Raw genomic sequence first — 444,881 nt, 5'->3', positions numbered from 1 at the left:
CGATGCGCAGCTGGCCCAGTACCGCGGCCAGCTGCTCGAAGCCTTCCGCGAAGTCGAGGACCAGCTCGCCGCGCTGCGGCTGCTGGACGAGCAGGCCAAAGCCCAGGGCCGCGCCGTCGGCTCCGCCCTCCGCGCGAGCGCGATCTCGGAAACGCGCTACCGCAATGGCCTGGTGAGCCAGCTGGAACTGCTCGATGCCCGCCGCAGCGAACTGCGCAACCGCCGACAGGCGCTGCAGGTGCGATCGGCGCAGTACCAGGCGACCGTCGGGCTGATCCGCGCCATCGGCGGCGGCTGGGAGGCCACTGCTCCCGCAGGGCAGGAGGGCGCGGAGCGCCGGTTCGCGACGGCTCGTTGAGCGTGCGCGGCCTGGCCGATTCGCGCATGCCCAGGCACGAACATGCGCTGATCGCCGCCTGCCGGCGCCGGCACCCCATGATTCACGGAGCTACGGGGCCGGTGGCACCGAGGTCCGAGAGCAATGCTTTCCGCAGCACGACTCGGACATCCACGAGGCTGCCGGCCGCGTGTAGGAAATCAGGATATGCCGCTAGGCCCTCACCAGAATGCGATCCAGGCGCTGCAGGTCATTGATCACGCGCCATTCGGACGCACCCGCTTCCCGCACGCGCTTCTCCCAGGCATCCAGCCGGCCGAGGTAGCGGCGCGGATCGGCGTTGTCCGTGTCGAGCTTGACCACGTTGACGGCCACGACGCGTATGTTCTTCAGGATGATCGGGAAGTCGCGCTTGGTGCCCTTTCCGAGTTCCTCCTGCATGTCGGAGAAGACGATCATGGTCCTGGTGCCCGCGCCGGTCTCGTTCAGGTACTCGGCACCCTGCAACAGCCCGCCGGTGATGTCGGTGTAGCTGCTGCCGGTGATGCCCCGGAATGCCGTCGCGATGCTGTCCTTGAACGCGCGCTTCTGGTTGTTGGCGTGCGACGGCCGGGTGTCGAACGTCGCCTTGGCCACGATGTCCTTCTCGCTGAAGCTGCGGCTCGTGACGCGCCCCACGGCCAGCGAGTCGCCGGGCTGCAGCGTGCCCAGGAGGTAATTGATGATGAGCTGCGCCTTCCCGGCCTCCTGCGCGTAAGTGCCGGAGGTGTCGACCAGCATGTAGACCGCATGCGCCTGCTCGCGCGGGTCGACGCAGCCGGTGCCAACCAACCCCAGCGCCGGCAGGGCGACGAGGAACTGTCGCTTGTTCATGGCTGTTCTCCTAGGCGTGCGTGTGTTCGAACCGGGGCGTCTTGCCGCCTTCCGTGACCGCCCGAGGGCGCTTCACCACGCGCTCGATGAGCAGCGGCACGGCAATCAGCACGTCGTACAGGTGCACCAGCAGCCGGCTCGCGTTGCGCACCAGGTTCGCGGCCGCCCGCAGCGCCAGGGCCGCCGTGCGGACGAGCGCCATCAGCAGCACGCCGCCGACCGTTCGCCCCGAGTGGATCAGCGACTCCAGCGGGATGGCGATGAAGGCCAGCGCGAACGGCAGGATGAAGCCAAGCAGCATCTGGCCGGCCGTGGGAATGCTGCCGACCCAGCCGTCGCTCGCGCCGTGCGCCTGCATCGCGGCGAGCGACTGGATCAGCGCCTGCTTGTCGGCGATCAGCAGGTCGCGCATCAGGGCCAGCGCCGCCTCCACGCCCGCCAGGATCACCAGCAGCGTCAGCGCGATCCACATCATGCGCTTGCGCGTGCGCTCATTGAGGCTGGCGATACTCGGGAACAGGTGGGTGATGTGCATCGCTTCCAGCAGGAACAGGCCCATCGAGGCTTCGACGCAGACGATCACCAGCGCCGCCACGTCGGAAGTGCGCAGCGAGCCGGTGATGTAGTCGCTGGCGCCCACCATCTCCGACATCGGCAGCGCGATCAGCTTGCAGTTGATGAAGGCACCGCCGGCCGCCACCAGCATCACCAGCAGCGCGATGGCGAATTCCGTGAAGGCCGAGACCGTGAGCGTGTGCTGCGCCTTGTCGGTGCCGGCGACGATCTGCTCGTACTTCGCCATGTGGTCGTCGACGCCCCTGACGCTGTTCTTCACGTCAGCGACGTTCTTCTCCACTTGCTGCAGGTTCTTGTCCACGGACCGCCAAAGGGGCAGGAAGCCGCCAAGGATCTTGTGGCGGGACTCGTAGGCTTTGCGGTACTCGCCCATCGCCTTCTCGTGGGCGGCGCTGACGGAACGATTGAGCTCTTCGAGCACCCCGGTGATCACTTCGCTGCCGATCGACTGGACCTTGGCCATGGCGGCCACTGCTTCGGCCCACTCCGGCGGTGTCGGCGGCACCTCGCCGCACTTCTTGTAGTCGTCCTCGAGCCGGGTGATGTCCTCCAGCAGCTTGCGTTGCATCGCGGGATACCCCTGCAGCTCGCGCGTGACCAACGCGCCCAGGCGCTCGAACTCGCGCTTGACGCGAGCGCCGGCGTCCTGGCGGCCCTTTGCCAGCAGCACCGCCTTGTTGCGCTGCTGCAGCTCCGCCACCGCGGTGGACAGCCACCGCGCGGCCATGCGCAGTGGTCCGCCCACCGCGTGGCCTATCGAACGGATCAATGCATGCATCGGCGCGCGCGCCGCGTACATGAAGGCCATCGCTACCGCGGCCAGCAACAGCATCGAGGCGCCGGCATTTCCGGGCCAGACCATCCAAGCTTGAGCACTCATTTCTGACTCCCCTTTTCGTCCTCCAACGTAGTGCAGACAGGCGCGAAAGGCTCGACCGAACTGATGAGTGGTGAACTACGCCGTACCCGCGGCGCGGAACCGCACGCTTTGTGGACAACTAGACAGGCGCGCCACGTTCGTTACGAGATGTTCGACGCAGAAGATGCCGAACTTCAACGTGCAGGTATGGCGCGGCCTTTATGCGCCCCGTGGCACTCCGCCTGCCGTTCTGGCGAAGCTGAACGCCGCATTGCGCGCAGCGCTCAAGGATCCCGAACTGGTCAAGCGCCAGGAAGCCTTGGGGCCGACCGGCAGCGACAACCCGGCTCGACCGTGCAGGCCACCGCAAGTGCGTGGAGGCGGAAACGGCGCGCTGGAGCAAGGTGATCAAGAAGCCGGCGAGTTCGCCGACTGAACTTGCTTGGCGACCCTGCACCTGCTTGAACAAGGCGCGGCATCCCGGCGCAGTGACGTCGCCGCCTGGATCAGCCGCTCAAGCTGCGCCTGCGTTGGAGCCTGCGCGTCGCCACTTCGCGCTCAGCGGAGACTACTGCCTGTTCGGCTGCCAGCCATGCCTTTGCGCGCGGTCGGGATTCCGTCGCGCGCTTCCGAACGCGGACGTAGAGGGAGGCCGTGCAGCGTGGCCGTGTCCAGCAGGGCGCCCGCCCGCTTATGCCGGCCGCAGGGCATCGCGGCCGGCATTGGCTAGAACCCCGGATCCCGCTTCACAGCCGGACCATGCCAGCCAGGCAGCGAGAACGTTGATCAGTCGCGGCAGTCGGAGTCCGGCGCGCACCGGGGCACGATCTTCATGATGATGCCGGTCTCCTCGAACGGGATGCCTGCCTTGCTCGAGAGCACGTACAGCTCACCGGCGGCGTCTTCGCCGAAGCCGTGGACGAACACGTTGATGCGGCCGTTGACCAGGTTGAGCACGCGCGGCGTTGCGTCTTTCGGATTCGGGTTGAAGTTCGGGTCGTGGTAGAGCACGGAGCCGTTGCCCGAGTTGGGCCGGTGCGAGTAGTCGCCGAACACGTAGCGGCCGCGCAGCGCCGGGATGGCCAACCCGCGGTACACGAAGCCGCCGACCACCGCCACGCCCTCGTCATGGTCGTACTCCGCCACCGGGTCGATCAGGCCGGCAGGTTGGCCGGGTGAGAGCGCGAACGGAAAACCGTCGGACGCGAATCCGAAGAGTTCGAAGCCCGCCGGATCGAACAAGTACCGGCCTTCCTTGACGCGCCAGCCATAGTTGCCGCCCTGGAGCACGGGACCATCCACCTCCTCGACGTGGTTCTGTCCGACGTCGGCCGTCCAGATGTCGCCGGTACCGCCCAGGTCGGCGCGGTCCGAGGAGCCGCGGAACGGGTTGCGGAAACCCAGCGCGTAGATGTCGCCCGGCGCGAACGAGGGCGAGGTCCGGGCTGGGTTGATGCGCAGGATCTTGCCCAGCGGGTTGCCCGGGTTCTGGGCGTTGCCCTGGGGGCCGTGGCCGATGCAAGGGCCCTCCCCGATCAGGCCGAGCTGCTTGTCCTGGTCGTCGGCACAGCCCCCGTCGCCGCTGGTGACGTAGAGCAGGTTGCGGTCGTCAGGTCGTGTGCCGAAGAAGATCGCGCCGCCGTTGTGGTTGAACTGCGGCTGGATGAAGGTATAGACCTCGCGGACCATCTGGGGCACGCAGGCGGCCGTGGCAGGCTCCTCCGAGACCGGGCCGCGCGTGAGATTGGCGGGGATGGCATTGAGGCGCCATTCGCGGATCACGCTGCGGTGGTTGGGCTGGCCGAGCGGGTTGCATCCGGCGCAGGGTTCCGACGTGTAGGTGTAGAGCAGGCCGTTCGCCTGGAACTGCGGATGGAAGGCCGCGCCCAGAAAGCCGCGCTCGTCACCCGGGATGAGCGGCACTAGCAGGTCGCGCGTGTTCAGGCACAGCGCCTTCGCGCCCGTGCGCACGTCCACCGCCCACAGGGGTCCATCCTGGTCGACCACGTACAGCGTTTGGGGCTGGCCGGGCGCAAAGGTCCCCCAGTTGGGAGCGGTCAGGCCGTTGCCCTCGGAGATCGTCTGCAGCTCGACCTGGATGGCGCCGTTGCGGATGCCGCCCGGAATGGGATCGTCGATCGGTTCGCGCCGGGTCGAGCGGTCATCACCACCGCGTCCGCTCGCCAGCACGCTCTGTTCCGCGCCCGGCGCGGAAGAACCGTTGCCACCTCCGCAAGCCACCAGCATCGCGACACCGATGCCCAGCGCCGCACGTTTGAGCAAGGACGTCCAGCCGCGCCGCTTGCCCAAAACATCCAGTGGCGTTGGGTGGAAGCCGTCGAGGGCCGCGGAAATTCCTGGAAGCTTGCTTCTCTGTGTCATGACGGTCTCCTGGGTTTGTTGATCTGCCCGGCAATGCCGCTCGGGCGAGCGGGCGCGCACCCTTGCATGTCGCGTGCCCGTCATGCAGTAAGAGACCTCATCCAGGGCCGGACGGGGCAATGAATGAGTACCTGATCGATGCGCAGGCGCCCCGGTCGGATCGGGTCCTTTTCTCCTGGGGGACCTCGCCCACCCACTGGGCCAAACCCCCCACTCGGGCGCGACCTGTCTCGGCTCCTCATTCGGAGGCGAGAGTCTTTGCCGCAGACGTACTGCTTGCACCGGTCGAGCCCGATGCGGCTCCCGAACGACGATCAATTTGAGGGATTGGGCGGGAAGGAGAGACCAGCGCTCCCCGAAAGGGGACGGATATCTGCATGACCTTTCCTCTCTCCATGAGCCGCTTCGGATCAGGGCCGCAGTTACAGAGCAGCGCGGGAACTAGACCAGTGTTCGCCCCGACATTCGCGACATGTAGCCCGCTCTAGCCGCTGGATCCGAATCAACCACTGTTCAGCAATCCGCCGGTCATGGCACTTGTGATCGAAACCGGGCCTATAGCAGGCAACCGTGCAACGTCCGACACCTCGCGCGGCCGGAGGTCAGCAGGCTGAGCTATACATCGCGAGTCATGAGGGCGGGCGGACGCCCGTACACGCGCGCCGCGAAGGGGCGCTCGTCCGGCTAGCGTTTCTGATACCGCTGTATCTCGCGGCTCTGGTCTGCGGGATGCTTCGGACTTCAGCTGCCGCGCGAATACAGGCAGGGACAGTGCGGCGCAGATACGATTCGTTCCTTGGATCCCTCTGTCCATTAGAGGGCCGAGCGCTGCAAAGGTGACAACCTGCATGCCCTCAAGGTGCATCCACGACGCTCTGCGGGAAGCGAACTGCAACGTGCTGGTCATGCCGTCGAAGTCACCGGGCACCGCGTAGCGCACCGCCAGCGGCGGTCAGATCACTGCTTGCGCGGCCTCGTCCACCCGCGCACCGGTCTCGCATGCGAAGCGATCCAAGGTCCAGCCGCGGCCAAGCAGGATCATCCGCGCGTGGAAGTCAGCCAGCAGCGCCGGTGCGATGTGCCGCCCCAGATAGGACAGCTTCCTGTCCCTCAGGTCGACGTAGCCAAGCTCGTAACGCGCAGACAGCGAATGCCACAAGGAGTGGGCTGCGACCGACTGCCTGGCACCCGTGATCAGGCACATCCCGCGCTCCAGGGCCCACCTGTACACCGCGGACCCGATGCCACGGCGCTGGTAGTGCCGGGAATACTTCGAGTGCGGCGCCCGCAGGTGCAGGTCGGCCTGGCGGCCGAGCTCGACGAGCCGGTTGAACACCGTGTATCCGGCAAGCTGCCGGCGCGCCAGGTCCTCCACGTACACGTACTGCTCGCCGTCCGCTTCCCGGTAGCGGAACGCGAATCCCGAAAGGGGCGTGCCAATGGTCGGCAGCCCGCAAAGCGGATCGCCGGCGCGGCGCATCCGCGCCTGCAGTCGCCTCAGTTCGGACTCGACGCCCCAGGGCGGAAGCAGGACGTCGATGCGAAGCTCGGCGAACGGGCGTGCCGGCGGAAAGCCGGAGGGTGCAAGACAAGCGTGCATGCTGCCCTCCTCAGGCCGGGCGAGAAGCGCCGGCGCCGCACCAGGAACCGCTGACCAGGTTGCATGGGCGCGCGCTCGCGCTGACGATCCCACCTCCGACGACGATCCAGCGTGCTCGCAGCCCGCCTTTCGCCGCCAGGTCGCGCGATGCCCGGACAGCGCCGCGCGAGCGCACTTCGTCGCCCGCGACGATGTCCGATCCGGCGACGATCCCGCCGTCGCTGAAAATCGAGCGCCCCGCGCGAAGCAGGCCACTTGCTTCGATGCCACCTCGTGCCCTGATCGTTCCCGCGAAGACCACTGCGTCGGCCTGCAGGAAGTCGACCTCCAGCAGCGTGTTGGTCGGGCCAAGCTGATCGAGCAGCCAGCAGGCATCGTCGATCCGGCCGGCTTCCACCAGCGCGTCGAGGATCTGCTGGTAGCCGCCCAGCTGGTCATGGTGGCGCAAGTACCAACGCAGGCCGTCGGCACACGGGCTCTTGGCCCGGATGAAGTTCCTCGTGAAGTCCATGAAGCAATCGCCAGCGGCGCATGCACGCACGCCCTCGACGGCCGGTCGGCCCGCATCGTCGACGGTCTGCCATGCAGCGCCCACGCCGCTCGCCTTGACGAGCGGCACGTTCGCGCGGGGTTCTTGCCCGGCGGTCGAAAGTCAGCGCTTGAGGGGTGAAGGGCCGACCGTCGGGCTCAGGGATGTGCGGCGGTTCGGTGCTGAATCCGCGCCGCCGGCGCAATGGCCGGACGCAGGCCGTCCCACGCGCGCAGCATGAAGAGTGCGCGCGCGGATGCTGCTCGATCGACGGCGATGGCGAAATTCATCACGACGTGAGTATCGGCCACTGCAAACCGGAACAGCCAAATCTGGCAAGGAACGACAGGTCTTTCCCGGCGCGTGGAACAAATCTGCCGGGCCAGCCTACACTGACCCCGTGAACACGACGCCCTCCCTCTCCTTCGCCATCCGCCCGCGTGCTTGCGCGTCGCGTCAGGCAGGCGGGCGCCATGCGGTGCTCGTGGACATGGAATCCCAGCGGACCCCGCAGCCGACAGCACTTTCCTGAGCCCGGCGATTCACTCCCAGCAACGCGCAACCTGAATCGCCGGGCCCACCCCGCGCCGGTGCGCCTGCCCGCGGCAGGCGAGACCCTCTCACCAGGAGTGCGTCGTGGGTGCCATTCCTCTTTCCGGGCAGACGCTCGAGCTCTTCCATCCCATCCGCCATGATCCCGTGGCCCCGCCTGCGCCCGACGACGCGCAGTCGCCGTTCCTCGCAGGCCGCTGCGTGGTCGTGCTGTCGGACACGACACTGGACGGCATCAACGCGGTCTGGCGCGCCGCGCTGATCGCCCGTGACCTGGGCATGCCGATGCACTTGCTGCAAGTGAATGCCGGGGAGGACCTGCCATCAGCACGGGCGCGCGCCGGCCGCCTCGCCCGCCAGGCACAGCACCGGCTGGGCGTCGCCGCTGCCGGCAATGCGGCGCAGGGGGACGTACGCGAGCTGCTGGCGGGTCTCGCCCCGCCGCCCGGTCTCGTGGTGCTGCCCTACGAGCGCGGCAACGCGTTCACCGAATGCCTGTTCGGCACGGCGGCCGAGAGGCTCTTCCGCTCGGTGTTCATGCCCACGCTCGTCGTGCGGCGCCCCGCGTCCGCCCGCTACCGGCGGGTGCTGGTTCCGGTGACGCTCGACGACGCCGCCGCCGCCCTGATCGGAGCAGCCCAACGGATCTCGCGCGACCCGCGCATCCGCGTCATGCATGTCCTGGGCACGTCCCAGGAACAGACGCTGCGGATCGCCGATGCGCCGGAACATTCGCTGCGGATGCAGCGCCAGCGCAGGTCCAGCGACGCTTATCGAGAACTCAATCGCCTGATCGCGGGGGCAGGAGCGTTGGAGCGCGCCGCGGCGCTGGTTTCCTTCGGCCACCCCGCCATGCGGGTGCTGGAGGTCGCGCGCGCCAGCCGCTCGCAACTCGTGGTCGTGGGCAAGCAAAAGGGGTCGATCCTGGGCCAGCTGCTCGCGGATGGCGTCTGCCACCGGGTGATCAGCGAGGGCAGCGCCGACGTGTTGATGCTGCCGCTGCCGGACCGTGAAGGCCCATTGCGCAAAGGATGCCTCTGATGGAAGGACTGCACCTGACAGCGGACCTGCACGGCTGCCGCTGCGATCCCGCCCTGCTCACCGACCGCGCCCGGCTGGCCGACCTGTGCGCGTCGCTCACCATCGGCGCCGGTCTGACGATCGTCGCGCAGCGCTGGCACAAGTTCCCCGACCATGCGGGTTCTCCCGGCGGAGTGACCGGCATGCTGCTGCTGGCCGAGTCGCATCTCGCCGTGCACACCTGGCCGGAAGTCGGCGGCGTCACCCTCGACGTGTACGTCTGCAACTTCACCGGGGACAACTCCGGCAAGGCACGAGAACTGATGTCGGCGCTCGAGCATGCATTCCAGCCCGGGCGCTCGCGACGGCAGCAACTGCGCCGCGGCAGGCCCGATGCGGCGGCGGGCGATCCGGATGAGGTTGTCCTTGAAGCGCTGAATGGCGAAAGCGTGTATGGCTTTCGTTTCCAGCGCCGGCTGCTCTTCACGCGCACCCCCTACCAGCGGCTCGAACTGCTGGAGTCCTCCCAGCTCGGGCGCACTCTGCGCCTCGACGGCCGCTTCATGACCTCCGAGGCCGACGAGTTCTTCTATCACGAGGCACTGGTCCACCCGGTCGCGCTGGTCCATCCGTTTCCCGAACGCGCCCTGATCCTGGGCGGAGGCGACGGTGGCGCCGCCGAGGAGCTGCTCAAACACGGCTCGGTGCGGCACGTCACACTGGTCGAGCTGGACGCCGAGGTGATCGGGGTGGCGCGACGCGAGCTCGCCAGCATCCATCGTGGCGCGCTCGACGACCCGCGCGTGCAGATCCTGTGCGAGGACGGCGATCGCTTCGTCAACGAGACCGAGGAAACGTTTGACCTGGTGTTTCTGGACCTCACCGATCCCGAGACGCCAGCCGGCCCCATGTACACGCAGAACTTCATGGGCCGGCTCAAGCACATCCTGGCCCCTGGAGGCGCGGTGGTGCTCCACCTCGGCGCGCCGTTCTTCGAGGGTGAGCAGGTTCGTTCGCTGCTTCGCTCGCTGCGTCGCACGTTCCGGATCGTGTCGCCCTACGGACTGCACATCCCGCTGTACGGGGCCTACTGGGGCATGGCCGTCGCGTCCGACGACCTGGACACGCTCTCGCTGTCGCCGTTCGAGCTGGCCGAGCGCTTGCGGCGCAGGGCGATCACCGACCTGCGCTACTACAACCCGCAGGTGCACGACGGGCTGTTCGCGCTGCCCAACTTCTACCGCGCGCTGTTCGCTGACGAACCGGCTGTCACCCGGATGAACCACTCGGAGGATTAACCTGGATACGCAACCCACGATGAACGCACCTTGACCGAGCTCGACTGCACGCGAGTGAGTGAAGTGCTGGTGATCAGCACGCGCTCGACCGGCAGCAACAAGGCCGCGCGAAGGGCGGCCCTCGTCGCGCGGGAGCAAGGTTGGGGCTTGGTGTACTGCGCCGCGTGAAGCGTCACGCCATGCACTCAGATAAGCTCTGAACGCATGGTGCCCTGCCTTGCCCGCGCAACATGCCTGATGAAGCATTCCTGATCGCCCTCCTGCTGCTGCCTTTCGTGGGCAGCGCCGCCGCGCTGGTGCTTCCGGCCCGAAGGCGCGGGGCCGCCGTGTGGATCGCGGTGGCGGCTTCGTTGGCCGCGCTCGTCGTCACTTCCGTACTGCACGAGGGCGTGAACGCCGGTGCGGTGCTGCGCCTGCAGGCACCGTGGGTGCCCGCCGCGGGACTGGACTTCACGTTGCGCATGGACGGGCTGTCCTGGATGTTCTGCATGCTGGTCACGGGCATCGGCCTGCTCGTCGTGCTGTACGCGCGCTACTACATGTCGCCGCAGGACCCCGTCGCTCGGTTCTACGCTTTCTTCCTCGCCTTCATGGGCGCCATGCTCGGCGTGGTGCTGTCGGGGAACCTGTTCCAGCTGGTGTTCTTCTGGGAGCTGACCAGCATCCTCTCGTTCCTGCTCATCGGCTACTGGCACCACAACGCGCCGGCGCGCGACGGCGCGCGCATGTCGCTCATCATCACCTCGGCCGGCGGGCTGTGCCTGTTCGCAGGCGTCCTGATCCTGGGCCGCATCGCCAGCAGCTACGACCTCGACGCGGTGCTGGCCGCGGCCGATCGGATCAGGGCCCACTCGCTGTACCTGCCTGCACTGCTGCTCGTGGCGGCGGGCGCCCTCACGAAGTCCGCGCAGTTCCCGTTCCACTTCTGGCTCCCCCAGGCGATGGCTGCGCCGACCCCGGTGTCTGCGTACCTGCATTCGGCGGCGATGGTCAAGCTTGGGATCTTCCTCCTGGTGCGGCTCTGGCCGGCATTGGCGGGCACCGACGCGTGGATGTGGGTCATCGGCACGGCGGGCCTGGCCACGCTCGTCCTCGGCGCGTATGCCGCCATCTTCCAGCACGACCTCAAGGGACTGCTCGCCTATTCCACCGTGAGCCATCTCGGCCTGATGACGGCTCTGCTCGGGCTGAACAGTCCGCTGGCGCTGGTGGCAGCCGTGTTCCACGTCATGAACCATGCGACGTTCAAGGCTTCGCTCTTCATGGCCGCCGGCATCATCGACCACGAAGCGGGAACGCGCGACATCCGGCGGCTCTCCGGCCTTTACCGCCACATGCCCATCACCGCGACGCTGGCCATGGTGGCAGCCGCTGCGATGGCCGGTGTCCCGCTCCTCAATGGCTTCCTGTCCAAGGAGATGTTCTTCGCGGAGTCGCTGCGCGCCGAAGGGCCCGTCCCGGCGCTCGACCGCGCCCTGCCCTACATCGCGACGGCGTGGGGCATCTTCAGCGTCGCCTATTCGTTGAGGTTCATCAACGGCGTGTTCTTCGGGCCACCGGCAGCCGGGCTGCCGCGGGTCCCGCACGAACCGCCTCGCTGGATGCGCCTGCCGATCGAGTTCCTGGTGCTGGCCTGCCTTGTCGTGGGAATCTTTCCGGCGTTCACCATCGGCCCGGTACTGGACCTCGCGGTGAGGTCGGTCCTCGGCCCCGAGGTGCCGCCCTACAGCCTCGCGGTGTGGCACGGCCTGACGGTGCCGCTGATGATGAGCCTGGCCGCGCTTGGCGGCGGCGCCGTCCTCTTCCTGCTGCTCCAGCGCCACCTGGCGGCCGGTCACGACCGCACGCCGCTGATGCCGCCCATCCGGGGACGCCGCGTGTTCGATGCCCTGCTCGCGGCCATCTCCTGGCGGTGGGCGCGCGCAGCCGAACGGCTGATGGGCACTCGCAGGCTGCAGCCGCAACTGGGCCTGCTGCTCCTGTTCACGCTGGTGGCGGGATTGTGGCTGGCCTGGCCGGGCGCCACCTTCGGTTCGCTGCCCGGCACCGAAGCGGACCTGGCGTTCGTGCTCGTCTGGATCGTGGGCATGGCATGCGCCGTCGGCGCGGCCTGGCAGGCCAAGTTCCACCGGTTCGTCGCGCTGGTGCTCTCCGGCGGGGCGGGCCTGGTGGTCTGCCTCACCTTCGTCTGGCTGTCGGCTCCCGACCTTGCCCTGACGCAGCTGCTCGTGGAGATCGTGACGACGATCCTGCTGCTGCTCGGGTTGCGCTGGCTCCCCATCCGCCTGCCGTACACCAGGACTCCTGCCGCGGCCCGCAAGGCGCTGCCGCGCCGCGCCCGCGATCTCGCCTTGGCGATCTGCTCCGGCACCGGCCTCGGCCTGATCGCCTACGCCGTCATGACGCGTCCGCTTCCCGAGGGCACCGTCTCGCGGTTCTTCCTCGAGAAGGCGTGGCCGCTGGGCGGCGGCACGAACGTCGTCAACGTGATCATCGTGGACTTCCGGGGCTTCGACACGCTGGGCGAGATCTCCGTGCTCGGCGTGGTGGCCATCACGGTGTATGCCTTGCTGCGGCGTTTCCGCCCGGCGCCGGAGAGCATCGAGCCGCCCCTCCAGCGCTTGGCGCAGACGCCGGCCGCCAAGCGCGAGGACCTCGCGATCCCCGCTGTCATCATGCGGTGGATGTTCCCTGCCGCCGGCGTGGTGGCGGTGTACCTGCTCTTTCGCGGGCACAACCTTCCGGGCGGCGGCTTCGCGGCGGGCGTCACCATGGCCATCGGCCTAATCCTGCAGTACATGGCGGGCGGCACCCGCCGCACGGAAGACCGACTGCCCATCCGGCCCCTGAGCTGGATGACGTTCGGGCTCGTCCTGGCCGTGGGCACGGGGGCCGCCTCGTGGCTGTTCGGCCACCCGTTCCTCACGTCCCACCTCGCCCACTTCACGCTGCCCCTGCTGGGCGAAGTGCACCTGCCCAGCGCCTTCTTCTTCGACCTCGGTGTCTTCCTCCTGGTGGTCGGAGCCTCCGCGCTGCTGCTGACTTCGCTCGGTCACCAATCGACCCGAGCGCACCGCTCCGCGGAAAGGCGCTGATGGAGATCGTGGTCGCGCTCGGCATCGCGGTCCTGACGGCGTCGGGCGTCTGGCTGGTCCTGCGGCCGCGCACGTTCCAGGTCATCGTCGGCCTGTCGCTGCTCTCCTACGCGGTGAACCTGTTCATCTTCGTGATGGGCTGGGTGCGGGGCGGCGTGGCGCCGATCGTCGCGACGATGGGCGCCACGGACCCGTCCCGGTTCGCCGATCCACTGCCCCAGGCGCTCGTCCTGACCGCGATCGTGATCGCATTCGCCACCACGGCATTGCTGCTGGTGGTGCTGCTGGCCGCTCGCGGCCTGACGGGCACCGACCACGTCGACGGACAGGAGCCCGAACGGTGAGCGGGCTGGTGCAGCACCTCGTCGTGATCCCGGTGGTGCTGCCGCTGCTCGCGGGAGCGTTCCTGCTGGTGATCGACGAGCCGCGTCATGTCCTGAAGGCCTCGATCAGCTTGGCCAGCACGCTCCTGCTGCTGCTGGCGGCGCTCGCACTGGCGGTCCGCGCCGACGCGGCCGTCACGCACGTGTACTCGCTCGGTGGCTGGCTGGCGCCGGCGGGCATCGTCCTGGTCGCGGACCGTCTGGCCGCGGTGATGGTGCTGCTGACGGCGGTGCTCGGGCTGACGGCCCTGCTGTTCTCGCTGGCCCGCTGGCACCGGGTCGGGCCGCATTTCCATGCGCTGGTGCAGTTCCTCTTTTCGGGGCTGGGCGGCGCCTTCCTCACCGGCGACCTCTTCAACCTGTTCGTGTTCTTCGAGCTGCTGCTGGCGGCCTCGTATGGCCTGGCGCTGCACGGAGGCGGGATCCTGCGCGTGCGCGCCGGGCTGCACTACATCGTCGTCAACCTGGCCGCATCGCTGCTGTTCCTGGTCGGGGCGAGCCTGCTGTACGGCATGGCGGGCACGCTGAACATGGCCGACCTCGCGGTGCGGCTGCCGCAGATCCCGGTGCACGATCGCCCGCTGCTGGAGGTCGGCGCCGCCGTGCTGGGCGTCGCCTTCCTCGTCAAGGCGGGCATGTGGCCCCTGGGCTTCTGGCTGCCGGCCACGTATTCAGCCAGCAGCGCGCCGGCGGCCGCGCTCTTCTGCATCCTCAGCAAGGTCGGCATCTATGCCGTCCTGCGTGTGTCGTACGTCGTCTTCGGCGGCCTGCCCGTCGCCGACCTGATCGCCTACGGGGGCATGATCACGCTCGCCTTCGGGATGGTGGGGATGCTCGGCTCGCAGGACCTCGGCCGTATCGCCAGCTTCAGCCTGCTGTCTTCCGCCGGAACGCTGCTGGCTGCCGTCGGGGTCGGCGGCGTGGCGACCATCGCGCCGGCGCTGCTGTACCTGCTGACGTCCACGCTGGGGACCGCCGCCCTGTTCCTCCTGGTCGAACTGATCGATCGCTCGCGCACCCCGGGCGCGAACGTGCTGGCCGTGACGGCCGACGCATTCGGGCTGCAGGATGAAGAGGAGGAGCCGGAGGAGCCAGTGGGCGTGCTGATCCCCGCCAGCATGGCGATGCTGGGGCTGGCGTTCTCGTTCACCTCGCTGCTGATCGCCGGGCTGCCGCCGCTGGCCGGGTTCGTGGCCAAGTTCTCGCTGATGGCCGCGATCCTCCACACCGATGCGATCGCTGCGCGGGCCTGGGTCCTCCTGGGCCTCGTCCTGCTCTCGGGCCTGGCCTCGGTGATCGCGCTGGCACGCGCCGGCGTCCGGGCGTTCTGGGGCGGTTCCGGCGTGGTCCCGCGGGTGCGCCTCATCGAGATCGTCCCCGTGGGAGCGCTGATCGCCGCCTGCCTGGCGCTGACGGTCTTCGCCGGGCCGGCGATGGCCTACCTCCACAACGCCGCCGATGCACTGCACCCTGCGGACGCCTACATCAGGGAGGTCCTGCGGGCGCCATGAAGCTGCCCAACCCCCTCCTCGCGCTGCTCCTTCTGCTGCTCTGGCTGGTCCTGAACGACAGCACGGACCCGGCCCATGTCGTGCTCGGCGCCGTCGTCGGCCTGGCCGCAAGCGCGGCGTACAGGCTGCTGCAGCCGGCGAAGTGGAGATCCCGCAGGCTCGTCGCGCCGGCGGCCGGCCTGCTCTGGCTCGTGCTCCTGGACATCATCCGCTCGAACATCGCCGTTGCGCGCATCGCACTGGGCCTGCCTGGGCGAGAGCGGGTGGCGGGCTTCCTGTCGATCCCGCTGGAGCTGCGGGACCCTGCCGGGCTGGCGCTGCTCGCCTGCATCGTCACCGCGACTCCGGGAACGTCGTGGGCGCGCCATGACGAAGCCGGCAGCGTGCTGACGCTCCACGTGCTGGACCTCGCCGACGAGGAAACCTGGGTACGGCAGTTCAAGGACCGCTACGAGCGGCGCCTGATGGAGATATTCGGATGAACCTCCCCTTCTTCGAAACCGCGGTGTTCGCGGCGCAGGTCCTGATCGGCCTGGCGATCGTGTGCGCCTTCGTGCGGCTGGCGCTCGGGCCGCGCGCGCAGGACCGGGTTCTCGCCCTGGATACGCTGTACGTGGAGGCGATGCTGCTGGTCCTGACGCAAGGGATGCGCACCGGCAACCCTTACGTGTTCGAGTCCGCATTCGTGATTGCCGTCCTCGGCTTCGCCTCGACGGCGGCCGCGGCCAAGTTCCTGCTGCGTGGAGAGGTGATCGAATGAGCACCCTGGCAGGCATCCTCGTCCTCGCCGGCGCCCTGCTCGCGCTGGCCGGCTCCATCGGCCTTCTCACCCTGCCCACTTTCTACGAGCGGGTGCATCCGCCGACGATGGCCGCAACGCTCGGAACCGGGTTGGTGCTGGCCGCCTGCGCCATCCACTTCAGCGGCATGGAAGGAAGGCTCATCCTTCACCACCTTCTGATCGGCGTGTTCATGGCGGTCACCACCCCCGTGACGTACCTGATGCTGGTTCGCGCAGCCCTGTACCGGGATGCGGCCGAGGGCCGCGATCTCCTGGCTTCAGGTAGGCAGGGCCCCGCCAGTGGCGCATCGCCGCAAGCGCGGGACTGAGAGGCGAGTTCCGTCAGCGATGTCGCCGCTCACAGCAGCAGCACATCTGCCCCGGCCAGGCTGGAGTCGGTGATCGCGAGGACGCGGGACCGTGACACCGCGTGGACGGGGACGCGTGAGGCGCGAGGTGCGCGGCGATCCGGAAGCGAGCTCTTCGAGGTGCATCGCCAGGCGATCCAAGCCGGATCAAAGACCCGCGATCCGTTGCCAGAATTCCTTCGCCAAGGTCCGCGGACCGCGCGGTGCGGCGACACTTCTCCTGCAATCCGCTGTTCGAGTTGTGGAGGTCAAAGATGGACTTGAAGCTGCAGTTCCTCGAGTCGTTCAAGGTGGTCGGAACCGACCGGCAGGAACACAAGGTTTGCGCGTACGACCGAATGGCGCGCAACCAAGCCCTGCCTGGCGGCGAGCACTGGGAGTCCACCGGCGTCGTCGAGTACCGGCTCGAGGATGGGCGCCTGGTCGAGGCGCTTGCCGATGGTTCGCTGCGCATCCACGGTTCCAACGTGGAGTTGCGGCACGCTTCAAATCAGACCGCCTGAAGCCGTCCTGCGTGCGGCTTTGGGTGAGCGCGGCTGCCGTCGCTGGGGATCCAGGACGGCAGCGTTGCCCAATGGACGGGGCGTCTAGCTCGCCAGTTTGCTGGCGATCGTCGCGACGTGGCGACCCTGAAACTGCGCCATGCCCAATTCCTGTTCGCTGGGCATGCGCTCGCCTTGCGCACCGGTGATGGTAGAGGCGCCGTAGGGGCTGCCGCCCTTGATCTCGTCGAGGCCGGTCTGCCTCGTCTCCGAGTACGGCAGGCCGACGACGATCATGCCGTGGTGCAGCAGCGTCGGATGAAACGTCAGGAGGGTGCTCTCCTGCCCGCCGTGCTGCGTGCCGCTGGCGGTGAACACCGAGCCGACCTTGCCGACCAGGGCTCCGCTGGCCCAGAGGCCACCGGTCTGGTCCAGGAAGTTGCGCATTTGCGCGGTCATATTGCCGAAGCGCGTGGGCGTGCCGAACACGATCGCGTCGTAGTCGGCCAGCTCCGCGGGCTGCGCCACGGCAGCGGCCTGGTTCTCCTTGCCGCCCGCCTTGCGGAACACGTCCTGAGGCATCGTCTCCGGCACGCGCTTGACCTGAACCGTGGTGCCTTCCACCTGGCGCGCACCTTCGGCGACGGCGTTGGCCATCGCTTCGATGTGGCCGTAGAAGCTGTGGTAGAGGACGAGTACTTTCGCCATTGCTGGATCTCCTTGAGTGATTGGGCATGCGCCCAGGGGCAAGCGGGCCATCGCGGCCTCGCTTGCCGAGGTCGGCGCTCAGCTGGGGTTGCGCGCGTCGCCGGCCACCGTAGTGGCCGAGACGGCGTCCGGCTGGCCGGCCAGGTAGGCGGAGCCGCTGTCCTCGCCGGTGAACGCAGCGACGCGGTCGCGTGCCTGCACGTACTCGGCCTTCACCTCCTCGCGGCTGCGTTGGCTCTCGAAGTCGGCCAGCGGGTTGTACTGGCGGGCCCAGGGGTCGCGGCCGGACGCTTCGAAGGCGGCGAGCTCGGCCTGGATCTCGGCCCGGCTCGCGGTGGAGACGAACGTGTGCGGATCGATGGTGATGTCGTCGGCGAACGCAGCCGTGGCGGAAGCGGCGAAGGCAAGGGCGATGAGGGATTTGCGGTTCATGATGGATTTCCTTTGGGATGAATCGAGTGGTTCTGGATCGACATCTCGTTGTCGATGGGAGAACTTTAAATGTTCCACCTGCGCAGATAAACCAGCTGAAACGGAACTGACTATCCCGAAAACCAAGACAATCGATTCCAAGAGATGCGTGTCTTCGCCGCCGTGTGGCTCGCAACCGCGCTGGGTCTCTGCCGGGCGGTCGATGGATAGCGCTTAGGGAAGGTGACGGTCGCCGGGCGTAGGAATCTGCGCGCGTCCGTGAGACGCCCCACCCCCGGTGTCGCTGTTCACGCGCACGAGTCTACGAACTGCGCGCAAGCATCAAGCAGCGCATGAATGCCCCGCAAACCCTTGCCAGTTCAGCGCCCGGCCGCTTCGCAAGGACTACACTGCCGACGTGAACACGCTCCTCCTCCACGTCCCGGCCCTGCACACCGCGTCTCGGTGGCTTGCGACGCCGTGGCACTCGTGGACCCGTACGGGTGGTGCCACGCAGCACCGCCGGCCGACAGCACATCTTGCTGCCCGGCGATCCAGCAGCTTGCTCTGATCGCCGGGCTCTCCCCCGCAGCATCGTGCCGTAGCCAGCCGCTTTGAAATCGCGCACGCGCGACCACTAAGCCAGCGCACGGCAGCGACTGGCACAGCCACTCAACTTTCGGCGCGCGCCGTGCTGCTCGCCGAACGGCACGAGCGCGCTTTCCCCCTCTTAGACGAACCGGAGCTGCCAGCTTGGCGCGAGATGTGAAGAGCCCGACTGCGTCGATCAAGCAGTCCGCCGAAATCTCTTGTGGTCCGGATTCTTCTTCGCCGTTCGCGTACTCAAGAAAGGAGGCGTCATGAGCCAAGTCGACCTCGCCCTGCTTCTGAGCGCATTGGGCGCGTCCTGTATCTGGGCTGCGTGCTTTGGCCATCTCAGCGGCGATCGTCGCGAGGACGTCGCGGTAGTCGCCGCGACGGGAGCCATCCTGGCCGCCGCTGCTGCGGTGACGGCATGGGTATAGGTGCCACCGTGCCCCAAGCGCTTCCACCGAAACGCCCCGCGGCGGCCCCTAATCTGGCAGAGATTGAGCGGTCATTTCTCGAATGTCTGAAGCGAATCCGCTACGTCATTAAACTTACCTCGTGAACAAGATCTTGCCCCGCTCAGCACCGATCCGCGCCACGCAGTCGCGGACGGAAGCACTTTCCTGAGCCCGGCGATTCAACCCCTCCCCCAGAGAGCGCATACCTGAATCGCCGGGCCGCCACCCGCGCGATATGTGCTGCGCGCACGCCGTGCGCAGCCTGTTCTCAGGAGTGCTCCCTTGATTCCCATCACCTCTGCGGGGCGCATGGTCGCCCGCAATTCCGTCGAAGTGCCGGTCGCCCGCCGCGCGCCGGCGCAGCAGCGCGCCACCGCCGGCACGAGGCACATCGCCGTCTTCGTCGACGGCTCGCCTGAAGCCGCAAACGCCGCCTGGCGTGGCGCACTGGTCGCGCGCGACCGCGGCCTGCCGTTGCACCTCATCGTCCTGCACCCCCTGCACGCCGACCTCGCCGAGGCCGCCTCGACTGCGGATTCACTTGCTTCGGAAGTGCGCGGCAAGCTGGATCTGCAGGTCTCCTCGCAAGCCATTGCCGGAACGCGCGAGCACGAAGGCGTGGAGGCGACGCGCGACGCATCGCTCCTCGTGCTGCCATCTGCCGCCCGCCGCGGACCCTGGCCGCCCGGTTCGCCGGTGCTGCGCATGCTGCGTCGGGCACGGCGGCCCGTGCTGCTTGCACGCACGCCCGCGCAGATGAGTTACCGGCGCGTGCTCGCGGCGGTGGAACTGGACCTCGACGCGTGTTCGTTGATCGCAGCGGCGCGCGCCCTGTCGCGCGACCCCTGCATGAAGGTGCTGCACGTGCTCGACACCTCGCACGAGGAAACCATGCGGCTGGCCGACGTGCCCGAGCGCGTCATCCACTCACAACGCGAGCGCGACGCCCTCCGCGCGCGCGGCGTGCTGGCCGACCTGATCGCCTCTGCCGGAGGCCGCGACGACGCGGAGCCGGCCATCGCGTTCGGCAACGCCGAGCAGGCGGTGGTCGAGCAGCAGCTCGCGACCGGCGCCGACCTGCTGGTCGTCGGCAAGCGGCCTCGTCATGCGCTGGTGGACGCGCTGCGCGGGGGTGTCGCGCAGCGCGTCCTGCGCTCGGCGGCCGCGGACGTGCTGGTCCTGCCCATGCAGCCGCGCGCGCCGACCGCGTCCTGGCTCTTGCCCGATTTCGCACGCCTCCCGGCGCAGTGAGCGTCGTTTGCGCCTTGTTTTCTCAAGGAGTTGATGATGGAGATCCAGACCTCCGAGCGCATGCTCACGAAACTTGACCATGTGCGGCTCACGCGCATGGCCGCTCGGCTGGAACCTGGCGCAAGCCAATCGGTCCAGTCACTGCTGGACGACAGCTATCTCGTGCCGTCGCCTGCCATACCGGCTTCAGTGATCACGATGTACACACAAGTGCTTCTGCAGGGCGAGCCGCCGAGCGCACCCTTCAAGGTCACGTTGTGCTACCCAGCTGACGCGGAGCCGGCCCGGGGCTTCATCTCGGTGCTCTCGCCATTGGGTGCGAGCCTGCTCGGCCTCGAAGTGGGTGACATTGCCCGGTGGCGAACACCAGTGGGTGAAGATCGGACCGCACGTGTCCTGCAGGTGCTGTTCCAGCCCGAGGCGAGCGGCGACTACACGACATGACGGCGGCTTCCCAATGTCGCGGTCGCTCATGAACCGCAGGCGGACACGCATGTTCGACAAATCTGCAGATCTCGCCGATGTCCGCTGACGAATCCCAAGCAGACGTCGCTGGCCTGTTGTGGGCCTGCGGATAGTGGCGACGCGGGTAGCTCAGCCGATGGACGCGGCGTATCGTTTCCCTGCCCGGAGCACCCCATGACCCGCTCATCATCGTCGGGAACGCTCCGGAAGGAACCTCCATGACCACGATCCTCGGACTCTCCGGCAGCCTGCGCTCCGGCTCGTACAACACCGCGCTGCTGCGCGCCGCGGCAGGCCTGATGCCGGCGGGCTCGACGCTGGAGATCGCCACGCTGCACGGCATCCCGCTCTACGACGGCGACGCCGAAGCGCGCGACGGCATCCCAGCGGCCGTGCAGAGGCTGAAGGAGCGGATCGTCGACTGCGATGCCTTGTTGCTGGCGACGCCCGAATACAACAACGGCGTCCCGGGCGTGCTGAAGAACGGGATCGATTGGCTGAGTCGACCCAACACGGACATTGCGCGGGTGTTCGGCAACCGGTCCGTTGCGGTCATCGGCGCGTCGCCGGGCGGCTTCGGCACCGTCCTCGCGCAGAACGCGTGGCTGCCCGTACTTCGCACACTGGGCACGCGGCCCTGGTTCGGTGGGCGCCTGCAGGTCTCGCGCGCTGGGCAGGTGTTCAATGAATCCGGCGAGATGGTGGATGAAAAGATGAAGGCGCAGCTGCAGCAGTTCCTGCAGGGTTTCGTCGCTTCGCTGCAGCCGGGCTCCTGAGCGGCCGCCCCGACTTTTGCATGCTCAATGGCAGCACGGATCGTCTTCTGACAGAGCGACTCCCACGTGCTCTGATCTGGCAGGTATCGCCGCCCAGAGGACGCATGGCGGCATAGCCAAGATGCAGCAGTTCAGGCGCTTCTTCGATACAGATGTGGAGGCTCGAGGGCCGGCCGTTGCTGGAAGCAAACTGAGGCGGACAAATAGTTCTGCATCGGGAGTCCTGGATTGCGAGCAGGGCGCATGATGCGGCAGGAATAATTCGGGACGGCGCGTCGGAAGCCTTGGAGGATCCCCGGCGCGATTTGGGCTGAGGGGGGAGTGGACAAGAGCCTCTGGCCTGCGGGTCAGGGGCTTTTTTCCATCTCACCCCAGCCAGATGCAAGCCGCAGCGACGGATGGCTTGCAAGTCAACTCGCGCCGCGTGCCCGATCTGCAGTGTGCGCGCGGCATAACGGAGTGCCGGCTCGGCACAAAGAGTTGCCAAACATCTTCCAGCATGCGCGGACCGAAGGCGCACCATGGGCCGGTGGTCTTCGTCATGGAAGTCGAGACCCGATCCGCACGACGTCGGCAACGCGGCGCACGACGTGTCACCCCGGCGAAAGCATTTGGACCGAGCAGCAGCCCCATCCCGGGCTGACCCGGACCGAGGACCACCCGCAAGGAATCCAAACATGTCCCGGCACTGCCAACGGCGGTCCCACCAACTGAGCGCCTGAAAAAGGAAGACTCACAGCCGCCTGCGGGCGGCTTTTTCATAGGTGAAGCTGCTCATTGCCCGGGCGAACCGGGAGCAAGCGGGCTAACGCGCCTGACACGGCGCCGGCGCTCTATTCGAGCTTGATCCCCGCGGCCTTTATGACCGAGCCGTAGGTTGCGAGTTCGGTGCGGATCACGTTTGCGAAGCTTTCTGCCGTGCCTGGCGCCGCACCAATGCCCGAGCCCGCCAGCTTCTCTCGAACGGCAGGATCGTTGAGGGCTGCATTCAGCTCACTGTTCAGGCGGTCCAGGATGGGCTTGGGAGTCTTCGCAGGGGCCACGATGCCCACCCAGGAATTGAGGTCGAACCGGGGAACGCCGCCTTCGACGAAGGTCGGGATGTCGGGATACTGGGGCGAGCGCTTCCCGCTCGGTACGCCGATGGGCACCAGCTTTCCCGCCTTGAGATGGCCGTGGATCGACGCCGCCGAGGCGAAAGCAAGCGGAATGTGGCCTGCCAGCACGTCCGCCACGGCCGGACCGCCGCCCTTGTACGGAACGTGGGTGAGGTTGGCGCCGGTGCGCTGCTTCAGAAGTTCGCCTGCGATGTGGGTGATGCTGCCGTTTCCCGAGGTGCCGTAGGCCAGGCCGCCCGCCTGCGACTTCGAAACAGCGATCACCTCCTGCAGTGAGCGCGCCTTCAAGCCCGGATTCGCGACGAGGATGATGGTGGAGTCGCCGATCTTGCCCACCGGTGCGAAGTCGCGCATCGGATCGAAGCCCACCTTCTCGTAGACATGCGGATTGATAACGAAGGTCCCGTCCAGCACCACCAGGAGCGTATGGCCGTCGGGCTCGGCCGTGGCTACCTGCTGGCTGCCGATGTTGCCGGACGCGCCGGGGCGGTTGTCTGGTACCACCTGCTGGCCCAACCGCTTGCTTAGGGCTTCGGCGATTGCACGGCCGCTGGTATCGGTGACGCCGCCGGGGGCAAAGGGAATCACCAGCCGAATCGGCTTGCTGGGGTAGCCGCCTTGGCCGAAAGCCGCGGGCGCGGCGATACCAGCGAGGGCCAAGGCGGGGGCCGCGGCCAGCAGCTTGCGACGGCGCAGGGATGGCTTGTCGTGGGTCACAGCGATCTCCAGTTCGGCAGTGGAAGGCGGTTCAGGTGTATGCCTGCGCGTAAGCGGCAATCAGGCGCGCCAGCGGAGCGTGGGCGTGTTCGAGCGCGTTCATGATCGAGTAGTGGTGCGCTCCAGGCATTTCGACGTAGATGGCGCTGCCGCCGCCGGCCGTGCAGATCTTCGCGAAGTCGTGCGACTGCTTCACCCAGGAACTCGGCTCGGCGCCGCCTGCTACCAGCACGAGCGGCACAGCCGGCGTAGGCGGATGGCGCATCGGGCTCAACTCGTCGACCTGCTCCGCTCGCAGCCGGATCTCCTGGTTCACGCTGACGGAGAGCACGGGCTCCAGTTCGTAGATGCCGCTCACCAGGACGGCCGCGCGTGGCGCCCAGGCGGCGGGTGCATCGCCGGCGCTGGGCAAGGCCGCGGCGATCAGGTGAGCGCCGGCCGAATGGCCCGAAGCGGTGATCGCCGCCGGGTCGCCGCCCCAGTCCCGCGCATGGGCGTGGATCCACTGCAAGCCATCGCGCACCTGGCGCACGATCGCCGGCAGTTCCACCGCCGGGCACAGGTCGTAGTTCATGACGACGGTCGTCAAGCCCAGCGGCACCAGTGCGTCCGCAACGTAGCTGTAGTCGCTCTTGTCGCGGCCGCGCCAGTAGCCGCCGTGCAGGAACACATGGACCGGCGCACCGGCCGCAGGTGCTGGAAAGACATCCAAGGTGGCGAGCTTGCCTGCCCCGTAGCGCAGATCGAGGCGGGCCTCCGGGCGACGCTGGCGAGTGCCGGCGCTTAGCGCGGCTGTGCGACGTGCGAATTCTTCAACGTCGGGAACCGCCTTGCGGGGGTTGTATTGCCACTCAAGGTCATCGGGATGCGAAATGCCAAGCATGCGCCGCCGGGGAAACTGCTCGAAGAAGTAGCATCGTAGCCAATCTGCGCAGCGATGACGCACCGTCGTCCAAGCTTGAGAAGAAGGAGCTGCCTTGCCCCATCCGGACATCACGATTCCTGCGGTCCCGGCCGATCTTGCCGCCCCACGCGGCCACTACAGCCATGCCGTACGGGCGGCCGGCCTGGTGTTCGTCGCCGGCGAGCTGCCTGTGACCGCGGATGGCCAGCTCCTGAACGATGCTTCGTTCGAGGAGCAGGCCCGCCAGGTGCTAGCCAACGTCAGGGCGGCGCTGCACGCCGCGGGCAGCTCCGTGGACAAGCTGCTGCAGGTGCGCGTGTACGTCACCGACATCGACCAATGGCCGGCATTCAACGCCCTCTACGCCGACTGGTGTGGCGACGCGCGCCCGGCGCGCATCGTAGTGCCCGTGCCCAAGCTGCACTACGGCTTTCAGCTGGAGATCGAGGCGACCGCGCTTGCCTGAGAGGAAGACTGCGCGGAGGCGGCTTTCATCGCGCGCCATCCTCAGCTGGGCTGCTCCTGGACTGAAGCATCACAATGCCGGATGCTCGTTCCTCGCCGAGTGCGACTTGACGTCGAGGTGTTGCTTCACGTGCCCGCGGTCCTGACCGGCGGACGAGATCTGCTGACACTGCTCGGCTCCGGCTCCCGTCCGCAACGCGAGCGCGCCTTTGCCGTGGAGCTGCATCCGGATGGTGAGGTGGCCGCCGCCGCAATGGAAGTCTCTGCGGCAGGTTTCTACGCACCCCTAAGCGACTATTTCGACGAACCCAATCTCGAAGCGGGCTACGTCGACGGAGTGCATGTCCACGTGTTTCAGCGCGCGAATCGCGGTCGGAGCCTCAACAGCCGGTTGACGTACGACGCCGGCAAACGCGCGCGTGGTTGCGCGGGTGCACCGCACAACTTCGACCGATTGCTGTTCAGCAGTTTTCGCTTGGCAGTCACGACCGCGTCCCGTTCGGAATAACCGACGCAGCCGGCTGGTCACGCTCTGGATGCGTGTTCACGGCGGTCGCGGAGGATACGGCGGACGCCTACCGCGATGGCGCATGCCTGGCGTCGGTCGTGGGGTGGATGGACGCGGCGGGGCAAGTCCGCGCGTGCGAACAGCTGGCGGGAGCGCCCAAGGTCGAGGGCGTCGCGCTGGCCGGTGACGGGCGCCTCTGGATGGTCACGGACGCGGATGACCCGGATCAGCCGTCCGAGCTGCTCGAAGTGAAATGGAGCCCTTGAGCCGGCGGAGTGTCAATCCGCCGGTCACATCCGCTTTCGACCAAAACGGACGTACGCGCCGCCTCCTTCGAGTCCACACCGGCCCTACGGAAGGGCTCACGCCGTCGACGAGCGGCATGCGCGATTGTCAAGAGGGCAATCTCGATGTTGCTACTGCAACGTTGGCGTATCAACATTGAGGCAGGTCCACATCGGAGGTCGCCCGTGAGCACCATCGATTCGCTGGGGCGGCTGCCCGCGGTCCCTGCAGGGGTATCGCCAACGCGTCACTTGCAGCAACCTCATCGGCCGCAACAGGCCCGCTCGCGCAGGCCCGACCGTTTGCGTGACGCGCCATCGAAGGACGTGCCGATCACGCAGAGCTACCGGAGCGTCATGCCCTTCCCCACCGGCGACGTCATCAGGACGACGTTGCTGTTCGTGCTCCCGGCGATCTCGCTGCGGCTTGACGCCCGCCTGTCCTGATCCCGATCCGTCCGACGCCCGTCCATTCAAAGGAGACTCCATGTACCAACGACGCAGCTTCCTCAAGACCGGCGCAGCCGTCGCGCTCGGCGCCCCCGTGCTGGGCAGCTTTGCCCAGCAGCCGGTGATCCTCAAGTTCCATACCTTCATGGCACCCACGTCCAACATCTGGACGATCATGCTCAAGCCCTGGATGGAGAAGGTCGAGAAGGATTCGGGCGGACTGATCAAGTTCCAGGGCTACCCGGCCATGCAGCTCGGCGGCACGCCGCCGCAGCTGTACGACCAGGTGCGGGACGGCGTCGTCGACCTGGTGTGGACGCTCCCCGGCTACACCGCCGGCCGCTTCGTCCGCTCGGAAGCATTCGAGCTGCCCTTCATGATGACGGAGGCGGTAGCCACCTCGCGCGCGTTCTGGGAGTTCATCCATACCCATGCGCCTGACGAGTTCAAGGACACGAAGGTGCTGGCGCTTCACGTGCACGGACCTGGCGTGTTCCATTCGACCAAGCAGATCAAGACCCACGCCGACCTGAGGGGCATGAAGATGCGCGCGCCGACGCGCCAGGTCACCAAGCTGCTGAGCGCTTACGGCGCCGTCCCGGTGGGCATGCCGCTCCCGGCCATCCCCGACGCACTGTCCAAGGGCACGATCGACGGTCTGGCGACGCCCTGGGACGTGGTGCCCTCGATCAGGGTGCACGAATTGACCAAGTTCTCGACGGAGTTCCCGCGCAATGCGCCCGCCCTGTACACCGGCACGTTCGTCATGGCGATGAACCAGGCCAAGTACGACTCCATGCCGCCCGACCTGAAGAAGGTGATCGATGCCAATTCAGGCATTGCCACATCGGCGTTGTTCGGCAAGACCACGCAGGACAGCGATGTCATCGGCCGCAAGGCGGCCGTGGATCGCGGCAACACCATCTACACGGTGACGGCTGCCGACGCGGCCGAATTCACGAAGCTGTCCGCGAGCGTCGAAGAAGAGTGGGTGGCCGACATGAACAAGCGCGGGCACGACGGCAAGAAGTTGCTCGACGCCGCGAAGGCCCTGATCGCCAAGCACAGCAAGGGCTCCTGATCCCACCCAGCAGTCGAAAGGAACGAATCATGTTTATTCTGAACACGTGGTACATCGCCGCCTGGGGCAGCGAAATTCGCGAAAAGCCGATGGGGCGCCGCATCTGCAACCAACCCATCGTGTTCTTCCGCGACCACGCCACGGGGAAGGTCGCCGCCCTCGAGGACAGGTGCTGCCACCGTGCAGCGCCCCTGTCGATGGGCGTTGTCGTGGAGAGCGGGCTGCAATGCGGCTACCACGGGGTGGTGCACGACTGCAGTGGCCGGTGTGTCCACATCCCCGGGCAGGAAAAGATCCCGACGCGAGCGAAGGTCCGCGCCTATCCGGTGGTCGAGAAGAACGAGTTCGTCTGGATCTGGATGGGAGCGCCCGAACTGGCCGACGAGTCGAAGATCGTCGACTACCCCTTCAACGACGACCACGCCAACTGGCCGCACGAGCAGGGCTTCTATCACATCAAGGCGAACTACCTGCTGATGGTGGACAACCTGATGGACCTGACTCACCTGGGTTACGTGCATGGTTCGACCATCGGCGGGAATCCGCGCACGCACGTGGAGGCGCTGATGGACGTCAACAAGACGGAAGACAGCCTGAGCTACGTGCGCTGGATGCTCAACTCGGTTCCTCCCCCCACGTACCTGGCGGCCGTGCCGTTCAAGGGACGCGTTGATCGCTGGCAGGAATTCGAGTTCGTCGCGCCCAGCAACGTGCTGCAGTGGAGCGGAGCCGTCGACGCCGGGACCGGTGCGCGCGAGCACGGCAACCGCTCCGGCGGCTTCTCGCTGCGCATCTTCCACGGGCTCACGCCCGAGACGGAATCGAGCTGCTTCTACTTTTACGCGCCCGCGAACGGCTATCGCCAGGACGATCCGGTCGCGACCAAGGAACTGATGGAACACATCTCCAAGGCGTTCCTGGAGGACAAGCTGATCTGCGAAGGGCAGCAGGAGCGCATCGCCGAGCTCGGCGAGAAGGGCCTCATCGACATCGTGTCGGACGTCTCGCGCATCCACCTGCGCAGGATCGTCCAGCGCATGGCCGACCGGGAGCGCGCGCAGCACGAGAGTGCCCCTTCCGAGAAGGCCGCAGGCGCCCAGGAGAAGGCTGCCATCCCCGAGGCCACGGCCGCCGCGAGCTGAGCCGGCCCGTTGCCGGCGCCGCAGGCAATCGGCGCCGGCCAACCTCTTTCCCACTATTAGCCGAAGACCGAAATGACCACCAAGCATCAAGCCAACCACCGTGTCATGCACACGATGATCCGTGTCCGGGACATGGAAGCATCCCTTGACTTCTACACCCGCTTGCTAGGCATGAAGGTGCTGCGTCGCAAGGACTATCCCGAAGGGCGCTTCTCGCTCGCCTTCGTGGGCTACGGCCCGGAGATCAACAACGCCGTCATCGAACTGACCCACAACTGGGACCAGGACAAGCCGTATGAGGTCGGCACGGGCTACGGCCACATCGCCATCGCGGTCGACGACATCTACGCCACCTGCGCGGACCTGAAGGAAAAGGGCGCGAAGATCATCCGTGATCCGGGCCCGATGAAGAACGACACGCTGCATCTGGCGTTCCTGCAGGACCCGGACGGCTACAAGATCGAGCTGATCGACTCCAAGACCGTCGCCGCCTGAGGGAGAGAGCCGGATGATCACGTTCTACACGTACCCGGGGCCGAACCACCGCAAGGCGCGGATCATGCTGGAAGAGTCGGGTGAAGCCTATGAGACTCGCACGGTGGACATCACCAAGGGCGAGCAGTTCGATCCCGCCTACCTGCGCATCTCGCCGAACAACAAGGTGCCTGCCATCGTCGACCACACGGCTTCCGGGGACGTCCCGGTGTTCGAAACGGCGGCGATCCTGATCTACCTGGCCGAGAAGAGCGGGCGGCTCCTGCCCGCTTCTGGCGCCGGCCGCATCGACGCGATCGCGTGGCTGGTCTGGGGCACGGGCGGCATCGGCGGCACGTTGCCCCAGCTGCATCACTATGCCGACCTGGCGCAACAGGTGCCGGGAACCGTGGAGCGATTCACGACCGAAGCCGTCCGGCTGTTCAACGTGCTCGAGCGCCGTCTGAAGGAGCGGGAGTACATCTGCGGCGACTACTCGATCGCGGACATCCCGTCCTTCTGCTCCACGGCCGGCTGGCTGGGGCGCGTGCGGGACCTCTCCGGAGGCAAGCTGGGCGAGACCCCCGCCATCGACCGGTGGCTCAAGGCGGTGGCCGCGCGCCCCGCGGTCAAGCGCGCGGGGTGATGACCATGAGCCCGCCCAACCAGGCTACCGGGGCCACGCCCTTCACGCCGCGCGCCGATCAGAAGGTCCTTGCGCGCATCGAACGGCGCGTCGCCGAATTCGAATGGCCCAAGGTTCCTGCCGGCGCCAGCTGGGAGTCGGGTGCCGATCCGGCGACGCTCCAGGCGATCGTCGCGCACTGGACCAGCCGCTTCGACTGGCGCGCCGAGGAGCAGAAGCTGAATGCGCATCCGAACTTCCTCGCGCGGCTCGCTGGCATCGACCTGCACTTCATCCACCACCGTGCGAGTGCTCGCAATGACTTGCCGCCTGTCGTTCTCCTGCATGGCTGGCCTGGCAGCATCTTCGAATACCTCGACGTGGCCACTCGCCTGTCCGAAGGCCCCGGCGGGCGCGACGCCGTCGTCGTCTCGCTGCCCGGCGTCGGCTGGTCCGGCGCTCCGGAGAAGCTGATGGGTCCGCGGGCCATGGCAGCCCTCGTCCACGACCTGCTGACGAAGGTGCTCGGCTATCCGCGGTACTACGCCCATGGAGCAGACTGGGGCTCGATCATTTCGGCATGGCTTGGATTCGACCATCCTGAAGCCTGCGCCGGCGTTCACATGACCATGGCGAGTCCTCGGTTCATCGCGGGCGCGGCCAGTGCCCCGGACGAACAGAAATGGCTGGCCGGTTTCCGCGAGCGGTTCGAGGACGACGGCGCGTACTTCCGTCTGCAGACCTCGCGTCCCCTGACCGCCGGCTACGCACTGTCCGACAACCCGGTGGGGCTGCTGGCGTGGATGCTCGAGAAGTTCGCTGCCTGGGGCGATCCGGCTGCGGGGGACAAGAGCAGGCTTTACCAGACACCGGAACGTGCGGATCTCCTGATCCGCAATGCGATGCTGTACCTGGTCACCGGCAGCGTGGCGACCTCGATGTGGATCTATCGCGGCCTGGCGACGGAAGGAGCCCCGGGCTATCCCGGGGGCAAGCGCGTCGAGGTGCCCGTGGCGTTCGCGGCGACTCGCGATCCGGTCTTCGTGCCGCCACCGCGCAGCCTGCTGGAAAAAGCCTACAACGTCGTGCGATGGACCGATGTTCCCGGCGCCGGGCATTTCCCGGGGTACGACGTTCCGGCGCTGCTGGCGGATGACATCGCGCAGTTCGCGGCCACGACATGAGCGATCTCGACGATCGACTGCCTGTAAAGTTACTCACTGTCCACGCGATCGACAGGGAATCAGACATGCCCAGGCCGGCGATAAGGCGCCCGGAGACCACCCCGAAGAAGAAGAAGGCGAAGAGAGAGGTACTCAATCTTTCCTACTATGTCACCTACTTCTTCACGGTGCTCGCGAACAAGCTCGCGACGGGCGCCTCGCGGCTGTACCTGAAGCGGTTCGGCATCGGGATCATCGAGTGGCGGATCATGGCCATGCTCGCGATCGAGCCGGGCATACCGCCCGCGCGGATCACGCAGGTGATCGGGCTCGACAAGGGCGCGGTCAGCCGCGAATCGCGCCGGCTCGAGGAGAAGGGCTATCTCGCCGTCGAGGATGACGAGCACAACGCACGTCGCAAGAAGCTGTCCTTGACTCCTCTGGGCTACGAACTGCACGACCAGGTCATCCAGGTGGCGCTGGAGCGGGAGCGTCGGCTGCTTTCGGACCTGTCGGAGGACGAAGTGGACGTGCTGGTGGACCTCCTCGCGAGGACGACAGCGAAGATCCCCTACGTCAACGAATACGACCCGGGCTCGACCGCCGCCGTGAAGACCTCGATCCGGCAGCGCAGGAACACGATCGTCCGCTAGCTGCGTGCGCCGAGCCGATCGGCGCCTCGAAGGAAACCCATGAAGATCATCGTGGCAGGCGCAGGCATCGGCGGCCTCAGTGCGGCGCTGGCCCTGCTTCGAAGGGGCATGGACGTCGTCGTCCTCGAGCAGGCTGCGCAGTTGCGCGAGGTCGGCGCGGGGCTGCAGCTGAGCGCCAATGCGACGCGCGCCCTGTTCCGCCTGGGCCTCGAGGACGAGCTGATGGCGATGGCCTCCGAGCCGAAGGGCAAGCGCATCCGCCTCTGGAACACCGGCCAGAGCTGGCGCCTTTTCGACTTCAGCGCGGTTTCGCGTGAACGGTGGGGGGCACCGTACATCACGATCCATCGCGCCGACCTTCACGACGTGCTCGCGAAGGCGGTCCAGGCCGCCGCCCCGCAGGCGCTGCAGCTCGGGCGGCGGGTGCAGGAATCGCACCAGACTGAAAGCGCCGTGCGGGTGCTCACGGCGTCAGGCGAAGTGTTCGAGGGCGACGTACTGATCGCGAGCGACGGCGTGCACTCCTCCATTCGTCGGCAGCATTTCGGCGCGGACGACCCGGATTACTCCGGCATCGTGGCGTGGCGCGGCGTGATCGACGCACAGCGGCTGCCCGGGCACCTTCGAGAACCGTACGGCTGCAACTGGGTCGGCCCCGGCGCGCACGTCGTGCACTACCCTCTGCGGGGCGACACCCTGATCAACTTCGTCGGATGCGTGGAGAGCAAAGGCTGGGAGGTGGAATCCTGGTCCGCGCGCGGCGACCGCGCCGAGTGCCTGCGGGATTTCGCGGGGTGGCACGGTGACGTCCAGACCCTCATCCATGCGATCGACGTACCGTACAAATGGGCGCTGATGGTGCGCGAGCCCATGAGCTCCTGGGTCCGCGGCCGCATCGCGCTGCTCGGGGATGCGTGCCACCCGACGCTCCCCTTTCTTGCGCAAGGCGCCGCGATGGCCATCGAAGATGGCTACGTGCTCGCGCGCTGCCTGGCCCAGCCGGATGCGGACATCCATAGCCGTCTCGCCCTCTACGAATCCCTGCGCATCGAGCGAACCACGCGGGTGGTGCGGGGCTCCAACGAAAACGCGCGGCGGTTCCACAATCCCGAGCTGGCCCATGCCGAGGGTGCGCAAGCGTATGTGGATCGTGAATGGAGCGAGTCCAGGGTGGCGGACCGCTACGAGTGGCTGTTCCAGTACGACGTCGATGCGCTCCCCCTGCAAAGCCGCGATGGAATCTCAGCCCTGAGTCGCCCAGCACCGTAGTCGACCATGGCGCCGGGCCCGGAGACAGCCCAACACTCCCCCCGAAGATTGCGCAGCGCCCTGTCAGCGCACCAGGCGCGTGAAGAGGTCCGGCGGCCCCATTTGCCCGCCCTTGAGCATCAGCTCCAGCCCATCGAGACGCGCGTCCTGCGCATGCGCGCGCACGAGCGGCACGCCCGGCGCGAGCTGGCCCAGGTGGCTCATGCCCCACAGGCCGAGTGCGCGCACCGCATGGCTGGAACTGTCGCCGCCGGCGATGCCGACACGCCGCACGGCCGGTGCGAGTGCCAGCACGCGCGCGAGCAGGCGTCCGCACAACTGTGCCACCTCGCGCGCCGCGGGCTGGCCCGCGCTGGTGCGCAGCGTGGCCGCGAGCACCGGGCGGCCGGCATTCAGCTGGCCAGCGCACTGCTGCGCCCAGCGCTCCAGCAGCTCGGGATCGGCGAGCAGCGCCGCGGGATCGATGCTCTCCCGGTGGTAGTGCGAAGCGCCTGCCTCGATTTGCCCTACCGTGACCGGCGACAGGCTGCCGACCAGCAACAGCACCGGCCCGCGTGCCGGCGGCGGCATTGCAGCAGCACGCGGCCGCAACAGGCCTTCCTCGTGCCAATGCGCGCAGACCGCCTGCGCGACGCTGCTCGCGCCGATCGCGAGCAAGCGGCCGGTGCCGGCACGTCGCCACAACAAGGCGCCGATGCGGCGCAGGTGATCGCCGGTAAGCACGTCGAACAGCACGCCGCCGTCTCCTGTGCCGGTGGCCGCATCAACGCGCGTCGCGAGCACGTCATCGCCTTCATCCAGCGCGCGCCAGTCCACGAGGCCGAGCCTCTCCCAGCCTTGCGCGGCCAGGTGCAAGCGCAGGTCGGCTTCGTGCATCGGTGTGACCGGATGCGCGCTCATCGTCGGGTGGCGATCGATGCGCAGCACCTCCCCGCCCTCGCCGGCCGCCGCGAACAACTGCCCGAACGCGCAGTAGCGGCCCAGCGAAGGCTGGCCGCCGACGATGGGCAACAACGGCTGGCCGGGCGTCAGCCGGCGCAGCATGGAAGCCGCCGTGTACAGGTTGCCGACGCCGGGCGCGCTGTCGAACGTGGAGCAGCACTTGTAGTGCAGCAGCGGCGCCGGCAAGGAAGCAAAGAAGTCCGCCACCGGCTGCAGTTCCGCGCGCATGTCCGCGGGGGCGAGCGAGCGGGCCACCCCGGCAATGCCGAGCGCATCGAGCGGCCCGGCTGCGGCCAGTTCGCGCTCGCCGGGCACGCCGAGGAACAGCACGCTGCGCAGCCCCGCCTGCGCGAGTGTCGCCAGCGTGTCGGTGGCGCCCGTGAAGTCGTCGCCGTAGTACGCGTAACGCAGCGGCGCGTCAGCCATGGCGGCCGCCGAAGAACTGCAGGGCGTCCCGCAGTTCCGGGTGGCGCTGCGCGGCCCGCTCGAGGCTCTCGCCGGCGCGGCAGGCGGCCCAGGCGTGCCGGATGCTCCGCACGCCCGCGGCGGGCCCGCCGGGATGCGCCAGGATCCCGCCGCCCGCCATGAACAGCAGGTCGCCACTGGGCACCGCCCGCAGCGTCGCCGGCACGGTGCCGGCCCATTGGCCGGAGGAGAACGCCGGCACCACGCGGTCGCCGGCGTCCGCGGGATCGGCCAGCGGGGTGAGGCAGTCGCGTGCGCTCGCGACCACCTCGGCGTGCGCCTGCGAGAACTTGCCCTCCAGCCCGTGGACGTGCATGTGGTCCACGCCCGCCAGCCGCCACATCAGCTGGTAGGGCTGGAAATCCATGCCGAGCGCCGGATGGCGCGAGAACATGCCGAAGCCGTTGCGATGGCCATGGATGATGAGGTCGCTGCGCCGGCGCAGCGCCTGCACCGAGGAAAAGCCGCACCAGTTGAGGCTGACCATCGCGCAGTGGCCGCCCTCGCGCGCAATCAGCTCGGCATGGCGCAGCATGGCGTCGTGTTCGTCGCTGATGTTGAAGGCCACCACCACCGCCTTGCCGCTGCCGTCCTGAAAGCGGCGCACGCGCTGCATCACCGCGCGAATGCGGTCGGCGACGGGCGCATGCTCCGGGTTGGCGCAGACCTCGTCGTCCTTGATGAAGTCGATGCCGGCCTCGCACAGCTGGCCGACCAGCTCGCCGGTCTCCTGCGCACTCAGCCCCACGTTGGGCTTGATGATGGTGCCGACCAGCGGCCCTTCAGCCACGCCGGCCGCTCGCCGCGTGCCGTCCACGCCATGGCGCGGGCGCTCGAAGCGGCCGCGGAATTCGCTGGGCACCACCAGCCGCTCCAGCCGCACGCCGGTGCTTTCGCCCAGATCGTACAGGTTGCCCGCGACGGTCGCCGCGAGTGTGGGCAGGTTGTCGCCGATGTTGGCGAGCGGGAACGAGACCGTCACGCGCGCACGCCGGTACGGTCCGCCGCCTCCTTGGCGCTGCAGCCACTCGCTCGCGAGGCTCGGGGCGGCCAGCGCTTCCAGCTCCTCGATGCGCTCCACGCGGGCGCGGCTGCGCGCGCGCAAAGCGTCGCTCTCGCCGGCCACGCGCACGAAGGTGCCGCTGCTCTGCTCGCCCGCCAGCACCTCGGCGACCTGCTCCGGCGCCAGCGGGGTCTCGATCAGGTAGGTGGCCTGCAGCGTCGTCACAGCTTGCTCAGGTCCGGGAAGGGCCGCACCGGGTCGCGGCCATCCCAGTTCTCGCTGGCCTCGCGGATCATCCTGAACATGCGGCCCTTGGGCCCGGCGACTTCGGACAGCTCGATCGTCGTGCCCGGCAGCGCGGACCCGCCCGCGGTGCGGTCCTCGAAGTAGACGAAGCGGCCCCGCTCGCCCACCTCGCCGCCCATGCAGACGGTGAAGCCCGCCGCCTGCGCGCGCGCGAGATCGGCGTCGAAGTCCTCGGTCCAGTAGGCCACGTGCTGCACGCCCTGGTGTCCGGCGCGCTGGAAGTCGCGGTACATCGAGGGCACGTCATTGCGGGTCTGCAGCAGCTCGATCTGCAGGGCCCCGGCATTGGCGAGCGCGACCGAGTTGTGCGGCTCGTAGCGCTCGCCGCGGTAGTGGTAGTTGCGGATCGGCACCTTGGGGTTGTAGAACCACGGGCCCACGCCGAGCACGCGCGACCAGTGGCCCATCGCGGCCTCGATGTCGGGGACCAGGTAGGCCACCTGGCGGATCTCTCCGAAGAATCGGCTCATGGGACAGCTCTCACTTCAACATCAGGTTGGGCAGCCAGGTCGAGGCTGCGGGCAGGAAGGTGACGGCCGCGAGCGACAGCAGCAGGCAGCCGATCCACGGCAGGGCAGCGCGGATGACTCGCTCGACCGGCATGCCGGACACGGTACTCACCATGTAGAGGCTCATGCCGACCGGCGGCGTCAGCAGCCCGATCATCAGGTTCAGCACGACGACCACGCCCAGGTGGACCGGGTCCACGCCGGCGGCGACCAGCGCCGGCACGATGATGGGCGTGAGGATCAGGATCGCGGCGATGGTCTCCAGGATCATCCCGATCACCAGCAGCAGCAGGTTGACGATCACCAGCAGCACCCACGGATCCTTGGACAGGCCGAGCAGGAGGTCGGCCGCCTTGGTGGGCACCTGGTCGATGGTCAGCACCCAGGCGAACAGCGCCGCCGCGCCCACGATCAGCATCACGCCCGCCGTGGAGCGCACCGTCTCGCGCAGCGCCTCGACGAAGCCGCGCCATGTGAGCGCACGGTAGAAGAACAGTCCTGCCGCCAAGGCGTAGACCACCGTTACAGCCGCCGCCTCCGTCTCGCCGAACCAGCCGAGCAGGATGCCGCCGATCAGCACCACCGGCGCCATCAGCGCGGGCATGGCGAACCACAGGCGGCTCGTGAACTCGCCGCGCGTGACGCTGATGTCGTCGCGCGGAAGGCCGGCGCGGCGGCCGACCCACCACACCATCCCCATCAGGAACAGGGCGATGATCAGCGCGGGGAAGATGCCCGCGATCAGCACCTTGACCGGCGAGACCTCGGCGGCCATGGCAAAGATCACCAGCGGGATCGACGGCGGGAAGATCGGCCCCAGCGTCGCCGCGGCCATGCAGATGCCGGCGGAGAAATTGTCCTTGTAGCCCTGCTCCCGCATCATGTCGATCTGGATGCGGCCCAGCGCGCCGATGTCGGCCAGTGCGGCGCCCGACACGCCCGAGAACACCAGGTGCGTCAGCACCGTCACGTAGCCCAGGCCGCCCCGGATGCGGCCGATCACCATGCGGATGAAGTCGAACAGCTGCGTGGTGAGGCCCGTCACGTTGAACAGCGCCGCCGCGAAGATGAACATGGGCACGGCCAGCAGGGTGGTCGAATCCAGCGAGTTCACGATGCGCTGCGCCATCACGGCCAGCGGCATGTCGAACCACCACAGCGCGAGCGCCGAGCCCAGGCCGAGCGCGATGGCGACCGGCGCGCCGGTGAGCAGCAGCAGGAAGAAGAGCGTGATCGCCGTGAGGCTCAGCATGGGCGGCTTTCATCCGGGCGCGCCTGGCGGCCCATGAAGATGCCGAGGACGCGGTCCAGCGCCACCAGCGTCGTCAGCGCCATGCCGGCGATCGCGGGCATGTAGTACCAGAGGTTGGGCATGGCGAGCGCCGGCGTGGAAAAGCGCGACGCGCGCTGCATGAACCACCAGCAAGACACCAGGAACAGGACGCAGAACGCCAGCGTCATCAGTTCGTTGAACACTTCCAGGAAGCGGCGCGGCCGGCCGCGTGCGAGCTGCAGGAACATGTCGACCTTGACGTGCGCGTCCTGCGCGAGCAGCAGCGGCACGGTGAGGAAGATGAGGCCCAGGCCGGCATAGCGCGCCAGTTCGCCCGCGCCGGGCAGTCCCAGATTGAAGACGCCGCGCGCGAACACCTCGAGCATGATCGCCGCGGTGCAGCCCACGAGCAGCGCCATCGCGACCCACTCGAACCATCGGCACAACGGCACGAGCAGCGCACGCAGCGGCCCGGCCGGCACCCGCGGGCCGGCCGGCGACGGGATCGCCTCCATCACTTGACCGCTTCGATGGCCTTGTACAGCTCGCCGTACTTGGCGCCGAACTTCTGGTCGACCGCCTTGCGCACGTTGGTCCGGAAGGCCGTGAGGTTGAGACCATCGCTGGGGCCGATGACCGTCATCTTGTTCTTCTTCAGCTCCTCGGTTTCGGTCGCTTCCTGCCTGGCCACCATCTCGGTGGCGCGGCGCCGCACTTCGTTGGCGGCCGCGGTGAGCTGCTCGCGCTGCGCCGCCGACAGGCCCTGCCAGGCCTTCTCGTTGATCACGATGACCTGCGCGTTCATGATGTGCCCGGTCTGCATCAGGTGCGACTGCGTCTCGTACAGCTTGGACGACAGCACCACGTTGACCGGGTTCTCCTGGCCATTCACCTTGCCCGTGGCCAGCGCAGTGGGCACCTCGGACCAGTCCACCGGAACCGGCACCGCGCCCATGGCCTCCACCGTCGCCATGTAGATCGGGAACGGGATCGCGCGGATCTTCATGCCGGCCAGGTCGGACGGCTGCTTCACCGGCTTGTTGGTGGTGAGGTGGCGGGTGCCGAAGTAGTAGGCGTAGAGCACGCGCACGCCCGCGTCCTTCACCAGACCCTCGTTGAGCTTCTTCATCACCGGCGAGTTCACGTCCATCACCTTCATCAGGTGGTCGACGTCGCGGTACAGGTACGGCGTGTCGAGCGCCGCGAAGGGCTCGTGCAGCGAGCCGATGCCCGCGGCGGTGTTGTGCGACAGCGCGATGGTGCCGGTGGACACGGCCTCGGCCAGCTCCTGCAGCTTGCCCAGCTGCGACGAGGGATAGACCGTCACCTTGACCGAGTTGCTGGTGCGCTTGGCGATCTCCTCGGCCAGCCACTGCGCCTGCATGCCCGCGGCGCTGTTGGGCGGGTTCATGTGGCCGTAGCGGAACTCGAAAGTCTTCTGCGCGTGGGCGGGCACCAGCGCGCCGAGCGCGAGGCCTGCGGCGGCCAGCATGCCGACGGCGCGGCGGGAGAGGCGGAAGTGGGTTGGCAACATGGTGTCTCCTGGGGTTTAATTGATGTGATTCGATGGATGCGTAGGCTCGCGCTTCGAATGACAATACGTGGGATGCGAGCTTGCCGCAAATCAAACCGATGATGTTTTTTGATGTGAGTTGGGGTTGTCCCCATGACTGAGCTCGCGCGCAGCCGGATCCCGGACATCGCACGCGCGGCGGGCGTGTCCACCGCGACCGTGGACCGGGTGCTGCACGGCCGCCCCAACGTGCGGCCGCAGACCGCGCAACGCGTGCTGCGCGCCGCCGCCGCGCTGGACTACCTGCCGGCCGAAGGCGCGGTGACGGCACGCGCCCCCTTGAAGCTCACGTTCCTGTTCCCCACCGGCACCAACCGCTACCTGCACATCCTGGGCGAAACCGTGGCCTCCAGCGCGGAACATCTCGCGCCCGCGCCGGTGAAATGCAAGTCGCTGCAGGTCGAAGGGTTCGATCCGCAGGTGCTGGCGGAGCAGCTGCTGCGGCACGGGCGCCGGAGCGACGGCATCGCCTTCATGGCGCTGGACCACCCGCTGGTCCGCGAGGCGGTGCAGCAGCTCGCGGAGGAAGGCGTGCCGGTGGTCACGGTGGTCTCCGACCTGTCGAACTCCCGCCGCTGTGCCTACGTGGGGCTGGACAACCGGGCCGCGGGCCGCACGGCGGCGCTGCTGCTCGGGCGCTTCCTGGCGGGCAAGCGCAATGCGCAGGTGGCGCTGATCGCCGGCAGCCGCAGCTACCGCGCGCACGAGGAGCGCGAGGCGGGGTTCCTGAGCCTGATCGAGGAGATGTTCCCGCAGCTGCACGTGGTGGGCCTGCGCGAAGGACACGACGACGCGGCCATGAACCAGCGCCAGATGCGCGCGTTGCTGGAGCAGTATCCGCAGCTCGCGGGCGTCTACAACATCGGCGGCGCGTCGGACGGCGTGGGCCGCGCGCTGCAGGAGGCGGGCCGCAGCGACAAGGTGGTCTTCATCGGCCACGGCCTCACCCCCGACACCCGCGCCATGCTGATCGACGGCACCATGGACGCGGTGATCACCCAAAGCCCGCAAACGGTGATCGGCAACGCGCTCAAGGTGTTCTGCAACGCCGCCGCCGGCCGCGATGCCCTGGCGGGCGTGGAGGCTCTGCGCCTGAACCTCGTGCTGCGCGAGAACCTGCCCTGACCCTGGAGGACCCATGCTCCCCGAATACGAAGTCTTCGCCCTGCGGTACGCGAAGCACGACCGCTTCCGCCGCGACAACTTCATGGCGGGCGGCGACCTGCATGACGCGCCCATGCCGCTGGACTACTTCGTCTGGCTGATCCGGGGCGGCGGCGGCGCCTGGCTGGTCGATGCCGGCTTCAGCGCGCAGATGGCGCGCCAGCGTGAGCGGCATTTCCTGCGCTGCCCCATCCGCTCGCTGGCCGCGCTGCAGGTGGCGCCGGAGCAGGTGCGGGACGTGATCATCACGCACCTGCACTACGACCACGCCGGCAACCTGGACCTGCTGCCGAACGCGCGCATCCACCTCCAGGAGCGCGAGCTCCAGTACGCGACGGGCTGCCACATGTGCAAGCAGGTGTTCCGCTTCGCCTTCGCCGTCGAGGACGTGGTGCAGGTGGTGCGCGCCGTCTACGCCGACCGGGTCGCGTTCTGCCACGGCGAGACCACGATCGCGCCCGGCATCGAGACGCACCTGATCGGCGGTCACACCGATGGTTTGCAGGTGGTGCGCGTCCATACACGGCGTGGCTGGGTGGTGCTCGCTTCGGACGCCAGCCACTACTACGAGAACATGGAGCGGCAGGCGCCCTACCCCATCGTCTTCCACGTCGGCGACATGGTGGCCGGCTGGGATCGCATCGCGCGGCTGGCCGATTCGCCGCGGCACATCGTGCCGGGGCACGACCCCGACGTCCTGCGCCGTTATCCGCCGCTGGTGGGGGTTCCGCGCGAATTGCAGGGCGAGATCGTCTGCCTGCACGAGGAGCCTTCGCGATAGGCTTGCAATGACAGATAGCTCATCTGCGTGCGCGTGTGCGAGTCTGTTTCTGATCCGATTCACGGCGCGCCTGAGGCTTCCTGTCGTCGCGACCGCGCGGCCGCGCGCCTTTACGTGCGTCAGCCCCAGGCGTGCGGCTGGCGCTTGCGTGTGGCTCGGCATCGACCCGGCGGCTCTCTGTCGGGGGCGGTCGGCTCCGCTGGCGGTGGCGCCTGACTCGCGAACGCCGCTGCGGGCGTACTCGCGGCGGCAAACAGCGCAGCTTGCATTCCTTCGATGATCGGTTCCGTGATGGCGCCAACGACCGGGGCGACGGCTTCACCTGGGCTGCGCGGCTGGTGCCCGTCCACGCCGCTGCGTTCCAACGGCAGTCCGCTGACCGCACGCAGGCAGTCCGTCGCGAAAGCCGTGCAATCCAGTACGAGCGCCTTCTGCAGGTTCATCTGGATCGAGAAGAGTTCCAGCGGCGAGCGTGCAGACTGAGTCTCTCCGGCCGCATGGCGAGAGAGGAGCGTCAGACGGTTCAAGAGTCGGAACTGGGCCTGGAAGACCGCCGACCATCGCTGCCAGCCAACCGTCCGGATCGTGCCTTCCCGGGCTGGGGTCGGAACGTTCGATGGCGGCGGAATGCGGGTGTTCATGTGATCTGATCCAGGCGGCCCGCGTCTTGCTGGCAGCGAATTGCCATGATGGGCGCGGGCGGGTACTCACCGGGCTAGCCGGACCAACTCCTGAGGAGGAGCGTGCCGTCCTGCGCCCATGTCATGCCGCAGCCCTCGGCGGTCAGGTGCAGCAGCGCCCCGGCATCGCCGTACCGGACCTCAGCCATCCCGCCGGCCACGAACTCCAATTGGTGCGTCGTGCACCCGGGCTCCCGGACCACCGTGTGCGACGCCAGCTCGCGGAGGTCGGCAACGCCGACCGCTCGGACGTTCTCGATCTCGACTTCGCGCGCACCCAAGCCCGCGTCCATGTGCATTGCTGTCACCTCCTTGGGCGACAAGGCTGCGCCAAGTCGTCGCTGCTGTGGGTAGGCAGATTCGCACTCACGCACTCGGAAGTTTCCGACTTCTGCCCGACCAGGCGATCTCGTCTCGTCGAGAACCGGGCAATCCGACCGCGCTGATACAAGCGGAGAGCGTCGAAACACTGCGCTGAGGCTCGCATGAAGTGCAGGCTCGGTAAAGTGAAGGCTCGTTTTGGACGACAAGGAGGCTGATATCGAGAAGCGAAAAGGCATTCATTCGTTGATACCTTGATTTCTCTGTGTCTCTCAATCGAGCCGGCCGCGCTGCGCAGTGTCAGTGCGCGCCGGCTCTCTGTCGTCAGCGGCTTTACCGCATTGAGGCGTGACGTTCCGCTGTTGGGCCGCCGGCGCAGGCGCTGATCACGATTGTTTCCCGCCGCGGCTCGCACCAGACCTTCTGTCCTTCCAGGGCGGCGGTGTACGGGGAAGCCGGGCAGTGAAGGTGGTCCGGTCTGCGTTGGAAGCGACTTCGATGCTTCCGCCGTGCGCCACCGCGATCTCGCGTGTGATGTAGAGCCCGAGCCCAAGGCCCGAAGATCCGGCCCGCCTCTCCCCTTCAGCGGTGGGCGCTTGACGCAGCGGGAGGAACAAGGTCTTCTGCGCGTGCTGGGGGATTGGCGCTCCCTTGTTGCGGACCTCCACGCTCACGTGGTTGCCGTCGCCGGTCACCCGCACGCTGACAGGCTCGGTCTTCTCTCCGTGCTGCACGGCGTTCGCGAGCAGGTTGGACAGCATCTGGCCGATTCGTGCACCATCCCAGCGGCCCGCAAGCTCTCCTTGCGTGAACAGCTCGACCTGGCACTCCGGGACAAGCGTCTTCGTCTCGACGACGATCGTCTTCGCGAGCTCTCCCATGTCGGCGGGTGCCGGCGACAGCGGCAGGGTGACGCCGAACGCCGTCTGGGTGAAATCCAGGATGTCCTTGACCATGGCCGACATCCGATCGGCGGAGGTGAGGATGCGCGCTGCGGCCTTGGTTTGCGCCCCGTCCAGGGTGTCACTGCGCAGCAGGTAGCTGGCGCTCATGTGAACGACGCCCAGCGGTGTCCGCAGGTCGTGCCCGAGGACGCCCAGCAGGAGGTTGCGCGAATCGTCGACTTTCCTGGTGTACAGGGAGGCCGACTCGGACAGAGCCTGGTCCATCGCCTCCCCGAACCGCGTCAGGTCGTCGAGGTGGTCCGGGCGCGCCTGATCGATCTGCTTCGTCCATCTGCGAATGACCGACGCGCGCAGCGCGCGGAACTCCGAGACCAGGTGATCGAAGGAGAAGCCCTGTACGAAGCGCTGCGCCGCGTGGTCGCGTGCCATGCGCGTGACCTCAGGCGCGTTTTCGGGGTCGTTCCCCTGTGCTTTGTCGTGCTTTTCCTGGGCCCCTTGCGCCTGCTCGATGTCAGCCGCAATGGCGAGCAGGAGAACCCTCGCGTGGTCCGCGAGCTCCTCGCGCGTGAAGTCGTGCTGCAGAGGCACCCTGGTGCGTGCGAACTCCACCCACTCGTCCACGATCGGTCCCAGCTGCTCCTTGATGAAGCCAGAAATGGTCATCACGCGCGCTTCCCTTCTGTGTTGCCCGGGGACGGAAATCGCTCTGTGACCGGGACGAGCATTCTGCGCCTACGCAAATTCCGCGGGTCACGACGTCTGCTTGCGACCGATAGCAGCGTCGCGTCTCCAGGCGCTTGCACGGTCATGAGCGGGAGGCCTGATCCAGCAGCGCCATGTTTTCCGCGTCCAGCTTCAGTCGCGTGGCGGCCGCGAGTTCGGACAACTGGGCAAGCGACGTTGCACTCGCGATGGGTGAGGTGATGCCAGGCTGCGCCATGTTCCAGGCAATCGCGACCCGCGCGGGCGTGGCGCCGAGCCGATCCGCGACCTGGTCCACTGCCGCCAGGATCCTGAGGCCGCGCTGGTTCACGTACTTGGCCACCGTGTTCTTCCCCCGAACGCTCTTCGACGCGTCATCGGGCACGCGGTACTTGCCGGTGAGGAATCCCGCCGCCAGCGCATAGAAGTTGATGACGCCCACGTCGCTGCGCAGGCACACGTCGCGCAGCTCACCTTCGAACTCGGCCCGGTCGTAAAGGTTGTAGAGCGGCTGCAAGCTCTCGTAGCGCGGAAAGCCCAGGCGTTTGCTTGTGTCGAGCGCCTGCGCCAGCCGCGTGGCGCTGAAATTGGACGCGCCGATGGCCTTCACCTTCCCCGCAGCGATCAAACCGGCGTAAGTTTCCAGCGTGGCCTCCAGCGGCGTGTCCGGATCGTCGCGGTGCGACTGGTACAGGTCGATCCGTTCCACTTGCAGTCGCCGCAGCGAATCCTCCACGGCCCTGCGGATGTAGTCGGGCTTGAGGGTGGCGCCCTGCCCCATGTCCAATCCGACCTTGGTGGCGATCACGACTTTGTCCCGCCGGCCGCCTTGCTTCAACCAGCGGCCGATCACCGTCTCCGATTCGCCCCCGGCATGGCCGGGGGCCCACCGCGAATACACGTCGGCCGTGTCGATGAAGTTGAAGCCCGCGTCGAGCCAAGCATCGAGCAGGGAGAACGAGGTCTTCTCGTCGGCCGTCCAGCCCAACACGTTGCCGCCGAAGCAGAGGGGCGAAACCAGGAGGCCCGAACGGCCGAGGGGGCGGTACTGCATGGACGTTTCTCCGTTTCCTGTCGACTCAGCCGGGGCACCCGGTCAAGTCTCATTTGCTCCGATCCAGCCATCCGCTCCATTGCGCTACACCAGCAGTGCGGTATCCGACGGCTTGCTGCGACTGCTTCGGATCCGATGCGGCCGCCTGCAGGTTGCGACTCGTGGAGTAACGAATGATCAAGTTCAACGTGATGTACCCATTCAAGCCCGGCATGCGCTTCGATCACGACTACTACCGGGACAAGCATATGCCGATGCTGGCGCGACGGTTGGGAGCGGCCTGCCGCTACTACACCATCGACAAGGGCTTGGCCGCAGGAGCGCCGGGAGCGCCCATGCCGTTCGCGGCCGCATGCAGCGTCTACTCCGATTCGCTCGAGACGTTGCAGGCTGCCATGAACCCGCACGCACAGGAGATCCTGGCCGACATCCCGAACTACACCGACGCACAACCGGTCATCTGGGTCAGCGATGTAGTGGTGGAGCGAAGCCAGTGAGTGGTAGCGCATGCAGAAGCTGTGCGGGGGCTGGAAGCGTACAGTGAAAGGACGGACCACATCGAAGGTCGACTACCTCTAGTGCCTCGTAGCCGACAGGAACGGGTACTTGCTTGCTCGCTCCATGGTCGCAATGCCTGCGCACCATCGACCGCCCCACCGAGCGCGGCGGCGTCGGCGGCGTGAAAGCCAGCCGGAATTTGCCCTGGGAGTCACGTCCATGAAGTTGCGCCGCACGTTCCTGCTTTCCCTCCTCGCCTCCGCGTGGGCAGGCCCGTTGTTCGCTTCGCCCGAAAGCTACCCGGCCAAACCGATCCGCATCATCGTGCCGTTCCCGCCGGGCGGTGGCACGGACACGGTGGCACGCACTGTCGCAGCCAAGCTGAACGAACGCTGGAACGTGCCGGTCACGGTGGACAACCGCCCCGGCGGCAACACGGTCATCGGCGCGGAGCTGGCCGCGCGAGCAGCGCCGGACGGCTACACGCTGTTCCTGCCGATCGACTCCACGCTCGCAATGAACCAGAGTCTCTACGCGAAGCTGCCATACGACCCGATCAACGGCTTCGCGCCGGTGTCGCTGGCGATCACCATGCCGATGGTGCTGGCAGTGCATCCCTCCGTGGAAGCGCGCAACGTGAAGGAGCTGATCGGCCTGGCGAAGGCGCGCGGCGGCAAGTTGGCTTACGCCCACGGCGCGCTGCCCGCCCAGGTGGCAGGCGAAGCTTTCAAGTCAGCGGCCAAGGTCGATATGGTCGCCGTCCCCTACAAGGGCAGCGGCCCGGCCATGACCGACGTGGTGGGAGGCCAGGTGCCGGTGATCTTCGATGCGCTCGGCCCGGCCATGGCGTTCGTGAGATCCGGGAAGGTGCGGGCGCTGGCGGTCACCAGCGCCAGGCGCTCGCCGTCGCTTCCGGACGTACCCACCTTGGCGGAATCCGGTCTGGCGGGCATGGACCTGGTCACCTGGATCGGCCTTGTGGCGCCTGCGGGCACTGACCGCGCCATCGTGGCCAAGCTCAACGCCGAGATCACGCGCATTCTCAAGCTGCCCGAGGTCACGGAGAAGCTGGGCGCGATGGGGATGGACGTGGTCGCGAGCAGCCCGGAGCAGTTCTCGCGGACGATCAAGGACGACGCGGTGAAGCTGGGCGCCGTCATCAAAGCCGCAGGCATCAAGCTCGATTGAAGCTGTGCTGCAGGGCGCGCGCGCCAATCCAGCAGGGCTCCAAGGCGAGAAGCAGTCGGGCACGGCCGCTTCTGGACGCAAGCAGCCGTCCGCACAGCTCCCGGATCCCGCGGGTACTTCCTACCGTACGTCGACCGCATTGAACTGGCAGAATCCGTTCGGCAATTGGCACGTGCCCCAGCGGCCTCAGCTTCATGACTCTCGCGTCACACGCGCCGCGAACGGCCGCTCGTCCCCTTAGAGTTCCTGATACTGCTGTATCTCGTGGCTGCGGTCCGCGGGATGCTTCGGACTTTGCAGGCGTTGCGCCTTGCGGCTCTCGGCGACCGCGGCGGCCCGGGCGTTGAACGATCGCTCCGCTTCGGGCTGGATGACTCGATTGAGGGGAACCTTCGCTCTAGCGTCCACCCTGGCCTGGGCTTCGGCTTCCGCGTGCGGGTCTCCGTGTTTCATGGCTTCCACCTGCTGCGCGAGTACAGGCAGTGACAGTGCGGCGCAGATGACAAAGGGGAACACGGATTTCATGGCAACTCCTTTGGCGAGGTACCGGGCAACGACGATTCGTTCCTTTGATCCCTCTGTCCATTAGAGGGGCCGAGCCCTCCAAGGGTGACAACCCTGCGTCCCATGAGGTGCAACTCGGGACGCGGTCCGAATGCATGATGAGCGCGCGCACGACGAGAAGGCCGCCAAGAGGCCAGCGACGCCCGGCGAGCAGTTTGCAGGCCGGGCCACAGTCGCCTTGCCAGGGGGACACCCTGCGCCAGGCGAAAGCGGACACCCAGGCACACGCCAATGTGCAGCCTAGGTTTGCCGGCGCAACACCACCCGCATCAAGCTCACGCGGGGCCGCGCCGCAGGACGGCCACGCCAAGGGCCCGCAAGGCCCGACCTGCCTGAGGCAGAGCTGGCGCTTGCCGGAGCTGTTGCCTCCCCAGCAAGCCCCGCGTGATCTACTTCAAGTGCTTTAGGAAGTTCGCGGTCGCATAGCTGCCAATCTCGCCGCCCATGCGCGCGCCAACTTCGGCCGAATTGCGGTAGTGCACTCCACTCCAGATGCGCGCATTCGATACCTCCTGGGAGTAGTCAGAGAACCTCGACCAACGGCGCGTCACCCCAGGCAGGAATGGGCTGGTCATGCTTATTGAGCTTTCGTCACCCAGTTCGGTCTGGAGAACCTTCGCTACCGCCGCGGAGCTAATGCAATGCGCGCACGGGTATTCCGGGTGCAGCGGCGCATCAACCAGCGGCAGCCACCCGGCGTCGCGCTGCACCGCGGAGTTTCCATGCTGGTCGCCGTTGCGCACGGCGGTGATGGGCCGCCAGAAGTTATAGGTGTACTTGGCGTCGAATACGGCCACCAGTGAATCGGTGGCTGCCATGTACGCCAGCGCCATCACCCGCGCGGCGTCGACAGGGTCGAGGTTCTTGTTGGATACGGCCTGCCGGATGATCGCGTTGTATGAGGGCGCGCCTGTCACGATCCAGAAGGTGGCGACCTCAGTCTGCTCCGGGCTGCGCAGCTTGCTCGCCTTGGCCCCGATCTGCCGGGTCTCATTGACGTCGCGCGCCCACACATCGCTGCTCAGCGCCGGCGGGGGGCCAGGCCGGAACTGGTCTGCTTTCGTCATCAGCCAAGGGCGCGACACTGCGAAGTCGTGTCCCGCCGGCAGCGTAGTGCCAACGTAGACGCCTGGTGCCGTGACGAATCGGTACTCCGTGGGGAGTCCCACGCGGTCCTCGGCGCACCACGCCAGGAGCGAGGCCGCGGCCGCCGCGCCGACCGCGATGCCGCTGCCACGATCTGTCCCTTCGTCCGTCTTGGCCAGGGATGCGGCCAAAGCTTCGTCGAGCGCGGCCTTCTGCTCCGGGAACTGCTTGGAAAGGACCGCGTGCGCCGCTGCGGCACTCGCGGCGTCCACTGATGCAGTCGATGGCGCGCCGGCCGTGAACTTGAACGGCTCGTAGCGAGGTTGGATCGCGTTGACCGCGTCGAACATCGCAGCATGGACCATGGCCATGGTGCGCGTGCTCATGGGAGGCGACTGCCGGGCCGTACCGGCCGCCTTGAAGGCGACCTCATTCCATTCCATCAGATTGCTCGCGGCCGCGAGGGCGGGCGCAGACAAGACGGCGATGCCCACGACCAGCGGGCGGAGGGAGAGCGGAAGGCGCATTTCGTGCTCCTTGTCGGATCGGCAAACACACCGCTGCCCACCTGCTCGCCTTCGGCGGTCCGGGCCCGCCCCTTCGACTGCAGGCTTGGTCCGGCGGTGGCCGGATGTTCAACAAGGGCCACGTAGCTGAATCGTCAATGTAGGCCTCGCCAAGCTACGCGTAAAGCGGAAGCTGCTGTCGGGCTGGGTACGAGCCATGCCTTCTGGATCGCCGCGCGCGGACCACGTCTGCGCGCCGCCCTTTTCTGTAAGCACCTGCGCAGCAGCGCCTGAGGAGCACGCACGATACGTGGTCAGTACGGCGCCGCTTCGCTCTCGGCAGCAGCAGGTGCGGGCGCGCCCGGAGCGGTGCATTGCTCACGTCTTTTTTCCGATCACGCACCAGACTCGCCCCCGGCCTTCGTCATCGACCCGACCAGCCTCATGTCCGTGGTTGACGCGGACCGCAGGATCACTTGTCGGGAGGAGTCCCTGATGACCCATGTCCAAAGCAGAATGCCGGCCTTCGCAGATGGCCGGACGCGGACATCAGGCTACGAACAAGAACGGTTTCAGTCCCACATCCAACTTGCTGTAAAGGATCTTCGCGTTGCCGGGATGCGGCGGGAAGTCGGTTGCGAGGTCGAACTGCAAGAGGTTCTTGCCAATGAAGAGCGGCTGTAGCTGCCGCAGCCGCTCGGGAAACCTGTACTTTCCTTCGTTCTTCAGTTGGCCGAAAACGAAAAGGAAATCCTGGTGCCTGCGGATCGCGCAGCGCAGGATGCGGTCCGCCTGCGGGTGCTCCACATCGCCGAACTCCTTGCGCTTGTCCACCCGCGTATAGAGGTTCAGCATCAGCATGGCGCCGTACTGCGGAAGACGCTCGTGAACGTAGCGCTCGAGATATCGGACCGTCTTGTCTGCATGCTCCTCGCCAGCATCGCTGGGGTTCTGCCCCACGAGACACAGCGTGCTGGCTGGTGGCCGATGGCGGAAGGGGATCTTCAAGAGCGCGCGATGCGTGCGGCCGCGCACGAAGACCGCTCGCACGCGCTCCAGGTCGACTTGCTCGAAGTGCGGAACAGGCTTGCCTTGCATCCGAGCGCCCATGGTATCGGACACGGCTGCTTCCGACCCAAAGCAGGCTTGCGGCTCCTGCTACCCATCAAACCCGACCAGCCGCGCAAAGTCCTGCACCGGCCGCCGTGGCATTTGCATCCGGTTCACTGCGGCGGCCATGTCGCCGTAGCCCATCGACATGCCGCAAGCCGTGACCTCCCCCTCGGGAATGCGCAGCTGCGATGCGATCACCGGATGGAAGCGCGCGAACGACACCTGCGGACAGGTGTCGAGGCCGCGCGCCTTGGCGGCGATCATCACGTTCTGCACGAACAGGCCGAGGTCCAGCCAGCTGTGGCGCGTCAAGCGGGAGTCGATGGTGAAGATCAGGCCCACCGGTGCGCCGAAGAAGCCGAAATTGCGCAATGTCTGCCGCGCGCGCGCCGCACCGTCGCTACGGTCGATGCCCAGGCAGCCGTAGTAGCGCTGTGCGAAATCGGCATGGTGACGGCCGAAGTCCTCCGGCAGCGGATCCGGGAAGTGCCGCGAGGGGGGCAGCTTGTCCTCGCGGAAGGCGGCGACCAGCGCTTCGCCCAGCGCCTGCATGGGCGGGCCGGTCACCACGTAGACCCGCCAGGGCTGGGTGTTCGAGTTGCTCGGAGCGCGGGCGGCCACCTGCAGGATGTCCAGCACGTCGCTCCGGCGGACCGGATCCGCGCGGTACGCGCGAACCGATCGGCGCGAGCGCAGCACCGCGTTCACGCACTCGCCGATCTCCTCCTGCGACCACTCACGGCTGGGCATCGGCTGCTCCTTCCTCCGGCGGCGCAGGGTGGTAGGCGATCCGCCCCGCGGGAAGGAAGAACAGTGCGATGACCGCCCCGCCCTTGGCCTCCGGGTAGTGGTGGCTGCCGGGCGCCGGGGCGGTCCAGCCCGCCCCGCACCAGCCGTTGGGCCCGTTCAGCGCGGCGCCCGGATCGAGCGGCACCACCATGTTGAACTCGCCGTAAGGATGGGCGTGGTACTGGCCGCGGTAGGCGTTGCCGGCATGCCCCTGGCGATTGCCGGTGCTGTCCATGTAGACGGCGGTGATGCTGAAGTGCCGCGTCCGCTCGGAGGGCTCCGCGATGCGGCTGCGCCGGTACACGGGGCCGTCCAGTTCGACGTTGGCGGCCCAGCCGTCGCGCACGCCGTTCTTCACCAGCCGTGCAAGGGTCTGGTAGAGCTCGCTGTCCGGCCCGTAATGCCGGTTCAACCAGCGCTCGGTCTCGCTTCCAGCGGTCATGTCCTTCACTTCGTCGAGGAAGGTGATGCTGCGCTCGATGAGCGCCTCGCGATCGGGGATCGTCGGTTCCAGGGCCATGGCTCACTCCTCCGAACGGAAGCCCGACGCGCGAACCACGGGCCCCCAGAACTCGCGCTCGCGCTGGATCTGCCGGGCATAGTCCTGCGGCTCCAGAGTGTGCACCTCCAGCCCGACCTGATCGAAGGCAGCGCGCAAGGCGGGGTCCTTGCTCGCGGCCACGATGGATTCGTACAGGGCGCGGATGGTGGCCTCGGGCGTGCCGGGGGGCGCGAAGACGCCGTACGTTTCGCCGCCGCGGATCTTTGCGAAGCCTTGCTCGGCGAAAGTAGGCACGCCGGCCATGAACTTCGAGCGCTTTTCCGCGGCGACACCGAGGATCCTGATGCGTCCCTGCTGCAGGTATGGCAGGAAGTCCGCCACGAAGCCGAAATAGGCGGGAATCTGCCCCCCGACGAGGTCCTGCATGGCTGGCGCGGAGCCGCGATAACCCACGTGCTGCAGCTTCATCGCGCCGGCCTCGGACAGCTGGTAGCCGAGGAAGTGGGCGACCGACCCGGCCGCGGGCGATGCGTAGGTCGCGCCCGAGGGCGTGCGACGCGCCCACGCGACGTAATCGTCCATGGTGCGTACCGCGGCGGGCACGGCGCTGCTGACGGCAAAGGCGCACGTGGCGGCCACAACGGGCGAGACCGGGGCGAAATCGGCGGCCGCGTCGTACTGGAGCCGCGGGTAGACGTGCGGGTAGATGGTGAGCGCGGAAGCGTGCGTGCAGAGCAGGACGCTGCCGTCGGCGCGCTCGCGCTTCAGCTGGCTGTTGGCGATGCGCCCCGCGGCGCCAGCCCGGTTGTCGACGATGCACTGCCGGCCTTGCTTGCGCCAAGCCTCCGCCAAGTGCCTCGCGGTGGTGTCCAGCGTGCCGCCGGCCGGATAGCCGACGATGAGTTTTGCGGTGCCGCCGCCGGATTGCGCCAGCACCGGCAGGAGCCAGCCGGCGGCCGGTGCGGCAAGTGCCATCCGCGCGAATGCGCGGCGGGAGAGAGCTTGCATGGTGGACCTCGTGTCGTCAGGGGAAGTGCGGCGAATGATGGTCGGCCGGCGAGTTGAATGGAACTGGCGTCTTTGCAAGAGCAAAATGCACGCAGTTCAACTCACGGGGACCCGACAGTGAGCATCGGCCGCATGGACCTGAACCTGCTGAAGGTGTTCGATGCCGTGTACGAGGATCGCAACCTGGTGCTTGCGGGGCGACGGCTGAACCTGAGCCAATCCGCGGTGAGTCATGCGCTCACGCGGCTGCGCGAACTGGTGGGGGACGACCTGTTCCTGCGCACCGGGAAGGGCCTGGCGCCGACGGCTCGCGCGACGGACATGGCACCCGCCTTGCGCGACTCGTTGCGCCGCATCGAGGCCACTCTCGGTGTCGAGCCCTTCTCACCGGAGCAGTCGGCCCGCCGCTTCGTGCTCGCGGCGAACGACCACGTGACGGCGGTAATCGTGGCGCCCCTGTCGCGCGAACTGCGCAGGACGGCTCCGCGCGTGGACCTCGTGATCCGGCCGTCCACCCGCCTGGACCTTGCCGAGCAGATCGACCTCGGCCGCATCGACCTCGCGATCGGCATCTTCTCCCAGGTGCCGCCGCGGCTGAATGCCCGCACGCTCCTGACGCAGGGAGAGGTCATCCTCATGCCCCGGGGACATCCGGCAGCGCGACGCAAGCTCATGCTCGCCGACCTGGCCCGCTACCCGCTGGTCACCATCTCCGTCGGCGGCCAGGAGGAAGGTGCCGTGGACGGCTTCATCCTGGAGCGCGGGCTCGCGCGCCAGTCGGAGATGTTCGACCGCCACGCGTTGGAGGCGGCGCTGGCGGACGTCGGGAAGGTGCCTCGGCTGCGCGTGACGGTTCCGCATTCGCTGGCCATCCCGGCGCTCCTGCGCGAGAGCGACATGCTGTCCATCGTCCCGGCTTCACTGGCCACGGCGCTCACGCGCAGCGGTGAGTTGCTCCTGCGCCAGCCGCCCTACCCGGCCGGTACCGCCATCACGCGTGCCGTCTGGCATCGCAGGAACGATCACGATCCGGCGCACGTCTGGCTGCGGGACACGATCGTCGAAGTCGCGAAGGCGGCGGGTGAAAGCGCAGGGGCGTAGGCTGTCCGCATGTGGCGGCTACCGGCCCGGCACGCTTCCTGGTAACGCGCGAGCTGCCGCCTCGGGGCGCCTCGCTCATATGTGCAGCCAGTCCCGCGCCTGATCCACATCTGTGAATGTCCGGAAGTTGAGACCTTGCTTCTGGGCTGTCTTCTCGCTCGTTCCTTTTCGCTCGCGCTCCGACACGACCGACGCCACCCGCTCGAGTTGTTTGAGGGCAGAGGCGAAATGAACGCCGAAATTCAGGTGCTCCGAGAACGTGATGTCGGGCTCGACCGCAAGCAAGTCGAACAAAGCGCGTCGATGCCCATTCATGCTTGCGACTCTGGCAACAAGGTCGGCCATGCCGCAGAGGTCGGCGAGGTTCGCTCGACCACTCGCGACCGCCTTGATGTGCGAGGAATCTTCCTGGATGGCGACACAGAACATCGTGGAAGTTCTAGGCCGGCGCCGGCCAGATCAGCCCGAAGAAGTCATCGGCGGCCCTGCGCTTCTCGGCTGCGTTTCGAGCCAGCTTCGCGAATTCGAGGGAGTTGGCCGCCTGCATCCCTTTGACGACGTCTTCGGCCCGAAGCGCATCCAACTCCAGCCCACGCCACTGGCGCAGCTGTACTGCGAATTCTTCCATCATGGCCGCACGTCGCCTCCCTCGACGAAGTGTCGGCGACTAATGTTCGCCAGCGAACATTGGCTCGAGTCCTTGGACTCTTGTCGCAAAACCTGCGGAAAAGTGCCGGCGTCTGTGCTCGACGAAGAACTGCAGCGCGCTTGACTTCCAGGTCCGCCACACCCGCGGGCGCGTGAGTCAGCACCGGGCCTTGTCACCCTCCGGGTGGGCCATTTGCCCCACTCTCGACGTGAAGGGAGGCCGCCAGTTCGAGCCCTTCTGCTGGCCCCCACAGTCGTTCCTGACCCCACGCTGCTGAGTTCGCTTGGCACGGGGCATGCGAGTGCACACGACACCTTCGTGCATTCGCACGGCGGCAAGGACGCGCTCATTCCGTCACCGACATGGAGCGAATCGATCAGGATCACATCGAAGCGCTGCGGCATTCGCGCCGCAGTGTCGCGATTTCCATCCCCGCTCCGATGCTCCCGCTGAAGGGCCTGCGCCGACCGTTCACCGACCCGGATTGGATCTACGAGAAGCAGTACGACGGGTTTCGATGCATGGCTGCCATCGACGACGGGCAGGTGCGGCTGCGCTCGAAAGGTGGCCGCACCTGTACTGCGTGGTTCCCCGAGATCACCAAGGCTCTGCAGATGCTGTCCGGCGGCCCTCACATCATCGATGGTGAAGTCTGTGTCCTTGACGAGAACGGCGTCTCGCACCTGGATCGGCTTCAGGAGCGCGCACGCAAGCGCCGACTCCATCCGGTTTCACCTGCGGTCACCTTCGCGGTCTTCGACATCCTCATGCACGACGGCCGCTCCGTGATGGATGTGCCGCTCACTGAGCGCAAGAGGATGCTGCGGAAGTTGTTGTCCAGCCTGGACGAAACGAGCCTCCTTTGCGTCAGCGACATGCCTGCCAGCACCGACTTGGATGTGCAGGTCGAAGGCGTGATCGCCAAGCACCTCGACAGCCCCTACCTCGCTGGAGTGCGCAGCGATGCGTGGCTGAAGATCGGCCGACGCAGTTGACCCGGGGCCGCTGCGACAGGCTTTGCCCATCAGCCATTTCCGGGATCGAGCCTGCTGTGACGCGGCCTGGCACCCAGCGTTCGACGTGTGCGCATCGTGCGAGCCGCAGGGCAGCGCTCACCCTTCCAGGACCCGCGCATGCAGCCGCCGAAGGCTCCACCAGACCGCGAAGGCAATCACAGGGATCGCGACGGCGGCCGAAGCCTCGCCGCTGTAGGGCCAGCCCAACCCCGCCGCACCCTTGGCGAGGTACGCCACCAGGCCCGCGATGTAGTAGGTGATGGCGGCGACCGAGAGCCCCTCCACGGTGGCCTGGAGCTTCAGCTGAAGCCCTTGCCGCCGGTTCATCGCTCCGAGCAGCCCCTGGCTGCTTTGCTGTTGCTCGATCTCCACCCGCGTGCGCAGCAGGTTGCTGATGCGCGACACGCGTTCTGACAGCGCCGACTGCCTGCGCACGGCCCAGGCGCAGGTGGCGGCCGCGGGCGACAGCCGGCGGTTCATGAACTCGCGGATGGTCTGCAGGCCCGGCAGGGGCGACTCGCCGACGTCCGCGATGCGGCGGTCGACCAGCTCGAAGTAGGCCGCGCTGGCGCTGAACCTCGCGTGCGTGGCCGCGTAATGGCTCTCCACCTTGGCCGCCAGCCGCGTCAGCCTGTCGAGGAGCTGCGGCTCCTGGTCGCGGCCGGCCGCGCGGATGGCAGCGGCGAGTTCCGCCAGCTCGCACTCGGCATCGCCCAGCACGGCCGCGGCCCCTCGCGCGGCCGGCAGGCCCAGCAACGCCGCCATCCGGTACGTTTCGATCTCGAGCAACTGCTGCACCAGCCGCCCCAGCTGCCTCGGCCGCGCGCTGCCCGCGAACAGCAGCATCCGGGAGAAGCCGTCGGCGTGGAGAGCGAAATCCGTGAACGCCTCGCAAGCGCCGTCGCCGACGCGGGCGCCGACCAGCGTCTCCTCGTTCAGCAGGGCTTTCGGATGCGGGCCGCCGTCCGCGGGCCCGCCCGGCAGCACCCACACGTGCATCGCGCAAAGCACGCGGCCCGGCAGGACCCGCAGCCACTCGCGGGGGACAGGCTCGATGGCTTCCCGGGGCTCGCGTAGCAGCGCATCGGCCATCGGTCGCGAGAACGTCCAGGTGACGAACTCGGTGTGCAGCTCCCAGCGCAGGCGGAAGCCGGGGAGCTCGGTCCGGACATGCGTGCCGTGCTCGTCCGGGGGCGGAAGGTGGTGATCGCGCAGCAGCGCGGCCAGGTGCTCGCGGCTGTGCGCACGCTCCTCGCCGTCGCAAAGCATGACGACGTGCGAGATCGCGAGCGGCGCCGCCATGGCCTCCGGCGGCCGCGCATGCACCTCGTTGTGAAGCGCTGCGCGCTGCTCGTGCGTGCGCGGCAGCGTCAGGCGCTCAGCCCGGGTGCCGTCGAAGGGCTGGTCCATCGGCCTGGCTGCCGGGGCGCGTAGCGCGCCACGGACAGATCGTCGCTGCGGATGTCTGGAGCGCGGCCGGACATCACGTCGGCGAGCACTCGCGCCGATCCGCACGCCATCGTCCAGCCCAGCGTGCCGTGGCCGGTGTTCAGGTACAGGTTGGCCACCGGCGTGCGGCCGACCAGCGGTGTGCCGTCCGGGGTCATCGGCCTCAGCCCCGTCCAGAAATTGCACGAGCCCGCATAGCCGCCTCCTGGGAACAATTCGTGCAGGCACAGCTGCAGCGTTTCGCGCCGGCGGGGATTCAGGCGCAGGTCGAAGCCCCGCAGCTCTGCCATGCCCCCCACGCGGATGCGGCGGTCGAAGCGGGTGATCGCGACCTTGTAGCTTTCGTCGAGCACGGTGGAGACCGGCGCACGGTCCTCATTCGCGATCGGCAGCGTGATCGAGTACCCCTTGACCGGATACACCGGGATGTCCAGCACGCCCGACAGCATCGGCGTGGAATAGGCCCCGAGCGCCATGACGTAGGCGTCGGCCTTGAGGAGGCGCCGGCCCTGGATCACGCCCGCCACACGGCCCGAGCTCACCTCCACGCGTTCGACCGCATCACCGAACATGAAACGCACACCGATCGACCGCGCAAGGTGACCGAGCCCCGTCGTGAACAGGTGGCAGTCGCCGGTCTCGTCGCCGGGCAGGCGCAGGCCACCCACGAGCGGCGCGGTTGCGATCGCCGGCTCGGCACGCGCCAGTTCCGCAGCCTGCAGCAGTTCGAACGGCACGCCCGCCGCGCGCAGCACCTCCACATCCTTGGACACGGCCTCGAGCTGCGCACCGGTGCGAAACACCTGCAGGGTGCCGCCTTGCCGGCCCTCGTAGCGCAGGCCCGTGTCGGCGCGCAGTTGCGCGAGGCAATCGCGGCTGTACTGCGCCAGGCGCACCATGCGCTCCTTGTTGGCGGCGTAGCGTTGCGGGCTGCAGTTGCGCAGCATGTGCCACATCCAGCGCAGCTGGTCGGTCGTGCCGTCCAGGCCGATGGCCAGCGGCGCGTGCCGCTGGAACATCCAGCGCAGCGCCTTCAGGGGCACGCCGGGCGCCGCCCACGGCGCCGCATAGCCGGGCGACACCTGGCCCGCATTCGCGTAGCTGGTTTCCTGCGCCGGCCCCGCCTGGCGATCCACCACCGTCACTTCGTGGCCCGCGCGTGCCAGGTAGTACGCGGTGGTGGTGCCGATCACGCCGGCACCGAGCACGAGGACTTTCATGCCAGGTTCCCCTGGCACAGGTACTTCGTGTGCAGGTACTCGTCCAGGCCCCAGTGCGAGCCCTCGCGACCGTAGCCGGACTCCTTCACCCCGCCGAAAGGCGCGGCCGGCGCGGCTATGGCGCCTTCGTTGATGCCCACCAGCCCCGTCTCGAGCGCGGAGGCGACGCGCCAGATGCGCCTGACGTCGTTCGAGAAGAAGTAACCCGCCAGGCCGTACGGCGTGTCGTTGGCCTCGCCGACCACTTCCTCCTCCGTGGCGAAGCGGAACACGGGCACCACCGGCCCGAATGTCTCCTCGCCGGACAGCGCCATCTCGCGCGTGGCGCCGGTGAGCACGGTGGGCGCGTAGTAGTTGGGTCCGTTCGCGACGTCGCTGCGTACGCGCTGGCCGCCAACGACCACCTTCGCGCCCCTGGCCACGGCGTCGGCCACGTGCCGTTCGATCTTCTCCACGGCACGCGCGTTGATCATCGGCCCGATCTCGGCCTGCGGCCAGGTGGCGGGACCGACACGCAGGGCGCCGACCCGGGCCGCGAGCTTGTCGACGAAGCGGTCGTGCACCGAGTCGTGGACGTACACGCGGTTGGGGCTGACGCAGGTCTGGCCGCCGTTGCGGAACTTGGCGGCCATCAGGCCTTCGACCGCCGCCGGGATGTCCGCGTCCTCGAACACGATGAAGGCGGCGTTGCCGCCGAGCTCCAGCGACAGCTTCTTGAGCGTGGCGGCCGATTCGCGCGCCAGCAGCTTGCCCACCGGCGTGCTGCCCGTGAAACTGATCTTGCGCACGCGCCCGTCGGCCAGCCACTCGCCGACGACTTCGGGCGTGCGCTCGCGCGATGCGGGGATGATGTTCAGCACGCCGGGCGGCACGCCCGCCTCCTCGGCCAGCTTCACGAGCGCGAGGGCGGTGAGCGGCGTGTCCTCGGCCGGCTTCGCGACCACCGTGCAGCCGGCGGCCAATGCGGGCGCGATCTTGCGCGCGATCATCGCCGCCGGGAAGTTCCACGGCGTGACCACCGCGACCACGCCGACGGCTTCCCGCACGACCATCAGGCGCTTGGACGCGGCCGGCGTGGGGATCACCTCGCCGTAGGCGCGAACGCCCTCTTCCGCGAACCACTCGATGTAGGCGTTGCTGTACGCGATTTCGCCGCGGGACTCGGCCAGCGGCTTGCCCTGCTCCCGCGAAATGAGCGCGGCCAGGCGCTCCACGTCGCGTTCGACCAGCGCCTGCCACTTCTTGAGGACGAGGCAGCGCTCGCGCGCCGTGCGTGCCTTCCAGGCGGGCAGGGCCTGCGCGGCAGCGTCCGCGGCAAGCCGCGCGTCGGCCGCGCCGCCGTCGGCGACTCGCGCGACGAGGCTGTCGTCGGCCGGGTTGCGGACGTCGAATTCGCGGCCGTCCCGGGCGGCCTGCCAGCGGCCGCCGATGCAGTTCTGTGTTTCCATAAGGGTCATGTGGTTGGGGGCGGGGCGCCCGGTGCCTTCATCCGTGCTCACACGGGTCTCCTCGCGCGTTCGCCGGCCCGCTGCGCCACCGCCTCGAGCACCGCGCGCGCCACGCCCTGGATCGCTTCGAAGCCCTCGGTCTTCCCGAAGGACTTCACGTCCATGAACGTGCGCTTGTTGATCTCCACCATGATGCTTTCCTGCCGGCCGTCGGCCTTGCCGTAGCGGCGGTTCAGCTCGCCGCCGGTGTAAGGCGTGTTCACCGAGCACGTGTACCCCTGCTTGCGGATCGTTTCGGCGACGAACTCGATGAATTCGGCCGTGCTCGAGGTGCCGCGCAGGTTGCCCAGGCAGAAATCCATTCGTTCCTGGCCGGCGTCCGCGTGGGTCGGCGCTCCAACGGCGGACATGCAGTGGCAGCTCAGGTTGTAGTAGAAGCCATGCGCCGTGAGCATGCGGTCGGCGATCGATGCGAGCTCGCGGTGGTAGGGGCGGTAGTAGCGGTCCAGCCGGTGCTGCACTTCGGCCACCGTGAACTTGCGCTCGTGGAAGGTTTCCCCGTAGCGCGACTTCGTCTTGAGCAGCCCCAGGCCGCTTTTCGAGACGAACTCCAGCGGCACCGGCCACTGGCCGTCGATCAGGCCGGGGTCGATGTCCAGCTCGTGCCGGTTGGCGTCGATGTAGGTGTTGGGGAACAGCGCGTACAGCATCGTCGCGCCGTACTTCGGCGAGTCCCTCCAGATCTCGTCCACGTACATCGACACGTTGTCGTGCACGGTGTTGAACGAAAGCGGCGAGCGGTAGTCCGCCGGATAGAGCCGGCCGCTGCGCGAGACGTCCACGATGACGGGCACCGGCGCAGCGGCGGGGTCGTAGCGGTAGAAGACTTCGGGTTCGACGTACATGCGGAAGTCCTTGTCGTCAGGCCGCAACTTCCTGCTGCGGCTCGGCGGATCTCTGCAGCGCCAGCAGGTCCGCGGCGCTGCGGTGGCAGAACACCTCCACGCCCCCTTCGAGCTCGCGCCGCGGCGGGGTCCGGCTGTCGCACTGGCCGGCGACCCGCAAGGGGCAGCGGTCCAGGAAACTGCACAGCCCCGCGCGATCAGCCGGCGCGGCCACCAGCGGCAGCGCGGCACGCCGCGCGGACCCCACCTGGTCCAGCCACCCCGGGCGCAACTCGGGCACCGACGTCGCCAGCAGGTGGAAATAGGGATGGCGCGCAGCGCGGCCGAACGCCGAACGGCTCATGGCCTCGACCTTCTGCCCAGCATAGAGCACCACGATGTCGTCGCACACCGCGCGAACCGTGTTCAGGTCGTGGCTGATGAACATGTAGGCCACGCCGAGTTCCTTGCGCAACTGCGCGAGCAGGTCGAGGATGGCCGCGCCCACCACCGTGTCCAGCGCCGACGTCACCTCGTCGCAGAGGATGAGGTCGGGGTCCGCGGCGAGTGCCCGCGCCAGGTTCACGCGCTGCTTCTGGCCGCCGGACAGCCCCGCCGGCTGGCGGCCCGCGCAGGTTTGCGGCAGCTGCACCAGGTCCAGGAGCTGGGCAATCCGCTTGTCGAGCGCGTCGCGTTTCAGGCCTCGATACAGCTGCAGCGGCCGCGCCAGGATGTCCGAAATGGTGTGCGAAGGGTTCAGCGCGGTGTCCGCCATCTGGAACACGATCTGGATGCGCCGCAGCTCCTCCCGCGAGCGCTGTTCGACCAGCCGCGGCAGCGGCTTGCCGTCGAACAGCACCTGCCCGCCGGCCGGCCCGATCAGGCCGGCGACCACGCGCGCGAGCGTCGTCTTGCCCGAACCCGATTCGCCGATCACGCCGATCGCCTGGCCGCGATGCAGCTTCAGGCTCACGTCGTCCAGCACCGGCGCCGCCGGCTTCCCATGCTTGTCGAGGGGCCCGTAGCCCGCGACGAGCTGGCGCACTTCGAGCAGCGGGCCCGCGCCTTCGACAATGGCCTCGCCGCTGCGCGCCTTCGGGTTCGCGGCGGCGATGAGGCTGCGCGTGTAGTCGTCCTGCGGCTGGCTGATGATCTGCGGCGTGGCGCCGATCTCGCGCTGCGCACCGTCGCGCAGCACCAGGATGCGGTCGGCCATCTGCGCGACGACCGCCAGATCGTGCGTCACGTAAACGGCGGTGGTGCGACGCTCGCGCACCACGCGCCGGAACGCGTGCAGCACTTCGATCTGCGTCGTGACGTCCAGCGCGGTGGTGGGCTCGTCGAAGACCACGAGGTCGGGGTCGCTCATGAGCGCCATCGCGGCCATCAGCCGCTGCAGCTGGCCGCCCGACACCTGGTGCGGGTAGCGCTGGCCGATGGTCTCCGGATGCGGCAGTGCCAACTCGCGGAACAGCTGCACGGCCTTCTTCTCGGCTTGCGCACGCGGCATCAGCGAGTGGATGTGCGCGGTTTCCACCACCTGGTCCATGATGCTGCGCGAGGGGTTGAACGACGCCGCGGCGCTCTGGGCGATGTACGACACGCGCCGCCCGCGCAACTGCCGCCGCTCGGCCTCGGACAGGCCCAGCACGTCGGTGTCGCCGATGCGCACGGTGCCGCCGGCGATGCGGCAGCCACGGCGGGCGTAGCCCATCAGGGCCAGGCCGATCGTGGTCTTGCCCGAGCCGGACTCGCCGATCAGGGCCAGCACTTCGCCAGGCTCGATGCGGAACGAAACGTCCTTGACGATCTGCGTTTCCGTTCCGCCGGCCGCCTGCGCGACGATGCGCAGCTCATTCACGAGGACAGTGGCACCCATCAGTGAGTCTCCCGGTCGGCGTCGGTGTGACCCGGCAAGTTGTCGATGACCAGCGTTACGGCGATCGTCAGGGTGGCGATGGCCAGCGCGGGCGCGAGGACGGCGATGCCGCCCATGGGCAAGGCCCCGAGGTTCTCGCGCACCAGCGAGCCCCAGTCCGCCATCGGCGGCTGCACGCCCAGGCCGAGGAAGCTCAGGCTCGCCAGCAGCCGCAGCGCGTAGACGAAGCGCAGGCCCATGTCGGCCAGCAGCGGGCCCAGGATGTTGGGCAGGATCTCGCGCCGCATGATGTACGGGCGCCGCTCGCCCCGGGCCCGCGCCACGACGACGTAGTCCATCGCGTTGATGTTCACCGCGAGCGATCGGATGATGCGGTAGCAGCCCGGCGTGTACACGATGGCCGCGACCGCGATCAGCAAGGGAACGGAGGAGCCGAAGCCCGCGATGATCACCAGCGACAGCATCTTGCTCGGGATCGAGATCAACGTGTCCAGCACGCGGCTGAGCGCCTGGTCGAGCCAGCCGCCGGCGACCGCCGCCAGCAGGCCCAGGACCGCGCCGAACGTGCACGCAAGCAGCGTCGCCACCAGCGCCACGCCGATCGTGTACGGCGTGCCGGCGACGATGCGCACCAGCATGTCGCGTCCCAGGTAGTCGGTGCCCAGCCAGTGCTGCGCGCTGATGCCCTGGAACACGCCTGCGTCGGACATCTCGCCCAGTGCGCCGGTGGGCAGGAAGAGTGCGACCAGCCCGACGGCGGCCCAGAAGGCGATCACGGCCAGGCCCAGCTTGCCGGCGCGCGACCAGTTCGCGATCCACCTGCGCTTGCGCAGCGCGGCGGCGGGAGGAAGGAGTGCGGCGGTGTTCATTGGTGCCTCAGCCTGGGGTTGGCGACGATGCCGCACACGTCCGCGAGCAGCACCAGGATCAGGTAGGCCGCGCAGAAGATCATGGTGCAGGCCTGCACCAGCGGCATGTCGCGCTGGGCCACGGCATCGACCATCAGCTTGGCGATGCCGGGGTAGTTGAAGATCACCTCGATGATGATCACGCCGCCCAGCAGGTACGACAGGCTGAGGGCCACGGCGTTGGCGATCGGGCCGATCGCATTCGGCAGCGCGTGGAAGAGCACCGTGCGCGCGGCGGTCGCGCCCTTGAGCCGGACCATCTCGACGTAGGCCGCCGAGAGCTGGTCGATCACGGCGGCGCGCGTCATGCGCAGCATCTGCGCCGTGATCACGCTGCCCAGCGCCAGCACCGGCAGCGCGAACGAGCGCAGCATCTCGCCGGGCGACGACAGGCTGGCCGCGGACGACAGCGCCGGCAACCACTCCAGGTGCACCGCGAACACCAGCACCGCCAGCGTCGCCACCAGGAACTCCGGCACGCACACCACGGCCACCGTCGTCATGCTCGTCACCCGGTCGAAGGTGGAGCCGCGCCACAACGCGCAAAGGATGCCCAGGCCGAGCGCCAGCGGCACGGCACAGGCGGCCGTCACCGCCGCGAGCAGGAGCGAGTTGGGCAGCCGGCTCGCGACCGCCTCGGACACCGGCATGCCGTTCACGACCGACTTGCCCGGATCCCCCGTGGCGATCCCGCCCAGCCAGCTGACGTAGCGTTCCACCGCGCTGCGGTCGAGACCCATCTCCTTGCGCAGCGCAGACACCGCCTCCGGTGTTGCGTCCTGGCCGAGCTTCTCTTCGGCCGCGTCGCCCGGCAGCACCGCCGTGATCGCGAAGACCACGACGGAAACCGCCAGCAGGGAGCCGAAGCCCGACAGGACCCGGCCCGCCACCATTCGAAGGATGGTGGAGTTCATGCTTCCAGCCAGGCGTGTTCGGAGAACATGTAGCCCATCATTCCGCCGAGCGGGATCGGCGTCATGCCCTTGAGCTTCCTGCTGTGCCCGTCGAGGTTGGACATGAAGAACGGGATGCCGATGTTGCCTTCGTTGTGGATCATCGCCTGCAGGTCGGCATACGTCTGGGCGCGCTTGGCTTCGTCGGTTTCGGCGCGCGCCGCCAGCAGCAGCTGGTCGAACTTCTCGTTCTTCCAGCCGGACTCGTTCTGCGGCGAATCGGACTTGAAGAAGAGCGAGAGCATCACGTCCACGGAGGGCCGCGGATTGATCGTGCCGAAGCCCACCGGATGCTTCATCCAGTGCTGCGCCCAGTAGCCGTCGGCCGGCATGCGGCGCACGTCCAGGTTCACCCCCGACTGCCGGGCGGCGTGCTGCAGCACGAGGGCCATCTCGACGGAATTGATCGCCGCCGGAGACACCACCACGGGGATGGCCGCGCTGCCGATGTTGGCACGCTGGAAGTGCCACTTGGCCTTCTCCGGATCGTAAGGCCGCTGCTTGAGGCCCTTGGCGTAGAAGCGCATGCTCGGATGGATCGGCTGGTCGTTGCCCACCACGCCGTGGCCGATGACGATCGACTTGACCATCTGCTCGCGGTTGAACAGGTGCTTCATGCCGAGCACGAAATCCGGGTTGGTGCCCGGCCCGTTGTCGCGCCGCATGATCAGGTTGCTGTACAAACCCGCCTTGGTCTCGAAGACGGCGTGCTTGGGGCTTGCCTTCACCCGCTCGACCGAGCGCGGGTTGACGGCCGTGATCAGGTCGAGCTCGCCGGTCAGCAGCGCATTCACGCGCGCGGGTTCGTCGCCGATCCCGACATGCTCGATCTCGTCGAGGTACGGGCGGTTCGGCTTCCAGTAGTTCTCGTTGCGCACGCCGACCGCGCGCACGCCCGGCCGGAACTCCTTGAGCTTGTAGGGGCCGGTGCCGATGCCCGCATTGAAGTCGGTGGTGCCGTCCTTGACGATGTGGAAGTGGTACGTGCCCAGCACGACCGGCAGGTCGGCGTTCGGCGCGGCGAGCCGGATGGTGACTTCGTTCGGCCCGCTGGCCACCACTTCCTCGATCTGGTCGGCCAGCGCCTTGGCGCGCGAGCCGGTCGCGGGATTCTTGTGGCGCATGAGCGAGAAGATCACGTCCTGCGGCGTCAGCGGCTTGCCGTCGTGGAAGGTCACGCCCTTGCGCAGCTTGAGCACCCAGGTCTTGGCGTCCTTCGTCGTGAACTCCTCGGCCAGCTGGGGCTGCGGCGTCAGGCTGCCGTCCAGGTAGGTGAGCGAGTTGTAGAACATGAAGCCGCGGATGTAGTCCGTGTGGTTGGACTGCCGGGCCGGGTCGAGCGTGTCGCTCACCGCCGCGGTCGCGCCGGCCACCTTGATGCGGCCGCCCTTGCGCGGGGTCTGCGCGTGCGCCGCCGTCGCGACGCCGGCGATGCTGCCGGCCAGCGCCGCCTGCATCCCGGCCCCGGTCAGCAGCGCGAGCACGTCGCGCCGGCTCGCGCCGCGCTGCAGCGCGCCAAGGATCCGCGTGCTCTCTTCCGGGCCGACCAGGCCATCGAGCTGCTTGCTGTGTTCCATGGTGTGTCTCCTATGTGGCTTTCACCTGTGGGCATTGGAGCACCGCGGGTCAAGGGATATGTCTCGATCGGACGGGGGCGGTTGGCTCAAACTGCGGTTTTGGGGAGGGGCGGCGGCATGGTCTGCGGTGATCCCTGCGGGTCGACGCCGCCAAGTTCGTCCTAGAACGAGCACCCTGCATGCCGCGACGATCGTGGCCCGATGTCCAAGTCCAACCTCTCCCTCGATATGGACGACCTCCTGCCCGGCCTGATCGCATTCCGGCGCGACCTGCACGCGCACCCGGAACTCGCCTTCGAGGAGCGGCGCACGTCCCGCCTCGTGGCGGATGCACTGCGCGAGGTCGGGATCGAGGTGCACGAAGGCATCGCCGGCACGGGCGTCGTCGGCGTTCTGCGCGCCGGGATGTCGCAGCGCATCGTCGGCCTGCGCGCCGACATGGACGCGCTGCCGATCCTCGAGCAGGGCGAGCGTCCCTACATCAGCCGGCACGCAGGCGTCCACCATGGCTGCGGGCACGACGGACACACGGCCATGCTGCTGGGCGCCGCGCGGTACCTGGCGCGCACGCGCGACTTCGACGGACAGGTGGCCTTCATCTTCCAGCCGGCCGAGGAGGGCCGCGGCGGCGCGCGCGAGATGGTGAAACAGGGCCTCTTCGAACGCTTTGCCTGCGAGTCGGTGTTCGCGCTGCACAACTGGCCCGACCTGCCCGTTGGCGTGGCCGCCACCCGCACCGGCCCGATGATGGCGGCAGCCGACCGCTTCGACATCGTCGTGCGCGGCCGCGGCGCGCACGCGGCGCAGCCGCACCAGACGCCCGACGCCGTGCTCGCGGCCGCCGACCTCGTCACGCAACTGCACACCATCGTCTCGCGGCGCGTGCCGCCCACGCAGAACGCGGTGCTCTCCGTCACGCGCATCAGCGGCGGCCAGTCGCACAACGTGCTGCCGTCGGCGGTCGAACTGACCGGCACGGTGCGGACCTTCGACGCGGCCGTTCAGGACACGATCGAGGAAGCCATCCGCGCCGTCGCGGCGGGCGTCGCGCGCGGCAGCGGCACCCGCATCGATGTGGAGTACGTGCGCTACTACCCCGCGACCGTCAACACACACGCGCAAGCACAGCTCGCCCTGGAAGCCGCACGCCAGGCGGGCCTGGAAGCGGTGACCGCGCCTGCACCTGCCTTCACGTCGGAGGATTTCGCCTTCATGCTGCAGCAGCGCCCGGGTGCCTACCTCTGGCTCGGCCAGGGGCGCAAGGCCGGCGACGTGCCGCTGCACCACCCCTCCTACGACTTCAACGACGATGCGCTCGCTGGCGGCGTGCGCTGGCTCGTCGCGGTGGCGCGGCTCGCACTCGGGAGAAAAAGCCATGCGAAGTGACGCCCCCTTGCTGCTGCTCGACAAGGGCGAACCGATCCGCGCAGCGACCTCTTCAGTGCCTGGCAAGACCTAGCGCCAGCCTGGTGCCGGCACCGACCATCAAGCCCGCGGCCCAGAAGACCCCTGCTGCCCCGACCACGGCGCCGGCCAGGCCGGAGAGGATGGGGATGCCCACGCTGGACACGTTGATCACGACCACGCGCATCGCCACCGCCTGGCCGTAGCGGTGTTCAGGGGCCAGTTGGTGCAACAGGCTCATGACCATGGGCTGCGTGCTGCCCATCGTGAGCCCCAGCAGCACGGAGCACAACCCCATGGCCAGCGGATCGTGCATCAGCGGATAGATGCCGAACAGGAAGGCGGTGGCGGCCATCGCCCCGACCAGGATCGCCCATTCGCGCAGTTGTGCGGCCACCAGCGGCGTCAGCAGCCGCACGGCAGCGGCGGCGATGCCGAAGGCGCCCAGGATGCTGCCGATCTGCGAAGCCGTGAAGCCGCGCTCGTGCCCGAGCACCGGCACCAGGAAGGCATGGACGTCCCAGCACGCCGACAGCAGGCAGGTGACGATGAGGAGCCGGCGCAAGCCCGGCTCGCGCCACAGGTTCCAGGCGTCCCGGCCGTTGGCGGCCTCCGGCGGCGTGGACCCGCGATCGTGCGCGCCTCGAACCGACAGCCAGCCCAGCAGCGGCAGCGCGGCAATCGCCAGGAACGCCGCGCGAAACCCGGCGCCGTCGATCATGACGCCGGCTGCGACCGGGCCCAGGACGTTGGACAACGCCAGGCCGATCGCGAGCCACGAAAACGCCTGGCGGAGTGCGGCGGGATCGCTCACAAGGCGCGCGACGTGGCGCTGGACCGCGATGCCCGCGACACCGGCTGCACCGCCCGTGAGCAGGGCGCCGGCGCACAGCACGGGGAACACCGGCCATGCGGCCGCGATGGCGCAACCGGCCACGGCCGTCAGGACCGACCACCCAACCGGCCTCTTCAGCCCATGGTGCTCGCAGTAGCGGCCGGCGGGCAGCGCCAGGAACACCTGGGCCAGCGCGAACAGCGCGATCAGCAGTCCCACCGCCGCCTCGCGATGGCCCAGGCGCAGCGCCTGCAGCGGCGCGGCCATCCGCATGCCGGTGAGGCACGCGTTGAGGAACAGCACGGCCAGCATCAGCCGGGCCAGCTCCCCACCTGCGCCTCGGAGCGGGATCGGCTTCAGGAGAACTTGTCCTTGAGACGGTAGTAGGCGCCGACGAGCGGCAGGAACCACGGAGGCCCGAAATGCCCCGGGATCGCGGGCCACGCGAAGTCCTTCCACGGATTGAGCTCGGTGCGCCCGTCCATCACCTCCGCCATGATCGTTCCCATCAGCGTCGCCATCTGGGTGCCGTGGCCGCTGTACCCCATGGAGTAGTAGATGCCGTTGCGCTCGCCGGCGCGCGGCAGGCGGTCCTGCGTCATGTCGACCATGCCGCCCCAGCAATAGTCGATGCGCGGGGCAGGCAGGTCGGGGAACACGTCGTGCATGGCCGCGCGCAGGATCTCGCCGCTCTTCTCGTCGGAGTGGGGGTTGGAAACGGCGAAGCGGGCGCGGCCGCCGAACAACAGCCGGTTGTCCGGCGTTGTGCGGAAGTAGTTGACCAGGTTCTTCGTGTCCGTGGCCATCCTGCGCCGCGGCAGGAGCCGGTCGAGCGTCGACGTCGGCAGGGGCTCGGTCACGATGAGGAAGGCGCCGACGGGCACGACCCTGCGCCGGATCCATCCGAGCGGGCCCGTGTGCGAGATGCCGCTCGCCAGCAGTACCTGCGAGGCGTGGAGGCGGCCCTTCGGCGTATCGACCAGGTGGCCGCCGCGGGGGGCGGGACTCAGCCCCGTCATCGGCGTGTGCTCGTGGACGGTCACGCCGCGCCGGGCTGCCGCTTCGGCCAGGCCGCGCACGAAGCGGCCCACGTGCATGCCGGCGCTCTTGCGGAAGAGGAGCCCGCCGTGATACCGGTCGGAGCCGACCTCGCCGCGCAGCTGCGCGCGGCTGACCATCTCCGTGTCGGGATCCACATCGGCGGCGAGCAGCTGCTGGCTGCGCGCCAGCTTGTCGTAGTGCTCGGGTTTGGCCGCGAGCTTGATCTTGCCCACCCGCGCGAAGCTGCAATCGATGTTCTCTTCGCGCACCAGGCGTTCGACCGTGTCGACCCCCGCGTCGAAGGCCCGGTAGAGCCGGTTGGCGGCTTCCTTGCCGAGCTTCGCGGACATCATGCCGTAGTCCTGCGCGAAGCCGTTGTTGCACATGCCGCCATTGCGGCCCGAGGCCGCATTGCCGATGGTCTCCGCTTCGAGCAGCACGACGCGCGCGCCCTTCTTCGCCAGGGCCAGCGCCGCGGAGGAGCCCGTGAGGCCGCCACCGATCACCGCCACGTCGCATCGGCCCTCCACGGGGCCTGCATCGGCGCTCCTGAAGGGTTCCGACGTGTCCAGCCAATACGATGCGAGCTTCATTGCCAGCCCCCGAATCGCGGCCACTCGGCCTCCACAGCAGATGAAGTGCCGCGCACCACGTGATAGGCCGCGTGCTGGGCGCCCGTCGCGCACGCGTGGTTCGGCAGGATGCGCACGCGGTCCCCGATGGCCAGGTCCGGAAGCACGCCAGCGGAGCCCGGCCGCACGGTGATGATCCCGTGTTCCTGGTTCGCGTCGGCCATGATGAGGTCCGCATAGGGCTTGCCGCGGACGTCGCACACCAGCCCATAGCCCTGGTCGACTTGCTGCTTGCGCGTGCCGCGGTCCTGCGACATGGCCATCCAGCCCGCATCGACCAGGATCCAGCCTTTCTCGCGCTGGTGGCCGATGACCGTCGCCAGCACCGAGAGCGCGATGTCGTCGACCCTGCACACGCCGATGCCGGCCATGACAAGGTCGAAGAACACGAACACGCCGGCGCGCACTTCGGTCACGCCGGCGAGGTCGGTCGCGTGATGCGCGGTCGGGGTGGAGCCGACGCTGACCACCGGGCACGCGAGGCCCGCTTCCCGCAGGATCGTGGCCGCGTCGACCACGCTGCGCCGCTCGGCCTCCGCGCATTGCCGCAGGGCGTCGCTGCCGCGCGCCGCATAGCTGGCGCCCGCGTGCGTCATCACGCCGCGCAGCTGCGCCCCGTCTTCGAGGGCACGGCCGATGTCGAGCAGGCGCTGCCGGTCGGAAGGCAGCACGCCGGAGCGGTGGCCGTCGCAGTCGATCTCGATGAGGGCCGGGATGCGGGTGCCCGCCCTGCGCGAGGCGCTCGCCACCGCGCGCGCCTGCTCCACGCTGTCGAGCACGACGGCAACATCGGCGCCCTTGGCACGCAACGCGAGCACCTGCGGCAGCTTGGCCGGCGCGATGCCCACGGCGTAGATGATGTCGCGCACGCCGGCCGCCACGAACTGCTCGGCTTCCCTGAGGGTGGAAACCGTGGCCGGCCCCGCCGGCGAGGTCATCACGCGCCGCGCGACATCCACCGACTTGGCCGTCTTCAGGTGGGGACGCAGTGCGACGCCCAGGCCGTCCAGCCTGGTCCTCAGGCGCGCGATGTTCCGGTCCATCCGGTCGGCGTCGAGGACGAGGCAGGGCGTCGCCAGATCCTCCAGCGTGGCGGCGATGCCTTCGACCGCGGTGTGTTCCATGGATGGGTGCCCTAGAGTCCGACCAGCGCCGGAAGCCCGTTGATGTCCCGGATCTCCGCGAAGCCGTACGCATCGTTCGGGCGCGGCTCGTGGCCGCGGTTCACGAACACCTTGTTGACGATGCCCAGGTCCTGCGCCGGGAAGATGTCGTAGCGCGGGTTGGCGGAGACGTGCAGGATGTCCTCGGGCGCGCAGCCCAGCTGGTCCAGCATGTACTCGAACGCCTGCAGGCGCGGCTTGTACGCGCCTGCGTCCTGCGCCGTGCAGATCTTGTGGAACGGCGCCTTCAGCTTCTCCACGTTGGAGTGGATCTGCTCGTTCATGGCGTTGGACAGGATCACCAGCGGGATCTTCTTGCCCACGCGCGTGAGCGCGTGCGGCACGTCGGCATGCGGCCCCCACGTGGGAACCGCGTCGTACACGCGCTTGGCGTGCTCGGCCCGGTAGGCCAGCCCGTGGCGCCTGCAGGCACGCTGCAGCGCCGAATGAAGGATCTCCTGGTAGGGCTTCCAGTCGCCCATCACCTCGTCGAATCGGTAGTCCGCGAAGTTCTTGAGGAACACGTGCATCTGCTCGGGCGGCAACTGGCCCTCGTAGATGTCGTAGGCCACCTGGTGCATCGGGAAGTACGTGAGCGTCCCGTAGCAGTCGAACGTGATGTACTTGGGGCGGAAGGTCATGCAGGCGTCTCCTTGCGGCAAACCGGTGAAGTGATTCAGGGAATGCTAGGCCGGAGCCGCCGCAGATGCTGCGGTTGCGTGGGCGGCAGCCGCAGCAAAAGATGGAAGTGCGCGCCCGGGCACTTCGTTTCTGCTGTTCGCGCCCGACGCCAGATTCGTCCTAGCGTGCTCGCATGCAGCCCGCCACGATGCGCCGCATATCGCACCCACGCAGGTCCATCGATGAACGACAACCAGGAGAAGCTGCCCGAGGGCCTTTTCGACGGCTGGGTGGGAGGCTGGTGAGCATGGCCATCCTCTACCGCTCCGATGCGGCGCGTGCGCCCGCCTGGTCGCGCTTCTTCGCCGAACACGCGCCGGACCTCGACTTCCGCGTCTGGCCCCACGCAGGCAATCCCGAGGAGATCGAATACCTGATCGCCTGGCAGGCGCCGCGCGAGTTCATCGCCGCACTGCCCCGGCTGAAAGTGCTGTTCTCCTCCGGCGCCGGCATCGACCACGTGGACTTCTCCGCCGTCCCGGGGCACGTGCCGCTGGTGCGCATGGTCGAGCCCGGCATCATCAACGGCATGGTCGAGTACGTGAGCCTCGCCGTGCTGGCGCTGCATCGCGACTTCTTCGACTAGGTGGCGCAGAAGGCGGCCCGCAGCTGGAACCCGATCGAAGTGCCGCCCGCGTCGGCGCGCACCATCGGCGTGATGGGGCTGGGCAGCCTGGGCTGCGCCGTGCTGGAGCGGCTCGCGAGCCATGGCTTCCGGCTGCGCGGCTGGAACCGCTCGCCGCGCACCATCGAAGGAGCGGAGACGTTCGCCGGGGCCGACCAGCTGCGGCCATTCCTCGGGAGCTGCAACGTGCTGGTGTGCCTGCTGCCGCTCACGCCTGCCACAAGGGGCATCCTGGACCGCGAACTCTTCTCGGCCCTCCCGGCGGGCGCATCGCTGGTCAACGTAGGCCGCGGCCAGCACGTGGTGGATGCGGACCTTCTGGCCGCGCTCGACTCGGGCCGGCTCTCGCGCGCGATCCTCGACGTGACCGAGCCTGAGCCACTGCCCCGGGAGCATCCTTTCTGGACGCATCCGCGCGTGTTCCTCACGCCTCACGTGGCCAGCATGACGCAGCCGGAAACGGCGGCACCCATCCTGCTCGAGAACATCCGGCGGCACCGGCGTGGCGAACCGCTCCTGGGTGTCGTCGATCGCGGCCGCGGCTACTAGCGGTGGCGCCACAAGCAGATTCTCCTTTCCAGGCGCGTACAACGGCATGGTCGTTCGCCTGCGACCCGTGATGCCGCATCACCGTCTGCGCCCCGGCGCCTACGATTGACCGCATGATCTCCACCGCAGAACTCTCACTGAACGAATCGATGCTGGCCCTGGACCGGGCGCACCTGGTGCACCCGGTAGCCAACTGGCGCGGCCATGAACAGCGTGGCGCGACGGTGCTGCAATCCGGCCGCGGCGCCTGGCTGCGCGACGCCGAAGGCCGCGAGCTGCTCGATGCATTCGCCGGTCTCTGGTGCGTCAACATCGGCTACGGCCACGACAGCGTGGTCGAAGCGGCTGCGCGCCAGATGCGCAAGCTCCCCTACGCGACCGGCTACTTCGGCTTCTCCAGCGAACCGGCGATCGAGCTGGCCGCCAAGCTCGTCGAGATCGCGCCCGCGGGCCTCGACCACGTGTACCTGACGCTCGGCGGCTCCGAAGCGGTCGATGCGGCGGTGCGCCTCATCGTGCAGTACTACAACAGCACGGGGCGGCCCCGAAAGAAGCAGTTCATCTCGATCGAACGCGGCTACCACGGCTCGTCCTCCACGGGCGCCGGGCTGACCGCGCTGCCCGCCTTCCACCGCGGCTTCGACCTGCCGCGGCCCGAGCAGCACTACATCGCCTCGCCCTACCCCTACCGCAACCCGGCGGGCCGCGATGCGAAGGCGGTGATCGCGTCGTCGGTGGCGGCGCTGCGCGCGAAGGTGAACGAGCTGGGTGCGGAGAACGTCGCGGCCTACTTCTGCGAGCCGATCCAGGGATCGGGCGGCGTCATCGTCCCGCCCGTCGGCTGGCTCAAGGCCATGCGCGAAGCGTGCCGCGAGCTGGACATCCTGTTCGTGGCGGACGAGGTGATCACGGGCTTCGGCCGCACCGGCCCGATGTTCGCGTGCGACGCTGAAGGCGTGTCGCCCGACCTGATGACGGTGGCGAAGGGCCTGACATCGGGCTACGCACCGATGGGCGCATTGCTGATGTCGGAGCGCGTGTACGCCGGCATCGCCGACGGCACGCCGTCCGGCGCCGTCGTCGGCCACGGGGCGACCTACTCGGCGCACCCGGTCAGCGCCGCCGTCGCGCTGGAAGTGATCCGGCTGTACGAAGAAGGCGGCATCCTGGCGAACGGCCAGCGCGTGGCGCGCCACTTCGAGTCCGGCCTGCAGGCGATGCTGCGCCATCCGCTGGTGGGCGACGCGCGCTCGCGCGGCCTGCTCGGTGCGCTGGAGCTCGTGAGCGACAAGGTCACGAAGGAGCGCTTCGACCCGGCGCTCGACCTGCCGGATCGCCTGGCTGCCGCCGGCTACCGCAACGGCCTGATCTTCCGCGCCTTCGGCGATGGCATCCTCGGCTTCGCGCCGGCGCTGTGCTACACGCCATCGGAGTTCGAGGCGATGTTCGAGCGCCTCCAGCGCACGCTCGACGAGGTGCTGGACCAGCCGGAAGTCCGGCGCGCAGTGGCTTGAGCGGCGCTTCCATGGACACTCCCATCGCTACCCGCACGACCGTCGCGCTGGTGCTGCATCGCGCCGACGGCAATCCCGTCGCAACCGAATTCCAGCGGGCCGCGTTCGGCCGGAAAGACCCGTTCGCGCGGCAGCGCGAGATCGCATGGGAAGGACCGAAAGGCATCGCTGCCGGCTGCACCAGCTTCATTGGCGAGCTCGAGGTCGCAAGTTTCCCGCACACGGAAACGCTCGTCGTCGTCGAAGGCGAGCTGATCCTGGCAGCGGAAGGCGCGAACCCGCTGGTGCTGGGCCACGATGCAGGCGCCGTGATCGCGTGCGGCACGAGCCTGCGCATCCAGGCCGCCTCCCGCGTGCGCTTCGTGTGGTGCGCCCTCGAATGCGAGCGGCCGGTCCGGGCAGGCATCACGCCGCTGCGCGCGGAGGCCGACTTCGAGCCTTCGGCCCCGCCGCCCGCTCACACGCTGCTCGGCCCCGCGCCGCAATGCCGCAGTGACAACGTCTTCACCGACGAGCAGGCGCAGTACCGCGCCGGCACCTGGGATTCGACGGGGTACCACCGCATCGTCCGCCCCCATCCGCTCAACGAGTTCATGCACCTGCTGGCCGGCAGCGTGCGATTCGCGTGCGCCGACGGCAGCGTGGTCACGGCACGCGCCGGCGATGCGCTCTTCGTGCCGCAGGGCGAGCCCGTGGGGTGGGAGAGCAGCGAGCGCGTCGCGAAGTTCTACGCCGTGCAGACCGTGCAAGACTGAAGAGGGATTCACTTCATGGCACAGCCCCTTCGCCACGTCGAGACCTCGCCCACCCTGCCCGCGCGCGCCGACGTCGTCGTGATCGGCGGCGGGATCATCGGGGTCTTCGCCGCCTACTACATGGCCCGGCGCGGCCTGTCCGTGGCCGTGGTGGAGAAGGGCCGCATCGGCGCGGAGCAATCGAGCCGCAACTGGGGCTGGTGCCGGCAGCAGAACCGCGACGCGCGCGAGCTGCCGATGGCGACCAAGAGCCTGGAACTCTGGGAGAAGTTCGCCGCCGACACGGGCGAAGACACCGGGTTCACCCGCCATGGGCTGCTCTACCTGAGCGACGACGAGGATGAAATCGCGCGCTGGGCGCGATGGCGCGACTTTGCGAAGACCGCGGGCGTGACGACGCACCTGCTGAGCGGCCGCGAGGCTGCAGAGCGCGGGCGCGCAACCGGCCGCCCCTGGAAAGGCGGCGTCTTCTCGCCTACCGACGGCACGGCCGACCCTTCCAAGGCGGCGCCCGCCGTGGCGGCTGCACTGATGAAACTCGGTGGCAGCGTCCACCAGAAGTGCGCCGCCCGCGGCCTGGAGCTGGAGGGCGGCCGCGTCAGTGGCGTGGTGACGGAAGCGGGCACGATCAAGACGCGAACCGTGGTGCTGGCCGGCGGCGCGTGGGCGTCCTCGTTCTGCCGCCAGTTGGGCATACGCTTCCCACAGGCGACGGTGCGCCAGACCATCGTGCAAGTGTCCGCCGTCGAACAGCGCCTTCCGGACGCGCTGGCCACCGCGCGTGTAGCAGTCACCCGGCGCGGCGACGGCAGCTACAACCTGGCCATCAGCGGCCGTGGGCGGGTGGATCCCACGCCGCAGTTGATGCGCTTCGCGCCGCAGTTCGTGCCGATGTTCGCCAAGCGCTGGCGCAATGTGTTCCCCGGCGGCATGGACGGCATCCGCTGGGGTCACGAAACCCTTGCCCGATGGAAGCTCGACGCGCCGACACCCATGGAGCGGGCGCGCATCCTCGACCCCAGGCCCGACCCCGCCGGCGTGCGCGAAACACACCGCCGCGCCGTCGCCATGCTCCCTGCGCTGCGTGAGGCCCGCATCGAGAACACCTGGGCAGGCTACATCGACAGCACGCCTGACGGTGTGCCCGGGATCGGTGAAGTGCCGGAAGTGCCCGGGTTCATCCTGGCCGCGGGCTTCTCGGGGCACGGCTTCGGCATCGGTCCGGGCGCAGGCCACCTCATCGCTGACCTCGTGACGGGCGACAAGCCGATCTTCGATCCCGTCCCTTTCAACCCCGCGCGATTTCGCAAATCGGCGTGGGGCAAGGTCGCTGATTTCTAGGGCACGGCGTGCCGGAAGAACTCAGGCGAATCGGTTCTTGATCCGGAAGTACACGCCCACCGCGGGCAGGAACCACGGCGGTCCGAAGTGCCCCGGGATCGCCGGCCACGGGTTGTCGCGCCACGGGTTCGCCGTCACGTCGCCTGCCATCACGCGCGCCATGCACTCGCCCATGTGCACCGACATCTGCGTGCCGTGGCCGCTGTAGCCCATGGAATAGAACAGACCGTCCTCCTCGCCCGCGTGCGGCAAGCGATCCTGCGTCATGTCGACGATCCCGCCCCAGCAGTAGTCGATTCGCGTGTCCCTCAGCGCCGGGAACAGCGCGACCAGCTGCTCGCGCAGCACGTGGCCGCTTCTGGCGTCGGAACGCGGGCTCGAGAGCGCGAAGCGCGCGCGGCCGCCGAACACCAGGCGGTTGTCCGGCGTCACGCGGAAGTAGTTGTGCAGCGTGTCCGTGGTGGTGTAGGTGCGCCGCTGCGGCAGCAGGGCGCGCACCGCCGCCGCGTCCAGCGGCTCGGTGACGATGATGAAGCTGCCGATCGGCACGATGCGCCGGCGCCAGAAGGAGAAGCTGGAGAAGGCGCCCACGCGCGTCGCGCCGGTGGCCAGCAGCACCTGGTCGGCCTCGATGGCGCCGCGCCGCGTGTGCACGCGATACGCGCTGCCGCGCAGGCGCTGCAGGCGCTCCACGGGCGTGTGGTCGTAGATCAGCGCGCCACGCCGCGCCGCCGCCTCGGCCAGGGCGCGGCCGAAGCGGCCCATGTGCATCTGCGCGCTCTTCCTGTACAGCACCGCACCGGCGAAGCGGTCGCTGCCGATCTCGTCGCGCACCGCCGCGGCGGACAGCAACTCCACGTCGGGGTCGGCCTCGCGCCGCAGCTGCTCGAAGCTCCTGGACAACTGGTCGAAGTGGGGCGCGCGTGAAGCGAGCTTGAGCTTGCCTCGTCGTTCGAACCCGCAGTCGATGTTCTCTTCGCGTACCAGCCGCTCCACCGTGTCGACCGCGGCGTCATAGGCGCGATACCAGGCCGATGCCCGCTCGCGCCCGACACGTGCGGCAACCGTGGCGTAGTCCAGCGCCAGGCCGTTGTTCACATGCCCGCCGTTGCGCCCGGACGCTTCGGCGGCCACGGCCCCGGCTTCGAGCACCACGACCTTCGCCCCGCGCATCGCAAGCCGCCGCGCGGCGGACAGGCCGGTGAAGCCCCCGCCGACCACGACGGCATCGGCATTGGCGGGCAGTTCGTCGCTGCGCCCGTCGAAGGCGGCGGCGGTGTCGGTCCAGAAGGATTCGAGCCTCATCGTGCGCTCACTGGGCGCCGTACATGATCCAGATCTTGCGCGTGGTCTCGATGCAGCGCCATTTGCCGATGTAGTCGGGGTTCATCACGAACGCATCGCCCGCCTTGACGCGGATGGGCTGCTTGCCGTCCTCGATGAGCTCGGAAACGCCCGACAGGATGTAGCAGAACTCCCAGACGCCGCCCTTGATCGAGCGGATGGTGCCCGGCGTGGTCTGCCACACGCCGGTGCGCACCTTGCCGTCGGGCGACTGCTCCACGTCCCAATTGGTGAAGCGCGGGTCGCCGGCGAGCAGGCGCTCCGGCAGAGGCGCGCTTTCGCGGCCGGGGCCCAGGTCGTCGAACTTGAAGAAGGTCAGGTTGCTCACGAGTTCATGTCCTTTGGTGGTTGAAACGCAGCCCGAAGTTAGCTTCGCCCGCCCCCTCTCGATTGGACGCATTTGTCGTTCGGCAGGAGATGCTGCGCCGCGCCCATCTTCGACATCGAATGCGCAATTGCACGGGCTCGACGCGGCCACGTTCACGCGGCAACTTTCTAAGCTGTCGCCATGACCTCCACGACCCGCACCTCCACGACTCGCAACCACCCCGCCCCGCTTCGCAGCCACACCATCGCCGTGATCCCCGGCGACGGCATCGGCAAGGAGGTGATGCCCGAGGGCCTGCGGGTGCTCGAAGCCGCGGCGGCGCGCTTGGGCATCCAGCTCGAGTGGCGCCACATCGAATGGGCCAGCTGCGACTGGTACCAGGCGCACGGCAGCATGATGCCGGCCGACTGGAAGGCGCAGCTCGCCGGCTGCGACGCGATCTACTTCGGCGCCGCCGGATGGCCGCAGGTGGTGCCGGACCACGTCTCGCTGTGGGGCTCGCTGCTGAAGTTCCGCCGCGAGTTCGACCAGTACGTGAACCTGCGGCCGGTGCGCCTGTTCGAAGGCGTGCCCTGCCCGCTCGCCGGCCGCAAGCCGGGCGACATCGACTTCTTCGTGGTGCGCGAGAACACCGAGGGCGAGTACACCAACCTCGGCGGACGCCTCTTCGAGGGCACCGACCGCGAGGTGGTGATCCAGGAATCCGTGTTCACGCGCCACGGCGCCGACCGCGTGCTGCGCTACGCCTACGGGCTGGCCCGCTCCCGTGAACGCAAGCACCTGACGGTCGCGACCAAGAGCAACGGCATCGCCATCAGCATGCCGTGGTGGAACGAGCGCGCCGATGCCGTCGGCGCCGACTTCCCGGACGTGCGCGTCGACAAGCAGCACATCGACATCCTGACGGCCCGCTTCGTGCTGCAGCCGCAGCGCTTCGACGTCGTCGTCGCGAGCAACCTGTTCGGCGACATCCTGTCCGACCTGGGCCCGGCCTGCACCGGCACCATCGGGATCGCGCCTTCCGCCAACCTCAATCCCGGTCGCCGGTTCCCGTCGCTGTTCGAGCCCGTGCACGGCTCGGCCCCGGACATCTACGGACAGGGCATCGCCAACCCGATCGCGATGATCTGGTCGGGTGCGCTGATGCTGGAATTCCTCGGCCATCGCGACGCGCACGACGCCATCCTCGGTGCGATCGAACATGTGCTGCGCGACGGCCCGCGCACGCGTGACCTGGGCGGCACGGCTTCGACAGTGGAAGTCGGCAAGGCGATCGCGCAGCTGGTGGCCTGAGCGACCGCATGCCCTCACCCCAACCCTCTCCCCGAGGGAGAGGGAGGAAGGCCGTCAGGAATTCGCGTACCCCAGGATCGCCTTGGTCTCGAGGTACTCCTCCATGCCTTCGATGCCGTACTCGCGGCCGTTGCCCGACTGCTTGTAGCCGCCGAATGGCGCGTTCGGGTCCCAGGCGGGATGGTTCAGGTGCACCTGGCCGGAACGGATCTGCCGCGCGACGGCGCGCACCGTGTCCATGTCCGTTCCTTGCACGTGCGCGCCGAGCCCATACACGGTGTCGTTGGCGATCGCGACCGCTTCGTCGATGGTGTCATAGGGAAGGATCGCGAGCACCGGGCCGAAGATTTCCTCCTGCGCGATCGCCATGCCGGTTTTCACGTTGGAGAAGATGGTGGGCCGCGCATAGAAACCGGTGTGCAGGCCCTGGGGCCGACCCGGCCCGCCGCAGACGAGCCGCGCGTCTTCGCCCAGCCCGACACGGATCATGGATTGCACGCGCTCGAACTGCGGCCGGTTGGCGATCGGCCCGTGCGTCGTGCGTTCGTCGAGCGGATCGCCGACCACGAGTTGGGCAGCAGCCGCTGCGGCCAGCCGCTCGACGTCGCGCAGCCGCGCGCGCGGCACCAGCATGCGCGTCGGCGCGCTGCAGGATTGCCCGACGTTGCGAAAGGCCGCGGCCACGCCCAGCGGCACGACGCGGTCGAAGGCGGCATCCGGCAGCAGGATGTTGGGCGACTTGCCGCCCAGTTCCTGTGCGACCCGCTTGACCGTGACCGCCGCGGCCTGCGCGACGAGCACACCGGCGCGCGTCGACCCTGTGATGGAGATCATGTCGACCTCGGCGGACGACGCGAGTGCGGCACCGACAACGGGACCGCTGCCGTTGACGAGGTTGAACACGCCGGGCGGGCAGCCCGCATCGTGCATCACCTGCGCGAACAGCCGGGCCGAGAGGGGAGACAGTTCGCTCGGCTTGAGCACCACCGTGCAGCCGGCCGCAAGCGCCGGCGCCACCTTCGCCGTGATCTGGTAGAGGGGCCAGTTCCAGGGCGTGATGAGCGCGCAGACGCCGATCGGCTCGCGCACGATGACCGTGCTGCCGCGCCTCGTGGTGAACGGATAGGCGGCCAGGTTGTCGCGGGCGACGCGGATGTGCTCGGCAGCCACCGGCACGTGGGCGCTTCGCGCGTACGCGATCGCGGCGCCCATCTCCTTCGTGATCGCCTGCGCGAACAGCTCCAGGCGCTCGAGCACCAGCCGGTGGACCCGGCCCAGCAACTCGGCGCGTTCGGCGGGCTGAGTGCGCGACCAGCCGGCGAAAGCACGCCGAGCGGCGGCGACGGCGGCCTCCACATCCTCTTCACGGCCGAGTGCGACGTCGGCGATGGCCTGCTCGGTCGCGGGGTTGATGACCTGCGCCGTGTCATGGCCGGCCGCGTCGCGCCAGGCGCCGTCGATGTAGAACCCCGTGTCGGACCTCATCGCAAGCCGCCGCTCAGAGGCCGACCAGCGCCGGCAGGCCGGTGATGTCGCGGATTTCCGCGTGCGTGTAAGCGGCGTTGGGCTTCGGCTCATGGCCGCGGTTCACGAAGACCTTGTTCTCGATGCCCAGGTCGTGCGCCGACATCAAGTCGTAACGCGGGCTGGAGGACACGTGCAGGATGTCCCCGGGCGCGCAGCCGAGCTGGTCCAGCATGTATTCGAAAGCCTGCAGGCGCGGCTTGTACGCGCCGGCTTGCTGCGCCGTGAACACCTTGTGGAAGGGCGGTTCGAGCTTGCGCACGTTCGACATGATCTGCTCGTTCATCGCGTTGGAGAGGATCACCAGCGGGATCCTGGCGCCCACGCGCGTCAGCGCCTCCGGCACGTCGGGATGCGGGCCCCAGGTCGGCACGGCCTCGTAGCACTTCTGCCCGTCTTCGTCGCGGAAGGCGATGCCGTGGCGCTTGCAGGTGCGGCGCAGCGCGGACTTGAGCACCTGGTCGTAGGGCTTCCAGTCACCCATGGCCTCGTCCAGGCGGTAGGCGGTGAAGTCCTTGACGAACCGCTGGAGGCGCTCGCCCGAAAGCCGGTCGCCGTAGAGCGCCTGCGGCAGGTCGTTGATGCGGAAATTGGTGAGCGTGCCGTAGCAGTCGAACGTGATGTACTTGGGACGGAAGGTCATGGTCGCCTCGGGTGTGGGAGATGGAGGCAATGCTAGGCAGGCGCCGCCGCAGATGGTGCGGTTCTGCCCCCGGCGGGCGCAGCATTCGCCGGATGTGCGCGGCGGCGAAGGCGCTTTGTGCCGTACTTCCCCCGCGCGCCTTCCGCGGCAAGTTCGTACAAGCCGCCTGCCTTGCGGGCACGCATGATCGCGGGCAACCGCCACGCCATTGAGGAGAGCCCATGACCGACCCGGTCCTCGTTCCACCGGCCGCGTCCGCCGCGGTGGGGCGCGCGCTGCCCGACGGCGTGACGCTGCGCCGCCTGACCGCCGACGACATCGAGGGCGCGCAGGCCCTCTCGCACGGATTCCAATGGCCGTTCCGTGTCGAGGACTGGCGCTTCGCCTTCGCGCTCGGCGAAGGGGTGGCCGCGATCCGCGACGGCGAGCTGGTCGGCACCGCGCTGCGCTGGCTGTGGGGGCCGGATCATGCGACGGTGGGCCACGTGATGGTGGCGCCACGCATGCAGGGCCGGCGCCTCGGGCAGCACCTGATGCACGCGCTGATGGCCGGCCTGCAGGATCGCACCGTGCTGCTGCACGCGACGGCCGAAGGCCGCGGCGTGTACGAGCGGATGGGCTTCGCGATCACGGGCGAGATCCGCCAGCACCAGGGGCAGGCCCCGCCGGCGCAGGTGGTGGCGCTGCCCGAAGGCGAGCGGCTGCGTCCGCTCAACCGCAACGACGCGGACTTCCTCATCTCGCTGGACACCCGCTCGGCCGGCATGCCGCGCGAGCCGATGTTGCGACAGCTCCTGGCCGATGGCGAGACCGTCGTGCTCGCTCGCGACAGCGAGGCTGTCGGCTTCGCCACCGTGCGGCGCTTCGGCCGTGGCCATGCGATCGGGCCCGTCGTCGCACCCGACCTCCTGGGCGCCAGGGCACTCATCGCCCACTGGTGCAGCCGCCATGCAGGCAAGTTCCTGCGCATCGATGTCGATGCGGCCAGCGGCCTGCCGGAGTGGCTGGAAGAGCAAGGGCTGCCGCGCGTGGGCAGCGCCACGACGATGGTGCGCGGCGGCCCGCTGGAACGCGGGCCCGCGCACGGCGGCTGGGCCCTGGTAACGCAGGCATTGGGCTGAGCATGGCGTTCGTCTACAAGGGTGAGCCCCGCCGGGGCGCCATCTGGGCGGCGCAGTTCGCGCAGAAGATGCCGCAGCTGGCGTTCCGGACGTGGCCGGACATCGGCGACGCGAGCCAGGTGCGTTTCCTCGCCGCATGGCAGCCGCCGGAGCGCATCGCGGAGGCGCTCCCGAACCTGGAGATCCTGTTCTCGGTGGGTGCCGGGGTCGATCAGTTCGACCTGTCCGGGCTGCCGGGACAGCTGCGCGTGGTGCGCATGGTCGAGCCGGGGCTCGTCACGTGCATGACCGAATACGTCGCCTGGGCTGCGCTCTCCTTGCATCGCGAAGCGCCGCTCTATCTTCGACAGCAACGCGGCAGCGAGTGGAAGGAGCACCCGGTGCGGCCGGCGTCGACGCGGCGCGTCGGCGTGATGGGCATGGGGACGCTGGGGCGCGCCGCATTGGCGCAACTGCGCCAGCTGGGCTTCGATTGCGCCGGCTGGAACCGGTCGCGGCGCAACGAACCCGGCGTGCGCTGCTACGCGGGCAAAGCCGAGCTGAAGGAGTTCCTCGCGCGAACCGACATCCTGGTCTGCCTGCTGCCGCTGACAGCCGAGACCCGGGGCATCCTCGAGCGCCGCGTGTTCGACGCGCTGCCGGAAGGGGCGGCGCTCATCAACGCGGGGCGCGGCGGCCACCTCGTGGAAGCCGACCTGCTGGCGGCGCTCGATGGCGGGCGGCTTTCCGCGGCGATCCTCGACGTGTGCGAGCCCGAGCCGCTGCCCCGCGGGCACGCCTTCTGGGACCATCCTCGCATCTGGCTCACGCCGCACGTCGCGAGCGCCACGCAAGCCGAGAGCGCGGCCGATGCTCTGCTGGACAACCTGCGCCGCCACGAGGCCGGCTTGCCGCTGGAAGGCCTCGTGGACCGGTCGCGCGGCTACTGAAAACGTCGAGTCAACGTTCAATGCTTGACTTGGGCGCGCAAGTTACATAGAACGGGTTACCGATGAACACCAGCCCCGGCACACCGAAACTCGATCGGCTCGACCTGCGCATCCTCTGCCACATGCAGAAGAACGGCCGCGCGACGAACGTCGAGATCGCCGACGCGGTGGGCCTGTCGCCCAGCCCTTGCCTCGTGCGCATCAAGCGCCTGGAGCAAGCCGGCTACATCGCCGGGTACGGCGCGCAGATCCGGCTGGAGAAGCTGGGTGCCACGCTGCTGGTCTTCACCGAAGTCACGCTGCAGGATCACAAGCGCGAGGATTTCGTGCTGTTCGAAACCAGCATCCGGCCCGTGGACGAAATCGTCGAGTGCCATCTGGTCTCAGGCGGCTACGACTACCTGCTCAAGTTCGTGACCCGCGGCGTGAACCACTACCAGGAGATCATCGAGGGGCTCCTCGAGCGCAACATCGGCATCGAGAAGTACTTCAGCTACATCGTGATCAAGACACCGTTCGTGAAGAACTTCTACCCGATCGAACGGCTGATGCAGGACCCCCACTAGCCACGGGACCACGGCAGCTTTTGCTGCACGGCGGCGCGATTCCACATTTGCTGCTGGCGCGGCCCCGTACTGCGGGCCCATCTCCGGCGGCGCGAGCCCTAAGCTCACCGCATGTCCCAGACCACCCCGTGGGTCGCGCGTTCCGCCGCCGTGCAGCGTGTGCTGCAACATATCGACCAGAACCTTGGCCAGCCCCTCAGGCTATCGGAGCTGGCCCAGCTCGCCGGCCTGAGCATCTGGCGCTTCGCGACAGTGTTCCGCCAGCAGGTCGGCCTCTCCCCGCATCGGTACATCTGCCGGCTGCGCGTTCAGCGTGCGCAGGAATTGATGCGCCGTGGCCTGTCGCCCGCATCCGCGGCAAGCGAGGCGGGCTTCTACGACCAGAGCCACCTTTCGCGCCACTTCAAGACGATCTGCGGGGTGACGCCAGGGCAGTTCCTGTCCTCGTTCCGGGAGGCCGGGGCTGCGTGACAGGCGCGCTGATGGCGTGCACGAGTCGTACGCCATCGAGCGCGCCTTCTTCGGCGGATCGGTAGCCCGCTGCCCTACCTCCTCGCAGGCCTGGAGTACCTCACGAGCGCCGTCTCGGAATTCCCGGCGTAGCTGGTGCCACCAGTCGAATTGATCACGGACGCGGCTGCGTCGGCCGCAAGGCCTTGTGCATCAGCGAGGCTGCCGCCGGCCACCGCAACAGAGCCGCGCACGGCGGAGACTCTCCTCGAAGCGTCGAGCAGTGCGAACGGCGGCCCCGGCGGGTTCGTGGTCGCGGCGAGTACGACCGTGCCGTCGCCGGCCACGCCCACGCCGTGGCCGCTGTCGAACCCGGCGCCGCCCCAGGTCACCGCATCCAGGCCTCTGCCCTCGGCGTCCACGTGGAAGACGAACGCCTCATCGGCGCCACTTTCAAGACTCGCCGCTCCGGCGACATGGATGGACCCATCCGGCGCTAGTGCCACTGCGTGGCCGGACGTGCCGTCGCGGCCTCCCCATTGGCGATCGAACAGCAGCGCGCCGTCGGTAGTGAGCTTGACGAGCAAGGCGGAGATGCCCACGACCCGTCTTCCAGCCTGGATCGCGCCGGCAAATATGGGGCCTCCGTCGGCGCCGACCGTCATTCCGCCGCGCGCGTCCGTGGTCCCTTCGACGGCATACGTCACGTCCCAGACGAGTCCGCCGCCGTTCGTGATCTTCATTGCCAGGACATCGAACTCAAACGATCCATCCGTACGCATCTTGCTTCCTGCTGCGTAGACATGGCCGTCTGGTCCGACCGCGACTGCTGAACCGGATGCGTTGTTCCAGATCTTTTGCCAGGCCACTGTCCCGTCCGCATTGAACTTCACGACGAACAGGCCCGCCGTCTGCGCCTGGTTGTCTCGTTGGGTGCCCGAAATGTAGGCGGCCCCTTGCGCATCCGTGGCCACGGCCTCGCTCTCCTCGCGGATGATGCTGCCGCCCCAGGTTCTCTGCCACAGGAGGTTGCCGTCGGAATCGAACTTCAGCAGCACCGCATCGCCGCCGTTCGCATTCGAAAGACCGGTCACATAGACCGAACTCTGGTCGGACGTCAGCGCCACGGTTGGCGCACGTCCGCCGCCGCGCTGCGTCTCGCCGGTCCAGACTTTCTGCCAGACGACGGACCCGTTGGACGAGAACTTCACCAACGAGATGGCCGGGCGCGGCTGGCCGAACTGATCGGTCGTGAAGCTGTCGGAGAGGCCCACCATGTACGAACTGCCGTCCGTGGCGACTGCGACTCCGTGGGCAACGTCGGCGCCCTGGCCGCCCCACGTTGTCTCGGACAGGAGCGTCTGCCCCTGGGCGGCTCCTCCAAGAAGCGCTGCCGCGAGGGTTCCGCAGCGGATTGCACATGCAACGTTCATGATGTCTCCTGAGAATTACCGACAAGCCCAAGCCGCTGGGCGGCGGTGGTCCCAGGTTGACTTTCCATGCGCTCCGTCGGATGTCTGCCGCCGCAGCTACTCTGCATAGACCGTGCCGGGATGCAAACGAGGCAGCCCATCCGCCGGCAACCCTTGCGTGACCTTGCGGCAGCGTCGCTCATCACGGTGTCGTCAACGGGGGGTGGGGGATTCCGCCCTCATACACCGGGTCATTTGCCCCACGTCAGCCGCGCCGAGGAGGCAGCTCACGAGCATCACGGCATGCTGCGCGCCGAAGCGCCCTGCCTGGAGGATGGCCGACACGGTCTTCTGGTTGCGCCGCTCTTCTTTGCGCGACCCGTGCAGGCACCAGATGCCTATGTGCCCGAGGCCTGGTAGATGCTGGCGATGGATGCGTCCAGCGCACGGTTGAACTCGTGCTCGCTCTGCTGCGCGGTGAGGCCTTCGGTCAACGCCCGTGAAAAGCTCGCGATCACGCCGTGGTTGCGCGCCAGCAACCTGCACGCCTCCTCGCGCGAATAGCCTCCGGAGAGGGCGACCACGCGCAACACGTTCGGGTGCTCCACGAGATCCGCATAGAAGTCGTCGGCAGAGGGGATGGTGAGCTTCAGCATGACCTGCTGCCCCGGCCCGAGCGTCTCGAGCTGCTTGAGGATGGCCGCCTTCAGCAGCCGCTCGGCGCCCGGCTTGTCCGGAGCATGGATGTCGACTTCCGGTTCGAGGATGGGCATGAGGCCGGCTGCCAGGATCTGCTTTCCGATCGTGAACTGCTGGCTGACGACGTCATCGATGCCCCTGGCGTCGGCCTGCTTCACGACGGAGCGCATCTTGGTCCCGAAGACGCCCTTGCCTTTGGCCCGCGCAAGCAGGGAGTCGAGGTTCGGAATCGCCTTCATCACCTGCACGCCGTTCGCCTCGTCGGCCAGGCCTTTGTCGATCTTCAGGAATGGGACGACCTGCTTGACGGACCAGAGGTAGTCGGCGCTTGCGCGTGCCTCGATCTCCCGGTCCATCGTCTGTTCGAACAGGATCACGCCCAGGATGCGATCGCCGTTGAACACAGGGCTCGTCATGATCCGCGTGCGCATCGCGTGCATCAGGTCGAACATCTGCTGGTCGCCCGAATAGGTCTCGGGTCCGATGCCGTACAGGCGCAGCGCCTTCGGCGTGCTGCCCCCGCTCTGGTCGAGCGCGGCAATGAAGCCCGTGGCGGACTTGACCTTCTCGTACTGCTGCGGATTCATGGCAGTTCCCGGAGTGAGTCACGGGTCCATTTTGCGCACGAGAAGATCAATCCCGCCAATCCTGGGTCAGCCGGCGGCTCGCACACCGATCGCCTGGCGCCGGTAGGAGCACCAGGTCATCAGGAGCGTCATGCCCATGAATCCGCAGGCGATGAACGCCGGGTAGGCCATGACGATTTCGGTCAGCGAGTATTTCCAGTTCAGCGGACGGCCCACGCCCAGCGCGGCGGCATAGAGCCACGACACGCCGGAGACCGCGCCGGCGAGCACCGCGAACTGGCGCATCGAGGGAGCCAGGTGCAGCATGCAAGTGACACGCTGGAGCGCCGGCAGGACGATCCGGTGCAGGGCGAAGCCGTTGAGGGTCAGCAGCACGACGATCGCGATCTTGGCCTGCAGCTTCGGATTGAGCAGCACCGGGGCGCCTTTCGCCCAGACATCCATCCCGACGAGCATGGCGCCGGTGATCCACAGCGCCAGCAAGGCCCGGCTGACCACCGTCTGCAGCCCTTCGAGGTGGTCCTGCTCGACGGTGACCTCATCCGCGCGCAGCAGGCTTCGAACCATTCGAAGGTCGCTCATGAAGACCGTGCCGATCGCAATGCAGCAGGCCAGCAGGTGGAAATAGACGACGCCCATTCGCGCCAGATCGAAATCGAACATCATGCTTTCGCTCCTTTCACCGACGCTCGGCCGGGACATCGAGAGACGGGAACAACAGATACCAATGCGATCCCGGACCGTGGTCGGAACGGCCGATGCTCACATCGCGGAAAAAACGCTTCCACTGGCGATGCGGCCGCTCGTGCGGCCGCGCCAGCTTGGCGGCTCATAGCAGTTGCTTTATTTGGACTTCGCCGGCGCGGCCGTGTCGGCCGGGGCGATCGGCAGCGGCACCGCACGGATGCCTTCCGAACTGTGCGGTGGCCTTGAGCCAACCCAACCAGGTCCCTGTTTGTGGCCGCGACTTTAGATGAAAAAGAGCATCTAAATAGGATCGGATATGTGTCCGACCACGACCTGCGGGTATAGCGAGCCTACTCGGCCGTCAGCCTAGTTGCCCGTTCCCCCGACGACGGCACCGCTCAGCAACGACTCGAGCCGCCGTTCCAGCTCGCCGAGCACACGCTGGACGTTGTTGTCGTCGTCTTCGTCTTCGTCGTCGTCATCGTCATCGTCGTCGGGGTCCTGTGGCGGCGGGGCGGGTGGGGGCGCGGGTGCGGCTGGGGCGGGAGGTGTCAGCGCAGGGGGTGCTGCCGGCAGCGGCACCGGTGCCGGCGCGGGTGTGGGTGCAGGTGCCCCAGCACCTTGCGCCACCGGATCAGCTTGCCGTACGCCGATGGCGAAGAAGCCGATCACCCGGTCCGGCCGCAGGGCCAGGGCCACGAGTCGCGCCGGGGCGGACGCCGTGTCGAGGTAGGCCACGCCCGAGATGCTGGTCCCGTTGGCGTGGGGGCATGCGGCTCCCGAGTAGGTGAGCGACGCATCGAACACGTTCCGGCCCGATGGCCGGGGCGACAGGCGGCCGCCCAGCGTGCATTGCGCGGAAGCGGCCCAGGTGAACTGGCCGGAACTGTCGACCGTGACCTGCCCGGCGGCGCCGATGGCGTAGGTGCCCGCGAGTTCCGCGTTCGATGCCGCCCTCTCGTAGTTGACGTCATAGGAGAGCAGCAGCCGCGTTCCCGTCGAGGCCGTTGCGTCGATGGTGGATTTCTCCTGCACCGTGCCGTTGAAGACAGCGTCGGCCGCAGTGTCGTCGAGCAGCGAGTATTCCGTCAGCGTGGCGCTCAGGTTGCCGCCCGCCGTCGCCGTGCTCCCTTGCACGGCCCCGACAGGGCTGTCGCCGTCGGAATACAGGCCCCAGGTCTGGCCGTCTTCGAGGATGACCGCATCGACCCTGAAGCCGGACGAGGTCTGACCGGTCCAGCGCCCCTCCGCGGTGTTCCTGGCGGCCAGGCCCTGCGCTTCGGGCGCGCCGCCTTCGCCGCTGCCTCCTTCGCCCCCGCCTCCTCCCCCGCCGCATCCAGCCACCAGCAAGGTGACCACGGCCGGCATGAGACTGCGCGGATTCCTGAACTGCATGGCGCGCTCCGAAGGGAGCATCACGTTACGGCGGCGCGCCCACTGCGGTCGACAGGGTTTACCGGCGATTGCACCCGTAACGGCACGCCACACCTGCCCGGCGCGCGCCGCTCGAAGGTTGATGCACGGCTGAGCACCTGCCCGGGGTAATCCCGCCGGGCCGCCCGGACCCCGCGTGCTAGCCTGCCCTTCGCCCGCTCCGCAAGGACCGCATGACTGCCTTCCCCGCCAACCTTGCCGACGCGCCGGCGCATCGCCTGGCGCGCCTCTTCGCATCGGGCGAGGCCTCGCCCGTCGAAGCCTGCAGCGCGGTCCTGGCTCGCATCGAACGCTTCAATCCCGAGTACAGGGCCTTCGTGTGCGTCGACGCGGAAGGCGCGCAGGCGGCGGCGCGTGCCAGCGAGGCGCGGTGGCAGGGCAAGCGCCCGCTCGGGCCGCTGGACGGCGTGCCTGTGTCCATCAAGGACCTGATCCTCACCAAGGGCCTGCCCACGTTGCGGGGCAGCTTCACCATCGACGAGAGCCAGCCGTGGGACATCGATGCGCCCGTCGCGGCCCGCTTGCGGGAGGCCGGCGCCGTCCTGCTGGGCAAGACCGCGACGCCCGAGTTCGGGTGCAAGGGCGAGACCAATTCGCCGCGCACGGGGTTCACGCGCAATCCGTGGAATCCGGCGCGCACGCCGGGCGGCTCATCGGGCGGCGCCGCCGTCGCGGTGGCGCTCGGCATGGGGCCCATCGCGGTGGGCACGGATGGCGCCGGCTCGGTGCGCATCCCGGCGGCCTTCTGCGGCAACTTCGGCCTGAAGCCGAGCTTCGGCCGCGTTCCCGCGTATCCGCTGTCGCCTTTCGGCACGGTGGCGCACCTGGGGCCGCACACCATGGACGTGCGCGACGCGGCGCTGGCCATGAACGTGCTCAAGCGTCCCGATGCGCGCGACTGGACCTCGCTGCCGCCCGATGACGACGACTACACGGCCGCCCTCGAACAAGGCTTCGCCGGGCTGCGCATCGCCTGGTCGCCGCGCCTGGGCTACGCCCAGCAGGTGCACCCCGAGGTCGCGGCCGGCGTGCTGGCCGCGGTGCGCTCGCTCGAGGCCGCGGGTGCGCGCGTCGAAGAAGTGGACCCGGGCGTCGAGGACCCGCTGGAGATCACGACCGGGCTGTGGTTCGTCGGCGCGTGGACGGTGTGGAACACGCTCACGCCGCAGCAGCAGGCGCGCACCGACCCGGACTTTCGGGCGCAGGCGGAGCTGGGCAGCCGGTTGTCGGCGCTGCACGTGCAGCAGCTGCACATGCGCCGCGGGGCACTGGGATCGCATATGCGGCAGTTCATGGAGCGCTACGACCTCCTGGTCACGCCCTCCGTCGCGGTGCCCGCCTTCGAGATCCGCCCGCCCGGTTCCGTGCCCATGTCGTCGCAGGCGATGCTCGCCTGGACGCCGTTCAGCTATCCGTTCAACCTCACGCAGCAACCCGCCTGCACGGTCCCCTGCGGCCTGACGGCCGACGGCCTGCCGATCGGGATCCAGTTCGTCGGCCCGATGTTCCGCGACGACCTCGTGCTGCGGGCCGCGGCAGCGCAGGAGGCGATCCGGCCGATCCCGCGACCACCCGTCGCCGTGGACTCGGCACGGCCAGCTTGACCCTCGCGGCACTTACCAGTGGAGACAGCCCATGAAGATCCTGCTTGCCTGCGACGGCAGCGAATACACCCGCAAGATGATCGGATACGTGCTGAACCAGCGGGGGCTGTTCGACCAGAGCCATGAGTACACCGCGTTCAACGCCCAGATCCCACTGCCGAACCACGCAGCTTCCGTGGTCGGCAGCCATGCCACCCACGCCTACTACGAGGAAGAGGCGCGCAAGGTGATCGACCCCGTCGTGGAGCGGCTGCAGGGCCAGGGGCTGCGTGCCACCAGTGCCTGGAAGGCCGGCCCGCTGGGGGAGACCATCGCCGACTTCGCGCAGAAGCACGGCTTCGACCTGATCATCATGGGTTCGCACGGCCATGGCGCGCTCGGCCGGCTGGTCATGGGGTCGGTGGCGAACCGGGTGCTGGCGCACTGCACGGTGCCGGTGCTGCTGGTCCGCTGAGCAGATGCAGGCCGTAAGCGGACATCCGTCTCCTCAGTCCTTGCACGACCAGCGCGCTGCCGCGGCCCCGGCTTGCGCGGCGGCGCCGGCTTCTCCGCAGCCGCGCACGACGGGAACCGCGGCGAATCCGGTGGTCCAGTACCACGTCGGATCCGCGCAGCGCAGCGACCAGTCGCGGCCCACCATCGGTTCCCCATCGGCGCGCAACTCGACCGTGAGCTGGAGCTGCTCGCCGACCACTTCGAGCTGAGGCTCGCCGGCGCGAAGCGGCTGCGGGCGTCCGTCCGCGTCGGCGGAGAAAAGCCAGTTCCAGCGGGCCATCTGCATCTTCAGCGCGAAGGCGAGCCGGCCGCTGCGCTCCGGGTCGAGACTGCCGGTGTCCGGATCGCGCACCAGCGCGATTGCCTGCGCCGAATGCGCGGGGTCCATCACCAGAGTCCCGCGCAAGGACTGCAGGGCCCCGCCATCCATCTGCACCTCCGCGTGGCAGGCGAGCTGGCCATGCGGATGCGCGCGGGCGGCGGCTGCCGCCAGCAGCAGCGCCGCCGCGAGCGGGCGTTTCACCGGATCGCCACCGGATTGATGATGGCCTGCACGCCGCCCGTGATGCGGGAGTGGCCCAGCACGAACATGAACTCCCACGCGCGGTCCTTGACCAGCTGTTCGGTTTGGATGTTCTCCAGGATGTAGATGCCGTTGCGCGGGATCAGGATCTGGTGGACCTCGAAGACGCCGGCACCTTGCTCGAACGGGATGACCTCCAGGGCCCAGGTGTCCGCGCCGACCGCGATCACCTGCTTGCTCGCGAGCCACTGCGCCCCGTCTCGGCCCAGTCCGGGTTCGGCCTTCACGAACCGCGCCGGGTCGCTCGCGGCGATCTTCTGCCAACCGGTGTGGAACAGCACGACGTCGCCGCGGCGGATCTCGATGCCTTGCCGCTTGGCCTGCTCCTCGATCTCCGCGCGGTTGAACGCCTGCCCCTCGCGCATCATCTCGACGCCGAAGAACGCCGCCATGTCCAGCACGACGCCGCGCGTGACGAAGGGCGGCACCTTCTCGATCCCGAGCTTGGTGAGGCCGCTGGCCTGCACGAAGTCGCTGTTGCGCAGGCAGTTGTAGTAGACGTTGTCCACCCCGATGTGGCCGAGCCCGTCGATCTGCGTGCCGGTGCCGACCCAGCCGGTGTAGATGTCGTCGTTGTAGTTGGTCTTGGTCGACCCGAGCGAGCCACCTCCGGCCTGGCCGGGCTGAAGCACCGTGAGCGACCACGTGCGCGGTGCGAAGGCCGGCGTCTTCGCGTTCGTCTCGCCGCCGAGCGCATACGTCTTGCCCGTGCGCACCAGGCGGGTGGCCGCCAGCGCGAGCTCCGGCGTCAACAGGTTCGCCGCGCCGATCTCGTCGTTGGGTCCGAACTTGGAGCGGCACCAATCGGGCGCCGCAGGGGCCTGCTGCGGGAAGGCGCTGCCCGCGAACGCAAGTGCGAGGCCCGCGGCGGCGAGGCGGATGGTTTTCGGCATGCGCATGTTCCTCTCCTTCGACTGGTTAAGGCCGGACGGCCGCCGCCATGGTGGAACGCTGCGGCGCGCGGTGGAAGCTGAACGAACCCATGGATAGGGATACTCCTAGTGCGGCTGCGGTGGGCAGGTCCGAGAGTCCGCTTGTCCGACCCAGCGCGAAAGGATTCGCCCCCGTGTCGACGGCCGCTGCCCCCTGCCATGGACGAGCACCCGCAGCTCGACCTTTGCCTTCCACCCCCACGTGCATCACGAAGGAGACAAGCTCATGAGGATCCCGTCATCGCGTTCCCGTCGTGCCTGGCGCGGCGCCGTCGCCGCCGCCGGCCTGGCGCTCGCCGCCCTGCCCGCGCTCGCGCAGGAAACGTTCCGCCTCGGCATCGTCAGCTTCCTCTCGGGTCAGGCCGCCGAGAGCTTCGGCGTGCCGGCGGTGAACGGCGCCAAGGTGGTGCTCGATGCCTTCAACAACGGCAAGGCGCCCGCGCCCTACAACAAGGTCGGCTTCGGCGGCATGAAGATCGAGCCGGTGTACCTCGACGAGAACGGCGGCGCGACCAAGCAGGTGCAGGAACTGCGCAACCTCTACGAGCGCGAGAAGGTCGACGCCGTGGTCGGCTACGTCGGGTCGGGCGACTGCCTGGCGGTCGCGCCCGTCGCCGAGGAGATGAAGAAGTTCCTGATCCTCTACGACTGCGGCACGCCGCGCATCTTCGAGGACGGCAAGTACAACTACGTGTTCCGCACGGCCTCGCACGCCGCCATGGACAACGTGGCGCTGGCGCGCTACCTGAAGTCGCGCAACGTGAAGGTCGAGAAGTTCAACATGATCCACCAGGACTACGCCTGGGGCCAGGACAGCCGCAAGGATTTCATGCTGGCCATGGAGCACCTGTACAAGGGCGCGAAGGTCGACGCCGACCTGCTGCCCAAGTTCGGCGCCGGCCAGTACGGCACCGAGGTGTCCGCGCTGCTCGGCAAGCCCGCCGACATCCTGCACTCGAGCCTCTGGGGCGGCGACCTGCAGGCGTTCGTGCTGCAGGCCGGCGCGCGCGGCGTGTTCCAGAAGCAGACGCCGGTGCTCTCGGCCGCCGACCACGTCCTGCCGGGGCTGGGCGAGAAATTCCCCAACGGCGCGATCATCGGCGCGCGCGGCGCGTACGGCCTGATGTCGCCCAAGTCGGCGCTGAACGACTGGTGGTGGGACATCTACTCCAAGGCCTACAACGTGTACCCGGTGCAGGCTCCGTACCGCATGGTCCAGGCCCTGCTCGGCCTGAAGCTCGCGGCCGAGAAGGCGATGGCGGCCAACGGCGGCAAGAAGCCGACCCCGGAGCAGCTCGCGGCGGCGCTCAAGGGCAGCAGCTGGGAGTCGCCCGCCGGCACGATCCGCATGGCGCTGGGCGACGGCCACCAGGCGATCCAGGACACCGCCATCGGCCGCACCAGGTGGGACCCGGCGAAGAAGATGGTCGCCATCGAGGACATCCAGCGCTTCCCGGCGGAATGCGTCAACCCGCCGGCCAACATGAAGACCGAGGACTGGCTCAAGGCCGGCATGCCCGGCGCGAAGTGCTGAGCGCGGCCCGGTGAACCTGGCCCTCACGATCTTCTTCGACGGCATCACCTACGCGTCCTGGCTGTTCATCGTCGCGCTGGGGCTGACGCTGGTGTTCGGGGTGCTCAAGATCCTGAACATCGCGCACGGCAGCTTCTACGCGGTGGGCGCCTACGCGGGCGCCAGCCTCGTCGCGTGGCTGGTGTCGATGAAGGTGGCGCCGGCGCTCAGCGTGGTGGCGCTGGTGCTCGCGGCGGCGGGCGTCGCCGCGCTGCTGGCGCCGCTCACCGAACGGGGCCTGCTGCGCATGTTCTATGCGCGCGACGAGGTGCTGCTGGTGCTGGTCACCTACGCGCTGTTCCTCATCCTCGAGGACGTGACCAAGCTGCTGTGGGGCGTGCATCCGTACTACGCGGCCGACACCTACCAGGCCTTCGGCAACGTCACGCTGGGACCGCTCACCTACGTGGGCTATGACCTGATGCTGGTGTTCGTCGCCGTCGCCTGCGGCGCGCTCAGCTGGTGGGTGTTGAATCGCACGCGCCACGGCAAGATCGTCAGCGCGGTGATCCACAACGCGGAGGTCGCGGGCAGCATGGGCGTGAACGTCTCGCGCGTCTACACCTGGGCCTTCGTGGCGGGCGTGTTCCTGGCCGCTCTCGGCGGCGCGCTCACCGCACCGATGATCTCGGTGCAGCCCGGGCTGAGCGTGGGCGTGATCGTCGTCAGCTTCGCCGTGGTGATCATCGGCGGGCTGGGCAGCATCGAGGGTGCCGCGCTCGGCGCGCTGGTCGTCGGTCTCGCGCGCGCGGCGTCCGTCCACCTGTTCCCGGCCGCGGAGCTGTTCAGCATCTACGTGGTGATGGCGATCATCCTCGTCTTCCGTCCGGAAGGCGTGTTCCAGCGGGTGCAGGCCCGCAAGATCTAGGACGCGCATGGCTCCTTCCTCTTCCTCCGGCCGCACCGCCGCCGCGGCCGCCGCCGCGCTGGCATTGCTGCTCGCGCTCGGCTGGGTGCTGCCGCGCTGGCTGGTGTCGCTCGCCACCCTGGCCTTCTCCCACGGGCTCGTGTCGCTGGGCATCGCGCTGATGATGCGCAGCGGCGTGGTCCCCTTCGGCCAGGGCCTGGTGTTCGCCGCGGGCGGATACGCCGCGGCGCTGCTGTTCAACAAGGCAGGCGTCACCGACATCCTGCTGCTGTGCGCGGCAGGGGGCGTTGCGGCCTTCCTGCTCGCCGCACCGTTCGCGCCGCTGCTGGCGCGCTACCGCGGCATCTTCTTCGCCATGCTCTCGCTGGCGCTCTCGATGGTGCTCTACGGCTTCCTGATGAAGACGACGGCGCTCGGCGGCTCGGACGGCTTCAACGTCACGCGAGCGACCCTGTTCGGCTGGAGGGCGCCCGACGCGACGGTGCACTATTTCCTGTGGGCCGTGACGGCGGCGGTGACCTGCCTGCTGGCCGCCCTGGTGCGCATCTACTGGGACTCGCAGCGCGGCCTGCTGTCGCTGGGCGTGCGCGAGAACGAGCTGCGGGTCGAGTACCTCGGCACCTCGGTGTCCAACGTGGTCGCCTGGAACTACCTGCTGGCCGCCGCGCTGGGCGGCGTCGGCGGGGCGCTGACGGTCGTCACGCTCGGCCACATCGACCCGAACTTCAGCTACTGGACGACGTCGGGCGAGTTCGTGTTCGTCGCCATCCTGGCCGGTTACCACAGCGTGATCGCGGTGATGGCTGCCTCCTTCCTGCTGGAACTGGTGCGCTCCTTCTCCAGCACCTACTTCCCCAACACCTGGCAGCTCGCGCTGGGCCTTTTCCTGCTGCTGGTGATCCGCTTCCTTCCGGACGGCCTGGGCTCGCTGCTTCAGCGCCTGCCGGTGTGGCGCAGGAGCGCCGCATGAGGATGGCCCATCCCCACGTCCCCGACCCGGGCTCGCCGGTGCTCTCGGCCCGCGGCCTGACGCGAAGCTTCGGCGCCGTGCAGGCCGCCGCCGACGTCAGCATCGACGTGCAGCAGGGCGAGCGCCTGTGCCTGATCGGCAGCAACGGCGCGGGCAAGACGACGTTCGTCAACATGGTCACGGGCTACCTGAAGCCGACCTCCGGCAGGATCCACCTCGCGGGCGAGGACGTGACGCACCGCTCGCCGCGCGAGATCACGCGCCGCGGCGTGGCGCGCTCCTTCCAGATCCCGCAGCTGTGCCTGCACATGACGGTGCTGGAGAACATCCTCACGGCCCTGCACTGCAGTGGCGCCCACGCGCATTTCCTGCGGGCGGCGCGCGACGCCGGCTCGCTGGCGCGCTGCCACGAACTGCTCTCCAGTTTCGGGCTTGCCGCGCACGCGCAACGGCCGGCGCGCGAACTGCCGGGCGGCGTGCGCAAGCTGTTGGACATCGCGATCGCGCTCACCGGACACCCCCGGCTGCTGCTGCTGGACGAACCCACGAGCGGCGTGAGCGCCCAGGAGAAGTTCGGCACGATGGACACCGTGGTGCGGGCGATCGAGACGCACCAGGACCGCTCGCCCGTGACGGTGGTGTTCGTGGAGCACGACATGGACATCGTCCGGCGCTACGCCACGCGGGTGGCGGCCTTCTACAACGGCCGCGTCATCGCCGACGGCGCCTGCGACAAGGTGCTGGGCGACGCCGACGTGCGCAAGTACGTGACGGGCTCGGCCCGCTCGCGCGAGGGAGCGCAGGCATGATCGCGCTCCAGGACGTCCGCGTCGCGATCCAGAACGTCGAGGTGTTGCGCGGCTTCACGCTGCACGTTCCCTCCGGCAAGCTGGTGGGCCTGGTCGGACGCAACGGCGCCGGCAAGACCAGCGTGATGCGGACCATCATGGGTCACCTGCCGCTCCTGGGCGGCTCGGTCGCCGTGGATGGAACCAACCTCTCCGGCGCCCCGCCCCACCGGCGCGTGGCGCTGGGCATCGGCTACATGCCGGAAGACCGCGGGCTGGTGCCGGAACTCACCGTCGAGGAGAACATCTGCCTGCCGCTGTGGGTGGCGCCGCAGCTGCAGCTGCATCAACGCCTGTCGTTCGTCTACGGCATCCTGCCCGAGCTGCTCGACATGCGCGAGCGCAAGGCGCTGCTGCTGTCCGGCGGGCAGCAGAAGCTGGTCGCACTGGCGCGCGCCCTCGGCGTCGGCACGCGCGTGCTGCTGCTCGACGAGCCCTTCGAGGGCGTCGCGCCGGCCTTGTCGCAGCGCCTGTCCGAGGTGGTGGGCCAGCTGCGCGGCTCGGGGCTCACGGTGCTGATCAGCCAGTCGGACCTGAACCACTCTCGCTCGCTGCTCGACCAGGAAGTGGTGATCGAACGCGGCGCGAACGTCAGCGCGGCGGTTGCATGAACCTTCGCCATGAACTGCATTTCGGGGAGCGGATGGTGCGCTGCTTCGCCGAGCGGTGGCCGCACCTGCCCGCGATGCTGGCCGATGCGGCACGGTCGCGTGAAGTGGAAGCCCTCGTCGATGGCGAGCGGCGCTGGAGCTGGGGCCGCCTGCACGAGGACAGCGGGCGCATCGCCGCCGGGCTCGCGAAGCTCGGCCTGCGACCCGGCGACCGCGTGGTGCTGCTCGCGCCCAATCGCGCCGAGTTCGTGCTGGCGGCGTTCGGCATCCTGCGCCTCGGCGCCGTCGTCGTGCCGGTCAGCATGCGGGAGGCCGGGCCGGGCATCGCCTACATCGTGAACCAATGCGCCGCCTCGCTGGTGATCGCCGACCCTGCCGTCGCCGGCCTGGTGCCCGAAGGCGTGCGGCGCGTGCTGCTGCCGGGCGGTGCGCCACGGGACGGCTGGCTCCCGTTCGAGGACCTGCTCGAAGGACCGGCAGACTGGATCGACGCCGCACCCGGCGAAGAGGAACCGGCGGCGCTGCTCTACACCTCGGGCACCACCGGCGCGCCGAAAGGGGCCGTCCTCACACACTTCAACCTGGTCCATTCGGTGCTGCACTACAAGCACATGCTCGGGCTGCATGCGGGCGACCGGGGCCTGCTCGCGGTGCCCGCCTCGCACGTCACGGGCCTGGTCGCGCTGATCCTGGCCATGGCGGGCTGCGGCGGCGCGCTGGTGCTGCTGGCCGAGTTCAAGGCGGCCGCCAGCCTGGCGCTGCTGGCGCGGGAGCGGGTCACCTGCACCCTGATGGTTCCGGCCATGTACGCGCTGTGGCTGCGCGAACCGTCACTGGCGGACACGGACCTCTCCTCGCTGCGCGTCGCCGGTTTCGGCGGCGCGCCGATGGCGCCGGCCACCATCGAAGGCCTGCAGCGCAGCTGCCCCGGCCTGCGCCTGTTCAACGCCTACGGCGCCACCGAGACCAGCTCGCCCGCCACGATGACGCCGCGGGACGGCACACGCCTGGACGCTGTCGGGAAACCGCTGCCCTGCGCCGACATCCGCGTGATGGACGACGAGGGGCGCGAGGTGCCACGCGGCACCGCCGGCGAGGTCTGGATCGCCGGCCCGATGGTCGTGCCGCGCTACTGGGACAACCCGCAGGCAACCGCCGCCGGCTTCATGGCGGGCTACTGGAAATCCGGCGACATCGGGACGATGGACGCGGACGGCTACCTGCGCGTGCACGACCGCAAGAAGGACATGATCAACCGCGGCGGCTACAAGGTGTTCTCCGTCGAAGTGGAGAACTGCCTGCTGGCGCATCCGGCCGTCGCGGAGGCGGCCACCGTCGGCGTGCCCTGCCCGGTGCTCGGCGAGCGCATCCACGCCTTCATCTACGCGCCGGATGCAGGCGACCGTGAGGCGCTGCGTCGCGAACTGGCGGCCCGGTGCAAGGACGAACTCGCCGACTACAAGACGCCCGACTTCTGGACCTGGCTCACCGAGCCGCTGCCGCGCAATGCGAACGGCAAGGTGATGAAGAGGACGCTCCGGGAACGCACCTGACGCCGGTCGCGCTTCACGGCCCGGCGCCGCTGTAGTCCGTCGGATTGCCGTACAGCCTCTTCCAGGTTTCGAAGTCCAGATGCGGGCCAGGGCCGGTCCTGTATTGCTGGTACCTGGCCTGCAACTCTGCCTGCGGTCCACTGGGTGGCGAAGGGGTGCCGGGAGCAGGCGCCCCAGGCGAGGCACACGCCGCCAGGGCGCCTGCTGCGATCGTGAGGATCGATCTCATGAGTGCTCCTTCAAAAACGTCCCTGGCACGGTCAGCATCGGCACGAGCGCGCGGACATCCGGCAGCTTCGCAATGCCGTCGAGCGCTTGCAGGAACCGTTCGGTCTGCGCAGCCGAAGGCGCGTGCGGCGCGTAGGCCAGACAGTCGTTGAAGCGGGCCAGGTGCTGCGAATCGTCCAGTTCCGCACCAGGGAAACCCGGCGGGATGTCGAGTAGACGCAAGTGCGTGCGGCCGTCGTTGGTGGTCACGCTAAGGTCGACGGCGGCGTGACCGCGCGCGTCCAGTTTTTCGTCGGCCACGACGCGTATGCGGCCGATCATTTCGTGCACGGCGGAATCATGCACCTGCGACGGCGCGAAGTGCTGAAGACGCGAGGACTGCCGCACGAGCGCATTCGCCACGCAATAGCCGGCGTTGAACTGTGCATCGACGCGCGGGTTGGCGCCGACCTGGAACGGGTGCCCCACCAGCCGGTGCGCGTACGGCGGAAGGCGCACCTCGGCACTGCGCACATCCGACGGGCGCAGGCACAGCTCGGAAACCAGGCCCAGCGCCAGCTCGGTGACGCCTTGCGTCACGCCACAGCTGGGGTACTTCTTGAAGACGACGTTGTGGACCTTCCAGCTTTCGCCCAGGCCGGCCGTCACGGATTCCGGCTCCAGCGTTCCGCGTCCGTACAGGTGGGCGAAACCGTAGTGGCCGCCGAGGAAATTGACCGGCCCGGTGATGCCGCGCCGCGCCATCTGCGCGGACTGGACTCCTGCTTCCGCCACCCAGCCTTGCACGATCCGCACGCCCAACGAGCCATCCACGTGGCTCTGGAAGCTGCCGCCACACCGGTTGAACGCCAGCGCCAGCGCATGCAGCGTCTGCTCCTGCGTGAGCCGCAGGATGCGCGCGGCGGCCGCAGCCGCGGAGAAGACCACCACGATGCCGGTCGGGTCGAAGCCGTCGTACTGCGCCTCGTTCAGGTTCAAGCGTGAGCTGAGTTCCGCGCCGGCCACCAGGGCGGCCATGAACTCCTCGCCAGGACAGCCGCCGGCAAGTTCCGCCGCCGCCAGGGCTGCGGGGAACAGCGCGGCGCCGATGTGGGGCCCGGGAGCCATCGCATCGCAGAAGTCCAGCGCACGGCACATCGTGGCGTTGAACTGCGCCGCCGCGTGCGCCGGCAGCTTGTCGCCATAGACCAGTGTCGTCGCCTGCCCGCTGCCCCCAGCCTCCTTCAGGAGTTCGCGCAGCGCCAGCACGCCATCTTCCGCCGCTCCGGCGAATCCGGTTCCGGTCACTGCCATCACCATCCGGCGCACCACCCGCTGGGCTTCCGGCGGGACGTCTTCGATGCGCAAGCCGCAGACGAAGGCGGCCAGCTTCTGTTCCAGTTTCGCCATCACTTACCCCTGCCTGGCCGCAGCCGCGTTGCGGCGGTTGATCTCCGTTCCGTTCGAACCGGCCACCATCTCCTGCCACACCCCATCGAAGACCTCCGTGAACGCCTGCTCGACCACGGACATCGGCCGGTAGCGGTTTCGCAGGATCTTCACCGGCAGCTTCTCGCCGGACTGGAACGGCCGCACCTCCAGGCCCGCGAGCAGCCCACCGGCGATCGCCACCTGGTCCACCACGGCCACGCCGACCCCGGCCTGCGCGAACCAGCACGCCGTGGTGGAGCTCGTGCATTCGAAGTCGCGGTGCATCTTCGCCCCCGCGGCGCCGAATGCGCGTCGAAGAGTCTGACCGAAAGGCACGGACTCCGGCGACGAGATCACCCGCTGCCCGACCAGGTCGGCCGGGCGGATCAGCTTCTTCCTGGCCAGTGGCTGGTCGCTGCGCATGACGCAGGCCAGCCCGCACTGGTAGCTCTTCACCACCGACAGGTTCGGGTGATCGTGCGGGGCCAACGCGATGCCCAGGTGCGTCGACCGCTCCAGCAGGCTCTGGTTGATGATGTCGGGCGCCACCACCTGCACGCGGCATTGCAGCCGCGGCACTTGGACGTACAGCCGGGCGACGGCGCGCGAGACCAGATAGGGCGCGAGGCTGGCCGAACACACCAGCCGCAGGCTGGCGCTGGTCGGCTGGGCCAGCTCGCGGCTGGTGTCGCGCACCTTCTCCACGCCGTGCCATAGCTGGTCGATCTCCGCATAGAGCCGGTGCGCCTCGGGCGTCGGGATCAGCCGTCCCTTCACCCTCTCGAACAGGGTCAGTCCGCTTGCCCGCGCCGCCTGCGCCAGCACCTTGCTGATGGCGGGTGGCGAGACATGGAGCAGCTCGGCCGCGCTGCTGACGCCGCCGGCGAACATCACGGCACGGAAGACCTCCATCTGGCGCAGGTTCATGACGGTGGCAAGTCGTTAACCGCAGTCTAACGACCGGGTCATTCTTTTCAATTGCCCGCCCCCTCTCGCCTAAGCAGAATCGAGGCGACAAGAAGCGTTAACCCCGAAGCCCTCGGGCGAGGCGCACCATCCCCCAGGAGACAAGACATGTTGCAGCAGACCCGCAGGCGCTTCGTCGCCTCGCTCGGCGCGGCGTCCGCCGTCCTCGCCGCTCCTTCGCTGGTGCGAGCGCAGGCGAAGCCGCTCACCATCATCCTCACCGTGCCGCCGGGCACCTCTTCGGACACGCTCGCACGGATGCTGGGAGACCGGATGCGGGCCAGGCTCAACCGCACCGTCGTGGTCGAGTCCAAGTCGGGCGCCGGCGGCCTGGTGGCGATCCAGCACCTGCGCAACTTCGATGCGGACGGCTCGATGCTGATGATGGCGCCGAACTCGGCCGTGTCGCTGCTGCCGCTGTTTGCGACCAAGCCGACCTTCGACTACGAGAAGGAACTGATGGCCGTGGTCGAGTGCGCCTCCGCCCCAATGGCGTTCACCGTGCATCCGGATTCGGGCGTCAGGACGCTGGCGGAGTACTTCGAATCCGTGCGGAAGGACCCCAAGCGCGGCTCCATCGGTGTGCCCAGCCCCGTCAGCATGGGCGCGCTGGTGATCCACCAGCTGGGCAAGCAGCTCAACCTGCCGCTGCAGGCGGTTCCGTACCGCGGCGGTTCGCCGCTGCTGGCGGACCTCCTGGGCAACCAGATCCCCGCCAGCGGCTCCATCCTGCCCGACTACCTGGAGAACCACAGGGCGGGCAAGCTGCGCGTGCTGGCCCATGCCAGCGAGAAGCGCTCACCGCTCGCGCCCGACATCCCCACGATCACCGAGGCCGGTTATCCGGGCTACGTTGCGGTCACGTCCTTCGGCCTGTACGCGAAGGCAGGCACGCCGGCCAACATCGCCAGCGACTACGCCGCGATGGTTACCGAGGCGCTCGGCACCGCTCCCGTGGTCGAGGCACTGCACAAGATGGGGCTGGTTCCGGTGGGCGGAACGCCGGCCGAGTTCCACCGCAAGGTGCTGGCCGACCGGGCCCGCTGGGCGCCGGTGATCAAGGACTCCGGCATCAAGATGGACGCATGAGCCCTGCCCGGCCGCCCGAAAGGGCTCGCACCGCAGTTCGCAGGACGGAGGTTTCCCAATGAGCGAAAACCTGCAGCAGCGCGTCACGGCCATCGGCCTGACGCCCAGGACGGAAGGCAACGGCATGCAGTACCGGCACGTCGGCCGATCCGGCCTGGTCGCCTCCGCGATCGGCGTGGGCTGTTTCCCGTTCGGCGGCTACGTCCCGCAGGACGGCGTCCAGCGGGTGGTGGACCAGGCGCTCGACCTGGGCATCAACTACTTCGACACAGCCAACAGCTACGGCATCGGAAAGTCCGAGGAGGCGCTGGGGCTGGCGCTGCGCGGCAAGCGCGCGCAGGCGCTCACCGCGACCAAGTTTGGCAACCGCATGGGCGACGGGCCGAACGACACCGGCGCCTCGCGCATGGCGGTCGTGCGTGCGTGCGAGGACAGCCTGCGGCGGCTGCAGACCGACTACATCGACCTGTACCAGCTGCACTGGCCCGACCACGGCACGCCCATCGACGAGACGCTGCGCGCACTGGACGACCTGGTGCGTGCGGGCAAGGTCCGGTACATCGGCGCTTCCAACATGTTCGCCTGGGAACTCTGCGAGGCGCACCACATCGCCGAGCGGCAGGGATGGGCCCGGTTCATCTCCGCGCAGGACCACTACAACCTGCTGTACCGGGACATCGAGAAACGCTTCGAACCCTTTTGCGTGAAGTACGGCATCGGCATGACGCACTACTTCCCCCTGGCGGCCGGCATGCTCACGGGCGTCCACAAGCGCGGCGCCATCGCGCCGGGATCGCGCCAGGACAAGAACCCGAACACCGCCGCCTGGCAGTCGGAGCGGAACTGGGACGTCACCGAGAAGCTGCAGGCGTTCGCACAGGAGCGGGGCTGGACGCTGGCCCAGATGTCGCTGGCCTGGCTGCTTCAGCGCCCCGCCACTTTCACGGTCATCGCCGGCGCCGACCGGCCGGAGCACCTGGTGGACAACGTCAAGGCGCTGCAGGTCCGCTTCACGCCCGAGGACCTCGTGGAGATCGATCGCATCACGCTGGTCGACGAGGACCGCTCGGTCGCTCCGCCCTACCGCCTGCTGCGGCCCGAGAAGGTGCACGAATTCGAACCCATGCAACGCGCGCGCGCCGGCGCTCCCAGCCGGGCGGCGCACTGACACGGCCGCGGTTCGAACCGAGCCGATGATCACCCACATTTGCGAACCTGCAGAGGACACCCTGCCATGCTGACCACCGTCAAGACCGCACCGATGCTCACGGTGCACAACCCCGTGGGCTATCCGCCGAAGATCAGCCGCAAGCAGCCGGCGCCGCGCTTGTCCAGCCTGGACGGCAAGACGATCTACCTGATCGACAGCAAGTTCGACGATTCGGTGGAACTGCTCAAGCAGGTGCAGGCGTGGTTCGCAGCCAGGATGCCGGGCGTGCGCACCGAGCTGCGCCAGATGGCGAGCTACTACGGCAAGGACGACCCCGACCTCTGGAACGAGATCAGGAGCCGCGGCCATGCCGCGATCATCGGCGTCGGCCATTGCAGCACGTGCTCGCCCGCGGTTTCCACGCACGCGATCACGCTGGAGTCACAGTACGGAGTGCCCACGGTGGCCCTGCATACGGACAAGTTCGTGAAGGTCGCCCAGTCGGTCACCCGCATGGGCGGGCTGCCCCAGGCGCCCACCGTGTTCGTGCCGCAGCCGGTCATGGGCAAGAGCCCGGAGGAACTGCGCGCCTACGTTGAGGGGCTCGATCCACACAGCGGCAAGCCGGTGATGCAGGCCATCGTCGAGGGGCTGACCCAGGGGCTCGCCGCCAATGCAGCCGGCGACGAACCCTACGCGCGCAGCACGCCGCGGCTGGAGGAGCCCGACACCGAGGACAACCTGCGCGCGCTGTTCGAGCGCAACCGCTGGACCGACTTCCTTCCGATCGTGCTGCCCACCGAAGAGCGCGTGGCCGCCATGCTGAAGGGCACCAGCCGCAGGCCGGACGAGGTGGTCGGCCGCATGCAGCCGACCCCGAACCGCGGGCTCTGGGAGTACACGGTGGAGAAGGTCGCCGTCAACGCGGTGATGGCGGGAGCGAAACCCGAATACTTCCCGATCATCCTCGCGCTGGCGTCCACCGGCATCAGCGCCCGCGGCAGCACGTCGAGCTCGGCCTCCACGATGACGGTGGTGAACGGCCCGATCCGGCATGAGACCGGCATGAACTTCGGCATCGGTGCGATGGGGCCCTACAACCACGCCAATGCCACGATCGGGCGGGCGTACTCGCTGCTGTCGCAGAACCTCCAGGGGGGCTCGGTTCCGGGCGAAACCTTCATGGGTTCGATCGGCAGCAACTACACGTACAACGGCATCACCTTCGCCGAGAACGAGGAGCGTTCGCCGTGGGAGCCGCTGCACGTGCAGAAGGGCTTCTCTCGCGACGCCAGCACCGTCACCGTGTTCCATGGATGCCGCTCGACCACGTTCAACCTGGGGCTGCGCAAGGACCACTGGCGCGAGCACGTGAAGGACATGCTGCTGGGCACCGATGCGATCACCGCGCCCGTGCTGGTGCTCGATCCGATCACGGCGCGCCAGTTCGTGGAGCGCGGCGGCTTCGACACCAAGCAGAAGCTGATCCGGTGGCTGCACGAGACGGCGGAGATGCCGGCCGGCCGCTACTGGGACCTGCAGCTGGTGCAGAACTACATCTACTCGCGCGCGACTTTCGGGCCTTCCGAGTCGCCGAAGGCGAAGTACGTCGGCGTTTCGGCGGATACGCCGGTGCGCATGTTCGAGGAAAAGGACATCAACGTGGTCGTGACCGGCGGCGAAGCCAACGGCTACTGGCAGATCATGGGCGCGCACCACAAGGCGACAGTCTCGGTCGACGAGTGGCGCTGAGGCCGGGCGATGCCTGAGACCGATCTGGCCATCATCGGCGCCGGCGTGGCCGGCCTGACGGCCGCCGCCGAGGCGGCGCGCCTGGGTCTGCGGGTGCTCGTGATCGAACGCATGGGCGCCGGCGGCCAGGTGATGAACGTCGAGCGCATCGACAACATGCCGGGCTTTCCTGCGGGCATCTCGGGTTTCGAGCTCGGCCCGGACCTGCAGGAGCGCGCCGAGGCGGCCGGTGCGCAGTTCATGCTCGACACGGTGCAAGGCTATTCGAGCGGCGCTTCCGGCCACGTCCTGCACTGCGAGGGCCAGGACATCGCCGCGCGTGCCGTGCTGGTGGCGGCGGGCTCGCGGCGCCGAGCGCTGGGAGTGCCGGGCGAGGACCGGCTTGCCGGCCGCGGCGTCTCGCATTGCGCTTCCTGCGATGGGCCGCTGTTCCGCGGCCAGCCGGTGTGCGTGGTCGGCGGTGGGGATTCCGCCTTCGGCGAGGCCCTGGTGCTGGCCCAGCACGTTCGCGACGTGCTGGTGGTGTTCCGCGAGAAGCAACCGCATGCCCAGACGGCCCTGCGAGAGGCGGTGGCCGCGCAGCCGCGCATCGCGCTCCAGGCCGAGACCGAGGTCGTCGGGATCGTGGGCGAGGACACCGTCGCCGGGGTCATGCTGCGCGACCGCTCGGGCAGCGTACGCGAGGTCGAGGCCGGCGGCGTGTTCGTCTATGCAGGACTGCAAGCGGAAACGGAATTCCTCGGTGGCGCGCTCCGGCTCGACGCGGACGGCCGGATCGTCACCGACACAAGCTTCGGCACCTCGGTGGCGGGCATCTTCGCCGCCGGGGACATCCGCTCCGGCGTGCCCTACCTGCTGGCGGCCGCGGTGGAAGAAGGCCGCTCGGCGGCACAGGCGGCCTTCCGCTATCTGAGCGAAACCACACTCGACAAGGAGACAAGGCAATGATCAAGCGACAGGCACTCGCGGCGCTGCTCGGACTGGCGCTGCTTCCCTTCACGTTCGGCGCGGCGGCGGCCGATTTCCCCGTCGCCAACAAGCCGGTGAAGCTGGTGGTCGGCTTCCCGGCCGGCGGCGGCACCGACCTGCAGGCACGTCTCGTGGCGCAGTACCTTTCGCCGCTGCTGGGCGTGCCGGTGATCGTCGAGAACCGGCCCGGCGCGGGCACCATGCTGGCCGCCACCGAGGTCGCCAGGGCGCTCCCCGACGGGCACACGCTGCTGTACACGCCCGCCTCCACCCTGTCGCAACTGCCGCACACGCTGGCGAGCGTCAAGTACGACACCTTCAAGGACTTCACGCCGGTGGCGCAAGGCGCACTCGGCCCGCTGGTGCTGGTCGTGCACAAGTCGGTGCCGGCGAACAACGTGCGTGAACTGGTGGCGTACGCGAAAGCCAATCCGGGCAAGCTGAACTACGTCTCGCAAGGCGTCGGCACCCCGGCCCACATCTTCGGCCAGGTGTTCTCGAAGCACGCCGGCATCGAGATGGTCCACGTGCCCTACAAGGGCGCCAACGACGTGGCCAAGGACTTCATCGCCGGACGCGTGCACCTGCAGTTCGCCTCCTCCTCCGCCGCGGTCGCGCTGGTCAAGTCCGGCGAGATCAGGATGCTTGGCGCGGTCGCACCGAGGCGCAGCTCACTGTTTCCGGACCTGCCCACCATGGGCGAGCAGGGCATCGCGGGCATCGACATCGAAAGCTGGATCGGCTTCGTCGGCCCCGCCGGGATGGACCCGAAGGTGACCACCCGCCTCAGCGAGGCGATCGGCCAGGCGCTCGCAACACCCAAGGTTCGCGACGACTTTCGCACCGGCGGTGTGGAGGCCAAGTGGCTGGGCCCGCAGGAGTTCGCCGGGGCCATCCGCGAGTCGTACCAGCTGTGGGAGAAGGCGCTGGCCGCGATCAACTTTCAGAAGGAGTAGGCGGGGGAGGAGCTCGTCGGCCTCTTGGCAGCTGCGGAGGCCCACGTTCGTTGCACGCTCCCTTACAGCTTCGCGCGCTTGTTACGGGCATGGACGAGCAGCTTGCGAGGAGACTTCCTACATCCGGGTCGGCACAGACCTACACAGGTAGGACATGGTTGAAGACCGAGACGAGGGGCCAGCCGGTGCCTCGGCTGCGGCGGAGTACGAGGGATGAGTCAAGCCTCTGGCCTGCGGGTCAGGGGCTTTTCTCTTTGCGGAGCTCCCGCGGGGTTGGTCCGAGCGATCGAGGCACGGCAGGCCCGTGCGCACAGCTTACAAATGCGCACTGATCGAAACGTGGTTCACCGGCGGGTCTGCCAGTGTTCCGGGATGTGGCATCAACTCTCTTTCTCGAGGGGCGAGCTTCTCAAGATGGTCGCGAGACATCCCCGCGCTGCCTGGGGAGTTGCAGTCCTCGCATGTATCGCCTTCTGGGCCGTGGTGGCGACCGTCGTCGTGACCTGAGCGCGTTTCCGGACGCGCCCTGAATGGCGCAGCAACGCAGGAGGCTTAGCCGGCTATTTGGCGCCTGCCGGCCCGCCGGGAAACCGGGCCGCGTAGTACGCCAGCGTGTCCAGGTCCTCCACGGAGACCTGGCTGACTGCCGACACCATCGCCTGTGTGTAGGCGGCGCGGGTGCCCGACTTGAACCCCCGCAAGCTCTCCTGCAGGTACTCCTCCTTTTGCCCCGCGATGCGGGGCACCTGCTGGCCGCCGTCCAGGTTGGGCCCGTGGCAGAACAGGCACTTGTGCTGTTCCGCGAGCGAGCGCCCCCTGGCCATGCGCGCGGCATCGGGCGGCGTGGCCGCGGCCGGCGCGGGCACCGGCGGCAAGGTCCCGATGTAATCGGCGAAGCCGCGCATGTCGTCATCCGACAGGGTCTTGGCCACGGCTGTCATGGGCTGGTTGCTGCGGCGGCCTTCGCGGAACAGGAACAGCTGGGTGATCGAATAGAGCGAAGGCTGCCCGGCCAGGACCGGCGTTCCCGCCATGTCACTGCGGCCGTTCGCGCCATGGCAGGAGGCGCACAGGGCGGCGAAGCGCTGCCCGTAATCGACCGCCTCCGGTTTCTTTGCGGCAGGGGCGCTGCTGGCGGGCGCAGCGTCCTTCTTGCGCGGCTTGTCCTGCGCGCCGGCGTGTTGCGGCACCGCCGCCGCCAGCGCCGAGACGCAGGCCACCGCGCCGGCAGCCCAGCGCCGCATGGTCATTTGCCGCCGGTGTAGCTGATGCGGTAGATGGCGCCGGCGTGGTCGTCGCTGACCAGCAGCGAGCCGTCCTTGAGCACCAGGAAGTCCACCGGGCGGCCCAGGTAGTTGTTGTTCTCGACGAAGCCGGTCATGAACGTCTCGAGCTTCGCGCCGCCCTTCCCGTCGGGCCGCGCGACCAGGATGTCGGCGTACTTCTGGGTGCGGTTCCAGGGACCATGGCGCGCGATGAAGATCGCTCCCTGGTACTTGGCCGGGAACATCTTGCCGCGATAGAACGTCATTCCCAGCGAGCCGGCATGCGGGCCCAGCAGCGCAGCGGGCTTCACGAAGTCGTTGCACGACTTGCCCCACCCGAACTCGGGATCCGGGATGTTGCCCTGGTGGCAGAACGGATAGCCGAAGTGCTGGCCCATCTTGGTGACTCGATTGAGCTCGTCGTGGGGCAGTTCCTCGCTGAACCAGTCGCGGCCGTTGTCGGTGAACCAGAGCTCGCCCGTCTTGGGATCGAAGTCGAAGCCCACGGTGTTGCGCACGCCCGCGGCCACCGTCTCGATGTTGCTGCCGTCCAGGTTCATGCGATAGATCTTGGCGTACTCGCCGGGGTCGCAGATGTTGCAGGGCGCGCCGATGTTGTAGTACAGCTTGTCGTCCTTGATGCGGAAGTACTTCCAGCTGTGGTCGGTGCCGCCTGGCAGCTTGTCGTTGAGGACCTTGGGCTCGCCGGGCTTGTCGAGGTTGTCCTCGATGTTGTCGTATCGCAGGATCTTCGTGTTCGTTCCCACGTACAGGCTGCCCTTGTGGAAGGCGATGCCGGTGGCAAGGGGCAGGTTGTCGATCAGGACCTTGGCCTTGCGCTCGCCCTTCTCGGGGACGACGTAGACCTTGTTCGCCACGAACAGCGAACTCACGAAGATGTTGCCCTTGTCGCCCTGGCGCAGCGCGCGCGCATCGAGAATGCCCGATGCCCAGGTCTCGGCCTTGAAGCCGGGCGGAAGCTTGAACCTGGCTGTAGGCAGCTTGTCCGGAGCGGTGGGGATCGGGAATGCGGGGACGGGCGCCATCTTCATCGCGGCGTCGCTCTTCGGCCGGCCCTTCGCCCATCCCGGTTCTTCCGCCGGCGGGGGCACCGGCGACGGTGCGCCGGGCGTCGGCTGGGACAGGGCCGGAAAGCCCGCGGAGCAAAGCATCGCAAGCGCGATGCAAGTACGGAATTTCTTCATCGCCATGTTCGTCTCCTTGTCGCCCGATCAGGCGAGGTCATTTTGATAACGCGTTGGGGATCACGCAACTGCGCCATTTGCCGCTGCGTTCGTCTGAAGCGGAAGCGGCGCGGACACGGTTGAGATGCGGCGCGAAGTCCGTCCTCTCAACCGAACGTGAAGGCGTAGACCTCGACTCCCTCGTCTTCGAATTCGATTTCGAACAAGCGGTCGCCGACCGGTTGAGGCTGCCGGACCAGTTGGTGAAGCCTGTGCTCGGCGAGCACGCCGCGGCCCTGAGCATCGATGTCCGCGCCGTGCGCCGACCCGGGCGGCTTGCCGTCGAGCCTGACCCGGAACGCCACGGGCCTGCCTTGTGTGGCCGGTCCCATGACGAGGTGGAGGTCCCGGGCCCGGAAGCGATGCACGATGCGCCCCTGCTTTCCTTCGAGAAGCGCCACTTCGCGTCCGACGGTCCAGTCTCCTGCGAGCGCCCACGCCTTGGGCCTCAGCCGCTCCGGAGCCGCGTAGCGCACGGTGCGGCCCACCGTCATGCCCGATGGGGAGGCGAAGTTCTCCGCGCGGTCATGGCCGACGTACGTCTCCGGCGTCCGCAGGTTCGCCCAGTCGGCTTGCGCCTGGCTGCCGGTGCCGGTCACGCGGACCGTGTCCGCCGGAACGTCCTTCGCCCCGGCGGCCTTCAGCAGTTGCTGCAGCACCCTTTCCGAACGTTCGAAGTCCCCCTCGCCGAAGTGGTGGTGGCGGATCGTCCCCTGCGCATCGACGAAGTAGAGCGCCGGCCAGAAGTTGTTCCCGAACGCACTCCAGACCGCGCGGTGGCTGTCGACCGCGACGGGGTAGTCGACCTTGAAATGCGCCAATGCGCGACGGATCCTGTCGAGGTCCTTCTCGAAGCTGAACTCCGGCGTGTGGACCCCGATGACGACCAGGCCATGGTCCTTGTACTTCTCGGCCCAGGCCCGCACGTGCGGCAGCGTTCGCTGCCAGTTGATGCATGAGTAGGTCCAGAACTGGACAAGGACCACCTTGCCGCGCAGCGCGGCGGCGGTGAGCGGGGGCGAGTTCAGCCACTGGACCGCTCCGTCGAGCGACGGCATGGAGCCTTGCGCGCGCAGCGGCAACGTCACCGGCGCGCGCTGCGGGTCGCCCGGCTTCTCGCCGACAGCGCTCGCGTCGCCGAGGAAGGCGAACACGGCAGCAGTCACCACCACCAGCGCACGCGGCGCGCGAAGAAGCAGTGTCGATCGGCGCGGGACGACCTGCGCCAACACGGCAGGAGGGGCCAGGTCTTCGATGTCGGCGTCCACGAGCCCATTACAGCGCAGAAAGCCGCCGCCGACCCGTCGACATGCGCTGGGCCACCATCGCATCGTCTATCCTGCGAAGCCCGGAGGAACGCATGGCGGCACCTACTTCCCTCTTCGACCTGGCCGGCCGAACCGCGCTGGTGACCGGCGCGTTCAGCGGCTTCGGCCTGCACTTCGCGAAACTGCTCGCCGCGCAGGGTGCTCGCGTGGCGATGGCGGGCCGGCGCATCGAATTGGGCCGCCGGCTTGCCGCGGAAGTCGGCGCCGAAGCCGGGCGAGCCTCGGATGTCGCCGCGTTCCCGCTGGACGTCACGCAACCGGACAGCGTCGCAGCGTGCCTGCAGCAGGTGGGCGCGCGGCTGGGCACTCCGCACGTCCTGGTGAACAACGCGGGCATCGTCGCGCGTGCACCGAGCCTGGAACTCGACGACGAGGCCTGGTCAGGGGTGGTGGACGTCAACCTGTCCGGCGTATTCCGCGTGGCGCAGGCCACGGCTCGCGAGATGGTGCGCGCCGGCCACGGCGGCAGCATCGTCAACATCGCATCGATCCTCGGCCTGCGCGTGCGCACGCAGGTGGCGGCCTACGCGGCCACGAAGGCGGCCGTCGTGCAACTGACGAAGGCGCTCGCGCTGGAGTGGGCGGAACACGGCATCCGCGTGAACGCGCTTGCGCCCGGGTACTTCGAAACCGAGATCAATCGCGACCTGCTTCGCTCGGAAGCGGGCCGCGCGATCATCTCGCGCGTGCCGCAGAAGCGCACCGGTCATCCGCACGAGCTGGATGGAGCCCTGCTGCTGCTGGCCAGCGATGCGTCGTCGTACATGACCGGTGTCGTGATCCCTGTCGATGGCGGGCACCTGGTGAGCACGCTCTAGCGGCCACCCCACAACCACGTGTCCGGTTCCGGCCAGTCCGCGAAGACATGCGGCCCTATCGTGAGGCCATGGCCGCTTCCCCTCCACAGCCGGTTCGTGTCGCCGCAGGGCACGAAGATGAGCCGGCGCGCCGCCTCGCTTCGCAGGACTGGTTCCGCGTCGATGCGGAGCTCGATCGTGACGGCGTTTCCGTCCTGCCCGCGCTGCTGTCGGCGGCGGAATGCTCCGGCCTCGCCGGGCTCTACGACACAGGTGGCCCGCGCACCTTCCGCAGCAAGGTCGTGATGGCGCGCCACGGTTTCGGCCTGGGCGAGTACAAGTACTTCGACTATCCGCTGCCGGAAATGCTGTCGCGCCTGCGCACTGCGCTCTACGGCCATCTCGTCGCGACGGCGAACCGGTGGGATGCGATGCTCGGGCTCGAGCCTTCCTTTCCGCCGTCGCACGCCGAGTACCTGCAGCGCTGCCATGCGGCCGGCCAGACACGGGCCACGCCGCTGATGCTTCGCTATGCAGCGGGTGATTTCAACTGCCTCCACCAGGACCTGTACGGCGCCGTTGCCTTTCCCTTGCAAGCCGTCATCCTGCTCTCCGCGCCGGAGGACGAATTCGAAGGCGGCGAACTCGTCCTCACCGAACAGCGGCCCCGGATGCAATCGCGTCCGCAGGTCGTGCCGCTAGGACAGGGCGATGCAGCGGTGTTCGCCGTGAGCCATCGCCCCGTGAAGGGAAGTCGCGGCTTTCATCGCGTCAACATGCGGCACGGCGTCAGCCGCATCCGCAGCGGCACGCGCACCACGGTCGGCCTGATCTTTCACGACGCTGCGTGAGGGACTGACTGCGGTTCAGTGGCAGCCGATGGCTGCGGCCGCGCGGGGGCAAGGCGCCTGGCTCAGTCGATCTGGATCTTCAGGTCGCGGATCAGTCCGCCCCAGATGCGCGCCTCGTTCTCCGCGCGCTTCTGGATGTCGGCGGGCGTGCCTGGGATGGGGAAGAGGAACTGGTCGACCAGCTTCTGCTTCATCGCGGGGTCGGCCAGGAAGCGGTTGACCGAAGCGGCGAGCTTCTGCGTCGCGTTGGCATCCATCTTCGCCGGCCCCACCAGCGCGTACCAGCCCGGCAGCGCCGGCACGTTGGGCGTCAATTCCTTCAGCAGCGGCAGGTCGGACAGTTGCGGCGAGCGCGCTTCCCCCGACTGCGCGAGGCCGACCACCTTGCCGGCCTTGATCTGCGCCAGGGCCGTGGCCGTGGTCGCGGTCATCACGTCGGCCTCGCCCGCCACCACGGCCATCAGCGCCGGCCCCGAGCTCTTGTAGGGGATGTGGCGAAGCTTGAAGCCCGAACGCAGGCCGATCATCTCCGTGTACAGGTGCGTGGAGTTGCCCAGGCCCGCGCTCGCGAACGTCAGGCCTTCGGGCTGCGCCTTGGCGCGCTTGACCAGGTCGTCCCACGACTTGATGCCGCTGTTGTTGCTCGCCACCAGGACGAAGCCCGCGTCCGCCACCGGCGCGACGAAGGTGAAGTCCCTGAGCGGGTCGTACGGCACGTTCTTGTAGAGGAACTGGTTGAAGCTCACCAGCGACACGCTGGTGAGCAGCACCGTGTGGCCATCCGGCGCTTCGCGCTGCACGAGTTGCGAGGCGATGATGCCGTTCGCGCCGGGCTTGTTGTCCACCACGACCGACTGCTTCAGGTCCTTGGCCATGAAGTCGGCCAGCATGCGGCCCACCACGTCGGCGCCCGAGCCGGGCGCCTGCGGAATCACCAGCTTGATCGGGCGCGAGGGAAAATCCTGGGCCGCTGCAACCCCGCAGGTCGAAGCAAGGACGAGTGATGCAACGGAGCCGAGAAGGAGGCGACGCGTCGGGCGCATGATGGCGATTCCTGAAGGTGTGGGACGTGCGGGAGCACAATGGCCGCGGCCAGTTTAAGCGGCCCTCAACTCAAGCGAACCCATGTCCGACAGAGACGATTCCGGCCAGGCCTGGCTCATCCCTCCCTCCGAATACCTCAAGCGTCGGCCCGCGACCCATGCGGTCCGCAAGCCGAGCTCCTGCTACGTCACCATGCCGGACGGTGTGCGGCTGGCCGTCGATGTGTACCTGCCGGAAGGCGACCGCCCGGCGCGCATACCGGCCGTCGCGGTGCTCACGCCGTACTACCGGCGCTTCAAGGTCGACGGCCAGGGCGCCGAGCCTTCGCCCAACATCGCGATCTACCGCGACTTCTTCGTGCCGCGCGGCTATGCGCTGGTGACGGTCGACGTGCGCGGCTGCGGCGCCAGCTTCGGCACGCGCGACTGCTTCCGTTCGCCGCGCGAGCGCGACGACCACCGCCGCATCGCGGACTGGATCGTGGCCCAGCCCTGGTCGAGCGGCGTGATCGGCTCGACGGGCATCTCCTACCTCGGCGCGGCGGCCTGCTTCCTCGCAAGCACGGGCCATCCGGCGGTGAAGGCCGTCGCGCCACTGTTCGCGGTGCACGACACCTACAGTGACCACGTGTTCCCCGGCGGCATCAAGTGCACCACCGTCACGGAGAACTACGACGCGCTGGTGCAGGCCCTGGACCTCGACCTGCGCGAGAAGCTCGCGCCCTATCCCTACTTCAACGACCCGCGCTACGCCGGCCCGGCGCCGGTGGACGAGGACGCGGACGGGAAGCTGGTCGCCGCGGCGATCGACGAGCACCACGACAGCTTCAAGATGCGCGACCTCGCGCCGGAGTTCGCGTTCCGCGAGGAAGCGGCCTCGCACGATCCGCAGCTGCACAGCGGAGCCTTCAGCCCGTACTGGTACCTGGAACAGATCCCGGGCAAGGTCAACATCTACTCGGTCTCGGGCTGGTACGACGGCAGCGCGTTCGCCACCGGTTCCATCGCGCGCTTCCTGAGCAATCCGGGCGCGGACAACCGCCTGCTGCTGGGCCCGTGGGACCACGGCGCGCGAACCAACGGCTCGCCGTTCCGAGACAGCGCGCCGCTGCCGCAGTTCCCGGTGCTGGCCGAGGTGCTGCGCTTCTTCGACGAGCACCTGGCCGGGATGGATACGGGCCTGCGCAAGGAAGCCCCGGTGCACTTCCACACCGTGCGCGAGGAGACGTGGCAGGCGGCCGCCACCTGGCCGCCCCACGCGTCCAGCACCCGCCTCTACCTGGCCGAGGATGCACGGCTGTCAGCGCGTCCGCGCGAGCAGTCGTCGGTCGCGCGATACAAGGTGAGGTTCACGACCGGCACCGGATCCTTCAGCCGCTTCGAGCGCCTGGGCGCGCTGGCAGTGCTGGACTACTACAAGGACTGGCACGGCCGTGAAGACCGGATGCTGACATTCGCCAGCGAACCTTTCGGCAGGCGGACCGAGCTGTCCGGCCACGCCACCGTGCAGCTGCACGTGTCGACCTCCGAGCACGACGCCGGCCTCTTCGTGTACCTGTCGGAAGTGGATGCGGACGGCCGTTCCTGGTACATCACCGAAGGCCTCCTGCGGCTGCTGCACCGCGCGCAGGCCGAGCCGCCGCCAAGCTATCGCGCCACGTGGCCGTTCCGCAGCTTCCGGCGCGAACACGCCAGGCACATGACGCCCGGCGTGGCCGAGACGGTCCGCTTCGCGCTGCTGCCGGTCTCGTGGACGCTGCAGGCGGGCAGCCGCCTGCGCCTGGCGATCGCGGGAGGGGACACCGATCACTTCGCGCAGGTGCCCGCCGGCCGGCCGCCGGTGCTGGGATTCACGCTCGGGGGCGAGCACGCGTCGTTCGTCGACCTGCCGTTGCGGACATAGCGAGCCGATCAGGCCCGCGCCATGCGCGTCGGCGCGAACATGCTGCGTCCGAGCCAGCGCCAAAGCTGCCGCCCCTGGTGGCCCGCGCCCTGCACCGTGAGGGCGCCATCGCGAATCACCTGCTGCGGATCGCTGTCGCCCGTCCACACCTCGGTGAGCGCGCGGACCGTCGCGTCGACGATCACCGTCACCTCGTGCCCGGGATCGTCGCGGCACAGGTCGGCCGTGCGGTCCTGCACCACCAGCCACCAGCGCCGCTCGGCTGCCGGCGCGTCGCGGAAGCGGAAATGCACGACCGTACGCTCCCGGGCGGGGAATTCCTCCAGCCGGGCGAAGCGGCGGATGTCCCACATCAGGAATCCCGCATCGAGCTGCTCTCGTCGCAGCCGGCTGCCGATCCAGCGCGCGCCCCAGTGGCCGATGCCCACCACGATGGGCCGCAGTTCCTCGCCCGCGGCCGTAAGGTGGTACTCCCAGGCCTTGTCGACGCGGCGACGCTCGACCACACCGATCGCCTCGAGCTTGCGCAGCCGCTGGGTCAGCAGCGTGGCCGACATCCGCGGCACGCCGCGGTGGATGTCGTTGAAGCGGCGGCTGCCGCACAGCAGTTCGCGCACGACCAGCGGCGTCCAGAGCTCGCCGAGCACTTCGGCGCCGCGTGCGACCGTGCAGAACTGCATGTAGTCGATCATGGTCCCAGTCTAGGCGACGGCGCGCGTCGCCACAGCTCCAGATTCTGGACTTGAGGCCACGGCGGGCGCCGCCTACCTTGCGCTTGACCGGCGCATGTCGCGCCGCCTGCCGTCAAGGAGTGACACCATGGTTGAAGTCCTGAGCCCTTCCGCACCCGCCGTGTTCGATGCCGACAAGTTCCGGCAGACCACCCGCGCCCAATGGGAGGCGGCCGCCGACGCGTGGGACCGCTGGTCGCCGCTGCTGAACCAGTGGCTGGGCGCGGCGACCGATGCCATGCTGGACCTGGCCGGCGTGTCGCCGGGCGCGCGCGTGCTCGACATCGCGGCCGGGGCCGGCGACCAGACGCTGGCCGCGGCGCGCCGGGCCGGCCCGAACGGCTACGTGCTCGCCACCGACATCTCGCCCGCGATCCTGCAGCATGCGCGCACGGCCGCGCGCAAGGCCGGGCTGTCCAATGTAGAGACGCGCGAACTCGATGGCGAGCGCCACGACCTGCTGCCGGCGGCCTCGTTCGATGCGGCGATCTCGCGCGTCGGCCTCATCTACTTCCCCGACCAGCAGCGCGCGCTGGCCGGCATCCGCCATGCGCTGCGGCCCGGCGGGCGCTTCGCCGCGGTGGTCTATTCCACGCCGGAGCGCAATCCCTTCTTCGCATTGCCGGTGGCCATCATCCGGCGCCGTGCGCAACTGCCTGCGCCGCTGCCCGGCCAGCCCGGCCCGTTCTCGCTGGGCGGCGAGGGCGTGCTGGCCAGGACGCTGGAGACAGCGGGTTTCCGGGACATCGAAGTGCGCCGAGTCGACTCGCCCGTGCGGCTGCCGACGGCGGCCGAGTGCGTCCGCTTCGAGCGCGAGTCGTTCGGCGCGTTGCACCAGATGATGGCCGGCATGAGCGACGCGGAACGCGCGGACACCTGGCGGGAGATCGAGGAGACGCTTGCGCGCTTCGAAACCCCGCAGGGATTCACAGGCCCCTGCGAAATGCTCGTCGGCGCAGGCGCGCGCTAGCGGCGATCCGTGCCTGAGCTGCCCAAGCCGTGGGCAGGATTTTCCTGCGAACATCCGCCATGGCCGCCGCGCTCGCAGCTTCGATCATCGACAGCCTCCTTCGTTCGACCCTCGGACCCGCCGGCCAGGACGCGGGCAATCGTGTCTCGCTCGACGGCCTCTCGCTGGGAACACGGGAAGACGGGGCGCTCGAGATCGGGATACGAAGGCTCGAGGCGGCATCGCTTCGCGTCGCATCGGGACCGTTCGTGCTGGAGGTCGGCAAGCTTGCCGTGGACAGGCTTGTCGCACCGGTACGCATCGAAGGTGGCAGGCCGCGCTTTTCCACACTGGAGGCGGCCGGCGCCGAACTCTCAGGAGTGAAGGTGCATGGCCCTCTGGTTCTCCCGACGCGACCTGCGGGCGACAGCACGACGGGCCAGGGGGCCGCCACTTCCTGGTCCCTGGGCCCCCTCGCTGCCGCCGACGGCACGATCCGCGCGGAGATCGTCGACGCGCACCTGCTGTTCGATGCCGACGTGACGGTTCCGATCCGTCACGGGCGCATCGACTTCAAGGATGCCACCGTCGAGCATGTCGGACCGGATTCGCGCATGGGCGTCAGCCGCCTCGGGCTCTATGTCGATGCGCCCAACGGGCGCAGCTACCTCTATCAGTTCTCGTCCGCGCCGGTCGCCGGTGTGGAGTACGAGCAGCGCGGCGCGTTGCTGGGACCGTGGGTCACGGACCGCGGCAGTCTGCTGCTGCAGCCGTTCGGTGAGTGGCTGCTGCGCCAGCCTCTGGGTGGTGGCCAGGCCCACGGCATCACCGAGCAGGCGCGCCTGCTGTTCGACCGCACCGCGGTGTCGGGCGATGTGCAACTCGGCGACGGGAGGTTCGCGGCGCCCGCCGTGCAAGCCGAGCTCGTCGGGCGTGCCGATCGCCGCAACGTGATCCTCCTTCAGTCGCAGGCCGTCGGCCGCGGGCTCACGGCCGAAATGACATCAGTGTCCGTGCGGAACGCGGTGTTGGGCTCGGGGGGGACGCGAATCGAGTGCGACCAGGTCGAGGGCGCGCTTACGCTGCGGCTTTCCGTCGAGGAAGCGCAGCTACGCTTTTCTTTCGATCTCGCAAAAGCGAAGGTCTCGGGCGTGCGTTTCCATCTACGGCACACCTGATCCTGTGAATCCTTTGAACGGCCCTTGCCGAGGTGGCCGTCAGGCCTGCCTCACTTCTTGGGTGCCATGATCCCGAGCATCAGGTCCGTGTTGAGCTTGGCGATCTGCTGAACCAGCGCCCATTGGCTGGACATGATGCGGGCGAATTCCGGATTCGCCGGATTCGCCTGCCCCGACATCGCCAGCTGTGCGGTGGATTGGGCGATCTTCTGCTGCTCAGCGAGGATCCCTTTGACGGCCTCGTTGTATTGATCCAGGGTCATAAGTCGCTCCAGTGCGGGGACGGTCCCGGTCGCATCTTATTCCCGCCCGTACAGGGACGCTGGGCCGCTCAGATCGGATGAGCGCGCAGTTAAGCCAGCTATAACGGGAAAGACTGTCCCGAGAACCAAGACAATGGACCGATTCCAGGAGATGCGTGTCTTCACCGCCGTGGTCGACGCCGGCAGCTTCGTCGCCGCCGCCGACGCGCTGGAGATGTCGAAGGCCGCGGTGTCGCGCTACGTCAGCGAGCTGGAGCAGCGCCTGGGCGTGCGGCTCCTGCACCGGACCACTCGCCGCCTGTCGCTGACCGAGGAAGGCGAGGTGTTCCTCGCCCGCTGCAGGGAGTTGCTGGCGGCTCTCGATGAAGCGGAAGCGGAAGTCAACGAGCGCGGCGGCAGCGCCGTCGGCCTGCTGAAGGTGAGCGCGCCGGTCTCGTTCGGCGTGCTGAACCTCGCGCCGTTATGGGCCGACTTCATGGCCGCGCACCCGCAGCTCACGCTCGACCTCACGCTCACCGACCGCATGATCGACCTGGTCGACGAGGGGTTCGACATGGCGGTGCGCATCGCACGCCTCCCGAGTTCTTCGCTCGTGAGCCGGCGGCTCGCGTCCACCCGCATGGTGCTGTGCGCGTCGCCGCGCTACCTGCGCAAGCACGGCACGCCCAAGCATCCGCAGGAGCTCGCCGCGCACACCGTGCTCGCCTACAACCTCCTGTCGACCGGCGACACCTGGGAATTCGAAGGTCCGCAGGGTCCGGCCACCGTGAAGGTGCGGCCTCGCCTGCACACGAACAGCGGCGACACCTGCCGGGCCGTGGCGCTGGGTCACGGCGGGATCGTGCTGCAGCCCTCGTTCCTGGTGGACCGCGACCTGCAACGCGGCGACCTCGTGGAGGTGATGCCGAAATACCGGTCCGCCGAGCTCGGCATCCATGCCGTCTACCCCACCCGCAAGCACGTGCCGCCCAAGGTGCGGCTGCTCATCGACTTCCTCGCCACGCGCCCGCGGCAGCGTTGAGAGCCGATCCCCAGGCGATCAATTCGCCATGGCAATCTGCTCCATGTGCCTCACCGTCACGTCGCGTCCGACGGCGAAGACTCCGAGCAATGCGCCGCCTTCGTCCTTGAGGAGTCCGAACGAGAAGTCCACGTAGAGCCGGCAACCGTACTTGTGGTTGGCTCGCGTCGTCATGACTTCGCCATGGGTTTTCAGGTGACCGCTTCGTACCGCGTTGCGAAAGCCGATCGAGTGCGCCAGCTTCAGCCGCTGCGGAACGATCATGTCCAGGGGCGCACCGATCGCTTCGGCAGACGAATATCCGAAGATCACCTCGGCGCCGCGGTTCCACAGGCGTATGACGCCGTCGGGGTCGGCCAGGATGACGGCATCGAGCATCTCATCCAGGATCATCGCGCCAAGGTTCGCCGTGTCCAGATCCGCACATCCGGTGGAGTTCATGCGTTGTGCTCCTGGCCCCGCGGGCGGGAAAGCTTTCCAGCAACGTGCTTCTGCGACTTCGGCATCATGGAACAGCGCTCCAGCGTTCAGACCATCGCATAGGCATCCACGCCCAGCACGCGGTCGTCCTGGACGCCTCTCACGCCCGGCATGTTCTCGGCCGCGACGCGGCTCGCGAGGCGGTACGCATCGCTCTCGACGACGCCCTTGAAGATCACCCAGCCGCCGCAGACATAGACGTTCTGCCAGCTTCCGTTCCACCACTTTTGCGCGGACAGCTCCTGGACGAGGCGCCGACGGATCGTGTCGTCGTCCAGCTCCTGGAGGGAGCCGGGCGCCGGCTGGCGAGCGAGCGCCTTCACGAGATCGGCGCGGGTGACGATTCCGATGACTTCGTCACCCGCGAGGATGGGCACTCTGCCGATGCGGTGCGCATCCAGCAGGCTGGCGACGTCGCCCAGGGATGCATCCTGTTCTGCACATCGCACCGGCGACGTCATCACGTGCCGGACGGCTCGCCCATGGGACTTGACGTACCTGCGGGCGACTGTGTCTCTCCCCTGGAAGCGGCGCCACCAGGGGCGGAGCTCGCGCTCCCGGTCGGTGCCGATCTCGTACCTGTGGACCAGGTCGGCTTCAGTGACCATCCCCACGAGTTTCTTCCGGCAGTCGAGGACCGGCACGCCGCCGATGCGGTGGTCACGCAGGGTCGCGGCCACCTCCGCTACCGATGAGGCGAGGCCGACCGTGATCGCCGGGGAACTCATGATGTCTCTTGCGAGCATTGCGGATCCTTTTCGTTGGGATCGGCGGTTCCAGAGCGTCGTCGCTGCGGCCGGACCACCGGCCGTCTGCAGCCGCCTCGTGTTCGTCGCCCGCCGCATGTATATCACGGCATGACATAAATACAAGCTCAGCTTCGCCCCGCCGGGCTTGCGGTCCCGCGGTCAGCGCAGCGAAGCGAAGTGCGCGGCGAGCGACTCGATCTCCTCGTTGCCGAGGTCGGCCAGGAGCGGATCCTTCGAGGCGGTTCCGTGCGGCCGCGTGCCGCTGCGCATCATCTGCAACGCCCAGGCGGTGTAGCGCGCCTTCTGACCGGCGAGCCGTGCCGCGCCGGCGTTCGTCCCCTGCAACGCCGGACCGTGGCAGCCGGCACATCGCAAGCGATCGGCCAATGCGCGTCCGGCCTCGTTGCCGGACGACTGCGCGGCGGGAGGGGGCACCAGCGCCGCATAGTGTTCGGCGAGGTCGTTGACATCCTTCTCGCTCAACTCCGCGGCGAGGTTCACCATCAGCGGGGCCGTGCGTTTGCGCTCGCGGAATGCCCGCCACTGCGAAATGAAGTACGCCTTCGGCTGCCCTTCGAGCAGCGGCACCGTGGAGTGGATCGTTTCGGTGGACGAGTGGCAGGATGCGCAGCGCGCCGCGGCGAGCCGTGCCCCGGCTGCCGCGGCGGCGGCCGCCGTGCCGTGCGCGACCAGCAGGCAGCCCGACAGCGCAGCGGCTGCAGCCGCGTGCCGGGCACGACCGGCGATCACGTCGGGACCTCCCAGTCGAGAAGCTCCGCCAGGCGTTTCACGACCCACTCGGCCTCGAAGGGACGCACCTGGGCGCCGGCCTCGGACAGTCCCAGCTGCATCGTCCGCAGCAGCTCGCCCTCGGGTCTGCCGGTCCTGGACCGCATGTCGCAGGCGTGTTCGGTCAGAAGCTGCGCCAAATCTTCGCAGAGCTCGTAGCGCTCGCGCACGATCGAGACAGGCTCCGTCAGACGGCCGGAGGGGGATGTGAACAGCGCCGTGAACGAAGGCGGCACGTAGATCTGGTTGGCATCGTCCATTGCTTCGAGGATAGCGCGCGCTCTCGAATCAGCCCCCTGCCCCGACCGGGGGCGGCGGGCACCGCGAAAAGTTCTTACACATCGAGTCCGATCCTTTGCTGCGCCGCAGCATAATGTGCAAAGGGGATCACTATGGTTGATGAGGTTGGACCTCCCGGGAGGCTGTACTTCACTGTCGTCGACGAGTCGGGCAAGGAGTTGCCCGCGGTCGAGTACTGGGCGGGCAGCCCCGACGAAGACGAACCAGCCTTCCAGGTCATCCCGTTGCGCAGGTTCGTCAAGCTGCTGGGCATCGGCGAATCCCTGGAGGAGATCGGAAACGGAGTCTTCAGCGGCATCCGGTCCGGACGCCGCTTCGTCCGTGTTCAGCTGCCGAGCTCGCTGCTGCGCCGCGCGGAGGAAAGGGCGGCGTTCTCGCGTCGCGCCTAGTCCTTGGCCGGTGTCCGGCGCCGCGCCTTCTGGACCTCGCGAGAGATCGACGAAGCCACGGAGGACCATTCATCCGATGTGAGCAGTTGCGCCGTGTACGAGCGCAAGGCCGTGTCTTCCCGGTCCAGCTGCCCCAGCATCAGTTCGCGGTGTTGGTTCAAGAGCGATGCGACCTCGCCCGCTTCGCCACCACCGCCCTGCTCGATCTTGTCGAGCAGCTCGAGCACCTGGGCCAGGAGTTGCTCGCACAGCTGGCTCTCATGGTCGAGCACATCGAGAAGCTGATCGGCCTCCGCCGACCGGCCACGCACGGAGCCCAGAAGGACCACGCCTTTGGGCCGGTGCGTCCCGACCTCGAAGTCCTGGAAGGCCCGGATCCTGTGCCGGAGCAGGTTCAACTGCGGACCGCCGTGCTTCCACGCGTCGCCGCCGCTGAGCACCCGGTCGATCGCAGCCAGCAACTGGCGCAATTGAACGTGCTCAGCTTCGAGAATCCGCCAGGCTGATCCGGCCGCCAGCACATCGACTCCTTGGACAAAACGGCTTGGACCATTGTGCTCCTGCGCGGCATTCACGTGGGGCGGGAAGAACCGCAAGGTAGCGCTGGGGCTCCGCGATCCGGCCCCCGCTGTGTCTGCATCGGATGACGCCGCCGTCGGCATGCCTCACTGCCCGTTTTGCGTCGGCTCCTAGCCAGCTTGCACGCCGCATTGCCTACCGTGGCGGTTTCCGCAATTCAATGGAGATCGACATGGACAAGGACAATCCCGACACCAAGAAGAAGGCCGCCGGCACGGGTGCAGGCGCAGTGGCAGGCGCAGCCGTCGGTGGCGTGGCCGCCGGCGCCACGACCGGCGCTCTCGCGGGCGGTGTGACCGGTCCGGTAGGTGCTGCGATAGGCGCCGCGGTCGGTGCCGCCGCGGGCGCGCTCATGGGCAAGAAGGCGGCGGACCCCGTCGCCGAGGACAAGTACTGGCGCGAGAACCATGCGAACCGTCCGTACGCCCGCAAGGACGTGGGCTTCGACCACTACCAACCCGCGTACCGCGCCGGCGTGGAGTCGTACAACCGCAACCCGGACCGTTCGTTCGACGACGTCGAACCCGAGCTCGGGCGCGACTGGGGCCGTGCCCGCGGCAATTCTTCGCTGGAATGGGAGCATGCCCGCCCGGCGGCGCGCGATGCATGGGAGCGGGTGAGCAACGCCACCGAGCGCGCCATTCCCGGCGACTCGGACAAGGACGGGCGTTGATCCCGACTTCATGACATAGGCGGCGGGATCCGCGCGCAGAGCGATGTGCTCTGCGCGCGGACCTCAGTGATTCAGGCGTAGCTCAAGCGGCCATCTCCGCCTGCAGCGCTTCCTGCCTCTGCCGCAGCTGACGCGCGACTTCCTCCAGGTTCAGTCCTTGCGCGGACCTGGCCTTCGGGAAGAGTTCGTCGCGCTCTTCCTTGACGTGGTGCTCGATCGCCCAATTGAGCTCGGCCACCAGCGCATCCATCGCGGCGTCCGCTTCCTCCATGCCGCGCAGCCGCGCGATCATGTCCTTGGCTTGCCGGTGTTCATCGCGCGCTTCCTCCAGGATGTCGGAGGCGTCGGGCACGGCCCGCTGCAGCGCCGGGTAGAAGATCTCTTCCTCGATCTGCGCGTGCACGGTGAGTTCGTCGCAGATCTTGCTGGCGATCGCATGGCGGGCATCGGCTCCCGGCGCGCTGGGCAGCATGGCAAGGCGGGCGTACTCCACGAACAGGTGCTTCACGGCAAGGTGGTCGGCATCGAGGAGCTCGCAGGCGTCCTGGTCGGCGGGGCTGGGCATTCTGGGTCCTCTGTAAAAAGGCAGGTTCTTCACAGCAGCGGCGGGTCCATCTCGCGACCGAAGTGACGGTGACGGGACATCGCAGCCATGAAGTGCTGCAAGGCCGAGTCGACGCCGGACGAGTCGGCGAACACCAGCCCCGTGGTGCCCAGCGAATGGCTCTTGGCCATGCTGACCGGCAAGCCCGCCCTCATCATCAGCGCGCTCGACGCGCCGATCGTCAGGATGGTCTTGCAGTGCCGGAACTGGTCCTTGATGAATTCCAGCGTGTGGCCGTCCTGCGCCAGGGCCGCCACGCCCTCGGCGCCGTCGGGCAGCACCAGCGCGTCGAACAGGAAGCCGGGCTCGTTCTCGAGCGAACAGTCGGCGTCCAGGACGTCGCCGTCGGCGGTGGGCATGCGGCCGATGCGGGTGCCCACCAGCCGCGCCACGGCGCCCTGGCGAACCAGCGCCCCCTGCGCGGCGGCGATGGAACTGCCCTCCACGCCGGGCGCCACCAGGATGGCCACCTTGCGGCCCTTGAGCGATCCGTCACCGGGACGGGCCAGCAGCGACAGCGCGGGCGACTTCAACACCTCGGGCTGCACCGGGTTGGGCAATGCGGGCGGCAGCGGACCGGGCAGCGGGTCGATGCCCAGCCCCGTGCCTACTTTCCTGGCAAGCTTTTCCGATGCGTTGCGCAGCGAGGCCACCATGCGCTCGCGGATGGCGGGCACCGTCACCTTCGACAGCTCGAAGCGGAAGGCGTTGGCGATGTGGTCCTGCTCGACCGGACTCTGGCTCTCGAAGAACAGCCGCGCCTGGGTGTAGTGGTCGGCGAATTTCTCGGGCTTGGCGCGCACCTTTCCCTGCTCCTCGTCGGCGAGGATGCGCGCCGGCACCGAGACGAAGCCCTGCGCGGCGCCGGCCTGGAAGGGGCAACCTCCGGCCAGCGAGTTGGGCTCGTAGTTCACCCGCCCGCGGTGGATGGCCTGGCGGTGCAGGCCGTCGCGCTGGTTGTTGTGCACCGGGGCGATCGGCGCGTTGATCGGGATCTCGTGGAAGTTGGGACCGCCCAGCCGCGAGATCTGCGTGTCCACGTACGAGTGGATGCGCCCGGCCAGCAAGGGGTCGTTGGAGAAATCGATGCCGGGAACCACGTGCGCGGCGCAGAAGGCCACCTGCTCCGTCTCGGCGAAGAAGTTGTCCGGGTTGCGATTGAGCACCATCCGGCCCACGGGGCGCAGCGGCACCAGCTCTTCCGGGATGATCTTGGTGGCGTCCAGGATGTCAAAGCTGAACTGCTCGGCCTGCTCCTCGGTGAAGACCTGCAGGCCCAGTTCGTACTCCGGGTAGGCGCCGGCTTCGATGCGCTCCCAGAGGTCGCGGCGGTGGTAGTCGGGGTCGGCGCCCGAGATCTTCACCGCCTCGTCCCACACCAGCGAATGGGTGCCCGCGATGGGCGTCCAGTGGAACTTCACGAAGACCGACTCGCCTTGCGCATTGACCATCCGGAAGGTGTGCACGCCGAAGCCCTGCATCGTGGCGAAGCTGCGCGGGATGGCGCGGTCGCTCATCACCCACATCAGCATGTGGGTGGACTCGGGCATCAGGGAGACCAAATCCCAGAAGGTGTCGTGCGCGCTGGCCGCCTGCGGCATCTGGTGGTGGGCTTCGGGCTTGACCGCGTGCACCAGGTCCGGGAACTTCATCGCGTCCTGGATGAAGAACACCGGGATGTTGTTGCCCACCAGGTCCCAGTTGCCTTCGTCGGTGTAGAACTTCACCGCGAAGCCGCGCACGTCGCGCGCCGTGTCCTTCGAGCCGCGCTCGCCTTGCACGGTGGAGAAACGCACGAAGACGGGCGTCACCTTGCCCTTCTCCTGGAACGGGGCGGCGCGGGTGATGTCGGTCAGCGCGTCGTAGCACTCGAAGAAGCCGTGCGCGCCGGAGCCCCGCGCGTGCACGATGCGCTCGGGAATGCGCTCGTGGTCGAAGTGCGTGATCTTCTCGCGCAGGATGAAGTCTTCCAGCAGCGCGGGACCGCGCACGCCGTACTTCAGCGAGTTCTGGTTGTCGCCGACCGCCACGCCCTGGTTGGTGGTGAGCATCTGGCCCGACGAATCGACCCGCACCCGGTCCAGCGGCGCGATGGTGGCGTTCACGCCTTCGGGCGCCTGGGTGCCGGCCTTGTCGTTGCTGTTCGCCTCCGAGAGCGTGCTGCCGGTGGGCAGTCGCGATGCCGGTTCGGCGGTGGCGCCGGCCTGCGGAGCCACGCCGTTGGCAAACCCGTGCTCGGCGGGTTTCGTGGGGTTGTGCGGCATGGCCGCCGCCAGTGCCTCCACCTCGGCCATCTTGCGCGAGGGCGCGTCGCCGGCGGCGCCGCTCACGCGGCTGGGTCCGCTGTCGGTGTTGCGGGCGGAGGATTTGGCGGCGGGCCGCTTGGGTGGCTTGGGAGGTGTCTGGGTGGACTTGGGCATGGGAGGCGGGTGTTCCTGCGGCGCGGAAGTGGCCGGGCGACACGGTAAGTGCCGGGCTGGCACAGCCGCTGTAGGAAAACAGGCCGAGCCCGATGTGACGCGGCTGTTCTAACTTTCGGGACAAAGCTCACTGGCGCGCGAGTCAAAATACGCCGGCCCGTCCAGGCAGCGCTCGTTCACAGGCCGCGGCAGGACCTCGACAGCCTCCCATGCTCACGATCCGCCAGTTCCGCCGGCTGCATGTCGTGGGCATGGTGCTGAACGGCGCCCAGCTGTTCGCGATCTGCGCCGGCCTTCCGATCGTCCTCTGAGCGGCCCCAGGCACGCTGGCCCCGCGATTCGATTCAGTCAGTCATGGCTGCGGCGTGAACCTCACGAGCGCCGTATCGAAACCACCGGCGAACGTGGTGCTGCCATTTGGGGTGATCACGGTCGCATTTGGATCGGCCACAGCGCCCGCCGGGTCGGCGAGGGCGCCGCCGGCAGCGGCGACATCGCCCCTGACGGCCGAGACCCTTCTCGACGCTTCGAGAAGTGAATAAGGCGGTCCAGCGCTCGTCGTGGCCGCAAGCACCACCGTTCCGTCCGCCTGGAGGCCCACGCCGTGGCCGCTTTCGAATTCCGTTCCTCCCCACGTCGCGGCGCTGATGCCCCGCCCACGGGTGTCGACGCTGAACACGAACGCGCCCTCGGTGCGGTCTCCCTGGCTCACCTGACCGGCGACGTAGACGGATCCATTCGCCCCAACCGCGACGCCGAGGGCCTCGCTGCCCTCCCGGCCGCCCCACTCGCCATCGAACACCAGCGCGCCGTTGTTCGCCGCGAGCTTGACCACCAGTGCAGCGATCCCCACGATGCCGCCTTTTTCAGCCTGCACGGCGCCCGCGATGATGGGGCTTCCGTCGGAGGCGACCGTCATTCCGCCGCGCGGATCCGCCTGCACGCCGGCTGAATACGTGACGTCCCAGAGGAGTGCGCCGGCGCTCGTCATCTTCAGCACCAGCATGTCGAAGTTGCCGCCGAACGGGTCACGCGACTTGCTTCCTGCCGCGTACACGTTGCCGTCCGGTGCGACGCCCACGGCGAAACCGGAAGCTCCGTCATAGATCTTCTGCCAGACGAGCGTTCCGGCCGCGCTGAACTTCAGGACGAAGACGCCGGCGGAACTTGGGCCGAAGCTGGTCGTCGTCCCTGCGACGTAAACCGAACCCTCCGAATCCGTCGCGACGCCGTTGGCCTCCTCGGCCGAGCTGCCTCCCCACGTCCTCTGCCACAGGAGCGTGCCGTCCGTGGCGAACTTCAACAGGACGGCATCGTTGCCGTTGGTGGACGTCAGGCCGGACACATACACCGCATCCTGCCCGGGACTGAGCGCCACCGCAGGTCCGCCCAGTCCGGTCAGCCCGCCATGGAACGTGGTCCCGGTCCAGAGCCGCTGCCACGCGAGCGATCCGTCGGCAGCAAACTTGACGAGCGAGATGGCCGCGCGGTTCTGGTTGAACTCATCGACCGTGAAGCTGTCGGACAGGCCGACGACGTACGAGCTGCCGTCGCCGGCAACGGCCACGCCGTGGGCGATGTCGGACCCCGTGCCGCCCCACGTTGTCGTCGAGCGGAGCACCTGGCCGATGGCGGCTCCGGAGAGCAGCGCGAGCACCAGGATTGCAGAACTTGCTAGCCGCAGCATCGGGATGAGGGACCGACTTGCGTCACGAGCCACACATGCAAGAGTCATGGGATTGCCTCCTTGGCAGATACCCGGCGAGAAAGGCTGCCTTGCCAGGCAGGTTCGCCGGATTCGATCGCCCGCCGGGGCGTCGCATGTCGCGTGCCCGGCTGCGGACCCACTTCACGCGCAAGGAGCCAGGCCGTTTCCCGGCCCATGGGCTGCCGCTCGCCCCGTCCTGCGTGGGTGGGCTCGGGTGATCTCCCCCACTCGACTGGGTCGTGTGCCCAACGGATAGGGGCCGTGCGACGTTCTTGCGGCACAGCCACGTCCTACAACGGCCGGCCTGCAGCGGCCCCACCATCCGGCGCATGGCCGCGAACCGTCCTCGCTCCCACGTTGCACCCCTGCGCACCCGCGCGAAAGGCTCGCATCAGTGATGGCCGCCGCGCGGCGACGCTGGGAGATCGACCTGCTGCGCGGGCTGATGCTCGTGCTGATGACGGTCACGCACCTGCCGACGCGCCTGACGGATCCGCTGGGGCAGCCCTTCGGCTACGTGTCGGCGGCCGAAGGCTTCGTGCTGCTGTCCGGGTACATGGCGGGGCTGGTCTACGGGCGGCTCGCATTCGACAAAGGCATCGCGGCCACGCGCCGCGCGTTCCGGCGCCGCGCCCTGGTCGTCTACGCCTGTCATGCAGCGATGCTGGTCTTCCTGTTCACGGTCATCGCCGTCATCGGCATCCGCGTGGACGAGCCCGCGGTCAAGAACCTGATGAGCTTCTACCTGCAGCATCCGGTGCAGGCGCTCGCCGGCGGGCTGCTGCTGATCTACCAGCCGCCGCTGCTGGACATCCTGCCGATGTACGTGCTGTTCATGCTGGCGAGCCCGTCGGCGTTCTGGCTCGGGCTGCGATATGGCTGGCACTGGGTGCTGGCCGGCAGCGCGACGCTGTGGCTGCTGGCGCAGTTCGGCCTGGCCGAATGGTTGTACGACCTGGCCACGATCGTTACGAAACTGCCCGTGCCTTATGAGGAAACGGGCGCCTTCAACGGCTTCGCGTGGCAGTTGCTGTGGGTGGTGGGGCTGTGGCTGGGCGCGTCTCGCCACATGGACGACCCGCCTTCGCTGCGCTTTCCGCCCGCGGTCGTCGCCATCGCGGTCATCCTCGCGGTGATCGGCTTCGCGTGGCGCCATTCGGTGGGCCAGGCGCCGTTCGAGGCGGACGCGCAAATGAACCTCTGGTTCGACAAGTGGCGCCTGGGGCCGCTGCGCCTTCTCAATCTCGCCGCCCTGCTGGTGGTCACGCTTCGCTTCGGCCCGCGCCTCGCGCGCGCCCTGCCCCGCTTGCGGCCGCTGGAGCAGATGGGTTCAGCGTCCCTCGCGGTGTTCTGCGCACACCTGGTCGTCGTGCTGCTCGTGTTGAGCCTCTTCGGCTCCGTGATGACGCGGCCCTGGCATGTGGACCTGCCGCTGCTGGCCGTCGCGCTGACGACGCTCTGGGCCGCCGGGCGGCTGACGCTGTGGTGGGAGCAGCGGCCCGCGACCGTCACCGCGCCGGCGGGGTGACGCCCGTCGAAGGCGCGTCGGAGGGCGACTGGGCCGCGAGGATGTGGGTGGTGATGAGCCGCTTCCACAGCGCGTAGCCCGAGGCGTTCATGTGCAGGCGGTCGGGGCCGTACAGGTCCGTGCGGGGCCGGCCGGAGCCGTCGAGCATGGCCGTGAACACGTCGATGAAGCTGGCGTTGGGCAAGGCCTGGATGTAGTCGGCGACGAGCGTGTTCACCTCGCGCGCCTTGTCCAGCAGAGGCTCGCGCAGCGGACTGGGCTTGACCGAGATGTAGCTGATGCGTGCATCCGGCAGTTCCGAGCGGACGATGCGCACGAACTCCTGGAAGCTCTCCAGCACCTGCCGCGGCGTGCGGCCCTCGGCCAGGTCGTTGTCGCCTGCGTACACGATCACGTGGCGCGGCCGGTACTGCACCACCAGCTGCCGCGCCAGCTGGCTGCAATCGGCCATCGTGGAGCCGCCGAAGCCGCGGTTGATCACCGTCACCTGCCGGAAGTCGTCGGGCATGCGTGGCCACAGGCGGATGGACGAGCTGCCGACGAACAGCACGCCGCCGGCCTCCGGCCGCTGTGCGCGGTCGGCACGCTCGAAAGCCGCGAGGCTGTCGCCCCAGCGGGCGACGACGGCGGGCTGCGCGCCGCCCGCGAATGTGGGAACGGCCAGGGCGGCGAGCCAGAGGAGCGGGAGAAGGCGGAGCTTGTGCGGCATACGACGCTTGAATGATGCGGGAAGCGGCGCCCGAGTTCCACGGCTGGTGGAGACCGGAGCGCTGGGTACGATCCGGGACAGGAGCCGTCACCATGTTCAAGATCGACGCGGCAGACAGCCGCACCGTCGCCCTCTACTGGGATTTCGAAAACATCCACGCAGGGCTCTGCGAGGAGAGGGAACCAGGTTCATACGCCCGGGGCGACTTCCGCTTCAAGCCGCAGGAGCCGCTGGTGAACGTGCAGGCGGTCGTCGACCTTGCTGCATCCTTCGGCCCGATCGCGATCAACCGGGCGTACTGCAACTGGCAGTTCTTCGGGCGGTATCGCGATGCGCTCCTGCAGAACGCGGTCGAGCTGGTGCAGCTGTTCCCTCCGGGCGGCGCAGCCAAGAACGGCGCCGACATCAAGCTGTGCCTGGACGCCACCGAGGACATCGGAAGATTCGGCCACATCGGCACCGTCATCATCGTCGGCGGCGACAGCGACTTCATGCCCGTGTCGCAAAAGATCAAGGCCGCCGGCCGGACGCTGATCGGAGTGGGCACCCGCAGGGCCACGAACCGCCACTGGGCCAAGAGCTGCCACGAATTCCGCTACTACGAGAACCTGCTGGAAGTGAGGGAAGAGGCGACGTCCCTCGCAAGCGCAGTTCTGCCGGCATCGCCGAGCGCACCGGCCGCGAGCGAGGCGCCGGCCCTCCCCGTCGCACCCACTGACTTGCTTCGGCGAGCCCTACGGCTGCTCGCCGAGAAGCGCGGCGACGTCTGGGTCAACACCGCGGACATCTGGCCGATGGTGAAACGGCTGGACCCCACGTTCGAGCTTGCCGAGCACGGGTTCACGACCTTCTCCGGCATGTTGAAGGCGCTCGACACCATGATCGAGGTCCGCAAGGGCGAAAACGACCAGCAGGTGCGACTGCGCTGAAAGGCGAGAGGCGGGCCAGTCGCTGCGAAGCGCTAGCCCACGAGCCACCGGTCTGCGGCGCGCTCGGCGACGAACAGCAGCACGCCGATCACGAAGCCCATCGCGGTGCCGTTGAAGCGGATCTTCTGCAGGCGCGCTCCGAGCACCAGCTCCACCTGCCGTGACATCTCGCGCGCGTCCCATGCATGCACCGTGTCGCGGATGTGGCGGGTGAGGAACTGCGCGAACTCCGGCGCCGACGTGCGGGCGGCCGCTTCGAGCTGCGCGTTGAGCGTGCGACGCAGCTCCGGGTCCGACGCGAGCCGCCGGCCGAGCCAGCCTGCCGAGGCGACCAGGTTGCGGTGGAGCACCGAATCGCGGCTCTCGATGTCGTTGCGGATCCACTCCGACAGCCTCGCCCAGAGTCCGCCGGCGTAGCGCGCCAGGTGCTCGTCGTTCAGGAGGTACTGCTTGATCTCCTCGCCCTTGAGCCGCATCACGGGATCCGTCTGCAGCCGGGAGACCAGGTGCCCGACCTGCCGATCGAAACCGGCCCGCAAGGGGTGCCCACGGTCGGCCTGCACCTCCTGCAGGAAGGAGCCCAGGTTGCCGGCGATGATCTCGCTGCCCTTGGCGCCGATCCACTCGGTCGGCAGGACCAGCTGCTTGAACCTGTGCTCGGTGCGAAGCCAATGGACGATCTTTCCGGCGATGGCATCTCGCGTCTCGCGCTGGTTGCACGCATCGAGGATCTTCACGATCAGCTGGTCCAGCAGCTCCTGGTGGCGTCCGTCCGCCGTGAGCGACTCCAGCACCTGGCCGGCCGAGCGCGACAGGTCCACCTGGCCCATCAGGCTGCGCGTGGCGTCCTTGAGGAGATCCTGGACCCGATCCTCCTCGATCACGTGCAGGAAGCCCGTGACCGACTTGAGCAGGAAGCCGGCCAGGCGACGAGTGTTCGCCTCCTGGGTGAGCCAACCCGCGACCGCCGCACCGAGGTCGTGCCTGCGGATCAATTCCGCCAGCGAGCCCGCGTCCAGGAACTTGTCGTGCACGAAGCGCGCCAGCTCGTCGCCGATGGAGTCCTTCTGCCGCGCGATCACGTCGCTCTCGCTGACCAGCCAGATGCGGCGAAACAGGGCCGAGACGGCGATCCAGTCGGCAATGGCGCCCACCATCGCCGCCCCGAAGCCGGAGCGCAGCAGGATCGCCCCCGTGGCCTGAGGCGCTGCGAAGGTTGCGAGGAAGCACGCCGCCACGGCAACCAGCCACAGGACCGCCCGCCGCTTGGCATCCGCGAGCTGCTCTTCGTGCCCCTTCAGTCCGTGTGCGGGGTAGAAATGGAACGCGCAGCCTGCCCCCAGAACTGCGACCAAGCCTCCGGCGACGATCGGCAACACCGACATGGAGCCCCTCTCCTCATCTTGGGGAGATTCTGGCTCACTCGCGCATCGCCAAGCGGGCCTGCGCACGCGCGCAACCTCTGCGGACAGCACTTGCTGCGCGCAGCGCCTGGCGCCGGCGAACCCGTCACGCTCACGGCGCCACGAGCTCCTGTGCAGCCACAGGCCGCGGCGCGGGCGCGGCAGCGCGCTGGATGCGGTGCCGCATGAATGGACAGCGCAGTTTCGGGTTCCGCGCGGATGCGCGCAGCGCCGCACACCCTCCGGCATCTCGCCGCTCGCGATCACTCGCATTCCAGGTCTTCCATCCCCAGCCGACGCCGACGACGATGCATGCCGGCAGGAAGGCGCCGCCCGAGAGGACAGACACCGCGGCGCACGCGTTTCCGGCCGCACTACCGTGCCAGCCCGCTGCGGCCAACGCATAGGCGCGAGGACGCTCTGTCTCCGGCAGGCTCTCGGCATGCTGGAAGGTCGCTGCCTTGAACGCAGCGCCGAGGACGGGCAGCATCGGGTTCAGCGGAGCGCCGGCGGCGATGCCCACGACCGACGACACGCCGTCGGCGACGGCCCCTGCACGGGCTTGCGCCTTCGCCTCTTGCGCCTGGGCCGCACCGAGCGCGGCAGACAGGACCGCGGCCACGATCACTTTGCGGTACTCCGCAAACATGGTCATCCAGCTCCCTTCGAGGTGAAGTAGAGCAGCCCGAACGCGGCGCAGCGCGGACGCTGGTCAGCGCGGAGAGACCGGCCGTCGCGCTCCTGTGTTCGGATGTCAAGGGTAAGCGCCCGCTCCTCGCAAGCCCGCCAATCCACAGTCGACCTTCCTTGTAGTCTTCCGTACGCATTCGGTCGATGCGCCCCCGGAAAAGCGAGCACCCCGAACGCCGCGAGCCTCTGACATTCTTCAGCGTCGCAAGAGGAGAAGAGTGCAATGGCCAAGTCCTACGAGGAGATGGAGGACAGCAATCCGTCCTCGCAGCCCCACATCCGCGAGCTGCGCGACCCTGCGCGGCGCATCGTGCTCAAGGCATCCGCGGGCGTGGCGGCCGCGACCCTGTTCGCCCCCTGGCTCGCCGGCTGCGCCAGCACCCCGGCGGCGCGCCTGAAACCCGCCTTCGCTGCGATCCCCGTTGGCACCGGCGACCGCCTGGCGGTTCCCAACGGGTACATCGCGTCGGCGCTGGCGCCCTGGGGCGAGCCGGTGGGCCTGCCCGGCAACCTGCCGGCCTGGCGTCCCGACGCCGGCAACACTGCGGATGAGCAGGCTGCGCAGATGGGCATGCACCACGACGGCATCCACTACTTTCCGCTGGACGGCTCGCGCCGCGGCCTCCTCGTGATGAACCACGAGTACGTGGATGACGGCCTGCTGCACACGGATGGACTGAAGACCTGGACGGCGGAGAAGGTTCGCAAGTCGCAGGCCGCGCACGGGATCGCGGTCATCGAGGTCGAGCAAACGGCAGGCGGCGAGTGGCGCATGGTGCGGCCGTCGCGATTCGCGCGCCGGATCACCGCGAACACGCCCTTCAGCATCGGCGGCCCGGCAGCCGGGCATCCGCTGATGCGCACGGCGGCGGACCCGCAGGGCCGCACCGTGCTGGGCACGTTCAACAACTGCGCTGCCGGCATGACACCGTGGGGCACGTACCTGAGCGGCGAGGAGAACTTTCGCAATTACTTCGCCGCCGGCGAGAAGCTCGACGCCCACCAGCGGCGCTGGGGCCTGACGCGCACGGCGTCCTTCCGCTGGCCCGAGCACGACGCCCGCTTCGACGCCGTGCAGAACCCGAACGAGCCCAACCGGTTCGGCTGGGTGGTCGAGGTCGATCCCATGGACCCGGCTTCCACGCCGGTGAAGCGCACCGCGCTCGGCCGCGCAGCGCACGAGGGCGCGTGGGTGGCGGTGACGCGCGACGGCCGCGCGGTGGTGTACAGCGGAGAGGACGCGCGCAATGAATACATCTACAAGTTCGTCAGCCGCGATCGCATCCGTCCGGCCGGCAACGGACTGACCGCCGCGCAGGCCAACCGCGAGCTGCTGGACCACGGCACTCTCTACGTCGCACGCTTCGATGCGGAGGGCGTCGGCCAGTGGATTGCGCTGGTGCACGGCCAGGGTCCGCTGACCGCCGGCAGCGGTTTCGCCGACCAGGGCGAGGTCGTCATCAAGTCCCGGCAGGCGAGCGACGCGCTGGGCGCGACGAAGATGGACCGGCCCGAGTGGCTGGCCATCGATCCCATGAGCGGCACGGTCTACTGCACGCTCACCAACAATGCCGATCGCGGCGCGGCCGGCTTGCCGGGGCCGGACCCCGCCAATCCCCGGGCCAACAACACGCATGGCCACATCATCCGCTGGCGCGAGGGCGGCGACGGTGGCGGCGACTTCGACGCGACCCGGTTCCGCTGGGACCACCTCGTGCTCGCGGGCGACCCGGCCCAGGCCCGGTCGGAGGCCAAGGGCAACATCCGCGGCGACCTGTTCGCCTGCCCCGACGGCATCACTTTCGACGCGCGCGGCGTGCTGTGGGTGCAGACGGACGCGCATGCGACCCAGATGTACAAGGGCGAGTTCGCCAACATCGGCAACAACCAGATGCTGGCCTGCGACCTGGCCACCGGCGAGATGCGGCGCTTCCTCACCGGACCGACCAACTGCGAGGTGACCGGCATGACCATGACACCGGACGGCCGCACGATGTTCATCAACATCCAGCATCCCGGCGAGACGCCCAGCGACCGCAGCGACCCGGCCGACCCGGCCCGCTTCTCGAACTGGCCGGACTACCGGCCAGGGGGAAGGCCGCGGTCGGCCACCGTGGTGATCCGAAGGGCGGACGGCGGCGTCATCGGGACCTGAAGCGCGTCGCCGGCGGACGTTTCGCGAATCCCCTGTGCGCCCCCTCGCCGCGCGCGCCCGAGAGAAGAGTTCCACCGTGATGACAGACCCATTCGTTCCCGCGGCCGACGCCGCCGCCCAGGGCCCCGCCCTGCACGCCTTCTGCCGGGCGCTGCCCAAGGTGGAACTGCACTGCCACTTGCTGGGCGCGATCCGCCAGGCGACCTTCCATGAACTCGCGCAGCGCGAGGGCGGCATCGCGCCCGAGCAGATCGATGGGCTGTTCGCCCACGGCGAGAAGCGCCAGGGGGCGATCCCGGGCCTGCGGGCGCTGGAGAGGCATGTCCTGCGCCGCCCCGACGACCTCTACCGGCTCACCCGTGAATACCTGGAGGACGCGCGCGCGCACAACGTCCTCTACAGCGAGTTCTTCTGGAACCCCACGGGCGTCGTCAGGCACTCGGGCTTGTCGTACCGAGTGTTGCAGGACGCGATCGTGCAGGCCGCGAACGACGCCGAGCGCGACCTCGGCATCGTCGGTCGCCTCGTGCCCGCCATCGACCGCGAGGCGCCGCCGGCCGAGGCCGATGAGATGGTCGCGTGGATGGTGGCCGCGCGCCGCGACGAGGTGCCCGGCATCGGCATCGACTATCGCGAGGCGCTGGGCGCACCCGAACTCTTCGCGTCGGCCTATGCGGCCGCGCGCCGCGCCGGACTTCGCACGACGGCACATGCCGGCGAATACGGGATGCCATGGACGAATGTGCAGACGGCCCTCGACACGCTGGGCGTGGACCGAATCGACCACGGCTACACGGTGGTCGACCGGCCCGAGCTCGTGCAGCGGTGCCTGGAGCGCGGGATCGTGTTCACCATCGTGCCGGCCAATTCCTACTACCTGCGCACGCTGGCACCCGAGCGCTGGGCGCTGGACCACCCGATCCGCCGCATGCTTTCGCTGGGCCTGAAGGTCCACCCCAACAGCGACGACCCGACCTTGCACAACATCTCGCCCACGCAGGCCTGGAGCATGATGGTCGAACAGTTCGGCTGCAGCATCGAAGACCTGCGCGGCCTCATGCACAACGGCCTGGACGGCGCCTGGATCGACGCCGCACGGCGCGAGCGCTGGCGTGCCGACTGGAGCGCGCGCTTCGATGCGCTGGTGCAGCAGCATTTCCCGACCGCCTGAGAGAGTCCCCTCCACTCGCCGCTTCCCTGGAGTCCCCATGTCCCGGATCCTTCGTCGCTCCATCGTCCTGGGGGCGCTCGGGCTGATCGCCGCAGCGTCCGCCCTCGCGCAACCCGCCTGGCCCGCGGCCAGGCCCATCACGCTGATCGTGCCCTTCACGGCCGGTGGCGGCACCGACGGCATCGCGCGCCTCTTCGCGCAGAAGCTGGGCCAGCAGATCGGCCAGTCCGTCGTCGTCGACAACGTGGGCGGCGGTGGCGGCACCATCGGCACGCAGAAGGCCGCACAGGCCGCGCCCGACGGCTACACCATCCTGATGGCGGTGGACAGCCCCGCGGCCATCGCGCAGTACGTCAATCCGCAGGCCGTGAAGTACGACACCCAGCGCGACTTCGCGCCGGTGGGCATGCTCTCGACGCTGCCGCTGGTCATCATGGGCCGCCCGGGCCTGGCCGCCTCCTCGTTCCAGGACGTCATCGCGCTCGCGAAAGCCAATCCCGGGAAGCTCACCTATGCCACCTCGGGCATCGGCACCGTCCTGCACCTCGCGATGGAGCGCTTCCAGCAGCAGGCCGGCTTCCGCCTGGTGCATGTGCCTTACCGCGGCGGCGCACAGGCGATCACGGACCTGATCGGCAACCAGGTGGACCTGGCCATCCTGCCCACGGGTTCCGCGGTCCCGCTGGTCGGCAGCAAGAAGGTCAAGGGCCTCGCCGTCACGGACGCGCGCCGTCTGCCGGCGCTGCCGGAGGTGCCGTCGATCACGGAGTTGCCGGGCTTCAAGGACCTCGCGATGACCGCGTGGATCGGCATCTTCGCGCCCGCGGGCACGCCGGCGCCGGTGATCGAGCGGCTCAACACCGAGATGAACAGAGTGCTGCAGATGCCCGACGTGCGCGCCAGGTTCGCCGAACAGGCCATCATCCCGGGGGGAGGCAGTGCCGCGGACTTCGGCTCCTTCGTGAAGAGCGAGCAGAGCCGCTACGAGCGCATCGTGCGCACGGCCAATATCCGTGAGTAAGCTGCAGCTGCTTCAATCGAGAGGATTGCCGGGCGTTGCGCGTTCCGACCCAGGCTATTTCCTGGCCGCCATCTTCTGCGGGTCGTCCTCGGGGTTGACGTACGTTAAGCCGAACGGACCCGTCCCCTGGACCTGCAGCTCCGCCCCCTCCTTGACGATCCAGTAGTGGGAGGTCTTGGCGGGCAGGTAGTGGAAGGCACCGGCCTTCAGTGCGTGCGTCTTCTTGGCATCAGCCTTGTCGCCCATGCCCACCGACGGCGTCCCGGAGATCACCGTGACCGTGTAGCTCGACGGATGCGTATGCGGCGGGACCTTGAAGTTCGCCGGCATCTTCAGCCGGAAGATGAACGGGCCCTCCTTGCCGGGATCGCCGTGGAGGACGGCGATCTTGGCGCCTTTGGGAATCGCCGGCGGGGCATCGCCCCATTTGAACTGGTTGGGTGTCATCACCTTGGCCTCGCCGTCCGGGGCCGGAGCCGCCGCGAATGCGCCCGCTGAAACGGCGCACAAGGCCGCCGCGAGCATGATCGGTGGACTCGGGATGAGGTGCTTCATCTTGCACTCCTTGTTCAACGCGGCTCGGTTCAGGCCGGTGGACGCCGCGCAAACCCGCTGGCCGCCGGCTGCCGCCGGCGCGATCTCGTCGCTCAATCGGCGGCGAGCATACGCCCCGACCACAGCGTTGTCATGCCGGCGGTGCGAAAGCAGCACCGGCGCGGAACAGGACAGGATGGCCCGTCCATGGCGTCATCCGGCAGGCCTCGGCCACCAGTGTTTCTGCGGCTGAGTCTCTCCGGTGCACTTCATGCGGGAAACTCAAGGCGCGGTTCAAAATCCGGTTTGCCTTTCACCGGGGCTGTCCGAAGGATGGTTCGACAGGAGCTGCAAGCGATGCTGAGATTCGACCCCAACCTGCGCTGGCTGTTCACCGAACTGCCGATGCTCGACCGCTACCAGGCAGCGGCCGAGGCGGGGTTCCAGGGCGTGGAAGTGGCCTTTCCGTACGAGTACCCCGCCAGGGAAGTCGCCGCCCGTCTCGAGGCGAATGGCCTGCAACTGGTGCAGATCCTCTCTCCTTTCGACTGGGACGGCGGTGAGCGGGGCATGGCGGCGCTGCCGGGTCGCGAGGAAGCTTTCAAGGACAGCATCCGGACGGCCGTCGATTACGCGGTGCAGGTCGGCAAGCCCATGATCCACGTGATGCCGGGCAACATGCGGCCGGGGCTCGACCGGGTCGAGTGCATGCAGCGGTTCATGGAGAACATCGCCTGGGCCGCCGACCACGCAGGACCGGCGGGGCTCACGCTCATCCTCGAGCCGTGCTGCCGCGCCCGCTTCCCCGATTTCCTGTACCACCGCCTGGACGAAGGCGTGAAGGTGCTCGAGACGATCCGGCGCGAGAACGTGAAGCTGTGCTTCGACACTTTCCACATCCAGATGGAAGAGGGCGCGATCACCGACCGCCTCCGCGCAGCCTGGCCGCACATCGGCCACATCCAGATCGGCAACGTCCCGGGGCGGCATGAACCCGGGACGGGCGAGATCCACTTCCCGTTCCTGTTCGCGCAGATCGAGTCCCTCGGCTGGGACCGTTGGGTGGGCTGCGAATACACGCCTTCGGGGCCGACGCTCGACACACTGGGCTGGGGCGCCCCCTATGGCATTCGCGATCCGCGCAAGGGCGCGTCCAGAACGTCGAAGCGAGCCGCATGCTGAGCGCAAGGTCGGCGACTCGGCCTGAACATCACCACGACACCATGGAGACAAGCATCGTGAAGTCCATCCTTTCCCCTGGACGCCGGCGCGCGGCGCTGGCAATGCTGCTGGCTTGCGGCACCGCGCTGGGCACGTTCGGCAGTGCCGCGCACGCGCAGTCGTACCCCACGCGCGCGATCAAGCTCGTGATTCCGTACGCGGTCGGCGGATCCACCGACCAGACGGGCCGGCTCATCGCACTGCACCTGTCCCAGAAGCTGGGGCAGCCGGTCGTGGTGGAGAACCGCGCCGGCGCGGGAGGCTCCATCGGCCATGAGCTGGTCGCGAAGTCGCCCGCCGATGGCCACACGCTGCTCTTCAGCGCGGCAGGACCCTTGACGGTGACGCCGCACACCTATGCGAAGCTGGCATACGACCCGCTCAAGGCGTTCGAAACGATCACGCTGGTCGCCACGCAGCCGCTGCTGCTGGTCGTCAACCCGTCGCTGAAGGTGAGCTCGGTCGCGGAGCTGGTCCGCGAAGCGAACGCCCGGTCGAAGAAGCTCAGTTACGGCTCCTTCGGCAATGGAAGCGCCGCGCACCTGGCCGGCGAGCTGTTCAAGACGCTCACGAAGGTGGACATGATCCACGTGCCCTACAAGGGCAGCGGGCCCGCGCTCGTCGACCTGGTGAGCGGCCAGATCGACCTCATGTTCGACGTGTTCAGCACCGCCGCACCGCTCGCAAAGGATGGAAAGCTGCGCCCGATCGCCATCACGTCCGCCGAGCGTTCGCCGCAGTTCCCTAACGTGCCCACGATGGAGCAGGCGGGTGTCGCCGGCTTCGATGCCGGCACCTGGTTCGGTGTGCTCGCGCCCGCGGGCACGCCCCGGGCGATCGTCGAGCAGCTGTCGAAGGCGATGAATTCGGTGCTCGAGGAGAAGTCCGTTCGGGAGACGCTCTCCACACAGGGCGCGATCGTGCGCGGCGGAACGCCGGAGCAGTTCCAGACGTTTTTCCTGTCCGAGTACGACCGCTGGGGAAGGCTCGTGAAGGCTGCCGGCGTGACGGCGGACTGAGGGCTGCCGCCGGCGGCGCGCAAGGTCCCTGTCGCGTCTCCCATGCCCGCTGCGACAGCCCGGCCAAGCGGCGAGCCGCTCAGGCCGGTGTCGGCGAAGCCATCAGCATGAAACCCTTGCGCGGCAACTGCAGCGAAATCAGGCCCGCGGCGACCAGCAGCAAGCCCGCCGCGCCGAACGCGACCCAGTGCGTGCCGTAGTGCTCGTAGCCCCAGCCGCCCAGCCAGGAGCTGAGCATTCCGCCGATCTGGTGGCCAAGGTAGGCCGTTCCATACAGCACGCCCACCAGCCGCACGCCGTAGACGTCGGCGAGGATGGCCGATGACAGGGCGATGCTGCCGGCCCACACCAGCCCGCCGATGGTGGAGGTGAGGTACAGCTCCCAGTGCGTTCCCACCACGACCAGGGCGAAGAACCCGAGTCCCCGCACGAAGTAGATGGTGGCCAGGATGTGCCGTCGGGGCAGGCGGTCGGCCAGGCGGCCCAGGACCAGCGTGCCGCCGATCGCCACGAAGCCGATCAGGCCGATGCCCATCGAGCTGGTGAACGCGTCGAAGCCATGGTCCATCAGCATGGGCATGCCGTGGGTGCCCAGCAGGTTCATGCTGAAGCCGCAGGCGAACAGGCCGAAGAAGATCTTCCAGAAGGGCGCCGTGCGCATGGCGTCGCGCAGCTTCAAGCTTTGCGGCGGCACGCCGCGGGCTGCTCGCTGCGCGGCGAACTCCTCCGGGCCCAGGTCCGTGTGCTCCGGGGCGCCGTCGCGGATCACGAACATGGCCGTGGGCAGCGTGAACAGCGTGAAGGCCGCCGAAAAGCCTGCCAGCGTCGCACGCCAGCCGAAATGCGCGATGCAGAAGCTGAGGACCGGCGTCATCACCGCCATGCCCGCCATCGAGCCCGTCGAGAGGAAGAACAGCGCCATCCCCCGGCGCCGCGTGAACCAGTTGCTGATCACCGGCGTCACCGCGACCGGACTGGTGAAGGCCAGTCCGACCGAGAGCAGGAGGCCGAAGGCAAGCAGGAAGGACAAAGCATTCGCCGTCACCACGGTCCAGAACGTGGCAGCGATGACGAGCGCGTTGCCCACGAGCAGTACCGGGGGCGTGCCGAAGCGCGCGATCAGCATGCCGGCCAGCGGCATCGCCAGACCGTAGGCCAGCATCCCGGCCGCCACGATGGACGACAAAAGGCTGCGGCTGAAGCCCAGGTCTTGCGCCATGGGCAGGAAGAAGGGGCCGAAGCTCAGGCGCATGCCGGACGACAGCAGGGTCAGGAAAGCCGCCGCGGCGACGATGTTCCAGCCGAAGTACCAGCGTGCCGTCATGGGTCGATCATATGCAAGCCGGGGCGGCAGCTCATTGGCGAAAAGCATTCGCCCTGCGCTTCCCCCGCCCCTTCGACTTGGGTCGACGAGGGATGTCCACTCAGCACCAGCACCGCTTTTTTTTTCCCAGCGCGTTGCAGTTTGGTACGGCCGGAGCGATACACGCTCGATACACACCAGGCGTTCGCTGAAAGACGCCCGTTACGGCGTTCGCCCACATTCGAGCCCCTCCGATCCGACCCTAGCCGTACGAGAGCAGAGGAACCCATGGCCTACTTCAATGAGGATCGCGCCTCTTCGGTCCGCAGCACCATGCGACAGGATCCGCGCGGCTGCCCGACAAGTACGGTGTCGGCCGCCGCGATCGAGCAGATGGAGCAGGCGCTGGAAAGCATGTTGTCCTATTTCGGGGACGCCCTCGCCGCGCTCGATCGCGCGCAGGCGGCGGACCCTGGATGGGCGCATGCACCAATGGTGAAGGCGGGGCTGCTGCTGACCGTCGGCGAGTACGAGACCACCCGGCAAGCCCGCGTGGCGCTGGCGACTGCGGCGCGGCTCGCCGCGAACGCCCACGAACGCGAGAAGGCGCACATCATTGCAGCCCAGGCCGCGGCGGATGGCAACTGGGACCGCGCATGCGAGCTCTGGGACGCCATCCTGGTGCAGTGGCCGCGCGACGTCGCCGCCCTGCTGTTCGCGCACCTTTTCGACTTTTACCGGGGCGACGCCTTGAACCTGAAGCGACGGCCCCAGCGCGTGCTGCCGCGGTGGAGCCCGGACTCGCCCTTCTACGGTTACGTGCTGGGAATGGCCGCCTTCGGCCTCGAGGAATCCGGCCACTATTGCGAAGCCGAGGACGCGGGCCGCGCCGCCGTCGCGATGAATCCGCGCGATCCGTGGGCCATCCACGCGGTGACGCACGTCTTCGAGATGCAAGGTCGCCACCGGGCCGGCGCCGAGTGGCTCGACAGCCACGTGGAGGACTGGGCCGTGGACAACGGATTCTCGTTCCACAACTGGTTCCACGCGGCTCTGTTCCAGCTCGAGAAGATGGACACCCAGGCGGCACTGGAGGTCTACGACGCGCAGCTCGCGCCTGTGGCAGACATGGCCTTGCAGCGCGTGGACAGGACCGCAATCCTGTGGCGGCTCAAACTCCTGGGTGTGGACGTTGCGTCGCGCTTCGCGGCGCTGCGCGGAACCTGGAGCACCGATGCGCCGACGGCGGGCTTCTATGCCTTCAACGACCTGCACGCGCTGATCGCGTGCATTGGGGCGGACGGAAGCGGTGCGGATGCCCTGCTCGCGGCAATGGCGAATGCTGCCTCCGGCGGCAGCAGCAACGAACGCATGACGCGAAAAGTCGGGCTGCCGCTCGCCCGCGCCTTCAGGGCCTACGGTGCCGGCAGGTGGTCCGAGGCGACCGAAGGCCTCCTGCGCGTGCGCGACAGCGCCCACCTGTTTGGGGGCAGCCACGCGCAACGTGACATCGTGACGCTGACGCTGCTGGACGCGGCGGTGCGCGCCGGTGAGCGGCGGCTTGCCGCCCACATCCTGGCAGAGCGCCATCCGGCGAAGCAGCACACCCCATTGACAGCGTTCTGGCATCGCCGCATATCAGGCGCGAAAACGCAACGCCTCGACTACCAGTGAAAAGGCGGGTGAAGGCTGTCGCCGGCTCGGGTAGTAGAGGTGGTACCCCGCGAACTCCGGGCACCAGTCTTCCAGCACGCGAAGCAGGCGTCCGGCGACGACGTGCGGCATCAACTCGTCCTCCGGCAGCAAGGCCACCCCCAGCCCCGCGAGCGCGGCGTCCACCTGCGGCGGCGACGTGTTGAAGATGAGGGGACCGTCGACGCGCACGTTCACCTTGCGGCCGCGCCTCTCGAAGTCCCAGACGTACAGCCCGCCCGATGTCAGCATGCGCTGGTTGATGCAGCGATGCGCCGTGAGGTCCTTGGGCACTTTAGGGGGCGGATGCTCGGCGAAGTACTCCGGAGAAGCGGCCACCGCCATGCGCAGCGGCGGCCCGATCGGGACCGCGATCATGTCCTTGTGGATCGTGTTGCCCATGCGCACGCCGGCGTCGAAGCGGTCCGCCACGATGTCGCGAAAGCCGTAGTTCATGTCGAACTCCAGCGTGATCTCCGGGTACTCGCGCAACAGTGGCGACAACCTGGGCAGCAGGATGTTTTGCAGCGCGTGATCGCCGCACGTGATGCGCACCGTGCCTGCGGGCTTGTCCCGTAGCGCCGTCAACGCATCGAGCTCGGTTTCGATCTCGTCGAAGCGGTGTCCGATGGCGCGCATGAGGCGCTCGCCGGCGGCCGTCGTGGACACGCTGCGAGTGGTGCGCGTCAGCAGCCGGATCTGCAGCCGCTCCTCCAGTCCGCGGACGGACTGGCTCAGCGCGGATTGCGTCACGCCCAGGCTCGCCGCGGCGCGCGTGAAACTGCCTTCGCGCGCGACGGTCACGAAGCCCAACAGGTCGTTGAGGTTCTTGCGGGCCATTCGGCCTCTCCCTGGATTGATTAGCAGGTCTACTAAGTGCGTTCAGCATTCATTATCTAGTCGCGCACGCGTGCGGCGGGCAAACTTCCAGCCATCACTGAAGACGGCGCTCCCGGATTCGCCTCGGTGGAAAGGAAACACATGGCCCTCTCGAATGTCTCGCGTCGCACGACGCTGCAAGCCGGCTTGACCCTGGCAACGGCTCCTTTGGCGGCGGCGCACGCTGCCGCCGGAACGTCCCAGAACCGCTCCAACGCCAAAATGGCCTTGACCACCCGATGGGACAAGACCTTCCCGCAGAGCAGCCAGGTGGCGCACCGCAAGGTCACGTTCAGGAACCGCTTCGGCATCACCGTTGCCGCCGACCTTTATCAACCGAAGGCCCGCGGCGCGGACAAGCTGCCCGGCCTGGTTCTCAGCGGCCCGTTCGGGGCGGTCAAGGAACAGGTGTCCGGCCTTTACGCCCAGACGCTGGCCGAGCGGGGCTTCGTCACCTTGGCCTTCGACCCGTCGTTCACGGGCGAGAGCGGCGGCACGGTACGCAACGTGGCATCGCCGGAGTTCTTCACCGAGGACTTCAGCGCCTCCGTCGACTACCTGGGCCTGCTTCCGAACGCCGCGCGCGCCCGCATCGGTGCCATCGGGATCTGCGGCCTGAGCGGCATGGCGCTGACGGCAGCCACGGGCGACTCGCGCATCAAGGCCGTGGTCACGGCGTCGATGTACGACATGTCGCGCAGCATGAGCCGCAGCTACAAGGACAGCTACACCCGCGATCAGCGCCACAAGGTCATCGACTATCTGAGCCAGCAACGCTGGGCTGATGCGGAGAAAGGAACGTACGCGCTGGGCTACCACGAGGTCCCATTCGATGCGAACGGCCAGATCGTGAAGGGCACCCGCGTTCTGCCGGAGCGGCTGCCGGCGGAAGCGGACCCGGTGCTGACCGAGTTTTTCAACTACTACCGCACGCCCCGCGGGTACCACGCCCGGTCCGTCAACTCCGCCTCCGCGTGGACGGCCACGACGCCGATGTCGTTCTTCGAATTCCCGATGGCCGCCAACCTCGACATGATCGCGCCCCGGCCGATCATGCTCGTGCACGGTGCGAACGCCCACTCGCGCTACTACTCGGAGGACGTGTACAAGGCGGCGCCCGGCCCGAAGGAGCTGGTGATCGTTCCGGATGCCAATCACGTGGACCTGTACGACAACCTGCGGAAGATCCCGTTCGACCGGCTGGAGGCGTTCTTCAAGAAGAACCTGGCCTAGCCTCGCGCCGATGCATCGGCACGGCCGAGCCCCGCCGGTACCCCATTCACCCCGTCCCAACCGCGGAGAATCACGTACATGAAAGTCCGACCCCTTTCCGTGTGGTCCCTGTGTTTCGGCGTCCTGCAGGCGTTCGCCGTCCCGCAGATGTCTGCCATTGCAGCGAACGCGAACACGCCGGCCGAGCGACAGATCTGGATGTCGGTGGGTGAACGCCGCTTTGCGGTCACCCTGGCCGACAACGAAGCCGCGCGGGCCTTCGCCGCCCAGCTGCCTCTGACCCTCGACATGCCGGACCTGAACGGAAACGAGAAGCATGTGAAGCTGCCGAAGGCCCTGCCCGCCAACGCCAGCCGGCCGGGAACGATCCGCAACGGCGACTTGATGCTGTGGGGCACCGACACCCTGGTCGTCTTCTATCTCACGTTCGAGTCGCCGTATTCGTACACCCGGCTGGGTCGCATTGAGGATCCGGCGGCGCTGCCGCAGGTGCTGGGGCGGGGGCAGGTGCGGGTGACGTTTGCGAAGGAGTAGATGGCAGGTGACCACCACGCGCTGCGGCGGTGTGACGAACCCCAGGGTGATCCCCCTTCAATATGAAGGTCATCATATTGCCCGCATACTCCTGCCCACGAGAACGAGGCAAAGCCCATGGACATGGCCCCGAGCAACCGCAAGCAGCTGACCCACGACCGCATCCTCGACACCGCCGCCGGCGTGCTTCGAGAATCCGGTTTCGGGGGCGTGGGCGTGGCCGACATCATGAAACGGGCGGGCCTCACCCATGGAGGCTTCTACGCGCACTTTCCCTCGCGCGACGCGCTGCTGGTGGAGGCGCTTGACCGCGCCGGCCAGGACAGCCACGCGCGCCTGCAGCGCTCGGTCGCCAGCCTCGAGTCCAAGTCCGCAAGCCGCTTCCGCGCCCTGGTCGACAGCTATCTTTCCGAGCGCCACCTCAAGTCGGCCGAGAGCGGCTGTCCCGTGGCGGCGCTGGCTTCCGAACTGCCCCGCCAGTCGGAGGCGGTCCGCACGGCCGGGGCCGCGCGCGTGACGTCGCTCATCTCGGCCGTCCAGGCCGCGCTGTCGCCCGATCATCCGGCCGAGGCCGCGGGCATCGCCGCGTCCCAGCTCGTCGGCGCGCTGCAGATCGCCCGCGCCCTGGGCGACAACGCCCGCGGGCGCCGCCACCTCGCCGCGTCGAGGCGCTTCCTGCTGGAGCAATTCGAGAATGCTCCGCGGCGCGACAAGAGCCGCTGAACGCCCGCGCGACCGGTCGCGCTTCGCTTTTCGGCCGCTTATATGACGGCCATCATATCGACAGGAGTCCCCATGCAACTCGCCAATGCCGTCGTCCTGGTCACCGGTGCCAACCGCGGGATCGGGCTGGCCTTCGCCCGCGAGGCCCTCGCCCGCGGCGCCCGCCGCGTCTATGCCGCGGCGCGGGCGACGGCATGAGCGCCAGCCTCGCCGCCCCATCCGCCGCGACGCAGAGGATGCTGCGCGGCGCCGTGCTGCCCACGCTCCTGCGCCTGGCCACGCCCAACGTGCTGGGCCTGCTCGCCAACACCATCGTGATCGGCTTCGACGGCTACATCGTCGGGCGCCTGGGCGCCGACGCGCTCGCCGGCGTGGCGGTGGTGCTGCCGCCGGCCATGCTGATGCTGCAGATGTCCGCCGGCGGCCTCGGGGGCAGCACCACGGCGATCGTGGCACGCGCGCTCGGCGCGGGCGACGCGCCCCTGGCCAGCCGGCTTGCGCAGCACGCGCTGCTGGTCGGGCTCGCGGCGTCGCTGCTGTTCACGTTGCTGGCAACGAGCCCCGCGCTGTACGCCGCCATGGGTGCGCGCGACCAGGCGCTGGCGCAGGCGTCCAGCTATGCCGCCGTCCTGTTCTCCGGCGCCGCGGCGATCTGGTCGGTCAACGTGCTCGCCGGCGTGGCGCGCGGCGCCGGCCAGATGGCCACGGCCGCGCTCGCGCTGGTCGGCACCACGGCCATGCACCTGCTCCTGTGCCCGCTGCTGGTGTTCGGGGCCGGGCCCTTGCCTCCGCTCGGTGTCGCGGGCGCGGCCGCGAGCACGGTCGCGTGCAACGCACTGTCGGCCCTGGGCTTGCTGGCCTGGCTGTCGCGCCCGGACCAGCCCGTCCGGCTCCTCGGGGCGAAGTGGCAACTGCAGCGCAGCGCCTTCCGCCGCATCCTCGGGCTGGCGCTGCCGTCCTCGGGCAGCGCGATCCTGAGCAATGCGTCCATCGGCATGGCGACCCTCTACGTCGGCAGCTTCGGCGGCGTGGCACTGGCGGCGTATGGCATCGCGGCGCGGCTGGAATACATCCTGGTGCCCATCGCGTTCGGCATCGGCAGCGCGCTCACGGCCATGGTGGCGACCAACCTGGGCGCGCGCGAAGCCGCCCGCGCCAAGCGCGTGGCCTGGACCGGCGCGGGCCTCGTATGGGCGCTCACCGGCTTGATCGGCCTCGCAGCGGCGGTCTGGCCGCAGGCGTGGATGACCCTGTTCACCGTCGACCCGGCAGTGCAGGCCGCGGGCAGCGCGTACCTGCGCATCGTCGGCGGCTGCTACGGCTTCTTCGGGCTGGGGCTCGCCCTCTTCTTCGCGTCGCAGGGCGCAGGGCGGCTGGCGTGGCCCCTGCTGGCGAGCACGGCGCGACTGCTCGTCATCGCGGTCGGCGGCGGGATCGCGGTGCACGTCGCGGGCGGCTCACCACAGAGCTTGTACGGCGTCGTCGCACTCAGCCTGGCGGTCATGGGCATCGGCTTGGCACTCGCCACCTATCTGTCGGATTGGGCAGCTCCCGACGGTGCCAGAGCGAAGGCGTGAGCGTGGCAGCGTCATGAAGGCTTTCATCGTGGACCGCTACGGCAAGGACAGCGGGCGGCTCGGCGACATGCCGGAGCCCCAACTGCGAGACGACGACGTGCTGGTCCAGGTCCACGCTGCCGGCGTCAACCCGCTGGATTCAAAGATCAGGGACGGCGAGTTCAAGCTCCTGCTGCCCTATCGATTGCCTCTCATCCTGGGCAATGAAGTGGCCGGCGTGGTGCTTCGCGTCGGTTCCAGGGTGCAGCGATTGAAGCCGGGCGACCAGGTCTATGCACGGCCGCGCAAGGACCGGATCGGCACCTTTGCCGAACTCGTGGCCATCGACGAAGCCGATGTTGCCCTGAAGCCGAAAACGCTCGGCATGGAAGAAGCGGCCGCTGTCCCCCTGGTTGCGCTGACCGCCTGGCAGGCGCTGGTCGACAAGGCCGGCCTGAAGAGCGGGCAGAAGGTCCTGATCCACGCCGGCTCAGGAGGCGTGGGAACGATTGCCATCCAACTCGCAAAGCACATGGGCGCGCTCGTCGCGACGACCACGAGCACGGAGAACATGGCGCTGGTGAAAGGCCTCGGCGCGGATGTCGTGATCGACTACAGGAAAGACGACTTCGAGAAGATCCTGCGGGACTATGACGTCGTCCTGAACAGTCTCGACGCGCGGACGCTGCACAAGTCAGTGACCGTGCTGAAGCGCGGCGGCAGGCTCGTCTCGATTTCGGGCCCGCCGGATCCCGGCTTCGCGCAGGAGATCGGATCGAACTGGGGCATGAAGCAGGTCATGCGTCTCTTGAGCCATCGGATCAGGAAGAAAGCAGATCGTCATGGTGTCAGCTACTCGTTCCTTTTCATGAAGGCCAGCGCAGACCAGTTGCGCGAGATCGGGGCCCTCATCGATGCCGGGGCCCTACGGCCCGTGATCGATCGCGTCTATCCATTCGAATCGATCCGGGAGGCTCTGGCCCATGTCGAAACCGGGCGAGCCAAGGGGAAGGTGGTCGTCAAGCTGATATGAGTATTGGCGTCGGGGGCGACATCCAGCCGAGCCCACTCACGGCGTCCACTCCAGCAAAGCTCAGAGGAGCCGGCCGACGCGCGGCCATGCTGCCACGTGCCAGAGGCGCTCCACGGCCGAACGCATCTCCTCGTCGCTCGCGCCGCCGCTGAAGGAGGCCAGCTGCAGCGCCTTGGCGGTGAGCTCGTCGCGGTTGAGCGTGTTGCCCGGGTCGCCCTTGGGTTCATCCACGCGGCCCTGCAGCGTGCCGCCGTCGACGGTGTGCACGGTCACCTTGCCGATCCAGCGGCGCGGGTAGGCGGCGTCTACCTCGCGGTCCAGCGCCATCTGCACCTTGTCGCGCAAAGTGACGGTGTCCGGGTCGCGGAAGTGGCGCTCGAACTCGGGCAGGCCGGCGTGGCCGAAGCGGGCGACCAGCGCCAGCACCGTTCCCATGGAGAACTTGCTCTGGTGCACCGTGACCGGATCCGTCACCGGCCCGAGCACGTCGATCGCGCCCTGGTGCACGTGCGTCACCACCCGCGCGATGTCCTGCGGCTGCAGCCTGTACTCGCGCAGCACGTGGGCCAGCGCGTCGGCGGCCGGATGGGTGTGGCGGCAGGAGGCGTGGTACTTGAACGAGGTTTCGGCCGTGGCCCAGCGCGCACCGAGACCGTCGGTGAGCCTGGCCGGGTCGGCATCGCTGGACATCCCGGCCGCCATGCCCTGCGGCCCGTCCAGGATGCGGTCGGCCCCGGTGAAGCCGTCCTTCGCCAGCCACGCCGACATCAGCCCGGCCGCCGCCGCGTGCGCGGTGTGCAGCTGCTTGGAATCGGCCGCCGTGCGCAGGAATTCCCACAGGCCGGCCGACTGCGTGCCGGCCGAACCGAAGGCATGGCGCATCTGCTGCGCATCCAGTCCCAGCAGGTTGCCGACCGCGGCCGCGGCGGCCAGCGTGCCGGCGGTGCCGGTGGTGTGGAACACCTTGTAGTGCGAGCGCCCCAGGAACTCGCCGACCCGGATGCCCACCTCGTAGCCGGCGACGCCGGCGGCCAGCAGCTGCGCGCCGCTCGCGCCCAGCGCCTGGGCCGCGGCCACCGCGGCGGGGAACACCACGGTCGCGGGGTGGAACACCGAGCCGTTGTGCACGTCGTCCTGCTCGGCGAAATGGGAGGCGGCGGCATTGGCCATGGCCGCGAGGTAGGGACTGCTGCGCCCGCGGGTGACGATCACCTCGCTGGCACCCTCGCCCGCGCCCATGGCGGCGGCGAAGCGGACGATGCTTTCCACGGGCCGGGCGCCCTTGCCGGCCACGGCCGAGGCGAACCAGTCGACCAGCAGGTCCTCGGTCTTGCGCACCACCGCGGCGGGGATGTGCTCGAAGCGCAGGCCGGCGGCGAAGGCGGCGAGTTCGGCGGACGGGTTCATCCGGCTTCCTTCACGGGCGCGAGGCCCAGTTCGCGCAGGATGGCTTCGGTGTGCTCGCCGACGGCAGGCACCGGGCCCATGCGGTAGTCGAAGCTGCTGTTGCGCCCGGGCGGCAGCAGCGCGGGGATCGGGCCGGCGGGGGTGGCCACGCTGCGCCAGCGGTCGCGCGCCTTCAGCTGCGGGTGCGCCCACAGCCCCGCCATGTCGTTCATGCGGCCGTTGGCGATCTGCGCGTCGTCCAGCCGCTGCTCCACCTCGCCGGTCGAAAGCGTGCCGAACACGGCGTGGATCGCCGCGTCGAGCGCTGCGCGGTTGGCGGTGCGCCGGGCGTTGGCATCGAAGCGCGGGTCGCCGGCGAGCTGCGGCTGGCGCAGCACCTTGTCGCAGAAGGCGGCCCACTCGCGCTCGTTCTGCAGCCCCAGGATCACCGTGCCGTCGGCCGTGCGGAAGGGCCCGTAGGGATAGATGCTGGCGTGCGATGCGCCGGTGCGCGGCGGCGGCGCCGCGCCCTCGTAGGCGTAGTACATCGGGTAGCTCATCCACTCGGCCAGCGACTCCAGCATCGAGACGTCGATGTGGCCGCCCTCCCCCGTGCGCTGCCGCTGCAGCAGCGCCGCCAGGATGCCGGAGTAGGCATACATGCCGGCGGCGATGTCGGCCATCGAGTTGCCGGCCTTGCTCGGGGCCTCGGGAGTGCCGGTCACGGACAGGAGCCCGGCCTCGGCCTGGATCAGCAGGTCATAGGCCTTCCTGTCGCGGTAGGGCCCGTCCTCGCCATAGCCGGAGATGTCGCACACGATCAGGCGCGGGTGCCTGGCGTGCAACTCGCCCCACGACAACCCCATGCGGGCCGCCGCGCCCGGCGCCAGGTTCTGCACCAGCACGTCGGCCTTGGCGACCAGGGCCTGCAGCGCCTGCAGGGCCGCGGGGTCCTTGAGGTCCAGCGCCAGGCTTTCCTTGGAGCGGTTGGTCCACACGAAATGCGAGGACTGGCCGCGCACGCGCGTGTCGTAGGCGCGCGCGAAGTCGCCGGCGCCGGGCCGCTCCACCTTGATCACGCGCGCGCCCAGGTCGGCCAGCTGGCGCGTGCAGAACGGCGCGGCGATCGCGTGTTCCAGCGACACCACGGTGATGCCGTCGAGCGGGCGGCATGGCCCCCAGGGCGCTGCGCGCCGGCCCCCCGAGGGGGCGCGGCCGTCTTGAGGCGGCTCGGCGACGTCCATCAGAAGGACCTCGGCAGCCCGAGCACGTGCTCGGCCACGTAGGACAGGATCAGGTTGGTGGAGATCGGCGCCACCTGGTAGAGGCGGGTCTCGCGGAACTTGCGCTCGACGTCGTATTCGCACGCGAAGCCGAAGCCGCCGTGGAACTGCAGGCAGGCGTTGGCCGCCTCCCAGCTCGCCTTGGCCGCGAGGTACTTGGCCATGTTGGCCTCGCTGCCGCAGGGCAGCCGGGCGTCGAAGCGGCGGCAGGCCTCCCAGCGCATCAGGTTGGCCGCCTCCAGCTCGATGTACGTTTCGGCGATCGGGAACTGCACGCCCTGGTTCTGGCCGATGGGGCGGCCGAACACGACGCGGTCCTTCACGTAGCGGGTGACGCGGTCGATGAACCAGTAGCCGTCACCGATGCACTCCGCGGCGATCAGCGTGCGCTCGGCGTTGAGGCCGTCCAGGATGTACCTGAAGCCCTGCCCTTCTTCGCCGATCAGGTTCTCCGCCGGGATCTCCAGGTTCTCGAAGAACAGCTCGTTGGTCTCGTGGTTGACCATGTTGGGGATGGGCCGCACCGTCAGGCCGGCGCCGGCCGCCTCGCGCAGGTCCACCATGAAGATGGACATGCCCTCGGACTTCTTCTTCACCTCGGCCAGCGGCGTGGTGCGCGCCAGCAGGATCATGAAGTCGGAGTGCTGCACGCGCGAGATCCAGACCTTCTGGCCGTTGACGACGTAGCGGTCGCCCTTGCGCACCGCGGTGGTCTTGATCCTGGTGGTGTCGGTGCCGGTGGTGGGCTCGGTCACGCCCATGGACTGCAGGCGCCACTCGCCGCTGGCGATCCGGGGCAGGTACTTGCGCTTCTGCTCCTGCGATCCGTGGCGCAGCAGGGTGCCCATGTTGTACATCTGGCCGTGGCAGGCGCCGGAGTTGCCGCCCGCGCGGTTGATCTCCTCCATGATGACCGAGGCCTCGGCCAGCCCGAGGCCCGAGCCACCGTACTCCTGCGGGATCAGGGCGGCCAGCCAGCCGGCCTTGGTGAGCGCGTTGACGAAGGCCTCGGGATAGGCGCGCTGCTCGTCCACCTTGCGGTGGTACTCGTCGGGGAACTCGGCGCACAGCGCGCGCACCGCGTCGCGGATGTCCTGGTATTGGTCGGGTTCGTGTTTCATGGTTCGATGTCGGCGCCGGCCTTCATGCACAGCCACCAGTACAGGATAGCCTTCGACGTCGACAGCATAGGGCCGGTCGTATGGATGCGGTGGCCGTTGGAACGTCCCGGAATCGCGCCGCACGGCATCACCGATGCGGGCGAAGCAGCCCGCCCCAGATCCGCGCGTCAGTCCACAATGCATTCGTGCATGGAAAGTCGAGCAACCGCCGGAGCGCGCCCTACTGGCTCTATCTCCTTGAATGCGAGGGTGGCGTGTACTACGCCGGGATCGCGCTCGACGTGGAGCAGCGGTTCCTGCAGCATGCCTGCGGACTGGGCGCAAGGTTCACGCGCGCGCGGCCGCCGATGCGTGTCCTGGCCGCCCGCGAATTCCCGAGCAAGGGGGACGCACTCAGGGCCGAACTGCAGCTCAAGGCGCTGCCTCGCTCGCGAAAGCTCGCCTTCTTCGAGGGTGCGGAGCGTGCCTGACGAACCGAAACGCCTGTCGAAGGTCGTTGCAGCCCTGGTGCCCTGCTCGCGGCGCGAGGCGGAGCAGTACATCGCCGAAGGCTGGGTGCGCGTGGACGGCAACGTCGTGGAAGAGCCGCAGTTCCGGGTTGCGGGAGAGAGGGTCGAAATCGATCCTCGCGCGAACCTGCAGCCGGCGGCGCCGGCGACGTTCCTGATGCACAAGCCGGCGGGCATGAGCACCGCCGCGGCGCTGGCGTCGCTCGGCGCGGCGACGCATTGGCCGCAAGACGCTTCGGGCATCCGCCCGGTCAAGAGCCACCGCGCGGGGCTGGTCCCCCTGCTCGCGCTGCCCGTGCAGGCCGAGGGGCTCTCCGTCTTCAGCCAGGACGGAAGGATCGTGCGCAAGCTGCGCGAGGACGCCCACCTGATCGAGCAGGAACTGCTCGCGGAGGTGGCCGGCGCCATCGTCGCGGGCGGCTTGCCGCGCCTGCGTGAAGGCCTGGTGTTCGAGGGGCGCGCCCTGCCGCCGGCGCACGTGAGCTGGCAGAGCGAGGCCCGCTTGCGCTTCGCGGTCAAGGCCATCCCACCGGAGATGCTGCCCTGGATGTGCGCGCAGGTCGGCCTGACGCTCACGGCCCTCAAGCGGATCCGCATCGGCCGCGTCCCCATGGCGGGCCTGCCGCCCGGCCAGTGGCGGTATCTCGCGCACGGCGAGCGCTTCTAGCGCAGCACGACATGGGAGCACCTCGGCAGCACAACTCAGCTGTCCTGGCTCCAACGGGCCATGCCGTGCAGCCATGCCGGAGCTGAACAGCGCCTACGCTCGACCAGGACGCGCTTCGCCGTGCCTGGGCTGGAGCCGCCGAAGCTGATCGAGGAGCGTTTACCCGCAGTTCGCCTCTCAGGCGCGAGGCTGATGGATACGATGACTTCGTGGGCTCCGCTAGCGACGACATCACCAGGCGCAAAGGCGCGACAGATTTGCGCCGTCGCTATCGACCGCGTGGCAGCGCCGAGGCGGTCCGGCCGGACGGCCTTGTCGTTTCCTCCGGACCGGACACCGCCACGCCCCTCCGCCCGCGGACACCTTCGAGCGCCTCCACCATGCAAGACCGCCGGCAGTTCCAGTTCGCCGAGCTGGACAATTGGCTCAACGAGCACCGCGTCACGGAGATCGAATGCCTCGTGCCGGACCTCACCGGCGTGGCGCGGGGGAAGATCCTTCCGCGCGAGAAGTTCACCGAGGACCGCGGCATGCGGCTTCCCGAAGTCGTGGTCGCCATGAGCGTCACGGGTGAATATCCGAATGACGGGCCCTATTTCGACGTCGTGAGCCGCAACGATGCCGACATGCACCTGGTCGCCGACCCGACGACCGTCCGGATCGTGCCCTGGGCGGTGGACCCGACGGCGCAGGTGATCCACGACTGCTACGACCGCCACGGCCGGCTGGTGCCGTTCGCGCCGCGGGCGGTGCTGCGCCGCGTCTGCGAGCTGTTCGACCGCAGGGGGTGGACTCCCGTGGTCGCGCCGGAACTGGAGTTCTACCTCGTGGCGCGCAACACCGACCCCGACCTGCCACTGAGGGCGCCCGTCGGCCGCAGCGGCCGCGCCGAGACTTCGCGCCAGGCGTACTCGATCGACGCCGTCAACGAGTTCGACCCGCTGTTCGAGGACGTCTACGACTACTGCGAGAAGATGGAACTGAACGTGGACACGCTGATCCACGAGGTGGGTGCCGGCCAGATGGAGATCAACTTCTTCCATTCGGCGCCGATGGCACTGGCCGACGAGGTCTTCCTGTTCAAGCGCACCGTCCGCGAAGCGGCGCTGCGGCACGACATGTACGCCACCTTCATGGCCAAGCCGATCGCCGGGGAGCCGGGCAGCGCCATGCACGTGCACCAGAGCCTGGTCAGCCAGGACGGGGAACGCAACCTGTTCAGCAACGAGGACGGCACGCCCAGCCGGGAGTTCTACTGGTACATCGGCGGCCTGCAGAAATACATCCCGGCCGCCATGGCGCTCTTCGCGCCGTACGTCAACAGCTACCGGCGCCTCGAGCGGTTCACCGCCGCGCCGATCAACATCCAGTGGGGCGTCGACAACCGGACGGTCGGGATCCGCTCCCCGGTTTCCACGCCGCGGGCCCGCCGCGTCGAGAACAGGGTCATCGGCGCGGACGCGAACCCCTACGTCGCCCTGGCCGCCACGCTGGCCTGCGGCTTGCTGGGCATCGAGCAGCGCATCAACCCCACCGAGGAGTGCAAGGGGAGCGCCTACCAGAGCGCGTTCGAGCTCCCCCGCAGCCTCAGCGAGGCGGTGTCGCTGCTGCGCGCCGAACACGACCTGGCCGAGGTTCTCGGCAAGGAGTTCCTGACCGTGTACGCGGAGATCAAGGACCTCGAGCACGAGGAATTCATGAGGGTGATCTCGCCCTGGGAGCGCGAGCACTTGCTGCTCCATGTCTGACAGGGGGACCCCATGACCGCCAACACGCCTGCCTTCAACATGGACCTGCCGCCGTTCGCAAGGCGCAGCACCCGGGAGTGGCAAGCCGCGGACGCAGCCCATTTCCTGCACCCGTTCACGGACCACCAGGCGCTCGCCACCAAGGGAGTGCGCGTGATCACGCACGGGGACGGCGTGTACGTGTGGGACAGCGATGGCCGGCGGATCTTCGACGCCATGTCGGGCCTGTGGTGCGTGAACGTCGGCTATGGCCAGGGCGCCCTCATCGAGGCTGCCGCGCAGCAGATGCGGACCCTGCCCTACTACAACGCCTTCTTCCAGACCACGACGCCGCCGGCCACCGCCCTCGCCGAGCGGCTGGCCGCGGTGACGCCGGCGCAGTTCCGGCACGTGTTCTTCAGCAGCTCCGGCTCGGAAGCCAACGACACGGTCATCCGGTTGGTGCGCCGCTACTGGGACCTGATGGGGCAGCCCGAGCGCAAGGTGATCGTCTCGCGGCTCAACGCCTACCACGGCTCCACGATGGCGGCGGCGTCGCTCGGCGGCATGGCGGCCATGCACACGCAGGGAGGACTGCCCATCCCGGGCATCGCCCACATCGACCAGCCGCATTTCTGGGCACACCGCCACGGCGCGGCGAAGGGCCTCTCGCGCGAGGAGTTCGGTGTCGTCGCCGCCCGCTGGCTGGAGGAGAAGATCGCGGAGATCGGCCCCGACAAGGTCGCGGCCTTCATCGGTGAGCCGGTGCAGGGCGCCGGCGGCGTGGTCGTGCCGCCGTCCACCTACTGGCCCGAGATCCAGCGCATCTGCGACCGCCACGGCATCCTGCTGGTGAGCGACGAGGTCGTGTGCGGCTTCGGACGCACGGGCCGGTGGTGGGGCTGCGAGACCTTCGGGACCCGGCCGGACCTGATGACATTCGCGAAAGGCGTGACCAGCGGGTATGTCCCGCTGGGCGGCGTGATGGTCGGGGAGCGTGTCGCGCGGGTGCTGATCGAGCGCGGCGGAGAGTTCGAACACGGCTACACGTACTCGGGCCACCCGGTGGCCTGCGCAGTGGCCCTGGCGAACCTGGACGTGATCGAGCAGCAGCAGCTGGTGCAGCGGGTGCGCGAAGACACCGGCCCCTACCTGGCGCAGCAGCTCGCGAACCTGCTGGATCACCCGATGGTCGGGGAGGTCCAGAGCTGCGGGCTGATGGCCGCGATCCAGTTGTGCCGCGATATCCCCCTGCGCGAATCGTTCGCTCCGGAGATCGCCATCGGGATGGCGTGCCGCGGGCACTGTTTCGACAACGGCCTGGTGATGCGCGCGGTGGGCGACCGGATGATCGTCGCGCCTCCGCTGATCATGACGCGCGCGCAGGTGGACGAGATGTGCGGGCTGATCCGGCAAGCCCTGGATCGCACTTACGCGCAGGCCCGAACGGCGGGGTGGGTGGCGCAGGCCGCCGGTTGACGGCACATCGCGAGGGGCGGACGTAGCCCCTGGGTCAGGCTGCACCGAGGCGCCAGAGGGAGGTGATTTCGCGGCTCCGGGCCGTGGCCAGCGGATCACTGGTGTCGCCGGCCTTCGGATGCCGGGGCCGGACGTCCAGCCGCTCGCGAACGGCGAGCCCGCCGGCGTCGAAGAGCGCGAGCAATTCGTCCCGGGTACGCAGACCCAGGTGCTCGGCCAGGTCGGACAGCACCAGCCAGCCCTCGCCTCCTGGCGCGAGCCGCTCGCGCAGCCTGCCCAGGAACCCGCGCAGCATGCGGCTGTCGGGGTCGTAGACGGCGTGCTCCAGCATGGAGCTGGGCTTGCCCGGCAGCCACGGTGGGTTGCAGACGATGAGCGGTGCCTCTCCGGCCGGAAACAGGTCGGCTTCGACGAGCTCGATCCGGTCCTGCAGATGCAGCCGCTGGATGTTGTCGCGAGCGCAGGCGACTGCACGGGGACTCAGGTCTGTTGCCACGACGCGCGCGATCCCGCGGCGCGCCAGCACCGCTGCGATCACGCCGGTGCCGGTGCCGATGTCCCAGGCCAGCGAGACGCCGGCAGGCAGGGCCGCCCGCGCGATCAGGTCGAGGTACTCCCCGCGTACCGGCGAGAACACGCCGTAGTGCGGGTGGATGCGGTTGCGCGGCGGCGGTCCTAGCGCCGGCACCTCCACGCCCTCCTTGCGCCATTCATGCGCCCCCACCAGACCGATCAGTTCGCGCAGCGCCACGACGCAAGCCTGTCCGTCCGGCGGCCCCCAGGCCTCGCCGCACGCCGCGCGCAGGTCGGGCGCGCGGCGAAGACCGATGCCATGGTCGCCGCCGACTTCGATGACCAGCATGCCGAGCACCCGTGCCCGGCGCCCCTGCGCCTGCCGGTACCGGTAGAAAACCTCGGAAGGTTTCGCGGGTGCGGCTACGGGCTTGCGGGCCGCGCGGTCGAGCCTGCGGGCGAGCGCCTGGAGGAGCTGTCGCGCGTTCTGGAAGTCGCCCCGCCAGAGCAGCGCCGTCCCTTCGCAGGCGAGGCGATAGGCCAGGTCGGCAGGCATCTGGTCGTCGGCAAGCTGCACGCGCTTGGGTACCGGCCAGCCCGATTCCGAACGCCACCGCGCCTGACGCTGCTCGCCACCTTCCTGCCACTGGAGGACCGCTACGTCCGAAGGGTTCATCGTGACCGATTGTGCGCGGGTGGATTGGCGTGAGACGGGTGTGCACGCTGCCGAGTCGGCGGGGGGCAAGACAATCTCGCGGTGACTTCTTTTCCCTTGCGCGCCGCCGTGATCGGCGGCGGACCGGCCGGCCTGATGGCGGCCGAGGTGCTGGCCGAGCATGGCGTGCCGGTCGATTTGTTCGATGCCATGCCGTCCGTGGGCCGCAAATTCCTGCTCGCCGGGCGCGGCGGCCTGAATCTCACCCACTCGGAACGTCCCGAATCCTTTCTTGCCCGCTACGGGGAGCGCAGCAGTGCGCTGCGGGAGGCGATCTCGGCCTTCGGAGCCGAGGAGGTCCGGCGCTGGGCTGCCGGCCTGGGCGTCGAGACCTTCGTGGGGACTTCCGGGCGCGTCTTCCCGACCGACATGAAGGCCGCGCCGTTGTTGCGCGCGTGGCTGCACCGGCTGCGCGCCGCCGGCGTGCGGCTGCACACGCGGCACCGCTGGAAGGGATGGGATCCCTCGACGGGTGACCTCCTCTTCGATGCACCTGCGGGACGCATCGCCCACGCGGCGCAGGCAGTTGTTCTCGCGTTGGGAGGCGCAAGCTGGCCGCGCCTGGGCTCCGATGGGACGTGGGTGCCGCTCCTGGCCGCGCGCGGCGTTCCCATCGAGCCGCTGCAGCCCGCCAACTGTGGATTCGACGTGGCGCCCACGCGCGCGGGTGGCGCGGGGTGGAGCGACCACGTGCGCCAGCGGTATGCGGGCCAGCCGGTCAAGCCAGTGGCCGCCCGCATGGACACCCAGCCGCCGGAGGACAGCCGGCAAGGCGAGTTCGTGTTGACGGAGACCGGCATCGAAGGCAGCCTGGTGTACGCCTTTTCGGCGCGGCTGCGCAATGAGATCGCCAGGCATGGCCGTGCCACCTGGATCATCGACCTGCTGCCGCAACACAGCCCGGCCCAGGTGCTGGCGGAAACCCGCCGCCCGCGCGGCTCGCGCAGCCTGTCCACCCACCTCAAGAGCCGGCTGGGCATTGCCGCTCTCAAGATGGCCTTGCTGCACGAGGTGCTCTCGCCGCAGCAGCTCGATGATCCCGAGCGCCTGGCCACCGCCCTGAAGGCGCTGCCGCTGACACTGGCCCGGCCCCGCCCGGTCGAAGAGGCGATCAGCACGGCGGGTGGCGTCCGCCTGGAAGCGCTGGATGCCGATGGCATGCTGCGCGACCTGCCCGGCGTGTTCTGCGCCGGCGAGATGCTCGACTGGGACGCGCCGACCGGCGGCTACCTGCTCACCGCCTGTTTCGCCACGGGCCGGCTCGCGGGGCAAGGTGCGGCGCGGTGGTTACGCCAGCGGCCGCCCGCGATCGCTGGCTGATGTCCGCTCAGGCTTCGTAGGCGCCGTCGCGTTCCTGGTGCCCCTATGGGAACGCCTCTAACCTCATCAAAACGGTAACTGTTCGGTTCATCAGCGGTTGGCAGCCGCTGATCTACCGCCGAGCTTGCCGCCCCCATCGGCTGGGCTTACTGCGTACTTCCGCGTCGGCTCCGTGCGCGCGTGCCGGGCGAACGCGCCGCCGTCGTGATGTCCTCCACGAAATCCTCAAGCTCATGTTTGCTCACGTTTGTAGTCGGGCGCCTACAGCTTGTCAGACGGGACCTACTAGATTCGCGTCCATCGCTGAGCCGCAGCTTTCAAGCGCCGCTGTCCGTAGCCACCCGGACAGGACCTGAAACGCAAAGCTCATCCTCCGACCGGGCAACAGGCGCGCTCGAGCGCCGCACGCAATGCCCCCGACCTGGACGTGTAACTCATGACGAGACAGATTTTGTTCCGCGCCGGCCCCGTTGCCGCCTTGGCGATCCTCGCCGCCTGTGGCGGCGGCGGAGGTGGCGCCCTGGACAGCGGCAGCACCACGACGGGCGTGCAGGTCGCGCAATCGGAAACCGTCCTCGCCGGCTCCACCAGGACTGAGCCCCCCGAGATCCCTGTGGCGGCCAGCTCCAACGCCTGGCTGCAGGTCGGCAATCCGGATGATGCGTACTGGATGGAAGACAACCGCTGGGGGCAGAGCGGCATCACGGAAGGCCCGAACGCCCACCAGTTCGAACAGCAGATCGGCGTGAGCCCCAACGTCGGCCCGAACGGCGAGGTCGCTTTCCGCATGAAGTGGCGCTGGCCGAATCCCCCCGGCTCGGCCGAAGTGAAGGGCTTTCCCTCGGTCCTGAACGGCCGCCGCCCCGGGTACTACAGCACCGGCACCACCGTGGACGGCGACCCCGTGCGCCTGCCGAACGGCTCGACCCTGCAGCAGGCGCCCACCGGCCACACACCGGGGACGCTGTTCCCGATGCAGCTGCCGGTGAAGTCGCTGAAGGCCAAGTTCAACTTCGCGCACCTGTCGGCGCCGACGGGCCAGGGGCAGCTCACGTTCGATATCTGGCTGCAGTCCGGCGCGAAGCAGGACACGGGCTTCCTGAACTCGTCGATCACGCACGAGATCATGGTTCCGCTGTCCCACTGGGGCAACTATGGCGCGCACAACGTGCCCGACGGACGCAAACCCCACTGGTTCGACCACACCGCGACCATCGGCGGCAAGGAGTACCACGTTTACGCCACCAAGAGCGCCGCTGACGGCTGCCTGCGCTACGACTTCATGAACCTCAACGGCAGTTACGGAAGGACCGGGTGGAAGATGATTGCCTTCGTGCCTGCTGTCCTGCCGGCCGACCCCGGCGAGATCGACCTGGCTGCCATCATCAACTACGTCGCCACCCGCGCCGACTCTTGCGGCGAGAAGTGGGCTGTGGGCAACGAGCACGTGGCCAGCGTCGAGTTGGGCGTCGAGCCAGTTGCGGGCGCCGGTGACATCACCGTGTACGACTACAAAGTTTGGGGCGCCAAGTAGTTGTTTCGGGGGCATGCAGTCAGCCCCGCGACAGCGCCAGCCCCGGCTAAAGTCCACCGGTGCCGACCCCACCCCTCCTGGCCATCGCCGTGCAAGCCATGCAGACGCATGGCCTGGAGCCCGACTTCCCTGCAGCAGCGCTGCTCGAGGCCAATGCCGCCCGCCCGCCTGCGCCGCACGCCGACATCCGCGACCTGCGCGCCCTCGCCTGGTTCTCCATCGACAACGACGACACGCAGGACCTGGACCAGCTGAGCGTTGCGGAGTCCCTTCCCGGCGGCGCGACGCGCCTGCTCGTGGCCATCGCCGACGTCGACGCCCTGGCGCGCCGCGGCAGTGCCGTGGATGCGCACGCGGCCCTCAACACCACTTCGGTCTACACGGCGGCCGGCACGTTCCCCATGCTCCCGCCCGTGTTGTCGACGGACCGCACCTCCCTGCACGAGGGGCAGGAGCGGCTGGCCGTGGTGGTCGAGATGCAGGTCGAGGACGACGGCGCCGTCACGCAGCACCAGCTCTACCGCGCGGCGGTGACGAACCAGGCGAAGCTCACCTACGACGGCGTCTCGCGCTGGCTCGATGGCGACGGGCCGCTCCCCGCGTCGGCCTCCTCGGCTCGCATCCAGGAGCAGGTGCGCCTGCACGACCACCTCGCAACGCGCTTGCGTCGATGGCGCCAGCGCCGCGGCGCGCTGGACGTGCGGACCCCGGCCGCCCGGCCCGTGCTGGAGCAAGGCCGGCTCATCGACCTGCGTGCGGACGACCGCAACCGCGCGAAGGACCTCATCGCCGACGTCATGATCGCGACCAATGCGGCGACGGCTCGCTTCCTGGCGCAGGCTGGCTTTCCGTCGTTGCGGCGCTTCCTGCAGTCGCCGCGCCGGTGGGACCGCATCGAGGCCCTCGCGGCGGCGCTCGGCACGGTGCTGCCGCCGGAGCCGGACGCGGTGGCGCTCGAGCGTTTCCTGACCGACCAGCGCACGCGCGACCCCGAGGGGTTCGGCGACCTGTCGCTGCGCGTGGTCAAGATGCTGGGTTCGGGCTCGTACGTGGCCGCGGCGCCGGGCGCCCCCGAGCTGAGGCACTTCGGCCTGGCCGTGAGCGACTATGCGCACTCCACCGCGCCGAATCGCCGCTACCCCGATCTGGTGACGCAGCGCCTGGTGAAAGCGTGCCTCGCCGGCGAAGCGCCGCCTTATTCGCACGCCGCCCTGGCCGAACTTGCCCGCCACTGCACCTTGCAGGAAGACAACGCGAACAAGGTGGAGCGGACGGTTCTCAAGGCGGCGGGCGCCGCGCTTCTCCAGGGTCGGATCGGCGATGCGTTCGACGCGATCGTCACCGGCGCGGCGCCCAAGGGCACCTACGTGCGCATCGCGCAGCCCCTGCTGGAAGGCCGCTTGGTGCGCGGCGTCGAAGGCCTGGATGTGGGCGATGCACTGCGGGTGCGGCTGGTCGGGGTGGACGCGGCCCGAGGGTATATCGATCTCGAACGCGCCTGAGGCTTGCCGGCGTTACGCGCCGTCGATCACCTCGGCCGCGCTGCGGAAGGCGTCCACCGCCGCCGGGAAGCCGCAGTACACGCTGGCGTGCAGGAAGATCTCCTGCAACTCCTCTTTCGTCACGCCGTTGTTCAGCGCGCCGCGCACGTGGACCTTCAGCTCGTGCATGCGGCCGAGCGCCACCAGCATCGAGACCGTGACGATGCTGCGCGTGCGCAGGTCGATGCCCTTGCGCTGCCACGTATTGCCCCAGGCGTGGCGCGTGACCAGCTCCTGCAGCGGCGCCGTGAACTGCGTCGCCTTGCCGAGGGCGGTGTCGACATAGGCGTCGCCGAGCACTGCGCGGCGGGTCGCGAGACCATTCTTGTCGAGATCCATGAACGCTCCTTGAATGAGGCCCCGCAGCTTAGCGGTCCGCGCGACCGCGCCACAATGATTTCATGAATCCCACCACCCTCGAACCCTGTTCCATGCTGTTCGTGCCGGCCGACACGGACCGCTTTCTCGCCAAGGCCGGGCAGCGCGGCGCCGACGCGCTGATCCTGGACCTCGAGGACGCCGTGGCCCGTCCGGCCAAGCCGGCGGCTCGCGCGAATCTCGCGGCGTTCGTGCCTCGCCTACAGGAAAGCGCGGGCGTGCCGATCTACGTCCGCGTGAACAACGAGCCCGACTTGCTTGCGGCCGACCTGGAGGCGTCCATCGCCGCGGGCGCCGACGGGCTGCTCGTGCCCAAGGTCGAGTCGCCCCGGCAGGTGGTCCAGCTCGACGCGGAGATGCGGGCGCTCGAGGAACGCTTCGGACGGCCCAGCGGCGGCATCCGCGTGGTCGCGCTGCTCGAATCTCCGCTGGCCATCTGCAATGCGCCAGCGATCGCGCAATCCTCGCCCCGGCTGGCCGCCCTGCTCTTCGGCACCGAGGACTTCGGCGCCGCGACGGGCATCGCCTCGGCACCGGAAGGCATGGCCATGCCTGCGCAAATGCTCGCGCTGGCGGCGGCAGCCGCAGGACTGCAACCCATGGGCTTGCCCGGCACGGTCGCCGAGTTCACCGACATGCAGGCCTACCGCGCGGTGGCGCTGAAGGCGAAGGCGATCGGCATGCGCGGCGCCATCTGCATCCATCCGGCGCAGGTGCCGGTCATCAACGAGGTCTTCGGGGGCACCTCCGAGGAAGCCGACAACGCGCGGCGCCTGCTCGAGGTGTTCGACGCGTCGGTGGCAGCGGGCCGTGGCGCGGTCGCGCACGAGGGCCGCATGATCGACGAACCGATCGCCATCAAGGCGCGCAAGTTCCTCGCGCGCTACGATGCGCTGCAGGCGCGCCGCTCGCGCGCCCGCAAGGAGGCAGCATGAAAGACAGCGCCGCCAGCCGGCTGCCCCTGGCGGGGATCCGCGTGCTGGATCTCTCGCGCCTCATGGCGGGCAACATGCTCACGCTGCAGCTGGCCGATTTCGGCGCCGAGGTCGTCAAGGTCGAAAGCGCGCAGGGCGACACGCTGCGCGACTGGAAGAACGACGGCAAGGCCCTGTGGTGGAAGGTCTACGGCCGCAACAAGAAGAGCATCCGCCTCGACCTGAAGGACGAAGGCGATCGCAACGCGCTGCTCGGCCTGGTGCCGCAGGCGCACGTCGTGATCGAGAGCTTCCGCCACCACGGAATGGAGGATTTCGGGCTGGGCCCCGACGACCTGCACGCGGCCAACCCGAAGCTCGTGATCGTCCGCATCTCCGGCTGGGGACAGACGGGCCCTTATGCGGAGCGGCCGGGGTTCGGGACGCTGGTGGAGGCGTTCAGCGGCTTCGCCGAACGCAACGGCTTTCCGGACAAGCCGCCGGCCCTGCCGAACCTGGGCCTGGCCGACATGATCGCCGGCCTCTCGGGCGCGTTCGCCACGCTCGCCGCGGTGCGTGAAGTGGAAGTGAATGGAGGACTGGGCCAGGTGGTGGACCTGTCGCTGCTGGAGCCGATGATCGGCGTGCTCGGCCCCGACGCGGCGATCTACCAGCACACCGGCAAGCGCCCGCGCAGGCTCGGCAACCGCGCGGAAAACGCCGCGCCGCGCAATGCTTACCTGTGCAGCGACGGGCACTGGATGGTGATGTCCGGCTCCACGCAGCGCATGGCCGAACGCGTGCTGGCCGCCATCGGCAGGCCCGAGCTCGCGCGCGATCCGCGCTTCATCGACAACGCCGCGCGCATCGCCCACGTGGATGCGCTGGACGAGCTGATCGGCGGCTTCGTCGCGCAACGCACGCTGCAGGAGAACCTCGCGCATTTCGGCAGGCACGAGGTGACGGTCGGGCCGGTGCTCAACGTCGACGAACTGATGGAGCATCCGCACGTGAAGGAGCGCGAAGTCCTGGTCGAGGTGCCCGACCCCGAGCTCGGAAGCGTCGTGATGCACAACGTCTTTCCGCGCCTGTCGCGCACGCCGGGACGCATCCGCACCCCCGCGCCCCGCATCGGGCAGGACCAGGACCTGATCGAGCCGCGAACCCGCAAACAGGAGACAGGATCATGACCCCCATCGACTCCCTGCGCCGGCGCATCGCCGGCGGCCTCGCGCTGGCGCCGCTCGCTTCCAGCGTGCCCGCGCTGGCGCAGGCGCAGCTTCCCAAGTCCATCGTCCTGCTGGTGCCGCAGGCGGCCGGCGGCTCCAACGACGTCATGGCGCGCAACGTCGCGGCGCGCCTGCCGCAGTTCCTGCCGGGATCGAACGTCGTCGTGGAGAACAGGCCGGGCGCCGGCGGCAACGTCGGGTCGGCGTGGGTGGCGAAGTCCGCGCCGAAGGACGGCAGCGTGTGGCTCGTCACGGTCAACAGCGCCCAGGCGGTGAACCCCAGCCTGTACAAGTCCACCGGGTTCGACCCGATCAACGACTTCGAACCGGTGGCGGGCATCGCCGTCGTGCAGCACGCCATCGTCGTCAAGCCGAATTTCCCCGCCAACACGCTGGCGGAACTGATCGCGCTGGCCCGCAAGGAGCCGGGCAAGCTGAGCTACGGCTCCTCCGGCAACGGCACCTTTTCGCACCTGCTGATGGAGATGGCGAAGAAGTCGCAGGGCGTGCAGATCACGCACGTGCCCTACAAGGGCGTCGCGCCGGCGCTCACCGACGTGATCGGCGGCAACCTCGACATCATGGTCAGCACCATCCCGGCCTGCCTGCAGTTCGTGAAATCGGGTCAGCTCAAGGCGCTGGCGGTGCCCTCACTGCAGCGTGCGCCCGCGCTGCCGAACGTTCCGCTCGCGAACGAAGCCGTGCCGGGCCTCGTGGGCGAGCTCTGGGTGGCGATGTATGCACCCAAGGGCGTGCCGAAGGAACACATCGACCAGATGCGCAAGGCCGTCGCGTCCGTGCAGGCCATGCCCGAGATGGAAGCCTTCTTCGCTGCGCAGGGTGCGACCGCCATGAAGGCCGGGCCCGCGGAGCTGGCCGCGATCACCCGCGACGAGATCACCCGCTGGGCGCCGGTCATCCGCGACGCGGGGATGAAGGTGGATTGAAGGCGCGCGTCACGCCTGCCCGGCAAGCGGCCCGGCGTGCGGGGACCGCTCCTCCGTGAGCGTCATCAGGATGTCCGCGTACCAGGCGCAGTTGAGCCCCAGGAAATCGTCCTGCTCCGAGTCGCGCCCGCCCATGTCCATGCGCGACGAATGCACGCCCAGCAGCTTCCAGGGCATATCGGAAGGGTCATCCGCGATCTTCATCAGCACGGGGCTGCCGCTGGAACCCCGGTGGGCACGCGCGTCCGTGAGGAAATAGCCCTGGCGCTGGAACCGCACGCCGAATGCCGAAGCGATGATCGCGTGCCTGGCGACCGGGAGATGGTGGACGGTGTCGTGGAAACCGAGCGGATAGCCCAGGAGCACCAGCGGCGCGCCGATCTGGGCTGAATGAAACGTTTGCAGCAGGTGCTCCGGGGTGAACCAGCGCAGGTGCGGCGATGGCGGCAATGCCGACTCGTCGATCTCCAGCGCGGCAACGTCGATCGCCCCCGCTGCATCGCGGCCCTGGTGCCAGACCGCCTGGCGGTCCCTGAACAGGTCGCAGGACAACACCGCCCATTTCGACAGGTCGCGGGCGTCCGTGTGCACCGCGACTTCGACGCGATCGGGTGAGTGGCCCGTGGGTTCGTCGGAGAGCACGTGCCGGCTCGTCACGACGTAAAGGCGCCCGTCACGCTTGAAGAAGAAGCCGCTCGCGCGGGTGAGCAGCACCTGCCCGGCAAAGGTGGAGACCTGGGTGGCGGTGAGAAGCACCGGCTCGATCAGCGTGGGATCCAGCCCGTGCGGCGGCTGCTGCGGCGATGCAGGAGGCGGGGCGTTCATTGCAGGGGAGGCTTCCCCGCCGATGGTGCCCTGTCCAGGCGCCGGCCGTGCAGCATGTTTCGAAACTTTTTGTCGACCCACACCGATTGTTTCTTCCGCCGCCCTTGCGCGCTCCGCCGCCGGGCCCCACCTGCAGTGATCGCCGCCTGCTCCGGGCGTCCTTGTTCCTGCCGAAAGCCCATGCACCAAGATTTCCAGCACCTCCTCCAGGAAGCGACCCTCCTCACCCGGCGCGGTGACCTGATGGCCGCCACCCGCGCGATCCAGCAAGCCCTGCACCAGGGCGGCCTCGATACCGGCGGGGACGTGATCGACGTGCAGGCACGCGAAGTGCCGGATGCCGAACTCCCTGCCCTGCCCGCCCCCCACCTGTCCGAGTGGTCCCGCGTGCGTGATCGGCAAGCCCGGCCCGACCCCGTCGTCCCGCCCCCGGCACCCCAGGCGCCGCCCGAGCCGGGGAAAGGAGCCTTCATCCACGGCCGGCACGGCGGCGCCAACCTCGCAGGCCGCGACTACAAGCTGTTCATCCCGCCCGGCGCCGGCAGCCGGCCGATGCCGCTGGTGCTGATGCTGCACGGCTGCACGCAGGACCCGGACGACTTCGCCGCGGGCACGCGCATGAACGAGCTGGCCCAGGCCCAGGGGTTCTTCGTGCTCTACCCCGCGCAGTCGCAGCGCGCGAATCCGCAGCGCTGCTGGAACTGGTTCAAGTCCAACCACCAGGGGCGTGGGCGCGGGGAGCCGGAGCTGCTCGCGGGCATGGTGCGAGACGTCATGGCACGCCATCCGATCGACCCGGCCCGCGTGTACGTGGCGGGCCTGTCGGCCGGCGGCGCGATGGCCGCGATCGTGGCGGCCGCCTATCCGGAGCTCTTTGCCGCCGTGGGCGTCCATTCGGGCCTGGCGCCCGGGGCTGCGCAGGATGTCCCCTCCGCTTTCGAGGCGATGAAAAGCGGCGCGGCGCGCAAGCCTCGCCCGCTTCCCGTGCCGACGATCGTCTTCCACGGGGATGCCGACACCACGGTGCATCCCACCAATGGCCGGCAGGTCATCGCGGCGGCGGCCGGCGCAGGAGGCACCAGCACGGCCTCGGAGGAACTGCGCGCGAACGGCCGGCGAACGGCCACGCGGCAGGTCCACCGGGATGCAGCGGGAGCGGTGGCGATGGAGCACTGGACCGTCCACGGGTCGCCGCATGCGTGGTCGGGTGGCAGCGCGCGCGGCAGCTACACGGATCCGCAGGGGCCGGATGCGAGTGCCGAGATGCTCCGCTTCTTCTTCGAACACCCGCGCGGGACGCGACCCGCCGCGAATTGAAGCGCGCGGCGGCACTCACGAGCTGCGGCGGCACTCACGAGTTGCGCCGGCTCTCCTCCCTGGCCGCGTTCGCCTCGACCAGCGACAGCGCCTGGTCGAGTGACTGCTGTGTCAACGGCTTGACGAGGTGGAGGTCGAACCCCGCCTCGCGGGTGCGCTCCCGGTCCGCCGGCTGGCCCCATCCGGTCAGCGCGACCAGCCGGATTCGCGCACCGGCCGCGCGGATCCTCCGCGCCGCATCGAGCCCGTCCATCACGGGCATTCCAAGGTCCAGCAGCGCGAGCTGCGGGCCCTTCGCGATCGCATGCTCGACCGCTTCCAGGCCGTTGGCGGCGGTGACCACCTCGTGGCCGTCCGCTTGCAGCAGGAAGGCCAGCGACTCGGCCGCGTCGAGGTTGTCGTCCGCGACCAGGATGCGCAACGGCCCGCGCCGCGGGCGCTCGGCATCGTGCCGACCCGACCCGGCGCGCGCGCCATCCACCCGGGGCAGCCGCACGCAGAAGCGGCTGCCCTGTCCCGAGCCCGGGCTCTCCACCCACACCGCGCCGCCGTGCATGTGCACCAGGCTCTCGACCAGCGACAGCCCGATGCCGAGCCCGCCCTCGAAGTGGCTCTGGTGATCGCGCACCTGGGTGAACAGGCGGAACACGCGTTCCTGCTGCCCGGCCGGGATGCCGATGCCGTTGTCGGTGACGCTGACCACCACTTCCGCCGGCTGCGGGGCTAGGTGCAGCCGGATCTGCCCGCCGGCGGGCGTGTACTTCGCCGCATTCGACAGCAGGTTGGAGAACACCTGCGCGAGCCGGTCGAGGTCGCCCTCGACGTGCACTTCCTCGCCCGGAACATCGACCTGCAGCCGGTGCTGCTTGGCTTCCATCGCGGCATGCGTGGCTTCGATGCTGCGGGCCAGCACCTCGCGCAGCGCGATCACCTGCCGCTCGACCCGCACCTTGCCCGACGTGATGCGCGCCACGTCCAGCAGGTCGTCGACGAGGCGGACCAGGTGGCCGAGCTGCCGCTCCATCATCTGCACCGTCCTTTGCACCGGTGCCTCCGCCGGGGAGGACAGCCGCATGATCTGCAGGCCGTTGCGCAGCGGCGCCAGCGGATTGCGCAGCTCGTGCGCGAGCGTCGCCAGGAACTCGTCCTTGCGGCGGTCGGCGTCGCGCAGCGCGGCTTCGGCCTTGCGGCGCTGGGTGACGTCGAGCACGAACTCCACCACCTCGTCGCCCACCTTGCGCGCGGCGAACAGGCCCCAGAAGCGCGACCCGTCCTTGCGGATGTATTCCTTCTCGTAAGGCGTGGCCTCGCCCAGGTTCGAGACCTCCCAGACCGCGACCTGCGAGGCCGCGTGGAATTCCGGCGGCGTGAATTCCTGCCAGGTCTTTCCGATCGCCTCCTCGCGCGTGTAGCCGGACATCTTCAGGAACCCGTCGTTCGTCTCCAGCAACGCGAACCCGGAGCCCCAGAACAGGACCCCGACCGTGTCGAGCCCGTACAGGCTGGCCAGCCGCTCCTGCACCTGCCGCTGCTCCGTGATGTCGCGCAGGCGGACCGCGACCACCGCCTGCGCGGGATCACCCACGCGGAAAGCGTGCAGGTCGAACCAGCGGCCGAGCGCCGCCGAGAAGTCGCTCACCTGCACCGACTCGCCGCTGGTGGCGACGTTGCCCAGGGCACGCATCCAGCGGTCCGACTGCCCCGGGGGCAGCTCGCTCCTGCGTTTGCCGCAGACGTCCTTCAGCCCGGTGTGTTGCTCGAAGCTCGCGTTGGTCTGCAGGAAGAGGAAGTCGACCGCGCGGCCGTCCTCGTCGAAGATCATCCGGACGATGCAGGCGCCTTCGTCGGTGGACTCGAAGAAAGCCCTGTAGGTCTCTTCGGCCAGCGCGCCCGGAAGCCCGTCTTCGTTGCGGTTCAAGGGCGAAGGGGAACTGGCTTGCATGGACTGCGGACACGGCCGGGACGCCATGCATCAGCAGGGCCCGGCGTCGTACGTTACCCAGCCTGCGCCCGCCGTCTGTAGTCCCGGTTCGATGGACGCCCGCCGTCGATTCCGGGTTTCTCGCGATCGCGCTGCTGGGCAGTTGCCGCCCGCCGATCGATCGCTGTCACTTTTTCATGCGAGATGCATCCAACGCTGTATCGACATGGAGGTGCGACATGCGAAGCTCAAGCAAGACCCTGCCGCTGCTGGCTGCGGCAGCGCTGACGGCGCTTTTCGTTCCCGCCTGCGGAGGTGGCTCCGGCGGCGACCCGGCCGCGGGGCCGTCGCCGTCACCCGCACCCTCGGCCTCGGCCGGGCCCCAGGACACCTCCGCCGCGCAGGCGGAGCTGGTGGCCCAGGGCCGCCAGATCTTCCGCTTCGACACCTTCGGCGACGAGACCCGATGGACCGATACGCTGCGCATGCATGAGGTGATCGAGCAGGCCGTGTCGCCGAAGACCGCGCTCGCGGTCGGGCTCAAGGTCGACGCCGAAGCGATTCCTGCCGACGTCGCGGCTGCCATCCAGGCGGGCCAGGTCGACCTCGACAGCCCGGCCACCACGGTGGCGCTGATCAAGCTGAATGCAGTGGTCGGCATCAAGGGCGAAGTGGAAACCGTCAACGGCGTCGACCGGCTCAAGCGCGTCGGCATCACCTGCGCCTTGTGCCACTCGACGGTGGACGACTCGTTCGCCAAGGGCATCGGCAAGCGCCTGGACGGCTGGGCGAACCGTGACCTCGACCCGGGCGCGATCATCGCGCTGTCGCCGTCGCTCGATGCGGCCAGGAAGGCCGTCTACAACTCCTGGGGCAAGGGGAAGTACGACCCGCGCTTCAACGTCGACGGCGTTAGCAATCCTGTCGTGATCCCGCCGGCCTACGGCCTGCAGGGCATCAACAAGGTGACGTTCACGGGCGACGGCGACGAGCCCGCCTACTGGAACCGCTACGTCGGCGTGGTGCAGATGGGGGGCCACGGAAGCTTCAGCGAGCCGCGCCTGGGCGTGAACATCACGAACGGAACCGACGACCTGATCTCGAGCAAGCTCCCGGCGCTGCAGGCCTACCAGCTGTCGCTGGCCCCGCCCGCGGCCCCGGTCGGATCGTTCGACGTGTCGGCCGCCGCCCGAGGGCAGACGCTGTTCGCGGGCGCGGCGCAATGCGCCACCTGCCACAGCGGCGCGCTGTTCACCGACGCGAATTCGCGCCTGCATCCGCCTTCCGCTTCGATGGCCGAACCCGAGACCCCGAGCTACGCCAGCCGCTCGGCAACCAAGCAGTACCGCACCACGCCCCTGCGCGGCCTGTGGCAGCACGCGCCCTACTTCCACGACGGTTCCGCGGCCACGCCGGAGGATGTCGTCGACCGCTACAACCAGCGGCTGAACCTGGGCCTGACGCCCCAGGACATCCAGGACGTGGCCCAGTACCTCAAGTCGCTGTAAGGCGGAACCCACCCATGAACGAGCAGATTCGACACCTGCCGGCGCCCGAGGCTGCGCCCCCGCATGTCCGCGATGAGCAACTGCTGTCGGACCTGCGATCGGGCCGGGCGGACGCCTTCGCGCAGCTCATGCGCCGCTACAACCGCATGCTGTTCCGCGCCGCGCGAGGCATCGTCGCCGACGACGCCGAGGCCCAGGACGCGGTACAGGAAGGCTACCTGCGCGCCTTCCTTGCGCTGGACAGCTACCGCGGCGAGTCGAGCCTGCGCACCTGGCTGACCCGCATCGTCATCAACCAGGCGCTGGGCCAGCAACGCAGACTGGGGAGAGTCGTTTTCCTGGACGAGACCTTCCCCGAGGACGAGGAGGGCGCGATGTCCGAACAGACTCCCGGCCGCCTGGGCGGCATCGATCCTTCGACGCCCGAGGATGCGGCCTCCAACAGCGAACTGCGGCGACAGCTCGAAGCCGCCATCGACCTGCTGCCGCCGATCTACCGCTGCGTGTTCATCCTGCGCGCGGTCGAGGGCCTCAGCGTCGAGGACACGGCATCGAGCCTGCGCGTGTCGGCCGACGTGGTGAAGACGCGCTACCTGCGCGCCCGCGGGATGCTGCGCCTGCAGCTGGACACCGGCGCGGCCGAGCCGCTGTCGAACCTGCATGACTTCCGCGGCGCGCGCTGCGACGAGATGGTCCGGCAGGTGCTCGCGAAGCTGCGTGCCTGCGGCGTCGTCCGCGATCAATAGACCCCCCGATTTCCAACGTCCCACTTCCACAGCCCCCACAGGAGCGACCATGAACCACGGCAAGGAACCTTCTTTCTTCAACTCGTCGCGCAGGGAGTCCCTGTTCGGCGCCGCGGCGGTCCTGTCCGCGGGCGCGGTCGCCATCCTGGCCGGACGCGATGTGCTGGCCCAGGGCATGAAGGCCGGCGCACCGGCCGAGGCCGACGTGCGCATCCTCAACACCGCGCGGGCCGCCGAGCTCGAAGCGATCGCCGCCTACCAGCTGGGCGCCGAAAGCGGCCTGCTGGGCGCGCAGGCCAAGGCCCTCGCGCTCGAGTTCCAGGGCCACCACAAGGAGCATGCCGACGTGCTGGCGAGCACGGTGCGCAAACTCGGTGGCCAGCCGGCCGAGCCGAAGGCGCGCTACGCGTTCGCGACCGACAAGCTGAAGGCCGAGGTCGACGTGCTGCGCTTCGCGGCGGGCCTGGAGCGCGGCGCCGTCTCCGCCTACCTCAATGCCGTGCCGCTGTTCCAGGACCGCGCGCTGTCGCAGGCCGCCGCCAGCATCCTGGGCGACGAAGCCATGCACTGGGCGATCTTCCGGCAGGTGCTGGGCGAGAAACCCGTCGTGCCCGGCGCTTTCATGTCCTGAGGCCGGCAGGAGGTGCGCACGCTCGCCCGCCCGATCTGCCTGGCCGGCGCACTCGCCCTCTGCGGGCCGCTGTTCGCCGCCGACCCGGGCCTGCTGGCCCGCGGCGAACAGGTCTATGGCCGCTGCGCCGCCTGCCATTCGATCGAGCAGCACAGGACCGGCCCGGCGCACTGCGGCCTCTTCGGCCGCAAGGCGGGCACGGCGCCGGGATTCGGCGACTACTCCGCCGCGATGAAGAAGTCGGGCATCGTGTGGGATCCGTCGTCGCTGGCGCGCTTCCTCGCCGACCCGATGGCGACGGTGCCGGGCACCACGATGACCTACCTCGGCGTGCCCGATCCCAAGGACCGCGAGGCGCTGCTCGCGTGGCTGCGCCAGGCCGCGCAGCCGAACAAGACCTGCTCGCTGCCGCGCTGAGGAGAGCGTCAGGGCGAAAGGTCAGGCGGCCGGGAGGACTACTCCAGCCTCGGCCCGACGTAGCGGCCCGGGTACTTCTGGTCGAGCTGCTGGATCAGCGCGTCGGCGCCTTGCGGATCCAGGCGCTTGAGGATCGCATCGAGCTTGTCCTCGAAGCGGTCGTCCTCTTCCTTGGACTGCGGGGAGCCGAGGTAGAGGAAGTACGTCAGTCCCATCACCTGCCACAACAGCTGCAGGAACTCGGACTGCCAGTTCTCCAGCGTGTCGCGCGACATTTGCACGAAGTACTGCATGAACTCCGGCGGCTGGTTGTGGGCCTGCTGCTCCTGGACGAACTCGACCCAGCCGAACAGCCAATGGCCGACCAGGCTGAACAGGAACAGCGCGACGGTGATCCAGCCGAAGCCGTATTTCTTCCACACGCTCATCTTCATGGCATCTCCTTCGGACGCGACTTCGAGGGTTACCCGTCCCTCGTTGGCGACGACGCTATCCGAAAGGATGAACGGCTGACGTAGGCGTTGCTCAGTAACGCGCGCAGGAATACGCCTGAGATTCGAGCGCGGCCGTGGCGGCCGCTGCCGCGCTCACACGCCCGAAGGGAAGGTCTCGGGGGCTTCGATGCCGGTCCAGGCCCCTTCCGGGTCGAGCGGCTCCAGCGCATGGGTCTCGTCGATGTGGATCATCGCGTCGAACTGGTCCGCGAGGCGCGTGTCGAAGTAGTGGCTCTGGCGCTCCGTCTCCGGACGGTAGATCACGCCGATGGCGCGCTGCAGCCGCCGCTTGTTGGCGACCGGCCTCAACGCCTCGTTGCCCCGCAGCGGCAGCATGAATCCATCCATGCCGACGCAGTGGAACGCGTCTTCCCAGCTGCCGGGCAGACCGTCGCGAACGCGCTTGCGCTGCGCCGGCTCGTCCCAGTCGTTTGCCGCCGTGACCCAGCCCCTGTGCGTGCTGAAGCCCACCAGCACGGCGTCGGCCGCATAGCGGTCGCGCATCAGCTGGCCGACGTTCCACTCGCCCAGCTCGCCCATCTGCGTCGCACTGGCGTCGCCCAGGTGCGAGTTGTGCGCCCACAGGGCCATGCGCGAGGGCGCACCGGTCGCGCCCAGGTGCCGGTCGAGGGCCTGCACCGTCTCCAGCATGTGGCTGTCCCGCAGATTCCAGGACGACACGCGGCCGCGGAACATGGTCCGGTAGTACTCCTCCGCGTTGCGCACCAGCCGGGCGTTCTGCTGGGCGAAGAACAGCTCGTCGTTGTCGGCGCCGCCTGCGCCGGGCGGCGTGGTCGCCACCAGCCGGTTCATGTCGCGCAGCTGCTGGACGGCCTCGTCCTCGCAGCTGGGGCTCAGGCCATGGCTGGCGCCGTAGCCGTAGGACTGGCTGTCCTGGTCCGCATGGTCGAAGCATGCATAGCGCGCCCGTGCCTTGCGCGCCTGGTCGGGGTCGACGCGGTCGAGGTACTGCAGCACCACCTGGATCGACCCGTACAGGCTGTAGAGGTCCATGCCGTAGAAGCCCACCTGCCGCGCGAGAGGGCGGCCGCGGTTGAACTCGCGCAGCCACTCGATGAAGTCACGCACTTCGGTGTTGCGCCACATCCAGGCGGGGAATCGCTGGAAGCCCGAGAGCGCCGACACGGCATCGGGATCGTCGGAGCGCCCCCGCACATAGCGGTTGACTCGCCACGCGTCCGGCCAGTCGGCCTCCACCACCACGGCGGTGAAGCCCCGTTCGGTGATCAGCCGCCGCGTGATTCGGATCCGCTCGCGATAGAACTCGGCCGTGCCGTGCGACGCCTCGCCCAGGAGAGCGAAGCGTGCGTTGCCGATCATCCCGAGCAGCGCGTCATGGTCGCTCGCGCCGCCGGACAGCGGCAGCAGGTGCGGGCGCAGCGCGTCGATCAGCGTGCCCTCGGACCGCAGGCCTTGCATCACCGTGGGTTCCTCCATGGGACGGTCGCCGTCGGCGCCGAACGAGCGCTCGCGGCCCGATCCACCATAGCCCGCGCGCATGCCGCGTCTGTCTTCCGAGGGGCTGCGGGCTTGTAGGAGATCGCCACCCGGCGCCGCTTTGATGAGGCGAAGGTGCGTCGCCTAGCGCCAGCCGGCCTGAACGAGCGCGCGGCTCACCGTTGCGGCGAGCAGCTCATGGCCGCGCGGCGAAGGATGGAACTCGTCGGAGTAGTACCAGGTCTTCCACCAGCCCGGCGCGAGCCCGGCGACGCGCGGCGAGCCGTCGAGGGCGGCATCCGTGCAGGCGGGGAAGTCGCCGGGCGGGCAGGATTCGTCGCTGGCGTTGGTGAGTCCGAACGCGGCGGGATTGGCCGCATGCGCAGTGAAGTCCTCGAAGTACGGCACCACCACGACGCGCGGCTCGCCGGCCGCGAGCCTCGCGAGCTCGGCGTTGAAGCCGGCGATCCATTGCCGCAGCGCCGTCTGGAAGGCCGTGGCCGCCGGCGCGCCTTCGACGGCCGCGAGCTCGGCCACGATGCTCCTGAAGCGAGGGGTGAGCGTGATGTCGGGCACGTTGACCACAGCGACGCGAGCAGCGCCCTTGTCCAGCGTGTTGGCCTTCACGGTGGTCCAGTAGGTCTGCGCCAGCCGCTGCATGTACAGGCCCGCGGCGACCGCCTCGCCGTCCGATTGCGCGAGCGCCTGCGCAATGGTGGAGGCGTCGAGTTGTTGCGACAGCAGGGCCAGGTACGTCGTCCGCCCCGCGCCGCCGGCGCGAGCGCCGAGGTAGGCATCCGCCAGGCCGGCTGCGTCATTGCCGCCGGCGTCCACCACGAACAGGTCGCCCGCTCCCCAACCGCCGCCATTGGATTCCACCGCCTTTTCGAGCTGGTGCTCCAGCGACAGCGGCACTGCGCCGCCGCCCCTCGTGACCGGGTTGACGATGCTCGCGCCGCCCACCGCGAAATTGGTGCAGCCTTCGTTGGTCCTGAACGCCAGGCCATTGCTGCTGGAAAAGAAGTTGCACTGGGGGCCGGCGCCCAGTTCGCCGGCAAGGATCTCCGGGTAGACCGGATAACCCTGGCCCGGGTTGGCCGCGTTCTGCACCGTCGCCTTCAGGCCGAAAGTGCCGACATCGGCGAGGCTGTCGCCCGCCACGAACAGGCGCGAGACAGGGGCGCCCGATGCCGCCAGCGGCGCCGGCGAGGGCGCCGGACTGCCGCCATCGCCACCGCCGCCTCCGCAGCCCACACCGGCCGTCACCGCGATCGCCGCCAGCGCCGCGGCGAACGTCCGTCGCATGAAGCCCGGCGCCGTGGCGTTCATCGACTCAGTAGCTCGCCAGCGGAACCTGCCGCATGCCGGGCGCCGCGTTCGGGAAGTCACGCAGCGCCGCTTCCAGCAGCGACGCCGCGCTCGCGCCGCCGCTGGCCTGCGACTGGAAAACCACCTGGCCGGTCGCCACGTCGCGCATCTGCACGTCGACGCGTTGCGATGACTGCGCGCCGAATCCGCCGATCGGGAAACCGAGCCCGATGCCGACGCCGCTGTGGCGGCCGCTGCTGCCGAGGCCGATGCCCACGGACGACCCGCCCCAGCCGGAGCCGGCTGCGTAGGTTTCCTGGCTGACCGCGAGCTGAACGGCCAGGCGCGGCGAGGCGTCGTCGCGCCGCAGCCCCGCGCGTGCGAGCAGCGCGTCCGCGGCCGCCTCCAGTTCGCCTTGCCGGGCCGCCTGCGACGGCAGGCGCTCGTAGCGGTACGTCGAGCCGGGCGCCACTTGCGGCTGGCTGGTGAAGACCTGCACGGTGGCCGGGGGTGGCGTGCTGGCGCAGCCGGCCAGCACGCCGGCCAGCGGCAGTGCAAGCAGATGGCGGCGTCGCAACGCGTTCATGTCGGCAATACTCGCGCCGCGCCGACGAGCGCCTTGTAGGACCGCAGCCGCTTCGTCGAGCAGGACGCTCGCGAAATCGCGGAGGGTATTGAAGAGAGAACAGAACACAGAGTGCCTCTGTGTTCTGTCCGCTGCCGCCTCAGCGCTTCGGGATCCCGGCCGCGAACCAGACCGGCGCGGCCGCGGTCGTGGGCACGTTCACGATCAGCAGCACGGGGGTGTTGCAGGGGTTCGGCGGACGCGGCGTGAGGAAACCGCCAAGGCGGAAATCGCCTTCCGCATCCAGCGCATCGGTTTCGTCCGAATCGTGCGGCACGCCCGCGCAGAACAGGCGGGCGCGCACCGTCTGTCCGCCCGGCGTGCCGATGCCGTTGCCGCCGGCCAGCAGCAGGCCACGGCCGTCCACGCGGATGCGGCCGTCCACCTGCACGTCCGCGCTGAGCCGCTCGATCACCCACGGACGGCCTCCGGGGTTCACGTCGAACACATTGTTCGGCGCGCCTGCGGCCGCGAGCGGCTGCGAGCCGATGCCGCCCCGGAACCGCGCGAGCGGATCGTCGGCCAGCGCGACGCTCGCATGGAAGAGGGAAATGCCGACGACGGCCGCCAGCCGGGCCAGGGGAGCGAAGCGAGCCATACAGTCTCCTTGACGTCGTGCGAAACGCACTCACCGGATGAACGCCGGGGCAGGCCCGGGCATTTCATGCGGATACAAGTCGCCGACGTCGTTACGAGACCGCGCTGGACCGTCCGCTTACTGCTGCACGTACTTCAGGTCGTCCCGCGGCACGCAGGTGAAGCTCGACGCCTGCTGCGGATCGCCGCTGCCGTTGTAGCGCGGCCAGGCCGGGAAGCGGCAGGCGGGCATGGAACGGATGAAGCGCATGTCCGCGATCGCCAGGTCGTAGCCCACCGGCGCGTCCGGCGGCGTGACGCCGCGCAGCACCCAGTCCTCCATCATGGCCAGCGCATTCACCTGGCTGGTGTTGCCCGCGTTGTGGCTGCCACCCGGCGGCACGTACAGACGCATGAAGGAGTCGGTGCGAGCCTGCCCGAGCCTGGCGACGACGCTGCCGTAGTACTCGGCGGCCATGGTGAGCGGCGCCGCGTTGTCGGCCGAGGGATGCACCACGATCATCTTCCCGCCGCGCGACGCGAAGCGAGAAAGGTCGGGATCGGTCGCATCGAACATCTGCGACAGCTGCATGATTCGCGCGGCATGCGGACGCGGGTCGAAGTTGTAGGGATCGAAGTCGTCGCGCTGCACGATGGTGTGCCGGATGAGGAAGGCGCCGAAGTTGAGGATGGCGCCGCGCCGCGGCTCGAAGCCCATGCCCGGCGGCAGCGGGCGCGTCGGCGCCTCGGTGCCGATCGCATAGAACGACCACTGCCAGGGCGCGCCGTCCTCGTCGCCCGTCACGCCGAAGCCGGGAACGCGCGTGATGCCGTTGGCGAACGGCACGCCGATCGCGCGGGGTTCGCGCAGCGCGTTCACGGCGCCCACTTGCGCCGGTGTGAGGCAGCTGCCGGCGGCCTGGCCGGCTGCGCATTGCAGCTGCGCCGCGTCGTTGGGGCATTCCAGGTACTTCGCGACGATACCGTCGCGCAACCCGTCCGCCGCATCGCAGCTCGCGCGCGTGCGGTCGGCCACCAGCTTGATCGCGCGCGCATCGAGCATGCCGCCGTCGATCAGCTTGTCGCGCACGTTGTTGTCGAACAGGTGGATCGCGTACCAGCTCAGCACGGGCGAAGTGGCGATGACGCCGTCGTAGTCGTCCGGGAACTTCTGGGCCGCGCGCATCGCCTCGCGACCACCGGCGGACTCGCCGCTGAAGAACACGTGCGTCGGCGCGCGGCCGTACGCGGCCTGGATCACGGCCATGGCGGCGTCGCGTGTCTTCTTGATCTCCTCGTAGGCCCAGTTGCGCATCGCCTCTTCGTTGCGCGTGAAGCGGAAGTCGCCGCGCACGTGGCCCTGGTCGCTGCCAAAGGTGGCGTAGCCCTGGGTGATCGGGTACGGCACGTTGAGCGGGTTGGGGTCGAAGCGGCCCGAAGCCTTGTTGCCCGGCGCCGTGATGACCACGCCGCCCAGGCCGCCGCCGCCCGACTGCAGCGCGCGGCCGTTCCAGTTGGTCAACGGCAGGTTGACGGCGAACTGCACCGGCGGTGCGGCGGGATCGACCGGCAGCACGCGGCCCTGCACCACGCAGCGCGGCGGGGTGGGCAGCAGGTGCTCGCCCTCCGCATCCTTGTACGGCGCGACTTCGGGGGCGCGCTGGGCCGTGGCGATCACCGCGCCGCCGGTGGGCAGCCCGATGCGCGAGGCGGGGATCGTCATGCCGGCGAGGGCTTCGCATTGCTGCAAGGGCACGGGCGTGGCGAGAGGCGCCTTGCTGGTGGGAAGCTGCGCACAGCCGGCGAGCGCGGTCAGCGCAGCGACGGTCAGGCCGTGTCGCGGATTCAAGTTCTTCATGCGCTTTTCCTGCGGTCGGCTTTGTTGGGCCGATCAGGATAGCGCCCCGTCGAAGAAGAAGGCCTCCTGCTCTCGAGAGCGGAGACCTGCTTTCTCACTGTTGTGCCAGCGTCGAGGTCGTCGAAGTGCCTGAAGGCGTCGAGCTCGTCGGAGTGATCAACGTCGTCGTGGTCGTTGTGGGCGTCGAGCTCGTCGGGGTCGTCGTAGTCGGCGGAGGAGGCGCAGTACCCGTCGAGAGGTAGATCTGCCCCGTGCCATTCGTCAGGAAGCGCCCGGCCGCCACCGCCATGCGAGTTGCGTCCGCATTCATCGTGATCGCGCGCCAGTCAGTGTCCGCAGCGGGCGTGCCGCCCACGTTGACCGGCAGAGGCGCGAAGCTCGTGCCGCCGTTGGTCGACAGCAGCACTTGGCCCGTCCCGGTGCCGCTCGGGTTGGAAAGGGTGGCACCAATCACGCCGCCGTCGGCGGACATGGCGATGGCCGTGTAGTCGCCCACCAGGTCGATCGCGCGCTCGAAGGTGATCCCGCTGTCCTTCGAAACGTAGATGCCGTTCCCTTCATTGCCGCCGAACAGGTTGCCCGCCATGGCAATGGTCAGCCCGTCGGCGGACACCTTCACGCGGTACCAGTTCTGGTCGAGGATGGGGTCGGCGCCGACGATCACGGCCAACGGGTTCCAGTTCAGGCCACCGTCGCGCGAGACGAAGACCACCGGGTCCTCTGCCACCGCCACGATCACATCGCCGCTGGCCGAGCTGTCGACCGAGCGCCAGCCCGCGCTGGTCGGCAGACCCGTGGGCGTGAGCCAGGTGACGGCGCCGGTCGCGCCCACGTCACCCACGATGACGGGACCATTGCGGATGGCAGCGACAACGCGGCTGCCGTCCTGCGTCAGCGTCACCGATTCGAATGACGGTCCCGGCGGCGCGGTCGAAACGGTCGCGGGCAACGCCACCGGAGTGAACGTCGTGCCGTTGTCCACGGACATGAACAGGCCGCCGCCCTGGAACTGCACTGCCGCAATGCGAGTGCCATCACCCGATACATCGGCGCCGATCCAGATGCCCGCGGTTGCCCCTGGGTTCTCGACCCAGGACTGCCCGCCGTCACGGGAGATGCTGAGGAAGCTCTGGGCGGCGAGTGGAGAGAGGTTCGCTTGGCCAGCCACCATGACCTGGCCGTCGTCACTCGAAGACAACCAATGCCAGACGTCCGACGGACCCGTGGCCGTGAAGCTTGTCCCGAGCGCCGCTGTGGGCGCCGGCGCCGGCACGGGTGCCGGTCCGGGTGCCGGTGCCGGACCAGGCGCGCCTGCAACAGGCCCAGGCGCGGCGACGGGCCCTTGCCCGGCCGCAGGCGCAGGCGCCGGCGGCGTGACGATCGTGGTATCCGAGTCGCCTCCGCCCCCGCAAGCACTCAGCCACAAAGCCGTGAACGCAAGCGACAGGCGCAGCCTGCTCTTCGTTGTCTCCTTCATTGATTGCTCCAGATGGTGGGTGCTGCCTTCTCATCGCCGGAATGGCCTGCTGCGCGAACGCAGCAACGCGCAGCCGGGCCACCATCCACCGCGAAGTCCGCGGAGCGAGCACCAATTTGCAAGCGCTGTGAACTGGCCGTGGCAGTCCCTGCGCTGCGTCAGTTCGAATGCGATGTGCCGAAGACGAGAACGACTCGAGCCTGCACCATCGATCGCGGCACATGAGCAGGCGCGGTAAACGCCGTCGGACGAGAAGCGACAAGGCCACATTTCGTGACCTCTTCAAGCTGCGGCCCGCGTGCGGCGTGGCCTGAGAGCACCACGCGCCGGAGCGCCCTACTCTTCCCTCGGCTTGTACTGCGCAGCCAGCTGCGCCTGCACGTTCGGCGGCACCGGCTCGTAGTGGCTGAACGCGAGCGTGAAGCTGCCCTGCCCGGCCGTGAGCGAGTTCAGCCGCGTCTGGTAGCTCGACAGCTCGGACAGCGGCGCCTGCGCGAGCACAGTCACCTGCCCGTCGGCGCCGGACTGCGTGCCGCTCACCTGCGCGCGGCGCGAGGCCAGGTCGCCGGTGATGTCGCCCAGGTCCTTGGAGGGAGCGCTGATCTCCACGTCGACGATGGGCTCCAGCACGCAGGGCTTCGCGGCCTGCACCGCGGCGATCAAGGCCTTGCGGCCGGCGGTGACGAACGCGATCTCCTTGCTGTCCACCGTGTGGTGCTTGCCGTCGTACACCGTCACCTTCAGGTCGACCACCTGGTGGCCCGTCAGCACGCCCTGCTCCATGGCCTGCCGCACGCCCTTCTCCACCGCGGGCATGAAGTTGCCCGGGATGGCGCCGCCCTTGACCTCGTCGTGGAATTCGAAGCCCGCGCCGCGCGGCAGCGGCTCGACACGCAGGAACACTTCGCCGAACTGGCCCGCGCCGCCGGTCTGCTTCTTGTGGCGGTGGTGCCCTTCGGCGTGCGCCCGGATGGTCTCGCGGTACGCGATGCGCGGCGGCCGGGTGTCGACCTGGCAGCCGTGCACTTCGGTCAGCCTCGCCAGCAGCGCGCGCAGGTGCAGCTCGCCCAGTCCGTACACCACCGTTTCCTTCGAACCGGGTGTCTGCTCGATCCGCAGGCACGGGTCCTCGCTCACGACTTTCTGCAGGATTTCATAGAGGCGCTGCTCGTCGCCGCGCCGCTTCGGCTCGATCGCCAGACCGTGCACCGGCACCGGGAACGGCAGCGGCTTCAGGTGCATGCGCGCGTCTTCGGCGGCGTCATGCAGCACCGCGTCGAAGTGCAGTTCCTCCACCTTCGCGATGGCGCAGATGTCGCCCGGCACCGCCTCCTGCACCCCCACCAGCTTGCCGCCCTGCAGCCGGAAGAGGTGCCCCACCTTGAAAGGGCGCCGGCCGTCTCCCACATAGAGCTGGCTGTCGCGCGTGATGGTGCCCTGGTGCACGCGCACCACGCCCAGCTTGCCGGCATAAGGGTCCTGCGTGATCTTGAAGACGTGCGCGAGCACGTGCTTGTCGGCGTCCGCCACCGAATGGACCGGCCGCGCCGCATCGCCCTCGCCTTCCAGGAACTCCGGCGGGTTGCTCTCCGTCGGGTCGGGCAGCAGCCGTTCGATGATGTCCAGCAGCTCGGGCACGCCCGCGCCGGTGCGCGACGAGACGAAGCAGATCGGCACCAGGTGGCCTTCTCGCAGCGCCTGCTCCAGCGTCGCGTGCAGCTCGGCAGGATCGACGTCGCCTTCCTCGAGGTAGCGCTCCACGAACGCCGGGTCGACTTCCACCACCTGCTCCATCAGGGCGCGGTGCGCATCCTCGATCGAGGAGAACACCGGCGGCGGCCCCTCGTGCCTGCCGGTCCAGAAGCAATCGAGAACGGTCTCGCCCGACTTCGAAGGCAGGTTGACGGGCAGGCACTCCTTGCCGAAGGCGGCCTGGATCTGCTCCACCAGCGCCTGGAAGTTGACGCCCGCGGAATCGATCTTGTTCACCACCACGATGCGGTCGCGCTCGCGCTGCCGCGCCCATTCCATCATGCGCGTCGCGGCGGGTTCGATGCCCGTCGACGCGTTGATGACGACGGCCGCGGTCTCCACCGCCTCCAGCGCCGGCAGCGACTGCCCCAGGAAGTCCGGCGCCCCGGGTGTGTCGACCAGGTGGGTGGTGATGCCGTTGTGCTCGAAGTGCACCAGGCTGCTGTTGAGCGAGCGCAGCCATCGCTTCTCCAGCGCGTCCCAGTCGCAGACGGTGCTGCCTTTTTCAATGCTGCCGGGCGCGCCGATGGCGCCGGCCTTCCACATCAAGGCTTCGACCAGGCTGGTCTTGCCTGAGCCGCTGGGACCGACGAGGGCCACGGTCCGCCGGGCGGCGATGTCACGATGAGCGGCCACGAGACACTCCTTTCGCAACGCAGGAGTCCATCGTACGGCAGGGGCTGGCTCAGGCGCAGCGCATCAGCGGCGCCCGCGAAAACTGTTTCTTGTCGAGCAGCCCATCAGGAGGCCTCGAAGCTCGCCGTGGCCTGCTTCAGCCACTCACCCAGCGTCCGGATCGATTCGGCCTGCGCCGAAACGCGCGGCGAGAGCAGCGCATAGGCCGTGGAGACCTGTCCTTCGGGATCGGCCAGCGCCTTCAGGCGCCCCGCGCGGATCTCCGTCTCGACCAACGCGATCGGGACCAGTGCGACGCCCAGCGAATCGAGTGCCGCCTGCAGCGCGAAGTACAGCTGCTCGAACTCGATCGTGGCCGCACCTTCCCGGCGCGGCACGCGGCGATTGCGCAGCCACTGCGGCCACGCCTCCGGCTCCGAGCGGGTGACGATCAAGGTGGCCCGCTCCAGGTCGGCGGGCGAACGCATCCGGTGCTGCTGCTGGTAGGCCGGGCTGCACACCGGCACCGAGCGTCCGTCGAGGAAGCGTTCGGCGATCACGCCCTTCGGGGTGCGCGCGATGCGCCGGATCGCGGCGTCGACCGGGTCGCGATCGAAATCGACCGGCTCGGTCGACGTGCTCAGCTCGATCCGAAGCCTGGGGTGCGCGTGGTGCAGCGCCGTCATGCGCGGGATCAGCCAGCGCATCGCCAGCGTGGGCGGCACGCTCACCCGCAGCGCGGACGTCGGCCCGGCCTGCCGCACCTGCGCGACCGCCGAACGCATCATCGCGAATGCGCTGCCCACGGCGCCCGCGAGCTGGGCACCTTCCTGCGTGAGTTTCAGGCCCCGCGATCCCCGGATGAAAAGGGCCGCGTGAAGCTCCTCCTCCAGGGCCGCGATCTGTCGGCTGACGGCGCCGTGCGTCACGTGCAGTTCCGCCGCGGCCGCGGTGAAACTCAGGTGGCGCGCCGCGGCGTCGAAGGCCTTCAGGCTGTTGAGCGGCGGCAGTCTCTGCATTGACATCGAGCGTGGGTGCAGCTGTGAGTTTTCCTCACATTGTCCGCCGAAAAGTCGATTGCCCGACTGCGGGCGCCGGCCGCAGCATTCGGCGATTACCAGGAGACAAGCCCCATGGAAGAGAGACGAGCCCCGGCCGTTTGCGGGCTGCGCAGGCGGGACCTGATGGCCGCCGCGCTCGGCGCCGCCGCGACCTCGGCCTTCGCGCAAGCGGACCGCATCGAAGGACCGCTGAAGATCGTGCTGCCCTTCGGCCCCGGCAGCGGCACCGACGTGTACGCGCGCATGGTGGCGCAGCATCTCTCCACGGCGCTCGGTGTGTCGGCGGTGATCGAGAACAGGCCCGGCGCCAACGGCATCCTCGCGGCGGAGTCGGTCGCTCGCGCCAAGCCGGACGGCAACACCCTGCTCTTCACGACCAACACCACGCACGCGGCCAACCCGCACCTGGTGAAGGACCTGCGCTACGACCCGGTGAAGGACTTCGCTCCCATCAGCCGGATGGGCAACCTTACGTTCTTCCTGCTGGTGCCGGCCAACAGCCCGTTCAGGACGCTGAAAGAGCTGGTGGAGGCTGCGCGCAAGGCGCCGAACACCATCAGCTACGGCGCGGCCAACAGCTTCGGCATCGTCTCGGGCAGCAAGCTGGGCAAGAACGCCGGCGTGCAGTTCCTGCGCGTGCCGTACAAGAGCTCGCCCAACATCACGACCGACATGCTCGGTGGGCAGATCCACTTCGCGTTCGTCGACCTCGCCGCGGCCTCGCCGCTGGTCAAGGGCGGCAAGATGCGGGCGCTGGCCGTGCTCTCGGACAAGCGCTTCCCCGCGCTCCCGGACGTGCCGACCATGTCCGAAGCCGGCTACCCCGGCTTCGACGTGGTCGCCTGGTTCGGCATGTTCGCGCCCGCCGGCACGCCGCAGCCCATCGTCGCCCGCCTCAATCGCGAACTGGTCGCGGTTCTCAACCGCCCGGACCTGCGCCAGAAGGGTGCCGAGCTCGGCATCGACATCTTCGGCAGCTCCCCGCGCGAACTGGAGGACTACGTCAAGTCGCAGATCGCGTTGTGGGGGCAGTTCACCGCTGACGCCGGCCTGAAGCCCGAGTGACGGCCCGCATGAAATCCTCTTCCAAGGTCATCATCACCTGCGCGGTCACCGGGTCCATCCACACCCCGAGCATGTCGCCGCACCTGCCGGTGACGCCGCAGGAAATCGCGGACGGGGCGCTCGGCGCCGCCGAGGCCGGCGCGGCCATCGTCCACCTGCATGCCCGCAACCCGCAGGACGGGCGGCCCGAGCAGACGACGGAAGCCTTCATGCGCTTCCTGCCGCAGATCAAGCGCGCCAGCGATGTCGTGGTGAACCTCACCACCGGCGGCGCGCCCACGATGAGCGTGGAAGAGCGGATGAAGCCCGCGGTGGAACTGCGGCCGGAAGTGGCTTCGCTGAACCTCGGCTCGATGAACTTCGGCCTTTACGAGATGCTGGACCGCTACAAGGAGTTCAGGCACGACTGGGAGCGCCCTTATCTCGAAGGCAGCGAGGACCGCATCTTCCGCAACACCTTCCGCGACATCGCCAATGTGCTGCAGGCGTGCAGCCAGAACGACACCCGCTTCGAGCTGGAGTGCTACGACATCGGGCACCTCTACACCGCGCAGCACTTCCTGCAGCGCGGGCTGCTGAAGCCGCCGCTGTTCGTGCAATCGGTGTTCGGGCTGCGCGGTGGGATCGGTTCGCATCCGGAGGACGTGATGCACATGAGCCGCACGGCCGACCGGCTGTTCGGCGACCAGTACTACTGGTCGGTGCTAGGCGCGGGCAGCGCGCAGATGCGCGTGGCCGTGCAATCGGCCGTGTTCGGCGGCCACGTTCGAGTGGGGCTGGAGGACAGCCTCTGGATCGGCCGCGGCAAGCTGGCCCGCAGCAACGCGGAACAGGTGATGAAGGTGCGGCGCATCCTGGAGGAGCTCGGGCTCGAAGTGGCGACACCGGCAGAGGCGCGCGCGCTGCTGCAGCTCAAGGGCCGCGACCAGGTGGGTTTCTAGACGCCGCTGAAGGGAAGCAAAGATGTTGAGCCGTGAAGACAACGAGGCGCTGACGCGCACCAACGCCGGCACGCCGATGGGCGAGCTGTTTCGCAGCTACTGGATCCCGGTGCTGCTGTCCGAGCAACTGCCCGAGCCCGACGGCGCGCCGGTGCGCATCAAGGTGCTCGGCGAGGAACTGATCGCCTTCCGCGACAGCGAAGGCCAGGTCGCCCTGGTCGAACCGCGCTGCCCGCACCGCGGCGCCAACCTGTTCTTCGGCCGCAACGAGGACGGCGGCATCCGCTGCGCCTTCCACGGCTGGAAGTTCAACGCGCGCGGCGAATGCCTGGACATGCCCACCATCCCGCCGGAGGTGGCGCCGCGCATGTGCGAGAAGGCGCGCATCAAGGCCTATCCGACGCGCGAGTGGGGCGACTTCGTCTGGGCCTACATGGGCAGCCGCCAGCCGGCGCCCGAGCTGCCGCAGATGGAGTTCGCGCTGGTGCCGCCTTCGCATCGCCACGTGTCCAAGAAGTTCCAGGAATGCAACTGGGCGCAGGCCGCGGAGGGCGGCGTGGACACCGCGCACTTCTCGTTCCTGCACCAGCCCGTGCTCACGTCCGACGAACAGCTGGCGGAGAAGGCGGCGCGCGCGACGCGCGGCTACTCGCAGAAGACCATGAGCCAGGACCACGTGAAGTGGATGCGCGACGACGCGCGCCCGCGCTACGAGGTGAAGAAGCATGGCAGCGGCCTGGTGCTGGGTGCTTCACGCCGCGCGTCGCCCGGCCAGCTCTACTGGCGCATCGCGCAGTACCTGATGCCCTGCCACGGCTACACGCCCAGCGCCACCGAAGGCCAGACCTACCACGGCCAGACCTGGGTGCCGATCGACGACGAGAACTGCTGGGTGTACGTGTACTCGTGGAACCCGACGCGGCCGCTCACCGACGAGGAGCGCCAGAGCTATCGCACCGGCGGCGCGGTGTATCCGGAGATGGACGGCAACTGGATGCCGACGCGCAACCGTTCCAACGACTACCTGATCGATCGCCGCATGCAGAAGTCCGAGAACTTCACCGGCATCGTCGGCGTGTCCGAACAGGACGCGGCCATCCAGGACAGCCAAGGGCGCATCGCGGACCGCACGCGCGAGCTGCTGGGCCCCACCGACATCGGCGTGGTGCAGTTCCGGCGCCTGATGCTGGATGCCGCCAAGACGCTCGCGGTCGGGGGCGTTCCCCTAGGCCTCGATGATGCCGCGGCCTACCGCGTGCGCGCCGGCGGCATCGTCGCGCCGGAGGAAGCGGATTTCGACCAGGTGATGGCCTTGCGGTTCGGCGACGAGCTTGGGCGGATCGACGCCGCTGTGCAGTCCTGAACTCCCGTACGCAGAGATCGCAGAAAGAACGCAGAAAGCGCAGAGAAGAATTTCGAAGGACATTTTTTCTGCGTTCTTTCTGCGTTTTCTGCGTACTGAGTTCTGTCTCGGACAAAGCGCTGCTGCACACCGTTAGAGTGCGGCCCATTCGGTCGCAAAGGAGTTCGGATGGATCTGCAACTGAAAGGCCTCCACGTCCTCGTGACCGGCGGCAGCCGGGGCATCGGTCTCGCCTGCGCGGAGTTGTTCCTGCAGGAAGGCGCGCGCGTCTCGCTCGTCGGCCGCTCGCAAGCCAACTTGGACAAGGCGCGCGCGGCGCTGGAGGCCAATGCGCCGGGCCGCGTCGCCTGCTTCGCAGCCGACTTGCAGAACGCGCAATCCGCACGCGAGGCGGTCGACGCGGCCGAGGCGCAGGTCGGGCCGGTCGACGTGCTGGTCAACTCCGCGGGCGCCGCACGCCGCACGCCTTTCAACGAGCTGACGCCCGAGGCCTGGCACGGCGCGATGGATGCGAAGTTCTTCAGCTACATCCATGTGATCGATCCCCTGGTCAAGCGCATGGGCGAGCGCGGCAAAGGCGTGATCGTCAACGTGATCGGCATGGGCGGCAAGGTGGCCACGCCGACGCACCTGGCCGGTGGTGCGGCGAATGCTGCGTTGATGCTGGCGACGGCGGGACTCGCAGCGGCGTGGGGACCCAACGGCGTGCGCGTGAACGCGGTGAATCCGGCCCTGACGCTGACCGAACGCATGGCCGAGGGCATCGCCGCCGATGCGCGATTGCGCGGCATGACGCCGGAAGAAGTCCTGAAGCAGGCGACCGCGCGGGCGCCGCTCGGCCGCCTGGCGACGCCGCAGGACATCGCGAACATGGTGGTGTTCCTCGCCTCGCCGAAGTCCGGCTATGTCTCGGGCGCGATCGTGTCGATGGACGGCGCGGCGACGCCGCTGGTCGTGTAGGAGCCAGCTCCTAGCCGCGCGGCGAAGGGCGGCGGCCCTCGAACGCATCCTGAAGCAGCTGCCGGATCGCGTCCCGCTCGAGCGGCCGCGGATTCGGGTACTGGTTCTGCAACGCGATCTCGCACGCACGGTCCACGTCGCCTGCGGCCATGCCGATGTCGCGCAGCGCCGTCGGGGCCCCGTTCCTTTGCGCAAGGTCGAACGCACCCTGCGCCGCATCGGCGACCCCCAGCGCCCGCGCGATCCGCTGCATCGCCTCGGGCGCGGCGGGGGCGTTGTAGGCGAGCGCATGCGGAAGCACCACGGTGTGCGTTTCCGCGTGCGGCAGGTTGAAGCTGCCGCCCAGCGTGTGGCACAGCTTGTGGTGCAGCGCCATGCCGACGTTGCCCAGCACGGTACCGCACAGCCACGCGCCGTACAGAGCGTTCGAACGCGCCTCGATGTCGGCTGGATCGGCCTCGATGGCCGGCAGGCTGCGCGCGAACGCCGCGATCCCCTCCTGCGCCATCAGGTCCATGATGGGATTGCCATCGACCGAATAGAGCCCCTCGGCCGCGTGCGCGATCGCGTTGATGCCGCTGGTGACGCTCAGGGTGTTGGGCAGGCCCAGCGTGAGTTGCGGGTCGTAGATCACCGTGCGGGGCAGCACCTTGGCATCGCGGCCGGTCTTCTTCAGGCCGCCTTCCGTGATGCCGTAGATCGGCGTCATCTCGCTGCCGGCATAGGTGGTCGGGATGGCGACGATCGGCAGCCCTGAGTCCAGGGCGATCGCCTTGCCGAGGCCCGTCGTCGACCCGCCGCCGATGGCCACGGCGCAATCCGCGTTGAGCGAGCGTGCGACCTCGCGCGCTTCCCTCGCGGTCTCGACCGGCACGTGCATCACGGCGCGCGCGAAGATGCCCGCAGCCGCAGGACCCAGCATGTCGGCCACCCGCTCCGCCGACGCGCGCTGCCCGGCCGTGGAGAGCACGAGGGCGCGGCGCGCGCCCACCCGCTCGATCTCCTCGCGCAGCCGGGCCAGCGATCCCGCACCGAAGACCACGCGCGCGGCCTGCGCGGTGTAGACGAACGGCTTCATGCCGCGGGCCGCTCCAGCGGCAGGCCGACCATGCGCTGCAGCTCGGCGAGGTCCAGGCCCTCGACAGTGTCGATGACGCGCAGCCCTCGCGGCGTGCACTCGAACGTGGCGAGATCGGTGTAGACGCGCTTGACGCAGCCGATGCCGGTGAGCGGATACGTGCAGCGCTCGACCAGCTTGCTCTCGCCCGACTTCGTCAGCAGGTCCATCATCACCCAGGTCTGCCTGGCGCCGATGGCCAAGTCCATCGCGCCGCCCACGGCGGGGATGGCGTCCTTCTCGCCCGTGTGCCAGTTCGCCAGGTCGCCGGTGGCGGACACCTGGAAGGCGCCGAGCACGCAGATGTCCAGGTGGCCGCCGCGCATCATCCCGAAGCTGTCGGCGTGGTGGAAGTACGCGCCGCCGGGCAGCAGCGTCACCGGCTGCTTGCCGGCGTTGATCAGGTCGTAGTCCTCCTGGCCCCCGGGCGGCGCGGGGCCCATACCGAGGATGCCGTTCTCGCTGTGGAGGATGACCTCGGTGCCGGGCCGAAGATGATTGGCCACCAGCGTCGGCATGCCGATGCCGAGGTTGACGTACGCGCCATCGTGGATGTCCTGCGCCACGCGGCGTGCGAGCTGGTCCTTGGTCCTGCGTTGGTAGGCCATCTCACGCCGCCTTCCGGAAGCCGCCGGCTTCCGTGGTGGTGCGCGGCACCTGCACGAGCTGGGTGACGAAGATGCCGGGCGTGACGACCGACTCGGGATCGAGCGCCCCGAGCGGCACCACTTCGTGGACGCTGGCCACCGTCTTGCGCGCGGCGGTCGCCATCACCGGACCGAAGTTGCGGGCAGCCTTGCGGTACACGAGGTTGCCCCAGCGGTCGCCGCGCTCGGCCTTGATGAGGGCCAGGTCGCCGTGGATCGGGTACTCCAGCACGTAGGGGCGGCCGCCGATCTCGCGCGTCTCCTTGCCCTTGGCCAATTCGGTGCCGTAGCCCGTGGGCGTGAAGAACGCGCCGATGCCGGCACCGGCGGCGCGCAGGCGTTCGGCCAGGTTGCCCTGCGGCACCAGCTCCAGCTCGATCCGGCCGGAGCGGTAGAGCGCGTCGAACACATGGCTGTCCGCCTGGCGCGGAAAGCTGCAGATGATCTTGCGCACGCGGCCGGCCTTCAGCAGCGCGGCCAGGCCCGTGTCGCCGTTGCCCGCGTTGTTGTTGACCACGGTGAGTTCGCGCGCGCCCTGCGCGATCAGCCCGTCGATCAATTCGTTCGGGATGCCGGCCGTGCCGAAGCCGCCGATGAGGACCGTGCTGCCGTCCGCGAGGCCTTCCAGCGCGGCGGCGACGGAGGATGCGACCTTGTCGATCATTCTTTCCTTGCCAATTAGGTGACGGGTGACGCCGCCGCCGGTGCGGGCAGCAGGCGCCGCCGGGTCGGGAACAGCGTCCAGCCCCAGCGCTCCTGAGCGTAACCCCAAAGGCCCTGCTTGAAGTACAGCGTGACCAGCACGGCCAGCAGGCCCAGCCCCAGGAGGTACCAGGTGCCCCATTCGCTGAAGAACCTGTTGAGCGCCCAGAAGATCAGCGCGCCGACGATCGGCCCTTCGATCCGCCCGATGCCGCCGATCACGACCATGAAGATCGCGAAGGCCGTCCAGTTCACGCTGAAGGCGGCATCGGGACTGATGCGCAGGTTGCCGACGAAGTACAGCGCCCCGGCCAGTCCGGCCCCGAAGGCGGCCACCACATACACCGCCAGCTTCATGCGGCCCACCGCGATGCCCTGCGATTGCGCCGCCATCTCGTTGTCGCGGATCGCCAGCAGCGCCAGGCCATGGCGGCTGCGCAGGAAGAGGTACACGCCCGCGATGCAGGCGACCACGCTGGCCAGCGCGATCCAGTAGGTCAGGCCTTCGCGCGTCGCCTTGTCGATCCCGCGCAGCGCCGTCAGCGACGTTCCCGAGCCGCCGCCGATCGCCGGGATGTTGGCGATGGAGAGCCGGAACACCTCCGCGATCACCCAGGTGCCGATCGCGAAATAGCCGCCCTGCAGCCGGAAGGCCACGAGCGAAACCGGAACCGCGATCAAGGCCGCGGCGAGCGCGCCGATGGGAACGGCCAGGAACGGATTGACGCCGGCGAAGTTGCCCAGCACCAGCATCGCGTAGCCGCCCAGGCCGAAGAAGGCCTGCTGCCCGATGCTGACGAGCCCGCCGTAGCCGGCCAGCAGGTTCCACATCATCGCGAAGACGAAGTAGCAGGCGATCTCAACGAATTCGCGCATCCAGCTCGACTCTCCCCACCACGGCAGCGTGGCGGCGAACACGACGATCCCGCAGCCGGTCCAGGCGGCGATGCGCCCAGCGCGCGTGGCGATCTCCACCTGCGGCGCGACAGCGGGCACGCTTGCCATTTCGGGATTGAGCACGGCCGACATGGCGATTCGATCCCCCTTCAGCGCGTCTTCGGGAACAGCCCCTGCGGCCGCAGCACCAGCACGGCGAGGAACACGAGGTGGCCGAACCAGATGCCCCAGCCCGGATCGAAGCGGAAGCCGACCTGCTGGGCCACGCCGAGCAGCATCGCGCCGGCCAGCGTGCCCCAGAACGAGCCCATGCCGCCGATGATCACGGCCTCGAACGAGAAGAGCAGCAGCAGCGGACCGTCGGACGGCGCGACCGTGGTGCGCATGGCCTGCAGCACTCCGGCGATCGCCACCACGAGGAAAGCGATGCCGGTTGCCAGCGCATACACCCGGCCCGCGTGCAGCCCCATCAGCTCGGCGACTTCGGGGTCGTCCGACACGGCGCGGAACGAACGGCCGATGCTGGTGCCCGAGAACAGCCATTGCAGCGCCGCCGTCGCCGCGACGGCGATGAGGAGGATGAGCAGCGGGAGCGCACCGACGGTCATCGCGCCGAAGAACTCGACGCTGCGCGTGTTGAAGCCCGCCGTTTCGATGGAGCGCGGGTCCGCCGAGAACAGCTCGAGCAGCAGGTTCTGGATGACGATGGCCAGGCCGAAGGTGACGACCAGCGAAGGCATCGGGTCGCGCCCTACCGTTCCGTTGAGCACGAAGCGCTGCAACGCCCAGCCGACGGCGAACGAGACGGGAAGCAGCACAAGCGCGATGCCGGCAGTCGCACTTGGCGACGCGCCCACCAGCATCAGGCCCGCAATCGCACCGAAGGCTGCGAGCATGATGAAGTCACCATGCGCCGTATTCGTCAGGCGCATGACGCCGAACATCAGCGACTGCCCGAGCGCGAACAGGCCGTAGAGCCCGCCGAGCAGCACGCCTTGCACGAGGACGTCGGCCACCATGCTCAGGTCCCGAAATACGCCCGCGCGATCTGCTCGCGCGTGAGGCCGCCGGATGCGCCCGTGAGCGCGACGCGTCCTTCCTGGAAGCAGTACAGGCGGCGCGACACCTGCCGCGCCATGTCCACGTCCTGCTCCACGATCACCACCGTCATCCCTTCGCCGGTGATCTCGGGCATCGCCCGGTAGATCTCGCGGATGACGACGGGCGCGAGGCCGAGCGACAACTCGTCGCACAGCAGCAGGTCGGGGTTGCTCATGAGCGCGCGGCCGATCGCCACCATCTGCTGCTGGCCGCCGGACAGCGAAGTGGCGGGTTGGCGTCGCTTCTCCAGAAGGATGGGGAACAGCTTGTAGAGCCGCGCCAGGTGCCAGGGCCCGCGGCGCCCGGCGGCGGCGCCCATCAGGAGGTTCTCCTCGACGGAGAGGCTCGGAAAGAGACGCCGGCCTTCGGGCACGAGCGCGACACCGCGCCGCACGATCTCGCCGGGCGCCCGGCCGCCGATCGGCTCGCCCTGGTAGCGCACCATCTCCGCGGGCACCTTCACCAGCCCGGTCAGCGCCTTCAGGAAGGTCGACTTCCCCGCCCCGTTGGCGCCGATGATGGCCACCAGCTCGCCGCGGTCGATGTGGAAGTCGATGCCGAACAGCGCCTGCGCATCGCCGTAGAAGGCTTTCAGCCCGTGGGTGGACAGCACGGTGCTCATGCGGCCTCCAGGCCCATGTAGACACGGCGCACCTGCGGATCGGCCATCACCGCCTGCGGAGGGCCCTCGGCCAGCTTGCGGCCGAAGTCGATGACGAACAGGCGATCGGCGATCGAGAGCAGCGCATGCACCACGTGCTCGATCCACACCATCGTCAGCCCGCGCGCCTTGATGCGCCGCAGTTCCGCCACGAGTTCCTGCGCTTCGGGTTCGGTCAGGCCGCCGGCGATCTCGTCCAGCAGCAGCAGCTTCGGCCGCGTGGCCAGCGCCCGCGCGAGTTCGAGCCGCTTGCGGTTGAGCAGCGTCAGGCCGCCGGCCGGCTTGTTGGCGTGCGGCAGCAGCCCCGTCTCCTGCAGCACCTCGTGCGCGGTGAGCCAGGCCTGCCGCTCCGGCAACTGGCCGCCGAAGCAGGCGGCGGTGACCAGGTTCTCGAATACCGTCATCGCGCCGAAAGGCTGCGGCACCTGGTAGCTGCGGCCGATGCCGGCGCGGCAGCGGTGGTGGGGCTTGAGACGTGTGATGTCGCGGCCCTGGTACTCGATGCGGCCGGCATCGACCGGCACGTCGCCCGAGACCAGGTTGAACAGCGTGGTCTTGCCCGCCCCGTTCGGCCCCAGGATGCCCAGCGTCTCGCCTTCGGCGACCGACAGCGTGATGCCGTCGGTCACCTTCAGCGCGCCGTAGGACTTGCCGACGTCGTGGAGCGCGAGCAGGGGCATGGCCGTGGCGTCAGCTCGCCGCCGCGATCGGCTTGAGCGAGCCGCCGGTGGGGATCTGCTTGTAGGCCTCGTTGTTGACGATCACCAGGTCGTACTTGTACTTGCCACCTTTCACCCACTGGCCGAGCACGAGCGGCGTCTTGCTCACGTTCTTGAACGGCCCCTGGCCGCCCCACTTCACCGGGCCGACCACCGTCTGCAGGTCGGTGGCGGCGAGGGCATCGCGCACGTCGCCGGCCTTGAGCGACTTGCTGCGCGACAGCGTATTGGCCGCGACCTCGAACAGCGCGTGCGCGAAGCCGACCGGCTGCGTCCACTGCTTCTTCGCGCCGGCCTCGTACGCCTCGGCCAGTTGCTTCGCGGATTGCTTCGTCAGCGACGACGCGAACGGGTGCGAGGGGCTCCACCACACTTCCGTGGACAGGCCCTCGCCGAGGTCGCCCAGCGCCTCGATCGCTCCGGGGAAGAGCAGCGCCTTGCCCAGCGTGATCACCTTGGGCCGGAAGCCCTGCTGGCGCGCCTGCGTCAGGAAGGTCTTGGCATCCGGCGGGATGACGACGCCGGTGACGATCTCCACGCCATCGGACTTGAACCGCGCGATCTGCGCGCTGAAGTCCTGCGTGCCGTTCTGGAAGCGGCCGGGGTCGGTGAGCGTGAACCCCATCTCCGACAGCGGCTTCGGGAAGCCGCGCTCCTTGTCGCCCCAGGCGTTGCCGTCGCCGTCGTTGGGGAACAGCCCGCCGACCTTCTTGTTGGTCTGCACGGTCTTCCAGCCGTTGGTGAAGTTGGCGATGACGTCTTCCAGGCCCCAGAAGAAGTGGTAGGTCCAGTTGAAGCCCTTGGCCGGATCGCCCTTGCGGCCGAAGAACCAGGGCTGCCAGGGCACCACGCTGGAGATGCAGGGCACCTCGTTGAGCTCGCACGCGTCGCTTACCGGGTTGGACGTCTCCGGGGTTCCGGCCGTCAGCACCAGCGCCACCTTGTCCTTCAGGATCAGGTCGTTGGCGACTTCGCCCGCGCGGTTGGGATTGGACTGGCTGTCCTTGAGCACCACCTGCACGCCACCGAATTTCCTGCCGCCGACCGTGAGGCCGCCCTTCATCGCGTTCTTCATCTGCTCGATGACCCACTTGTCCGCTTCGCCGAAGGGCGCGAGCGGGCCGGTCTGCGGCGAGACGTAGCCGATCTTGAGCGTGTCGGCCTGGGCGAACGCCCGCGGCACGGCGCCCGCGGCGACGAGCGCGGCGGCGCCCTGGGTGAACTGTCTGCGATTCAGTTGCATGGCTGTCTCCTTTGGGGGTGGCGGTTGGGAAAGAGGCGGTCCTTGTCGCGGGCACGTCCTCAGCGGCGGTAATGCGGCGGTATCTGCGCGTCCACGTTGACCCAGACGCTCTTGACCTGCGTGTACTCGCGCATGGCGTCGAAGCCCATCTCGCGGCCATAGCCGCTCTGGCCGACGCCGCCGAACGGCGAGCCCGGGTTCACGCGCTTGTAGCTGTTGATCCAGACCATGCCCGCGTGCAGGTCGCGGGCGAAGCGGTGGGCTCGCTGCAGGTTCGACGTCCACAGCCCGCTGCCCAGCCCGTACTGCGTGCCGTTGGCGATCTCCAGCGCCTGGGCATCGTCCTTGAACGTCAGCACCGTGACGAACGGGCCGAACACTTCCTCCTGCGCGACGCGGTCGCGCCAGCTCGCCGCGCGCACGATGGTGGGCTCGACGTAGCAGCCGCGCGAGAGGTCGGCCACGTCGGGCGTCCTGCCGCCGGCCAGCACTTCGCCGCCCTCCTCGCGCGCGACGTCCACATAGGACAGCACACGTTGCTGGTGCTGCGAGCTGGTGAGCGGCCCCATCTCGGTCGCCTCGTCGAGCGGATTGCCCAGCCGGATCGAGCGAGCCAGCGGGACGAACTTCTCGAGGAAGGCGTCGGCGATCTTTTCGTGCAGCAGCAGCCGCGACCCGGCGATGCAGGCCTGGCCCTGGTTGTGGAAGATCGCCCAGGCGCTGCCGTTCACGGCGGCGACCAGGTTGGCATCCTCGAACACGATGTTCGGACCCTTGCCGCCCAGCTCCAGCTGCACCTTCTTCAGGTTGCCGGCGGACGCTTGCACGATGCGGCGGCCGGTGGCCGTGCTGCCGGTGAACGCGATCTTGGCGATGCCCACGTGCTCGGCGATGTACTGGCCGGCCACGTTGCCCAGGCCCGGGAGGATGTTCACGACGCCGTTCGGCAGGCCCGCCTGCGCCATCAGCTCGCCGATTTTGAGCGAGGTCAGCGGCGTGATCTCCGCGGGCTTGAGCACGATGCAGTTGCCCGCCGCCAGCGCCGGCGCCATCTTCCAGCTGGTGAACATCAGAGGGAAGTTCCAAGGCACCACCTGCCCGACCACGCCGACCGGCTCGCGCAGCGTGTAGTTGAGGAAGCCGGCTTCGACGGGGATCGTCTCGCCCTGGAACTTGTCGGCCATGCCGCCGAAGTAGCGGAAGCAGGCCGCCGTGCGCGGCACGTCCAGCATGCGCGAGTCGCGCAGCGGATGGCCCGTGTCCATCGATTCGAGGCGCGCCAGGTCGTCCGTGTTGGCTTCGATCAGGTCCGCCAGCTTGAGCAGGATGCGCCCGCGCTCGGCTGCGGGCATTCTGCTCCACGCCGGAAAGGCCCGCTGCGCGGCGGCCACCGCACGATCGACGTCGGCCTGCGCGGCCAGCGCCACGTTGGCGATGACGCTGTTGTCGTGCGGGTTGAGCGTCGGAAGCGTCTCGCCGGACAGCGCGTCGGTGAACTCGCCGTCGATGAAGAGCTGGTGGCGGATGGGCGTCTTCAGGGCCTGGGGGGCCGCCGTGGTTTCCATGAATAGTCTCTTCAGGTCTTTGATGCACGAATCCGTCATCCCCGCGGAGGCGGGGATCCAGGGAGCGCGCGCAGCGCGCAAAAAATCGGAAGCCTGGGTCCCCGCCTCCGCGGGGACGACGAGTACTAGAACTTCACGGGTACCTCGGGCGCCTCGCCCTTCTGGATCTCGTACACGAGCGTCGGCGAGCCGTTCTCCCACACCAGCAGCATCGAGCGCTTGGGGCTGTAGCCCTGGTGGCGGCAGTAGGCCGGCATGGCGGCCATGTCGCCGGCCTTCATGATCACGCGCGCGAGCGGCTTGCCGGTGTTCTTGTCGGCGCAGTCCCAGTGGATCTCGTCGCACATCTGGAAGAACCACTCCACGCGGTCGTTGCCGTGGATGATGGGCAGGATGTGCTCCTCGGTCGTCGGGCACATGTAGCTGTGCTTCACGACGCTGGTGAACGAGGGGTTCCAGGTCACCTGGCTGCGCGAGAGGAAGGCGAACAGGTTGAACGCGTGCACCTCGTTCTCGAAGCCCGGCTCGGGATGCAGCTCCGGATGGTCCTGCGGCACGTCGGCGAAGGCGCGGTTGACGGGTGCGCCGCGTTCGTCGGTGCGCAGCGGCAGGTCGCCCTTCAGGCCCACGCAGCGCGTGGCCAGCTCGCGGGCACGCGTGATGGCCGGCCGGTTGTGGCCGCGCTTGCGGCCGTAGGGCGTGCCGGTTTCCTGCGGCGCGGCGAAGGGGTCGAAGCCTTCGTTGGTCCAGTCGTCGAGCATCTGCTCGAAGGTGGCGCGGATCTGGTCGGTCGGGAAGTTCTCCAGCAGGTCCACCCCCGCTTCCTTCATCGTGCCGTTGAAGCTGCCGGCATACAGGTCGACCGACTTGTAGTGGTTGACGGTGCCGATCACGTGGTCGAAGTTGACCCAGCCGTAGAAGAAGCCCCAGGCCACGTCGCGCATCAGGGCGCGCATGAAGTTGCCGATGTCCATCGTGTGCGACAGCGGTCGGCCGTCGCGCGTGGTCCAGCGGATGTGCGCGAAGTACTCGTCGCGCGCGAACTTGAAGCTGCCCAGCGAGAAGCTCTTGTAGCCCATGGTCGCGTCGGGCTGCGAGGCGATGACCTTGGCGAGTTCGGTCGGTGCGTTCATGGCGTGTTCTCCTTCCCGCTACTTCGTCTGGCAGATCTCGGTCCACTTCTCGACGGAGAGGCGGCCCTTGCAGGTCTGCACGATGAGGACGGCCGGCCTGGCCGAGCGGAACTGGTACGCGCAGTTCTTCGGCAGCATCCCCTGGTGGCCGCGGCGAAGCTTCATCCAGCCCATGCGTGCGCCCTTCGGCTCGCCCTCGACCAGGACGGCGCCGTTGTGCTCGGCGTCGGGCACCTGCTGCTGCGCATCGAGCTTGACCAGGTGCACCTCGACTTCGCCGTCCATGCACAGCGCGAACTCGTCGTGCGCGCAGGTGAACCAGGGGGACGTGCCTTCGGCGCGCACGACCTCCATCACGTAGACCTGGTTCTGCCCGAACACCACGCGCTCGTACGGGCGGCTCTTCGATGCGATCTCGAAGCAGTTGGAGAACGCGTAGTTGCGCACGTCATCCGTGATCGGTTCGACGCGTCCCTTGTCGTAGCTCGCAAGCGAGCCGAATTTCGTCTGGTAGGCCACGGCCATCGTCGTCTCCTCGTTGCAGGCGCAGCGTGCTGCTGCGAGGCCCGAACTGTAGGAAGCGGGTTGGCGCAGCGGTAGGCGTCGGATGAAGACTGTGTCGTTCGCGGTTCGCGAACAATGCTGCGGGTAATCCCTAGCCAGCCGGTCGGCAGGACCTTGAGCCTTCCTCCCTCGCCACCCTGAAGTCAAGCATTCCCTGCTGACCTTCAGGAGGGGTGGGACATGGACCAGTGGAGAGCGTTCGCGCGGCGATGCATGGAAATGGCCGCGTTCTTCGTGCTGTTGGGTAGCACTGCAGGCAGTGCCGTTGCGGCCGAGAAGTACCGCGTCACCGTGCCGGCGTATGGCAATAACGAGACGACCAATCCGGCCATGTGCAACGACGAGGCCCAGCCGTGGTACTCCACACCGCAGGAAGCCTGCCAGGGCGCCGCGGCCGTCCATCCGAATTGCGACCGCTACTCGGCCGTCTATGCCGGGCACGTGGCCACGCTCGTCACCCCGACCACATGTTTCGTCAGCTGGAACTATCGCAACGCCGGCAGCCCGATCTGGAGCAGCTTCAGCGCCACCTGGGGCCTGAGCCTGTGCTCGCAGAACGGCCTGTGCGCATCCGGCAACACGCCCGAACCGGAGGCGGGCGGCCCTTCACAGGCCGGCATGTGCGCAGGCAACCCGATCGTGCCCGCCACCGGCGAGAAGCTGCAGCACGAGCACGACTACAGCGACTCGGGCGCCGATCCGCTGCATCTGGTGCGGACCTTCAAGAGCAGCCGCGGCCTGGGACCGGCCGCCGCACAGGATGCGGGGCTGGGGCGGACCTGGTCGCACAACCACGCGGTGTTCGTCCGACAGAGCCCGCCCGCCGTGGACTGCGCCACACGCTATTTCGTGCCGCCGCAGGCGCGCGGATTCAAGGCCGCCGCGCGCCTGCAGGCGTGCCAGCTGTATGCCGGTTCGCTCGATCCCGCGTGGGTGGCCCAGATGCACGACGGAAGCGAGCCGAACGCAGGCGCTTATCTCCCGACGGGCGACTACTGCAAGATCCACAAGTACCTGAACGGCGCCCACGTGGGGACGATCTTCGGCGTTCGCACCATCGATGCGGGCGCATGCGGGCCGGTGGGCTATTCAGGCATCACGGCTGAAGTCGTGTTCGGGGACGGAACCGCGCGCAGCTTCCAGAAGGACCCCGTCACGGGCAACTGGCTCTCGCTCGACGCGGCCGACACGCTGACGCTCACCGACTCGGGCCTGCTGTACCGCCGGCATGACGACGACAGCACCTTCCAATTCGACGCAAAGGGGCGCCTGCTATCGGTAACGCAGCGCAATGGCTGGGTGAGGACCTACACGTACAGCACGAGCAGCACGCCGCCCAACGTTGCACCTGCGCCGGGCTTGCTGATCGCCGTCACCAACCAGTTCGGACGATCGCTCCTCTTCGCGTACAACGCGGCCGGCCAGCTCTCCGGCATCACCGCCCCCGATGAACAGGCCATCCTGTACCACTACGAAAGCACGTCGCCGGGCGCTCGCCTGACGGCCGTGATCGGCGGCGCTGCGGGTGCCGATGCCCGAACCTATCGCTACGACAACGCGGCCTATCCACAGTTGCTCACGGGCATCGACGAATCGGGCGTGCGGCTGGCGAGCTTTGCCTACGACGGCCTGGGTCGCGCGATCAGCACCCAGCATGCACAGGGAGCGGACCTGCACTCCGTCGCTTATGGCAATGGCTTCGCGACTGTCACGGATCCGCTGGGGACCCAGCGGACCTTCAGCTACGGCACGGCGCACGGCAAGCTCGTGGTCACGGGCGCTACGCAGCCCACCGGGCGCAGTGACGATGCCGCGAGCCGCGTGCAGGACGCGAATGGCTTCCTTGCCTCCGAAACGGACTACCTGGGGATTCAAACCTTCTACACCTGGGAAGCCAGCCGGCGCCTGCCGGTCTCGGTGACTCGCGCATCGGGCCGGCCCGAGGCCCGGACCACCGAGACCCAGTGGCATCCGAACTACCGGTTGCCTCTGCAAATCCGGGGGCCGGGCCGCAGCACCACCTTCACGTACGACCAGGCCGGCAACAAGCTCACCGAAACCGTGGCCGACACCGGCACGGGCGCGGCGCGAACCTGGTCCTGGACGTGGAATGCCCAGGGGCTCGTCACGAGCGCGACCGACCCCAACAACAGGACATGGCAATACGCGTACGACGGCGTTGGCAACCTCGAGGTCGAGACCAATCCGCTGGGGCAACTGACACGCTACACGCACGACGCGGGCGGCCGAGTTCTCAGCCGCACGGCGCCGAATGGTCTGTTCACGAGCTACGCCTATGACTCGCGCGGGCGATTGCTGAGCGCCGATCGCGCCGGCGAGCGCACCACCTACGCCTATGCGTCGACCGGGCTGCTCGAGTCCGTGCGTTTGCCGAACGGTCACCAGATCGCATTTCGCCATGACACCGCGCGCCGTCTGGTGGGCTGGTCGGACAACCGGGGGGCGAACGGTGTCTACGTGCTCGACGCGATGGGCAACCGCACGAGCGAGCAGCTTCGCGACGCCGCCGGCAACCTCGTGTGGCAGCTGGCCCGCACCATCAATGCGGTCAACCGCGTCGCCAACGAAACGCTCGGCGGCAACCAGAGCCTTGGGTTCGGCTACGACGCCAATGCGGACCTGAGCCGCCAGACGAACGGACTGGGTCAGAGCACCAGCTATTCGATCGACGGCCTGCGCAGAGTCATCGCCGTCACCGATGCAGCGAATGCTCGCGCGACCCTGGCGTACGACGCCCTGGACGGCATCACGGCTGCCGCCGATTTCAAGGGCGCGACCACGACCTACGCGCGCAACGCATTCGGCGAGGCCACGGGCGAGAGCAGCGCCGACATCGGATCGCGCGCGACCCGCCACGACGCCGCGGGCCTGCCGACGGAAATCACGGACGCGCTGGGCCAGGTCACCACCATTCAGCGAGATGGGCTGGGACGGCCGACCCAACTGACCTTTGCAGATGGCGCCGCCACCCTGCTGCGGTACGACCTGACCGGTCCCGACTTCGACGCCCCCGGCACGGTGAACGCGAGCCGCGGCCATCTGAGCGAGGTGCAGGATCGCAGCGGCACCACGAAGTGGCAGCGCGACATCTTCGGGCGCGTCACCCGGAAGGTGCAAACCATGCCGAACGTCGGCACCTTTACCGCTGGCTATTCGTACAACGCCCAAGGCCTGCCGGACTCGCTCACGTATCCGACGGGCGGGCAACTGAAGTACCGTTACTCGCCAGCGGGGCAGCTCATCGGCCTGGACTGGAACGGCTCGCCACTGGTGAACGGGATCACCTGGAACGCCCTGGGCCTGCCCACCGGCTGGACCTGGGCCTTTGCCGCTCCCCTGGCTGCCAGCCGCAGCTACGACACGGCCGGACGCGTGACCGCGACCGAGATCTCCAGCTATGGCTACGACGCGGCCGGCCGCATCACCAGCCTTGCTCAGCAACTCGGCCAGCCCGCCGGCAGCGACCCGCTCGGCACCGGCATCAGCTTCGTGACTATTCCCTTCTCCGTGGCTTACGACGCGGTGGGTCGCATCACGAGTTTCGGAAATGCCTCCGCGAACACGACCTTCAGCTACGACGCCAACGGTAACCGCCTGCGCTCCGTCATGACCGAAGGCGCCGACATCCAGAAGCGCGAGTACACCGTCGATGGCGACGGCAACCGCCTTCTGGGGTTCGCTCATACGGCGAGCGGAACTGCGGGCACCGTGTCCGCGGTGGTCACGTATGGCTACAACGCCAACGGTGACCTCACCAGCGACGGGCTGCGCCACTACGCCTACGACGCCGAGGGGCGGCTGTCCTCGATGGCCGCCGGCAGCGGCGATACAGCGCCGGTGACGCGCTATGCCCACAACGCGCTGGGGCAGCGCGTCTTCAAGACCGACCCGGCCTATGTCATCCCGGTAGAACAGGACGAGGGGCTGCTGAAATCGATCGTGACGTTCTTCTCGCGCATGTTCAGCCCGAAGACCCAGGAGGCCGACCAGCTCGGTTTCGCCTACGTCTACGACGAGGACGGCTCATTGCTGTCCGAGATCGGCACCGGCGGGGCGCACAGCACCGGCTCCACCAACTACGTCTGGCTGCCCACTCCACGCGGCCCCATGCCGGTGGCGGCCATCATCAACGGCTCGATCTTCGCGGTGCATGCCGACCACCTGAACACGCCCAGGCGCCTGACCGACAGCAGCGGCCGGCCGGTCTGGCAATGGAAGTTCAGCGCGTTCGGCGACGAGGAGCCGAGGAGGGCGGCGCACAGGTTCGCGCATCCGTCGGAGGGGTTCACGACCAACGTGCCGGATGTCGTCTTCAATCTCAGGTACCCGGGCCAGTATGCGGATCGGGAGTCGGGGCTGCACTACAACTACTTCCGGTCCTACAGCCCGAGAGATGGCGCGCGATACACGCAGCCGGATCCGATTGGCTTGCGAGGGGGATGGAACAGATTCAGCTATGTCCGGAACTCGCCTCTGATGGCAACTGACCCCACTGGATTGCTTGAGTTTAATAAGCCACCTCCCGCAACGGTGCCACCAGAGGGAGAAACGTTTGCGGCGCTGGTTTGCCTCGAAACCTGCCTCAAGGGAACTACAGGCAATTTGAATCTGAATCTGCTCGCGACTGGAGGCGCGGAAAAAGGAGGTCACTCCTCCAAATCGCACCACTACAAGGGCGAGGCCTGCGATATCGCTGGTCCAAAATCAAACAAAGGGGTCACCGACGCAGATGCGAAAATGTGTGCCAAGGCGTGCGGATTCGGAGCGGGCCATTTTGAAACGTTCCCGAACAATCCAAACCGAGATCATTGGCACTTCCAACTCACACCAGGAAATGGCGTCCCTGCGTTGTGACATCGAGGCCCACGATGATTAGGATTCTTCGGACTCTCATCCTGGTATGGTTGTCCTGGACGCAGATTGGCGTATTCGCGTCGGGTGAGTCGGCATATGAGGACGAGTTACGTGCCATACCTGAGGGTCCTGCCAAGCTAGGTCACGCTAAAGGGCTGAACTGGGCTGAGTACTGCCTAGATGAGACATGCGACGTGATCCGTACGAGGCATCGCATTGATCGCAATAAATTGTCTGGGCTAGCGCTTGCATACTTCTTCTACGTCTCAGATTACAGCTATTTGCGCTCTTGGAAAGAAAGCGAAGCAGTGAGGAGAAAGGTCGACTTCTTTCTTGAGCTTCAAGGTGCGGATGAATGCCGGGACAAAGTCGGGCGGGACCGCGCGATCTGTGTTGTGCGCGCTCTTGCAGAAAGATATCAACTAGAAATCCTCTTCATCCGACACGATGAGGGTAGAGCATCAGTGCAGCGACTGCGGCGCGATCAGGCTATCAAATGAGTTCTCCTATGTCGGTGGGAACCCCCTGAGTCGCATTGATCCCACGGGCCTTGACTTCGTTGTGGTCACCGGAGGTTCGCGTGAGAGGTCGAATCCGTTTGGCCACACGGGCGTAGGCGTCACAGGCTCGGGAATGTTTAGCTACGGCAACAACGCTGGGCTAGGAAGCGGACCGCTGTCGTACATCACAGACCAAGCGCAGTACCGCGATCAGACGATCCACTTTCATTCCGCGCACGCCCGCGCAGGACCAGGCTGCGCTCGACAACCTGTCTGGCAACGGCTGCAAAAAACTGTGTTGGCATCCCCGACAACTGCGCTGTGCGCACCGACTCGGCGCTGCGTGCTGGTGGCGTGAACACTGGTATGTGGCCCTTCCCCGGAGGGGCGGCGCGTGATGCGATGCGCGCGCCAGGTGCGACGACGTACTACGTTCCGCAAGGGGGTTCGCTGCCTCAAGGCCTGGTGGATGCTCTGAGGCCATTCAACCCGCCGAACGTGCCATGAAAGAGGACAACATGAAGCGGCCGCAGCGCATTTACTGGTGGACGCTCATCGCTTGGCTGGTGGGCGTACTCATTCACTTGGTTTGGTACGTGCTCCAGATGCGTGATCAGCCGCCGACCGACGAGGTCTACACGCGGCTGCTGTCCTGCCAAGTGGCGGCCTTTGCTTTAACCGAATTGCCGTATTGGCTGGGCGGTGCTGGTCGAAACAATCCGGCAGCACAGCACCTACCGAACCTTGGTCCGATCCCAACCGGAAAGTGGGAGTGGGGGACTACCTACAACAGCCGCAACACTGGTATGAACACAATCAACCTCGTCCCGTTACCTGGAAATTCATGCCATGGCACGGGTCGTGATTGCGACTCTTTCCGCGCCCACGGGAACAATCGCGCAAATGATGCATCGAGAGGCTGCATCATCTTGCCGCCGAATCGCACGCAAATACCGCAAGGAGAGATCGTGGAGGTCATGCCGTGAAATCCAACGAGTTGCTTCCGCCTTTTATTGGAGCCTGCCTGTGGTGGACTACGATTGCAGCGACGGGTCAATCCGCGGTGTCAATCAAAGTATTGGAGGCTTCGTTACCTGAGAGCAATGTGACCGCGCGCGTCACTGTGCTGAAGGACCCGCCGTGTCTGTTCGACCGCACTGCCTATGGATGGGGCGTAGAAAATACCTGTTCGAAGGAGAGCATTGGCGGCATCATGGTGGAGCAAGGGGGTAAGCGGCAGATCGTCCCGCTCTCGGCATTTGCGGACCTGGCGGAGCCGAGAACCATTCGACTTATTGGGAAGACGCCCCGCTCATTCATATTGCAAATCAGCGGGGGGGATGCAGCTACTTCGTACAGAGCGAACTTACGTTTTGAGAATGGTGCTCTGAAAACCCGGCGTGTGGAGAGCGGCGAGTTTCCAGCTGACGCGAACGAAACGACCAAGTACCGGTTCAATATCGATCAGAGGTGAGTTGGTCTCCAGGTCGTTCACGGGCCGATGTCAAAGTGCCATGTCGCACAGGCGAGTTCGTGCAGACTGCCTCACCCGGACGACCCGCCAGGTGATGAACGTCGATGCGGCCAGCAACGGTCTGCTCGGCCTTGAGGCAGACGACCGAAATCACCAACACCGGCCACGATGTCGACGGCTGGCGTCACGGTCACGTACACGCTGGACGCCAACGGCTCGCTCACCAGTGCCGGCCTGCACGAGTTCGAGTACGACGTGGCCAATCGGCTTTCCAAGGTGCGCAGCGCGCAGAACAACGAACCGGTGACGGCGCGGTACTTGCACAACGCGCGGGGCAGCGTGTTTTCAGGAGCGAGCCGAGCGCCGACTTCATCCGCCTACGGCATTAAGTGCACCACCATGGGCAAGGTGAAGCGAACGATGCTGGCAGTGCCGGCTGTGGTCATTGCTCTGATTGGCGCCTACCTCGTGATTCGAATAGTGGCCAGCTTGCTGCAGGGCTATCCGTGGAAGGACATGGACTGGGCCCAACATGGTGGCACCTCCATCGGGGATTTCCTCGCAGCCAGCGACATTGGCAAGCGACAAATCAATCGGGATGGCAAGGATTGCGTTGAGTACTTCTCTTACAAGGACGGACTGCCGGTCAAGGTGGTCTGCTCAAAGTAAAACACAGCGGGACAACTCCGTACATCGGACGCACGACGCGACGAAACGCGGCAGCAGGACGCCGTCAGGCGCCACTGCCCCTCTCTTTCCGGGCGATGGACGCTGCGACAGGCCCCGTGTCCGGTCGAACGCAAGCAATGCAGGATGTGCCGCCACCTACGCCTCAATGAGCTTCTCCGGCAGCAACCCCGCATCGATCAACCCCGCGTCCCAAGGCGGCACGCGCGTGAACGCCGAGCGGATGTGCTCGATGAACAGCTCGAGCTTGAAGGCATTGCGCAGCGTGCCCGCATACACCGCGCTCAACCGGAAGGACGACAGCTGGTACTCCGGCAGAACGATCTGCAGGCGCCCTTCGCGGATCGCCTCGCCCGCCACCAGCGTCGGCAGGCAGACAATGCCCGCGTGTTCCAGCGCGTACTCGCGCAGCAGGTGGACGCTGTTCGTGAGCAGTGCGGCCTGCAGGTAGGTGGTGAGTTCGGCGCCGTTGCCGTCGTAGAACGTCCAGCGGTCGCGCGTCGGATACCCCGAGTACAGGCCCAGCCGGTGCTCGTGCAGGTCGCGCGGGTTGTCGGGCATGCCGCTCTGCGCCAGGTATTCGGGCGTCGCGCAGAACACGCGCCGCACCGCGAACAGCGGGCGCGAGACGAGCTCGGTGGACGCGGCGGGAAAGATCTGCAGCGCGCAATCGACGCCGGCCTTCACCGGGTCGACCACCGCATCGCTCACCACCAGCTCGAGCCGGATGTCCGGGTACGCGGTCTGGAATTCGCGCAGCAGCGCGCCGAAGTGGCCCACCACGAAGCCGGTGAGCGCATGCACGCGCAGCGTGCCCGCGGGCTTGCCGCGCGCATCGCGCATGTGGTCGACGACGTCGTTGGCGCGGCCGACCAGCTCCATGCAATCGCCCAGGAACGCCTGTCCCAGTTCGGACAACCGCACGACGCGCGTGCTGCGGTGGAACAGCGGCGCGCCGAGGTATTCCTCCAGTTGCTTGATGCGCGTCGTGACGACCGACTTGGCCACGCGCAGCTGCCGCGCGGCCTCCGCGAAGCTTTGCGTCTGCGCGACCCGCACGAAGGTCTCGATGTTCTGGAGTCGGTCCATGGCAGCGGCCGCCTGCAACGGGCGAAGGGCCCGGGAAAATTATGCAGCGGCAAATCGACGCCCTGGCTCAGGCGGCCGGACGCAGCGATCGCACCCGTCGCCGCGTCGGCTCGGTCAACCCCTGGCTCTCGGCCCAATACGAGTCGAACTCGGACGGGGTGATCCCCAGGTCCCGGTAGGTTTGTGCATCGAGGCGGGTGAATTCGCGCCTGGCTCGCGCGAACCGCAAGGCGTCACGGGCCTTGGTGAAGATCTGGCTCAGCATGATTTCCCCTTTGTGGAATCAGGATCCGAGCAGGCAGTTTCGAAGGCGTCCGTATCCCCGCGACGTCGATCGCGGCGCCGTTCGCCGCGTCCTTGTAGCGCGCGGGGGCCGTTTGTAATTGCTCCGTATCGGGCGTCGTGATGTACTGGCGGCGCCGCACGCCACCATGACCGTCGACCCGCCCATCCGCCTTGCCGACCCCGCCGACGCCGATGAGATCGCGGCGATGTCGCGCGAGTTCATCGAGCATGGGCTGCCCTGGACGTGGCGTCCGGGCCGCGTGCTGAAAGCGATCCTCAACCCGGAGACCAACGTCGCCGTCATCAGGGCGGAGCGCGGACTCGTCGCGTTCGGGATCATGGAGTACCTGGAGTCGGACGCGTACCTGGTGCTCCTGGCGGTCCGCGCGGAAAGCCGTCGCAGGGGATTTGGCAGCGCGCTGCTCGAATGGCTGGAGGCTTCAGCCTCCGTCGCCGGGGCGCAGCGGATCCGGCTGGATGCACGACGCGACAACGCAGCCGCACGCACGTTCTACAACGAGCATGGCTACCACGAGGTCGCGATCAACCGGGGACGGTACAGCGATGGCGTCGACGGGATCCGGCTGGAGAAGTGGCTTCGGCCGGCCAACGCGCGCTGAGGCGCGGCTTCACGGCACAGCTTAGCTACTGGCGGGCTCGCGACCAGGGGAGGCGACTGGGTCCTGGCGCCTGCATCAGCGCCCGAGCCTTGCCCACTGCCCATCCGAAGTTCCATATCCAGTCCGCGAGCGATCGCTTGGCCTCGACGCGGCCCGTGGTGGCGGCCAGCGCGACGCCCAGCCCGAGGGGCATCATGCGCAGCATGTAGGCGCCGTGGCGCAGCAGCGCGAAACGCGGCGGCTCTACTCCGTAGTGCCTCTCCAGCCGAGTGTCGTCGATGGCCCAGTTGCAGCCTTGCAGGAAGCGGGCCTTCAGCCGCGTCTTCTCGCGGTAGTGCACGACCGCGCGCGGCTCCAGGTACAGGGAATAACCGGCGGCCTGGGCCCGCCAGCAGTACTCCATGTCGTGCGACATCGGGAACTCGACGCTCAATGGCCCGAGCGCCATGTACAGCGACCGCTGCAGACCGAACGCAGCGCCGCTGCCCCACTCCAGGTAGGGCGGCGTGCTCGCGCGTGAAAGGCCGGAGTAGCGCTCGCCCTCGGTGGAGGGCGGAAGCACCCACGGCGGATTGAGCTTGCGGTGCTCCAGGCGGGCCACGACGAAGGGATGGTCGGCCAGCGCTTCGCCCATGGCCTGGAGCCAGCCTGGGGCCACTTCATCGTCCGCCTCGCAGAACACGAAGGCGTCGCCCGTGGCCGCCTTGATTCCGGTGTTGTACGAGTGGGCCACCCCCAGCCGCTTGGTGCCGGGCGTGTAGGCCTGGACGATCTTCAGGCCGGGGAGCCGGTCCTGGTACCGCCTGACGATCTCCAGGGAGTTGTCCGTGGATCCGTTGTCGACCGCGATGACTTCCCAGCCACCGGGCCAGTCCTGGCGGGTCAGCGCCTCCAGCTGGACCGCGAGCGTGGCGGAGCCATTGAAACAGGGCAGGATGACACTCAGCTTCACCGGCAGCCTCCCTCTTGCTGCGCCCGCCGCGATGCAGGCCGATCCATCATGCCAGCAAGCCCTGCCGCGCGGGCCCGCTGGTGATCGGGACTACCCCTGATGCCGCTGCCTGGCAACGCGGCGGTGCATCACCGCCGTGCTGCGCCGGGCGTCAGAGCCGCGCCTTCATCGTGCGGCCCCAGGTGTTGCCGCCGCTGAGGTTGAGCTGCGCGTTCCAGCAGAACATGCCGCGCACATTGGGATGGCGCGCCTTGACCGCATCCCACTCGCGGATGCACTCCTGCAGCGAAGGACCGTTCGAGTAGTTCGCCGCCAGGCCCAGCATCACCTTGTGGGCGCCCAGGTCGTTCACCCAGTCGTTGGTGCGGTTGCTGATGAAGCCGGGCGCGTTGAAGCCGGACCAGTCGTAGTACTGCGGCGCGGCCCAGTCCAGCATGCCGGCGTCGCTCATCGCCTTGATCATCGCCCGGTCCTCGAAGGAGTTCGGTTGCGGCGGCGCGGTGATCGCGAAGTTGGCGCCGTACAGCGACTTGAGCTGCTGGGAGATCCAGATCATCTCGGCCGGCGACGAGCCGATGTTGGCCTCGAAGTTGTTGAAGTCGCAGCCGTCCAGGCCACCGAAGGTGTCGTACATGTCCCGGAAGGACGCGACGAAGTTGCTGCTCTTGGTGCGCGTGTTGAAGTTAAAGCCGGCGCTCGCGCCGCCCACGGTGAGGATCACCTTCTGTCCACGGCCGCGGCACTGCTGCACCTGCGAGGGCGGAACGCCCCCCCAATGCTCGAACATGAACGAGCCGTTGCCCACGTTGTTCCAGCTGCCGCCGACCGTCGCCCCATTGGGCTTCGAGTGGAACAGGTAGATCACATTGAATTCCGCCGGGACGGCCGTGATCCTGTAGACGCCGGTGTCCCACGACGTGTAGTAGCAGGCCAGCACCTTGGCCGGCAGGCCCGAGCCCGATCCGGGCTGCGGTTCGGGCGCCGGGGCAGGGGCAGGCGCCGGTGCGGGTGCTGCTCCCGGTGCGGGAGCCGGCGCGGCGCCAGGCGCCGGAGCCGTGGGCGCGAGCGCGTCGGCCGACACGCCGGTCACGACCCCGGGTTCCGCGCCCGCCGTGGAGGCTTCGGCTCCACCACCACCGCCGCCGCAGCCTGTGAGTGCAGTCAGCGTCGCCGCACCGGAACCAGAGAGAAAGAGCCGTCGTTTCATTTCAGCGCCTTGCAAAGGGGGCCTGCGAAGGCGCGTGAACGCCGCTGCAAGCTCGACCAAAGGGAGCTGGGTACCGCTCGGAAGAGCTGGCGAACCTCAGCAGGAGGCGCGAATGTAGTAGGACGGTTCCGACATCCCGGTAGGAAAGCGGCTACAGCCGTAACCAAAGATGAGCTTGGCTGGCGTGACCCAGTTCACGAAAGAAACGCCGGAGACTGGATCGGAAGGCCTCGCTGCACCGAGGCGGCAATGGCTCAGCCACGGTGAGTCGGACGGCGACGGTTGCCGCTGGCTCAGCCGTTGTATCGAGCAGACGAGACGGGCCGCGCGGCGCGGCGGACCGAGTTCAGAAAGTTACGGTGTGGACCGCGGCGGAGACCCCGGCGCGCGCTCCGGCGGTTACGGAGCGGATTTCTTTTTCAGGACGCGCGTGCGGGGCCGCTCGCCGATCGCGCCGATGCTTGCCGGCGCCTGCAGCCCGCCGACGACGAATGCGGTGATCTGGTCGAGGATCGCCTCGGTGTCGTCCAGGTCCACGAGCCCCGGAGCGGTCACCTCCATGCGGTGCGTGTCCGAGAACGCGTACATGTAGGCGCCGACCATGAGCGTCATGCGCCAGAAGACATCCTGCTCGGGCAGATCCGGCAGCGCCAGCCTCAGGGCCTGGACGTACTTGCGCGTCGAGAAGTCGTAGACGCGCGTGCGCAGGTCGTACGAGATGCTCGGCGGCTCGGTGTGCAGGCGGGCCTGCAAGCGAAGGAACGCCCGGCCTTCGGGCGTGGCGCGCAGGGCGAGCACGGGCGCCAGGAATGCCTGCACCAGGTCGCGCAGCCGGATGCGCTTGCCGCTGGCCTGCAACTCCTCCAGGTTGACAAGCCGCTGGTCCGAGATGGGCATGCCGCGCCGCAGGAACGCCGCCTCGAACAGTCCGTGCTTGGATCCGAAGTAGTAGCTGATCAGCGCCTGCGTCACGTCGGCCGCGTCGGCCACCACGCGCAGCGTGGTTCCGGCGTAGCCCAGCTCCGCGAAAGCGACTTCCGCGGCATCCAGGATCTTCTCGCGCAGGTTCGATTCGCCTTCGGGGCGCCCCGGCCCGGTGCGCACGGGCTTGCGCTTGCGCCCGGGCGCGGCGACCCCGCTGCGGCCGACGGGCGGCGGGACGACGGGAGCGGGAGCGGACTTCAGGCGCGCGGTGGTCATGGCTGATGCGTTGTTCTGCGCCCCAGTCTAGCGAACCGGTGCACCTGTCGGGGGGTCCATCAACCCTTTTATTTGGTCGGTCATTTAATTTTATTTGGCCGGTTGATTAATTTCCGCTTCAATGGCGTCCGCGCGGCGCCTTCGGCGCGCCGCATCGGCAACACAGGAGAACTGGATGAGCAAAGTCTTGCGCGTCGCCATCGTGGGCGGCGGCATCGGTGGTGTGACGCTCGCGCGGGCCCTGCACGCGCGCGGCATCGAGTTCCGGATGTTCGAGCGCGCCCCCGCCTTCGGCGAGATCGGGGCCGGCGTGCAGATCACGCCCAACGCCGTGAAGGTGCTGAAGGCCATGGGCCTGGGCAGCGAACTGGCGCGCGTGGGCTTCCTGCCCGAGGCGATGGTGGGACGCAACTGGGAGTCCGCGGCCGAGCTGTTCCGCACGCCGCTGAAGGCGACCGCCCCGACCTTGTACGGCGCGGAGTTCTACCACGTGCACCGCGCGGACCTGCACGCCATCCTGAGCGCGGGGCTGCCTTCGGAGTCGGTGCGCTTCGGCGTGCGCTGCGTCGGCGTCGAAACCGGCGCGGGCGGCGCGACCGTGGTGCTGGACGACGGCACGCGCTACACGGCGGACGTGGTGGTCGGCGCCGACGGCATCCACTCGGTGGTTCGCGACGCGCTGTGGGGCGCCGACAAGCCGCAGTACACCGGCCACATGTGCTGGCGCGCCCTGGTGCCCGTCGACAAGTACCCCCTGCCCTACGTCAGCCCGGATGCTTCGTTCTGGATGGGGCCGAAGGCGCACGTCGTGACCTACTACGTCAAGGGCGGCGCCGCCGTGAACATCGTCGCGGTGGGCGAGTCGCCGGCCTGGGTCAAGGAGGGCTGGATGGAGCCGAGCTCGACCGACGACCTGCTGGCGTTCTACGCGGGCTGGCACGAGAACCTCATCCGCCTGTTCGAGAACACCGACCGCACGCAGACCTTCAAGTGGGGCCTGTTCGACCGCGATCCGATGGACCGCTGGTCGGTCGGCCATGCCACGCTGCTGGGCGACGCGGCGCATCCGATGCTGCCCTTCCTGTCGCAGGGCGCGGCGATGGCCGTCGAGGACGGCTACGTGCTCGCCTGCGCGCTCGACCACTTCCGCGGCGACGTGCCGGCCGCGCTGGCCGCCTACGAAGCCGAGCGCCGCCCGCGCACCAGCCGCGTGCAGCTGCAGGCGCGCGAACGCGGCCGCACCTACCACCTGTCCTCGCCCGAGGAGCAGCGCGAGCGCGATCTGGCGTTTCAGCGCGAGCAGGCCCGCAATCCCAACGCCGTGGGCATCCGCGCCGAGTGGATCTACGAGTACGACGCGGTGTCCTGCACCGCCCGCTTCGACACCCCGCTGGCCGCCTGAGGAGCACCGCGATGAAGACCTTCCGCATCGGGCAGATCGTGCCCAGCTCCAACACCACCATGGAGACGGAGATCCCGACCATGCTGCGCGCCCGCGAGGCGGTGGAAGCCGAGCGCTTCACCTTCCATTCCTCGCGCATGCGCATGAAGCACGTGACGAAGGAGGAGCTGGCCAGGATGGACGGCGACTCCGGCCGCTGCGCGCTCGAGCTGTCCGACGCGCGCGTGGACGTCCTGGGCTACGCCTGCCTGGTGGCGATCATGAGCATGGGCCGGGGCTACCACCGCCAGTCCGAGCAGCGCCTGCACGCCCTCACGCTGGAGAACGGCGCCCCGGCTCCGGTGGTCACCAGCGCCGGCGCGCTGATCGACGGCCTGAAGACGCTGGGCGCGCGCAAGATCGCCGTCCTCACGCCGTACATGAAGCCGCTGACCGCGCTGGTCGTCGACTACATCGAGCATGAGGGGTTCGAGGTGCAGGACGCGGTGTCGCTGGAGATCCAGGACAACCTGGCGGTCGGCGCCCGCGACCCGCGCGCGCCGATCGAGCTGTCGAAGAAGCTGAACACCGCCAACTGCGACGCCGTGGTGCTGTCGGCCTGCGTGCAGATGCCTTCGCTGGCCTCGATCCAGCCGGTGCAGGACCGCATCGGCCTGCCGGTCGTCTCGGCCGCGGTGTGCACGGTGCACAGCATGCTCACTTCGCTCGGCCTGAAGCCCCTGGTGCCGAACGCCGGTGCGCTGCTCTCCGGCGCCTACGCCCGCACGGAGGCGCTCGCGTCATGAGCCGCTACTGCCACGGCTACAACGTGCGCGCCAACGGCGTGCGCCTGCACCTGCTGCGCTACGGCGGCGAGGGCAAGCGGCTGCTGGTACTGCCCGGCATCACCAGCCCGGCGATCACCTGGGGCTTCGTGGCGGAGCGCCTGGCGCAGCACTACGACGTGCACGTGCTCGACTTCCGCGGCCGCGGCCTTTCCGAAAGCCGCGCCGGCCTCGATGCCGGCCTGGACAGCATGGCCGCCGACGTGACCGCCCTGCTCGAAGTGCTGCAGTGGCGCGAAGCCATCGTGCTGGGTCATTCCATGGGCGCCCGCGTCGCGATCCGCGCGGCGGCTCGCAACCCCGAGCGGTTCGGCCACCTGCTGCTGGTGGACCCGCCCGTGACCGGACCGGGACGCCGCGCCTATCCGGCGCCGCTGTCCTGGTACGTCGATTCCATCCGCCTGGCCTGCCAGGGCACCGATGCCGAAGGGCTGCGCCGCTTCTCGCCCACCTGGAGCGAGGAGCAACTGCGCCTGCGCGCCGAGTGGCTGCACACCTGCGACGAGGCCGCGGTGGTGCAGGCGTACCACGGCTTCCACGAGGACGACATCCACGCCGACCTGCCCCGGCTGCGGGTGCCGGGCCTGCTGATGGCCGCCGGCCGCGGCGGAGTGATCCTGCCGGACGACCTGGCGGAGATCGCCAGGCTCGCGCCGGGGCTGGAGCAATCCACCGCCGCGAACGCGGGCCACATGATCCCCTGGGACGACGAGGAAGGTTTCTTCCGCCTGCTCGGCGAGCACCTGGGCTGCATCTTCGAAGGAGCCGGCCATGGCCGTCAGTGATTCCGACCTGATCCGCGCCTGGGAGCAGGTGCTGTCGCTGTCCGGCCTCAAGGAAGGCCAGATGGTGACGGTGCTCACCAGCGACGCCACGCACCCGCAGACGCTGCGTTGTGCCGTTGCGGCCGCGAGCGCGCGCGGCGCCTGCGTGAGCCGCCTGGACCTGTCCGCGGTCAACGCGGAGAAATCCCTCAGCCGCGACCCGCTCGCCTACCTGGGCACGACGCCCCTGACCGGCAACCGCCCTGCGATCGCGGCGTTGAAGGCGAGCGACTACGTGCTGGACCTGATGACGCTGCTGTTCTCGCCCGAGCAGCACGACATCCTGTCGTCCGGCACCCGCATCCTGCTGGCCGTCGAACCTCCCGAGGTGCTGGTGCGCATGGTGCCCACGCGCGCCGACAAGGAGCGCGTCGCGGCCGCGGCGCGGCTGTTCGAGGGCAAGCGGACGATGCGCATCCGGTCGGCCGCCGGAACCGACCTCACCTGCGCGGTGGGCCAGTACCCGGTCGTCCAGGAGTACGGCCTGGTCGACCAGCCGGGCCGCTGGGACCACTGGCCGAGCGGGTTCATCCTGACCTGGCCGGACGAGGGCGGCAGCCACGGGACGGTGGTGCTCGATCGCGGCGACATCCTGCTGCCGCAGAAGTGCTACGTCCAGGAGCCGGTGAAGCTGCGCGTCGAAGCCGGCTACGTGCGCTCGATCGAGGGCGGGCTGGATGCCGAACTGCTGCGCGACTACGTCGAGTCCTTCGGCGACCCGGAGGCCTATGCGCTCTCGCATATCGGATGGGGCCTGCAGAAGCGCGCCCGCTGGAGCACGCTGGGCCTTTACGACCGCGAGGCGAGCATCGGCATGGATGCGCGCGCTTTCGACGGCAATTTCCTCTGGTCCATGGGGCCGAACAACGAGGTGGGCGGCAGCCGCACGACGGCCTGCCACATCGACATTCCGATGCGCAAGTGCACGGTGATGCTGGACGACCTGGTCGTGGTCCGCGAAGGCCGGGTCTGCGACGAACTGCTGGTGCAGGGAGCAGCCGCATGAGCGCGCGCGACAAGGACGTGGAGGTCTACGCGCGCCAGGGCCTCGGCGGCTCGATCGGACGGCAGCCGCCCTACGGGCTGCTCCTGGTCGATTTCGTCCAGGGCTTCGCGGATCCGGCGCAACTGGGCGGCGGCAACATCCCGCAGGCGATCGAAGCCAGCGTTGCGCTGCTGGCCGCCGCGCGATCGCAGGGCTGGCCGGTGGCTCACAGCCGCATCGTGTACGCGGACGACGCGAGCGACCACAACGTGTTCAGCGAAAAGATCCCCGGCATGCGCGTGCTGCACGAGGATGCCGCGGCCAGCCAGTTCGTGCCGCAGCTCGCGCCGCGCGCCGGCGAACTCGTCGTGCGCAAGACCGCGCCGTCGGCGTTCTTCGGCACGCAGCTGGCGCCCTGGCTCACCGCACGCGGCGTTCGCACCCTCCTCGTGGCCGGGTGCACCACCAGCGGGTGCGTGCGCGCCAGCGTGGTGGACGCGATGTCGTGGGGGTTCCGCCCCGTGGTCGTCGAAGACTGCGTCGGCGACCGCGCCATCGGTCCGCACGAAGCCAACCTGTTCGACATGCGCAGCAAGTACGCCGACGTCGCGCCATGGAAATCCGTGGCGGCGAGCATCGGCATCGCTTCGTAGGCGAACGGGGTCTTGCGGCATTCCGCCAAATGTTCTTGCGCCGCTCTCACCGGCGGCTTCTCTTCGTCCAACCATTCCATGAGGAGCAGTTCCATGTCTTTCGAAACCACTCCGCGGCAGGCTGGGTCCCGCCGCCGCTTCACGCTGCAGGCGGCCGCGCTGGCCTGCGCCGCTTCGTTCGCAGCCCTCGCGCCCGCGACCGCGATGGCGCAAGCGTGGCCAGCCAAGCCGATCCGCCTGATCGTCAACTTCCCGCCGGGCAGCTCGCCCGACGTGGTGGCGCGCGCGATCGGCACGCCGCTGTCGCAGGCCCTCGGCCAGCCCGTGGTGATCGACAACCGCGCGGGCGCCAGCGGCCTGATCGGCGCCGAGGCGGTGGCCAAGTCGGCGCCGGACGGCTACACGCTGCTGGTCTCGGCGGGCAGCTCGTTCACGATGGTGCCGCACATGATGCCGAAGATGAACTTCGATCCCTTCAAGGACTTCGTGCCGGTCGCGGGCATCGGGCGCATCGACATCTTCCTCGTGACGCGCAATGACCAGCCGTACGCCAGCTTCCCCGAGTTCGTGAAGTACGCGAAGGCCAACCCCGGCAAGCTGAGCTATTCGAGCGCGGGCAACGGCACCTCGCCCCACATCGCGGGCGAGATGATGAAGGCGATGGCGGGCCTGCACACCGTGCACATCCCCTACCGCGGCACCACGCCGGCGCTGCAGGACCTGCTGGCCGGCAACGTGAACTACTCGTTCGATTCCGGAGCCTCGGTCACGCACATCAAGAGCGGCAAGCTGCGCCTGCTGGCGACGGCGGGGAAGAAGCGCTCCAGCCAGTTCCCCGAGACGCCCACGATGGACGAACTGGGCCTGAAGGGCTTCGACGCCGGCACCACGCATGGCCTCTTCGCCCCCGCCGGCACGCCGCCGGAGATCGTCGACCGGCTCAATGCCGAGGTCAACAAGATCCTGGCCACCCCGCAGGTCGCGCAGCAGATCCGCGCCATCGGCGCCGAACCCGCGTCCGGCACGCCGGCGGAGTTCCGCGCTTCGATGACCGCCGACAGCGACCGCTACGGCGCCGTGATCAAGGCGCGCGCGATCCGGCCGGACTGATCTCCGCCGGGAATGGACACGGCCATCACGGCCTGGCTCCTGCTGGCGCAGGAGCCAGTCTCCGGGCCGCCGGCCATCCTGGCCGCGCCACCGGAGAAAGGACCTGGCGCCGGCGACGACGGGCCTGCCGCGCCGGCAAGCGGCGAGCAGGTCATCCATTCGCGCCCCGGCTACAGTAGTCGGCCGCGGCCCATCGCCGAAGGAGGGATGCCTTGAACATCGAAACGCGACCCCTGTTCGACCTGCGCCTTTCGGTCCCCGAGATCGTGGACCTGGGCGACACGCCCGCCGGGCGCCGCCGGGTCTCCACGGTCGCAGGCGGCGTGTTCGAGGGCGAGCGCCTCAAGGGCGAAGTGCTCGGCTCGGCAGGGGGCGACTGGATCCTGCTGCGCTCCGACGGCGTGCTCGCGCTCGACGCGCGCCTGCAGCTGCGCACCGACCAGGGCGAACTGGTCCACATGGCCTATCGCGGCCTGCGACACGGTCCCGCGGAAGTGATGGCCCGGCTCGCCGCGGGCGAATCGGTGGATCCGCGCAGCTACTACTTCCGCATCGTGCCGAGCTTCGAGACGAGTGCGCCGCGGCTGCAGTGGCTCAATCGAGTGATCGCGGTGGGCACGGGCCGGCGCGAGGCGGCCGGCCCGATCTACTCGGTCCACGAGGTCCTCTAGGCCGGGACCACGCCCTCGCGAACTTCGCTCGGCGCCGGCGCGGGCACCGCCGCACCGCCGATGCGGAAATCGAAGCTGTTCACCGCATCGAAGGGCGTGCCCTCCGCGCGGTCGAAGCGCACGTTCACCGCCCACCCGGCCCCCTCGGTCGCCACGGTCAGCACCGCGAACCCGTCCCCGACGGACGGGAACGAGGTCTCGACACTGCAGCGGTAGGCCGCTCCCTCGTGCGAGAACTCGAACACCTCGTTGCCGGCGAAGTGCTCTTCGATCCCGTTCGCGAACGGATACGGCGCATACAGCGCCGAGCTGTGGATCGAATGCGCGACCACCACGCCCGGCGCGCCCACCTTGCTGATCTCGATGCGGGCGACGTTCGAGACATGCGCATCCCCCGACAGGAACACGACGTCGCCGGTGCCGCGCTCGTACACCCTGGCCAGCAGCCGGTGCAGCGAGGCCGGGAAACCATCCCACGCGTCCGAACGGATGGCCGACGCAGTGGCGGCCCCGCGGGTCTGCAGATGGCGCGGAAGCACCATCGGCGCGGAGACGAAGAAGCGCGGGCCCTCGACGCTCCTGTCGGCCAGCCACTTGTCGAGCGCGGCGGTCTGCTCCTCGCCCAGCATGCTCGCGCTGCCCACCGTCGCCGCGGTGCGCGGAGTGCGCGCCGTCCTCGCATCCGACCAGAAGAATTCGAATCCGCCGGCGGGCGCCTGGCGCCACAGCTTGACGGTCGCACCGCCGTCGCAATCCTCGTCCCACTGGTTGCGAAGGAACTCGCGGATGCCCTTCTGTCTCAGGCGCTCCGTTTCCTGCCGTTCGAACGCGCCGTCCGGGTCGGGCTCCCAGTTGTCGCCGATCTCGTGGTCATCGGGCTGCATCACCGCCGGAAGGCGCGACAGCACCGCCCTCGGACCGCGCGCCCCGAAGAACGCCTCGTAGGAGATGCGGTAGCGATCGTCGAGGCGCCGTGCGTCGAAGAGACCCGCCGTCGCATCGGCGTAGATCTGGTCACCGGTCAGCACGAGGAATTCGGGGATCGGCAGCGGCGCCTTTCCTGCCCGCCTGCCTTCGAGCAAGGCCAGCAGCCGCAGATACGAAGCGTCGCTGGGGCCTGCCGGTGCATCCTCCGGCGTACGGGGAGGTGTTCGATCCAGGATGTCGCCGGGATACTGGCAGCTGGCCAGCGCGAAGCATCTCGTGGAGGACGGCGCCTGCAGCGCTTCGCGCCGTTGCAGGTTCAGGATGCCCAGCCCGAGCTCGACGCTCGCGGCGCCCTCGAGCGTGCGCCGCACGGACTTCGCCATCTCCCGCGCGATCCTGCCGGCCAGGTCCGCCGAGGCCTCGATGCCGGGCAGGGTCACGCCCTTGGGATCGGCGGCCATCGCCGCGAGGCTCGCGAGTCCGTGGCCGCCCTTGCCCTTCGCCTTCTCGGCGACCCGGCCGGCCAGGTCGGAGTTGAAGCGATCGACGCCGGGCTGCAGCGCCGCCGACATGTTGTAGAGCACGAGCACGAGGACCCCGCATGCGCCCTGCGGCAGCGCGTAGCCATCGAGCTCGAAGGTGTAGCGCGTCGCCAGTTCCTCCGGCGACACCGGCTTGAGCGCCCTCCAAGCCACGAGCCGGACCAGTTCATCTTCCGCCGCCTTCACCGGCCGCCCGTTGTCGTCGAGCGGCAGATAGCCGCCCTCATGCTGCGCGACGGGGATCAGCAGAGCGGCCACCGGAGCGCCACTCGCCCCCTCGTCACCGAGCGAGCAACGATCGCTGCCTGCAAGCGGTTGCGGCGCACGCACCCCGAAGGCCGGGATGCAGGCCGAAAAGGTGATCCTGATGCCCGTCTGCTCCGGGACGACGGGAGCGAAGGGCGCCTCGAGGTACGCGTTCATGTCCCTGAACATCGCCTCGGCGGGCGCGCCGATCAGCAGGTCCTGGTGCCCTGCGTCGTAGAGCTTCGGCAGGAAGGCGCGGTCGCTCTCGAAACGCGCGTCGCTGTCCGTCAGCACCTTGCGGAAATGCGCCGGCGTGCGGTTCGACGCCAGGCCGTTCTGGCGGCCGTGCACATGCATGATGGGGAAGCGCAGCTTCTCGCGCAGGCGGTCCGGCCGGACGAAGTCGTTGAAGCCCTTCCTCGTGGTGATCGCACGCAGGCGCGCGAAGTGCACCGCCTGCGACACGGTTTCGATGCTCAGCGGGCCGAAGTGATCGTCGATGTACTCCAGCATCCGCGACGACAGGTTGTTGACGTTGAAATCGCGGCCGTAGAGCGCGTCCATGCGGTGTCGCGTGCCGACCCACGGCGTGCGGCGCCAGGGCGGCCAGAACGGGTTCTCGCGGTCGAACTCCTCTTCCGGGTAGGGCAAGGTGGCCAGGAAGCGATCGATCAGCCGGTCCTTGTGCGAATGCCTGCCGGCGGGCCGGAACTCGTAGTCGTGCAGCGGCAGGAAATGCCGCAGGTACTGCATGGCATACGCCCGGAACGTATTGGCCGGCGTGAACACCACCGCGGGCGCCACCTGCGACATCACCAGGCGCCGGATCCGGTTCGGCAGGTCGCGCCGCAGCGGCAGGAAGCGCTCTCGATCGGACTCGGTCCCCAGGAGCGCCATGCCCAGCATCGCCGAGCCCATGCAGTGCGCGAACACGTCGATCTTCGGGACGCCGGTCATCGCGCAGACCTTGTGCACCGCGACCGGAATGTCCGCGTACCCGACCTGCTCGAAAGCCCACGGCTCCCTCGCATGCGGCATGCCCGCGCTGGTGCGCAGGTCGGCGATCCAGACGTCGCGGCCGCGGTCCCAGAGCGACGAGGCCACGTTGGGCCGCACCGAGTGGTGCGCGAATGTCGTGCCGCTCGCGCTGTAGCCGTGGATGAGCAGGATCGGCGTCAGGATCGCCTCCTGCGCGGCGGGGTTGGCCCGCATCGCGCGTGCCCGCCTCGATTGCGAGTACGGGTAGTGCGTCAGCCGCACCATCACGGGCTTGCCGTTGCGCGGTCGGCTGACCGGGAACTCGTGGACCTGCGGCGGCGGAAGACCCGGCACGTAGCCCGGGAGCCGCTGGATGTCGCGCGGCTGCGGTTCGTCCGGCAACCTGAAGCTCCACGCGTGGATCTGGATCAGCATCCGGGTGAGATAAAGGCCGAGCGCCGCGACATCGACCAGCGCCTTCACGTGGTCCTGCTGCTGCACGATCCTGAACAGAGGGGTTTTCTGGCGCGCCAGGTAGCCGGTGTCCAGCTCGAGGACGGCGCCCGCCTTGCGAGCACGCGGGAACGCCGTCAGCGACACCTGCGACAACTGCCGCCAGGGATTCGCGCGCCGCGAGTAGGTCAGTTCCTTGCGTCCCTGGATGGCCGCGCCCTCGATCGATCGCTGGATATAGGCCGGCAGCTTCGAAGCCAGGACGCTCTCGACCACGAGGTCGTATTCGAGCAGGCGGGTGCCACCGGCGCGCGAGCTCAGCGCCCACAGGCTCCTGCCGCGCTCCATCGCCTCCTGCAGGAACCCCTTGTCGTTCTCCGGGGCCTTGCCCTTCCATCGATCGATGACCCACAGCACGGAGTCGCGAAGACCGCGGTTGCGGAACCAGGCCCACAGCCCTTGCCAGCGCCTCGCCGCGGGCGAGGTCTGCTTGTGGCTGAACGCCCGCAGGGAGCCCTTCACCGTCGCGACCAGGAGCGCGGCCTCGTCCGCCGGCTCCGTGTCCTCCGGCGGCGGCTCCGCGAAGATGCGCAGGCGGCCGTGGGCCGGCTGCAGTCGCAGCGTGGCGGCCGCAGTTCCTGACGCCAGGTCCCGGGTGGCGATCGGGTCGAAGCGCATTGTCAGTTCGACGTGCGCGGCCGCGCTGCCGGGGCCATCGATCCCCCGGATCGGCACGGGGCCCGACAGGCGTTCGAGCACTTCGATCAGGGTGTCCTTCGACGGCTCCACCATTCCAGGCGTCTTGAACCACGGCCGGCTGCCGATCTCGAGTCGGGGGGCGCCCTCCGTGTAACCCCACTGCGTTCGCAGTTGCCCGACCGCTCGCAGCGCCACGCCGGCGATGGTCAATGCCGGGTTGATGCCCAGCGACGCGGGAATGATGGAGCCGTCGAGGACCACCAGCCCCTCGTGCAGGGCGGCCTCCTCCATTTGCTCCTTCTGCTCCTTCAGATCCTTCCGCGGCGCCGCGTCGAAGACGCGGCCCCATTCGTCGACGACGCCGGAAGCAGCGTCGTCCCCCATCGGACAACCACCGAGCGGATGCACCGTCAGCAGCGGGCCGGTCTCGCCGCCCAGCAGTTCGGTCAGCTTCTCGGGCATCAGCTGCCACATCGGGTTGGGCAGCGCGCGGGCGCCGGATGCGCGCAACAGCTCTTCGAAACGGCGATGCCGCGCCTGCAGCGGCGGGTAGTCCCTGAGCGTCGGCCACTGGATCGTCGCGGCGCCGTCGCCGTCGTCCCACGCACCGCTGGCATTGAGCTTCATCACGCCGTCCGCGCTGTCGTGGCCGATGATGGCCACCATCAGCGTGTTGCGGATCGCCGCATCGTCGACCGCGCAGACATCCTGCGTTTCGGCACCGTGCGGCCGCTCGTCCGCTTCGCCCAGCATGTGGATCGCGGAAGCCGTGGTCACGCTCTGCTCGAGCAAGGAGCGCAGCGGGCCGGGCACCGCGAGGTCCTGGATCAGCATGCCGTCGGTGGCGCGCAGGTCGAGCATGCCGGTGATGGTCGGGCCGACGCGCTTCGCGTCCGCGACCCCCCTCGGGTCCACGTCTTCGTCGGCGGCGCAGTTGGCTTCCTCTTTGCCGGCGTAGGCGGCCGCGATCAGGTCGCCGTTGGCCGACACCTGGTGCCCGAGCTTGTGCGAGAGCCGCAGCCCCGCGCCTTGCGAGCGAAGCAGGATCTCGGTCGAGCCGAAGGTGCCGGCCGCGAGCACGACGCGGCGCGCCCGAATGACCGTCGGTGTGCCATGCCTGCGCCGCAGCGGCTCGTCGGTGTGGACCACATGCAGGTGCCACACGGTTTTGCCTCCCGCGTCGAGGGCCTTCTCGATCTTGAGGACCGTCGCGCCGGTGAACAGCTCGGCGCCGTGCTGCCTGGCTTCCGCCAGCAGCGTCACGTCCAGCGAGACCTTGGCGTTGTAGTTGCAGCCGGTCGCACAGTTGCCGCAGCGCACGCACGCATCGACCCGCACCCCCGCGCGGGTCTTGAAATCCTTTTCGTTCGCCCCGGTCAGCGCCACCGTGATCGGCAGCGGCTCCACCTTCACGCCGCCGTGGAAGCTGCCCAGCGCCTGGAACTTGCGCGGCTCGGGGAAGTCGACCGACTGCACCGTGCGCGTCGCGCCGAGGCGATCCTTGAGTGCGCCTGCGAGCTCGAACAGCGCCTCGACGGTCTGCTCCCGGTGGAACGCCGCGGGCCAGTGCGCGGAGCCGAAGACACCCTTGTCCGGCAGCGCCATCACACCGGCATTGATCAAGGAACCGCCGCCCAGGCCGTTGCCGACCACGGCGCAGAGGTCCTCGCCGATGCGCACGTCGAAGAGGCCGTCGCGCCGGCCGCGCGCGTGCCGCGTGTCCTTCTTCGAGAAGCGCACGTGTCCCGGCAGATCGGCCATGCGGGAAGGGAACGAGCCGGGCAGGTGCTCGTTGCCGCGCTCCAGCACGCAGATGCGCCTGCTCCCGCGCGTCTTCGCAAGCTCCGCGGCGGCCACCGCGCCGCCATAACCGGTGCCCACGACCACGACATCGAAGTCGATGCCCTGCGCCGTGCGCTGCGGATCGCCCTCCAGCGAAGCGACCAGCGTCTCGAAACCTTGCGCCAGCCAGCGCGTCGCCCGCTCTTCAGGCGTGCCCTTCCTGGCGGGCGATGATGGGTCGCTCATCGGGTCTGCTCCTTGGTTTGACTTCGCGCGTGATCGCCTGGTGCAGCGCCTGCGGCGACACGGGTTTGTGCAGCAGCGCGATGCCCTCCTCGTGCGCATCCTTGATGCGGTCGGGAGCGGTATCCCCGCTGATCAGGATGGCCGGCACCCCGGGGTGCAACGAGCGCAGCTGCTCGATGGCCGTGATCCCGCTCTCCTCCCCCCTGAGCCTCAGGTCGACCAGCAGGATGTCGGGCCGCATGGACCGGCACTGGGTGACGGCTTCCTCGATGCATCCGGCCAGCCGCACGTCGCAGCCATAGGCCTGCAGCAAGGTTTCCATGCCCTGCCGCACGGCCTCTTCGTCGTCCAGCACCAGCACCTGCGTGCCGGCCAGCGACGAGTCGGGATGCGATGCGTCCGCCGGGCCCGGATCCGGTGAGACTGCGACCGCGGGCCGTCCCCTGGGGACCTCGATGTCGAACCGCGTCCCGATCCCGGGAGACGAGCGCAGGTCGATGGTGAGGTCCAGCAGCTCCGCCAGGCGGCGGACGATCGAAAGCCCCAGCCCGAGCCCGCGGGAGCGATCCCGCTCCGGGTTGTGCAGCTGGTAGAACTCCTCGAACACGCGTTGATGCTCGGCCTCGGGGATGCCGATGCCCGTGTCCTCCACGGTGATCACCAGGTGCTCGGCGTCCCCGCCCGAGACGCGAACCCCCACTTCGCCTGCCGGCGTGTACTTGATCGCGTTCTCCACGAGGTTGCGCACGATGCGGGCGAACAGGACTTCGTCGGTGCAGCACGTGGCATCGGGCGGACAGTGCATCTTGAGGGCCAGCCGTTTCGCGCCGGCCATCTCCACGTATTCGGTGTGCAGGTGCGCCAGGAACGTGGAGAGCGAGAAGGTCGTGCGGTTGACCGGCACCACGCCCGCATCCAGCTTGGACACGTCGAGCAGCGCGTCGATCTGCGCGCTGAGCGCCTGCAGCGCGGTGTCCATGTGGATCGCGATCTGCCGCGTCGCTTCGTCCAGCGGCCGCATCGTCAATGCCGCGCCGAACAGCGACAGCGTATGCATCGGCTGCCGCAGGTCATGGCTGGCGGAGGCGAGGAAGCGCGTCTTCGCGCGATTGGCCGCTTCGGCGTCGTCGAGCGCCGCGCGAAGCTGGCGGTTGAGCACCACCTGCTCCTGGCGGATGTGGAACGATTCCTTCAGCAGGCGGAACGTGTCGTTGGCCAGCTGGAGCATCAGCATGCCGTACACGAGCACCAGCGAGGCGATGAAGTATTCGACCCACGGGTGCGAGGCGCCCGGCGCGCCGACGGCCCACATGACGCTCAGCAGCAGGAGGGTCGGCGCGACGAACGCCACGAACACCGGCCGGTATCCGCCCGTGGTCGCGACCGAACCGGCGCACAGGGTCAGCAGGAGAATCGACTGCACCGCACGCTCGGGCGTGTCGAGCGCCACGCCGAAACCGATCGATGTGCCCTGCACCACTCCGTTGAGCGCGCTCATCAGGACCGCGATGCGCAGCTTGTCGTGCAGTCCCAGCGAAGACGAGGGCAGGCCGCCCAGTACCTTCCAGCGCAGGGCCAGCACGATCGCCACCGCCGCGAGCCAGACCCACGGAAGCGAGCCGCCGAGCTGGTTCCAGGCGATGGAAGCGAGCAGCAGGGAGGACAGGAACACCGGTACGGGAACGCGCCGCGCCTCGCGCGCGAACAGCTCGATCAGCTCCTGGGCGAGCTCGGGACCGATGCGTTCGGTGGCGGGGCGGGGTTCCATGGCAGGCTCAGGCCGGCACGCCGTCGAAGATGTGCAGCTCATGCACGCGGTACATGGCCTGTGCCCGCGAGTTGACGCCCAGCGCCTGGTAGATCGACCACAGGTGGGCCTTCACCGTGCCCTCCGCGATGCTGAGCTCGCGCGCGATCACCTTGTTCGCCTTGCCCTGCAAGAGGCACTTCAGCACGGCGAGCTGGCGGCCGCTGAACTCGGGGGCGCCTCCAGTCTTCGACGGCTGCGCGGGAGCAGCGGCGGGACCTGCCGCCGTCAATGCGGCACGCGGGAGATAGATGCCGTTCGCGAGCACCAGTCGCAGCGCCTGGATGGTCAGCGAAGCATCGGTGGTCTTCGGGATGTAGCCGGCCGCACCCGCATCGACGGCGCTGCGAATCAGCAGCGGATCCTCGTCGCCGGAGACCACCACCACCGATGCGCCCTCGTGCGCGGCCTTGACCTGCCGCAATGCTTCCAGCCGGCTCGTCCCCGGGAGGTTCATGTCGAGCAGGATCAGCTCGGGCGAATCCTCGGGCGGCACCGCGACCGCTTCGGCCACGCTGCCCGCGTCCGAGATGCGGACACCCGGCTCCAGTGCCGTGAGGAGCGTCTTCAGCCCTTCACGAAAGAGCGGATGGTCGTCGACGATCAGGATGTGCATCGCGAGCCTCGGGCCCGTCAGGGGCCACGACCACTATAGGCATCGCGCACCGGATGACAACTAAACGTTCGGCCCGATCAGCTGAACCGGTTTAGTCGCCGCACTAAACCGCCGGCCGATCGCGGGCGCAGCTTGCAAGATTTCCCGCCCGCTAAACCTTCGACGATGCAGGCCTGCCATCTGGTTGGACATCGGTGGCATTGCGGATCGGAAGGGGACTTCCATACTTCGCCGCCCTCGGTGATGCACACCAAGGCAGGACAGGCGGGCATTGAGCGGCCCGCCACCGTCCGGGATACAGCCCGCCGCTCGAAGGAGAACTTCATGAACCGCAATGTCCAATCCAGCCTGATCTTCACCGGCACCGCCGCCGCCGCACTCGCGCTCGCCGCAATGAGCAGCGTCGCGTATGCCGACGACATCACGATCGACCCGACGCCCTTCGTCAGCACCAAGAGCCGCGCGGAAGTGCGGGCCGAGGTCCTGGGCAAGGCCGAGCAGATCCGGATGGCCCATGGCGAAGGGGGCCCGATGGAGATGAACCGCGCACCGTTCAAGAGCAGCCTCACCCGCGCGCAGGTCCGGGACGAGTACCTCGCCTCCCGCGGCGAAGTGAAGGCGTTCACCGGTGAAGACAGCGGGTCGTCCTACATCGCGGCCATGCAGCCGCGCAGGAGCGGCATGATCCTTGCCGAATCGGATCGCTGAACGCCCCGCCGGCGTCGGCCGCACCGTTGCACCGCGGCCTGGCCATGCACGCGCAGTCGTGCATGGCCATCTCGCGCAGCGGTGCAGGCTCGGCCGCACGAAGCAGGAAAACGAGTTAGCCCGAAACGACTACCCATTTCAGGGGAGCCTTCCCAGGAATCCGGATGTGACAGATCACAAATGCCCTTTCCACACCCACGCCCGCCCGCAAACTGGTGAAGACTTGAGCGCTTGGAAGCGTCATTGACATGGTTCATCGAAAGCCAGTGGGGCACCCGTCGTTCGTGATGGGCTTGGGTGGCTTCCTCGGAGGCGTGGCCGCCGGCGTCATCCACGCCGATTTCCTGGGCTTCCTCTTCCTCACGCTGGGCGCCACCTACGGCCTCCTCGCCGCACTGGGCCACATCCACAATGCGTATGCCGGTTCGCAGCTGGGGCAGGTGATCGGCCTGTCGACCGTGCTGTCGATGCCGGCGGGATTCGCCGGCATGCTGCTGGCCAGGTCGCTCTGGGGGTAAGGTGACGGTGCCGGCCGGATGCATTCTTCCGCGCCCGGGTGCCCCCGATAAATGACCTCTCCCCTCGCCGAATCCTGGTTGGTCCGCAGCGCGCCTGTCGCTGCCGCACAGGCCGAGGGCCGGCCGCTCGTGGCGCTGGAATCGACCATCATCGCGCACGGCATGCCGTACCCGGAGAACGTACGCACCGCGCGCGAGGTGGAGGCGCTGATCCGCGGGATGGGCGCGGAGCCGGCCACCATCGCCGTCATCGGCGGGCGCATCCGCATCGGCCTGTCCGACGAGGAGCTGGAGCTGCTGGGCCGCTCGGGCCGGGCAGCGAAGGTCAGCCGGCGCGACCTGCCGGCCGTGCTCGCCAGCGGCGCACTTGGCGCCACCACAGTCGCCGGCACGATGATCTGCGCAGCGCTTGCCGGCATCGAGGTCTTCGTCACCGGCGGGATCGGCGGAGTGCACCGCGGCGCGCAGCAGACCTTCGACATCTCGGCGGACCTGCAGGAGCTGGCCAGGACGTCGGTGGCGGTCGTCTGCGCGGGCGCCAAGTCGATCCTGGACATCGGCCTGACGCTCGAATATCTCGAAACGCACGGCGTGCCGGTCCTCGGTTGCGGGCAGGACAACTTCGCGGCGTTCTACACGCGCGACAGCGGCCACCCTGCGGACTACCGGATCGATGACGCAGCGGAGCAGGCGCGCTTCATCCGCAGCAAATGGGACCTGGGCCTGGCGGGCGGCGTGGTGATCAGCGTGCCGGTTCCCGAAGAAGCGGCCATGCCCGCGCAAGAGATCGATGCGTTGACGCAGCAAGCGCTGGATGAAGCCAGCGCGCAGGGCATCACGGGAAAGGCTGTGACGCCGTTCGTGCTGTCGCGCATCAAGTCGCTGACGGGAGGGCGCAGCCTCGCCACGAACATCGCGCTGGTGAAGCACAACGCCGAGGTGGGGGCGAGGCTGGCCTTCGCGTTGTCGGCCCTCAGCGTGCCGCGGGTGCCACGGCCGCGCCCGTGATCCCGTGCCGTTGCAAGGCGGCTGCGACTTCGCCGCCGGCCTTGGCCTCTTCCACATAGGCGGCGAGCACCGCGGCGGCGGCCTCGCCGCGGCTGCGGGGGCAGCCCATCGCCTGCTGGATCACCATGAAGCGGCCGGGCAGCAGGCGCATGCCGCCCAGACGGAGCGCGTCCGCCTCGAGCTGCTGCTTCACGCCCGCTGCGACATCCGCGCCCTGCTGCAGGAACTGCTCGACCACCGCAGGCGAACTGGGTGCGTGCAGGATCGTCGCCTGCTTCAACTCGCGCGAGAGGAACAGGTCGTACGCACTGCCCTTGCCGACAACCACGGTGGTGCCGGGCCGGTCCACCTCCTCGTTCGATGTCAGTGGCGAGTCCTCGCGCACCGCATAGCAGCCCTCGATCAGCACATAGGGCGCAGTGAAGCGGATGCCTTCGCCGCGCTTCGGGTCGATGGCGAAGAAGCCGATGTCCGCCTGCTCCTGCGTCACGGCATCCACCGACTTGCCGGCTGTCTCGAACACGACCAGTTCCAGCTCGACACCGAGCATCGTGGCGAAGCCGCGGGCCAGGTCCACCGACACACCCCTGGCTCCATTTGCGGCATCTGCCGCGGCGAGGATGGGGTTGCCGGTATTGATGGAAGCGCGCAGGCGGCCGGTGGGCGCGAACGCGCGAACGATGTCGGGGGAAAGGCTCATGTGGTGAGCATACGTAGCCCGGGCCGGGGGGCCTGGAAACAGTTGATTGCCCAGCTAGCCCGCGCAGGCGCGCGGCCTAGCATCGATCGCTTTCCAACCGACAAGGATCCCTCGCATGAGCAAACGCACGCGCTACGGCGACAACAGCAAACGGCAGCAGCCGGTCCAGCAGCAACGCGCCGAGGCAGCGCGCCAGGCCATCAACCAGAGCAAGCAGGCCAAGAGCGGCGAGCAGCAGCCGCAGGAGCGCTCCGCAGCGAAGAAGAGCGGCTGATCTCAGCCGATCGTGCTGGACCTCACGCCAGCATGAACCGCACCCGCTGCGCCCGCGCGCATTCCCCGAGCGTGCGCAGCGCGCGGTCGACGGCCTCGGGCCCGCGCACATAGGGATTGCGGCCGCTCGGGTCCTTCCGGATCGCGGCGAGGTTCTCGACCGTTCCATCCCAGCCCGGGTGGTTGCTCAGGAAGGTGTCGACCGGCTCGCGCTTCACGACACCGCGCATGCGTTCGGTCTGGGCGATGTACGAGTCGAGCCGGCCGAAGTCCTTGCCGAAGTTGAACGACGTGCCGCCCCACATCAAGGCCTTGTGGGTGCGGCCTCCCGCCTTCGCCTCGATCATGGGAGACAGCGTTCCGAGCGTATGCCCCGGCGTGACGTAGAACGTGATGGTGGTGTCTCCCAGCGTGAGCTTGTCGCCGTCGTTGACCGCCATGTCGCGCTTGGGGGGTCGTCCCCACTGCGGCGAATCGAATTCCAGCTGGGTTTCCATCATCTGCCAGTCGAGCGCGCTGGCGACGACGCGCATCTTGTATTTCTCCACCAGCATGTTCGCGCCGCCGTAGTGGTCGCCGTGTCCGTGGGTGACCACCAGGTACTTGATCTGCGCCGGGTCCAGCCCGAGCTTGCGCATCCCGTTCTCGATCAGGCCGCCGGCTTCGAGCGCGTTGTTCAAGGCGTCGATCAGGATCAGCCCCTGGCTGGTCTTGATCACCCACGCACTGACCCAGGCCGATCCCACGTAGTAGAGGTTGTCGAACACCTGGGCCGGCTCCGGCGCGGGCCGGGCGATCTGGCGCTGCAGCATCTGCTCGATGGCCGGGTCGCCCGGTGCGGCGCGCTGCGCGGGCTGCGGCTGGCACACGGGCATCAGGAACTGCAGGTCGGTGCCCGCCAGCTCGCGGGCTCGTGCGACATGCGCGTCGACGGTCGCCTGCGTCGGCGGCGCAGGCGGGGTGCCGCAGGCGGCGAGCACCACGGCGCTGGAGATCAGGGCGCGACGGAACATGGTTCCACTCCTTTCTGGGGCGGTCCAGCGCCCGCAGGCAGCTGGACAAGTCCATCGCCGGAGCGCGCAGCGATTCTGCTACCGGCGACGCCGGCGCGGGGTCGCGCCCGGCGGCCGATGACCGACGGTCAAGGCTGCGCCGTCGCGCCGCCGATCCTGGCCCGCCAGCTCGTCAATCGACGCTTCCAGGCGGCCATGCGATCGCCCGCTTCCGTGCCGGCCGCCCCGGTGTTGCCGGCCACCAGGCGGTCGATGGCGGCCTCCTGCTGCGGACTGAACTCCTGCGGGAACAGCGGGACGACGGTGACGATGCAATCCCCACATTCCGCCGCGTCCTGCCAGGGCAGCCCGGCCCCTTTGATGCGGTAGTTCAGGGTTCCCCGCCGCAGCCGCATCTGCTGCAGCCCTCGCGGCGTCGGCACGTCGATCCAGCGGCCGGCGATCCAGGCGAAGCCATCGACGGGCAGCTCGCACGTCAGCGTCCCGTCGGGCTGGACGTGGAAGAACTCGTGCGCCTTCAACTGCACGTGCACGCGCAGCGGCAGAGGCCGCCCCTGCTGTCCCCTGCCCTGCACCCGGGCCGACACGTTGAGCACGCTGCCGCCCCGCAGGCCCGGCGGCAGCTCGACGCGGCAGCGGTACTTCCTCGCGGGCGCCTTGCCGCTCGCGTCGCAGGCCCTGCAGCCCTGGCGCGTGCTCCCGAGCCCGCGGCAGGCGCCGCATTCGGTGGTCGGCGACATCCAGGCGAACCAGAGAGCCTGCCGCACGCGCCCCGTTCCATCGCATTCGGGGCAGGCCGTGGGATGGGGTTGCAGGCCCGTGCCTGCGCAGTCGGCGCACTCGTCGACCACCTCGCCCCGCAGCTCACGCACGCAGCCGCCGGCCACCTCCTCCAGCGACAGGTCGACCGTGTGCTCCACGGGCGCCTCGTGCTGCGGGGCGGGCTGCTCGTCTTCTTCCTCCGTGGCCGCCTGCTTGGACCGGCGGATCTCCTCCAGCGCCCGGTTGATGCGCTGGATCTTGCGGAGCGCATCGGGGCTGTCGTTGCGGTCAGGGTGCCAGCGCGCGGCCAGGCGGCGCCAGGCGGCCTTCACCTCGGCGTCGCTCGACCCCGGCGCGACGCCGAGTTCCCGGTAGCAGTCGTCCACGTCCAATGCGCGCTCCGTCCCCTGATGTGCCTGAGCGCGGGATCGTACGGTGCGGAAGGCTCAGTTACGCGCGACGCGCTGGAGCAAGCGCCGTTCTCCCGCAATCCGTGCAGTGATCACGGTCGGAGTTGTTCCGGTGCATGGGGGCCGCAGGCGAAGCAGCTCGCCGCGGTCCCGGTCAGCGCCCGTCAGGCACGAAGACGTAGCCCGCGTTGCGCACCGTGCGGATGAAACGCGGCTCGCCGGCCGGATCCGGCTCGATCTTGCGGCGCAGCCGCGCGATGCGGATGTCGATCGAGCGGTCGAACGGCTCCCATTCGCGGTTGCGCGTGTTCAGCAGCAGCTGGTCGCGCGAGAGCACCCGGTTGGCATTGGCCAGGAACACCTTGAGCAGGTCGAACTCCATCCCCGTCAGCGGCAGCTCGCCCCCGTCCTGGTCGAACAGGCGGCGCGCGTCCAGGTCGAGCATGCAGCGGCCGACGGCCTGCCGCGCGGGCTCGGCCGCCGGCGCATTCGGCGCAGGCGCCGCCGCCGTGTCGGGCTTGGCCTGGATCCGCCGCAGCACGCTCTTGACGCGCGCGAGCAGTTCGCGCGGATCGAAGGGCTTGGGGACGTAGTCGTCGGCGCCGACTTCCAGCCCGACCACGCGGTCAACGACGTCGCTGGACGCCGTCACCATGATGATGCCGACGTCGTAGCGCTCGCGCAGGAAGCGCGCGAGCGACAGGCCGTCCTCGCCCGGCATCTTCACGTCCAGCAGCACGATGTCCGGCAGCTCGCGGTCGAGTGCCTCGCGCATCTCGGTTCCCGACGCGGCCTCGCTCACCGCGAAGCCGTGCCGGTCCATGTACTCGCGCAGCATCCCGCGCACCGAGACATCGTCGTCCACGACCAGCAAACGGGTGAGCTGCGTCATGCGGACGATTTTAGGGAGGCGCCCCTCGCCGCCGCTTCCTGTTACACGGCGGGAACACGCCGCGTGCACCAGCACAAAGCAGCAACACGAAGGCGGGCGAGCGCAGCGTTGGCGTTACCGGGGTTTCCGAGACTGGCTCCAACGCCGCACAGCGCGGCTTCGAAGGAGCCCTCATGGACCACGCCCGCGCCTCCGTCCGCTACCAGCAACTGATCGAAGCCTCGCCGCGCGTGCGCCGTGAGATGGAACCACGCTTGCGCCAGGTGCTGTTCGGCCTGCCCACGCCGGAACAGGCCGCTCGAACCGGGGCCGCGCTCGCGCCGCTGACGTATGCGAAAGCCGCGTCGTCCGGCTCCGATGCGCGGTGGGCGCCATGAGCGCCGCCGCCTGGCGTGTCGCGCTCGTGGCGGCCGCGCTGACCGCACTCGCGCAGGGCGGCCGGCAGGTGTTCGGGCTGTTCCTGTCGCCGCTCAACACCGCATCCGGGCTCGGCCTCGCATGGATCAGCCTCGCGATGGCGGTGGGACAACTGGGGCTCGGCCTCTCCCAGGCGATGATCGGCGCGTGGGCCGACCGCAGCGGACCGATGCGGGTCATCCTGCTGGGCAGCCTCGTGCTGGCCGCCAGCACCGCGATGCCCACCGCGTCGCTGGCCGGTCCCGTGCTGTTCGCTTCGCTGGTCACTTCGGTGATCGCCGGCAGCGCAGTGGGCAGCAACGGATTGCTACTGGGGCCGGTCAGCCGCGCCGCGACGCCGGCGCATGCAGGGCTCGCGATCGGCATCGTCGGCGCCGGGGCGTCGCTCGGCCAGCTGCTGCTCGGGCCGCTGCTGCAGTGGCTGATCGACGGCGCGGGCTGGCGCACGGCGCTGCTGGCGCTCGCCGCCCTGAGCCTGCTCGGCCTGCCCCTTGCGACTGGCCTGCGCGAGCGTGGGGACCGGGCAGTCCCCGCGCAAGCACGCGGTTCCATCTCCGACGCGCTGCGCGACCGCGACTTCTGGAAGGCCGCGTTGAGCTTCGCCGTCTGCGGGCTGCACGTCGCCTTCCTCGGGGCGCACATGCCCGGCGCCATCGAACGCTGCGGATTCCCCGCGGCCCTCGCCGGTCCCTGGATGGCGCTGGCGGGCGCGGGCAACATCGCGGGCAGCGTCGGCGTCGGGCTGCTGATGCGCCGGGCCGATCCCGGGCACCTGCTGGCCGGCATCTATGCGATTCGCGCGCTCGGCATCGTCGGCTTCGTGCTGTCGCCATCGTCGGTCGCAGGGCTGATGCTGTTCGGCCTCGTGATGGGCGCAAGCCACATGGCCACTCTGCCGCCCACCACTGCGCTCATCTCGCGCCGCTTCGGGACGGATCGCCTGGGCGCCCTGTTCGGCGGCGTGATGCTGGTGCACCAGGCCGGAGCCTTCATGGGGGTGTGGCTCGGAGGGTGGCTGGCCGGACGCAGCGGCGGCGACGGCCTCTTTTGGATGATCGACATCGGCTTCGCCTTCGCGGCCGCGGCGCTGGTCTGGCCGCGCGGCCGCCTCACTGCGGATGCAGCAGCGAGATCAGCGAATCCCTGAGGACGCCGGGATCGACGGGCTTGCGCAGCGCGCAGGAGATGCCGCTTGCCGCCAGCTCGTCTTCCGCCACCAGGCCGGCATTCCCCGTCACCAGCAGCACGGGAAGGTCCGGCCGCAGGCGGTGCGCTTCCCGCGCCAGCTGCAGGCCGGTCATGCCCGGCATGGTGAGGTCGGTCAGCAGGAGCTGCGGATCGACCGGCGGCGAGGCCAGCCAGCGCAACGCGGCGACCGGATCCCGCACCAGCGTGACATTCAGGCCCCAGCTGCTCAGGTGTTCGTTGAGGTAGTCGCCGACCACCGGATCGTCCTCGACGAGGAGCACCTGCGCGCCCGGCAGGTCGCCGCGCACGAGCGACGGCGCGCGACGCTCCCTTGGCGGAGCATCGCCGGGAGGGTCGGCGGCCGGCAGCAGGACGCTGAAGGTCGATCCCTTGCCGGCGGCGGTGTCCACCAGGATGTGCCCGCCGTGGTCGTGCACGATGCCGTGCACCATCGCGAGCCCCATGCCGGAGCCCTGGCCCGGCGCCTTGGTCGAGAAGAACGGGTCGAAGATGCGGTCGAGCAGCTCGGGCTCGATGCCCGTCCCGGTATCGGAGACGCTCAGCTCGACCCAGCGCGCGCCATCGACCGGAGCGTGGCAGGACGCGCATTTCAGGTCGGGCGCGTCGCGGCGCCCGAGGCGCACCGCGATGCCCCCGACGCCCTGCATCGCGTCGCGAGCGTTGATGCAGAGGTTGAAGAGGATCTGTTCCAGCTGGACCGGATCGGCCACCACCCAGGGCTCGTCGGCCGGGAGCTCCGCTTCGACGTAGCGCGTGTCCAGCGTGATCGTGGTGGGCAAGGTGCTGCGCAGCAGGCGCAGCGTCTGGCGGGTGAGCGGCGTCAGCGCCAGGGGCCGCGGATCGCCCTTCTGGCGCCGGGCGAACGCCAGCATCTGCGAGATCAGGTCGCGCGCACGCTGCGCGGCCAGGTGCGCCTGCCCGAGCTGGCGCATCAGGGTCGCATCCTCCAGCTGTTCGGCGCGCTCCTGCCCGAGCACCACGTAGCCGATCACGCTGGTGAGGATGTTGTTGAAATCGTGCGCGATGCCGCCGGTGAGCTGCCCCACGGCCTCCATCTTCTGGGCCTGGCGCAGCTGCGCCTCGAGGGCGCGGCGCTCCGCTTCGGCGGCGCGCCGCGCGGTGATGTCGCGCACCGCCAGCAAGGCATGCGGCCGGCCGCGGTGGCTGAAGGGCATGGCGCGCAATTCCGCTTCGAAGCGGGTGCCGTCATGGCGGATGGAGAACGTCTCGACCGCGACGCTTTCGCCCGCGAGCGCGCGCCGGACGATGGCGCGCCGCTCGCGAACGTAGTCCTCGGGCAGTTGCGGCGCATATCCCTGGCCGACGATGTCGTCGCGCGAAAAGCGGTACATCGCCAGGCCCGCCGGGTTCACGTCGACCACGTGCATGGTGTCGTCCCACAGGAAGAGCGCATCCGAGGAGGCCTCGAAGATCTGGCGGTACTGTTCCTCGCGCAGCTGGAGCTGCTCGACGGCGTTCTTGCGATCGGTGATGTCGCGCGCGAAGGTCAGCAGGACCCGCCGGTCGCCCAGCACCGCCGGCCGCACGTTCACCTCGTCCCAGTACAGGCGGCCGTCCTTGCTGCGGCGCCGCCACTCGAACGTGGGACAGCGGCCCTCGCGCGCGAGCTCGACATAGCGCCGCGCCTGCTCGCGGGTGAAGGGCTCGCCACCGCTGAGGTCGCCCGCGCGGAAGCCGCGCATCTCTTGCGCCGTGTAGCCGTAGGACTCGCACGCCTGGCGGTTCACGTCGAGGATGGCGGCGGTGTCCCAGTCCAGGATGAGGATGGCGTTGTCGGACGCATCGAAGATCGCGCGGTAACTGGAGCGCGACTGGTCGATGGCCTCTTCGATGCGCAGGCGGTCCACCTCGGCGGCAGCGCGGCCGGCGAACACCGACAGCGTCGCTTCGAGTTGCACCGGATCCCGCAGCGGCCGCCGCGACATCACCGCCACGACGCCCAGCGGGCTGCCGTCGCGGCTCATCATGCGCAGGCCGGAATAGCTTTCGACGCACAACGCGCGGGCGCCGTCGTCCTCGGGATAGCGCTCCTGCAGGCGCTCGGCCACCGTCCGCTGGCCTTCGTGGAGCACCCACTCGCAGGGGCCGCCGCGCAGCGGGTACCTGCGGCCCCGCACGTGCCCGCCGTCCCGGTGCATCGACAGCACCTGCAGCATGCCCGGCTCCTGGGGGTCCACCTTGGCGACGAGCGCGATCTCGACGCCCAGCAACGCGGTGAGCAGGCCAGTCAACTCGTCGAACAGGGTGTCGCCGGCGGCAACGGGGGCGGGCGTCATCGGGCCAGTCTACGGCGCGCTGCCTGCGCCGCAAGGGCGCGCACCCTCGCGGTAACCAGGCGGAAACAAATCAGCAACGGGGCGCCGCGTGCACGGGGCGCCGCCGTTACCTGCCCCGGGGATGCTGCGGATCCCGACCACGAGAGGAACCCCATGTACACCGCCTCCCCGATCCGCCCGTTCTTCCGCCCCACGCCCATCGTCGCGATCCACAGCAGCGCCAGCAGTCCGCGCCAGTGGAACGGCTACGCGGAGTGGCTAGATCCTGCCGCGCCCCTGCACACGCCCTGCCTACTCGGCTACGAGTCGGACCAGCAGTGGACCAACGGCTCGCCCGTGACGCTCGAAGCCGAGGCCGAACACGTGCTGCCCGAAGTTCGCGCGCAGCACGGCGTGCACCTGGTGGCGCATTCCTACGGGGGCGCCGTGGCGATCCAGGCCGCGCTGCTGCGGCCGGGCCTGGTGCGCTCGCTGACGCTCTACGAGCCGAGCGCCTTCCACCTGCTGGAGCAGGACGAAGGCAGCGCCGCGCACGCCGGGGAGATCCGCGCCGTCGCCGGCCGCGTGGCGTTGTTCACCCTCTCGGGCCGGCACTTCGAAGCCGCGCAGCTGTTCGTCGACTACTGGTCCGCGCCGGGCGCCTGGGCCGGCATGGCGCCGACGCGCCGCGCCGATGTGGCGCGCCGCATGACCAAGGTGCGCGCCGAATTCGGTGCGCTCTTCCATTCGCGCATGGACGTGTCGCAGCTGCACCAGGCGGGCATTCCGGTGCGGATCGTGCGTGGAGAAGATTCACCGGCGCCCGCCCGGCGAGTGGCCGAACTGCTGCACCGGAAGCTGCCGCAATCGGAGTTGCTGTCGATGCCGGGCCTGCGCCACATGGCGCCCCTGGTGAACCGGGCGGAGCTGGCGCCGCTGCTCTTTCCGCATTCGCTGCGCGTGGAGGAGCGTCTGGCCGCCTGACCGCAGCGACGACAGGCTCGCTCCGCAGCGCGCCTGTCAGGCGGTCAGCCAATCGATCGCGGGGGCCAGGCTTTCGAAATTGCACAACTTCAACCCGGACTCGCGCGCGAAGCGTTCCCCCACTCCCGTGTTCTGGGCAGCGGACAGCACCACGGCGACGCGATCGACCCGGCCCAAGAGGCTGGCGGCCACCAGGCCGATCTCTTCTCGATCCCCGTCGGTCCCTTCGAAGTCGACGGCCAGCAGGTCGAAGAGGAACTGGGGGCGCTTGGCGCGACGGGCGATCTCGCCACCGAACCAGAGTGCGCTACAGATCTCCGTGGCCGTCGCGGGACCGGAGCAGGCGATGAGCACCATCGACGGCCCGTATTCGACCGAGACGGTGAACATGCCCCTGGAATTCGGCTTGACCATGTGTCCTCCGTTGACGACGGTTCTTCAGGACGCGGGGGTGTGCCCGATGCTGTCCAGGATGCGTCCGGTGCGCTCGTGCTCCCGCCGCATCGCGCGCCGGAGATCGTCGGTGGTCTGCTGCTGCGCCGCCACCTCCAGGCCTGCCGTGGTGAAGGCGGCCAGCAGCTCGGGTGAGCGGAGCGCGTCGAGCACCTGGCGGCGCAGTTGCGCCGCGGCGGCTGCGGGGACCTCGGGCGTTGCGAACAGTGTCATCGCGACGGTCTGCGTCAGGTCGCCGTAGCCGAGCTCCGCAAAGGTCGGGACGTCCGGCAGCAGAGGCGAGCGCCGGGGCGACGTCACGGCGAGTGCCCTCAGGCGTTGGGCCCTGACATGCGGCGCGGAGGTGGTGATGCCGTCGAACATGAACGGCACCCGGCCGCCGACGACGTCTAGCAGCGCCGGTGGCGATCCCTTGTACCCCACGTGCTGCATGTCGAGACCCGCTGCCCGGCAGAACTGCAGCCCTTTCACGTGCGAGATCGTGCCGGGCCCGAAGGATGCGTAGGTGACCTGCCCGGGCCGGGCCTTCACGTAGTCCAGCATCTCCTGCAGGGTCCGCACGGACAGGTCCGCATCGGCCACCAGCACGATCCCGATCGATGCCAGTTCCACCAGCGGCACCAGGTCCTTGAACGGGTCGTACCGCGGCTTGATGGTGTACGGCACCTCCGTCACCAGTGAATTGGGGGACAGCAGGAGGGTGGAACCGTCGCGCGGCGCGGACAGCAGGACTTCCGTGGCCACCGCGCCGGCGACACCGGGCCGGTTGTCGATCACCGCGGTGAGACCGGCGGTCGTGTGCAACGCTTGCGTCAGGGCGCGGGCCACGAAGTCCGCGGTCCCGCCCGCAGGAGCCGGCACGATCAGCCGAAGCGGCCGGCGCAGGCCGGGCTGCGCCGGCGCCGGCGACGCTGCGCAGGCAGCCAGCAAGGCCAATACACAGCGGCGCGAAGGATGAATGTTCATGGGGGCCTGGCGATCCGGGCATTATGGCGTTCAGCCTGTTTTGGTGAGCGCGGGCATGATGGGGCGGCAACGGAGGCTGCCCCTGAAGATCGCCACCTTCAACGTCAACGGCATCAACGGCCGCCTTCCGCGGCTGCTCGAGTGGCTTGAGGAGTCGCGGCCCGACGTCGCGTGCCTGCAGGAGATCAAGACGAGCGGCAGCCGCTTCCCCATCGCGGCGCTCGAGGCCGCGGGTTACCACGTGCTCTGGCATGGGCAGCCCTCGCACCATGGCGTGGCCATCCTCGCGCGCGGCGACATCCCCCGTGAACGCCGCCGCCAGCTGCCAGGGGATGACCTGGACCTTCAGGCCCGCTACCTGGAGGCCGACGTGCACGGCATCACGGTGGCATCCGTCTACCTGCCCAACGGCAACCCGCAGCCCGGCCCGAAGTTCGACTACAAGCTCGCCTGGTTCGAACGGCTGATCGCCCACGCCGCGCAGCTGCTGGAGACCGGCATGCCTGCCGTGCTGGCGGGCGACTTCAATGTCGTGCCGACCAATGCCGACATCTACAACTGGTGGCCCTGGCAGTTCGATGCCGTGCTGCAGCCTGAAACGCGAGCGGCCTACGCGAGGCTTCTTGCCCAAGGCTGGGTCGATGCCACGCGGCATCTCCATCCGGATGACCGGATCTACACCTTCTGGGTCAACGAGCAGGCGTTCCTGCGCGACAAGGGCTTCCGCATGGACTTCCTGCTGCTCAGCGCCTCGCTCGCGCCGCGGCTGATGGCCACCGGCGTCGATCGCGAGCATCGCGGGCGCGACAAGCCAAGCGATCACGCTCCGGTGTGGATCGAATGTGCGTGATGGGCCTTTGAGCGCGGTTCGCTCGAAAATCGAAGGCATGGCCGATACCAAGCTGCTGACCGAAATCCACGGCGGCGTCATGACGCTGTCGCTCAACCGCCCGGCAAAGCTCAACGCGATCGACAACGATCTCGCGCGCGAGCTCCTGGCCGCGATCGCGGCGGCTGAAGGTCGCGAGGATGTCCGCGTGCTGCTCCTTCGCGGCGAGGGTCGGGCATTCTGCGCGGGCAGGGACATCACGAACGCACCGACGCAAGAGGATCTCGTGCTGGTGCAAGCCGTGGCGCGGTCGCTGGTGGAACTGCCCAAGCCGGTGGTGGCTGCCGTGCACGGATGGACCGTCGGTGCTGGATTGGAATGGATGCTCGACGCCGACATCGTCATCGCCGCGCAGAACACCCGCTTCAGGCTGCCGGAAGCTTCGCTCGGCGTTTTCGTCACGGGCGGGCTGGCGGCAACGCTGCAGGCCCATGCCGGGCTCGGGCGCGCCAAGGCACTCATGCTCCTCGGCCGCGAGTTCTCGGCCGCGCAGGCCCAGGCATGGGGCCTCGTCTGGGACGTCGTGCCGGATGACGAACTTCCAAGCGCCTCCAACCGTTTGTGCTCGCAACTGGCGTCACTGCAGCCGGAGGTCGCCGCGCGGTTCAAGCGCGTGCTCAATGAGCTCGGCCTCCCGCAGTTCGATCGCGCGATCGAACTTGAGAACGAGGCACAGAGGGCATTGGGTCGCAGCGCAAACCAAGGACGAGCGGTGTAGCGCGGAGTGAACGGGTAGGCAACAACCTACCCGCACCGGCAGGAGGAGCCGACAGACCTCGCACGCCCCTTCGCAAGAATGGGCCCCTTGTCAACGCAGCCCCCCAGAACCAGCGCGGCTCCATCGCCGACGCCCGGCACGACCATTCCCGTGACGGAGGAACAGGTGGAGATCGGACGGCGCACCGTCGATTCCGGCCGGCCCGTGCGCGTGCGCAAGCACGTGGACGAAGAGCAGGTCCGGGCCGAGGTGGCCGTGGCCCGCGAGGCGGTCGACGTCGAACGCGTTCCCATCGGGCGCGTGGTCGATGCGCCGCCGTCCGTTCGCCGGGAGGGCGACGTGACAGTCGTGCCCGTGATCGAGGAGCGCCTGGTCACGCGCAAGGAGCTCGTGCTCGTCGAGGAGATCCGGCTGACCCGCCGCCGCGAGGTGGCGCAGGCGCAGGAGGACCTCACGCTGCGGCGCGAGCGGGTCGTGGTCGAACGGTTCGATCCGGACACCGGCCAGTGGCTTCCCGAAGGAAGTTGAACAGCCTTATTCACCGGAAACATTCAAGGAGAACTTCCATGGAACAGAGCAACGACAAGAAAAAAGGTACCGGGGCCGGTGCGGTCGCCGGTGCTGCGGCAGGCGGCGTCGCAGGTGGTGCGGCGGCAGGCGCCGCGGTGGGTGGCATGACCGGCCCGGCAGGGGCAGCGGTGGGAGCCGCCGTGGGCGCAGGGCTCGGCGCGGTGTCCGGCCGGAAGGCTGCGGATGATGGCACCGCCGGCGGGCCGTACACGGTGATCGGCGCGTTCGATGATTCCATGACCGCGCAGCGCGCCGTCGAACGGCTGACCCAGGCCGGCTTCGACCGCGACGACGTCCATCTCCAGTACGAGCAGGGCAGCGAGGCAGTCCGCCAGCAGCCCGAGCGGACGGAGAAAAAGAGCGGCGGCTTCTTCGCCAGCCTGTTCGGCATGGACGATGCGGAGGAGCGGCGCGAGCAGCAGAGCCCGTACGCCCAGCACGCCTACACCTATGACGAAGCGGTCCGCCGCGGCAGCGCCGTGGTGGTGGTCGACGCGAACGATGAGCGCCAGGCCGACCAGGCTTGCTCGCTGCTGCACGAGCTGGGAGCGGTGGACGTGGACGAGCGCTCCAGGCAGTGGCGCGCCGAGGGCTGGCAGCCGCCGGTGACCGATACGCAGCAGAACCTGACCGGTCGCCAGGGTGACGTCCGCACGGACCAGGGCAAGGTGCTGGACGTCGTGGAAGAAGAGCTCCAGGTCGGCAAGCGGACCCTGGACCGCGGCGGCGTCCGCGTCGTGCAGCGCGTCTCGTCCAAGCCCGTGCGCGAGCTCGTCCGGCTGCGCGAAGAGCACGCCGTGGTGGAACGCCGCGCCGTCAACCGCCCTGCGACCGGTGAGGACCTTTCCAACTTCAAGGAAGGCACGCTGGAAGTGCGCGAGTCGGTGGAAGAGCCCGTGGTCGCCAAGACCGCCCGCGTGGTGGAAGAAGTCCGCGTCGGCAAGGAAGTGCGCGAGCGCGAGGAGACCATCGAAGACAACGTGCGCCGCAAGGACGTCGACGTCGAGCGACTGGCGGGCCAGGCCGGCCGCACCGAGCGTGAGCGCGCCGTCGCGAAGGACGAATCGCTGGCCGGCACGCGCAAGGTCGGCGACAAGGACAAGCCGCTCTAAGCGCGGGGAGCACACCGGCCGGCCATCAGCGACGATGGCCGGCCGGCGTCGTTCTGGAGCTCAGGTCTTGCGGGCGCCGCTGATCATGAACTGCTCCGCGGCGCCGTCGTTCACCGAGGCCCACAGCACCTGGTCGCCCAGGAACTTGCTCCAGTGGTCGTGCACCTTGCGGAAGGTCTCGTTCGCGGCCGACTGCTCCTTCAGCACCTCGTCGCTGGCCTTCTTCATCGCGTCCATGATGGGGCGCGACCAGTAGCCCAGCTTGGCGCCGCTGCCGATCAGGCGGCGCAGCGCCGGCACGTTGGTGGCGTCGTACTTGGCCAGCATGTCGGCGCTCGCCTGGGCGCAAGCCGCTTCCAGCGCCGCCTTGTACAAGGCGGGCAGGCCGTCCCAGGCCTGCTTGCCGGCGATGAAGCACAGGGAGGCGCCGCGCTCCAGCACACCCGGGGCGTAGTAGAACTTCGCCACCTTGGACAGGCCCAGCTTCTCGTCGTCCGCGGGGCCCACCCATTCCACCGCATCGATGGTGCCCTTCTCCAGCGCCTGATAGATGTCGGAGGCCGGGATCTGCTGCGGCGTGGCGCCGAGCTTGGTGTACACGTGGCCGAGGAACCCGGCGGCGCGGATGCGCAGCCCCTTGAAGTCCGCGGGCGCCTTGATCTCCTTGCGGAACCAGCCACCCATCTGCGCGCCGGTGTTGCCGCAGGGGATCTGCACGACGTTGAACTTGGCGTAGACCTCGCGCATCAGGTCGAGGCCGCCGCCGTGCATCATCCAGGCGGCATGCTGGCGCGGGCTCATTCCGAACGGCACGCCGGTGTCGAACACCAGCGCCGGTTCCTTGCCGATGTAGTAGAAGCCCGCGGTGTGTCCGCACTCGACCGTGCCGGTCTGCACGGCGTCCAGGATGCCCAGCGGCGGCACCAGTTCGCCGGCCGCGTGGGCCGAGATCGTGAACTTGCCATCGGTGAGCTTGCTGACAATGGCGGAGATCGCCTCCGCGCCGCCGAAGACGGTAGGCAGCGCCTTCGGGAAGCTGGAAGGCATGCGCCAGCGGATCGTGGGAAGGGTCTGCGCATGCGCGGTGCTCGCGACGGCGGCAGCGGCGCCGGCCACGCCGGTGGTGAGGAGGTTGCGTCTTTTCATTCGGGGTCCCGGAAAATGGATCAGGCTCGTGCAGCGGACTGCGCGGGCGACAGGCAGCCGGGGGACTCGCGCAGCACCTTGCGGGCGAAGTACTGGAACGTCAGGCCGGTGATCTGCGGCTTGAGCAGGAAGTCGCGCGCTTCGAGGGCAAGCTCCGGCCGCACCTCGCGGATCGTGCCGACGGCGGCGGCCTGCACTTGCGCCTGCGCGGCCTGCTCCAGCCAGATCGCCAGCACGGCGGCTTCCTCGATGGTGGAGCCGGCGGTCAGCAGGCCATGGTGCGCGAGCAGCAGCGCCTTGCGCTTGCCCAGTCCGCCCGCGATGACCTCGCCTTCGTTGTCGCCGATCGGCAGCCCGGGCCAGTCGCCCACGTATCCGCAGTTGTCGTAGAAGGGCGTCGAGTCCATGTGCGCGACCGCCAGCCGCTGACCCGTCATGGAGAGCGCGGTCACGCCCGGCGGGTGGGTGTGGACGATGCTCTGCACATCGGGACGCACGCGGTATACCCAGAGGTGGAAACGCACCGCCGGGTTGGCCAGGGACACGCCGTCCAGCGGCCGCAGGTCTTCGTCCACGAGGATGAGGTCGGCGGGTGTCGCCTCGTCCGCGCCGATGCCGAACTTCAGCGTCCAGTAGGTGCCCTTCTCCTGGCCGCGCGCGGTGATCTGCCCGGCCAGCCCGCCGTGCCAGTGGCCGCGGGCGCCGAGCATGCGGCAGGCGAGCACCAGTTTTTCGGCGGGCGTGCGAGTGTCCAGCTGGATCTTGCTGGCGAGTTCCTGGTCGACGCGGTCACGCGTCTGCGATTTGGCTTCCATGGGGGGTTCTCCGGTCAACAGGTTGACCTTATCTTGACCTCGCTCATAAGTCAACATGTTGACCTATGGCAGCATGGCACGGTCGAACTCTTCCGCCCACGATGGCCCGCGACGCATCCGAACAGCAGACCCCCGCCTCGCCCACGCTCATGGGAGCGCGCGTGCGCCAGTTGCGCCGCCGCCGCGGCCTGACGCTGGAGGAGCTCGCCCGCGCGGTCGACGTCGACAAGGCGCACATCTCGCGCATCGAGAACAACCACAAGTCGCCCTCGGTGGCCATGCTGGCCCAGCTGGCCAAGACCCTGAACACCTCGATCGGGCACCTGCTCGGCGAGACGCTGGACAAGGCGGAGATCAAGGTCACGCGCGCGGCCGAGCTGCAGTCGAGCCCGCGCCTGCAGCAGTCACGCGAGCCGGGGGAGCACCAGTTCAGGCCCCTGCTCCACGGCAAGGCGGTCGGCTCCTTCGAGGCCTTCCTGGTGCATCCGGGCCCGGACCCCGGGACCACCGAGGCGCGCCACTCCGGGCAGGAGATGCTCTACGTCGTCGCCGGCACGGTCGAAGTCATGTTCCACGACCATGTCGTGACGCTCAAGCAGGGCGACTGCATCCATTTCCCGGGCTACCTCCACCATCGGCTTCGACGAGTGGGGCGGGCGAAAGCGGCTGCGTTGCTGGTGCTGTCGAACGCGTAAGCGCAGCGGCAGCGCGCCTGGCGCCCTACCCGCCCGTGCACGCCGTCAGCACTGCGCCGGCGCTGCGGTCATCCTGGCCGCGCCACGCGACGATGTGGTCGGGGCGGATCAGCACCAGCGCAGCTTCATAGAGCGCCAGCAGTCCGGGATTCGCATGGTGCACCACCTGCAGGTCCAGCGCCGCTGCCTTCGCGGCCGACTGGAAGCCACCTGCATCGGGCGCGTCCGGCCCCAGCGCCAGCAGCGTCCAGCCCACGTGGAAGGTGTCGTACAGCGATCGTCCGTCTTCCAGCCACGCGTGGGGCGGGCGGCCTCCCGGGCATGCGGTCGGAACGTACTCGTTCGGTGTGTCCGGCGGCGGTGACGTGCCGTCGGGCACCACGATGGGCGAGCCGTCGTAGCGCCCGCCGAAGGTGACGCCCGGGATGTTGAACTCCAGCCGGACGTGCGCGTTCAGGTGTGCCGATGCGGCCTGCCGCGCTTGCGCGCCTGCCGGCGTGTCGGCCTCGAGCTCCGGCGTGGCGGGAAACAGGCCGACCGAATCGGCGAAGTGCTTCGCATACGCGGTGTTGCGCTGGGCGAGCGGCTTGCGCTCGAGCTCGTACGTGCGCAGCAGGCTCTCGGGCGCGCGGCCCTGCACGACGTGCGCGAGCTTCCATCCGAGGTTCACCGCATCCTCGACCGCGGTGTTGTAGCCCAGGCCTCCCGTCGGCGTGAACAGGTGGACCGCATCGCCGCCCAGGAACACACGCCCCTGCTGGAACCGCTCGGCCACCAGCGCATGGCCCGCCGTCCAGGTGAGCATCGACAGCACCTCGATCGGGATCTCGCAGCCCATCGCCTCCGAGAAGATGCGCCTTGCGTCGGCCTCGGTCCACGCGTCGGCGTCTTCGCCCTCGTGGATGGCGGCGTGGAAGGCGAACTCGCTCCTGCCGTCCACCGACGCCATGAACGCGCGCCGCTGCGCATTGACCGAGACATACATCCATGCGCGGTCGTGCGGGAACAGGTCGTAGAAGCCCGGCGCGCGGCAGTAGACCGCTAACATCCTGCCGCCCATGAAGTGGCGACGGAAACCCGTGGCGCCCGCGTAGTCGATGCGCAGTTGCTGCCGCACCAGGCTGCGTGCGCCGTCGGCGCCGACCAGGTAGCGTGCCCTGACGTGCTGCAGGTTCGCGCCATCGCTCGAAGCCACGCGGGCCCGCACCTCCTGCCCCGTGTCCTCGAAATCCACCAGCCGCCAGCCGTGGCGTATCTCGTTGGTGGCGTACTTGCGCGCGTGGCGCAGCAGGACGGCTTCCACGAACTTCTGCGAGACCCGGTGCGGCAGTTCGGCAGCGCTCCACGATCCGCCCATGCCCTTGATCGCGGCTTCAGCCTGCCGCGCCGTCGGCAGCCTCAAGCGTGCGAGTTCATGGCGGCAGAAGCGGGTGAAGTAGGCGATGTCGGTCAGGTGGTCCGGCGGAAGTCCCGCCTCGCGGATCTCCTGCGCGAACCCGTGCCGCCGGAAGTGCTCCATCGTCCGCGCCTGCGTCGCATTGGCCTGCGGGTTGAACGCCGTTCCCGCCTTGGGTTCGACCAGCAATGCGCGCACGCCGAAGCGGCCGAGCTCATTGGCCAGCATGAGCCCGCAAGGCCCTCCGCCCGCGATCAGGACGTCGGTGTGGATCTGGAGCGGCTGCGACATCCATGAGATTGTCGCCCCGTGCCCGGCGGGGCGGCGACCTTCATGGCGGCCATCAGGATTGCATCGGACGTGCCCAGCTGGCGCCCGCTGCGCGGCTGACGGGGTCCACGCCCATGAACGCTTCCAGGATCAGGTGCGGCTCGCTCAAGATGAACGTCATGCACCAGCGGTCCAGCGCGTCGTTGCCGATGCGCACCATGCCCGTGTGCTGGCCCAGGTCCGCGTCGATCTCGGGATCCGGGTCGTAGAAGCCCAGCGCGTACCGCACCTGCTCCACGTCCTTCTTCGCCCCGGTGAGGAACGTCCAGCCCGGCCCGACGCGGTGCAGCTCGCGGTAGGCCTGGAGGTCCGCCGGGCGGTCGTACTCGGGCAGCAGCGAGATCGAGTACATGAACACGTCGCGGCCGACGCGGTCGCCCAGCGCCTCCTGCACGCCCCTGAGGGCTTGCGTCATCGGCGGGCAGCGCTCGCTGCACTGCGTGTACATCATGCTGATGAACACGAGGCGGCCGCGGACGAGGTCGGAATAGAACCGCACCTGCCTGCCGTCGTGGGTGAGCAGTGGCACGTCGGGCAGGCGCGAGCCCGTGCGGCGGGCCGGCTGCGCGCGGCGTTGCGCGTGGACGCGCGGTGATATCCAGGGCAGGTAGGCGGCGCCGGCGCCGGCGGCTGCCACCAGTCCGCCCGCGCAGGCCGTGAGCCAGTCGCGGCGGCGTTCGGAGGAGAACAGGGGCCTGCGGGGTGCGCCGGCTTCGTCCCGGGTTTGAGCAGAGGCTGTCATGGCGGTCCTCGTCAGGGTCAGGCGACGATGTCCCAGCGGCCCATCATCGCGTGGTCTTCATGGATGGTGTTGTGGCAGTGGATGACGTACTTGCCCACGAAGTCCCGGAAGCGGAGGAAGACCTGCACGCGCTCGTTCGGGCCGATCAGGTACACGTCCTTGCGTCCGCGCTCGTGCGCCGGCGGATCGCCGCCGTTGCGCTTGAGGATGCGTCCTTCCTCGAAGTGGATGTGGACCGGATGCGCCCAGCCGCCGCTCGGGTTGACCAGGTTCCAGATCTCCGCGGTGCCCTTCTTCGGCGAGGCGAGCGGCCGGTTGGCGAACTGCCGGTCGTTGATCGTCCAGCCGCCGCCGCTGCGGGCGAAGACGAAATTTCGCGTGTTCACCACCTCCGACATCGTGATCGGCGGCTGGTCGCGCAGGTGGCTCAGGACCCGGCTGTTGTCGGGCCCCGGAAGCGGCCGGTCGACGATGAACTTGAGCACCTGGTCGGGCGTGGCCAGGAAGTCGTTCTCGGGCTTGCGGCCGTCCAGGTGCTTCAGGCGGTTGGTCAGGAACAGCTCGGAGCCGACCGGGAACCTGGAGAAGTCCACCACGATGTCCGCGCGTTCGGCGTTCCCGAGCATCACGTTGCTGCGCAGCAGCGGGGCCTCGAACAGGTTGCCGTCGTTGGCGATCTGCGCGAAGCTCTGCGCGCGGTTCTGGAAGCGCAGTTGCAGGTCCCACACCCGCGCGGTGGCGGCGGCCAGCAGCCGGAAGCGGTACTTGCGCGGCGCGACATGGAAGTACGGCTGGATCTTGCCGTTGACCAGCCACTTGTCGCCGATGAAGCCGTCCTGGTTGAACTGGTCGAACGACAGGTGGCCGCCGCTGTCGAAGTACTTGTCCGACAGCATCAGCGGCACGTCGAACTCGCCGCTGGGCAGGCGCAGGGCGTTGGGGTTGGGGTCGTTCTCATTGCCCGAGTCGATCTCGTCGAAGGCCAGGAAGAAGCCGGCCATGCCGCGGTAGACATTCGCCGCCGTGAAGTCGACCCGGTGGTCGTGGTACCACAGCGTGCCCAGCGCCTCGCGCGGGTCGCCGATCCCGCCGAACGCATCGACCCCGGCGTACACCATCGGGTAGTGGTGGTCCTTGTACTCGCCTGGGCGCGTGAGCGTCGCCCCGCAGGTGCCGGCGCTGAACCAGTCGATCGGGAAGCCGTCGCTCTCCGAGGGCGTGTGCAGGTTGTGCAGGTGCACCGAGATGTCGGGCGAACCGAAGCCCTGGACGGAATTGGGCAGCTGGTTGCGGAAGCGCACGAGGATCGGCTGCCCGTAGCGCGCGTGGAAGAGCGGTCCGGGCACCTTCCCCTCGTAGCCCCAGACTTCCGCCGTCGGCAGCTCCGGATGGAAGCTGTGCGAGCCGATCTTGACGTCGACCTTGTAGAACAGCTGCGGCGCGAAGCGGCTCCAGGCCTGGTGGTCGGCACGGCCGCATTCCTTCTCGCCCGCGATGCCCGTGCCCGCGGGGCTGAGGTTGGATTCCGGCTCGATCGGCCTTTGCACCGGCAGCTCTTGCGCCCACGGCGTCGTGGGCGGACTCGGCGGACGCGCGGCCGTCGTCAGGGCCGTCTGCCCGGTCGCCAGCTGGGGCGCAAAAATGCCCGCGGCCGATGCGCCGGCGGTCTTGAACAGCAGCCGTCGCGAGCTGCTCTTCGGTGAATCCAGGACGGCCACGGACGTGGTGCCGGGATCATGTGGATCGGTCATGGCGGATCCCCTGCGGGTTTCTGTGCCTGATTGCGCCGGCTCGCGCTTGCGGGCTGCGCGGAGCGGCGCGGTCGATCCAATTTAGGTGCCGGGTCGGCTCACGGCCCTGGGCCAGAACTGCATGTTTTGAGGAGGGTCCTCACGCGGGAAGCACCATGCCGGGTGCGTGTGCCGGGCGCGCGAATGGCGCAGAACCATGGCCGGGGCGCGTCCGGCGGGGCTTTGTTCTTTTCTCCCAGACGCGGCAGGGCCGGCGTGCGAACCGCGGTCAGGTGACAGTCAGTTGCACGGCGTCACGTCTGACCGGATTCGGTGCAAAAAATAGGTCACGCCTCGTGCGCGCACGCACGCACCGCTCCCTATCCTGACGTGATGAAGAGCGTGAGGTCTTCCGCGCTGCTGAACACCGGGGACCGCTACGGCTCGGTCGCGATCGTCCTGCACTGGGCCATGGCCGTCGTGCTGGTCCTGCTGCTGGTGATGGGCACCCTGATGGTCGGGATGCCCGACGTGGGTTATGACCGCGCGAAGATCACCTGGATCCTGGTGCACAAGGCCGTGGGCGTCGCGGCGCTGCTGGCGGTCGCGCTGCGCCTCGCCTGGCGCGCGGCCAATCCGCTGCCGCAACTCGCCGGCGGCCTGCCCGAGTGGCAACGGTTCCTCGCGCGGTTCGTCCACCTCTGCTTCTACGGGCTGATGGTCGCGATCCCGGTCAGCGGCTGGCTGATGTCGTCCGCCGGCGGCTATCCCGTGACGTTCCTCGGCCTGTTCGACCTGCCGGACCTGGTGCCGGTGAACCCGAAGCATTTCCGCACCTGGATCGACGTGCACCGCTGGCTGGCCTACGCGCTTGCGCTGCTGGCGCTGGTGCACGCCGCGGCCGCGCTGCGGCACCACCTCCTCCTTCGCGACGACTCGCTGCGGCGGATGCTGCCGGGTTACGGAGCGGCGGCGGCCTCCAGCACCAGCCCCGCCACTTCCGCCAGCGCGGCCGAGACCGCCTGATTGGCGGCGGCCACGCCCGCGGCGGGCGTGCCCTGCTCCATCGCCTGGGTCCGGCGGATCTCGCGCGCGGCCAGCACCTTCGAGCTGCTCTCGTCCATCAGCCGAACGCCAAGCGCGAAGCGCAGCACCGGCGGGGTGACGGTGAAGTCCTGGACCAGCTCCACGATCTCGGTCCGCAGCGAGAAGCGTGGCCTGCCGCCCGGCGGCGGGACGAGAACCGCGGCGAATCGGCCGGTGCGCTCGAGCGTGCGCACCAGCAGCGGGTGAAGCATGTCCGCAGGCGGCTCGGCCCAGCGGTTCAGCGCGAAATGGCCGACCTCATGCGGACGCGGTCGGTAGAGCATCTGCGTCGTGTCGAGCAGCGGCCGCGCGCGCGGGCGGTGCACCAGCAGCGCATCCGGCGTGGCAGCCCCCCTGGGCAGCTGCGCGGGCTCGGCGTCGAGTACCGCCAGGTGGACCTGCGGCGGCGCGTTCGGCGGCTGCAGGCAGCCCGCCAGGGCCAGCACGCCGGATGCGATCGCCCACCGGACCGCGAAGCCGCGACGCGCAGGCAGGCTCACCGGGCCTCGCCCGGTCCGGGGGTGGGAGGCGGCGCGCCCCGCAACAACATCGAAGGATCGCGCCGCAGGTGGGTGGCGGTGTCGTCCAGCGTGGCGGCCAGCCGCTCCAGCCGCTGCAACGTGCGCTCCGCCTGCGGCAGCAAGTCGCTTTGCAGGGAGCCCGCCACCTCGCTGCCGGCAAGCAGGAGCGGCTCCATGCGGCTGCCGGCCTGCTGCATGCTGCCCAGCAGATGCTCCATGCGGCCGCTGATGGAACCGGAGGCGCGGTCCACCGCCTCCAGCGTCACCAGCGTCCGCGGCAACGCTTGCGTCTCGAGCCGCGATGCCAGCGAGGTGGCGCGATCGAGCAGCGGCGGCAAACGGCGCGTGGTGGCTTCCGCGCCGGCCAGGACTGCTTCGAGCCGGGCGCGATCGGCGGCCAAGGTGTCCGTCAGCTGGCGGACGGAGCGCGCCGTCTGCTGGAGGCTGGCCACCGTTTCGGGATCGAAGCTCGCGCGCAGCAGCGCATACGTCGATTGCACGGCCCGGTTCATGTCCATGACGATGGTGTCCAGGCTGGCCGACTGCGAGGGCGCGGCAGCGATGACCGGGGGACCTTCCGCCGTCCGCGCCAGCGGTGCGCCCGGCGGCCCCTTGTCGTCGAGGCTCACGTACACGTAGCCGGTGAAGCCCCTCGCGGAGAGCCCGCGCGTGTCCACCGTGGCGACGGTGGACGAACTGACCGGTGTCTTCGGATCGACCTCGATGCGGATGCGCACCGACGCCGGGCCGAGAAGATCGATCCGCGAGACGTGGCCCACTTCGACGCCGTGGAACTCGACCGGCGCGCCACGGATGAGGCCCGAGACCGCATCGCCGGTGCGGATCTCATACGTGGAGGCGCGCGCCGACGACCACACGAACCAGGCCCAAGCGCCCGCGCCGAGGAGGAGAAGGAGACAGGCAAAGGCGAGCGCGGCGCGCCGCTCCGTGGTGAAGACCATGGCGTTCTCCCGACACTGCGGTGACAGGGAGGATACGCCGCGGCGCGCTGCCGCCGAAGCCGCAGCGCGCCGTCGCCTCGAGTCCGTCAGGGAATCGCGATGGACGCGTTTCCGCTCGCCGGGCAGCCGCCCATGCCCGGGCCGCCCACCTCACCGAACTCGGAGATCGTCAGGCCGAAGCGGTCGCCGTCGGCGTTGGTGGACAGCCAGGCCATCGCGCGGTTCTGTCCTGCCAGCACGAGCTGCTGCTCCGTCGCGTTCAACCCGGTGTAGACGGCTCGCCATTCGCTGCTTCCACTGCCGCCCGTGCGCAGCAGGTTGCCGGTGGCGCCGGGGATGTTCTCCACGCGCCCGCCGGCCGTATCCGCACGGACGTCGCGGCGGCCGATGCGCGTGTTGACCAGGTCCGGATTGATGATGCGCTGCTCGACGAACCTCAGTGGCAACGGCTGCCCCGTCCTCGGATCCAGGGCGATGCCGTTGACCCGGACGTTGCCGTCGGCGTTGATGAACGCGCTCCTGGTGACCCGCGTGTCGATCACCTGCTGCTTCTGTCCCACGGAGAAGGACAGGTCGACGACCCGGAACACGTCGATCCAGTCACCCGCCTGGATGTCGGGCGTCTGGCCGCTCCAGCACACACCGCCGGGATGGTTGACCTCGAACACGCCGCCCCGGGGAACGATCCCGCGGGCCGTGCCGATCACAGGCGCGCTGGACGTGCCCCGCCGCACCACGATCTGCAGGTCGGCGCCTTCCGGGAAGCCTTCGACCGAGAGGAAGTCGCGCTCCGGGAACACGGTCACGAAGGCCGGCTGCGGCTGCTCGGCGCCGAGCAGTTGCGCCGGGTCGTAGTGGACGGGCGGATCCGGTGGCGCGGGAGGGATCGCACCGCCGGGTCCCGGCGGGCAGCCGCCGATGCCGGGACCGCCGACCTCGCCCACCTCGTGGATGGTGATGCCCAGCCGGTCGCCCGCCGCCGTGGTCTGCTGCCACGCCAGGACGCGCGTCTGGCCGGCGACGGCAAGCGCGCGCTCGGCGTCGTTCAGTCCGGTGAACACGGCCGTGAAGCTGGTCGACGTGGCGGTGTCATAGGCGAGCGTTCCCGTCGCTCCGGCGATGCCCTCCACCCGTCCGCCGGCGTTGTCGGCGCGGATGTCGCGCCGGTTGATCCGGCTCGTCGGCGGGTCGATGAAGTCGGGATTGATGATCCGGACTTCGAGCCGGTTGAGCGGGATGCGGCTGCCGTTGGCCTGCTGGGCCGTGCCCTTGATCACGACGGTGGTGCCGGTGTCGCTGGCCTGGGTGGCGGTGACGTTCTGCGTGTTGGTGGCCGCGCCGGAGCCGGCGACCGGAGGCGGCACGAGTGCCCGGTTGTTGCTGGTGTCGCGGTACGTCACGCGCACCACGTCGCCCGCGGCGATGTCGGGCGTGACGTCCCTCCAGCACACCCCGCCCGGATGGTTCACTTCGAGGAAGCCGGTCGCGTCGGTGCGCCCCCGGGCATCGCTGACCACGTCGCCGCCGCGCCGGACCTGCACGACCACGTCCGCATTCGGCGCGAAGCCTTCGACCGACGTGAAGTCGCGCTGCGGGAACACGGTGATCCCCTGCGGCAGCAGGGGCGGGTTGTTGATCTGCGCCGAAGCCGGGGCGGACGCCAGCATCAGCGCTGCGGCCACCGCCGCCAACCCAGGGAACGCTCCCCATCGACCGGGTTGGAACAGACTTCTCGGTTGCATGCTTCACCTCCTGTGGATTGGGCGGACCAATCTAGGAGCGGCGGGCCAAACGGCAAAACACCGGGCAATCCTGCGTGTGGGGGAGGAGGTCAGGCAGCGATCAGCAATGTTGCGTGCGCCCGCGAACGCTGATTTCCTCGCCGGAGCGCTGGTGATCCGTTGCCGGGCCCGGCGCGGCGCGGTGAAGCGATTCGATCCGGGTGTGCGCGGCCGAGATGAATTTCGAGTGACGATTCAACGCGCCTGTTCGCGTTTGTCACCACGCCGCGGGAACCCGATCTCGCAACGCCAGCCGCGGCCATCGTCACCGGCCCCCAGATTCATGCGCGCATCCATCAGCCGCGCGTACTGCGCCACCAGCGCGAGGCCCAGGCCTGCTCCTTCGCCGAGCAGCTGGCCGGTCTCGCCCTGCGCTCCGCGCTGCACGAGCTGGGCCTGCATCTCGCCGGGCAGTCCGTGTCCGTTGTCCTGCACCGAGAGAACGACCTCGCTGGGCGTGTCCTGCAAGGCCACCGTGACGGCCGGCAGCTCGGCGTCGCTGCGCCCGCCGTAGCGAAGCGCGTTGTCCAGCAGGTTGTTGAGGATGCCCTCGACCAGCGAAGCGTTGGCGCGGACGACGGCGGCCGCTTCGATGCCGCGTGCGCCAAGGTCCACGCCGGCCGCATCGGCGCGCGGCAGGAAGCGCAGCACGGCATCGCGCACCAGCTCGTCCAGCGCGACGTCGTCGGTCTGCAGCCCGGCCTCGGCTTCGAGCGCCAGCGCAAGGTCCAGCAGCTGGTCGACCATGCGGCTGGCGCGCGCTTCGCTCGCGGCGATCTTGCGCAACTGCTCGCGCCAGGCGGCGGGATCGTCCTGCGCCAGGCCGTAGTCGGCCAGCGCGCGGATCGCGGCGAGCGGCGTGCGAAGCTCGTGGGCCACATTGCCCGCGAATTCCCGCTGTGCACGCAGGCTGCGATCGAGCCGGGCCAGCAGGTCGTTCAGCGCGGCCGAGAGCGCCTCCACTTCCCGGCTGGAATGCTCGACCTGCACCGGCGCCATGTCGGCGGCGCCGCGGCGTCCCAGCGCCGCCTCCAGGTGCGCCAGCGGGCGCACCTCGCCGCGGATCGCGCGCCGCAACCACGCCGCCAGCACCATGAGCAGCAGAGCCTGCGGCAGGAGCGACCACCACACGAGGCGCTGCAAGGCCTTGCTGCGCCCGCGCGTCGTCTCCGCGACCACGACGTCGAAGGGCCGCGGAGACTCGCGGTGCAGGCTGATGGTGCGCAGCGCGAGCCCGTCGCGCTCGAGGTCGCCGAACTCGAAGGCACCCGGATTGACACGGAGCGCCGGAAGGTCGCGCACGCCCGCGACCAGGCTGCCGTCCGCCGCCCGCACGCTGAACAGCATGCGCTCGGTCTGGTCGAACAGGACGCGATTCACTTCGTCCAGGGTCAGCGTCAGTTCCAGCCTGTCGCCGCGCAGGTGCACGTTGGAGGCGATCAGCACCGCATCGTCCAGCAGCGAGCGATCGAAGGCGCGCTGCGTGAAGTGGTAGGCGATGCCGGCCGCCACCAGGCTGCCCGCCAGCCAGGTCAGCGCCAGCGGCAGCAGCACCTGCCGCAGCAGCCGCGCGGACAGCGGCAGGCCGTCGCGCATCAAGCCTGCGCCTCCAGCAGATAACCCAGGCCTCGCAGCGTGCGGATGCCCACGCCGTGGCCCCCGAGCTTCTTGCGCAGCCGCGACACGAAAGCCTCCAGCGCGTTGTCGCCCAGGTACTCCTGGGAGTCCGACAGCCTGGAAGACAGCTCGCGCTTGCTGACCACGCGGCCCGGCGGCGTCATCAGCTCCCAGAGCACCTCGAACTCGCGCGCCGGCAGCTCCAGCGCATGGCCGTCGAGCGTGAAGCGGCGGGTGAGGCGATCGAGCGCGAGTGCGCCGACCTGCACCTGCTCCTGCGCGCCTTGCGTGCGCCGCACGACCGCGCGCAGCCGGGCCTCCACTTCGCCCAGGTCGAAGGGTTTGCCGAGGTAATCGTCCGCACCGGCGTTCAGGCCCGCGATGCGCTCATCGGTCCGGTTGCGCGCGGTCAGTACCAGCACCGGCGTGCGATCCCCGCGGGCGCGCGCGGCCTTCAGCACGGTGAGGCCGCTGCCGATGCCGCCAAGCGGCTGCGGGCCGTTGGGAAGGGTCAGGTCCAGCAACACCGCGTCGAAGGCCTGCATCTGCCAGAGGTGGTCGGCCTCCGCCACGCTCGCGGCCACGTCGACGCGATGGCCGGCATCGTGCAGGCTGCGCAGCATCACGTCGCGCAGCACCAGGTCGTCCTCGATGAGCAGGATGCGCATGGTGGATGTGTACAGGCTGGGCGCCCGTCCATGCTACGCAGTTTCCGCAATCTGGCTCGTCGGCAGCGCGGCGGCCGGAAGAAGCCCGCCTGCAGAGCAGGAAGCGGCCTGCCCCGGTGAAGGACTTTGCATCCGCTGCACGCGCGCTTCGCCCGGGGTTTGCAATGCGCCGCGAGCATGGAGGCTCCCAACCACGGAGCAACAGGACATGACCTCCAAGACCATCGTCTGCAGCATCGCGCTCGCGTCCCTGGGCTTTACCAGCCTGGCCTTCGCGCAGCCTTCGCGCCATGAGGTACGCCAGGACGCGCGCGAAGCCCGCGAGGACATCCGGGACGCGCGGCGCGACCTGCGCCACGCGGACACCCGCCGTGAAGAGCGCGAGGCGCGGCGGGATCTCCGGGAAGCACAGCGCGACCTGCGCGCGGCGCGCGAGGAACGGCGCTACGGGCGCCGCTACTACAACGCGCGCGGCCCGGAGTTCCAACGCGGCGGCCGGCTTCCGGCGGAGCTGCGCCAGCGTCACCACGTCGTGTCGGACTGGCATCAGCATCACCTGGCGGCGCCGCCTCGCGGCCACCAGTGGGTGCAGGTGGGGTCGGACTATGTCCTCGCCGCGATCGCGACGGGCCTCATCGCGCACCTGATCTTCGGCCAGTAAGCCGGAGCCGGCGGGATGGTGCGGCCTGCGGCGACAACCTCGCCGCAGTGCCTCACCCGCAGTAATGCTCGAGGAAATCCAGCTGCGCCGCGCGCCAGGCGCGGCCCGGCGCGATGGTGTCGCCAAACGCCAGGTGGTTGTCGGCGGCCGGGTCGTACGGCTCCCATCGCGGCGCGCCGCCGCCGTTCGGGTCGCCGGTCGCGGCGAAGCGAACCCAGGTGCGGCGCAGCACCGAGGAGAGCTGCTCGTCCAGCGCATCGACGGGATTGGTCCCGAAGTTGCCGAACACGTGAGCCACCTCCTCGCCGTGCTGCGGCCCGTCGGCCCTGCCCGGCCGGCGCCGCAGGAACAGGTAGCGGAACGTGGGTTGGCCACGCCCCGCCATCGATTGCGCGATCAGCCGCGTGCCGTAGTTGAACTGCGTGTCCGCGAAGAGCTCGGCCACCCGGCCGCGAACGTCGGCATCGGTGCGGGCCGGGTAGAGCGCCATCACCTGCGAGGCCGCTTCACCGAAGTTCCTTCGCACGAGATCGCCGTACGAAGCCAGGTCTCGAACGGGCCAGTCCCGCGTCAGCATCGAGCCCTCGTCCAGGTTGCTCCCGACGATGATCGGCAGCCTCGTGAAGGCGCCGATCCTGAACGCCTCGCGATCCTGCAGCGGCAGCAGCCAGCCGTCGACGATCGGGCGCAGCACGCGCGGCGTGGTCAGGCCGCGCACCTTCGGCGTCAGCATGCCCGTCTTCTCCAGCAGCGCCGCCGCATCCAGCGCACGCAGCGCCTCGATGTCGTCGCCCAGCTCGCGGCCGGCACGCTCGGCATCTTCCAGCGTCGCCAGGGGCCGGCCGGCGCCGGGGCTGTGCAGGATGGCCCGATCGAACAGTCCGCGCGCCTGCGGGCTGGTGAGGAACAGCGAGATCGATGCGGAGCCGGCCGACACGCCGGCCAGCGTCACCCGCGCCGCGTCGCCGCCGAAGGCCGCGATGTTGTCCCGCACCCAGCGCAGCGCCGCGAGCTGGTCCAGCAGGCCGTAGTTGCCCGAGGTGCGCTGCGGCGATTCGCCCGACAGCGCGGGGTGCGCGAGGAAGCCGAACAGGCCGGTGCGATAGCTCACGTTCACCACCACCGCGCCTTCGGCGCAGAGGCGAGCGCCGTCCGCGCGCGGGTCGGTGCCGCTGCCGGAAACGAAGCCGCCGCCATGAAGCCACACGATGACCGGCAGCGGCTGCCGAGGCTGCAGGTCCGGCGTCCACACGTTCAGGTGCAGCGCGTCCTCGCTCTGCCCGTTGCCGCGGATCAACGGCCCCGGAACCTGCGGCAGGTCGGGGCCGAACTGCGTCGCGTCCCGCACCCCGATCCACGCGGGCGCCGGCTGGGGCGGCCGCCAGCGCAGCGGACCGGCGGGCGCGGCCGCGTAGGGAATCGCAGTGAAGCGCAGCACCTGTGCGCCGCCGGGAACCGGGACGCGCGCGCCGCGCAGGAGGCCGCAGGGAAGCTGGACGGTGGAGTCTTCTCGCATCGGCTCCATTGTTCACCGGAGGGCGCGCCCCTTCGTCGGCCCGAGACCCTAGAACGTGTCGTCGGCGGCGATCCTTCGAAGCTCCAGCTGGAGCTGCAGCCTCGCCACCTGGGCGTGCCGGGCATGGAATTCCGTGATGGCGCCTTCCACTTCGCGTTTCGGCCGGCCAGTCTTGCGCAGCTGGTGCGCCTGGAGCAGCGCGCGCGCCTCGTCGGCCAGTGCGAGCGCCAGCTGTTCGGACAACGTCAGGAGCGGGGAATCGAGCTGCATGCGAGTCACCGGGGATGCCCCGCACCGGGGCGCGGCACGATCAGCAGCCGTTCGTAGCCCGCCCTGACCAGCATCACGCCGGTGACGCCATCGAAGGACCTGAGGGTCACCTCGCAGCGCGCATCGGGCTCGTCGGACGTGCGCTCCACCCCCACCACGTTGAAGAATTGGGGATCGTTGCCCAGCTGGACGATGTCCGCGTTCGTCAGCGTGTGCACTGCACGCAGCTCGGCGGCCCTCATCTTCTTCTTTCGCTGCGGGGGTGCGCCGCCGGCCCGCGCTCATCGGGCGGCCAAATGGTGTCGGGATCCGGCTTCATGTTCGAAGGCCTCCTCGACCCATGGTGCGCCGCGGATCGAACGCGTGCCGGACTACTTTGGCAACACTTTGTGCGCACTGCTCAATCAGCCGCCCATGCCATGTCGTTGTGGATGCGAGGAACCGAGAACAGCAGCTTGGTGAGATCCGCCTGCCGCCGGACACCGGCTTTCCCGAAGATGCCCCTGACCTGCGTGCGGATGGTGTGGAGCGAGACATCACGCTCGTAGGCGATCTCCTTCGGGCTCAGTCCATCGGCGAGCATGCAGGCGACATCCGCTTCCGCCTGCGTGAATCTGAGGAGACTCGTGAGCATCCGTGAAGGCACGGGCCCCGCATCCGGGGTGTTCGCGTAGACCAGCGCCGCCGCGGAATGCTCCTGCAGCGGCACGACCCGCAGCAGCCAGATGGTCCCGCGCACATTCGCCGAGAAAGCGCTGCCGCGGCGCGAAGCGGCGGCCCGCAATGCGCCGGCCAGGCGCCCGGCGATGTCGCCCTCGGGCGAGTGCAGGCGGCCCTGGCGCATCGCCAGCGGCGAACCCTCGCGCAGCGAACGGTCCCCCGCGGTATTGGCCATCAGGAGCTTGCCGGCGGCGTCGATGGCGAACACCGGGAACTGCAGGGCGTCCAGGGCCGCGCCGGCCAGTCCGCGCGACAACTCGGCGCGGCGCAGGTCCGCCGAGAGGGCGACGGCCCTTCCCACGTGCTTGTGCAATCTCCGGAAAACGATGGCGTCCGATTCGTCGAAGGGCACGTGGTCCCTCGGGCGCTGCAGTCCCAGGAACGTGGCCGTGTCGGCGCCTTCGTGCACCTTGCCGCCCGCCACGAAGCGGATGCCGCCGCGAACGGCGAAGTCCATGTACTCGGGCTGCGGGGTCGTGACCGGATCGAAAAGCTGCGGGGCATTCAACCACTCGCCCAGCCGCGCGGTCCTGGTCAGCAGCTGGGCGGGGTCGTAGGCCCAGTAGTACTGCTCGTACAGGCGCTTGACGCCGGGGTCGTGGTTCACCTCCCGGATGTCCAGCACGGCATCCATGGCGGCGGAGGTGCGCATGATGGACGCCCGCGGTGAATCGAATGCCCTGCCGACGGCGAGAAGCGCTTCGCCCCACTCCTCGTCGTTGGATACAGCCCGGTATAGACATTCGATGGCGGAATCGATGGCCGCCTCCCTCGTTTCGATCATGGGGCACCTCATCTGCTTCCCAGGGAGCTGACTGGCAACTGACTTGCAATCTAGAGGCCAGTCGCCGGTCAGCGAAGAGCAACCCATCTATAACTTTTGAGGAGGAGCGCTCGCACACACCGAGCGGCGCTCTGCCCTCGCCCACAGGAGAACGGACGGTCATCCATGTGAGCGCCGCTCGCGGCGCGGACCGGCTTCGGCTCAACGGGAGCCGGACCGAAGGCAGGCGCGTCACGTTTGATCGCGCATTTGGCCGCTTGTCACTTGATGGGCCAGCCGTGCTCCGCGGCTTCACCAATTCTGGTGATTGCGAACGCCAGGGCGTCCGGGGAAATTGCCCGTGCGATCCCCGCAAGAACAAAAGTGGAGACACCTATGCAAGATCGACCCGGGTCGAGCCTGGCCTTGCCTGCCAGCCGCCGCACTGCGCTGAAGACCGGCGGCGCCGCGGCCGCCGCCCTCCTGACGCCGCAACTGGCCAGGAGCCAGCTGGTGATCGCACCTGGACGCGTGCCGAGCCCGGTGACCCGGGAATGGGCCATGCCGCTGGAGATCCCACCCGTGCTTCAGGCTTCGCCGGTCGACCCTTCGCTCACGGGCAACGTCGCCGCGGGCGAGGCCCGGAAGGTCGCCCACCAGGCCTGGGCGGACGCGCCTCCGGTCGCCTTGTACGAGCTCACGGCCGGGCCCGTGACGCACAGTTTCCATCCCGACCTTCCCGACCAGGAGGTGTGGGGCTTCAACGGCAGCACGCCCGGCCCGACCATCCATGCGCGCTATGGCGAGGCCGTCCTGGTGCGCTACCGCAACGCCCTGCCGCGCGGCGCCCGCGGCCCCGGTTCGCCGGAGATCTCCATCCACCTGCACAACTTCCACTCGCCTTCGGAGAGCGACGGCCATCCCGACGATTTCTATCCGTCCATGCACCTGCCCGGCACGTTCAGGGTCTGCCACTACCCGATGCGGTATGCCGGGTACAGGACCAACCCCGGTCCGGACGGCATCGGCGACGACCGCGAGGCGCTGGGCACCATGTGGTACCACGACCACCGGCACCACTACACCGCCTCCAACGTCTACAAGGGCCTGGCCGGCTTCTTCCTCGCCTTCGACAAGTACGACTCCGGCGACAGGAGGACCGAGGCGTCGCTGAACCTGCCGAGCGGCCCCTTCGACGTCCCGCTGATGGTGCAGGACAAGCAGTTCGACAGCAGCGGCTACGTGGTCTTCGACGCGATGGACCCGGACGGGTTCGTGGGCGACAAGTTCATGGTCAACGGCAAGATCCAGCCGTACTTCCATGTGCAGCCCCGCAAGTACCGCTTCCGCATCCTGGACGGTTCGACGGCACGGGTGTACGACCTGCAGATCCGCCACAACAACCAGGCGCAGAAGTTCTGGTACATCGCCAACGACGGCAACCTGCTGCCGTCGCGGCTGGAGATGAGCAGCGTGCTGCTCGCGCCCGCCGAGCGCGCGGACATCGTCGTGGACTTCTCCGCGTACCCGCCGGGAACGGAGTTGTTCCTCACCAATCGCCTGCAGATGCTGGACGGCCGCAAGCCCGAGAAGGACTTCCTTCGCACGCCGATCCAGCTGCTCAAGTTCATCGTCGGCGCCGGGCCCGTTGCGGACGACAGCCAAGTGCCGGCCAACCTGCGTGCGCTGCCGCTGTCGGATGCCGAGATCGAGCAAGCCAGGCGCGATGCCGTGCGCCGCGAAGCCCGCCTGGGCCGCAGCAACGGCGGCTGGACGATCAACGACCGCATCTACACCTCCAAGCCCAGATTCAGCTCGAAGCAAGGCCAGTGGGAGGTCTGGAGCGTGCGAAACGACAGCGGCGGCTGGGTGCACCCGGTGCACATCCACCTGGAGGAAGGCCGCCTCCTGAGCCGCAACGGAAGGCCTCCACCGCCGCACGAGCGCGGCCGCAAGAACGTGTTCTACGCCAACCCGAACGAGCGGCTCGAGATCCTGATCCGTTTCCGCGACTTCACGGGCCACTACGTGACCCACTGCCACAACACCCTGCACGAAGACCACGGGATGATGGAGAACTTCGAGGTCAAGCCCTGACCCGATGCGAAGGAGAGCCACCATGGACTCGCAATCGTCAATCCTGGGCCGGCGCGCCTGCACTGCGGCGGGTGTGGCAGCGGTGGCCGGGCTCGCCGGCCTGCTGGCACGGCCTGCATCCAACGCGCCGCCGAAGCAGCGCGCGGCGCAGGGATCGCGCTTCCCCGACGTGCCGCTGCTCACGCACGAGGGACGCAGCGTGCGCTTCTACAGCGACCTGGTGCGCGGCCGCACGGTCCTGGTCAACATGATGTACGCGCAGTGCAACGAGCGTTGCCCGCCGATGACGCAGAACCTGAAGCTCGTGCAGCAGGCGCTGGCGCCGCGCCTCGGGCGCGACGTGTCCATGTATTCGATCAGCCTGCTGCCCGAGCACGACCGGCCGGCCGACCTGGCCGCGTACATGCAGCTGCACGGAGTGGGGCCCGGCTGGACGTTCCTCACCGGCGCCCGCGCCGATGTGGAGGCCGTCCGCTACGCGCTGGGCTTCTACAGCCGCGACCCGCAGCTCGATGGCGATGTCGGCCAGCACACGGGCATGGTGCGGATCGGCAACGAGCCACTCGACCGCTGGTGCATGGTGCACGCGCTGCAGGAAACCGAAACCATCCTGCAGGCGATGGAGGGCCTGGTGCCGCTGGCGCGCGTCGACGGGCGCACCCGCGTGGCGTGAACGCCGGTCAGCGCGGGACGATCCAGGTCGGATCGAACGAATCCAGGCCGGGCAGCAGGATGATCTGATCGACCGCGGACGGCGTGGTCGCGAAGGCCGCCGGATTGCGGGTGAAGATCAAGCGCTGGTTCGCCGCGTCGAACTGCAGGTTCCCGCTGGCGAACAGTGCGGCGGGGTCGGAGCCGCTTCCGAGGAATCCTCCATCGATCCGGTCGCCGTCTTGGGGGTTGAAATCGAGCACGGTCATGGGCACGTCGGGGGCCGTGTGGGCCAGGCGCCCGGCGGCCACGAACAGGTCCGCACCCGGGCCGCCGCGCGACTCGCCGATGGTGTTGATCAAGGTGTCGTTGCCGTTGCCGCCATCGAGGTTTCCCCCGAAGCGACCGGTCCCTTCGAGAACGTCGTCGCCGTCCAGGCCGAGGATGTCGGCCTTCGTGAAAGCCGCCCCGGTGATCCTGTTGTCCAGCGAATTGCCGATCAGCGCATTGCCTTGGCCCGGCTGAAGGTCGGCGGTATGGACGCTCAGGTTCTCCACGTTCTCGGGCAAGGTGTAGCCCACGTTCGTGCGGACCTCGTCGATCCCTCCGCTGGCTTGCTCGATCACCCGGTCGGCGGGATTGGAAATGATGTAGATGTCGTCGCCTCCGCCGCCGGCCATCACGGCCGGCTCGCCCGAACCTTGCAGCGTTTCAGCCTGGTCGGTGCCCTGGATCGTGGGCGTGGCGGGAGCCGGTGAGGCCGGCGCGGGCGGGGGCGCGGGAGTTGCAGGCGCAGGTGCCGCTGCCGGAGCACCTGCCGTCGCCGTTGCCGGTGCCGAGGCTGGAGCGGTAGAAGAAGACGAGGCAGAGGGGGGCGCAGCCGCCGTCACCACCTGCTCTGCGCCGCCGCCACCTCCTCCACATGCCGTCAAGGTGACCAGGGACGACAACACGCAGACGCTCGACAGGCTTCGCTTCATTTTCCAGCACGGCTTTTCACGACCGGACTGATTTGGCCGGACCGGCCAGCGTTAGTGCGCTACCACACGTAAGACCGGAAGCGTCGAGCAAGCCGCAGCGAGCACCACGTCATATCCCTCACTGGCTGAGGGTGATTCCGGTGACGCAGCCTCATCCACTGCGTTGAAGGCGGGCCTGCGCGCCGGCTGCTGTTGAACAAAAAGACTGCTCTGCTAGAGCTTGCGCCGTCCTATTCTGGCCGCGAGGCTCAGCATTTCGCGGTGGGCCTTCGCGCCCTGGCTCTCCAGGAGAACGGCCCAGGTGCGTGCCTCGTGTTCTCCGGGACTTCGAATCAGGGAGACAAGCGATGGCGACCATCAACGGCACCACCGGCAACGACCACCTCATCGGCACCGAAGTTGCCGACACCATCAACGGACTGGAAGGCGACGACATCATCGAGGGGCTGGGAGGCCCCGACGTTCTCAACGGCGGTGATGGGGACGACCACATCCGCGGCGGCAACGGCGCCCTGGCGTCCTCGATCGACGACGTCATCAACGGCGGCGCCGGGAACGACACGCTGCTCGGCGAAGGGAGCCGCGACCGCATCTTCGGCGGAACCGGTGACGACTTCATCGACGGCGGCGCCGGCAACGACATCTTCCTGAACGGGGATGCGGGCAACGACACCATCCTCGGTGGCGACGGCAATGACGGCAACATGAACGGCGGCGACGGCGACGACCTGATGTTCGGCGGCGCCGGCAACGACACGCTGTGGGGCGACGACGGCAACGACACGCAGCATGGCGACGCCGGCAACGACTTCCTCAACGGCCTGGACGGCGACGACAACCTGTTCGGCGGCGACGGCAACGACGAACTCGAAGGCGGCGGCACCGGCAAGGACTATCTCTCCGGCGGAGCGGGCGATGACGAGCTGAGCGGTTACAACGATGCCGACATCCTGGAAGGCGGCAGCGGCAACGACGAGTTCAGGTTCAACATCAGCTCCTTCAACACATGGTCCACGATGGCGACCACGGATGTCGTGGTCGATTTCGAAGGCGGCGGCGCCGAAGGGGGCGACCTGCTGGAGCTCAGCGGCGGCGGCTTCCTCTCCTTCCGCGGCCAGGTCAGCGTGAACCCGGTCGTCGGCGCCTCGCTGGGCGCCGATGCGGACCAGTCCGGCGCGGCGAACGGCCTCACGGATGTCTTCTACACCCACAGCGGCGGCAACACCTGGCTGCTGGCGGACACCAACGACAACGGCGTCCTGGACGAGACCGACACCGCCGTGCGGCTCAATGGCCTGCACACCCTGACCGAAGACGACTTCACCTCCCGCACCGACTTCGTCATCGCCGGAACGTCCAAGAGCGACGAGATCACCGGCACCGAGGACGGCGACGTCATCTTCGGTCTTGGCAAGAACGACAGGATCAACGGGGCCGGCGGCGACGACGAGATCTACGGTGGCGAGGGCAATGACGAACTGGATGGCGGCACCGGGTTCGACACGCTGCATGGCGAGGCGGGCAACGACCAGCTGAGCCTCCGGACGAGCGAGTTCGGCGGCAACGCTCTCGGAGGCGCCGGCAACGATTTCCTGGTCGGCAGCGACGTGGAGTTCTCCTTCAGCATGCTCGACGGCGGCGCAGGCGATGACACCCTGCAGGCAGGCGCCGGCAACACGTTCCTGCTCGGCGACAGCGGCAACGACCGCCTGATCGGCGGGCGGGGCGACGACTTCTTCGTCGGCGGCAGCGGTGCCGACCAGTTCGCCCTCGGTCCGGTGTGGACGTCCGGGTTCGGCTTCACGGACGTGATCGCCGACTTCGAGGACGGCGTGGACAAGATCGACCTGCGCGGGAGCGGCCTGACCTTCGATGACCTGGCGATCGACGATTCCGGGTTTTCCGCGGTGATCACGTCCAGCGCGGGCCGGGTGGAAGTGAGCCTCGGGCAACCGGCGACCGGTCTGTTGACCGAGTCCGACTTCCTGTTCGGCTGAAAGCCTAGAGCTGCGTATCGGGCGCCACCCGGTGGTACTCGATCTCGTTGCCGTGGATGTGGTCGACGCCGCGGAACTGCCGCGGCGAGTCGAACGTGATCTGGAAGGTGGCGAACGGCAGGTTCAGCCGGGACGGGGGCCGCCCGTTCATCGAGGTGTACTTGCGTTTGAGATTCGTGCCGTCGTAGAGCCAGGTGCCCTCGTGCACGTACTCCGCGGAGCGGCCGGCGGCGTCGATCACGCGCACCGCCTCGCGGAAGCGGTGGTCCGCACCCAGCGTCAGGATGCGCCGGGTGGTCACGCCTTCGGCCTTGGCCTCGCGCAGCCAGGTGCCCGGCAGCAGCTTCACGGGATCGCCGACGAAGCCCGACGCGCTCACCACCTCCTCGACGCCGCTTGCGGGACCCTCGCAGGTCGAGAGAATCGCGCCGGCGGCCAGCACGGCCGCAAGCCAGACCGACAAGCCCGGGCGGCCCCGGAAGGTAGATCGTTCGCTCGTCACGGCTTGCGCTCCAGTGCGTCCCGGTCCCAATGGCCGCGGGTCGCCGCCGCCTCATAGGTGCTCTGGAGGAACTGCAGCAGGGCACCGTCCGGATCCGGCGAGGTGCGCACGGCTTCATAAGGCAGGATGAACTCGCGTGCCTGCGAGTCGTAGCGGGCGGCTGCCGGCCTCACCTCGCACGCGCCGTAACCCTCCGGCTCGGGATAGGCATAGGCGTAGAAGGCGGCTTCGTCCACGGGTCCGCCGCCGGGCCAGAAGCCGGCGCTGCTGCACTCGTGCGAGTACGCCTCCACCATGACGTAATCCGGGCAGTTGGGTGCGCCCCCCGGATGGCGCGGAGCGGCTCGGCCGGAAAAGCGCGTCACGGCCAGGTCGAAGCTGCCCCAGAAGAAGTGGACCGGGCTCTGCTTGCCTCGGAAGCCGCCGCGGAAGCGCTTGAAGACGCGGTCGGACTGGACCAGGGCTCGCCACCAGCGATGGACCGCATCGCGGTCGTAGGCCGCGTGCTTCTCGTCTTGCGCAAAAGGAATCGCCTCCTGCACCTCCACGGGCCGCGCGAGCATCTGCGGCGCGAAGCCAAGCTCGCGCAGCGCCTCGAGATATTGGGCGTGGAAGCGGGCCACGGTCTGGGGGACGAGCGGCAAGCGGCGCGTGTCGCCTGCATCGGTGCGCAGCACCAGCAGGTGATCGATGAAATCGAAGTCGACGGTGAGCAGGCGCGCGCCGGCGGGCATCGGCGTCGTCGTCAGCCCGCGCTCCGAGACGTACATCGTGCACTGCCACCAATGGTTTTCCATCGGCGCCAGCGCGAGCCGGGTCTTGCCCACCACCTGCGTCCACATGTGCAGGGTGGCATAGGTGTCGCGCCAGCCCGCCAGCGGGAGCGGCGGCCAGGCAGCTTCATGCGGCGGGGATTCGGCGGCCGGCATCGGGGCTCCTGCGGGCTCTTTCGTGTTCAACGGAAGAGGTACACCCGGTCCGCTGCGGGATCGGGTTCGGGGACGATAGCACCGACAACTGCGTCCGGCGCGCGCCTAGACTCGCGGGCATGAAAGCTGCCTTCTACGAAAGTCTGGGCGCCGCGCGCGACGTCTTGCAGGTTGCCGAGTTGCCGGACCCGCAACCGGCTGCCGGCGAGGTCCGCGTGCGGCTCGCCTGGTCCGGCGTCAATCCCTCGGACGTGAAATCGCGGATGGGATTGCGCAGCAAGCAGATGCCGTTTCCGCGCGTGATCCCGCACAGCGATGGTTCCGGCGTGATCGATGCCGTCGGCGCCGGTGTTCCGAAGGAGCGGCTGGGCCAGAGGGTGTGGCTGTGGAATGCCGCCTGGGGACGGCCGCATGGCACGGCATGCGAGCTCGTCTGCTTGCCGCACGAGCAGGCCGTTGAGCTGCCCGAACAGGTCGAAGGCGAAGCGGGGGCCTGCCTGGGCATCCCGGCGCTCACGGCATTGCACGCCGTCCTGATGGACGGCGGGGTGGCCGGCAAGACGGTGCTGGTCGCCGGTGGCGCCGGGGCCGTGGGCCACTACGCTGTCCAGATGGCCGGCCAGCTGGGCGCCGCGCGCGTGCTGGCCAGCATCAGCACGCCCGAGAAGGCGGCCCTGGCACGCGAAGCCGGCGCGGACGAGGTCGTGTTCTACAAGTCGGAGCCCCTCGCCGAGCGTGTCCTGGACCTTACGAAGGGCATGGGCGTGGACCGCGTCATCGAGCTGGATTTCGCGGCCAATTCGGCGGCGGACCTGCAGATGGTCCGCACCGGTGGCGAGTGCGTGGTCTATGGCAGCGGGAGCAGCACGCTTGAACTGCCGTTCTTCCCGCTCATCTCGCGCAACATCCAGCTCAAGTTCTTCATCGTCTACAACCTGGCCCGGCACGACCGGGAAAGAGCTGTCGCAACGCTCACGCGGATGCTCCAGCGAGGCGTGCTGAAGCACAACGTTGCGGCCAGGCTGCCCCTGGCAGACATTGCCACCGCGCATGAAATGGTCGAGGGCGGGCGCGCCGTCGGCAATGTCGTCCTGAAGGTCGGCTGAGAGCCGGCTAGCCGAATGACTCGTGGAACCGGCTGATGCCGCACGACGCGGACAGCGCCGGCAGCGGGAACGCGCGCCACGGCGCATGCATGGTCGTGGCATCCAGGTTGCCGAGCACGCGGTCCCGCAGGCGCCCCTTCACCTCCTGGCGATGGTTCAGCACCTGGCCCCACGTGGAACTCCCGTTCAAGTGGACGGCAAACGCCGGGAGCGCGATGGAAGCGACGTACTCCGGTGGAAACAGCCGCTTGTAGCCAGCCAGGTTGTAGAGCCATGAGAGGCCTCGTACCCGGCGCGCGTGCGGGTGCCGGCGGCGCACATCGGCGAACAGCGCGCGCAACTCGGACAGCCGCTGCGGCAAGCGCGCATCACCGAGAGGGCTGTCGGCCCAGTGCCGCTCGCCGGGCATGAAATGGATGCGCAATGTCCCCTGTGCATCGGGTGCGTCATAGCTGAAGCAACCGAACGGCGATTCCGCAGGACGGGCATGAAGCTCGTGAAAGGACATCGTCCGCTCCAGCACTTCCTCGTGCGCCGCCCCGTCCGGCAGGGTGTCGAGAAATCGGCTCCACGTCTGCGCGCCGGAGGCATCCGCCAGGCCGAACCTCCTGCGCAGGTTCGTGCAGCGCGAGATGGCCTCGCGCCGGGGAATCGCGGCCAGGCCTGCGTATCTCGCGGCGAAACGCAGCTGCAGGTCGAAGTAGTCTTCGTACAACCGGCCGGGCATCCCGGCATTCTCCGTCGGACGCCGACGAGCTCACACGCGCAGCGCGCCGCGAAAGCCCCTCGCCGCGTAGTACGACTGCGCGCCGTTGTGGTAGACGAAGACCTTGCCATAGCGGCGGTCGCAGAAGAGGGCTCCGCCGAGTGAACGGACATCGGACGGTGTGCTGATCCAGCTGGAAGTCCTGGCGTCGAACTCGCCCAGCGTCTGCAGCGCCCGGTACTGTTCTTCCGTCAACAGCTCGATGCCCATTTCGGCCGCCATCTCGACAGCACTGCCCTGCGGCTTGTTCTCCTTGCGGGAGTCCAGCGCTTCCCGGTCGTAGCAGAGGCTCCTGCGGCCTGCCGGGCTCTCCGCGGAGCAATCGCAGAACGTCAGCTGCCCGGCTTCGTTGCGACCGATCACGTCCGGCTCGCCGCCGGTTTCCTCCATCGCAAGAACCGGCCTCAGGCCATCGGGATTGCTTTCGAGCCTGGCCTGCACCTCGGACCATGCGACGCCGGGGTGGCGATGCATGTTCTTCTCGAAGCGGGCCTTCAATGCGCGAAGCAGTTGGTCGCGTTCTGTTGCCTTCATGCTTGCTGGTGTTTGCTCGAGGGCATTCTCGGCGAAGCTGCGCCGGCCGTTGTCGCCACCGGGCATTCCCCAAACGGGGTATGGAACACGCCAGGCCCCGCCGCTAGCCTTGGCCGATGGAGCGCATCGAGGGACCCGTTCATGGCCACTACCTGGCCGCGTACACAGTGGCCAGCAATGAAGGGCACTACGGGTACGCCAAGATCTGCGTCCGCAAACCCGAATGCGTCTGGGAAACGGCTTCGGCCGTCTTCAAGGTGGCCGCAGGCCCGTTCAACAACGAAGCATCGGCCCTGACCAGGGTGATCGACAAGGCGGCGCAGGAGCTCAGGGAAGCATCGGAGTGGCAGGTGCTCTGGGACTTCGCATGTCCCTAGAGCCCGGACGCGGAACCGCGCGAGGGGATTGACGGGGGCGCCCTCGCGCGGCGCGGGCGTCCGAAGGCGCCGCAATCCCGTGTACGACAGGTCCTGCACGAGCTCAGCATCTCCGCTGATGTTGAGACGGACCGGCACGTCCCAATGTTCCGGACATGCCCGCAACTCCCGCCCAACAGGACCCGCTCCAGGATTCCTGGCGCCTGGAGGAGCTCACCCCGGACACTCGCCGGCGCCTTTTCGAGACCGCGCGGAGATTGCCGCCGGCCAGGCGATTCATGCGAGAAGGCCCCGGACGTCCCCCGCCCCCGCACTCGGAGCGTCCGCTGAGCCGGGCCGAGCGAAGAACGCATTGATCTCCCCCGGCCACGTCCAGTGTCTGGACCATGGCCACATCCCTCAATCCGGCGCCTTGGCCACGTAGATCTCGCTGTGCTTCGGGAAGATGGTTCCGTGGTAGCGGAATTCCTGGACCTGCAACCCGTGCTGCTGGAGTGTCGAGAAGAGCCATTGCCTGCTGAACCGGACGCAGACAAGAGGTTCATCGCATGTGTAGGGCACGTAGTTCGTCGGATTGAGCGTGACGTCCGGGACATCGTCTTCGACAAAAGCAGTCAGGAAGCAGCGGCCCTGGGGACGGAGGATCCTTCCGATCTCCCCGATATAGGCCTCGACGTCCTCGGGCACCATGTTCGTGAAGACGCCCCAGAGGTAGACGATGTCAGCCGAGGCGTCGTCCACCGGCAGCCGCAACTCTTTTCCAACCACCGTGCCCCCCGGGTTGTAGAGCGCGTTGGCCATGTCGAGATGGACGAACCGGAAGGTCGGGTGATACTTCTCGATGTTTTCCTTGCACCAACGCACGAAACCCTCATTGGCGTCGATCCCGAGGTAGTGCACGTCCCCGAACTCCTTGAGCAGCCCGGTGGCGAGGCGGCCCAGTCCGCACCCGATGTCGACGACACGAGCGCCCTTCGCGTAGCCGAGCCTCGCCGAGAACTTCGTCGCCTCCAGGACGGCTGACAGGAAGAAGAAGCTGTCGATCGGGAACGCGTCTCCGCACATCCTGCGCCGCAGGCTCTTGGGCGGCAGTCGGTACCCGCGGTGAAGCACGAAGCCCCTGCTGTCAGCCGTCCTGTCCTCACGCGGCCGGCGCAGCCTCTGCACGCGCAGGCCCGCCTTTCTCAGGACCCTGACGACGATCTCCAGCCGTCGCATCCGCCACGTCGCAGGCTTCTTCGCACCGTTCTTCATGGCTGACCAGTCTATGCCTGTGCAGCGCGTTTGCGTCGGCTCCCACAGGGGCGATCGCATCAGGATGACTTGAAAAAGCGGACGAGCTGCTGCTCAACGTTCGAAATCACCGAGCTCTTCGAACTCTCCGGCGTTACCGGCCGGCCACAGGACGGAAACACGCCCAAACAACACCGCAACGCGGGCGCGACGCGTTGCGCAACGGGCGATACCGGGGTCGCCAACACTTGCTTGCAACGAGGAGTTGCGCTCATGGACCCGAAAGCCGAAACCCGCTCAAGCATCACAGCCGATCTCTCGGTGGACGCAATCCGCCGGGCCGTCAACATCGCCCAGTCCGAGTGCGTCTGCCAGCTTCACCTGAGCGTCTGCCTCCTGACAGCCGCGGGCGAGCGTGCCGGCATCCAGCCTTTCCTGTACGAATCCGGCAGCCCGGGGTGGAACTGAAGCCGATCAGGCGTCGTGGTTTCGCAGAAGCACCCGGCCCGCTTCGGTGATCTCCACCATCCGATCCGGCGTGCACCGGATCAGGCCGCGGCCGAGGGCTTCCTCCCACACGGGCAGCCTGGGGCAGTGGGTCCCCCAGGCTTCGATGACATCTTCGTAGGGACGCGGCGCGTGGGCGATGGACTCCACCAGATCGGTGACGAGGGATTCGACTGGGTCGGCCATCAGGGTCCTCCTTGGAGCGGCAAAGCGGTTCGATGGTATGCGCGCCGGCGACGGCCGGGTGCTCACGCGATGTGCAGCTTGCTCGTGTTCTTGACCTCTTCCATCACCGCATAGGTTCTGGTCTCGCGCACGCCGGGCAATTGCCAGAGCACCTTGCCGGCGAACTCGCGGTAGGCGTTCATGTCCGCGACCCGCGTCTTGATCAGGTAATCGAAGCCGCCCGCCACCATGAAGCACTCCAGGATCTCGGGCTGCACCTGCACCGCGGCCCGGAACTGCTCGAACACGCCCGGCGTGGTGCGGTCCAGCAGCACCTCGACGAACACGAGCATGCCGACGCCGAGCAGGCGGGGATTGAGGCGCGCCTCGTAGCCTTCGATGTAGCCGTCGCGGGTCAATCGCTGCACCCGCGCGAGCACCGCGGTGGGCGACAGCGACACGGCCTCTGCCAGCTTCAGGTTGGAGATTCGGCCGTCGTCCTGCAGCTGCTGCAGGATGCGGCGGTCGATGCGGTCGAGGTCCTCGATGCCCGGCATGCGTAGTGGATCCTTCGGCTGGAAACGTTGAAATCGAAGCAAGATGCTAGCGATAAACCGGATCATCGAGGATGTCACGTTGAAGCCCGAATGCAATGAACCCGCCTTCCGCCCGCGTCTTCCAGCAGTTCTTCGAGCCCGCTGAGCTCGCCTCACCGCGGCTGCGCCAGGCCATCACGGCCGCCTCCCGAATCCCCGAACAGCAGGCCGTCCGCAACGTCATCGAAGGCGCCCGGCTGCCCGTCGAAACCGCCACCCGGGCGCAAGCCTTGGCGATGCGCGTCGCCGGCACGCTGCGAAGCCGCAGGAACGGATCGGGCCGGGCCGGCATCGTCCAGAACCTGCTGCAGGAGTACGCGCTGTCCTCGCAGGAAGGCATCGCCCTGATGTGCCTGGCCGAAGCATTGCTGCGCATCCCCGATGCCGACACCCGCGACGCCCTGATCCGCGACAAGATTTCGCAAGGCCAATGGCAGACCCACCTCGGCAAGAGCCCGTCCCTCTTCGTGAACGCGGCCACGTGGGGGCTGCTGATCACGGGCAAGCTCGTGTCCACGCACAGCGAGTCGGGGCTGTCCGCGGCGATCGGCCGCCTGGTCAACCTTGGCGGCGAGCCGCTCATCCGCAAGGGCGTGGACATGGCCATGCGCATGATGGGCGAGCAGTTCGTCACCGGCGAGACCATCGAGGAGGCCTTGCGCAACGCGGCGGAACGCGAGAAGCAGGGCTTCCGCTACTCATTCGACATGCTCGGCGAAGCGGCCCTGACGGCGCACGACGCGCAGCGCTACCTGCGCGACTACGAGACGGCCATCCACGCGATCGGCAAGGCTTCGGCAGGCCGGGGCATCTACGAAGGACCGGGCATCTCGATCAAGCTCTCCGCGCTCCATCCGCGTTACTCGCGCGCGCAGTACGACCGCGTCATGGGCGAGCTGTACCCCGTGCTCGTGCGACTCTGTGCGCTCGCGAAGCGCCATGACATCGGCCTGAACATCGACGCCGAAGAGGCCGATCGCCTGGAGCTTTCGCTGGACCTGCTGGAACGCCTGTCCTTCGAGCCTCAGTTGCAAGGCTGGCACGGGCTGGGCTTCGTGGTGCAGGCCTACCAGAAGCGATGCCCGTTTGTGGTCGACTGGCTCGTCGACCTCGCCAGGCGCAGCAAGCGCCGCCTGATGGTGCGCCTGGTCAAGGGCGCGTACTGGGATTCGGAGATCAAGCGCGCGCAGCTGGATGGACAGGACGGCTACCCGATCTACACGCGCAAGCCCTACACCGATGCGTCGTACCTGGCCTGCGCCCGCAAGCTGCTGGCCGCGCCCGAAGCGGTGTACCCGCAGTTCGCTACGCACAACGCCCACACCCTGGCCGCCATCTACGAGATGGCGGACCCGCGCAGCTACACGCCGGGCCAGTACGAGTTCCAGTGCCTTCACGGCATGGGCGAGCCCCTGTACGAGCAGGTGGTGGGCGCGCCGTCGGAAGGCAAGCTGGGGCGGCCGTGCCGCATCTATGCGCCGGTCGGAACGCACGAAACCCTGCTGGCCTACCTGGTGCGCAGGCTGCTGGAAAACGGCGCGAACACGAGCTTCGTGAACCAGATCGCGGACCAGACGCTGTCGATCGAGAAGCTCGTGCGTGACCCGGTGAGCGTCATCCACGAGTTCGCGGACAAGGAAGGCGCGCTCGGACTGCCGCATCCGGCGATCCCGCTGCCGCGCGATCTCTATGGCGATTTGCGCCGCAACTCGCGCGGCGTCGACCTGGCCAGCGAGGCGCAGCTGCGCGAGCTGGCAGCGACCTTCAACGCCGCGGCCTCGGAGCGCTGGATCGCGCAGCCGATGCTGGCCGAGGACACGCCGCAGATGGCGCTCGACCCGGTGCTGAATCCCGCCGAACGCGCGGACGAGGTGGGCTACGTCCGGGAAGCGACGCCGGACCAGGTCGACCGCGCCCTGGCGCGAGCGGTGGAAGGCGCAGCGTCATGGGCGGCGACACCTCCGGCGCAGCGCGCGCGGCTGCTCGAAACGGCGGCGGACCGCCTCGAAGGCGACATGCAGCGCCTGATGAGCCTGCTCATCCGCGAGGCCGGCAAGACCGCGTCCAATGCAGTGGCCGAGGTCCGCGAAGCCGTGGACTTCCTGCGCTACTACGCACGTGAGGTACGAGAGCACTTCCAGAACGAGACGCACGTTCCCTTGGGTCCGGTCGTCTGCATCTCCCCGTGGAACTTCCCGCTGGCCATCTTCGTGGGACAGATCTCCGCCGCACTCGCAGCCGGCAACGTGGTGCTCGCCAAGCCGGCGGAACAGACACCGCTGGTCGCGGCGCAAGCGGTTCGAGCGCTGTGGGACGCGGGTGTCCCCTGCCATGCGATCCAGCTCCTTCCCGGACAGGGCTCGGTGGTGGGCGCCCAGCTGGTGTCGGATCCGCGCGTCCAGGGTGTCCTGTTCACCGGCTCCACGGAGGTCGCACGCATCCTGCAGCGCAGCGTCGCGGGCCGGCTGAACTCGAGTGGACGGGCGATCCCGCTGATTGCGGAGACCGGGGGCCAGAACGCGATGATCGTGGACTCGTCGGCGCTGGCCGAGCAGGTCGTCGCGGACGTGCTCACATCGGCCTTCGACAGCGCCGGCCAGCGCTGCTCGGCGCTGCGCGTGCTCTGCGTGCAGGAGGATGCGGCGGACCGGATCCAGGACATGCTGCTGGGTGCGATGGCGCAACTGCGTGTCGGGAACCCCGCCCGCCTTGCCACCGACGTCGGGCCGGTCATCGACGAAGAAGCGCGGACCAACATCGAGCGGCACATCGAGGAGATGCGCGCCAGGGGCCGCCGCGTGCACCAGGTGGCCGGCCACAGCGAGCACCCGCTGTACACGGGAACGTACGTGCTTCCCACGCTGGTCGAGATCGACAGCATCTCCGAGCTGAAGCGGGAAGTCTTCGGGCCGGTCCTGCACTTCGTGCGCTACCCGCGCGAGGAACTCGACGGGCTGCTCGCGCAGATCAATGGAACCGGCTACGGGCTCACCATGGGCCTCCACACCCGCATTGACGAAACCATCGGGAGAGTGGTGGACGCGGCCCACGCGGGCAACGTGTACGTCAACCGGAACATGGTGGGCGCGGTCGTGGGCGTGCAGCCGTTCGGGGGCGAAGGCCTGTCGGGCACCGGGCCCAAGCCGGGCGGTCCGCTTTACCTGTACCGCCTGCTTGCGAAGCGTCCCGATGACGTGCTCGCGCGAGCTCTCGACCCCTGCCTTGCCGCAAAGGACAGGAACGCACGGACTGCGTCCCCTGCCCTGCGTTCACTGACGGAATGGGCCGGCCCACGCCACCCCGACCTTGCCGCGGCCTGCCGGCGCTTTGCCGCACTCGCGCGCACGAATGAATCCATCGAGCTTCCCGGACCCACCGGCGAGCGGAACGTCTACACCGTCGCACCGCGCTCGAGCGTGCTCTGCCTCGCCGGCATGGATGCCGACCGGCTGGTCCAATTGGCCGCGGTGCTCGCCGTCGGCGCCCGCGCCATCTGGCCATCGACGTCGCAGGAACTCCTGCAGCGACTGCCGGCAGAAGTCCAGGGCCAGGTCGTCCTCGCACGCGACTGGACGGCGCCGGGCATCGCGTTCGACAGCGTGCTGCTGCACGGAACGCCAGAAGAACTGGCGTCGGTGCAGCAGCAGCTTGCGAAACGCGAGGGCCCGGTCGTCAGCGTCGAGCGCCTGGAGCCGGGCGAGGTTTCCGTTCCGCTGGAGCGGCTCGTGATCGAGCGCGCGCTCAGCATCAACACGGCAGCAGCGGGCGGGAACGCGTCGCTGATGACGATCGGTTGAGCGCGCGGGCGCTTCAGCGCGCAGCTCAGGCTGCGATCGACGCCTTCGCCTCGTTGGCGGCCTGGCCCAGCTGCGCGCGGATCTCCACGTCAGCGGCGGCGAGCGCGTTCGACTTGGCCTGGTCGCCCATGGCCACGCCCTCGGCTCGCACGAAGCGGATGTCGGTGATGCCCAGGAAGCCGAACACGGTCTTGAGGTAGCTCTCCTGGTGGTCCATGACCTCGCCGGGCAGGCCGGCGTACAGGCCGCCGCGCGTGGACACGACGATCACCGTCTTCCCCTTGGCCAGCCCTTCTGGTCCGCTGGCCGTGTAGCGGAACGTGCGGCCGGCCTGGGCGATGCGGTCGATCCAGGCCTTGAGCTGGCTCGGGACACTGAAGTTGTACATGGGCGCGCCGATCACCACGACGTCGGCCGCCAGGAACTGGCTCACCAGCTTCTCGGAAACGGCGTTCTCCTGCTTCTGGGCGGTCGTGAGCTGGGGCGCCTCGATGCCGAGGCGGAAGCCCAGCGAGTCCATGTCCAGGTGCGACGGCGCGTCCACGGCCAGGTCCAGGTACTCCACCCTGGTGGCCGGTTGGGTGGCGGTCCACTGCGCGACCACCTTGCGGCTGAGTTCGCGCGAAATAGAGGCGGAGCCCAGCGGGCTCGAGTCGATGTGCAGCAGCTTCATGGTTTTCTCCTGTTGGGCGGGACACGTTCGCCGCCCGTGAGATAGATTGTGCGGACGATCCAATCCGGCGATAAGACGCCAAATCAGGATCGGACTGTTCTACGGGTGGAACGATGCAGGACCTGAACGACATGCTTTTCTTTGCCGAGGTGGTCGACAGCGGCGGCTTCGCGGCGGCGGGCCGCGGGCTGGGCGTCCCCAAGTCCAAGCTGTCGCGGCGCATCAGCGAACTCGAGGCACGGCTGGGTGTGCGCCTCTTGCAGCGGACGACACGGAAGCTGTCGCTCACCGAAGCGGGCGAGATCTACCACCGGCACTGCGTGGCCATGCGCGAGCAGGCCGAAGCTGCCGATGAGGCAGTCGCGCGGGTCCAGAGCGAACCGCGCGGAACGGTGCGGGTCACCTGCCCCGTCACGCTCGCGCAGACGACTCTCGGTCCGATCCTGCCGCGCTTCCTCGCGGCGCATCCGCAGGTGCGGATCGAGATGCAGGTCACGAATCGCGTGGTCGACCTGGTGCAGGAGGGCGTGGACGTGGCCCTGCGCGTTCGCTCCAACCCCGACGACAGCGGCAGCCTCGTGGTGAAGAACCTGGGCCCGACACTGGGTGTGCTGGTGGCGAGCCCGCAGCTGCTGCAACGCTTCGGCGCGCCTGCGTCGCCGGAGGACCTGCGCGACCTGCCCACCGTCGCGATGTCGGCGGCGGATGGGCGAGCCAGCTGGCGGCTGGTCGGGCCTCGTGGCGAGGAGTTCGAACTGCAGCACCGGCCGGCCTACACCGCCGACGACCTGCACGTGCTGAAGCTCGCCGCCGTGCAAGGCGCCGGCATGAGCGTGCTGCCCGACTACCTGTGCATCGACGAAGTGCGCCGCGGCCTGCTCGTGCCCGTGCTCCCCGGCTGGGCGCCGCCCGCGGCCAAGGTGCTGGCGGTGTTTCCCTCGCGCCGCGGCATGGTGCCGGCGGTGCGGCGGTTCCTGGACTTCCTGGCCGAGAGCGTGAAGGGCGAGCGCATCGTGCCGCAGGCGGCGTGAGTAGCATCGCGCCCGAGGATTCGCAATTGGCTGCCCCCGGCTACAACCTCGCCCGCTTCGATTTCGTCTCGATCCGGCTCGCCGTCGCGTGCGCGCAGACGGGCAGCCTCACTTCGGCCGCGCGGGACTGCAACCTGGTCCTGCCGGCCGCGAGCCGCCGCATCCGCGAACTGGAAAACGCGCTCGGCGACACGCTGTTCGAGCGGCATTCGCGCGGCCTGGTGCCCACCGAAGCGGGCCGCGCTTTCGTGCGCCATGGGCTGGCCCTGCTGCAGGAGATGGACAACCTGGTGGCGGAGCTGGCCGACATCCGGCAGGGCATCGTGCGCCACATCCAGCTCTGCGCCAGCACGGCGTCGATCAACCAGTTCCTGCCTCCGCTGCTGGCGGAATACGCCGAAGCCCACCCGGATGTGCGGGTGGAGGTCGAGGAGCAGGTGTCGGAGGTGGTCGTCACCTCGCTGCGCGAAGGACGCGCGGACATCGGAGCGTTCGTCGAAGGCCCGCACACCGAGGGGCTGGAGATCCGCGATTTCCGCAAGGACCAGCTCGTGCTGATCCTCCCGGCGCGCCACCGCCTCGCCGGACGCACGCCGATCCCGTTCGTGGACACGCTCGACGAGCAGTGGATCAGCCTGAACGCCGGCGCGGCCATGCTCCAGAAGCAGCAGCAGGCCGCACTCGCCGCCGGGCGCAACTTCAAGCTGCGCATGCAGGTTCGCAGCTTCGACGCGGTCGGCCACATGGTCGCGTCGGGGCTCGGCATCGCCGCGCTTCCCAAGGCGGCGGGACTGCCGATCGTGAAGGCGATGAAGCTCACCTGGCGTCCCCTGGCAGACCCGTGGTCCCACCGGCAGCTGAAGATCGGCATCCGGCCGGATTCCGACCCCGCGATCGTCGGGCTTCGGGATTTCCTGTGCAGGCCTTCGCAGAAAGCGAAGGCAGCCTGAATGAAGCAGGAATAGACCTCGCGCCGCGTCCGCCGGAGACTTCCCGGATGGACAGCAAAACACCCAACGCGGCGGCCTCGCCGAAGGCGGCCCTGGCCGGCCTCAAGGTGCTGGAACTCGGCCAGCTCATCGCGGGGCCCTTCGCCGCGAAGACCCTGGCCGACTTCGGCGCCGACGTCATCAAGATCGAGCCGCCCGCCGCCGGCGATCCCTTGCGCAAATGGCGGATGCTCAAGGACGGCACCTCGGTGTGGTGGCAGGTCCAGTCCCGCAACAAGCGATCGCTCGCGCTGGACCTGAAGGACCCGGAAGGTCAGGCGATCGTGCGCAAGCTCGCGGCCGAGGTGGACGTCCTCATCGAGAACTTCCGGCCCGGCGCGATGGAAGGCTGGGGGCTCGCTCCCGAGGACCTCCTGAAGCTGAATCCGCGCCTCATCGTTCTGCGCATCAGCGGCTACGGCCAGACCGGCCCGTACCGGAACCGGCCGGGGTTCGGCGTCATCGGCGAAGCGATGGGCGGCCTGCGCCATCTCACCGCCGAGCCAGGACGCGTGCCGGTCCGGGTCGGCGTCAGCCTGGGCGACACGCTGGCGGCGCTGCACGGTGTGATCGGCATCCTGCTGGCCCTGCAGCACCGCCATGCCACCGGCGAGGGCCAGGTCATCGACATCGCCCTGTACGAAGCGGTCTTCAACTGCATGGAAAGCCTGCTGCCGGAATACAGCGCCTTCGGTGCGGTCCGCGGCCCCGCCGGCAGCGCGCTGCCCGGCATCGCGCCGACCAACGCCTATCGCTGCAAGGACGGCGGCTATGCGCTGATCGCCGGCAATGGCGACAGCATCTTCCGCCGCCTGATGGCCCTCATCCGGCGCGACGACCTCGCGAACGACCCGGCCCTTGCCGACAACGCCGGCCGAGTCGCCCGCGTGCACGAACTCGACGAGGTGATCGGCGCATGGACGGCCCAGCGCACCGTCGACGAAGTGCTGGCCGCGCTGGACGAAGCTTCCGTTCCGGGCGGACGCATCTACACCATCGCCGACATCGCCGCCGACCCCCACTACCGGGCGCGCGACATGCTGCAGGAAGTCCGCATGGACGACGGCAGCACGCTGGCCGTTCCCGGCGTCGTGCCCAAGCTCTCGCGCACGCCCGGCGGCCACCGCCGCAACGCGCCCGTGCTCGGCCAGGACTCCGAAGCAGTCCTGCGCGAGGTGGGGCTCACCGCACAGCAGATCCAGGCCCTGCGCGACCGGGGCGTGATCCAGGGAGCACCCGCGTGAACCGCATCCTTTTCAACGAAGTCGTCACGCGCGACGGGTTCCAGAACGAGCCGGACTTCATCCCCACCGATGCGAAGGTGGCGCTGATCGACGAACTGAGCCGGTGCGGCTACGCGAAGGTGGAGGTCACCTCCTTCACCTCGCCCAAGGCGATTCCCATGCTGCGCGATGCCGAGGAGGTGATGGGCCGCATCCGGCGCGTTCCCGGTGTCGAGTACACGGTGCTCGTGCCCAACGTGCGGGGTGCGGAACGGGCAATGGAGTCTCACGCGGACGAGCTCAACCTCGTGATGTCCACGTCGGAGACCCACAACCTGGCGAACCTGCGCATGCCGCGCGAGAAGAGCTTCGAGGGCTTGAAGGCGGTGATCGACCTCGTCGCGGGCAAGGCGCCGGTCAATGTCTCGCTGTCCACCTGCTTCGGCTGCCCGATGGAAGGCGAAGTGCCGCAGGAGGAAGTGTTGCGCTGGGCCGCGCGCTTCGCGGACCTCGGCGTTCGCGGGCTGACGATCTGCGACACCACGGGCATGGCGCATCCCGCGCAGGTCGCGCGCATGTGCGAAGCACTGCAACGCCGGTTCGGGCACCTGCAGCTCACCCTGCACTTCCACAACACGCGGGGCATGGGCCTGGCCAACGTGCTCGCGGCCGTGCAGCAGGGCATCACACGCCTCGACGGCTCGCTGGGCGGGCTCGGCGGCTGCCCCTATGCGCCGGGCGCCACCGGCAACATCTGCAGCGAGGACGCCCTCCACATGCTGCAGGCGATGGGCTACGAGACCGGCGTCGACCTGGACCGGCTGCTCGCGGTCGCACGGCGCCTTCCCGAAATCGTCGGCCACGAGGTCCCCGGGCAAGTCGCCAAGGCCGGCCCCATTTCCGACCTGCACCCTGCCCCCGCTTCGGTGGCCGAGCTCCGCAGGGCGTTCGCATGATCAGCCACCTGGATCACCTGGTCCTCACCACGGCGCGAGAAGCCGCGTGCGTGGACTTCTACACGCGTGTGCTCGGGATGGAGCTGGAGACCTTCATCGGCGGCACCCCGCCGGTCCAACGCCGGGCGTTCAGGTTCGGCCACCAGAAGATCAACCTGCATGTGCAGGGCGCCGAGTTCGAGCCGAAGGCGCACCTGCCCGTGCCGGGCGCGCTCGACTTGTGCTTCATCGTCACCGTTCCACTGGAGACCGTCATCGAACGGCTGCGCGCGCAGGAGTGGCCGATCGAACAGGGGCCGGTGCTGCGAACCGGCGCCCGGGGCCAGATCCGTTCCGTCTACGTGCGCGACCCGGACTTCAACCTGATCGAACTCTCGCAGCCCGTCTGAATTTCAAGGAGACAAAGATGCAACGACGTCAATTGATCAAAGGCGGCAGCGCCGCGGTGCTCGCCGGCGCAGCCGGCCGCCTGTTCGCGCAAGCCAAGTATCCCGAGCGTCCGATCACCATCGTCGTGCCGACGGCTCCCGGCGGCACCACGGACTTCACCGCACGCCTGATCTCGGAACCGCTGTCGCGCGCCCTGGGCCAGCCCGTGGTCGTGGACAACAAGCCCGGCGCCTCCGGCAACATCGGCAACCAGATCGTCGCGCGCGCCAAGCCGGACGGCTACACGCTGCTGCTGGCCTACAGCGGGTACCAGGTGGGCAACCCGCACCTGTTCAAGAAGGCCGGATGGGACCCGATCAAGGACTTCGCGCCCGTGGCGATGCTCACGCGCGCGCCGCAGGTGCTGGCGGCCAAGGCCAGCCTGCCCGCCAACAACCTGCGCGAGCTGATCGCGTACGCCAAGGCGAATCCGGGCAAGCTGAACTACGCCTCGTCCGGCAACGGCTCGATCCAGCACATCGCGGGCGAACTGTTCAAGCAGCTCACGGGCACGTCCCTCACGCATGTTCCGTACAAGGGATCGGGCCCGGCCGTGCAGGACCTGCTGGGCGGGCAAGTCGATCTTTTCATCACGACGCCGGCCGCGGTGGTCAGCCAGGTCAAGGCGGACAAGCTGAAGGCCCTGGCGGTCACCAGCCAGACCCGGCTCATCTCGCTGCCGCAGGTTCCCACCGCGGCGGAGTCGGGCCTGCAGAACTTCAACCTCGACTCGTGGTTCGCGCTGTACGCGCCGGCCGGCACGCCGGCCGACATCGTGCAGCGCCTGAATGCCGAGATCGGAAAGATCCTCTCCGCGCCGGAGGTCCGCAAGAAGGCCGAGGAGTCCGGCACGCGCGTGGAGCAGATGAGTCCTGCGCAACTCGGGGAGTTCACGCGCAAGGAGCTCGACTACTGGGGGCGGGTGATCCAGTCGGCCAGCATCAGCGCGGACTGATTGACCGTGCAACGCGGAGATCACCCGCGGACACAGCGCGAGGTCAGCCGCCCGCAGCCTTGCTGTTCACCGCGCCTTTCAGCGCGGCACCGGGGACGAACTTCACTGAGGTGGACGCAGCGATCGTCAGGGCCTCACCCGTCTGCGGATTGCGGCCCGAACGTTCCGCGCGCTCCGCCCTCTTGAAGCTGCCGAACCCCGGGATCACCACCTCACCGCCTTTCGCGAGTTCGTCGGTGACGATCCTGATCAACGCTTCGAGGGACCTCGACGCGGCGGCTTGCGGTTGCTCGGTAGCGGAAGCGAGGGATTGCACCAGCTCGGTCTTGTTCATGAGAGTCCTGTGGGGGAAAAAGGCGCCAGTGTAGGCAACTCGTATGGTGGCGGTTGGCCGCGACACAGCCCGTGGCGGCTGGCTCCGCCATTCGACCTAGTGCTTGTGCGTGCTGTGGTCGTGGTTCGCGGATTTCCTGGCCTTCGCGGTCGGCGGCGCGGCCGCAGGCTGCGGGTCGGCAAGCTGCGCCACGACTTCGAACTCACCTCGCATGCCGGCCTCGAAATGACCAGGCACCAGGCAGGCGATCTGCAGCTGCTCGGGCCGGCGGTAGGTCACCACCAGTTCTCCAACCTTGCCAGGTGCAACGGTGACGGCGGCGCCCGCGTGGTGTGCGTGACCACTGCCCTGCCGCATCTGGTTCGCGTGTTCGCGCAACTCGCTTTCCGTCCCGATGACGAGTTCATGCGGCAGCTGGCCATCGTTGCGCGCCACGATCCGCACGGTCTCACCCGCCTGCACCTTGATGGCCCCCGGCAGGAACCGCATGGCGTCGACCATGTTCACCTCGATCGTCCGGTTCACGACCTGGGCCACCGGCGTGTTGGCCGCCGGCTCTTCGCCATGGTGATGGGCCAGGGACCCGGCCGGGTCCTGGACAAGCCACTGCCACGCGCCTGCGCTGCCGATGCAGACGAGCAGGCCGGCAACGGCCACATACGACGCGACGGGGCGCGTGATGCGGGTGCGCTGCTGGATCAACATGGCCAGCACCGAGACGGCGAAGCCGAGAGGCACGACCCAGGCGCTGCGCTCGGGCGAGTCCGGGAAGTGCTGGAGTCCGCCGGTGAAGAACCCCAATCCGACCGAGAGCAGCGTGCCCCACAGGACGGTGGTCCACACGCTCTCCCGTCCTCCGCCGACGTCCGCGTTCCGATGCTCCGCCCAGAGGCCAAGCACGAAGAGCAGCACCCCGGTTGCGGCCGTCCAGAGCGAACGCTCGCCCGAAAAGAATCCGTGGTTCACAGCCCCCGAGATGAAGCTGATGCCGGAATACTTGAGCAGCATGACGACGTGCTGCCGGCGGAAGTTGTAGTGCATGGCTGAAGGATTCGAATGCATCGCAGGCCGGATTGTCGTGCTGCTTGCGCAAGCCTCAGTGACCATGGTGCGAGTGAACCAGCGCATGACCGCGCCCGCGTGAAATCAGCCACCGGTTTGCCGGGTATGCGGCGACAGCGGCGATGGCGAGCGAAGACGCGAGGGCGATCCAGAAGACCGGTGACGCAAGGTCCGCATCCATCGCTCCGGGCCACGCCAGCATGATGCCGTTGTCGACCACCTCCATGATGGCGATGGAAAGCGTGTCCGACGCCAACGCGAGGCCCGCCGCCGTTCGCAGGGGCATCCCGGAGCGGACGAGCGGGAACATGGTGAACGCATATCCGAACGCGAAGGCGAGCGTGACGGCCAGAGCTATGGTTCCGGCGTTCGACAGGTGAAGCGAGGTGCCGATCACCATGCCAAGCACCTCGCCGACGGCGCACCCCGTCAGGCAGTGCAGCGTGGCCCAGGCGGCCACCGTGTTGAGGTTGGGCACGGTCGTGTGCCGGTTCAGCGGTTGAGCGTGGCTGTGGCCGTGGTGCGAGCTGTGCAGGTTCATCGAAGGCTCCTTTTGGGGTGGAGCCTTGATCGTCAACCTTCACATCGTGGCAAGGTCAAGCCCCTCGCGTGCGGTGGACGCGAGGCCGCCCGGCTGAACGCCCGTGGCGTCCTCACTTCGACGGCGAGCCCATCTTTCCCTGAAGCACTGCCACCAGATGCTGCTTGGCTTCGGCAAGCTGGGCCTTGTCGGCGTCGTGCACCTTGCGGAAGAAGGCGGCGCACTCCGGCGACTTCGCTGCTTCCGCGTCCTTGATGTACTGGTCGTAGGCGATCAGCGCCTGCGCCTTGTTCTGGATGAGCGTGATCCAGTCGTAGGCCAAGTCGCTGAGCGGGTGCGGATCGGATGACTTTTCCTGCATGGCTTTCCTTTCCGGATACATGGAGGGCGAAAAGCAGGATACGGCAAAGCGAATGCTCGCTGTGACCCAGCCACGCGACCCGCCGCAGGCCGTCGCACCTAAACTGAGCGCGAGAACCTCTCCCGTGCTCGGCATGACACTGAAAGCCGTCCTCTTCGACATCGAGGGCACGTTGGCCATCGGCGGCCGGCCGCTGCCGGGCGCCGTCGAGGCGGTCGCCTTGGGCAGGAAGGCCGGGCTGGACGTTCGCTTCCTGACGAACATCAGCGGGCGCACCCCGGCCATGCTCTGCGCCGAACTCCGGGGCATGGGCTTCGCGCTCTCGGAACACGAGATCCACACGGCCACGAGCGCGTGCGTGGAGTACCTGCGCGAGCGCACCGGAACCCGCTGCCGCCTGGTGGTGCCGGACGCGGTCCTGCCGATGTTCGACGGCATCGCGCGTGACGATGAACATCCGGACGTCGTCGTGGTCGGCGACGTCGGCAGCGAGTTCAACTACGCACTGCTCAACGGCGTGTTCCGGCAGCTGCGTGACGGCGCCGAGCTGATCGCCCTGCACAAGGGCGTGTTCTGGATCGCCGCCGACGGCCCGCGGCTCGATGCGGGTGCCTTCATCGTCGGGCTGGAGGCAGCCACTCGCAAGCAGGCGCTGGTGATGGGCAAGCCTTCGCCCGTCTTCTTCACCAAGGCCTTCGATGCGCTGGGCGTGGCGCCCGGCCAGGCGCTGGTCGTCGGCGACGACGTCATGACGGACGTGCAAGGCGCGCACGGCGTGCAGGCCCCCTGCGCCCTGGTGGGGACCGGCAAGTACCGGCCCGGCGATGAAGAGCGGGAGCCGCGGCCGGACCACTTCCTCGCCACCCTGGACGGGTTTGCGGCGCTGCTCGACGGTTCGCGCTGAGCGCGGCGTACGGCTCGGCGCGCGCTTCTGCAAACCGCCGGCGAGGTCTACGATGGCCCGATGGAAGCAGGGTACGTCACCCGGACGATGAGCCGTGACGAGGTCGCGCTCGCGATCGACTGGGCGGCGCGCGAAGGATGGAATCCGGGCCTGCACGATGCGGAGACCTTTCCCGCCGCGGATCCGCAAGGCTTCTTCGTCGCCACGCTGGATGGCGAGCCGGTGGCCTCGATCTCCGTCGTCAAATACGGACCCGGTTTCGCCTTCCTGGGCCTGTACATCGTGCGACCGGAATGCCGCGGCCGCGGCCTGGGCCGGCGGGTGTGGCAGCACGGGATGGCCTCCGCCCATGGGCGGCAGGTCGGACTGGACGGCGTGGTCGCGCAGCAGCCCAACTACCGCAAGTCGGGCTTCGAACTGGCCTGGCGCAACGTGCGCCACGAGGGCCACGGCGGGACGCAGGCGCCCGAGGATGCGCGGCTGGTCGACCTCGCCGGCATTCCCTTCGACGTCGTATGCGCGTACGACAAGTCGTACTTCCCCGCCGCGCGCACCGCCTTCCTGCGCGCCTGGTTCACCCAGCCGGACGCCGCGGCGCGCGGCTGGATCGAGGACGGCCGGCTGCAAGGCTACGGCGTCGTCCGCCGCTGCCGCAGCGGCTGGAAGATCGGCCCCTTGTTCGCAGAACGCGAGCGCATCGCCGAGTGCCTGTTCCTCGCGCTGTGCTCCCAGGCGGGCGCGGACGAACCCGTCTACCTCGACCTGCCCGAGGCGAATGCGGCCGCGGTGGCGCTGGCGCAGCGCCACCACATGCGGATCGTGTTCGAGACCGCGCGCATGTACACGGGCCGGCCTCCCGCGGTGAACATGCACGGGCTGTATGGGGTCACCACATTCGAGTTGGGTTGAAGCGGACGTCGGCCCGGGCCGGATCACGTTGGCGCATCGACCAGGGCGCGCAAGGGCTGCCAATGCTCTCCCTCCCAGAACACACGCCCGCAAGCCTCGCACGCGCTGAAACGGTCGAACTGCTCGCGCACGCGCGGCGGCAGCCGCTGCTCCACCCGTGACTTCTCGACGGCGTGCAGCGCCCCATTGCAGGCCGGGCACACCGTCACGGGCCGCGCGCTGCGGGCGAGCTGAAGCCGCTCGAAGACCTCGCGCAACTGCTGCTGCGGCCGCAGCGCATGCACGTAGCAGCCATGCGTGATGCTTCGCCGTTTGAGCAGGTCACGGTCTCGCGTCAGCACGATGCGGGCCTGCTCCGCGGCGATGCGCTCGATCTCGTCGTCGGCGAAGCCGCTGTCGTACAGCGTGTCGAACCCCATCATCCGCAGCAGGCGCGCGAGCGAGCCGAGGTGGGTGTCGGCCACGAAGCGCGTGTCGCGCAGCGGCTGTTCGCGCACGCGCAGCAGCGGCGTGATGTCGAACGCCTCGAACTTCGGGTACACGGCCACGCGGTCGCCTTCGCGCAGGAGCGTGTCGAAGCCGACCGACGCACCATTGAGCAGGATCAGCTCGACCTCGGTGTGCGGAACGCCCAGCGCCTCGATCATGTGCTTGGTGGTGGCGGCGCGGGCGCAGGGCACGGTGAACTCTCTCCGCCGCCGCCCGGGCGCGAGGAAGTCGTTCAGCTCCTCGTAGAAGCGGAAAGTCGCCGTCACCATGCGCGGCATCAGGGTTCGCCGCCCGCGGCCAGCCGCACGGGGATGCGCCGCCGCCCGAACGCGTGCGTCATCGCGCCGAAGTGACCGCCGACGCGCGTGCCGCAATACGGGCAGCTCGCGCGCGCATCGAGCGCGCACTCCAGCACCTCGTACCAGTCGCGCCGGATCAGCGGCTCGCCGCAGCCGGGGCAATAGGTCGTGCCGCCCTCCACGTCATGCACGTTGCCGGTGTAGACGTGGTGCAGGCCGTTGGCGAGCGCGATCGCCCGTGCGCGCTTGAGCGTCGCGGGCGGCGTGGCAGGCCTGTCCAGCATCTTGTAGTCCGGATGGAAGGCCGTGAAATGCAGGGGCACGTCCGGCCCCAGCTCGCTCGCGACCCAGCGCGACAGCGCCTCGATCTCGCCGGCGTCATCGTTCAGGCCGGGGATCAGCAGCGTCGTGATCTCCAGCCAGCACGCCGTCTCGCGCCTGACGTACTGCAGCGTGTCGAGCACCGGCGCGAGATGGGCGCCGGTCTGCTGGAAGTAGAAGCTTTCGGTGAAGCCCTTGAGGTCGACGTTGGCCGCGTCCATCTTCGCGTAGAACTCGCGGCGCGGCTGAGCGTGCATGTAGCCGGCCGTCACCGCCACGCTGTGGAGGCCGAGCGCATGGCAGGCATCGGCGGTGTCCATCGCGTACTCGGCGAAGATCACCGGGTCGTTGTAGGTGAAGGCCACGCTGGCGGCGCCGCCGGCTCGCGCGGCTTGCGCGATGCGCTGCGGCGAGGCGGCGTCCATCAGCCGGTCCATCTCGCGGCTCTTGGAGATGTCCCAGTTCTGGCAGAACTTGCAGGCGAGGTTGCAGCCCGCGGTCCCGAACGACAGCACGCTGGAGCCGGGGCAGAAATGGTTGAGCGGCTTCTTCTCGATCGGGTCGAGGCAGAAACCGGAACTGCGGCCGTAGGTGGTGAGCACCATTTCGTCGCCCGCGCGCTGGCGAACGAAGCACATGCCGCGCTGGCCTTCGTGCAGCCGGCAGTCGCGCGGGCACAGATCGCACTGGATGCGGCCGTCGTCCAGGTGGTGCCACCAGCGGGCAGGATGCATGGCAGGACTCCTGCGCCGAATGTGTATCGGCGGCCGTCGAAGATCAACCGCGTGATCTCAGCAGGCCCGTGTCTGCCTACCCCGGCTGCCTGCGTGGTCCGACAAGGCCGCACTTTCCGCGAGTCCAGCATGGCTGGAACCCTGAAAGGCAGCCCCCCATGAGCATCCTGTCCAACCTGTTCGATCGCTTGCGCAACCGCGGAAAGCCTTCCGCGAGCGCGGGTGCCGCCTCATCCAGCGCCTCTGCCGGGCAGACGGCGCCAACCCAAGGCGGAGCGACGCAGACCACGCCTGCTCCTTCCGCGCAAGCCATGCCGCAGGGGCAGCAACCCGCAACCGCCGCACAGGCCGCGACGGCCCAGCAGCCGGGGCAACCCCAGCCGGCGGCGCAGCCGCGCCCGGCCGTGGTCGCACTCAACGAGGTCGACATGGAGGAAGTGCTCGAGGACCTGGCAGCGAAGAATTCGCAGAAGCTGAACTGGCGCACCTCCATCGTCGACCTGATGAAGCTGCTGGGCATGGACAGCAGCCTGCAGGAACGCAAGGCGCTGGCGGACGAACTCGGCTACACCGGCGACAAGAGCGACTCGGCCGCCATGAACATCTGGCTGCACAAGCAGGTCATGAAGAAGGTCGCCGAGAACGGCGGCAAGGTGCCTGCGAGCCTCATGGACTGAACTCCGGCGGCGCGTTACAGCGGCGAGCCGGCCTGGAACGTCTCTCGCGTCCAGGCGCGGGCTTGATCGCTGAGCGTCAGGCCCAGGCCGGGGCGCGTGGGCACCCGCATGCGGCCGGCATCGATCTCGATGCGTTCGTCGAAGAGCGGCTCCAGCCACTCGAAGTGCTCGACCCAGGGCTCGCGCGCGTACGCGGCGGCCAGGTGCACGTGCAGTTCCATCGCGAAATGCGGCGCCAGCATCAGGCCGGCATGCTCGGCGAGCGCCGCGACCTTCAGGAACGGCGTGACGCCGCCCACGCGCGGGGCATCGGGCATCAGGTAGTCGGCGGCGCGATGGCGGATCAGGTCCCAGTGCTCGCCGACGCTGGTGAGCATCTCGCCCGTGGCGATCGGCGTGTCGAACTGCGCCGCCAGCGCCGCGTGCCCTTCATGGTCGTAGGCGTCCAGCGGTTCCTCGATCCACACCAGGTTGAACTGCTCGAAGGTGCGGCACATGCGCTGCGCCGTGGGCCGGTCCCACTGCTGGTTGGCATCCACCATGATCGAAGCGGCATCGCCGAGGTGCTCGCGCACGGCTTGCAGGCGGCGGATGTCGAGCGCGCCGTCGGGCTGGCCGACCTTGAGCTTGATGCCGCCGATGCCGCGTTCGAGCGACCTGCTTGCGTTGACCAGCAGCTGGTCGGTCGGCGTGTGGAGGAAGCCGCCCGAGGTGTTGTAGCAGCGGACCGAGTCGCGGTGAGCGCCGAGCAGCTTGGCCAGCGAGAGTCCGGCGCGTTTGGCCTTGAGGTCCCAGAGGGCCACGTCGAAGGCGCCGATCGCCTGCACGGCCATGCCGCTGCGGCCTACCGAAGCGCCGGCCCAGCAGAGCTTGTCCCAGAGCCGCGCGATGTCGCTCGGGTCTTCGCCGATCAGCGCCGGCGCGACCTCGCGCGCGTGGGCGAACTGCCCGGGGCCGCCGGCACGTTTCGAATAGCTGAACCCCAGGCCGGTGTGGCCGCTCTCGGTCCGGATCTCGGCGAACAGCATCGCGATCTCGGTCATCGGCTTCTGACGGCCGGTGAGCACCTTGGCATCGCTGATGGGCGTGGCGAGCGGCAGGTAGCAGGACGAGACCCGCAGGCCCTCGATCCGGTCGCTGGGCTTGGAAGACAACGTTGTCATTGGAGCGAAAGTAAATGGCCGATTTGGGCCCGCTTGCTCTGCTGCACGGCGGCTGGTCGATCACCGCACGCTGGTCTGGATTTCGAAGCCATGGTAACGTTGCCATTCTGAACCCGTCAACACATTCCACCGCGATGACACGCGCTGCCGCGCTGAAGCGCCCGACCTTGCACGACGTTGCGCGCGAGGCCGGTGTGTCGCTCATCACCGCATCGCGGGCCCTGAGCAATCCGGGCGTCCTGTCGGAGAAGACGCTCGAGCGGGTCCTGCAGGCCGTGCAGGACACGGGCTACATCCCCAACCTGCTCGCCGGCGGGCTGAAGTCCCAGCGCAGCATGACCATCGCGGGCCTGGTGCCGATCATCTCGGTGCCGCAGTTCCTGCCGACCATCCGCACGCTGACCGAAACGCTGGACGCCGCGGGCTACCAGCTCTTCCTCGGGCAGAGCGGCTACGACTACTCGCGCGAGGAACGGCTGATCGACACGATGCTCGCGCGGCGGCCGGACGGCATCGTCGTCGCGGGGCTGGTGCGATCCGAGCAGGCCCGCGATCGCCTGCGGCGGCTGGGCGTGCCCGTGGTGGAGACCTGGGACCTCAGCGACCGGCCCATCGACGTGGTCGTCGGCTTCTCGCACCTGAAGGTGGGCAGCGCCGTCGCCGGCTACTTCCTCTCGAAGGGCTGGGACCGCGTGGGCATCGCCACCGGCGACGACCAGCGCGCCATGCAACGCCTGGAAGGCTTCCTGGCCGCCTTCGGCCGCGACGTGCCCACCGTGAAAGTGCCCGCGCCGAGCAACCTGGCCGTCGGCCGCCGCGCCTTGGCCGAACTGCTGCAGAAGGACCCGGACATCCAGGCGATCTACTGCAGCTCGGACGGCTTCGCGCAAGGCGTGCTCGTCGAGGCCGCCCACCGCGGCCTGCGCGTGCCCGAAGACCTGGCCGTCTGCGGCTTCGGCGACGCCGATTTCGCCGCGCACCTGCTGCCCTCGCTGACCACCGTCCACGTCGATGGCGCGGAGATCGGCCGACGGGCGGCGCAGCTGATGCTGGACCGCTGCAAGGGCATCGCCATCGAACACCCCATCGTCGACCTCGGCTTTCGCATCGTCGAGCGCGAATCCACCGGCAAGCGGACCTTGCCCACGAACTGATCCACCATGCAAACCGATCACAGACCTCCCCTGCACATCGTCATGCACCCCGCCGACAACGTCGCCATCGTGGCCAACGACGGCGGGCTGCCGGAAGGCGCGACTCTCAGCAACGGCTTGACGCTCAAGGAGCGCGTGCCCCAGGGCCACAAGGTGGCGCTGGTGGACATCCCGGCCGGCGGCGCGGTGAGGCGCTACGACGTCACCATCGGAACCGCGGTGCACGACATCGCCGCGGGCCGCTGGGTGCACGAGCGGCTGCTGAAGATGCCCGATGCGCGCGAACTCGATGGCCTGCCGATGGCCACGGTGAAGCGGGAGTTGCCGCCGCTGGAGGGCTACTCGTTCGAGGGCTACCGCAACCCGGACGGCTCGGTGGGCACGCGCAACATCCTCGCGATCACGCAGACCGTGCAGTGCGTCGCCGGCGTCACGGACTTCGCGGTGCAGCGGATCAAGTCCGAGCTGCTGCCCCGGTTCCCGAACGTGGACGACGTGGTGGCGCTGGAGCACGGCTACGGCTGCGGCGTGGCCATCGACGCGCCGGATGCGGTGATCCCGATCCGCACGCTGCGCAACATCAGCCTCAACCCGAACTTCGGCGGCGAAGTGATGGTGGTCAGCCTGGGCTGCGAAAAGCTGCAGCCCGAGCGGCTGCTGCCGCCGGGCACCATCCCGCTGGTCGACGAGCGCGTGGCGGACGTGGGCGCGATCGCCGGCAACGGGCTGGATGTGGTCTGCCTTCAGGACGAAGCCCACGTGGGCTTCATGTCCATGGTCGAGTCGATCATGCGGCAGGCCGAGGAGCACCTGGAGCGGCTCAACGCGCGGCGCCGCGAGACGGTGCCGGCCAGCGAACTGGTCGTGGGCGTGCAATGCGGCGGCAGCGATGCGTTCTCCGGCGTCACCGCCAATCCGGCCGTGGGCTTCTGCGCCGACCTGCTGGTGCGGGCGGGCGCGAGCGTGATGTTCTCGGAGACGACCGAGGTGCGCGATGCCGTGGCCCAGCTCACCTCGCGCGCCGCGACGCCGGAGATCGCGGAAAGCGTCGTGCGCGAGATGGCCTGGTACGACGCTTACCTGCAGCGCGGCTCGGTCGACCGCGGCGCGAACACCACGCCCGGCAACAAGAAGGGCGGGCTGGCCAACATCGTCGAGAAGGCGATGGGCTCGGTGATCAAGTCGGGCACGGCCCCGATCGCCGGCGTGCTGTCGCCGGGCGAGAAGCTGCGCAACCGCGGCCTCACCTACGCCGCGACGCCGGCCAGCGATTTCATCTGCGGCACCCTGCAATTGGCCGCGGGCATGAACCTGCACGTGTTCACCACCGGCCGTGGAACGCCGTACGGACTGGCGCAAGTGCCGGTGATCAAGGTGGCGACCCGCAGCGACCTCGCCCGCCGCTGGCACGACCTGATGGACATCAATGCCGGCAAGATCGCCGACGGCGAGGCCACGATCGAGGACGTGGGCTGGGAGCTGTTCCGCTGCATGCTCGACGTCGCGAGCGGGCGCAGGAAGACCTGGGCGGAGCAGTGGAAGCTGGCCAACCAGCTGGTGCTGTTCAACCCGGCGCCGGTCACCTGAAGGACACGGGAAGCCCGCCCTGTCTGGTCGCTACCCTGCCGCGGCCTGATGCGGCAGCCGCGGTGCGGAAATCGAGGCCGCGGCGGTACGCAACAGCTGCGCATAGCGGACCTCCGAAACTTCGGGATCCCACCGCGCCCGCGACACCGCGATGTTCAGGGCGCCGATCGCCCGCCCCTGCGCATCGAGCACCGGCGCCGCCGTGGAGATGTCATCCGGATAGAGCTCTTCTTCCGTCAGGGCATATCCCGCCGCGCGGATCCGCGCCAGCCGTGCCTTGATGCGGCGAGGATCGGTGATCGTCCTGGACGTGTGCTTGAGCAGCTGGCTCCGTGCGAGCGTGTCCTCCACCATTTCGGGGCTCCATGTGGAAAGGATCGCCAGCCCCGGCGCGGTGCAGTACGCGGGCAGGCGCGTGCCGACGATCACGTTCGGGTTGAGAGCGTGCCGGCTGATGATGCGCAGGACGAACACGATGTCCGCGCCGTCGGCCACCGTCAGGTTGCAGGCTTCCTCGGTCTCGCGCGCAAGGGCCTGCAGGACCGGAGTGGCGCGCTGCACCAACTCGCTGGAGGCCAGGTAGTGGTAGGTGAAGTCGAGCAGCCGCACCGAGAGCTCGTACTTGCGTCCATCCTTCACCAGGTAGCCCAGCGCGGTGAGCGTGTGGGTGAAGCGCTGCGCAGCGCTGGTGTCGAGGTCGGTGAGCGCCGCGATCTCGGTCAGCGTGAGCTGCCGCTTGCTGCCGTCGAACGCCATCAGCACCTTCATGGCCTTGTCGACCGATTGGACGAACAACGGCGACTCCTCCTCGGAGCCGCCGCGCGTCGCTGCTTTCGTGCTGATCCGGCGCCTTTCGACCATGGGCTGCAGGCGCCGATTATGCGTGTCAGCGTCCCTGGAACCGGGGCGGGCGCTTCTCCCGGAAGGCCCGCATCGCCTCCCGGAAATCGTCGCTCTCGTCGGCGCGCCGCACCATCGCGTCCAGTTCGGCCCGGCGCTGCTCCACCTGACCCGCCAGCACGGCATTGAGCTGCGCCTTGGCGCCGGCAATCGACAGCGGAGCGGCCAGCGCCATCTCGCGCCCGAACTCCAGCGCCGCGGCCACGACGTTGCCGTCGGTGCGCCGGTCGATGAAGCCGACGCGCTCGCATTCGTCGCTGTCGTAGATGCCCGCCTCGTACAGCCAGCGCCGCGCGTTGGAGGCGCCGATGAGCCACGCGAGCCGCTGCAGCTGGATGGTGGGATAGACCAAGCCCAGTTTGGCCACGGGCACACCGACGCGCGCGCTGCCGTCCGCCACCCGGAAGTCGCAGCACATCGCGAGGCTGCAGCCGCCGCCCACGCAGACGCCCTGCAGCGCAGCGATCACGGGCTTGGGCATGGATTGCACTGCGGCGTAGCACTCCTGGATGCGGGCGCGCCAGACGTCCGCTTGCGCCGTGTTGTCGCGCACCGGTGCGAACGCGACGATGTCGTCACCGGCGCAGAAGTGCCCGCCGGCGCCGGTCAGCACCACCAGCTTCACCGCCGGGTCGGCGCCGAGTTGCTCGAACGCGGTCTTGAGGTCCGTCCATGCCGCGAAGTCGCAGGCGTTGCGCCGATGGGGGCGGTTGATCGTGACGACGGCGGTGGCGCCGTCGCCGCGTTCCACCAGGATCTCGGAGGCCATCAGTCCGCCTTGATGTTGGCCGCCTTGATGACCTGGCCCCATTTGGACAGTTCGGCGGTAACGCGCGCGCCCGCCTCTTCCGGCGTCGAGGTCATGGTCTCGATGCCCAGCGTCTGGAACCGCTGGCGCACTTCCTGCACCTGCATGATCTTCGAGATCTCCTGGTTCAGGCGGCGCACGACCGCAGGCGGCGTACCGGCCGGGGCCAGCACGGCATACGTGGACGCCACCTCGAAACCGGCGAAGCCGGCCTCACGCGCCGTGGGCACGTCCGGCAGTGCGGAGATGCGCTGCGGCGTCGCCACCATCAGCGGCTTGATGCGACCGGTCTTCATGTTCGCCATCGCGGTGGCCGAGGTCGCGAACATGACCTGCACCTGCCCGGCGAGCAGGTCGGTCATGGCGGGCGCGGCGCCGCGGTACGGGATGTGCAGCAGGCTCACGCTGGCCTGCCGCTTGAACATCTCCCCCGCGACGTGCTCGATGGAGCCGTTGCCGGACGACGCGTAGTTCAGCGAGGCCGGCTTGGCCTTGGCGATGGCGACGAGTTGCGCGGGCGTGCTGGCGGGCACTGCTTCGTTCGCCATCAGCACCAGCGGCAGGTAGCCGACCAGCGAAACGGGCGCAAAGTCCTTGTCGAGCTGGTAGCCCGTCGTCGCCGGCAGCAGCAGCGAATTCATCGCGTAGCTGGTGAGCGGCGCGACCAGCAGCGTGTGGCCGTCCGGCGGCGCCTTGGCGACGAACTGCGCGCCGATGTTCCCGGACGCGCCCGACTTGTTGTCCACCACCACCGGTTTGCCGAGGCTTTCGCCCAGGCGTTGTGCGATCAATCGCCCCACGGCATCGACGGCCCCGCCGGGTGGGTAGCCCACCACCATGGTGACCTGGCGGCTGGGGTAGTCCTGCGCGAACGCAGCACCGGTACAGGCGAGCGCCGCGAAGGCGGCAACAACGAACTTTCCGAATTTCATGATGCACTCCTCTTGATGGTTTCGGACCGGGCGCCCTCCGCATCCCACACACCCTGCACGCTGCGGGAGAGCTCGTTCTTGCGGATGCGCTGGGTGGGCGTCTTGGGGAACTCGGAAATGAACTCGATGAAGCGCGGCACCTGGAACGCCGGCATGCGCGGCCGGCACCATTCCACGAGCTGCTCTGGCTCGAGCTGCCGGCCATCGGCGACGCGCACGAACAGCTTCAGCTCGTCGTCGCCGAGTTCGCTGGGCACGCCGACCAGCGCGCATTCCGCGATGGCCGGGTGCTCGCCGATGACGCGTTCCACTTCCCAGGCGGAGATGTTGATGCCGCGCCGGCGGACCGTGTCCTTCTTGCGCCCGGCGAAGTAGAGGAAGCCCTGGTCGTCGCGGCGCGCCAGGTCGCCGGTGCAGAACCATTCGCCGCGCATCGCGGTGCGGCTGGCTTCCTCGTTGCGGAAGTAGCCCAGGAACTGCAGGCCAGGCTCGTGCGACCGCACCAGGATCTCGCCGGGCTGGCCCGCCGGCACTTCGCGTCCTTCATCGTCCGCCAGCTTCACGTCGAAGTACGACAGCGGGCGGCCGATCGAGAACTTCGGCCCGCTGGGATTCACCGTGACGAAGGTGATCATCTCGGAGAGGCCGTAGCCCTCGCGCATCTCGACGCCGAAGCGATCGGCGAAGGCGTCCCACACCTCGGGCGGGCAGCCGCCGCCCCATGCGATGCGCACCTTGTGCTCGCGATCGTTCGCGCGCGGAGGCTGCTTCAGCAGCATGGGCAGCACGCCGCCGAGATAGTGGATGTGCGTCACGCCGGCCTCGCGGCACTGGTCCCAGAACTGCGAGGCGCTGAATTTCTCCACCATCGCCAGCGTGATCTTCTGCAGGATGGCGGCGATCACCACCGCGACGCCGGCGCCGTGGTGCAGCGATTCCCACAGCAGGAACACGTCGCCGGGCTGGGCGCCAGTGAGGCGCTGCGTGCCCATGGGGCCGGCCCGCAGGGTGCGGTCGGACTTGTTCACGCCCTTGGGCGCGCCGGTGGTGCCGGAGCTGGGCGTGAGCGCGATGATGTCGTCGGCGGCGGGCGCCACGCGCGGCGGGGACGCATCGGGATGCTGCAGCATCGCCGCGAAGGCATCGTCGTCGGCGCCGCGCCAGAACAGCTTCTCCACGCCCGCAGTTGCAAGGACGGGCTCGAGCACGTCGGCGAACGAGCGATCGGCGATCAGCGCGCGGGGCTCGAAGGCCTGGAAGGGATGCTGCAGCGAAGGTCCCTTGAAGGCCGTGTTGATCGGCACGCGCACGAGCCCGACCTTGGCCAGCGCGAGGATCGCGACGATGTGCTCCGGATGGCTGGGCAGCATCAGCGCGACGCGATCGCCGGGACGAAGGCCCTCGCTCAGCAGCGCGTTCGCAAGCCGGTTCACCTGGGCATCGATCTCGCCGAAGCTGTAATCGCGGCCCTTGAACTTCAGGAAGACGAAGCCCGGGTCCTCGGCGGCGCGCCTGTCCATCCGGTCGCGCAGCGTCTCGTCGCCCACCGGCGGCATCTGAATCTGGTCCGCGTTCATGTCACGACCCCAGCGTGTGGCCGCGGTCGGCCATGAACGCTTCCATCTTGCGCGCCGGCTCGCCCGAGCCGTAGGAGACGCGGTGCGATCGGATCGCGGCGTCGATGGTGTGGCGGAAGCCTGCTTCGGTCATGTCGGCGAACCAGGCGCGGTCCAGCCGCATGGCGAGCGGCGCCTTCGCCGCGAGTTCGGCCGCGATCTCGAGCGCCTTGTTCATCACTTCGCCCCGCGGGACGAGGTGATGCACGATGCCGATGCGATGGCACTCCTCGGCCGGCATCATGCGGCCGGTGAGCGTCAGCTCCACGGTGCGCGACATGCCCAGGATCTCCTTCATGATCCACGGCCCGGTGATGCTGGCGATGCCCGAATTGATCTCCGGCTGGCCCATGGTGATCTCCGGGTGGCCGACACGGATGTCGCCCAGCAAGGCGACCTGGAAGGCCGAGCCCGCGGCAGTGCCGTTGAGGGCCATCACGACCGGCTTCGTGAGGCGGCGCAGGAGCCCGTAGAAGGTTTCCCATTCACGGATCCAGGCCTCGGCGCGGTCCTCGTCGAAAGCATGGGCTTCGGCGAAGTCCTGTCCCGCGGAGAAGGCCCGGTCGCCCGCGCCTGTCATGACGACTGCGCCGATCGCCTCGTCTGCATCGAAGTCGCGCAGCGCCTGCACGATGGTGTCGCGCATCGGGCGGTCCCACGCATTCAGCTTGTGCGGCTTGTTCAGCGTGATCACGCCGACCCGGCCGCGCCGTTCCAGGAGGATGTCTGTCATTATTGCAATGCGATAGTAGTTGTCGGATAGCGCTAATCTAGCCGAGGCCCCCGGGAGGTTCAAGCGTTGTGGGCCGCCTTGCCGAAATTCCGAGCCTTCTGCGGAAATCAGCCTCCCAAACCGACGAAGATCCGGCGCGGAGTCCAGCCGCACTCTGTTACGGACGGCTGGCCTTGGCGAACCGCACCCGGGATCTACATTCCAGCCCGCATCGGAACGCAGGGCCTGCACGGCCCTGTTGTCGAGAAGGAGGCAGTCCATGGGCACAGCTTCTTCCCCACTTGAGGTGGTCCAGGCCGTGTACGCCGCATTCGGGAGCGGCAACATCCCGGGGATCCTGGACCTCCTGGCCGAAGACGTCGACTGGACGTTCCGCGGCGCCAGGGGCCTGGCCTACACCGGCACTTTCCGCGGCAGGAGCGCCGTGGAGAAATGGTTCGGAAGCGTCGTCCAGGCCGACGACATCCAGGCGTTCGAACCCCGCGAGTTCCTCGCGGGCGGTGAGCACGTCACCGTCCTCGGATGGGAACGGACACGAGCCCTTCCCGATGGCAAGGTCTTCGAGACCGACTGGGTCCACGTCTTCACCGTTCGCGGCGGACGAGTGGCGCGCTTCTGGGGCATGTACGACACGCAGGCCGCGGCCGCCGCGCGATCCTGAGCAACCCGTTCGCTTGTCGCCAGGCTGAACAGGCGCCCCCTTTTTTCCGGCGCGCGCCTCCCCTCGCCGACGCCGGGACGTAAACTGGGATCAGCCTTGAGGAGCCGCGCGATGCAGGACATTGATCGTGATCAGGTCGTCGGCGTGCTGAACCGCTTGCTGGAAGCCGAGCTGGCAGGCGTCGTGCGCTACACCCACTACTCGTTCCTGGTGTTCGGCTTCGGCCGCATCCCGATCGTGTCCTGGCTGCGGGAGCAGGCCGACGAATCCCTGCTGCACGCCCAGCAGGTCGGCGAGTGGATCACCACCCTGGGCGCCTACCCGTCGCTCGCCATCGGTCCCCTCCTCGACTCGCACAAGCACGACATCGCCGCCATCCTGCGGGAATCGCTCGAAACGGAAAGCGCCGCGCTGAAGCTGTACCGCGAGCTCCTGGGGCAGGTGGAAGGGCGTTCCGTGGCGCTGGAGGAATTCGCCCGGCAGATGATCCATGCCGAGGAACTGCATGCGGCCGACGTCGACAAGATGTTGCGCAAGCCCGGCGACGTCGCCGCCTTCGCGAAGGGGCCGGGCTGATCCGCCTCGCGGCAGCGCTCCCGTAGCGGGAGCACCGAGGACGCTACTTCTTCTTCTCGGCCGGACGGCCGTACTTGGCCGTGAACGTCGCCGACGCGATCTTGTTCGCGTTGGTCATGAAGCCGGCGACGGCGGCCGTGGCGTCCGGCGGCAGTTCGAGCTTGTCGGTCTTCAGCGCATACACCGTGAACACGTAGCGATGCGGCTTGTCGCCCCGCGGCGGGCAGGCGCCGCCCCACGCAGCGACGCCGTAGTCGATACGGTTCATCGCAGCGCCCTTGGGCAGGTTGGCGCCGCCCTGCGCGCCGGCGTTGGCGGGCAACTCGGTGACGTTCGCCGGGATGTTGTAGACGAACCAGTGCCAGAAGCCAGAGCCCGTCGGCGCATCGGGGTCGTACACCGTCACGACGAAGCTCTTGGTCTCCTTGGGCGCGCCGCTCCACCTGAGCGCCGGCGACTTGTTCTCGCCGCTGCAGCCGAAGACGTTGGCCTCGAACTTCTTGTCCATCGTCGAATTGGCCTTCACGTCGGGGCTTTCGAGCTTGAACTCGGCGGCGTGCGCGCCCGCGACGCCCAACGCCGCGAGGATCATGAGCATGGTTCGCATGTGCATCTCCTGGTCAGGGACGGCGGATGATGCGACCGCGGCACGGGGCGGTCAAGAACGTCGCCTGGCCAGCAGCGTTTTCGGGGATGTGGGCCTTCAGCCGGCTCACGAGTCCTTGTCGCCGGGCCGGGGCAGTTCGATCCCGGGGAAGACCTTGATCACCGCGCTGTCGTCCTCGCGGCCGTGACCCGCGCTGGAGGCCTGCATGAACATCTGGTGCGCGGTGGACGACAGCGGAAGCGGAAACTTCGTCGCGCGCGCCACATCGAGCACCAGCCCGAGGTCTTTGACGAAGATGTCGACCGCCGACAAGGGCGTGTAGTCGCCCTTCAGGACGTGCGGCATGCGGTTCTCGAACATCCAGCTGTTGCCCGCGCTGTGCGTGATCACCTCGTACAACGCCTGCGCATCCACGCCCTCGCGCAGGCCGAGCGCCATCGCTTCGGCCGCCGCCGCGATGTGCACGCCTGCGAGCAGCTGGTTGATGATCTTCACCTTGCTGCCTGCGCCCGCGCGGTCTCCGAGCCGGTACACCTTGGCGGCCATGGCATCCAGCACGCCGCCCGCGGCCGCGTAGGCTTCAGGGCGGCCCGCCGTCATCATCGTGATCTGCCCGGCAGCCGCCTTCGCCGCGCCCCCGGAGATCGGCGCATCGAGATACAGGAGTCCCAGGGCGTCCAGGCGCTGCTCGAGCGAGGCCGACCAGTTCGGGTCGACCGTCGAGCACATCAGGAAGACGCTGCCCTTCTTCATCGCCGCGGCGCAACCGTTCGCGCCGAACAGCACGTCCTCGGTCTGGGCGGCATTGACGACCACGGAGACGATGACGTCGCAGTTCGCCGCGAGCTCCGCAGGGGAGCCGCAGCCGGTCGCACCGTCGTTCGCGAGTGCCTGGACCGCCTCCCGCCTGAGGTCGTGAACCCTGAGAGGATGACCCGCCCGCAAAAGGGAGCGCGCCATGCCCTGTCCCATGGCTCCAAGGCCAATCAGTCCGACCTTCATCCATCAGCCTCCGTCGACTCGACTTCCCACTGTACCCCTGCGGTGAAGCCTGCTCGCGGACTCACGTCACCGCAGCGGTTCTGCTGTCCAGCGGGGCGATGAAGGAGTTGGGCTGCTGCCAAGAGCCCGAATTGCCGCTTTCAGCAAACTGGTCGGCCGTGCCTGGGGAGGGGAGCTCGCCTGGAGAGAGTTGCCGGTGGCCCTCGCGCCGCCGGCGCTCGCGACTGACGACCGCCCTCAAGGTCTGCCGCGCGTGGACTGCCGACGCTGGAGTGAAGTCGCCGGGTGCGAAGATCAGATCGCGCGACCCCAGGAATTCCTTGAGCAGGTCTGCGACTTGCGGCAGTTCGTTCGGGTTGATCACCCGGTAGGTGATGCCGCACTGGAACAGCAGGCCGAGCTTGAGCAGCCGATTGCCCTTGGGGATGCCCTGGGGGCCGTTCACGTCGATGCAGCCGATCACGCGACCATCAGGGCCGCACACCGTGAAAGTGCAGTACACATCGGCGAGCAGTCCGTACAAGCGGGCGGGATCCTGGCCTGCCCTGGGCACCGTGAAGCGGGTGATCGGCAGCTTGATCATCACGTGGTGGCCGCGGAAAGCCTGGAGCAGGTGGCGCCAGACTTTCTGCTCCCCTGAGTTCATGATCGGGCGCTCGTCCAGAGGCCAGATTTTCGGGATGCGGCGCCGTTTCTTTGCCTGGTGACGCGTCCACCAGATCGTTCCAAGTGAGCCGGCCGCAACGCCGAGCACAGATACGAGAGTAGTGATCAACAACACGACAGGCCTCTGCTCAGGCCTTCAATATCGTGCAGAAGCTTGAACCGACGTGGAGCCGAGCTGCTGGACGATTCGGAACCCGCGAGTAGTTGGCAGTTGGTGGCGCCGGGTGTTGCTTGAGGGCATCGACTCACAACTGCCGCTGTTGTCGGCTTCCAGCCGATAGCGGACTCTCGCTCCCCCTACACTGCTCACCCGATTGGACGGAGGGGACATGGACTGGAATGGCCCTTGGCTCGCGCCTGCATTGGACTACGTGCAGGACTGGCTCGCGTTTCAGGTGGAGCGCTTCCAGCAGCCCGGTTGCGTCGTGGCCATTGCCCGCGGCAATTCCTTGATCGGGGAATACGCCTTCGGCCACGCGGATCTGCGTACGGGAAAGCGCATGAGCCGGCGGCACCGCTTCCGGATCGCCTCGCACAGCAAGACCTTCACCGCCGCCGCGGTGCTGCTGCTGCGCGAGGAGGGCAGGCTCGGCCTGGACGACCCCATCGGCCGGTATGTGGATAGCCTGCACCCCGACGTGGCCCGGGCGCGCGTGGCTGAACTGCTGTCGCACGGAGCCGGCATCACGCGGGACGGCGACGATGCGGGCCAGTTCGCGGATCGCAGGCCCTATCTCACCCGCGATGAGGTGCTGGAGGACCTGAGGCGTCCCCAGCCACTCGAGCCGGGTGTGCAGCTCAAGTACTCCAACCACGGCTACGCGCTGCTCGGAATGATGATCGAGCAGGTGACCGGCACGCCCTACGCGGACTGGATGACGCACAACGTGATCCGCCCTGCGGGTCTGCGTGAGACGGTGCCGGACATGCCCTTGTTGCCGAGGGGCGCGCAGCTCGCCAGCGGCCACACGGCGGAGTTTCCCTTCGGCCAGCGGCGAATCGTGCCCGGCGACAATGCCACCCACGCGATCGCGCCCGCCGGCGGGTTCGTCTCCACCGCAGCGGACACGGCGCGTTTCTTCGCGCAGCTCGATCCGGAATGCGAAGAGAGCATCCTCTCGCCCGCCAGCCGCCGCGCGATGGTGCAGCGACGCTGGCGCGACGAGGTCTCGACCCTCGAGCAGTGGTACGGCCTCGGCACCATGATGACTGCGCCGGGTCCCAAGGAGTGGTTCGGCCACACCGGCGGCCTGCAGGGGTTTACCTCGCGGACTTCGCGTTTCACGGCCAATGGGCTGACGGTCACCGTCCTCACCAATGCGCAGGACGGCCTTGCATGGGTCTGGGCTGATGGCATCCAGAGCATCCTGGCCGCCTTCCAGCAACATGGCGCACCCGCCAGGCGCGTCGCTTCCTGGCGCGGCGACTGGTGGAGCGTGTACGGGTGCTCGCACCTGGTTCCGGTCGGCGACAAGGTTTTCCAGGTGGCGCCCGCGATGCACCCTCCGTTCGACGCACTCACCGTTGAGATTGAAGTCACGGGCAAGGATCGCGGCATCATCCGCCGGGCCTCCGCTTACAACAGCCCGGGCCAGGCGGTGCGGCTCGTGCGGGACGGCCGCGGCAAGGCCAGGGAATTCTGGGCGGGTGGAACGAAGTTGCTGACCCGGGGCGCGATCGTCAAGGAGGTGACCGGGCGCTATCGCGCCACAGTGCCAGGCCGGGCACGTTCCACGTCCTAGTACATCGCCGCCAAACGCAGCGCTGCCTATCCGGGTGCGGCCAGGAGCCGCGCGATGGCGGTGAGATGCGCCTCTTTCAGGACCTGCGGCTTGACCTCGTCTTCCGCGGCCGTCTCGTTCTCGTGGTCCTGCAGCGCAGCGCGCATCTCCTCCTCGTTGGCCCAGACGATGGTTTCCGTCCGCGGGCACAGGTGCCGCATCGTGTGGTACCAGTAGTAGCCGTCCGCTCCTCCGAACAGCCTGTCGATGCCCGCCAGATCATTGGGTTTGACCCGGTGTTTCTGCAGGACCTCGTCGAGCACTTTGTGGGACAGGGTGAACGGCATGGCGGCTGGAGCGGAGCGGATGCGTGCAAGGCAGTCGTGGTGGCTTGCGATTCTAGGAGCTCATGAGGATTCGACGCGCGGTGCGCGGCGGCAGCTTTCGACCGCAAGCAGGCATCAGCCCGGCCGATCACTTGTGGCAACCTGCCGGCCATGAACTCCCTGCAGCCCTTGCGGACCCTCGAAGCCGGCGTGCTCGCCGTCGCGTACCACGAGTCGGGTCCGGCCGGCGGCCCGCCGGTGTTCCTCATGCACGGCTTCCCGTACGACATCCATGCGTACGCCGGGGTTGTTCCTGCTCTCGTTGAGGCCGGCTGCCGCGTCATCGTTCCGTACCTGCGCGGCCATGGGGCGACACGGTTCCTGCATGAGGCGACGCAGCGCTCCGGCGAGCAGGCCGCACTGGGGGCGGACCTGCTGGCGCTGATGGACGCGCTGGCGATCCCGCGCGCCGTGCTGGCCGGATACGACTGGGGCGGGCGCGCCTGCTGCGTCGTGGCGGCCGTGTGGCCGCAGCGTTGCGCCGGCCTGGTTTCGTACAACAGCTACAACATCTTCGACCACGCGCGGGCACTGGAACCCGACACGCCCGAGAACGAACGCAGACTCTGGTACCAGTACTACTTCCATTCCGAGCGCGGCCGCGAGGGCCTGCGGCGAAACCGGCGAGGCCTCGCGCGCCTGCTGTGGCAGACCTGGTCCCCCTCGTGGCGATTCGACGACGCGACCTTCGAGCGCACGGCGGCCGCCTTCGACAACCCGGACTTCGTCGACGTGGTGGTCCATTCGTACCGGCACCGCTACAACCTGGTGCCCGGCGACCCGGCCTACGCCGCCATCGAGCGGCAACTCGCGAAGCAGCCACCGATCACCGTGCCGGCGATCACCTTCGACGGCGCCGACGACGGCGTGCGGCCGCCGTCGCCCGCGTCCGCGCATGCGCGACTCTTCACGGCAGCGCGCGAGCACCATCTGGTGCCCGGCGCGGGCCACAACCTGCCGCAGGAGAAGCCGGCCGTGTTCGCGCAGGCGGTGCTGCAGCTCGTGCGTGCCTGAGGACTGCCGGGCTGCCGGCCGCATCAGTCGTCCCGGTTGCGGCGCCACCACGCCAGCATCGCATCGAAGTCGCCGCCGAAGCTGCGCCTCATCAGGATGTCGGCCGCTGTTGAACAGTGGAAAGCCTCGTCGAAAGACAGCAGCCGCCGGTTCGACTCGCGCGCACAGCGCAGGTACAAGGTCTTCAGGGTCGCCTCCGGCAGGTTCTCCAGCTGCACCCGTTCGCGTGAGGCCGCCGGCGCCAGGGCGGGTTGCGAAGCTTCCGCTGCCGCCAGCAGAACGCCGATGCCGATGCAACAGCACGCGCGAAGGTTCGAGGCCATGCATTCCTCCTTCAGTCGATGCGGAGTAATCTAGTTCGCGGGATACGACTTCGCGGCGAAGCATCCCGGCAGCTTGGTCGATGCTTCGTCGAAGCATTTGCGCAAGGCGCCTTCTCCCGCCAGGGGAACCCCATGGGAACGGCTACGCTTGAAGAGGAGGGATCGCGCCCGGTCTCGCGCTTCGGGCCATTCACGCTCGACGCGCGCCGTGCCGAACTGCACCGTAACGGCGCAACCGTCGCGTTGCGCCCCAAGACCTTTGCCCTGCTTTGCTACCTTGCCGAGCATCCCGGCCGCGTGATCCCGAAGAAGGAACTGCTCGCTGCCGTATGGCCGGGCGTGGTCGTCAACGACGAATCGCTGTCGCAGTGCGTGCGCGAGCTGCGCGGCGCACTCGGCGACGACGAGCAGGTCCTGATCAGGACGGTGGCAAGGCGCGGCTACCTGTTCGACGCGTCGATGGAATCCGGGGCGACGGCCGCGACGGACCGCTTGCGCTCCCCACGCCCGCAAAGGCACTGGAAGGTCACCGCCGGCACGCTCCTCCTGGCCGCAGTCGCCGCATTGGCTGGGCTGGCCGTCGTCACGCGGGATGATCCGGTTCCTGTCAACGTGGACGACAGGCTCAAGGAGCGGCGCTCTGTTGCGGTGATGCCGTTTACCGATGCGCCGGCGGCTGGGCAGGGGCGTGTGGCCGACGCGATCACGGCCGGGCTCGTCAGCGCGCTCGCGAAGATGCCCGACACGCTCGTGATCGGACACGTGCCCGGTGTCGATGCCGCGCCGAATGGAGACATGCGCCGCACCGCCCGCCAGCTCAGGGTTCGCCACCTGCTCACCGGCAGTACGCAGCAGGACGGCGACAAGGTCCGGGTCCACGCGCAGCTCGAGTCGAGCGAGGACGGCGCGGTCTTCTGGTCGGAGTTCTTCGAGTACGCGGCCACGGCGGATGCGCAGTGGCAGCGCGACGTTGCTTCGCGCATCGCCCGTGTCGTGGACTGGCGCATGAGCACGGCCGCGGTGAAGCGGCCGATCCCGGGCCAAGGCGAACGGCTCGACCCGGTCGAGGAGCTCATGCGAGGCCAGCACCTGCTGGCCCATGCGGCGAGCTATGACGACCTGCTGCGCGCCCGTGCGCATTTCGAAGCCGTGGCGGCGGCCGACCCGGGCTCGGCGGCGGCCTGGACGGGCGTTGCGCAGTCGTACGTCAGCGAACTCGAGGCGGCATGGAACCTGGGCCACGGAGCCGTCACCCTCGCCGGGCGGGCGCTCGCCCGGGCGCGAGCCGCGAATCCGCAGTACCTGCCCGCCCAGTACGTCGCCGGCAGGCTGCTGGCAATGCGCGGTGACCTCGAAGGCGCGTTGCGCATCTACCAGGCCGTCGCCGTCGCGAACCCGAGCGACGCCTGGGCGCATGCGCGCATCGGCGCGATGAAGCTTCGGCTGGGGCAGCTTGCGGATGCCGAGACCCACACGAGGGCCGCGCTGCGGCTGGGTTCGTCGGAGGCGCCGCTGGTCGCCTTCAGCCATCTGCAGGCAGGCCTGGCCGAGTACTACCTGGGCCATGACGCCATCGCGTCCGAGCACCTGCGCCAGTCCGTCGCTGCCGGACCGTGCCTCACCCAGCTCGAAGCGCTACTGCTGCTCACCTCGATCGACGCGTCGAACGGGCGCGGGCAGGAGGCACGCGAACGTGCCGCCGAAGTGCTCCGGCTGCGCCCGCGCTTCACGGTGGGTGCCTGGCGGGTCTGGACCGCCCCCGTGCATCCGCAGCTCCAGCCGCTGCGGGATCGCTTTCTCGACGGACTGGCGAAGGCCGGATTGCCCGAATGATTCCACCCGGCCGCGGGTCCGTCAGCCGGCCTGCGTCCGCTTCAGTTCGTCGATGAAGCGCACCGCTTCGCGGCGCACGTGCGATGCCAGCGGCGGCGAGATGATGGACTTGATCTTGCCCTCGTAGATGCCCTTCTCGCCCACGGTCTTGAAGTCGAGCACCTCGTTGGCCGCCTTCATCACGTCGTCGCCGCGCACGTCCCGCAGTCCGGTCTGCAGGAAAGCGCGCTCCAGGCGGGTGGCCTGTTCGATGAGGAGCCTCTCGTCCGGATCGAGCAGGTGCGCGATGAACGCGGAATGCTCGCCCATGGTGGTGCCCCAGAACTGCACGACTTCGCTGCGGTCGAATTCGACCTGGCGGCGGTTGTACTGGTCCAGGCGGGTCGCGAAGCGATCGGCCTCCCGCGCCGTGTGGGTGAAGAACAGCGGCCACACCAGGCTGCGCATGCGTCCGGACGCCTGCTGCTCCCGCATGGTTTTCTTGTACTCGGAGAACCGCTTGGCCAGGTCGATGGACGTGCGGTTGAAGGCCATGAAGTTGTCCGGCCGGATGCCGCGCGACGCCTCCAGCTGCCGGGTGAAGAGGCGCTGGAACTCCTCGGCCTGGCGCCGCGCCGCGTCCAGCTCGGCCCCGGGCATGAGCTGCACGAAGAACATCGCGTGCTCCATCATGATGTCGTTCCAGAACAGGTTGTCGGCGACGGAATGGCCGAACGGATCGTGGGTCTGGGCGACGTAGGTGGGCTTTTCGCGGGCGCTGAACTGCGTGCCGGGCGCAGCGCCCATCACGGCGGCAGTGGTGGCCACCTGTTTGGAGTCCTGCAGGACCTTGGCCGCCGGCGGGATGATGGGGTTGAGTCCGGTGGCGGTCGCGCACCCCGCCAATCCCGTGACGGCCCCGAGGCCACCTGCCTTCAGAACTGCGCGGCGAGTCGTCGGCATCTGCGTCTCCAACCAGCCGCTGCGGGCGGCTGCCGGGATCAGCGTGGGATGCCTGCGACGAGCTGCGTTGTAAGTGCGCCGCGCATTGAACTGTCTGCTGCGGCCGAACTGCGTGACGGCGATTTCTGCTGCCGAGCAAGCGCCGCCGAAGCCGCCACGGGTCGGCCATGATGGCGACTTACCAGGAGACAGCCATGGATGAGGAAGAGCTGAACATCAGTGTTCGCAAGTTCCTGAAGATGGTGGGGGTGAGCTCCCAACGCGAGATCGAGCATGCCGTCGCGCGGGCGGTGCAGGAAGGCGCGATCGCGGGCACGGAGACTTTTCCTGCCCGGATGAAGCTGGAGATCCCGGGGCTGCGGCTGGAGGCCGCCTTCGACGGAGAGATCCGGCTGGAGGCGACCGGCGGCGCGCCCTGAATCAGCCGGCCGGATCGCGGCCGGTGCCCCTCACTCGAGGGTGAACCCGACTTTCAGCGTCACCTGCCAGTGGGCGACCTTGCCGTCCTGGATGTGGCCACGCGTTTCCACGACCTCGAACCAATGGATGTTGCGGATCGTCTCGCTGGCCTTCGCGATAGCCGTGCTGACGGCATCTTCGATGCCCGAGGGCGAGGACCCGGTGAGTTCCAGCATCTTGTACACGTGGTTGGACATGGCACCTCCTGACAGTCGGCTGATCGACGCAGCCCGGCCTTGAGACAGTCCGCGAACGAGGGGCCAGTATGTCCGCTTCCGCCCCAGGGCGGACATCCTTGCGCGCGAGCGTGTCGCGGCGATCAAGACTGATCCTTGTCTTCCTCTCGTGCAGGAGGCACCGGCACCCAGGCCCGCCCCGTGATGGGATTGGCGTAGTGGAACGGCGGGATGTACACGCCGGGCCAGGGATCGTAGTTCTCGGTGGGCGGCCGGTCGGGCGGGTAGTTCTGCAGCATGCCGCCCTTCGGCGACACGGCCGTGGCCCAGCTTTCCTCGTAGGGTGTGTGGAAGGTGCGGTAGAAGTGCATCCGCGAGATCCGCCACTGGCCGGCCTCGTTCTTCCCGTACTCGAAGGTCTCGACGCCCTCGCCCCAGCGGCCGTACTTGCGGAACTCGGCCAGTTGCATGAACGACCGCCAGCGGCCGCGTGCGTGCCGGCCGTCGTCGTCGACGTGCACGATCCCCTGCACCATCATGTGGTTGTACATCTGCCCCCAAAGCAGCCCGTCCGGTCCGCTGCGCGCGGGCCCCTGGCCCAGGAACTTCCTGAACAGCGTTTCGAGCTGCGCACGCCCCACGTAGACGCCGAGCGCGGAGATTTCCACCTCGCAGTCTTCCGTGAAGAGCGGCAGCAACTCGTCCCAGAGCGCCTTGTCGAGGTAGTAGCCGTACATGCGGGTGAGCTTGTTGATCTGCTCGGTGTCTTCCAGCGTCGTCACCCGGCGCTGCAGCTTCGCCATTCCCGCCTCGAGTTCCGCGATGCGCTGCAGCAGGCCGTCTTGCGTGTCAGTGGTCATGTCGTGGTCAATCGAGTCGAAGGCCGATGCGCCGGATCACCTGCCCCCAGGCATGGTGGTCCGCGCGAATGAGTTCGGCGAAGGCATCGGGCGTTGCAGCTTCGAGTTCCACCCCCATCGCCGCGAATTGCTCGCGCAGCTGCGATCCCTTCAGCGCCTGCGCGATCTCGCGGTTCAGGCGCGCCACGATGGCGCCCGGAAGGCGGGCGGGCCCGAACACGCCGAGCCAGGTCCCGCGTTCCAGCCCGGCGTAGCCCTGTTCGCGCGCAGTGGGCACGTCGGGAATCGCCGCCAGGCGTGCGGGCCCGGTGGTCGCCAGCGCCTTCAGCCGGCCGGCGCGCACGTGCGGCAGCGCGGTGGCCGGCGAGTCGAACAGCAATCCGATATGCCCGGCCAGCAGGTCCTGCTGCGCGGGGCTCGACCCCTTGTAGGGCACGTGCACGAAGCGCGCGCCATGGTCGGCGTTCAGGATTTCGATGTAGAGATGCCCCGTCGTGCCCGGGCTCGGCGAGCCGAACGCCACGGACTGCGAGCGGCTGCGGGCGATCGCCTCGGCAAGGTTCGCAGCCGGGAACGAAGGATGCGCGACCAGGACGGAGTGGCCGCGATACACCGGAGCGATCGGCGTGAAGTCGTTGAAAGGATCGAAAGGCACTCGCGCGTACAGGTGCGGCACCTGCGTGTGCGTGGTGTTGAGCGTCAGGAGCAGCGTGTGTCCGTCGGCGGCCGCGCGCGAGACTTCGAGGGCGCCGGGGATGCTCGCCCCGCCTGGCTTGTTTTCGACCACCACCGTGCTCGCGAGACTCTCGCCCAGTTCCCGCGCGAGGGCGCGCGCCACGACGTCGCCCGGCCCGCCGGGCGGCGCAGGAACGACCATCCGGATCGGCCGCCCCGGCACGGGCCACGTCCCCTGGGCGCGCAACGGCAGCAGGCCCAGGCCAAGACCGGTGCAGAGCAATCCTCGTCGCAACGTGTTCATGCGGGCGAGTCTAAGAGGGGCACTCGACCGGCGGAACGAATTTCCGGCAGACCGCGTCAGCCCGCTTCGCGCTTGAGCTTCGCGCGCCTGTCGATCTCCTTCGCGCTCGGCTCCGTCTGCACAAACGATCCGAGCGGGACGTCACCGGCCGGCGCGTAGGTGCTCATCACGACGCCGGTGGCCGAGGTTCGCGACGCGACGAGCCGCAGCGCGCCCGCCTTGGTCCCGGCTTCAAACAGCCGCTTGCCGCGCCCGAGCACGACAGGGAAGGTCCACACGTTGTACTCGTCGATCAGCGATGCGGCCCACAGCGTCTGGATCAGGTTGCCGCTGCCGATGATCTGCAGGTCCTGCCCCGACTTCGACTTGAGCCCGCCCACCGCTGCCACGACGTCGCGGTCCAACAGCGTCGAGTTGTTCCAGGCCACCTTCTTCAGCGTGCGCGAGGCCACGTGCTTCCTGGCGGCGTTGAGCGTCTGCGCGATCGGGCTGTCGGCCGGCTGGTACGGCCAGTACGCCTCGAAGATCTCGTAGGTCCTGCGGCCGAGCAGGAGTTCGCGGCCCTTGCCGTCGAAGCCGTCCATGGAGCGGCCCATCGCCTCGTCCCAGTGGTTGAACGTCCAGCCGCCGAAGGCGAACCCGCCGGTGGGATCTTCCTCGGGGCCGCCCGGCGCCTGCATGACGCCGTCGAGCGAGACGAAGGTGGATGCGATGAGCTTTCTCATGGGAGGACTCCGAGGGTTGAGGTTCGCGTGGGCGATGGTGTCATCTCCACGACGGCCAACGGCGGCCGATTTCGACACAAGTACCCGGGGCGGACGCGCCTGTACCATCACGCGATGGACCGCTCGCTGCCACCTTCGAGTCCGTGTCCCTGCGGCCGCACCGACGACAGCGGCCGGTCGGTGTCCCTCGCCGATTGCTGCGGCCGCTGGCTCGGCGGTGGACCGGCGCCGGATGCCGAATCGCTGATGCGCTCGCGCTATACGGCGCACGTGCTGCTCGACGATGCCTACCTGCTGGCCACCTGGCATCCGAGCACCCGGCCGCCCGACGCCCGGCCCGACCCCGCAACCAAATGGCTGGGGCTGGAAGTGCATGACCACCAGATGGTCGATGGCTCGCACGCGGAAGTCGAGTTCGTCGCGCGCTACCGCATGCAGGGGCGCGGTGGACGCCTGCGGGAGCGCAGCCGCTTCGTGCGCGAGGACGATGGACGCTGGTACTACGTGGATGGCGAGATACGCTGAGCACAAGCGGCCGCCCTCCTTCAACCCAGGCTCCTCCATTCCGGCAGGCAGTGCCGCGCCAGCGCCGTCACCCAGAACGGCTCCGAAGGATCGAAGGCCAGACCGAACTGGGGACTGATCAGGAAGCCTGCGCGCTCGAATGCCTCCGGGTCATGGGCGCGGATGAATGCAGCGAGGTTCGCGAAGGGCACGGCGACGTTGCCGATGTTCACGACCTCCGCCTCCTGCGTCACCTCCTCGAGGCGGCCGCTGTCCTGAAAGCGGTACACCACGTCGCCGTAGTCCATCTCGTTGAGGCCGAGGCCGTTGCGCACAGCGCGCCACGGTTCGCCGCGCGCGCACAGCAGGTCGTCTCTCGACACCGTGAACGGCGTGTCGCCGATCTGCACGTAAGGATCGAGCTTCATCGGCGCCGATGCTAACCAGCTGCAGCCGCAGTCTCCGGCTGCGTACCATGGAGGCTGCTGCAGATCGGGGAGCAGAGCCATGTGCCGGAACATCAAGACCCTCTTCAACTTCGAGCCGCCGGCGACGGAGCTCGAGATCCGGGATGCATCGCTGCAGTTCGTGCGCAAGCTCAGTGGCTTCAATGTCCCGTCGAAGGCCAATGAAGAGGCGTTCGAGCGCGCGGTGGAAGAAGTCGCGGCTTCGGCGAGGAAGTTGATCCGCTCGCTGGTCACCAGCGCCGAGCCGCGTACTCGTGAGGCGGAGGCAGCCAAGGCCCGGGAGCGCGCAGTCGCGCGATTCGGCGAGCGGCGTTGACGCTTCACATGGGATCGAGCACCGCCCTGCAGCGTGTCGAAGCGCTCAACACGCCGCCCGCGCCGGACACGCGCGAGTTGTGGCAGCACCTCTCGGGAACGTACTTCTCGCTGCGGCTGGCGCTCGCGGTCACCGCCTTCCTGCTGCCGATCCTGCTGTACGGGTGGGGCCGCTTCTATCACGGCCTCGACCTGCAGCCCTCGATGAGCGCGTATTTCTGGGCGGCCGGCAAGGCGCACTGCGCGAGCTTTCCGACGCGCACGCTTTTCATCGGCGGCCTGGTCGCCATCGCGCTCGCCCTGTATGCCTACAAGGGCCTCACGCCATTGGAGAACCTGCTCCTGAACGCCGCGGCGGCGTTCGGCGCTGTCGTCGCGTCGGTTCCCGAGCGACTGCCGGTTCCCGTGAAAGCTGAGGACCTCTCCGCGCACTACCGGCGGCTGTACGACACCTGCCCGGCCATTCGCGAATGGGCCTACACGCAGCAGTGGCCGATTCCCGTCCACTACATCGCCGCGGTGCTGCTGTTCGCCTGCCTGTTCTTCGTCGCGCTCAAGTGCGCCTGCAAGTCGCTGCAATACCTCCCGCCGGATTCGCCCATCGGCGCGGTGACGTTCCGCCGGCTCTATCAGGGCATCGCGTGGGCGATGCCCGCAGTGGGCGGTCTCTTCTTCGTGCTCATCAAGTTCGCAGGCGAGGAGCCCCACACTTATGCGTTCTGGCTGGAAGCCACCGAGATCTGGCTGTTCAGCGCCTACTGGTGGCTCAAGACTTACGAGCTGAGGCTGTCGCAAGTCGAGAAGGACCCGGAAGCGGCGGTGCTTCAGCATCACGGTGCCGAGCCGTAACCAGCGGGTGCAGCACACTGCATACGTGGGTAAGCTGCTGAAAAGAGGTCCGAAAAGAGGTCCGAATGAAGATCACACAGGCCGAGAGCGTGCACGCCGACGGCGGCTACCGCACCTGTTCCTTCCTCAAGCTCAGCACCGACGAGGGCCTGGCCGGCTGGTCCGAGTACTACGACAGCTTCTCCGGCGCGCGCATCGACCCGCTGATCCAGGACTTCGCGCGCCACGCGATCGGCATGGACCCGCGCCAGTTCGGCCGAGTGAGCGAGACCCTGCTGGCCACCACGCGGCTCGCGGCGGGCGGGCTCGCGCAGCAGGCGGTCGCCGCCATCGAGAACGCCTGCCTGGACATCGCCGGCAAGGCCGCGGGGCTGCCCGTGCACACGCTGCTCGGCGGGCCGCTGCGCGATCGCGTGCCGGTGTACTGGACGCACTGCGGCAGCTACCGAGTGGGCCCGCGCGAGCCCTTCTACACCGGCGAGCTCGGCTATCCGCCGATCCGGAAGATGGACGACCTGACCGCGGTGGCGCGGGAGGCGGTCACGCGGGGCTTTCGCGCCGTCAAGACCAATCCCGTGTTCTTCGATCGCGACAAGCCCTACTTCTTCAGCGGCGGCTTCCGCATCGCGCCCGGCTTCCTGGACCGCTCCATCACGGAGCGGCAGCTGGCCCAGATCGAGGAGCAGATGGCCGCGTACCGCGAAGCCGTCGGGCCTGACATCGGCCTCATGCTGGACGTGAGCTTCAGCCAGCGCACCGAGGGCTACCTGCGCATGGCCCACCGGCTCGAGCACCTGGATCTGGCCTGGCTCGAGGTGGACATCAATGACCCCGACGCGCTGGGCTTCATCCGGCGCAACTGCCGCACGCCGATCGCCTCGCTCGAGTCGCTGCACGGCATCGCCGAATACCGGCCGTTCCTGCAGGGGCAGACGGTGGACACCTGCATCGTCGACCCGATGTGGAACGGCGTGTGGCAATCGGCCCGCATCGCCGCGTTCGCCGACGCGCACGAGACCACGTTCGCGCCGCACAACCCGGTGGGCGAGCTGGGCACGCTGATGAGCCTGCACCTGAGCGCGGCCGTGCCCAACCTGCGCATCATGGAACTGCGCGTGGACGAGGCGCCCTGGACCCGCGATTACCTGACGCACCCACCGGAGATCGAGGACGGCCACATGCGCGTGCCCGAGCGGCCCGGCTGGGGCACCGAGATGAACGAAGAAGAGCTGCGCGCGCGGCCGCCGCGCACGCGTTGAAAGGAACTCCCTTGCGCATCGTCTACTGGGCCAAGCTGCAGCTGGCAAAGAAGGAAATCATCGCCGCGCTGGACGCCGTGCCCGGCGTCGAACTGCAGGTGACCACCACGCTGGAAGAGACGCTGGCCGCGCTGCCCGGCGCCCACGCCCTGGCCCTGGTCCACGGACCGCAGCACGAGGCCCGGCAGGTCTTCGCGGCGCTCACCGCGCCCGGCAGCACGGTGAAGTGGATGCACTTCATCTCCGCCGGCCGGGAGGGCTATGAGGAACTGGGCTGGCCGCCCGGAATCATCGTCAGCTACGCCGGCGGCGGAGTCTCGCCCGCCGTGGCGGAGCACGCGATGGCGTTGATGCTGGCGCTGGTGCGGCGCGTGCCTGACATGGTCCAGGTCGTGATGGCGCGACGCGCCTGGGACCGCACGCTCATCGCGCCGAAGGCGCGCGCGCTCGAAGGCGGCACGCTGGCCATCGTGGGCTTCGGCCACATCGGCCGCGAACTCGCCAAACGAGCCCGAGCCTTCGACATGCGGGTGGTGACGGTCGCGCGCACGCCGCAGTCCGACCCGAACGTGGATGAAGCGCTGCCGCTGTCGTCGCTGCACGCGGCGCTGGGACAGGCCGACGTGGTGGCGGTGGCCATCGCGCTCACGCCGGAAACCACGCACCTGCTGGACGACGCGGCCTTCGCGGCGTGCAAGCCGGGCGCGCTGGTCATCAACGTCGCGCGCGGCCCGGTGCTCGACCAGAAGGCGCTGGTGCGGGCGCTGCAAAGCGGGCAGCTGGGCGGCGCCGGCATCGACGTGAGCGACCCGGAACCGCTGCCGCCCGACGACCCGCTATGGACCTGCCCCAACCTGATCGTGTCGCCGCACTTCGCCGGCTCCGGCAGCGCGCGCAGCATCGAGCGGCTGGCACAAGGCGTGGCCGACAACCTGCGGCGCCTCATGGCCGGCCAGCCGCTGCAGCACGTGGTGTCGAACGGCTGAATCGAAAAGGAGACGAGATGACCACGCGACGTTCCACCCTGAAGCTGCTCGCGGCCGGCTCGCTGCCCGCAATGCTGGCGATGCCGGCCGCGCGCGCGCAGCAGCCGCTGCTGCGCCAGCTCGCGATCGTGGTGGCCTTTCCCGCCGGCGGCGCCACCGACGCCGTCGCCCGCCTCGTGGCCGACGGCCTGCGCGGCAAGTACGCCGAGACCGTGATCGTGGAGAACCGCGTGGGCGGTGGCGGCCGCATCGGCGCCGTGCACGTGAAGAACGCGCCGGCCGACGGCAGCGTGATGCTGTTCGGCCCCGCGTTCCCGATGGCGATCTTCCCGCACATCTACAAGACGCTGCCCTACGACCCGCTCACCGACTTCGTTCCGGTGGCCACCACGTCCAAGGGCGCCTTCGCGCTGTCGGTCGGTCCGGCGGTGCCGGCCAGCGTGCGCAGCATGGCCGACTTCGTGGCCTGGACCAAGGCGAATCCCGACAAGGCCACATTCGGCGCGCCGCCCGGCGGCGGCCAGCACTTCGCCGGCGCGCTGTTCGCGAAGCAGGCCGGCATCCCGCTGCAGATGGTGCCGTACAAGGGCGGCGCGCCATCGGTGGTGGATGTTCTGGGCGGGCATATCGCTTCCGTGGTGACGCCGTTGCCCGAGGTGCTGCAGCACGTGAAGGACGGCAAGCTGCGCATGCTGGCCACCACCACCGAGCGGCGCTCGCCCTTCACGCCGGAGGTGCCGACCATGAAGGAGCTCGGCTGGGACGTCGTGTTCCAGGACTGGTCGGGCTTCCTGGCGCCGGCGCGCACGCCGGCCGACGTGGTGGCGCGCGCCAATGCCGCCATCAAGGAAGCGGTGGCTTCACCCAAGGTGGCGGCGGCGCTGCAGGCGCAGGGCACGGACGTGGACATCAACTCGCCGGCCGATTTCGCGAGGCTCCATCGGCAGACCTGGGAGCGCTACCGGGACGTGGTGAGGTCCACGGGGTTCAAGGCCGAGGACTGACGGCCCGCGCCATCTGCGGGCTCAGACGCGCGCCGCGGACGAGTTGCGTCGTGGGCGCTGCGCGCTTGGCATGGACATGCGAATCCGCAGCCGTCCTACAACGGCAGAGCATGGGAAAACAGACCATGCACAACGGATGAAGGACGCCATGACACCAGGCCGGCTCGGGCCTTACCGACTGCTCAGGTTCGTTGGCCGCGACGACGGTGGCACCGTCTACGAGGCGGACGAGCCGGGCCTCCCGGGCCGCTGGGCGCTCACGGTCCTGCATGCGAGCGCCGCGCCATCGACCGAAACCGCGCAATCGCGCGTGCGTAGCGCCGTGCTCGCAGCCGCGAAAGTGCGGCACCCGAACATCGTCCCGGCACACGACTTCGGATGCGAGGGCCACAGCGCGTTCGTCACCACGGCCTTCGTGGAAGGCGAGACGCTGGAGCACTACCTGGCGCGCGTCGGCAGGCTGCCCGCGCTGCAGGCGCTCGCGCTTGTCGCGCAGTTGCTCTCCGCGCTGGAGTACGCGCATCGCAACGGCCTGGTGCACTCGGCGATCCATCCGAAGCACCTGCTGATCGCCCGCAACGGACAACTCAAGGTGACGGGCTACGGCTGGGTGGCGGCGGTGGCGCAGGCCGCCGCCCGACCCGGCGTTCTCGATTCGGCGCCTCACATGGCCCCGGAACTGGCGCTCGGCGGACCCGCGGACCATCGCAGCGACCTGTACTCGGCCGCGGTGGTCGGCTACCAGTTGCTGACCGGCGCATTGCCGTTCCAGCGGGGGGAAGTACCGCAAGGGACGCCGGCTTCCGCCCGGAACGCGCGGCCGGCGTTGCCGTTCGAACTCGACGCCGTGTTCGAACGCGCCCTGGCCCGCAGTCCGGAGGCCCGGTACCGGAGCGCCGCCGAGCTTGGCGAGGCGTTGCGGTCCGCGTTGGGCACGCCGGTGTGGGTGCGCCAGAAAGACCCGGCCCTTCCCGCGGCGACGGCGAGCGTGCAGCGCCACGAGTTTCCCAAGTGGGCGCCGGACGTGGCCGCGATTGCAACACCGGACAGCACCTCCCCGAACTGGCTCGTCCGTCGGGCGGGCCTCACGCTGGCGATCGGATGCGCGGCCTTCGTCGTCTGGATCGGCGGCCTCTCGGGGAATGAGCGTTCACTCAGCGACGCCGCGACAGCGATTGCCAGCCAGGCCGACCGCGAGCGTGTCTCGGATCCTCCGAAGCCGGTGATCGAATCCCAGGCGACGACCCTTGCGCCCACGACGCTGCCCATCCCACCCCTTGCGAGCACCGCGGTCGCAACGCCGGCCCGGATCAACAGGCAGGAGCTGGAGACGACGGAAAGAACGAACCGGACTCCCGCGCGCGAAGAGGTGATCGATGAAACACCCGAACCCGCACGCGCGCACCCGGCGGCCCGCAAGCGCACATCAGCCGCGGGCGTGCATGCCGCGCACCGGCCGGCGCAGCGCGCGGCACGGCAGCCTCGATCCGCGCGCCTGGATCACAAGTGCCGCCACGACAGCGATCTCGTACGCGAGATGTGCACCGTGATCAGCTGCGCGACGGCCGAGTTCCGCCACCACCCGGTGTGCATCAAGTTGCACGCGGACGCGCAGGCTCGCCACCAGCTCGCGGAGTCACGCGGCGCGCCCTGAACGGGGCGCCGATGCCTGCGCCAGCTTCGCCTGCAGCTCCAGGCTGCGCTGGAGCAGCTTGGGAGCGCCGATCCGCTCGGTCCACGCCGCAAACGCGGGCGTCGGCCCGCGCCATCGCAGCGCCTCGACATCGCTGAACAGGTTCGCTTCGGTGTGGAGCGTCGCGAGCCGCTTGAACAACAAGGCCATGTCGGCCTGGTCGCCCAGGACCCTTGCCGGGAACGACTCGATGGGCCCGTAGCTGTTCAGCAGCCGTGCAGCCCCGACCGCGCCGATGCCAGCGATGCCCGGATAACCATCGGCGGCATCGCCCACCAGCGCAAGGAAGTCCGGGATCAGCGCCGGCTCGACGCCGAACTTCTCGCGGATGGCGCTGGCGTCGCGGATCGCCTTGGCCTTGCGATCCGCCTGCACCACGCGGTCGCCCCGCACGCATTGCGCGAGGTCCTTGTCGGGGGTCCAGATCAGCACCTTGTCGACGCGATCGTCCTCGGCGGCGATCCGGGCGGCGGACGCGAGCGCGTCATCGGCTTCGAGGTCGGTCATCGGCCAGACCACGACGCCCATCGCGGCCAGTCCCTCTTCGAGCGGATGGAACTGCGAGAGCAGCGCGCGCTCGATGCCCGCGCCGGTCTTGTAGCCCGGCCACAGGCGATTGCGGAACGATTCGATGACGTGATCGGTCGCGACGCCCACATGCGTCGCCCGGTTCTCGATGAGCTGCAGCACGCCATTGAGCACGCCGGCCACCGCGCCGAACGGGCGGTCCTCGCCCTTCGTGAAGCGGCGCAGGCCGTGGAAGTGGCGGAACAGCTCGTAGGTGCCGTCGATGAGGTCGATGACCATGCGGGTGCGGGTTAAGCTTTCCCACGATTGTCGCCACCAAGCCCGAGATGCCGAGCCTCCTGAAGATCACCGACCTCGCGCCGGCCGCGGCGCCCGGCTTCGACCAGCCGTTCGAGATGCTGGAGGCCTGCCACGGGAAGATCCGCGCCATGCTGGACCTGGTCGACCGCCTGTGCGATCACATCGCCCGGCACGGCAACGATGGGCAGGCGCGCACGGCGGCGCAGGACGTCATCCGCTATTTCGATGTCGCCGGGCCGCAGCACCACCTGGACGAGGAGCGCCACGTCGTGCCGCGGCTGGAGGCGAGCGATGACGAAAAGCTCGTGCAGCTGGCGCAACGGCTGCGCCGGGAGCACCGGCAGATGGAACTCGAATGGGCCGCTGCCCGGCCCATCCTGTCGGCGATCGCGCAAGGCCAGCTCGCGTCGCTGCGCAAGGAGCAACTGCAGACGCTGTCATCGTTCGCCGCGCTGTACGCGGACCACATCGCGGCGGAAGAAGGACAGGCCTTCCCCGCCGCGGTGGCTCGCCTGGGCGCCGGCGACCTGTCCGCGATGTCGCAGGACATGATGTCCCGCCGCGCAGTGAGGTAGCAGGCGCGCCGGCTCGCTTCAGCCCTGGCCCTTGCGCCAGGGGCCTTCGATGACGAGCGTCAGGCCCGGGGTCTGGATGTTGACGAACATGAATCGGCCGTCGTGCGAGAAGCAGCCGCCGCAGAACTCGCTGTCGTTGATCGCGTTCTCCGCCACGCGGAACAATTCGCCGGAGCGGTTGACGCCCACGATGTTGTTTCCGCCACCGCCGTCTTCGAACATGTACAGGCGGCCGTCCGGGCCGAGCGTGATGTTGTCGGGCGCTTCGAGCACCGCGCGATCGGTCGACTCGACCACCAGGGTGAGCGTCTCGCGCATCGGGTCGTAGGCCCACACCTGGCCGGCGTCGATGTCGCCGCCGCTGGTGCAGCAGAAGTAGACCAACCCGTCGCCGTACCACGCGCCTTCGCCGCGGACGAACCGCGCCGCGCCCTGCGCCTGGCCCTGGCCGCGCGTGCTGTTCGCGAGCGCGTTGTCGCGCGGATCGGGATTGGGGATGTCGACCCATTCGACCTCCAGCGGCTGGTTCAGCTTGCCCAGGAAGCCCTTGCCCGTGTTGACGCCGCCGGCGAAGTCCCGCAGCTTGAGCGCCTGCAGCCTGCCGCCTTGCAGCAGCGCGCCACGGGTGTGCGGGATGTAGCGGTAGAACAGGCTGTCGCCGGTGTCCTCGGTCTGGTAGACGATGCCCGTGCGCGGATCCGTCGCGGTGGCCTCGTGGCTGAAGCGGCCCATGTCGAGGATGGGCATCGCCTGCGTCGGCCCTTCGGCCAGCGCGGGCACTTCGAACACGTAGCCGTGGCGCTGCTGGTAGGTGGAGAACGTGGCATTGGGCAGCGAAGTGTTTTCCTCGCACGTCAGCCAGCTGCCCCACGGCGTGGGTCCGCCGGCGCAGTTGTTGTTGGTGCCGCCCAGCGAAGCGAAATCGCGCAGCAGCCGGCCTTGCGAATCCAGCACCAGCGTCGTGGTGCCGCCGTTGGCATAGGTGTCGAACTTCAGGCCCGCGGGCACGTTGACGCCCTTGTCGTTGCCGAACTTCACCTCGCGGTTGCTCAACTCGTGGTTGCGCACCAGGATGGTCGTGGCGCGCGGCCCCTGGAAGCACGCCATGCCGTCATGGTCGCCCGGCACCAGCGTGCCGTCGCTCATGGCCTGGCCGGTGCAGGAGATCGCCCAGTAGCGGAAGCCGGGCGGCAGCGTCACGAGCGGCTGGTTGCGGTAGTCGAACACGCCCGGCACGACGAGGTCGGCGGTGTTCAGCGGCAAGACGGGCGCCAGTTCGCCGAAGCCCGGCCCGAAGGACGGCGCGGCATGCGCGGTGCGCGAATACAGGGTGGCCAGCGGCGCGATCATCGCGCTGGTGCCCACGAACTTCATGAAGTTGCGGCGGGAAGAGGTCATCTGCTCTCCAGGAGGGGTTTGTTGGATCGATGCCTGGCCGCCGGCGCTCGCCATTCGCGTCAAGAGTTTTTTTGCAGCGCCGGGACAGGCGACGCGAAGTTAGGGGGCTTGTGTGTCATCGCCGTGACGCCACGCGGGAAAGTTGCGCGCGCGGACCCGGCGACGGTGCGATGCGGATCGCAGTGAATTGAAACGGCGTGCAGCAGCGGGCCGCAATGGCTTGCTTCGAAGGCAGAATGCGTCCCCTCGAGCCAACCTCATCCGCCCGCCCCCGCATGCCGCTTTTCAAGAACATCGTCGTCTACCGCATCGGTCCCGACTGGACGCCCCCGGCGTTCGAGCGGCTCGAGGCGGAACTCCAGCGCCTTGCGTTCCAGCCCTGCGAACCCACGCAGGAACGGGCGGCCGGCTGGGTGCCGCCGCGCGGCAAGGACAACGGCGCGATGGTGGAAAGCGTGGCGGCCCAGTGGATCCTGAAGCTCGCCGTCGAACGCAAGAGCGTGCCGGGCGGCGCGGTGCGCGCGGAGCTCGAGGCGCGCTGCAAGGCGATCGAGGCCGAACAGGGACGCAAGCCGGGTCGCAAGGAGAAGTCGGAGCTGAAGGACGAGATCATCCTGACGTTCCTGCCCCGCGCTTTCAGCAAGCGTTCCTCGCACGTGATCTGGCTCGACGCGGAACAACGCTCGCTCGTGATCGCCGCCGGCAGCATGAAGGCCGCCGAGCCGGTGGTGAAGCAGCTGGTGGACGTGATGGCCGACCTGGGCCATGTGCTGCCGCTGTCGCCGATCTCGACGTCGCTGGCGCCTGCGACCGCGATGGCGGAGTGGCTCACCACCAAGCAGCCGCCGGAAGGCTTCTCGATCGACCGCGACCTGGAGTTGAAGAACACCGGCGAGGAAAAATCCGTGGTGCGTTATGCGCGCCACAACCTGGAGCTGGACGAGATCGGCCAGCACATCCAGGAAGGCAAGCTGCCGGCGCAGCTCGCTCTCACCTGGAACGACAAGGTGTCGTTCGTTCTCACCGAGCAACTCGCGATCCGCAAGATCGACATCCGCGGCATCGAGGACGCTCCCAAGGGCGAGGACGGATTCGATGCCGATGCCTCGATCGCGACGTCTGAGCTCTCTGCGCTGCTGCCGCAGCTGCTCACGTCGCTCGGCGGCGAGCTACACAATGTTTAGGTTTTGCTGCTGAGGCACTGCTAATATCCGCCCGCCCTTGCAGTACCCCCCATGACAGTTGCGCTCGCAGGCCGCGCCCCTGCCACCTTCGAGATCAAGAGCGCGAACCTCCCGCTGGTCTCGCTGCTCCTCAAGTCCGCGGACCTGCGCGCGCTCGCCGGTGAGTTGCAGGCCCGCTTCGGCGATTTCCCCGACTTCTTCGAGCAGGACCCGATGGTGATCGACCTCGGTTTGCTGCCGGAGGATGCGGAGGTGAACTTCGCCGTGCTGGTGCAACTGCTGCGCCGCTACCACATCGTGCCGGTGGCGGCCCGCGGCGGCAGCATCCCGCAGCAGCGGGCCGCGCGTGCCGCGGGACTGGCCAAGGCGGATCCGGAGGTGGTGCCGCCGCCGCGACTGGTGCAGGCCAGGCAGCCCGAAGAACCCGCGCAGGCGAGCGCCGCGCCGGCCCGCCCCGAGCCTGTCGAAAACCACGCGCCGGCCGCTGCAGGCGCGCTCGTCCTGGACAAGCCGCTGCGCTCCGGCCAGCAGGTCTATGCCCGCGGCCGCGACCTGGTGGTGATGTCGATGGTGAACCCGGGCGCCGAGGTCATCGCCGACGGCAGCATCCATGTGTACGCGCCGTTGCGCGGCAAGGCCATCGCCGGCGCGCGCGGCAACTCGGATGCGCGCATCGTCACGCTCTGCCTCGAGCCCGAGCTGATCTCCATCGCCGGCGTCTACCGCACCAGCGACACCGCCCTGCCCCCCGAAGTGCTCGGCAAGCCGACGCAGGTGCGGCTGGACGGCGGCATGGAAGGCCGGCTCGTGATGGAAGCACTTGAATTCGCGCCCTCCCCCGCCGGCGGAGGGTCGGGGCGGCAGCGCTCGCCCGACGCCGCCCGCCCCCAACCCACCTTCTCCCGCAAGGGAAAGGCTTAAGTCCACGGAGCCCCAATGGCAAAGATCATCGTCGTCACTTCCGGCAAGGGTGGGGTCGGCAAGACCACCACCAGCGCCAGCTTCGCTTCCGGCCTGGCCCTGGCCGGCCACCGCACCGCGGTCATCGACTTCGACGTCGGCCTGCGCAACCTCGACCTGATCATGGGCTGCGAGCGGCGCGTGGTGTACGACTTCGTCAACGTGATCCAGGGCGAGGCCACGCTGAACCAGGCCCTGATCAAGGACAAGAACTGCGACAACCTCTCGGTGCTGGCCGCCTCCCAGACGCGCGACAAGGAAGCCCTGAACAAGGAAGGAGTCGAGCGCGTGCTCAACGACCTGGCCGGCATGGGCTTCGAGTACATCGTGTGCGACTCGCCCGCGGGCATCGAGACCGGCGCGCTGATGGCCATGCACTTCGCCGACGAGGCGCTGGTGGTCACCAATCCCGAGGTGTCCTCGGTGCGCGACTCCGACCGCATCCTGGGCATGCTGTCGTCCAAGACGAAGCGCGCCATCGAGGGCAAGGAGCCGGTCAAGGAGCACCTGCTCATCACCCGCTACAACCCCAACCGGGTCGACCAGGGCCAGATGCTGTCGCTGGAGGACATCCAGGACATCCTGCGCATCCCGCTGATCGGCGTGATCCCCGAGAGCGAGACGGTGCTGCAGGCCAGCAACCAGGGGATGCCGGCGGTGCACCTCAAGGGCACCGACGTGAGCGAGGCCTACAAGGACGTGGTGGACCGCTTCCGCGGCCACGACAAGCCGATGCGCTTCGTCGACGCACAGAAGCAGGGCCTGCTCAAGCGCCTGTTCGGAGGTCGCTGAAGATGGCGTCGCTACTCTCCTTCCTGCTGGGTGAAAAGAAGAAGACGGCCACGGTCGCCAAGGAGCGGCTGCAGATCATCCTGGCCCACGAGCGCTCCGGCCGCAACGCCAGCGAGCCCGATTACCTCCCGGCGCTGCAGCGCGACCTGGTGGCGGTGATCGGCAAGTACGTCCGGATCAACCCGGCCGACATCAAGGTCCACCTCGAGCGCCAGGACAACCTGGAGGTGCTGGAGGTGAAGATTGAGCTGCCCGAGCTGGCGAGCAAGTAGGCGTTTCGACGGCGGCCTGCCGCCGTCATGGCGGCTGCCTCGACGCGCAGGACGGGCGCTGGTACAGTGCGTCTGCTTGTCAGTCGTCATACAAGGACCGTCGATGAACGCTGGCGCCCTTCGGCGGCCGCGCAGCCTCACGCATGACGTCGTGGAGGCGCTCAGCCGTCGCATCCGCGAGGGCTCGCTGGTGCCCGGCGAGAAGCTGCCCACCGAGGCGGAAATCATGGAGGAGTTCGGCGTCAGCCGGACCGTGGTGCGGGAGGCCAACTCCCGCCTGCAGGCCGCCGGCCTGGTGGCCACGCGCCACGGCGTGGGCACCTTCGTCGTCGGCACGGGCGACTCGGCGGCCTTCCGCGTCTCGCCCGACCAGCTGGCCACCCTGCAGGACGTGGTCGCGGTGCTGGAGCTGCGCATCGGCGTGGAGACGGAGAGCGCGGCCCTGGCCGCGGCCCGCCGCTCGCCCGAGCAGCTCCAGTCGATGCGGCAGGCTTTGCAGGCGTTCACTTCCGCGGTCCAGGAAGGCCGCGATGCCGTCGGGCCGGACTTCCAGTTCCACCTGGAGATCGCCCGCGCCACCCAGAACCAGCGGTTCGTCGACCTCATGACCACGCTCGGCGGGATGATGATTCCGCGCGCGCGGCTGGAGCCGCCCGGGCCACTGACGCCCGAGCGCGAGGCCTACCTGCGCCGCGTCAATGCGGAACACGAGAGCATCGTGGAGGCCATCGCCCGCCAGGATCCGGAAGCGGCGCGCGCCGCCATGCGCACGCACCTGGTGAACAGCCGCGAACGGCGACGCGTGGCTGCCGGAGGCGAATAGCCCCGCGGTTCAGGCAGGAATGACGCCGTCCGTCGCCGCAAGATGTACGATGTCGTATCTCTTAGCTGCGGAACACGATGTCTCCCAACGAACTCAAGCAGGCGCTCTCCAGCGGCCTCCTCTCCTTCCCCCTGACCGACTTCGACGCTGAGCTGCGCTTCGACGCCCGCGGCTACACCGGCCGCCTGGAGTGGCTGATGCCCTACGGCGCCACGGTGCTGTTCGCCGCCGGCGGCACGGGCGAGTTCTTCTCGCTCGAGCCGCAGGAGTACTCGCAGGTGATCAGGACGGCGGCCGACACCTGCCGCGGCCGCGTGCCCATCGTGGGCGGCGCCGGCGGCGGCACCACGCTGGCGATCAGGTACGCGCAGGAAGCCGAGCGCAATGGCGCCCAGGGCGTGCTGCTGCTGCCGCACTACCTCACCGAAGCGACGCAGGGAGGCCTGGTGGCGCACGTCGAGGCGGTGTGCAGGAGCGTGAAGGTCGGCGTCATCGTCTACAACCGCGGCGCGTGCAAGCTCAGCCCCGAGTCGCTCGCGCGGCTGGCCGAGCGCTGCCCGAACCTGATCGGCTTCAAGGACGGCCTGGGCGACATCGAGCGCATCGTCGCCATCCGCCAGAAGCTGGGCGACCGCTTCGTCTACATCGGCGGCATGCCGACGCACGAGGTCTACGCCAACGCTTACAAGGCGCTGGGCGTGCCCACCTATTCTTCGGCGATCTTCAACTTCATCCCGCGCACCGCGATGGAGTTCTACAACGCCTACTGGGCCGGCGACACCGTCACCACCGGCCGCCTGATCGACCAGTTCTTCCTGCCCTACCTCGCCATCCGCAACAAGGGCGAGGGCTATGCCGTGTCCATCGTCAAGGCCGGCGCCACCATCGTCGGCAAGAGCGCCGGCCCGGTGCGCCCGCCGCTGTCGGACCTGAAGCCGCAGGAGACGGAAGAACTGGCCGCGCTGATCCGCAAGCTCGGCCCGCAATAGACCTCACCCAAGGAGACCCCTGATGCTGAAGAAGACTCTGATGGGCCTGGCGCTGGCCGTGGCCGCGACCACGACCGCGTTCGCCGCCTACCCCGAAAAGCCCGTCACCCTGGTCGTGCCGTTCCCGCCCGGCGGATCCACCGACAACATCGCCCGCGTGCTGGCGCAGAAGCTCCAGGAATCGCTGGGCGGCACCTTCGTCGTGGACAACAAGGCCGGCGCCACGGGCACCATCGGCGCCGCGTTCGTCAAGCGCGCGCCGGCGGACGGCTACACGCTGTTCGTGTCGTCGCTGGGGCCGTTCGTGATCGCGCCGCACCTGATCAAGGGCGTGCAGTACGACGCGCTGAAGGACTTCGACCCGATCACGGTGGCCGTGCAGGCACCCAACGTGCTGGTGGTGCCCGCCAACTCGCCCTACAGGAACGTGGCCGACCTGCTGGCCGGCATGAAGAAGACGCCCGGCAAGCTGAGCTTCGCCTCTTCCGGCAACGGCTCGTCGGACCACCTGTCGGCCGAGCTGCTGTGGCAGCAGTCCGGCACGCAGGGCCTGCACATCCCGTACAAGGGCGGCGGCCCGGCCATCAACGACCTGCTCGGCGCCCAGGTGGACGCGGCGTTCGTCAACATCAACAGCATCATCCAGCACATCAAGACCGGCAAGGTCCGCGCGCTGGCCATCTCCTCCGAGAAGCGCTCGCCGCTGCTGCCGGAACTGGCGACGCTGCAGGAGCAAGGCGTCAAGGGCGCGGAAGTGCAGTCCTGGCAGGCCGTCGCGGCGCCCAGGGGCCTGCCCGCGGACGTGAAGGCCAGGCTGCACGGCGCGATCGTCGCGGCGCTCAACGACCCGGGCGTCAAGGACAAGCTGCTGGCCCAGGGCTTCGAGATCGTGGCCAACACGCCCGAGCAGTTCGGCCGCTTCCAGGCCACCGAGTTCGCGCGCTGGAAGCAGCTGATCGAAACCCGCAAGATCACGGCCGACTGATGCCTTCCCCCGTCGTCAGCAGCATGCGCGTCGTGCCGGTCGCCGGCCGCGACGGCATGCTGCTCAACCTGTCGGGCGCGCATGCGCCCTTCTTCACCCGAAACATCGTCATCGTCACCGACAACGCCGGCCACACCGGGCTGGGCGAGGTGCCAGGCGGCGAGAAGATCCGGCAGACGCTGGAAGACGCGCGGCCGCTGGTCGAAGGCCAGCCGGTCGGCAACCTGCAGGCGATCCTGAACGCGATGCGCACGAAGTTCGCGGACCGCGACTCCGGCGGCCGCGGGCAGCAGACGTTCGACCTGCGCACGACGATCCATGCGGTCACCGCCGTCGAATCCGCGCTGCTCGATCTGCAGGGCCAGCACCTCGGCGTGCCCGTGGCGGCCCTGCTCGGCGAAGGCCAGCAGCGTGACGCCGTGCAGATGCTCGGCTACCTGTTCTTCGTGGGCGACCGCAGGAAGACCAACCTGCCCTACGCGAGCGAACCGCAGGCGGCCGACGACTGGCTGCGGCTGCGCCACGAAGAGGCGATGACGCCCGAAGCCGTAGTGCGGCTGGCGGAAGCGGCGCAGAAGCGCTATGGCTTCCAGGACTTCAAGCTCAAGGGCGGCGTGCTGCGCGGCGACGAGGAGGTGGAGGCGGTGCGTGCGCTGCACGAGCGTTTCCCCGAGGCGCGCGTGACGCTCGACCCGAACGGCGGCTGGCTGCTGAAGGACGCGATCCGTCTCGGCGAGAAGATGCGCGGCATCGTCGCCTATGCCGAAGACCCGTGCGGCGCCGAGGAAGGCTTCTCCGGCCGCGAAGTGATGGCGGAGTTCCGCCGCGCCACGGGCCTGCCCACCGCGACCAACATGATCGCGACGGACTGGCGGCAGATGGCCCATGCCCTGTCGCTGCAGGCCGTCGACATCCCGCTGGCCGACCCGCACTTCTGGACCATGGCCGGGTCCGTGCGCGTGGCCCAGACCTGCCGCGACTGGGGGCTGACCTGGGGCTCGCATTCGAACAACCACTTCGACATCTCGCTGGCGATGTTCACCCACGTCGGCGCCGCCGCGCCGGGCAAGGTGACGGCCATCGACACGCACTGGATCTGGCAGGACGGCCAGCGCCTGACGAAGGAGCCGCTGCAGATCCGCGAAGGCTACGTGCAGGTGCCGAAGAAGCCGGGCCTGGGCATCGAGCTGGACATGGCGGAAGTCGAGAAGGCCCACGCGCTGTACCAGCAGCACGGGCTGGGAGCGCGGGACGATGCGATCGCGATGCAGTTCCTGGTGCCGAACTGGAAGTTCGACCCGAAGCGGCCCTGCCTGGTGAGATAGCAAACGAAACTCCCTCTCCCGCTTGCGGGAGAGGGAGCAACTCAAAGGACTCCCCATGAACATCGGTTTCATCGGCCTCGGCATCATGGGCGCGCCCATGGCCCGCCACCTCATCGACGCCGGGCACAGCCTCTTCGTGCACACACGCAGCAAGCTGGCGCCCGTCATCGCGGAAACCAAGGCCGTGCGTTGCGCGACCGCCGCCGACGTGGCGCGGCAGTCGGAGGTGGTCTTCACCATGGTGCCGGACACGCCCGACGTGGAAGCGGTGCTGTTCGGCCCGGACGGCATCGCGTCGGGGCTGCAAGCCGGCGCGAGCGGCGCGCGCAAGGTGGTGGTGGACATGAGCTCCATCTCGCCGATGGCCACCAAGGAGTTCGCGCGCAAGATCAACGCGCTGGGCGCCGACTACATCGACGCGCCCGTCTCCGGGGGCGAGGTCGGCGCGAAAGCGGGATCGCTCACCATCATGTGCGGCGGCGAACCTGCCGTGTTCGAGCGTGTGCGGCCGCTGCTCGAGAAGATGGGCAAGAACATCACGCTGGTCGGCGGCAACGGCGACGGGCAGACGACCAAGGTGGCCAACCAGATCATCGTGGCGCTGAACATTGCGGCCGTCGGCGAGGCGCTGGTGTTCGCGAGCAAGGCCGGTGCGGATCCGGCGAAAGTGCGGCAGGCGCTGATGGGCGGCTTCGCGGCGAGCCGGGTGCTCGAGGTGCACGGCGAACGCATGGTCAAGCGCACGTTCCAGCCGGGATTCCGCATCGCCCTGCACCAGAAGGACCTGGGTCTCGCCTTGCAGGGTGCGCGCGAACTCGGCATGTCGCTGCCGCAGACCGCCAGCGCCGCGCAGCTGATGCAGGCCTGTGCCGCCAACGGCATGGATGGCCTGGACCATTCGGCGCTGGTGCGGGCGCTGGAACTGATGGCCGCGCATTCGATCGGCCAGGACTGACGCTTGCGGCGACCCGCCGAGGGTCGTCTTCGAATCAGATGTTCGTCTGCTCCGGCGGCACCTCGCCGGGCGGCGGCATCGACGCGCTGCCCTCCCCTCGCGCGGGCGGCACGGCGCAGCCGAGCGCATAGCTCGTCATCGTGAGGCTGCCCATCGTTCCGCCTTCGGCGAACGGCGCCGCGGGCTGCCCCGCCGCGGCACACAGGCCGCACAAGTACGCGAGCGGCAGGAAGTGCTCGGCTGTCGGCACCGCCAGCGGGAAGTCGGGGTGCCGCTCGACGGAGGCGATGTCGCCGGGCCGTGTCGTCATGATCCCTCGCACTTCCGCGTCGAAGCGCTCGCCCCAGTCGTACGCCGAATCCTGCCGGTTCCAGTCGATGCGCCGCAGGTTGTGCACGACGTTGCCGCTGCGCACGACGAGCACGCCGCGCTCTCGCAGCGGCGCCAGCTTCGCACCTAGGTCCACGTGGTACTGGATGGATTCATCCGCATGGATGGACAGCTGCACCACCGGCACGTCCGCATCCGGGAAGACATGGGCCAGCACGGACCAGGTGCCGTGGTCCAGGCCCCAGCTGTCCTCGTCCAGCCCCACATAGGCCGGCTTGACGACCTCGGCCACCTCCTGCGCCACATCGGGCGCGCCCGGCGCGGGGTAGTCGAACTCGAAGAGCTCGCGCGGGAAACCGAAGAAGTCGTGGATGACGCGCGGCTGGCGCATGGCCGTGACGGCGCTGCCATGGATGAACCAGTGCGCCGACACCGCCAGGATGGCGCGCGGGCGCGGCAGGCTGCGTCCGAAGTCGCGCCAGGCCTGCGTGAACCGGTTGACCTGCAGCGTGTTCATCGGACTGCCGTGGCCGATGAAGGCGGCGGGCATCAACGTGCTGTCGGGCATGGCATCTCCGGGTCTAGATGCAGTCTAGACGCGCAGACGCATCCCGTGCTGCGCGCGCCAGGGAGAGATCAGCAGCGCGGCGTCACGCGGGCACGCCTTGCGGCGCAGCGGCGGCCGCCTCGACCGTTGTCGGCGCCGTCCGGCCCAGGGTGGACAGGCTGTCGCGCAGCCCCGCGGGAAGGCGCGCGTGCTCCGCGCCCGCGGGGTCGTCCGCCGCGCCGGCCTCCACCTCGCCCAGCCAGCGCTGCAGGCGCTCGACTTCGAACAGGATGTCTTCGTTGGCATCCCGCGAGGCCGGCGAGGCGGACTCCAGGCCCAGCTCGGCCCGCGAGCGGATCGCGGCCAGCGGACCCTGCGCGATGGCCGAAGCCATCGCGGCCAGCGCCGCCGACGTGGTGCATTCGAGCTGCCGCGAATGGAGCGCCGTGCTGATGCGCTGCGCCCTGCGCACCAGCCCGTACAGCATCGCGAACAGGACGGCGCCGCCGGCCAGGCTGCACAACCAGACCCACCGCAGCCGCTCGTTGATGGACTCCAGCAGCGCGCGCTGGTCCTTGTAGACCTCCACCACCCCCACGACCTTGCCCTTGATCCAGACGGGCAGGTAGTGCTCCACGAAGCCCTCCTCCTGCACGCCCAGCAGCATGTGTTCGGGCTTCCAGCGGACCTCGTGCGACGTTTCGAGTTTTCCGCGCAGGGCGGCCTCGAGTTCCGGGTTGTGCGCGAACGTCATTCCGATCAGCTTGGCATCGCTGGACCAGATGACGCGACCCTGGGCCGAGAAGACATTGGCGCGAAGCACGTGCGGCATCGTGGCGATGTGGTTGAAGAAGCCGGCCAGCCTCGTGTCCACGGCGTTCTCGCTGGTGAAGTAGCCCTCGGGGTGTTCGACCGCGGTGATGCTCTGGACGAACTCCATGCTGACCACGGCATCCCGCTGCACCATGTCGGCGACGAGAAGGCGCGAAAGCAGCAGCGCAGTGGCGACGCTCACGACAGCGGTCGCACCGAGGGCGAATGGCAGGAACCATCGCATCAGGTCGAAGGCTTTTCGCATATGCGCCCTTTCAGCGCCGCGGCACCGCCATCGCGGACCGGTCGGTCGCGCGCCACGCAGGCTCTAATGCCTCAGCTGTCGGCAGTTTGGCAGCACCGCGCCGCTTCGTGTTACCACGGAAACAAAGCGATACGTCTGCCCGGATGAGCAACCGCAGCAACGAGCTCTGCAGGGTCAGTTCGAAGAGCGCAGGATGGGCCGCTCGGGGACCCGCCGCAGCAGCGAGACCCGCACGTCGGATGCGGGCGAACCCTTCAGCACGGCGGCGACGTCGGCGCGCTCGTTCACCACCTCGACACGCGTGATCACGTTGAAGTCGTTGCGGTGGTAGCGCAGCGTTCCCACGTAGACGGCGGGCGCGCCTTCGGGGACTTCGAAATAGAAGCCGCCGGGAAACCAGATCCTCTCCTGCTGCATCACGTCGAGGTGCAGCACGCCGCCGTTGAGGTAGGTGCGCTGGCGCGGCACCTTCACCATGAAGGGGACGCCCCACTTCGCCTCCAGGCTGCGGCCGAATTGGGAAGCGTCCAGCTTCGTCGTGTCGATGGGCCGATGCTCCGCGCCCGTCGCGAGCCACACGCGCTCGAGGAAGCGCTTCTCGCCGATGGCGTTCCAGTGCGACCGCTGCTCGCGCGCATCGAGCGGCGGGACCAGTTCGACCTTGCCGATGACCACCACTTCGCCGGCGCCTGCCTGCAGGTCGGTGGCTTCGGGCAGCGCTTGCGGGATCGCGCAGGCTTGCAGCGTCAGCGCGGCGAAGGCGATCGCGAGGCGGCGGTTCATCGCAGCGTCGCCAGCTCGCGCCGGATGCGTTCGGCGATCACCGGCTCGTCCTGCGCGTCCTTGAGGATCTCCTCGAGCAGTTCGCGGCGCGACGGCGCCTTCACCGCGGGCACCGCCTCGAACTTGCCGGCCTCGAAGAAGCCGGTCTTGACATCCTTCAGGTCGTAGGAGCCCAGGTGGTAGACACCCGGCGCGCGGATGGTGACCGCGCCGACGTCGTCGCCCTGCTTGCCGAACGAATAGCGGTAGGTCGTGTTGCTGCACAGGATGCCCAGGCATCGCTGGCCCGATGCGGAGATCGTCTTGTGCGCGCCCTGCGGCAGTGCCATCGTCCAGTACAGGTAGCCGCCCTTGAACTCCTTGAGCGCGGCCGGGTAGTACGGCTCCGGCGTGTGCGGGCGGAACTGGTAGATGGAGACGTCATGCAGCCGGTTGGCTTCCACGTCCTTGATGTTCAACCAGCCGTAGCCCACGGACCGGTCCGTGAAGTCCTTGACCTGGGTGGTGGTGCCGCAGCCGGCCAGCACGCCGGCGGCCAGCAGCAACAGCAAACGTCTGCGCATCGTCTTCTCCTCCATTGTTCAGTTTCGGTTGAGGATAGCGCGGCGGTCCGAGGACGATCGTCACGTCCGGCGGGCGGGAAGCGCCGTTCGGCGGCCTTCGCTGGATATGGTCGGGCTGCAAGGAGCCCTGCCATCGCAAGCGCGCCCCAAACGAACCTCGATGCGCATAGTCCTAACGGGCCAGTGAACGTCCGCCGCAGGGTTGGCGCCGCTATCCTCATTGCTCGCCTTGCCGAGGTTTCGGAGCTTGAATCGCAGGGCGCTCCGCATGCAAGCTCGGGGAGGCCGCCGGTGAAGCTGAGTGTGATCCTGCCTTGTTTCAACGGGTCCGCGACGCTGACCGTCCAGCTGGAGGCGCTCACCCGCCAGGAATGGGCGGGTGGCTGGGAAGTCATCGCCGTCGACAACGGCTCCACCGACAACTCCGTCGAGATCGTCAAACGCTACGAGCACCGGCTGCCGGACCTGAAGATCGTGCAGGCCTACACGCCCGGAACGAAGCGTCTGGGCGTGCCCCACTCCTACAACACCGGCATCAAGGCGGCGAGCGGCGACGCGTTCGTGTTCTGCGAAGCGGACGACGAAGTGGCGGCGGGCTGGCTGCAGGCCATGGGCGAGGCGCTGGCCGAGCACCCGTTCGTCGTGGGCCGGCTCGAGCACCGCAAGCTGAATCCGGAATGGCTGCACCCGCCCTACGGTGACGGGTACCAGTACGCGGGTCTGTCCCGCGCCCGCACGCCGCCTTACCTCGAGTCGGCCAGCGCCGCTTCCTTCGGCCTGCGGCGTTCGCTCTACACGCAGCTCGGCCCGCTCAGCCTGGACTTTCCGATGGGCCACGACCAGGAGTACAGCTGGCGGGCGCAGGTCGCGGGCCATGCGCTGCACTTCGAACCCCGGGCGGTGGTGCACTACCGCGAGAAGACCCGGTGGCGGGACCGCTTCCGCCAGGGCCGCAACTGGGGCTGGGACTCGCACCGCATCGAGCAGCACTACGGCGCACCCACGCCCCGGTTCGCGTTGCCGCGCCAGGGGTTGCACATGGTGCGCCTGCTGCCGGCCGGGATCGCCGTCGCGCTCTGGGCGGCCACCGGCCGCACGGGCGGGCGCCGGCAACTGGCGGAATGGATCTTCAACTTCGGCTGGGCGGTGGGGAAGGCGCGCGCGCTGCTCGCCAGGCCCGCCCAGGCCAATCCGATCACCGCCCCTCGCGCGGCGGACGAACTGAACGGGCCGGCGACGGCCTCACATCCTGGAGGGAGATGACGATGAACCAGGCGCCCATGCGGTCCGCCTGCCGGCTCTGCGGAGCGGCACTCAAGCACACTTTCACCGATCTGGGCATGTCGCCGCCGTGCGAAGCCTATGTGCCGGCGGAGCGGCTCGCCTCGGCGGAGGCCTTCTATCCGCTGCACGTGTTCGTGTGCGAGGAGTGCCTGCTGGTCCAGCTGCCGGAGCACGTCAGCCCGCAGGAGATCTTCACCGAATACGCCTACTTCTCCTCGTACTCGGACAGCTGGCTCGCGCACGCCAAGGCCTACGCCGCGCGCATGGTCGACCGCTTCGAGCTCGGCCCTGACAAGCTCGTCGTCGAGCTGGCCAGCAACGACGGCTACCTGCTGCAGTACTTCCAGGGCATGGGCGTGCCGGTGCTGGGCGTCGAGCCGGCGGCCAACGTCGCGAAGGTGGCCGTGGGCAAGGGCATCCCGACGCGGGTGGAGTTCTTCGGCCAGGAATGCGCGGCGCGGATGGTGGACGAGGGCATCCGCGCCGACCTCATCGCGGCCAACAACGTGTTCGCGCACATCCCGGACGTGCGCAGCTTCACTGCGGGCATGAAGACGCTGCTCAAGCCAGGCGGCGTGATCACCATCGAGATCCCGCACCTGATGCGGCTGATGGAAGGCAACCAGTTCGACACCATCTACCACGAGCACTTCCAGTACTGGTCGTTCATCGCGGCGACCCGGATGCTTTCGGATTTCGGCCTCACGGTGTTCGACGTCGAGGAGCTTTCCACCCACGGCGGCTCCATGCGCATCTATGCCCGTCATGCCGAGGACACGGCCCGCCTCGTGGGCGAGCGCGTGCGCGAGCTCACCCGGCGCGAAGAGGAAGCGGGCTTCACCCGCCTGGAGACCTACTTCTCCTTCGACGAGAAGGTCAAGCGGACCAAGCAGAACATCCTGTCGTTCCTCATCGACGCAAAACGCGCCGGCAAGTCCATCGCGGGCTACGGCGCGCCGGGCAAGGGCAACACGCTGCTGAACTACTGCGGCATCCGCACCGACTTCCTCGACTACACGGTGGACCGCAACCCGTACAAGCACGGCAGGTTCCTGCCCGGCACGCGCATCCCGATCCACCCGCCGGAGAAGCTGCGCGAGACGCGGCCCGACTACGTCTTCATCCTGCCGTGGAACCTGAAGGAAGAGATCCGGCAGCAGCTGGCCTACGTGCGCGAATGGGGCGGGCAGCTGGTGGTGCCCATTCCCGACATCGAGGTGCTGAAGTGACCGATGCGCCGGCGCCCGGCGCCGCGATGCATGCGCTGGTGCGGGAGCTGTACCCGATCTGCCGCAGCATCACGGGCGACGGGCTCCGGCAGACGCTGGCCCGGCTGGGCGGCGACATCCCGCTGGTGCGGCACGAGGTGCCCACCGGCACGCGCGTGTTCGACTGGACAGTGCCGCGCGAGTGGAACATCCGCGACGCGTACGTGAAGAACCCGGCCGGCGAGCGCGTCATCGATTTCCGCCGCCACAACCTGCACGTGGTGAACTACAGCGTGCCGGTGCACCGCACGATGACGCTGGCCGAGCTGCGGCCGCACCTGCATTCGCTGCCCGACCGCCCCGAGCTGATCCCCTACCGCACCTCCTACTACAAGGAGAGCTGGGGCTTTTGCCTGCCGCACCGCCAGCTGGAGCAGCTGCCCGACACCGGGTACGAGGTCTGCATCGATTCCACGCTGGAAGACGGCCACCTCACCTACGGCGAATGCCTGGTCGAGGGCCGCACGCAGGAAGAGGTGCTGATCTCCTGCCACGCCTGCCATCCCTCGCTGGCCGACGACAACCTGTCGGGCCTGGCGGTCGCCACCTTCCTCGCGCAGCACCTGGCGAAGCAGCCGCGGCGCTATTCCTATCGCTTCGTCTTCGTTCCGGGCACGATCGGCGCGATCACCTGGTTGAGCCGCAACGAGGAGCTCACGCGCAACATCCGGCACGGGCTGGTGCTCACCTGCATCGGCGACCGCGCGAGCTTCACCTACAAGCGCAGCCGCCGGGGCAACGCGGCGATCGACCGCGCGGTGGAGCATGTCCTCTCGCACGCGGATCCCGGCCACAAGGTGGTTCCGTTCTCGCCCTACGGCTATGACGAGCGCCAGTACTGCTCGCCCGGATTCAACCTGCCGGTCGGCTGCCTGATGCGCAGCCATCATGGGCAGTTCCCGCAGTACCACACCTCGGCGGACAACCTGGACTTCGTCACGCCGCAAGCGCTGGCCGGAGCGTTCGACACGCTGCTGTCGGTCTTCGACGTGCTGGAACACGACGGGCACTACCTCAACCTGAAGCCGCGCTGTGAGCCGCAGCTCGGTCAGCGAGGGCTGTACGGCGCAACCGGCGGCAGCGGTCCGAAGCAGGTCGAGATGGCGATGCTGTGGGTGCTGAACTTCTCCGACGGCGAGGCCAGCCTGCTGGACATCGCCCAGCGTTCGGGCATGCCCTTCGCCGTCGTGCGCGAAGCCGCCGCGCTGCTGGAGCGCCACGACCTGCTGGCGCGCGCTACATGAATGCACTTGAAGGACAGATCGCGGTCGTGACCGGAGCGAGCCGCGGCATCGGCGAGGCCATCGCCCTGGCGCTGGCCGAACGCGGCGCAACCCTGTGCCTGGTCGGGCGCAACCGCGACAGCCTGCAGGCCGTCTTAGCGGCGACGCGAACGCCGCAGCGGCAACACCGCTGCTACGCGAGCGACCTGGCCATCGACGACCAGGTCGACGAGCTGGCCGCCGTCCTAGAGCGCGACCTTCCCGCGGTCCACATCCTGGTCCACGCCGCGGGCGCTCTCGAATGGGGACCGTTCGAGAACTCGCCGGCCCATGAGTTCGACAGCCAGTACCGGACCAACGTGCGCGCGCCTTACGTGCTCACGCAGCGGCTGCTGCCGCGGCTGAAGGCCGCGCAGGGCCAGGTCGTGTTCGTGAACTCGAGCGCCGGCCTCTCGGCCCGCGCGAACGTCGCCCAGTACGCCGCGACCAAGCACGCACTCAAGGCGGTGGCCGACAGCTTGCGCGAAGAGGTCAATGCCGACGGCGTCCGGGTGATGAGCCTGTTCGTCGGCCGCACCGCCACCCGCATGCAGGCGCAGCTGCATGCGGTCGAGGGCAAGGCCTACGACCCGGCGTCCTTGATCCAGCCCGAGGACGTGGCGGCCCTGGCCGTCCACGCGCTCTCGCTGCCGCGCACGGTGGAAGTCACCGAGATCGCCTTGCGGCCGCTGCGCAAGCCGGCGTGATCCTGCTGCCGCTGGGCGGAAACCGGCCACGGCTCCACCTGCACCAGCTCACGCAGCACCTGCAGCCGCACGGGCGCCGCGGGGTCATCGGGAAACTTGCGGGCGAAGAACGCCGGCGTGCTGCGCAGCCGCTCGACATCCTCCGGCGTGAAGTCATTGACGTGCGCCTCGTCGTAGCGCTGCACGAGGTGGTTCATCGGCCCCTTGCGCTCGACCAGCTGCATCAGCAGCGTGGCCATCAGGAACTCGTCGGCGATGCGCAGCCGGCTGAAGTACTCCTGGATGCCCGGGTCGTCGAACCGCGCCAGCAGGGCCCGCACGATGTCGCGCTTCGCGCCGAACCAGGACGAGCCGTAATAGGGGCGCAACGACGGGCCGAACGGATGGCCGCCGATCCAGGAATGCGAGAACGCGCCCACCGCCGCACGCGCGATCCACGGCATGACACCGGGGCCCGCACCGCTGCGCAGCCAGATGCCCGCCTCGTCGCGGCGGCCCGGCGTCTCGCCGAAATAGTGGCGCGACAGCCGCCTGAGCGCCCGGTGCCGCAACGTGCCTTCCGGCGTGAACGCCCGGTAGCCGACGGACATCAGCGCATCGCGGTCGGCCAGCAGGTCGATGCAGTCGAAGTGCGCCTGCGCCTCACCGGCCACATGCCGCTCGAACTCGCACATCGGCTTGACCGGCAGGCAGGTGGGGCTGAGCGTCTGCAGGTAGTCGAATTCGAAGTGCTCCAGCGCATGCCGCACCGAGTGGAAGACGGCCTCGGTGAAACCCCACACCGCCCAGCCGGTGCGCCGAGGCTCAGGAACGAACTGCGCGTTGGGAGCCGCCAGCGGGAAGTGCGGCGTCTGCGAGAAGTCGTGGTGGACCAGCACCTGGTGCGGCGCGAGCGACCGCGCGAGCTGCGTCACGGTCTCCGGCCGGCTGACCGCCGACATGACGATGAAGAGGATCTTCGGTCCGTCGCTACCCATGGCTCACGCACCCGTGCCCAGCACGAGCTTGCGGCAGTGGAAAGCCTCGGCACGTTTTTCCGGGGCGGCGCATTCCACCCCGCGCAGGCGCAGCAGCGCCTCGAACGTATCCTCGGTCAGCCACGCCTTGTGCGACTCGCTGCGGAACACCTCGCAGATCAGGCCGGCCTTGCGCGAGCAGATCGCGCGCGGCAGCGGCACGAAACAGTTGGGCGCGCCCAGGTCGCCGTCGTACTTGGGAATCTCGTATTCGAGGATCATGTGCCGCCGCCAGGTGTTCCACGTCAGGTCGCTGACGGTGCGATGGTCCTGGTGCCGGTCTTCGCGATAGTGGGTGAAGATGAGGTCGGGGTCGACCTCGGCCTTGAGCCCTTCGAGGAACTCCTTGATCTCGGCGCCCTGCCAGGGGAAGTAGCCGTCGCGGAACTTGCGCACCACCACGCGGCGCCCGGCGGCCTTCTCGAGGAAGTGCGACGCGCCGGCCTCAGCCTCGCGCTCCCGCTCTCCCGCGCCGCTGAACACCACCCACGTCACGTGGACGTTGGGCCGCGTCGAGAGAAGCTGGAGGATGGTGCCGCCGCAGCCGATCTCGATGTCGTCGGCATGCGCCCCAAGGCACAGCACGTTGAGCGGGGCGTCCGGGTCCTTCGGCAGGATCAACGGGAGCACGTAGCCTCCGGCGAGCGTTTCCACATCTCCCAGGGCGCGGCGCCGCCGGCCTGCAGCCGCTCGAGCTGCTGCTTGTCCTTGAACGTGTCCATGCACGCCCAGAAGCCGTCGTAGCGGTAGCCGATCAGCTGCTGCTCCTTCGCCAGGCGATGGAACGGCTGCTCGACGAGTTCCTCGCCGTCGCCGATGTACTCGAAGATCTCCTTGCGGAAGACGAAGTAGCCGCCGTTGACGCGAATGTCGCCGTCATTGATCGGATGGATGTCCGACACGAGGCTGCTGCCCGGTTGCGTGGAGACGACGTGGTAACTCAGGTTGGGCTTCACGCACAGGAAGCTGGCGACCCTGCCCTGGCGCCGGAAGTCGTCGATCTGCTGCGGCAGCGGCAGGTCCGACAGGCCGTCGCTGTAATTGGCGAGGAATTCCTCCTCACCCTCGACGTACTTGCGCACGGCGCGCAGGCGCTGCCCGATGTTCGAATTGATGCCGGTGTCGGCGAAGGTGATGCGCCAATCCTGGATGTCGCTGTGCAGGAGCTCCAGGTTCTTGCCGCCGTTGGACAGGACGAAGTCGTTCGACAGCGACTCCTGATACTGCAGGAAATAGTTCTTGATGACGTCGGCGCGGTGCCCGAGGCACAGGATGAAGTCCTTGTGCCCGAAGTGTGCGTAGTACTTCATCACGTGCCAGAGCAACGGCCGCGACCCGATGTGCACCATCGGTTTGGGCAAATTTTCCGCGTCGCGCATCCGCAGGCCCTGGCCCCCGCAAAACAGAACGACCTTCATTACTGCATGCCTCCCCGCATTCGTGAACTGCTGCCACCTGGCACGCGATCAACGAGTTCATTTTGCGTCGGAGTGCGCCGCTTTGGGGCTCAGGTCCGGATTTGCGATGTGGGGAGCGCGCGGGCCCGGAAGGCAGCCTCAACAGTCGGCGAGCCCGCGCGAGTCAAGGCGGGGCGCGGGCTTGCCGCCGTTGAGGAGCCTCATCGCCGTGCGCGGCCCTTCGAGCCGGTAGCCCGAAAGAGCCGGTTGCTCAGCGGTTGGCGGCCTGCGGCACTGCCGAGTCGGACGGCGGTCGAGCCACCCGCGTCGCGGCCAGTGCGCCGATGCTGCGCCCCATCGACAGGCCCACCTCGGTGGACGTGCGGTAGTGGATGCCTTCCCACACGCGGGCGTTCGCTACTTCCTGCATGAACGCATCCACCGTGGACCAGCGCCGCGTCGCAAAGTTGGCGGTCGGACTGTTCGTCGCGAGTTCCGGCATGCGCCCCGTGCCGACCTCCGCTTTCAGCAGCTCACCCAACGCGCCCGCCAGGATGCTGTGCGCACTGGGGTATTCCGGGTGCCCCGGGTTATCGATCAGCGGCGCCCAGCCCGCGTCGATCTCGGTCGCGGGGTTGTCGTCGCGGTCGCCGTTGCGGATGGCCGTGACCGGACGCCAGAAGCCGTAGTGGTACTTGGCATCCATCACCGAGATCAATGCATCGTCCATCGCCTGGCTCGCGGCAGCGAAGAGCCGCGCGTTCTGCTCGATGCTCCGGCCCGGTGACAGCGCGACGGAGCGCACGACGGCGTGATAGATCGGCGGCAGCGAAAACTCCCAGAAGCGTGCCGCTTCGGTCTGCTCGGCGGTGCGCTGCTGGCTCGCCTTCGCGCCGACCGCCTTGACCTCGTTGTAGTCGCGAGCCCATTGCGAGCTGTTCAGGGCGGGCGGCGGGCCGGGGCGAAACTGCGCCGCATCGGCCAGCACCCAGGGCTTGCGCTGCGGCCAGTGCGGCGCAGCCACGGCCGTCGTCGGCACGAACGCACCCGGCGCGGCATGCGGCCGGTAGCGATCAGCCGCTGCCGCGCCATCGTTCGCGCGCCAGGCCAGCACGCGTGCCGCGGCTTGTTCCCCGGCCGCGATGCCGGCGGTGGTGGCGGGGCTGTCGCCCAGCTTCGCGATCGCAGCCTGGTAGGCCGTGGTGATCGCCGCCTCCTGCTGCGGCAGCAGCTTGGCCAGGGTCGCGCGGTTGGCCGCGGCGACGGCGGCCGCGCCTGCGACGGCCGCGCTCTCGCCGCGCTGCTGCTGTGCGTCCGCGACCGCTTCGTGCACGGCGGTCTGCACGATCGCCATCAGCCGGTTCGCGGGCGGCGTGCCCATCTTCGCCTGCACGACCAGGTCGCCGGCCACGGTGTTCCAGTCGGTGACCGCGTCGGCGCGCACCTGGGCTGCCATGGCCGCCAGGCAGGCCGCCGCGATCCACGGAAGTTGAGTCGGGTTCTTCATGGCTCCTCCTTGCTTACCGGCGGGTGATGACGATCTCGAGGTAGTCGCTCGGGATCACGAGCGTGCCGTTGCGCGCGCGGTTGAACTGGTTCATGAGCGCCGCCAGGTCCTCGGCCAGCGCGTGCTGGCGGTCGGCGTCGAGCGCGGCGAAAGCCTTCAGGACCGGACCGTAGTAGCCGCGGAAGACCTCGAGCTTGTGCTCGGGCGAGCGATAGCGGAACATGAACTGGCGCTTCTCGATCGCGATGTGCGATGCCTGCGTCTCGAACAGCTCGGCGATGAGGCCGCGCGTTCCCCACAACGCCGGCGAGCTGACGCCGGCCGGCGGCGGCACATGCCTGCCGACCGTCTTGAACAGCTGGCCGATGTAGCCGTCCGGCGTCCAGTTCGCCATCGCGATGCGGCCGCCGGGCTTGCACACGCGCATCATCTCTGCGGCGACACGCGCCGGGTTGGGCGCGAACATGCACCCGAACGTCGACACCACGGCATCGAAGCTCGCGTCGTCGAACGGCAGCGCTTCCACGTCGGCCTCCTGGAAGTCGATGCCGTGCAGGCGCTCGGCCGCGGCGCGCTCGCGGCCGCGCTCGAGCAGCGCGGGCACGTAATCGGTCGAGGTCACCTCGCACCAGCGGCGCGCGGCGGCCAGCGTCGCGTTGCCGTTGCCGGCGGCGACGTCCAGCACGCGCTCGCCGGCGCACAGGTCGGCCGCCTCGCAGAGCGTCTCGCCGACGATTTGCAAGGTAGTGCCGACCACGGCATAGTCCCCCGAGGCCCAGGCAGCCTTCTGCCGGCCCTTGATGGCGGCGAAGTCGGGCCCGGCGGCGGCTTGCGGACGGACGGCGGTGGCGGACAGTGCGTTCATGAGCGTTGCTCCAGTGAGTGGTTGAGGAGGCCCCGCGCCGCGGGGGACGGCTCCTGCGGCCGTCGACGAAGACTGTCTGCCGGTGAAGTGGAAACCAGCGTGGTGGGCGGCGTGGAAATTCGCGTGGAAGCACGAACGCAGATGCCAACGGACCAGCCTGCCGATGCCGGGCTGGTGCTGCGCCTGCTCGGCCCATTGACGTTGAGCCGCGCGGGCGCCCCGGTGCCGCTGCCGCCTTCGCGCAAGGTGCGCGCGCTGCTGGCTTACCTCGCACTGGCCGGTCACTCCACGACGCGCAGCCACCTGTGCGAACTGCTGTGGGATTTGCCGAGCGATCCTCGCGGCGAACTGAGGTGGTGCCTGAGCAAGCTGCGCACGGTGTTGGACGGGCCGGGCCGGCCGCGCGTGCTCGCCGATGGGGACGGCGTCGCACTCGACCTATCCGGTTGCCGTGTGGACGCGCTGGAAGTCCGCGCCGCTTTGCAGCAGGGTGTCGGGGCGCTGCCGGCAAGCCGGCTGGAGGGGCTGGCCGCGTTGTTCGGGGACAGCGAATTCCTGGAAGGCCTGGACCTGCCGCGCAGCCCCGCGTTCGAGGGCTGGCTGCTCGCCGAACGCCGGCGCTTTCGCGCCGCGCACGCGGCGGTGCTGGAGCACTGGCTGAGCGCGCTGCCGCCCGACAGTGAAGAGACCTTGCCGGCGCTGGAGCGCTGGCTGGCGATCGCGCCGTTCGATCGCCGTGCGCACGAGAAGCTGCTGGAGGCGCTGGCCTCGCGAGGCCGTCTGCGCGAAGGCGAGGAACACCTGGCCGCGACCGCGCGGCAGTACGAGGCCGAGGGCCAGGACTGGGCGCCGATCGGCCGCGCCTGGCGGGCCGCCAAGTCGCGCCATGCGGGTGGATCGGGCTCGACGGTCATCGTCACCAGCGGCGCCGCACTGCAGCCGGTGATGCCGCAGCCCAACCCTGCCGTGGCCCGGCGCGCGTCGCTCGCCGTCATGCCGTTCACGGACCGCACACCGGGCGTGGCCCTGCGCGGCGGTCTGGGCGACGGAATGGCGCACGACGTGATCACGCGGCTTGCCAAGCTGCGCAGCATGTTCGTGATCGCCGAGGGCACGATGTTCGCGCTGGCCGAGCGGCGGGTCGACTCGCACGACGCGGCGCGCCGCCTCGACGTCGACTACGTGGCCAGCGGCTCGCTGCGGCGCGAGCCCGGCGGCCGGCTGTCCGTGTCGGTGCAGCTGGTCGGGACGCGCAGCGCGCAGGTGGTCTGGGCCGAGGAGTTCTCGGCGCCGCTGGACGACACCTTCGGCGTGCTCGACGAGATCGGCAACCGGATCGTCACGTCCATCGCCCACCACATCGAAGTCGCCGAACGCAACCGCGCCGTGCTCAAGAACCCGAATTCGCTCGACGCCTGGGAAGCGCACCACCGCGGCCTGTGGCACATGTTCCGCTTCGACCGCGAGGACAACGAACAGGCGCGGCACTTCTTCCAGACCGCCGTGCGCCTGGACCCCACCTTCGCGCGGCCGCATGCCGGGCTGTCGTTCACGCATTTCCAGGACGCCTTCCTGGGCTGGCGCGAACGCGGCCCCGCCATCGAACAGGCATATCGCGCCGCGGCGGACGGGCTGATGGCGGACGAGCACGATCCCGCGTCGCACTGGGCGCTGGGCCGTGCGATGTGGTTGAAGGACCGGCAGGACGACGCGCTGCGCGAGCTGCGCGAAGCCATCGAGCTGAGCCCGAATTTCGCGCTGGGCCATTACACGCTCGCGTTCGTGCACATGCAGTCGGGCGACGCGCAGGCCGCGATCGACGAGGCGGATCACGCGCGCGCACTGAGTCCGCTGGACCCCCTGCTCTTCGGCATGCTGGCCTCGCGCGCGATCGCGCTGCTGCGGCTGGGCCGGTATGACGAGGCGGCGGAGTGGGGCGCGAGGTCCGCCGCGCGGCCCAATGCGCACGTGCACATCCGCGCGATCGCGATGTTCTGCCTGGCCCTGGCGGGACGAACGCGCGAGGCGGGCGAATACGCGGCGGCGATCCAGCGGGCGCAGCCCGGTTACGGCGTCGAGGACTTCCTGACGGCGTTCAAGATGAGCGCCGACGGCGAAGGCCTGGTGCGCAAGGCGGCGAAGATCGTCCAGGCGTGAGGTGATCCAACGCAGGAGGAGAAGAAGTGCAGATCAACATCCGGATTGGCGCCGGCGCGGTGCTGGCCGCGGCGGTCCTGTGGTGGGCCTGGCCGGCCATGAAGACGCATTTCGCGCCCGGCAGGCAGGTCACCACGGAGGCGGCTTCCAGCCGCGAGCCCGTGGTCATTCCCACGCACGGCGGCATCCTGGTGATCGCGCGCATCAAGGGCTACGAGACCTTCACCCGCAGCGACGCCGAGCCGGTGAAGCTTTTCAGCCTGATCCCGATCCCGCTGGGAACCACGGTTTCCGAAGTGCGAACCGCGGCGCTGTACCAGTACCAGATCAAGCTGGCCGAGAAGTGGCCGATCGACTGCACGCCGGCAAGGTGCATCGTGCGAACCGGCCCGGTGGAGCTGGCGACGCCGGTCGCGATCTATCCGGAAGAGACGAGCCGCAAGACGCAGAGCGGCTGGGGCCGCTTCGACAAGGCGGACAACCTCAAGGCCCTGGAGAAGGAACTCGGAACGCTGCTGGAGCGGCGCGGCAACGATCCCCGCAACCGCGACGTGGGCCTGCGCGACGGGCGCGAGACGGTGCGCGAGTTCGTCGCCACCTGGCTGAAGAAGGAAACCGGCCGCTCGCGGGACATCCTGGTGCTCTTTCCCGGCGAAGCGCAGTCGGCGGGCGCTGCTGCCGCGGGGACGTGAGAGGCGGAACGCGATGGAGATCGAACCGTGCGGGAGCAGGCCCTGACGTCAGCTGTTGGCTGCCTTGATCATCAGCCGCGAGAGGCGGGCGAAATGCGCCATCGCCCGCTGCGTGAGTTCGACCTGCTTTCGCCTTGCATCGTCGGTGTCGGCGAGATCGATCCAGCCCTTGGAACGCATCGACTTCAAACGGGCGTGGATGGTGGCGGGCGCGCCGAATTCGGACTTGGCCAGCATGTCGCGCACCGACAGGCGCTCGCCCTCGCTTCCGGCCCGCGCGATCCACACCAGGATGCGCTCCTCCAGCGGATCCAGGGGCGGCAGCGAGGGCAGGCCGCGGATCGCTTCCGAGAGCTGCAGGAATCTCAGGTAGACGTCCGCGCCGCGAGAAGACTTGGTCAATCAGGTTCTCCGGTGCTCAGCGCAATATCCTAGCGCGGACACCATGGCGTCGCTGAACCTTCGTGCCCGGTTTTTGCAGGTGCTTGCCACGATGGCGCTGTTCCTGGCGATGCTCTGGATCAATGAATGGCTGTTCCGCTGGCTCGAGTTCGCGCCGGGCATCAACTGGGTGTACCTGCCGGCCGGCGTGCGGCTGCTGTGCACGCTGCTGTTCGCGGAGGCCGGCGCCATCGGGCTGCTGCTGGTGTCGTGGTACGCCAGCTTCGCCTACTTCTTCCCGGACGACCCCGAGCGCGCCTTCATGGGCGGCATCCTCGCGGCCGTGGCGCCGTACGCCGTCTACCGCGGCGCGCACCGGTTCTACGGCTTCGAGGGCTCGCTGCGGAACCTGACGCCGCGCAGGTTGCTGGTGCTCGCCGTGGCCTGTTCGATCGCCAGCCCCCTGCTCCACCACGTCTGGTTCGCCTGGCGCGGCCAGACCGACCTGGTGCGCGGCTTCGTCGCCATGTTCATCGGCGACCTGGCCGGGACGCTGATCGTCCTCTACGGCGTGAAAGGCCTGCTGGCCCTGGCGCCGCGCTCGGCCCGCTAGGCGCGGCAAGCTCAGCGTTGACAGCGCCGCGGCGCCCGCGCTACGCTCATACCGTTATGCTTTTCAGAACGAACGAGCGTTCGGCGATCCCGGTGCGGCGCTACGGCCGCGTGCCGCCGCGGCCCGGCGAGGCGCCGAAGGAGGAGCGCAACCTCCCGGCCATGATCTTCCTGCTGACCTGCACGGCGTCGGTGGCCGGGTTCCTGTACGCCGTGTGGTGACGCGCCGCGCGCACGCGCCCGCCAACTACTTCTGGTCCGCCAGTCCGCCCAGCGCGAACACCGAGTTCGGGATGCGGCTGGCCAGGCCCGCCGCGGAGTCGCGCATCCAGGCGAGCTTGGAAGGGTCGGGCTGGAGAAGGTCCTCGCCCGGTTCGGCGGAATGATCCTTGGAGTGGGCCGAGCCCGCCTGCGGCGGGTTCATCAGCCATTGGCGAAGGGACGCTTGCGAACTGCTATTGCTCATCGGCGCAAGTGTCCCTTGCCGCGGGCCCGATCGCTGTAATGACCCGTAGAGCAGTCGAGCACTGTTGACGGCAGCCCCGGCACCTGCGTAAGGCCGGCCGGCGCGCCGCCGCCGTTCAACCGGCCACGTACGGTGTCTCGGGCACCGGCGTGTGGAAGCTGGCGTTGAGGATGTTCCATGCGCGGATCGCCCCGGCCGAGAAGGTCAGCTCGGCGATGTCGGCGTCGCTGAAGTGGCGCCGCACGGCTTCGAAGTCGGCGTCGCTCGGCGTCCGGTGCGGTATCGCATTCACGGCTTCCGCCCAGTTGAGGGCGGCGCGTTCGCTCTCGCTGAAGAAGCGCGGCGCCTCGCGCCAGCCGGCGAGCGCATTGACGTGCCGCGGGTCCATGCCGCGCTTGACCAGGTCGGCCCAGTGCATGTCGATGCAGAACGCGCAGCCGTTGATCTGGCTGATGCGCAGGTTGACCATTTCCTTCAGGCGCTTGTCCAGCGCGCCGGCGGCGACGAACGAGAGCTGGGCCAGCGCCCGGGCGGACTTGGGCGCGAGGGCGTGGTAATCGAGACGGGGTTCGGACATCGAAGGCTCCTTGTGTGATGACGTGGGAATTCGCGCTTCCCACCTGCAAGACGGAGTCCCTCGTCTGCCTGTGACAGGCCGCCGCCTAGACGCGGATGTTCGCGAGCTTGTCCGGGTTGCGCACCACGAAGATCGACACGATGCGCGAGCCGTCGGTCACCAGCGCCTGCGCCGACTCGAGCCGCCCATCCATGTAGCGCAGCAGGCCCGGTTCGCCGTTGATGGTGGCGATGCGGTAGTGCAGGCGGTCACCGTACTTCAGCGCGTGCGCCCAATACAGATTCGTGACGCGCTCGGCGCCCTGGAAGCCGTGCAGGACCGAGGGGACCTTGCCGCCGCCGTCGCCGATGGCCTGCGCGTTCTCGTCCAGCAGGGCCCGGATCGCGGCGCGGTCGCCGGTCTGCGCCGCGCGCACGAACTTTTCCAGCAGGCGCAGGTGCGCCTCGGCCGGGACGCGAAACCTCGGACGCTCGGCGCGCACGCGCTCCGTCGCGCGATGCACGGACTGCCTCACGGCGGCTTCGCTCTTGTCCAGGATGCGGGCGATCTCGACGTAGTCGTAGTCGAAGACCTGCCGCAGCAGGAAGGCGGCGCGCTCCTCGGGCGCGAGGCGCTCGAGCATGTGCAGGAAAGCGACGGACAGGTCGCTGGCGAGCTCGGCGGCCGTCTCCGGCGTGCGCTCCTCCACCTCGACCAGCGGCTCGGGCAACCACCAGCCGACGTACGCCTCGCGCTCGGCCTTGGCCGCCCGCAGGCGGTCGATCGCCAGGCGGGTCGCCACCGTGACTAGCCAGGCTTCGGCGGATTGCAGGCCGTCGTGGTCGGCGCCCCGCCAGCGCAGCCACGCCTCCTGCACCACGTCTTCCGCGTCCGCGCGCACGCCCAGCATCCGGTAGGCGATGCCGAAGAGGCGCGGGCGGAGCGTTTCGAAAGTGGTGAGCGGGGCGGTGTCGGCTTGCATTTGTGGGTTCCTGCGCGGGAGTTCCCTGCTAGACGCCGCGCGCATGAGGCCTGTGACAGCTTGGCCGAATTCTGCTTCGCGCCTCCTCGCCAACTGCTACATTGCTCATCAGGAGGCAAATGGGATGTTCGAAGCTCGGAAGAGTGCGGCGTGCGCGCTCGCCGCAGGCGTGGCACTGGCGGGCTTCGCAACGGCCGCGGGAGCCCAGGATTCGGGGACGCTGGCGCCCGAGCAGTTGTTCGAGCGCCTCGCGCCCAGCGTCTGGACCGTCGAGACGTTCGACGCGCGCAACAACAGGGTGGCCGGCGGAAGCGCCGTGGTGATCGGCGCCGGCAGCCTGGTCACCAACTGCCATGTGCTGGTGAAGGCCTCCCGCTTCTCGGTGACGCGCGAGAACATCAGCTATGGCGCCACGCTGGAGCATCGCGATCCGGAACGCGACCTGTGCCTGCTCAACGTGAAGAACTTCAGCGCGCCCGCGGTGACGATCGCGGGAGTCGACGGGATGAAGGTCGGCGCCCGTGTCTACGCCATCGGCAGCCCGCGAGGCCTGGAACAGACGATCAGCGACGGGCTGCTGTCCGGCATCCGGCGCAGCGACAGCGGCGACTTCACCGCCCTGCAGATCACGGTGCCGATTTCCCCCGGCTCCAGCGGCGGCGGGCTCTTCGATGGCCAGGGCCGGCTGATCGGCATCACGACATTCGGGCTGCGCGAGTCGCAGAACCTCAACTTCGCGCTGCCGGCGACCTGGATCGCCGAGGTCGCCAGGCGCGCACAGGCGGCATCGGCTGCGTCGTTGCCCGGAGCGCCGTCGCCAACCGCCGCTGCCCCGGCACGCGGCGGACTCTCCGTCGGCCGCACCTTCGAATACCGCCTCACGGATCGCCTCACGAAGACCAGCCGGACCGTCAGCTACCGCATCGACCGCGTCGACGGCGAGCGGGTGATCTTCAACCAGGGCGCCCTGGTGCACAACATCCGGGGCGAGGTGATGGAGATCCAGTCGGCGGTCGGCGGCGAGGCCGACGCGTCCATGCCGCCCGGCGGCTGGGTGCCCCCCGCAACCGAGGTCGGCGCCACCTGGAAGGTCAGGTACCGCAACCAGCTGACCACTCCTGCCATCGGCATGGAATTGAGCGCGAATGCTGCAGGCAATGACGAGCTTGAGGTGGCCGGACGACGCCTGCGGACGCTTCGGGTGGACTTCAAGGGATACACCACCCGGCACTTCGACAACCCCTGTGGCGGGCCGTATCAGGCCACCGCCTGGTACGCCCCGGAACTGGGCCGCGTGGTGCGATTCCACGCCCGGACGCAGGGATGCACGATGGCCTCGAGGTTCGTGGTCGACGAAATCCTGGAGCTGGTGTCGATCTACTGAAGCCCGGCGCGCACCTTCTTGGGGCTGATGGGCTAAGGGCAGGCCCCTAGTACTCTTGGCTTGAATTCCTAGCACGGCTGTTTATATTGGACAGCCGAGCCAGCGTTGGAGGAGGGCCACGCGATGTTCACCCGCTTCAGGACCTATGCGGTCTTCAAGACCAAGCTTGAGCCCCAGCCTGCGCGGCCCCATGGCGGACATGGCGCCGCCAGCGTCATTCCGTACATGCGCGCCGACGAAGATTCCCGCATCTCGGGCGCGGACGACACCGAACCCTGGTCGGTGTTCGGCCCGGTGGAAGAACTGAAGGCGCCGGATATCCCGACCTGAACAGCGGGCGCGCCAGGCGCCCGCATCCGGCCGCCGCGAGCGGCCTTCTTCATTGCACGAACACTGTCGGGTTCAGTCAGAGACCCGTCAGGGAACTCCCTCGTGCCACCCGCGTTTTCGATGCTGCGTAATGGTTGGTCCCACCACCTAAAGAAGGGTCTTCCCATGCGCAAAGCCTCCACCCTCACCGCTCTCGGCAGCCTGGCGCTGCTGGCCGCCTGCACGACGCCGTCGTCTTCTGGACCGTCAGCCTCCGCAGGCTCCGGCACGGGCCCCATGAGTTTCTTCATCACCAGTGTGGGGACAGGCAGGGGCGGCGACCTCGGCGGCTTGGCCGGCGCGGATGCGCACTGCCAGAAGCTGGCTGCCGCGGCGGGTGCCGGCAGTCGCACGTGGCGGGCCTACCTGAGCACGCCGCCGACGATGCCTTCCGGCACGACCCCGGGGGTCGCGACCGTGAACGCGCGCGACCGGATCGGCAAAGGCCCCTGGCACAACGCAAAGGGCGTGCTGATCGCCCGCGACGTGAACCACCTGCACAGCGGCGCCAACCTCACCAAGGAAACGGCATTGGACGAACGCGGTGGTCCCGTGCCCGGCCGCACCGAGAAGCCGAACGAGCACGACATCCTCACCGGCTCGCGCGACGACGGCACCGCGTTCGCACCGCAGACCGACACCACCTGCAAGGCCTGGACGCACAGCGGCGCGGACGGCTCCGCGATCGTCGGCCACCACGACCGGGCCGGTCCGACGCAGGACGTCTGGGCGCGGTCCTGGAACTTCTCGCACCAGTCGGCCGGCTGCAGCCAGGAAGCGCTGGTGCGCACCGGCGGGGCCGGGCGCTTCTACTGCTTCGCGGCCAATTGACGCGGCGCTAACGGCCGTACACCGCGGTCGTCTTCGCTTCGCCGATCTTGGCGAAGTGGATCAGGAAGCCGATGTAGGCGGCCGATGCGTCCGCGGGCGCATCGAGCTTGTCCACGTTCAGGGCGTACAGCGTGAACACATAGCGGTGGTTGCCGTGTCCCGGCGGCGGCGCGGCGCCGCCGTACTCGCGGCTGCCGAAGTCGGTGCGGCCCTGCTTCGCGCCGGGAGGCAGCTGGTCGCCCGCGGCGCTGCCCGCACCGCGCTTCAGTTCGGTCGCGGACGCCGGGATGTCGTAGACGACCCAGTGCCACCAGCCCGAGCCGGTCGGCGCGTCCGGGTCATAGCACGTCAGCGCAAAGCTCTTCGTGCCGGCGGGCGCGCCTTCCCACGTGAGCGCGGGCGAGACGTTGTCCCCGCCTGCGCCCATGACGCTGTGCACGTGCGCGCGCGGCAGCGTGGCGTTGTCGGCGAAGTCGGGACTGCGAAGCTTCAAGTTCGAGGTCATGGGGCATCTCCTGCCAGAGGTGCGGGACGCCGGCGTCGCGCTCAGCGCCCCTGGAAACGCGGCCGCCTTTTTTCCTGCTGCGCCGCCATGCCTTCAGCATAGTCCCGCGTCGACTCGAGCGGGCGGCGTTGAGCTTTGATCCGCCTCGACGGTTTGCGCGAGTGCTGCGGGTGCCATCCGGCGCCTAGCCTGGACCCGGACGAGCCCGTCATCAGGGATTCCACTCCCCCACGGCAGCCTCCCGGCTGGGGTACTATTTCGAAACGGTGTTCTGTCGCACAGAACACCGTCACCCCACCCGGCCGTTGTTTCTCCCAACCCGCAACCACAAGGAGTCATGCATGAAATGGTGCAAGCCTGAATTCGAGGATTTCCGCTTCGGCTTCGAGATCACGATGTACATCTCGGCTCGCTGAACGCGGGCTCCCGCGGCACCGGTTCGCCGGTGCCGCTTTTCTTTTTTTCTTCTCCCGCATGAAAGTACTGGTGCTCGGCTCCGGAGCCGGCGGCGGGTTCCCGCAGTGGAACTGCAATTGCCGCATGTGCGCGGGCCAGCGCTCGGGGCGCATTCGGGCGCAGGCCCGCACCCAGAGCTCCATCGCCGTCTCGCGCGATGGCGAGGACTGGATCCTCCTGAACGCCTCCCCCGACCTCGGTGCGCAGCTGCGTGCCGCCCCGGCGCTGCATCCGCGCAGCGGCCTGCGCCACACGCCGATCCGCGCGGTCGTGCTGATGGATTCCCAGGTCGACCACGCCGTCGGCCTGCTCAGCCTGCGCGAGGGTCCGCGCCTGCAATTGCATTGCGCGCCCGCGGTGTACGAAGACCTCAGCAGCGGTCTGCCGCTGCTGAAGGTGCTGGAAAGCTATTGCGGCGTGAGCTGGCATCCGATGCCGCTGACGCCGGAAGGCGGCGGATGGCGGGAGGTCGCCGGCCTGCGCCTGCAGCCGGTGTCCGTGCCCGGCAAGGCGCCGCCCTATTCCCCGCGCCGGAAGTCGGAGACCCTCGGCAACAACGCGGCCCTGGTGATCGAGGACCCCACCACCGGCGGCCGTCTGTTCTACGCGCCGGGACTGGCACAGGTGGGCGCGGCCGAGCGGCGCTGGCTGGATGAAAGCGACTGCGTGATGGTCGATGGCACCTTCTGGACCGAGGACGAGATGGTCGCCGCGGGCCTGGGCAGCAAGTACGCCGCCGACATGGGCCACCTGCCCCAGTGCGACGGCCCGCGCGGGCCCGGCATGCTGCGCGTACTGCAGGCCAGCCGCGCGCGCCGCAGGATCCTCATCCACATCAACAACAGCAACCCGATCCTGGACGATGACGGCCCCGAGCGCGCGCAGCTCGCTCGCCTGGGCATCGAAGTCGCCTTCGACGGGATGCAACTGGACCTCTGAAGTGACGCAAGACTTGAGCCCGTGGTCGCCGCAGGAGTTCGAGGCGCGCCTGCGCAGCCTGGAATCGCGCTACCACATCCACCATCCATTCAACCGCAGGCTCAATGCCGGCGCGCTGCAGCCGTTCCAGGTGCGCGGCTGGGTGGCCAACCGCTTCTACTACCAGTGCCGCATCCCGGTGAAGGACGCGGCCATCATGTCCAACTGCGACGATCGCGCCACGCGCCGCCGCTGGATCGACCGCATGCTGGACCACGACGGCCGCGCGCCCTACCAGGGCGCGGACGCCGGCGGCATCGAGATCTGGGCGCGCCTGGGCATCGCCACCGGCCTGCGCCGCGAAGACCTGGAGATGCACCGGCACGTGCTGCCCGGCGTGCGCTTCGCCGTGGATGCCTACGTCAACTTCGCGCGGCATGCGCCGTGGCAGGAGGCGGTGATCTCATCGCTGACCGAGATGTTCGCGCCGCGCATCCACAAGGACCGGCTCGCGGGCTGGCCGAGCCACTATCCCTGGATCGAGGCGGGCGGGCTCGACTACTTCCGCAGCCGCATCCCGCTGGCCAGCCGCGACGTGGAACACGGCCTGGAGGTGGCGATGCAGTGGTGCACCACGCGCGAACGCCAGGAGCGGGCCGTGCAGATCCTCGGCTTCAAGCTGGACATCCTGTGGGCGATGCTCGATGCGATCGAGAAGGCCTATCCCGACAACCTGCCGCAGGCGCAGCAGCCATGAACGCGTGGACCGACGACGCCCATCCGGCGCTGAACCCGATGTACCGCATGCAGTTCGAGGAGGCGCAGCAGTCCTGGGTGCTGCTCTATCCCGAAGGCATGGTCCGGCTCAACGGGCCGGCCGCCGAGATCCTGAAGCGCTGCGACGGCAGGACCCCGGTGCAGGCGCTGGTCGCCGATCTCCAATCGACGTTCGGCGAATCCGACCTCCGGGCCGACGTGCTCGCCTTCCTGGAGCAGGCCGGTGGCCGCGGCTGGATCCGTTAAGCCGCCGCTGTGGCTGCTGGCGGAGCTGACCTACCGCTGCCCGCTGCACTGCGCGTTCTGCTCCAACCCGGTGGACTACGCGAGCCACCGCGATGAACTCGGAACCGACGAGTGGATGCGGGTGTTCCGCGAAGCGCGCGCCATGGGCGCCGTGCAGCTCGGATTCTCGGGCGGCGAACCGCTGCTGCGGGACGACCTGGAGGACCTCGTGGGCGAGGCTCGCAGGCTGGGCTTCTACACCAACCTGATCACCTCCGGCGTCGGCCTCACGCCGCAGCGCGCGAAGGCGCTCAAGGACGCCGGGCTGGACCACATCCAGCTCTCGTTCCAGGACTCCACCCGCGAGCTGAACGACTTCCTCAGCTCCACCCGCACCTTCGAGCTCAAGTCGCGCGTCGCACGCACGATCAAGGACCTGAGCTATCCCATGGTGCTGAACTGCGTGATGCACCGCTACAACCTGCCGCACGTGGGCCGCATCGTCGAGATGGCCGAAGAGATGGGCGCGGAGTTCCTGGAGCTGGCCAACGTGCAGTACTACGGCTGGGCGTGGGTGAACCGGCAAGCGCTCATGCCTTCGCGCGAAGCGCTTGCGCAGGCGGAAGCCCTGGTCGACGAACACCGCGCGCGACTGCAGGGCCGCATGAAGATCCTCTGGGTCGCGCCCGACTACGCGGAGGCCAGGCCGAAGCCCTGCATGGCGGGCTGGGGCAGCGTGTTCCTGGTCGTCGCTCCCGACGGGCTCGCGCTCCCTTGCCACAGCGCGCGCATGCTTCCGATGGAGTTTCCGAACGTGCGCGCGCAATCGGTTGCGCAGATCTGGCGCGACAGCCCCGGCTTCAACGCGTACCGCGGCGAGCACTGGATGAACGACACCTGCCGCAGCTGCCCCGAGCATGGGAAGGACCACGGCGGCTGCCGCTGCCAGTCGTTCCTGCTCACCGGTGATGCCGCGGCCACCGATCCCGTCTGCGGCAAGAGCCCGGCGCATGGGAAGGTGCAGTCCCTCGTCGACGCGGCAGCGCTCCCCGGTGGAGACGCTGTCCCGATCCGTTTCGTGCCGGGCGCACGGCGCGCGGGCCAGCTCGTGTTCCGCACCGACGAAAACTCCCGGGTGCTGGCGGCCGAGTCGTGATCGTGCACCGGCTGCCTGTCGGCGGCGGCCACGTGATGCATGTGGAGGAGCACGGAAATCCGGCCGGCCGGCCCGCCCTCGTGCTGCACGGCGGACCGGGCTCGGGCAGCTCGCCGCTGCTGCACAGCCTGCTCGACCCGGCGCACTACCGCATCCTCTGCCCCGACCAGCGCGGCGCCGGCCGCAGCACGCCGGCCGGCGAGATCGCGTCCAACACGCTCGAACACCTGCTGGCCGACCTGCGCCTGCTGCGCGAACCGCTGCGGGTGGATCGCTGGCTGGTCGTCGGCGGATCGTGGGGCGCCACGCTCGCGCTGGTGCATGCGATCGACCAGCCCGGCGCCGTCGCCGGACTGCTTCTGCGCAATGTGTTCCTGGCCCGGCCGGAGGACATCACCAGCTTTTTCGACGCGGCAGTGCGCACGAACGCGGAAGCCTGGCGCGGCTTGCAGCAGCAGGCCGAGGTGGCCGGCCGTCCGCTGGTGGACCACCTCGCGGAGGTGTTCGCGTCAGGGACATGGGAAGCGCAGTGCGCAGCCGCGCTGTGCTGGTCGATCTCGGAGCAGCAGCTGGCGGGCGCTCGCGCCGCGCAGCCTCCCGATGCCGCCACGTACCAGCGGCTCGTGCAGCGCTACCGCGTGCAGAGCCACTACCTGCGACACGGATGCTGGCTCACCGATCCGCCGCTGCTGGAGCGGTGCGCGCGACTGCCGGCGGCCCCGACGCTGCTGCTTCACGGCACGCAGGACGCGATCTGCCCGCCGGAAGGCGCGGCCGCCTTGCACCAGGTCCTCGGCGGACGCGCGACGCTGCGCTGGGTGCCGGGTGCCGGGCACGACCCGACGCATCCCGCGATGGCCGCGGCCATGAAGCAGGCCCTGCACGAGTTCGCGGAGACCGGAATGTTCCAGCGCGTCTGAGTGCGCCCTTCAGCGCAGACGCGCAGCCAGCCGGTCGCCGACCAGCGTGGGCTCGCCCTTCGCGGGCAGCCGCCACAGCCGCTCGTTGCCCGCCGCATCCTCGGCGACGAAGAAGGTGCCCGCGCCATGGCGCATGAAACGCAGCGGGTTCGAGTCGCGGCTGCCGGCCACGATGTCGGCGGCCATGCGCGTGCCGGCACGGCTGCCGTCCGTGCGCCAGGGTTCCACGCCATGGCTCCCGTCGTTCGCCGAGAACCACAGCTGCTTGTCCAGCACCGCGAACCGCGCGGGCGAGGAACTCGCGGCGCCGGGCGCGAGGTCGGCGACCAGGGTCGTGCCCGCGGCGGTGCCGTCGCTCTTCCAGAGCTCCACCCCAGCCACGCCATCGGTGGCCGCGAAGTACAGCTGCCCGCCGAGTTCCGTCAGGTAGCTGGGAAACGAGCCAGTACGCCCGCCACGGATGTCGCGGACCATCGACGTGCCCTTGGCGGTCCCGTCCGTCTTCCACAGCTCGACGCCGTGGCGGCCATCCTCCGCCGCAAAGAAGACGTGGCGGCCAAGGCGCGCCAGATACGCAGGACGCGATGCGGCTTCGCCCGGCGCCAGGTCCGCCACCAGCCGCGTGCCCTGCGGCGTGCCGTCGCTCTTCCACAGCTCGATGCCGTGCACGCCATCGCTCGCCGTGAAGTACACGTCCGGGCCGACGGCGAGCAGGTTCTGGATGCCCGAATCTTCCGGGCCCGGCCGGATGTCGCGCACGAGGCGCGTGCTCGCGGGGGTGCCTTCGGTAACCCAGAGTTCGTGGCCGTGCTCCGGCGTCGTGGCCGTGAAGAACATGCGCCCGCCGGCGACGGTGAGTTGACGGACCACGGCGCCGGGGCCGGCGTTGATCGAGCTCACGCGGCTGGTGCTCTCCGCGTCGCCGCCGGTGCGCCACAGCTGGAAGCCGGACGCTCCGTCGTGGGCGACGAACCAGAGTGAATCCTTGAACACCGTGAATGCATTCGGCGTGGAACCCTCTTCTCCGGCACGGATGTCGATGACCTTCGAGGTGCCGTCAGGCGTCCCGTCTGTCCTCCATAGCTCGAGCCCCGCCAGGCCGTCATTGGCCGTGAAGTAGACCTGGCCGCGCCAGCGGAGCTGGCCGACCGGGAACGAGCCCTGGAACCCGGGGCGCAGGTCCTTGAGCAGGGTCGCGCCCTCGCCCGGGCCGCCCGTCACCCAGAGCTCCTGCCCGTGGCGCACGTGGAAGGCGGTGAACAGCAGTCGCGAGTCCAGCGTCGTCAGGTTCGAAGGCGCGATGAATGCGCCGGCCTGCAGCTGCTCGGGGACGACCTCGCGCGATGGATCCTGCGCGGTGGCCTGCGGGACGAACGCAGCGGCGGCCAGGGCGAGCGAAAAAAACGAGAACGCGCGGCGAAGGCGGGAGAAATCTTTCATGGGGGCGAGGCTGGATTCGCGGAAGAAGAAACGAAAAAGCAGGCCGTGCTTTCGCGCGGCCTGCTTGGGTGGCGGGAACTTACTGCTCGGTGCAGAAGGGCGTCAGGCCCATGGCCGATTTGATGCCCTGCACGATGAACTTCTTGAACTCGGCGGCGCCCACACCGGTGCCGTCGAACGAATGGGCGTTATGGCCCAGCGTGGTGGCGAGCACGCGTCCGCCGTCGAAGTACTGGCACCAGGCCACCGGGTGGAAGTCGCGCACCGTGGCGGCTCCGGTTCCGCCCGGATTGACCGTGGCCGACAGCAGGAACTTCACGTTCGTGGGGAACGGCGTGAGGTTGTACCACTCGTCCTGGAATGCCCAAGTAGCCGGCAGGCCGGCGGTCGAAGGATCGGCGGCCAACGTGTTCACCGTGCCGGCGCGGTTCGGGCCATGGTCGAAGAAGTTGGCGTTGCCCAGCAGCCCTTCGTAGTACGGCCAGTTGTAGTTGGCGCCGAAGGCGTTGTGGATCGCCACCACTCCGCCGCCGCGCCGCATGTACTGGCGCAGGTTGGTCATGGGGGTGGTCGGCGACGTCTGGGCGATGTCGAACAGGTTGTCGCGGTTGCCGCTGGCCAGGATCACGGCGGCGTAGTTGTTCGGGCTGAAGCGGGCGGGGTCCTCGGTCCAGTCGGCGGTGATGCCTTCCTCGGCCAGCCACTCCCTCAGCTTGGCCTGCATCACGTTGTTGGGCGCCATCGGCGGGTTCAGCCCGGCGCCGGGGGCAGCCGCGGTGCCGAGGTTGGCGTGGCGCGGACCGGCGGTGCGCGAGTAGATCAGCACGCGGGTCTTGGCGGTTGCGGAAACCTCGGGCCAGCCGTTGTTCTGCGCCAGGCAGGCGGGATCGGTGCCGCGGCAGACGTTGTAGTACACGTCGTGGCTGCTCTTCTTGACGCTTCCGGGTGCGTCGGCCCGGGCGGGCTGCGCGTGCGCGAAGCCGACCGACATGCAGGCGGCCAGTGCCGCGAAGCCGAGACGAAGGCTGGCTTGGATCATGTGATTCCTTTCGGTGAAGTTCTTTCGTGGCGGAGACGACTGCTTTCCTGGAGCCGCAAGCTGCCGTTCTGCTGTACGAAACGGCGTTTTGTTTTTAGCTCGAGGGGCAGTATAGGAAGGCGCTCCGCGCCAAAACGTAGGGACAAACCCCCAACGAAGCTGCGGATGAGTTATTCGGTCACGGTGCGCGGGAAGCGCCCGCCAAGCTTCGCGGTCAGGTCGGCGGCGGAACGCACCACATGGGGGCCATGCGAGGGCGACAGGCGCTCCTTCGGCATGGTCAGCGTCACCGCGCCGACCAGCATTCCCGCGGCATCGAACACCGGCGAGGACACGCCCGCCAGTTCCGGCACGCGATCGCCGCACAGCACTGCGAGATGGTCGCGGCGGATCCGCTCGTACATCGCGCCCGGGGTGCCCGCGAATGCCATGAGTACCCGGCCGCCGGCGCCCTGCGTGAGCGGCATCAGGTCGCCCACCTTGATGTGGTCCCGCACCGGCTGCGTCGAATCGACGCGGTACAGGCAGAGGCGGTGCTCGCCCTGCCTCACGTGGAAGGCCGCGCTCTCGGTCGTCCGCTCCACCAGTTGCCGCAGTACCGGCATCACCACCGATTCCAGCGAGAACGAGGCCGCATACGAGGCATACAGCCGGGCGATCATCGGCCCCAACGCGTAGCGCCCGTCGGCCTGCCGCAGCACCAGCCCGGAATGCTCCAGCGAGGCCAGCAGGCGCAGCACCGTGCTCTTGTAGAGCTTGGTCTGCTCCGCCAGCGCGCTGAGCGTGTACGGGCCGCTGCCGCCCGCGAACAGGGACAGCAGCGTCACGGCGCGATCGACCGCGGCAGCGCCGCCGGGCGCGGCATGTTCGTCGGCGATGGAGGGAAACGCGGCGCGTCGGGGCATGGCTCTATCCGATCGTCGGCAGCAGGCTCATTTCGGGCGGTACGGCTCGATCGCCGCGAGCTCCAGCGCGTAGCCGCTGACGCCCATGCCGGTGTCCTTGCGCACCACCTGCATGGTTCCGGACACCCACACAGCACTCATGCTCTGGAAGCCCTTCACCGGCTGCCTGGACACGACGTGGACGATCTGGTTGGCCGGAGGCGGGGGCGTGTGGATGCAGGCGCCGTGGTAGGGCACGAGCAGGAACTCGCTGAACCCGTCGCGCGACGTGTCGAGCGGCACGACGAAGCCGGGCATGCGCACGCGCGTGCCGTTCAGCGATGGGACGGTCGGCGCGGAGTCGAGCACCTCGCGCAGCTCCTTCATCATTTCCTGCGCCAGCGCGTCGCCGTCCTTGAGCGACTCGGCCTTCTTGCGATCCAGCTTCTCCTGCGGCTTCCAGTCCCTGGGCACCAGCGCGAGCCACCCGATTTCCTGGAAGGCGGGCGCCGCCGCGAACAGCGGCGTCGCGAACCACGCGAACGCGAACAGCAACCCTGCGATGACCCGTGATCTCATGTTCAAACCCGCGGTGAAAGACCGTCGACCAGCGAGATCCTGTAGGCGCGCAAGCCGGGAAGCAGGCTGGCGAGGACCCCGCACGCCAGGATGGAACCGATCAGGGTGAGTTCGTGCGCGCCCGGTGCGGTGAGCGCGACCTGCACGCCCCAGCTGACCCGAAGCCAGTCGTCGAGCAGGCCGATGGCGAGCCAGTGCGCGGCAAGGCCGAGGAACGCCCCGGCGGCCGTGATCAGCACGCCCTCGACGCAAAGCAGCAGCATCACGTGGCCCGGCCCTGCGCCCACGGCCCGCAGGATGGCGAGTTCGCGTCGGCGCTGTTCGAGCCCCGTGAGCACCACCGCCACCAGGCCTGCGAGGCTCACTGCGGCCACGAAGGCGGTCATCCAGCGCAGGACCTGCTCGGTGCTTCCCACCGCCTGCCAGAGTTCGTCGAGCACCACGCCGGGCAGCACGGCCATCAAGGGTTCGCCGCGGAAATCCTGGATGTCCCGCTGGACCGAGAACACCGCGGCGCGGTTCTTCAGGCCCACGAGCACGGCCGTGATGGTGCGGTCCTCGTCGTCGGCATGCGCGGCGTTGTGCGAGGCCGGAAGCGCCACCCCTCCCGCGAAGTGCTCGTGGACGGCGTCCATGCCGTCCAGCCCGATGTGGATGGTGCGGTCCACCGGCGTTCCGGTCCGGCGCAGGACGCCCACGACGGTGAACGGCTTGTCAGCGTGGTCGTTGAAATCGGCCTCTCCCGTGCCGTGGCTGAGCACGATGCGCTCACCGGGTTCATAGCCCAGGGCCTGCGCCACGTCGGCGCCGAGCACCGCGTCGAAGTCCGACCCGAACCCGCCGCCCTGCTCGAACTGCAGCCGCTCGCGCCGGCCGAAGCGGAAATGCTCGAAGTACGAAGGCGTGGTGGCCAGCACGGGAAAGCCGCGGTGCGAGTCGCCCAGGGACAGCGGCACCCACCACGCCACGCTGCGATGAGCGCCGATCTTCGTGGCGCTGCTCCACTGCATCGTGCCGGGGGCGGAGCCCCAGCGGAACACGGAGTACAGCAGCAGTTCGAGCCGGCCGCCGCGCGGCCCGACGATCAGGTCCGTCCCGGACACCGATTGCGAGAAGGACTCCCGCACATCCGCCCGCACGCGCTCCAGCGTCATCACGAGGAAGGTGGAGAACGCGATCGACAGCACGACGAGCAGCAGCACGAAGCGCCGGTTCCAGGCACTGCGCCACGCAATGGAGAGGATGCCCCTCACGCCACGTGCTCCTGCGCCGCATCCTCTCGCGCCAGCGACACGGATCGGGCGAAGTGCGTCGCCAGTCGCTCGTCATGGCTGACGAACACCAGCGCGCTGCCCGCGCGGCCGCAGGCGGCCAGCAGCAGGTGCATGAACCCCTCGCGCCGCTGCGCGTCCAGCGCGGACGTGGGCTCGTCGGCGATGACGAGTTCGGGTTGCCCGATCAGGGCGCGCGCCGCCGCCACGCGCTGCTGCTGGCCGACCGAGAGTTGCGCGGCGGGCCGATCCCAGAGCTCCGGCCCGATGCCCAGCGAGCGCAGCAGCAGCTGCCCGGTGACCAGCACGCCGCCGGCGGCCTCGGCCCGCGCAGCGCGCCGGCGCGACAGCTTGCAAGGCAGCGTCACATTGCCCACCACCGGCAGGTACGGCAGCAGGTTGAACTGCTGGAAGATGTAGCCGATGTGGTCGGCGCGGAAACGGTCGCGCGCGGGGCGGCGCAATCCGGTCCAGGATTGGCCGAGCACCGAAACACTGCCGGCCTGCGGCGTGAGCACGCCGGCCAGGAGGGACAGCAGCGTGCTCTTGCCGCTGCCGCTCGGGCCGTGCACGAAGAGATGGCTCCCGGCGTCGAGGTCCAGGGCCGGAAGGCTCAAGCACTCCGGCTGCCCCGGCCAGGAGAAGCGGAGGTCCCGCGCTTCGATCGCTTTCACCGGTTGCATCCTGCGGATCGCCGTGGGTCCGGAAGCCCGTTGCGTACTGCAGAACGGCATTCCAAAAGTATAGGCTCGCGCACTCCGCTCCTCATCAGGGTGATCCCCATGGCCGTCTCAGTTCTTCTCCTGCGCCGGGCCGCCGGGGCTCGAGTAGACGAAGCGCCATTGCTGGTAACCCGGCGCATCGTCGAAGCCCTCGTAGTCCTCCGGAAAGCGGGCGCGCTTGACCGGCGCCGCTTCGGAACGGCTGTAGACGCCCACGATGCCGCCGCCGGGCGCGGTGACCAGGCCCCAGTCGCGCGAGCCCGTCATCGGGTCGACGTAGACCTGCCGCAGGTGCCGCCGCGTCGTGGGCCAGCGGCGATCGTCGACGAGCTCCTCCAGCCGCTGCGGAAAGCGCGGCGCCTGCCCCGCGGGCGTGCGCTCGCGGAACGACGCGATCGCCTGCCTGAACTCGGCGCCGATGAAGAGCAGGTCGGCTTCCTTCTCGCGCCGGCTTTCCAGGCTCCAGAGCGAGGCCGCGACGGCCAGCGCACTCGTGGTCATCGCCACCAGCAGCAGCAGCCCGATGTAGGTGAAGCCCTTCTGCCGCATCCCTCAGAACTCCGAGAAGGCGCGGCCTTCGGTGGACTGGCCGGGTGCACCGCTGCGCAGGTCGTACAGGGAACCGCCGCCGATCGTCCCCGCCGGCGGAGGCACGACCACCCACGCATCGGCGTTGCCCGTGACGGGGTCCACCGGAAGCGCGCGCAGGTACCGGGCCTGCACGAGATCGGACAGGCTGTCGGGGTAGCGCCCGCGGTCCGAGTAGTACTTGTCGATGGCATCGCGCACCACCATCAGCGATTGCGCGAGGGCGACCTCGCGCGAACGGTCGACCGACTGGAAGTAGCGCGGCAGCGCGATGGTCAACAGCACGGCCATGATCGACAGGACGATCAGCAGTTCGATCAACGTGAAACCGCGGCGGCGCACGTCACCACTCCCGGTAGGGCACGCCGCCGATGCCGACGGCGGCGGAGCGCGAATGGACGTCGAACACGTCCTTGCCCGGGCGCGGGTTGTCCGGCGGAGAGTCGTAGCTGCGCAATCCCCACGTCTCGGAGGCGCGCGACGCCTCGCCTTCGTGGAAGGGGTCGCGCGGCAGGCGGCGCAGGAAGTAGATCGGGCGCTTGGCGGGATCCTTCGCGTTCGGCACGCCATCCACCAGCACGTCCAGGGAAGGCGGATAGCCGGAGGCATCCGCCGCGCGGGCCACGCGCCCCTGGTCGGCGGCGCGCTTGTACTCGTCGATCGCCGTGCGGATCTCGCGCAGTGCGCGCCGCAGCTCGTGTTCCCTGGCGCGCTGAACCGTGAGCTGACCGAGCGGCAGCGCGATCGAGGCCAGCACGCCGATGATGGCCACGGTGATGACCATCTCGATCAGCGAGAAACCCCCGAGGCCGGTGCGCGAACGCCGCATGCCTACCGCCCCACGATGCTCACGGGCTGCGACGACGGCGGCGCCTGCACCGGCCGGCTCGCCGAGACCACCTCGATCCCGATCTCGGTGTTGGTCGGCTCCTTCCCGACCACGCGGAACCGCAGCTGCGTCGGCGTGGTCGGCGTGCCCGGGATGCCGGCGGATGCCACCTCCACCGCCACGGTGCCGCGGTCCGGCGCGGGCGGGCTGCCCGGAGAAGCGGGGCTGATGCCCACCAGGTTCAGCACGGCCGGGTCGAACGTGAGTTGCACGCTGGCCGTGACCGGCGCATTGCCCGTGGGCAGCGACAGCGTGACGCTGAACTCCGACCCGACGGGCGCCTGCGCAGGCGCCACGAGGTTGAGGGGCACGGCGGGCTGCGCCGGCGCCTGCGCTGCGGCGGCTGGGGCGGGACCCGCCGTGCCGGCCGCAGAGGCGTCGGGCGTGAGTCCCACGCGACCGCCGCTGGCCAGACGCAGCGGCGCGGCGCCCGGAGCAGCCTCCGTCCCAGAGGAGAACATCGGCGCGACCGTGTCGGGCCGGGCCAGGTTTCGCACCACGCGCGGCGTGAGCAGCAGGACGATCTCGGTCTTGCTGCCGCGCTCGTCGTCGTTGCGGAACAGCCGGCCCAGGACCGGCAGGTCGCCCGCGTAAGGAACCTTGGTGAAAGACTTGCGGTCCTCGCTGTTGATCAGGCCCGCCAGCACCTGCGTCTCGCCATCGCGCAGGCGCAAGGTGGTCGCGGCGTTGCGCGTGCCGAGCCGGTACGCGACGGTGCCGGACACGTTCAGCTGTTCGAGGATGTTGGACACCTCCAGCTGCACCTTGATGGCGACCTCGTCCTCCAGGAAGATGTTCGGCTCCACGTCCAGCTTGAGGCCGGTCTCGAGGTAGTTCACCGACGACGAGACGCCGACGTTGGCGGTCGACGTGGTCGTGATGACGGGCACGCGTTCGCCGATGTGAACCTTGGCCTTCTCGCGGTTCTTCACGCGGATGCGCGGGTTGGCCAGCAGGTTGGTCGTCCCGTCCTGCTGCCGCAGCGTGAGCAGCAGCACCGGGTTCGGCACCAGCGCCCGCAGCCCGCTGGAGCGCCGCAGCTCCACGAGCGCCGGGAACGCACCGCTCGCATCCGGCGAGAAGAAGCTCACCTGCTCCGGATAACGCACGCCGAGTTCCTGGACCAGGCTGGACGCCACCTCGAGCACCTCCAGCTCCAGCATCACCTCGGGCTCGCCCAGGTCCTGCGTCGCGACCAGCTGCTCTGCCAGCCGCACCGCGTCCGGCGTGTCGCGCATGATGATCAGGTTGAGCTTCTCGTCGACGAACAGGTCGCGCGTCTTCACCAGCGCGCGGATCATCGCGGCGGTCTGCTTCGGGTCGGAATTCGCCAGATAGAAGCTGCGGGTGACCAGCTCCTGGTATTCGCGCTGCTTGGCCTGCGTCGCGGGGTAGACCAGGATCGAGTTCTCGTTGAGCACCTTGCGTTCGAGCTGGTTGGTCAGCAGCAGGATGCGCAGGATGTCGTCCAGGCTCATGTCGCGCACGAAGATGCTGGCGCGCTGGTCGGTCTTGACGTCGCGGTCGAAGACGAAATTGAGCTCGCCGTTGCTGGCGATGATGTTCAGGATCGAACGCAGGGGAGCATCGCGCAGGTCCAGCGAGATCTGCCGTTGCAGTGCCGATCGCAGCCTGGGCGGCACTGTCTCCGCGGCCGCCCGCCGTTCCGCCACGGCCTTCATCATGGCGCGGGCGCGAGGATGGTTGGACTCCGCGGAAAGCACCGAGCGCGTGAGCCGCTCCGCCTTGGCCACGTCGCCTGCGCGCAGCGCCTGCTCCGCCTCGATCATGCTCGCGTCGCTTCGCGCAGCCCGGGCGGTCGCTTCCAGGCCGGCTTGCGCCAGGGCCGACGTCGGGTCCAGCTGCAGCGCCGCCCGGTACTGCGCCTCGGCCCCGCGCAGGTCGCCTGCGACCCTGAGCGCGTCGCCGTCCCGCACCTGCGCGTTCACGATCGCGGCACGCTGCGTGATGTAGGTGGTGTACGCCTGCGGATCGCGCGGCTGCGCCTTGGCGGCCGCTTCGAGCCGGGCCAGTCCTTCCTGGAAGCGGCCGGCAGCGATCAGCTGCTGGCCTTCGCGCAGGTCAGGCTGCTGGGTGGCGCAGGCGGCCAGCAGCAGCCAGGGCGCCAGCAGGGCCAGGCGGCCTCGGCGCCGTGCTTCCGGGGTCGGTTGTTGCGCGGTCAATTGGTCTCCTCGGATGGCTCGGATTCGTTGGGGCGCGGTGCGGCGGCGGAGGGCGCGGGCGCGGCGCCCGCTGCCAGCGGCAGCACCTGCCGCACGCCCAGCGGCTGGTAGGTCAAGACGATCTGCCGTTCGTCCACGGACTCCACCGAATAGCTGTCGTCCAGCCGCCCCGGTCCCTTGACGGCGACATGGCTCTCGCCGCGCGCCAGGTACACGATGGTCTTGCCGTTCTCGGTCCACTTGCCGAGGTACGTGAAGGGCAGCGCCGGCGCCTGCGGCTTCGGGGGCGGCGGCGCGGCTTGAATGGTGGGCTGGACAGGTGCCGGGGGCGCGGGCAACGCGAATGGATCGGCGCGCGGCAACTCCGAGCCGGGCGCCCTGCGCAGCAGGTCGAGGCGCACGCGCACTTCGCCCTCGGCCTGCGCTATCGGCGTGGCGGTCCGAGTCTCGCGCCGCACGGGTTCGACGACTGCCACGGTTTGCTCCTGCGACGACGGCTCACTGAGCACGATTGCTGCCAGCGTCCCGGCGGCCGCGAGGCTGTAGGCGATCCAGCGCATGCGGGGCGTGTTCAGTCCCATCTCACTGCCCCGCGAAATGGATGGAGAACCGCAGGCGCGCCTCGAGGCGATCCGCCGCGCCGGCCTCGCGCCGCAGCTGCACGTCGTCGAGCGACGCGGCCGGCACGTCTTGGAGCACGGCGTTCACGAACTGCCGCAGCTGCGTGTAGTTGCCGGTTACCGGCAGCGTCACGTGATAGCGCAGGAGGCCGCCTTCCTGCCGCTCCAGGCGGTACTCGCCCGAACGGATCGCGACACCCGTGCCCCGCGCCGAGGCATGCAGCGCATCGAGCCAGCGCGGAAGCGACTCGCTGCGCGGAAGGAACTCGCGGAACGCCCTTAGCTGCTCGGGCACGCTCTTGGCAATCGGCTCGCCGAAGCGGTGGCCTCCGGCACCGAGTTGCTCGCGCAACGTGGCGAGCTTCAGGCGCGAAGCCTCGACCTCCGAAAGCACGGGTCGCGCGCCGCCGAAATGCAGGAGGACCGCGGCGAGCAGCATGGCGAGGCCGGCCGCGGCAAACCAGCCGAGGCGGCGCACGAGGCGGCGCAACTCACGGGCGTGCTGCTTCATCGCTCCGGATCCAATCGGCGGTCAAGGTGAAGGTCAGGCCGCGGTCGCGCGCCTCGTGACCGGTGAGAAAGACGTTCTGCAGGGATGGCGCGTTCTCCAGCCGACCCAGGTAGCGCGTGAGGTCCTCGAAGCGCCGCGCCTCGCCCTGGATGCGCAGGCGCCGCAGCCCGGCTTCGGGCTCGAAGCCGGTGAGCGCGATGCCCTCCCCTGCCGCGGACTCGATGTCCATGAACAGCGAATCCCAAGGCACGGAAAGCCGCGCCACGACGGCGTTGGCGCGCTGCACCTCCGCAGTGGAAGCCTTGTCCAGCCCGCGCGTTTCCAGTGCCGGCCCCTGGCGTTTCGTAAACCGATCCGCTTCGGCCAATGAGCGTTGCAGCGAGGCGCGTTCGTTCACCGCATTTCCGTACTGCACGAAGGCGAACGACAGGGCGGCGACACCTGCCGCGAGGATGACGAGTTCGGCCGGCCGCAGTTCGCGCCTGTGCGTGCCGAAATCGATGCGGACGCTATTCGCGCGCCAGGACGGTGCCTTGGACGTGGCCGTGAAATCCAGCGGAACCATGCGCCAGCCGCTCTCTTCGCGCATTTCAGGAAGGCCCGCCGGCTCCGCGCACACGATCACGTCGCCTGCGTCTTCCATTCCGTCGAGCAGGCGGCTCTGGTTCAGCAGGACCTGGAGTTCCGCCATCGCATCGGAACGGATGCGATGGGAGCGCATCGCCACCAGCGATCCGCGCACGACTGACGCGACGAGGATGCGCCCGGGCTCGAGCACAGCGAGCCAGCCATGGAACGCGCGGGGCAGCGAAGCAGCATTGATGGCGAGCTCGAGCGCAGGCCGGACCTTCACCGAGCGGGCGCCTGCTTCCTTCAGCACGGACTCGAGCCCTGCGAGCAGCGCGGCATCGACGCCGGCCGCCACCATGGACAGGAACCCGTCCGCCATGTCGTGGGCCACGCGCCAGCCCGCGGCGGCCTCGCCGTACAGGTGGGCCAGGGAATGCATCGCGGCCGCCTGTCGCTCGGCGGCATCGCGCAGCAGGTCGGCGTCGGGGACCAGCGCGTAGCGCACCAGCTGGTTGGACAGCACCACCTCGACTCGCGCGCGGCCCACGTCGTTGCGCGCGAGCAGCGAGCGCAATGCGGTGACGCAGCCCTCCGCCGCGGGAACGCCCAGCGCACAAGGCTGCGCATCCGCCGCGCTGCTGCGGCCGCCAAGCCTGATGCGAACTTCGTCCCCGGAGACGAAGACGCGGACCGGATCACGCCACGAAAGTGACACGGTTGATCTCCTCCAAGCTCGTCCTGCCGGTGCGCACCAGTTCCAGCGCCGCCTCGCGCAGGAAGCGGGTGCCGCCGCGGCGCGCCACTTCCTTGAGCGCGCGGATCGGTTCGCGCGCCACGATCATTTCGCGCAGTTCGTCGTTCATCACCATGATCTCGGCGATCGCGGTCCGTCCGAGGTGGCCGGTGCTGCGGCACTGGCCGCAGCCGCTGCCCGCCATGAAGCGGAAGCCGGACGTATCGCCCGTCAGCAGCGATGACTGCAGCTGCTCCTCGGTCGGGGTGACCGGCTCGCTGCAGTGCGGGCAGTTCAGACGCACCAGCCGCTGCGCCACGATGCCGGTCAGCGCCGCCGCGAAGCTGTACGGGTCCACCTCCATGTGCGTGAAACGGCCGAGCACGTCGAAGACGTTGTTGGCGTGCACGGTGGTGAACACGAGGTGACCCGTCAGCGCGGCCTGCACCGCGATCTGCGCAGTCTCCGGGTCGCGGATCTCGCCGACCATCACGCGGTCGGGGTCGTGGCGCAGGATGGACCGCAACCCGCGCGCGAAGGTGAGCCCCTTGCGCTCGTTCACGGGGATCTGCAGCACGCCCGGCAGCTGGTACTCCACCGGGTCCTCGATGGTGATGACCTTGTCGTGCCCCGTGCTGGTCTCGGACAACGCGGCATACAGCGTGGTCGTCTTGCCGCTGCCGGTGGGTCCCGTCACCAGCAGCATGCCGTAGGGCTCACTCGCGAAGCGCCGGATGAGGACGCGATCGCGCTCCTCGAAGCCCAGCGAGTCCAGCGTGAGCCCTCGAACGGCGTCCGCCAGCCGCTGCTTGTCCAGGATGCGCAGCACCGCGTCCTCGCCGAAGATGGAGGGCATGATGGACACGCGGAAGTCGATCTCGCGGCCCTGCACGGACACCGTGAAGCGGCCGTCCTGCGGCACGCGCCGCTCGGAGATGTCCAGCTCGGCCATCACCTTCAGCCGCGAGATGGCCTGCTCCGCCACCTCCTGCCCGTGGGCCTGGCCGATCGACACCAGCACGCCGTCGAGCCGATAGCGGATCGAGAGCCCCGCCGGCGTTGTCTCCAGGTGGATGTCCGACGCATGCGCCTTGAGCGCGTCGTAGAGCGTGGAGCGCACCAGCCGCACCACCTGGCTCGTGTCCTGCGTAATGCTCTGGAACGAGAGGTCCTCGACATCGATGTCCTGCGAGCCGCGCGAAGGAGCGTCGGGGACGAGGCTCGCCATCGCGGACAGGCCCTCCTCGTGGCGGGCCAGGTACGCGGCCACGTCGCCGTGGTGGGCGAGCGTCCAGGTGAACGGCGCGCCGATCCGCTCCTCGGCCCATGCGATGCGCCCGAAGGAGAACGGATCGCCCAGCACCAGCCGCAGCGACCCCGCGTCCCACATGGGCAGCACCTGCGCCTTGAGCGCCTCGGTGAAGGGCAGCACGTCGAACGCGGGGTGCCAGCGGTGCAGGTCATGGATGCCCGCCACCGGGTACTGCAGCGAGGCCCCGAGCCGCGCGACGAACGCGGCTGGCGCGCCCTGCGCTATCTCTTCGAGCGTGGCCACCACGCTCAGCCCGCGGCTGGGCGCCATGCGGCGCGCCTGCGCGATGTCGTCGGCGCTGAACGGCACGACGTCGCCGATCGGCTCGCGGTTCACTGCAGGCTCCCGGCCAGCTCGAAGATCGGCAGGTACATCAGGATCACGATGCCGCCGATGACCACGCCGATGAAGGCCATCAGCAGCGGCTCGAACAGCTTGGTGAACCAGTCCACCCAGCGCGAGAGCTCCTCCTCGTGGAAGACGGCAGCGCGTTCCATCATGGCCGCCATGTCGCCCGTGTTCTCGCCGACGCGCAGCATCCGCGCGGCCACGGCCGTGGTGAGGCCCGCCGAGGTCATCGCTTCCGACAGGCTCACGCCTTCACGCACGCGGGCGGTGGCCAGCAGGAGCTTCTCGCGCAGGTCTGGCGAGAGCAGCCCGCTCACCATCCCGAGCGCCGGCACGAGCGGCACGCCGCCGCGCAGCAGCATGCCCAGCGACCGGTAGAAGCGCGCCAGGTGGAAGACCAGCAGCTTGCCGCGCAGGACGTTCGAACGCTGCGCGAGCGCCAGCAGGCCGGCGGCCGCACGGCGGCGCAGTGCCAACGCGAGCGCGAACACCGCGACGAACAGGCCGAGCACGATTTCGCCATGGCCGCTGACGAACTGGCCCCAGTCGAGCAGCAGCCGCGACAGCAGCGGCAGGTCGCGTCCGGACTCCGCGTAGATGGAGGAAAAGCGCGGGACCACGTAGCCGAGCAGGAACAGCGTGACCAGCAAGCCGACGCCCAGCAGCACGGCCGGATAGATGGAGGCCGAGACGATCTTCTTGCGCAGCGTGTCGAGCTTTTCCTGGTATTCGATGAACCGGGCGAGCGCCTCGGGAAGGTCGCCGGTCCGCTCCGACGCTCGCACCGTGGCCACGTACAGCGGCGAGAAGATGGCCGGACTGGCTTCCAGCGCCTGCGAGAACGAGCGCCCCTCGAACAACCGGTCGAGAACGAGCTGCAGCGTGGCGCGCACATCCATGCGGCTCTCCTTCTCGACCATCGTCTCCAGCGTCTCGGGCAGCGAGAGCCCGGCGCGCAGCAGCGCCACCAGTTCCTGCGTGAACTGCAGCAGCGGGAACGGTTTCTGGCGCGCGGCCAGCCGCTCGCCGAAGTTGCGCAGCGGCCGGGCCGACAAAGCGGAGAGTCCCTGGGCGCGGGCCTGCTCGAGGGCAGCCGCGCCATCGGCGGCCTCCACCATCAGCGTCACCACGCCTTCGGCGGGCTTGAGTGCACGAACCTGGAAGCGCACGCTACTGCCAGCTGGTGATGTCGGCGGCCTCCGCCGAGCCCCCGGGCTGGCCGTCCTTGCCCAGCGAGAGCAGGTCGAAGTCGCCGTGCTCGCCGGGCGAGCGGTACTGGTAGGGACGGCCCCACGGGTCCGGCGGCGCCGACCGCTGCAGGTAAGGCCCGTTCCAGCGCGCCGAGTTCGACGGCCGCGTGGTCAGTGCCGCGAGGCCCTGCTCCGTGGTCGGATAGCTGCCGACGTCGAGCCGGTAGGCGTCGAGCGCGCTGCGCAGCGCGGCGATCTGCGCCTGCGCGCTGCGCACCTCGGACCGGCCCACCTGAGAGAAGTAGCGCGGCGCCACGTACGCGGCCAGCAGGCCGATGATCACCATCACGACCAGCAGCTCCAGCAGCGTGAAGCCCCGGCGGCGCATGCCGTTACGCGACGGCCACGTGCGAGACCTTGCGGCCGGGCGAATAGATGTCATTGATGTTCCAGTGGCCGGCGGTGGGCACCGGCTCGTTCATCATGGCCACGTCGATCACGCAGGCCTTGCGCGACGCGATGGCTTTTTCCAGAGCGGGCTTGAAGTCCGCGGCCGAGCCGATCTTCACGCCGTCGACGCCGTAGGCGCGGGCGATCGCGGCGAAGTCGACGTGATAGGGCTCGCCGCCGCGGCGGAAGACCGTGCCGAACGCCGTGCCGTAGTGCGCCATCTCCAGGCCGGCGATGGTTCCGTAGGCGTTGTTGTTCATCACGATCCAGATCACCGCGACGTCCTGCTCGGCGGCGGTGGCGAGCACCGCGGGGTTCTGGCCGAAGCCGCCGTCGCCCACCAAAGCCACGACGACGCGGTCGGGGCAGGCCAGCTTGGCGCCGATGGCGGCCGGCGCGCCGAAGCCCATGGTGGCGAAGCCGCCGGGCGTGAGGATGCTGCCGGGCGTGTAGATCGGGAACTGCTGGCCCACCCCGTTCTTGTTCCAGCCCACGTCGGTGGTGATGATCGCGTCGCGCGGCAGCACCTCGCGCACGGTCGACAGGATGCGCTCGGGGCGCATCGGATACGCCTCGTTCGCGATGTGCGCGGCGTTGCCCTTCTGGAAATCGCGGCGGTACGCGCCGATCTGATCACGCAGGGCATCGTTCGTGCGGCCGTTCGGGAACAGGCGGCGCGCGACGCGATTCAGGACGATCAGCGCCTGCTTCAGGTCGCTGACCACGCCGATCTCCACCGGGAAGTTGCGTCCGATCTCGGCCGGGTCGATGTCGATGTGGATCAGCTTGCTCGGCGGCATGCTGAACGTGTACTCGGCCTCCCAGGAGCTGCAGTCGGCCTCGGCGAAGCGCGTGCCCACGCCGAAGATCCAGTCGGCGGTGCGGCACTTCTCGTTCACGAACTTCGTGCCCCAGAAGCCGGTCATGCCCAGGGTCAGCTGGTGGTCGTCGGGCAGCACGCCCTTGCCCATCAGGCTGTGCGCCACCGGCAGTGAGAGGTGGTCGACCAGCTGGCGCAGTTCGTCGGCGGCATCGGCCAGGATCACGCCGCCGCCGGCGTACACGACGGGGTTGCGCGCTTCCACCAGCTTGCGCACGATCTTCTCGGCCGTCTCGTCGTCGATCGAGGGCTTCTGCAGCTGCGTGGTGTGGTGCGAGAGGCGGTCGAACAGCGCGGTGTCGATCTCCATCGAGAAGATGTCCATGGGCACCGAGACCAGCACCGGGCCGGGCCGGCCGCTCTCGGCCAGCTGGAAGGCCTTCTGCAGGATCTCGGGGAACAGGTCCGGCCGCTCGACGCGCCACACGCGCTTGACGAACGGGCGGTAGATCTCCGACTGCGCCGCGTCGGAATGCAGGTTCACCTCCTGGTGAGGGTGCTTGCCGTAGTAGTGGCTGGGCACGTCGCCGGCGATCACGACCACGGGAATGGAATCCAGCGCCGCGTTGGCCACACCGGTGGAAGCATTGGTCAGCCCGGGGCCCAGGTGCGACAGGATCACCGCGGTCTTCTTCTTCGCGCGCGCGTAGCCGTCGGCGATGTGCGCCGCGATCTGCTCGTGCCGCGTGTTGACGAAGTTGAGCTTGCTCTGCGACATGGCCGCTAGCACGGCGATGTTGGTGTGGCCGCACAGGCCGAACACGTGCTCGACGCCGCGACGCTCCAGGTACCTGACGAGCTGCTTGGAGATCAGTTCTTTCATGAGAGATCCTGTCTGGAAGGTTGGGGATGCGGGCCTTCGCGCTAGCGCAGGTCGCGCGCTTGCGGCCCCGTGTAGGTGTAGGGGACGCTGGGCGGCATCGGCCCCTTGATGCGCCCGCCCTGCTGCTTCTGCTCCCAGGCGTGGGCCAGGATGCCGACGGAGCGGGAGAGGATGAAGAGGCCCCGGCCCAGGCCGGCCGGGAAACCGAGTTCGAGGTAGATGACGGCCGTGGCGCCGTCGATGTTCATCGGGATGCGCGTGCCCTTGCGGCGGCCGAGCGCTTCCTCGACCAGGGTGCCGATCGTCGCGAATCGGCCGTCCACGACGCCACGCGCCTGGGCGTCGCGCACCAGCTGCAGCAGCCGCACGGCGCGCGGGTCGGTGCCGTGCCAGCGATGGCCGAAGCCGGGAACGATCTTGCCGTGGGCCGCGGTGTACTCGTCCAGCACGCGCTCGACGAGTTCGAGCGTCGGTTCGCGGCCCTCGACGGCCGCAGCCACCTGCTGCATCAGCTCCATGCACTGCTCGCCCGCGCCGCCATGAATGTCGTCCAGCGCGTTGATGGCGGACGCCATCGCGCCGTTGATCGGCAGCCCGCAGGTGACGGCCATGCGCGAGATCGCGATCGAGGGCGCATGCGGCCCATGGTCCACGGCGGCGACCAGCGCTGCTTCGAGCAGGTCGGCCTGCTCCCGCTGCGGGGTCTCGCCGCGCAGCATGAGCCAGATCATTTCCGGAAAGCGGAGGCGGCCGATCAGCTGCTCGATCGGGTAGCCGCGGATGCCGATGCGGCCCGGCTGGATGTCCACGATCTCCGTGGTCCACCAGGCCGAGGCCTCGCGGGCGATCTGCTCGGGCGTCTTGCTCATAGCGCGCCCTGCTCCTTGAGCGAGCGGATATCCGCCGCGGTGTAGCCCAGGCCCGCCAGCACTTCGTCGGTGTGCTCGCCCAGGCGCGGTGGCGGAACATGCGCATCCGGATCGCCGTTGGACAGCTTGAACCCGGTGCGCGCGACCTTGATGGAGCGCTCCGCGCCGGGCACCTGTTCGAACTCCTGCAGCAGTCCGCGCAGCGCCACCTGCTCCAGGCCGAGCGCCTGCGGCAGGCTGAGCACGGCGCCGGCGGGAACGCCGTGGAACACCAGCAGCTTTTCCCAGTGCGAAGCCGGGTGGTCCGCGAGCGCCGATTCCAGTTCCGCGTTCAGCGCGGCGCGGTTCTGCTTGCGGCTCTCGCGCTTGGCGAAACGCGGGTCCTCGATCAGCTCCGGGCGCCCGACCAGCCGCGCGAGCTTCTCGAACTGCTCCTGCTTGTTGGCGGCGATGTTCAGCAGGCCTTCGCCGGTGCGGAACGTCCCGGAAGGCGCGGCGGTGAAGTTGTCGTTGCCGTGCGGCTTCGGCGTCGTGCCCGCGATCAGGTAGTTGGAGATCACCCAGCCCATCGAAACCAGTGCCGAGTCGAGCATGGAGACGTCGATGAAGGCGCCCTCCTCCGTGCGCTGGCGGCGCACCAGCGCGGCCGTGATCGCGAAGGCGCCCATGATCCCGCTGATCGTGTCCGCGACCGGATAGCCGGCGCGCAGTGGTGCGCATTTCTCGTCGCCGGTGACGCTCATCATTCCGGACAGGCCCTGGATGATCTGGTCGTAGGCCGGGGCGTCGCGCAGCGGGCCTTCCTGGCCGAAGCCGGTGATCGCGCAGTAGACGAGCGAAGGGTTCTCCTTGCGCAGCTCCTCGTATGACAGGCCCAGGCGTTCCATGACGCCCGGCCGGAAGTTCTCGACCAGCACGTCGGCCGAAGCGACCAGCCGCCGCAGCACGGTCTGCCCCGCTTCGAGCTTCAGGTTCAGCGTGATGGACCGCTTGCCGCCGTTCTGCGCCAGGAACGACGCGCCCATCCGTGCTGCGTTCAGAGCCGGGTCGCTGCCCAGCTGGCGGGCGAGGTCGCCGGAGTCCGGAACCTCCACCTTGATCACGTCCGCACCGAGCAGCGCCAGCTGGTACGCGCAGAGCGGACCTGCCAGCACGTTGGTGAGATCGAGGACGCGGATCCCCTCGAGCGCCTTGTTGTTCATTGTTGGCGACCCTTCCCTTGTTTATCGATCAGCGGCGGATGAACGGATTGGGCACGTCCAGGTCCGACGACATCCACACGCACTTGGTGTCCAGGTATTCCTTGATCGTCTCGGTGCCGGACTCGCGGCCGATGCCCGATTGCTTGTAGCCGCCGAATGGCGACGTGAAGCTGGTGGCGCGGTAGTTGTTGACCCAGACCGTGCCGGCCTTGAGCTTGTCCGTCATCAGCATCGCGCGGCGCAGGTCGCGCGTCCACACCGCGGCAGCCAGGCCGAACAGCGTGTCGTTGCCGATGCGGATGGCGTCGGCCTCGTCCTTGAACGGAATGACGGCCAGCACCGGCCCGAACACCTCCTCCTGGGCTATGCGCATGTCGTTGCGCACGCCGGTGAGGATGGTCGGCTCGACGAACTGGCCGGCGCCGAGATCAGGGCGGCTGCGGCCACCGAGCACGCACCGTGCGCCTTCGCGCTGCGCGATCTCGATGTAGCCCATGATCTTCTCGAACTGCGGCCGCGTGGCGATGGGGCCGACCTGCGTGTCGGCCTGCCTGGGATCGCCCAGCTTCACGCCGCGCATGAACTCCAGCAGCCTGGCGATGAACTTGTCGTGGATGCTCTCCTGCACCAGCAGGCGCGAGCCGGCCTGGCAGCTCTGGCCCGACGCCGCGAAGATGCCGGAGACCACGCCCTTGACGGCCTGGTCGAGGTCGGCGTCGTCGAAGACGATGTTGGGCGACTTGCCGCCCAGCTCCAGCGTGACGGTCTTGAGGTTGCGCGCCGCCATCTCGTAGATCTTCTTGCCCGCGGCGGTGCCCCCGGTGAAGCCGATGTGGGGCACCTTGGGATGCAGCACGAGCGCCTCGCCGACTTCCGGGCCGAGGCCGGTCACCACGTTGACCACGCCTTTCGGAAAGCCCGCCTGCTCGAACAGCCTGGCGAACTCCACCATCGAGCCCGAGGTGAACTCGGACGGCTTGACGACGGCGGTGCAGCCGGCCGCAAGGGCAGGTGCGAGCTTCCAGCTGGTGAGCGTGAGCGGCGAGTTCCAGGGCGTGATGATGGCCACCACGCCCTTGGCCTCGTACCTGGTGTACGCGAACACGCCCTTCTTGTCGGTCGGGATCACCGAGCTCTGCACCTTGTCGGCCAGGCCGGCGTAGTAGCGGAAGTAGTCCGCCATGTAGCGAACCTGCGCGACGACTTCGGCCGCCAGCTTGCCGTTGTCACGCTGTTCGACAGCGGCCAGCCGGTCGGCGTTCGCGGTGATCACATCGCCCAGCTTCCACAGCAGGCGGCCCCGCTCGGAGGGCGTGAGGGCGGGCCACGGCCCCGACTCGAAGGCGCGGGACGCCGCTTCGACGGCGCGCTCCGCGTCGGCGGCGTTTCCGCGCGCCACTTCGGCCCAGACCTCGCCGGTGAACGGGTCCTCGCTCGGGAGGTACTCGCCCGAGGCGGGCGGCACGCCGGCGCCGTCGATGAAATGGTCGAAACGTGTGAGGCTGGCCATGGCTGGAGCGAGAGGAATGGGGCTGGGCGGGACCGCGGAACCGCGGCGTACCTGCGGCCCTTTCGTTCCGTACAGCATAACAGTGTTCTAAAAAACGTAGATTCGGGTTAGCCCGGATCGGGGCCTGCGGATGGCGCCTGCGTAAGGTCCTTTCCGCCGCGGAAAAGCGCCCGGAAGAGCGCTGATAAACTCGCTGATGGAGGTGAACTTATGAGCGATGAAGGCGGTGTCGCCGCGGTGGATCGGGCCCTGTCGATCCTGGACGCGCTGACCGACGAGAAGATCACGCTCGCGGAGCTCTCCAAGCGCACCGGGCTGTACAAGAGCACGGTGTTGCGCCTTGCGAAATCGCTGGAACGCTTCGGCTACGTCCTGCGCACCGAGGACGGCAGCTACCGGCTCGGCTCCAAGGTCCTGTACCTCGGCTCGCTGTACCAGCGGCACTTCCGCACCTCCGAGATCGTGCCGCCCGTGCTGCGCAGCATCGTCGAGGAACTGCAGGAAGGCGCTTCCTTCTACATCGTCGACGGCGAGCACCGGATCGTGCTGCACCGGGTGGACGCCGCGCGCACCGTTCGCGACTCCGTCCACGAAGGCGACCGACTGCCGCTGACGCACGGGGCCGCCGGCCACCTGCTGCGCGCCTTCAGCGGCGTGCGCGGCGAGCGCTATGAGCGGATCCGCGATGCGATGTTCGCGTCGTCCTTCGGCGAGCGCGATCCGGAGATCGCGGCTTTCGCCGCGCCTGTGTTCGGCCACGACAACCGCCTGGTCGGCGCGTTGAACGTTTCGGGCCCGCTGTACCGGATCGAGGCGCTGGGGGAAAAAAGGATCGTGCCGGCGCTGTTCAAGCATGCGCAGGCGCTCACCCGCACCTTCGGCGGCAATCCCGACGCGCCCGAATTCGCCGGCTGGAACAAGCCTGCCGGCAAGGGCAAGGCCCCGCCAAGGGGCGCTTCGACGGGAAATCATTCCAGGTCGAGGTTGAACGCCGGCTGAGCGCCGCGGCGCGCATGCGCCGCGGGCTGCCCGGTCATCAGAGCTTTTGCACGCGCTCCAGCTCGGAGCGGAAGGTCTTCACGAGCGCGGGGTCGTACTCGTTCGCGAACTTGTCGTGGATGGGCTTGACCATCTGACGCATCTTCGCGACTTCCGCCGGCGCCAGCTCGTTGATCTCCATGCCCTTGGCCTTCAGTTCCGACAGCGCCTTGCCGGCCATCTCGCGGCTGACCTTGCGCTGGTAGTCGCGCGCTTCGATCGCGGAGTCCTGCAGGATCTTCTGTTCGGCGGGCGAGAGGCGGTCCCAGAACTTCTTGCTCACCAGGATGATGTTGGCGGCGTAGACGTGATTCGTCGCGCTCAGGTACTTCTGCACTTCGAAGAACTTGTTCGACAGGATCACGGAGAAGGGGTTCTCCTGGCCGTCGACGGCCTTGCTCTCCAGCGCGCCATAGAGCTCGGCGAAGGGCATCGGGACCGGGTTCGCGCCGAACGTCCTGAACGTGTCCAGGAACACCGGGTTCGGGATCACGCGCAGCTTCACGCCCTGCAGGTCCTCGGCCTTGGTGATCGGGCGGCGGCTGTTGGTGACGTTGCGGAAACCCAGGTCGAAGAAGGTCAGGCCGACCAGGCCCTTCTCGGGCAGCTTGGCCAGCAGGGCCTTGCCCAGCGGGCCATCCAGCAGTTCATCGGCCTGCTTGAAGCTGGTCACCGTGAACGGGAAGTCGAGCAGGCCGAATTCCTTGACGATGCCGGCCAGCGAGGTGGGCGCGGGAGCGGTCATCTCCTGCACGCCGCCCTGCAGCGCGGACTGCTGCTGCATCTCGTTGCCCAGCTGGTTGGACGGGAACTCCTGGACCTTCAGCTTGCCGCCGCTCTTGGCCCCCACCAGCTCGGCGAACTTGCGCGCCCCCATGCTCATCGGGTGGTCGGTGTTGTTGAGGTGGCCGAAGCGGATGGTGCGCTCCTGGATTTCCTGCGCGGCCGCCGGCAGCGCGAACACGGTAGCGGCCAGCGTCACGGCCAGCGCAGTTTTCAAGATCTTCAAGTCAAGACTCCTTCGTTTCGAGCCGCGCGCGGCTCCTGGTCCCAGAAAAAACCGACGGCCGCGGGCGCGGCGTCCTCCACCCCCTGCGCGTGCACCGGGAAGAACCCCGGAGGGGCGTTTCGCACTACAGAACGGCGTTCTAAGTCTCGCACCATCGGACCGATCCCGTCATCAGGGATTCCACCCACCCTCGCGCCACTCCGGGCTGAGGTACGATTTTGAAACGCCGTTCTGTGTCATAGAACGATGCGTCGTCCACCATCAACAGGAGCCGAGACACCCATGAAACTCAGATCCATCGCAGCGCTGCTGCTCTCCGCCGGCGTGCTGACGTCGCCCGGCCTTTTCGCGCAGACGGCCAAGCCGCCGGCCGCGGTCGACCTCCAGAGCTGCTGCACCGCGGGCGACCAGGACTTCCCCAAGGTGGGCGGCAACCTCGGCAACCAGAACTACTCGTCGCTGCGCCAGATCAACAAGGGCCTGGTGAAGCAGCTGGGCGGCGCCTGGGTGAACCGGATCGAAGGCGGCCTGAACAGCGGCACCAACCAGAGCACCACCGTCGTCGTCGACGGCGTGCTGTACATCGAGTCGGCGCTGGGCAACCTGGTCGCGGTGGACGGCCGGACCGGCCTGACCAAGTGGAAGTGGACCACCCCGTTCGGCGGCATCACCCGCCGCGGCGCCGCGGTGGCGAAGGACCTGGGCCTGGTCTACACGCTTGCCAACGACAACCGGCTGGTGGCGCTGGACATCCACACCGGTGCGGTGCAGTGGATCAAGCAGTACCCGACGTCGAGCACCGATCCCAGCTACGTCGGCAACGTGGAGAAGGTCGCGCTGGTCTATCACGACAAGCGCCTCTATGTCGGCACGAACGACGGCAGCCGCGGCGCCGCCCTTTCGATCGACGCCACCACCGGCGAGGTGCTGACAAAGTTCTGGGGCGTTCCGCGCCCGGGCGAGTACGGCTACGACACCTGGGGCGGCGCCGCGGAAGCCAACCGCACCGGCGCCACGCCCTGGATCCACCCCGCGGTCGATCCCGAGCTGGGCATGGTGTACTGGACGTTCGGCAACGCGCGCGGCGGCTCGTCGCAGAACGGCTCCACCCGGCCGGGCCTGAACCTGTTCGCCAACTCCATCGTCGCCCTCGACCTGAAGACCGGCGAGTACAAGTGGCACTTCCAGTCCATCCACCACGACATCTGGGACATGGACAACGTGATGGCGCCGGTGCTGGCGGACGTGAAGATCCACGGCCGCGACCGCAAGGTGGTGGTCTACGGTTCGAAGTCCGGCATGTACTACATCCTGGACCGCAAGGACGGCAGCGCGCCGCTGGGCATCGACGAAGTGCCGGTCAAGCAGGACGCCCGCCAGGCCAGCTGGCCGACGCAGCCCCTCCCGCGCCAGGGCGCGTGGACGGAGACCTGCGTGGTGGACCAGCCGCTGGGCACCGAAGTGCCCGGCGACCCGAACCGCGCGGTGCCCAACTACGTCAAGGGCTGCCTCTATGACGCGCACTGGGACGTGCCGATCCTCTCGATCCCGGGCCACGGCGGCGGCGCCGACTGGAATCACCAGTCGTTCAGCCAGCGCACCGGCCTGATGTACACCGGCATGGGCTACGTCGCCGCGGCGCACTCGCTCACCGAGTCCAGCAACGGCCTGCGTCCGCCGGGCGAGTACCAGACGGGCGCCGTCGTGGCGGTCGACCCCAGCACCAACCTGGTCAAGTGGAAGAAGCGCATGCCGTATTCGCTGGCGCACGGCAACGGCATCCTGACCACCGCGTCCGACCTGCTGTTCATCGGCCAGCCCGACGGCAACCTGCTCGCGATGGACGCGCACAACGGCGAAGAGCTGTGGCGCTTCCAGACGGGGGCGGCGATCAGCGCCAGCCCGGTGAGCTACGAGATCGACGGCGAGCAGTACGTTGCGGTGTACGCCGGCGGCACGGGCATCCCGTACGGCAACTCGGCGCCGCGCGGCGACTACCTGTGGGCGTTCAAGGTCGGCGGCACCGTCGCGCCGGCTCCCACGCCCACGCCTCCCGAGGTGCGCCGGCCCGTGTCCGGCAACCCCGTGGAAGGCGCCGCCCTGCCGACGCCGAACACCGTGTTCCTGGCGCGTGTCCAGACCGCCGCAGGTGCGCCGGGCGCGACGGAGTCCACCGCGGTGAACGGGATGACGCCCACCTGGATGCGGGTGCCGGCGGGTACGACCGTGACCTTCACGAACCCGGCGAACAACGTGAACACGCACTGCGCCACGCAATTCTTCGAAGGCCTGTTCAACTTCAAGCTGGCCCCCGGACAGTCGGGTCAGTACACGTTCGACAAGCCGGGCGAGTACTTCTACAACGACTGCCACAGCCCGCGTCCCACCGGGAAGATCGTCGTCTACTAAGAGCACCCCGAGGGCAAGGGACGCCGCGCAAAGCGGCGTCCTTTTTTTCTGCACATGAAGTTCCATCGCGCGCGGGCGACGCTGCGCCGCCACTCCCCTCGCCCAGTTCCAGCGGCGGCATCTTGCCACCTATACTGCGGCAATGAACCAGCTGGTACAAAAAAGAACGCAACGCCGTGTGGTGGGGAAGGAGCCTGCCCGCACGAACGATCCGGACCGCACCAAGGCCAACATCCTGGAGGTGGCGGCCGCCGAGTTCGGCGAGAAGGGGCTGGCTGGTGCGCGGATCGACGAGATCGCCGCCGCGACGCAGACCAGCAAGCGGATGATCTACTACTACTTCGGCAGCAAGGAGGGCCTGTACCTCGCGGTGCTGGAGGAGTCGTACCGGCGCGTGCGCGAGATCGAGGCAGAACTGCACCTGCAGGACCTCGAGCCCGAGCAGGCGCTGCGCCGGCTGGTGGCGTTCACCTTCGACCACCACCTGAACCACGAGAACTACATCCGGCTCGTCATGTCGGAGAACATGAACCGCGGCCAGTACATCGCGCAGAGCCGGCGCATCCAGGAACTGAACGTGCCCGCGATCTCCGCCATCCGCCAGCTGTACCAGCGCGGCGTGAAGGCGGGCGTGTTCCGGCCGGGGCTCGACCCGGTCGACATCCATGCCTCCATCTCGGCGCTCAGCTTCTTCAACGTGTCCAACCGGCACACGTTCGGCCTGATCTTCAAGCTCGACACACGCTCGGCCGCATACATCGCGCACCGCCGCGACAGCGTGATCGAGATGGTGGTGCGCTACATGCGCGCGCCCTAGACGACCCGGGCGGCCCGCTACGGGTTTTCCCTCAGTTTCGGACTAACCAGTTCGTACAAAATCGCGCCAAGGAGACAAATCCGTGCAAAAGCTGATCGACCTCGCGTGTCGACTGTTCTCGTTCGTCATGGTCGTGTGCCTGGCGCTCATGGTGGTCATGGTTTTCGGGAACGTCGTGCTGCGGTACGGCTTCAACACGGGCATCACGATCTCCGAGGAACTCTCGCGCTGGCTGTTCGTGTGGATGACGTTCCTCGGCGCCGTGGTCGCGCTGCGCGGCCACGCCCACCTGGGCACCGACATGCTCGTGTCGCGGCTGCCGGTCGCGGGCAAGAAGCTGTGCCTGGGCGCCACCCACCTGCTGATGCTCTACCTGTGCTGGATGATGGCCAAGGGCGGCTGGCAGCAGACGGTGATCAACCTCGGGAGCACCAGCGCCGTGATGCAGGCCTCGATGGCCTGGTTCTACGTCAGCGGCGTCGTGTTCGCGGCCGCCGCCGCGCTGGTCATCGCGCACGATTTCTTCAAGCTGGTCACCGGGAAACTCGGCGATCGTGAACTGGTGGCGGTGATCGAGTCCGAGGAGGACGTGGCCGCCGCGCAAGCCGGTACCGTGGGAGGGGCCGCACGATGACCATCGCCGTCTTCCTGGGCGCCCTGCTCGGCACGATGGCGCTGGGCCTGCCGATCGCGTTCGCGCTGCTCGCGAGCGGCGCCGCGCTGATGTGGCACATGAACATGTTCGACGCCCAGATCCTGGCGCAGAACACGCTCGAAGGCGCCAACAGCTTTCCGCTGCTCGCCGTGCCCTTCTTCATGCTGGCCGGCGAGATCATGAACACCGGCAGCCTGTCGCGCCGCATCGTCCACCTGGCGATGACGCTGGTGGGCCACGTGCGCGGCGGGCTGGGGTACGTCGCCATCATTGCCGCCGCGCTGATGTCGGCGCTGTCCGGTTCGGCCGTGGCCGATGCGGCGGCCCTCGCCGCGCTGCTGCTGCCGATGATGAACAAGGCGGGCTACGACAAGGCCCGTTCGGCCGGACTGCTGTCGGCCGCCGCGGTCATGGGGCCGATCATCCCGCCGAGCATCGGCTTCGTCGTGTTCGGCGTCGCCGCCAACGTGTCCATCTCCAAGCTGTTCCTGGCGGGCATCTTCCCCGGCATCCTGCTGGGCGCCGCCTTGTGGGTGACGTGGTTCTTCATGGTGCGCCGGCAGAAGATCGAACCGCCGCCGCGCGCCACCAGGCAGGACCTGCTGGTCGCACTGAAGGACGCCACCCTGGCGCTCGGCCTGCCCGTCATCGTCATCGTCGGCCTGAAGTTCGGCGTGTTCACGCCAACGGAAGCGGCAGTGGTCGCGGCCGTCTACGCGCTGTTCGTCTCCATGGTGGTCTACCGCGAGCTGCACGTGAAGCAGCTGTACGGCATCTTCGTGGCCGCGGCGCAGACCACGGCGGTCATCATGTTCCTGGTGGCGGCCTCCTTGGTCTCGGCCTGGATGATCACGGTGGCCAACGTGCCCGCCGAAGTCGTCAAGCTGCTCAAGCCGCTGCTGGACCAGCCGACGATGCTGCTGATCGCGATCATGGTCCTGACCATCCTGGTCGGCACGGCGATGGACATGACGCCCACCATCCTGATCCTGACGCCGGTGCTGATGCCGCTGATCAAGGCGGCCGGCATCGACCCGGTCTATTTCGGCGTGCTGTTCATGATCAACAACTCCATCGGCCTGATCACCCCGCCGGTCGGCACCATCCTCAGCACGACGGCCGGCGTCGGAAAGATGAGCATGGACGAGGTCACGCGCGGCGTGTGGCCCTTCATGCTGGCCCAGTTCGCGGTGATGTTCCTGATGGTGCTGTTCCCCAGCCTCGTGATGGTTCCGGCGCGCTGGCTCTACAACTGATCCTTCAACAGGAGACCTCCATGAGAAGACAACTGCTCAAGACCGTCCTCGCGGTCGCGGCCCTCGCGGCCACCGGCGCCGCCGTGGCGCAGACCAAGACCATCAAGTTCGCCAACCAGAACGCCAAGGGCCATCCCATCGTGATGGGCATGGAGAAGTTCGCCGAGCTGGTCGAGTCCAAGTCGGGAGGCAAGCTCAAGGTGAACGTGTTCCCCGGCGGCGCGCTCGGAAGCGACCAGGCCAACGTGTCGGCGCTGCAGGGCGGCACGCTGGAGATGGCTTCGATGAACTCCGGCATCTTCGCCAGCGTGGTCAAGGAGTTCGCGATCTACGACTTCCCGTTCCTGTTCGGCAACGCGAAGGAGGCCGATGCGGTGGTGGACGGGCCATTCGGCCGCTCGCTGCACGCCAAGCTGGAAGAGAAGGGCCTGGTCGGCCTGGGCTACTACGAGCTGGGCTTTCGCAACATCACCAACAGCCGCCGTCCGATCCAGAAGGTGGAAGACATCGCCGGCCTGAAGCTGCGCGTGATCCCCAACCCGATCAACGTCGACTGGGTCAGCGCGCTCGGCGCCAATCCCACGCCCCTGCCCTTCCCCGAGCTGTACGCCGCGCTGGAGCAGAAGGCGGTCGACGGCCAGGAGAACCCGGTGGCCACGATCCAGGGCGCCAAGCTGTACGAAGTGCAGAAGCATCTTGCGCTCACCAACCACCAGTACAACCCGCAGTCGGTCGTCGTCAGCAAGAAGTTCTGGGACGGCCTCTCGGGGGACGAGAAGAAGGTCCTGCAGGACGCCGCCACCGAGTCGGCCCGTTACCAGCGCGAGCAGTCGCGTTCGCAGGCCGCGGGCATCCTGGAGAACCTGAAGAAGAACGGCATGCAGGTCACCGAGCTGGCGCCGGCGGAGATCGCCAAGCTGCGCGAGAAGATGAAGCCGGTGATCGCCAAGCACTCGGGGTCGGTGGGCGAGAACACCGTCAGCGCCGTGATGGCCGAGCTGGACAAGATCCGCAAGTGAAGGGCCGCATGAAGAAGATCCTGGTCCTCAACGGGCCCAACCTGAACCTCCTGGGCACGCGGGAGCCGTCGCAGTACGGCACCCGCACGCTCGCCGACGTGGAGGCCCTGTGCCGCGACACGGCTCAGCGGCTCGGCTACGCCGTCGACTTCTTCCAGAGCAACTGGGAAGGCGCGCTGATCGACAAGATCCACGAGTACGGCCGGCTCCACCAGGAGGGCGAGGTTGTCGGCTGCGTGTTCAACCCAGGCGCGCTGACGCACACCTCGGTCGCGCTGCACGACGCGATCAAGGGTGTCGCGGGCCTGCCGGTGATCGAGTGCCACATCTCGAACATCCACGCGCGCGAGCCGTTCCGGCACCAGTCGTGGGTCTCGCCCGTGGCGGCGGGGATCGTCATGGGCTTCGGCGTGGATGGTTATGCCGTCGCCATCGAGGCCCTGGCGCGCCGCGCGGGCCATCCCGACAAGGCGTTCCCCGGATGACCGCGCGGCTTCCGGCCCCCATGCTCATCGACGGCCGAACCGAGGTCATCGCCCACCTGGGCTGGCCCACGCACGCCTTCAAGGCGCCGATGATCTACAACCCGTACTTCGAGAGCGCCGGGATCAATGCCGTGGTCGTTCCGATGGGTTGCAAGCCGGAGAACTTCGCCGCGCTGCTCAAAAGCCTGTTCACGGCGGAGAACGTGCGCGGCGCGCTCGTCACCATGCCGCACAAGGTCAGCGTCGTCGGACTGATGGACAAGGTCTCGCCCGCGGTGAAGGTCGCCGGATCGTGCAATGCGGTGCGCCGCGATGGCGATGGCCGCCTGGTCGGCGACATGTTCGACGGCGAAGGCTTCGTGCGCGGCCTGAGCCGCAAGGGTTTCCGCGTTCAAGGTGCGCGCGCGCTGGTGATCGGCTGCGGCGGCGTGGGCTCGGCCATCGCGGCCTCGCTGGCGCAGGCCGGCGTGGGCGAGCTGGCGCTGCACGACACGCAGGAGCGCTCCGCCGAATCGCTGGCGCAGCGATTGAAGATGACCTACCCCGCCACGTCGGTCGTGCCCGGCAGCACGGACCCGGCGGGCTTCAGCCTGGTGGTGAACGCCACGCCGCTTGGCATGAACCCGGGCGATCCGCTCCCGCTGGACGTGAACCGGCTCGACCCCGACGCCTTCGTCGGCGAGGTCGTGATGAAGTCGGAACTGACGCCGCTGCTGGCCGCGGCGCGGCAGCGCGGATGCGCGGTGCAGGTCGGCGCGGACATGCTGTTCGAGATGATCCCGGCCTACCTGGAGTTCTTCGGCCTGCCCGGCACCACGGCCGAGCACCTGCGTTCGGTGGCGCGTCTGCAGTACTGAGGAGAAGGCGCATGAGCGACCTCCTGGTCCATCCCGAGCACGCGCGCGAGCCGATGCTCGATGCGTTCAGCGACGAGGCCAATCCGATCGGCCTGGATGGCATCGAGTTCATCGAATACGCGACTTCGCGGCCGCAGGCGCTCGGACAGGTGCTGGAGTGCATGGGCTTCCGCCCGGTCGCGCGGCACCGCTCGCGCGAGGTGCTGCTCTACCGGCAGGGGCCGATGAACATCGTCGTCAACGCGCATCCGCCTTCGCCCGAGAGCGATCTCGCCCTGGCCGAGACGCCCACCATCGCCGCAGTGTCGGTGCGAGTTCGCGATGCGCGCGCGGCCTACCGGCTGGTGCTCGATCGCGGCGGATGGGAAGTGCCCACGCACCCGGAAGCCATGGAGCTGAACATCCCGGCGATCCACGGCGTGGGCGGAACCCGCATCTACTTCGTGGACCGCTACAAGGAGTTCTCGATCTACGACGTGGACTTCCTGCCGGTGCCCGCGGCCGACCCGCGCCCGCCTTCGATCCACGGCATGCATTTCTTCGGCATCGTGCAGTACATCGGCGCCGGACGAACCTACGACTGGATCGAGTTCTACACGACGCTGTTCGGCGCCGAGCTGATCCCCGACGAGCAGCGCTTCGGCATCATGCCGGCGGGCAAGCTGCTGCGCCTTCCCGCGCTGGACCCGGCCAACCGCTTCATGCTGCAGCTGGTCGAACCGCCCGAGGACTCGTTCGACACGTCGGAGCGCCTGCAGCGCATCGGCGTGGGCGTGACCGACGTGCTCGAAGCCGTGCGCAGCCTGCGCGAGCGAGGCGTGGAGTTCGTAGAGAGTTCGGCCGCCCACACCGAGAGGCGCGGCGCCATCAGCAAGACCTACCTGGGCAGCGTGGCCTTCGAGCTCGTGCACACGCAGCCATGAACCACCTGCGCAGCATCCACGAGGTCCTGCGCGCGTTCGGCATGGACACGATCAGCCTGGCCGGGCCGCTCGAAGCCAAGCTGGAGGCGATGGCGGAGGCCGGCTTCAGCCAGGTCATGCTCAAGGCCAACGACCTGGTGGGACATCCCGGCGGCTGGAAAGCAGCAGTGAACGCGGTGCGGTCCAGTGGCCTGCGCGGCACCGGCTTCCAGGTGCTGCGCGACTTCGAGGGGCTCTCGGGGCACCTGCACCAGTACAAGGTCGACATCGCCAAGGCGATGCTCGAGATGTGCGCGGCCCTGGGCTGCAAGGTGCTGCTGGCCTGCTCCTCGACCTCGGCGCATGCCAGCCAGGACCTGGACGAGATCGCGCGCGACCTGCGCAAGCTGGCGATGCTGGCGCTGCCGCACGGCATCCGAATCGCTTACGAAGGGCTGTCCTGGGGCCGCACGGTCAACGAGTTCACCACCGCCTGGGACGTCGTGTGCCGCGCGGACTGCCCGAACCTCGGCGTCGGGCTGGACTCCTTCCATATCCTGGCCGCCAAGACGGACCTGCAGGCCCTGAAGGAGCTGGATCCGGCGAAGATCTTCCTGGTGCAGCTGTCCGACTTCATGTGGCAGGAAACGCGCACGTTCGAAGAGCGCATGGCGACGGCGCGGACGTACCGGGTCTTCCCCGGCGAAGGCGTGCACAACGCACAGATCGTCGAGATGGTCCTGCAGCTCGATGCGCTCGGCTACCGCGGCGATTACAGCTTCGAGGTCTTCAACGACGACTACGTGCAGATGCCCCTGCCGTTCGTCGCCGGCCGCGCACGCAAGTCGGCCTTGTGGCTGGCCGAGGACGTGCTGCGGCGTTCCTTGCCGTTGCCCAACCAGCTGCGCCTGCGGGCGTAGCCCCGTTGAAAAGTGTTGCGCCCGCAGAGGGTCAGCTCATCCGTTCGCGCCTCGGCAACCCCGTCCGCTTCTCCTCCCATCTGCCTGCTTCCCGGCGTATCACTTAAGCAGCACAAACCGGCAAGAGACTAGGATCGGCTGATTTGCGGAAGAGACAGGCAGGAGCGAAGAACATGCCCCCCGTGATCACCAACATCGAAGACCTGCGCGTGCTGGCGCGCCGGCGCGTGCCCCGCATGTTCTACGACTACGCGGACTCCGGCTCCTGGACCGAGAGCACCTACCGCGCCAACGAGGACGACTTCAACCGCATCCTGTTGCGCCAGCGCGTGGCGGTGAACATTGAAGGCCGAAGCACGCGCACCACCATGATCGGCCAGCCGGTTGCCATGCCGGTCGCGATCGCTCCAACAGGCCTCACCGGCATGCAGCATGCCGATGGCGAGATCCTGGCGGCGCGCGCGGCCAAGAAGTTCGGCATCCCGTTCACGCTGTCGACCATGAGCATCTGCTCCATCGAGGACGTCGCCCGCGGCACCGACAACCATCCGTTCTGGTTCCAGCTGTACGTGATGCGCGACCGCGACTTCATCGAGCGGCTGATCGACCGCGCCAAGGCCGCCAACTGCTCCGCGCTGGTCCTCACGCTGGACCTGCAGATCATCGGACAGCGCCACAAGGACCTGAAGAACGGCCTGTCGGCGCCGCCGAAACTCACCCTGCCCAACCTGATCAACATGGCGACCAAGCCGCGCTGGTGCATGGGCATGCTGGGCACGCAGCGGCGGCAGTTCGGCAACATCGTCGGCCACGTCAAGGGCGTGGAGAACATGGGCTCGCTGTCGGAATGGACGGCCAAGCAGTTCGACCCGCGCCTGTCCTGGGCCGACGTCGAATGGATCAGGAAGCGCTGGGGCGGCAAGCTGATCCTCAAGGGCATCCAGGACATCGAGGACGCGCGGCTGGGGGTCGACTCGGGCGCGGATGCGCTGATCGTGTCCAATCACGGCGGCCGCCAGCTCGATGGCGCGCCTTCCTCCATCTCCGCGCTGCCCGAGATCGCACAGGCAGTGGGCAATCGCATCGAGGTGCACATGGACGGCGGCATCCGCTCCGGCCAGCACGTGCTCAAGGCGGTGGCGCTCGGCGCCAAAGGCACCTACATCGGCCGGGCCATGCTGTACGGGCTGGGCGCGATGGGCGAAGCGGGCGTCACCCGTGCGCTGGAGATCATCCACAAGGAGCTGGACCTCTCGATGGCGTTCTGCGGCCGCACGGACATCAACACGGTCGACAAGAGCATCCTGCTGCCCGGGAGCTATCCCACCGGCACGCCGGCCGGGCACTGAGCATGGACGACTCGCACCGGCTCGATGCCCTCGCGGACGAGATCCGCGCGGCCCACGACCAGGCGCGCCAGCTCGCGCCGATCACGTCGCGGCAAGCGGGTTTCGGCATCGAGGACGGTTACGCGGTGGCCGCGCGTCTGCACCAGGCGCGATTGGCGGCAGGGGCGGTACCGCGCGGCCGCAAGATCGGCTTCACCAACGCCAACATCTGGCCCGAGTACGACGTGCACCAGCCGATCTGGGGCTGGGTCTACGAACACACGCTGCTGTCGAGTGGCGGCGCGCCGGCCCGCGTCAGCCCTGCGGGACTGGCGGAGCCGAAGATCGAGCCGGAGATCGCGTTTCGCCTGCACTCGTCGCCGCCCGCCGGCGCGGATGTGCAGCAGCTGCTCGCGTGCATCGAGTGGGTCGCGCCGGCGTTCGAGGTCGTGCAGTCGCACTTCCCCGGCTGGAAGTTCCAGGCGGCCGACACCATCGCCGACGGTGGCCTGCACGGGCGGCTGGTGCTCGGCGAGCCGCAGCCCTTGTCTGCACTCGGCGACGATCCTGCGGCGTCGCTGGCCGGCCTGACGGTGGTGCTGCGCCGGGACGGCGTGCAGCTGGAAGTGGGGCGCGGCAGCAACGTTCTGGGCAGCCCGCTCGCCGCGCTGTCGCACCTGGTCGCGTTGCTGGCGCAGCAAGGCCCGGACGTCGCGTTGCAGCCCGGCGAGGTGGTCACGACGGGCACCGTGACGGCGGCGTATCCCGTGCAGGCGGGCCAGCGCTGGCGGGCCGAGCCGGGCGGTGTACCGCTGGCGCCACTCGAACTCGAATTCGACACCTGAACGTCGCACCGCCGCCGGAAGGCGGCGCCGCGCCTGAAGGAAAATCGGGGCGTGCCCCTGCTGCGCCGCATCGCCCACCTGGACATGGACGCCTTCTTCGCGTCCGTGGAGCTGCTTCGGTATCCGCAGCTCAAGGGACTGCCGGTCGTGATCGGTGGCGGCCGCCGCAAGGTCGACGAGATGCTGCGCGACCGCTTCGCCGACCGGCCGCTGTCGGAGATCCCGCCGGAGGCCTTTCCGCTGCTGAAGGACTACGTCGGCCGCGGGGTGATCACCACGGCGACCTATCCCGCGCGCCAGTTCGGCGTGGGTTCGGCGATGGGGATGATGAAGGCGGCGCGCCTGTGCCCGCAGGCCATCGTGCTGCCGGTGGACTTCGACGAGGTGCGCCGCTACTCGCGCACCTTCAAGTCCGTCATCCGCGAGATCGCGCCGCTGGTGGAGGACCGGGGCGTCGACGAGGTCTACATCGACTTCACCGAGGTGCCGGGCGGCCAGCGTGAAGGAGGCCGCGTGCTGGCGCGCCTGATCCAGAAGTCGATCTTCGAGGCCACCGGCCTGACCTGCTCGATCGGCGTGGCGCCCAACAAGCTGATCGCCAAGATGGCGAGCGAATTCAACAAGCCCAACGGCATCTCGGTGATCTTCGAGGACGACGTCCAGACGCGCATCTGGCCGCTGCCCGTGCGCAAGATCAACGGCATCGGTCCCAAGGCGGAAGCCAAGCTGCACCGCCTGCACCTGCGCACCATCGGCGACATCGCCGCCCAGGACGTGGACTGGCTCATTGGCAATTTCGGCCGCGCCACCGGCGCCTGGATGCACGACGCCGCGTGGGGTCGCGACGATCGGCCCGTGGTCACCGAGAGCGAGCCCGTGTCCATGAGCCGCGAGACGACGTTCGAGCGCGACCTGCATGCGGTGCGCGACCGAGCCGAGCTGGGCGCCATCTTCACCGACCTCTGCGAGCGTGTCGCGGACGACCTGCAGCGCAAGGGCTACGTGGGCAAGACCATCGGCATCAAGCTGCGCTACGACGACTTCCGCATCGCCACGCGCGACCAGACCATCGAGCAGTTCACGGCCGATCCGAGGACGATCCGCAAGGTGGCCGGCCAGTGCCTCAAGCGCGTGCCGCTGAAGCAGCCGCTGCGACTGCTGGGCGTGCGCGTGGGCAAGCTCGCCCGTGAAGATGAAGCCAATGCGGCTCCGGCGCCGGCGCCCACCGTGGCGCTCGCGGCAGAGCCGATCCCGGACCTCTTCGGGCAGCCCTGAAGACCTGGGCGCAGTCGCGCCTCAAAGCTCTCCTACCGCAATCGCCGAGCAGGGCCTACAGGCCGGCCTCCGGCCGCGCCCTAGCTTGAAGCTCCCATGCTCAAGAGCGCGATGCCATGAAGTACGCAACGCCCCCCAGCCGCCTGCCGGCCACCCTGCTCCTCGCCTTCTCCGCCACGCTCGTGCCGATCGGCGCTGCGTTTGTCCCGCCCGCCCAGGCGCAGACACGCCAGGCCGCAGCACCGGTGATCGAAGGCCTGGAAGTCAATGCCGATGCCGGCCTTTCGCCCGGTTCGACGCTGGAATTCACCGTGCGCGGGACGCCCAAGTCGACGGCGCGCGTGCAGGTGACCGGCAGCACGGTCTCGCTGCCGCTCACGGAACGCGAGCCCGGCCTCTATACCGGCAGCCACGTGGTGCGCAAGAGCGACCGCGGCCTTCAGCCCAAGGCGCTGATCCGCGCGAACCTCACGCGCAATGGCCACACCGCGAGCTCCAACTTCAGCTTTCCGTCCTCGTTCGCGCTGCTGCATGCGAACACGCCGCAGGCCTCGGCGCAGGCTGCGGGTCCGGGTGGGGCTCCCGCGGGGGCCGCGGGGCCGAAGATCGAGCGGTTCGTGCTCGCGCCTCTGGATCGGATCGAGCCGGGCGCCGAACTGAAGTTCGCGCTCGACGGAACGCCGCGCGCGAACGTTTCGGTCGAAGTGCCGGGATTGCCCAAGCCGCTGGTCATGCAGGAGGAGCAGCCGGGACGCTACGTCGCGAACTACACCGTTCGCAGGACCGACACCGTGCGGCCCGGCCCCATCGTCGCCACGCTGCGCGCTGGGGACAAGTCGGTGAGGGCTTCCATGGGGCAGCCATCGGCGATGTCCGCCCAGGCGCCCGCTCGGGGAGTGGGGCCCGCGGCCGCCCCGATGGGAATGCCCGCTAGCGGTCCGTTGACGCTGCAGGTCACCAACCCGGGACCCAACAGCGCCATCGATTCGAACCAGTTCGTCCTGCAGGGCCGCACGGCGCCGGGGGCGAACGTGCGGGTCAAGGTCAATGCCGTGCCGCCAACAGCCCCGGGGCGCGCGGCCGTCGCGCAGCAGGTCACCGAGCAGACCGTGCAGGCCGACGCGAACGGCAACTTCAGCCTGAACTTCGGGCCGCAGCGCTATGCGCCCGGCACGCGCTTCGAAGTGCAGCTGAGCGCGAAGCACGGTGCGCAGACCACGGCCGAACAGCGCCTGACGCTGTTCCAGCGCCAGGGCTGACGGAGCGCTTTCCTTGACCGGGGCCCTCGTGGGGCCTAGATTGACTTGGCCGATCAACGCGAGAGGCCGCCATGCAACTCGCCGAAATGCAGCGCATCAAGCGCTGGCAAGTCGATCACCGCCGCACGCAGCCGCTGGAGTACCACCTGTGGGACGCCGTGCTCACGGCGTGGCTGATGGGCTGGATCGGCTGGCTGCCGGCTTTTCTCCTGGACGCGCTGTGGGCCCTGCCGCTGTGCCTGGCGGGGATGGCCGCGCCTCAGCTTTATGTGACCTGGCGATCGCGCCTGCACCGAAAACGCAGGCTGCGCTGCGACTGGCTGCAGCAGCGCTAGCGCTCACTGGCGCGCCGTGCGGATGTTGGCGGGCAGCGCCAGCGGATGGCTGGTGCGGAAGGGATTGATGTCCAGCCCGCCGCGGCGCGTGTAGCGCGCATAGACGGCCAGCTTGGCCGGCCGGCAGCGCCGGCGGATGTCCATGAAGATGCGCTCCACGCACTGCTCGTGGAATTCGTTGTGGTTGCGAAAGCTCACCAGGTAGCGCAGCAAGCCGCCCTGGTCGATCTGCGGCCCCGAGTAGCGGATCTGCACCGCGCCCCAGTCGGGCTGGCCCGTCACCAGGCAGTTGCTCTTGAGGAGGTTGCTGACCAGCACTTCCTCGACCGGCTGCTCGTCGAATGCGGCGGTCAGCAGCGAGGGCTCGGGTTCGTAGTGGGTGCACTCGATGTCGAGGCGGTCCAGGTTGAAGCCGTCGAGCTCATGCACCTGTTCCTGGTCGAACACGTCGGGCGCGAGCAGGCGCACGCCCACCGAGCCGGACGAGCCGCTGTTGCGCCACACCGCCTCCGAGAGATCGCCGCGCAGCCGCGCGAGCACTTCGCCGGCCGAACCGAAGCGCGTGTTGGAGAAGCTGTTGAGGTAGAGCTTGAACGACTTGCTCTCGACGATGTTGGGCGTCTCGCAGGGTACGGTGACGTGCGCGATGGCGACGACCGGCTTGCCGCGCGGCGTGAGCCAGCTCAATTCGTAGGCCGTCCACAGGTCGGCGCCGAAGAACGGAGGCTGGCCGTCGATGCCCAGTTCCTGGCGCTTGTCCAGGCGCGGAATCGGGTAGAGCAACTCGGGCGCGTACTGGTCGCGGTAGGCGGCGGGCTTGCCCAGCAGCGACCCGCCCGGGGTGTTGTCTTGCATCAGGCGGCAGTCTGCCGCAGGTGCGGCACGATGGAATGCAGCAGGCGATCGACCACGCCGGGCGGCAGGTCATGCCCCATGCCGGGGATGCCCACCAGCCGCGCGCCGCGGATGCGCCGGGCCGTGTCGTGGCCGCAGGCGAAAGGCACGAGCGGGTCGTCCTGGCCGTGCACCACCAGCGTCGGCGCCTTGATGCGCGGCAGTTCGTCGGCCCGGCGGTTGTCGGCCGCGACGGCCGTCATCTGGCGCATCGTGCCGGTGGGATTGAAGGCGCGGCGGGTCGCCAGGCGCACGCGTTCGCGCGTGGCCTCCTCGTCGCTCGGGAACGCCGGGCTGGCGATCACCCGCAGGAATTTCATCGAGTGCTCCACGATCGCTTCCTCGCCGCGGCCGGGAACGCGGCTCATGAGGATGCGCAGGACGTGCGGCTTGGGACCGGGCAGGTAGCGCGCGCCGCTGGAACTCATGATGCTGGTGAGCGACAGCACGCGCTGCGGCGCGGCCAGCGCAACGCGCTGCGCGATCATGCCGCCCATGCTGACGCCGACCAGGTGCGCGGCCTCGATGCCGAGCGCGTCGAGCACGCCCAGCGTGTCGTGCGCCATGTCCTCGAGCGTGTACGGCGCCTGCACGCTCAAGCCCATGCGGTGCCGCATCGAAGCCAGCATGAGGTTGGGCACGCCCAGGTGGTGGAAGTGGCGCGAGAGCCCCGAGTCACGGTTGTCGAAGCGCACGACGCGATAACCCGCTTCCTGCAGCCCCGCCACGAAGGCGGCGGGCCAGGCCACGAGCTGCATGCCCAGGCCCATGACGAGCACCACGGCGGGCCGGCCGGCCTCGCCCGTGTCCTCGACCTCGATCGGGATGCCGTTGGCCTGCACCCTCATGCGGGCGATCCCTGCACTTGCGCGAGCCTCACTCGAAGCGCCGTTCCCGCAGCCACTTGGTGGCGATCCATTTCTCGCCCGCCAGCACCGGCGCGCCGCCGTGCAGCGTGCGGGTGGACGGGTGCGGCCGCTCGTAGCTGAAGAACACGCCGTGACCGCGCTTGGGGAAGACTTCCAGGTGCACGTCGGGGAAGGTGGTGCCGCCACCCTTTTCCGGTTCGCCGAGGTACATCACGAGCGTGGCCACGCGCTGCCCGCCGCGCTTGAGGATGGTGGGCGTGCCCGGTTCCTTGGGATCGAAGTAGTCGTAGTGCGGCTTGTATTCGGCGCCGGGGCGGTAGTGCAGCACCTGCAGGCCCTCGCCGTTCTCCTCGGGCCAGTTCACCAGCCTGGCGATGCGCGCCTCGATGCGGCGGACGATGTCGTTCTCGCCTCGCTGGAAGAACATGCCGCTGCTGGTGCGGTCGTCGTTGATCTCCTCGCCGCCGGTCTTGGTGGCCACGGTGAGCGAGCGGGCCAGGCGCGGCTTGGCCAGCGCGATCAGCTCGTCGCACTCCTGGTCGGAGAGCAGGTTGCCGAACACCACGACGCGCGGGTTGTACATGTTCTGCAGGATGTGCACGCGCCGGTCGCCGCCATCGACGTACAGCGGCGAGTCGTCCAGCCTCGGGTCGGGCACCGGCACCGACGGCGGCAGGCCTTCGGCCACCGCCTTGGCCTCCAGGTGGCTTCGCAGCGAGGTTTCCATCGCCTCGATGGCGACTTCCTCCTGCCAGCCGGACGCGAGCATCGACTGCAGCACGGATTCGGCGCTGTGGCCCGCCTGCGCCTGCTCCACGATCCAGCGGCGCAGCTCGGGCGTGATCTGCTGTTGCGTCTTGGTCGTCATGGCTGCATTTTCCTCCGGAACACCAGCCGGTCGGGCTGCGACGCCTGCGCGTCGAAGCGGTAACCCTCGAAGTCGAAACCCTCCAGCCGCCGCGGGGTGCGCACGCGCTGCTGGATGGCGTAGCGCGCCATGAGGCCGCGGGCCTTCTTGGCGAAGAAGCTGATGACCTTGTAGCCGCCGCCCTTCCAGTCCTCGAACACGCATTCGATGACGCGGGCCTTGAGCCGGTCGAGGTCGACGGAGCGAAAGTACTCCTGCGAGGCCAGGTTCACGATGACCGGGGTCGCGTCGGCCGCCAGTTCACGGTTGAGGTGCTCGGCGATGTCCTCGCCCCAGAACTGGTACAGGTTGCGTGCCGCGCCCACGGGCAGCGCGGTGCCCATTTCCAGGCGGTACGGCTGCATCAGGTCCAGCGGGCGCAGAACGCCGTAGAGCCCGCTGAGGATGCGCAGGTGGCGCTGGGCCCAGTCGAGGTCGGCTCGCGAGAGCGTGCGGGCCGCGAGCCCGTCGTAGACGTCGCCGTTGAAGGCCAGCACGGCCTGGCGCGAGTTGCGCTCGTCGAAGCGATCCGACCAGGCGCGATAGCGGGCCACGTTCAGCTCGGCAAGAGCCGGGCTGATGTCCATCATTTCGCCGATCTGCCGCGGCGACTGGCGGCGCAGCACGTCGATGAGGCGGGACGACTGGCGCAGGAACTGCGGCAGCGTGTGCGGCAGGTCGCCGACCGGGGTCTCGTAATCGAGCGTCTTGGCCGGCGAGAGCAGGAAGAGCATGACGGTGCCGTCTACTTCCAGGCCCGCGCGGCCAGCCACTGCGCCGTGGCCGCGGCCAGCGCCAGGGCCGCGTACGTGGCCATCTTGCCGTCGCGTCCGAACCACCACAGCCCGCCCGCCAGCACGGCGGCGGCCGCGATGAACACCAGCGCGGCCTGCAGCCAATAGCCGCCTGCTCCGCGGCGCAGCAGGAGGCGCGAGGCGGCGGGCAGGACGAGGGCGAGGAAGGCGGCCGGCGCCAGGAAACCCGCCAGGTGCGTGAGGGAGTCGAGCGGGCCCATCCGGTGAAAGTCCTTGGGTTGCAGCTAAGTGCTTGTGAACTCGACGGATTTTATAATTTCACCCATGGCAGTCTGGGCCTTGGGCATCAACCACACGACAGCCCCGCTCGACTTGCGGGGCAAGTTCGCGTTCGCCCTCGACCAGATCCAGCCCACGCTGCAGCAATTGCGGCAGAGCCTGCACGGCCGGCTCGAACGGCAGCCCGAAGCGGCCATCCTGTCCACCTGCAACCGCACCGAGATCTACTGCGCCGGGCCCGACCACGGGCTGGAGCCCACGATCGAATGGCTGGCGCAGCAAGGCGGCGTCTCGCCCGCCCTGCTGCGCTCGCACGCGTACACGCTGCGCGACGGCATGGCCGCCCGCCATGCCTTCCGCGTGGCCAGCGGGCTGGACTCGATGGTGCTCGGCGAGGCGCAGATCCTCGGCCAGCTCAAGGACGCGGTGCGCCTGGCCGACGAGGCGGGCGCGCTGGGCACCACGCTGAACCAGCTGTTCCAGCGCTCCTTCGCGGTGGCGAAGGAAGTGCGCAGCGCCACCGAGATCGGCGTGCATTCCATCAGCATGGCCGCGGCCGCGGTGCGGCTCGCGGGCCAGCTGTTCGAGGACCTGGGCAAGATCTGCGTGCTGTTCGTCGGCGCGGGCGAAATGATCGAGCTGGCGGCGACCCATTTCGCCGCGAAGAATCCGCGCCACATCGCCGTCGCCAACCGCACCCTCGAGCGCGGCGAGAAGCTGGCCACGCGCTTCGGCGGCGAAGTGATGCGGCTGGCCGACCTGCCCGAGCGGCTGCATGAATTCGACGCGGTCGTCAGTTCCACCGCGAGCCAGCTGCCGATCATTGGCCTGGGCGCCGTGGAGCGGGCGGTCAAGCGGCGCAAGCACCGGCCGATGTTCATGGTCGACCTCGCCGTTCCGCGCGACATCGAACCGGAGGTGAAGGCGCTGGAAGACGTGTACCTCTACACCGTCGACGACCTGGCGCACGTGGTGCAGACGGGACAGGCGCAGCGGCAGGCCGCCGTCGCGCAGGCCGAAGCGATCATCGATGCCGGCGTCCAGAGCTTCCTGCACTGGATGGACCAGCGCGGCGCGGTGCCCCTGATCCGGCAGCTGAACGCGCAGGCCGACGAGTGGCGCGCAGTGGAGATCGCCCGCGCGCGCAAGCTGCTGGCCAAGGGCGAGGACGTCGATGCCGTGCTGGAGGCGCTCTCGCGCGGGCTGACGCAGAAGATGCTGCACGGCGCGATGGCCGAGCTGCATTCCGGCGACGCCGAAGCGCGCCACCGCGCCGGCAGCGCGATCGAACACTTCTTCCTGCGCAAGGAGCGTTAGCGCCGTTCGCGCTCCCCCGCCCTTGTGAAGCTCGGGGCGGACGGAGTCGCCGCTGCCGGCCCGCTTCTCCGTTCGGGCTGAGCCTGTCGAAGCCCCTTTCCCCGCACATGAAACCCTTCCTCCGCCAGCAACTCGAGCGCTACCCGGTCCGCCTGCAGGAACTCGACTTCTTCCTGCAGCAGCCGGACGTCGCCAACGACATGGAGCGCTTTCGCGCGCTCACGCGCGAGCACGCCGAGGTCAGCGACGTCGCCGGCCGCTACGAGCTGTTCCGCCGGCGCGAGAGCGACCTGGCGCAGGCGCGCGAGATGCTGGACGACGCCGACATGGCCGACATGGCGCGCGAGGAGGTCGCGGCCATCGAAGCCGAGTTGCCGGCGATGGAGGACGAGCTGCAGAAGCTGCTGCTGCCCAAGGACCCGGACGACGTGCGCAACACCTTCCTCGAGATCCGCGCCGGCACGGGCGGCGACGAGTCTGCGCTCTTCGCTGGAGACCTGCTGCGCATGTACACGCGGTATGCGGAGCGCCAGGGCTGGCGCTGCGAGGTGGTGAGCGAAAGCGCGGGCGAAGTCGGCGGCTTCAAGGAAGTGGTGGTGCGCGTGGTCGGCGACGGCGTCTACGGCAAGCTGAAGTTCGAATCGGGCGGCCATCGCGTGCAGCGCGTGCCCGCCACCGAGACACAGGGACGCATCCACACCAGCGCGTGCACCGTCGCCGCGCTGCCCGAGCCGGACGAGGCACAGGCGGTCCAGCTCAATCCGGCCGACCTGCGCATCGATACCTTCCGCGCCAGCGGTGCGGGCGGACAGCACATCAACAAGACGGATTCGGCGGTGCGCATCACGCACATCCCCACCGGCATCGTGGCCGAGTGCCAGGACGACCGCTCGCAGCACCGCAACAAGGCCAAGGCGCTGCAGGTGCTGGCCGCGCGCATCCGCGAGAAGGAGCGCAGCGAGCGCGCCGCGAAAGAGGCGGCCACTCGCAAGGGCCTGATCGGCAGCGGCGACCGCAGCGACCGCATCCGCACCTACAACTTCCCCCAGGGCCGGGTGACGGACCACCGCATCAACCTCACGCTGTACAAGCTGCCCTTCGTCATGGAAGGCGAGCTGGACGAGCTGATCGAAGGCCTGCTCCTGGCCCGCAAGGCCGAACAGCTGGAGGAACTGGAGATCGGCCTGGGCGTGGGCGCGGCATGAACATCGCGCAGGCGCTGCGGCAGGCGGCCGCGGGCGGCATCGAGCGGCTCGATGCGCAGTTGCTGATGCTGCATGCATTGCGGCGGCCCGCGGGTGGTCGGGCTTGGCTGCTGGCGCACGACGACGAATCGCTGGCGCCTCACGTCGCGCGAGCTTTCGAGGCGCTGTGCGCTCGGCGCGCCGCGGGCGAACCGGTCGCGTACCTGGTGGGCCGCAAGGAGTTTTTCGGGCTCGACCTCCTGGTGGACGAGCGCGTGCTGGTGCCGCGGCCCGAAACCGAGACGCTGGTCGAATGGTCGCTGGAGGTGCTGGCCGGTCGCAGCGCGCCGCTCGTGATCGACCTCGGCACGGGCAGCGGCGCGATCGCGCTGGCGATCGCCGATCGAAGGCGCGATGCGATCATGGAAGCAGTCGACGCGAGCGCCGATGCTTTGTCCGTCGCCTCGCAGAATGCGGCGCGACTGAACCTTCCCCTGCGCTTCAAGCATGGCCGCTGGCTCGCCGGCTGCGATGGTCCCTACGACCTGATCGTGTCCAATCCGCCCTACGTCGCTGAAGGCGACGAGCACCTCCGCGCCTTGCAACACGAGCCGCGGCAGGCGCTGGTGGCCGGGGCCGACGGCCTCGATGACCTGCGGGCCATCGTGCAGCAGGCGCTCCGCTGCCTGGCGCCGGGCGGCTGGCTGCTGCTGGAGCACGGGTGGGATCAAGCGGCCGCGGTGCGTGGGCTGCTGGAGGCGGCGGGCTTTGCCGACGTCAGCTCCCGCCGCGACCTGGCCGGCATCGAGCGCTGCTCCGGCGGCCGGCTTGAACGGGGATAATCCGACCCAAAGTGCCGCACTGCGGCCCCACCCCATTCCAGGAGATTGCCCATGAGCGACGCCCAGCAACGCATCGACCAGCTGGTCAAGACCAACGACGTGCTGCTGTTCATGAAGGGAAGCGCGAGCTTCCCGATGTGCGGCTTCTCCGGCCGCGCGATCCAGATCCTGAAGGCCTGCGGCGTCGACCCGAAGGCGCTGACCACCGTGAACGTGCTGGAGGACGACGAGATCCGCCAGGGCATCAAGGAATACAGCAACTGGCCGACGATTCCTCAGCTGTACGTGCGCGGCGAATTCATCGGCGGCTCGGACATCATGATGGAGATGTACCAGAGCGGCGAGTTGCAGCAGGTGCTGGGCGCCACCACGCCGCGCGCCTGAGGGCGCACCTCAGCAGCCCGCCTCTTTCGGCTGCCAAACACATCGGCAAAAACCTGACAGTGGTCGCGGCAGCGGCCCGACTCGATTGCGCTCTGGCACGGCTTATGCTGGAATGAACACAGCAGTCGTGAAGGAGCAGCGAGCATGGACAGCCGCAGTCTGGTGCCCCACCAATCGTCTTCGTTCAAGCTTCCCATCGCCAACCTGCGGAACGTCTTCCGTCCGCATGACGTCGAGCGCAAGCTCGCCAAGCTGCCCAACAAGGAACATGAGAACCTGCGCACGACGTACGAGCGCATGCTCGAGCGCGGGCCGGAGCGCTTCCAGGTCAAGCCCAGCGGCGTCCCCGACATGGCGGCGCTTTACGAGCAGCTGCCCAACTTCACCGATGCGCTCGACGACGTGAAGCGCCACGTGGCGCTGTCGCAGGACAGCCGGGACGGCCTGGAAGTCACGCCGATGCTGCTGTTGGGTCCGCCGGGCATCGGCAAGACCCATTTCGCGCGCAAGCTGGCCGACCTGCTGGGCACCGGAATGAGCCTGGTGCCCATGAGTTCCATGACCGCGGGCTGGCTGCTGTCAGGTGCTTCGTCGCAGTGGAAAGGCGCCAAGCCGGGCAAGGTGTTCGAGGCGATCGTCGACGGCCAGTACGCCAACCCGGTGATCGTGGTCGACGAGATCGACAAGGCGGCCGCCGATGCGCAGTACGACCCCCTCGGCGCGCTCTACGGCCTGCTGGAGCACGACACCGCGCAGACCTTCATGGACGAGTTCGCCGAGGTGGCGATCGATGCGAGCCAGGTCATCTGGATCATGACCGCCAACGACGAGCGCTGCATTCCGGAGCCCATCCTCAACCGGATGAACGTGTTCGAGATCGAAGCGCCCTCTTTCGAAGCAGCCCGGCAGATCGCGCGCAACCTCTACGTCTCGATCCGGTGCGAGCATGGCTGGGGCGCGCGCTTCGAGCCCGAGCCGTCGGACGACCTGCTCGACCAGCTGGCCGAACTGGCGCCGCGCGACATGCGCCGCGCGCTCATGACCGGCTTCGGCAATGCCCGCCTGGACCAGCGCAGCGAGATCGCGGTGGAAGACCTGCCCAAGCCCGCGTCGGGCAAGGGCAAGATCGGCTTCGTGCAGTAAGGGTTCAGGTCGGGCCGCCGCCGGCTCGCAGTGCCGGGTCCTCGCCCCTGGGCGGCGTGGTGTCGATGAAGCGCCACTGCTTCGCGGCCGCGAACACCGCGTTCGGGTACTGCGGCTTGCCGCGGCTGCCGTTGTAACGACCCAAGGCCATGAACAAGTCGCCGCGCTCGCGGTCGATGTAGTGGCGCAGGATCACGCAGCCGAAACGCAGGTTGGTCTGCATGTGGAACAGCCTGCCCGCATCGCCGTCGCCGATCAGGCGGCTCCAGAACGGCATCACCTGCATGTAGCCGCGCGCTCCTACGCTGCTGACCGCGAACTTGCGAAAGGCGCTTTCCACCTGGATCAATCCCAGCACCAGGCCCGGATCGAGGCCCGCGCGCTTGCTCTCGTACCAGACGGTCTGCAGGAATTCCTTGCGCTCCTGCCAGTCCACCTTGCGTCGCAACAGGCGGGGACTCATCGCGCCGAGCCAGCGCAGGTAGGCGAGACGCGATTCGGTGTCGGTGAAATCGGGAACCGGCGGCGCCGAGTTGGCGATGGCCGAACTCAGAGCGGTGCGCACCGAGTCGGCCAGCGGTTCCTCGATCTGCCCGCCGGCGCGCGCACTCGTCGCCGCGAACGGCCCCGCCGCGAGCAGCGCGAGCGCGGCGCGCCGCGCGATCACGCCTGCAGGCGGCCGCGCAGGAAGGCCATGACTTCGCCCGCGGGCACCTTGGTGGCGGCCGCATCGCGCCGGTGCTGGTATTCGAGCTGCCCTTCCTTGAGGCCGCGATCGGAAATGACGACGCGGTGCGGCACGCCGATCAGTTCCCAGTCCGCGAACATGGCACCGGGGCGCTCGCCGCGGTCGTCCAGCATCACGTCCACGCCGGCGGCGGCGAGTTCGTCGTGCAGTTTTTCGGCGGCCGCGCGCACTTCGGCGCTGCGGTCCATGCCGATCGGGCAGACCACCACCGTGAAGGGCGCGATCGCGTCGGGCCAGATGATCCCTCTGGCGTCGTTGTTCTGCTCGATGGCGGCGGCCGGCAGCCGCGTGATGCCGATGCCATAGCAGCCCATCTCCATCAGCTGGGGCTTGCCGTTTTCGTCCAGGAAGCTGGCCTCCATCGGCGCGCTGTACTTGGTGCCGAGGTAGAACACGTGGCCCACCTCGATGCCGCGCTCGATGACCAGGCGACCCTCGCCGTCGGGTGATGGGTCGCCTTCGACCACGTTGCGCAGGTCCGCGACCGCATCGGGCTCGGGCAGGTCGCGGCCCCAGTTCACGCCGGTGAGGTGGTACCCCTCGGCGTTGGCGCCGCAGACCCAGTCGGCCATCACGGCGACCTCGCGGTCGGCGACCACGCGCACGGGCTTCCTCGTGCCGATGGGGCCAAGGTAGCCCGGGGGCGTGCCGAAGCGATCCACGATCTCGGCGTTGGTGGCGAAGCGGAAGCCCGCGTCCAAGCCGGGCACCTTGCCGACCTTGATCTCGTTCATGTCGTGGTCGCCGCGCAGCAGCAGCAGCCAGACCTGCGTGCCGGGCGGACGGCCGTTGTCGTCGACGCCGTCGGTGGCCAGCACCAGCGACTTGACCGTGCGCTGCAACGGGATGCCGAGGAACTGGGCCACGTCCGGGCAGGTGCTCTTGCCGGGCGTCGGCGTCTTCTCCATGCGCTGCGCCGGTGCGGGACGCGGGCCCGCGGGCGCGCGGGCCTCGGCCTTCTCCATGTTGGCGGCGTATTCGCTCTCGGGGCAATACACCACGGCGTCCTCGCCCGTCGCGGCGATGACCTGGAACTCCTCGGAGAGGTCGCCGCCGATGGCGCCGCTGTCGGCCGCGACGGCGCGGTAGCGCAGGCCGAAGCGGTCGAAGATCGCGCGGTAGGCCCGGGCCATCGCCTGGTAGCTCGCCTTGGAGCTGGCGGCGTCGCGGTCGAAGCTGTACGCGTCCTTCATGATGAACTCGCGGCTGCGCATCACGCCGAAACGCGGCCGCCGCTCGTCGCGGAACTTCGTCTGGATGTGATACAGGTTTTTCGGCAGCTGCTTGTAGCTGCGGAGTTCCTGCCGCGCGACGTCGGTGACGACTTCTTCACTCGTGGGCTGGATGATGAAGTCGCGCTCGTGGCGGTCCTTCACCCGCATCAGCTCCGGGCCCATCTTGGACCAGCGGCCCGTCTCCTGCCAGAACTCCGCGGGCTGCACCACGGGCATGAGCAGTTCCACCGCGCCGGCGCGGTTCATCTCCTCGCGCACGATGGCTTCGATCTTGCGCACGACGCGAAGCCCCATGGGCATCCACGTGTAGATGCCCGCCCCCAGCTTCTTGACCATGCCCGCCCGCATCATCAGCTGGTGGCTCACCACCTCGGCATCGGCGGGCGCTTCCTTGAGCGTGGAAATCAGGAACTGGGAGGCTTTCATTCGGGGGAGAACGGGCGGGCGCGGGACGGCTGAGTTCTTGGCGCACGCGCAGGGCGGCGTGCATAATGGACTCAGTTCAAAAGTTTGGGGTTTGATTATGCTTGACCGGGACGGCTTCAGGCCCAACGTCGGCATCATCCTGCTCAACCAGAAAAACCAGGTGTTCTGGGGCAAGCGAATCCGCACCCACAGCTGGCAGTTTCCGCAAGGCGGGATCGATCGCGGAGAGACGCCCGAACAGGCGATGTACCGCGAGTTGCACGAAGAGATCGGGCTCAAGCCCGAACACGTGCGCATCATCGCCCGCACGCGCGACTGGTTGCGCTACGAAGTGCCGGACCGCTACATCCGTCGCGATGCACGCGGACACTACAAGGGCCAGAAACAGATCTGGTACCTGCTGCAGCTCACGGGCCAGGACTGGAACCTGAACCTGCGCGCCACCAACCATCCCGAATTCGACGCCTGGCGCTGGAACGACTACTGGGTCCCGCTGGACGTCGTGGTCGAATTCAAGCGCGGCGTGTACGAGATGGCGCTGACTGAACTGGCGCGCTTCGTGCCGCGGCACGACCATCGCAATCGCTACCTGCGCGGCGGCATGCGTTCGCGCGATCCCGCGGGGCCGCATGAACAGCACGGCGAGCCCCTGCCCGGTCCGAGCTTCGAGCTGCCGCCGGGCGCCACCTTCGAGCCCGATCCGCAAGCCGCACTGAAGAACGCCCACGAAGGCAACCGTGCGCCTTGAGGCGGCGCGACGAAACGTCGCGCTGCTTGTCCTGGGCATCGGGTGCGTGGCCGCGCACGCGCAGATCACCGATGTCGATCCGGACTGGAAGGAGGCCGAGGCTCCTCCCCCGCCCGCGCTCAAGACCGAGCAACTGGTGCCGCTCGAGATCAGCAGCTCGGTGCTGCGCTGGGGCGTCGACCCGGCCTCCATCCGCATCGGCAACGACGGCGTGGTGCGCTATGTGGTCGTGGCCCGTGGTGAAGGCGGCGCCGTCAACGCCCTGTACGAAGGCGTGAGGTGCAACACCGCGGAAGTGAAGCTGTACGCCCGCAACTCAGGCGACAAGTGGGTGCCCGTGCGAGACGCGGACTGGAAACCGCTGCACGGCAGCGCCTCTACGCTCCACAGTCTCGCGATCGCCCGCAATGGCGCGTGCGTGGGCCGAGGAACCAACCGCTCGCCCGATCAGATCGCGCGCGACCTGGGCAGCTCCGGCAACTACCGTTTCCGCAACGAGGTGCGCTGACGCGGGCCTCGGTCCTCAGCGGGTGAGGACCAAGTTGGTGCGGTGGATCATCTCCGGCTCGGCCATGTACCCGAGCAGCTTCTCGATCTCGCTCGAAGGCTTGCGGCACAACAACCGCGCCTCGGCGCTGGCGTAGTTGGCCAGGCCGCGCGCGACCTCCCCACCTGCGGGATCGCGCACCGCGATGACATCGCCGCGCGAGAACTCGCCTTCCACCGCGGTCATGCCGATCGGCAGCAGGCTCTTGCCTTCGCGCACCAGCTTCGCCACCGCGCCGTCGTCCACCATGACCGCGCCGCGCAGCTGCAGGTGGTCGGCCATCCAGCGCTTGCGCGCCTGGCTTTTCTGCGTGGGCGCCACCAGCAGCGTGCCGATCGGCTCGCCGGCGGCAAGGCGCAGCAGCGCGTCCTGCTCGCGGCCCCACGCGATCACCGTCGACGCGCCGGAGCGCGCCGCGCGCCTGGCGGCGAGGATCTTGGTGATCATTCCGCCCTTGCCGATGCTGGAGCCTGCGCCGCCCGCCATGGCTTCGAGCGCCGGATCTCCCGCGCGGCCGACGTGGACGAAGCGGGCCTGCGGATCCTTGCGCGGGTCCGCGCTGTACAGACCCCGCTGGTCCGTGAGGATCACCAGCACGTCGGCTTCGACGAGGTTGGCGACGAGCGCGCCCAACGTGTCGTTGTCGCCGAACTTGATCTCGTCGTTGACGACCGTGTCGTTCTCGTTGATGACCGGCAGCACGCGCAGCCCCAGCAGCGTGAGCAGCGTCGAGCGCGCGTTGAGATAGCGCTCGCGGTCGGCCAGGTCGGCATGCGTGAGCAGCACCTGCGCCGACCCGAGGCCGTTCTCGCGCAGCTTGGTTTCGTACATCTGGGCGAGGCCCATCTGGCCGACGGCGGCGGCGGCTTGGAGTTCATTGAGCTCGTGAGGACGCGAATTCCAACCGAGGCGCTTCATGCCTTCGGCAATCGCGCCGCTGGACACCATGATCACTTCGCGACCCTCGCGAGCCAACGTTGCGAGCTGGCGGCACCACTCGCCGATCGCCTGCTCGTCGAGGCCGCGGCCTTCGTTGGTGACGAGGCTGGAGCCGACCTTGACGACGATGCGGCGGGCGCCGCGCAGCAGGTCCTGATGCTCGAGCCCAGGAGTCTCGATCGCGGCACTCATGCCCCGCCCTTTCCCTGCTCCTGGTCTGCCGCCGCGAACCGCGGATCGACTTCGGCCGGTTCGTTCTCGCGCGTCTGCTGCGCCTTCACGTGCTGGTAAACGCCCTTGACCAGCTCTTCGCAGCCTTCGCGCGTCAGGGCCGAGATGCGGAACACCGGGCCCTTGTAGCGCATGCGCTTGACGAAGTCCTTGACGCGCGCGTCGCGCTCGTCCGCGGGGATCATGTCGATCTTGTTCAGCACCAGCCAGCGCGGCTTCTCGTACAAGGCCTGGTCGTATTTCTTCAATTCCGCGACAATGGCCTTGGCTTGCGCCACCGGGTCGACGGCCTCGTCGAAAGGTGCCAGATCCACGAGGTGCAGCAGCAGACGCGTGCGCTGCAAATGCCGCAGAAACTGGTGGCCCAGGCCGGCGCCCTCGGCGGCACCCTCGATCAGGCCGGGGACGTCCGCGACCACGAAGCTCTGCTCCGGGCCCACCCGCACGACACCCAGGTTGGGATGCAGCGTGGTGAAGGGATAGTCGGCGATCTTGGGCCGTGCGTTGGAGATGGCCGAGATCAGCGTCGACTTGCCTGCGTTGGGCATGCCGAGCAGGCCGACATCCGCGAGCACCTTCAGTTCGAGCTTCAGGTTCTTCTTCTCGCCGGGCCAGCCGGGCGTCTTCTGCCTCGGGGCGCGGTTGATCGAGCTCTTGAACCGCATGTTGCCGAAGCCGCCGTCGCCACCCTTGGCCAGCACGATGGTCTCGCCGGGGGTGAGCAGCTCGTGCAACACCTCGCCGGTTTCGGCGTCGCTGATGATGGTGCCCACCGGCATCTTCAGCGTGATGTCTGCTCCGGCGGCGCCGAACATGTCCGAGCCCATCCCGTGCTCGCCGCGCTTGGCCTCGTGGCGGCGCGAGAAGCGGTAGTCCACCAGCGTGTTGAGGTTCGGGTCGGCCACCGCGTAGACATGGCCGCCGCGGCCGCCGTCGCCACCGTTCGGGCCGCCGAACTCCTTGTACTTCTCGTGGCGGAACGAGACGCAGCCGTTCCCCCCGTCGCCGGCGGCGACGTCGATGAAGGCTTCGTCGACGAATTTCATGATTGCAAGCCTGGAAAAACAAAGCCCCGACAAGTCGGGGCTTTGTCCTTGCCGGATGGCCCGAGGTTAACTCAGGCCGCCGGGATGACGCTGACCGTTTGCTTGTTCAGCGAGCCCTTGGTGGCGAACTGGACGTGGCCGTCGACCAGCGCGAAGAGCGTGTGGTCCTTGCCCAGGCCGACGTTGGTGCCGGGATGGAATTTGGTGCCGCGCTGGCGCACGATGATGGAGCCGGCGCTGATCAGCTCTCCGCCGAACGCCTTGACGCCGAGCATCTTGGGCTGGGAATCCCGCCCGTTGCGCGTAGAGCCGCCGCCTTTTTTCTGTGCCATGTCTGCTGCTCCTGGTTAGAGGGCGATGGCGCCGATCTGCAGCTCGGTGAACTGCTGGCGATGGCCCTGGCGCTTCTGGTAGTGCTTGCGGCGGCGCATCTTGAAGATGCGCACCTTGTCGTGCTTGCCGTGGGCCACGATCGTGGCCTTGACGGTGGCGCCGGACACCAGGGGACTGCCGATCTTCAGGTCGCCGCCGTTACCGACAGCCAGCACCTGATCGAGCACGATTTCCTGGCCTACGTCCGCAGCAATCTGTTCTACTTTGATCTTTTCGCCGGAAGCAACGCGATACTGCTTGCCGCCGGTTTTTATGACCGCGTACATGTGAGACCTCTCGAATGGGAAGTACCCCGGGACGGATTTCCCGGAGAGCCCTCGACTATAGCATAGTTTGCGGTTACTCACCAATGGGCCGGGCCGGGCGGCCGAGGTTGCCAAGGGGCGCTTCCTATAATCGCCACGCAACCGCCGTACCGCCTTGACCTCTCCCCCTACCAGCACCGGCCCGGTGCTTTCCCTGATCGCCGATGACATGCTCGAGGTGGACGCGGTCATCGCGCGCCGACTCGATTCCGGGGTGCCGCTGGTCGGCCAGGTCTCGCGCTACATCATCTCCGCCGGCGGCAAGCGGCTGCGGCCCGCGCTGTTGCTGCTGGTGAGCGCCGCGCTCGGCTTTCGCGGCGAACAGCGCTTCAATCTCGCTGCCGTCGTGGAGTTCATCCACACCGCCACGCTGCTGCACGACGACGTCGTGGATGAATCCACGCTTCGCCGGGGGCGCGCCACGGCCAACGAGAGCTTCGGCAACCCCGCCAGTGTGCTGGTGGGCGACTTCCTCTATTCGCGGGCGTTCCAGATGATGCTGGAAGCGAACGACATGCGCATCATGGCCATCCTGGCCGACGCCACGAACGTGATCGCCGAAGGCGAGGTCCTGCAGCTGATGAACATGCACGACGCCTCACTCGACGAGGCGGGCTACCTTCGCGTGATCCGCTCCAAGACCGCCAAGCTGTTCGAGGCCAGCGCGCGGCTCGGCGCCGTGCTGGCACGCGCGCCGAAGGAACTGGAGGAAGCCTGCGCGTCCTATGGCCAGGCGCTGGGCACGGCGTTCCAGGTGATCGACGACGTTCTCGATTACGACGGCGACGCGCAGGAGATGGGGAAGAACCTGGGTGACGATTTGCGCGAGGGGAAGGCCACGCTGCCCCTGATCGCCGCGATGGAGCGCGGCACCGCGGAACAACGAGATCTGATCAAGCACGCCATCGAGCACGGCGCGGTGGAGGAACTCGATGCGATCGTGGCCGTCGTGCGCCAGACCGGCGCGCTGGACGTGACCCGCGCGGCCGCCGCCGCGGAAGCGCAGCGCGCGATCGGATGCGCGCAACAGCTGCCGCGCAACGAGTACTCCGATGGTTTGGTACAATTGGCGGCTCAGCTGCTTGGGCGTCGCAACTGATTCGCAAGATCAGCCGGCGCTTCTCGCAAGCGGCAATCGGGGTGTAGCTTAGCCTGGTAGAGCGCTACGTTCGGGACGTAGAGGCCGGAGGTTCGAATCCTCTCACCCCGACCAGTTTCCCTTCCCCACCCGTGAACTCCTGCCCAGCGGGCTGGCGCGACATTCGCGCGCCTACCACAGCAAGATTTACACCGGTTGGGCTTTAGGAGATGATCAGCTGGCCTTTGTCCGGCTTGCCGGCGAGGGCGTGATTTACCAACCACGCATGGCCGCCGCCGATCCCGGACTGTCCGAACCAGCCTCGCTTGCCCTCCCCGGCCTGGCACGGGCCTTGGTGTCCGCCGGCAAGCTCGGACAGAAGTCGGCCGAGGAGCTGTATCGCAAGGCGCAGGCCAACCGCAGCAGCTTCATCGCCGAACTGACAGGCTCGGGGGCTGTATCCGCGGCTGACCTGGCGCACACGATGTCCTCGGCGTTCGGCGCTCCGCTGCTGGACCTCGACGCGGTCGACGTGCAGCGCCTGCCCAAGAACCTGCTGGACGTCAAGCTGTGCCAGCAATACCGCGTGGTGGTGCTTTCCAAGCGCAATAACCGCCTGATCGTCGCCACCGCCGACCCGTCCGACCAGCAGACCGCCGACAAGATCAAGTTCGCCACGCAGATGGGCGTGGACTGGGTCATCGCCGAGTACGACAAGCTGACCCGGATGGTCGAAGCGACCTCCGCCAGCGCCAGCCAGGCGATGGAGAGCATCGTCGGCGAGGACTTCGAGTTCGACGAGTCCACCATGGACGAGTCGGTCATCGACGAGGACGACAAGAGCTCCGCGAGCTCCGACGTCGATGACGCACCGGTCGTCAAGTTCCTGCACAAGATGCTGCTCGACGCCTTCAGCATGCGGGCGTCGGACCTGCACTTCGAGCCGTACGAGCACAATTACCGGGTTCGTTTCCGCATCGACGGCGAACTGCGGGAGATCGCCTCGCCGCCCGTTGCCATCAAGGACAAGCTCGCCTCGCGCATCAAGGTCATCTCGCGGATGGACATCTCCGAGAAGCGGGTGCCGCAGGACGGGCGCATGAAGCTCAAGGTCGGTCCGGACCGTGTGATCGACTTCCGCGTCAGCACGCTGCCCACGCTGTTCGGCGAGAAGATCGTGATCCGTATCCTGGATCCGAGCAGTGCCAAGCTGGGCATCGATGCGCTCGGCTACGAGGTCGAGGAAAAGGAACGGCTGCTCAACGCGGTGAGCCGCCCGTACGGCATGGTGCTGGTCACCGGCCCGACCGGCTCGGGCAAGACGGTGTCGCTCTACACCTGCCTGAACATCTTGAACAAGCCCGGGGTGAACATCTCCACCGCGGAAGACCCGTCCGAAATCAACCTGCCCGGCGTCAACCAGGTCAACGTGAACGAGAAGGCGGGGCTGACGTTCGCCGCAGCGCTCAAGTCGTTCCTGCGCCAGGACCCGGACGTCATCATGGTCGGCGAAATCCGCGACCTGGAAACCGCCGACATCGCCATCAAGGCGGCCCAGACGGGCCACCTGGTGCTCTCCACGCTGCACACGAACGACGCGCCGACCACGCTCACGCGGATGCGCAACATGGGCATCGCGCCGTTCAACATCGCGTCCAGCGTCATCCTGATCACCGCCCAGCGCCTGGCCCGCAGGCTGTGCGTCAACTGCAAGCAGCCGGCGGACATCCCGCACGAGACGCTGCTCGACGCGGGCTTTTCCGAAGAGGAAGTCGACGGCACCTGGACGCCGTACCGCCCGGTCGGCTGCAACGCCTGCAACAACGGCTACAAGGGCCGGGTCGGCATCTACCAGGTCATGCCGATCAGCGACGAGATCCAGCGCATCATCCTGCGCGACGGCAGCTCGATGGAGATTGCCGAGCAGGCGGAGCGCGAGGGCGTCAAGAGCCTGCGCAAGTCCGGGCTCCACAAGGTAAGGCTGGGCGTCACCTCGCTCGAGGAAGTGCTCGGCTGCACGAACGAATAGCCATCGGCAAGGGAACCAGAGGAGTAGCGCATGGCGACGGCAACAGCAGGCAAGGTCACCGAATTCGTATTCGAGTGGGAGGGGCGCGACCGCAACGGCAAGTCCGTCCGCGGCGAAACCCGCGCCAGCGGCGAAAACCAGGTCCTGTCCGCCCTTCGGCGGCAGGGTGTCACGCCGATCAAGGTCCGCAAGCGCCGCATGCGGTCCGGACAGAAGATCAAGCCGAAGGACATCGCCATCTTCACGCGCCAGCTGGCCACCATGATGAAGGCCGGCGTGCCGCTCCTGCAGTCGTTCGACATCGTCGGCCGTGGCAATGCGAATGCCAGCGTGTCCAAGCTGCTGAACGACATCCGCGCGGACGTGGAGACGGGCACGTCCCTGTCGGCCGCGTTTCGCAAGTACCCGCTGTACTTCGACAACCTCTACTGCAACCTCGTCGAGGCCGGCGAGGCCGCCGGTATCCTGGAATCGCTGCTCGACCGGCTTGCGATCTACATGGAGAAGACCGAAGCCATCAAGTCGAAGATCAAGTCGGCCCTGATGTACCCGATCTCCGTCGTGGTGGTGGCCTTCGTGGTGGTTTCGGTCATCATGATCTTCGTCATTCCGGCGTTCAAGGAGGTGTTCAAGTCGTTCGGTGCCGACCTGCCCGCGCCGACCTTGTTCGTGATCGGAATGAGCGAACTCTTCATCAAGTACTGGTACGTCATCTTCGGTGGGATCGGTGGCGGCTTCTACTTCTTCATGCAGGCGTGGAAGCGCAACGAGAAGGTCCAGCAGTTCATGGACCGGCTCATGCTCAAGCTGCCCGTGTTCGGCGACCTGGTCTACAAGTCGGTCATCGCCCGCTGGACGCGCACCCTGGCCACCATGTTCGCCGCGGGCGTGCCTCTGGTTGAAGCGCTCGACTCCGTGGGCGGCGCCTCCGGCAACTCCCTCTACGTGACGGCGACCGAGAAGATCCAGCAGGAGGTCTCCACCGGCACCAGCCTGACGGCCGCGATGACCAACGCCAACTGCTTCCCGACCATGGTCCTGCAGATGTGCGCGATCGGCGAGGAGTCCGGCTCCATCGACCACATGCTGGGCAAGGCGGCCGACTTCTATGAGGCCGAGGTCGACGACATGGTCGCCGGCCTGTCGAGCCTGATGGAGCCGATCATCATCGTGTTCCTCGGCGGCCTCATCGGCGGCATCGTCGTCTCGATGTACCTGCCCATCTTCAAGCTCGGCCAAGTCGTCTGATGTTGCTTTCCCCGGGGATGGACGCCGCGTTGGCCGGCGTCCTCGGGCTGCTGGTTGGCAGCTTCCTCAACGTCGTCATCTACCGCCTCCCGAAGATGCTGGAGCGGCAGTGGGCCGCGGATTGCGCCGAACTGGTAGGCAAGTCGCCGGAACCCGCGGAGCCATTCAACCTGATGCATCCGCGCTCGCGCTGCCGCCAGTGCGGGCACCTGATCCGGTGGTACGAGAACATCCCGGTGCTGAGCTACCTCGCGCTGCGCGGGAAGTGTTCGGAGTGCGGCACGCGGATCGGGGCGCGCTATCCCCTGGTCGAGATCGCCACCGCCGGACTGTTTACCTTCTGCGGCTGGAAGTGGGGCGTCAGCTGGACCGGTCTGGCCTGGTGCGGCTTCGCGGCGGCTCTGGTGGCGCTCGCGATGATCGATTGGGACACCACGCTGCTGCCGGACGACATCACGCTGCCGCTGGTCTGGGCCGGGCTGATCGCATCGGCGCTGCGCTGGACGGGCGTGCCGCTGCAGCAAGCGGTCTGGGGCGCGGCGGCGGGCTACGTGTCACTCTGGCTGGTGTACCAAGGTTTCAAGCTGCTCACCGGCAAGGAAGGGATGGGCTACGGCGATTTCAAGCTGTTCGCGGCCCTGGGCGCCTGGTTCGGCTGGCAGGCGCTGGTGCCCATCATCCTCATGGCCTCCGTGATCGGTGCCATCATCGGCATCGCCATGAAGTTCAGCGACAACCTGCGTGAAGGCGGCGCGATTCCCTTCGGTCCCTTCCTCGCCGGGGCGGGCCTCACTGCACTCCTGTTCGGGCCTTCCTCGATCCTGGAAGTCATCGGGCTCTGACGTGGCCGCCGTGCGCATCGGCCTGACCGGAGGCATCGGCAGCGGCAAGAGCACGGTGCTGCAGATGCTCCAGGCGCGGGGCGCTTCCGTGATCGATGCCGATGCGATCTCTCGTGCGACGACGGCGGCCGGCGGCAGTGCGATCCCCGCGATCAGCCGGCGCTTCGGCCCCGAATTCATCTCGACCGACGGCGCGCTCGATCGCGAGCGCATGCGCGCTGCCGCCTATGCCGACCCGCAGGCGCGGCGCGACCTGGAAGCCATCATCCATCCGCTGGTGGGCGCGGACGTCGAGCGACAGGTGCAGGCCGCATTGCAGGGCGGCACACGCTGCATCGTGTTCGACATCCCGCTGCTGGTCGAGTCGGGCCGCTGGCGCAACCAGGTCGACAAGGTGCTGGTGGTGGACTGTCACGCGGCCACGCAGGTGGCGCGCGTGGTGGCCCGCAGCGGGCTCAAGCCGGCGCAGGTGGAAACCATCATCGCGGCCCAGGCGCCGCGCGCGCTCCGCCTGGCCGCCGCCGACATCGTGATCTTCAACGAGGGACTTTCGCTCGAGCAGCTGGAGGCTCGAGTGGAGCAGGTCGCCAGGGGCTTCGGGCTATGATGGCGCGGACGCGCAATCCCGATCCAGCCGCCCAGTGTGATCCTTTACGAATACCCGTTCAACGAACGCATCCGTACGTACCTGCGCCTCGAGCACCTGTTCCGGCGCCTCGGTGAGCTGGTTCCCCGCGAGCACCCGCTCGACCACCACTACGCACTTGCGACCATCTTCGAAGTGATGGACGTGGCGGCGCGCGCCGACCTCAAGTCCGACGTGATGAAGGACCTGGAGAAGCAGAAGGGCGTCCTGAACAGCTATCGCGGCAACCCCGCCATCGCCGAAGCCGTGCTGGACGAAGTGGTGGGCAGTCTCGACGGCTGCTTCAACTCCTTGAACAACGTCCCCGGCAAGGCTGGGCAGTCGCTGACCGACAACGAGTGGCTGATGAGCATCCGCAGCCGCATCGGCATTCCCGGCGGCACCTGCGAGTTCGACCTGCCGGCCTACTACGCGTGGCAGAAGCTCGATGCGGACACCCGCCGCGCGGACCTCGCGCGCTGGACACGGCCGCTCGGCACGCTTGCAGAATCGGTGCACCTGCTGCTGAAGCTGCTGCGCGACTCGGGCACGCCTCAGAAGGTGATGGCCGTGGACGGCCATTTCCAGCAGACGCTGCCCCAAGGCCGCACGTTCCAGCTGCTGCGTCTGCGCATCGATCCGACGCGGCGGCTGGTCCCGGAGATCAGCGGCAATCGCCTGATGGTCTCGGTGCGCCTGATGCGCCAGGAAGGCAGCGACCGGCTGCACGCCAGCAACGAAAGCGCCGAGCTCGAACTCACTCTCTGCTCCTGAGCCAGGCCATGCAGGAAGGTGGAAAGAGGAAGGCCCGCGTGGTCACCTGCCCGCAGTGCGGAGGCGAAAGCCTCTACGCGCCCGAGAACCGCTGGCGTCCGTTCTGCAGCGAGCGTTGCAAGAACCTGGACCTCGGCGCCTGGGCGAGCGAAAGTTTTCGCGTGCCGGATGACTCGCCGCCGGACGACCAGCCGTTCGGAGACCCGAAGGTTCAGTAGCGTCAGCCCGTCGAGTGCGTTTGGCCGGTGAAGCCCCGCTCCTGCGCAAACCACGCCAGCACCGGCACCGTGCCCGGCAGCACGGGACGGACCTGAACGGGCAATACCTCCCACGCGCAACTCTGACCCTCGTGCATGTGGAGCTCGCCTTCCCACTCGAACACCTTGCAGAAGTTCAGGCGCACGAGAGCGTGCGGGTAGTCGACCACCTCGACGCGCCAGGGATGGACCTGGCCGATGACCACGCCGATCTCTTCAATCAGCTCTCGCCGCAGCGCCGCCTCGACCGTCTCGCCCGTCTCCACCTTGCCGCCGGGGAACTCCCAGTAACCTGCGTAAACCTTGCCGGCGGGCCGACTGGTGAGCAGGAAGCGGCCGTCGGCACGCACCAGCACGCCGACCGCGACCTCCACGTGCTGGCGATCGGGCCCGCCTTCGCGGGGCCGCTCGCGGTCGGCGACGAGCACGCCCATCAGGCCGGGTGCCGGCCCGCCCAGTCTCGGGCGAACTGGTAGGCCACGCGCCCGCTGCGCGATCCGCGCTCCAGCGCCCAGACCAGTGCCTCGGGACGCGCTGCTTCGATCGCGGCGGGCGGCACGCCGAAGGACGAGAGCCACTGCGCCGCGATGGCCAGGTACTCGTCCTGCGTGAACGGATAGAAGCTCACCCACAGGCCGAACCGCTCGGACAGCGAGATCTTCTCCTCCACCACTTCGCCGGGATGAACTTCGCCGTCTTCCGTATGCGTGTAGGTGAGGTTCTCCTTCATGTACTCGGGCAGGAGATGTCGCCTGTTGCTCGTGGCGTAGATCAGGACGTTGGGCGTGGCCGCGGCAACGGAGCCGTCCAGGATGGACTTGAGCGCCTTGTAGCCCGGCTCGCCCTCCTCGAAGCTCAGGTCGTCGCAGAACACGATGAACTTCTCCGGCCGGCCCGCCACCACTTCCACGATGTCCGGCAGGTCCACGAGGTCCGCCTTGTCGACCTCGATCAGCCGCAAGCCGTGGGGCGCGTACTCGTTGAGGCAGGCCTTGATCAGCGAGGACTTGCCGGTGCCGCGCGCACCGGTGAGCAGCACGTTGTTGGCCGGCTTGCCGGCCACGAACTGCTGGGTGTTGCGCTCGATCTTTTCCTTCTGCGGTTCGATCTCCTTCAGGTCGCCCAGGCGAATGCCGGCGACGTGCCGAACCGGGTCGAGCGTGCCGTGTCCGGTGGACCTCTTGCGGTAGCGCCACGCGATCGATGCATCCCATTCGGGCGACGACAAGGGCTTGGGCAGCACCGCCTCCAGCCGGTCGAGCACCTGCATCGCGCGCTCGAGCAGTCGCTCCAGCGAGCCGCTCATGACCGGTAGTCCGCGTTGATGCTCACGTACTCGTGGCTGAAATCGCAGGTCCACACCGTGTCGGACGCCGAGCCGCGACCCAGCCCGACGCGAACCGTGATCTCGGCCTGCTTCATCACGCGCTGGCCATCTTCCTCACGGTACTTCGGGTGCCGCCCGCCGTGCGTGGCCACGTGCACGTCATCGAGCCAGAGATCGATGCCGGCCTGGTCAAGGTCATCGATGCCTGCATAACCGACGGCCGCCAGGATGCGGCCCAGGTTCGGATCGCTCGCAAAGAAAGCCGTCTTCACCAGCGGCGAGTGCGCGATCGCGTACGCCACCTGCCGGCATTCCTGCGCCGTGCGGCCGCCTTCGACGCGCACCGCAATGAACTTGGTGGCGCCCTCGCCGTCGCGCACGATCGCCTGGGCCAGCTGCCGCGACACTTCCGTCATCGCCTGCACCAGCGCGCGGCCCTCGACGCTGTCCAATGAAGTGATCGGGGCATGCCCGGCCTTGTTGGTGGCGATGACGATGAAGGAGTCGTTCGTCGACGTGTCGCCATCGACGGTCACGCGGTTGAAGGAGCCTTCGGCCAGTTGCAGCGCCAGCTGCTGCATGAGCGGCTGCGCGATGCAGGCGTCCGTCGCGAGGAAGCCGAGCATCGTCGCCATGTTCGGCCGGATCATGCCGGCCCCCTTGCTGATGCCGGTCACGGCCACGTCCTTGCCGCCGATGCGAACCGAGGCGCTGAAGGCCTTCGCCACCGTATCGGTGGTCATGATGCCCTCCGCCGCCCGCAGCCAGTTGTCCGGTTTGGCGTCGGCCAAGGCCGCGGGCAAGCCCGCCTCGATGCGATCGAGCGGCAGCGGCTCCATGATGACGCCGGTGGAGAACGGCAGCACCTGCTGCGGCGCCACCTCCAGCTTGCGCGCCAGCGCGATGCAGGTGGCGCGGGCACGGACCAGTCCGTCCTCGCCGGTGCCGGCGTTCGCATTGCCGGTGTTCACCACCAGCGCGCGGATGTCGCCGCCTGCCAGGTGTTCACGGCAGACCTGCACCGGCGCTGCGCAGAACCGGTTCTGCGTGAAGACGCCGCCGACGCTCGCGCCGGGCTCGAGCAGGAAGACCGTCAGGTCCTTCCGGTTCGCCTTGCGTACGCCGGCTTCGGCCACGCCGATGGACAGGCCGCGCACGGGCCGCAGGTCGCCCGCTTTCGGGGCGGAAAGGTTCACTGCCATGGTGTCTTGGGAAAGAGATCAGTTCTGCCGCCACGGCAGGCCGCGCAGGCGCCAGCCGCCCTTGCTGCCGCGATGGCCGCTCTCGTCGCGATCGCCCTCGAAACCTTCGAGGATGTTCCAGGCCTCGAAGCCCAGTTCGGTGGCGCGCCTGGCGGTCGCCTGCGAGCGCACGCCGCTGCGGCACAGCATGACCACCTTCTTGCCTGGCGGCACAGCGGCCCGCAACTGCTCGTCGAATGAGGTATTCACGGCCATGCCGGGCCATTGCTTCCAGGCAATGCCGACCGCTCCGGGGATGAAGCCGACCCATTCGCGCTCGGCGTCGCTGCGCACGTCCACCAGCACCGCATCGCCGGCTCGCCACCAGTCATAGGCCAGCTGCGGCGTGACGTCACCCGCGTAACCCTCCGCCGGACGCGTGCCCTCGCTTTCGCGAGGCGCTTGCGCGTCCTGCCGCTGGGACAGTTTCGGATCGTGGGTCATTGAACCGATTTTGCCAGTCCCCCGGGTGCGCGCCTCGCTCGTGCGCGCCAGGTCGGAAAGGCTGGCAATAGCCTGACAGCACGCACCCCGCCCGCCACCCGGCTTCGGCAGAGATACCCCCGAAGTACGAAAGCCCCTGCGAGCGCCGCAGAAAGGTTGGTGTAAACCCTCTTACCGCGCCGCGAAGCAGGCTCCAAAGATAGTGTGCTAACCACAGCCGATCCCGCTTTCCTACAGGAGACGAAGCGATGAACACATCCACGACCCCTCGCCGCCGCAGCCTGCTCAAGGGCGCCGCGGTCGCCGCCGGCGCCTCGCTGAGCGCTCCGATGGTGATGGCGCAGGCCGCACCTACCTCGTTCCGGTTCCAGAGCACCTGGCCGGCGAAGGACATCTTCCACGAGTACGCCCTCGACTTCGCCAAGAAGGTGAACGACATGGCCGGCGGCCGCCTGAAGATCGAGGTGCTGCCCTCGGGCGCGGTCGTGCCGGCGTTCCAGCTCCTCGAGGCGGTCAACAAGGGCACGCTCGACGGCGGCCATGGCGTGGTGGCCTACCACTACGGCAAGCAGTCAGCGCTCGCGCTGTGGGGCTCCGGCCCGGCATTCGGCATGGATCCCAACATGGTGCTGTCCTGGCATTACTACGGCGGCGGCAAGGCGCTGCTGGAAGAGATCTACAAGTCCATCAACATGGACGTGGTGTCCTACCTGTATGGCCCGCAGCCCTGCCAGCCCCTCGGCTGGTTCAAGAAGCCGATCTCCAACGTCGCCCAGATCAAGGGACTGAAGTTCCGCACCGTCGGGCTGTCCGTGGACATCTTCAACGAGCTGGGCGCGGCGGTGAACCCGCTGCCCGGCGGCGAGATCGTTCCCGCGCTGGACCGCGGCCTGCTGGACGCGGCCGAATTCAACAACGCCACCTCCGACCGCATCCTGGGCTTCCCGGACGTGGCCAAGAACTGCATGCTGCAAAGCTTCCACCAGAGCGGCGAGCAGTTCGAGATCCTGTTCAACAAGAGCAAGTTCAACGCCCTGCCGCAGGACCTCAAGGCCATCATCGACTACGCCGTGCAGGCGGCCAGCGCCGACATGAGCTGGAAGGCGATCGACCGGAATTCGAAGGACTACATCGAGCTCAAGACCAAGGACAAGGTCAACTTCTACAAGACGCCCGACGCGGTCCTGCGCGCGCAGCTGGACGCCTGGGACAAGGTGGTCGCCAAGAAGCAGTCGGACAACGCGCTGTTCAAGAAGGTGCTGGATTCCCAGCGCGAGTTCGCCCAGCGTGCCGGCCAGTGGCAGAACGACTACCTGGTCGACTACAAGATGGCCTACAACCGCTACTTCGCCAAGGCAGGCAACGGTGGCGGCGGTGCGGGCGGCGCCGGCACCAAGAAGTCCTGATCCACCCCAAGGTGGTGCGGAGGGCGGCTGCGGGTGCAGCCGCCCTTTCGCACATCTGGAGGCCTCATCCATTGAAGAATTCGTAAGGACAAGATGCAGAAAATCCTGCTGGCCGTCGACCGGCTCTCGACCTGGCTCGGGCAGCTGTTCGCCTGGGCCATCATCCTCCTGACCTTCGGGGTCTCCTGGGAGGTGTTCTCGCGCTACGTGCTCGGCAATCCGCACGGGTGGATGCTCGACGTGCAGATCATGCTGTACGGCATCCTGTTCATGATGGCCGGCGCGTACACGCTTTCCAAGAACGGCCATGTGCGCGGCGACGTGCTGTACGGCTTCTTCCGCCCGCGCACGCAGGCCACGCTGGACCTGATCCTCTACATCCTGTTCTTCCTGCCGGGCGTCGTGGCGCTCACGTATGCCGGCTGGACCTTCTTCACCGACTCGGTGGCCATCCGCGAACAGACATTCAACGCGGACCCGATTCCGGTCTACCCCTTCAAGTTCTTCATCTCGTTCGCCGGGGCCGTGCTCCTGCTGCAAGGACTGGTCGAGATCGCGCGCTGCGTCATTTGCATCCGTGACGGCGAGTGGCCCTCGCGCGAGCAGGACGTCGAGGAGGTCGACGTCGACAAGCTCAAGGCGATGGTCCACGCCGATGACAGCAAGGGGCTGGCCGCCGCGCCCGCCGAGCGTGGGGGTGGCCCGCTGTGAAGATCAGGAAGGAACTCTGGTTCGGCTTCGCGCTGATGGCCATGATCGTGCTGGCCGCCCTTTCCATGCTGGTCAGCGTGGAGCGCATCGAACGCGGGCATATCGGCCTGCTGATGCTGTCGCTGGTGGTCGTGGCCATCATGCTGGGCTTTCCCACCGCCTTCACGCTGATGGGCATGGGGATGATCTTCACCTGGCTGGCCTACAACAGGAACATCACGCACACGCTCGACCTGATGGTCCAGGCCGCGTTCAAGACCATGGCCAACGACGTGCTCATCTCGATCCCGTTGTTCGTCTTCATGGGCTACCTGGTCGAACGCGCCAACCTGATCGAGAGGCTGTTCCGCAGCATCCATCTCTCGCTGGCACGACTGCCCGGCGCGCTGGCGGTCGCCACGCTCGTGACCTGCGCGGTGTTCGCCACCGCCACTGGGATCGTCGGCGCCGTCGTCACGCTGATGGGGCTGCTGGCGCTGCCCGCCATGCTGCGCGCGGGCTACAGCACGCAGGTGTCCGCGGGCGCGATCACCGCCGGCGGCTGCCTGGGCATCCTCATCCCGCCTTCGGTGCTGCTGATCGTGTATGGCGCTACGGCAGGCGTGTCCGTCGTCCAGCTCTACGCAGGCGCCTTCTTCCCGGGTCTGATGCTCGCGGGCCTGTACATCGTCTACGTGGTCGCGCTGGCCAAGATCAAGCCGTCGCTGGCGCCGCCGTTGTCGGCGGAGGACCGTTACGTGCCGCTGCCGCCCCTGACGCAGCGCATCGCCCCGTCGGGTACCGCGCATGCGCTCGGTGGCCTCCTGGCCGCGCTGAAGGGTCCCCGCAACCGCGAGGTCCCCACCGGTTACCTGTTGCGCCAGCTCGGCATCGCGTTGTCCCCTGCGATCGTGTTCGCGGCCGTGGCGATCTGGGGCTACGGCGTGGCCACGGCGCCGAACGCGCAGGAAGATTCGGCGGCAGGACTCGTCCGCATGGGCGACGCGCCGGCCGCTTCCAGCGCCTCCGGCGGCCTGGCCGAACCTCCCTCGGCCGAAGGCGGGTTGCGCGAGCCCCCGTCCGGGAGCGGCCTGCAGGAACCTCCTGCGGAAGGCGCAGGACTGAGGGAGCCCCCGGCCGAAGGCGACGCCCAGACCCCGCAGACAGCGCAGGGCGTGCAGGAGCCGCCCGGCGCGGAAGGCGTGAAGGAGCCGCCTGGGAGCGAAGGCTCGAAGGCACCGGTTGCTGCCGGAAATGGAGAAAATGGCGACGCAGCCGGGCAGGCCACGGAGGCTTCACGCGGCTACTGGATCACCACGGCCATCGCGGCCGCGTTGCTGGTGCTGTTCTACGCGCTGCTGAGCTTCGCGCGCCTGGAAATCTTCAAGATGCTGCTGACCAGCTTCTTCCCGCTGGTCATCCTGATCCTGGCCGTACTCGGCTCCATCGTGATGGGACTCGCCACGCCGACCGAGGCCGCTGCGGTGGGTGCGCTGGGCGGCTTCCTGCTGGCCATCGCGTACCGGCAGCTCACGTTCGAGGTGGTCAAGGAAAGCGTCTTCCTGACCGCGAAGACCTCGGCCATGGTGTGCTGGCTCTTCGTGGGATCCGCCATCTTCTCGGCGGCCTTCGCCCTGCTGGGCGGCCAGGAGCTGGTCGAGCGCTGGGTGCTCTCGATGAACCTCACCCAGGTGCAATTCCTGCTGCTGTCCCAGGTGATCATCTTCGTCCTGGGCTGGCCGCTGGAGTGGACCGAGATCATCGTGATCTTCATGCCGATCTTCGTGCCGCTGCTCGACAATTTCGGCGTCGACCCGCTGTTCTTCGGCCTGCTGGTGGCACTGAATCTGCAGACGGCGTTCCTGTCGCCGCCGGTGGCGATGGCGGCCTTCTACCTCAAGGGCGTGAGCCCGCCGCACGTGTCGCTCAACCAGATCTTCCTGGGCATGCTGCCGTTCATGGGCATCCAGGTGATCGCGATCTTCCTGCTCTACATGTTCCCGCAGATCGGCCTGTGGCTGCCGCAACTGCTGTACGCCAGGTAGAAGCCCCCCACGAACCGGCTTGCAAGGCGTTCAATGGACGCCTTGCTTTTTGCGCGCAACTTGACGTTTACGTAAACGTCAAGTACCGTCTCGACGTTCGCCCGGAGTCCGCATGACCGACCTTTCCGCCGAGTTCAAGGCGCTCGCCAGCTACCGCCCCACCCACAAGGTCCGCTTCGTCACCGCCGCCAGCCTCTTCGACGGGCACGACGCGGCCATCAACATCATGCGGCGCATCCTGCAGGGCATGGGCGCGGAGGTGATCCACCTCGGCCACAACCGCAGCGTCGACGAAGTGGTCACCGCCGCGCTGCAGGAGGACGTGCAGGGCATCGCCGTCAGTTCCTACCAGGGCGGCCACGTCGAGTACTTCAAGTACATGGTGGACCTGCTGCGCCAGCGCGGCGGCGCGCAGATCCAGGTGTTCGGCGGCGGTGGCGGCGTCATCGTGCCGGCCGAGATCCGCGAACTGCAGGACTACGGCGTGACGCGCATCTACAGCCCGGAAGACGGCCAGCGCATGGGTCTGCAGGGCATGATCGGCGAGATGGTCATGCGTTGCGACCAGGACCTGTCGCCGCATGCGCCCAAGGACGCGAAGGCGATCCAGGGCCACCAGGACGCGAACTGGCGCGCACTCGCGCAACTGATCACCGCGCTGGAGAACGGCTCCGCGGACGCGTCTCTCCTGGCCTCCATCCGCCAACAAGCCGACCTGGCCAAGGCGCCGGTCGTCGGCATCACGGGCACCGGCGGCGCCGGCAAGTCGTCTCTCACGGACGAGCTCATCCGCCGGCTGCGCCTGGACCAGGACGACCGCCTGCGCGTCGCGGTCATCTCGATCGACCCCTCGCGCCGCAAGAGCGGCGGCGCGCTCCTTGGCGACCGGATCCGCATGAACGCCATCGGTTCCTGGCGCCAGGGCCCGCGCGTGTTCATGCGTTCACTGGCCACGCGCGACTTCGGCAGCGAGATCTCCGCGGCGCTGCCCGACGTGGTGGCCGCGTGCAAGGCCGCCGGCTTCGACCTGGTGATCGTCGAGACCTCCGGCATCGGCCAGGGCGACGCCGCCATCGTGCCGCTGGTGGACGTGCCCATGTACGTGATGACGCCGGAATTCGGTGCCGCCAGCCAGCTCGAGAAGATCGACATGCTGGACTTCGCCGAGTTCGTGGCCATCAACAAGTTCGACCGCAAGGGCGCGCAGGACGCGCTGCGCGATGTCGCCAAGCAGGTCCAGCGCAACCGCGAAGCCTTCGGCAAGCGGCCGGAAGAGATGCCGGTGTTCGGCACCATGGCGGCTCGCTTCAACGACGACGGCGTGACCTCTCTGTACCAGGCGCTCAAGCCGCGCCTGCAGGAGCTCGGCCTCCAACTGCAGGACGGCCGGTTGCCTGCCGTCGCGGTGCGCCACAGCACCAACCAGACACCGATCGTGCCCTCCTCCCGCACGCGCTACCTGGCCGAGATCAGCGACACGGTGCGCGGCTACAAGAAGCACGCCCGCGAGCAGGCCACGATCGCCCGCGAAATCCAGCAGCTGCAGGCAGCCGCCCGCATGCTCAAGGTCGACAAGCCCGACCGTGCACCGGCCGCCGAGGCCGCGCTCGACCTCGCCGGCAAGCGCAAGGCCAGGATGGATCGCGACGCGCTGCACCTGCTGCAGCAATGGCCCGACATGGTCAAGGCGTACTCGGGCGAAGAGTACGTGGTGAAGATCCGGGACAAGGAGATCCGCACCGCGCTCACCAGCAAATCGCTGTCCGGCACCACGATCCGCAAGGTCGCGCTGCCGGCTTTCGAGGACCACGGCGAAATCCTGAAATGGCTCATGCTCGACAACGTGCCGGGCAGCTTTCCCTACACCGCGGGCACCTTCGCCTTCAAGCGCGAGAACGAAGATCCGACGCGGATGTTCGCCGGCGAAGGCGACGCCTTCCGCACCAACCGCCGCTTCAAGTTGCTGTCCGAGGGCATGCCGGCCAAGCGCCTGTCGACGGCCTTCGACTCCGTCACGCTGTACGGCAACGACCCCGATCCCCGCCCCGACATCTACGGCAAGGTGGGCAACTCCGGCGTGTCCATCGCGACGCTGGAAGACATGAAGGTGCTGTACTCGGGCTTCGACCTCTGCAGCCCCAGCACTTCGGTGTCGATGACGATCAACGGGCCGGCGCCCACGATCCTGGCGATGTTCATGAACACCGCCATCGACCAGCAACTCGAGAAATTCAAGGCTGACAACGGCCGCGGCCCGACGCCCACCGAGGCGGCCAAGATCCGCGAATGGGTGCTGGCCAACGTGCGCGGCACGGTGCAGGCCGACATCCTCAAGGAAGACCAGGGCCAGAACACCTGCATCTTTTCCACCGAGTTCAGCCTGAAGGTGATGGGCGATATCGCCGAATATTTCGTGCACCACAACGTGCGCAACTTCTATTCGGTGTCGATCTCGGGCTATCACATCGCCGAAGCCGGGGCCAACCCGATCAGCCAGCTCGCGTTCACGCTGTCCAACGGCTTCACGCTGGTGGAGGCGTACCTCGCGCGCGGCATGCACATCGACGACTTCGCGCCCAACCTGTCGTTCTTCTTCTCCAACGGCATGGACCCGGAGTACACGGTCATGGGGCGCGTGGCGCGCCGCATCTGGGCGGTGGCGATGAAGGAGAAGTACGGCGCCAACGAGCGCAGCCAGAAGCTCAAGTACCACATCCAGACTTCGGGCCGCAGCCTGCACGCGCAGGAAATCAACTTCAACGACATCCGCACCACGCTGCAGGCGCTGATCGCGATCTACGACAACTGCAACTCGCTGCACACCAACGCGTTCGACGAGGCGATCACGACGCCCACCGAGGACAGCGTGCGCCGTGCCATGGCGATCCAGCTGATCATCAACCGCGAGTGGGGGCTGGCGAAGAACGAGAACCCCAACCAGGGCAGCTTCATCATCGAGGAGCTGACCGAGCTGGTGGAGGAAGCCGTGCTGGCCGAGTTCGAGCGCATCGCCGAACGCGGTGGCGTGCTGGGTGCGATGGAGACCGGCTACCAGCGCGGCCGCATCCAGGATGAGAGCATGCACTACGAGATGCTCAAGCACACCGGCGAGCTGCCCATCATCGGCGTCAACACCTTTCGCAACCCGCACGGCGACCCGACCCCGGAAAAGCTCGAGCTGGCCCGCTCCACCGAGGACGAGAAGCAAAGCCAGCTCAAGCGGCTGCGGGAGTTCCACGCGCGCAACGCGGACCAGGCTGCGGCGATGCTCCGCCGGCTGCAGCAGGCCGTGATCGACAACCGCAACGTGTTCGAGGTGCTGATGGACGCCGTGCGCGTGTGCTCGCTGGGCCAGATCACGAGCGCGCTGTTCGAGGTTGGCGGCCAGTACCGGCGCAACATGTGAGCAGCCGTCGCCTGTGGGCTGTCAGACTTTCGACAGCCTGCACGTGGCGCGCTGTAACGCAAAACTACTTAAGGGCTTCCCCGCTGTCGCGGTGCAACACGCCTGCCTAGCATTCGCCTTTTGCCACCGGCCCCACGCCGGCCGGCGCCGGAGGACAGCGATTTGCCAGGTGAGATCATTCTCGAGACGAAGGGGCTGACCAAGGAGTTCAAGGGCTTCGTCGCGGTCAACAACGTCGATCTCCAGGTCCGCCGCGGCGACATCCACGCGCTCATCGGCCCCAACGGCGCCGGCAAGACCACCTTCTTCAACCTGCTGACGAAGTTCCTGGCGCCCACGCGCGGCACCATCACCTACCTCGGCACCGACATCACGCACGAAAGGCCCGCGCAGACGGCGCGGCGCGGCATCGTGCGCTCCTTCCAGATCTCGGCCGTGTTCCCGCACATGACCGTGCTGGAGAACGTGCGCGCAGCGCTGCAGCGCAACCTGGGCACCTCGTTCCACTTCTGGAAGCCCGAGCGCTCGCTCTACCACCTGCACGACCGCGCGATGCAATTGCTGGCCGAGGTCGACCTGCAGAACTTCGTCGACGAGCTCACCGTCAACCTGCCCTACGGCCGCAAGCGCGCGCTGGAGCTCGCCACCACGATGGCACTGGAGCCCGACCTGATGCTGCTGGACGAGCCCACCCAGGGCATGGGCCACGAGGACGTGCACCGCGTCACCCAGCTGATCAAGAAGGTCTCGGCCGGCCGCACCATCCTCATGGTGGAGCACAACATGAACGTGGTGTCCTCCATCGCCGACCGCATCACCGTCCTGCAGCGCGGCGCGGTGATCGCGGACGGTCCTTACGCCGAGGTGTCGCGCAACCCGCAGGTGATCGAGGCCTACATGGGCTCGGCCGACACCGAGCTGCAGGGAGCGCATTGATGGCGAACGAGCTCCTTCGCATCGAGAACCTGAACGCCTGGTACGGCGAGTCGCACGTCCTGCACGGCGTCAACCTGAACGTGGCCGAGGGCGAAGTTGTCTCGCTTCTGGGCCGCAACGGCGCCGGCCGCACGACCACGCTGCGCGCCATCGTCGGCCTGACGGGCCGACGCACCGGCTCGATCCGCATCCGCGGCCAGGAGGCCATCGCCATGGCGCCGCACAAGATCGCGCGGCTGGGCATCGGCTACTGCCCCGAGGAACGCGGCATCTTCGCCAGCCTCTCGGCCGAGGAGAACCTGATGCTGCCGCCCAGCGTAGGCTCCGGCGGGATGAGCGTGGCCGAGATCTACGGCATGTTCCCCAACCTCAAGGAGCGCGCTTCCAGCCCGGGCACGCGCCTGTCCGGCGGCGAGCAGCAGATGCTGGCCGTCGCGCGCATCCTGCGCACCGGCGCTCGCCTGCTGCTGCTGGACGAGATCTCCGAGGGCCTGGCGCCCGTCATCGTGCAGAAGCTCGCCGAGACCATCCGCACGCTCAAGGCCAAGGGCTACACCATCGTCCTGGTCGAACAGAACTTCCGTTTCGCCGCGCCGCTCGCCGACCGCTTCTACGTCATGGAGCACGGCAAGATCGTCCGCGAATTTGCTCAGCGCGAGCTGCAGGCCAACACGGCGATGCTGCAGGAATTCCTCGGCGTCTGATTCCCTTCTTCCAACCGGCTCAACAACAGGAGACCCGCATGAAACTCAAGAAGCTCTTCGCCGCCGGCGCGCTCGCCGCAGCGGGCGTGTTCGGCGCCGCAACGCCGGCCATCGCCCAGTACTCGGGCGACGTCATCCGCATCGGCATCATCACCGACATGTCCAGCGTCTACGCCGACATCGACGGCCAGGGCGGCGTCGAAGCCATCCGCATGGCGATCGCCGACATGGGCGGCGCGATCAACGGCAAGAAGATCGAGGTGCTCTCGGCCGACCACCAGAACAAGCCCGACGTCGCCGCCACCAAGGCGCGCGAGTGGTTCGACACCCAAGGCCTGGACATGCTGATCGGCGGCACCAACTCCGGCACCAACCTGGCCATGGCCAAGGTCGCGGCCGAGAAGAAGAAGCCCTTCATCGCCGTCGGCGCCGCCACCTCCGCGTTGACCAACGACCAGTGCACGCCCTATACCCTGCACTGGGCCTACGACACCACCGCGCTGGCCAAGGGCACGGGCGCGGCCGTGGTCAAGCAGGGCGGCAAGAGCTGGTTCTTCCTGACCGCCGATTACGCCTTCGGCCACCAGCTGCAGGCCGACACCACCAAGGTGGTCGAAGCCAACGGCGGCAAGGTGGTGGGCTCGGTGCGCGCGCCGCTCAACGCCAGCGACTTCTCGTCGTTCCTGCTGCAGGCGCAGGGCAGCAAGGCCCAGATCCTCGGCCTGGCCAACGCCGGAGGCGACACGATCAACACGATCAAGGCCGCCAACGAGTTCGGCATCACCAAGACGATGAAGCTGGCCGGCCTGCTGGTGTTCATCAACGACATCCACTCGCTGGGCCTGAAGACCACCCAGAACATGTACCTGACCGACAGCTGGTACTGGAACCAGAACCAGGAAACCCGCGCCTGGTCGCGCAAGTTCTTCGACAAGGTCAAGCGCATGCCGTCCTCGCTGCAGGCCGCCGACTACTCGGCAACCACGCAGTACCTGAATGCCGTCAAGACGGCCGGCACGGACGACGCCGAGAAGGTGCTCGACGTCCTGAAGAAGGCCAAGTTCAACGACGTGTTCATGAAGAACGGCTGGGTGCGTGGCGACGGCCGCGTGATCCACGACATGTACCTGATGCAGGTCAAGACGCCGGAGAAGTCCACCGAGCCCTGGGACTACTACAACGTGGTCCAGGTGTTCAAGGGCGAGGAGGCCTGGACCACCAAGGCCGAGAGCAAGTGCTCTCTCTGGAAGTAAGCGGCTAGCGCAAGTGATCGAACCGGCCCCTCGAGGGCCGGTTCCCCAAGAAGAGACCCATGACTGAGATCTTCGGTATCCCGATCCAGGCCTTCCTCGGCCAGCTGATGCTGGGGCTGGTCAACGGCGCGTTCTACGCCATGCTCAGCCTGGGCCTGGCGGTGATCTTCGGGCTGCTGGACATCGTCAACTTCGCCCACGGCGCCCTCTACATGGTTGGCGCTTTCGCCGCATGGATCATGCTGGAGAAGTGGGGCATCAATTACTGGATCGCTCTCATCGTCGCCCCGCTCATCGTGGGCGCACTCGGCGTAGTCATCGAGAGGTTGTTCCTCAAACGGCTGTACGGGCTCGATCCGCTCTACGGTCTCCTGCTCACCTTCGGGCTGTCGCTGATCCTGGAAGGGATCTTCCGCGACCAGTACGGCGTTTCGGGCCAGTCGTATCCGGTCCCCGATGCGCTGGCGGGTGCCACCAACCTCGGCTTCATGGTCCTGCCCAACTACCGCGCATGGGTGGTGCTGGCCTCCATCGTCATCTGCCTGGGCACCTGGTTCCTGATCGAGCGCACCCGGCTGGGCGCGTACCTGCGCGCCGGGACGGAGAACGCCAAGCTGGTGCAGGCCTTCGGCGTCAACGTGCCGCTGATGGTGATGCTCACCTATGGCGCCGGCGCCGCCTTGGCCGCGATGGCCGGCGTGCTGGCCGCACCCGTGATCCAGGTCACGCCGCTGATGGGCTCCAACCTGATCATCGTGGTGTTCGCCGTGGTGGTGATCGGCGGCATGGGCTCCATCCTCGGCTCGGTCGTCACCGGCCTGGGGCTGGGCGTCATCGAAGGCTTCACCCGCGTGTTCTATCCTGAGGCGTCGAACGTCGTGGTCTTCGTCATCATGGCGATCGTGCTGATGCTGCGGCCCGCCGGCCTGTTCGGCAAGGAGGCATGAGATGAACACGACCACCCAGACCGCCACCGTCGCCCCGGCCGACACCGCCCCGCCCTCGTCCACGCCCAGGGCCGCCACCGGCATCAGCCCGCTGACGCGCTACGCCTACGTCGCGTTGCTGGCGCTGGCGATCGTCGCGCCCATGGCCGGCCTGTATCCGGTGTTCGGGATGAAGCTGCTGTGCTTCGCTCTCTTCGCCTGCGCCTTCAACCTGCTGCTGGGCTTCACCGGCCTTCTCTCGTTCGGCCACGCCGCGTTCTTCGGCATGGCCGCGTACATCGCGGGATGGCTGGTCAAAGCGCAGGGCTGGTCGCCGGAACTCGGATTGCTGGCGGGCATCGTCACGGGCGCGGTGCTGGGCCTCGTCTTCGGCCTCGTCGCCATTCGCCGCCAAGGTATCTACTTCGCCATGATCACGCTGGCGCTCGCGCAGATGATCTTCTTCGTCTGCCTGCAGGCGCCTTTCACCGGCGGCGAAGACGGCCTGCAAGGCGTGCCGCGCGGGACGCTGTTCGGCGTGCTGCCGCTCACGTCGGACCTGACGCTCTACTACGTGGTGCTGGCGATCTTCGTCGCCTGCTTCCTCGGCATCATCCGCGTCGTCACCTCGCCGTTCGGCCAGGTGCTCAAGATGATCCGGGAGAACGAGCCGCGCGCCATTTCGCTGGGCTATGCGGTCGACAAGTACAAGCTGCTGGCCTTCGTGCTGTCGGCCAGCCTGGCCGGCCTGGCGGGTTCGCTCAAGACGATCGTCATGGGCTTCGCCTCGCTCACCGACGTGCACTGGTCCATGTCGGGCGAGGTGATCCTGATGTCTCTGCTGGGCGGAGTGGGCACCTTCTTCGGCCCGGTGTTTGGCGCCGGCATCGTGATCGCGCTGCAGAACATGCTGGCGGACAGGGTCGGCGCGTGGGTGACGGTGATCATCGGCGCGATCTTCGTCGTCTGCGTGCTGGCGTTCCGCAAGGGCGCCGTGGGCGAACTGCACGCGTGGCTCGAGAGGCGCAGGTCGCGCGGCTGAGTTCCGCTGAACGCAAGAGGCCGGCGCAAGCCGGCCTTTCCGTTTGTGCCCGGGCTGTCATTCAGGCGATTGCTTCCGCCGCTTCGTCGGCTTAGCCTGCGACGCGCACCACTTCATACGGATAGCCATGAACGACCTCTTCTCCCTGCAAGGCCGCGTCGCCCTGGTCACCGGCGGCTCGCGCGGCATCGGCCGCATGATCGCCACCGGCTTCCTGCGCCAGGGCGCGCGCGTCTACATCACGGCGCGCAAGGCCGCGGCCTGCGACCAGACGGCATCGGAGCTGTCGAGCCTGGGCACCTGCGTTTCGCTTCCGCTGGACGTTTCCAGCCTCGAGGGCTGCCGCGCCCTGGCCGAAGAGATGGCTCGCCGCGAGCCCGCCTTGGACATCCTCGTCAACAACGCCGGCGCGGCCTGGGGCGAATCGTTCGAGACCTTCCCCGAGAGCGGTTGGGACAAGGTGATGGACCTGAACGTGAAGACGCCCTTCTTCCTGACGCAGGCGCTGCATGAACGGCTCAAGGCCGCCGCGCGCCAGCGGCCCGCCAAGGTGATCAATATCGCGTCGATCGACGGGTTATCGGTCAATCCCTGGGAGACGTACTCCTATGCCGCAAGCAAGGCAGGCCTGATCCACCTCACAAAGCGGATGGCCCTGCGGCTCGCGCAGGACAACATCGTGGTCAACGGCATCGCGCCGGGCCCGTTCGCTTCCGACATGAACAAGCAGGCGCGCGACCATGCGGACGATGTGGCGAAGCGGGTGCCTGTCGGCCGAATTGGCACCGAGGAGGACATGGCCGGCGCCGCGATCTTCCTGGCGTCCCGCGCGGGCGACTACGTTGTGGGGGAAACCATCGTGGTGGACGGCGGCGTCATGCACACACGCGGCTGACGCCGCCCCGCCCGCTTACCCAAGCGACCAGTTCTGCGGGCCCTTGCTGGCGATCTTGGCCGCGCCCACCTTGTTGCCCAGTTCGGCGCAACGCGCGAGCGGCCAGCCCTGCTCCAGGCCGTAGAGCAGCGCGCCGCGCCACGCGTCGCCGCACCCGGTGGGGTCGACCACGGCAGGCGCCTTCACGGGCGCCACGCGCGTCTTTTCGCCCCCGATCCACACTTCGCAGCCCTCGCCGCCCAGCGTCACGACCAGCCCCTGCACCTTGCGCGAGATCGCGGCGGAGTCCCAACCGGTGCGCTCGCTGAGCATCTTGCCTTCGTAGTCGTTGACGGTGACCCACGTCGACTTCTCGATGAATGCGGCCAGCTCCTTGCCGTCGAACATCGGCAGGCCCTGGCCCGGATCGAACACGAACGGGATGCCCGCATCATGGAACTGCTGTGCGTGCTGCAGCATCGCGTCGCGCCCGTCGGGCGAGATGATCCCGAGCTTGATGTCGCCCCGCGACTGGATACGCGTCAGGTGCGCCTGCGTCATCGCTCCGGGATGGAAGGCGGTGATCTGGTTGTTGTCCAGGTCGGTCATGATCATCGCCTGCGCGGTGTAGGCGTCGTCCAGCTGCCGCACGAACTCGGTGCTGATGCCAAGCGAGCGCAGCCGCTCCAGGTAGCTGGCGCCATCGGTGCCGAGCGTCGCCATCGGTAGCGGCGTCCCTCCCAGTAGCTTGAGGCTGTACGCGATGTTGCCGGCGCAGCCGCCGAAGTCGCGCCGCAGCTGCGGAACCAGGAACGAGACGTTCAGGATGTGCAGCTGGTCCGGCAGGATCTGCTGGGCGAAGCGGCCCTCGAAATTCATGATGGTGTCGAAGGCGAGGGATCCGCAGATGACGGCTGCCATGGTTTTCTTTTCGTGGTGGGAAGGTTCAGGGATAGAAGGCCAGCACGCGATAGCCCGCGACGCGCGCCGCGTTGTTGGCCGCACTCACGGTGACCACCACGCTGCCGGCGAACTCGGAAGCGGGCGCGATGGTGTCCGAAGTGGCGCCCAGCTCGCGCGGCGTGAGCACCCGCTGCAGCACCGCCTGCTCCTGCAAGTCGGTGAGCGTGAGCTGCAGCGCGGGCACCGCCACCGGCTCGGCGGACTGGTTGCGCACGGAGAAGCTCAGGCGGAAGGCGTCGGCGCGCAAACGCGTGAAGCCGCTGCTCTCGATCACGACCGACTCGATGCGCTGGGGCGGCCCGATCGTGCAGCCCAGCGGCTGGCACAGCAGCGCCAACCAGGGCCTCATTCCCGGGTTCACCGCAGCAAGGCGATTGCGCTCCTGCACGGCGTACTGGGCGGCCAGCAAGAGCCCCAACACCAAGGCCGCGATCAAGAGCGCGACGCGCACGGCCGGCCTGCGCCAGAACGCCCGGCGGCGCGCCTGCCGGACGAAGGAAACGTCTTCGAGCTCGGTCTCGTCAAGCGGCTCACCCGGGATCGGCCGTGCGCGAGCTTGCGGCGGCGCAACGCTGGGACTGAACGCGGCACCGGTGGGCTCGTGGGCTTCGACATCGATGACGAAATCGGCCGACTTCGCCGCGTCGCCGCTGTCCTGCCGGCGGAAAAGGGTTGCGGTGGGTTCGGACCCGTCCTCGGGAAGGACGTCCGCGCGCACAGGTTCGGCGTCCACCGGCTCGGCCGGGATCGGCTCCACCTCGACCGGCTCCGTGTCGGGCGCTGTCTCCGAAGAAGGCCGCGGGGCCTCTGCGGCGGGCGCGGTCATCTCCGGCGGCACGGCAGGCTCCGGCTTCAGGTGCGCGGCGGCATCGAACACCTCGCCGCAGTGGCCGCAGCGCACCCAGCCTTCGGAGATCTTCAGCTGGTCGGGCACGACCCTGAACATCGTCCCGCAAGCCGGACACCCGGTGATCATGCTCATGAGCCGGGCATTGTAGAAGCCGCGCTCAGAGCCGGGCCGTCATGAGGATCCAGCCGTCCTCCCGGTCCGACACTTCGAGCCGCGCGTGCGGCGCATAGGCCTGCCTGAGTTCATCCTCCTGGCGCTCGAGGATGCCGGCGAGCACCAGCGCGCCGCCGGGCGCCACGTGCCCGCACAGCAGCGGGGCCAGCACTTTCAGCGGCGTGGCCAGGATGTTGGCCAGCACCGTCTGGTACCGGCCCTTCGCCATGTCGGGCAGGCCGGTGCGCAGCGTCACGTCGTTGGCCTGCGCGTTGTCCTGTGTCGCGCGAACCGCTGCCTCGTCGATGTCCACCGCATCGACTTCGCTCGCGCCGAACTTCGCGGCGCCGATCGCCAGGATGCCCGAGCCGCAGCCGTAGTCGAGCACGCGCTGCGCGCGTGGCGGATTCCGCGCGATCCACCGCAGGCACATTCGCGTCGTCGGATGCGTGCCCGTTCCGAAGGCGAGGCCGGGGTCCAGCCGGATCACCTGCTTCGCCTGCGCCGGCGGTTCATGCCAGCTGGGCACGATCCAGAAATGCGGCGTGATGTCCACGGGTGCGAACTGCGACTGCGTCAGGCGCACCCAGTCCTGCTCCTGCACTTCTTCGAGGCCCAGCACCTTGCAGCCGGCGAAGAAGTCCTGCGCCTGCAGCAGCCGGACCGCGTCTTCGGCCTGCTCGCGCCGCTGAAACAGCGCCAGCACACGGGAGCGTTGCCAGCCTTCTCGCGGCGGCGGCAATCCGGGCTCGCCGAACAGCGCCTGCTCGGCATCGGTCTGCGCGTCGGCGTCTTCCACCGAGACGCTCAGGGCGTCGAGCGCCTCCAGCGCATCGCCCAGGCTCTCGACCTGGGCTTCAGCGCAGAGCAGGCGAAGCTCGAACACGCCGCCTCCGGGTCATCGCTTGTGCTGCGACAGCCACTGCTCGAGGTAGTGGATGTTGGTGCCGCCGGTCATGAACTTGGCATCCACCATCAGCTCGCGGTGCAGCGGGATGTTGGTGTTGATGCCTTCGACGACCGTCTCCAGCAGCGCGGTGCGCATGCGCGCGAGCGCCTGCTCCCGCGTGTCGCCGTGCACGATGATCTTGCCGATCATCGAGTCGTAGTTGGGCGGCACGAAGTAGTTGTTGTAGACGTGCGAGTCGACCCGCACGCCGGGGCCGCCGGGGGCGTGCCACAGCGTGATGCGGCCGGGCGAAGGAATGAACTTGTAGGGATCCTCCGCGTTCACCCTGCATTCGATGGCGTGGCCGCGCAGCTGGACGTCGCGCTGCGTGAACGGCAGCTTCTCGCCGGCCGCCACCATGATCTGCGTCTTGACGATGTCCACGCCGGTCACGAGCTCGGTCACCGGATGCTCGACCTGCACGCGCGTGTTCATCTCGATGAAATAGAACTCGCCGTTCTCGTACAGGAACTCGAACGTGCCCGCGCCGCGGTAACCAATCTTCTTGCAGGCGGCGGCGCAGCGGTCGCCGATCTTCTCGATCAGCTTGCGCGGGATGCCCGGCGCCGGCGCTTCCTCGATGATCTTCTGGTGGCGCCGCTGCATGGAGCAGTCGCGCTCGCCCAGGTAGACGGCATTGCGGTGCTTGTCGGCCAGCACCTGGATCTCGATGTGCCGCGGGTCCTGGAGGAACTTCTCCATGTAGACCGCCGGATTGCCGAAGGCCGCGCCGGCCTCGGCCTTGGTCATCTGCACCGCGTTGATCAGGGCCGCCTCGGTGTGGACCACGCGCATGCCGCGCCCGCCGCCACCGCCGGCGGCCTTGATGATCACCGGGTAGCCGATCGCGCGAGCGGTCTTGCGGATCACGGCGGGGTCGTCCGGCAATTCGCCTTCGGAGCCCGGCACGCAGGGCACGCCCGCCTTGATCATGGCCTGCTTGGCCGAAACCTTGTCGCCCATCATGCGGATCGATTCCGGCGTCGGGCCGATGAACTGGAAGCCGCTCTTCTCCACCCGCTCGGCGAAGTCGGCGTTCTCGGAGAGGAAGCCGTAGCCCGGATGGATGGCCTCCGCGTCGGTGACCTCGGCCGCCGAGATGATGGCGGGCATGTTGAGGTAGCTTTGCGGCGAAGGCGCGGGCCCGATGCAGACGGCCTCCTCTGCCAGCTTGACGTACTTGGCGTCGCGGTCGGCTTCGGAATAGACCATCACGGCCTTGATTCCGAGTTCGCGACAGGCTCGTTGGACCCGCAGGGCAATCTCGCCGCGGTTCGCGACCAGGATCTTCTTGAACATGAGGGGGCGCTTACCGGATCACTCGATGACGAACAGCGGCTGGCCGTATTCGACCGCCTGCCCGTTCTCGCAAAGGATCTGGGTGACCGTCCCGGACTTGTCGGCTTCGATCTCGTTGAGGATCTTCATCGCCTCGATGATGCAGATGGTCTCGCCTTCCTTGACCTGGCTGCCCACCTCCACGAACGGCTTGGCGCCGGGACTGGAGGCGCGGTAGAAGGTGCCGACCATGGGCGACTTGACGGAGTGGCCTGCGGGAGCCGCGGGAGCGGGCGCCGGGACAGGGGCGGACTGCGCTGCGCCCTGGCCTGCAATGGCGGGAGCCGCCATGGTTTGGGCGACCGGCGCCGGCATCTGCTGCACCATCGGGACACCGCCCTTGACGATGCGGACCTTGCCTTCCGCTTCGGTGATCTCGAGTTCGGAGACGTTCGACTCGGAGACCAGGTCGATCAGCGTCTTGAGTTTTCGCAGGTCCATTGCTTGGCGCTTGTTATGTGGAAAGCCCGCGAATTTACAGCAAAACGCTGCTATTTTTACGTTTCTTCGCCGAATTCTTAAGCGCCGGGGGCGCTGGCGGGAAGTGGCAAGGCGCGGTGCTTCAGGCCGCGGCGGCCCACCGGTCGAGGTCGGCGCGCGACACCTTGCCCATTCTACGCTGCCGTATCGAGCCGTCCGGACCGAACACGACCGTGAACGGCAGCCCGCCGCTCAGGTTACCCAGCTGCTTGCCCAGCTCGGTGCCGCCCAGCGCAGCCAGGCCGATGGGGAACCGCACCGGCCGCTTGGCCAGGAATTGCCGGACCGCGCTGGGCTGGTCGATCGCGAGGCCGACGACCTGCCAGCCGCGGCCTGCCTGTTGCTGCTGGAAGGTATCCAGCAGCGGCATCTCCTCGATGCAGGGCGGACACCAGGTCGCCCAGAAATTCAGCAGCAAGGGCCTGCCGCGAAAGCTGGCCATGGAAATCGACGTGCCCGTCGGCGTGTCGAAGCTCGCGCGCCAGAACTCGTCCGGCGCGGGCATGGAGGTCTCGGCCGGCCGCAGCCGCCACCAGGCGAAGCCGCCGCCCGCCACGGCGGCGGCGCCGCCCACCGCGATGGTCAGCCAGCGCCGCCGTTTCACATCGGTCGCGTTCACGACGCCTTGGGCCGTCATGCCGCCTCCAGCAGCGCGCGCACGGCGCTCGAATCGCCCCGAGACACGCGCCGGCGCGCGTCGGGCTTGAGCGCGCCGCGCAGGTCGTCGTGGTCGTGGATCAAAAGATGCACGCCGACCGGCTCGCCCAGCCCCGGGCACACGCTCGAGAGGCTCAACGCCTCGACCGGCGTGCCCTGGAAGCCGGTGACCGTGCGCGCCTCGTAGTCGACGCCGTGGTCGATCAACGCGATCTCGGCGGACTTCGGGTCGTCGCAGAACAGCTGCAGGTAGATGTCGGACAGGCGCGTCGCGGTGCCGTTCCAGACCGCGCCGGTGAGATGCGGGCGGAACTCCGACAGGCGCTCCATCCAGGTCAGCGCGTGACGGCGCAGCGCCTGCAGCTCGGCAGGCTGCGTGTCGCCGCAGAACACCGAGATGTACTCGCGCACGGCCTCCTCGACCGTGTCGTTGTCGGGCAGTGCCGCGCGTTGCGGCAGCCCGAGCTGCTTGACGGCCCGCCGCTTGGCCGGGCCGTATTCGAGTCCTTCTTCCACCACCATGCGGGCAGCGGTGGCCGCGATTTCCGATTGCAGGCTGTCCATCACGACGGAATTGTGCCCCCGGTGGCTGCGGCGCGACGATCAGCGCCGCTCATGCATGGAAGGGACAAGGGCCATCGCGATAATCGGACGATGCACATCCATATCCTGGGCATCTGCGGCACCTTCATGGGCGGTGTCGCGGCCCTCGCCCGTGAAGCCGGGCACCGGGTGACGGGCTGCGACGCCGGCGTCTACCCGCCGATGAGCGACCAGCTGCGCGCCCTGGGCATCGACCTTATCGAAGGATTCTCCGCCGACCAGCTCGCAATCAAGCCCGACGTGTGGGTCATCGGCAACGTGGTCTCGCGCGCCCGCCAGAGCGACGGGACGCCGCGCTACCCGCTCATGGAAGCGATCCTCGAACAGGGCTCGCGCTACACCAGTGGGCCCCAATGGCTGGCCGAGAACGTGCTGCACGGCCGCCACGTGCTGGCGGTCGCGGGCACGCATGGCAAGACCACCACGACGTCGATGCTCGCGTGGATCCTCGAGCACGCAGGCCAGTCGCCGGGTTTCCTGGTGGGCGGCGTGCCGGTGAACTTCGGCGTGTCGGCGCGCCTGGGCACCGAAGGAAGCTTCGTGATCGAGGCGGACGAGTACGACACGGCCTTCTTCGACAAGCGCAGCAAGTTCGTGCACTACCGGCCACGCACGGCGGTCCTGAACAACCTCGAGTTCGACCACGCGGACATCTTCGACGACCTCGCCGCCATCGAGCGGCAGTTCCACCATCTCGTGCGCACCGTGCCGCCTTCAGGCCGCGTCGTGGTCAACGGGCTGGAAGAAAGCCTGGCCCGCGTGCTGCACCAGGGCTGCTGGAGCGAGGTTCGCAGCTTCGGCGCGACGGTGAGCGACTACACGGCCGAAGGCGACCCGGGCGCGTTCGACGTGATGTTGCGCGGCGAGCGCGTGGGCCGCGTCGAATGGGACCTGAGCGGCGTCCACAACCAGCTCAATGCGCTGGCCGCCATCGCGGCGGCCGAGCATGTGGGCGTGCCGCCCGCCGCCGCGGCCCGCGCGCTGCGCGAGTTCCGCAACGTGAAGCGCCGGATGGAACTGCGCGGCGAGGTGCGCGGCATCAAGGTCTATGACGACTTCGCGCACCACCCGACCGCGATCCGCACGACCGTCGAAGGACTTCGCCGCAAGCTCGGTCCGCAGGGCGGCCGCATCCTGGCCGTGTTCGAGCCGCGCAGCAACACGATGAAGCTGGGGACCATGAAGGCCCAGCTCCCCTGGAGCCTGGAGCAGGCCGACCTGGCGTTCTGCCACGGCGGCGGGCTGGGCTGGGATGCCCGCGAGGCCCTCGCGCCCATGGGCAGGCGCGCCGCAGTGGGCGACACGATCGATCAGCTGGTGGAGATGACGATTGCGGCGGCCCGCCCTGGGGATCATCTCGTGTGCATGAGCAACGGGGGCTTCGGCGGCATCCATGGCCGCCTGCTGGAAGCGCTGGCGCGCTGATCAGTCTTCGAGGGAAAGCGGCGCCGGGGCGGTGAAGTCGCCCGCCCGCAGCCCCTGCCCGCCCGAATTCCGTACGCCGGGGAACTGGCTGGGCTGATGGCTGTAGAGCGAAGAGTCCGCGCCCTCGGCCCGGCGCAGCGAAGCTTGCGAAGCCCGCTTCGAATTCGCGGTGATCGCGCCCACCAGGTACAGCGCAGCCAGATCCTGCGCGAGGGGTGCGGCGACAAGGCCGGTGCGCTGCTGCAGCTCCGCGAAGGTGCCGGGCGACAGCGCGAGTTCGCGCAGCAGCAGCAGGTGCGAATCGCGCAGCAGGCGCTGCGGCAACCGCGGTGGACGCCGGAAGTACACGGTCCCCGTGCGGTAGCGGGACGGCAGCACGTCGCGGGCGGTGCGCAGCGCGTAATGCCACATCAGCTGCGAAATGCTGGTGCGCGAAAAATCTCCCGGCACGACGATGTCGCGGGTCTGCTGCGTCCACATCGCGCCGTCGAAATCCAGCGGCGTGGCCGTGGGCAGCACGGCGACGTCGCCGCGCAGGTCCACCACGGCCAGCAGGGTCCCTTGCGCCGACTTCACGCAGTAGACGCCCGAGGAGAGCGCACTTTCCTGCTCGAGGATCTGCGAAGCCAGGCAGAACTGGGCGATCAGCGGGCGCAGCCAGGCTTCGAGCCGGCCGAGCACGTCGCCGACGCTCTGCACGTCATCGATGTCATAGCTGAGTTCGGGCTGCAGGTTGCGGGGCAGCGGCCGGGCGAAGACCACCGGGCGGTCGACGTCGGGCATGTTGATCTGCACCGAGCGCCCGCCGGGCACGCCGGACGCCACGCGAAGCGTCGTGCTCGACAGCACCTGCGTGCGCGCCCCGTTGAGCCAGAGGGCGTCAGCCTCGCCGAACTTGGCGAACTCCCAGGTCAGGCCCCCGGGCGAGGCCTGCAACAGGGTTCGGCCCAGCTTTTCCTGCTGCTCCAGGGAAAAGCCGGCAATGCCGATGCGAAGGAGCGGAAGTTCGAACGACATGGGGACCACCAGTGCCCGCCCCGCGTACGCGAAGCTGATCGGGCCAATGTAGTGGTCGGGTTACCGGGTGTAAAGCGAAGGATGCACGTTTTTCGTCAGCGCTTGCGCCGCGCGTCGACGGCTTGCGACAGCACGCCGAGAAGCTCCACGGAATCGCTCCATCCGAGGCAAGCATCCGTAATGCTTTTGCCGTACTCGAGCTGCGCGGCTTGGTCCTGCCCCGGGGTGAACTTCTGCGCGCCCGCGTTCAGGTGGCTTTCCACCATCACCCCGAAGACACTGCGCGAACCGGCCGCGATCTGCCCCGCGATGTCGCGGGCCACCGCCAGTTGCTTCTCATGCTGCTTGCTGCTGTTGGCGTGGCTGCAATCGACCATCAGGCGCGGCGGCAGCTTGGCCGCTTCGAGGTCGCGGCAGGCGGTGGCGACGCTGTCCGCGTCGTAGTTGGGCGACTTGCCGCCACGCAGGATGACGTGGCAGTCGCGGTTGCCGTTCGTCTGCACGATCGCCACTTGGCCGTTCTTGTGCACCGAGAGGAAGTGGTGCCCGCGGGCCGCGGCCTGGATCGCGTCGGTGGCGATGCGGATGTTGCCGTCCGTGCCGTTCTTGAAGCCGATCGGCGCGGAAAGCCCGGAGGCCAGCTCGCGGTGCACCTGGCTCTCGGTCGTGCGCGCGCCGATCGCGCCCCAGGAGATCAGGTCGCCGATGTATTGCGGCGAGATCACGTCGAGGAACTCGCTGCCCGCGGGCAGCCCGAGGCGGTTGATCTCGATGAGCAGTTGCCGCGCGATGCGCAGGCCCTCGTCGATGCGGTACGTCTCGTCGAGGTACGGGTCGTTGATCAAGCCCTTCCAGCCCACCGTGGTGCGCGGCTTCTCGAAGTACACGCGCATCACGATCTCCAGCGTGTCGGCGAACTTGCCGCGCACTTCCTTCAGGCGCCGCGCGTAGTCGAGGGCCGCATTCGGGTCGTGGATCGAGCACGGGCCGATCACCACCAGCAGCCGGTCGTCGGTGCCGGCCATGATGTCGTGGATGCGCCGGCGCGTATCGGTGATCAGGCCTTCCACCGCCGTCCCGCGGATCGGGAAGAAGCGGATCAGGTGCTCGGGAGGAGGCAGCACGGTGATGTCCTTGATGCGTTCATCGTCGGTTTCGCTGGTCTTGTCGACGGGGTGCGCATACCAGGGCTCGCTGGCGGCGGGGTGGGCATTCATCGTGGGCTCCTGTTCGAGAGGGGGATGGGCGAAAAAAAAACCGCCGGGGGGTCCCGGCGGTTTTCTGGAGTTCTTGCGCTTCTGTCGGATACGCCTAGATCTCTCGACCGCCGGGGCCTGAGAACCAGAAATAGCCAAAAAAGAAGACGCTCTGCTTGCGCATGGGGCGGGACTCTATCACAGCTCCTGTCCCGGGCAAGCTCAGGCCGTGCCGCCGACGGTCAGGCCGTCGATGCGCAGCGTGGGCTGGCCGACGCCGACCGGCACGCTCTGGCCTTCCTTGCCGCAGGTGCCGACGCCGCTGTCCAGCCGCATGTCGTTGCCGATCATGGTCACGCGCGTCAGCGCGTCCGGGCCGTTGCCCACGATGGTGGCGCCCTTCACGGGGTACTGGATCCTGCCGTTCTCGACCCAGAACGCCTCGCTCGCGGAGAACACGAACTTGCCCGAGGTGATGTCGACCTGGCCGCCGCCGAAATTGGTGGCGTACAGGCCCTTCTTGATGCTGGCGACGATCTCTTCCGGCGCCTTGTCGCCGCCCAGCATGTAGGTATTGGTCATCCGCGGCATCGGGATGTGCGCGTAGCTCTCGCGCCGCCCGTTGCCCGTGGGCGCCACCCCCATCAGGCGGGCGTTGAGCGAATCCTGGATGTAGCCGCGCAGGATGCCGTCCTCGATCAGCACATTGCGCTGGCTCGGGTTGCCCTCGTCGTCGACGTTGAGCGAGCCGCGCCGGTCGGAGATCGTGCCGTCGTCCAGCACCGTCACGCCCCGGGCCGCGACGCGCTGGCCCACGCGTCCGGAGAACGCGCTCGAGCCCTTGCGGTTGAAGTCGCCCTCCAGCCCGTGGCCGATGGCCTCGTGCAGCAGGATGCCGGGCCAGCCCGGGCCGAGCACCACCGTCATCTCGCCGGCCGGCGCGGGGCGCGATTCGAGGTTGGTCAGCGCCGCGGTGACCGCGTCGTCCACGTATTCCTGCACATGCTGGTCGTCGAAGTACGCCAGGCCGAAGCGGCCGCCGCCGCCGCTGGAGCCCACTTCCCGGCGGCCGTTCTGCTCGGCGATGACGGTGATCGAGAGGCGCACCAGCGGACGCACGTCGGCGGCCAGCGTGCCGTCGGCGCGCGCCACCATCACCACATCCCATTCGCTGGCCAGGCCCGCCATGACCTGGACGATGCGCGGGTCCTTGGCACGGGCGAGCTTCTCGGCTCTTTCCAGCAGCTGCACCTTGGCCGTGCTGTCGAGCGTGGCGATCGGGTCGACGGCGGGATAGAGCGAGCGGCTGGCGGCGACCTTCTTGTCCGCGACGTTCGCGCGGCCCGAACTCGAGGAGGACGAGATCGAGCGCACGGTGCGCGCGGCGTCCAGCAGCGACGCTTCGGAGATGTCGTCGGAATAGGCGAAGGCGGTCTTCTCGCCGCTGACGGCGCGCACGCCGACGCCCTGGTCGATGCTGAAGCTGCCGGTCTTGACGATGCCCTCCTCCAGGCTCCAGCCCTCGCTGCGGGTGTACTGGAAGTAGAGGTCGGCGTCGTCGACCTGGTGGGCCGTGATCTCGGCCAGGGCGCGTGACAGATGGGATTCGTTGAGCCCGAACGGCTCGAGCAGGAGGCGCTGCGCGGTGGCCAGGCGCTCCAGGGTGGGTTCGCGGGAGATCATCGGGGGATTCTAGGCATCCCGCATGGCCCCTGTCGCGGCCCGGTCAGCGCGGCGGCGCCGGCGTGCGCGGCAGTGGCAGCGCCTGCAGCTCAGCGAGGAACGCATCCGCGTCGGCAAACCGGTCCTGCGGCGCCTTGGCCATCAGGCGCTCGAGGATCGGCTGCAGCCGTGCGTGCGTTGCGGGCAATTGCGGCGTCGGCGCGCTCAGGTGATGCGCGAGCAGCAGGTCCAGCGTCCCGGCCTGGAAAGGCCGCTGCCCGGCCAGCATCTCGAACATCATCACGCCCAGGCTGTACAGGTCCGACAGTGGCGTGACCGCGCGGCCCGCCGCCTGCTCGGGACTGAGGTAGTACGGCGTGCCCACCACGTCGCCATGCTTCGTGTGGCTCAGCGCGAGGTTGTCGGCGTTCAGCAGCGACTTGGCGATGCCGAAATCGGCCAGGGCCACGGTGTCGTCCGCGCGCCGCATGATGTTCTCGGGCTTCAGGTCGCGGTGGATCACGCCCCGCGCATGGATCGCCGACAGCGCCCGCGCGACCTGCGCCAGCACGTCGAGCACGCGCTGCAGCGACATGCCCGCGCCGAGTTCCGCGCGCAGGTCACCCTGGGGAAAATATTCCATCGCGATGTACGCGTGGTCGTCGGTGAAGCCCTGGTCGTAGATGCGCACCACGTTCGGATGGTCGATGCGCGACAGCAGCGTGTACTCCTGGATGAAGCGCGACAGGTGCTCGGCGGCGCGGCGGCCGCGGGCGTCCAGCACCTTCAGCACCACGGCCAGGGCATCCTTCTCCCGCTCCGCAAGGTAAACGTCCGTCATGCCGCCGGCGCCGATCTTGCGCGTGAGCCGGTAGCCGCGCAGGCGCAGCGGCTCCTGGGCGGGCGCGAGCTCGTGGCTCCTGAGCCCGTTCGACCGCGACTCCTTGCGGCGCATCAGCGCCTGCAAGGCCTCGAGAAGCTCGACGCGGGTGAAGGGCTTGGCCAGGTAGTCGTCGGCGCCGGCCGTCATGCCGCGGCGCATGCTCGCGCGGTCGTCCAGCGCCGTCAGCAGCATCACGGGCGTGGAGGCCAGGCGGGCGTCGGCGCGGATGGCCTCCAGCAAGGCGAAACCGTCCATCTCGGGCATGCCGATGTCCGAGATCACGATGTCGGGCCGTGCTTCGCGGGCGCTCTGCAGGCCCAAGGCACCATTCGGGGCCGCGACGATGTCGAAGCCCTCGAGCTTGAGCAGCCGCACGATGTTGGAGCGGATGGCATCGTCGTCCTCGACGACGAGGATGGTGGTCATGGCCGCGAGAGCCAGCGGAAGATGGCCGCGTCGTCCAGGTCCGCGAGCCCCGCCTTCGCGGCCTGGTCGAACACGTCCCGCGCGGTTGCGCCCAGCGGGCCATCGAAGCCGGCCCGGCGCGCGGCCTCGATGGCCAGGGCCGTGTCCTTGCGCAGCAGCGTGACGTGAGCGCGCGGCTCGTAATCCCCGGCGATGGCGCGGCGCATGCGGTCCGACCCGATCCAGCTCTGGCCGCTGGACTGCTCGATGATGCCCAGCGTTCGCGACAGGTCCAGCCCGAGCCGCTGGGCAAGCGCCAGCGCCTCCGCCGCGCCGACCAGGTTGATGCCCGCGAGCAGGTTGTTCACGAGCTTGGTCTTCGCGCCGTCGCCGGCACGCGTGCCGACGCGGAACACCTTGCCACTGAGCACGGCGAGCAGCGGCGCCGCGGCGTCGAACGCCTCGTCGGAACAGGCGACCATCAGGCTCATGCTCCCTTCACGCGCCCGAGCCGGGCCCCCGGACATGGGCGCGTCGATCGGCAGCGCGCCCGCGGCCGCGAGCCGGGCCGCGAGGCTTTCCGCGTCTTCGGGCGCGATCGTCGGGCACAGCAGCACCGGCGTGCCGCGGGCAAGCGCTCCTGCCGCCCCGCGATCGCCGAACAGCACCTGCTCGCACTCGAGTGCATCGACCACGCAGACGATCAGCGCTCGCGCGCCGGTGGCGGCGTCAGCGGAGGAGGCGGCCGATGTGGCGCCCAGCCGGCGCAAGGCCTCGACTTTCTCCGGCACCAGATCGCAGGCCCGGACCGGCCAGCCCTGCTCCAGCAGGCGGGCGGCCATGCCGCCGCCCATGTTGCCGACGCCGACGATCCCAACGGAGCCGGCGCCTGGGCTCATGTCTGCACCAGCCGCTTGGCCTTCGCGATGGACATCAGGATGCCCAGCCCCAGGCCGAGCGTCACCATGGCGGTGCCGCCATAGCTGATGAAGGGCAGCGGGACGCCCACGACGGGCAGGATGCCGCTGACCATGCCCATGTTCACGAATGCGTAGGTGAAAAAGATCATGGTGATCGCGCCGGCCAGCAGGCGCGAGAACAGCGTCGAGGCCTCCAGTGCGATGGCCAGACCGCGCAAGATGAGGAAGACAAAGGCGCCGATCAGGCACAGGTTGCCGACCAGGCCGAATTCCTCCGAGAACGCCGCGAAGATGAAGTCGGTGGTGCGCTCCGGGATGAACTCCAGGTGCGTCTGCGTGCCCTGCATGAAGCCCTTGCCCAGCAGGCCCCCGGAGCCGATGGCGATCATTCCCTGGATGATGTGGAAGCCCTTGCCCAGCGGGTCCTTGGTCGGATCGAGCAGCGTGCACACGCGCTGCTGCTGGTAATCGTGCAGGATGCCCCAGCTCACGCCGGGCGCGCACAGCTGGCTCTCGAACACCACCAGCAGCACCAGCGCCACGAGGCCCAC

Annotated in this window: 441 protein-coding genes, 1 tRNA gene and 3 pseudogenes (2 of these 445 running past the window's edge); 221 read left to right on the top strand and 224 right to left on the bottom strand. The window is 68.6% G+C overall.

Going from position 1 to position 444,881, the window contains the following annotated elements; genetic code table 11:
* Positions 1-358: the 3' portion of an efflux transporter outer membrane subunit gene (locus EZ313_RS03315; protein ID WP_240788517.1), read on the top strand. The gene continues 1,082 nt to the left of window position 1, outside the view; only the last 358 of its 1,440 coding nucleotides appear in the window; the start codon falls outside the window, past its left edge; it ends in the stop codon at positions 356-358.
* Between the two features lie 192 nt (positions 359-550).
* Here EZ313_RS03315 and EZ313_RS03310 read toward each other — a convergent pair whose 3' ends face one another.
* Both EZ313_RS03310 and EZ313_RS03305 read right to left on the bottom strand, forming a co-directional pair.
* The gene (locus EZ313_RS03310) at positions 551-1,210 is read right to left on the bottom strand and encodes a VWA domain-containing protein (protein ID WP_135261786.1); all 660 of its coding nucleotides are present in this window, start codon (positions 1,208-1,210) and stop codon (positions 551-553) included.
* Between the two features lie 10 nt (positions 1,211-1,220).
* Positions 1,221-2,666, bottom strand: a complete 1,446-nt coding sequence (locus tag EZ313_RS03305; protein WP_135261785.1) for a hypothetical protein — start codon at positions 2,664-2,666, stop codon at positions 1,221-1,223.
* A gap of 163 nt (positions 2,667-2,829) precedes the next feature.
* Between EZ313_RS03305 and EZ313_RS23745 the strand changes: the two genes are divergently transcribed.
* Positions 2,830-3,081: a tripartite tricarboxylate transporter substrate-binding protein gene (locus tag EZ313_RS23745; protein ID WP_338106284.1), complete on the top strand. Its 252-nt coding sequence runs from the start codon at positions 2,830-2,832 to the stop codon at positions 3,079-3,081.
* Between the two features lie 350 nt (positions 3,082-3,431).
* Here the strand turns inward: EZ313_RS23745 and EZ313_RS03295 are convergent, their stop codons facing one another.
* The 4 genes from EZ313_RS03295 to EZ313_RS23685 form a co-directional block, all read right to left on the bottom strand.
* Entirely contained in the window at positions 3,432-5,027 is a 1,596-nt protein-coding gene (locus tag EZ313_RS03295) for a PQQ-dependent sugar dehydrogenase (protein WP_167772487.1), read from the bottom strand.
* 952 nt (positions 5,028-5,979) lie between these two features.
* Positions 5,980-6,507, bottom strand: a complete 528-nt coding sequence (locus tag EZ313_RS03290) for an N-acetyltransferase (RefSeq protein ID WP_338106282.1) — start codon at positions 6,505-6,507, stop codon at positions 5,980-5,982.
* A 130-nt stretch (positions 6,508-6,637) separates the two neighbouring features.
* Positions 6,638-7,246, bottom strand: a complete 609-nt coding sequence (locus EZ313_RS03285) for a hypothetical protein (protein WP_135261782.1) — start codon at positions 7,244-7,246, stop codon at positions 6,638-6,640.
* A gap of 68 nt (positions 7,247-7,314) precedes the next feature.
* Positions 7,315-7,446: a hypothetical protein gene (locus EZ313_RS23685; RefSeq protein WP_276606939.1), complete on the bottom strand. Its 132-nt coding sequence runs from the start codon at positions 7,444-7,446 to the stop codon at positions 7,315-7,317.
* Positions 7,447-7,792: 346 nt separating this feature from the next.
* Between EZ313_RS23685 and EZ313_RS03280 the strand changes: the two genes are divergently transcribed.
* The 10 genes from EZ313_RS03280 (at position 7,793) to EZ313_RS03240 (ending at position 16,667) form a co-directional block, all read left to right on the top strand.
* Positions 7,793-8,749 carry a universal stress protein gene (locus EZ313_RS03280; protein ID WP_135261781.1) on the top strand — a complete coding sequence of 319 codons (957 nt, stop codon included), beginning with the start codon at positions 7,793-7,795 and terminating at the stop codon, positions 8,747-8,749.
* Positions 8,749-10,026 carry a polyamine aminopropyltransferase gene (gene speE, locus EZ313_RS03275; protein WP_135261780.1) on the top strand — a complete coding sequence of 426 codons (1,278 nt, stop codon included), beginning with the start codon at positions 8,749-8,751 and terminating at the stop codon, positions 10,024-10,026. The genes EZ313_RS03280 and speE overlap by 1 nt, the downstream gene beginning before the upstream one ends.
* Before the next feature lie 30 nt (positions 10,027-10,056).
* Entirely contained in the window at positions 10,057-10,194 is a 138-nt protein-coding gene (locus EZ313_RS23170; protein ID WP_167772486.1) for a hypothetical protein, read from the top strand.
* A gap of 62 nt (positions 10,195-10,256) precedes the next feature.
* The gene (locus EZ313_RS03270; protein WP_135261779.1) at positions 10,257-13,121 is read left to right on the top strand and encodes a monovalent cation/H+ antiporter subunit A; all 2,865 of its coding nucleotides are present in this window, start codon (positions 10,257-10,259) and stop codon (positions 13,119-13,121) included.
* The gene (locus EZ313_RS03265) at positions 13,121-13,465 is read left to right on the top strand and encodes a Na+/H+ antiporter subunit C (RefSeq protein ID WP_135261778.1); all 345 of its coding nucleotides are present in this window, start codon (positions 13,121-13,123) and stop codon (positions 13,463-13,465) included. Before EZ313_RS03270 ends, EZ313_RS03265 begins: the two co-directional genes overlap by 1 nt.
* The gene (locus EZ313_RS03260) at positions 13,462-15,015 is read left to right on the top strand and encodes a monovalent cation/H+ antiporter subunit D (RefSeq protein ID WP_135261777.1); all 1,554 of its coding nucleotides are present in this window, start codon (positions 13,462-13,464) and stop codon (positions 15,013-15,015) included. The genes EZ313_RS03265 and EZ313_RS03260 overlap by 4 nt, the downstream gene beginning before the upstream one ends.
* Positions 15,012-15,497 (top strand): Na+/H+ antiporter subunit E, encoded by a 486-nt coding sequence (locus EZ313_RS03255; protein ID WP_135261776.1) that lies wholly within the window; start codon positions 15,012-15,014, stop codon positions 15,495-15,497. Before EZ313_RS03260 ends, EZ313_RS03255 begins: the two co-directional genes overlap by 4 nt.
* Positions 15,494-15,775 carry a K+/H+ antiporter subunit F gene (locus EZ313_RS03250; protein WP_135261775.1) on the top strand — a complete coding sequence of 94 codons (282 nt, stop codon included), beginning with the start codon at positions 15,494-15,496 and terminating at the stop codon, positions 15,773-15,775. The genes EZ313_RS03255 and EZ313_RS03250 overlap by 4 nt, the downstream gene beginning before the upstream one ends.
* Positions 15,772-16,125: a monovalent cation/H(+) antiporter subunit G gene (mnhG, locus tag EZ313_RS03245; protein WP_135261774.1), complete on the top strand. Its 354-nt coding sequence runs from the start codon at positions 15,772-15,774 to the stop codon at positions 16,123-16,125. The genes EZ313_RS03250 and mnhG overlap by 4 nt, the downstream gene beginning before the upstream one ends.
* Positions 16,126-16,418: 293 nt before the next feature.
* The gene (locus EZ313_RS03240) at positions 16,419-16,667 is read left to right on the top strand and encodes a hypothetical protein (protein ID WP_135261773.1); all 249 of its coding nucleotides are present in this window, start codon (positions 16,419-16,421) and stop codon (positions 16,665-16,667) included.
* An 84-nt stretch (positions 16,668-16,751) separates the two neighbouring features.
* Here EZ313_RS03240 and wrbA read toward each other — a convergent pair whose 3' ends face one another.
* Together wrbA and EZ313_RS03230 are read right to left on the bottom strand one after the other, a co-directional pair.
* On the bottom strand, positions 16,752-17,354 hold the full coding sequence (gene wrbA / locus EZ313_RS03235) for an NAD(P)H:quinone oxidoreductase (RefSeq protein ID WP_135261772.1): 603 nt from the start codon (positions 17,352-17,354) through the stop codon (positions 16,752-16,754).
* Between the two features lie 78 nt (positions 17,355-17,432).
* Complete coding sequence (locus EZ313_RS03230; protein WP_135261771.1) at positions 17,433-17,786, bottom strand: DUF4148 domain-containing protein; 354 nt, start codon at positions 17,784-17,786, stop codon at positions 17,433-17,435.
* Positions 17,787-18,625: 839 nt separating this feature from the next.
* Here EZ313_RS03230 and EZ313_RS23165 point away from each other — a divergent pair.
* The 4 genes from EZ313_RS23165 (at position 18,626) to EZ313_RS03215 (ending at position 21,303) form a co-directional block, all read left to right on the top strand.
* On the top strand, positions 18,626-18,790 hold the full coding sequence (locus EZ313_RS23165; protein ID WP_167772485.1) for a hypothetical protein: 165 nt from the start codon (positions 18,626-18,628) through the stop codon (positions 18,788-18,790).
* A gap of 303 nt (positions 18,791-19,093) precedes the next feature.
* On the top strand, positions 19,094-20,062 hold the full coding sequence (locus EZ313_RS03225; protein WP_135261770.1) for a universal stress protein: 969 nt from the start codon (positions 19,094-19,096) through the stop codon (positions 20,060-20,062).
* 36 nt (positions 20,063-20,098) lie between these two features.
* Positions 20,099-20,506: a GreA/GreB family elongation factor gene (locus EZ313_RS03220; RefSeq protein ID WP_135261769.1), complete on the top strand. Its 408-nt coding sequence runs from the start codon at positions 20,099-20,101 to the stop codon at positions 20,504-20,506.
* 239 nt (positions 20,507-20,745) lie between these two features.
* Positions 20,746-21,303 (top strand): NADPH-dependent FMN reductase, encoded by a 558-nt coding sequence (locus tag EZ313_RS03215; protein ID WP_135261768.1) that lies wholly within the window; start codon positions 20,746-20,748, stop codon positions 21,301-21,303.
* Positions 21,304-22,136: 833 nt separating this feature from the next.
* On the opposite strand, the gene EZ313_RS03210 is transcribed toward EZ313_RS03215, so the two are convergent.
* Positions 22,137-23,138 carry a Bug family tripartite tricarboxylate transporter substrate binding protein gene (locus tag EZ313_RS03210; protein WP_135261767.1) on the bottom strand — a complete coding sequence of 334 codons (1,002 nt, stop codon included), beginning with the start codon at positions 23,136-23,138 and terminating at the stop codon, positions 22,137-22,139.
* 31 nt (positions 23,139-23,169) lie between these two features.
* On the bottom strand, positions 23,170-23,850 hold the full coding sequence (locus EZ313_RS03205; protein ID WP_240788516.1) for an alpha/beta hydrolase: 681 nt from the start codon (positions 23,848-23,850) through the stop codon (positions 23,170-23,172).
* A 265-nt stretch (positions 23,851-24,115) separates the two neighbouring features.
* Here EZ313_RS03205 and EZ313_RS03200 point away from each other — a divergent pair, with 265 nt between their 5' ends.
* The 10 genes and pseudogenes from EZ313_RS03200 to EZ313_RS03150 all read left to right on the top strand — a co-directional run bounded on the left by EZ313_RS03200 (position 24,116) and on the right by EZ313_RS03150 (position 32,156).
* The gene (locus tag EZ313_RS03200; RefSeq protein ID WP_135261766.1) at positions 24,116-24,508 is read left to right on the top strand and encodes a RidA family protein; all 393 of its coding nucleotides are present in this window, start codon (positions 24,116-24,118) and stop codon (positions 24,506-24,508) included.
* Positions 24,509-24,589: 81 nt separating this feature from the next.
* A pseudogene (locus EZ313_RS23780) lies at positions 24,590-25,281 on the top strand (DUF6910 family protein).
* 204 nt (positions 25,282-25,485) lie between these two features.
* Positions 25,486-25,746: a hypothetical protein gene (locus EZ313_RS03185; RefSeq protein WP_135261763.1), complete on the top strand. Its 261-nt coding sequence runs from the start codon at positions 25,486-25,488 to the stop codon at positions 25,744-25,746.
* A gap of 40 nt (positions 25,747-25,786) precedes the next feature.
* Positions 25,787-26,830: a TRAP transporter substrate-binding protein gene (locus EZ313_RS03180; protein ID WP_135261762.1), complete on the top strand. Its 1,044-nt coding sequence runs from the start codon at positions 25,787-25,789 to the stop codon at positions 26,828-26,830.
* A 29-nt stretch (positions 26,831-26,859) separates the two neighbouring features.
* Entirely contained in the window at positions 26,860-27,972 is a 1,113-nt protein-coding gene (locus EZ313_RS03175) for an aromatic ring-hydroxylating oxygenase subunit alpha (RefSeq protein ID WP_135261761.1), read from the top strand.
* Positions 27,973-28,044: 72 nt separating this feature from the next.
* Positions 28,045-28,467 carry a lactoylglutathione lyase gene (gene gloA, locus EZ313_RS03170; RefSeq protein ID WP_135261760.1) on the top strand — a complete coding sequence of 141 codons (423 nt, stop codon included), beginning with the start codon at positions 28,045-28,047 and terminating at the stop codon, positions 28,465-28,467.
* Positions 28,468-28,480: 13 nt separating this feature from the next.
* Positions 28,481-29,092 carry a glutathione S-transferase family protein gene (locus tag EZ313_RS03165; protein ID WP_135261759.1) on the top strand — a complete coding sequence of 204 codons (612 nt, stop codon included), beginning with the start codon at positions 28,481-28,483 and terminating at the stop codon, positions 29,090-29,092.
* Between the two features lie 5 nt (positions 29,093-29,097).
* Positions 29,098-30,255 carry an epoxide hydrolase family protein gene (locus EZ313_RS03160; RefSeq protein ID WP_167772484.1) on the top strand — a complete coding sequence of 386 codons (1,158 nt, stop codon included), beginning with the start codon at positions 29,098-29,100 and terminating at the stop codon, positions 30,253-30,255.
* Entirely contained in the window at positions 30,252-30,887 is a 636-nt protein-coding gene (locus EZ313_RS03155) for a MarR family winged helix-turn-helix transcriptional regulator (protein WP_240788515.1), read from the top strand. The genes EZ313_RS03160 and EZ313_RS03155 overlap by 4 nt, the downstream gene beginning before the upstream one ends.
* Positions 30,888-30,926: 39 nt before the next feature.
* Positions 30,927-32,156 carry an FAD-dependent monooxygenase gene (locus EZ313_RS03150; RefSeq protein ID WP_135261757.1) on the top strand — a complete coding sequence of 410 codons (1,230 nt, stop codon included), beginning with the start codon at positions 30,927-30,929 and terminating at the stop codon, positions 32,154-32,156.
* 63 nt (positions 32,157-32,219) lie between these two features.
* Here EZ313_RS03150 and EZ313_RS03145 read toward each other — a convergent pair whose 3' ends face one another.
* Genes EZ313_RS03145 through EZ313_RS03120 form a run of 6 tightly spaced genes read right to left on the bottom strand, consistent with a single transcriptional unit; the run spans position 32,220 to position 38,188 of the window.
* Positions 32,220-33,524, bottom strand: a complete 1,305-nt coding sequence (locus EZ313_RS03145; protein ID WP_135261756.1) for a four-carbon acid sugar kinase family protein — start codon at positions 33,522-33,524, stop codon at positions 32,220-32,222.
* Positions 33,517-34,791 (bottom strand): ribulose-bisphosphate carboxylase large subunit family protein, encoded by a 1,275-nt coding sequence (locus EZ313_RS03140; protein ID WP_135261755.1) that lies wholly within the window; start codon positions 34,789-34,791, stop codon positions 33,517-33,519. Before EZ313_RS03140 ends, EZ313_RS03145 begins: the two co-directional genes overlap by 8 nt.
* Complete coding sequence (locus EZ313_RS03135; RefSeq protein ID WP_135261754.1) at positions 34,788-35,342, bottom strand: VOC family protein; 555 nt, start codon at positions 35,340-35,342, stop codon at positions 34,788-34,790. The genes EZ313_RS03140 and EZ313_RS03135 overlap by 4 nt, the downstream gene beginning before the upstream one ends.
* Before the next feature lie 10 nt (positions 35,343-35,352).
* A complete protein-coding gene (locus tag EZ313_RS03130) occupies positions 35,353-36,633 on the bottom strand; it encodes a TRAP transporter large permease (RefSeq protein WP_205960322.1) in 1,281 nt (426 codons plus the stop codon).
* On the bottom strand, positions 36,627-37,169 hold the full coding sequence (locus EZ313_RS03125) for a TRAP transporter small permease (RefSeq protein WP_135261753.1): 543 nt from the start codon (positions 37,167-37,169) through the stop codon (positions 36,627-36,629). Before EZ313_RS03125 ends, EZ313_RS03130 begins: the two co-directional genes overlap by 7 nt.
* A complete protein-coding gene (locus EZ313_RS03120; RefSeq protein ID WP_205960321.1) occupies positions 37,169-38,188 on the bottom strand; it encodes a TRAP transporter substrate-binding protein in 1,020 nt (339 codons plus the stop codon). The genes EZ313_RS03125 and EZ313_RS03120 overlap by 1 nt, the downstream gene beginning before the upstream one ends.
* Positions 38,189-38,320: 132 nt before the next feature.
* On the opposite strand from EZ313_RS03120, the gene EZ313_RS03115 reads away from it, so the two are divergent.
* Entirely contained in the window at positions 38,321-39,352 is a 1,032-nt protein-coding gene (locus EZ313_RS03115) for a LacI family DNA-binding transcriptional regulator (protein ID WP_135261752.1), read from the top strand.
* 13 nt (positions 39,353-39,365) lie between these two features.
* Positions 39,366-40,172, top strand: coding sequence for an N-acyl homoserine lactonase family protein (locus tag EZ313_RS03110; RefSeq protein ID WP_135261751.1), 807 nt, complete (start codon positions 39,366-39,368; stop codon positions 40,170-40,172).
* Positions 40,173-40,291: 119 nt separating this feature from the next.
* Here EZ313_RS03110 and EZ313_RS03105 read toward each other — a convergent pair whose 3' ends face one another.
* The 4 genes from EZ313_RS03105 to EZ313_RS03090 all read right to left on the bottom strand — a co-directional run bounded on the left by EZ313_RS03105 (position 40,292) and on the right by EZ313_RS03090 (position 43,834).
* Positions 40,292-40,813, bottom strand: coding sequence for a hypothetical protein (locus EZ313_RS03105; RefSeq protein WP_135261750.1), 522 nt, complete (start codon positions 40,811-40,813; stop codon positions 40,292-40,294).
* 74 nt (positions 40,814-40,887) lie between these two features.
* Positions 40,888-41,151, bottom strand: coding sequence for a hypothetical protein (locus EZ313_RS03100; RefSeq protein WP_135261749.1), 264 nt, complete (start codon positions 41,149-41,151; stop codon positions 40,888-40,890).
* A gap of 408 nt (positions 41,152-41,559) precedes the next feature.
* A complete protein-coding gene (locus EZ313_RS03095) occupies positions 41,560-42,741 on the bottom strand; it encodes a sensor histidine kinase (RefSeq protein ID WP_135261748.1) in 1,182 nt (393 codons plus the stop codon).
* A 142-nt stretch (positions 42,742-42,883) separates the two neighbouring features.
* The gene (locus EZ313_RS03090; protein ID WP_135261747.1) at positions 42,884-43,834 is read right to left on the bottom strand and encodes an aldo/keto reductase; all 951 of its coding nucleotides are present in this window, start codon (positions 43,832-43,834) and stop codon (positions 42,884-42,886) included.
* A gap of 173 nt (positions 43,835-44,007) precedes the next feature.
* Here EZ313_RS03090 and EZ313_RS03085 point away from each other — a divergent pair, with 173 nt between their 5' ends.
* Positions 44,008-44,331: an EthD family reductase gene (locus EZ313_RS03085; protein WP_135261746.1), complete on the top strand. Its 324-nt coding sequence runs from the start codon at positions 44,008-44,010 to the stop codon at positions 44,329-44,331.
* 220 nt (positions 44,332-44,551) lie between these two features.
* Positions 44,552-45,520, top strand: coding sequence for a Bug family tripartite tricarboxylate transporter substrate binding protein (locus EZ313_RS03080; RefSeq protein ID WP_135261745.1), 969 nt, complete (start codon positions 44,552-44,554; stop codon positions 45,518-45,520).
* A gap of 237 nt (positions 45,521-45,757) precedes the next feature.
* Here the strand turns inward: EZ313_RS03080 and EZ313_RS03075 are convergent, their stop codons facing one another.
* The 6 genes from EZ313_RS03075 to EZ313_RS03050 form a co-directional block, all read right to left on the bottom strand.
* Complete coding sequence (locus tag EZ313_RS03075) at positions 45,758-46,045, bottom strand: hypothetical protein (RefSeq protein ID WP_135261744.1); 288 nt, start codon at positions 46,043-46,045, stop codon at positions 45,758-45,760.
* Positions 46,046-46,473: 428 nt separating this feature from the next.
* On the bottom strand, positions 46,474-47,697 hold the full coding sequence (locus EZ313_RS03070) for a vanadium-dependent haloperoxidase (protein ID WP_135261743.1): 1,224 nt from the start codon (positions 47,695-47,697) through the stop codon (positions 46,474-46,476).
* Positions 47,698-48,225: 528 nt separating this feature from the next.
* A complete protein-coding gene (locus tag EZ313_RS03065; protein ID WP_135261742.1) occupies positions 48,226-48,798 on the bottom strand; it encodes a DUF1643 domain-containing protein in 573 nt (190 codons plus the stop codon).
* Between the two features lie 36 nt (positions 48,799-48,834).
* Positions 48,835-49,539: a nitroreductase gene (locus EZ313_RS03060; RefSeq protein WP_135261741.1), complete on the bottom strand. Its 705-nt coding sequence runs from the start codon at positions 49,537-49,539 to the stop codon at positions 48,835-48,837.
* On the bottom strand, positions 49,526-50,098 hold the full coding sequence (locus EZ313_RS03055; protein ID WP_135261740.1) for a 4-hydroxylaminobenzoate lyase: 573 nt from the start codon (positions 50,096-50,098) through the stop codon (positions 49,526-49,528). Before EZ313_RS03055 ends, EZ313_RS03060 begins: the two co-directional genes overlap by 14 nt.
* A 3-nt stretch (positions 50,099-50,101) precedes the next feature.
* Positions 50,102-51,088 (bottom strand): tripartite tricarboxylate transporter substrate-binding protein, encoded by a 987-nt coding sequence (locus EZ313_RS03050; RefSeq protein ID WP_135261739.1) that lies wholly within the window; start codon positions 51,086-51,088, stop codon positions 50,102-50,104.
* 117 nt (positions 51,089-51,205) lie between these two features.
* On the opposite strand from EZ313_RS03050, the gene EZ313_RS03045 reads away from it, so the two are divergent.
* Complete coding sequence (locus EZ313_RS03045; RefSeq protein WP_135261738.1) at positions 51,206-52,189, top strand: LysR family transcriptional regulator; 984 nt, start codon at positions 51,206-51,208, stop codon at positions 52,187-52,189.
* A gap of 75 nt (positions 52,190-52,264) precedes the next feature.
* On the opposite strand, the gene EZ313_RS03040 is transcribed toward EZ313_RS03045, so the two are convergent.
* Together EZ313_RS03040 and EZ313_RS03035 are read right to left on the bottom strand one after the other, a co-directional pair.
* Positions 52,265-52,618, bottom strand: coding sequence for an STAS/SEC14 domain-containing protein (locus tag EZ313_RS03040; protein ID WP_135261737.1), 354 nt, complete (start codon positions 52,616-52,618; stop codon positions 52,265-52,267).
* 10 nt (positions 52,619-52,628) lie between these two features.
* A complete protein-coding gene (locus EZ313_RS03035) occupies positions 52,629-52,820 on the bottom strand; it encodes a hypothetical protein (protein WP_135261736.1) in 192 nt (63 codons plus the stop codon).
* 380 nt (positions 52,821-53,200) lie between these two features.
* On the opposite strand from EZ313_RS03035, the gene EZ313_RS03030 reads away from it, so the two are divergent.
* Positions 53,201-53,833: an ATP-dependent DNA ligase gene (locus EZ313_RS03030; protein ID WP_135261735.1), complete on the top strand. Its 633-nt coding sequence runs from the start codon at positions 53,201-53,203 to the stop codon at positions 53,831-53,833.
* A 117-nt stretch (positions 53,834-53,950) separates the two neighbouring features.
* Here the strand turns inward: EZ313_RS03030 and EZ313_RS03025 are convergent, their stop codons facing one another.
* Genes EZ313_RS03025 through EZ313_RS02990 form a run of 8 tightly spaced genes read right to left on the bottom strand, consistent with a single transcriptional unit; the run spans position 53,951 to position 64,172 of the window.
* A complete protein-coding gene (locus EZ313_RS03025) occupies positions 53,951-55,264 on the bottom strand; it encodes a DUF3422 family protein (RefSeq protein ID WP_135261734.1) in 1,314 nt (437 codons plus the stop codon).
* Positions 55,225-56,523 (bottom strand): D-amino acid dehydrogenase, encoded by a 1,299-nt coding sequence (locus EZ313_RS03020; protein WP_135261733.1) that lies wholly within the window; start codon positions 56,521-56,523, stop codon positions 55,225-55,227. Before EZ313_RS03020 ends, EZ313_RS03025 begins: the two co-directional genes overlap by 40 nt.
* Complete coding sequence (locus EZ313_RS03015; RefSeq protein ID WP_135261732.1) at positions 56,520-57,971, bottom strand: NAD-dependent succinate-semialdehyde dehydrogenase; 1,452 nt, start codon at positions 57,969-57,971, stop codon at positions 56,520-56,522. The genes EZ313_RS03020 and EZ313_RS03015 overlap by 4 nt, the downstream gene beginning before the upstream one ends.
* 47 nt (positions 57,972-58,018) lie before the next feature.
* Entirely contained in the window at positions 58,019-58,876 is an 858-nt protein-coding gene (locus EZ313_RS03010; RefSeq protein ID WP_135261731.1) for an N-formylglutamate amidohydrolase, read from the bottom strand.
* A 16-nt stretch (positions 58,877-58,892) separates the two neighbouring features.
* Positions 58,893-60,734: an ABC transporter ATP-binding protein gene (locus tag EZ313_RS03005; protein ID WP_135261730.1), complete on the bottom strand. Its 1,842-nt coding sequence runs from the start codon at positions 60,732-60,734 to the stop codon at positions 58,893-58,895.
* Positions 60,734-61,603, bottom strand: coding sequence for an ABC transporter permease (locus EZ313_RS03000; protein ID WP_135261729.1), 870 nt, complete (start codon positions 61,601-61,603; stop codon positions 60,734-60,736). Before EZ313_RS03000 ends, EZ313_RS03005 begins: the two co-directional genes overlap by 1 nt.
* Positions 61,600-62,556 (bottom strand): ABC transporter permease, encoded by a 957-nt coding sequence (locus EZ313_RS02995; protein ID WP_135261728.1) that lies wholly within the window; start codon positions 62,554-62,556, stop codon positions 61,600-61,602. The genes EZ313_RS03000 and EZ313_RS02995 overlap by 4 nt, the downstream gene beginning before the upstream one ends.
* Complete coding sequence (locus tag EZ313_RS02990) at positions 62,553-64,172, bottom strand: ABC transporter substrate-binding protein (RefSeq protein WP_135261727.1); 1,620 nt, start codon at positions 64,170-64,172, stop codon at positions 62,553-62,555. The genes EZ313_RS02995 and EZ313_RS02990 overlap by 4 nt, the downstream gene beginning before the upstream one ends.
* Positions 64,173-64,373: 201 nt before the next feature.
* Here EZ313_RS02990 and EZ313_RS02985 point away from each other — a divergent pair, with 201 nt between their 5' ends.
* Positions 64,374-65,558 carry a M20 aminoacylase family protein gene (locus EZ313_RS02985; RefSeq protein WP_135261726.1) on the top strand — a complete coding sequence of 395 codons (1,185 nt, stop codon included), beginning with the start codon at positions 64,374-64,376 and terminating at the stop codon, positions 65,556-65,558.
* A 52-nt stretch (positions 65,559-65,610) separates the two neighbouring features.
* Here the strand turns inward: EZ313_RS02985 and EZ313_RS02980 are convergent, their stop codons facing one another.
* The 4 genes from EZ313_RS02980 to EZ313_RS02965 are packed head-to-tail and all read right to left on the bottom strand — an operon-like array spanning position 65,611 to position 69,888.
* Positions 65,611-66,723: an MFS transporter gene (locus EZ313_RS02980; protein WP_135261725.1), complete on the bottom strand. Its 1,113-nt coding sequence runs from the start codon at positions 66,721-66,723 to the stop codon at positions 65,611-65,613.
* Between the two features lie 44 nt (positions 66,724-66,767).
* Positions 66,768-68,045, bottom strand: a complete 1,278-nt coding sequence (locus tag EZ313_RS02975; RefSeq protein ID WP_135261724.1) for an NAD(P)/FAD-dependent oxidoreductase — start codon at positions 68,043-68,045, stop codon at positions 66,768-66,770.
* A complete protein-coding gene (locus EZ313_RS02970; RefSeq protein ID WP_135261723.1) occupies positions 68,042-69,208 on the bottom strand; it encodes a DSD1 family PLP-dependent enzyme in 1,167 nt (388 codons plus the stop codon). The genes EZ313_RS02975 and EZ313_RS02970 overlap by 4 nt, the downstream gene beginning before the upstream one ends.
* 11 nt (positions 69,209-69,219) lie before the next feature.
* Complete coding sequence (locus EZ313_RS02965; protein WP_135261722.1) at positions 69,220-69,888, bottom strand: haloacid dehalogenase type II; 669 nt, start codon at positions 69,886-69,888, stop codon at positions 69,220-69,222.
* Positions 69,889-70,175: 287 nt separating this feature from the next.
* Between EZ313_RS02965 and EZ313_RS02960 the strand changes: the two are divergent.
* The 4 genes and pseudogenes from EZ313_RS02960 (at position 70,176) to EZ313_RS02945 (ending at position 74,712) form a co-directional block, all read left to right on the top strand.
* Positions 70,176-71,102: pseudogene (locus EZ313_RS02960) on the top strand (2-hydroxyacid dehydrogenase).
* 113 nt (positions 71,103-71,215) lie between these two features.
* Positions 71,216-72,616 carry an aspartate aminotransferase family protein gene (locus EZ313_RS02955; protein WP_135261721.1) on the top strand — a complete coding sequence of 467 codons (1,401 nt, stop codon included), beginning with the start codon at positions 71,216-71,218 and terminating at the stop codon, positions 72,614-72,616.
* Positions 72,617-72,627: 11 nt separating this feature from the next.
* Positions 72,628-73,371 (top strand): cupin domain-containing protein, encoded by a 744-nt coding sequence (locus EZ313_RS02950; RefSeq protein ID WP_135261720.1) that lies wholly within the window; start codon positions 72,628-72,630, stop codon positions 73,369-73,371.
* A gap of 15 nt (positions 73,372-73,386) precedes the next feature.
* Positions 73,387-74,712 (top strand): NAD(P)/FAD-dependent oxidoreductase, encoded by a 1,326-nt coding sequence (locus EZ313_RS02945; RefSeq protein ID WP_135261719.1) that lies wholly within the window; start codon positions 73,387-73,389, stop codon positions 74,710-74,712.
* 21 nt (positions 74,713-74,733) lie between these two features.
* Here EZ313_RS02945 and EZ313_RS02940 read toward each other — a convergent pair whose 3' ends face one another.
* Together EZ313_RS02940 and EZ313_RS02935 are read right to left on the bottom strand one after the other, a co-directional pair.
* A complete protein-coding gene (locus tag EZ313_RS02940; RefSeq protein ID WP_135261718.1) occupies positions 74,734-76,017 on the bottom strand; it encodes an NAD(P)/FAD-dependent oxidoreductase in 1,284 nt (427 codons plus the stop codon).
* Positions 76,018-76,024: 7 nt separating this feature from the next.
* On the bottom strand, positions 76,025-76,384 hold the full coding sequence (locus tag EZ313_RS02935; RefSeq protein WP_135261717.1) for a cupin domain-containing protein: 360 nt from the start codon (positions 76,382-76,384) through the stop codon (positions 76,025-76,027).
* Positions 76,385-76,564: 180 nt separating this feature from the next.
* Here EZ313_RS02935 and EZ313_RS02930 point away from each other — a divergent pair, with 180 nt between their 5' ends.
* Positions 76,565-77,677 (top strand): tartrate dehydrogenase, encoded by a 1,113-nt coding sequence (locus EZ313_RS02930; RefSeq protein ID WP_135261716.1) that lies wholly within the window; start codon positions 76,565-76,567, stop codon positions 77,675-77,677.
* A gap of 54 nt (positions 77,678-77,731) precedes the next feature.
* On the opposite strand, the gene EZ313_RS02925 is transcribed toward EZ313_RS02930, so the two are convergent.
* Both EZ313_RS02925 and EZ313_RS02920 read right to left on the bottom strand, forming a co-directional pair.
* On the bottom strand, positions 77,732-79,162 hold the full coding sequence (locus EZ313_RS02925) for an aldehyde dehydrogenase family protein (protein ID WP_135261715.1): 1,431 nt from the start codon (positions 79,160-79,162) through the stop codon (positions 77,732-77,734).
* Positions 79,163-79,175: 13 nt separating this feature from the next.
* The gene (locus tag EZ313_RS02920; protein WP_135261714.1) at positions 79,176-79,844 is read right to left on the bottom strand and encodes a haloacid dehalogenase type II; all 669 of its coding nucleotides are present in this window, start codon (positions 79,842-79,844) and stop codon (positions 79,176-79,178) included.
* 221 nt (positions 79,845-80,065) lie between these two features.
* On the opposite strand from EZ313_RS02920, the gene EZ313_RS02915 reads away from it, so the two are divergent.
* The 4 genes from EZ313_RS02915 (at position 80,066) to EZ313_RS02900 (ending at position 82,931) form a co-directional block, all read left to right on the top strand.
* Positions 80,066-80,965, top strand: coding sequence for a GNAT family N-acetyltransferase (locus EZ313_RS02915; protein WP_135261713.1), 900 nt, complete (start codon positions 80,066-80,068; stop codon positions 80,963-80,965).
* Positions 80,966-80,967: 2 nt separating this feature from the next.
* Positions 80,968-81,894: a 2-hydroxyacid dehydrogenase gene (locus EZ313_RS02910; RefSeq protein ID WP_135261712.1), complete on the top strand. Its 927-nt coding sequence runs from the start codon at positions 80,968-80,970 to the stop codon at positions 81,892-81,894.
* Positions 81,895-81,956: 62 nt separating this feature from the next.
* On the top strand, positions 81,957-82,460 hold the full coding sequence (locus EZ313_RS02905) for an Lrp/AsnC family transcriptional regulator (RefSeq protein WP_135261711.1): 504 nt from the start codon (positions 81,957-81,959) through the stop codon (positions 82,458-82,460).
* A gap of 111 nt (positions 82,461-82,571) precedes the next feature.
* The gene (locus tag EZ313_RS02900) at positions 82,572-82,931 is read left to right on the top strand and encodes a helix-turn-helix domain-containing protein (protein WP_135261710.1); all 360 of its coding nucleotides are present in this window, start codon (positions 82,572-82,574) and stop codon (positions 82,929-82,931) included.
* Positions 82,932-83,005: 74 nt separating this feature from the next.
* On the opposite strand, the gene EZ313_RS02895 is transcribed toward EZ313_RS02900, so the two are convergent.
* The 4 genes from EZ313_RS02895 to EZ313_RS02880 all read right to left on the bottom strand — a co-directional run bounded on the left by EZ313_RS02895 (position 83,006) and on the right by EZ313_RS02880 (position 87,690).
* On the bottom strand, positions 83,006-84,187 hold the full coding sequence (locus EZ313_RS02895) for an NHL repeat-containing protein (protein ID WP_135261709.1): 1,182 nt from the start codon (positions 84,185-84,187) through the stop codon (positions 83,006-83,008).
* Positions 84,188-84,720: 533 nt separating this feature from the next.
* Complete coding sequence (locus tag EZ313_RS02890) at positions 84,721-85,608, bottom strand: fructose bisphosphate aldolase (protein ID WP_135261708.1); 888 nt, start codon at positions 85,606-85,608, stop codon at positions 84,721-84,723.
* Positions 85,609-85,674: 66 nt separating this feature from the next.
* A complete protein-coding gene (locus EZ313_RS02885) occupies positions 85,675-86,274 on the bottom strand; it encodes a hypothetical protein (RefSeq protein WP_135261707.1) in 600 nt (199 codons plus the stop codon).
* A 387-nt stretch (positions 86,275-86,661) separates the two neighbouring features.
* A complete protein-coding gene (locus tag EZ313_RS02880; RefSeq protein ID WP_135261706.1) occupies positions 86,662-87,690 on the bottom strand; it encodes a hypothetical protein in 1,029 nt (342 codons plus the stop codon).
* Positions 87,691-87,902: 212 nt separating this feature from the next.
* Here EZ313_RS02880 and EZ313_RS02875 point away from each other — a divergent pair, with 212 nt between their 5' ends.
* Together EZ313_RS02875 and EZ313_RS02870 are read left to right on the top strand one after the other, a co-directional pair.
* Complete coding sequence (locus EZ313_RS02875; protein WP_135261705.1) at positions 87,903-89,333, top strand: amidase; 1,431 nt, start codon at positions 87,903-87,905, stop codon at positions 89,331-89,333.
* 31 nt (positions 89,334-89,364) lie between these two features.
* A complete protein-coding gene (locus EZ313_RS02870; RefSeq protein WP_135261704.1) occupies positions 89,365-89,787 on the top strand; it encodes a universal stress protein in 423 nt (140 codons plus the stop codon).
* A 33-nt stretch (positions 89,788-89,820) separates the two neighbouring features.
* On the opposite strand, the gene EZ313_RS02865 is transcribed toward EZ313_RS02870, so the two are convergent.
* Positions 89,821-90,351 carry a DUF1007 family protein gene (locus tag EZ313_RS02865; RefSeq protein WP_167772483.1) on the bottom strand — a complete coding sequence of 177 codons (531 nt, stop codon included), beginning with the start codon at positions 90,349-90,351 and terminating at the stop codon, positions 89,821-89,823.
* Positions 90,348-91,310, bottom strand: coding sequence for a cyclase family protein (locus EZ313_RS02860; protein WP_135261702.1), 963 nt, complete (start codon positions 91,308-91,310; stop codon positions 90,348-90,350). Before EZ313_RS02860 ends, EZ313_RS02865 begins: the two co-directional genes overlap by 4 nt.
* A 259-nt stretch (positions 91,311-91,569) precedes the next feature.
* Here EZ313_RS02860 and EZ313_RS02855 point away from each other — a divergent pair, with 259 nt between their 5' ends.
* From EZ313_RS02855 to EZ313_RS02830, 6 genes are read left to right on the top strand one after another with little or no spacing between them, the layout of a single operon-like run.
* Positions 91,570-92,877, top strand: coding sequence for an ABC transporter substrate-binding protein (locus tag EZ313_RS02855; protein WP_135261701.1), 1,308 nt, complete (start codon positions 91,570-91,572; stop codon positions 92,875-92,877).
* 10 nt (positions 92,878-92,887) lie between these two features.
* The gene (locus EZ313_RS02850; RefSeq protein WP_135261700.1) at positions 92,888-93,784 is read left to right on the top strand and encodes a branched-chain amino acid ABC transporter permease; all 897 of its coding nucleotides are present in this window, start codon (positions 92,888-92,890) and stop codon (positions 93,782-93,784) included.
* 7 nt (positions 93,785-93,791) lie between these two features.
* Positions 93,792-94,754, top strand: a complete 963-nt coding sequence (locus EZ313_RS02845; protein WP_135261699.1) for a branched-chain amino acid ABC transporter permease — start codon at positions 93,792-93,794, stop codon at positions 94,752-94,754.
* Positions 94,751-95,563 carry an ABC transporter ATP-binding protein gene (locus EZ313_RS02840; RefSeq protein ID WP_240788514.1) on the top strand — a complete coding sequence of 271 codons (813 nt, stop codon included), beginning with the start codon at positions 94,751-94,753 and terminating at the stop codon, positions 95,561-95,563. Before EZ313_RS02845 ends, EZ313_RS02840 begins: the two co-directional genes overlap by 4 nt.
* Positions 95,560-96,213, top strand: coding sequence for an ABC transporter ATP-binding protein (locus EZ313_RS02835; protein WP_135261698.1), 654 nt, complete (start codon positions 95,560-95,562; stop codon positions 96,211-96,213). Before EZ313_RS02840 ends, EZ313_RS02835 begins: the two co-directional genes overlap by 4 nt.
* Positions 96,210-97,766, top strand: a complete 1,557-nt coding sequence (locus EZ313_RS02830; protein WP_135261697.1) for a class I adenylate-forming enzyme family protein — start codon at positions 96,210-96,212, stop codon at positions 97,764-97,766. The genes EZ313_RS02835 and EZ313_RS02830 overlap by 4 nt, the downstream gene beginning before the upstream one ends.
* A gap of 225 nt (positions 97,767-97,991) precedes the next feature.
* Here EZ313_RS02830 and EZ313_RS02825 read toward each other — a convergent pair whose 3' ends face one another.
* Positions 97,992-99,383 carry an MmgE/PrpD family protein gene (locus tag EZ313_RS02825; RefSeq protein WP_135261696.1) on the bottom strand — a complete coding sequence of 464 codons (1,392 nt, stop codon included), beginning with the start codon at positions 99,381-99,383 and terminating at the stop codon, positions 97,992-97,994.
* A gap of 3 nt (positions 99,384-99,386) precedes the next feature.
* Positions 99,387-100,331 carry a LysR family transcriptional regulator gene (locus EZ313_RS02820; RefSeq protein ID WP_135261695.1) on the bottom strand — a complete coding sequence of 315 codons (945 nt, stop codon included), beginning with the start codon at positions 100,329-100,331 and terminating at the stop codon, positions 99,387-99,389.
* A 147-nt stretch (positions 100,332-100,478) separates the two neighbouring features.
* On the opposite strand from EZ313_RS02820, the gene EZ313_RS02815 reads away from it, so the two are divergent.
* The 5 genes from EZ313_RS02815 to EZ313_RS02795 all read left to right on the top strand — a co-directional run bounded on the left by EZ313_RS02815 (position 100,479) and on the right by EZ313_RS02795 (position 106,286).
* Complete coding sequence (locus tag EZ313_RS02815; protein ID WP_135261694.1) at positions 100,479-101,459, top strand: tripartite tricarboxylate transporter substrate-binding protein; 981 nt, start codon at positions 100,479-100,481, stop codon at positions 101,457-101,459.
* Positions 101,460-101,517: 58 nt separating this feature from the next.
* Positions 101,518-102,627 carry an aldo/keto reductase gene (locus tag EZ313_RS02810; protein WP_205960319.1) on the top strand — a complete coding sequence of 370 codons (1,110 nt, stop codon included), beginning with the start codon at positions 101,518-101,520 and terminating at the stop codon, positions 102,625-102,627.
* A gap of 66 nt (positions 102,628-102,693) precedes the next feature.
* Entirely contained in the window at positions 102,694-104,361 is a 1,668-nt protein-coding gene (locus EZ313_RS02805) for a UGSC family (seleno)protein (protein ID WP_135261693.1), read from the top strand.
* A 9-nt stretch (positions 104,362-104,370) separates the two neighbouring features.
* Entirely contained in the window at positions 104,371-105,309 is a 939-nt protein-coding gene (locus EZ313_RS02800; protein ID WP_135261692.1) for an NAD(P)/FAD-dependent oxidoreductase, read from the top strand.
* Positions 105,306-106,286: a Bug family tripartite tricarboxylate transporter substrate binding protein gene (locus tag EZ313_RS02795; RefSeq protein ID WP_135261691.1), complete on the top strand. Its 981-nt coding sequence runs from the start codon at positions 105,306-105,308 to the stop codon at positions 106,284-106,286. The genes EZ313_RS02800 and EZ313_RS02795 overlap by 4 nt, the downstream gene beginning before the upstream one ends.
* A 560-nt stretch (positions 106,287-106,846) precedes the next feature.
* On the opposite strand, the gene EZ313_RS02790 is transcribed toward EZ313_RS02795, so the two are convergent.
* From EZ313_RS02790 to EZ313_RS02780, 3 genes are all read right to left on the bottom strand, one after another.
* Entirely contained in the window at positions 106,847-107,536 is a 690-nt protein-coding gene (locus EZ313_RS02790) for a c-type cytochrome (protein WP_135261690.1), read from the bottom strand.
* Positions 107,533-108,762 (bottom strand): PQQ-dependent sugar dehydrogenase, encoded by a 1,230-nt coding sequence (locus EZ313_RS02785; RefSeq protein ID WP_240788513.1) that lies wholly within the window; start codon positions 108,760-108,762, stop codon positions 107,533-107,535. Before EZ313_RS02785 ends, EZ313_RS02790 begins: the two co-directional genes overlap by 4 nt.
* Before the next feature lie 140 nt (positions 108,763-108,902).
* A complete protein-coding gene (locus EZ313_RS02780) occupies positions 108,903-110,063 on the bottom strand; it encodes a thioredoxin family protein (RefSeq protein WP_240788512.1) in 1,161 nt (386 codons plus the stop codon).
* Between the two features lie 92 nt (positions 110,064-110,155).
* On the opposite strand from EZ313_RS02780, the gene EZ313_RS02775 reads away from it, so the two are divergent.
* Positions 110,156-110,941 carry an SDR family NAD(P)-dependent oxidoreductase gene (locus tag EZ313_RS02775; RefSeq protein WP_135261688.1) on the top strand — a complete coding sequence of 262 codons (786 nt, stop codon included), beginning with the start codon at positions 110,156-110,158 and terminating at the stop codon, positions 110,939-110,941.
* A gap of 68 nt (positions 110,942-111,009) precedes the next feature.
* Positions 111,010-111,771 carry a 2OG-Fe(II) oxygenase gene (locus EZ313_RS02770; protein WP_135261687.1) on the top strand — a complete coding sequence of 254 codons (762 nt, stop codon included), beginning with the start codon at positions 111,010-111,012 and terminating at the stop codon, positions 111,769-111,771.
* A 62-nt stretch (positions 111,772-111,833) separates the two neighbouring features.
* Here the strand turns inward: EZ313_RS02770 and EZ313_RS02765 are convergent, their stop codons facing one another.
* Positions 111,834-112,814, bottom strand: coding sequence for a Bug family tripartite tricarboxylate transporter substrate binding protein (locus EZ313_RS02765; RefSeq protein WP_135261686.1), 981 nt, complete (start codon positions 112,812-112,814; stop codon positions 111,834-111,836).
* 82 nt (positions 112,815-112,896) lie between these two features.
* Between EZ313_RS02765 and EZ313_RS02760 the strand changes: the two genes are divergently transcribed.
* Positions 112,897-114,717: a CocE/NonD family hydrolase gene (locus EZ313_RS02760; protein WP_135261685.1), complete on the top strand. Its 1,821-nt coding sequence runs from the start codon at positions 112,897-112,899 to the stop codon at positions 114,715-114,717.
* Between the two features lie 8 nt (positions 114,718-114,725).
* On the opposite strand, the gene EZ313_RS02755 is transcribed toward EZ313_RS02760, so the two are convergent.
* A complete protein-coding gene (locus EZ313_RS02755; protein WP_205960318.1) occupies positions 114,726-115,409 on the bottom strand; it encodes a winged helix-turn-helix transcriptional regulator in 684 nt (227 codons plus the stop codon).
* A gap of 127 nt (positions 115,410-115,536) precedes the next feature.
* Here EZ313_RS02755 and EZ313_RS02750 point away from each other — a divergent pair, with 127 nt between their 5' ends.
* Together EZ313_RS02750 and EZ313_RS02745 are read left to right on the top strand one after the other, a co-directional pair.
* The gene (locus EZ313_RS02750; RefSeq protein ID WP_135261684.1) at positions 115,537-116,418 is read left to right on the top strand and encodes a class I SAM-dependent methyltransferase; all 882 of its coding nucleotides are present in this window, start codon (positions 115,537-115,539) and stop codon (positions 116,416-116,418) included.
* A gap of 59 nt (positions 116,419-116,477) precedes the next feature.
* On the top strand, positions 116,478-117,575 hold the full coding sequence (locus tag EZ313_RS02745; protein WP_135261683.1) for a hypothetical protein: 1,098 nt from the start codon (positions 116,478-116,480) through the stop codon (positions 117,573-117,575).
* A 50-nt stretch (positions 117,576-117,625) separates the two neighbouring features.
* Here EZ313_RS02745 and EZ313_RS02740 read toward each other — a convergent pair whose 3' ends face one another.
* Positions 117,626-117,838: a hypothetical protein gene (locus tag EZ313_RS02740; RefSeq protein ID WP_135261682.1), complete on the bottom strand. Its 213-nt coding sequence runs from the start codon at positions 117,836-117,838 to the stop codon at positions 117,626-117,628.
* Positions 117,839-117,971: 133 nt separating this feature from the next.
* On the opposite strand from EZ313_RS02740, the gene EZ313_RS02735 reads away from it, so the two are divergent.
* Positions 117,972-118,859 carry a LysR family transcriptional regulator gene (locus tag EZ313_RS02735; protein WP_135261681.1) on the top strand — a complete coding sequence of 296 codons (888 nt, stop codon included), beginning with the start codon at positions 117,972-117,974 and terminating at the stop codon, positions 118,857-118,859.
* 18 nt (positions 118,860-118,877) lie between these two features.
* Here the strand turns inward: EZ313_RS02735 and EZ313_RS02730 are convergent, their stop codons facing one another.
* From EZ313_RS02730 to EZ313_RS02715, 4 genes are all read right to left on the bottom strand, one after another.
* Positions 118,878-119,300, bottom strand: a complete 423-nt coding sequence (locus tag EZ313_RS02730) for a PAS domain S-box protein (protein WP_205960317.1) — start codon at positions 119,298-119,300, stop codon at positions 118,878-118,880.
* A gap of 86 nt (positions 119,301-119,386) precedes the next feature.
* On the bottom strand, positions 119,387-120,085 hold the full coding sequence (locus tag EZ313_RS02725) for a CBS domain-containing protein (protein WP_167772482.1): 699 nt from the start codon (positions 120,083-120,085) through the stop codon (positions 119,387-119,389).
* Between the two features lie 162 nt (positions 120,086-120,247).
* Positions 120,248-120,838 carry a c-type cytochrome gene (locus EZ313_RS02720; RefSeq protein ID WP_135261679.1) on the bottom strand — a complete coding sequence of 197 codons (591 nt, stop codon included), beginning with the start codon at positions 120,836-120,838 and terminating at the stop codon, positions 120,248-120,250.
* Positions 120,835-121,137 carry a hypothetical protein gene (locus EZ313_RS02715; RefSeq protein WP_135261678.1) on the bottom strand — a complete coding sequence of 101 codons (303 nt, stop codon included), beginning with the start codon at positions 121,135-121,137 and terminating at the stop codon, positions 120,835-120,837. Before EZ313_RS02715 ends, EZ313_RS02720 begins: the two co-directional genes overlap by 4 nt.
* A 132-nt stretch (positions 121,138-121,269) precedes the next feature.
* On the opposite strand from EZ313_RS02715, the gene EZ313_RS02710 reads away from it, so the two are divergent.
* Complete coding sequence (locus tag EZ313_RS02710; RefSeq protein WP_135261677.1) at positions 121,270-121,566, top strand: hypothetical protein; 297 nt, start codon at positions 121,270-121,272, stop codon at positions 121,564-121,566.
* Here the strand turns inward: EZ313_RS02710 and EZ313_RS02705 are convergent.
* Positions 121,563-122,141, bottom strand: coding sequence for a hemerythrin domain-containing protein (locus EZ313_RS02705; RefSeq protein ID WP_240788511.1), 579 nt, complete (start codon positions 122,139-122,141; stop codon positions 121,563-121,565). The two genes, EZ313_RS02710 and EZ313_RS02705, sit on opposite strands and share 4 nt — an antisense overlap.
* 176 nt (positions 122,142-122,317) lie before the next feature.
* Here EZ313_RS02705 and EZ313_RS23160 point away from each other — a divergent pair, with 176 nt between their 5' ends.
* Positions 122,318-122,818: a glycine zipper domain-containing protein gene (locus tag EZ313_RS23160; RefSeq protein ID WP_167772481.1), complete on the top strand. Its 501-nt coding sequence runs from the start codon at positions 122,318-122,320 to the stop codon at positions 122,816-122,818.
* Positions 122,819-122,900: 82 nt separating this feature from the next.
* On the opposite strand, the gene EZ313_RS02690 is transcribed toward EZ313_RS23160, so the two are convergent.
* From EZ313_RS02690 to EZ313_RS02680, 3 genes are all read right to left on the bottom strand, one after another.
* Positions 122,901-123,383: a hemerythrin domain-containing protein gene (locus EZ313_RS02690; RefSeq protein WP_135261675.1), complete on the bottom strand. Its 483-nt coding sequence runs from the start codon at positions 123,381-123,383 to the stop codon at positions 122,901-122,903.
* Positions 123,384-123,412: 29 nt separating this feature from the next.
* Positions 123,413-125,842, bottom strand: a complete 2,430-nt coding sequence (locus EZ313_RS02685) for a catalase (protein WP_135261674.1) — start codon at positions 125,840-125,842, stop codon at positions 123,413-123,415.
* A 352-nt stretch (positions 125,843-126,194) separates the two neighbouring features.
* Positions 126,195-127,499 (bottom strand): SBBP repeat-containing protein, encoded by a 1,305-nt coding sequence (locus EZ313_RS02680; RefSeq protein ID WP_167772480.1) that lies wholly within the window; start codon positions 127,497-127,499, stop codon positions 126,195-126,197.
* Positions 127,500-127,947: 448 nt separating this feature from the next.
* Here EZ313_RS02680 and opgC point away from each other — a divergent pair, with 448 nt between their 5' ends.
* A complete protein-coding gene (opgC, locus tag EZ313_RS02675) occupies positions 127,948-129,078 on the top strand; it encodes an OpgC domain-containing protein (RefSeq protein WP_135261672.1) in 1,131 nt (376 codons plus the stop codon).
* Here the strand turns inward: opgC and EZ313_RS02670 are convergent.
* Entirely contained in the window at positions 129,059-129,787 is a 729-nt protein-coding gene (locus tag EZ313_RS02670; protein WP_135261671.1) for an SGNH/GDSL hydrolase family protein, read from the bottom strand. The two genes, opgC and EZ313_RS02670, sit on opposite strands and share 20 nt — an antisense overlap.
* A 92-nt stretch (positions 129,788-129,879) precedes the next feature.
* Between EZ313_RS02670 and EZ313_RS02665 the strand changes: the two genes are divergently transcribed.
* Positions 129,880-130,716 carry an NYN domain-containing protein gene (locus EZ313_RS02665; RefSeq protein ID WP_135261670.1) on the top strand — a complete coding sequence of 279 codons (837 nt, stop codon included), beginning with the start codon at positions 129,880-129,882 and terminating at the stop codon, positions 130,714-130,716.
* A 32-nt stretch (positions 130,717-130,748) separates the two neighbouring features.
* On the opposite strand, the gene EZ313_RS02660 is transcribed toward EZ313_RS02665, so the two are convergent.
* Together EZ313_RS02660 and EZ313_RS23155 are read right to left on the bottom strand one after the other, a co-directional pair.
* Positions 130,749-132,101 (bottom strand): DUF445 domain-containing protein, encoded by a 1,353-nt coding sequence (locus tag EZ313_RS02660; protein ID WP_167772479.1) that lies wholly within the window; start codon positions 132,099-132,101, stop codon positions 130,749-130,751.
* Between the two features lie 130 nt (positions 132,102-132,231).
* Complete coding sequence (locus EZ313_RS23155; RefSeq protein ID WP_167772478.1) at positions 132,232-132,768, bottom strand: hypothetical protein; 537 nt, start codon at positions 132,766-132,768, stop codon at positions 132,232-132,234.
* Positions 132,769-133,032: 264 nt separating this feature from the next.
* Here EZ313_RS23155 and EZ313_RS02655 point away from each other — a divergent pair, with 264 nt between their 5' ends.
* From EZ313_RS02655 to EZ313_RS02645, 3 genes are all read left to right on the top strand, one after another.
* Positions 133,033-134,964, top strand: a complete 1,932-nt coding sequence (locus EZ313_RS02655) for a PhoX family protein (protein ID WP_135261668.1) — start codon at positions 133,033-133,035, stop codon at positions 134,962-134,964.
* Positions 134,965-135,043: 79 nt separating this feature from the next.
* Positions 135,044-136,135, top strand: a complete 1,092-nt coding sequence (locus EZ313_RS02650; protein ID WP_135261667.1) for an adenosine deaminase family protein — start codon at positions 135,044-135,046, stop codon at positions 136,133-136,135.
* Positions 136,136-136,172: 37 nt separating this feature from the next.
* A complete protein-coding gene (locus tag EZ313_RS02645; RefSeq protein WP_135261666.1) occupies positions 136,173-137,156 on the top strand; it encodes a Bug family tripartite tricarboxylate transporter substrate binding protein in 984 nt (327 codons plus the stop codon).
* A 54-nt stretch (positions 137,157-137,210) separates the two neighbouring features.
* On the opposite strand, the gene EZ313_RS02640 is transcribed toward EZ313_RS02645, so the two are convergent.
* The gene (locus EZ313_RS02640; protein WP_135261665.1) at positions 137,211-137,711 is read right to left on the bottom strand and encodes a cupin domain-containing protein; all 501 of its coding nucleotides are present in this window, start codon (positions 137,709-137,711) and stop codon (positions 137,211-137,213) included.
* A 336-nt stretch (positions 137,712-138,047) separates the two neighbouring features.
* Between EZ313_RS02640 and EZ313_RS02635 the strand changes: the two genes are divergently transcribed.
* Positions 138,048-138,872 carry a hydroxypyruvate isomerase family protein gene (locus tag EZ313_RS02635; RefSeq protein WP_167772477.1) on the top strand — a complete coding sequence of 275 codons (825 nt, stop codon included), beginning with the start codon at positions 138,048-138,050 and terminating at the stop codon, positions 138,870-138,872.
* A 41-nt stretch (positions 138,873-138,913) separates the two neighbouring features.
* Entirely contained in the window at positions 138,914-139,930 is a 1,017-nt protein-coding gene (locus EZ313_RS02630) for a Bug family tripartite tricarboxylate transporter substrate binding protein (protein WP_240788510.1), read from the top strand.
* A 79-nt stretch (positions 139,931-140,009) separates the two neighbouring features.
* Here EZ313_RS02630 and EZ313_RS02625 read toward each other — a convergent pair whose 3' ends face one another.
* Positions 140,010-141,254 (bottom strand): MFS transporter, encoded by a 1,245-nt coding sequence (locus tag EZ313_RS02625; protein WP_135261663.1) that lies wholly within the window; start codon positions 141,252-141,254, stop codon positions 140,010-140,012.
* A gap of 267 nt (positions 141,255-141,521) precedes the next feature.
* Between EZ313_RS02625 and EZ313_RS02620 the strand changes: the two genes are divergently transcribed.
* Positions 141,522-142,907, top strand: coding sequence for a tetratricopeptide repeat protein (locus tag EZ313_RS02620; RefSeq protein WP_135261662.1), 1,386 nt, complete (start codon positions 141,522-141,524; stop codon positions 142,905-142,907).
* On the opposite strand, the gene EZ313_RS02615 is transcribed toward EZ313_RS02620, so the two are convergent.
* Entirely contained in the window at positions 142,872-143,765 is an 894-nt protein-coding gene (locus EZ313_RS02615) for a LysR family transcriptional regulator (RefSeq protein WP_135261661.1), read from the bottom strand. The genes EZ313_RS02620 and EZ313_RS02615 overlap by 36 nt on opposite strands.
* A gap of 261 nt (positions 143,766-144,026) precedes the next feature.
* On the opposite strand from EZ313_RS02615, the gene EZ313_RS02610 reads away from it, so the two are divergent.
* The 6 genes and pseudogenes from EZ313_RS02610 to EZ313_RS02585 all read left to right on the top strand — a co-directional run bounded on the left by EZ313_RS02610 (position 144,027) and on the right by EZ313_RS02585 (position 148,883).
* On the top strand, positions 144,027-145,037 hold the full coding sequence (locus EZ313_RS02610; protein WP_240788509.1) for an alpha/beta hydrolase: 1,011 nt from the start codon (positions 144,027-144,029) through the stop codon (positions 145,035-145,037).
* Between the two features lie 78 nt (positions 145,038-145,115).
* Complete coding sequence (locus tag EZ313_RS02605) at positions 145,116-145,571, top strand: cyclophilin-like fold protein (RefSeq protein ID WP_167772476.1); 456 nt, start codon at positions 145,116-145,118, stop codon at positions 145,569-145,571.
* 117 nt (positions 145,572-145,688) lie between these two features.
* A complete protein-coding gene (locus EZ313_RS02600) occupies positions 145,689-146,294 on the top strand; it encodes a TetR/AcrR family transcriptional regulator (protein ID WP_135261659.1) in 606 nt (201 codons plus the stop codon).
* A 72-nt stretch (positions 146,295-146,366) separates the two neighbouring features.
* Positions 146,367-146,489: pseudogene (locus EZ313_RS02595) on the top strand (short-chain dehydrogenase); the annotation flags it as partial.
* Entirely contained in the window at positions 146,489-147,871 is a 1,383-nt protein-coding gene (locus EZ313_RS02590; RefSeq protein WP_135261658.1) for an MATE family efflux transporter, read from the top strand. The pseudogene EZ313_RS02595 and the gene EZ313_RS02590, both read left to right, overlap by 1 nt.
* A gap of 13 nt (positions 147,872-147,884) precedes the next feature.
* Positions 147,885-148,883 (top strand): NADP-dependent oxidoreductase, encoded by a 999-nt coding sequence (locus tag EZ313_RS02585; RefSeq protein WP_135261657.1) that lies wholly within the window; start codon positions 147,885-147,887, stop codon positions 148,881-148,883.
* 60 nt (positions 148,884-148,943) lie between these two features.
* Here EZ313_RS02585 and EZ313_RS02580 read toward each other — a convergent pair whose 3' ends face one another.
* From EZ313_RS02580 to EZ313_RS02570, 3 genes are read right to left on the bottom strand one after another with little or no spacing between them, the layout of a single operon-like run.
* The gene (locus tag EZ313_RS02580) at positions 148,944-150,290 is read right to left on the bottom strand and encodes an MmgE/PrpD family protein (RefSeq protein WP_135261656.1); all 1,347 of its coding nucleotides are present in this window, start codon (positions 150,288-150,290) and stop codon (positions 148,944-148,946) included.
* Positions 150,287-151,513: a CaiB/BaiF CoA transferase family protein gene (locus EZ313_RS02575; RefSeq protein WP_135261655.1), complete on the bottom strand. Its 1,227-nt coding sequence runs from the start codon at positions 151,511-151,513 to the stop codon at positions 150,287-150,289. Before EZ313_RS02575 ends, EZ313_RS02580 begins: the two co-directional genes overlap by 4 nt.
* Positions 151,513-152,673, bottom strand: a complete 1,161-nt coding sequence (locus tag EZ313_RS02570; RefSeq protein ID WP_135261654.1) for an acyl-CoA dehydrogenase family protein — start codon at positions 152,671-152,673, stop codon at positions 151,513-151,515. Before EZ313_RS02570 ends, EZ313_RS02575 begins: the two co-directional genes overlap by 1 nt.
* 185 nt (positions 152,674-152,858) lie before the next feature.
* Here EZ313_RS02570 and EZ313_RS02565 point away from each other — a divergent pair, with 185 nt between their 5' ends.
* From EZ313_RS02565 to EZ313_RS02550, 4 genes are all read left to right on the top strand, one after another.
* The gene (locus EZ313_RS02565) at positions 152,859-153,143 is read left to right on the top strand and encodes a GIY-YIG nuclease family protein (RefSeq protein ID WP_240788508.1); all 285 of its coding nucleotides are present in this window, start codon (positions 152,859-152,861) and stop codon (positions 153,141-153,143) included.
* The gene (locus EZ313_RS02560) at positions 153,136-153,849 is read left to right on the top strand and encodes an RNA pseudouridine synthase (RefSeq protein WP_135261652.1); all 714 of its coding nucleotides are present in this window, start codon (positions 153,136-153,138) and stop codon (positions 153,847-153,849) included. Before EZ313_RS02565 ends, EZ313_RS02560 begins: the two co-directional genes overlap by 8 nt.
* A gap of 380 nt (positions 153,850-154,229) precedes the next feature.
* Positions 154,230-155,597, top strand: coding sequence for a glutamine synthetase family protein (locus EZ313_RS02555; protein ID WP_135261651.1), 1,368 nt, complete (start codon positions 154,230-154,232; stop codon positions 155,595-155,597).
* A gap of 12 nt (positions 155,598-155,609) precedes the next feature.
* A complete protein-coding gene (locus EZ313_RS02550) occupies positions 155,610-157,055 on the top strand; it encodes an aspartate aminotransferase family protein (protein WP_205960314.1) in 1,446 nt (481 codons plus the stop codon).
* 34 nt (positions 157,056-157,089) lie between these two features.
* Here EZ313_RS02550 and EZ313_RS02545 read toward each other — a convergent pair whose 3' ends face one another.
* Positions 157,090-158,244, bottom strand: a complete 1,155-nt coding sequence (locus EZ313_RS02545; RefSeq protein WP_135261650.1) for a methyltransferase — start codon at positions 158,242-158,244, stop codon at positions 157,090-157,092.
* A gap of 81 nt (positions 158,245-158,325) precedes the next feature.
* On the opposite strand from EZ313_RS02545, the gene EZ313_RS02540 reads away from it, so the two are divergent.
* From EZ313_RS02540 to EZ313_RS02530, 3 genes are all read left to right on the top strand, one after another.
* A complete protein-coding gene (locus EZ313_RS02540) occupies positions 158,326-159,603 on the top strand; it encodes a BaiN/RdsA family NAD(P)/FAD-dependent oxidoreductase (protein WP_276606937.1) in 1,278 nt (425 codons plus the stop codon).
* A 436-nt stretch (positions 159,604-160,039) separates the two neighbouring features.
* On the top strand, positions 160,040-161,137 hold the full coding sequence (locus EZ313_RS02535) for a hypothetical protein (protein WP_135261649.1): 1,098 nt from the start codon (positions 160,040-160,042) through the stop codon (positions 161,135-161,137).
* A 59-nt stretch (positions 161,138-161,196) separates the two neighbouring features.
* The gene (locus EZ313_RS02530; protein ID WP_240788507.1) at positions 161,197-162,639 is read left to right on the top strand and encodes an RNB domain-containing ribonuclease; all 1,443 of its coding nucleotides are present in this window, start codon (positions 161,197-161,199) and stop codon (positions 162,637-162,639) included.
* Positions 162,640-162,651: 12 nt separating this feature from the next.
* Here the strand turns inward: EZ313_RS02530 and EZ313_RS02525 are convergent, their stop codons facing one another.
* Positions 162,652-163,017, bottom strand: coding sequence for a carboxymuconolactone decarboxylase family protein (locus EZ313_RS02525; protein ID WP_135261648.1), 366 nt, complete (start codon positions 163,015-163,017; stop codon positions 162,652-162,654).
* 62 nt (positions 163,018-163,079) lie between these two features.
* Here EZ313_RS02525 and EZ313_RS02520 point away from each other — a divergent pair, with 62 nt between their 5' ends.
* The 3 genes from EZ313_RS02520 to EZ313_RS02510 are packed head-to-tail and all read left to right on the top strand — an operon-like array spanning position 163,080 to position 166,146.
* Positions 163,080-163,991, top strand: a complete 912-nt coding sequence (locus EZ313_RS02520; RefSeq protein WP_135261647.1) for an HpcH/HpaI aldolase/citrate lyase family protein — start codon at positions 163,080-163,082, stop codon at positions 163,989-163,991.
* Complete coding sequence (locus EZ313_RS02515) at positions 163,988-165,160, top strand: CaiB/BaiF CoA transferase family protein (protein ID WP_135261646.1); 1,173 nt, start codon at positions 163,988-163,990, stop codon at positions 165,158-165,160. The genes EZ313_RS02520 and EZ313_RS02515 overlap by 4 nt, the downstream gene beginning before the upstream one ends.
* On the top strand, positions 165,157-166,146 hold the full coding sequence (locus EZ313_RS02510; RefSeq protein WP_135261645.1) for a Bug family tripartite tricarboxylate transporter substrate binding protein: 990 nt from the start codon (positions 165,157-165,159) through the stop codon (positions 166,144-166,146). The genes EZ313_RS02515 and EZ313_RS02510 overlap by 4 nt, the downstream gene beginning before the upstream one ends.
* Before the next feature lie 9 nt (positions 166,147-166,155).
* Here the strand turns inward: EZ313_RS02510 and EZ313_RS02505 are convergent, their stop codons facing one another.
* Complete coding sequence (locus tag EZ313_RS02505) at positions 166,156-166,971, bottom strand: trypsin-like serine peptidase (RefSeq protein WP_240788506.1); 816 nt, start codon at positions 166,969-166,971, stop codon at positions 166,156-166,158.
* A 180-nt stretch (positions 166,972-167,151) separates the two neighbouring features.
* Here EZ313_RS02505 and EZ313_RS02500 point away from each other — a divergent pair, with 180 nt between their 5' ends.
* A complete protein-coding gene (locus EZ313_RS02500) occupies positions 167,152-168,288 on the top strand; it encodes an extracellular catalytic domain type 1 short-chain-length polyhydroxyalkanoate depolymerase (RefSeq protein ID WP_135261644.1) in 1,137 nt (378 codons plus the stop codon).
* 34 nt (positions 168,289-168,322) lie between these two features.
* Here EZ313_RS02500 and EZ313_RS02495 read toward each other — a convergent pair whose 3' ends face one another.
* Positions 168,323-170,206, bottom strand: coding sequence for a PAS domain-containing hybrid sensor histidine kinase/response regulator (locus tag EZ313_RS02495; RefSeq protein ID WP_167772475.1), 1,884 nt, complete (start codon positions 170,204-170,206; stop codon positions 168,323-168,325).
* Positions 170,207-170,448: 242 nt separating this feature from the next.
* On the opposite strand from EZ313_RS02495, the gene EZ313_RS02490 reads away from it, so the two are divergent.
* Genes EZ313_RS02490 through EZ313_RS02475 form a run of 4 tightly spaced genes read left to right on the top strand, consistent with a single transcriptional unit; the run spans position 170,449 to position 173,511 of the window.
* Positions 170,449-171,717, top strand: coding sequence for a c-type cytochrome (locus tag EZ313_RS02490; protein ID WP_135261642.1), 1,269 nt, complete (start codon positions 170,449-170,451; stop codon positions 171,715-171,717).
* Between the two features lie 14 nt (positions 171,718-171,731).
* Positions 171,732-172,463 carry an RNA polymerase sigma factor gene (locus tag EZ313_RS02485; protein ID WP_135261641.1) on the top strand — a complete coding sequence of 244 codons (732 nt, stop codon included), beginning with the start codon at positions 171,732-171,734 and terminating at the stop codon, positions 172,461-172,463.
* Positions 172,464-172,512: 49 nt separating this feature from the next.
* Complete coding sequence (locus EZ313_RS02480) at positions 172,513-173,094, top strand: ferritin-like domain-containing protein (RefSeq protein ID WP_135261640.1); 582 nt, start codon at positions 172,513-172,515, stop codon at positions 173,092-173,094.
* A gap of 12 nt (positions 173,095-173,106) precedes the next feature.
* A complete protein-coding gene (locus EZ313_RS02475; protein WP_135261639.1) occupies positions 173,107-173,511 on the top strand; it encodes a c-type cytochrome in 405 nt (134 codons plus the stop codon).
* Positions 173,512-173,549: 38 nt separating this feature from the next.
* Here EZ313_RS02475 and EZ313_RS02470 read toward each other — a convergent pair whose 3' ends face one another.
* From EZ313_RS02470 to EZ313_RS02425, 9 genes are all read right to left on the bottom strand, one after another.
* Entirely contained in the window at positions 173,550-173,945 is a 396-nt protein-coding gene (locus EZ313_RS02470) for a DUF6766 family protein (protein WP_135261638.1), read from the bottom strand.
* Between the two features lie 153 nt (positions 173,946-174,098).
* Positions 174,099-175,526 (bottom strand): erythromycin esterase family protein, encoded by a 1,428-nt coding sequence (locus tag EZ313_RS02465; protein WP_338106280.1) that lies wholly within the window; start codon positions 175,524-175,526, stop codon positions 174,099-174,101.
* An 81-nt stretch (positions 175,527-175,607) separates the two neighbouring features.
* The gene (locus tag EZ313_RS02460) at positions 175,608-176,792 is read right to left on the bottom strand and encodes an SGNH/GDSL hydrolase family protein (RefSeq protein WP_135261637.1); all 1,185 of its coding nucleotides are present in this window, start codon (positions 176,790-176,792) and stop codon (positions 175,608-175,610) included.
* A gap of 4 nt (positions 176,793-176,796) precedes the next feature.
* The gene (locus EZ313_RS02455) at positions 176,797-177,357 is read right to left on the bottom strand and encodes a DUF4136 domain-containing protein (RefSeq protein WP_135261636.1); all 561 of its coding nucleotides are present in this window, start codon (positions 177,355-177,357) and stop codon (positions 176,797-176,799) included.
* Between the two features lie 139 nt (positions 177,358-177,496).
* Entirely contained in the window at positions 177,497-177,994 is a 498-nt protein-coding gene (locus EZ313_RS02450; protein ID WP_135261635.1) for a hypothetical protein, read from the bottom strand.
* Positions 177,995-178,111: 117 nt separating this feature from the next.
* Positions 178,112-179,830 carry a tannase/feruloyl esterase family alpha/beta hydrolase gene (locus EZ313_RS02445; protein WP_135261634.1) on the bottom strand — a complete coding sequence of 573 codons (1,719 nt, stop codon included), beginning with the start codon at positions 179,828-179,830 and terminating at the stop codon, positions 178,112-178,114.
* A gap of 94 nt (positions 179,831-179,924) precedes the next feature.
* The gene (locus EZ313_RS02440) at positions 179,925-181,001 is read right to left on the bottom strand and encodes a sialidase family protein (RefSeq protein ID WP_135261633.1); all 1,077 of its coding nucleotides are present in this window, start codon (positions 180,999-181,001) and stop codon (positions 179,925-179,927) included.
* Positions 181,002-181,643: 642 nt separating this feature from the next.
* Entirely contained in the window at positions 181,644-183,695 is a 2,052-nt protein-coding gene (fusA, locus tag EZ313_RS02430) for an elongation factor G (RefSeq protein ID WP_135261631.1), read from the bottom strand.
* A gap of 104 nt (positions 183,696-183,799) precedes the next feature.
* A complete protein-coding gene (locus EZ313_RS02425; RefSeq protein ID WP_135261630.1) occupies positions 183,800-184,699 on the bottom strand; it encodes a LysR substrate-binding domain-containing protein in 900 nt (299 codons plus the stop codon).
* A 108-nt stretch (positions 184,700-184,807) separates the two neighbouring features.
* Between EZ313_RS02425 and EZ313_RS02420 the strand changes: the two genes are divergently transcribed.
* From EZ313_RS02420 to EZ313_RS02405, 4 genes are all read left to right on the top strand, one after another.
* On the top strand, positions 184,808-185,800 hold the full coding sequence (locus EZ313_RS02420) for a Bug family tripartite tricarboxylate transporter substrate binding protein (protein WP_240788505.1): 993 nt from the start codon (positions 184,808-184,810) through the stop codon (positions 185,798-185,800).
* Positions 185,801-185,808: 8 nt separating this feature from the next.
* On the top strand, positions 185,809-186,741 hold the full coding sequence (kce, locus tag EZ313_RS02415) for a 3,5-dioxohexanoate:acetyl-CoA acetone transferase (protein ID WP_135261629.1): 933 nt from the start codon (positions 185,809-185,811) through the stop codon (positions 186,739-186,741).
* 22 nt (positions 186,742-186,763) lie between these two features.
* Positions 186,764-188,104, top strand: coding sequence for a Rieske 2Fe-2S domain-containing protein (locus EZ313_RS02410; protein WP_135261628.1), 1,341 nt, complete (start codon positions 186,764-186,766; stop codon positions 188,102-188,104).
* A gap of 168 nt (positions 188,105-188,272) precedes the next feature.
* Positions 188,273-189,064 (top strand): SDR family oxidoreductase, encoded by a 792-nt coding sequence (locus EZ313_RS02405; RefSeq protein ID WP_135261627.1) that lies wholly within the window; start codon positions 188,273-188,275, stop codon positions 189,062-189,064.
* A 10-nt stretch (positions 189,065-189,074) separates the two neighbouring features.
* On the opposite strand, the gene EZ313_RS02400 is transcribed toward EZ313_RS02405, so the two are convergent.
* From EZ313_RS02400 to EZ313_RS02350, 11 genes are all read right to left on the bottom strand, one after another.
* A complete protein-coding gene (locus tag EZ313_RS02400; RefSeq protein ID WP_135261626.1) occupies positions 189,075-190,142 on the bottom strand; it encodes a maleylacetate reductase in 1,068 nt (355 codons plus the stop codon).
* Positions 190,139-190,789 (bottom strand): 3-oxoacid CoA-transferase subunit B, encoded by a 651-nt coding sequence (locus tag EZ313_RS02395; RefSeq protein ID WP_135261625.1) that lies wholly within the window; start codon positions 190,787-190,789, stop codon positions 190,139-190,141. The genes EZ313_RS02400 and EZ313_RS02395 overlap by 4 nt, the downstream gene beginning before the upstream one ends.
* 1 nt (position 190,790) lies before the next feature.
* Positions 190,791-191,492 carry a 3-oxoacid CoA-transferase subunit A gene (locus EZ313_RS02390; protein ID WP_135261624.1) on the bottom strand — a complete coding sequence of 234 codons (702 nt, stop codon included), beginning with the start codon at positions 191,490-191,492 and terminating at the stop codon, positions 190,791-190,793.
* Between the two features lie 14 nt (positions 191,493-191,506).
* Entirely contained in the window at positions 191,507-192,559 is a 1,053-nt protein-coding gene (locus EZ313_RS02385) for a branched-chain amino acid ABC transporter permease (protein ID WP_240788504.1), read from the bottom strand.
* A 17-nt stretch (positions 192,560-192,576) separates the two neighbouring features.
* Positions 192,577-193,446: a branched-chain amino acid ABC transporter permease gene (locus tag EZ313_RS02380; protein WP_135261623.1), complete on the bottom strand. Its 870-nt coding sequence runs from the start codon at positions 193,444-193,446 to the stop codon at positions 192,577-192,579.
* A gap of 2 nt (positions 193,447-193,448) precedes the next feature.
* Entirely contained in the window at positions 193,449-194,150 is a 702-nt protein-coding gene (locus EZ313_RS02375) for an ABC transporter ATP-binding protein (protein ID WP_135261622.1), read from the bottom strand.
* Positions 194,147-194,869: an ABC transporter ATP-binding protein gene (locus EZ313_RS02370; RefSeq protein WP_135261621.1), complete on the bottom strand. Its 723-nt coding sequence runs from the start codon at positions 194,867-194,869 to the stop codon at positions 194,147-194,149. The genes EZ313_RS02375 and EZ313_RS02370 overlap by 4 nt, the downstream gene beginning before the upstream one ends.
* Before the next feature lie 10 nt (positions 194,870-194,879).
* Positions 194,880-196,151, bottom strand: a complete 1,272-nt coding sequence (locus EZ313_RS02365; RefSeq protein ID WP_135261620.1) for an ABC transporter substrate-binding protein — start codon at positions 196,149-196,151, stop codon at positions 194,880-194,882.
* 59 nt (positions 196,152-196,210) lie between these two features.
* Positions 196,211-197,677, bottom strand: coding sequence for an aldehyde dehydrogenase family protein (locus EZ313_RS02360; protein WP_135263533.1), 1,467 nt, complete (start codon positions 197,675-197,677; stop codon positions 196,211-196,213).
* 164 nt (positions 197,678-197,841) lie between these two features.
* Entirely contained in the window at positions 197,842-198,849 is a 1,008-nt protein-coding gene (locus tag EZ313_RS02355; protein ID WP_135261619.1) for a hydroxyquinol 1,2-dioxygenase, read from the bottom strand.
* Positions 198,850-198,867: 18 nt separating this feature from the next.
* On the bottom strand, positions 198,868-199,374 hold the full coding sequence (locus EZ313_RS02350) for a cupin domain-containing protein (RefSeq protein ID WP_135261618.1): 507 nt from the start codon (positions 199,372-199,374) through the stop codon (positions 198,868-198,870).
* Positions 199,375-199,593: 219 nt separating this feature from the next.
* On the opposite strand from EZ313_RS02350, the gene EZ313_RS02345 reads away from it, so the two are divergent.
* The 4 genes from EZ313_RS02345 to EZ313_RS02330 all read left to right on the top strand — a co-directional run bounded on the left by EZ313_RS02345 (position 199,594) and on the right by EZ313_RS02330 (position 206,931).
* Positions 199,594-204,288, top strand: coding sequence for an RHS repeat-associated core domain-containing protein (locus EZ313_RS02345; protein WP_135261617.1), 4,695 nt, complete (start codon positions 199,594-199,596; stop codon positions 204,286-204,288).
* A gap of 1,003 nt (positions 204,289-205,291) precedes the next feature.
* Entirely contained in the window at positions 205,292-205,774 is a 483-nt protein-coding gene (locus EZ313_RS02340; protein ID WP_135261616.1) for a hypothetical protein, read from the top strand.
* Entirely contained in the window at positions 205,771-206,262 is a 492-nt protein-coding gene (locus EZ313_RS02335) for a hypothetical protein (protein WP_135261615.1), read from the top strand. The genes EZ313_RS02340 and EZ313_RS02335 overlap by 4 nt, the downstream gene beginning before the upstream one ends.
* A 168-nt stretch (positions 206,263-206,430) precedes the next feature.
* Complete coding sequence (locus EZ313_RS02330) at positions 206,431-206,931, top strand: hypothetical protein (protein ID WP_135261614.1); 501 nt, start codon at positions 206,431-206,433, stop codon at positions 206,929-206,931.
* Between the two features lie 156 nt (positions 206,932-207,087).
* Here the strand turns inward: EZ313_RS02330 and EZ313_RS02325 are convergent, their stop codons facing one another.
* Both EZ313_RS02325 and EZ313_RS02320 read right to left on the bottom strand, forming a co-directional pair.
* On the bottom strand, positions 207,088-208,038 hold the full coding sequence (locus EZ313_RS02325) for a LysR family transcriptional regulator (protein WP_135261613.1): 951 nt from the start codon (positions 208,036-208,038) through the stop codon (positions 207,088-207,090).
* Between the two features lie 67 nt (positions 208,039-208,105).
* On the bottom strand, positions 208,106-208,303 hold the full coding sequence (locus EZ313_RS02320) for a hypothetical protein (RefSeq protein ID WP_135261612.1): 198 nt from the start codon (positions 208,301-208,303) through the stop codon (positions 208,106-208,108).
* A gap of 166 nt (positions 208,304-208,469) precedes the next feature.
* On the opposite strand from EZ313_RS02320, the gene EZ313_RS02315 reads away from it, so the two are divergent.
* Positions 208,470-208,943, top strand: a complete 474-nt coding sequence (locus EZ313_RS02315; RefSeq protein WP_135261611.1) for a GNAT family N-acetyltransferase — start codon at positions 208,470-208,472, stop codon at positions 208,941-208,943.
* A gap of 25 nt (positions 208,944-208,968) precedes the next feature.
* Here EZ313_RS02315 and EZ313_RS02310 read toward each other — a convergent pair whose 3' ends face one another.
* From EZ313_RS02310 to EZ313_RS02300, 3 genes are all read right to left on the bottom strand, one after another.
* A complete protein-coding gene (locus EZ313_RS02310) occupies positions 208,969-209,895 on the bottom strand; it encodes a glycosyltransferase family 2 protein (RefSeq protein ID WP_167772474.1) in 927 nt (308 codons plus the stop codon).
* A 151-nt stretch (positions 209,896-210,046) separates the two neighbouring features.
* Positions 210,047-211,102, bottom strand: a complete 1,056-nt coding sequence (locus EZ313_RS02305) for a glycoside hydrolase family 18 protein (protein WP_135261609.1) — start codon at positions 211,100-211,102, stop codon at positions 210,047-210,049.
* 399 nt (positions 211,103-211,501) lie between these two features.
* On the bottom strand, positions 211,502-212,302 hold the full coding sequence (locus EZ313_RS02300) for a TetR/AcrR family transcriptional regulator (protein ID WP_135261608.1): 801 nt from the start codon (positions 212,300-212,302) through the stop codon (positions 211,502-211,504).
* A gap of 175 nt (positions 212,303-212,477) precedes the next feature.
* Here EZ313_RS02300 and EZ313_RS02295 point away from each other — a divergent pair, with 175 nt between their 5' ends.
* From EZ313_RS02295 to EZ313_RS02265, 7 genes are all read left to right on the top strand, one after another.
* On the top strand, positions 212,478-213,704 hold the full coding sequence (locus tag EZ313_RS02295; RefSeq protein ID WP_135261607.1) for an FAD-dependent monooxygenase: 1,227 nt from the start codon (positions 212,478-212,480) through the stop codon (positions 213,702-213,704).
* A gap of 11 nt (positions 213,705-213,715) precedes the next feature.
* The gene (locus EZ313_RS02290; RefSeq protein ID WP_135261606.1) at positions 213,716-214,489 is read left to right on the top strand and encodes a maleate cis-trans isomerase family protein; all 774 of its coding nucleotides are present in this window, start codon (positions 213,716-213,718) and stop codon (positions 214,487-214,489) included.
* Positions 214,486-215,313: an alpha/beta fold hydrolase gene (locus EZ313_RS02285; RefSeq protein ID WP_135261605.1), complete on the top strand. Its 828-nt coding sequence runs from the start codon at positions 214,486-214,488 to the stop codon at positions 215,311-215,313. Before EZ313_RS02290 ends, EZ313_RS02285 begins: the two co-directional genes overlap by 4 nt.
* Positions 215,300-216,358, top strand: coding sequence for a 2,5-dihydroxypyridine 5,6-dioxygenase NicX family protein (locus tag EZ313_RS02280; RefSeq protein ID WP_135261604.1), 1,059 nt, complete (start codon positions 215,300-215,302; stop codon positions 216,356-216,358). Before EZ313_RS02285 ends, EZ313_RS02280 begins: the two co-directional genes overlap by 14 nt.
* Positions 216,355-216,990: an isochorismatase family protein gene (locus EZ313_RS02275; RefSeq protein WP_135261603.1), complete on the top strand. Its 636-nt coding sequence runs from the start codon at positions 216,355-216,357 to the stop codon at positions 216,988-216,990. The genes EZ313_RS02280 and EZ313_RS02275 overlap by 4 nt, the downstream gene beginning before the upstream one ends.
* Before the next feature lie 93 nt (positions 216,991-217,083).
* Positions 217,084-218,100 carry a Bug family tripartite tricarboxylate transporter substrate binding protein gene (locus EZ313_RS02270; RefSeq protein WP_135261602.1) on the top strand — a complete coding sequence of 339 codons (1,017 nt, stop codon included), beginning with the start codon at positions 217,084-217,086 and terminating at the stop codon, positions 218,098-218,100.
* A gap of 212 nt (positions 218,101-218,312) precedes the next feature.
* Positions 218,313-218,771, top strand: coding sequence for a DUF3237 domain-containing protein (locus tag EZ313_RS02265; RefSeq protein WP_135261601.1), 459 nt, complete (start codon positions 218,313-218,315; stop codon positions 218,769-218,771).
* On the opposite strand, the gene EZ313_RS02260 is transcribed toward EZ313_RS02265, so the two are convergent.
* Genes EZ313_RS02260 through EZ313_RS02250 form a run of 3 tightly spaced genes read right to left on the bottom strand, consistent with a single transcriptional unit; the run spans position 218,768 to position 227,067 of the window.
* A complete protein-coding gene (locus EZ313_RS02260) occupies positions 218,768-224,644 on the bottom strand; it encodes an alpha/beta fold hydrolase (RefSeq protein ID WP_167772473.1) in 5,877 nt (1,958 codons plus the stop codon). The two genes, EZ313_RS02265 and EZ313_RS02260, sit on opposite strands and share 4 nt — an antisense overlap.
* Positions 224,604-226,412: an ATP-binding response regulator gene (locus EZ313_RS02255; protein ID WP_167772472.1), complete on the bottom strand. Its 1,809-nt coding sequence runs from the start codon at positions 226,410-226,412 to the stop codon at positions 224,604-224,606. Before EZ313_RS02255 ends, EZ313_RS02260 begins: the two co-directional genes overlap by 41 nt.
* 7 nt (positions 226,413-226,419) lie before the next feature.
* Positions 226,420-227,067 (bottom strand): response regulator, encoded by a 648-nt coding sequence (locus EZ313_RS02250; RefSeq protein WP_135261597.1) that lies wholly within the window; start codon positions 227,065-227,067, stop codon positions 226,420-226,422.
* A 324-nt stretch (positions 227,068-227,391) separates the two neighbouring features.
* Here EZ313_RS02250 and EZ313_RS02245 point away from each other — a divergent pair, with 324 nt between their 5' ends.
* The 3 genes from EZ313_RS02245 (at position 227,392) to EZ313_RS02235 (ending at position 229,301) form a co-directional block, all read left to right on the top strand.
* The gene (locus EZ313_RS02245) at positions 227,392-227,775 is read left to right on the top strand and encodes a hypothetical protein (protein WP_167772471.1); all 384 of its coding nucleotides are present in this window, start codon (positions 227,392-227,394) and stop codon (positions 227,773-227,775) included.
* Between the two features lie 266 nt (positions 227,776-228,041).
* On the top strand, positions 228,042-228,293 hold the full coding sequence (locus EZ313_RS02240; RefSeq protein WP_135261595.1) for a hypothetical protein: 252 nt from the start codon (positions 228,042-228,044) through the stop codon (positions 228,291-228,293).
* A 51-nt stretch (positions 228,294-228,344) separates the two neighbouring features.
* Complete coding sequence (locus EZ313_RS02235) at positions 228,345-229,301, top strand: pseudouridine-5'-phosphate glycosidase (protein WP_135261594.1); 957 nt, start codon at positions 228,345-228,347, stop codon at positions 229,299-229,301.
* Here the strand turns inward: EZ313_RS02235 and EZ313_RS02230 are convergent.
* The gene (locus tag EZ313_RS02230) at positions 229,267-230,001 is read right to left on the bottom strand and encodes an ABC transporter substrate-binding protein (protein ID WP_135261593.1); all 735 of its coding nucleotides are present in this window, start codon (positions 229,999-230,001) and stop codon (positions 229,267-229,269) included. The genes EZ313_RS02235 and EZ313_RS02230 overlap by 35 nt on opposite strands.
* A gap of 115 nt (positions 230,002-230,116) precedes the next feature.
* Here EZ313_RS02230 and EZ313_RS23150 point away from each other — a divergent pair, with 115 nt between their 5' ends.
* Positions 230,117-230,275: a hypothetical protein gene (locus EZ313_RS23150; RefSeq protein ID WP_167772469.1), complete on the top strand. Its 159-nt coding sequence runs from the start codon at positions 230,117-230,119 to the stop codon at positions 230,273-230,275.
* Positions 230,276-230,297: 22 nt separating this feature from the next.
* On the opposite strand, the gene EZ313_RS02225 is transcribed toward EZ313_RS23150, so the two are convergent.
* The 3 genes from EZ313_RS02225 to EZ313_RS02215 form a co-directional block, all read right to left on the bottom strand.
* Positions 230,298-231,287 carry an MBL fold metallo-hydrolase gene (locus EZ313_RS02225; protein ID WP_135261592.1) on the bottom strand — a complete coding sequence of 330 codons (990 nt, stop codon included), beginning with the start codon at positions 231,285-231,287 and terminating at the stop codon, positions 230,298-230,300.
* A 128-nt stretch (positions 231,288-231,415) separates the two neighbouring features.
* Positions 231,416-232,435: a DnaJ C-terminal domain-containing protein gene (locus EZ313_RS02220; protein ID WP_240788608.1), complete on the bottom strand. Its 1,020-nt coding sequence runs from the start codon at positions 232,433-232,435 to the stop codon at positions 231,416-231,418.
* A 178-nt stretch (positions 232,436-232,613) separates the two neighbouring features.
* A complete protein-coding gene (locus EZ313_RS02215; RefSeq protein WP_135261590.1) occupies positions 232,614-233,351 on the bottom strand; it encodes a response regulator in 738 nt (245 codons plus the stop codon).
* Between the two features lie 173 nt (positions 233,352-233,524).
* Here EZ313_RS02215 and EZ313_RS02210 point away from each other — a divergent pair, with 173 nt between their 5' ends.
* Positions 233,525-233,728, top strand: a complete 204-nt coding sequence (locus tag EZ313_RS02210; protein WP_135261589.1) for a hypothetical protein — start codon at positions 233,525-233,527, stop codon at positions 233,726-233,728.
* A complete protein-coding gene (locus tag EZ313_RS02205; RefSeq protein ID WP_135261588.1) occupies positions 233,725-234,915 on the top strand; it encodes an MFS transporter in 1,191 nt (396 codons plus the stop codon). The genes EZ313_RS02210 and EZ313_RS02205 overlap by 4 nt, the downstream gene beginning before the upstream one ends.
* Here the strand turns inward: EZ313_RS02205 and EZ313_RS02200 are convergent.
* Positions 234,878-237,274, bottom strand: coding sequence for a PAS domain-containing hybrid sensor histidine kinase/response regulator (locus EZ313_RS02200; protein WP_135261587.1), 2,397 nt, complete (start codon positions 237,272-237,274; stop codon positions 234,878-234,880). The genes EZ313_RS02205 and EZ313_RS02200 overlap by 38 nt on opposite strands.
* A gap of 153 nt (positions 237,275-237,427) precedes the next feature.
* Here EZ313_RS02200 and EZ313_RS02195 point away from each other — a divergent pair, with 153 nt between their 5' ends.
* On the top strand, positions 237,428-238,237 hold the full coding sequence (locus tag EZ313_RS02195; protein ID WP_135261586.1) for an alpha/beta fold hydrolase: 810 nt from the start codon (positions 237,428-237,430) through the stop codon (positions 238,235-238,237).
* Positions 238,238-238,273: 36 nt separating this feature from the next.
* Here EZ313_RS02195 and EZ313_RS02190 read toward each other — a convergent pair whose 3' ends face one another.
* Positions 238,274-238,651, bottom strand: a complete 378-nt coding sequence (locus EZ313_RS02190; RefSeq protein ID WP_135261585.1) for a hypothetical protein — start codon at positions 238,649-238,651, stop codon at positions 238,274-238,276.
* 24 nt (positions 238,652-238,675) lie between these two features.
* Entirely contained in the window at positions 238,676-239,656 is a 981-nt protein-coding gene (locus tag EZ313_RS02185) for a tripartite tricarboxylate transporter substrate binding protein (protein ID WP_135261584.1), read from the bottom strand.
* Between the two features lie 82 nt (positions 239,657-239,738).
* Between EZ313_RS02185 and EZ313_RS02180 the strand changes: the two genes are divergently transcribed.
* The 4 genes from EZ313_RS02180 to EZ313_RS02165 all read left to right on the top strand — a co-directional run bounded on the left by EZ313_RS02180 (position 239,739) and on the right by EZ313_RS02165 (position 242,945).
* Entirely contained in the window at positions 239,739-240,506 is a 768-nt protein-coding gene (locus EZ313_RS02180; protein WP_205960367.1) for an exodeoxyribonuclease III, read from the top strand.
* A gap of 37 nt (positions 240,507-240,543) precedes the next feature.
* Positions 240,544-241,263 carry an enoyl-CoA hydratase/isomerase family protein gene (locus EZ313_RS02175; RefSeq protein WP_135261583.1) on the top strand — a complete coding sequence of 240 codons (720 nt, stop codon included), beginning with the start codon at positions 240,544-240,546 and terminating at the stop codon, positions 241,261-241,263.
* An 87-nt stretch (positions 241,264-241,350) separates the two neighbouring features.
* Positions 241,351-241,791, top strand: a complete 441-nt coding sequence (locus EZ313_RS02170) for a YsnF/AvaK domain-containing protein (protein WP_205960313.1) — start codon at positions 241,351-241,353, stop codon at positions 241,789-241,791.
* A gap of 38 nt (positions 241,792-241,829) precedes the next feature.
* The gene (locus tag EZ313_RS02165) at positions 241,830-242,945 is read left to right on the top strand and encodes a YsnF/AvaK domain-containing protein (protein WP_135261581.1); all 1,116 of its coding nucleotides are present in this window, start codon (positions 241,830-241,832) and stop codon (positions 242,943-242,945) included.
* 60 nt (positions 242,946-243,005) lie between these two features.
* On the opposite strand, the gene EZ313_RS02160 is transcribed toward EZ313_RS02165, so the two are convergent.
* Complete coding sequence (locus tag EZ313_RS02160) at positions 243,006-244,091, bottom strand: TRAP transporter substrate-binding protein (RefSeq protein ID WP_135261580.1); 1,086 nt, start codon at positions 244,089-244,091, stop codon at positions 243,006-243,008.
* 20 nt (positions 244,092-244,111) lie between these two features.
* Positions 244,112-244,906, bottom strand: coding sequence for an aldolase (locus EZ313_RS02155; RefSeq protein WP_135261579.1), 795 nt, complete (start codon positions 244,904-244,906; stop codon positions 244,112-244,114).
* A 101-nt stretch (positions 244,907-245,007) separates the two neighbouring features.
* Here EZ313_RS02155 and EZ313_RS02150 point away from each other — a divergent pair, with 101 nt between their 5' ends.
* Positions 245,008-245,601: a helix-turn-helix domain-containing protein gene (locus EZ313_RS02150; RefSeq protein WP_167772468.1), complete on the top strand. Its 594-nt coding sequence runs from the start codon at positions 245,008-245,010 to the stop codon at positions 245,599-245,601.
* Between the two features lie 25 nt (positions 245,602-245,626).
* On the opposite strand, the gene EZ313_RS02145 is transcribed toward EZ313_RS02150, so the two are convergent.
* From EZ313_RS02145 to EZ313_RS02135, 3 genes are read right to left on the bottom strand one after another with little or no spacing between them, the layout of a single operon-like run.
* A complete protein-coding gene (locus EZ313_RS02145; RefSeq protein ID WP_135261577.1) occupies positions 245,627-247,288 on the bottom strand; it encodes an FAD-dependent oxidoreductase in 1,662 nt (553 codons plus the stop codon).
* Positions 247,289-247,340: 52 nt separating this feature from the next.
* Positions 247,341-248,069: an SCO family protein gene (locus EZ313_RS02140; protein ID WP_135261576.1), complete on the bottom strand. Its 729-nt coding sequence runs from the start codon at positions 248,067-248,069 to the stop codon at positions 247,341-247,343.
* Between the two features lie 17 nt (positions 248,070-248,086).
* Positions 248,087-249,820 (bottom strand): multicopper oxidase family protein, encoded by a 1,734-nt coding sequence (locus EZ313_RS02135; RefSeq protein WP_135261575.1) that lies wholly within the window; start codon positions 249,818-249,820, stop codon positions 248,087-248,089.
* A 372-nt stretch (positions 249,821-250,192) separates the two neighbouring features.
* Here EZ313_RS02135 and EZ313_RS02130 point away from each other — a divergent pair, with 372 nt between their 5' ends.
* Positions 250,193-250,825 (top strand): cytochrome b, encoded by a 633-nt coding sequence (locus EZ313_RS02130; RefSeq protein ID WP_135261574.1) that lies wholly within the window; start codon positions 250,193-250,195, stop codon positions 250,823-250,825.
* Here EZ313_RS02130 and EZ313_RS23145 read toward each other — a convergent pair.
* The 5 genes from EZ313_RS23145 to EZ313_RS02105 form a co-directional block, all read right to left on the bottom strand.
* The gene (locus EZ313_RS23145) at positions 250,759-251,385 is read right to left on the bottom strand and encodes an ABC-type transport auxiliary lipoprotein family protein (RefSeq protein ID WP_167772467.1); all 627 of its coding nucleotides are present in this window, start codon (positions 251,383-251,385) and stop codon (positions 250,759-250,761) included. The two genes, EZ313_RS02130 and EZ313_RS23145, sit on opposite strands and share 67 nt — an antisense overlap.
* A complete protein-coding gene (locus EZ313_RS02120; protein WP_135261572.1) occupies positions 251,382-252,368 on the bottom strand; it encodes an MlaD family protein in 987 nt (328 codons plus the stop codon). The genes EZ313_RS23145 and EZ313_RS02120 overlap by 4 nt, the downstream gene beginning before the upstream one ends.
* A gap of 86 nt (positions 252,369-252,454) precedes the next feature.
* The gene (locus EZ313_RS02115) at positions 252,455-254,110 is read right to left on the bottom strand and encodes a hypothetical protein (protein ID WP_135261571.1); all 1,656 of its coding nucleotides are present in this window, start codon (positions 254,108-254,110) and stop codon (positions 252,455-252,457) included.
* Between the two features lie 234 nt (positions 254,111-254,344).
* Positions 254,345-255,745 carry a sensor histidine kinase gene (locus EZ313_RS02110; protein ID WP_135261570.1) on the bottom strand — a complete coding sequence of 467 codons (1,401 nt, stop codon included), beginning with the start codon at positions 255,743-255,745 and terminating at the stop codon, positions 254,345-254,347.
* Positions 255,745-256,434 (bottom strand): response regulator transcription factor, encoded by a 690-nt coding sequence (locus EZ313_RS02105; protein WP_135261569.1) that lies wholly within the window; start codon positions 256,432-256,434, stop codon positions 255,745-255,747. Before EZ313_RS02105 ends, EZ313_RS02110 begins: the two co-directional genes overlap by 1 nt.
* A 208-nt stretch (positions 256,435-256,642) precedes the next feature.
* Between EZ313_RS02105 and EZ313_RS02100 the strand changes: the two genes are divergently transcribed.
* Complete coding sequence (locus EZ313_RS02100) at positions 256,643-257,095, top strand: RcnB family protein (protein ID WP_135261568.1); 453 nt, start codon at positions 256,643-256,645, stop codon at positions 257,093-257,095.
* A 52-nt stretch (positions 257,096-257,147) separates the two neighbouring features.
* On the opposite strand, the gene EZ313_RS02095 is transcribed toward EZ313_RS02100, so the two are convergent.
* The 4 genes from EZ313_RS02095 to EZ313_RS02080 all read right to left on the bottom strand — a co-directional run bounded on the left by EZ313_RS02095 (position 257,148) and on the right by EZ313_RS02080 (position 260,385).
* Positions 257,148-258,611, bottom strand: coding sequence for a carboxylesterase/lipase family protein (locus tag EZ313_RS02095; protein ID WP_167772466.1), 1,464 nt, complete (start codon positions 258,609-258,611; stop codon positions 257,148-257,150).
* A 48-nt stretch (positions 258,612-258,659) separates the two neighbouring features.
* A complete protein-coding gene (locus EZ313_RS02090) occupies positions 258,660-258,881 on the bottom strand; it encodes a hypothetical protein (protein ID WP_135261566.1) in 222 nt (73 codons plus the stop codon).
* Between the two features lie 5 nt (positions 258,882-258,886).
* Positions 258,887-259,123 (bottom strand): hypothetical protein, encoded by a 237-nt coding sequence (locus EZ313_RS02085; RefSeq protein WP_135261565.1) that lies wholly within the window; start codon positions 259,121-259,123, stop codon positions 258,887-258,889.
* 158 nt (positions 259,124-259,281) lie between these two features.
* Complete coding sequence (locus EZ313_RS02080) at positions 259,282-260,385, bottom strand: helix-turn-helix transcriptional regulator (RefSeq protein ID WP_135261564.1); 1,104 nt, start codon at positions 260,383-260,385, stop codon at positions 259,282-259,284.
* Between the two features lie 375 nt (positions 260,386-260,760).
* On the opposite strand from EZ313_RS02080, the gene EZ313_RS02075 reads away from it, so the two are divergent.
* Positions 260,761-262,461, top strand: a complete 1,701-nt coding sequence (locus EZ313_RS02075; RefSeq protein ID WP_240788503.1) for a multicopper oxidase family protein — start codon at positions 260,761-260,763, stop codon at positions 262,459-262,461.
* A 22-nt stretch (positions 262,462-262,483) separates the two neighbouring features.
* Complete coding sequence (locus EZ313_RS02070; RefSeq protein ID WP_135261563.1) at positions 262,484-263,134, top strand: SCO family protein; 651 nt, start codon at positions 262,484-262,486, stop codon at positions 263,132-263,134.
* Between the two features lie 7 nt (positions 263,135-263,141).
* Here the strand turns inward: EZ313_RS02070 and EZ313_RS02065 are convergent, their stop codons facing one another.
* Positions 263,142-263,792 carry a hypothetical protein gene (locus tag EZ313_RS02065; RefSeq protein ID WP_135261562.1) on the bottom strand — a complete coding sequence of 217 codons (651 nt, stop codon included), beginning with the start codon at positions 263,790-263,792 and terminating at the stop codon, positions 263,142-263,144.
* 647 nt (positions 263,793-264,439) lie between these two features.
* Here EZ313_RS02065 and EZ313_RS02055 point away from each other — a divergent pair.
* Positions 264,440-266,089, top strand: a complete 1,650-nt coding sequence (locus EZ313_RS02055) for a calcium-binding protein (RefSeq protein WP_135261560.1) — start codon at positions 264,440-264,442, stop codon at positions 266,087-266,089.
* Positions 266,090-266,093: 4 nt separating this feature from the next.
* On the opposite strand, the gene EZ313_RS02050 is transcribed toward EZ313_RS02055, so the two are convergent.
* On the bottom strand, positions 266,094-266,591 hold the full coding sequence (locus EZ313_RS02050) for a hypothetical protein (RefSeq protein ID WP_135261559.1): 498 nt from the start codon (positions 266,589-266,591) through the stop codon (positions 266,094-266,096).
* Positions 266,588-267,520: a DUF5996 family protein gene (locus tag EZ313_RS02045; RefSeq protein WP_135261558.1), complete on the bottom strand. Its 933-nt coding sequence runs from the start codon at positions 267,518-267,520 to the stop codon at positions 266,588-266,590. The genes EZ313_RS02050 and EZ313_RS02045 overlap by 4 nt, the downstream gene beginning before the upstream one ends.
* A 119-nt stretch (positions 267,521-267,639) precedes the next feature.
* On the opposite strand from EZ313_RS02045, the gene EZ313_RS02040 reads away from it, so the two are divergent.
* Positions 267,640-268,626 carry an NADPH:quinone reductase gene (locus tag EZ313_RS02040; protein WP_135261557.1) on the top strand — a complete coding sequence of 329 codons (987 nt, stop codon included), beginning with the start codon at positions 267,640-267,642 and terminating at the stop codon, positions 268,624-268,626.
* Positions 268,627-268,633: 7 nt separating this feature from the next.
* On the opposite strand, the gene EZ313_RS02035 is transcribed toward EZ313_RS02040, so the two are convergent.
* A complete protein-coding gene (locus EZ313_RS02035; RefSeq protein ID WP_135261556.1) occupies positions 268,634-269,353 on the bottom strand; it encodes a hypothetical protein in 720 nt (239 codons plus the stop codon).
* A gap of 30 nt (positions 269,354-269,383) precedes the next feature.
* Complete coding sequence (locus EZ313_RS02030; protein ID WP_240788502.1) at positions 269,384-269,992, bottom strand: DUF4256 domain-containing protein; 609 nt, start codon at positions 269,990-269,992, stop codon at positions 269,384-269,386.
* Positions 269,993-270,042: 50 nt separating this feature from the next.
* Here EZ313_RS02030 and EZ313_RS02025 point away from each other — a divergent pair, with 50 nt between their 5' ends.
* Complete coding sequence (locus EZ313_RS02025) at positions 270,043-270,303, top strand: hypothetical protein (protein WP_135261555.1); 261 nt, start codon at positions 270,043-270,045, stop codon at positions 270,301-270,303.
* Positions 270,304-270,702: 399 nt separating this feature from the next.
* Here the strand turns inward: EZ313_RS02025 and EZ313_RS02020 are convergent, their stop codons facing one another.
* A complete protein-coding gene (locus EZ313_RS02020; protein WP_167772465.1) occupies positions 270,703-271,557 on the bottom strand; it encodes a class I SAM-dependent methyltransferase in 855 nt (284 codons plus the stop codon).
* 252 nt (positions 271,558-271,809) lie between these two features.
* On the opposite strand from EZ313_RS02020, the gene EZ313_RS02015 reads away from it, so the two are divergent.
* Positions 271,810-272,004, top strand: coding sequence for a hypothetical protein (locus tag EZ313_RS02015; RefSeq protein ID WP_135261553.1), 195 nt, complete (start codon positions 271,810-271,812; stop codon positions 272,002-272,004).
* A gap of 6 nt (positions 272,005-272,010) precedes the next feature.
* On the opposite strand, the gene EZ313_RS02010 is transcribed toward EZ313_RS02015, so the two are convergent.
* Positions 272,011-272,229, bottom strand: coding sequence for a hypothetical protein (locus tag EZ313_RS02010; protein WP_135261552.1), 219 nt, complete (start codon positions 272,227-272,229; stop codon positions 272,011-272,013).
* 62 nt (positions 272,230-272,291) lie between these two features.
* Entirely contained in the window at positions 272,292-272,765 is a 474-nt protein-coding gene (locus EZ313_RS02005; RefSeq protein WP_135261551.1) for an Lrp/AsnC ligand binding domain-containing protein, read from the bottom strand.
* Positions 272,766-272,860: 95 nt separating this feature from the next.
* Between EZ313_RS02005 and putA the strand changes: the two genes are divergently transcribed.
* Positions 272,861-276,601, top strand: coding sequence for a trifunctional transcriptional regulator/proline dehydrogenase/L-glutamate gamma-semialdehyde dehydrogenase (gene putA / locus EZ313_RS02000; protein WP_135261550.1), 3,741 nt, complete (start codon positions 272,861-272,863; stop codon positions 276,599-276,601).
* A gap of 25 nt (positions 276,602-276,626) precedes the next feature.
* On the opposite strand, the gene EZ313_RS01995 is transcribed toward putA, so the two are convergent.
* Positions 276,627-277,274, bottom strand: a complete 648-nt coding sequence (locus EZ313_RS01995) for an FMN-dependent NADH-azoreductase (protein WP_135261549.1) — start codon at positions 277,272-277,274, stop codon at positions 276,627-276,629.
* 113 nt (positions 277,275-277,387) lie between these two features.
* On the opposite strand from EZ313_RS01995, the gene EZ313_RS01990 reads away from it, so the two are divergent.
* The 6 genes from EZ313_RS01990 to EZ313_RS01965 are packed head-to-tail and all read left to right on the top strand — an operon-like array spanning position 277,388 to position 282,857.
* On the top strand, positions 277,388-278,305 hold the full coding sequence (locus tag EZ313_RS01990; RefSeq protein ID WP_135261548.1) for a LysR substrate-binding domain-containing protein: 918 nt from the start codon (positions 277,388-277,390) through the stop codon (positions 278,303-278,305).
* A 26-nt stretch (positions 278,306-278,331) separates the two neighbouring features.
* Positions 278,332-279,255: a LysR family transcriptional regulator gene (locus EZ313_RS01985; RefSeq protein WP_135261547.1), complete on the top strand. Its 924-nt coding sequence runs from the start codon at positions 278,332-278,334 to the stop codon at positions 279,253-279,255.
* 47 nt (positions 279,256-279,302) lie between these two features.
* Positions 279,303-280,538 (top strand): CaiB/BaiF CoA transferase family protein, encoded by a 1,236-nt coding sequence (locus EZ313_RS01980; protein WP_135261546.1) that lies wholly within the window; start codon positions 279,303-279,305, stop codon positions 280,536-280,538.
* Positions 280,535-281,473: a hydroxymethylglutaryl-CoA lyase gene (locus tag EZ313_RS01975; protein ID WP_135261545.1), complete on the top strand. Its 939-nt coding sequence runs from the start codon at positions 280,535-280,537 to the stop codon at positions 281,471-281,473. The genes EZ313_RS01980 and EZ313_RS01975 overlap by 4 nt, the downstream gene beginning before the upstream one ends.
* Complete coding sequence (locus tag EZ313_RS01970) at positions 281,470-281,862, top strand: VOC family protein (RefSeq protein ID WP_135261544.1); 393 nt, start codon at positions 281,470-281,472, stop codon at positions 281,860-281,862. Before EZ313_RS01975 ends, EZ313_RS01970 begins: the two co-directional genes overlap by 4 nt.
* A gap of 17 nt (positions 281,863-281,879) precedes the next feature.
* Positions 281,880-282,857, top strand: a complete 978-nt coding sequence (locus EZ313_RS01965; protein ID WP_135261543.1) for a Bug family tripartite tricarboxylate transporter substrate binding protein — start codon at positions 281,880-281,882, stop codon at positions 282,855-282,857.
* Positions 282,858-282,900: 43 nt separating this feature from the next.
* Here EZ313_RS01965 and EZ313_RS01960 read toward each other — a convergent pair whose 3' ends face one another.
* From EZ313_RS01960 to EZ313_RS01945, 4 genes are all read right to left on the bottom strand, one after another.
* Positions 282,901-283,191 carry an HU family DNA-binding protein gene (locus EZ313_RS01960; protein WP_135261542.1) on the bottom strand — a complete coding sequence of 97 codons (291 nt, stop codon included), beginning with the start codon at positions 283,189-283,191 and terminating at the stop codon, positions 282,901-282,903.
* Between the two features lie 96 nt (positions 283,192-283,287).
* A complete protein-coding gene (locus EZ313_RS01955; protein WP_167772464.1) occupies positions 283,288-284,232 on the bottom strand; it encodes a cupredoxin family protein in 945 nt (314 codons plus the stop codon).
* 55 nt (positions 284,233-284,287) lie between these two features.
* Positions 284,288-284,794, bottom strand: a complete 507-nt coding sequence (locus tag EZ313_RS01950; RefSeq protein ID WP_135261540.1) for a DUF4396 domain-containing protein — start codon at positions 284,792-284,794, stop codon at positions 284,288-284,290.
* Positions 284,795-284,906: 112 nt separating this feature from the next.
* Positions 284,907-285,155, bottom strand: a complete 249-nt coding sequence (locus tag EZ313_RS01945) for a hypothetical protein (RefSeq protein ID WP_135261539.1) — start codon at positions 285,153-285,155, stop codon at positions 284,907-284,909.
* A gap of 133 nt (positions 285,156-285,288) precedes the next feature.
* Here EZ313_RS01945 and EZ313_RS01940 point away from each other — a divergent pair, with 133 nt between their 5' ends.
* Together EZ313_RS01940 and EZ313_RS01935 are read left to right on the top strand one after the other, a co-directional pair.
* On the top strand, positions 285,289-286,059 hold the full coding sequence (locus EZ313_RS01940) for a TIGR01458 family HAD-type hydrolase (RefSeq protein WP_167772463.1): 771 nt from the start codon (positions 285,289-285,291) through the stop codon (positions 286,057-286,059).
* A gap of 60 nt (positions 286,060-286,119) precedes the next feature.
* Positions 286,120-286,968: a GNAT family N-acetyltransferase gene (locus EZ313_RS01935; protein ID WP_135261537.1), complete on the top strand. Its 849-nt coding sequence runs from the start codon at positions 286,120-286,122 to the stop codon at positions 286,966-286,968.
* A 23-nt stretch (positions 286,969-286,991) separates the two neighbouring features.
* Here the strand turns inward: EZ313_RS01935 and EZ313_RS01930 are convergent, their stop codons facing one another.
* Both EZ313_RS01930 and amrS read right to left on the bottom strand, forming a co-directional pair.
* Positions 286,992-287,726, bottom strand: coding sequence for a Mut7-C RNAse domain-containing protein (locus EZ313_RS01930; RefSeq protein ID WP_135261536.1), 735 nt, complete (start codon positions 287,724-287,726; stop codon positions 286,992-286,994).
* 8 nt (positions 287,727-287,734) lie between these two features.
* Complete coding sequence (gene amrS, locus EZ313_RS01925) at positions 287,735-288,811, bottom strand: AmmeMemoRadiSam system radical SAM enzyme (RefSeq protein ID WP_135261535.1); 1,077 nt, start codon at positions 288,809-288,811, stop codon at positions 287,735-287,737.
* Positions 288,812-288,969: 158 nt separating this feature from the next.
* Here amrS and EZ313_RS01920 point away from each other — a divergent pair, with 158 nt between their 5' ends.
* Positions 288,970-289,488, top strand: coding sequence for a DUF3597 domain-containing protein (locus EZ313_RS01920; protein WP_135261534.1), 519 nt, complete (start codon positions 288,970-288,972; stop codon positions 289,486-289,488).
* Positions 289,489-289,502: 14 nt separating this feature from the next.
* Here the strand turns inward: EZ313_RS01920 and EZ313_RS01915 are convergent, their stop codons facing one another.
* On the bottom strand, positions 289,503-290,651 hold the full coding sequence (locus EZ313_RS01915) for an L-talarate/galactarate dehydratase (RefSeq protein WP_135261533.1): 1,149 nt from the start codon (positions 290,649-290,651) through the stop codon (positions 289,503-289,505).
* A gap of 134 nt (positions 290,652-290,785) precedes the next feature.
* Here EZ313_RS01915 and EZ313_RS01910 point away from each other — a divergent pair, with 134 nt between their 5' ends.
* Both EZ313_RS01910 and garD read left to right on the top strand, forming a co-directional pair.
* Positions 290,786-291,805 carry a LacI family DNA-binding transcriptional regulator gene (locus EZ313_RS01910; protein ID WP_135261532.1) on the top strand — a complete coding sequence of 340 codons (1,020 nt, stop codon included), beginning with the start codon at positions 290,786-290,788 and terminating at the stop codon, positions 291,803-291,805.
* A gap of 6 nt (positions 291,806-291,811) precedes the next feature.
* Complete coding sequence (gene garD, locus EZ313_RS01905) at positions 291,812-293,392, top strand: galactarate dehydratase (protein ID WP_135261531.1); 1,581 nt, start codon at positions 291,812-291,814, stop codon at positions 293,390-293,392.
* A gap of 30 nt (positions 293,393-293,422) precedes the next feature.
* On the opposite strand, the gene EZ313_RS01900 is transcribed toward garD, so the two are convergent.
* Genes EZ313_RS01900 through EZ313_RS01880 form a run of 5 tightly spaced genes read right to left on the bottom strand, consistent with a single transcriptional unit; the run spans position 293,423 to position 298,384 of the window.
* Positions 293,423-294,253, bottom strand: coding sequence for an IclR family transcriptional regulator (locus EZ313_RS01900; RefSeq protein ID WP_240788501.1), 831 nt, complete (start codon positions 294,251-294,253; stop codon positions 293,423-293,425).
* A gap of 25 nt (positions 294,254-294,278) precedes the next feature.
* Complete coding sequence (locus tag EZ313_RS01895; protein WP_240788500.1) at positions 294,279-295,061, bottom strand: enoyl-CoA hydratase/isomerase family protein; 783 nt, start codon at positions 295,059-295,061, stop codon at positions 294,279-294,281.
* Complete coding sequence (locus tag EZ313_RS01890) at positions 295,061-296,032, bottom strand: Bug family tripartite tricarboxylate transporter substrate binding protein (RefSeq protein ID WP_135261529.1); 972 nt, start codon at positions 296,030-296,032, stop codon at positions 295,061-295,063. Before EZ313_RS01890 ends, EZ313_RS01895 begins: the two co-directional genes overlap by 1 nt.
* Positions 296,029-297,609 (bottom strand): AMP-binding protein, encoded by a 1,581-nt coding sequence (locus EZ313_RS01885; RefSeq protein ID WP_135261528.1) that lies wholly within the window; start codon positions 297,607-297,609, stop codon positions 296,029-296,031. The genes EZ313_RS01890 and EZ313_RS01885 overlap by 4 nt, the downstream gene beginning before the upstream one ends.
* Position 297,610: 1 nt before the next feature.
* Positions 297,611-298,384 carry an enoyl-CoA hydratase/isomerase family protein gene (locus EZ313_RS01880; protein WP_420849296.1) on the bottom strand — a complete coding sequence of 258 codons (774 nt, stop codon included), beginning with the start codon at positions 298,382-298,384 and terminating at the stop codon, positions 297,611-297,613.
* Positions 298,385-298,640: 256 nt separating this feature from the next.
* On the opposite strand from EZ313_RS01880, the gene EZ313_RS01875 reads away from it, so the two are divergent.
* Both EZ313_RS01875 and EZ313_RS01870 read left to right on the top strand, forming a co-directional pair.
* Positions 298,641-299,042 carry a nuclear transport factor 2 family protein gene (locus EZ313_RS01875; protein WP_135261526.1) on the top strand — a complete coding sequence of 134 codons (402 nt, stop codon included), beginning with the start codon at positions 298,641-298,643 and terminating at the stop codon, positions 299,040-299,042.
* Positions 299,043-299,153: 111 nt separating this feature from the next.
* Positions 299,154-299,618: a ferritin-like domain-containing protein gene (locus EZ313_RS01870; protein ID WP_135261525.1), complete on the top strand. Its 465-nt coding sequence runs from the start codon at positions 299,154-299,156 to the stop codon at positions 299,616-299,618.
* A 43-nt stretch (positions 299,619-299,661) separates the two neighbouring features.
* Here EZ313_RS01870 and EZ313_RS01865 read toward each other — a convergent pair whose 3' ends face one another.
* The 3 genes from EZ313_RS01865 to EZ313_RS01855 form a co-directional block, all read right to left on the bottom strand.
* Entirely contained in the window at positions 299,662-300,225 is a 564-nt protein-coding gene (locus tag EZ313_RS01865; RefSeq protein ID WP_135261524.1) for a YbhB/YbcL family Raf kinase inhibitor-like protein, read from the bottom strand.
* A gap of 105 nt (positions 300,226-300,330) precedes the next feature.
* Entirely contained in the window at positions 300,331-301,227 is an 897-nt protein-coding gene (gene ltnD, locus EZ313_RS01860) for an L-threonate dehydrogenase (RefSeq protein ID WP_135261523.1), read from the bottom strand.
* 61 nt (positions 301,228-301,288) lie between these two features.
* Positions 301,289-302,008, bottom strand: coding sequence for a hypothetical protein (locus tag EZ313_RS01855; RefSeq protein WP_135261522.1), 720 nt, complete (start codon positions 302,006-302,008; stop codon positions 301,289-301,291).
* Positions 302,009-302,264: 256 nt separating this feature from the next.
* On the opposite strand from EZ313_RS01855, the gene EZ313_RS01850 reads away from it, so the two are divergent.
* Positions 302,265-303,635, top strand: a complete 1,371-nt coding sequence (locus tag EZ313_RS01850) for a serine hydrolase domain-containing protein (RefSeq protein ID WP_240788607.1) — start codon at positions 302,265-302,267, stop codon at positions 303,633-303,635.
* A 26-nt stretch (positions 303,636-303,661) separates the two neighbouring features.
* On the opposite strand, the gene EZ313_RS01845 is transcribed toward EZ313_RS01850, so the two are convergent.
* The gene (locus EZ313_RS01845) at positions 303,662-303,961 is read right to left on the bottom strand and encodes a hypothetical protein (RefSeq protein ID WP_135261520.1); all 300 of its coding nucleotides are present in this window, start codon (positions 303,959-303,961) and stop codon (positions 303,662-303,664) included.
* Between the two features lie 150 nt (positions 303,962-304,111).
* On the opposite strand from EZ313_RS01845, the gene EZ313_RS01840 reads away from it, so the two are divergent.
* Positions 304,112-305,014, top strand: a complete 903-nt coding sequence (locus EZ313_RS01840; RefSeq protein WP_135261519.1) for an alpha/beta fold hydrolase — start codon at positions 304,112-304,114, stop codon at positions 305,012-305,014.
* A 23-nt stretch (positions 305,015-305,037) separates the two neighbouring features.
* Here EZ313_RS01840 and EZ313_RS01835 read toward each other — a convergent pair whose 3' ends face one another.
* Positions 305,038-305,337 carry a hypothetical protein gene (locus EZ313_RS01835; protein ID WP_167772462.1) on the bottom strand — a complete coding sequence of 100 codons (300 nt, stop codon included), beginning with the start codon at positions 305,335-305,337 and terminating at the stop codon, positions 305,038-305,040.
* An 18-nt stretch (positions 305,338-305,355) separates the two neighbouring features.
* On the opposite strand from EZ313_RS01835, the gene EZ313_RS01830 reads away from it, so the two are divergent.
* On the top strand, positions 305,356-307,170 hold the full coding sequence (locus EZ313_RS01830) for a winged helix-turn-helix domain-containing protein (RefSeq protein WP_205960312.1): 1,815 nt from the start codon (positions 305,356-305,358) through the stop codon (positions 307,168-307,170).
* Positions 307,171-307,191: 21 nt separating this feature from the next.
* Here EZ313_RS01830 and EZ313_RS01825 read toward each other — a convergent pair whose 3' ends face one another.
* Positions 307,192-308,112, bottom strand: coding sequence for a DUF2935 domain-containing protein (locus tag EZ313_RS01825; RefSeq protein WP_135261516.1), 921 nt, complete (start codon positions 308,110-308,112; stop codon positions 307,192-307,194).
* A gap of 194 nt (positions 308,113-308,306) precedes the next feature.
* Here EZ313_RS01825 and EZ313_RS01820 point away from each other — a divergent pair, with 194 nt between their 5' ends.
* Complete coding sequence (locus EZ313_RS01820; RefSeq protein ID WP_135261515.1) at positions 308,307-308,531, top strand: DUF6494 family protein; 225 nt, start codon at positions 308,307-308,309, stop codon at positions 308,529-308,531.
* A gap of 30 nt (positions 308,532-308,561) precedes the next feature.
* Here EZ313_RS01820 and EZ313_RS01815 read toward each other — a convergent pair whose 3' ends face one another.
* The 4 genes from EZ313_RS01815 to EZ313_RS01800 form a co-directional block, all read right to left on the bottom strand.
* On the bottom strand, positions 308,562-308,768 hold the full coding sequence (locus tag EZ313_RS01815) for a dodecin (protein WP_135261514.1): 207 nt from the start codon (positions 308,766-308,768) through the stop codon (positions 308,562-308,564).
* 122 nt (positions 308,769-308,890) lie between these two features.
* A complete protein-coding gene (locus EZ313_RS01810) occupies positions 308,891-309,607 on the bottom strand; it encodes a nuclear transport factor 2 family protein (RefSeq protein WP_135261513.1) in 717 nt (238 codons plus the stop codon).
* Positions 309,608-309,614: 7 nt separating this feature from the next.
* Entirely contained in the window at positions 309,615-310,586 is a 972-nt protein-coding gene (locus EZ313_RS01805; RefSeq protein WP_135261512.1) for a Bug family tripartite tricarboxylate transporter substrate binding protein, read from the bottom strand.
* Positions 310,587-310,642: 56 nt separating this feature from the next.
* Complete coding sequence (locus tag EZ313_RS01800; RefSeq protein WP_135261511.1) at positions 310,643-311,311, bottom strand: dihydrofolate reductase family protein; 669 nt, start codon at positions 311,309-311,311, stop codon at positions 310,643-310,645.
* Between the two features lie 114 nt (positions 311,312-311,425).
* Here EZ313_RS01800 and EZ313_RS01795 point away from each other — a divergent pair, with 114 nt between their 5' ends.
* Positions 311,426-311,836 carry a YchJ family protein gene (locus tag EZ313_RS01795; RefSeq protein WP_135261510.1) on the top strand — a complete coding sequence of 137 codons (411 nt, stop codon included), beginning with the start codon at positions 311,426-311,428 and terminating at the stop codon, positions 311,834-311,836.
* A gap of 20 nt (positions 311,837-311,856) precedes the next feature.
* Here EZ313_RS01795 and EZ313_RS01790 read toward each other — a convergent pair whose 3' ends face one another.
* Positions 311,857-312,243 (bottom strand): hypothetical protein, encoded by a 387-nt coding sequence (locus EZ313_RS01790; RefSeq protein ID WP_135261509.1) that lies wholly within the window; start codon positions 312,241-312,243, stop codon positions 311,857-311,859.
* Between the two features lie 79 nt (positions 312,244-312,322).
* Between EZ313_RS01790 and EZ313_RS01785 the strand changes: the two genes are divergently transcribed.
* The 6 genes from EZ313_RS01785 to EZ313_RS01760 all read left to right on the top strand — a co-directional run bounded on the left by EZ313_RS01785 (position 312,323) and on the right by EZ313_RS01760 (position 318,349).
* Positions 312,323-312,598, top strand: coding sequence for a DUF2277 domain-containing protein (locus EZ313_RS01785; RefSeq protein ID WP_135261508.1), 276 nt, complete (start codon positions 312,323-312,325; stop codon positions 312,596-312,598).
* 8 nt (positions 312,599-312,606) lie between these two features.
* Complete coding sequence (locus EZ313_RS01780; RefSeq protein ID WP_135261507.1) at positions 312,607-313,446, top strand: hypothetical protein; 840 nt, start codon at positions 312,607-312,609, stop codon at positions 313,444-313,446.
* A 65-nt stretch (positions 313,447-313,511) separates the two neighbouring features.
* Positions 313,512-314,705, top strand: a complete 1,194-nt coding sequence (locus EZ313_RS01775) for a mandelate racemase/muconate lactonizing enzyme family protein (protein WP_135261506.1) — start codon at positions 313,512-313,514, stop codon at positions 314,703-314,705.
* Between the two features lie 11 nt (positions 314,706-314,716).
* Positions 314,717-315,691, top strand: a complete 975-nt coding sequence (locus EZ313_RS01770; RefSeq protein WP_167772460.1) for an NAD(P)-dependent oxidoreductase — start codon at positions 314,717-314,719, stop codon at positions 315,689-315,691.
* A 17-nt stretch (positions 315,692-315,708) separates the two neighbouring features.
* Positions 315,709-316,695, top strand: coding sequence for a Bug family tripartite tricarboxylate transporter substrate binding protein (locus EZ313_RS01765; RefSeq protein ID WP_135261504.1), 987 nt, complete (start codon positions 315,709-315,711; stop codon positions 316,693-316,695).
* Between the two features lie 148 nt (positions 316,696-316,843).
* The gene (locus tag EZ313_RS01760) at positions 316,844-318,349 is read left to right on the top strand and encodes a serine/threonine protein kinase (RefSeq protein WP_167772459.1); all 1,506 of its coding nucleotides are present in this window, start codon (positions 316,844-316,846) and stop codon (positions 318,347-318,349) included.
* Here the strand turns inward: EZ313_RS01760 and EZ313_RS01755 are convergent.
* The gene (locus tag EZ313_RS01755; protein ID WP_135261502.1) at positions 318,332-319,195 is read right to left on the bottom strand and encodes a 5'-3' exonuclease; all 864 of its coding nucleotides are present in this window, start codon (positions 319,193-319,195) and stop codon (positions 318,332-318,334) included. The genes EZ313_RS01760 and EZ313_RS01755 overlap by 18 nt on opposite strands.
* Before the next feature lie 47 nt (positions 319,196-319,242).
* Here EZ313_RS01755 and EZ313_RS01750 point away from each other — a divergent pair, with 47 nt between their 5' ends.
* Positions 319,243-319,791 (top strand): hemerythrin domain-containing protein, encoded by a 549-nt coding sequence (locus EZ313_RS01750; RefSeq protein ID WP_240788499.1) that lies wholly within the window; start codon positions 319,243-319,245, stop codon positions 319,789-319,791.
* A gap of 18 nt (positions 319,792-319,809) precedes the next feature.
* On the opposite strand, the gene EZ313_RS01745 is transcribed toward EZ313_RS01750, so the two are convergent.
* Complete coding sequence (locus EZ313_RS01745; protein ID WP_205960311.1) at positions 319,810-321,189, bottom strand: alkaline phosphatase PhoX; 1,380 nt, start codon at positions 321,187-321,189, stop codon at positions 319,810-319,812.
* A 275-nt stretch (positions 321,190-321,464) separates the two neighbouring features.
* Between EZ313_RS01745 and EZ313_RS01740 the strand changes: the two genes are divergently transcribed.
* The 9 genes from EZ313_RS01740 (at position 321,465) to EZ313_RS01700 (ending at position 329,474) form a co-directional block, all read left to right on the top strand.
* Complete coding sequence (locus EZ313_RS01740; protein ID WP_240788498.1) at positions 321,465-322,373, top strand: recombination-associated protein RdgC; 909 nt, start codon at positions 321,465-321,467, stop codon at positions 322,371-322,373.
* A 51-nt stretch (positions 322,374-322,424) separates the two neighbouring features.
* The gene (gene minC, locus EZ313_RS01735) at positions 322,425-323,294 is read left to right on the top strand and encodes a septum site-determining protein MinC (RefSeq protein WP_135261500.1); all 870 of its coding nucleotides are present in this window, start codon (positions 322,425-322,427) and stop codon (positions 323,292-323,294) included.
* A gap of 15 nt (positions 323,295-323,309) precedes the next feature.
* A complete protein-coding gene (minD, locus tag EZ313_RS01730) occupies positions 323,310-324,125 on the top strand; it encodes a septum site-determining protein MinD (protein ID WP_135261499.1) in 816 nt (271 codons plus the stop codon).
* A gap of 2 nt (positions 324,126-324,127) precedes the next feature.
* On the top strand, positions 324,128-324,397 hold the full coding sequence (gene minE / locus EZ313_RS01725) for a cell division topological specificity factor MinE (protein ID WP_135261498.1): 270 nt from the start codon (positions 324,128-324,130) through the stop codon (positions 324,395-324,397).
* Positions 324,398-324,500: 103 nt separating this feature from the next.
* Positions 324,501-325,220 (top strand): FadR/GntR family transcriptional regulator, encoded by a 720-nt coding sequence (locus EZ313_RS01720; protein WP_135261497.1) that lies wholly within the window; start codon positions 324,501-324,503, stop codon positions 325,218-325,220.
* A 77-nt stretch (positions 325,221-325,297) separates the two neighbouring features.
* Positions 325,298-326,209, top strand: a complete 912-nt coding sequence (gene kdgD, locus EZ313_RS01715) for a 5-dehydro-4-deoxyglucarate dehydratase (RefSeq protein WP_135261496.1) — start codon at positions 325,298-325,300, stop codon at positions 326,207-326,209.
* A gap of 25 nt (positions 326,210-326,234) precedes the next feature.
* Positions 326,235-327,194 carry a Bug family tripartite tricarboxylate transporter substrate binding protein gene (locus EZ313_RS01710; RefSeq protein ID WP_135263526.1) on the top strand — a complete coding sequence of 320 codons (960 nt, stop codon included), beginning with the start codon at positions 326,235-326,237 and terminating at the stop codon, positions 327,192-327,194.
* Positions 327,194-328,519: a glucarate dehydratase gene (gene gudD / locus EZ313_RS01705; protein ID WP_135261495.1), complete on the top strand. Its 1,326-nt coding sequence runs from the start codon at positions 327,194-327,196 to the stop codon at positions 328,517-328,519. Before EZ313_RS01710 ends, gudD begins: the two co-directional genes overlap by 1 nt.
* 55 nt (positions 328,520-328,574) lie before the next feature.
* Positions 328,575-329,474 (top strand): 2-hydroxy-3-oxopropionate reductase, encoded by a 900-nt coding sequence (locus tag EZ313_RS01700; RefSeq protein WP_135261494.1) that lies wholly within the window; start codon positions 328,575-328,577, stop codon positions 329,472-329,474.
* Positions 329,475-329,508: 34 nt separating this feature from the next.
* On the opposite strand, the gene ygiD is transcribed toward EZ313_RS01700, so the two are convergent.
* The 4 genes from ygiD to EZ313_RS01680 form a co-directional block, all read right to left on the bottom strand.
* Positions 329,509-330,372: a 4,5-DOPA-extradiol-dioxygenase gene (gene ygiD, locus EZ313_RS01695; protein ID WP_135261493.1), complete on the bottom strand. Its 864-nt coding sequence runs from the start codon at positions 330,370-330,372 to the stop codon at positions 329,509-329,511.
* 82 nt (positions 330,373-330,454) lie between these two features.
* Positions 330,455-331,429: a hypothetical protein gene (locus EZ313_RS01690; protein ID WP_135261492.1), complete on the bottom strand. Its 975-nt coding sequence runs from the start codon at positions 331,427-331,429 to the stop codon at positions 330,455-330,457.
* Between the two features lie 174 nt (positions 331,430-331,603).
* Entirely contained in the window at positions 331,604-332,212 is a 609-nt protein-coding gene (locus EZ313_RS01685; RefSeq protein ID WP_135261491.1) for a hypothetical protein, read from the bottom strand.
* Positions 332,209-332,775, bottom strand: coding sequence for a hypothetical protein (locus EZ313_RS01680; RefSeq protein WP_135261490.1), 567 nt, complete (start codon positions 332,773-332,775; stop codon positions 332,209-332,211). The genes EZ313_RS01685 and EZ313_RS01680 overlap by 4 nt, the downstream gene beginning before the upstream one ends.
* 291 nt (positions 332,776-333,066) lie before the next feature.
* On the opposite strand from EZ313_RS01680, the gene EZ313_RS01675 reads away from it, so the two are divergent.
* From EZ313_RS01675 to EZ313_RS01660, 4 genes are read left to right on the top strand one after another with little or no spacing between them, the layout of a single operon-like run.
* Positions 333,067-334,038 carry a glycosyltransferase family 2 protein gene (locus tag EZ313_RS01675; protein ID WP_167772458.1) on the top strand — a complete coding sequence of 324 codons (972 nt, stop codon included), beginning with the start codon at positions 333,067-333,069 and terminating at the stop codon, positions 334,036-334,038.
* Between the two features lie 2 nt (positions 334,039-334,040).
* Positions 334,041-335,288: a class I SAM-dependent methyltransferase gene (locus tag EZ313_RS01670; RefSeq protein WP_205960310.1), complete on the top strand. Its 1,248-nt coding sequence runs from the start codon at positions 334,041-334,043 to the stop codon at positions 335,286-335,288.
* A complete protein-coding gene (locus EZ313_RS01665) occupies positions 335,285-336,571 on the top strand; it encodes a DUF4910 domain-containing protein (RefSeq protein ID WP_205960309.1) in 1,287 nt (428 codons plus the stop codon). The genes EZ313_RS01670 and EZ313_RS01665 overlap by 4 nt, the downstream gene beginning before the upstream one ends.
* A complete protein-coding gene (locus EZ313_RS01660; RefSeq protein WP_135261487.1) occupies positions 336,568-337,296 on the top strand; it encodes an SDR family oxidoreductase in 729 nt (242 codons plus the stop codon). The genes EZ313_RS01665 and EZ313_RS01660 overlap by 4 nt, the downstream gene beginning before the upstream one ends.
* 980 nt (positions 337,297-338,276) lie before the next feature.
* On the opposite strand, the gene EZ313_RS01655 is transcribed toward EZ313_RS01660, so the two are convergent.
* The 4 genes from EZ313_RS01655 to EZ313_RS01640 all read right to left on the bottom strand — a co-directional run bounded on the left by EZ313_RS01655 (position 338,277) and on the right by EZ313_RS01640 (position 342,081).
* Positions 338,277-338,942 carry a PIG-L deacetylase family protein gene (locus EZ313_RS01655; protein ID WP_135261486.1) on the bottom strand — a complete coding sequence of 222 codons (666 nt, stop codon included), beginning with the start codon at positions 338,940-338,942 and terminating at the stop codon, positions 338,277-338,279.
* Positions 338,930-339,730, bottom strand: coding sequence for a glycosyltransferase family protein (locus tag EZ313_RS01650; RefSeq protein ID WP_135261485.1), 801 nt, complete (start codon positions 339,728-339,730; stop codon positions 338,930-338,932). The genes EZ313_RS01655 and EZ313_RS01650 overlap by 13 nt, the downstream gene beginning before the upstream one ends.
* A gap of 250 nt (positions 339,731-339,980) precedes the next feature.
* Positions 339,981-341,216 (bottom strand): vanadium-dependent haloperoxidase, encoded by a 1,236-nt coding sequence (locus EZ313_RS01645; protein ID WP_135261484.1) that lies wholly within the window; start codon positions 341,214-341,216, stop codon positions 339,981-339,983.
* Positions 341,217-341,229: 13 nt separating this feature from the next.
* Positions 341,230-342,081: a class I SAM-dependent methyltransferase gene (locus tag EZ313_RS01640; RefSeq protein WP_135261483.1), complete on the bottom strand. Its 852-nt coding sequence runs from the start codon at positions 342,079-342,081 to the stop codon at positions 341,230-341,232.
* Positions 342,082-342,222: 141 nt separating this feature from the next.
* On the opposite strand from EZ313_RS01640, the gene EZ313_RS01635 reads away from it, so the two are divergent.
* Positions 342,223-344,238, top strand: a complete 2,016-nt coding sequence (locus EZ313_RS01635; RefSeq protein ID WP_135261482.1) for a transcriptional regulator — start codon at positions 342,223-342,225, stop codon at positions 344,236-344,238.
* A gap of 26 nt (positions 344,239-344,264) precedes the next feature.
* Positions 344,265-344,930, top strand: a complete 666-nt coding sequence (locus tag EZ313_RS01630) for a hypothetical protein (RefSeq protein WP_135261481.1) — start codon at positions 344,265-344,267, stop codon at positions 344,928-344,930.
* Positions 344,931-344,978: 48 nt separating this feature from the next.
* Here EZ313_RS01630 and EZ313_RS01625 read toward each other — a convergent pair whose 3' ends face one another.
* Entirely contained in the window at positions 344,979-345,332 is a 354-nt protein-coding gene (locus EZ313_RS01625) for a winged helix-turn-helix domain-containing protein (RefSeq protein ID WP_135261480.1), read from the bottom strand.
* A gap of 43 nt (positions 345,333-345,375) precedes the next feature.
* On the opposite strand from EZ313_RS01625, the gene EZ313_RS01620 reads away from it, so the two are divergent.
* Complete coding sequence (locus EZ313_RS01620; protein ID WP_135261479.1) at positions 345,376-345,924, top strand: hypothetical protein; 549 nt, start codon at positions 345,376-345,378, stop codon at positions 345,922-345,924.
* A gap of 56 nt (positions 345,925-345,980) precedes the next feature.
* The gene (locus EZ313_RS23140; protein ID WP_167772457.1) at positions 345,981-346,145 is read left to right on the top strand and encodes a hypothetical protein; all 165 of its coding nucleotides are present in this window, start codon (positions 345,981-345,983) and stop codon (positions 346,143-346,145) included.
* Between the two features lie 25 nt (positions 346,146-346,170).
* On the opposite strand, the gene EZ313_RS01615 is transcribed toward EZ313_RS23140, so the two are convergent.
* From EZ313_RS01615 to EZ313_RS01605, 3 genes are all read right to left on the bottom strand, one after another.
* Positions 346,171-346,389, bottom strand: a complete 219-nt coding sequence (locus tag EZ313_RS01615; protein WP_135261478.1) for a hypothetical protein — start codon at positions 346,387-346,389, stop codon at positions 346,171-346,173.
* Positions 346,390-346,504: 115 nt separating this feature from the next.
* Complete coding sequence (locus tag EZ313_RS01610) at positions 346,505-346,966, bottom strand: carboxymuconolactone decarboxylase family protein (RefSeq protein WP_135261477.1); 462 nt, start codon at positions 346,964-346,966, stop codon at positions 346,505-346,507.
* A gap of 85 nt (positions 346,967-347,051) precedes the next feature.
* Positions 347,052-347,927: an RNA polymerase sigma-70 factor gene (locus EZ313_RS01605; protein WP_135261476.1), complete on the bottom strand. Its 876-nt coding sequence runs from the start codon at positions 347,925-347,927 to the stop codon at positions 347,052-347,054.
* 124 nt (positions 347,928-348,051) lie between these two features.
* Between EZ313_RS01605 and EZ313_RS01600 the strand changes: the two genes are divergently transcribed.
* From EZ313_RS01600 to EZ313_RS01590, 3 genes are all read left to right on the top strand, one after another.
* A complete protein-coding gene (locus EZ313_RS01600; RefSeq protein ID WP_135261475.1) occupies positions 348,052-349,311 on the top strand; it encodes a S1C family serine protease in 1,260 nt (419 codons plus the stop codon).
* Between the two features lie 123 nt (positions 349,312-349,434).
* Entirely contained in the window at positions 349,435-349,641 is a 207-nt protein-coding gene (locus EZ313_RS01595) for a hypothetical protein (RefSeq protein WP_135261474.1), read from the top strand.
* Between the two features lie 165 nt (positions 349,642-349,806).
* Positions 349,807-350,511 (top strand): hypothetical protein, encoded by a 705-nt coding sequence (locus tag EZ313_RS01590; RefSeq protein WP_135261473.1) that lies wholly within the window; start codon positions 349,807-349,809, stop codon positions 350,509-350,511.
* A 7-nt stretch (positions 350,512-350,518) separates the two neighbouring features.
* On the opposite strand, the gene EZ313_RS01585 is transcribed toward EZ313_RS01590, so the two are convergent.
* Positions 350,519-351,016 carry a YbhB/YbcL family Raf kinase inhibitor-like protein gene (locus EZ313_RS01585; protein WP_135261472.1) on the bottom strand — a complete coding sequence of 166 codons (498 nt, stop codon included), beginning with the start codon at positions 351,014-351,016 and terminating at the stop codon, positions 350,519-350,521.
* Between the two features lie 341 nt (positions 351,017-351,357).
* On the opposite strand from EZ313_RS01585, the gene pqqA reads away from it, so the two are divergent.
* Genes pqqA through EZ313_RS01555 form a run of 6 tightly spaced genes read left to right on the top strand, consistent with a single transcriptional unit; the run spans position 351,358 to position 355,468 of the window.
* Positions 351,358-351,432 (top strand): pyrroloquinoline quinone precursor peptide PqqA, encoded by a 75-nt coding sequence (gene pqqA / locus EZ313_RS23775; protein WP_135263524.1) that lies wholly within the window; start codon positions 351,358-351,360, stop codon positions 351,430-351,432.
* A 58-nt stretch (positions 351,433-351,490) separates the two neighbouring features.
* A complete protein-coding gene (gene pqqB / locus EZ313_RS01575; RefSeq protein ID WP_135261471.1) occupies positions 351,491-352,411 on the top strand; it encodes a pyrroloquinoline quinone biosynthesis protein PqqB in 921 nt (306 codons plus the stop codon).
* Between the two features lies 1 nt (position 352,412).
* Complete coding sequence (gene pqqC / locus EZ313_RS01570; RefSeq protein WP_240788497.1) at positions 352,413-353,147, top strand: pyrroloquinoline-quinone synthase PqqC; 735 nt, start codon at positions 352,413-352,415, stop codon at positions 353,145-353,147.
* Positions 353,144-353,413 carry a pyrroloquinoline quinone biosynthesis peptide chaperone PqqD gene (pqqD, locus tag EZ313_RS01565; RefSeq protein ID WP_135261469.1) on the top strand — a complete coding sequence of 90 codons (270 nt, stop codon included), beginning with the start codon at positions 353,144-353,146 and terminating at the stop codon, positions 353,411-353,413. Before pqqC ends, pqqD begins: the two co-directional genes overlap by 4 nt.
* Entirely contained in the window at positions 353,391-354,548 is a 1,158-nt protein-coding gene (pqqE, locus tag EZ313_RS01560; protein WP_135261468.1) for a pyrroloquinoline quinone biosynthesis protein PqqE, read from the top strand. The genes pqqD and pqqE overlap by 23 nt, the downstream gene beginning before the upstream one ends.
* Positions 354,549-354,550: 2 nt before the next feature.
* Complete coding sequence (locus tag EZ313_RS01555; protein WP_240788496.1) at positions 354,551-355,468, top strand: alpha/beta fold hydrolase; 918 nt, start codon at positions 354,551-354,553, stop codon at positions 355,466-355,468.
* A gap of 9 nt (positions 355,469-355,477) precedes the next feature.
* Here EZ313_RS01555 and EZ313_RS01550 read toward each other — a convergent pair whose 3' ends face one another.
* The 20 genes from EZ313_RS01550 to EZ313_RS01455 form a co-directional block, all read right to left on the bottom strand.
* On the bottom strand, positions 355,478-356,908 hold the full coding sequence (locus EZ313_RS01550; protein WP_135261467.1) for an ELWxxDGT repeat protein: 1,431 nt from the start codon (positions 356,906-356,908) through the stop codon (positions 355,478-355,480).
* 79 nt (positions 356,909-356,987) lie between these two features.
* Entirely contained in the window at positions 356,988-357,947 is a 960-nt protein-coding gene (locus tag EZ313_RS01545; RefSeq protein WP_135261466.1) for a ThuA domain-containing protein, read from the bottom strand.
* Between the two features lie 170 nt (positions 357,948-358,117).
* Positions 358,118-358,852, bottom strand: coding sequence for an IclR family transcriptional regulator (locus EZ313_RS01540; RefSeq protein ID WP_135261465.1), 735 nt, complete (start codon positions 358,850-358,852; stop codon positions 358,118-358,120).
* 27 nt (positions 358,853-358,879) lie between these two features.
* The gene (locus EZ313_RS01535) at positions 358,880-359,410 is read right to left on the bottom strand and encodes a DUF3299 domain-containing protein (RefSeq protein ID WP_135261464.1); all 531 of its coding nucleotides are present in this window, start codon (positions 359,408-359,410) and stop codon (positions 358,880-358,882) included.
* Between the two features lie 2 nt (positions 359,411-359,412).
* On the bottom strand, positions 359,413-360,663 hold the full coding sequence (locus EZ313_RS01530; RefSeq protein WP_135261463.1) for an ABC transporter permease: 1,251 nt from the start codon (positions 360,661-360,663) through the stop codon (positions 359,413-359,415).
* Complete coding sequence (locus EZ313_RS01525) at positions 360,660-361,364, bottom strand: ABC transporter ATP-binding protein (protein WP_135261462.1); 705 nt, start codon at positions 361,362-361,364, stop codon at positions 360,660-360,662. Before EZ313_RS01525 ends, EZ313_RS01530 begins: the two co-directional genes overlap by 4 nt.
* A 108-nt stretch (positions 361,365-361,472) precedes the next feature.
* Positions 361,473-361,952: a type II secretion system protein gene (locus EZ313_RS01520; protein WP_135261461.1), complete on the bottom strand. Its 480-nt coding sequence runs from the start codon at positions 361,950-361,952 to the stop codon at positions 361,473-361,475.
* A 3-nt stretch (positions 361,953-361,955) separates the two neighbouring features.
* A complete protein-coding gene (locus tag EZ313_RS01515) occupies positions 361,956-362,333 on the bottom strand; it encodes a type II secretion system protein (protein WP_135261460.1) in 378 nt (125 codons plus the stop codon).
* A 1-nt stretch (position 362,334) separates the two neighbouring features.
* Positions 362,335-362,820 (bottom strand): type II secretion system protein, encoded by a 486-nt coding sequence (locus EZ313_RS01510; protein WP_135261459.1) that lies wholly within the window; start codon positions 362,818-362,820, stop codon positions 362,335-362,337.
* Positions 362,821-362,822: 2 nt separating this feature from the next.
* The gene (locus tag EZ313_RS01505; RefSeq protein WP_135261458.1) at positions 362,823-365,063 is read right to left on the bottom strand and encodes a secretin and TonB N-terminal domain-containing protein; all 2,241 of its coding nucleotides are present in this window, start codon (positions 365,061-365,063) and stop codon (positions 362,823-362,825) included.
* Entirely contained in the window at positions 365,060-365,644 is a 585-nt protein-coding gene (locus EZ313_RS01500) for a hypothetical protein (RefSeq protein WP_167772456.1), read from the bottom strand. Before EZ313_RS01500 ends, EZ313_RS01505 begins: the two co-directional genes overlap by 4 nt.
* Position 365,645: 1 nt before the next feature.
* Positions 365,646-366,194, bottom strand: coding sequence for a type 4a pilus biogenesis protein PilO (pilO, locus tag EZ313_RS01495; protein WP_135261456.1), 549 nt, complete (start codon positions 366,192-366,194; stop codon positions 365,646-365,648).
* Positions 366,175-367,479, bottom strand: a complete 1,305-nt coding sequence (locus EZ313_RS01490) for a PilN domain-containing protein (RefSeq protein ID WP_135261455.1) — start codon at positions 367,477-367,479, stop codon at positions 366,175-366,177. The genes pilO and EZ313_RS01490 overlap by 20 nt, the downstream gene beginning before the upstream one ends.
* Positions 367,460-369,079 (bottom strand): GspE/PulE family protein, encoded by a 1,620-nt coding sequence (locus EZ313_RS01485; protein WP_135263522.1) that lies wholly within the window; start codon positions 369,077-369,079, stop codon positions 367,460-367,462. The genes EZ313_RS01490 and EZ313_RS01485 overlap by 20 nt, the downstream gene beginning before the upstream one ends.
* Before the next feature lie 62 nt (positions 369,080-369,141).
* Positions 369,142-370,326: a type II secretion system F family protein gene (locus EZ313_RS01480; RefSeq protein ID WP_135261454.1), complete on the bottom strand. Its 1,185-nt coding sequence runs from the start codon at positions 370,324-370,326 to the stop codon at positions 369,142-369,144.
* A 1-nt stretch (position 370,327) separates the two neighbouring features.
* Complete coding sequence (gene gspG, locus EZ313_RS01475; RefSeq protein WP_240788495.1) at positions 370,328-370,735, bottom strand: type II secretion system major pseudopilin GspG; 408 nt, start codon at positions 370,733-370,735, stop codon at positions 370,328-370,330.
* A 4-nt stretch (positions 370,736-370,739) separates the two neighbouring features.
* Entirely contained in the window at positions 370,740-372,500 is a 1,761-nt protein-coding gene (locus tag EZ313_RS01470) for a thiamine pyrophosphate-binding protein (RefSeq protein WP_135261452.1), read from the bottom strand.
* 41 nt (positions 372,501-372,541) lie between these two features.
* Positions 372,542-373,369 carry a citryl-CoA lyase gene (locus EZ313_RS01465; RefSeq protein ID WP_135261451.1) on the bottom strand — a complete coding sequence of 276 codons (828 nt, stop codon included), beginning with the start codon at positions 373,367-373,369 and terminating at the stop codon, positions 372,542-372,544.
* Positions 373,366-374,571: a CaiB/BaiF CoA transferase family protein gene (locus EZ313_RS01460; RefSeq protein WP_135261450.1), complete on the bottom strand. Its 1,206-nt coding sequence runs from the start codon at positions 374,569-374,571 to the stop codon at positions 373,366-373,368. The genes EZ313_RS01465 and EZ313_RS01460 overlap by 4 nt, the downstream gene beginning before the upstream one ends.
* Before the next feature lie 28 nt (positions 374,572-374,599).
* The gene (locus tag EZ313_RS01455) at positions 374,600-376,081 is read right to left on the bottom strand and encodes an aldehyde dehydrogenase (RefSeq protein WP_135261449.1); all 1,482 of its coding nucleotides are present in this window, start codon (positions 376,079-376,081) and stop codon (positions 374,600-374,602) included.
* A 210-nt stretch (positions 376,082-376,291) separates the two neighbouring features.
* On the opposite strand from EZ313_RS01455, the gene EZ313_RS01450 reads away from it, so the two are divergent.
* Positions 376,292-377,080 (top strand): IclR family transcriptional regulator, encoded by a 789-nt coding sequence (locus EZ313_RS01450; RefSeq protein ID WP_135261448.1) that lies wholly within the window; start codon positions 376,292-376,294, stop codon positions 377,078-377,080.
* 37 nt (positions 377,081-377,117) lie between these two features.
* On the opposite strand, the gene EZ313_RS01445 is transcribed toward EZ313_RS01450, so the two are convergent.
* Positions 377,118-378,128, bottom strand: coding sequence for a TRAP transporter substrate-binding protein (locus EZ313_RS01445; protein ID WP_135261447.1), 1,011 nt, complete (start codon positions 378,126-378,128; stop codon positions 377,118-377,120).
* 282 nt (positions 378,129-378,410) lie between these two features.
* Here EZ313_RS01445 and EZ313_RS01440 point away from each other — a divergent pair, with 282 nt between their 5' ends.
* The 14 genes from EZ313_RS01440 (at position 378,411) to EZ313_RS01375 (ending at position 392,490) form a co-directional block, all read left to right on the top strand.
* Positions 378,411-380,537, top strand: a complete 2,127-nt coding sequence (locus EZ313_RS01440) for an outer membrane protein assembly factor BamB family protein (protein ID WP_135261446.1) — start codon at positions 378,411-378,413, stop codon at positions 380,535-380,537.
* Positions 380,538-380,679: 142 nt separating this feature from the next.
* Positions 380,680-381,354, top strand: coding sequence for a TetR/AcrR family transcriptional regulator (locus tag EZ313_RS01435; RefSeq protein ID WP_135261445.1), 675 nt, complete (start codon positions 380,680-380,682; stop codon positions 381,352-381,354).
* 82 nt (positions 381,355-381,436) lie between these two features.
* Positions 381,437-381,988 carry a TRAP transporter small permease gene (locus EZ313_RS01430; protein WP_135261444.1) on the top strand — a complete coding sequence of 184 codons (552 nt, stop codon included), beginning with the start codon at positions 381,437-381,439 and terminating at the stop codon, positions 381,986-381,988.
* Positions 381,985-383,265 (top strand): TRAP transporter large permease, encoded by a 1,281-nt coding sequence (locus tag EZ313_RS01425; RefSeq protein ID WP_135261443.1) that lies wholly within the window; start codon positions 381,985-381,987, stop codon positions 383,263-383,265. The genes EZ313_RS01430 and EZ313_RS01425 overlap by 4 nt, the downstream gene beginning before the upstream one ends.
* 20 nt (positions 383,266-383,285) lie before the next feature.
* Positions 383,286-384,284, top strand: coding sequence for a TRAP transporter substrate-binding protein (locus EZ313_RS01420; RefSeq protein ID WP_135261442.1), 999 nt, complete (start codon positions 383,286-383,288; stop codon positions 384,282-384,284).
* Between the two features lie 8 nt (positions 384,285-384,292).
* A complete protein-coding gene (gene aroQ / locus EZ313_RS01415; RefSeq protein ID WP_135261441.1) occupies positions 384,293-384,769 on the top strand; it encodes a type II 3-dehydroquinate dehydratase in 477 nt (158 codons plus the stop codon).
* The gene (locus tag EZ313_RS01410; protein WP_240788494.1) at positions 384,766-385,626 is read left to right on the top strand and encodes a shikimate dehydrogenase family protein; all 861 of its coding nucleotides are present in this window, start codon (positions 384,766-384,768) and stop codon (positions 385,624-385,626) included. The genes aroQ and EZ313_RS01410 overlap by 4 nt, the downstream gene beginning before the upstream one ends.
* Positions 385,627-385,637: 11 nt before the next feature.
* The gene (locus EZ313_RS01405; protein ID WP_135261440.1) at positions 385,638-386,549 is read left to right on the top strand and encodes a 4-hydroxyphenylpyruvate dioxygenase; all 912 of its coding nucleotides are present in this window, start codon (positions 385,638-385,640) and stop codon (positions 386,547-386,549) included.
* A complete protein-coding gene (locus EZ313_RS01400) occupies positions 386,546-387,448 on the top strand; it encodes a sugar phosphate isomerase/epimerase family protein (protein WP_135261439.1) in 903 nt (300 codons plus the stop codon). The genes EZ313_RS01405 and EZ313_RS01400 overlap by 4 nt, the downstream gene beginning before the upstream one ends.
* 173 nt (positions 387,449-387,621) lie before the next feature.
* Entirely contained in the window at positions 387,622-388,797 is a 1,176-nt protein-coding gene (locus tag EZ313_RS01395) for an alpha-hydroxy acid oxidase (RefSeq protein WP_135261438.1), read from the top strand.
* A gap of 2 nt (positions 388,798-388,799) precedes the next feature.
* The gene (locus EZ313_RS01390; protein WP_135261437.1) at positions 388,800-389,621 is read left to right on the top strand and encodes a 2-keto-4-pentenoate hydratase; all 822 of its coding nucleotides are present in this window, start codon (positions 388,800-388,802) and stop codon (positions 389,619-389,621) included.
* Positions 389,622-389,705: 84 nt separating this feature from the next.
* Positions 389,706-390,896, top strand: coding sequence for a DNA polymerase IV (gene dinB / locus EZ313_RS01385; RefSeq protein ID WP_135263520.1), 1,191 nt, complete (start codon positions 389,706-389,708; stop codon positions 390,894-390,896).
* A gap of 116 nt (positions 390,897-391,012) precedes the next feature.
* Positions 391,013-392,155 (top strand): hypothetical protein, encoded by a 1,143-nt coding sequence (locus EZ313_RS01380; RefSeq protein ID WP_135261436.1) that lies wholly within the window; start codon positions 391,013-391,015, stop codon positions 392,153-392,155.
* Positions 392,156-392,226: 71 nt separating this feature from the next.
* A complete protein-coding gene (locus EZ313_RS01375) occupies positions 392,227-392,490 on the top strand; it encodes a hypothetical protein (RefSeq protein WP_135261435.1) in 264 nt (87 codons plus the stop codon).
* A 3-nt stretch (positions 392,491-392,493) separates the two neighbouring features.
* Here EZ313_RS01375 and queF read toward each other — a convergent pair whose 3' ends face one another.
* From queF to EZ313_RS01350, 5 genes are read right to left on the bottom strand one after another with little or no spacing between them, the layout of a single operon-like run.
* A complete protein-coding gene (gene queF, locus EZ313_RS01370) occupies positions 392,494-393,345 on the bottom strand; it encodes an NADPH-dependent 7-cyano-7-deazaguanine reductase QueF (RefSeq protein WP_135261434.1) in 852 nt (283 codons plus the stop codon).
* Complete coding sequence (locus EZ313_RS01365; protein ID WP_135261433.1) at positions 393,345-394,232, bottom strand: alpha/beta fold hydrolase; 888 nt, start codon at positions 394,230-394,232, stop codon at positions 393,345-393,347. The genes queF and EZ313_RS01365 overlap by 1 nt, the downstream gene beginning before the upstream one ends.
* A 28-nt stretch (positions 394,233-394,260) precedes the next feature.
* Positions 394,261-395,121: a 2OG-Fe(II) oxygenase gene (locus EZ313_RS01360; protein WP_135261432.1), complete on the bottom strand. Its 861-nt coding sequence runs from the start codon at positions 395,119-395,121 to the stop codon at positions 394,261-394,263.
* Positions 395,118-395,894, bottom strand: coding sequence for a peroxide stress protein YaaA (gene yaaA, locus EZ313_RS01355; RefSeq protein WP_135261431.1), 777 nt, complete (start codon positions 395,892-395,894; stop codon positions 395,118-395,120). The genes EZ313_RS01360 and yaaA overlap by 4 nt, the downstream gene beginning before the upstream one ends.
* An 11-nt stretch (positions 395,895-395,905) precedes the next feature.
* A complete protein-coding gene (locus EZ313_RS01350) occupies positions 395,906-396,175 on the bottom strand; it encodes a hypothetical protein (protein WP_135261430.1) in 270 nt (89 codons plus the stop codon).
* Positions 396,176-396,239: 64 nt separating this feature from the next.
* Here EZ313_RS01350 and hemA point away from each other — a divergent pair, with 64 nt between their 5' ends.
* The 5 genes from hemA (at position 396,240) to EZ313_RS01325 (ending at position 401,064) form a co-directional block, all read left to right on the top strand.
* Positions 396,240-397,511, top strand: coding sequence for a glutamyl-tRNA reductase (gene hemA / locus EZ313_RS01345; RefSeq protein WP_135261429.1), 1,272 nt, complete (start codon positions 396,240-396,242; stop codon positions 397,509-397,511).
* 107 nt (positions 397,512-397,618) lie between these two features.
* On the top strand, positions 397,619-398,716 hold the full coding sequence (gene prfA, locus EZ313_RS01340) for a peptide chain release factor 1 (protein WP_135261428.1): 1,098 nt from the start codon (positions 397,619-397,621) through the stop codon (positions 398,714-398,716).
* Positions 398,713-399,537: a peptide chain release factor N(5)-glutamine methyltransferase gene (gene prmC / locus EZ313_RS01335; protein WP_135261427.1), complete on the top strand. Its 825-nt coding sequence runs from the start codon at positions 398,713-398,715 to the stop codon at positions 399,535-399,537. Before prfA ends, prmC begins: the two co-directional genes overlap by 4 nt.
* A 51-nt stretch (positions 399,538-399,588) precedes the next feature.
* Entirely contained in the window at positions 399,589-399,921 is a 333-nt protein-coding gene (grxD, locus tag EZ313_RS01330; RefSeq protein ID WP_135261426.1) for a Grx4 family monothiol glutaredoxin, read from the top strand.
* A gap of 144 nt (positions 399,922-400,065) precedes the next feature.
* Complete coding sequence (locus EZ313_RS01325) at positions 400,066-401,064, top strand: AAA family ATPase (protein ID WP_135261425.1); 999 nt, start codon at positions 400,066-400,068, stop codon at positions 401,062-401,064.
* Positions 401,065-401,068: 4 nt separating this feature from the next.
* On the opposite strand, the gene EZ313_RS01320 is transcribed toward EZ313_RS01325, so the two are convergent.
* Both EZ313_RS01320 and EZ313_RS01315 read right to left on the bottom strand, forming a co-directional pair.
* Positions 401,069-401,731, bottom strand: a complete 663-nt coding sequence (locus EZ313_RS01320; protein ID WP_135261424.1) for a lytic transglycosylase domain-containing protein — start codon at positions 401,729-401,731, stop codon at positions 401,069-401,071.
* Positions 401,728-403,473, bottom strand: a complete 1,746-nt coding sequence (locus EZ313_RS01315; RefSeq protein WP_135261423.1) for a proline--tRNA ligase — start codon at positions 403,471-403,473, stop codon at positions 401,728-401,730. Before EZ313_RS01315 ends, EZ313_RS01320 begins: the two co-directional genes overlap by 4 nt.
* 97 nt (positions 403,474-403,570) lie before the next feature.
* Here EZ313_RS01315 and EZ313_RS01310 point away from each other — a divergent pair, with 97 nt between their 5' ends.
* Positions 403,571-404,221 carry an RNA pyrophosphohydrolase gene (locus EZ313_RS01310; RefSeq protein ID WP_135261422.1) on the top strand — a complete coding sequence of 217 codons (651 nt, stop codon included), beginning with the start codon at positions 403,571-403,573 and terminating at the stop codon, positions 404,219-404,221.
* Positions 404,211-404,729 carry a CNP1-like family protein gene (locus EZ313_RS01305; RefSeq protein WP_135261421.1) on the top strand — a complete coding sequence of 173 codons (519 nt, stop codon included), beginning with the start codon at positions 404,211-404,213 and terminating at the stop codon, positions 404,727-404,729. Before EZ313_RS01310 ends, EZ313_RS01305 begins: the two co-directional genes overlap by 11 nt.
* 15 nt (positions 404,730-404,744) lie before the next feature.
* On the opposite strand, the gene proB is transcribed toward EZ313_RS01305, so the two are convergent.
* The 4 genes from proB to rplU all read right to left on the bottom strand — a co-directional run bounded on the left by proB (position 404,745) and on the right by rplU (position 407,643).
* Entirely contained in the window at positions 404,745-405,899 is a 1,155-nt protein-coding gene (gene proB, locus EZ313_RS01300; protein WP_135261420.1) for a glutamate 5-kinase, read from the bottom strand.
* Positions 405,896-406,984 carry an Obg family GTPase CgtA gene (cgtA, locus tag EZ313_RS01295; protein ID WP_135261419.1) on the bottom strand — a complete coding sequence of 363 codons (1,089 nt, stop codon included), beginning with the start codon at positions 406,982-406,984 and terminating at the stop codon, positions 405,896-405,898. Before cgtA ends, proB begins: the two co-directional genes overlap by 4 nt.
* Positions 406,985-407,055: 71 nt before the next feature.
* The gene (gene rpmA, locus EZ313_RS01290; RefSeq protein ID WP_135261418.1) at positions 407,056-407,316 is read right to left on the bottom strand and encodes a 50S ribosomal protein L27; all 261 of its coding nucleotides are present in this window, start codon (positions 407,314-407,316) and stop codon (positions 407,056-407,058) included.
* A gap of 15 nt (positions 407,317-407,331) precedes the next feature.
* The gene (gene rplU / locus EZ313_RS01285; protein ID WP_135261417.1) at positions 407,332-407,643 is read right to left on the bottom strand and encodes a 50S ribosomal protein L21; all 312 of its coding nucleotides are present in this window, start codon (positions 407,641-407,643) and stop codon (positions 407,332-407,334) included.
* Between the two features lie 208 nt (positions 407,644-407,851).
* Between rplU and EZ313_RS01280 the strand changes: the two genes are divergently transcribed.
* The 8 genes from EZ313_RS01280 (at position 407,852) to EZ313_RS01245 (ending at position 414,496) form a co-directional block, all read left to right on the top strand.
* Positions 407,852-408,781, top strand: coding sequence for a polyprenyl synthetase family protein (locus EZ313_RS01280; RefSeq protein WP_135263519.1), 930 nt, complete (start codon positions 407,852-407,854; stop codon positions 408,779-408,781).
* Between the two features lie 37 nt (positions 408,782-408,818).
* Positions 408,819-408,895: transfer RNA gene (locus EZ313_RS01275), tRNA-Pro, on the top strand.
* A gap of 151 nt (positions 408,896-409,046) precedes the next feature.
* On the top strand, positions 409,047-410,789 hold the full coding sequence (gene pilB, locus EZ313_RS01270) for a type IV-A pilus assembly ATPase PilB (protein ID WP_135261416.1): 1,743 nt from the start codon (positions 409,047-409,049) through the stop codon (positions 410,787-410,789).
* A gap of 30 nt (positions 410,790-410,819) precedes the next feature.
* Positions 410,820-412,037, top strand: a complete 1,218-nt coding sequence (locus EZ313_RS01265) for a type II secretion system F family protein (protein WP_135261415.1) — start codon at positions 410,820-410,822, stop codon at positions 412,035-412,037.
* Positions 412,037-412,879, top strand: a complete 843-nt coding sequence (locus EZ313_RS01260; protein WP_135261414.1) for a prepilin peptidase — start codon at positions 412,037-412,039, stop codon at positions 412,877-412,879. Before EZ313_RS01265 ends, EZ313_RS01260 begins: the two co-directional genes overlap by 1 nt.
* Before the next feature lies 1 nt (position 412,880).
* Positions 412,881-413,486, top strand: coding sequence for a dephospho-CoA kinase (gene coaE / locus EZ313_RS01255; protein ID WP_135261413.1), 606 nt, complete (start codon positions 412,881-412,883; stop codon positions 413,484-413,486).
* A gap of 36 nt (positions 413,487-413,522) precedes the next feature.
* Positions 413,523-414,278: a cell division protein ZapD gene (zapD, locus tag EZ313_RS01250; protein WP_135261412.1), complete on the top strand. Its 756-nt coding sequence runs from the start codon at positions 413,523-413,525 to the stop codon at positions 414,276-414,278.
* Between the two features lie 8 nt (positions 414,279-414,286).
* Positions 414,287-414,496 carry a DNA gyrase inhibitor YacG gene (locus EZ313_RS01245; RefSeq protein WP_135261411.1) on the top strand — a complete coding sequence of 70 codons (210 nt, stop codon included), beginning with the start codon at positions 414,287-414,289 and terminating at the stop codon, positions 414,494-414,496.
* 2 nt (positions 414,497-414,498) lie between these two features.
* Here EZ313_RS01245 and EZ313_RS01240 read toward each other — a convergent pair whose 3' ends face one another.
* From EZ313_RS01240 to EZ313_RS01225, 4 genes are read right to left on the bottom strand one after another with little or no spacing between them, the layout of a single operon-like run.
* Positions 414,499-414,969, bottom strand: coding sequence for an NUDIX domain-containing protein (locus tag EZ313_RS01240; protein WP_135261410.1), 471 nt, complete (start codon positions 414,967-414,969; stop codon positions 414,499-414,501).
* Positions 414,969-415,841, bottom strand: a complete 873-nt coding sequence (locus tag EZ313_RS01235) for an ATP-binding protein (protein ID WP_135261409.1) — start codon at positions 415,839-415,841, stop codon at positions 414,969-414,971. Before EZ313_RS01235 ends, EZ313_RS01240 begins: the two co-directional genes overlap by 1 nt.
* The gene (argJ, locus tag EZ313_RS01230) at positions 415,838-417,064 is read right to left on the bottom strand and encodes a bifunctional glutamate N-acetyltransferase/amino-acid acetyltransferase ArgJ (protein WP_135261408.1); all 1,227 of its coding nucleotides are present in this window, start codon (positions 417,062-417,064) and stop codon (positions 415,838-415,840) included. The genes EZ313_RS01235 and argJ overlap by 4 nt, the downstream gene beginning before the upstream one ends.
* 18 nt (positions 417,065-417,082) lie before the next feature.
* Positions 417,083-417,547 (bottom strand): rhodanese-like domain-containing protein, encoded by a 465-nt coding sequence (locus EZ313_RS01225; protein WP_135261407.1) that lies wholly within the window; start codon positions 417,545-417,547, stop codon positions 417,083-417,085.
* A 248-nt stretch (positions 417,548-417,795) separates the two neighbouring features.
* Here EZ313_RS01225 and EZ313_RS01220 point away from each other — a divergent pair, with 248 nt between their 5' ends.
* The 10 genes from EZ313_RS01220 to EZ313_RS01175 all read left to right on the top strand — a co-directional run bounded on the left by EZ313_RS01220 (position 417,796) and on the right by EZ313_RS01175 (position 430,850).
* Positions 417,796-418,953: a TRAP transporter substrate-binding protein gene (locus tag EZ313_RS01220; protein WP_135261406.1), complete on the top strand. Its 1,158-nt coding sequence runs from the start codon at positions 417,796-417,798 to the stop codon at positions 418,951-418,953.
* 93 nt (positions 418,954-419,046) lie between these two features.
* Positions 419,047-419,664, top strand: coding sequence for a TRAP transporter small permease subunit (locus EZ313_RS01215; RefSeq protein ID WP_135261405.1), 618 nt, complete (start codon positions 419,047-419,049; stop codon positions 419,662-419,664).
* Positions 419,661-421,688 (top strand): TRAP transporter large permease, encoded by a 2,028-nt coding sequence (locus EZ313_RS01210; protein WP_135261404.1) that lies wholly within the window; start codon positions 419,661-419,663, stop codon positions 421,686-421,688. Before EZ313_RS01215 ends, EZ313_RS01210 begins: the two co-directional genes overlap by 4 nt.
* Positions 421,689-421,800: 112 nt before the next feature.
* The gene (gene icmF, locus EZ313_RS01205) at positions 421,801-425,094 is read left to right on the top strand and encodes a fused isobutyryl-CoA mutase/GTPase IcmF (RefSeq protein ID WP_135261403.1); all 3,294 of its coding nucleotides are present in this window, start codon (positions 421,801-421,803) and stop codon (positions 425,092-425,094) included.
* Between the two features lie 162 nt (positions 425,095-425,256).
* Entirely contained in the window at positions 425,257-426,030 is a 774-nt protein-coding gene (locus tag EZ313_RS01200) for an ABC transporter ATP-binding protein (protein ID WP_135261402.1), read from the top strand.
* A complete protein-coding gene (locus EZ313_RS01195; protein ID WP_135261401.1) occupies positions 426,030-426,734 on the top strand; it encodes an ABC transporter ATP-binding protein in 705 nt (234 codons plus the stop codon). Before EZ313_RS01200 ends, EZ313_RS01195 begins: the two co-directional genes overlap by 1 nt.
* A gap of 38 nt (positions 426,735-426,772) precedes the next feature.
* Positions 426,773-427,987 carry an ABC transporter substrate-binding protein gene (locus tag EZ313_RS01190; protein WP_135261400.1) on the top strand — a complete coding sequence of 405 codons (1,215 nt, stop codon included), beginning with the start codon at positions 426,773-426,775 and terminating at the stop codon, positions 427,985-427,987.
* A gap of 59 nt (positions 427,988-428,046) precedes the next feature.
* Complete coding sequence (locus EZ313_RS01185; RefSeq protein ID WP_135261399.1) at positions 428,047-428,934, top strand: branched-chain amino acid ABC transporter permease; 888 nt, start codon at positions 428,047-428,049, stop codon at positions 428,932-428,934.
* A 1-nt stretch (position 428,935) separates the two neighbouring features.
* Positions 428,936-429,955 (top strand): branched-chain amino acid ABC transporter permease, encoded by a 1,020-nt coding sequence (locus EZ313_RS01180; protein WP_135261398.1) that lies wholly within the window; start codon positions 428,936-428,938, stop codon positions 429,953-429,955.
* A 127-nt stretch (positions 429,956-430,082) separates the two neighbouring features.
* Positions 430,083-430,850 (top strand): SDR family oxidoreductase, encoded by a 768-nt coding sequence (locus tag EZ313_RS01175; RefSeq protein WP_135261397.1) that lies wholly within the window; start codon positions 430,083-430,085, stop codon positions 430,848-430,850.
* A gap of 15 nt (positions 430,851-430,865) precedes the next feature.
* Here the strand turns inward: EZ313_RS01175 and EZ313_RS01170 are convergent, their stop codons facing one another.
* From EZ313_RS01170 to EZ313_RS01140, 7 genes are all read right to left on the bottom strand, one after another.
* Entirely contained in the window at positions 430,866-431,750 is an 885-nt protein-coding gene (locus tag EZ313_RS01170) for a carbohydrate kinase family protein (RefSeq protein WP_135261396.1), read from the bottom strand.
* Between the two features lie 25 nt (positions 431,751-431,775).
* Positions 431,776-432,774 (bottom strand): DUF3426 domain-containing protein, encoded by a 999-nt coding sequence (locus tag EZ313_RS01165; RefSeq protein ID WP_135261395.1) that lies wholly within the window; start codon positions 432,772-432,774, stop codon positions 431,776-431,778.
* A 25-nt stretch (positions 432,775-432,799) separates the two neighbouring features.
* Positions 432,800-433,681 (bottom strand): 50S ribosomal protein L11 methyltransferase, encoded by an 882-nt coding sequence (prmA, locus tag EZ313_RS01160; protein WP_135261394.1) that lies wholly within the window; start codon positions 433,679-433,681, stop codon positions 432,800-432,802.
* A 12-nt stretch (positions 433,682-433,693) separates the two neighbouring features.
* A complete protein-coding gene (gene accC / locus EZ313_RS01155) occupies positions 433,694-435,043 on the bottom strand; it encodes an acetyl-CoA carboxylase biotin carboxylase subunit (protein ID WP_135261393.1) in 1,350 nt (449 codons plus the stop codon).
* An 18-nt stretch (positions 435,044-435,061) separates the two neighbouring features.
* The gene (gene accB, locus EZ313_RS01150; protein WP_135261392.1) at positions 435,062-435,523 is read right to left on the bottom strand and encodes an acetyl-CoA carboxylase biotin carboxyl carrier protein; all 462 of its coding nucleotides are present in this window, start codon (positions 435,521-435,523) and stop codon (positions 435,062-435,064) included.
* Between the two features lie 121 nt (positions 435,524-435,644).
* Entirely contained in the window at positions 435,645-436,199 is a 555-nt protein-coding gene (locus EZ313_RS01145; RefSeq protein WP_135261391.1) for a TlpA family protein disulfide reductase, read from the bottom strand.
* The gene (locus EZ313_RS01140; RefSeq protein WP_205960306.1) at positions 436,196-436,783 is read right to left on the bottom strand and encodes a hypothetical protein; all 588 of its coding nucleotides are present in this window, start codon (positions 436,781-436,783) and stop codon (positions 436,196-436,198) included. The genes EZ313_RS01145 and EZ313_RS01140 overlap by 4 nt, the downstream gene beginning before the upstream one ends.
* 90 nt (positions 436,784-436,873) lie before the next feature.
* On the opposite strand from EZ313_RS01140, the gene mpl reads away from it, so the two are divergent.
* A complete protein-coding gene (gene mpl, locus EZ313_RS01135; protein WP_135261389.1) occupies positions 436,874-438,247 on the top strand; it encodes a UDP-N-acetylmuramate:L-alanyl-gamma-D-glutamyl-meso-diaminopimelate ligase in 1,374 nt (457 codons plus the stop codon).
* Here the strand turns inward: mpl and EZ313_RS01130 are convergent, their stop codons facing one another.
* The 6 genes from EZ313_RS01130 to rodA all read right to left on the bottom strand — a co-directional run.
* Positions 438,248-439,264 (bottom strand): hypothetical protein, encoded by a 1,017-nt coding sequence (locus tag EZ313_RS01130; protein WP_135261388.1) that lies wholly within the window; start codon positions 439,262-439,264, stop codon positions 438,248-438,250.
* Between the two features lie 95 nt (positions 439,265-439,359).
* Positions 439,360-440,481, bottom strand: coding sequence for a 3-deoxy-7-phosphoheptulonate synthase (locus EZ313_RS01125; protein ID WP_135261387.1), 1,122 nt, complete (start codon positions 440,479-440,481; stop codon positions 439,360-439,362).
* Between the two features lie 201 nt (positions 440,482-440,682).
* Complete coding sequence (gene tldD / locus EZ313_RS01120; RefSeq protein WP_135261386.1) at positions 440,683-442,143, bottom strand: metalloprotease TldD; 1,461 nt, start codon at positions 442,141-442,143, stop codon at positions 440,683-440,685.
* Positions 442,144-442,186: 43 nt separating this feature from the next.
* On the bottom strand, positions 442,187-443,431 hold the full coding sequence (locus tag EZ313_RS01115) for a protein kinase domain-containing protein (RefSeq protein WP_135261385.1): 1,245 nt from the start codon (positions 443,429-443,431) through the stop codon (positions 442,187-442,189).
* Positions 443,428-444,309, bottom strand: a complete 882-nt coding sequence (locus tag EZ313_RS01110) for an NAD(P)-dependent oxidoreductase (protein ID WP_135261384.1) — start codon at positions 444,307-444,309, stop codon at positions 443,428-443,430. The genes EZ313_RS01115 and EZ313_RS01110 overlap by 4 nt, the downstream gene beginning before the upstream one ends.
* Positions 444,306-444,881 carry the 3' end of a rod shape-determining protein RodA gene (gene rodA, locus EZ313_RS01105; RefSeq protein WP_135261383.1) on the bottom strand. 579 nt of this gene lie beyond the right edge of the window, so only the last 576 of its 1,155 coding nucleotides appear in the window; its start codon lies beyond the right edge, outside the window; it ends in the stop codon at positions 444,306-444,308. Before rodA ends, EZ313_RS01110 begins: the two co-directional genes overlap by 4 nt.

Source organism: Ramlibacter henchirensis (genome assembly GCF_004682015.1).
Lineage (GTDB): Bacteria > Pseudomonadota > Gammaproteobacteria > Burkholderiales > Burkholderiaceae_C > Ramlibacter > Ramlibacter henchirensis.
Note: the sequence above shows the minus strand (reverse complement) of the source record. Positions and strands in the feature narration are given on the sequence as shown.

Excerpts from the sequence above, each read along its gene's own strand:
- EZ313_RS03310 (WP_135261786.1), bottom strand. The coding sequence starts at position 1,210 with ATGAACAAGCGACAGTTCCTCGTCGCCCTGCCGGCGCTGGGGTTGGTT.
- EZ313_RS03305 (WP_135261785.1), bottom strand. The coding sequence starts at position 2,666 with ATGAGTGCTCAAGCTTGGATGGTCTGGCCCGGAAATGCCGGCGCCTCG.
- EZ313_RS23745 (WP_338106284.1), top strand. The coding sequence starts at position 2,830 with ATGCCGAACTTCAACGTGCAGGTATGGCGCGGCCTTTATGCGCCCCGT.
- EZ313_RS03295 (WP_167772487.1), bottom strand. The coding sequence starts at position 5,027 with ATGACACAGAGAAGCAAGCTTCCAGGAATTTCCGCGGCCCTCGACGGC.
- EZ313_RS03290 (WP_338106282.1), bottom strand. The coding sequence starts at position 6,507 with ATGCGCCGCGCCGGCGATCCGCTTTGCGGGCTGCCGACCATTGGCACG.
- EZ313_RS23685 (WP_276606939.1), bottom strand. The coding sequence starts at position 7,446 with ATGAATTTCGCCATCGCCGTCGATCGAGCAGCATCCGCGCGCGCACTC.
- speE (WP_135261780.1), top strand. The coding sequence starts at position 8,749 with ATGGAAGGACTGCACCTGACAGCGGACCTGCACGGCTGCCGCTGCGAT.
- EZ313_RS03270 (WP_135261779.1), top strand. The coding sequence starts at position 10,257 with ATGCCTGATGAAGCATTCCTGATCGCCCTCCTGCTGCTGCCTTTCGTG.
- EZ313_RS03265 (WP_135261778.1), top strand. The coding sequence starts at position 13,121 with ATGGAGATCGTGGTCGCGCTCGGCATCGCGGTCCTGACGGCGTCGGGC.
- EZ313_RS03255 (WP_135261776.1), top strand. The coding sequence starts at position 15,012 with ATGAAGCTGCCCAACCCCCTCCTCGCGCTGCTCCTTCTGCTGCTCTGG.
- EZ313_RS03250 (WP_135261775.1), top strand. The coding sequence starts at position 15,494 with ATGAACCTCCCCTTCTTCGAAACCGCGGTGTTCGCGGCGCAGGTCCTG.
- mnhG (WP_135261774.1), top strand. The coding sequence starts at position 15,772 with ATGAGCACCCTGGCAGGCATCCTCGTCCTCGCCGGCGCCCTGCTCGCG.
- EZ313_RS03240 (WP_135261773.1), top strand. The coding sequence starts at position 16,419 with ATGGACTTGAAGCTGCAGTTCCTCGAGTCGTTCAAGGTGGTCGGAACC.
- wrbA (WP_135261772.1), bottom strand. The coding sequence starts at position 17,354 with ATGGCGAAAGTACTCGTCCTCTACCACAGCTTCTACGGCCACATCGAA.
- EZ313_RS03230 (WP_135261771.1), bottom strand. The coding sequence starts at position 17,786 with ATGAACCGCAAATCCCTCATCGCCCTTGCCTTCGCCGCTTCCGCCACG.
- EZ313_RS23165 (WP_167772485.1), top strand. The coding sequence starts at position 18,626 with ATGAGCCAAGTCGACCTCGCCCTGCTTCTGAGCGCATTGGGCGCGTCC.
- EZ313_RS03220 (WP_135261769.1), top strand. The coding sequence starts at position 20,099 with ATGGAGATCCAGACCTCCGAGCGCATGCTCACGAAACTTGACCATGTG.
- EZ313_RS03215 (WP_135261768.1), top strand. The coding sequence starts at position 20,746 with ATGACCACGATCCTCGGACTCTCCGGCAGCCTGCGCTCCGGCTCGTAC.
- EZ313_RS03180 (WP_135261762.1), top strand. The coding sequence starts at position 25,787 with ATGTACCAACGACGCAGCTTCCTCAAGACCGGCGCAGCCGTCGCGCTC.
- EZ313_RS03175 (WP_135261761.1), top strand. The coding sequence starts at position 26,860 with ATGTTTATTCTGAACACGTGGTACATCGCCGCCTGGGGCAGCGAAATT.
- gloA (WP_135261760.1), top strand. The coding sequence starts at position 28,045 with ATGACCACCAAGCATCAAGCCAACCACCGTGTCATGCACACGATGATC.
- EZ313_RS03165 (WP_135261759.1), top strand. The coding sequence starts at position 28,481 with ATGATCACGTTCTACACGTACCCGGGGCCGAACCACCGCAAGGCGCGG.
- EZ313_RS03160 (WP_167772484.1), top strand. The coding sequence starts at position 29,098 with ATGAGCCCGCCCAACCAGGCTACCGGGGCCACGCCCTTCACGCCGCGC.
- EZ313_RS03155 (WP_240788515.1), top strand. The coding sequence starts at position 30,252 with ATGAGCGATCTCGACGATCGACTGCCTGTAAAGTTACTCACTGTCCAC.
- EZ313_RS03150 (WP_135261757.1), top strand. The coding sequence starts at position 30,927 with ATGAAGATCATCGTGGCAGGCGCAGGCATCGGCGGCCTCAGTGCGGCG.
- EZ313_RS03145 (WP_135261756.1), bottom strand. The coding sequence starts at position 33,524 with ATGGCTGACGCGCCGCTGCGTTACGCGTACTACGGCGACGACTTCACG.
- EZ313_RS03135 (WP_135261754.1), bottom strand. The coding sequence starts at position 35,342 with ATGAGCCGATTCTTCGGAGAGATCCGCCAGGTGGCCTACCTGGTCCCC.
- EZ313_RS03130 (WP_205960322.1), bottom strand. The coding sequence starts at position 36,633 with ATGCTGAGCCTCACGGCGATCACGCTCTTCTTCCTGCTGCTGCTCACC.
- EZ313_RS03125 (WP_135261753.1), bottom strand. The coding sequence starts at position 37,169 with ATGGAGGCGATCCCGTCGCCGGCCGGCCCGCGGGTGCCGGCCGGGCCG.
- EZ313_RS03120 (WP_205960321.1), bottom strand. The coding sequence starts at position 38,188 with ATGTTGCCAACCCACTTCCGCCTCTCCCGCCGCGCCGTCGGCATGCTG.
- EZ313_RS03115 (WP_135261752.1), top strand. The coding sequence starts at position 38,321 with ATGACTGAGCTCGCGCGCAGCCGGATCCCGGACATCGCACGCGCGGCG.
- EZ313_RS03110 (WP_135261751.1), top strand. The coding sequence starts at position 39,366 with ATGCTCCCCGAATACGAAGTCTTCGCCCTGCGGTACGCGAAGCACGAC.
- EZ313_RS03105 (WP_135261750.1), bottom strand. The coding sequence starts at position 40,813 with ATGAACACCCGCATTCCGCCGCCATCGAACGTTCCGACCCCAGCCCGG.
- EZ313_RS03100 (WP_135261749.1), bottom strand. The coding sequence starts at position 41,151 with ATGCACATGGACGCGGGCTTGGGTGCGCGCGAAGTCGAGATCGAGAAC.
- EZ313_RS03095 (WP_135261748.1), bottom strand. The coding sequence starts at position 42,741 with ATGACCATTTCTGGCTTCATCAAGGAGCAGCTGGGACCGATCGTGGAC.
- EZ313_RS03090 (WP_135261747.1), bottom strand. The coding sequence starts at position 43,834 with ATGCAGTACCGCCCCCTCGGCCGTTCGGGCCTCCTGGTTTCGCCCCTC.
- EZ313_RS03085 (WP_135261746.1), top strand. The coding sequence starts at position 44,008 with ATGATCAAGTTCAACGTGATGTACCCATTCAAGCCCGGCATGCGCTTC.
- EZ313_RS03080 (WP_135261745.1), top strand. The coding sequence starts at position 44,552 with ATGAAGTTGCGCCGCACGTTCCTGCTTTCCCTCCTCGCCTCCGCGTGG.
- EZ313_RS03075 (WP_135261744.1), bottom strand. The coding sequence starts at position 46,045 with ATGAAATCCGTGTTCCCCTTTGTCATCTGCGCCGCACTGTCACTGCCT.
- EZ313_RS03070 (WP_135261743.1), bottom strand. The coding sequence starts at position 47,697 with ATGCGCCTTCCGCTCTCCCTCCGCCCGCTGGTCGTGGGCATCGCCGTC.
- EZ313_RS03060 (WP_135261741.1), bottom strand. The coding sequence starts at position 49,539 with ATGCCCAGCCGTGAGTGGTCGCAGGAGGAGATCGGCGAGTGCGTGAAC.
- EZ313_RS03055 (WP_135261740.1), bottom strand. The coding sequence starts at position 50,098 with ATGGCCCTGGAACCGACGATCCCCGATCGCGAGGCGCTCATCGAGCGC.
- EZ313_RS03050 (WP_135261739.1), bottom strand. The coding sequence starts at position 51,088 with ATGCAAGCTCTCTCCCGCCGCGCATTCGCGCGGATGGCACTTGCCGCA.
- EZ313_RS03040 (WP_135261737.1), bottom strand. The coding sequence starts at position 52,618 with ATGTTCTGTGTCGCCATCCAGGAAGATTCCTCGCACATCAAGGCGGTC.
- EZ313_RS03035 (WP_135261736.1), bottom strand. The coding sequence starts at position 52,820 with ATGATGGAAGAATTCGCAGTACAGCTGCGCCAGTGGCGTGGGCTGGAG.
- EZ313_RS03030 (WP_135261735.1), top strand. The coding sequence starts at position 53,201 with ATGGAGCGAATCGATCAGGATCACATCGAAGCGCTGCGGCATTCGCGC.
- EZ313_RS03025 (WP_135261734.1), bottom strand. The coding sequence starts at position 55,264 with ATGGACCAGCCCTTCGACGGCACCCGGGCTGAGCGCCTGACGCTGCCG.
- EZ313_RS03020 (WP_135261733.1), bottom strand. The coding sequence starts at position 56,523 with ATGAAAGTCCTCGTGCTCGGTGCCGGCGTGATCGGCACCACCACCGCG.
- EZ313_RS03015 (WP_135261732.1), bottom strand. The coding sequence starts at position 57,971 with ATGGAAACACAGAACTGCATCGGCGGCCGCTGGCAGGCCGCCCGGGAC.
- EZ313_RS03010 (WP_135261731.1), bottom strand. The coding sequence starts at position 58,876 with ATGTACGTCGAACCCGAAGTCTTCTACCGCTACGACCCCGCCGCTGCG.
- EZ313_RS03005 (WP_135261730.1), bottom strand. The coding sequence starts at position 60,734 with ATGGGTGCCACTGTCCTCGTGAATGAGCTGCGCATCGTCGCGCAGGCG.
- EZ313_RS03000 (WP_135261729.1), bottom strand. The coding sequence starts at position 61,603 with ATGAACACCGCCGCACTCCTTCCTCCCGCCGCCGCGCTGCGCAAGCGC.
- EZ313_RS02995 (WP_135261728.1), bottom strand. The coding sequence starts at position 62,556 with ATGAACTCCACCATCCTTCGAATGGTGGCGGGCCGGGTCCTGTCGGGC.
- EZ313_RS02990 (WP_135261727.1), bottom strand. The coding sequence starts at position 64,172 with ATGGAACACAGCAAGCAGCTCGATGGCCTGGTCGGCCCGGAAGAGAGC.
- EZ313_RS02985 (WP_135261726.1), top strand. The coding sequence starts at position 64,374 with ATGTCCAAGTCCAACCTCTCCCTCGATATGGACGACCTCCTGCCCGGC.
- EZ313_RS02980 (WP_135261725.1), bottom strand. The coding sequence starts at position 66,723 with ATGCTGGCCGTGCTGTTCCTCAACGCGTGCCTCACCGGCATGCGGATG.
- EZ313_RS02975 (WP_135261724.1), bottom strand. The coding sequence starts at position 68,045 with ATGAAGCTCGCATCGTATTGGCTGGACACGTCGGAACCCTTCAGGAGC.
- EZ313_RS02970 (WP_135261723.1), bottom strand. The coding sequence starts at position 69,208 with ATGGAACACACCGCGGTCGAAGGCATCGCCGCCACGCTGGAGGATCTG.
- EZ313_RS02965 (WP_135261722.1), bottom strand. The coding sequence starts at position 69,888 with ATGACCTTCCGCCCCAAGTACATCACGTTCGACTGCTACGGGACGCTC.
- EZ313_RS02955 (WP_135261721.1), top strand. The coding sequence starts at position 71,216 with ATGATCTCCACCGCAGAACTCTCACTGAACGAATCGATGCTGGCCCTG.
- EZ313_RS02950 (WP_135261720.1), top strand. The coding sequence starts at position 72,628 with ATGGACACTCCCATCGCTACCCGCACGACCGTCGCGCTGGTGCTGCAT.
- EZ313_RS02945 (WP_135261719.1), top strand. The coding sequence starts at position 73,387 with ATGGCACAGCCCCTTCGCCACGTCGAGACCTCGCCCACCCTGCCCGCG.
- EZ313_RS02940 (WP_135261718.1), bottom strand. The coding sequence starts at position 76,017 with ATGAGGCTCGAATCCTTCTGGACCGACACCGCCGCCGCCTTCGACGGG.
- EZ313_RS02930 (WP_135261716.1), top strand. The coding sequence starts at position 76,565 with ATGACCTCCACGACCCGCACCTCCACGACTCGCAACCACCCCGCCCCG.
- EZ313_RS02925 (WP_135261715.1), bottom strand. The coding sequence starts at position 79,162 with ATGAGGTCCGACACGGGGTTCTACATCGACGGCGCCTGGCGCGACGCG.
- EZ313_RS02920 (WP_135261714.1), bottom strand. The coding sequence starts at position 79,844 with ATGACCTTCCGTCCCAAGTACATCACGTTCGACTGCTACGGCACGCTC.
- EZ313_RS02915 (WP_135261713.1), top strand. The coding sequence starts at position 80,066 with ATGACCGACCCGGTCCTCGTTCCACCGGCCGCGTCCGCCGCGGTGGGG.
- EZ313_RS02910 (WP_135261712.1), top strand. The coding sequence starts at position 80,968 with ATGGCGTTCGTCTACAAGGGTGAGCCCCGCCGGGGCGCCATCTGGGCG.
- EZ313_RS02905 (WP_135261711.1), top strand. The coding sequence starts at position 81,957 with ATGAACACCAGCCCCGGCACACCGAAACTCGATCGGCTCGACCTGCGC.
- EZ313_RS02900 (WP_135261710.1), top strand. The coding sequence starts at position 82,572 with ATGTCCCAGACCACCCCGTGGGTCGCGCGTTCCGCCGCCGTGCAGCGT.
- EZ313_RS02895 (WP_135261709.1), bottom strand. The coding sequence starts at position 84,187 with ATGGTGGGCCTCTCCGACAGCTTCACGACCGATCAGTTCGGCCAGCCG.
- EZ313_RS02890 (WP_135261708.1), bottom strand. The coding sequence starts at position 85,608 with ATGAATCCGCAGCAGTACGAGAAGGTCAAGTCCGCCACGGGCTTCATT.
- EZ313_RS02885 (WP_135261707.1), bottom strand. The coding sequence starts at position 86,274 with ATGATGTTCGATTTCGATCTGGCGCGAATGGGCGTCGTCTATTTCCAC.
- EZ313_RS02880 (WP_135261706.1), bottom strand. The coding sequence starts at position 87,690 with ATGCAGTTCAGGAATCCGCGCAGTCTCATGCCGGCCGTGGTCACCTTG.
- EZ313_RS02875 (WP_135261705.1), top strand. The coding sequence starts at position 87,903 with ATGACTGCCTTCCCCGCCAACCTTGCCGACGCGCCGGCGCATCGCCTG.
- EZ313_RS02870 (WP_135261704.1), top strand. The coding sequence starts at position 89,365 with ATGAAGATCCTGCTTGCCTGCGACGGCAGCGAATACACCCGCAAGATG.
- EZ313_RS02860 (WP_135261702.1), bottom strand. The coding sequence starts at position 91,310 with ATGCGCATGCCGAAAACCATCCGCCTCGCCGCCGCGGGCCTCGCACTT.
- EZ313_RS02855 (WP_135261701.1), top strand. The coding sequence starts at position 91,570 with ATGAGGATCCCGTCATCGCGTTCCCGTCGTGCCTGGCGCGGCGCCGTC.
- EZ313_RS02845 (WP_135261699.1), top strand. The coding sequence starts at position 93,792 with ATGGCTCCTTCCTCTTCCTCCGGCCGCACCGCCGCCGCGGCCGCCGCC.
- EZ313_RS02840 (WP_240788514.1), top strand. The coding sequence starts at position 94,751 with ATGAGGATGGCCCATCCCCACGTCCCCGACCCGGGCTCGCCGGTGCTC.
- EZ313_RS02835 (WP_135261698.1), top strand. The coding sequence starts at position 95,560 with ATGATCGCGCTCCAGGACGTCCGCGTCGCGATCCAGAACGTCGAGGTG.
- EZ313_RS02830 (WP_135261697.1), top strand. The coding sequence starts at position 96,210 with ATGAACCTTCGCCATGAACTGCATTTCGGGGAGCGGATGGTGCGCTGC.
- EZ313_RS02825 (WP_135261696.1), bottom strand. The coding sequence starts at position 99,383 with ATGGCGAAACTGGAACAGAAGCTGGCCGCCTTCGTCTGCGGCTTGCGC.
- EZ313_RS02820 (WP_135261695.1), bottom strand. The coding sequence starts at position 100,331 with ATGAACCTGCGCCAGATGGAGGTCTTCCGTGCCGTGATGTTCGCCGGC.
- EZ313_RS02815 (WP_135261694.1), top strand. The coding sequence starts at position 100,479 with ATGTTGCAGCAGACCCGCAGGCGCTTCGTCGCCTCGCTCGGCGCGGCG.
- EZ313_RS02810 (WP_205960319.1), top strand. The coding sequence starts at position 101,518 with ATGAGCGAAAACCTGCAGCAGCGCGTCACGGCCATCGGCCTGACGCCC.
- EZ313_RS02805 (WP_135261693.1), top strand. The coding sequence starts at position 102,694 with ATGCTGACCACCGTCAAGACCGCACCGATGCTCACGGTGCACAACCCC.
- EZ313_RS02800 (WP_135261692.1), top strand. The coding sequence starts at position 104,371 with ATGCCTGAGACCGATCTGGCCATCATCGGCGCCGGCGTGGCCGGCCTG.
- EZ313_RS02795 (WP_135261691.1), top strand. The coding sequence starts at position 105,306 with ATGATCAAGCGACAGGCACTCGCGGCGCTGCTCGGACTGGCGCTGCTT.
- EZ313_RS02790 (WP_135261690.1), bottom strand. The coding sequence starts at position 107,536 with ATGACCATGCGGCGCTGGGCTGCCGGCGCGGTGGCCTGCGTCTCGGCG.
- EZ313_RS02785 (WP_240788513.1), bottom strand. The coding sequence starts at position 108,762 with ATGGCGATGAAGAAATTCCGTACTTGCATCGCGCTTGCGATGCTTTGC.
- EZ313_RS02775 (WP_135261688.1), top strand. The coding sequence starts at position 110,156 with ATGGCGGCACCTACTTCCCTCTTCGACCTGGCCGGCCGAACCGCGCTG.
- EZ313_RS02770 (WP_135261687.1), top strand. The coding sequence starts at position 111,010 with ATGGCCGCTTCCCCTCCACAGCCGGTTCGTGTCGCCGCAGGGCACGAA.
- EZ313_RS02765 (WP_135261686.1), bottom strand. The coding sequence starts at position 112,814 with ATGCGCCCGACGCGTCGCCTCCTTCTCGGCTCCGTTGCATCACTCGTC.
- EZ313_RS02760 (WP_135261685.1), top strand. The coding sequence starts at position 112,897 with ATGTCCGACAGAGACGATTCCGGCCAGGCCTGGCTCATCCCTCCCTCC.
- EZ313_RS02755 (WP_205960318.1), bottom strand. The coding sequence starts at position 115,409 with ATGATCGACTACATGCAGTTCTGCACGGTCGCACGCGGCGCCGAAGTG.
- EZ313_RS02750 (WP_135261684.1), top strand. The coding sequence starts at position 115,537 with ATGGTTGAAGTCCTGAGCCCTTCCGCACCCGCCGTGTTCGATGCCGAC.
- EZ313_RS02745 (WP_135261683.1), top strand. The coding sequence starts at position 116,478 with ATGGCCGCCGCGCTCGCAGCTTCGATCATCGACAGCCTCCTTCGTTCG.
- EZ313_RS02740 (WP_135261682.1), bottom strand. The coding sequence starts at position 117,838 with ATGACCCTGGATCAATACAACGAGGCCGTCAAAGGGATCCTCGCTGAG.
- EZ313_RS02735 (WP_135261681.1), top strand. The coding sequence starts at position 117,972 with ATGGACCGATTCCAGGAGATGCGTGTCTTCACCGCCGTGGTCGACGCC.
- EZ313_RS02730 (WP_205960317.1), bottom strand. The coding sequence starts at position 119,300 with ATGAACTCCACCGGATGTGCGGATCTGGACACGGCGAACCTTGGCGCG.
- EZ313_RS02725 (WP_167772482.1), bottom strand. The coding sequence starts at position 120,085 with ATGCTCGCAAGAGACATCATGAGTTCCCCGGCGATCACGGTCGGCCTC.
- EZ313_RS02715 (WP_135261678.1), bottom strand. The coding sequence starts at position 121,137 with ATGGACGATGCCAACCAGATCTACGTGCCGCCTTCGTTCACGGCGCTG.
- EZ313_RS02710 (WP_135261677.1), top strand. The coding sequence starts at position 121,270 with ATGGTTGATGAGGTTGGACCTCCCGGGAGGCTGTACTTCACTGTCGTC.
- EZ313_RS23160 (WP_167772481.1), top strand. The coding sequence starts at position 122,318 with ATGGACAAGGACAATCCCGACACCAAGAAGAAGGCCGCCGGCACGGGT.
- EZ313_RS02690 (WP_135261675.1), bottom strand. The coding sequence starts at position 123,383 with ATGCCCAGCCCCGCCGACCAGGACGCCTGCGAGCTCCTCGATGCCGAC.
- EZ313_RS02685 (WP_135261674.1), bottom strand. The coding sequence starts at position 125,842 with ATGCCCAAGTCCACCCAGACACCTCCCAAGCCACCCAAGCGGCCCGCC.
- opgC (WP_135261672.1), top strand. The coding sequence starts at position 127,948 with ATGGCCGCCGCGCGGCGACGCTGGGAGATCGACCTGCTGCGCGGGCTG.
- EZ313_RS02670 (WP_135261671.1), bottom strand. The coding sequence starts at position 129,787 with ATGCCGCACAAGCTCCGCCTTCTCCCGCTCCTCTGGCTCGCCGCCCTG.
- EZ313_RS02665 (WP_135261670.1), top strand. The coding sequence starts at position 129,880 with ATGTTCAAGATCGACGCGGCAGACAGCCGCACCGTCGCCCTCTACTGG.
- EZ313_RS02660 (WP_167772479.1), bottom strand. The coding sequence starts at position 132,101 with ATGTCGGTGTTGCCGATCGTCGCCGGAGGCTTGGTCGCAGTTCTGGGG.
- EZ313_RS23155 (WP_167772478.1), bottom strand. The coding sequence starts at position 132,768 with ATGTTTGCGGAGTACCGCAAAGTGATCGTGGCCGCGGTCCTGTCTGCC.
- EZ313_RS02655 (WP_135261668.1), top strand. The coding sequence starts at position 133,033 with ATGGCCAAGTCCTACGAGGAGATGGAGGACAGCAATCCGTCCTCGCAG.
- EZ313_RS02650 (WP_135261667.1), top strand. The coding sequence starts at position 135,044 with ATGACAGACCCATTCGTTCCCGCGGCCGACGCCGCCGCCCAGGGCCCC.
- EZ313_RS02645 (WP_135261666.1), top strand. The coding sequence starts at position 136,173 with ATGTCCCGGATCCTTCGTCGCTCCATCGTCCTGGGGGCGCTCGGGCTG.
- EZ313_RS02640 (WP_135261665.1), bottom strand. The coding sequence starts at position 137,711 with ATGAAGCACCTCATCCCGAGTCCACCGATCATGCTCGCGGCGGCCTTG.
- EZ313_RS02635 (WP_167772477.1), top strand. The coding sequence starts at position 138,048 with ATGCTGAGATTCGACCCCAACCTGCGCTGGCTGTTCACCGAACTGCCG.
- EZ313_RS02630 (WP_240788510.1), top strand. The coding sequence starts at position 138,914 with ATGGAGACAAGCATCGTGAAGTCCATCCTTTCCCCTGGACGCCGGCGC.
- EZ313_RS02625 (WP_135261663.1), bottom strand. The coding sequence starts at position 141,254 with ATGACGGCACGCTGGTACTTCGGCTGGAACATCGTCGCCGCGGCGGCT.
- EZ313_RS02620 (WP_135261662.1), top strand. The coding sequence starts at position 141,522 with ATGGCCTACTTCAATGAGGATCGCGCCTCTTCGGTCCGCAGCACCATG.
- EZ313_RS02615 (WP_135261661.1), bottom strand. The coding sequence starts at position 143,765 with ATGGCCCGCAAGAACCTCAACGACCTGTTGGGCTTCGTGACCGTCGCG.
- EZ313_RS02610 (WP_240788509.1), top strand. The coding sequence starts at position 144,027 with ATGGCCTTGACCACCCGATGGGACAAGACCTTCCCGCAGAGCAGCCAG.
- EZ313_RS02605 (WP_167772476.1), top strand. The coding sequence starts at position 145,116 with ATGAAAGTCCGACCCCTTTCCGTGTGGTCCCTGTGTTTCGGCGTCCTG.
- EZ313_RS02600 (WP_135261659.1), top strand. The coding sequence starts at position 145,689 with ATGGACATGGCCCCGAGCAACCGCAAGCAGCTGACCCACGACCGCATC.
- EZ313_RS02590 (WP_135261658.1), top strand. The coding sequence starts at position 146,489 with ATGAGCGCCAGCCTCGCCGCCCCATCCGCCGCGACGCAGAGGATGCTG.
- EZ313_RS02585 (WP_135261657.1), top strand. The coding sequence starts at position 147,885 with ATGAAGGCTTTCATCGTGGACCGCTACGGCAAGGACAGCGGGCGGCTC.
- EZ313_RS02580 (WP_135261656.1), bottom strand. The coding sequence starts at position 150,290 with ATGAACCCGTCCGCCGAACTCGCCGCCTTCGCCGCCGGCCTGCGCTTC.
- EZ313_RS02575 (WP_135261655.1), bottom strand. The coding sequence starts at position 151,513 with ATGGACGTCGCCGAGCCGCCTCAAGACGGCCGCGCCCCCTCGGGGGGC.
- EZ313_RS02570 (WP_135261654.1), bottom strand. The coding sequence starts at position 152,673 with ATGAAACACGAACCCGACCAATACCAGGACATCCGCGACGCGGTGCGC.
- EZ313_RS02555 (WP_135261651.1), top strand. The coding sequence starts at position 154,230 with ATGCAAGACCGCCGGCAGTTCCAGTTCGCCGAGCTGGACAATTGGCTC.
- EZ313_RS02550 (WP_205960314.1), top strand. The coding sequence starts at position 155,610 with ATGACCGCCAACACGCCTGCCTTCAACATGGACCTGCCGCCGTTCGCA.
- EZ313_RS02545 (WP_135261650.1), bottom strand. The coding sequence starts at position 158,244 with ATGAACCCTTCGGACGTAGCGGTCCTCCAGTGGCAGGAAGGTGGCGAG.
- EZ313_RS02535 (WP_135261649.1), top strand. The coding sequence starts at position 160,040 with ATGACGAGACAGATTTTGTTCCGCGCCGGCCCCGTTGCCGCCTTGGCG.
- EZ313_RS02525 (WP_135261648.1), bottom strand. The coding sequence starts at position 163,017 with ATGGATCTCGACAAGAATGGTCTCGCGACCCGCCGCGCAGTGCTCGGC.
- EZ313_RS02520 (WP_135261647.1), top strand. The coding sequence starts at position 163,080 with ATGAATCCCACCACCCTCGAACCCTGTTCCATGCTGTTCGTGCCGGCC.
- EZ313_RS02515 (WP_135261646.1), top strand. The coding sequence starts at position 163,988 with ATGAAAGACAGCGCCGCCAGCCGGCTGCCCCTGGCGGGGATCCGCGTG.
- EZ313_RS02510 (WP_135261645.1), top strand. The coding sequence starts at position 165,157 with ATGACCCCCATCGACTCCCTGCGCCGGCGCATCGCCGGCGGCCTCGCG.
- EZ313_RS02505 (WP_240788506.1), bottom strand. The coding sequence starts at position 166,971 with ATGAACGCCCCGCCTCCTGCATCGCCGCAGCAGCCGCCGCACGGGCTG.
- EZ313_RS02500 (WP_135261644.1), top strand. The coding sequence starts at position 167,152 with ATGCACCAAGATTTCCAGCACCTCCTCCAGGAAGCGACCCTCCTCACC.
- EZ313_RS02490 (WP_135261642.1), top strand. The coding sequence starts at position 170,449 with ATGCGAAGCTCAAGCAAGACCCTGCCGCTGCTGGCTGCGGCAGCGCTG.
- EZ313_RS02485 (WP_135261641.1), top strand. The coding sequence starts at position 171,732 with ATGAACGAGCAGATTCGACACCTGCCGGCGCCCGAGGCTGCGCCCCCG.
- EZ313_RS02480 (WP_135261640.1), top strand. The coding sequence starts at position 172,513 with ATGAACCACGGCAAGGAACCTTCTTTCTTCAACTCGTCGCGCAGGGAG.
- EZ313_RS02470 (WP_135261638.1), bottom strand. The coding sequence starts at position 173,945 with ATGAAGATGAGCGTGTGGAAGAAATACGGCTTCGGCTGGATCACCGTC.
- EZ313_RS02465 (WP_338106280.1), bottom strand. The coding sequence starts at position 175,526 with ATGCGCGCGGGCTATGGTGGATCGGGCCGCGAGCGCTCGTTCGGCGCC.
- EZ313_RS02460 (WP_135261637.1), bottom strand. The coding sequence starts at position 176,792 with ATGAACGCCACGGCGCCGGGCTTCATGCGACGGACGTTCGCCGCGGCG.
- EZ313_RS02455 (WP_135261636.1), bottom strand. The coding sequence starts at position 177,357 with ATGAACGCGTTGCGACGCCGCCATCTGCTTGCACTGCCGCTGGCCGGC.
- EZ313_RS02450 (WP_135261635.1), bottom strand. The coding sequence starts at position 177,994 with ATGGCTCGCTTCGCTCCCCTGGCCCGGCTGGCGGCCGTCGTCGGCATT.
- EZ313_RS02445 (WP_135261634.1), bottom strand. The coding sequence starts at position 179,830 with ATGAAGAACTTGAATCCGCGACACGGCCTGACCGTCGCTGCGCTGACC.
- EZ313_RS02440 (WP_135261633.1), bottom strand. The coding sequence starts at position 181,001 with ATGGTGGCTGGCCAAGCGAACCTCTCTCCACTCGCCGCCCAGAGCTTC.
- EZ313_RS02425 (WP_135261630.1), bottom strand. The coding sequence starts at position 184,699 with ATGTCAATGCAGAGACTGCCGCCGCTCAACAGCCTGAAGGCCTTCGAC.
- EZ313_RS02420 (WP_240788505.1), top strand. The coding sequence starts at position 184,808 with ATGGAAGAGAGACGAGCCCCGGCCGTTTGCGGGCTGCGCAGGCGGGAC.
- kce (WP_135261629.1), top strand. The coding sequence starts at position 185,809 with ATGAAATCCTCTTCCAAGGTCATCATCACCTGCGCGGTCACCGGGTCC.
- EZ313_RS02410 (WP_135261628.1), top strand. The coding sequence starts at position 186,764 with ATGTTGAGCCGTGAAGACAACGAGGCGCTGACGCGCACCAACGCCGGC.
- EZ313_RS02405 (WP_135261627.1), top strand. The coding sequence starts at position 188,273 with ATGGATCTGCAACTGAAAGGCCTCCACGTCCTCGTGACCGGCGGCAGC.
- EZ313_RS02400 (WP_135261626.1), bottom strand. The coding sequence starts at position 190,142 with ATGAAGCCGTTCGTCTACACCGCGCAGGCCGCGCGCGTGGTCTTCGGT.
- EZ313_RS02395 (WP_135261625.1), bottom strand. The coding sequence starts at position 190,789 with ATGGCCTACCAACGCAGGACCAAGGACCAGCTCGCACGCCGCGTGGCG.
- EZ313_RS02390 (WP_135261624.1), bottom strand. The coding sequence starts at position 191,492 with ATGATCGACAAGGTCGCATCCTCCGTCGCCGCCGCGCTGGAAGGCCTC.
- EZ313_RS02385 (WP_240788504.1), bottom strand. The coding sequence starts at position 192,559 with ATGTCGGCCGTGCTCAATCCCGAAATGGCAAGCGTGCCCGCTGTCGCG.
- EZ313_RS02380 (WP_135261623.1), bottom strand. The coding sequence starts at position 193,446 with ATGGTGGCCGACGTCCTCGTGCAAGGCGTGCTGCTCGGCGGGCTCTAC.
- EZ313_RS02375 (WP_135261622.1), bottom strand. The coding sequence starts at position 194,150 with ATGAGCACCGTGCTGTCCACCCACGGGCTGAAAGCCTTCTACGGCGAT.
- EZ313_RS02370 (WP_135261621.1), bottom strand. The coding sequence starts at position 194,869 with ATGCCCCTGCTCGCGCTCCACGACGTCGGCAAGTCCTACGGCGCGCTG.
- EZ313_RS02365 (WP_135261620.1), bottom strand. The coding sequence starts at position 196,151 with ATGCAACTGAATCGCAGACAGTTCACCCAGGGCGCCGCCGCGCTCGTC.
- EZ313_RS02355 (WP_135261619.1), bottom strand. The coding sequence starts at position 198,849 with ATGAACGCACCGACCGAACTCGCCAAGGTCATCGCCTCGCAGCCCGAC.
- EZ313_RS02350 (WP_135261618.1), bottom strand. The coding sequence starts at position 199,374 with ATGGCCGTGGCCTACCAGACGAAATTCGGCTCGCTTGCGAGCTACGAC.
- EZ313_RS02345 (WP_135261617.1), top strand. The coding sequence starts at position 199,594 with ATGGACCAGTGGAGAGCGTTCGCGCGGCGATGCATGGAAATGGCCGCG.
- EZ313_RS02340 (WP_135261616.1), top strand. The coding sequence starts at position 205,292 with ATGAAAGAGGACAACATGAAGCGGCCGCAGCGCATTTACTGGTGGACG.
- EZ313_RS02330 (WP_135261614.1), top strand. The coding sequence starts at position 206,431 with ATGTCGACGGCTGGCGTCACGGTCACGTACACGCTGGACGCCAACGGC.
- EZ313_RS02325 (WP_135261613.1), bottom strand. The coding sequence starts at position 208,038 with ATGGACCGACTCCAGAACATCGAGACCTTCGTGCGGGTCGCGCAGACG.
- EZ313_RS02320 (WP_135261612.1), bottom strand. The coding sequence starts at position 208,303 with ATGCTGAGCCAGATCTTCACCAAGGCCCGTGACGCCTTGCGGTTCGCG.
- EZ313_RS02315 (WP_135261611.1), top strand. The coding sequence starts at position 208,470 with ATGACCGTCGACCCGCCCATCCGCCTTGCCGACCCCGCCGACGCCGAT.
- EZ313_RS02305 (WP_135261609.1), bottom strand. The coding sequence starts at position 211,102 with ATGAAACGACGGCTCTTTCTCTCTGGTTCCGGTGCGGCGACGCTGACT.
- EZ313_RS02300 (WP_135261608.1), bottom strand. The coding sequence starts at position 212,302 with ATGACCACCGCGCGCCTGAAGTCCGCTCCCGCTCCCGTCGTCCCGCCG.
- EZ313_RS02295 (WP_135261607.1), top strand. The coding sequence starts at position 212,478 with ATGAGCAAAGTCTTGCGCGTCGCCATCGTGGGCGGCGGCATCGGTGGT.
- EZ313_RS02290 (WP_135261606.1), top strand. The coding sequence starts at position 213,716 with ATGAAGACCTTCCGCATCGGGCAGATCGTGCCCAGCTCCAACACCACC.
- EZ313_RS02285 (WP_135261605.1), top strand. The coding sequence starts at position 214,486 with ATGAGCCGCTACTGCCACGGCTACAACGTGCGCGCCAACGGCGTGCGC.
- EZ313_RS02280 (WP_135261604.1), top strand. The coding sequence starts at position 215,300 with ATGGCCGTCAGTGATTCCGACCTGATCCGCGCCTGGGAGCAGGTGCTG.
- EZ313_RS02275 (WP_135261603.1), top strand. The coding sequence starts at position 216,355 with ATGAGCGCGCGCGACAAGGACGTGGAGGTCTACGCGCGCCAGGGCCTC.
- EZ313_RS02270 (WP_135261602.1), top strand. The coding sequence starts at position 217,084 with ATGTCTTTCGAAACCACTCCGCGGCAGGCTGGGTCCCGCCGCCGCTTC.
- EZ313_RS02260 (WP_167772473.1), bottom strand. The coding sequence starts at position 224,644 with ATGAGCGACCCATCATCGCCCGCCAGGAAGGGCACGCCTGAAGAGCGG.
- EZ313_RS02255 (WP_167772472.1), bottom strand. The coding sequence starts at position 226,412 with ATGGAACCCCGCCCCGCCACCGAACGCATCGGTCCCGAGCTCGCCCAG.
- EZ313_RS02250 (WP_135261597.1), bottom strand. The coding sequence starts at position 227,067 with ATGCACATCCTGATCGTCGACGACCATCCGCTCTTTCGTGAAGGGCTG.
- EZ313_RS02245 (WP_167772471.1), top strand. The coding sequence starts at position 227,392 with ATGAACCGCAATGTCCAATCCAGCCTGATCTTCACCGGCACCGCCGCC.
- EZ313_RS02235 (WP_135261594.1), top strand. The coding sequence starts at position 228,345 with ATGACCTCTCCCCTCGCCGAATCCTGGTTGGTCCGCAGCGCGCCTGTC.
- EZ313_RS02230 (WP_135261593.1), bottom strand. The coding sequence starts at position 230,001 with ATGAGCCTTTCCCCCGACATCGTTCGCGCGTTCGCGCCCACCGGCCGC.
- EZ313_RS23150 (WP_167772469.1), top strand. The coding sequence starts at position 230,117 with ATGAGCAAACGCACGCGCTACGGCGACAACAGCAAACGGCAGCAGCCG.
- EZ313_RS02225 (WP_135261592.1), bottom strand. The coding sequence starts at position 231,287 with ATGTTCCGTCGCGCCCTGATCTCCAGCGCCGTGGTGCTCGCCGCCTGC.
- EZ313_RS02215 (WP_135261590.1), bottom strand. The coding sequence starts at position 233,351 with ATGACGCAGCTCACCCGTTTGCTGGTCGTGGACGACGATGTCTCGGTG.
- EZ313_RS02210 (WP_135261589.1), top strand. The coding sequence starts at position 233,525 with ATGGACCACGCCCGCGCCTCCGTCCGCTACCAGCAACTGATCGAAGCC.
- EZ313_RS02205 (WP_135261588.1), top strand. The coding sequence starts at position 233,725 with ATGAGCGCCGCCGCCTGGCGTGTCGCGCTCGTGGCGGCCGCGCTGACC.
- EZ313_RS02200 (WP_135261587.1), bottom strand. The coding sequence starts at position 237,274 with ATGACGCCCGCCCCCGTTGCCGCCGGCGACACCCTGTTCGACGAGTTG.
- EZ313_RS02195 (WP_135261586.1), top strand. The coding sequence starts at position 237,428 with ATGTACACCGCCTCCCCGATCCGCCCGTTCTTCCGCCCCACGCCCATC.
- EZ313_RS02190 (WP_135261585.1), bottom strand. The coding sequence starts at position 238,651 with ATGGTCAAGCCGAATTCCAGGGGCATGTTCACCGTCTCGGTCGAATAC.
- EZ313_RS02185 (WP_135261584.1), bottom strand. The coding sequence starts at position 239,656 with ATGAACATTCATCCTTCGCGCCGCTGTGTATTGGCCTTGCTGGCTGCC.
- EZ313_RS02175 (WP_135261583.1), top strand. The coding sequence starts at position 240,544 with ATGGCCGATACCAAGCTGCTGACCGAAATCCACGGCGGCGTCATGACG.
- EZ313_RS02165 (WP_135261581.1), top strand. The coding sequence starts at position 241,830 with ATGGAACAGAGCAACGACAAGAAAAAAGGTACCGGGGCCGGTGCGGTC.
- EZ313_RS02160 (WP_135261580.1), bottom strand. The coding sequence starts at position 244,091 with ATGAAAAGACGCAACCTCCTCACCACCGGCGTGGCCGGCGCCGCTGCC.
- EZ313_RS02155 (WP_135261579.1), bottom strand. The coding sequence starts at position 244,906 with ATGGAAGCCAAATCGCAGACGCGTGACCGCGTCGACCAGGAACTCGCC.
- EZ313_RS02150 (WP_167772468.1), top strand. The coding sequence starts at position 245,008 with ATGGCCCGCGACGCATCCGAACAGCAGACCCCCGCCTCGCCCACGCTC.
- EZ313_RS02145 (WP_135261577.1), bottom strand. The coding sequence starts at position 247,288 with ATGTCGCAGCCGCTCCAGATCCACACCGACGTCCTGATCGCGGGCGGA.
- EZ313_RS02140 (WP_135261576.1), bottom strand. The coding sequence starts at position 248,069 with ATGACAGCCTCTGCTCAAACCCGGGACGAAGCCGGCGCACCCCGCAGG.
- EZ313_RS02135 (WP_135261575.1), bottom strand. The coding sequence starts at position 249,820 with ATGACCGATCCACATGATCCCGGCACCACGTCCGTGGCCGTCCTGGAT.
- EZ313_RS02130 (WP_135261574.1), top strand. The coding sequence starts at position 250,193 with ATGAAGAGCGTGAGGTCTTCCGCGCTGCTGAACACCGGGGACCGCTAC.
- EZ313_RS02120 (WP_135261572.1), bottom strand. The coding sequence starts at position 252,368 with ATGGTCTTCACCACGGAGCGGCGCGCCGCGCTCGCCTTTGCCTGTCTC.
- EZ313_RS02115 (WP_135261571.1), bottom strand. The coding sequence starts at position 254,110 with ATGCAACCGAGAAGTCTGTTCCAACCCGGTCGATGGGGAGCGTTCCCT.
- EZ313_RS02110 (WP_135261570.1), bottom strand. The coding sequence starts at position 255,745 with ATGCGCGACGGCCTGCCGCTGTCCGCGCGGCTGCTGCGGCAGGTGCTG.
- EZ313_RS02105 (WP_135261569.1), bottom strand. The coding sequence starts at position 256,434 with ATGCGCATCCTGCTCATCGAGGACGACCTGGTGCTGCGCGACGTGATG.
- EZ313_RS02100 (WP_135261568.1), top strand. The coding sequence starts at position 256,643 with ATGACCTCCAAGACCATCGTCTGCAGCATCGCGCTCGCGTCCCTGGGC.
- EZ313_RS02095 (WP_167772466.1), bottom strand. The coding sequence starts at position 258,611 with ATGCGAGAAGACTCCACCGTCCAGCTTCCCTGCGGCCTCCTGCGCGGC.
- EZ313_RS02090 (WP_135261566.1), bottom strand. The coding sequence starts at position 258,881 with ATGCAGCTCGATTCCCCGCTCCTGACGTTGTCCGAACAGCTGGCGCTC.
- EZ313_RS02085 (WP_135261565.1), bottom strand. The coding sequence starts at position 259,123 with ATGAGGGCCGCCGAGCTGCGTGCAGTGCACACGCTGACGAACGCGGAC.
- EZ313_RS02080 (WP_135261564.1), bottom strand. The coding sequence starts at position 260,385 with ATGATCGAAACGAGGGAGGCGGCCATCGATTCCGCCATCGAATGTCTA.
- EZ313_RS02075 (WP_240788503.1), top strand. The coding sequence starts at position 260,761 with ATGCAAGATCGACCCGGGTCGAGCCTGGCCTTGCCTGCCAGCCGCCGC.
- EZ313_RS02070 (WP_135261563.1), top strand. The coding sequence starts at position 262,484 with ATGGACTCGCAATCGTCAATCCTGGGCCGGCGCGCCTGCACTGCGGCG.
- EZ313_RS02065 (WP_135261562.1), bottom strand. The coding sequence starts at position 263,792 with ATGGCCGGCGGCGGAGGCGACGACATCTACATCATTTCCAATCCCGCC.
- EZ313_RS02055 (WP_135261560.1), top strand. The coding sequence starts at position 264,440 with ATGGCGACCATCAACGGCACCACCGGCAACGACCACCTCATCGGCACC.
- EZ313_RS02045 (WP_135261558.1), bottom strand. The coding sequence starts at position 267,520 with ATGCCGGCCGCCGAATCCCCGCCGCATGAAGCTGCCTGGCCGCCGCTC.
- EZ313_RS02040 (WP_135261557.1), top strand. The coding sequence starts at position 267,640 with ATGAAAGCTGCCTTCTACGAAAGTCTGGGCGCCGCGCGCGACGTCTTG.
- EZ313_RS02035 (WP_135261556.1), bottom strand. The coding sequence starts at position 269,353 with ATGCCCGGCCGGTTGTACGAAGACTACTTCGACCTGCAGCTGCGTTTC.
- EZ313_RS02030 (WP_240788502.1), bottom strand. The coding sequence starts at position 269,992 with ATGCCCGGTGGCGACAACGGCCGGCGCAGCTTCGCCGAGAATGCCCTC.
- EZ313_RS02025 (WP_135261555.1), top strand. The coding sequence starts at position 270,043 with ATGGAGCGCATCGAGGGACCCGTTCATGGCCACTACCTGGCCGCGTAC.
- EZ313_RS02020 (WP_167772465.1), bottom strand. The coding sequence starts at position 271,557 with ATGAAGAACGGTGCGAAGAAGCCTGCGACGTGGCGGATGCGACGGCTG.
- EZ313_RS02015 (WP_135261553.1), top strand. The coding sequence starts at position 271,810 with ATGGACCCGAAAGCCGAAACCCGCTCAAGCATCACAGCCGATCTCTCG.
- EZ313_RS02010 (WP_135261552.1), bottom strand. The coding sequence starts at position 272,229 with ATGGCCGACCCAGTCGAATCCCTCGTCACCGATCTGGTGGAGTCCATC.
- EZ313_RS02005 (WP_135261551.1), bottom strand. The coding sequence starts at position 272,765 with ATGCCGGGCATCGAGGACCTCGACCGCATCGACCGCCGCATCCTGCAG.
- putA (WP_135261550.1), top strand. The coding sequence starts at position 272,861 with ATGAACCCGCCTTCCGCCCGCGTCTTCCAGCAGTTCTTCGAGCCCGCT.
- EZ313_RS01995 (WP_135261549.1), bottom strand. The coding sequence starts at position 277,274 with ATGAAGCTGCTGCACATCGACTCGAGCCCGCTGGGCTCCGCCTCTATT.
- EZ313_RS01990 (WP_135261548.1), top strand. The coding sequence starts at position 277,388 with ATGCAGGACCTGAACGACATGCTTTTCTTTGCCGAGGTGGTCGACAGC.
- EZ313_RS01980 (WP_135261546.1), top strand. The coding sequence starts at position 279,303 with ATGGACAGCAAAACACCCAACGCGGCGGCCTCGCCGAAGGCGGCCCTG.
- EZ313_RS01970 (WP_135261544.1), top strand. The coding sequence starts at position 281,470 with ATGATCAGCCACCTGGATCACCTGGTCCTCACCACGGCGCGAGAAGCC.
- EZ313_RS01965 (WP_135261543.1), top strand. The coding sequence starts at position 281,880 with ATGCAACGACGTCAATTGATCAAAGGCGGCAGCGCCGCGGTGCTCGCC.
- EZ313_RS01960 (WP_135261542.1), bottom strand. The coding sequence starts at position 283,191 with ATGAACAAGACCGAGCTGGTGCAATCCCTCGCTTCCGCTACCGAGCAA.
- EZ313_RS01955 (WP_167772464.1), bottom strand. The coding sequence starts at position 284,232 with ATGCACTACAACTTCCGCCGGCAGCACGTCGTCATGCTGCTCAAGTAT.
- EZ313_RS01950 (WP_135261540.1), bottom strand. The coding sequence starts at position 284,794 with ATGAACCTGCACAGCTCGCACCACGGCCACAGCCACGCTCAACCGCTG.
- EZ313_RS01945 (WP_135261539.1), bottom strand. The coding sequence starts at position 285,155 with ATGCAGGAAAAGTCATCCGATCCGCACCCGCTCAGCGACTTGGCCTAC.
- EZ313_RS01940 (WP_167772463.1), top strand. The coding sequence starts at position 285,289 with ATGACACTGAAAGCCGTCCTCTTCGACATCGAGGGCACGTTGGCCATC.
- EZ313_RS01935 (WP_135261537.1), top strand. The coding sequence starts at position 286,120 with ATGGAAGCAGGGTACGTCACCCGGACGATGAGCCGTGACGAGGTCGCG.
- EZ313_RS01930 (WP_135261536.1), bottom strand. The coding sequence starts at position 287,726 with ATGGTGACGGCGACTTTCCGCTTCTACGAGGAGCTGAACGACTTCCTC.
- amrS (WP_135261535.1), bottom strand. The coding sequence starts at position 288,811 with ATGCATCCTGCCCGCTGGTGGCACCACCTGGACGACGGCCGCATCCAG.
- EZ313_RS01920 (WP_135261534.1), top strand. The coding sequence starts at position 288,970 with ATGAGCATCCTGTCCAACCTGTTCGATCGCTTGCGCAACCGCGGAAAG.
- EZ313_RS01915 (WP_135261533.1), bottom strand. The coding sequence starts at position 290,651 with ATGACAACGTTGTCTTCCAAGCCCAGCGACCGGATCGAGGGCCTGCGG.
- EZ313_RS01910 (WP_135261532.1), top strand. The coding sequence starts at position 290,786 with ATGACACGCGCTGCCGCGCTGAAGCGCCCGACCTTGCACGACGTTGCG.
- garD (WP_135261531.1), top strand. The coding sequence starts at position 291,812 with ATGCAAACCGATCACAGACCTCCCCTGCACATCGTCATGCACCCCGCC.
- EZ313_RS01900 (WP_240788501.1), bottom strand. The coding sequence starts at position 294,253 with ATGGTCGAAAGGCGCCGGATCAGCACGAAAGCAGCGACGCGCGGCGGC.
- EZ313_RS01895 (WP_240788500.1), bottom strand. The coding sequence starts at position 295,061 with ATGGCCTCCGAGATCCTGGTGGAACGCGGCGACGGCGCCACCGCCGTC.
- EZ313_RS01890 (WP_135261529.1), bottom strand. The coding sequence starts at position 296,032 with ATGAAATTCGGAAAGTTCGTTGTTGCCGCCTTCGCGGCGCTCGCCTGT.
- EZ313_RS01885 (WP_135261528.1), bottom strand. The coding sequence starts at position 297,609 with ATGAACGCGGACCAGATTCAGATGCCGCCGGTGGGCGACGAGACGCTG.
- EZ313_RS01875 (WP_135261526.1), top strand. The coding sequence starts at position 298,641 with ATGGGCACAGCTTCTTCCCCACTTGAGGTGGTCCAGGCCGTGTACGCC.
- EZ313_RS01870 (WP_135261525.1), top strand. The coding sequence starts at position 299,154 with ATGCAGGACATTGATCGTGATCAGGTCGTCGGCGTGCTGAACCGCTTG.
- EZ313_RS01865 (WP_135261524.1), bottom strand. The coding sequence starts at position 300,225 with ATGCGAACCATGCTCATGATCCTCGCGGCGTTGGGCGTCGCGGGCGCG.
- ltnD (WP_135261523.1), bottom strand. The coding sequence starts at position 301,227 with ATGAAGGTCGGACTGATTGGCCTTGGAGCCATGGGACAGGGCATGGCG.
- EZ313_RS01845 (WP_135261520.1), bottom strand. The coding sequence starts at position 303,961 with ATGCCGTTCACCCTGTCCCACAAAGTGCTCGACGAGGTCCTGCAGAAA.
- EZ313_RS01840 (WP_135261519.1), top strand. The coding sequence starts at position 304,112 with ATGAACTCCCTGCAGCCCTTGCGGACCCTCGAAGCCGGCGTGCTCGCC.
- EZ313_RS01835 (WP_167772462.1), bottom strand. The coding sequence starts at position 305,337 with ATGGCCTCGAACCTTCGCGCGTGCTGTTGCATCGGCATCGGCGTTCTG.
- EZ313_RS01830 (WP_205960312.1), top strand. The coding sequence starts at position 305,356 with ATGCGGAGTAATCTAGTTCGCGGGATACGACTTCGCGGCGAAGCATCC.
- EZ313_RS01825 (WP_135261516.1), bottom strand. The coding sequence starts at position 308,112 with ATGCCGACGACTCGCCGCGCAGTTCTGAAGGCAGGTGGCCTCGGGGCC.
- EZ313_RS01820 (WP_135261515.1), top strand. The coding sequence starts at position 308,307 with ATGGATGAGGAAGAGCTGAACATCAGTGTTCGCAAGTTCCTGAAGATG.
- EZ313_RS01815 (WP_135261514.1), bottom strand. The coding sequence starts at position 308,768 with ATGTCCAACCACGTGTACAAGATGCTGGAACTCACCGGGTCCTCGCCC.
- EZ313_RS01810 (WP_135261513.1), bottom strand. The coding sequence starts at position 309,607 with ATGACCACTGACACGCAAGACGGCCTGCTGCAGCGCATCGCGGAACTC.
- EZ313_RS01805 (WP_135261512.1), bottom strand. The coding sequence starts at position 310,586 with ATGAACACGTTGCGACGAGGATTGCTCTGCACCGGTCTTGGCCTGGGC.
- EZ313_RS01800 (WP_135261511.1), bottom strand. The coding sequence starts at position 311,311 with ATGAGAAAGCTCATCGCATCCACCTTCGTCTCGCTCGACGGCGTCATG.
- EZ313_RS01795 (WP_135261510.1), top strand. The coding sequence starts at position 311,426 with ATGGACCGCTCGCTGCCACCTTCGAGTCCGTGTCCCTGCGGCCGCACC.
- EZ313_RS01790 (WP_135261509.1), bottom strand. The coding sequence starts at position 312,243 with ATGAAGCTCGATCCTTACGTGCAGATCGGCGACACGCCGTTCACGGTG.
- EZ313_RS01785 (WP_135261508.1), top strand. The coding sequence starts at position 312,323 with ATGTGCCGGAACATCAAGACCCTCTTCAACTTCGAGCCGCCGGCGACG.
- EZ313_RS01780 (WP_135261507.1), top strand. The coding sequence starts at position 312,607 with ATGGGATCGAGCACCGCCCTGCAGCGTGTCGAAGCGCTCAACACGCCG.
- EZ313_RS01775 (WP_135261506.1), top strand. The coding sequence starts at position 313,512 with ATGAAGATCACACAGGCCGAGAGCGTGCACGCCGACGGCGGCTACCGC.
- EZ313_RS01765 (WP_135261504.1), top strand. The coding sequence starts at position 315,709 with ATGACCACGCGACGTTCCACCCTGAAGCTGCTCGCGGCCGGCTCGCTG.
- EZ313_RS01760 (WP_167772459.1), top strand. The coding sequence starts at position 316,844 with ATGACACCAGGCCGGCTCGGGCCTTACCGACTGCTCAGGTTCGTTGGC.
- EZ313_RS01755 (WP_135261502.1), bottom strand. The coding sequence starts at position 319,195 with ATGGTCATCGACCTCATCGACGGCACCTACGAGCTGTTCCGCCACTTC.
- EZ313_RS01750 (WP_240788499.1), top strand. The coding sequence starts at position 319,243 with ATGCCGAGCCTCCTGAAGATCACCGACCTCGCGCCGGCCGCGGCGCCC.
- EZ313_RS01745 (WP_205960311.1), bottom strand. The coding sequence starts at position 321,189 with ATGACCTCTTCCCGCCGCAACTTCATGAAGTTCGTGGGCACCAGCGCG.
- EZ313_RS01740 (WP_240788498.1), top strand. The coding sequence starts at position 321,465 with ATGCCGCTTTTCAAGAACATCGTCGTCTACCGCATCGGTCCCGACTGG.
- minC (WP_135261500.1), top strand. The coding sequence starts at position 322,425 with ATGACAGTTGCGCTCGCAGGCCGCGCCCCTGCCACCTTCGAGATCAAG.
- minD (WP_135261499.1), top strand. The coding sequence starts at position 323,310 with ATGGCAAAGATCATCGTCGTCACTTCCGGCAAGGGTGGGGTCGGCAAG.
- minE (WP_135261498.1), top strand. The coding sequence starts at position 324,128 with ATGGCGTCGCTACTCTCCTTCCTGCTGGGTGAAAAGAAGAAGACGGCC.
- EZ313_RS01720 (WP_135261497.1), top strand. The coding sequence starts at position 324,501 with ATGAACGCTGGCGCCCTTCGGCGGCCGCGCAGCCTCACGCATGACGTC.
- kdgD (WP_135261496.1), top strand. The coding sequence starts at position 325,298 with ATGTCTCCCAACGAACTCAAGCAGGCGCTCTCCAGCGGCCTCCTCTCC.
- gudD (WP_135261495.1), top strand. The coding sequence starts at position 327,194 with ATGCCTTCCCCCGTCGTCAGCAGCATGCGCGTCGTGCCGGTCGCCGGC.
- EZ313_RS01700 (WP_135261494.1), top strand. The coding sequence starts at position 328,575 with ATGAACATCGGTTTCATCGGCCTCGGCATCATGGGCGCGCCCATGGCC.
- ygiD (WP_135261493.1), bottom strand. The coding sequence starts at position 330,372 with ATGCCCGACAGCACGTTGATGCCCGCCGCCTTCATCGGCCACGGCAGT.
- EZ313_RS01690 (WP_135261492.1), bottom strand. The coding sequence starts at position 331,429 with ATGCGAAAAGCCTTCGACCTGATGCGATGGTTCCTGCCATTCGCCCTC.
- EZ313_RS01685 (WP_135261491.1), bottom strand. The coding sequence starts at position 332,212 with ATGAACCGCCGCCTCGCGATCGCCTTCGCCGCGCTGACGCTGCAAGCC.
- EZ313_RS01680 (WP_135261490.1), bottom strand. The coding sequence starts at position 332,775 with ATGCGCAGACGTTTGCTGTTGCTGCTGGCCGCCGGCGTGCTGGCCGGC.
- EZ313_RS01670 (WP_205960310.1), top strand. The coding sequence starts at position 334,041 with ATGAACCAGGCGCCCATGCGGTCCGCCTGCCGGCTCTGCGGAGCGGCA.
- EZ313_RS01660 (WP_135261487.1), top strand. The coding sequence starts at position 336,568 with ATGAATGCACTTGAAGGACAGATCGCGGTCGTGACCGGAGCGAGCCGC.
- EZ313_RS01650 (WP_135261485.1), bottom strand. The coding sequence starts at position 339,730 with ATGAAGGTCGTTCTGTTTTGCGGGGGCCAGGGCCTGCGGATGCGCGAC.
- EZ313_RS01645 (WP_135261484.1), bottom strand. The coding sequence starts at position 341,216 with ATGAAGAACCCGACTCAACTTCCGTGGATCGCGGCGGCCTGCCTGGCG.
- EZ313_RS01640 (WP_135261483.1), bottom strand. The coding sequence starts at position 342,081 with ATGAACGCACTGTCCGCCACCGCCGTCCGTCCGCAAGCCGCCGCCGGG.
- EZ313_RS01635 (WP_135261482.1), top strand. The coding sequence starts at position 342,223 with ATGCCAACGGACCAGCCTGCCGATGCCGGGCTGGTGCTGCGCCTGCTC.
- EZ313_RS01620 (WP_135261479.1), top strand. The coding sequence starts at position 345,376 with ATGGCGTCGCTGAACCTTCGTGCCCGGTTTTTGCAGGTGCTTGCCACG.
- EZ313_RS23140 (WP_167772457.1), top strand. The coding sequence starts at position 345,981 with ATGCTTTTCAGAACGAACGAGCGTTCGGCGATCCCGGTGCGGCGCTAC.
- EZ313_RS01615 (WP_135261478.1), bottom strand. The coding sequence starts at position 346,389 with ATGAGCAATAGCAGTTCGCAAGCGTCCCTTCGCCAATGGCTGATGAAC.
- EZ313_RS01610 (WP_135261477.1), bottom strand. The coding sequence starts at position 346,966 with ATGTCCGAACCCCGTCTCGATTACCACGCCCTCGCGCCCAAGTCCGCC.
- EZ313_RS01605 (WP_135261476.1), bottom strand. The coding sequence starts at position 347,927 with ATGCAAGCCGACACCGCCCCGCTCACCACTTTCGAAACGCTCCGCCCG.
- EZ313_RS01600 (WP_135261475.1), top strand. The coding sequence starts at position 348,052 with ATGTTCGAAGCTCGGAAGAGTGCGGCGTGCGCGCTCGCCGCAGGCGTG.
- EZ313_RS01595 (WP_135261474.1), top strand. The coding sequence starts at position 349,435 with ATGTTCACCCGCTTCAGGACCTATGCGGTCTTCAAGACCAAGCTTGAG.
- EZ313_RS01590 (WP_135261473.1), top strand. The coding sequence starts at position 349,807 with ATGCGCAAAGCCTCCACCCTCACCGCTCTCGGCAGCCTGGCGCTGCTG.
- EZ313_RS01585 (WP_135261472.1), bottom strand. The coding sequence starts at position 351,016 with ATGACCTCGAACTTGAAGCTTCGCAGTCCCGACTTCGCCGACAACGCC.
- pqqB (WP_135261471.1), top strand. The coding sequence starts at position 351,491 with ATGAAAGTACTGGTGCTCGGCTCCGGAGCCGGCGGCGGGTTCCCGCAG.
- pqqD (WP_135261469.1), top strand. The coding sequence starts at position 353,144 with ATGAACGCGTGGACCGACGACGCCCATCCGGCGCTGAACCCGATGTAC.
- EZ313_RS01550 (WP_135261467.1), bottom strand. The coding sequence starts at position 356,908 with ATGAAAGATTTCTCCCGCCTTCGCCGCGCGTTCTCGTTTTTTTCGCTC.
- EZ313_RS01545 (WP_135261466.1), bottom strand. The coding sequence starts at position 357,947 with ATGATCCAAGCCAGCCTTCGTCTCGGCTTCGCGGCACTGGCCGCCTGC.
- EZ313_RS01540 (WP_135261465.1), bottom strand. The coding sequence starts at position 358,852 with ATGCCCCGACGCGCCGCGTTTCCCTCCATCGCCGACGAACATGCCGCG.
- EZ313_RS01535 (WP_135261464.1), bottom strand. The coding sequence starts at position 359,410 with ATGAGATCACGGGTCATCGCAGGGTTGCTGTTCGCGTTCGCGTGGTTC.
- EZ313_RS01525 (WP_135261462.1), bottom strand. The coding sequence starts at position 361,364 with ATGCAACCGGTGAAAGCGATCGAAGCGCGGGACCTCCGCTTCTCCTGG.
- EZ313_RS01520 (WP_135261461.1), bottom strand. The coding sequence starts at position 361,952 with ATGCGGCAGAAGGGCTTCACCTACATCGGGCTGCTGCTGCTGGTGGCG.
- EZ313_RS01510 (WP_135261459.1), bottom strand. The coding sequence starts at position 362,820 with ATGCGGCGTTCGCGCACCGGCCTCGGGGGTTTCTCGCTGATCGAGATG.
- EZ313_RS01500 (WP_167772456.1), bottom strand. The coding sequence starts at position 365,644 with ATGGGACTGAACACGCCCCGCATGCGCTGGATCGCCTACAGCCTCGCG.
- pilO (WP_135261456.1), bottom strand. The coding sequence starts at position 366,194 with ATGAAGCAGCACGCCCGTGAGTTGCGCCGCCTCGTGCGCCGCCTCGGC.
- EZ313_RS01485 (WP_135263522.1), bottom strand. The coding sequence starts at position 369,079 with ATGGCGCCCAGCCGCGGGCTGAGCGTGGTGGCCACGCTCGAAGAGATA.
- gspG (WP_240788495.1), bottom strand. The coding sequence starts at position 370,735 with ATGCGCCGCCGGGGCTTCACGCTGCTGGAGCTGCTGGTCGTGATGGTG.
- EZ313_RS01470 (WP_135261452.1), bottom strand. The coding sequence starts at position 372,500 with ATGAAAGAACTGATCTCCAAGCAGCTCGTCAGGTACCTGGAGCGTCGC.
- EZ313_RS01465 (WP_135261451.1), bottom strand. The coding sequence starts at position 373,369 with ATGAGCAAGACGCCCGAGCAGATCGCCCGCGAGGCCTCGGCCTGGTGG.
- EZ313_RS01460 (WP_135261450.1), bottom strand. The coding sequence starts at position 374,571 with ATGAACAACAAGGCGCTCGAGGGGATCCGCGTCCTCGATCTCACCAAC.
- EZ313_RS01455 (WP_135261449.1), bottom strand. The coding sequence starts at position 376,081 with ATGGCCAGCCTCACACGTTTCGACCATTTCATCGACGGCGCCGGCGTG.
- EZ313_RS01450 (WP_135261448.1), top strand. The coding sequence starts at position 376,292 with ATGAGCGATGAAGGCGGTGTCGCCGCGGTGGATCGGGCCCTGTCGATC.
- EZ313_RS01440 (WP_135261446.1), top strand. The coding sequence starts at position 378,411 with ATGAAACTCAGATCCATCGCAGCGCTGCTGCTCTCCGCCGGCGTGCTG.
- EZ313_RS01435 (WP_135261445.1), top strand. The coding sequence starts at position 380,680 with ATGAACCAGCTGGTACAAAAAAGAACGCAACGCCGTGTGGTGGGGAAG.
- EZ313_RS01425 (WP_135261443.1), top strand. The coding sequence starts at position 381,985 with ATGACCATCGCCGTCTTCCTGGGCGCCCTGCTCGGCACGATGGCGCTG.
- EZ313_RS01420 (WP_135261442.1), top strand. The coding sequence starts at position 383,286 with ATGAGAAGACAACTGCTCAAGACCGTCCTCGCGGTCGCGGCCCTCGCG.
- aroQ (WP_135261441.1), top strand. The coding sequence starts at position 384,293 with ATGAAGAAGATCCTGGTCCTCAACGGGCCCAACCTGAACCTCCTGGGC.
- EZ313_RS01410 (WP_240788494.1), top strand. The coding sequence starts at position 384,766 with ATGACCGCGCGGCTTCCGGCCCCCATGCTCATCGACGGCCGAACCGAG.
- EZ313_RS01405 (WP_135261440.1), top strand. The coding sequence starts at position 385,638 with ATGAGCGACCTCCTGGTCCATCCCGAGCACGCGCGCGAGCCGATGCTC.
- EZ313_RS01400 (WP_135261439.1), top strand. The coding sequence starts at position 386,546 with ATGAACCACCTGCGCAGCATCCACGAGGTCCTGCGCGCGTTCGGCATG.
- EZ313_RS01395 (WP_135261438.1), top strand. The coding sequence starts at position 387,622 with ATGCCCCCCGTGATCACCAACATCGAAGACCTGCGCGTGCTGGCGCGC.
- EZ313_RS01390 (WP_135261437.1), top strand. The coding sequence starts at position 388,800 with ATGGACGACTCGCACCGGCTCGATGCCCTCGCGGACGAGATCCGCGCG.
- dinB (WP_135263520.1), top strand. The coding sequence starts at position 389,706 with ATGGACGCCTTCTTCGCGTCCGTGGAGCTGCTTCGGTATCCGCAGCTC.
- EZ313_RS01380 (WP_135261436.1), top strand. The coding sequence starts at position 391,013 with ATGAAGTACGCAACGCCCCCCAGCCGCCTGCCGGCCACCCTGCTCCTC.
- EZ313_RS01375 (WP_135261435.1), top strand. The coding sequence starts at position 392,227 with ATGCAACTCGCCGAAATGCAGCGCATCAAGCGCTGGCAAGTCGATCAC.
- queF (WP_135261434.1), bottom strand. The coding sequence starts at position 393,345 with ATGCAAGACAACACCCCGGGCGGGTCGCTGCTGGGCAAGCCCGCCGCC.
- EZ313_RS01365 (WP_135261433.1), bottom strand. The coding sequence starts at position 394,232 with ATGAGGGTGCAGGCCAACGGCATCCCGATCGAGGTCGAGGACACGGGC.
- EZ313_RS01360 (WP_135261432.1), bottom strand. The coding sequence starts at position 395,121 with ATGACGACCAAGACGCAACAGCAGATCACGCCCGAGCTGCGCCGCTGG.
- yaaA (WP_135261431.1), bottom strand. The coding sequence starts at position 395,894 with ATGCTCTTCCTGCTCTCGCCGGCCAAGACGCTCGATTACGAGACCCCG.
- EZ313_RS01350 (WP_135261430.1), bottom strand. The coding sequence starts at position 396,175 with ATGGGCCCGCTCGACTCCCTCACGCACCTGGCGGGTTTCCTGGCGCCG.
- hemA (WP_135261429.1), top strand. The coding sequence starts at position 396,240 with ATGGCAGTCTGGGCCTTGGGCATCAACCACACGACAGCCCCGCTCGAC.
- prfA (WP_135261428.1), top strand. The coding sequence starts at position 397,619 with ATGAAACCCTTCCTCCGCCAGCAACTCGAGCGCTACCCGGTCCGCCTG.
- prmC (WP_135261427.1), top strand. The coding sequence starts at position 398,713 with ATGAACATCGCGCAGGCGCTGCGGCAGGCGGCCGCGGGCGGCATCGAG.
- grxD (WP_135261426.1), top strand. The coding sequence starts at position 399,589 with ATGAGCGACGCCCAGCAACGCATCGACCAGCTGGTCAAGACCAACGAC.
- EZ313_RS01325 (WP_135261425.1), top strand. The coding sequence starts at position 400,066 with ATGGACAGCCGCAGTCTGGTGCCCCACCAATCGTCTTCGTTCAAGCTT.
- EZ313_RS01315 (WP_135261423.1), bottom strand. The coding sequence starts at position 403,473 with ATGAAAGCCTCCCAGTTCCTGATTTCCACGCTCAAGGAAGCGCCCGCC.
- EZ313_RS01310 (WP_135261422.1), top strand. The coding sequence starts at position 403,571 with ATGCTTGACCGGGACGGCTTCAGGCCCAACGTCGGCATCATCCTGCTC.
- proB (WP_135261420.1), bottom strand. The coding sequence starts at position 405,899 with ATGAGTGCCGCGATCGAGACTCCTGGGCTCGAGCATCAGGACCTGCTG.
- cgtA (WP_135261419.1), bottom strand. The coding sequence starts at position 406,984 with ATGAAATTCGTCGACGAAGCCTTCATCGACGTCGCCGCCGGCGACGGG.
- rpmA (WP_135261418.1), bottom strand. The coding sequence starts at position 407,316 with ATGGCACAGAAAAAAGGCGGCGGCTCTACGCGCAACGGGCGGGATTCC.
- rplU (WP_135261417.1), bottom strand. The coding sequence starts at position 407,643 with ATGTACGCGGTCATAAAAACCGGCGGCAAGCAGTATCGCGTTGCTTCC.
- EZ313_RS01280 (WP_135263519.1), top strand. The coding sequence starts at position 407,852 with ATGCTCGAGGTGGACGCGGTCATCGCGCGCCGACTCGATTCCGGGGTG.
- pilB (WP_135261416.1), top strand. The coding sequence starts at position 409,047 with ATGGCCGCCGCCGATCCCGGACTGTCCGAACCAGCCTCGCTTGCCCTC.
- EZ313_RS01265 (WP_135261415.1), top strand. The coding sequence starts at position 410,820 with ATGGCGACGGCAACAGCAGGCAAGGTCACCGAATTCGTATTCGAGTGG.
- EZ313_RS01260 (WP_135261414.1), top strand. The coding sequence starts at position 412,037 with ATGTTGCTTTCCCCGGGGATGGACGCCGCGTTGGCCGGCGTCCTCGGG.
- EZ313_RS01245 (WP_135261411.1), top strand. The coding sequence starts at position 414,287 with ATGCAGGAAGGTGGAAAGAGGAAGGCCCGCGTGGTCACCTGCCCGCAG.
- EZ313_RS01240 (WP_135261410.1), bottom strand. The coding sequence starts at position 414,969 with ATGGGCGTGCTCGTCGCCGACCGCGAGCGGCCCCGCGAAGGCGGGCCC.
- EZ313_RS01235 (WP_135261409.1), bottom strand. The coding sequence starts at position 415,841 with ATGAGCGGCTCGCTGGAGCGACTGCTCGAGCGCGCGATGCAGGTGCTC.
- argJ (WP_135261408.1), bottom strand. The coding sequence starts at position 417,064 with ATGGCAGTGAACCTTTCCGCCCCGAAAGCGGGCGACCTGCGGCCCGTG.
- EZ313_RS01225 (WP_135261407.1), bottom strand. The coding sequence starts at position 417,547 with ATGACCCACGATCCGAAACTGTCCCAGCGGCAGGACGCGCAAGCGCCT.
- EZ313_RS01220 (WP_135261406.1), top strand. The coding sequence starts at position 417,796 with ATGAACACATCCACGACCCCTCGCCGCCGCAGCCTGCTCAAGGGCGCC.
- EZ313_RS01215 (WP_135261405.1), top strand. The coding sequence starts at position 419,047 with ATGCAGAAAATCCTGCTGGCCGTCGACCGGCTCTCGACCTGGCTCGGG.
- icmF (WP_135261403.1), top strand. The coding sequence starts at position 421,801 with ATGACCGACCTTTCCGCCGAGTTCAAGGCGCTCGCCAGCTACCGCCCC.
- EZ313_RS01195 (WP_135261401.1), top strand. The coding sequence starts at position 426,030 with ATGGCGAACGAGCTCCTTCGCATCGAGAACCTGAACGCCTGGTACGGC.
- EZ313_RS01190 (WP_135261400.1), top strand. The coding sequence starts at position 426,773 with ATGAAACTCAAGAAGCTCTTCGCCGCCGGCGCGCTCGCCGCAGCGGGC.
- EZ313_RS01185 (WP_135261399.1), top strand. The coding sequence starts at position 428,047 with ATGACTGAGATCTTCGGTATCCCGATCCAGGCCTTCCTCGGCCAGCTG.
- EZ313_RS01180 (WP_135261398.1), top strand. The coding sequence starts at position 428,936 with ATGAACACGACCACCCAGACCGCCACCGTCGCCCCGGCCGACACCGCC.
- EZ313_RS01175 (WP_135261397.1), top strand. The coding sequence starts at position 430,083 with ATGAACGACCTCTTCTCCCTGCAAGGCCGCGTCGCCCTGGTCACCGGC.
- EZ313_RS01170 (WP_135261396.1), bottom strand. The coding sequence starts at position 431,750 with ATGGCAGCCGTCATCTGCGGATCCCTCGCCTTCGACACCATCATGAAT.
- EZ313_RS01165 (WP_135261395.1), bottom strand. The coding sequence starts at position 432,774 with ATGAGCATGATCACCGGGTGTCCGGCTTGCGGGACGATGTTCAGGGTC.
- accC (WP_135261393.1), bottom strand. The coding sequence starts at position 435,043 with ATGTTCAAGAAGATCCTGGTCGCGAACCGCGGCGAGATTGCCCTGCGG.
- accB (WP_135261392.1), bottom strand. The coding sequence starts at position 435,523 with ATGGACCTGCGAAAACTCAAGACGCTGATCGACCTGGTCTCCGAGTCG.
- EZ313_RS01145 (WP_135261391.1), bottom strand. The coding sequence starts at position 436,199 with ATGACGGCCCAAGGCGTCGTGAACGCGACCGATGTGAAACGGCGGCGC.
- EZ313_RS01140 (WP_205960306.1), bottom strand. The coding sequence starts at position 436,783 with ATGGACAGCCTGCAATCGGAAATCGCGGCCACCGCTGCCCGCATGGTG.
- mpl (WP_135261389.1), top strand. The coding sequence starts at position 436,874 with ATGCACATCCATATCCTGGGCATCTGCGGCACCTTCATGGGCGGTGTC.
- EZ313_RS01130 (WP_135261388.1), bottom strand. The coding sequence starts at position 439,264 with ATGTCGTTCGAACTTCCGCTCCTTCGCATCGGCATTGCCGGCTTTTCC.
- EZ313_RS01125 (WP_135261387.1), bottom strand. The coding sequence starts at position 440,481 with ATGAATGCCCACCCCGCCGCCAGCGAGCCCTGGTATGCGCACCCCGTC.
- tldD (WP_135261386.1), bottom strand. The coding sequence starts at position 442,143 with ATGATCTCCCGCGAACCCACCCTGGAGCGCCTGGCCACCGCGCAGCGC.
- EZ313_RS01115 (WP_135261385.1), bottom strand. The coding sequence starts at position 443,431 with ATGACCACCATCCTCGTCGTCGAGGACGACGATGCCATCCGCTCCAAC.
- EZ313_RS01110 (WP_135261384.1), bottom strand. The coding sequence starts at position 444,309 with ATGAGCCCAGGCGCCGGCTCCGTTGGGATCGTCGGCGTCGGCAACATG.